The organism is Achromobacter sp. 1L-A-4-B-C2 (assembly GCF_057291955.1).
In genome coordinates, this window is record NZ_JBXAWP010000003.1 from 113,635 (window position 1) to 570,129 (window position 456,495).

Consider the following 456,495-nt stretch of genomic DNA (forward strand, 5'->3'; position numbering starts at 1 on the left):
CCGGTGCCGCTGTTGTTGGTGGGGTTGTCCAGCATCTGAAGCGACGCCTCTTGCGAAGCGTCTACCGTGACCTGACCATCGTCAGCCAGCCAGATATCGGAGGCGTTTGCCAGGACGACAATGCCGCCGGCAGAGCTCGTCGGCAGGTAGTCGGAAACCACGACCGGGACGCCCATGAACGTACCGCCGTTCATCGTCAACCCGGGGAATTCCGACTGACCAAGCGGGTTCTGCATCAGGCTCAAGGCCAGGGCCGTAGTGCTGTCCATGATGTACACGGCATTGCGCGGGGCGTTGCGGGCCGTGATAAACGGAGCCCACAGCGCTTGAATGTCTGCGCGCACTGCGGCTGCGTCCGAACCGCTGGACGCGATGGCGGTTGCGCCGTTCGTGATCGACGCCGGGGAAACGTTCGCCACAGCGGTCTTCGCCGGATCGATGAAGTCGATATCAATGCGTTCGATGACCGCCGCCGCCAGACCATCACGAACGAGACGTTCCGCGCTCGGATTGCTGAATCGGATCAGCTCGTTCGTCAGAACACTGATCGCTGCGACCTTGTTCCAGCGCAGTTCGGTGGCAGTGAAGTCGAACGAGGTCAGGGGCTTCGGCGCGCCTTCACCCACCCAGTAGGCATTGCCGCCAGTCGTCTGGCCACCGATGCGGACATTGAACGGGATGCGGTTCAACGACGGTACCGAGCCTTGGCCGAATTGGCCGATGATGGTACGCGGACGCAAGAAGTCCACGAAGTCCCCGGCAAAGTTCTGGTAGTCGACGAGCGGACCAGCCCAGGTCGCGTCCAGCGTCGTGCCGGCTTCTACCGTGGCCTTCATCAACATACCGAGGTTCAGGCCGTTGGCCTGCAATTCCAGCGCTTTGACGACTCGCTCGTTTTGCGGGTAGTGATTCTTGGCCAGCTTCAGGGCCATTTCCGGGTTGCCCTTGGCGGCCAATTGGCACATCGCAAAGCGCGCGAACTCGATGCCTTTTTCCAGCTTGGTTGTGTCCTTGACCGAGACCGGCAGCATGCCCCGCGAATCGCTGGCTTCCTTCTCGGTATGACCCTTCACCGGCTTCGCAGCGGCGATGAGGTCCTTTTCCATGACGCGCAGATCGATCAGTTCTTTGTCGATCGCGTCCACTTCAGCGGTGATTTCAGCAAACCGCTCCTGCTCTTGGGAATCCTTGGTTCGGCCTTCGTCCACCGCCTTGGATTGAATGGTGGTGCGCTCGTTGGTGAGCGCGGCGCGCTTGTCATCCAGCGCCTTGATTTGTTCTTGCACGTTCATGGTCTGTTTCCCTTTCGTTCGGGTATAAAAAAACCCGCCAGTGGCGGGCTGTTTCTTGGTTCCCGAGACGCCGGGAGATACGGGCTTTCGCCCTGCTTCTTCATCGCCCTGCGCTTCATTGCCAGACGCGGCGCGCAGAGCGGTGTCGATACTTTTGATGCTGTGAATGGAGGCGGACGCATTGGCCGGGATCGTCACGAGGCTCAGCTCGAAGATCTCCGTTTCCGAGAAGCGCACGCCGCCGTTCTCGATAAAGCTGTACTCAATCGCGCGAAAGCCGATAGACACCCCGCGCACGAGCTTGGCCTTCACCGACTGCCAGGCCATGTCGACCAGATCCTTCAGGGCGCCCGGCTCGTCAATGACTGGCAGCGAGGCGGTGAAAGGAATGCCGTTCTTGGTGGGCTTCCCGAACTTTGCGGTGCCGACAGGCTTGTCATGCTGGTGCTGCCACAGAAGCGGCAACTCGGCGGCAAACTTGGCGCCCAGCGGTTCCACGACGTCGCCCACGCGATCAGGCTCGGGCGTGGTGGCAATACCGGTTATCTCGCGCTTCGATTCGTCCAGCGCCTTGATTTCCAAGAGGCTGTATGCGCGGGTATTGAGCTTGTCAGGCATGCAGGCCTCCCAATGCAAAAAGCCCGCTCTGGGCGGGCATGGTTATGATTTTCATGGTCATACGAAGAAAACTTTGTACTCGGCGACGGTGGGCGCCTGCTCCGGTGGCATTGCCGCCACCGCCATCGCCAGCGAGACCATGCCGTCAATCCGGCCTGAAGACTTCGCCTTCGTGAACTTCCGATTTCCCGCAGGATCCTGGACGACCGCAGCGTTCATCGCGCACATGGTCAGTACCGGATGCTCGCCATGCTTTAACTTCGCTCCCAATAAGCGGGCCTCAAGTTCGCGCAAGGCCGGGCTCATTGACATGAACCCCTGGCCGAACTCAACGAACTTCGCCAGTTCCTCTTCGGTGAAGCCGACCCGAATCAGCCAGGGCTTCAGGAATCGCATCATGGCCCGGTCAAACGCCAGAGCTACGACGTTGCACGTGTCGAACACCTTGCGCAGTTCATGAGCGATGAACTCGTATTCAATTGCCCGGCCTGGCGTGGTCAGAAGCAGCCCCTGGTCGGCCCACACGTCGTATGGCACGCGGTCATTACGGGACTTCTCGGCTAACCCTTCCTCGGGAAGCCAGAACCTCGGGTGGACATCGCCCTCGTCTGACACCAGCACCAAAGCGGTCAAGTCCGACACGCTGGACAGATCGAGGCCGCCGTATACCGTCTTGCCCGCCAGCATCTCCGGCTGCGCACCGTTTTCTTCCCAGATAGCCCGGGACACAAATGGGTTATGCGCCTCCACGCGCTGATTCAGGATCAGGTTGCGGTACGAGTTTTCCCGGCTAGGCATGCGCTTGGCGTCTGCCGCTTGGCGGCGCACCTCGTCCTTGTTCATGAAGTCGTCAAAGTGCGGGTTTGCCGCTCTTATCGCTTCATCCGAGAACGCTTCCAACTCCATCGGTGCCGTATGCAGCACCACCTTCTGCCGTGGATCGGCACCCGTCAGCGCGTCGTCGATCAGCAGACTAAGCAAGTCCGCGTCCGTAGGCGCTTGGGTGCTGATCACGATCGACAGCGGCGAATCCTGCGCAGCGCTGGCCGTCTCAAGGGCTTCGTAAAGCTCAAATCTAGGGCCTCGCACTTGGCCCAACTCGTCATGGATGGTGAAGGCGGGGCTCAGACCGTAAGCGGTGCTGGCCTCTGCGGACAGCGCCCGGTAAAGCGTTCCCATCTCCGTGCAAAACAACTGCTTAGCCGTATCTCGGATCAACACGTACTCGGACAGATCCGGCGACATCCGCACCACCTTGGCCGCCAGGGCAAACAGGATTGCCGCCTGCTCCCGGGACTGCGCCGCGCTGTACAACTGGCTGTTCGGCTTCGCCTCTGGCCCACACAGGTGGAGCAGCAAAAGGAAAGCAGACAGCGCCGTTTTGGCGTTCTTCCGAGCCATGCTCAGGATGAACAGCCGCGTCGGGCTGTCGTAAATCTGCTTGATCCAGCCGCGTTGGTGCTTCGTCAGCTTTACCGGCTTACCTACCAACTTGCCTTCGGGGATTCGGCAGTACTGCTCAATCCAGGCAATGTTGCGGTCGCCACGCGTCAGCCGTCGACGAGTTCCCAAGGCTTCTTAGACTTTGCCTGCCGACCGTTCGCACGGCCCACGGTCTTCGGGTCGGCCGTGGCCTGGCGCGTGATGCGCAGCCGCGTAGCCAACGAAGACGCAGCCCGGCCTTCCCGCTCTTGCATTGAAAGCAGCCGGTCGTACCGCTTGAGCCCATCATCATCAGCCAGCCAAGTGCGATCGAAGTTCATGATCTCGTCTGCCAGCAATCGAGCCTGGACAACGTGACGACAGTACTGCTCCAGCAGGGGACTATGCGTGGGTGAGAAGGCGGTCGCGGGCTGGTCATTGACCACTTCCGCCCAGACCATCCGCTCGGCGTCCGTAATGTGCACCGGAGCCCGAAGTCGCGAATCGCTGGAAACGGACGCAACTTGGGCCGAAGTCATCAGTTCTGCCTGAGACTTCCTGCCGCGTTGTGCCATTTCTTCCTTTAACTGCGTCCCGCTTTTTTCTGGACGTTTATGAGAAAAGAGTTGAGCGGCCGGTCTTGGTGGCGTTGCTCATTTTTTGAGCACCCATCCCCCCCGGCCATTTGTAACATTTCAAGGTCGGAAATGAGAGTTTTTCTCATCTTCCGGAGGCCGCACCGGACTGGTGCATACCCTCTATGGGGTAGCCATCCACCCCGATCTGTACCTTTCGGCGCCCGGACTTCTCGAGCGATTGCTTGTCTGAGTCGTGATGCGCTTTGCATAGTGACTGGAAGGGGCCGTTCCAGAACTTCTCTGGATCGCCCTTGTGTGGCTCGATGTGATCGCACACCCTAGCCTCTGTCACCCTACCCTCTGCCTCGCACATCACGCATAAGGGATGCGCCCTTAGGTGACGTTCGCGCAACTTCTGCCAGCGCCAGGTCTTGTACCAAGCGCTCCAGGGTTGGCTGCTCATAGCGGCTTGTGCCAACTACGGAACTGGCCCACCGATGCGACCTCGGACGGCTGAGGGATTACGGACGTAGATACCAAGCGGTATCGCACCCATCCGTGCTTCACCTCTACTACTTCCTTCTCGAACCCTGTCATCTTGCTAACCCCTAAGGAGCCAGCAACTACCGGCTGCTTTCGGAAGGGCCAGGTCATAGAGGCTGGGTATCGTCCCGCTCACCGCCTACTGCCTCGCCATCAAGCGTGAGCTCGGGCTGTTCCATCTCTTCGCCTTCATCTGCCAGTGCATCCAGCAGCGCGTCGAGCTTGGCTTCTATGCGGTCAAGCTGTGTAGGCTCGGAAGGCTCAAGCCACTCCCGCTTTGCCCGTCGCTCTTGATCTCGCTTCAGGCTTCCTGGGTAGCCGCGACGGTCTTGCACCATGTGGACCATCTCGATTACGCAGACAGGCGCTTATCGTCGAAGTGGAGTCTGTCCCAGCCCTCATGCGCGATTGCCCAGGGCCGAACGTCTTTCGGTTGTTTGTCCATAACAGGGCTCCAATGCAAAAAGCCCCGGCATCTGCCGAGGCTTCGTTTCCTATGGACGAGCGCCGTCCACTTGGAAAGGATGGTACCTACGTTGATACGCAATGCAACCCCTCACGCGACCACCTTAATCATGTCTCGCCGCCGCAACATAGGCAGCAGTATTTCCTTGGCTTCTTGGTAGCGGCGCTGCTGCTCTTCCAGGCTACAACGCGGATTGCGGAATACATGATTCGGCACATCCTTGTTCCGCAGGCTGACCCCAACAGCGGCGCGCAGGCCAACCGGCAGCGTACTGAGGCAGACATCTACCTGTTCGGCGGTGTACCGGTTCAGCTTCGCGTCGGTGTCGTCGTCATCCCCATAGGCATCCATGTCGGATACGCCCTGGAATCCCGGCGCCACACGACTGTGGCCCAGATGCTCGCGGTGCGCCTTGGCCCAGTGGAACCAGGTCATGAGCAGTTCTTCCAGTTGTTCGCTTTCGTCTTTCGTCATGTGATCCTCGCTGAATAGCTGCTCTAGTTCCTTTCTTGCCTGCTCCTGCCGGCTCAATCTGGGCGGCTGCCTTGGTCTACGCTCTATCCCCTGAAGCCGCTCGCAGACCAGGGCCGGGTCGCCCATCGCCCACTTAGGCAGGAGCGCGCCCATTACGCGTACTCCGGGCTGTACAGCACCTTGCTGCTCATGTTCACCGGGCTCGGCATACGCATGTCTTGCAATCGCGCAGCAGCGAATTGCAGCCCCTTGTCTTTGCTCATCTGATACACGCGGCCGGTATCTTTAAGCAGACGAGGCGGAACGACCTCTGACGGCCTTAGCGCCACCCAGGCACGGATCACGGTCATTGCCTCACCAGTCGGAAGACTCGGGTCGACCTTGTGGATTTCCTCGGCAATCCTGGTGGCGCAGCTGGTGTGCTTGGTGATCTTCACGCCGTACTGGCTGCGCAGCCGATCTATGGCGGCATTGCGCATTTGCTTGTTCGAATCTTCAACGCTTCTCGGCATAGCCATGATGTTTTCCTTATCGAATAGACGCTTGGACGGTCAGGGCCACACCGATAGCGGGCCATGCGTGACTGGAAACCCCATACAAAGGGCCAGGCTTCGCTTTGATTCCGATCTGGGGAGTTGATCCGCCACCCGAGGCTGGGTACTGATCGATGATTGCTTGGCGGACATTCGAGTCTTTTGCTTTCGTGGTCCCGCAAAGGTGGATCTTCACGTCCTTGCGGTAGACGAGATGGACCGAATCCGGGCTATGCCAAGCCTGAACAAACCGTCCCACCCACAAGCACGTCTCGAATACCTCTTTCCCGACAGCCATTCCGTAGCTGGCGATCATCTCGATTGCCAGGCGGGTAGGGTTGAATTGGTGAATCCGGTGCTTGATGAAGTCCAGCATGTCCTGATTCTGATAAACGCCCGAGTCCACAAGGCGCGTATCCAGCATGAGGCACCAGCCCGATTCAGCTGGGCCAGGATCAATTGCCAGCGTGTACTTGGAAGCCGATGCGGTGCCGGCCATCGGATCCATCGCAACGTCCATTTGCTTCATGCCGCACCCACTTGCGCCCGCAGGACACGAAACGGGTCGAACATGCCAGGCACGTACCCGCTACGAACCACGCAAATGGTCAACGCCACGTGCTCCAGCGCCTTCTTGCGATCCCGCTCGTTGATGATGGGCATTTCCGGCAATTCCTTGGCTTCACCCCGGCCAACTGCGTACACGTGTGATTCGTAGGTGGCGAATTGCCTCACTTCCGGTCGGCGATGGACCGCTTCATCTTCCATAAGGAGAACCAACGCGTTTCGAACACTGGGCTTGGTAAGCCCCGTCGCCGCCGAAATCTCGGCAATCGTCTGCATGTTCTGTTTCTCTAAGGCCGCGAGCACTATCCGCTTATTGCCTCTGCGATTCTTCGTATTCATGGTTGATCCTGGATATGGCCTTAGACGGTTTCGGGCACGCCGGAGTACTGCACGTACGTGTACGGGCGGCGCTGAGGGTTGGTGGTGAACTGCATGGCTTGGCGGTTAAAGAACAGGTAAAGGCTGCGAGCCTGGGTCTCGCCGTTGCGCTGCTTGTGCAACTCCAGCTTCGCGTCGGGCGTATCCGGCGCTTCCCCATCTTCCTTCTGGGCAGACCAGACCGAGAAAACGTTGTCTGCTGCGTCCGTCAGCTTCGAGCTACCAGCGACGTCCATCTTTCCCGGGTTCTTTTTCTCGTTCTCGCCCTTGCGCGGATGCGCCACCAGATGAAGGTGGACGCCGAACTCACGGCAGAAACTGGCCAGCTTGCGCATGGCTTCCTTCTGGGCCGACATGGCGCCAGCGCCGTCCTCTGGCACGTCGGTCATCATCAGGCTGTCGATAACGAAATGGCGAATCCCATATCGCTTGAAGCCGTAGCGGAAGACTTCCAACAGGCGGTCGATGGTGGCCGTGCCGGTCAGGTTGAACAGCCACGCCTTGTCTTGCAGCCATAGGCCGCAATGGTCAAAGTAGGCCTGCGCCGGGCGATCTTGACCGGTCAACTGCTTGGTCATGCGACGGCCCTGGTTCACGGGCGTCATTTCTCCCGAGAACACGCATACCCGTTCGCCTTGGCACTGCAAACCGATCAGCACCTGGTTCAGCAGCAAAGACTTACCGTGGCCGTTGTAGCCGGTCCAAACCGTGAGCTCACCCTGGCGGAACTGGAACCACGTGTGATCGGTGCCGTTGAAAGTCAGGCAGGGATCGACCACCTTGTCGCCGCTGGGCCAGAAGGAGGCCTTCACCTGCCCCCAGAAGTCCGACATGGGGCGCAGTTCTTCTGGGTCGAATGGACGGGCAGCCCGGAAGCAGTGGTCAAAGTCCGCCGCTTCAGCACCGCCGAGCATGTAGTCGTTGGCGTCCTTGGCCTTGTCGAACAGCACAACCTTGCAGCGTTCCAGGCCCAAACGATTGGCCACTTCCCGGGCGCCCTTCTGTCCTGCTTCGTCGTTGTCGTAGCAGAGGTAAATTTCGGAAAACCGTTGCAGCCGCTCCCAGTCGTTGTCCAGCCACTGGTGATTGCCTGCCCCTGCGTTAACTGACAGGGACGGAATCCCCATCTGGTGGCCGGTCATTGCGTCGATCTCGCCTTCGAAGATCGCAACGGTGCGGGCCTTCGGGTCGATCAACTGCCAGCCGAACAGGCAAGGTTCAGCGCCTCCTTCCTGACGCATGTCCTTCTTGTCGGACACGCAGCGGTACTTGGCGTTGATGAACTCGCCTTCACGCAGATATGGGAAGACGGCATAAGCCTTCCCGCTACGCTCCTGTTCGGCGATCTGGAACGCTGCGATTGTTTCTTCAGTCAGGCCACGGCTCATCAGCCAGTCCCGCACGGGTTGCTTGGGTTTGTGCGCGGTAGGCTTGGCCGGACGCTTGTACGTCGGCATTTCCTTCTTCGGCATGCTGTCTCGGATGCCCAGGAAAGCCTTCGCTTCTGCCATGGCCTGCCCGATGGACAGGATGCGGACGGATGCCCAAAGATCCAGAAGATCGCCCGAATCGCCCGTATTGAAATCCTTCCAGACGCCCTTCTTCGTGCCGGTCAGCCGGACGGACAGGGAACCGCCCGCATCGCCAGACACACTGCCGGCCTTCCACTCGCCGGATGCCTTCTTGCCACCGGGCAGCAGGTATTCCGCGATGCGCAGGGCGTCGTCCGCCAAGCGTTGGCTCAATTCGTGGGCATTCATGCTGTTGCCTCCAGGCGATGACCGTCTTGCCACAGGTATGCAGTTTTCTCGCTGCAACCGGCGTTCTCCGCTTCGAACGGCGATGAGAAACCTGCGTTGAGCCACCAGCCAGCACCCGGTGCCTTCCGTTCCACTTGGCCGACATAGCCCGAGAACTTGCGGGCGCCGAAAAGCGTTTCTGGCCGCAGGTACACCGCCATTTCCGGTTTGCTCTGCCACTCCGAGACTTTGGCGTCGATTACAGCCTTCACGTCTTGGACGGAATAGCCTTCACCGAGTCGCGCTCGGATCAGGCCCAGGTTCGATTCAACCGCCCGGTAGTGGCAGCCGGTACGGTCGTTCAGATGGTCCAGGATTTCCCTGGCTTCGGAATTCGAGGCCTTCACGCTTTCGAGTTCAGGCTTTTCGGCTGATGCTTCGTCGGGCTTGCCCGACAAAGTGTTTTTCTTTTCTTCTTCTCTACTCTTCTCTTCTCTAGGCGTTTCCTGGCGTTCCATGGCGTTTCGTGGCGTTCCGTTTTCCTTATTGGCGTTTCCTGCGCTACCTTGGCGTTGCCGATAAGCCCGCACACGATCAGTGCTCTTGTCGTCGTCCATGCGTTCGCGCTTAGGCTGGCGCTTCTCCCACGCAGCCAGGCGCCCGGTGTCCTGGTTGACCAGGGCTCGATCATTCATCGCCGTGTAGATCGCTTGGGTACGTCCATCAGCGAGACCCAATGCGCAATCCAAAGCTTCAAAGTCGATATCGCCAGGGTTTCCGCGTTCGTCCGCAGCACTAGCGGCTTCGAGAAGGCATGCCCAAACCGCGATTACCTCGGCAACCGACGCGCCGGACTTCTTAGCGACCAGCTGGAACTTCGGGTCGTTGACCGTGCCGTGGTGCCAACGGAACCAATCAATTCCATTCGCCATTTCAGTACCCCCTCAGTCGCAAGACCGAGAAAACAACCCGCACAAACCATGCGGGGATAAGGCCAGTGCAGTAGCCTTCCATCACGTGAGATTTGATGAACGTCTTCATGACGAGGCCAGCAGAGCTTTCATCGCCTCTGCCCATTTGTGAACATGCGGAGCCATAGCAGTACGACGCTTCAGCTTGGCAAGCTTGCGTGCTTCTTCCATGGCTTTGTCGTAAGCGACCTGTTGAGATTCGGTCATGCTGGCTCCGCGTTTTGGATAACGGGATCTTCGCTGCGCAGTTCAGACCCTTTTTTCGAAAAGACCTTGGAGAAGGCGCTTTTCGTCGAAGAAACAACAGCGTCCGGACACTTTTCTTTCTGGAAGAACCCAGCAGCGTTCAACGCAGCAGTCGCAACCTCGGCTCCCTGCAACTGAAGCTGCTCGATGCACCAAACCAGCAGATCCATCTGCTTGCCATAGCGCGTTTCGAACATGGCCTTGTGCGGGTGAACAGCGATAGCCAGTCCGTCGTCTTGATGGTGACTCGCGCACAAAGGAAGCACCTTCCAGTGAGCCTCAGGCTTCGTCCGGCCGTCTATGTGATGGATCGACACGTAGTCGTTGAAGATCCCATCCATGCGGCAGGCAACGCAGCCAATGCGGCTGGCCAACTGGTCATGGAAAGCCTTTTGAGCGACCGACACCGAAGTGCCCTTCATGCCCTTCGACTTGATAGGCTGGCTGCGACGACTGATGGCGCCACGCGCACGGAGCGGGGTGCTGCGCTTGAGGGTGGTATTCCAGGTCATGCAGCCTCCCTGCCGAGGGAAGTCGGGGACCACTGAACGCCCTTCTCGTCACCCACGGAATGGGCGAAGTTGATAAGCTCGCTCATCTTGCGAACGCCCATCTTGCTAGTGCGACGGCCAAGCATGACGAAGCCGCCACGGATGCCTTCAGCAATGCGGTGTTCTTGATCCAGGCTGGCGGTCAGAATGTCCTTCCAGTCTTCCGGCGACAGCTTTTCCAGCTTTCCGTTGATGGACCAGTCAACCTGTTTGGAAAGATCCGTCAGGATCGACCACAGCAGGTCGTTTTGATCGATGGTCCGGGTGCGCTCCTTGATCTCCACCCGGTAGCCGTCAGGAGCGTTCGCGCAGGCGTGAGCCGCATTACGGCGCGCCAGTGGGTGGGAGAGGATGAACACTTGGCGTTCCATTACGCCCTCGACACATTGCGGGCGCCACGGAAACCCATAACTGCCAGGTCCATGAACAGCGTGTAAAGCTCGTCCTTCTCTTGCTGAGAGAGCGAACCATCAGAAAGAGCATCGATGGTCGACGAAGCAATCTTTCCGGTCAGAGCGGAAACGCGCATGACCTTCTCTTGAATCGCCCTAAGTTCGTCAGGCCATCCACCGTCAGGCGCGGGGGGTACGTCCAGAACGGCAAGGCCGTGTTGCCCAACCGAGTGGGCCTCAACCCAGTCACGGGCGTACTCGGAGCCGCCAGCCTTTTCTTCCATCCACTCGCTCAGCAGGTCAGCCATTTCCACGCTGATCGCATCGCCTTCCGACCGCTTCAACTTGGCGCGCAGCGATTCGGGGTGAATAGATTTGCCGCGACGCTCGGTCAAGAAGCGAGCCGCATCAGCCACACCGCCCGGCGTCTTGCGTACGCAGTTGTAGAGAACGTCCAGCCAGTCGGTGTTGGTATAGCGGCAGGTCATGCGTCACCTTGAAATCTGTTTTCTTTCAGCCTTTCGGCGTTTGTGCGGCGCAACTAAGATTCACCGCATGGAACAACTCAACTTTCTCTACGACGCAGTTGCAGCAATCGCAGGCTTGGCCTTCTTGACCCGGCGCGGCTTGCGCAAAACGTCCCAACGGAAGTTGGGGAACAACTCTTCACAGACCACTCGCTTGCCGGTAGCCTCTTCGATGACCGGGCAGTGCTCCGAAGGAAGCGGACGCGAGCCATTGACCCACTGGCTGACGGACTGCGGGGTCACTCCGAGGATTGCAGCCAGAGCTTTCTGACTTCCTACTATCGAGATGGCCCTTTCGAGGCCGACATTTCGGTCCATATCCGGTCCTAAAGCATCACTTGCCTCCATACTAAACCAATGCTTTATGAAAAGCAATCATTGCTTGCATGCCCGCTGCGCAAGCACAATCAAGCAATGCTTTCCCCCGCTCTGATTCAAGAACTCCTCTCATCGCCGCCCGAAGACCTCGCAGGCAAAGTTGCCGCGACCATCGGGCGCGGACTCGTGCCCGCTAAAGACGTTGCCGACGCATGTGGAGTTACGGTCCAAGCCATCAACGGATGGAAGACCAACGGGCGTGTTGGAAAGCAACACATAAAGACCTTGGCGCGGATGACGGGGCTGCCCATTTCCTGGTGGCTCCCGGGAGACGACCTGGACGAAGACACGACCGGCATCGGCGCGTCTGCACCGTGGCCCTTTGCCTCGGTGGACCGCGAACGAATCGACGCGCTCCCGGCTGATCGCCTCAAGCACCTAGAGGGCGTTATCCTCTTTGCGCTCCAGGGGTATGACGGGGGCACGACGACTATCAGCGTGCCTTCTCAACAAGCCTCATTGCGTGGCTCAGGGGCGCGCGGATCAGTCGTCGATATGGATCTGGCAGAAGACGCATTCCCTATGCGTATTGGCGGGATGCCGCCCGCACCCTGGGAGGGTGGCAGAACCGTTGCTCAATCGGAACTGGAAAGCCGTATCAGGCTTTCGACTGAGGTAGGTGTTGTGGCCAACGTTGGCCCAGGCGATCCCCACGCAGCGAACGACAAATTTGAGAAGGTTCCTGAAATGGCGGACGTCCGCCTCGCAGCTGGCGACGGGATCGAGATCGTCGATGAGACGCAGACCGGTGTAATGCAATTCCGCCGCTCGTTCCTTCGGTCGGTCGGAGCTGATTCCGGAAAGGCGCGCGTCGTCTACGCAAAGGGCGACAGCATGGAACCCGTAATTAAAGACGGTGCCGCACTGTTAGTTGTCCCAAATGAAAGCCTTTCGTTGAGCGACCTGGCTAACGGCGGGGTCTACGCCATCAACTATGACGGCAAGATGATCGTCAAGACCGTGGCGCGCGACAAATTGACCAAGCGCTGGGTGGCCAGGTCTTTCAACCCGGCTTATCCGGACATATCCCTAGAAAATGGGCCTCCCGTCCGCGTCTTAGGTCAGGTTGTGTGGACCGGGGCCAGACTGCGGGACGATGAGGCTGGACAATGGTTACGGCGCTAGCCGAACACTTCTTTCAGTCGAGGTAGCCGAATGCGTCTTGGTGCACTTGTTTTGACGGCCTTGCTCATAGGAGGCTGCGCAACGCCGCCCGGGAAATTGCAGCATGACGACTTTGACTGGTCAGAAACTTCACTAGCTATTCCTCCGGAAAAAGTGTTCGCTGGGCTGCAAAACTATGCCAGGGCGTGCGGTGGCATTCTCGACCAGGCGCCAGCGTGGTACCCGACGACTACCGGTGATGGGTCCAAGGTCGATCTGTTCATGAAAGGGATCGCTGGCCAGACGGATTTTGTCTACGGGGTTATCGAACTGAACGCGGCAGCGGATGGAACGACCAAGGCCAGGACGGGTATCCAAACGGTTTACTCGAAGCCCGCCTTTCGTAAGCGCGGATGGTGGACAGAGAAGACAGAGAAGATGTACGCAGAGATCCAGTCAGGCTCTTCGCCCACCTGCCCATAAATTCCATTACCATCCCGGCATCAACCCACGGAGCGTATCGAATGATTCCAGCAATCGGACTGATGGTCGGTGCATACATCTTCACCCGCATGGTCGACATGCTGGGGCGAGCTGACGTTTCCGTGATCGCCAAGATTTTCTCCGTGCTTACTATCCTGGTCGTTCTGTTTGGCTGCTTTGTGCTTACCTTTGGCAGCGCCATCCCTGCCTTGCCCCCAAGGCTCAGATAGAACGCCCTGCCCCGCAACCCGCCATGTGCGGGTTTTTTTACGCCCATACATAAACCATTGCTTGCTTTTAATATAAAGCAATGGTTTAATTGAGTCACTGCCTCACGGAACACCGCTTAGGCCTCAGGCCAGCACCGATCCGCGACGGGAGTACTCAGGCAGGTTTATGGCGCCACCTGACGCCCGTTAGCCCGAATGACCGCAGTACGGGTCGCGTGAGAAGGGAATTGCCTAGCCAGGGCTGCAACCTGGTGGACCGGATCGCCACGACGAGTACCCCTTGGGAGACGTGGACGCTGCGAGCAAGGGACGCAAATGAGCCTCTTTGGAGGCCACATTTGAATCGCCGCTGGATGGCAGCGCAGCGATTCATGTGTGATGACTCATTACCCCGGAGAAATGATGAAGAAGCTCTTAGTGCTGCTGCCGCTGGTCGCCCTACTCGCAGCTTGTGACGATGACGCCCGAGTCGCCAGTCGCAATCTGTCCAAGGCTGCAGACAACTTCGAAGTGAACCGCCGCATCGTCTTCTACAACGGCATCACCGATCAGTACATGCTGACCGTTGAAGGCCGCTGCTCGATTGACACAAGCTCGACCGGCAAGACCTTGCATGTCATCTGCATGACCGGCCCCGGTGAATACAAGAAGCACTTCCTCGGGCTTTCCGACAACGTGACGTTTTTTGCCGAGCAGCTGGAAGCGGTTAAGGCCAGCGCCTACCACTACCGCGTCACGTTCAAGCCGCAGCAGATCATTCCTGATATCGACTTCCGAGGCAGCGGGAAAGCCCTGCAAGACCTTGTGAAGTGATAGCCGCCAGCCCGTTCCTAGAGCGGGCTTACGAATGAACAAGGAGAGAGAAATGGAATTCGAAGACTTTCCGAAAATGGCGCGGTTCTCGCGTGAATGCATCATCACCGAGAAGATAGACGGAACGAACGCGCAAATTGCGATCACCGAATACGGTGACATATTCGTTGGCAGCCGGACGCGATGGATCACCCCAGAATTCGACAACTATGGGTTCGCCGCTTGGGTACAGGAGAACCGCAGCGAACTCTTGAAGCTTGGCCCCGGTCGCCATTTCGGCGAATGGTGGGGTGCTGGAATTCAACGGCGATATGGCGTGCGAGACAAAAGGTTTTCGCTGTTTAACGTATCGCGGTGGTCGGATGACGGCGTACGACCGGACTGCTGCTTGGTAGTGCCTGAGCTGTATCGAGGGGTGCTAGGTGTTAGCACGGTGGAGTGCGTGATAGACGAACTTTCATTGCTCGGTAGTCGCGCCGCTCCCGGGTTCATGAACCCTGAAGGGATCGTGATCTATCACGTCGCAGCGGGTATTGGCTTTAAGAAAACGATTCATAAAGACGAGTCGCCGAAGTCTCTTGCCGCTTGATCGCAGAGCCCGGCCCGCTTCTTTCAGGATTCATACCGATTAACAAGGAGAACGAGCATGGCGACAGGCCAACGAATTGCCCCGCCGTCTCTCAGCCGCGGCGTATTCGGCTGGGACTCGTGCCGTCTGGCCGACGCGTATAGCACTCAGGAGCTGGTCGATGCCATTACCTGGGTCAGCCAAGCCCCGTGCTGCGCTAATCCTGAAACCGGTTCTATCTGGCTGCTGAACAAAAAGGCCCGTCGCATCAGCGATCAGTTGGCGTGGGCGGTTCGCCACAAGATGGAAGAGAAGCGCCGCGCCGAGAAATATCCGCTCGGCTACATGCAAGGTCGCGGAGCGGCTTAACCCCCATCCCGTTGATAAGCCCGAGGGCAAAGGAGAAGAGATGGCAACGAGACAACCTCCGGCACGCGCCAAATGCACGTTCCGATCCAAGCATGGCAGCAAGATGGACATCAGCGGCGACATTCCCACCGCCATCGAAATGGGCTTCTTCTACTTGGACACGCCGCAGCAACGCGACGAGCTTCTGACCAAGCTTATTCACATCCACGAGAAGCTGCGCAACAAGGGCGAATAACCCTACGAATTCTCCCCCTGGTGCTGCACAGCAGCCGTAGCCGCACGAAACGCGGCGCTATCAAGAGTGCTGAGCGGCATGGTTCGACTCCATGAACTGCTCCGATGCGCCAAGCGCGCTAGGCGCAGGTGGCCCGCCAGCACCCTTGATGGCAGCAGCCCATGAGGCACCTGAAACATGGAACCATCCCCCGGCGCGCTGGTGTCCGCAAGGGGTGGCAGAGAAGCCGAAACTGTAAGCCATCAACGCCTAAGCCAGACAAACACGATCCTCGTGTGCGGATGAAGGCTGCGGGCTGACCACCCCGGGAAAGTAGCGGGGACTATCAAGAGAGGCGGTTTGTGATGCTGCTATTGCCGCAGCGAGCAACCGAAGGGCACGACGAGAGCAAGCCGCCTCCCTTGATGGCAGCAGTACCGTGCTAGCCGGGCCGGGCCAAACCCGGCTGCCATCAGCAATCGTCCGGAGTAGTTGCCGGAGCTGGAACCGTAACCAGCACTTCCCCCAGACGTCACTGCGGTAGCGCCTTAGCCGCGCTGCACAACTCAACTTTCAACACGCGAAAACGGGTACGACAAACCGGTGCTTTATCCGGGGCGCAGTGACGTCTGGAAGAAGTGAATCTACGACTTACGCAGTCTTCCCCCACCTATCCAAGCAATTCGCCTACAGCAATCCCGGGCCCGGGTGCGTGATCGGTGATGCGCCGTGACTGGATGGCCGGAGGACTGCACCTTTAAACGGTGATCCCATGCCATCTATCAACGAACGTTTTGAATCGTACGTAGAACGTGTGCCCATGTCCGGGTGTTGGATTTGGATGGGGGCCGTCCGAGAGCGCGGTTATGGACAATTCCATGCGAGTGGGAAGAACGTCGTAGCCCATAGGTACGCGTATGAGACGTGGAATGGTCCGATCAAGCGAGGTGAGGTTGTATGCCACCGCTGCGATGTGACTTCTTGCGTCAACCCGGACCACCTATTTGCGGGCACTCAGCTCGAGAACGTCCAAGACATGGATGCCAAAGGCCGCCGTGCCCTCCAGTTAGGTCGCAAGAATACGCGAGCGAAGCTTACCGAAGCTCAAGTCAAATCAATTTTCTATGACCAACGTGGCTACAAAGAGATCGCCGCCGATCATGGCATAGGTAAATCAAACGTCTTTCAGATTAAACGCGGAAAGGCGTGGCCACATTTAGCACTTATCCCGGAGGCCCGAGATGGATGACCTAAAGCAGATGCTTCGCAACGCCTGGGACATGCGCTGGTACTACGCGATCCTCCTTGGCCCTCTGATCTATTACGTGGGGTGGTGACATGGACCGTTACCACGGAGACGAGCAGTACGAGGTCTTAACGGCCACCGTCCAAGACGTATGCCAGACGCTGGGCAATCCTGCTAGCTGGGATGCAGACAACCACGACGCGCTGTACTGGGCCAAGCGGCTGGGGGATGCGGACTTCTTCGCCAACCTGGGCCCGGCTGACCACATGGCGATTCTGTACGCGGTGATGTACAGCAACAGCCCGTGGGTGCTCGGCTTGCAGCGCGATATCAAGCACGCCATAGCCATCGAGTTGGACGGTTGAATGACCCTCCCCACCCTATCCCACCTAATCGGCCTGTTCGCCGCCCTGTACCTGGTTGCGCTCATCGGTGATGAGGTGGCGGCCATTCTGAGGAAATCAGCATGAATAACGGATTCTGGGATCGCCCGGCAGATGAGCGGGCCGCAATCATGGAACACGCTGCTGAACGTGGCGGCGTAGAGAACTTCTTCGACCTGGAGCCAGAGGACCGGGCGCGGGCGTATAGCCAGGACGACGACCAATGATCCGCCTCCTGCGCAAGCTACTCCAAACGGATGCCTACGAGAAAGTAGGCATTTTTTCTGCCTGCCTGCTCTTCGTCGGTGTTGCTGTACTGGCCTACGGGAAGATTCAGCAATCTGAGAAGGCCTCTAACGAGCAATGGGCGCACGACGGCGGGACGAAGTACGCAGCTAAGGAATAGATATGACCGAAATCACCATCAACATCGACGATTACTTGAATCGACACGATGTCAGCCGTCGACCTGCGTGAACGCATCGAGGACCTGGTTTGCGACGCGATCATCGGCAAGCTGACGGCGCCGGGGAAGGACTAAGCCATGACTGAGAAAACTCATTACCGGAAGGCGTTCGATAGCCCGTACCTGAGCAGCGCCGATATCGTCGAGCCGACCGTTTTGACGGTCGCCCGCGTCTCGCTCGAGGTTGATCGCACCAAGAAGACGAAGGACATGTTCAACACTGCCCACTTCGTCGAGAAGGAGCTACGCCCCGGCGAGAAGCTAAAGCCGATGATCTTGAACGCTTCGAACAGCAAGACCATGAAGGGGCTGACCGGGTCCGCCTTTATCGACGACTGGCAGAACATCCGCATCACAGTCTACGTGGACCACAACGTCCGCTTCGGCAAGGAGACGGTTGAAGGCCTGCGTATCAGCCCACACGCTCCTGAGCGCAAGTACCTGACGCCGAACCAGACGAAAGCCTGGGAGAACGCCAAGTCTGCGTACAAGCGCGATGGCAGTCTGGATGCAGTGCTAGCCCGGGTAAGTATGTCCGAAGAGCATCAGGCCCAACTCATGGAAGAGTGCGAGGCCGGGGAGCCTGCAAATGCAGTTTCATGACGTCCAGCAGAACACCGAGGAATGGCAGGCGTTGCGGCTAGGTAAGGCGACCGCCTCAAACTTCGGTTGCATCATGGCGAACGACGGCAAAGCCTTCGGCGACCCAGCCAAGCGCTATGCCCTGCAACTTGCTCTGGAACTGGCTACCGGCAAGAAAGCCGAGTACAGCTTCAGCAACGAGCACATGGAGCGCGGACACGAGCAGGAACCGGTGGCCCGCATGCTCTACGAGGAAGAGTATTTCGTCGACGTCAGCAACGGCGGCTTCTTCTGCCACGGCACCTACGGCGATTCCCCGGACGGGCTGGTGAACGATGACGGCGGCGTCGAAATCAAGTCCGTCATCGCCAGCACCCATTACGCCACCTTGACTAGGGGCGAGTTCGACCCGGCATATCGATGGCAGCTAATCGGCCATCTGGACTGCACGGGGCGCGACTGGTTCGACTTTGTTAGCTACTGCTCGGACTTCCCAGCGGACAAGCAATTGCTGGTCTACAGGCTGATGGCGACCGACTACCAAGACGAAATCGAACGGCTGCGGGCACGCCGCGCGCAGTTCTTAGAACTGGTTCAGGAAACACTTTTGAAGATCAAGGGATAGAAATGACCTACGACAACACGGACCGAGGCGTCCTGTTCAAGAACGACCGCAAGAACTCCGATAGCCAACCTGATTACAAAGGAAATATCAATGTAGGCGGCGTCGAATACTGGCTATCGGCTTGGGTCAAGGAAGGAGCCAAGGGAAAGTTCATGAGTCTGTCCGTCACCCAGAAGGAAGACCAACAGCGGCCACCCGCGCAGCAAGCCGCCCCGAAGCGTAACGATTACGCGGAGCAGAGCGGCGGTGGCCGCGCCCAGACCTCCGGTGGCAGTCTGGCCGACATTGACGACGATATCCCATTCAGTCCGATGTTCGGCCGCAAAGCGCACTACCTCTAAGCCCCCCCCGCAGCCCCGTACCCCGCCGTCTGTCCGGGGCTGCCCTTCTATTGCCTGGAGATCCACGTGGAATCCAAAGACTCCCCTCAGTACGACGAAGACCCGGTAGTCAATTTGGTGATGTCCGTGGGTCTGCCGGGCTTCGTTATCGGGTTCATCGCCGTTATCGGAACCATCCTATTCATCTGCCGCCGCGCGGTGGAATTCTTCTTCCCTGGAGCCTGAGAGCATGAACACAGAATGGAAGCCTATCCCCGCATCGCTTTATGACTTGATCTGCACGGGCGACTTGGAGGCGCTGTTGTGGCGGTTGAATGGCGTGCGCGCGGCTGAAGAAGTACGGATGGCGCTGTACAACGCCCGAAAAGCGATCCTTGATGCCGAGGAACACTCGGACTGCACCCCCGCCCCTACCTCGCACCCTATACCCACCGGAGCGACGGGGGAGGTTGAGCGGCGCCTATCCCTCGGCGTCGTGCTGGGTTTGGGGGAATACATCATTCAGACCACGGCATCCGGTGAGGCGGCCCAGATCGTATTTTCCCAGGCCTCGGACCATGACCGCGCCACGCGAACCATTGGTGACCTCAAGGTTTGCGGCCACGGTCCGTTTGACCATTCCAGAATCCGTGGGCAGATCATGTTTACGAGCGCAGCCGGCTTGGACGCGCTTGAGGTGCAGTTGAGAGAACTGCGCAAAGAACACTGGCCCGAAACGGTCGCTGCCGCTCCCGCTGCTGGCGATGCGCTGGATGCGGCACGGTGGCGGGCCTTCATCGGCTGCGCACGCATCCGGCCGCTGGGTAGCGCGGGCCTGGAACAGCCAGACCCGAACCACTACGCACACATGGGGCTGGAAATCTGGACGGTGTACGGGCGCGACTACAGCCCGAAGCTACTGGAGCGGATGGACGCCGAGAATGAGCGGGGCCGCCGCTGGCTGGTGATGTTCGCTGATGTTGCCCGCGCCGCCATTGCCCAGCAGAAGGGAGAGGCGTGATGGACGTGGCCGTCTTATTCGCTCGCCAAGACAGCACCTACAAGGGGCTGCCGGGCGTGGACGTGTTCGACATCGCCCGCGACGCCAGGACGTTTCAGGGCGGCATGCCAGTGGTAGCGCATCCGCCGTGCCGTGCGTGGGGTCGCCTCCGGACCTTCGCAAATCCGCGCCCGGACGAAATGAACCTTGCGCGCCTGGCAGTGGCCCTGGTGCGTGAATTCGGCGGCGTATTGGAACACCCGGCCGGCAGCACGCTCTGGGCCGCCCAGATGCTGCCACGACCTGGTGGTGCCCGAGACCAGTACGGCGGCTGGACCTTCGCAGCGCCGCAGATGTGGTGGGGCCACAAGGCCGAGAAGGCGACGTGGTTCTACATCGTTGGAGTGGCGCCCGCGGATATGCCGCCCGTCCCCCTGGTGCTGGGTGAAGCAACCCATGTCGTCCAGTCCCGCAAGCGCCAAGACTACCGCCCGCACATCACCAAGGCAGAGCGCGAGCACACCCCCCCCGAGCTGGCCGCGTGGCTAGTTGAGGTTGCGCGGCGCTGCCGCACTGAGAAAAGGAAAGCAGCATGACTGAGAACAACGCCGCCCAGCCTGGGCTGACGGATGCCGCTTTGATGGACCTGGAAAAGCAGGTGCAACGCGATATTCCGCGTTTCGGACCAAATGTGCATATCGGCGTTCGCGCCGGGGTGCTGCGAGCGATGCTGTCCAAGCTGCGCGCGGAGGGCGTGCAGGCGGGCGATGAGCGGGAGGCCATGAGCGCTCTCGACTATCTGGTAAGGCAGGCCAAGTCATCCGGGAGTTCATGGCACGCGGACCAGAAAGCCGGGGTGATTCGCGCCGCCCTGGCAAGCGCCCCTGTTGCCCTGCCCGCCGGTTACGCTCTGGTGCCGGTAGAGCCAACGCCCGGCATGATCGAGGTGGGCGCAACCGAGCGCATTACCCCGCACGCCAGCGCGGGGCACGGGGCTGTCGCCGCCTATAAGGCCATGCTGGCCGCCGCTCCCGTGGCAAGCGCTCCTGTAGCCGACGACAAATGCCTTACGTGCAACGGTCATGGAATGGTGGGCGGCCTAACTCCGCATTCTGGATACGACGCCGAACCTTGCCCGGAGTGCGCCCCTGTAGCCGGGGAGGCGCAGCCGGTGGCGTATCAGGTGCGCCATCCGTACAGCCCCGAATGGAAGGAATGCGACCAATCCGCGTTCGATGTGGTTCGCGCGACCCGGCCGAAAGATGCTCGCGCGCTCTTTCTTGCCGCGCCCCAGGCCAGCGAGGCGGTGCGCAATGCGCGAACCGACGGATTCATCGCTGGATTCATCTGTGCAGGCGGTGACGCCGAGGAAGCGAAGAAGCAAGCGCCGCAGCTTCAAGCTTGCATCGACGCATGCACGCCCCAGGCTGACAAGGACGGCGGGGATTGCGCGAAGGGTGCGGGGGATGTCCATTTCATCGCCGGAACGATCGTGACGCATCTAAATGGCCCGCTCGACCCCGCCGGCGTTATGGCCGCAGCGCACGCTATCACGGCCTGGGCCCACCGCCAGCACCCCCGCACGGACGGAGGCGGACGTGGCTGACCTGAAACCGTGCCCGTTCTGCGGCCACAGCGACCCCAAAACCGAACATATCGAAGGCACGACTCTTCACCCGGCCTACTTCGTCAAGTGCGGCCATTGCGGCGCGCAAGCCCCGTGGTCAGATAAGGGCGATCACGTCGATAAGTGGAATAAGCGCGCTACCACCGACAACAAGGAGCAGTAATGCCCACCCCCACCTTCATCTTGACCATGCCCAAGGGCCATGTGAGCCCGGGGCGAAGCAAGGCAGATTGCCAGGCGCTGGCCGCATCCTTCGACCCAGCCACAGCCAGCCGCGACAAGCAACTGGAATATGCAGCCTGCGTCCCTGTTCTTTATCCGAAGCCGGCCGCGCCTCCATCCACCGCCGATTCCCCCGGCCTACAGGCAGTCGCCGTAATGATCATCCTTGGATTCGTCGTTTTGCTGGCCGTGCTGGCACTGGAGAAATAAATGGCACACGCAGCCCAACACCAGGCACCGGCCGCGTGCTGGTGCGCCACCTGCCGCCCCGTGTCGTTCGGGGATATGCGGATGGTGCTGTGCCCGGTGTGCGGGAATAAGCGCTGCCCTCGGGCGGCAGACCATCGCTACGCCTGCACAGGTAGCAACGAGGCCGGGCAGGCAGGCAGCGCAAATATGGCGCATCTGGCGCCGCAATGTCTCATAAATGGAGCCAACATGACGCAAGAGGAAATCGAAGCAATCGCCCAGCGGCCTACGTACTGCAAGGCGGATGGCGAAGCGGTCACCCTGTCGCGAGCCGAGCGGGATGCGCTGGTGGGAATCTGCCGCGTTGTCGTGGAGAAGTTCTCTAGCGGCAATTCTGTCCCCGTCGAACGCATATCGATTCGAGCCGATGAACTCGACAAGGAATCCCCATGACCATGCTCCCCGAAATCGACCCTGAAACCGACGACTGGTCCAAGCGTGACCCCGCCATCGCATTCCACCTGATCGACCGATACGCTGATAACTGGTCGCATGCGGGCGTACTGATGGAGCGATGGGCCAGGGCTTGGGTGAAGGCTAATCCGGAGAAGGAAGATGACAGATCGTGAATTGCTGGAACTGGCGGCGAAGGCTGCTGGGCACACCACGCGGTCAGACAACTTCGACGTATGGATCGTGGAAGACGACGGCAGCCCGGTAGAGCGCTGGAACCCGCTTCAGGATGACGGGCAGGCGCTGCGGCTGGCAGTGAAGGTGCGCCTTGATGTGAGCTTTCGGGACGACGATATAGAAGTCATCGCCTGGGGAGAAGAACGCGGCGCCATCACCTACGAAGGTGACAACGGCGACCGAGAATGGTGCGCCCGCCGGGCCATCGTCCGAGCAGCAGCAGAAATAGGAAAGACCCGCAGTGACTGACGTTATTGAGCAGATGCTCAGAACCACCCGCAAGAATTGGATGAAACAGCCCGCCTAGCGCGGGCTTCGTTTTGGAGAAACCAGATGGAAGAACATTTTAAGGGCGTTGTGGATTGGGTTGGCGAGAACTATCCGGCCTACAAGGGTTGGCGCATGCGCTCGTTCGCGTGGGAATACGACATCGCATCCAGCGTACAAGAAATCGTCAACGCCGCTGATGACGCGGTTGAGCGTGGCGACGATGTACACCGGTCCGACTTCGAAGGCATCGTTGAGAAGGTCATCCCCCCGGAGGGTTACGCCTACATCACCTTCCAGAAAGACAACACCAGGGTAGGGATAAACGTCCCCTGCCACGTGTTCCAGAAGCAAACCCAGCCCGCCTAGCGCGGGCTTCGTTTTGGAGAAACCAGATGGGATTCCGAACCGTTGTGATGCTCTACAACGATCAAGCCGGGAATTGGGAGAACGACCCGAACCTGGGCAAGAACATAGCGCGATCGATGAACTTCGCCATGGGCTTTGGCGAAAAGGACCGGCAGACGGATCTTGGCTATGGGCACGTTGTGCTGTGTGAGCATGCCGACGCCCAGACCATCGGCGTGTTCGACAGTTACCGCTTCGTGCCGATTGCGGCGGGCGCATTTCGTCGAGACGAGCCAACCGACGCGATGTCGGTTCGGATGGTCAAGGAAGCGGCTGACCGCCTTGGTTTCCGCCTAGTAAAGAAGCGCTCGGCTTAATGCCGGGCTTCGTTTTGGAGGCGATATGAAACGTCTTTTGCTCTGCGCGATGCTTGCCGCTCTTGGGGCTTGCTCGCAGGCAGACGCCCAGAAGCCCACCATCGGTCTGCGTCTGGGCAGCCTGCCAACGTTCGACAACGGCGTATACGAGTTCAGGACACCCTCAGGCGCGCATTGCGTGGCGCTCATAGCTTATGGGCGCCCTTCACTCTCGTGTGATTTCAGTAAGTAGGAGGCGATATGAAGATCCGTAAGCGTCGGCTTCGGCCAAAGCGCATGGGAACATTTTCGAACGCTTTGCACCCGGCAACCAAGATGCGAATGATCTTCGCACCGCTCAAAGGGCGGCCGGGACTCTACGGACTCAATCTCTGGCGAGTGAAATAGGAGCCGATATGAATACGTTTTTGAGCGCCGAAGAGATGGCCGAACTGACCGGCATCAAGACCGGTAAGCGCATCAAGGGCAAGACCGTTCACCGCGAGCAGTTGCAGGCCGAGTGCCTGCGCACGATGGGTATTCCGTTCTATCTGAACGCCCGAGGGCGCCCGGTGGTCGTTCGAGCCAATATCATGGGCCGACCAAGCGCAGAGCAACCGAAGCCTGCCTGGCAGCCCCGAGTTTTGAGAGCAGCCTGATATGGGCCGAAAACCTTACAAGAACACCAACCTTCCGCCACGGATGCGCGCCCGCAAGCAGAAGAGCGGGACGGTCTACTACTACTACGACATGGGCGGTCGACCACGCGTAGAAGTGCCGCTGGGGCCGGATCTGGTGGATGCCGTCAGGCAGTGGGCAGACCTGGAGCGGGATAACGCCCCGTCATCTGCCCCGGTTGCCACCTTCCGATATGCGGCCGAACGCTACATCCGGGATGTGCTCGTGACAAAAGCACCCCGGACCCAGGCCGACAACCTTAAGGAATTCGCGGTCCTGTACAAGTTCTTCGACGACCCGCCCGCTCCTCTGGACGCCATCAAGCCCCAGCTCATCAAGCAGTACATGGCATGGCGCAGTGACTTGGCCCGGCAGTGGTACATGGAAAACAAGCGCGAAGTACCGCCAAACCCGGGCCACGTCCGGGTCAACCGGGAAATCGCCCTGTTCAGCCACGTGTTCAACTTCGCCCGGGAAGTGGGGATTACGGACGCACCCAACCCTTGCGCTGGCGTCCGCAAGAACCGGGAGACCGGACGGGACGTGTACGTAGAGGACGACGTATTCGAGCGCGTATGGGCGAAGGCAGACGGGCCTACCCGGGATGCCATGGATCTTGCCTATCTGACTGGCCAGCGTCCAGCCGACACGCTGAAGTTCGACGAGCGGGATATCCGTGACGGGATGCTTCACCTCGGGCAGAACAAGACCGGGAAGAAGCTGCGCATCAGCGTGGAAGGAGAGTTGGCGAAGGTGATAGCCCGAATCCGAGCCCGCAAGGCCGGATACAAGGTGACGTCTACCGCGCTGGTAGTGAACGAGTCCGGGCAGCGCCTAGGGTATGACGCGCTGCGCCAGAGGTTCTATGCTGCGCGGGAAGAAGCCGGGGTGCCAAAGGAAGGCTTCCAGTTCCGAGACCTTCGGGCAAAGGCCGGAACCGACACGGCTGAGTCGTCCGGCGATATCCGGCAGGCACAGCGCCAACTCGGGCACAAATCCATCCAAATGACCGAGCATTACGTTAGGGAACGCAAGGGAGATAAGGTCGGTCCGACCCGCTAAAATCCGCTCCGCAACCGAAAGGCGACACAAGCAAACATGCGGCTTCTAGCTGCGCATTTGCTGACCAGTTGCGGAGCGGGAATTGGACCTACAGCATTGATTTAATTGGCCTTTTGCATGGAATCATAATCCGCAGGTCCCCTGTTCGAATCAGGGATGCGCCACCAAGAATTTAAAAAGGCCCTCACTTCGGTGAGGGCCTTTTGCATTGCAGGGGCTGGGGCGGAGGGCTGAAGCGCTGCCCCTTGCGCAAAATTAGCGCAAAGCGCCAGGGGCGCTGCTGCCTCCGTCTGCCCCGTCCGCCTGCTTCTGCTTTACAGCTTGCGAAGCGTATCGCGACGCTTGCCGCCCCAGGTTGCGGCCAGGCTGGCGACGAAGGCGCCGATCAGCATCGATGCGAAACCCCACAGCGCGAACGCGGCGGCTGCCTTGCGCGCCTTGTCGGCCGCTTCCTTGGCCTTTTGCTTGGCGTCTTCGGCGGCCTTTTTGGCGTTGGCGATGGTCTGCTCGACACGGCGCTGCGCCACGGCAGGTTCCTGACCGGTTTGCGCGGCCACGACCTTTGCCACGTAGTCGCGGTCTTCGGGCGTCATGTCACCACGCGCCAGGCTCATGGCCACGATGCGGCCGACTTCCGTGCGGGCGGCGTTACGGTCGCCGGCCGCTTCGGGCCGGTCCGAACGCAGCAACGTATCGGTGAAGTACTCCGTTGCGCGATCCATGCCACCGCCGCTGGCGCCGGCCGCGGCCGTGGCCGTCACCGCCGTGCCTGCACCGGCAGCCACCGACGCGCCCGCCTTGGCCGCGCCGGACGCCAGCGTGGCAATGGCCGAACCCAGCAAGGCCGCGCTGACAACCGCGCTCAGTGCCCACACCAGAAAGCCGTGCGCCGTGTCGCGAAAATAGATCTCGTCGGAATGCACGTCCACCCACTTGGTGCGCAGGCGCCCCGCGACGTAGCCGCCGATACCGTACGACACGATCTGCGTGAACAGCATCCACGCAATGATGCTGATGCCCACGGCGGGCGCCGACATGCCCTCATCGCCCCAGGGCGACACCGACAGGAAGCCCAGGCCGGTACCGCCGGCAAACAAGGCCAATGACAGCGCCGCGGCGATTACGGCACCCGCGAATACCGCGGCCCAGGACACCGCCGATATCGCCGACTCGCGTGGCGGCACGGCGCCGTAGGGTTGGCTCAAAGATGATGCGTTTTCCATGGTGATTCCTTGTTCATTGTTATTTCACGCCGGCTGCGTGCAACGCCGCACCGACGCGGATGCACGAGACGGCCAACCGGCATCAATGCCAGAAAAGCGCCAGCAGAATGATGATGGGAATAGGCACGCCAAGCAGCCAAAGCAAAATGGAACGCATGACAGACTCCTTCTCAGGGTTATCGAAAAAAGTGGACGTGGCGCTCAGGCCAGGTCGATCGCGCCCGGCATGCGGGGGTCCGGCGCAGGCGGTGTGGGGTCCTGCAGCGGCGGATCATCCGGGGGCTGATTCGGGTCCGACAGGGGATCGTCGGGCGGCAGGTTGCCGGGCAACGACGGGTCATCCGGCGGCAGATCGTCCGGCAAGCCGGGCTCTCGATGCGGGGACTGGGGCATGATCGGTTCTCCTCTGTGGCGCAAAGTGCACCGCCCTGCCCTTCAGCAAGCGGCGTTCCCGGCACCGGCAACGTCCCACCACCCCGTCCCCGCCGTACCCGCCTACGCGTCCTCCGCTCCCATTAGCCATTACCAGCGCGCGCAAAAAAGCCCTCTTGCGAGGGCTTTCGGTCATTCAACAGCGAGGCGGCTTCACGGCTTGGGTTTGCCGTCCCGGCTTATCGCCACGGCATTATTTCCGTCTTTACCCAGGATTTTCATGATTGCGGCCTTACCGGCAACCGAAGCTTCATCCTGGCTGCCATATCGCTTTTCAGAATAATTGGTGCTGTGCACATTGCCGGTTTCGGGATCCAGCAACGTGATGATCCAGGCGAATTCGCCCGGCAGCAGTTGCCTGACTTGAAGCGTGGCACGCGTGCCAGGGCGCAATCTGTTCGGCATGTTGCCGCCTTTTCCAGGATGGGACGCCGCCATCGTAGCGCAAACCGTGGATGCATGAAGCCCTTGGCGTACACCGTTTGAATTGCTGCAACCGCACACGAATTCATGCTGCGGACCGCGCGGCAAAAACGCCACACCGAGATCCCCGCGCCAGGAAAACCCTAGGGCCAAGTCCGCAAATACAGGCGCACAATCAGTTCACACATACAGACCGTACAACGCGGCGCCGAATCCCTTTAATCAGGCGAGGACGGAGACAACATGACTTACGTAGCAGTGGTAATGAGCTGTTTGATGGTTATGGGTATCGTCGGATTAGTGGTTCAAACGATTCGAAGCGCGGGCCCCGAGCCCTGGCTGAAGATATCGGCGGCGATTGTCAGTTCAACTTTTGCGTCGTTGTTGCTTATCCCGTTGGGATACGCGGTGGCGCAGTCCATGCTGATCGACTGATTGCTTTCAACCTTCGGTAATCGCCGCCCCGGGCTACACGCCCCGAGCGGCTTTGCTTTTCGTTGCTGCCCAACACAACAAAGAGCCCGCTGTGACCATCGCCACTCCTTGCCAGAATGACGCGGTCAAGCGGGTAGACAGCCATACGGCTGCGAAAAAGGTGGACAGCACCGGAGTGAAATAGGACGCCGTCGCCAACAAGGTCAAGTTGCCGTTCAGTATGCCCACGTTCCACAGCGCGTAACCGGCAGCCATTGCACCGCCGGTAATAACGAGTTCAAGCGTGGCGGGCACGGTAAACGCCAACGGCGGTTCGGCGCTGAATCCGTACTTGGCCCACAAGGCTGCCGCCGTCAGCATGAAAAACAAGGTCACGCCGTTTTTACCGTCGGCATATCGTTTGGTCACGTTGCAATACACGGCCCAGATAATGGCGCCGCCCAATGCCAATCCATAACTCAGGGGGTTGCTGGAAATGTTTGCCAGTGTGCGTTCCCAAGACAGGCTTGATCCGCCCACGACCCACACGATGCCGCATACCGACAGCAATATGCCGGGCACCACCCAGGCATTGGCGCGCTGCCCGTTCATGGCAATGGCGAACAGCACAGTCAGGCAAGGCCAAAGATAATTGACGATGCCCAGCTCGATAGCTTGGGCGCGGTCCAGCGCAAACCCCAGGGATAGCGACAGGCAGATCTCATACGCAACGAACAGCATGCTGCCCACCCAGAGATAACGCCTCGGAAAACTCCGTAACGTCGGAAACCCAAGCAGACACACAAGGAAGGCTGAACCTACCGTATAAATAAGCGCGGCGCCCCCGACGGCGCCGAAATTCTCACTGACGCCGCGAATCAGGCCGACGACCGTGCCCCAAAGCAAGATCGCCAGCAGACCGAAAAATGTGGCCGTATTCCGGCCGGGAGAGAATCGCATTACCGTTTCCGCTAATTTGCTTGATGCCCCTCGTTTGGCACCCGAGCGGCGGCAGGCGGGCAGTGTAGCGAAAACCAATCGTTATCGTAGTGACCGACCGGGGCGGCCAGTACCGCGCCGGGATACGCGACAGACCCACTGAAACATCAAACAAGAGGGAGTATCAGCGGCATGGCCATTTCCATACGCAGATTGAGCGATGTGCTAGCCAGCACGGAGTCGGGCCGGCTTTACCGGATCGAAGTCTTCTTGCAAGCGGATACGCCCGGTGCGTCCGGCCCGCCCCTGCTTGCGACGTCCCGGTACATCCTCAGAACGTCTGAGGGAGAAGGCGTGATCGCCCTGGGTGAGCGACGATATCAGTTGAATTCCGGCGAGGTCCTGACGGCGCTGGCGCCCCAGCAACCGCCGCGGCCTGATGCGTAAACCGCCTGGCGCCCCGCGCTAGCGATCCCACGCCACCCGCCGCTTGCCTTCGCCTTTGGCCTTGTAGAGCGCCACATCGGCGCGCTCAAGCAGCTGCAACATCGTAATACCGGAGTCGGGATAGACGGCAATACCCACGCTGGCCGACACGCCCACGCTGATGCCCGGATAGGGCAAAGACAAGCTATCGACCAGCGCCTCGGCCACGGACTGTGCCTGTTCCTGGCCCACGCCCAGCAGCAGCACCGCGAATTCGTCGCCGCCCAGCCGGGCTGCCACATCGGACACGCGGATCGCGCGCGCCATGCGGTCCGCGGCCTCTTTCAGCACGGTGTCGCCAGCGGCATGGCCATGCAGGTCGTTGACCGCCTTGAAGCCGTCAAGGTCGATGGCCAGGATGGCGAAGGATTCGCCGCTGCGCTGCGCCACGGCTAATTCGCGCAGCACGAGCTCACCGAACAGCACCCGGTTGCACAGGCCGGTCAAGGGGTCGTAGTGTGCCAAGTGCTGCGCGTGCGCCAGCATGCGGGACGCCTGCAACAACGCCGTGCCGACTTCCTCTGCCTCTTTGACGCTTGTGCCCGCCAGCTCGACGGTGCGCCCCTCCCCCAACGCCAACGCCGGCCCGACCAACCCCTGCACCGCGGACGTCAAGCGGCTGGCAAGACGCAACGCCAGCCACAGCCCCAGGCCGAACGCGAACAAGGTGCCCAGGGCAATCCAGGCAATCGACCGGTACAGATCCGTGGTGACCAGACTCATGGGCGCACCCGCCACAACCGTCCAGTCCGACAACATCGAACGGCTGAACGCCGTGTAGACCGGCGTGCCTTCCTTGGTGATGGATTCGAACGCCCCTTCGCCTTCCTGCTGCACGGCCTGCGCCAGCGCCGGCACGGCCTTCTGGCCGACGAACTTCGCGCCGTCGCGAGTGCGGGCGATGATTGTTCCCGAGCCATCCAGCACCGCGGCCACCCAGCCTTCGGGCAAGGCGCGCCGGGCCAGCGCGTGGCCGATACGGTCGGGGGACAAGCCCACGTTCAGGCTGTAAATCACATTGTCGGCCCGCACCACCGGTACACCCATCGCAATCGTCGGCTTCTTGCTGACGCCGCCGATGAACAGGCTGGTCAGCACCGGCGCCCGCGTAGCGAATACCCGTCGCAGGTCATCGGGCGCACCGCTCAGAGGCAATGGCGCGCCAAAGGGCGCCAGGGTATTGATCAGCTGGCGCCCGTCGTGGTCGGTCAGGACATAACTGTCCACGATCTGAAAACGCAACGAATCCCGCGCGCGCTGATGAAAACTGGCAAGGTCGCCGCTAAGCAGGTCTGGCGAGGTGGCCAGCATCTGCAAGCCGGCTTGAACGCCGGTCAGCTCGCGATCAAGGATGGCGGCAAGGTTGCGAGCCAGGAAAATCGTGTCTCGCAGGATCCGGTCTTTTTGGACGACGTAGCTTTCGTACACCGCCACCGACGCCACGACCAGGGCCGGCAAAATACAGGCAAAGACGAGTGTCAGCAGACCGGTGCGCATTGAATACCGGTGTTGAGGGCGCGTCCGCACGCCAGGCAGGCTTTCGCCATCAGCCATCGTCTTCCCTCTTGGAACCATGCGCCTCCCGATACGTCCTGTACGGATCGCCGTCCGGCCAGGATGAAATTCAGAAATTATTGCAGAAGCCCGCAACCGCACACTCCGCGCACAGACGCCTTTTCGGGGCGTTATCACGCCTTTGGCGCGCCACATCGCGTCCCCAATTTACTCCGAAAAATCCGCGCCCGCGACGATTTGATGGGGGCGAAACGCGTCTTGTCCGGGCGCGACAGCCAAGCTGTTGCTACTATCGCCGCCATGAATAATCCGTCCCTGAAAAAGACCGTCGGCGCCCGCCTGGACGCGGCGGATATTACCGTGCTGATCCATGGCGCCATCGCCGCGCTGCTGGGCGCGGGCATGCAGCAGTTAATGGCCCATCGGGCCTGGCCCTGGGGCCACCCCTTCGCCTTGTATTTCCTGCTGCAATGGCTGGCGCTGATGCCGCTTGCCGCAGCGTTGCTGTCGGGAATGAAAAGCCGCCGACGGTGGCTGACGGCGCTGGGCATCTTCGGCGTGTTGCTGCCGCTGGTCACTGCTTACGGCATGACCGCCGCCTTTGGATCCATGCCTGATGAACGAGGCGGCTGGGCGGGCCGTGGCGAGACGGCAATGGCGCTGTTGTTGGCGGGCATGGTCGGCTTTGTGCTGCTGGCCTTGGTGCAGGCGCTGGACGTTCACAGGCCTCGCTGGAACTACCCCGCCATTTTCCGCGCCGCATGGCGCAACGCGGTGCACCTGGGCTTGAGCCTTGGCCTGGCGCTTTGCGTTTTCATGCTGATGGCGGCGGCCGGGGCGATGTTCGACATGATCGGAATCCGCATCGTGCGCAGCCTGGTCGAGGACGCGACGTTCCGCTTTGCCGTGTGGCCGATGGTCCTGGCCGCCTGCCTGGTCGGCGTGCGCCGCCGGCCGGCGCTGACGAACATCCTGCAACGCGCCTGGCTGACGCTCAATGCGTGGCTGCTGCCGCTGGTGACGGTGGTGGGCCTGGCCTTTACCGTCGCGCTGGCGGCAAGGCTGGCGCTGGGGCTTCAGGCCGTGCAATTATCCGCCGGCGTGCTGATCGCCTTTTTACTGGTCTGGATCAAGCTGATCAACGCGGCCTGGCAAGACGGACCGCAAGCAGACCCGTTTGGGCCTGGGCTGCGCCGGCTGTTGCGCTGGGCGATGGTGTGTCTGTTGCCGTTGGCGGCCGTCGCCCTGACCGGCGCGGTAATTCGCGTCGAGCAATACGGCTGGACGGTGCTGCGCGCCTGGGGCGTGGGTGCCGCTGCGATCCTGGTGCTGTACGGGGTCGGGTATGCGTGGGCGGCAATACGTGGCAAACACCATCATGCGGCGCTTGCAGCCACCAATCTGGTCGCGGCATTGGCCACGGTGGCGCTGCTGCTGGCGCTTGCCACGCCGCTGGCCAACCCGCTGCGCCTGACCGCCGAAAGCCAGTTTCAGCGGCTGGTGGACGGGCGCAAGGATCCGGAGGATTTCAGCTTTCATGCAATGGGCAGAGACTACGGCGTGTGGGGACACGATGCCTTGCGCCGGCTGGCGGACGGCGCTGCCAATGCGCGCGAGCCTCGTATTGCCGAAGCCGCCAAAGAAACGCTGCAAGGCGGATATTTCCGCTGGGACGCGCCCTTGGATCCCGCGCGGGATCAAGCCCCCGACCTTGCTGTAACGCTGGCCGTGACACCGGCCGGGCGCGACGTCCCGGTGGCGTGGTGGCGCACTCTGCGACGCGAACATCCCGCGTTGGCACGCGCGTGCGTGCCTGGTGCCCAGGCCCTGGCCCGCGCTGCTGCGTCGGCCGCCGCTGCGTCGGGCGCCGAAGCGTCGGGCGCCGAGGCACCGCCTGTGTCGCGCTGCCGTGTCATCTTCGCCGACCTGACGGGTGACGGCGCGGACGAACTGGTTTTGTACGTGGCGCCGCAATCCGACACAGACTGCCCGGGGCCGGACCGCTTCAGCGCGTTTACGCTGGATGCGGCCGATCAATGGCGTTATCTAGGCGACCTGCACGCCGCCAGCTTTGAACAGCCCATGGAAGACGTCACCGGCGTGGACGATGTGGCGCAGGCGTTAAAGCAGGGGCTGGTGCGCACCCGCCCCCGAGCCGATCGCGACCTGCTCATTGGCGACCAGTTGCTACGTCTGCGTTGATGCAATGGCCAGCCGCCAGGCGCTAGTCGGCCAGCGCCGAATCGTTATTTCGGCGGCGCCACCGGCAGCTTGTCTTGCTGCTCAAGCGTGTTGTCGGTGGGCGAAAAAAGATCCCAGCACGCCATGAACAGCGCGGCGATCAGCGGCCCGATCACAAAACCATTCAGCCCGAACAGGGCCATGCCGCCCAACGTGGAAATCAGCACCACGTAGTCGGGCATCTTCGTGTCCTTGCCCACCAGGATGGGTCGCAGCACGTTGTCGACCATGCCGATGACCAGCACCCCGAATGCGATCAGCACCGCACCCTTGACCACGGCGCCGGTCAGCAGGAAGTAGATCGCGACGGGCGCCCAGATCAGGCCTGCGCCGATGGCCGGCAGCAGCGACAAAAACCCCATGATCACGCCCCACAGCAGCGCGCCCTGGATCGACAGAATCGAAAAGATAATGCCGCCCAGCGCGCCCTGCGCGGCCGCCACCGCGATGTTGCCCTTGACGGTGGCGCGCACCACGGTCGTGAACTTGCGGAACAGATGTTGCTTGTGCGCGTCGCTAAGCGGCATGGCGCGCTTGATGCGCGCCGACAGCTCTGGCCCGTCACGCAGCAGGAAGAACAGCAGGTACAGCATGATGCCGAAGCTGATGACGAACTGGAACGTGTCCTGCCCGATGCTCAGCGCCTGGGTCGCAAGGAACTGGCTGGCCTGCATCGCGCCGGCGCTGAGTTTTTCTTGCAAGCTGGGAATATCGGCCAGATCGAAACGCGCCAGCACGTCATGCACGGAAGGCGGCAACGCCGCCATGGCTTGCTGGAAATAGGCGCCGAAATTCAGTTCGCCGGACTTGATGCTCTGGTACAGGTTGGCGCCTTCGCGAACCAGGGACCCGGTAATCGCCACCAACGGCAGAATGACCAACAGCAACACGCCCAGCAATGTGATCAGCGCGGACAGATTGCGCCGCCCGCCCATGCGCTTGACCAGACGGCGCTGCAAGGGTCCAAAGATGATGGCAAGAATGGCACCCCAGAAAACGGCGCCGTAGAAAGGCCACAACAGCCAGCCGAACGCGATGGAGACCACCACGAGCAGGAGCAGAAAGGTTCTGTAGTGCAAGCTGGGTGATTGGCTCATGTTCCATTCCAGGCACGGCGATCGCCGCGAGACCCGCATTGTACAAAGCCCATGCACCGGCGCCCTGTCACTCGCCGCGCCGCGCGGCCAACAGGATCGTCCGGCGAGCCTGGGTCAAGGCGTCCGACTGTGCGTTCAGGCCTTGCAGGCGCAGGTTCAGTTCCTGTTGCAGAGTGGGCGTCGCCACGCGCGCCTGGTCGTCCACCAGCTGGATGTCGGCGGCATTGGCGGCCACAAAGGCCCCAACGCCCAGCGCATCGCGCGCCACCGAATCCATTTTGGAAGCCGACCGCATGAGCTCGGTGGCGGGCCCGGTCACGGCCTCGTCGTACACGCCGTCATACACCGGCGCCAGATCCGCCGGCAATTCCAATTTGGCGCGCGCGCTGTCCGCCTTCGCGCGGGCGTCCTCCAGCCGGCCGGCGCTGTCGGCAAGCGTCTTGCGCGCGGCCTCGAAACCGCTTTGACGCTGGACGATTTCACCGACGGATCGAATCGTTTCCAACTCAAGCACTGCGTGCATGTCCTGGGCCGACTTGGCCATTTTCTGCTGGAAGTCGGTGATGACTTCGTAGGCGTCGGCGTAATCGCCCACCGCTTCCTTTTCCGCCTTGCTCAGGGCGGGCAGGGGCAGCAGCGCATCGTTATTGACCCGCGCTTGCAGCAGCTGGATGAACGCCGCGCGCTCCTGGGGCTCTTTGTTGACGCACGCCGTTGCGAACAACAGCGACGCCGTTGCCAGAACCATCAGGCCGGCTCGCCACAGTGACATGCGTGTCCTCCTCGCCATAGCGGGTTGATGTATAGACCGATCAAAACCGCGCCGCCTTCGAAACGGAAGCCGACGCATGAGGCCAGATTATCCTGAAGCCCTTGCCGCGCGCCGCCCACGGGTGGAATTTGTTGCGATCGAAGCGAGTTGACACAGGGGCCGGCAAACGGACGCCGTGGGTCACGGCTGGACGCGCCGTTGCGCCAAGGGATAAGCCATCGCACAGCGGCGCGCGGAGTCAAAGCCCGCGGCGGCTTCTGCTTGCAAGCGCGCCTGCAAGCCGGACGAATACGACGGCGCCACTACGTCAAAGCCCAGCCGCCGATAAAACGGCGCGTTCCAGGGCAGATGCAGGTCGGTGGTCAGCACCACGGCGCGGTAGCGGTCCGCCTGCCGAGCATGATCCAGCACCGCCCGCATCAACGCGCGCCCAAGACCGCGCCCCTGCTCGGGCATGGCCACGGACATTTCAGCCAGGTAGAGGTCGCCATCCAGCGGCATGGCCAGCGCAAAACCACACAGCCGCTCGCCGTCCACGGCAACCCACAGCAGGCCAGCGGCGAGGGCCTGACGCAACGTGTCCAACGGCAAGGTGTCGCCGTCGGCGGCCCACGCCATGTCCGTGCCAAGAAAGCGTTGGGCGGCGGAGCGTTCGATGTCGGCCAGGCGGGCCAGGTCGCAAGAATGGGCAAGTCGAATCATGATGGCCCGGAAGTATGCATCAAAGGGATGCACGAGAAGAGAGGCACGAGAAGAGATGCACCGAAGGGAACCCGCCCCGGCGGCGCACCCTGGTCGATGCTTCCGAGGGAAGCCGCCTTGAAGGGGCCGTAAAATGCGAAATCCCGGCCAGCCGGCCTTCGTTACGTGGTACCGCACTTCATGACTCAACCCGCCTCTTCCGCCCCTTGGGGATTCACCCTGCCCGACTGCCGCGGCGCGGCCGCGCTGCTGTATTTCATGAACGACCTGGCTCGCGTGGTGAATCAGTACCTTGGGCAGGGCCAGTTGTCGGAAGACGCCCTGGCGGCCGCCCAAAAGGCCGTGGACGCGCTGGTCCTGCGCTATGCAGACCTTGACGCGGCGCCCGAGGCGTTCAACGACGAAAGCATCGTTCTGGCCCTTGAAACCGAACGCCAGCCCGACGGATCGATGGGCGCGCAAGTGGCCTTGCGGATGTCTCCCCGCCTTGAAGAGCTGATCATCGAGGCCCAGCGCCAGGCCCGACAGGCCGAGCACTGAGCCCGCCCCGGGGGCCTGGCCCGGCCCCCTTAAAAAACACTTGCACGGCAATAAAAGTCGCGATAATATCGACGACTAATGCATTTTCGCGCCCCATATTTCCCAGAATAAATTGGCCGAAAACATTAGACCAGGGGCTTGAACCCGGGTACCCGCCGCGAAAACCGCGCGCCACCCAGCCTCCCGGCATTGCAGTCTGATTTGCAAAAACTCCAGGTTTCCCAAAACCAATCACGAGAAAAAACGCGCAAATCGCCGGCATCCGTCCGGATACATGGCACTACCCCGCCACATCTTCACCAATCCGCCAGTCCGGCTTGGAAAGAAGCAACAAGACACGTTGCAACCAGGATCGTGATTACCCATCACATTCCAGGTCGCACAGCACCCGCCAGAGTCAACCCGCTCTGTGCGATCCCTTGAGCCCGCAGGCGCATGCACCGACATGGCAGCCCTCTGGCTCGAACCAATGTCGTCCAGGACTGACCGATGGCATTGGGCCGCAGCACCCCCGCAGTACCCCGTTACGCGCGCACGCAAAAAACATGAGAATGCGCAAACTGACGGCAACACTTATGCGTTAGTGTCATGCCTGCCCTGTCAAAACAAAACCCGGTGACAAGGCAACCGCGAGGACGCGAGGCGCTTTTGGTACGTCCGCCCTTCGCAGCATGCGCCAGACGCAGCTTTTCTAATAACTAGAACCTAAGAGAACACACACCATGAATACTCGTTTCACTACCTCGGACCTGATCCGCCGCCCGGCTCACACGACGCTGGACAACACCCCGATCCATATCGGCGACATCGTTCATCTGCAACCGGCCAATGGCCCGGCCATTCGCGCAACCGTCATCTTCAACGCGCCGATCAACGGCACGACGACTTACACGACGGAAGTCGTGGCTTGCGGCAATACCACGCAGAAGGCCCCTGGCCAGCGGATCCGTTTCCGCCACGAACACGTGCATCGCATCGAATCGGTGCGCAACGCTTCGTACTGAACCCATCGGCGCCACGCGCCGATATCGCTGACAGCTTCGCCGCGCCTGGTGCGCGGCGATTTCATTGTTGCGTGATAAAGTCGCTCGCAACGCAGCCCTGGCACGCTTACCATGCAGAACAATCGACTCGCGGTACGGATCTGGGACCTTCCCACCCGCCTCTTTCACTGGGCGCTAGTCGTCTGTATTGTCGGCGCGTTCGTCAGCGTCAAGCTGGGCGGCCTGTATATGGACTGGCACGTGCGCTTTGGCTGTACGGCGCTGGGCCTGATCATCTTCCGCCTGTTATGGGGCATCGTCGGCCCGCGCTACGCGCGCTTTGCCACGTTTGTGCGCGGCCCCGGCGCGGTGGCCAAATACCTCAAGGGCGCCGCCGCGCCCGCCGGACATAATCCGCTGGGCGCCCTGTCGGTACTGGCGCTGCTGCTGGTCATCGGCTTTCAAGCCGTCAGCGGCTTGTTCACCACCGACGACATCATGATGCAAGGGCCTTTGTTCGGTTACGTCAGCGCCGACACCGCCAGCACCCTGACGTCGTGGCACAAGCTGAACGAGTGGGTCATCATCGGCCTGATCGCGCTGCACCTGGTGGCGGTTGCCTGGTACGCGCTGGTGCGCCGCAAGCGCATGGTGCGATCCATCATCACGGGCGATGTCGACGCCAAGGACCTGCCCGCCGGCACGCCGCCCGCGCAGGACGGTTTCGCCGTGTGGTTGCGCGCACTGCTGCTGGGCGCCTGCGTGACGGGCCTGGTGCTGTGGATACGGTCACTGGAAATCGTGGCCGACATGTCGTTTTCGTAATCCGCCACGCACAAACGCAGCGCCCGGAAAAACAAAAAGCCCCTCGATGCATCGAAGGGCTTTTTGCTTGGAAAGTATCGATGCCGTCGCCAGACGGCAGCGCCTTACTTCTTCTTGCGGTACGAGTCGTGGCAAGCCTTGCAGCTGGCGCCCACATCGCCGAAGGCCGCACGCAGCTTGTCCAGGTCGCCGGAATCAGCAGCTGCCGATAACTTGACGATATTGTCCTGGAAGGCTTGTTGCTTTTGCTTGAAGCCGGCAGCGTCGCTCCAGATTTCGGGACGAGCATCACCGCCTTCCGTTCCCGGCCCGAAAGCCGTCCACGGCAACGCCGACAAGGTCTTGAGCACTTCGACGTTGGCCTTGATCTGCGCGGCGTCGTAAGGCGCCTGACCCTTGACTACCGGCGTCATGCGACCAAAGTGCGAGGCCATCAGCGTCAACGCCGATTGGCGGTACTTGACCGCGTCTTCGGGCTTGGCGAACTGTGCCGAGGCGGTCGTCGCGAGCAACGGCGCCACGGTCATACAGGCCAACGCGACTAGCGTGGACAACTTTTGCATTGCAATCTCCCGTAAGAACAACAAGAATGCCGCGCGCATGACGCGCGCGGCATGGCGACTATACCGCCCGGGCCAGCTCGGCGGCCAGTCCGATGTACGAACGGGGGGTCATTGCCAACAGGCGGGCCTTGGGTTCTTCCGGCAACGCCAGGCCCTGGATGAATTCGCGCAGCGCTTCTTCGGTAATGCCCTTGCCGCGCGTCAATGCCTTGAGTTGTTCGTAAGGCTGCGGCAGACCGTAGCGGCGCATCACCGTTTGCACCGGCTCGGCCAGCACTTCCCAGCAAGCATCGATGTCGGCGTCGATGGCGGCCGTGTTCACTTCCAGCTTGCCCAGGCCGCGCATGCAGGCGTCCCACGCCACCAGGCAATAGCCCAGGCCCACGCCCAGGTTGCGCAGCACGGTGGAGTCGGTCAGATCGCGCTGCCAGCGCGAGATTGGCAGCTTGTCGGCCAGGTGGCGCAGCACGGCATTGGCCAGGCCCAGGTTGCCTTCGGAGTTTTCGAAGTCGATCGGGTTGACCTTGTGCGGCATGGTCGACGAACCGACCTCGCCTTCCTTCAGGCGCTGCTTGAAGTAGCCCAACGCCACATAGCCCCATACGTCACGGTCCAGATCCAGCACGATGATGTTGGCGCGGGTGATGGCGTCGAACAGGGCCGACATCCAGTCGTGCGGTTCGATCTGGATGGTATGGCGGTTCTGGGTCAGGCCCAGGCCGGCCAGCACGCGCTGGCTGAAGGCGGGCCAATCGATTTCCGGGTAGGCCGACAGGTGGGCGTTGTAGTTGCCGGTGGCGCCGTTCAGCTTGGCCAGCGGTTCAACGGCTTCGACAGCGGCAATGGCGCGATTCAGGCGCGCGGCCACGTTGGCAAACTCCTTGCCCAGCGTGGTAGGGCTGGCCGGCTGGCCGTGCGTACGCGACAGCATCGGCTGGTCGGCTTGCGCCACCGCCATGTCGTTCAGCTTGGCGGCCAGTTCGCGCAGGCGCGGCACCACCACCTGATCGCGGGCGCGCGACAGCATCAACGCGTGCGAGGTGTTGTTGATGTCTTCCGAAGTGCAGGCGAAGTGGATGAATTCGGCGGCGCGGGCCAACTCGGCGTCGTCGGCCACTTTTTCCTTCAGCCAGTACTCAACGGCCTTCACGTCATGGTTGGTGACGCGTTCGATGTCCTTGATGCGGCCGGCATCGGCTTCCGAAAAATCCTGCACCAGCTGTTGCAGGCGCTGGCGGGCGGCCTGCGAAAAGGCGGGCAGCTCGGGCAGGCCGGCGTCGGACAGGGCGACCAGCCAGGCCACCTCGACTTCGACGCGATGCGCCATGAAGCCGGCTTCGGACAGCAGGCCGCGCAGCGCGTCGCTCCGGGAAGCGTAACGGCCATCCAATGGCGAAAGGGCATTAAGTTGGCTCAACTGGTCGGCGATTTGCATGGTCTGAAGAAGAAATGGCTACGGATGGGAAAACCCGGCGATTTTATCATCCAGGGGCGTGCAACATTGTGGCAAACTGGCGAAGATTCCGGCCAACGGACGGCTTGACCGTCATACGGCCTGCTATACTTCGGCCGCTTTTCGACTCCGCTTGTGACTCCATGAAACTGATCGGCTCGCTTACCAGTCCATACGTACGCAAAGTGCGTATCGTCATGGCCGAGAAAAAGCTGGACTACCGGCTTGAACTCGAAAACGTCTGGTCCGCCGACACGCAGATCCAAACGTACAACCCGCTGGGCAAAGTGCCCTGCCTGGTCATGGAAGATGGCGGCGCGCTGTTTGATTCGCGCGTCATCGTCGAGTACGTGGACACCTTGTCGCCCGTTGCCCGCCTGATTCCGCAACAGGGGCGTGACCGTGCCGCCGTCAAGTGCTGGGAGGCCATCGCTGATGGCGTCCTGGACGCCTGTGTCGCCATCGTCAAGGAAAACCAGCGCCCCGAGGCCCAGCGCAGCCCGGAATGGATCGAACGCCAATACGGCAAGATCCACGCCAGCCTGGACGCCATGAACAAAAGCCTGGGTGACAACGCCCACTGCATGGGCATCAACTACAGCCTGGCCGACATCGCCGTCGGCTGCGCGCTGGGCTACCTGGACTTGCGCTTCGCCGCGCTGGACTGGCGCGCCAACCACCTGAACCTGGCGCGCCTGCACGACAAGCTGGCGCAGCGGCAATCGTTTATCGACACCGCGCCCAAGACCGCCTGAGCGGTTCCCCGCCTGCCCGTTTTACACGGGTGCTTGATGACCGGCCACCTTGTGTGGCCGGTTTGCATTGCGCGGGCGCCAGACTTGCCGGCGCGGCGGCCAGGGCCGCCGCCGAACTGCCTTATTGCGCCGCGAACGTCTGCCAGGCCTTGAACAGCATGTACGCCGCCAAGGCGAAAAGCAGGCATGCGAACACGCGCTTCAAGGTCTGCACCGGCAGGCGGTGCGCCATCCGCGCGCCCAGCGGCGCGGTCAATACGCTGGTGCACACCAGCGCCAGCAACGCGGGCCAATAGATGTAGCCCAGCATGCCGGGGCGCGTCGCCCCTTCATTCAGGCCCGACACCACGTAACCCACGCTGTTGGCCAGCGCAATGGGAAAACCCAGCGCGGCCGAGGTGGACACGGCGTTGTGCAAGGCCACGTTGCACCAGACCATGAACGGGACCGACAGAAATCCGCCGCCCGCGCCGACCAGCCCGGACAGGAACCCGATGCCCGCCCCCGCCGCGCTGGTGCCCACCACGCCTGGCATCTGCCGAGCCGGTTTGGGCTTCTTGTTGCGCAGCATGCTCCAGCCGGAATAACCGACGAACAGCGCAAAGAACAGCGACAGCCACAGCGTGTTCAGGGCCGCGAACACCGCTCCGCCCGATATCAGCCCGCCGATGATGATGCCCGGCGCCATCGCCCACACGATGTTCCATTTGATCGTGCCGCGCTGCTGGTGCGCCCGCACGCTGGAGATCGACGTGAACAGGATGGACGTCATTGACGTTGCGATGGCGGCGTGCACCACCAGTTCGGGCGGCATGCCCTGCCAAGAGAACAACATGGTCAGCAGCGGCACCAGCAGCATCCCGCCACCGATTCCCAGCAGCCCCGCCGCAAAGCCGGCCACCGCGCCCAGCACCAGCAGGCAAATCACCATCGAAACATCCACAACCCTCTCCTCTCGTTTTGAATTCTCAGGTTCATGAACAAGGCCCCGCGGGCGACGCGCCCACGGGGCCTTGCTTGATCGCGCATGTGCCGGTGCGGCGTGTGCGCTACAGGATAATGCCACCGCCCAGGCAAACGTCGCCATCGTAAAGCACGGCCGACTGGCCCGGCGTGACGGCCCATTGCGGGTCGGTGAAGTCCAGCGCAAACGTATCGCCTTCAGCCCGATCCAGACGGCAGGCTGCATCCGCCTGGCGGTAACGCGTTTTGGCGCCGTAGCCGGCAAGCGCGGGCGGATGGCCCGCCACCCAACTGGCGTCCTGGGCCTGCAACTGGCCGGACAGCAGCCAGGGATGGTCATGCCCCTGCACCACGTACAGGATGTTGCGTTCCAGGTCCTTGCGCGCCACGTACCAGGCCTCGGCCGTGCCGTCCTCGCGCTGGCGGCCCTTCACGCCGCCCACGCCCAGGCCCTTGCGCTGGCCCAGCGTGTAGAAGGACAGCCCCTCGTGGCGGCCCACCTGCTGGCCTTCCGGCGTCAGGATCGGGCCGGGCTCGGTCGGCAGGTAGCGGTTCAGGAATTCGCGAAACGGGCGCTCGCCAATGAAGCAGATGCCGGTGGAATCCTTCTTGGCGGCATTGTGCAGCCCGATCTCGTGGGCGATGCGGCGCACTTCGGTCTTGTGGATTTCGCCCAGGGGGAACAGCGTGCGCGACAGTTGCGCCTGGTTCAGCCGGTGCAGGAAGTAGCTTTGATCCTTGGACGCGTCCAGGGCCTTGAGCAACTGGAACTGCGTGCCGCCCCCCTCGGCCGGCACTTCGCGCACCCGGGCGTAGTGACCCGTGGCGATGTGCTCGGCGCCCAGCGCCATGGCGTGGTCGAGAAATGCCTTGAACTTGATTTCGGCATTGCACAGCACGTCGGGGTTGGGGGTGCGGCCGGCGGAATATTCGCGCAGGAATTCGGCGAACACGCGGTCTTTGTATTCGGCGGCGAAGTTGACGAACTCGAAGTCCACGCCAACCAGGTCCGCGACGCTGGCGGCGTCCAGCAAGTCCTGGCGGGTGGAGCAGTATTCGGAATCGTCGTCGTCTTCCCAGTTCTTCATGAACAGGCCGACGACTTCATAGCCTTGTTGCTTGAGCAACCATGCGGTGACCGAAGAATCGACCCCGCCCGACATGCCCACGACAACGCGGCCTTTCTTGGTGGATATTTGACTCATGATGCGGCTATTTTAGTTCGGACGCGGCTTCGGGCGCCGGCTCGGCGTTGGGCTGCGGCTCTGCTGCCCGGGACACTTCCATCAGCCAGGCGCGAAACGCCTGCAAGGTGGGCAGGTTGGCTTTCTGCTCGGGGTAACACAGGTAATAGCCCATGCGCGCGCGGATCGGCAGTTTGATGGCCACGGCCAGCTTGCCGTCGCGCAACTCGTCTTCGATCAGGCAACGCGGAATCAGCGCCACGCCGAAACCGGCGGCGGCGGCCTGCGACAACAGCGCGTACTGGTCAAAGCGCGCGCCTTCCAGGCTGCGACGGCTGTCGCAGCCGGCTTGCTCGAACCAATCGCGCCAACCCTCCAGCGCCGACGTATGGTGCAGCAGCGGATACGCCAGCAGAGCCTCGGGCGATGGACAGCCGCCCGGAATCAGGCGCGGGCTGCACACGGGCACGATGTCGCGGCCCACGATGTAGTCGGCGCCACTGCCCGGCCAGATGCCTTCGCCGAATCGCACGGCGGCATCCAGTTCAGGCGTGGAAAAATCGTAGCCCTGGCGGTGCGGCAGGAATTCAACGTGGATGTCGGGGCGCAAGCGCATGAAGGCCGTCAGGCGCGGGATCAACCAGCGCGCGCCAAACGTGGGCATACAGGTCAGGTTCAACGTGCCGCCCTGCCCTTGATGCGCAATCAGCTCGACGGTGGCCGCTTCGATCTGGCCCAAGCCCGCCTGAACCTTGGTCAGATAACTGCGGCCGGCCTCGGTCAGCACCAGGCCTTGCCTGATGCGCAGGAATAGTTCAACCCCTACGAACTCTTCCAGATGTTTCACCTGTTTACTGACGGCGCCTTGCGTGACGCACAATTCCTGCGCCGCCCGCGTAAAGCTGCTGTGCCGCGCGGCAACTTCAAATGCTTGAAGATCCGTTAAAGAGGGACAGAAACGTCGCATGATTCGCCCCCACGTCGCGTGGGGCTCCCGCCCCGGCGGGGCTTGATCGGGGGATGTATCCCCGGCCTCGATCGCGTGTGCCGCGCGCGGAAAAGTTACACAAAAGTAACGCCCGAATCGTGTCGGCAAACGGGAGGCATGAAAAAAAGTCATAGCTTACGGAGAAACTTTCGTTTGCGCAAACCGCCCCGCCAGGAAAGAATCGTTGCGTTTGCGACTGCCTTTGCGCATTCGCTTTCCATTTATTAGGGGAATCCATGCAACGCCGTAACGTAGTACTGGGCCTGTGTGTCGCCGCCGCGACCCTGGCCATGCCGCTGACCTCGGGTATCGCGCACGCTGAAGACGCGTATCCCAGCAAGCCCATCCGCCTGATCGTTCCCTTCCCGCCCGGAGGCACCACCGACATCGTCGGCCGCCTGTTCGCGGACAAGCTGGGCAAGGAACTGGGCCAGACCGTCGTGGTGGAAAACCGCGGTGGCGCGGGCGGCTCGATCGGCAGCGCATTCGTTGCCAGCAGCGCCCCGGACGGCTACGTCCTGGGCATCGCCACGGTCAGCACGCACGGCATCAACCCGGCCATCTACCCGAACCTGCCGTTCGATGGCGAGAAGGACTTCACGCCCATCTCGAACCTGGCCGCCGTGCCGAACATCATGACGATCAACCCCAAGGTTGACGCCAAGAACATCGCCGACTTCATCAAGCTGGCCAAGAGCCAGCCGGGCAAGCTGACGTACGCGTCGGCCGGCAACGGTTCGGTTTCGCACATGATGGGCGAACTGTTCAAGATGGCTTCGGGCACCGACCTGATGCACGTTCCGTACCGTGGCGTGGGCCCGGCGCTGAACGACGCGCTGGCCGGCCAGGTCGACGTCATGTATGACAACCTGCCGTCCACCCTGCCGCACGTGCAGTCCGGCCGCCTGATCGCCATGGCCGTGGCCTCGCCCAAGCGCGTGGCCAGCCTGCCCAACGTGCCCACGTTCGCCGAAGCCGGCCTGCCGGCTGTGAACGACGCGTCGTGGTTTGGCCTGGTTGCCCCGGCCAAGCTGCCGGAACCCATCCTGGCCAAGCTGAACGCCGCCGTGCAGAAGGTTAGCGCCGACGCCGACGTGAAGTCGCGCCTGGAAGCCCTGGGCGCCGAACCCGCCGCCAACAGCTCGGCCGACTTCGGCAAGCAGATCGCCGCTGAAATCGCCAAGAACAAGCGCATCGCCAAAGAAGCCAACGTGAAGATCGACTAAGCGATCTTCGGCCCGCGCCGCGCCATCACGGGCAGCGCGGGCCTTTCGAATCACGAACGCAACACCTCTATATGCGAATTACCCAACCCCTGTCTTACCGGCTCGACCTTCCGCAGCAATATCCCGATTCGGAGCCCTCGGCCCCGCTCGTGCTGGACTCTCCGCACAGCGGCACCGCCTACCCTCCCGACTTCGCCGCCGCGGTGGACTTTGGCGCGCTGCGCACTGCCGAGGACACCTGGGTTGACGACCTGTGGGGCGACGCGCTCGACATGGGCGTGCCGATGGTAGCCGCCGCGTTTCCGCGCGCCTACATCGACGCCAACCGCGCGGCCGACGAGATCGATGAATTGCTGCTGGACCAAGCCTGGCCGGATGCCGTGAACGCATCGCCCAAGGTCAAGCTGGGCAAGGGCCTGATCTGGCGCATGCTGGACGACGGCACGCCGCTGTACAAACGCAAGCTGACGGTCGAGGAAGTGCGCCACCGCATCGACGCCTGCTGGAAGCCGTACCACGCCGCCCTTGGCCAAGTGCTGGATTCGGCACACAAGAAGTTCGGCAAGGTCTGGCACATCAACTGCCACTCCATGCCCAGCGTGGCCGGCGCCTTCGCCACCGACCGCCCCGGCCTGGTTCACCCGGACTTCGTGTTGGGCGACCGCGACGGCAGCACCAGCGACCCGGCGTTCCGCGAGTTCATCGCGGCGTGGCTGCGCGAGCGTGGCTATAACGTCACGGTCAACGACCCGTACAAGGGTGTCGAACTGGTGCGCGCTTTTGGCCGCCCCCAGGAAGGCCGCCACAGCTTGCAGATCGAAATCAACCGCAAGCTGTACATGGACGAAGTCACGCTGCGTCCGACCGAAAACTATGGCCGCCTGAAGGCCGATCTGCGCGACCTGACCGCCGCGCTGATCAACTGGACTCGCGCGCAAACGGCCTGACGCCGGACGTTTACGCGCAAGTGCCGGCCAGCGGCGTGGTAAGACTGGCCGGAGCAAGTGGGTTGCAAAACCCGGAGCCCCATGGTTCGCCATGGGGCTTTTTTTCGTCCGGCAAATGCCGTAGCCCAAAGAACCTGCCCACCCCCAAGGCGGGCCAGCCCCCTTGGGGGCAGCAAGCGAATGCAATGAGCGCACCGTAGGGGCAACGGCCCGCCGCCGGGCCGCCCCAAGGCGGGCCAGCCCCCTCGGGGGGCAGCCAGCGAATGCAATGAGCGCAGCGTGGGGGCAACGGCCCGCCGCCGGGCCGCCCCAAGGCGGGCCAGCCCCCTTGGGGGGCAGCGCGCGAATGCAATGAGCGCGCGTGGGGGCAACATTAACGTGTATAACTACGGCGAACCTTCTGAGGAGAGGCGTCGATGCACATCGGGATACCCAAAGAGACCCGAGACGGGGAAACCCGTGTCGCAGCAACACCGGAGACCGTCAAGAAGTACGTAGGCGGCAAACACACCGTTGTCGTGGAGCGCGGGGCCGGCGTCGCCGCCCGTTATCTTGACGACGCCTACGAGGCCGCGGGAGCCACGCTAGGCTCTGCCCAGGATGCCCTGGGCGCGGACCTGGTCATGAAGGTTCGCGCCCCCTCCGCCGATGAAGTGCCCCACATGAAGCGCGGGGCCGTCGTCATCGGCATGCTGGACCCGTTCGACGCCGAAGGCATCGAACAGATGGCCGCCGCCGGCCTGACCGGCTTTGCCCTGGAAGCCGCGCCCCGCATCACCCGCGCGCAAAGCCTGGATGTGCTGTCTTCCCAAGCCAACCTGGCCGGCTACAAAGCCGTGCTGCTGGCCGCCCACCACTACGGCCGGCTGATCCCCATGATGATGACCGCCGCCGGCACCCTCAAGGCCGCGCGCGCCGTGGTGCTGGGCACCGGCGTGGCCGGCCTTCAGGCCATTGCCACCGCCAAGCGCCTGGGCGCGGTCGTCGAGGCGTCCGACGTGCGCCCCGCCGCAAGGGAACAGGTCGAATCCCTGGGCGCCAAGTTCATCGACGTGCCTTTCGAAACCGACGAAGAACGCGAAATCGCCGAAGGCAAAGGCGGCTACGCGCGCGCCATGCCGCCCGGATGGATGGCGCGGCAGGCGGCGCTGGTGTCCGAACGCTGCAAGCAGGCCGACATCGTCATCACCACCGCGCTGATCCCCGGCCGCCCCGCCCCCACGCTGGTGTCGGCCGACACCGTCGCGGCCATGCGACCCGGCTCCGTGTTGGTGGACCTGGCGGTCGAACGCGGTGGCAACTGCCCCCTGTCCGAACGCGGCAAGATCGTGGAAAAACACGGCGTGACGATCGTCGGCCTGACCAACCTGCCCGGCCTGGTCGCCACCGACGCGTCCGCGCTCTATGCGCGCAACGTCATGGACTTCCTGAAGCTCATCATCAATGCGGACGGCGCGCTGGCGATCCAGCGCGACGATGAAATCGTGGCGGCCTGCCTGGTGTGCGAAGGCGGCAATGTGATGCAAAGGACCTGAACATGGAAGCGATCAACCCCACCCTGATGAATCTCATCATCTTCGTGCTGGCCATCTATGTCGGCTACCACGTTGTCTGGAACGTCACGCCCGCCTTGCACACGCCGTTGATGGCGGTGACCAACGCCATCTCCGCCATCATCATCGTGGGCGCCATGCTGGCGGCCGCGCTGACCGAAGGTGGCCTGGCGCGCGGCATGGGCGTGTTCGCCGTGGCGCTGGCGGCCGTGAACGTGTTTGGTGGCTTTCTTGTCACGCGGCGCATGCTGGAAATGTTCAAGAAAAAGGATCGCAAGCCTGGCCCGGGCAAGGAGGAAGCGAAATGATCTCGCTTAACCTCGTCACCCTGCTCTACCTGATTGCCTCGGTCTGCTTCATCCAGGCCCTCAAGGGGCTGTCGCATCCGACCACGTCCCGGCTGGGCAACGCCTTCGGCATGGCCGGCATGGCCATTGCCGTGCTGACCACGGCAGCGCTCATCATCGGGCTGGCGCGCGAAGGCACCGCCACCATCGGCCTGGGCTGGGTCCTGCTGGGCCTGCTGGTGGGCGGTTCCATCGGCACCTTGATGGCCCGCCGCGTCGAGATGACGAAGATGCCCGAACTGGTCGCCTTCATGCACAGCATGATCGGCCTGGCGGCGGTCGCCATTGCGGTTGCCGTCGTCGCCGAGCCGCACGCCTTCGGCATCGTGCCGGCCGGCATGCTGATTCCCACCGGCAACCGCTTCGAGCTGTTCATCGGCACCTTCGTGGGCGCCATCACGTTCTCGGGCTCGGTCATCGCGTTCGGCAAGCTGTCGGGCAAGTACAAGTTCCGGCTGTTCCAAGGCGCGCCCGTCGTGTTCCCGGGCCAGCACATGCTGAATCTGGCGCTGGCGTTGGTGATGCTGGGCTGCGGCCTGTGGTTCATGCTGACGCAGGAATGGACGCCCTTCATCATCATGACGCTGGTGGCCTTCGTCCTGGGCGTGCTGATCATCATCCCCATCGGCGGCGCGGACATGCCGGTGGTGGTGTCGATGCTGAACAGCTATTCCGGTTGGGCGGCGGCGGGCATCGGCTTTTCGCTGAACAACCCGATGCTGATCATCGCCGGCTCGCTGGTCGGCTCGTCCGGCGCCATCCTGTCCTACATCATGTGCAAGGCGATGAACCGGTCGTTCTTCAACGTGATTCTGGGCGGGTTCGGCGGGCAGGCGGGCAGCGCGGCGGATGCGGGCGCGGCGCAGCAGCGCAGCGTCAAATCCGGCAGCGCCGACGATGCGGCATTCCTGATGACCAACGCCGAAAGCGTGACGATCGTGCCGGGCTACGGCCTGGCGGTGGCGCGCGCGCAGCACGCGCTGAAAGAACTGGCCACCAAGCTCACGGAACGCGGCGTGACAGTGAAGTACGCCATCCACCCGGTGGCGGGTCGCATGCCGGGCCACATGAACGTGCTGTTGGCCGAAGCCGAAGTGCCCTACGACCAGGTCTTCGAAATGGACGACATCAACAGCGAGTTCGCGCAGACCGACGTCGTGCTGGTGCTGGGCGCGAACGACGTGGTCAACCCCGCCGCCAAGAACGATCCGAAGTCGCCCATTGCCGGCATGCCGATCCTGGAAGCCTACAAGGCGCGCACCGTGATCGTGAACAAGCGTTCGATGGCATCCGGCTACGCCGGGCTGGACAACGAGTTGTTCTACATGGACCGCACGATGATGGTCTTCGGCGATGCCAAGAAGGTGCTTGAGGATATGGTGAAGGCGGTCGAATAAACCGCGCCATGCAACGAACGCCTGGCGACAGGCGTTCGTTGCGCGCCTTCATCCGAGCTTCGGACCGGCGCCTTTCTGTACCTACGCCGCCGCTGTCTGGCGCAGCTGTTCGTCCACCACTTCCACCCAATGCCGCACCGGCGTGTCGGTGCCGCTTTGCAGATGGCCGATGCAGCCGATGTTGGCCGACAGGATCACGTCGGGCCCGCCTGCGGCAATGGCCGTCAGTTTGCGGTCGCGCAGCTGCAACGCGATATCCGGATGCAGCACCGAGTACGCACCCGCCGAGCCGCAGCACAGGTGTTTGTCGGCAAACGGCTGCAAATCGAAACCCAGATCCACCAGCAACTGCTCGGACAGCGGCCGCAGGCCCTGCCAATGCTGCAAGGTGCAGGGGGGGTGATACGCGGCCCGCGCGCCGCCGGGCAAACGCGCACGCAGCTGGGCGGCATGCGGGGCGACAATTTCAGCCACGTCCTTGACGCGCGCAACGATATCCGCGGCCTTCTGCGCGTAGGCAGGATCATGCTTCAAATGATGCGCATATTCCTTGACCATCGCGCCGCAGCCGGATGCGTTCATGACGATGGCCTCCACCGCCCCACCCTGTATCAGCGGCCACCACGCGTCCACATTGGCGCGCATCTGCGCCAACGCGGCGTCTTGCGCATCCAGATGAAAACTGACCGCGCCACAACACCCCGCGCCTGGGGCCAGCCGCGCGCCGATACCCACCGCATCCAGCACGCGGATGGTGGCGGCGTCGATGGTGGGCATCATGGCCGGCTGCACGCAGCCGGTCAGCATCAGCACCTGGCGTGCATGCCCTGACACAACGGGCAAGGCGCCCGCATCGCGGCGCTCGGGCACCTTGCGCTTGAGCGCCTCGGGCAGCATGGCGCGCATCGCCTGCCCCGCTTTCATCGCGGGCGCGAACATGGGCGACAACATCGCACGACGCAACAGGTTGCGCTTGGTCTTGTCGGCCCATGAACGCGGCACGCGTTCGTCCACGATCTTGCGCCCGATGTCGATCAGGTGCCCGTACTGAACGCCCGACGGGCACGTGGTTTCGCAATTGCGGCAGGTCAGGCAACGGTCCAGGTGTTGTTGCGTGGACTGCGTGGGCTCGGCGCCTTCCAGCACCTGCTTGATCAGATAGATACGCCCGCGCGGGCTGTCCAGCTCGTCGCCCAGCACTTGATACGTGGGACAGGTGGCAGTGCAGAAACCGCAATGCACGCAGCGCCGCAAGATGGCGTCGGCTTCGTTGCCCAAGTCGGTATCGCGGGCCCAGGATGCCAGGTTGGTTTGCATGCGCTATAGCTCCAGAACCAGGCGGCCGGGGTTGAACAGGCTGGCCGGGTCAAGCTCCTGCTTGAGCCGGCGCGTGATCGCCGCGACGCCGGGCGCCAGCGGATGAAATACCCCGTCGGCCGGTGGCTTGCTGTTGCCGGGGCGGAACAAGGTGGCGTGCCCGCCCAGCCGCGCGGCGATTTCGCGAAGCTCGGTGGCGTCACGTTGGCCGGACAGCCAACGCTGGCCGCCCCCCCACTCGATCAATGTGGGCCCCAGGCCCAACGCAGCGGCGGTGGGCGGCAGCGCAAGGCGCCACAAAGGCCGGCCGGGGTGAAAAAACGGGTGCGTCTGCTCGCGCAACGAGCGCCACCACACCAGCGCGGCATCCGGTAACAGCGCGTCCCCGCCGATGACGTGGCGCGCGCTGGCCAGCGCAGGCGGCGCGCCTGACAGCCGCACGTGCATAAGCCCATCGCCCCCGTCATCGTCACCCGTCCAGCTGGTGGCGGAAATGGGCAACGGCTTGCCGCGCCACAAGGCAAAGCTTGCCAACGCCTGCGCCTGCGTGGCGGGCAGTACCAGCGTCAGTTCTTCCATGGGGCGCGGCACCACCTTCATCGACACATCAAGAATCGCGCCGAAGATGCCATGCGACCCCGCCAACAAGCGCGACACGTCGTACCCCGCCACGTTTTTCATGACTTCGCCGCCGAACGACAGCATGCGCCCTTCCGAGTCCAGCAGCCGGGTGCCCAGGACGAAGTCGCGCAATGCGCCCGCGCTCATGCGGCGCGGCCCGGACAGCCCCGCCGCCACGCAGCCGCCCACGGTTGCCGATGCCGCGAAGTGCGGCGGTTCAAACGCCAGCATCTGCCCGTTCTCGGCCAACACCGCTTCAAGCTCGGCCAACGGCGTACCGGCGCGTACGGTCACCACCAGCTCGGAGGGGTGATAGCTGACGATGCCGCGATACGGCGTCATGTCGAGCAGGCAGTGGCCGTCTTGCGGCGTGACCGGGCGATAGTTGCCGTAGAACGCCTTGCTGCCGCCGCCCATGACAAACAACGGCTTGTGGCCGGCACGAGCCGTCATGACCTGGTCGCACAATTCCGACAGGACAAAATCCATAGGGGATGCGTCCTAGAAACGGGCGAGATCGGGGAACCGCAACTCGCCCGCATGGACGTGCATCTTGCCGTATTCGGCGCAGCGGGCCAGCGTGGGAATGACTTTTTCAGGATTCAGCAGGCACGGCGGGTCGAACGCCCGCTTGACCGCCAGGAACGCGTCGAGTTCTTCGCGAGAGAATTGCACGCACATTTGATTGATTTTCTCCATACCCACACCGTGCTCTCCGGTCACGGTGCCTCCTACCTGCACGCACAGCTCAAGAATCGCGGCGCCAAATTTCTCGGCGCGCTCGACCTCGTCCGGCTTGTTCGAATCGAACAGAATCAGCGGATGCAGGTTGCCGTCTCCTGCATGGAAAACGTTGGCGCATCGCAAGCCGAATTCGTCTTCCATTTGCTCGATGGCGCCCAGCACCCGCGCCAGGTGGCGACGCGGAATCGTGCCGTCCATGCAGTAATAATCAGGGGACACGCGGCCGGCCGCCGGAAACGCGTTCTTGCGTCCCGCCCAGAACTTCAGGCGCTCGGCTTCCGACGTGGACACTTGGCAACGCGTTGCACCGGCATCGCGAAACACCGCTTCCATCCGCGCGATTTCGTGGGCGACCTCGTCAGGGGTGCCGTCCGATTCGCACAGCAGGATGGCTTGCGCATCCAGATCGTAGCCGGCGCACACAAAGGGTTCGACCATATGCGTGGCGCGGCGATCCATCATCTCGAGTCCAGCAGGAATCATGCCCGCGGCGATGACCTGCGTGACCGCATTGCCGGCCGCCTCGACGCTGGAAAAGCTGGCCATCACCACCTGCGCGCAAGCGGGCTTGGGGATGAGCTTTACCGTCACTTCGGTGACCACGCCCAACATGCCTTCTGATCCGATGAAGACGGACAGCAGATCCAGCCCGGGTGCATCGGGCGCCTCGGAGCCCAGCTCGACGATGTCGCCGTCAATGGTGACGACCCGCACGCGCAACACGTTGTGCACGGTCAGGCCGTACTTCAGGCAATGCACGCCACCGGAATTCTCGGCCACGTTGCCGCCAATGGAACAGGCGATCTGGCTGGACGGATCGGGCGCGTAATAAAGGCCATAGGGCGAGGCCGCTTCGGAAATGGCCAGGTTCCGCACGCCGGGCTGCACGATGGCGGTGGCGCTGGCCAGGTCGATATGCTTGATGCGATTGAATTTGGACAAGCCAAGCAGCACGCCCTGGCTATGCGGCATGGCGCCGCCAGACAAGCCCGTGCCCGCGCCGCGCGCCACCAGCGGCGCATTCAACCGCTTGCAGATCCGCATGACGGCTTGCACTTGTTCTTCGGTTTCAGGCAGGGCCACCACGGCCGGCAGCGCGCGATACAACGACAGGCCGTCGCACTCGTAGGGACGGGTATCTTCTTCGCGGAACAATACGCAGTGCGCGGGCAACGCGGCCGACAACGCCTCGATGAGCTGCTGCAAAGAATAAGGCGCCTGCACTTGTGCCAGGCCGGTTTCGACCAGTGAATTCATGAGCGCAACAATAGCGCGAGCGCACTATGAAAACAGGCCGGGATTTACCCGCATCCATGGGATAAACGCCGTGCCCGACTCGTAACCAGCAGTAATTGCGCGCGGTGCACGCGTAAAAAAGCCGACGGCAATACCGTCGGCTTCAGCAAGGCGCGCGGCCCGCTTGATGTCTTACCAGGACACGATCTTGCCGGGATTCAGAATGTTGTTCGGATCAAACGCGTGCTTCAGGCTACGCATCAGATCCAGCGCATCGTCGCCATGCTCTTCCGCCATGAATTGCATTTTGTGCAAGCCCACGCCATGTTCGCCGGTGCAGGTGCCGTCCGCCGCAATCGCACGGCGAACCAGGTTGTGGTTGATCGTTTCCGACTCTTCCCATTCCTTCGGATTGTCGGCGTCCAGCAGCATCAATACGTGGAAATTGCCGTCGCCCACGTGGCCGACGATGGTATACGGGAAACTGGCGCGTTCCAATTCTTCGACGGTGTCGCGCACGCAATCGGCCAGGCGCGAAATCGGCACGCACACGTCGGTGGTGCTGGCGCGGCAGCCGGGACGCAATTGCAGGCCCGCAAAGTAGGCATTGTGGCGCGCCGTCCACAGGCGGCTGCGGTCTTCGGGGCGCTCGGCCCATTCGAAGTCCATGCCGCCATGTTCGGCGGTAATCGCCTGCACGGTTTCGGCCTGTTCCTGCACGCCGGCCGGGCTGCCATGGAATTCAAACACCAGCAGCGGCGTTTCGCGCAGGCTCAGCTTGCTGTATTGGTTGACCGACCGCACGCTGGCGGCGTCCATGAATTCCACGCGCGCGATCGGCACGCCCATCTGGATGATTTCAATCACGCTTTGCACGGCGGCGTCCAGCGTGGGGAAGTTGCAGACGGCCGCCGACACGGCTTCGGGCTGCGGGTACAACCGCACGGTGACTTCGGTGATGATGCCCAGCGTGCCTTCGCTACCGACGAAGATGCGCGTCAGGTCGTAGCCTGCCGACGATTTGCGCGCGCGGCCGGCCGTGCGGATGATGCGGCCATCGGCCGTCACGACGGTCAACGACATGACGTTTTCGCGCATGGTGCCGTAGCGCACGGCGTTGGTGCCGGAGGCGCGCGTGGCGGCCATGCCGCCCAGGCTGGCGTCGGCGCCCGGGTCGATCGGGAAGAACAAGCCGGTGCTGCGGATCTCTTCGTTCAACTGCTTGCGCAGGACGCCGGCCTGCACGGTGGCGGTCAGGTCTTCGGCGTTGATCGCCAACACCTTGTTCATCTGCGACAGGTCCAGGCTGATGCCGCCCTGGATCGCCAGGATGTGGCCTTCCAGCGACGAGCCGGCGCCATAGGGAATCAACGGAACACGGTGTTCGTTGCACAGCTTGGCCACCGCGGCCACGTCTTCCGTGCTGTGCGCGAAGACCACGGCGTCGGGCAGCATGGCGGGATACGGGGACTCGTCGCGGCCGTGATGCTCGCACACGGCCGAGGATTCAGACAGGCGGTCGCCAAAGCGCGCGCGCAAGGCGTCCAGACAGGCGGCCGGCACCGGACGGCGCAACGTTTCAGCGTGCAAGGGAGCATTCATGATCAGCGTGTTCTCGGGGAATTCGCGGCGAGCGCGGGTTCGTTAATCCGAATATTCTACGCCGCCACGCATGCTGCGCCGCAAACCGCCCCAGGAAGACGGCGTGCGGCGCGCCGGCGTGACCGGCCGCTTACTTGCCCGAGGTCAGCGCAACGCGGCGGCGTTCGCGCACCGCGTGCGCCAGGCGCTCCAGCACGGCAACCGACGCGTCCCAGTCGATGCAGCCGTCGGTAATGCTCTGGCCGTACACGAGCGGCTTTCCCGGCACCATGTCCTGGCGCCCGCCCAACAGGTGGCTTTCCACCATGACGCCGATCAGCCGCGCGTCGCCCGCTTCCATCTGGCGCGCCACGTCGTCGATGACGCGGGGTTGGTTTTCGGGGTCTTTGCTGCTGTTGGCGTGGCTGGCGTCCACCATGATGCGCTGGGCCAAGCCGGCCTTGGACACGTCCTGGCAGGCGGCGTCAACGCTGGCCGCGTCGTAGTTCGGCGTCTTGCCGCCGCGCAGGATGACGTGGCAGTCCTCGTTGCCGGCGGTGGACACAATCGCGGAATGCCCGCCCTTGGTCACCGACAGGAAGTGGTGCGGCTGCGACGCAGCCTTGATCGCGTCGACCGCGATCTTCACATTGCCGTCCGTGCCGTTCTTGAACCCCACCGGACACGACAAGCCGGACGCCAGTTCGCGGTGCACTTGGCTTTCCGTCGTGCGTGCCCCGATCGCCCCCCAGGAGACCAGATCCGCGATGTACTGCGGCGTAATCATGTCCAGAAACTCGCAACCGGCCGGCAACCCCAGGCTGTTGATATCCAGCAGCAGTTCACGGGCCACGCGCACGCCCTTGTTGATGTCGAAGCTGCCGTCCAGATCCGGATCGTTGATCAGGCCCTTCCAGCCCACCGTGGTGCGCGGCTTTTCGAAATACACGCGCATCACGATTTCCAGATCGGCGCTCAGGCGGTCACGCACCGGCTTCAGACGCTTCGCGTATTCAATGGCGGCGCGCGTGTCGTGAATCGAGCAGGGGCCGATCACGACGATCATGCGGTCGTCCATGCCGTGCAGGATGCGATGCATGCCCTGGCGGGCAGCGAACACGGTGTCGCCCGCCTCCTTGGTGCATGCAAACTCGCGCATCACGTGCGCGGGCGGATTCAGTTCCTTGATTTCTCGGATGCGAAGGTCGTCGGTATTGTGTGACACGGTACTGCTCCTGGGTTGCCCGCCAACGGGTCCATCTCCGATCGGGGGTTTCCGATCCCCGGCGGCACAAAAAAAGCCGCCAGTTCGCTGGCGGCTTTTTGGGGGGATTCTTTCCAAACTTCAGATTGAGTGCGTCCCTTCCTCCGCCAGCGGCTTCAGAAAACCATAAAAATAAAAGGTAAAGGCGGGGGACGCGAATTTCATGGGAAACGACTCTAGCACAAAACATTCGGGCCGTCACATCGTTTTTTGGCGACGGTGGCGGCCCGATTTGACGTTCAGGCGGTACCGCCCACGGTCAGCCCTTCCATGCGCACGGTCGGCATGCCCACGCCCACCGGCACGCTCTGGCCGTCCTTGCCGCAAGTACCCACGCCGGAATCCAGCTGAAGATCGTTGCCGATCATGGTGACGCGGGTCATGGCGTCAGGGCCGTTGCCGATCAGCGTGGCGCCCTTGACCGGGTAGGTCACCTTGCCGTCTTCGATCATGTAGGCCTCGGATGCCGAGAACACGAACTTGCCGCTGGTGATGTCGACCTGGCCCCCGCCGAAATTGACGGCGTACAGGCCGCGCTTGACCGACGACACGATTTCTTCGGCAGGCTTGTCGCCGGCCAGCATGTACGTGTTGGTCATGCGCGGCATCGGCAGGTGCGCAAACGATTCGCGGCGGCCGTTGCCGGTGGCGGCGGTTTTCATCAGACGCGCGTTCAGCGTGTCTTGCATGTAGCCGCGCAGGATGCCGTCTTCAATCAGCACGTTGCGCTGGGTGGCATTGCCTTCATCGTCGATGTTGAGCGAACCGCGGCGGTCGGGCAGCGTGCCGTCGTCGACCACGGTGACGCCCTTGGATGCCACGCGTTCGCCGATGCGGCCGGAAAACACGCTGGAGCCTTTGCGGTTGAAGTCGCCTTCCAGCCCGTGGCCCACCGCCTCGTGCAGCAGGATGCCGGGCCAGCCGGACCCCAGCACCACCGTCATCTCGCCGGCGGGCGCCGGGCGCGCTTCCAGGTTGACCATGGCTTCATGCACGGCACGTTCGACATAGCCTTGCAGCATTTCGTCCGTGAAGTAGGCAAGCCCCAAGCGTCCACCGCCCCCGGCATGGCCCATTTCGCGGCGGCCGTTGCGTTCGGCGATCACGGTCAGCGACAGGCGCACCAGCGGGCGCACGTCGGCGGCCAGACGGCCATCGCTGCCGGCCACCAGCACGACGTCATATTCGGCACCCAGACCGGCCATCACCTGGATGACATGCGGGTCGCGTGCACGCGCCATGCGCTCGATGCGTTCCAGCAGCGCCACCTTTTCCGGCGCGCTCAGCGTGGCGACGGGGTCGATGTCGGCGTACAGGCTGCGGCCCATTTCGGCTTCGACCTGAGCGGCCACCTTGACCTTGCCGGCGCCGCGCCGGGCAATGCCGCGCACGGCGTGGGCAGAGGACAGCAGCGCGTCGGCCGACAGGGAATCGGAATAGGCAAAGGCGGTTTTCTCGCCGCTGACGGCACGCACGCCGACGCCCTGGCTGATGGAAAAGCTGCCGGTCTTGACGATGCCCTCTTCCAGACTCCATCCCTCGCTGCGCGTGTACTGAAAGTACAGGTCGGCGTAATCGACCTTGTGGGTGAAGATCTCACCCAGGGCACGCGCCATATCCGCTTCGGTCAGGCCCCAGGGGTCAAGCAAAAGCGATTTGGCGGTGGCAAGGGAAGCAATAGCGGGATCAGTGATTTTCATAGGCTCTATTCAGGGGGCATCGGCGCGGCACGGGCGCACGCGTTGCGTGGATGCACAAGACCGTATCGTACCGCTGACCGGCCCCCCTCGTCCCGACTTTGGCAAGGCGGCCACTGCCGAGGGGTGAAAGATTATTCACGCGTGAATAAATATGGGGACATCGAATGAAGTATCAAGTTAAGCAAAACAACTAAATATTGTTTCACCACATAACAGTTGGGGAGCCGCTCCGGAACGCGGTTGAACGACTCCTAGGCTCTTGGCATACAAGAGTGAGAAATACCCAGGATTGGTCTGACAAGCGCTGATCAAAATGCGGAAACTCGGCCCGGAAGACACCCTAATTCACCATATCAATCCGCTGAGCGGGCAATGCCAAAATGCATGGCGGCCGCATCGAGGCAACGAAAGTGTCAATTCGGTCACCCTGCTTGGCTCATAAATCGGGGGCTGGCATGGCCCGGCTTTAAATCGTCCACGACCAACAACATAAACTCGGCGGAGGCTGTCACAAAACGCGATTCTTTCGCTAATTGAAACAAATGACGCTGGGAACAGCCCCTGTTTGCGGGATTCGTCCGCCTTGTGAACCAAATTCGAGTCTGTTTCAAATCGTCCTAAATTTGGGAATATCCTTCCCAAAACTTGTTCCTGCCCGAGGCCCGCATACCGTCAGGCCTTGCGGCTCTTTTGATACAAAGTAATTAGCTCGAAAATAGAGAAGTCAAGCCGCAACTTATGTATTATGCGAAGCACAACAATTAAACATTACTTCGCCGGCGATTAAAGCAGTTCCATAATCAGGAATAAACCATGGCCCGAGAAACATACGCAGCTCTGCAAGCAAAGATCGAGAAGGAAATCAACAAGCTTCAAAAGAAGGCGGAAGTCCTCCAAACGAAGCGTCGCAAGCCCGTGATCACCTCCATCATCACGTCCATGCGCGAATACGACATCACCCCGGAAGAAATCATTGCGGCATACGGTTCGGGCAAGCCCGCGCGCGTGGCCCCCGGTGGCCGACGCAAGGCTGGCGCGGCTGCACGCCCCGCCACCGCCGCCAAGCGTGCCGTTGCCCCGAAGTATCGTCACCCGCAAACGGGCGAAACCTGGAGCGGCCGTGGCAAAGCCCCGCGCTGGCTCGCGGCTGAAGAAGCCGGTGGCGCGACACGCGACAGCTTTCTTATCAAAGAATAAAACCTATTCTGTAGTAAGAAATAAATCGGCGCACCAATCTGGTGCGCCGATTTATTTTGGAATTCAGCGTCGAAGCGCCGTCAGGGCTTACTGAACGGGGAACTGAATTTCGCGTTCCGCCCCATTATTCCCGGGAAAATTGTCGAATATCGCGCGTACCAGATAGGGCATCGTGCGCATGAAATCATCGCCCTGACTAAGTATGAAGGCCGTGGAACGGTAAACCTCGGCACCCCCACGTTGGGTGTCCCGAATCTTCAAGCTCAGTGTGTTGCGCTGCACCGCCATGGGCACATCGACCCATTCCGGCCCCCAGTACCCATAGGCGCCGCCCCAGGGGCGAGGCCCGTAGAAACCGCCATATCCGCCATAGCCGTAGCCGCCGTAGAAATAGGGATCGTAGGCGCGGCGCACCATTACCTGGGTCTGGCTGGTTCCATAGGTAAACGACACGTCAAAACGCCCCTTGGCGCCGGGCTGGGCTTCGACCAAACCCGTTGCACCGATGCCGGCGCGCACCATGTCCTGATAGGACTGGTATTCCAGATTATTCAGTTGATTCGGATCCGCGGCCACAAATTGGTAAGTCTGCCCTTCAACGCCGGTAGGCCATTGCTGGAACGAAGTCACCCGCGCGGAAACGGACGGCGCGGCGCAACCGGTCAGTGCCAGCGTTGCCGCCACAGCCGTTAATCCTGCCCAACGGCCCACACTGAACAACGACTTTCGGAACATTTTGCGACTCCTGTTGCGCGCGACGGCGCCATCATACTGAGCTTTGACTAGGCCCACGGCAAAAAGTTTGCCGTAGCCCGCACGCCCCAGACTGCGCGCCGCGCCCACCTACTACAATAGACCCCTCGTTCAAACCAGGACTGCAACTCCATGCGCACCGACACGCCCATTACCGTTTATCGCAAGGATTACCAGCCCTACCCCTACGACATTCCCGAAGTCGCTTTGGCCTTCGATCTGGCGCCGGACGCCACCGAAGTGCGCTGCACGATGCACGTGCAACGCAAGCCCGGCGCCAGCGCCGACGCGGCCTTGATCCTGGATGGAGAAGACCTGGAACTCGTGTCGGTAGCGGTCAACGGCGCCACCCTGGACGCCGACGCCTATCACTTGTCCGAGCACAGCCTGGCCATATACGGCCTGCCCGCCGACGCCAGGGTCGACGTGGTCAGCCGCTGCAATCCATCGGCCAACTCCACGCTGATGGGCTTGTATGTGTCCGGCGGCAACTTCTTCACGCAATGCGAGGCCGAGGGCTTTCGCCGCATCACCTGGTTTGCCGACCGCCCCGACGTGATGTCGCGCTACCGCGTGACGCTGCGGGCGCAGCCGCAATACCCCGTGCTGCTGTCCAACGGCAACCTGATGGCATCGCGCCAGTTGCCCGACGGCCGCAACGAAGTCGAATGGGAAGACCCGTTCCCCAAGCCTTGCTATCTGTTTGCGTTGGTGGCCGGCAACCTGACGCACCGTGAAACCACCGTCAAGACGGCCAGCGGCCGCGACGTGCTGCTTCAGGTCTACAGCGACCCCGGCTCTGAAACCAAGACCGAATGGGCGCTTGATTCGTTGGTGCGGGCCCTGCGTTGGGATGAAACCCGCTTCGGCCTGGAATTGGATCTGGACCGCTTCATGATCGTCGCCGTCCATGACTTCAACATGGGCGCGATGGAAAACAAGGGCTTGAATATCTTCAACGCCGCCTACGTGCTGGCCGACGCCGACAGCGCCACCGACGCCAACTACGAAGGCATCGAATCCGTCATCGGCCATGAATACTTTCACAACTGGACCGGCAACCGCGTCACCTGCCGCGATTGGTTCCAGCTGAGCCTGAAAGAAGGGCTGACCGTTTTCCGCGACCAGGAATTCAGCGCCGACATGATGGCGCACGACATGGATGCCGCCGCCGCCACCAGCGCGCGCGCCGTCAAGCGTATCGATGACGTGGTAGCCCTGCGCGCCGCGCAGTTTCCGGAAGATGCCGGCCCCATGGCCCACCCCATCCGCCCCGAGAGCTACCAGGAAATCGGCAACTTCTATACGGCAACCGTGTACGAGAAAGGCGCCGAAGTCATCCGCATGCAGCACACGCTGCTGGGCGAGGAAGGCTTCCGCGCCGGCATGGACGAGTACTTTCGCCGCCACGACGGCCAGGCCGTCACCTGCGACGACTTTGTCGACGCCATGGAATCGGTCTATGTGCGCCAGCACCCGGGCCGCGACCTGTCGGTGTTCCGCCGCTGGTACCGCCAGGCCGGCACGCCGCGCGTGGCCGTCACGCTTGAACACGACGCCGCCACCCGCCGCTGCACGGTCACGCTGACCCAGCAATGCCAGCCGGTGGGCGTCGAGAAAAAAGCCGGCGCTGACTACGTCAAGGCGCCGTACCACATCCCGTTTGCGATCGGCCTTCTGGACCAGGACGGCCGCGCGCTGCCGCTGCGTCACGACGGCGCCACCCGCGACACCGCCCTGCTGGAACTGACCACGCCCAGCCAGCAATGGGTGTTCGAAGATATCGCCGAGCGGCCAGTGCCCTCGTTGCTGCGCGATTTCTCGGCCCCGGTCATCGTCGACTATGACTGGACCGACGAAGAATTGGCGCTGCTGTCCGCGCATGACACCAACCCCTTCGCCCGCTGGGAAGCCGGCCAGGAACTGGCCACGCGCCAGATCCTGGCCTTGGCCGAAGCCCGCCAGGCCGGGCGCACGCTACACGCGGACGCGGCGTTCATCAATGCCTGGCGCGCACTGCTGACCGACCCGGCCCTGGACGCCGCCTATCGCGCCCGCGCGCTGGCCCTGCCGTCCGAGAAGACGCTGGCCGAGCGCATGCAGGCGGTGGACCCACCCGCGCTGGCTGTGGCCCGCGACTTTCTGCGCGCCGAACTCGGCCGGCAGCTGGCCACGGAATTGCGCCAGGCGTTCGAACAGAACCAGACGCCGGGCGAATACAGCCCCGCGCCGGTGCCCGCCGGCAAGCGCGCCCTGAAGAACCTGGCCTTGAGCCATCTGCTGGCGGCCGGCGAACACGACGCCCAGCGTCTGGCCGAGCATCAGTACGAGCATGCCGGCAACATGACCGACAGCATGGCCGCGCTGTCTGCCCTGATCAATTACGGCCAGGGCGACTTCCCCCAGGAAGCGCTGGCGGCGTTCTATGACAAGTGGCGCGATAACCCGCTGGTGGTGGACAAGTGGTTTGCCTTGCAGGCGGCCGCGCGTTCGACCACGGTGCATACCGCCCGCGAACTCATGACGCACCCCGCCTTCACGTTGCGCAACCCCAACCGCGCCCGCGCGCTGATCTTCCAGTTCTGCCTGAACAATGCGCGCGGCATGCACCACCCGGACGGTTCGGGTTATGCCTTCTGGGCCGAGCAGGTGTTGGCGCTGGACGCCCTGAACCCCGAAGTTGCGGCTCGGCTGGCGCGTGCGCTGGATAACTGGTCGCGCTTCGTGCCGGCCCTGCGCACGCCCATGCAGGCCGCGCTGCAACAGGTGCGCGCCCATGCGGGCTTGTCGCGCAACGTGCAGGAAATCGTATCCAAGGCTTTAGAATTCGCAGCATAGGGAGACCCTCTTGAAACGTAAAACACTTACTCAATACCTGGTGGAGCAACAACGCTCCGCCCAAGCCTTGGCGCCGGAAGTCCGGCTGCTGATTGAAGTGGTCGCGCGCGCCTGCAAGGCGATTAGCCACGCCGTCAGCAAGGGCGCGCTGGGCGGCGTCCTGGGCAGCCTGGAAAGCGAAAACGTCCAAGGCGAAGTGCAGAAAAAGCTGGACGTCCTGTCCAACGAAATCCTGCTTGAAGCCAACGAATGGGGCGGCCACCTGGCGGCCATGGCCTCGGAAGAAATGGAAACCATCCATTTGATTCCGAACCGCTACCCCAAGGGCGAATACCTGCTGTTGTTCGATCCCCTGGATGGCTCGTCCAACATCGACGTCAACGTCTCCATCGGCACCATCTTCTCGGTGCTGCAGGCCCCGCACAACGTGTCGGGCGCTCCGGTCTGCGAAGACGATTTCCTGCAACCCGGCAACAAGCAGGTCGTGGCCGGCTATGCCGTCTATGGCCCGCAGACCATGCTGGTGCTGACCATCGGCAATGGCGTGGTCGGCTTCACGCTGGACCGCGAAATGGGCTCGTGGGTGCTCACGCACGAGAACATCCGCGTGCCGGAAGACACCAAGGAATTCGCCATCAACATGTCGAATAGCCGCCACTGGGCACCGCCCGTGAAGCGCTACGTCGACGACTGCCTGGCCGGCGCCACGGGCCCCTTGGGCAAGGACTACAACATGCGCTGGATCGCCTCGATGGTGGCGGACGTGCATCGCATCCTGACCCGTGGCGGCATCTTCATGTACCCCTGGGATGCGCGCGAACCCGGCAAGGCCGGCAAGCTGCGCCTGATGTATGAAGCCAACCCGATGAGCTTCCTGGTCGAACAGGCCGGCGGTGCCGCGATCAACGGCGTCCAGCGCATCATGGACATCCAGCCGGACAAACTGCACCAGCGCGTCAGCGTGATCCTGGGCTCGAAGAACGAAGTCGAGCGCGTGGGCCGCTATCACGCCGAGGAAGCGGCGAAGTAATGCCGCGCTGAAAAGCAAAACGCTCAAAAGCAAAAAGCCCCTTGATTGCTCAAGGGGCTTTTTTTATTGCGCGCGCGGCGCAACGGCGGTCACTTGACCTCTTCGATGGACTTTACGTCGTCCTTGTTGATCTGGACTTTCTTGCCGTCCTTGTCGTATTCATACATGCCGGACTTTTTGTCATAAGACGGCGAATCGGGCGTCACGGTCGAGCTACCGTCCCGTTGCTGAATGACCGAGGGCGACGAGCATCCGGCCAGCACCCCAACTCCGGTCACCACCAGGGCCAACGTCATGGTCTTCAGGTTCATGGGCGTGTTCTCCAAGTGTGAATAGGTGATTCCACTGTATCGGGAACCTGGCCCCGATATCGTGTCGGGTTGTCGGCAAATTGAGAAAAAACGTAAACCCCGCAACCCACATCGTAAAAAAACCCCTCACGGGCAAGCCTGTGAGGGGTTTTACGCTTACATAAACCGCAAGCCGTTACAGGTCAGCGCAAGGGCTCAGACCTTGGCGTTGGCCTCGATGAAGCGGCGCACCTCGGCCATCGTGCAGTCCATGACCTGTACGCGCTGCGGCAGCGACTCCAGGTTGGCCAGGTTGCCCGGCGGCGTGGCCGGACGGCCCAGCGCTTCTTCGATGGTCTCGGAAAACTTTGCCGGCAAGGCCGTCTCCAGCACCAGCATCGGCACCCCGGGCTCAACGAAGTCGCGCGCCACTTTCACGCCATCGGCGGTGTGCGGATCGACCAGCACGCCGGTCTCGTCGTACAGCGACCGGATGGTGGCCAGGCGCGCCTCGTGCGAGCTTTGGCCGGATACGAATCCGTAGCGCGATTCGAACTGCGGCTTCAGGTCGGACAGGTCGAACGAGCCCTCTTGCGCCAAGGTGGTCCACAGCGCCTTCACGCGGGAGGCGTCGCGGCCCACCAGATCGAAGACGAAGCGTTCGAAGTTGGACGCGCGCGAAATATCCATCGACGGGCTGGACGTGGCGTACGTCTGCTCGGCCGGACGCGGACGGTAGATGCCCGTACGGAAAAACTCTTCCAGCACGTTGTTCTCGTTCGTGGCCAGTACCAGGCGGCGCACCGGCAAGCCCATGCTGCGCGCGATGTGACCCGACAGGATGTTGCCGAAGTTGCCCGACGGCACCGCGAACGAGACCTGCTGGCCCGGCTTGTCGGTGGCGCGCAACCAGCCGTGGAAGTAATACACGACCTGGGCGGCGATGCGCGCCCAGTTGATCGAGTTAACGGCGCCCAGACGGTACTTGGTCTTGAAAGCCAGGTCGCTGGCCAGCGCCTTGACGATGTCCTGCGCTTCGTCGAACACGCCGCGCACGGCGATGTTGTGGATGTTCTCGTCTTGCAGCGAATACATCTGTGCGCGCTGGAAAGCGCTCATGCGGCCATGCGGCGACAGCATGAACACGGCCACGCCCTGCTTGCCGCGCAACGCGTATTCGGCCGCCGAGCCCGTGTCGCCCGAGGTCGCGCCCAGGATGTTCAAGGTGGTGCCGCGCTTGGCCAGCGTGTATTCAAAGACCTGGCCCAGGAACTGCATGGCCATGTCCTTGAACGCCAACGTCGGGCCTTCGGACAAGCCCAGCAGCGACAAGCCGCCGTCCAGCGGGCGTAGCGGCACGATGTCTTCGCTGTTGAAGATCTCTTGCGTGTACGCCGCGCGCGTCAGGCGGCGCAGGTCGTCGGCCGGAATGTCGGTGGCAAACAGCGACAGCACTTCAAACGCCAGGTCGGCGTAGGACAAGCCGCGCCACGATTCCAGCGTTTGCTCGGAGACCTGGGGCAGTTGTTCCGGCACGGCCAGGCCGCCGTCGGGCGCCAGGCCTTCCAGCAGGATGTCGGAAAAGGGCTGGGCGGCCATGCCGCCTCGGGTCGAGACGTATTTCATGTCAGGTTCTCCACGCGCAAACGGGTGACCTTGGACCGCACGAACGGCATCGCCTCGATGCGCTCGATGGCCTGATTGATGTTGCCTTCCACGGCCTCATGCGTCAGGAAGATGATGTCGGCGCCACCGATATGCGAGGGCTGCTGAATCATCGAACCGATCGAGATCGAGCGGTCGGCCAGGATGCGGGCGATGTCCGCCAACACGCCCGGCTGGTCGTCCACGCGCAGGCGCAGGTAGTAAGACGTGCTGACCAGCTCGATCGGCAGGATCGGCGTGTCGGACATGGCATCGGGCTGGAACGCCAGGTGCGGCACGCGGTTGCCCGGATCGGCGGTGTGCAAGCGCGTCACGTCGACCAGGTCAGCCACCACGGCGGATGCGGTGGGCTCTTCGCCCGCGCCCTGACCGTAATACAGCGTGGGGCCAACGGCATCGCCCTTGACCAGCACGGCGTTCATCGCGCCTTCGACATTGGCCAGCAGGCGCTCGGACGGCACCAGCGCGGGATGCACGCGCAGTTCAATGCCGTCGGGGCGACGCTTGGTCACCCCCAGCAGCTTGATGCGGTAGCCCAGGCGCTCGGCATGTTCGATGTCTTCGGCGGCCAGCTGCGAGATGCCTTCGATGTAGGCGCGGTCAAACTGCACCGGCACGCCAAAGGCCAGCGAGGCCAGCAGCGTCAGCTTGTGCGCGGCGTCCACGCCTTCCACGTCGAACGTCGGGTCGGCTTCGGCATAGCCCAGGCGCTGGGCTTCGGCCAGCACGTCGGCGAACGGCAGGCCGCGCGAGCGCATTTCCGACAGGATGAAGTTCGTGGTGCCGTTGATGATGCCCGCCACCCACTGGATGCGGTTGGCCGTGAGGCCCTCGCGGATCGCCTTGATGATGGGGATGCCGCCGGCCACCGCGGCTTCGAACGTGACCATGACGCCGCGCTCGTAGGCGGCGGCGAAGATCTCGTTGCCGTGCTTGGCCAGCAGCGCCTTGTTGGCGGTGACGACGTGCTTGCCGTTGGCGATGGCTTCCATCACCAGTTCCAGCGCCAGCGTGTCGCCGCCGATCAGTTCAACAACGATGTCGATTTCCGGGTCGCGCACCAGCGCGTGCACATCGGTATCAACCAGGATCGAGTCGCCCACGCGGGCGCGCGCCTTGGCCACGTCGCGCACGGCGGCGCGGGTGACTTCGATGCGGCGGCCGGCGCGGCGCGCGATTTCTTCCGCGTTGCGCGACAGCACGGTCCATGTGCCTCCGCCAACAACGCCAAGACCAAGCAGGCCCACCTTCATGGGACGCATCGCGCCGCCCTCGGGGGCTTGCGCGGCGGGTGAGCGTTCAGGGGTATTCATTTCAGCAATCCGTCCTTGCGGAACATATCTTTGATGCCGCGCACCGCTTGGCGGGTGCGCTGCTCGTTTTCGATAAGAGCGAAGCGTACGTAGTCGTCGCCATACTCGCCGAAGCCGATCCCGGGGGACACGGCCACTTTCGCATCCGACAGGACACGCTTGGCAAATTCCAAAGAGCCCATCGCCCGGTAGGGCTCGGGGATCTGCGCCCAGATATACATGGACGCCTTGGGAATTTCCACATTCCAACCTGCTTCGTGCAGGCCGCGCACGAGCACGTCGCGGCGGCTTTGGTATTGGGCCACGATCTCGCTCACGCAATCCTGCGGGCCGTCCAGGGCGGCAATCGACGCCACCTGGATCGGCGTGAACGTACCGTAGTCGTGATAGCTCTTGATGCGCGCCAGCGCGTTGACCAGCTCGCGGTTGCCCACCATGTAGCCGATGCGCCAGCCCGCCATGTTGTAGCTTTTGCTCATCGTGAAGAACTCGACGGCGACATCGCGCGCGCCGGGCACCTGCATGATGGACGGCGCGACATAGCCGTCAAAGGTGATGTCGGCGTAGGCCAGATCATGCACCACCAGGATGTCGTGTTCCTTGGCCAGCGCCACCACGCGTTCGAAGAACGACAGGTCCACGCACTGCGCGGTCGGGTTGCTGGGAAAACCCAGCACCATCATCTTGGGCTTCGGGATGGACTCGCGCACCGCGCGTTCCAGCTCTTCGAAGAAATCGACGCCGGGCGTCATGCGCACCGAACGGATGTTGGCGCCGGCAATCACCGCGCCGTAGATGTGGATCGGGTAGCTGGGGTTGGGCACCAGCACCGTGTCACCGCGATCCAGCGTGGCCAGCATCAAGTGGGCCAGGCCTTCTTTGGAGCCGATGGTGACGATGGCTTCGGAATCCGGATCGAACTCGACCGCGTAGCGGCGCTGATACCAATCACAAATCGCCTTGCGCAGACGCGGAATGCCCTTGGACACGGAATAGCCGTGAGTGGTGGGACGCGAGGTGGCCTCCACCATCTTGTCGACGATGTGCTTGGGTGTGGCACCGTCCGGGTTGCCCATGGACATGTCGATGATGTCCTCGCCCCGCCGCCGCGCCGCCATCTTGAGCTCGCCAGTAATGTTGAAAACGTACGGGGGCAAACGCTCGATGCGAGAGAACTTCCTCATGATGGGAATCCTTAGGGGCGGAAAGGGCGAAAAAACCAGGGCGCGGTCGCGCGAAGGGGAAAGGGGCTTAAAGCCGCGCCAGCACACGATTGCAGCGCAGCAAAACCCTGTAATCTAGCGCAACGACGGCCATGCGGCAAATGGGGCAAAAACGGGTCCGTTTCCCCATTGAAAAGACAGGCTTTTTTTACCCTGTCCACACGCGCCAAAAACCACGTTGTTGCAAGGCAGGGAATCCGCTTATACCGTCAAGCAACGAAGCCCCCAACACTGCAACCCATGGCGAGTTTGATGCGCTATCATCAAGCCCATAAAGCCGGAGTTTTTATTGAAGCTGCATACTGATCCTGCGACGGCCGCCCTGAACACCGTGACTGCTTACGGTGAGGGGTATATCGAGGTCAACCAAGTTCGTTTTTCCTCGTCGGTCGCATTTGGCCCCGAAGGCGAAGTTACCGAATGGCCTGTTGACTCGCCGGCCGACATCACCTCTACCCTGTTGCACCAGGCGGCCGGTTTGACCGAGCCCGTCCGCGACCCGATGGCTTTTCTGGATGAACCGGAAGCCAGCCCCAGCCGCCCGGCCAATGCGCCCGAGGTATTGCTGGTAGGCACGGGCGCCCGGCAACAGTTCCTGCGTCCCGAAGTGTTGCGTCCCCTGTTGGCCATGGGAATCGGCGTCGAGATCATGGACACGCACGCCGCCTCTCGCACCTACAACATCCTGATGGCGGAGGGCCGGCGCGTGGTCGTCGCCCTCATCCCCCCCAATGGAGATCCACAGAAATGACGCCCAGCATCGGCAAGCCCGCCCCGCAATTCACCGCGGAAAGCACGATTGGTCCGATCAGCCTGGAACAGTGCCAGGGCCGTGCCGTGATCCTGTATTTCTACCCCAAGGACAACACGCCCGGCTGCACCACCGAAAGCCAGGACTTCCGCGACCTGCACGCCGACTTCCTGGCGGCCAGCGCGGTGGTCATCGGAATCTCGCGCGACTCGCTCAAGTCGCATGAGAACTTCAAGGCCAAGTACGAACTTCCTTTCCCGCTCATCTCCGACGCCGACGAAACCGTGTGCAATCTGTTCGGCGTCATCAAGCAGAAGAATATGTATGGCAAGCAGGTGCGAGGCATCGAGCGCAGCACCTTTTTGATCGACGCCTATGGCGTGCTGGTGCAGGAGTGGCGCGGGGTGAAGGTCCCGGGCCACGCCAAGGAAGTCCTGCAGGCCGCGAAAAGTATCGGTTAGCCGTACAGGAATACCCGTCAGGCGCTATTGCCGGCCCACCCTGGAGAGTGACGCATATGCCGCTTCCGAAGTTGCCCACCCGCCCCGCAGCCATCCTGACCTTCCCCTCGGGCGAATCCGCCCGGGCGCAGGCCCGCACTACCAAGACTGCCGCTGCGCAGTCCAGCACCCACGCCGCGCTTGCCGACGACGATGACGAGTTGCTTGTGCAGCCCGAACTTGACGGCATGGCCGAGCCGGCACGCAAGGCGCAGATTCCCGCGCCCGCCCGCCAGGTTCCTCCGCCCGCCCCCGCCGCCCCTGCGGCAACCCGCGCCGAAACGCGCGCGGCCAAGACGGCGCCCGCCCCGGCCAAGCGCGGCAAGCCGCGCGCCCAGAACGAACCGCGCAAGTTGTTCGTGCTGGACACCAACGTACTGCTGCACGACCCCAGTTCGCTGTTCCGCTTTGAAGAGCACGACATCTTCCTGCCGATGATGACGCTGGAAGAGCTGGACCATCAAAAGAAAGGCATGTCGGAAGTGGCGCGCAACGCGCGTCAGGTCAGCCGATCGCTGGACGCGCTGGTGCAAGACGCCACGCAGCTGGACGAAGGGCTGGAGCTGGCCAAGCTGGGCAACAAGGATGCCACCGGCCGCCTGATGTTCCAGACGACCGCCATCCACAGCACGCTGCCGTCCGACCTGCCCATGGGCAAGGCCGACAATCAGATCCTGGGCGTGGTGCGCGCCCTGCAAGAAAAATTCCCGCAGCGCGAGGTCGTGCTGGTGTCCAAGGACATCAACATGCGCCTGAAGGCGCGCGCGCTGGGCATGGCCGCCGAAGACTACTTCAACGACCACGTCCTGGAAGATTCGGACCTGATGTACACGGGCGTGATGCAACTGCCCGAAGACTTCTGGAACAAGCACGGCAAGGACGTGGAATCCTGGCAGCAAGGCGGCACCACGTTCTACCGTATCCATGGTCCGTTGTGCTCGCAGTTCGTCGTCAACCAGTTCGTCTACTTCGAAGGCCAGATGCCGCTGTACGCGCAGGTGCGCGAAGTCAGCGGCAAGATGGCGGTGCTGGCCACCTTGCGCGACTACACCCACGGCAAGAACAACGTCTGGGGCATCACGGCGCGCAACCGCGAACAGAACTTCGCCATGAACCTGCTGATGAACCCGGAGTGCGATTTCGTATCGCTGCTGGGTCAGGCGGGCACGGGCAAGACGCTGCTGGCGCTGGCGGCCGGTATCACGCAGGTGCTTGAGACCAAGCGCTACACCGAAATCATCATGACGCGCGTCACGGTGCCGGTTGGTGAAGACATCGGTTTCCTGCCCGGCACGGAAGAAGAAAAGATGTTGCCCTGGATGGGCGCGCTGGAAGACAACCTTGACGTCCTGAACATGGGCGACGGCGAAGGCAACGGCGATTGGGGCCGCGCCGCCACCATGGACCTGATCCGCTCACGCATCAAGGTCAAGTCCCTGAACTTCATGCGCGGCCGCACGTTCCTGAACAAGTACCTGATCATCGACGAGGCCCAGAACCTGACGCCCAAGCAGATGAAAACGCTGGTGACCCGCGCGGGCCCCGGCACCAAGGTGATCTGCCTGGGCAACGTTGCCCAGATCGATACGCCGTACCTGACCGAAGGCAGCTCAGGCCTGACGTTCGTCGTAGACCGCTTCAAGGGCTGGCCGCATTCCGGCCACGTTACCTTGCAGCGCGGCGAACGTTCGCGCCTGGCCGACTACGCGGGGGATGTGCTGTAAGGTCTGAACGATCCCTGCACGCTCCGCATAAAAAAGCCCCTTGAAGAAACTTCAAGGGGCTTTTTCTTGCCTGGACCAATCAACCGACGGTGCTTATTTGTCGGCCGCGTGGGTGATGGCGTTGCCGGCCCGGGACATATCGCGGCCCATGCCCGCCACGGTATTGCAACCGGCGAGCACGAATCCGAATACGACAAAGGCGGTCAGCACGATCTTGCCGCGCATGCTGTCAACTCCTGAACAAAAAAATCGATGCAAGTGTGTGGGGGGTGAAGGTCAAACGATCTGCACGCGCAGTTCGCCCAGGCCTTCCACGCCGCCGGTGATGACATCGCCCTGCACCACGGCGCCCACACCCTCGGGCGTGCCGGTGAAAATGATGTCGCCCGGCTGCAATTCGAACAGGCCCGACAGGTACGAAATGCTTTCCGGGATGTTCCACAGCATCTGCGAGATGTCGCTGGATTGCTTGCGCTGGCCGTTCACGTCCAGCCAGATCGCGCCCTTGTCCAGCGTGCCCACGACGCTGCGCGGGTGGATCGGGCCGATCGGGGCGGACTCGTCGAACGCCTTGCCGATTTCCCAGGGGCGGCCCTGCTTCTTCATTTCGCCTTGCAGGTCGCGGCGGGTCATGTCCAGGCCCAGCGCATAGCCCCACACGCATTCGTTGGCCTGCTCAACCGGAATGTCTCGGCCGCCCTTGCCCAGCACCACGACAAGTTCCATCTCGTAGTGCAGGTTCGAGGTCTTGGGCGGATACGACATTTTGCCCGTTTCACCGTCGGCAACGGGGCGGACGGCGTCCGCGGGCTTGCAGAAGAAGAACGGGTCTTCACGGCCGGTGAAGCCCATTTCCTTGGCGTGTTCGGCGTAGTTGCGACCCACGCAATAGACGCGGCGCACCGGAAACAACGCGGCGCTGCCGTCCACGGGGACCGCGACGGGCGGCTGGGGAGGTAATACGTAGTCCATGAGCGATCAACCTATGACAAATACGTGACTGAAAACCGGCCAAATATCTTACCTCCGCGCGCGAGGCGCGGCGCGTAAGGTAAAAATCATCCGCGAGTTTATCCCTTTCCCGGCGCCACGGGCGGCCGGGTTTCGTTCAGAAAAACGTAGGGATTTCACCATCGAAAACCACCAGGCGCTCGATGAAGCCGGCCATATAGGTTTTCATTTCCTGGTGCGCGGGCGACACCTGGTAGCGGTCATGGGCCGCCTCGTCAGCGAAGGCGGCCACCACCGCGTGCGTCAGGCCGTCGGCCCGGCTGGCCTGGTTGGGTCGAAAGGCATAGCCCGCCACCCCATCGCATTCCGCCAGCACCCGATCGCAATACACCTGGACGCGTTCATGAAAGCCGGCATCGGCGGCGGACGACAGTTGCAACATCACCACATGCAGAAACATCAGGACTCCTTCTTCGAACGCGTCGCTGCCAGCCAGGCGCGCGCAACCAATCCCATGATGCCGTCTCGCAACAGCAACACGCACAAGACAAAGATGGCCCCTTGCACGATCAGCACCCACGAGCCCAGCGGCGCCAGGTAGTTTTGCAGGGACACAAACGTGAAGGCCCCGGCCAGCGGACCGAACACGGTGCCGATACCGCCCAGCAGCGCCATCAGCACAACTTCGCCGTTGGCGTGCCAATGCACGTCGGTCAACGAGGCCACGCCGAACACCAGCACCTTCAAGCCGCCCGACAGCCCCGCCACCGAGGCCGACAGCGTAAAGGCCAGCAGCTTGTAGCGGGACGTGGAATAGCCTAATGAGCGGGCGCGCTGCTCGTTGTCGCGCACCGATCGGATCACTTCGCCAAAGGGGGAATTGAGCACGCGCAGCACGAAGGCGTAGCCCAGCGCGAACACGGCCAGCGTGAAGTAATACATGGGCATCACGTTTTGCAGGTCGAAAATTCCGAAGAGCTTGCCGCGCGGCACGCTTTGCAAGCCATCCTCGCCTCCCGTGAAGCCTGCCTGCACCGCAATGAAGTAGACCAGCTGCGACAGCGCCAACGTGATCATCGCGAAGTAGATGCCCTGGCGCCGGATGGCGATGGCGCCGAACAGCAGCCCCAGCAACCCGCCCGTGACCACGCCCGCCAACAACCCGAGTTCGGGCGTGGCGCCCAGCACCTTCATGACGATGCCGGTTGCATAGGCCGCCGCGCCGAAGAAGGCCGCGTGACCGAAGGACAGCAGGCCCACATAGCCCACCAGCAGGTTGAACGCCGCCGCGAACAGCGCAAAGCACAGCACCTTCATCAGGAATGTGGGATAGACGAACCACGGCGCCGCCAGCGCCACCACGGCCAGCACCGCCATGGATATCCGCATCGCGCGCCGACTCAGTTGCACGGGCTGGCGCGTCGCTTCGGCGGCCAGCACGTTCTGCACCTGCAAGGGCTTGCCGAACAGCCCGGCCGGCTTGCACAGCAGCACCAGCACCATGATGATGAAGATCGCCAGGTTGGCGGCCTCGGGGTAGAACACCTTGGTCAGGCCTTCGATGATGCCCAGCCCGAAGCCGCTGACGATGGCGCCCATGATGGACCCCATGCCACCAATCACCACCACCGCGAACACCACGACGACCAGGTTCGATCCCATCATCGGGCTGACCTGATAGATGGGCGCGGCGATCACGCCCGCCACCGAAGCCAGCGCCACGCCCAGCGCGTACGTCAGCGTGATCAACAACGGCACGTTGATGCCGAAGGAACGCACGATGGTCGGGTTCTCCGTTGCGGCGCGTAGCATGGCGCCCACGCGCGTTTTCTCGATCAGCACCCAGACCGCCAGGCACAGCACCAGCGACACGGCCACCGCCCAACCGCGATACCACGGCAGGAACATGAAGCCCAGGTTCACACCGCCCGACAAGGCCTTTGGGATGGTGTACGGCAGCCCCGACACGCCATAGGCCTGGCGCAGCCCACCTTCGATCAGCAGCGCGATGCCGAACGTGAGCAGCAGCCCGTACAGGTGGTCCATGCGATAGGTGCGGGATATCAGCAGGCGCTCGACCACCACGGCAAACACCGCCATGATGAGCGGCACCAGCACCAGCGCGGCCCAGTAGTTCACGCCCAGATAGTTGAGCAGCATCCAGGCCAGAAACGCACCGGCCGTGTACTGCGCGCCATGGGCAAAGTTGATGATGTTCAACAGACCGAAAATCACCGCCAGCCCGATCGAGAGCAAGGCGTAGAAAGACCCGTTGATCAGGCCCAGCAACAGCTGGCCGAACAGCGCCGTGGACGGCACACCGAAAATTTCGAACACAGGGATTCTCCTTTCAGACGCCCAGGCGGCGTGCGATCCGGGCAGGATCGCGGCGCGCCTCGTCCGCCGACAACTGATCGACCACGCAACCGTGCTCCATGACGTAGTGGCGGTCGGCCACCTTGGTCGCAAAGCGGAAGTTCTGCTCGACCAGCACGATGGTGAAGCCGCGTTCTTTCAGCGTGCGGATGGCGTGTCCGATCTGCTGCACGATGACGGGCGCCAGGCCTTCGGTGGGCTCGTCCAGCAGGATCAGCTGCGCACCGGTGCGCAAGATGCGCGCGATGGCCAGCATCTGCTGCTCGCCGCCCGACAGGTTGCCGCCGGAACTGGCGCTGCGTTCGCGCAGGTTGGGAAACAGCGTGTAGATTTCGTCCAGCGACATGCCGCCGTCGGCCAGGCGCGGCGGCAGCAGCAGGTTTTCGGTGACGCTCAAGCTGCGGAACACCGCCCGTTCTTCGGGGCAATACACCACGCCCAGCCGCGGGATGCGGTGCGGCGCCATGCTCACCGTTTCCTGCCCGTTCAAGCGGATGGAACCGCGCCGCTTGTCCAGAATGCCCATGATGGCGCGCAGCGTCGTGGTCTTGCCCGCGCCGTTGCGGCCCAGGATGGTGACAAGTTCGCCACGCTGAACGTCGATGTTCACGCCGTGCAGCACGTGGGATTCCCCGTACCAGGCGTTAAGGTCGTTGATGGCCAGCATGTCAGTGCGCCTCCTCGTCCGAGCCCATGTACGCGGTGATGACGCGTTCATCGCGCGACACGGCGGCGTAATCGCCTTGCGCCAGCACCGCGCCGCGTGCCAGCACGGTGATGGTGTCGGACAGGTCCGCCACCACGGACAGGTTGTGTTCGACCATCAGGATGCTGCGGTTCACCGCCACGCGCCGGATCAATGCGGCGATGCGGGCCACGTCTTCCTGGCCCAGCCCCGCCATGGGTTCGTCCAGCAACATGATGTCGGGGTCCAGCGCCAGCGTCATCGCGATTTCCAGCGCGCGCTTGCGGCCATAGGGCAGCATGGCCGCAGTCGTGTCCGCCAGATTGGCCAGGCCCACCGCGTCCAGCAGCTCCATGGCGCGTTCGTTCAGGCGGTCAACGCTACGGCGGCTGCGCCAGAAGCGCATGCCGTCGCCATGCTGGCGCATCAAGGCCACACGCATGTTCTGCAACACGGTCAGGCCCAGGAACACGGCCGAAATCTGGAACGACCGCACGATGCCCAGCCGGGCAATCTGCTCGGGTGCCAGCGCCGTGATGTCGCGCCCACGGTAATGGATGACGCCCGCGTCGGGCGTCAGAAACTTGGTCAGCAGATTGAAGCAGGTGGTCTTGCCGGCGCCATTGGGGCCGATCAAGGCGTGGATGGAGCCTTCGTGCAGGGCAAGGGTCACGCCATCGACGGCATTGAAGCCGCCGAAGCGCTTGACCAGCCCCTGTGCGGACAGAACCGCTGGGGTGCTTGGCGTCGTCATGGTGGGCCTCTTACATGCGGGCCAACAGGCCGCCGTCGATCGCCAGGACATGCCCGTTGACGAACGAGGCGGCCTTCGAGGCCAGGTACACCACGGCAGGCGCAACGTCTTGCGGCGTGGCCCATCGGCCCACCGGCACCGAGGCCGACAGGAAGGTTTGGAAGTCGGGGTTGTCTTGCAGCCCCTGCGTGAAATCGGTGCGCACAAAGCCCGGGGCCAGCGCATTGCACGTGACGCCGCTGGCGCCGTATTCCACCGCCAGCGCGCGCGTGAAGGCGGCGATGGCGCCCTTGGCGGTGGCGTAGGCGGCAATGTTGGGCATGGTCGCCTGCCCCGCCACCGATGACATCAGCACGATGCGGCCGAAGCCGCGCTTGCCCATGCCCGGCAGCACGGCGCGCGCGCAATGAAACGCGCCGTTCACGTGCACGTTCTGCAAGGCCTGCCACTCGGCCGGCGTCATCTCGACAACGGGCTTGCGATTCTGGTTGCCGGCATTGCTGACCAATACGTCGATGGGCAGGCCCGCGTCATCCAGACGCGCCACGGCGTCGGTCACGGCGCCCGCGTCGGCCACGTCAAAGGCCACGCCATGAGCGTCGATTCCCAGCGCGGCCAGCTTGGCGGCCGCGGCGTCGCAGGCGGCTTGGGACAGGTCGTTGACCACCACCCGCGCCCCCGCGCGACCCAGCGCTTCAGCGATGGCGTAGCCCAGGCCCCTTGCCGCGCCTGTCACCAGCGCGACGCGCCCCGCCAGACCGAACGTCTGGTCCAGATAGTCGTGTTTCAAGCTTGTCTCCTTGTTTTATAGGCATCGGATCTCTAGGTCCGGCCTGTGTCGCCCCTGCTTCTTCGTACAAAACACGGTTGACATTAATCTCAATATACGCGACTATTTTTGAACACTCAACAACAAGATTTTTGCTTTATCTTCGATAACGAGTTCTGGCTAGGAGACAATCATGGCCCTCGAAACCCCCGGCTGCCCCGCCGCGAATGCGCTGCCGCCCCTGGCGTCGCGCTTTCTGAAAGTGGCCGACCTGCCCTGGAAACCCACGCAAGTGGAAGGCATCGAGATGAAGGTGCTGATGCAGGACAAGGAAACCGGCTTGCTGACCGCCCTGTTCCGCTGGCAGCCCGGCACCGAACTGCCGCTGCACGAACACGTGGAAGTCGAACAGACCTATGTGCTTGAAGGTTCCATCGTGGACGCCGAAGGCGAGGTCTGCGCGGGCGACTACGTGTGGCGGCCACGCGGCAACCAGCACATCGCGCGCGCGCCAAACGGCGCGCTCGTCCTCAGCTTTTTCTTGAAGCCCAATCTGTTCATCGACGCCTACGCCGGCCAGACGCTGGAGTAAGCCCCGGCTTTCTCAACCCGCACGACCCCGCATGACCGCCCGGCACAGGGCGGCGCGCAAAAGAACAAGCCCCCAAGGAGACACCCCATGAAGACCCGTATCAAGAACAGCCTTGCCGCCTGCGTGCTGGGCGCCCTTTCCATGCCCGCCATGGCGCAGGTATCGGACGACGTCGTGAAGATCGGCGTGCTGGGCGACCAGTCCGGCATGATGGCGGACCTGTCCGGCAAGTTCGGCGTGGAAGCCGTAAAGATGGCCGTCGAGGATTTCGGCGGCAACGTGCTGGGCAAGCCCATCGAAGTGATTTCGGCCGACCACCAGAACAAGGTGGACATCGGGGTGTCGGTGGCGCGCCGCTGGTACGAGAACGACAAGGTGGACCTGATCCTGGACGTGCCCAACTCGGCCATCGCGCTGGCCGTGCAGGACCTGACCCGCCAGATGAAGCGCGTGGTCATCTTCACCAGCGCGGGGTCGGCGGACCTGACGGGCAAGGCGTGTTCGCCCAACGGCATGCACTGGACCTACGACACCTACGCCTACGCCACCGGCGTGGCCAACGGCGTGATCGAGGACGGCGGCAAAAGCTGGTTTTTCATTACTTCCGACTACGCGTTCGGCCACTCGCTGGAACGCGACGCCATGGCGGTCGTGAAGGCCAAGGGCGGCCAGGTGGTGGGCAGCGTGCGCCATCCCATCGCCAGCTCGGACTTTTCGTCTTTCCTGTTGCAAGCGCAAGCGTCAAAGGCGCAGGTCATCGGCCTGGCCAACGGCAGCGGCGACACCATCAACAGCATTAAGCAGGCCTTTGAATTCGGCATCATGGGCAGCAAGCAGCGAGTGGCCGCACTGTTCATGAGCATCGTCGATGTGCGCAGCGTGGGGCTGGAATACGCGCAAGGGCTGAACCTGGTCGAACCGTTCTATTGGGACCAGGACGACAAGGCACGCCAATGGTCCGAACGCTATTTCAAGCGCACGGGCCGCATGCCGTCGATGGTGCAAGCCAGCAACTACAGCGCCACGATGCACTACCTGAATGCCGTCAAGGCCGCCGGCACAGACGCATCCGAACCCGTGCTGAAAAAGATGCACGAGACGCCCATCAACGACTTCATGACGGAAAACGGCCGCATCCGCGAGGACGGCCGCGTCATGCGCGACCTGTATCTGTTCCAGGTCAAGAAACCGTCGGAGTCCAAGCGCGATTGGGACTACTACAACCTGGTGCGCAAGATTCCGGCCGAACAGGCGTTCCGCCCGCTCAAGGACGGCGGCTGCTCGCTGGTGAAGTCGTGATGGACGGCGCGCTGTCGCTGTTGGCCGGCAAGCGCGCCGTGATCACGGGGGGCGCCAATCCCCGTGGCATCGGCGCGGCCGTTGTCGAGCTCTTCCTGGCGCAGGGCGCCAGCGTCGCGGTGCTGGACCACGCCTATCCCGAAGACGGCCCGGGCGCCCTGGTGGACGGCCGCGTCAACCTGCATTGCGACGTGTCGCGCGGCGCCTCGTGCGAGGCCGCGCTGGCCCGCGCCGTACAGGCGCTGGGCGGCCTCGACGTGCTGGTCAACAACGCCGGCATCGTGGCCGCCACGCGAATCTGGGATCTGCCCGAAGACGAATTCCGGCGCATGGTCGACGTCAACCTGACGGGCACCTACAACGTCACGCACGCCGCCCTGCCCGCGTTGCTGGAAAGCAGGCGGCAACCGGCCATCGTCAACTTGGGGTCCACCGCCGCCCTGCGCGGCGGCGGCCTGCTGGGCGGCTCGCATTACGCGGCGTCCAAAGGCGGCGTCATCAGTTTCACCAAGGCGCTGGCGCGCGAACTGGGCCCACGCGGCGTACGCGCCAATTGCGTGGCGCCCGGCGTTATCGAAACGGACATGACGCTGGGAAAATTCGGCGAAAATTGGGAACAAGAACTCAAACAGGGCATTCCGCTGCAACGTTTCGGCTCGCCCGCCGAGGTTGCCCAAGCCATTCTGTTCCTGGCCTCGGACCTGTCCTCTTATTCAACCGGCATCGTGGTCGACGTCAACGGCGGCTTCCACATTCACTAGGCACGTCCCCACGCAATGAGCACTCCCGACCGCATGCTGTCCATCCTTGACCTTTTTCGCGACGACACCACCGCCGCGTTCCAGGAGGACGTCATGGCCCATCTGGATTGCTCGCGCGCCACCGCGTATCGCTACCTGAAATCGCTGACGGAAAGCGGGCTGCTGGCGCCCACCGCGGGCGGGGCGTACGTGCTGGGCTCACGCATCATCGAACTGGACCGCCATCTGCGCCAGCACGACCCGCTGATGCGCGCGGCGCGCGACGTCATGCGCGCCACGGGCGACGAACTGCACGCCAACCTGATGTTGTGCAGCTACTACGGCGACAAGGTCATGTGCGTGGACCGCTACTGGACCGACAACTCGATCGAGTCGAGCTATGCGCGCGGCAGGCCGTTCCCGATGTTCCGGGGCGCGACGGCCAAGCCCATCCTGGCGAACCTGCCGCCCTACCAGTTGCGCAACCTGATGCTGTGGCACGCGGCCGAAATCCGCGAGGCGGGCCTGGGTGAAGACTGGGACGAATTTCGCGCCAACCTGAAACGGCTGCGCACGGCGGGCGTATGCGTGTCGCATGGCGAGGTCGACCCCGGCTTGATGGGGATCGGCGCGGCGATCTTCAGCCCCGAGCAAAAGGTGGTGGGCAGCCTGGTCTTCATTGCGGCCCAGGCGAACACGTCGGCATCGCGCCTTGAGGTCTTGCAAGCGCGCATCCAGGTGGCGGCAGCCGAAGTGTCCCAGAACCTGCAAGCCCCACAAAGCAACGGCGCGGCGGCGATCGGCATCATGCCGTCGCGGCCGCGCCGCATCAAGGCCCCCGCCGGTGCAACACCGGCGCGGACCAAAGCCTGATCAGGCCTTGTTGTAGCGTTCGACGCTGTTCACGATTTCTTCGTGAGCGGCGTCCACACCCTTCCAACCCTTGACCTTGACCCACTTGCCCTTTTCGAGATCTTTGTAGTGCTCGAAAAAGTGCTGGATGCGCGCGACGTCTTCGGTCGGCAGGTCTTCGTACGACTTGATATTGCGGTACGGGGGGTACAGCTTTTCAATCGGCACGGCCAACAGCTTGGCGTCGCCGCCCGACTCGTCGTCCATTTCCAGCACGCCGATGGCGCGGCAGCGCACGACGGCGCCGATCTGGATCGGGAACGGGGTCAGGACCAGCACGTCGGCGGGGTCGCCGTCGTCCGACAGGGTTTGCGGGATGTAGCCGTAGTTGCACGGGTAGTGCATGGCGGTCAGCATGAAGCGGTCAACGAAAATCGCGCCCGTGTCCTTGTCGACCTCGTACTTGACCGGGTCGGCGTTCATGGGGATTTCGATGATGACGTTGAAGTCTTCCGGCAGCTTCTTGCCAGGGGAGACGCGATCAAGACTCATGATTCAACCTTGTTGTTTGTCTGAAGAAATGTTCAAAGCGAGCCGTCGTCCTTGAACGGCGGCTTGGTCGTCGGCACCGGCGCCGACGCCGGCGCGGGCGTGGACTTGGCGGGGGCGGCGGGCGCCGGCGAATACGTAGGCACGGGTTCATCGAAAGCCGCCGCCGGAATCGGGGCGCTGTCGAAGTACTCGTCGATATCCGACGTGCCGCCGGCCAGCGGCGCGTCTTCGGGCGCCAGCGCGCGGTCGCGCTGGTCACGGCTGACGCGGGCGTCCGGGTCCAGCACGTAGTCAGAGGCCGAGGCCGCTACCGCGGGTGGCAACGACGGGTAGTCGCCGCCCACATCGGCATCGCCGTCCGTGTCCGACAAGCCCACCGCATAGCCGCCTTCGGCATCCACGCGGTACGGGTCCGATCCGGTGTCCGCCGCGGGCAAGGCCGCGTCGGCCGCCAGCACCGGCAGCGCCATGCTGGCCGCCGTGGCCAGGCGCCAGTGGCGCACGGCATCGGCGGGCCGATCCAGTCGGTCGTAAAGGCTGCCCAGCAACGCATGTGTTTGCGCATCGCTGCGGCGGCTGAGGCTGCGCAACAGGTATCGCTCGGCCTGGCCCCACAACTGGCCGTTCAGGCACAGCATGCCCAGCGCGGTCAGCAGATCGGGATCGGTCGGGCGTTGCTGCAACCAGGTCTCGGCCTTGGCCAGACGGCGCGACACCTGTTCGGCGTCGCAGCGGGCGTAGGCGGCCACCAGTGCCGGGTTGAACTTCACGGCGATGGCCGCTTCCAGCACGCGCGCCGCTTCGTTGGGCTCGCCGGCCGCGTCGAAGGCGGCGGCGCCAGCCAGCGCGATATCGGGCAGCAGGCGCTCTTCGGCCTTCAGATCTTTCCAGATGGCGCGCCACGCGTCGCTGTGGGCGGCCGCGCGCAGGCGTGCGGCGCCGGACGTATCGATCAACACGTCGGCCTCGGCGCGAGCCAGGGCATTACGACGCACCAGCCCACGCGCAAGCGTGAAAACCTGCTCCTGGTGATGCAACGCGGTGTGCGCGCGCAGCAGCAGGCGCATCGTGTGCAGATGGCGCGCGCCGCCGTCGGCCAACGGCGCCAGCACCGCCAGCGCGCGCTCGGGGCGGCCCTGGTCCAGCAGCATGTCGGCCGACACGGTTGCCGTGGCTTCCGTCAGGCCGGGGTCGGTGCCGGCCTGTTCTTGCGCGGTGGCAAGCAGGCGGTCGCGCCGGTCGAATTCGCCCAGGCCATGCGCGGCGCGCGCCGCGGACAAGGCCGCCAGCACCCGGCGCGTTTGCACCTTGGTTTGGTCCAGCAGCTTGGTCAGGTCTTTCTCGGCGACCGCGTAGCGGCCCTCAAGCAGGCCGATCCAGCCGCGTTCCAGCAATTCGTGGTCACGCGCCTGTGCGCGCTTGCCGCGCCACACGCGAACGCGATCCGGAATGGCAAGCAGCCACGCCAGCAAACGCAAACCCACATAAAGCACGATGAAGGCGGCCACGATCAGCAGCACGGCCAACGTCAGCGACATCCCAATGCGCCAGGGCCAGACCAGCAACAGCACGTTGCCGGAATGCGAGCGCAGCACCACCGCCAGGGCGACGGCGATGACGGCGAGCAGCAGTGTCCAGAACCAGGTACGCATAAGGCTCAATCCTGCCCGCTGTTCTTGAAGCCCGCGGCGCGCAAGGCGGCCACGGCATTCAGGCTGTCGGCCACGTCCGGCATGCGCACGGCGATGTCCGTCTGGGCCAGTTCACGCGCCAACGTTTGCGCGGCGACCGTATCGGGCGAACGGGAATCGAAGTACTTGGACAGGGTGACGCCGACGTTGTCGAGCTCGCTCTTCCAGACGGCGGGCTGACGCATCAGCATGGCCAACTGCACGGTCAACAGGCGCTGGCGCAGCGTGCCGCGCACCTGGTCGGCTTGCTCGGGCGACAGCAGCAACGCAGCGGGTTCGTCAACGCGCTGAATGGTGATCAGGCCGCCAAGCTCGTGCGCCAGGGCCGAACCTGCACGGCCGGGCCACGACGCGACTTCGGCTCGCCAACGCTGCCACCAGGGCGCGTCGGCGGGCAAGCCGGCCTGCGGATCGATCGTCGGCGCGGGCGCGGCGGCGGGTTGGGCATCGCCCGTGGCAACCATGCCCGGCGCGGCGGAATCGGGCACCAGCAGCGGCGCCTTGTTGACCAGCGCCACCAGGCGTTCGATGCGCGCCGATTGCGCGGGAATGTCCACGGTGGAGACGGCGCGCAGGCGATCCAGGTCGCCGTTGATGGCTTGCTGAAGGCTTGAGAAGCGCGGACGGTCGGCGCGTGCCAGACGGGCTTGCGCGGTTTCCAGCGCAACGATGGCGTTGGACACGTTGCCGGCCAGGCGCAATTGCTGGTTGCCGATGGTCAACAGGCGTTCGACGTCGTTGGCCAGCAGTTCGTCGCTGGCGCTGTCGTTGAAGTTTTGCCAGGCCTGTTGCAGCGCGTTGTACTGGCTTTGGGTTTCACGGACGGTGTCCTCAAGCTCGCCCACGCGGCCGGCTTGCGCTTGCGCCAGCGCCAGGGCCTCGCGCGTGTCCTTGCGCGCCTGTGCCACATCGGCGGTCAGCGTGTCGATGCGCGTGGCAACCTCGCGGCCGGCGGACACGAATTGGGTGCGTTGCTTCCACAACGCGTAACCCAAGCCCACGGCAAGCAGGATGACGATTATCAGGGCGGTGACCAAGGGGCCATTGCCGCGCTTGGCCGGACGGGCCTTGACGGGATCGGCCGGGGCCGATGCGGGCGCGCTTGCGCCCGGGGCGGCCGTGTGAACGACCGGATCGGTAGCGGGAGTCTTGTCTGTCATGACGCGATTGTATTCGGTGTCAGTCCGATGCAACGAATCAAGCAGCAACAAAAGCCTGGAATATCGACTCGTCGTTGGGCAAGCAGATTTTTACCATTGCTGGCCCGTCGGCGCCATGACAGGCCGGCGGCACGCGCCGCGTCAGCGTTGGATGCGTCAACACAAACTGGCACTGCCGCCACCACGCCGCCAGGCCCGCGGCGTCCAGATTTGCGCACACGGCGTCGGCCCCTTCGCCGCTGGTGATAAGCCAGGTAGCCGATACGCCCGCCTCGGCCAAGCCGCGCAATCGCGCCAGCGCCGAGGCGTCCCAGACGGCGGGCCGCCGCAGATAGGCGGCGTAGCGCGTCACGGCTGCACCATGGGCCTGCAACTTGTCGCCCAGCCAGTCCCTGCCCTGCGTGCCACGCACGAGCAGCACGCGCGCCGGCAAGGCAGGCAAGCCGCATAACACGGCCCACAAGGCTTCGGAATCGTGGCTGGCAGCCTCGTCGCCAGGGTGCAGAACTGTTGTATTCGCGCCAAACGCGGGGGACTCGCGCAGCGCTTGGGCGCTGGCCGGACCCACCGTGGCGGCAATCACCCCGGCGGGCCAGGGGCGCGGACCGTGCGCGGCAGCAAGTTGGCGCAAGTACTGCTTGGCCGCGTTGCCGCTGACGAACACGACCATGTCGAAGTCGTCCGGACGCGGCAATTGCGCGGCGGGGACATCAAGCGGGTGGATTTCCAGTGCTGGCAGAATGCAGGCGGACCAGCCGGCGTCGGTCAGACGGCCGGCCAGCGCCTCGTTGCGCCCTTCGGGCCGCGTCAGGACGGCGACTCGGGCGGGGGTGGACATCAGTCCGGCCGGGGCTCGGCTTGCAGCAGTTCCTGGAGGATGGCGGCAGCGCCGGCATCCAGCAGCTCTTGTGCGGCGGCTTCACCCAGGGCTTCGGCATCGGCCACCGGGCCGCTGCGGGTGGTGTGGACCATGCGTACGCCATCCGGCGAGGCCACCAAGGCGCGCAATGACAAGGTGTCGCCAGAGATTTGGGCAAACGCTGCCAGCGGCACCTGGCAGGAACCGCCCAGCCTGCGGGACACCGCACGCTCGGCCTGCACGCATGACGTGGTGGCCGCGCTGATCAGCGGCGCGAGCCACGCGCGCATGTCGTCGCGGTCGTTGCGAATTTCGATGCCCAAGGCGCCCTGCCCGGCGGCCGGCAGGCTGTCGGCCGGGTCCAGCAGGCTGCGGATGCGCGCCTGAAGACCCAGGCGTTCCAGCCCCGCGGCGGCCAGCACGATGGCGTCGTACTCGCCCTTGTCCAGCTTGCCCAGACGCGTGTCGAGGTTGCCACGCAGCGGTTTGACCACCAGTTCAGGAAAGCGCGCACGAATCTGCGATTCGCGCCGCAAGCTTGACGTACCCACGACCGCGCCCGCCGGCAGATCTGCCAGACAGGCGTAGCGATTCGATACGAAGGCATCGCGCGGGTCCGCGCGATCAAGAATGGCGCAAAGCTCGAACGGGGCTTGCAGATCCACCGGCACGTCTTTCAACGAGTGCACGGCAAGATCGGCGCGCCCGTCGAGCAACGCGTTTTCAAGTTCCTTGACGAAAAGACCCTTGCCACCGACCTTGGACAGGGTACGGTCCAGGATCTGGTCGCCTCGGGTTGTCAGGGTAAGAAGCTCAACCGCGCACGCCGGGTACAGCGTGCGCAGCCGGTCGCGCACATGCTCGGCTTGCCACAGGGCAAGCCGGCTGGCGCGGGTCGCGATGACCAGGCGTTGCGGAAGAGACACGTGCGGTCATCAAACGAAATTGGAGACGATGACCGTCGCGACTACCCCGAGGATGGCCAGCACGAAAAGGCCCTGAAGGAGGCTCAGGCCCGATTCGGATTGCTGGGGATCGACGGATCTACGCAGACTCATGTGCTGATTCCTTGGAAGCGGTTTTGCGGCTTGCCAGCCACCGTCCAAGGACAACAACGAGCAAGGCGCCGATAATTTCTGCAGCGATTTTAACCGTAGTCGGCTGAACACCGAATTGACGTTCGACAACCACATCGGTAATCAGCATGCCACCGGCGATCCAGCCCAGGAGCGCGGCGCCAAACGTAACCACCAAGGGATACTTGTCGATCAGCTTCAGGACCAGGGTGCTGCCCCAGATGATGATCGGCACGCTGACGATCAGGCCGAAGGCAACCAGGCCGATCTGATGGTCGGCGTGGGCGTTCTGGGCCGCGCCGGCGATGGCGATCACGTTGTCCAGGCTCATCACGAAGTCGGCAATGATGATGGTCTTGATGGCGGCGGCGATGGACGTTCCGCCCTTCACGTTGCCATGGGCATCGTCTTCAGGGATCAAGAGCTTGACGCCGATCCAGACCAGCAGCAGACCGCCAACGACCTTCAGGAAAGGAATCGACAGAAGCGTCAATGCGAAAGCAATCAGCACGACACGCAGGATGATGGCGCCCGCGGTGCCCCAAAGAATGCCCTGCATGCGCTGCTTGGGCGCAAGGTTGCGGCACGCCAGCGCGATAACCACCGCGTTGTCGCCGCCGAGCAGGATGTCGATGAGGATGATCTGGAATACCGCTGCCCAACTCAGCGTCTGGAAAAACTCAAGCACTATGAACCCCCGAAGGCATTTATGAAAAGAAAGGCCGGTCCCGAGCCGGCCACCTCGCCGCGCGCTGCGCGGCGAGATCATTCAAACAACTAATTATTGTAATTCAGCTTTCATTCAGCTTTCTGGCGCATCAGCAAAACTTTACCAATTGCCAGCACCAGAATCGCGCCCAATGCACCCGTCATCAGTTCGAAACTGTGATGCGATACGCCCAGGGCCGCGTCGATACGCGCCACCGGCTCTTGCAAGGCGGGATCACCCACCAACAATTCGCCGGCAATAAAGCCCAGCAACGCCGCACCCACCCAGACGATGATCGGGAAGCGCTCGATAACCTTCAGAAGCAACGTGCTGCCGAAGATGACCAAGGGGATGCTGATGGCCAGGCCCAACACCAGCAAGGTCGTGTCGCCCATCGCCGCGGCAGCGACGGCCACCACGTTGTCCAGGCTCATGACCAGGTCGGCAATCATGATAGTGCGGATGGCGGTCAGCAGATTACCTTGCGTCTTGCCCGCGCCGTCGTCTTCGCCTTCCGGCAACAACAGCGTCACGCCGATGTAGACCAGCAGCAACGCGCCGATCAGCTTCAGGTACGGCAACAACAGCAACTTGGCCGCCACCAGGGTCAGCACGATACGCATGATGATCGCGGCGGCCGAGCCGATCGTGATCGCTTTCTTTTGCTGCGCGGGAGGCAGCGAGCGCGCCGCCAGCGCAATAACCACGGCGTTGTCGCCCGATAGCAGAATATTGACCCAAATGATCTGGAGCAGCGCTATCCAGAATGCCGCTGAACTGAGTTCCATGCCTCTCTTTCCTAGGTGTTGATCCCCCTAGGACGAACCAAATTAATGGATGAAAAAAACCAAAAGCCGTACTGACCGTCTTGGTGCGAGCCCGACGGCATTCTTGCTGGGTACGTGCGAAATTTCTTTCATTATAGTTTCGTTCAGCTTTCCGTATGTTTGGACGAACGCAGTTTGGACACGGGATTACCCTAGTAAAACCACAGAAATTTCGATCCGGACACGTGCCGAACGGACAAAAAAAAGCCCGCCGAAGCGGGCTTTCTTAAACGCAATGCTGTAAGACTTACAGCACCGACTTGAGCAGCTTGCCCATTTCGGAGGGGTTGCGCGTGGTGCGGATGCCGCAGGCTTCCATGACTTCCAGCTTGGCGTCGGCCGTGTCGGCGCCACCGGAGATCAGGGCGCCAGCGTGGCCCATGCGCTTTCCAGGAGGCGCGGTGACACCAGCGATGAAGCCGACGACCGGCTTCTTCATGTTGTCCTTCGCCCATTCAGCGGCGTTGACTTCGTCCGGACCGCCGATTTCGCCGATCATGATGACGGCGTCGGTGTCGGGATCGTCATTGAACATCTTCAGGACGTCGACGTGCTTCAGGCCGTTGATGGGGTCGCCACCGATACCGACGGCGCTGGATTGGCCCAGGCCCAGTTCGGTGACTTGCGCCACGGCTTCGTACGTCAAGGTGCCCGAACGGCTGACGATGCCGATGCGACCCTTGCGGTGGATGTGACCGGGCATGATGCCGATCTTGATTTCGTCCGGCGTGATCAGGCCGGGGCAGTTCGGGCCCAGCAGCAGCGTCTTGCTGCCCTTGGCCTTCATGCGGTTCTTGACTTCCAGCATGTCACGGACCGGGATGCCTTCGGTGATGCAGATCACCAGATCCAGTTCAGCTTCGACGGCTTCCCAGATGGCGGCAGCGGCGCCGGCGGGCGGCACGTAGATGACGGACACGGTTGCGCCGGTGTCGGCCTTGGCTTCCTTGACGGAAGCGAAGATCGGCACGCCTTCAAAGTCTTCACCCGCTTTCTTGGGGTTCACGCCGGCCACGAAGGCGGCTTTGCCATTGGCATACTCACGGCACATACGGGTGTGGAACTGGCCCGTCTTGCCCGTGATGCCCTGGGTGATGACTTTGGTGTCCTTGTTAATCAGAATCGACATTTGTGAATCCTTGGCAATTTCTTTTACCGCCGGGCCGTCCCAAGGTGGAAAGCTCCCCCATGGGGGGCAGCAAGCCACGAAGGGGCGCGGCGAGGGGGCATATTTACTTGACGGCGGCTACGACGCGGGTGGCCGCTTCGGCCATCGTGTCGGCGCTGATGATCGGCAGGCCGGAGTCGGCCAGCATCTTCTTGCCGAGTTCTTCGTTGGTGCCCTTCATGCGCACGACCAGCGGCACGTTCAGGTTGACGGCCTTGCAAGCCGCGATCACGCCTTCGGCGATGACGTCGCAGCGCATGATGCCGCCAAAGATGTTGACCAGAATGGCCTTCACGCTCTTGTTCGCGAGCATGATCTTGAACGCTTCGGTGACCTTCTCGGCCGTTGCGCCGCCGCCGACGTCCAGGAAGTTGGCCGGCTCGCCGCCGAACAGCTTGATGGTGTCCATCGTGGCCATGGCCAGACCGGCGCCGTTCACCAGGCAGCCGATGTTGCCGTCGAGCTGGATGTAGGCCAGGTCGAACTTGCTGGCTTCGATTTCAGCGGGGTCTTCTTCGTCCAGGTCGCGGTAGGCGACGATTTCCGGATGGCGGAACAGGGCGTTGGAGTCGAAGTTGAACTTGGCGTCCAGGGCGATGATGTTGCCCTTGCCGTCGCGGTTCAGCGGGTTGATTTCAACCAGCGACGCGTCGGTTTCCATGTAGCACTGATACAGCTTCTGGAACACGTCCACGGCTTGGGCGGTGGAGTCGGCGGGCAGGCCGATCGCGTTGGCGATCTTGGTGGCTTGCTCGGCCGACAGGCCGGTCAGCGGGTCGATGTATTCGGTGATGATCTTCTCGGGAGTGGAATGAGCCACTTCCTCGATGTCCATGCCGCCTTCGCTGGAAGCGATGAAGGCAACCTTTTGCGTGGCGCGGTCAGTGACCAGCGACACGTAGTATTCCTTTTGAATGTCGGCGCCGTCTTCGATGTACAGGCGACGGACCTTCTGGCCTTCCGGGCCGGTCTGGTGCGTGATCAGCTGCATGCCCAGGATTTCCGAGGCCAGCTTGCGCACGTCTTCCAGCGAGCGCGCCAGCTTGACGCCACCGCCCTTGCCGCGGCCGCCCGCGTGGATTTGCGCCTTGACGACCCAGACCGGTCCACCCAGCTTTTCAGCGGCAGCCACGGCCTCGTCGACGGAAAGAGCGGGGATCCCGCGCGGCACCGGGATGCCAAATTGCTTCAGCAGTTCCTTGCCTTGATACTCGTGGATTTTCATGTGTTACCTGTCAGGACGTATGAGAAAGAGAAGGTGAATCGGAGGACGAATCGGCCGATGCCTCAGCGCTACCCCCCGTGTACCACTTGGGATAGTGCTCAGCCACCACCGGGCCGCCAGTGCTTAGCGCATGACAGCCGTCCAGTTGGAATGGACGCCGGTTCGGGTTGGTTTCCTGCCGCCGGCGGTTGGCCATGGTCTGGACCGCCGCGGTGGGAAGCACCTGCGACAGCTCGGTCATGTGCGTACAGCCCGCCACGTGCCCGAACCGCTCCTTGACCTGGCGGCGGAATCCCTTAAGCAGATTCATGCCGATCAAATCAGTGTAAGCCGCCTCGATGGCCATGCAATGACCGCCATAAGGGGCCGCATCATAGACAGCCTGCGCGTCCACGATCGAGTATTCCTCGTCGATGGTGATGCGCAGGTGCATATGGTGGATGGGCTGCCCGGCCTTGAACATCTTGCCGTCGCTTTTGGGGAAATCGTACGCCTTGACGTCGATCAGCTCGGCTTCCAGGTCCCAATTGCCGTCCTCGCGCGCATACGACTGCACGCGTATGGAACGCGTGTGCAGCGGTTGGCGAGGGTAATCGGGCGGTGGCAAGGGCATGCTGGGGGCCTGCGGGGCGAAGATGGCCTGCGCATGGTGCGCGGCAACAAAACCTTGAAAGTATAGCGCAGGCGGCCTGGTAGCAAATGGCCGGTTTGCGGGGGCGGGCCATGCCGGCGCTCCCGCGCGCCATCCGGCTCACCCCGCCGCCCGCCCTGCCCGGCGCCCTCAGACTGTCCACGGTGTGGCCGGACTGCCCATCCACGCCTGCCCCGCCGGAATCGTCTCGCCCTTGAGCACCAACGTCAGTGGCCCCAGGCGGGCGCCGGCTTCCACGTGGGTGCCGTACAGGATGGTGCTGCGGGGGCCGACGTTCACGTCCGGGCCGATATCGACCGGCCCGATCTTCATGACCCGGTCTTCAAACAGATGGGTCTGCGGCCCCGACCCGGCGTGCAGCACCGCATCGTCGCCGATCGACACGCAGTCGTACTCGGTGACGTCGGTCGTATCCATGAACACCCGCTTGCCGATGCGCGCCCCCAGGCAGCGCAGCGCCAGCGGCAACCACGGGGTGGCGCGCAGGAAATTGAAGAAGTTCGGCACCGCGATGGATTCGTACAGGCTGGTCACCGCCTCGCTTTTCCACACAAACGGCGTCCACATCGGCTCGGCGCGCGGCCGGTAGCGGCCCATCAGTGCCCATTTGAGCAACACCACAAAGAGGAAGGTGCCCACGCCGTACAGCACGCCGGCCAGCATCAACTCGTCGAACGCGCCGATAAACCCGTCGACCGCCGCGATGGGAATGACGCGCATGACGGTCAGATAGCCCACGGCGATCACCACCGCCAGCGGCAGGATCATGCGCATGCCTTCGACCGCGCCGCGCGCCACCTTGCGGCCGGTGCTGGGCCGGAAGGTCAAGTGGGCGGGAAAGCCGGCCGTCTGCTCGCGCGCGGGCAGCGCCAGCGGCGGGTTGCCCAGCCATGTCTGACCGCTGGCCATCGCGGCATTGGCCGGCGCGCGGCTTTGCACGCCGATCAGGACGTCATCGGGCAACACCGATCCGTCGGGCACGTACGCCCCGTTGCCCACAAAGCTGCGGTTGCCGATGACGGTTGGGCGCAAGCGCATCCAGCCCTGGTCGATTTCCTCGTCGCCCAGCATCACGCCGTCGGCAATGAAGCTGTCGCGCCCCAAGGTCAGCATGTCTGGCACGATGCCCATCGCGGTGGAAATCTCGGTGCCGCGCCCTACTTTCGCGCCCAGCAGCCGGTACCACGACCCGGCATAGATGGACGCATACAGGCCGTGCAGCACGCTGAGGCTGGCCTCCTGGATCTGATTGGTCAACCAACGGCGCAGATAGATCTGGCCATATACCGGCCAGCGGCCGGCCGATAGCCTGGGCAGCAGCGACCAGCGCAGCACCGCGCACGCCAGCACGGTCAACAGCAAGAGCAAGGCGCTGGCCGGCAGCGCCAGCAGCAGATAGCACAGGAATGCGATGGGCCACGACGCGCGCGAGCCCATCAGGTCGAGCCAGCGCGCGTCGATCCAATCGATCAACACGAAGCTGGGAAAGACCGGCATGAAGAACAGCGCGGCGATCAGCGTGCCGCCCGCCGCGTAGGCCAGCACGTCCAGCCGGCGCCAGCGCCCTTCGCGCACGGGCCGGGGCGGCAGATCAGACGGCTGCGCGCGCGGGTCATGTCGCGCCGGCGCGCCCGTCCAGGTTTGCCCCGCGGGCACGCGCGTACCGCCGGCCAGCGATGACAGCCCTTCGAGCCGCGCGCCTTCGCCCATCTCGACATCGCCTTGCAGCACCGAATACGAACCGACATAGGCGTTGTTGGCAAGCGTGATCGGGCCGACTTCCCAGATGCCGCCGCGCACGGCGAAGTTTTCAAGATTGACGGCGGCGCCGATGCTGACGCCATCGCCCACCGTCAGCAGGTCTGGCGCACGCACCGACACCCGACTGATGGCAGCGTCGCGGCCGATGCGCGCGCCCAGCGCCCGCAGATACCAGACTTGAAGCGGCGAGCCCGCCAGCAGGTGCGCCGGCGGAATATCCAGAATGCGGTCGACCAGCCACCAACGATAAAAGCGCCAGCCATACAACGGATAGCGGCCCGGCTTCTGGCGGCCGACAATCGCCCATTTACAGGCGACGGCCACGGCAAAGCTCAGCAGGTTGCAGGCCAGGTAGCTGGCGATGGACCAGGCAACGGCACGCCAGACCGAATCGCCATCGTCACCGGTCAGGTAGTGATAGGTGAAAAACGGCGTCAGCCAGATCAGCATGCGCACGCCGATCAACAATGGCAGCGCGGCCAATTGCGCCAGGCCGCACGTCCAGCGGCGCCATTCCGGCGCGCGGGCGGGCGAGGCGTCTTGCGCGGCGTGCACGGCGGTGGTTGCCGTAACAGTGGACGCAGAGGCCGCGGTTGCGGTTGCCGATGCCGTTGCCGTTGCCATCAACGCATCCAGGCGCGCCGCCAACGCGCCTACGCCAGCATGCTGATATAGCTCCTGCATGCTCAGCGCTGACAAATTCGGATGCTTGCGCAGCGACGAAACCAGCCGCGCGGCCAGCAGGGAATGGCCGCCCAGATCTCGGAAGAAGTCGCTGGCCAGATGCAGCGGCTGCCCCGGAAACAACGGGCGCAGCGCATCGAACAACGCGCGCTCGCCCGCCGTGACGGGCTCGTCGTCTTCCGTGGACGGTTGCTGCGCGGTGTCCAGCTCGCGCGCCCGCAGCGTCTTGCGGTCGATCTTGCCCGACGTCAGCCGCGGCACCTCGGCCACGAATTCAAAGCGGGCCGGAATCATGTACGCCGGCAGCTCTTGTGACAAGGCGGCGCGTAAGGCGTGCGGATCCAGGCGCGCGTCGCTTTCCGGCATTACGAACGCCGCCAATTGGTCGATACCGGCAAGATCGCGCAACACCACGGCGGCGGCGCCCACGCCGGGTTGGCGATACAGCGCCGCCTCGATCTCGCCAAGCTCGACGCGAAAGCCGCGCACCTTGACCTGATCGTCGCTGCGCCCAAGGCAATGGATCTGCCCGTGCTCATCGATGCGCGCCAGATCGCCGCTGCGATACATGCGCGTGTCATGACTGCCGCTGGGCCGAGGATTGGCCAGGAATTTTTCCGCCGTGAGCGCCGGCCGACCCAGGTAGCCGTCGGCCACGCCGGGGCCCGTGATGCACAGCTCGCCGACCTGCCCCGCGGGCAGCACCGCGCCGTCATCACCGCGCACCAGCATGCCGTAATTGGGCAGCGGCACACCGATCGTCACCGCTTGCCCCGGCATGAGCTCGGCCACGCTGGCGGACACGGTGGTTTCAGTCGGCCCGTACGTGTTGAACAAGCGACGGCCGGGCGTGGCCCAGCGCGGCACAAGAAAGTCGGGGCACACTTCGCCGCCCAGGTTCACGATGCGCAAGCCGGGCACGTCGCGCGCGAACAAAGCCAATAGCGTAGGCACCGCATGCAGCACCGTGACGCCTTCGCGCACCAGCGCGTCGGGCAGCCCTTCGGGGTCGGTCGTCAACATCTTGGGCGCCACCCACAGGCTGGCCCCCACCAGGTAGCTGATCCAGATTTCCTCGAACGACATGTCGAACGCCACCGAGAAGCCCTGGTAGACCTTGTCGTCCTGGCGCACGCCCAACACTTCGTTTTCGCTGCGCAGGAAATGGCAGATGCTGGCATGCGTGATCGGCACGCCCTTGGGCTTGCCGGTTGAGCCAGAGGTGTAGATCACATAAGCGGGGTGTTCAGGCCGCAGCCCTGCGCGCCGGTTCAGTGCGCCCTGGACGGGAACGGCCAGCGCCCACGGCGTCCAGGTGACCATGCCATCCAGACGCACGTCCGCGCTGGCGATCAGGCCATTCGCGCCAGCGTCCTGCAAACACACCAGCATGCGGTCCGGCGGCGTGTCGGCTTCAAAGGGCAGCCAGGCCGCGCCGGCCAACGCGATGGCCGCCTGCATCACCAGCAGGTCGGCGCCGCGCGGCAAGCACAAACCGACGATATGCCCGGGCCGCACGCCCGCCTGGATCAGATGGTGCGCGGCAAGCGATGCGCGTTGGCCCAGCGTGTCGTAGCTTAGTGTTTGATCCTGCCAGTGGATGGCGATGGCGGCGGGGTGCCGCAGGATCGTGGCTTCCAAAATATCGGGCAGCGTTTCCGCAAGAAGCAGATCCGGCCGATAAGGGCCTTGGAGAATCATAGGGACGGCGACAATCCGGCAGCAAAGAATAGGAGGCAACTAACGCAGCAGCCATGGCATGGGCGGCTGCCGATGCCAGGGTGGCTTAATGGACCAGCGCCGCGAAAATTCGTTCACGCCCGCGCATTAAAACAACCCCTTGCGCAATGCCGCCGGCATAACGCAAGGGGTTGTTGGCGCCGCCCCGTTTGAAGCCAGGCGGGCCGGTGACGGTTTGGCGTCAGGCCGATTGGCGCAGCGCGCGCGCCGCCTGCACCATGCCGATCAGCGCGGCTTCGGTTTCAGGCCAGGCACGCGTCTTCAGGCCGCAGTCAGGATTCACCCACAGGCGTTCCTTGGGCAGGCGGGTCGCCGCCTTTTCCATCAAGCCAACCATCCAATCGACGTCCGGCACGTTGGGCGAATGAATGTCGTAGACGCCGGGGCCGATGTCGTTTGGATAATCAAAATCTTCAAACGCCTTCAGCAATTCCATGTTCGAACGCGACGTTTCGATTGTGATCACATCGGCGTCCATGGCGGCAATGGATTCGATGATGTCGTTGAATTCGGAATAGCACATGTGGGTGTGGATCTGCGTTTCATCGCGCACGCCCGCCGTCGCCAAGCGGAAGCAATCCACCGCCCAATCCAGGTACGCCTTCCAGTCGGCGCGACGCAGCGGCAGGCCTTCGCGGATGGCAGGCTCGTCGATTTGGATAACGCTGATGCCCGCGGTTTCCAGGTCCACCACTTCGTCGCGCAGCGCCAGTGCCAACTGGCGGCAGGTCTGCTCACGCGGCTGGTCGTCGCGCACGAACGACCATTGCAAGATGGTGACCGGGCCGGTCAGCATGCCCTTGACCGGCTTGTCCGTCAGCGATTGCGCGTACGACGACCAACCCACCGTCATCGGCGCGGGCCGGGCCACGTCGCCAAAAATGATCGGCGGCTTGACGCAACGCGACCCATAGCTTTGCACCCAACCGTTCTTGGTGAACGCAAAGCCGGCCAGCAGTTCGCCAAAATACTCCACCATGTCGTTGCGCTCGGGTTCACCGTGCACCAAGACATCCAGGCCCACCTTTTCCTGGAAGCGGATGACTTCTTCGATTTCCTTGCGGATGGCGTTCTCGTAGCCCGAATCCGTCAGCGCGCCGGCTTTCCAGTCGCGACGCAACGCGCGAATTTCGGCGGTCTGCGGGAACGATCCGATCGTGGTGGTCGGGTACGCGGGCAGGCCCAGCTGTTCTTGCTGGCGCGCAATGCGGCCGGCAAACGGTGCGCGGTCTCGCGACACGGCGGTCGCGCCAGCCATGCGCTGGCTCACGAGCGGGTTGTGAATGCGCGGCGACGAACGGCGAGCAGTCAGCGCGGCGCGTTGCTTGATCAGCCCATCCTGCACAGAGGTGTCGGTGGCGTTGTTCAACGCGCGACCCAGCAGGTTCAGCTCTTGCAATTTTTGCGCCGCAAACGACAGCCAGCTCTTGAGTTCGGCATCCAGCTCCGTTTCATTAGCCAGGTCTACCGGCACATGCAGCAGCGAGCACGACGGGGCCAACCACAGACGGTCGCCCAGTTGTTGCCTGATGGGTGCCAGCGTGGCGATAGCCGCGTCCAGGTCCGTGCGCCAGATATTGCGGCCGTTGATGACGCCGGCCGACAGCACCTGGCCGGCGCGCAAACCGGCCACGACGTCATGCAATTGTTCGGGCGCGCGGACCAAGTCCACGTGCAGGCCCGCCACGGGCAGCGCTTGCGCGGTGGCCAGGTTGTCTTTCAAGCCGTCAAAGTAGGTGGCGATCAGCAGCTTGACCGGGCTGGCCGCCAACGTGGCGTATACCGATTCGTAGGCATCGCGCCAGGCTTGGGGCAGGTCCAGCACCAGGATGGGCTCGTCGATCTGCACCCATTGCACACCCTGCTTGGCAAAACGCGCCAGCACTTGCTGATACACCGGCAGCAACGCAGCCAGCAGTTGCAGCTTGCCTTCGTCAGCGGCGCCACCGGCGAACGCGTCGCCCTTGCCCTGGTACAGCCACGTCAGCGGGCCGGGGATCACGGGCTTGACCTCGTGGCCCAGCGCCTGCGCTTCCTGGACTTGTTCGAACAGCGATTCGCGGGCGATGCGGAACGTCTGGCCGGGCACCAGTTCCGGCACGATGTAGTGATAGTTGGTGTCGAACCACTTGGTCATCTCGCAGGCGGCGGCGGGTTTGCCCGACGGCGCGCGGCCACGGCCCATGCGAAACAGCGTGTCCAGCGACACTGCCTCGTTGTCCTTCTGGCCAAAGCGGGCGGGCACGGCGCCCAGCAGCGTGGTCCATTCCAGGATCTGGTCGTACCAGGCAAAGTCTCCCACGGGCACAAACTTCAAGCCGGCGGCGGCTTGCAGCTTCCAGTGCCGGGCCCGCAACTCGCGGCCCGTCTCTTCCAGCGCTTGCGCGGTTTGCTTGCCGGCCCAATAGGCCTCGACCGCGCGCTTCAATTCGCGCTGGGCGCCGATTCGGGGGAACCCCAGATTATGAATAGTAGTCATGAGAACACCGCCGTTAGACAAAGTTTGTTCAAGTGATGACCATTGTGCAGGCAAACATACATGAAGCAAAATCAATCTCTACATATATAAAATGAGTATTTCTCATATACTAGGGCGATCATTCTTCGTCGGCCCGTCCTTCCCATGCTAGAAATCCGCCATCTTGAAACGCTTACCGCCATCCGCGAGGGCGGCAGTCTGCAAGAAGCCGCCGAAAGGCTGCACCTGACGCAGTCGGCCCTGTCGCATCAATTGCGCGACCTGGAAACCCGGCTGGGCACGCCGCTGCTGAACCGCCGCACCCGCCCCGCCCGCCTGACCACGGCCGGCTTGCGCGTGCTGGCGCTGGCGGATGAAGTCCTGCCCCGCATCCGCGCAACCGAACGCGACCTGCAACGGCTGGCGGCCGGCCGCAGCGGCAGACTGCATCTGGCAATTGACTGCCACTCCTGCTTTCAGTGGTTGATGCCGGCGCTGGACGCATTCCGGGTGCAGTGGCCCGACGTCGCGCTGGACCTGTCGGCGGCGTTTTCGTTCGCCCCCCTGCCTGCCCTGGTGCGCGGCGACCTGGACTTGGTGATCACGTCGGACCCGCAACCGCTGGACGCCGTGGAATACCTGCCCTTGTTCAAGTACGAACTGGTGTTGGCGGTGTCGGAAGCGAACCCGTTGGCCGGCAACAAATTCATCATGCCCGACCAGCTGGCGGACCAGACGCTGATTACGTATCCGGTGGACAAACAACGCCTGGACGTCTTCACCGCGTTTCTGGACCCAGCCGACGTCGAACCCGCCGCCATTCGCAAGGCCGAACTGACCCCGATCATTGCGCAGCTGGTCGCCAGCAACCGTGGCGTGGCGGCCTTGCCGAACTGGGCGCTGACGGAATACATGAACCAGGGCTGGTTGCGGCTGCGCCGGCTGGGGCCGCAAGGCGTTTGGCGCACGCTGTATGCGACCGTGCGCAGCGAAGATACGGACGCGTCCTACATCGACGAATTCCTGACCATTACGCGCGACGTATGCTTCAAGACGCTGTCGGGTATCAAGTCGGCCAAGACGTAAAAAAAGCCGCCCGGGGGGCGGCGTCCATGGGGCGGCAGCGACGGGCCATCTTCGCGGGGCCGCGCAAGATCCGGTCAATCGCCGTCGCCGTCGCCTTCGCCCAGGATTCGACGGATGACATCGTGCGCGAAACCCCGGCTGGCCAGAAAGCGCGCCTGCTTGGCGTAGGCCGTGCGGTCTGGCGGCTTGGCGTCAAAGCGTTTTTTCCAGACCTCAAGCGCGCGGTCGTATTCGGTGGCGCGCAGTTGTTCGCGCAATTCGGCCACCTGGGTATCGTCCACGCCGTGCTGGCGTAGTTCCTGCACGATGCGCGCCGCGCCTTGGCGCGACGCACGCCGATGCACCAGGCTTTGTGCGAACCGTTCGGTGGACAGCCAGCCTTCTTTTTCCAGCGCATCCAGCACGCTTTCGATTTCATCGGCGTCTTCGGCGTAGGCGACCAGTTTGCGCGCCAGTTCCTCGCGGGCGTGCTCGCGGCGCGACAGATATCCCACCGCGCGCATTTTCAGCGATGGGCCCTTGCGGGCAGGCTTGGCCGCATCCCCGGCGTTGTCACCTGCTGGCGACGTGTCAGAGGTGTCCGACGTATCCGAGGAGTCGGAAGTGTCCTGGGGACGCGATGTCCGCGATGTACGCGAAATGCCCGACATACCCGACATACCCGACGTACGTGACGGGCGGGAAGTGCGGGGCTTCAGCGCGCGCTGCTCGGAACTGCGCTGCCAGACATCTTTGTCAGCGGCGGGCTCGGCCGCCTCTTGTTCGCGCCGCGCGTCCGAACTGCGTCGCAAGCCTTGCGGCTTGGCGACGGTTTCAAACTCGTCATCCAACTTGGCGCGTAGGCGGTCGGCTGACGCGGGTGTCGATTTCCAGCTCATGCGCTTTCTGCCTTGGTCAAGGACGGACGCCGGATCGATAAAGACGCGGCGAACCCTGTCCGACGAATAATGCAAAACGGCAGGCCCGTCATGGCGCCTGCCGTATCTGACTGTGCGGCATCACCGCCCAGCCCCGCTGCGATAAGCCTGTCCGCCGTCCCTGGCGACATTGCGCCCGGGGCAGGCGGAAGGCTTATTCGGCGGTGTCTTCCGCCGTGGGCACGAATTCAGCGGCGCGGCTGACGATGCCCTGGTTCTCGCGAACTCGGTTTTCGATTTCGATCGCCATGTCGCGGTGCTCTTTCAGGTATTCGCGGACGTTGTCCTTGCCCTGGCCGATGCGGTTGCCGTTGTAGCTGTACCACGCACCCGACTTGTCCACCACATTGGCGGCCACGCCCAGGTCGATGATTTCGCCTTCGCGCGAAATACCGGCGCCGTACATGATGTCGAATTCAGCTTGCTTGAACGGCGGCGCCACCTTGTTCTTGACGACCTTGACGCGGGTTTCGTTGCCGACGACCTCGTCACCCTTCTTGATGGAGCCGATGCGGCGGATGTCCAGACGCACCGACGCGTAGAACTTCAGCGCGTTGCCGCCCGTGGTGGTTTCGGGGTTGCCGAACATGACGCCGATCTTCATGCGGATCTGGTTGATGAAGATGACCATGCAGTTGGTGCGCTTGATCGTGGCGGTCAGCTTGCGCAGCGCCTGGCTCATCAGACGGGCTTGCAGGCCCGGCAGGGAATCGCCCATTTCGCCTTCGATTTCAGCCTTGGGCACCAGCGCGGCCACCGAGTCGATGACGATCAGGTCAACCGAACCCGAACGCACCAGCGCATCGGTGATTTCCAGCGCTTGCTCGCCCGTGTCGGGCTGCGAGATCAGCAGGTCCGTCAGGTTCACGCCCAGCTTGTTGGCGTATTGGACGTCCAGCGCGTGCTCGGCGTCGACAAAGGCGCAGGTGCCACCGATCTTTTGCATTTCGGCGATGACTTGCAGCGTCAGCGTGGTCTTGCCCGACGATTCCGGGCCGTAGATTTCGACCACACGGCCGCGCGGCAGGCCGCCGACGCCCAAGGCGATGTCCAGACCCAACGACCCCGTGGAAACCACCTGGATATCGTGCGAGACCTCGTTATCGCCGTAACGCATGATCGAGCCCTTGCCGAACTGCTTTTCGATCTGCGAAAGCGCGGCGGCAAGCGCCTTGGCCTTTTCCGATGCGGCGGCCTTGGTGGTTTTGTCGTCCATGTAAAGTCCTGTCTGTGACGTATCTGGTGGTTGCGGCATGAAGGAGCACCCTTGGACCGCAGCGTTGCTGTTTTGAATCAGGTTCAGATTATTGCATCGGATTGTACTGTACAAAAAACCAGTGTGCCAGAGTTTTGCACGTATTCCCTGAGTGGGCAAGCCTGGCGCCGTATGACAGAATCGAAGCCGACCCCGGCGTTTCGTCCCTATTCCACCGCCGGGCCGCCCACAAGGCGATAGCCCCCTACCCCGGGGCAGCCGGCACGCAAAGCGCCGGCGCCACAGGGACCTTTTTGCAGCTTCCGTGCCGCCCCCATGCGCATCCTGATCGCCGAAGACGACAGCATTCTGGCCGATGGCCTATCCCGGTCATTGCGGCATAACGGTTACGCGGTAGACGCCGTGCGTGACGGGCTTGCCGCCGACTCTGCGCTGGCGGCCCAGGCGTTTGACCTGCTCATTCTGGATCTGGGCCTGCCGCAATTGGCCGGGCTGGAAGTGCTGCGCAGGCTACGCGCCCGCAACTCCGCCCTGCCCGTCCTGATCCTGACCGCCGCCGACAGCATCGAACAGCGCGTGAAAGGCCTGGACCTGGGCGCTGACGACTACATGGCCAAGCCTTTTGCGCTGTCCGAACTGGAAGCGCGCGTGCGGGCGCTGACGCGACGCGGCGCGGGCGGCGGCGCCACCATGCTCAAACATGGCCGGTTGCTGTTCGACCAGACGGGCCGCGTCGCCATCGTCGACGACCAGACGCTGGACCTCTCGGCGCGCGAAGTCAGCTTGTTGGAAATCCTGCTGACGCGCAGCGGCCGCATGGTCAGCAAGACGCAGTTGGTGGACCACCTGTGCGAATGGGGCGAAGAAGTCAGCACCAACGCCATCGAGGTCTACGTGCATCGGCTGCGCAAGAAGCTCGAACCCAGCGGCGTGAAGATCGTCACCGTGCGTGGCCTGGGCTACTGTCTGGAGCGGGACCAGGGTGCCGCGTACCTCGCCAGCTGACCCCCGGCCCGAGCCGCTGAATCAGGAAGCGCTGGATATCATGCAAGCCGGGTCCAAGGGCCCGAGCTTTGCGCCGCCGCAGCGTTCGCTGCTGGGCGAAATCCTGGACTGGATGCTGGCGCCGCTGTTCCTGCTGTGGCCCATGAGCGTCGCGATCACGTACGTGGTCGCCCAGAACATCGCCAACGTGCCGTACGACCGGGCGCTGGCCAACAACCTGCATGTGTTGACGCGGCAGGTCCATGCGCAGGACGGCCGGGCCGTGCTGAAGATGACCGACGCCGCGCGCGACGTGTTGCGCGCCGACGAAACCGACAGCGTGTTCTGGCTGGTGCTGGGCAGTCGGGGCGAATACCTGGGCGGCGATCGCGCGCTGCCGCTACCGGCCACCGTGGGCCAGCCGCGCCCGGGCGAAGTCCAATACGAAGACGACACCATGCGCGGTTTCGGCATCCGCCTGGCGTTCACGTGGGTGGACCTGAACCTGCCCAACACGCAGCCCGCGCTGCTGATCGTGGCCGAGACCGTGGAAAAGCGCACGCAACTGGCCAACGACATCATCAAGGGCGTGATCATTCCGCAGTTCGTGGTGCTGCCGATCGCGGTGCTGCTGGTGTGGTTCGGCCTGTCGCGCGGCGTGGCGCCGCTGAACGCGCTACAGCAGCGTCTGCGCGCGCGTCGGCCCGACGACCTGTCGCCCATCGACGAACGCGCGGCCCCTTCAGAAATCGCGCCGCTGGTCGCCGCCATGAACGACCTGCTGGATCGGCTGTCGGCCAACGTACAGGCGCAGCGCCGTTTCGTGGCGGACGCCGCCCACCAACTGAAGACGCCGCTTGCCGGGCTGCGCACACAGGCTGAACTGGCGCTGCGCGATGCCAGCCCCGAAGAAATGCAATCCAGCCTGCGTCAGCTGGTGACGGGGTCCGAACGCGCCACACGGCTGGTGAATCAGTTGCTGCTGCTGGCGCGCGCCGAAAACCCCAGTGCGATCGGCCTGACGCGCACCGATCTGAACGCCATCGCCTACGAGCAGGCCATGCACTGGGTGCCGCAAGCGTTGTCGCTGAGCACCGACCTGGGCTTCGAGGGCTCTGACGATCCGGTCGAGATCAACGGCAACCCGCTCCTGCTGGCCGAACTGCTCAACAACCTGGTCGACAACGCCCTGCGCTATACACCGCGCGGCGGCCACATTACCGTGCGCGTGCAGCGTCGCGGCAACCAGGCCGTGCTGGAAGTGGAAGATTCCGGCCCGGGCATTGCGCCCGACGAGCGCGAGCGCGTCTTCGACCGCTTCTATCGGGTGCTGGGCACCGCGTCCGACGGCAGCGGCCTGGGTCTGGCCATCGTGCGCGAAATCGCGCAAAAGCATCAGGCGACGGTGCTGATCGACGACCATCCCAACCCCCACTCGGACCTGCCAGGCACCCGCATCAGCGTCGTGTTCCCGCAGTACGCCGACCCGTCGGATCGGCACGAAAGCTAGCGCGGCGCGTGTCGGGCAGCCCGGCCGACAGCTAAGGACTATCCCTAGCTCCCTGCGGAATAGTTACTTTTAGTTTCAATTTTAAGATTCGGGTAAGGGTTCCGTCAGAACCTCGTCAGGGTCGCGGCTCAATGTTGCGCATAGCTCGATGTCGGCTTGACCGGCAAAGGGCCAAGCACGGCGGAAAACCGCCGGCCAAAAAACGAGGAGACATCATGAGCACAACAACCATGGCAGGCCGCGGTCCTTCCGCGGAACCGCGCCCGATGACCAAGGATGAACGCCGCGTCATCTTCGCATCGTCGCTGGGCACGGTTTTTGAGTGGTACGACTTTTATCTATACGGCTCGCTTGCAGCCATCATCGCGCAACACTTTTTCTCTGGCGTGAACCCCACCGCGGGCTTCATTTTCGCGTTGCTGGCGTTCGCCGCCGGGTTTGCCGTGCGCCCGTTCGGCGCGCTGGTGTTTGGCCGCCTGGGTGACCTGGTAGGACGTAAATACACCTTCCTGGTCACGATCGTGATCATGGGCTTGTCCACCTTCCTGGTGGGCGTGCTGCCCAGCTACGCCAGCATCGGCCTGGCCGCTCCGGCCATCCTGATCCTGCTGCGCCTGCTGCAAGGCCTGGCGCTGGGCGGTGAATACGGTGGCGCGGCGACCTACGTTGCCGAACACGCGCCGCATGGCCGCCGCGGCTTCTACACGTCGTGGATCCAGACCACCGCAACGCTGGGCCTGTTCCTGTCGCTGCTGGTCATCCTGGGCATCCGCACGGTCATGGGCGAAGACGACTTCAAAGCCTGGGGCTGGCGCATTCCGTTCCTGATTTCGGTCGTGCTGCTGGGCATCTCGGTGTGGATCCGCCTGCAACTGAGCGAATCGCCCACCTTCAAGCGCATGAAGGAAGAAGGCAAGGGTTCGAAGGCGCCGATCGCTGAATCGTTCGGCCAGTGGAAGAACCTGAAGGTCGTGATCCTGGCGCTGCTGGGCCTGACCGCCGGCCAGGCGGTGGTCTGGTACACGGGTCAGTTCTACGCGCTGTTCTTCCTGACGCAAACGCTGAAGGTCGACGCCAACACGGCCAACATCATGATTGCGGTCGCGCTCTTGATCGGCACGCCCTTCTTCGTGGTGTTCGGCGCGCTGTCGGACAAGATCGGTCGCAAGCCCATCATCATGGCGGGCTGCCTGATCGCCGCGGCAACGTACTTCCCGATCTTCCAGGGCATTACGCACTTTGCCAACCCGGCGCTGGAAAAGGCCCAGGCCACCGCCCCGGTCACCGTCATTGCCGACCCCGGCACGTGCTCGTTCCAGTTCAACCCGGTGGGCACGTCCGCGTTCACCAGCTCTTGCGACGTCGTGAAGTCCTTCATGGCCCGCAACTCGGTGAACTACAAGAACGAAGCCGCACCGGCCGGCTCGGTCGCGAAGGTCAAGATCGGCAACGACGAATTCACCTCGTTCGACGGCAAGTCCATGGCCCCGGCCGACTTCAAGGCCAAGGCCGCTGAACTGGACAAGGCGCTGACCACCGCGATCCGCAGCCACGGCTACCCGGCCAAGGCGGACCCGGCGCAAAGCAACAATGTCATGGTGGTGGTGTTGCTGGCGATCCTGGTGCTGTACGTGACCATGGTCTACGGCCCCATCGCGGCCATGCTGGTGGAAATGTTCCCGACCCGCATCCGCTACACCTCGATGAGCTTGCCGTACCACATCGGCAACGGCTGGTTCGGCGGCTTCCTGCCCCCGGTGGCCTTCGCGGTGGTGGCAGCCACGGGCAACATCTACGACGGCCTGTGGTACCCGATCATCATCGCCGTCATGACCCTGGTCATCGGCACGCTGTTCGTGCGCGAATCCAAGGACAACGACATCAACGCGTAAAGACCATCCCCCGCCGGGCGGGACTGCTGCGCCTGCCCGGCCTTGAAAGCTCCTTATGGAGCTTTTTTTTTGCCCGAAACTTCTGCGCATTTTCAGGACGATGTCAGACCCTGGCGCTTAGACTGGCGCCTCAGATTGCGGCCTTGCTTCAGATCGAATGACGATTGATCCCCCTGTCAGACGATTGCAGGGCCAGTGCTCTGACACCGATACCGCGTTCCCCGCGAGCCTTTTATGACGCGGTATTGTGTGCTCCCGTACCGGCCCGGCCTTTATTGAGCCGGGCCGCTTTTTTTTCCGCGCGAGAAAGTCAGCGCGAAAAAGTCAGCGCCCAAAAAAAATGATGGCCGCCAGGCGGCCATCATTGTGCGGATGCGGGGCCTGCTTAACGGCGCATGCCCACACCGATAACCAGCACGCCCGCCACGATGGCGGCAATGCCGGCCCACATCGGGATCGGCACCGACTTCTCGGTTTCGGCCGTGGCCTTGACCGAGCCGATCTGCAAAACGGTCTCTTCGGACTTGTAGTTGAAGCCCTTGTAGGCCAAAGCCACAATGCCCAGGACGATCAGGATGGCGCCAATGATTTTCATGTTTTTCCTCTCCGATTCCATGTCGGTGCGCGCAAGTTAACGCAACGCCCGCCCTATGTCAGTGACAGAACGTGTCGCCTGTCGCAACCGTATTGCAGCACTTCGGCAAACCGGCCGCGTCGTATAGAATCAACCCTTTTGGCCGACGCTCATGTGGTTCAAAAACCTCAAGATTTACCGCCTCTCCTCGCCGTGGACTCTCGTTGGCGATCAGCTTGAAGAAACGCTTGCGCGGCACGCCTACCAAGCGGGCAACAACCTTGAAATGCAAAGCCTGGGCTGGGTCCCGCCGCGCGAAAACGGCGGGCTTGCCCACGTCGTGAACGGGCAGATCCTGCTTAGCCTGCGCGCGGAAAAGAAGCTTTTGCCGGGCACCGTCGTGAACCAGGTCGCCAAGGCGCGCGCCCAGGAAATCGAAGAGCAGCAAGGCTACAAGCCGGGCCGCAAGCAGATGAAGGAAATCAAGGAACGCGTCACTGACGAACTGCTGCCGCGCGCCTTCAGCGTCTATCGCGACACGCGCGTCTGGATCGATCCGCAGAACCACTGGCTGGTCATTGACGCCGCCGCTTCCGCGAAAGCCGACGAAGTCATCGGCCTGCTGGCCAAGTGCGTGGACCCCTTCCCGCTTGAAAACCTGTACGTGGCGCAATCGCCCGCGTCCGCCATGACGGGCTGGCTGGCCGAAGACGAGGCTCCCTCGAACTTCAGCATCGACCAGGACACCGAACTGCGTTCGTCGGGTGAAAGCGGCGCGGCCATCCGCTACGTGAAGCACTCGATCGACGCCGACGACGTGCGCCGCCACATCCAGTCGGGCAAGCAGTGCACGCGCCTGGCCATGACGTGGGCCGACCGCATTTCGTTCGTGCTGACCGAAGGCCTGGACGTCAAGCGCGTGTCGCCGCTGGACGTACTGAAGGAAGGCAACGAAGGCGTTGCCGCCAACGACGATGAAAAGTTCGATTCCGACATGATGCTCATGACCGGCGAACTGGCCAAGATGATGGCCGAATTGGTCGAAGCGCTGGGCGGCGAAAAGAAGATCTGATCGCTTACGCGGATCACGCCCCAAGCAAAGACCGCCCATGAATGGGCGGTCTTTTTTTGCGGCTATTTTGCGAGCGCACGAAACCGCCGCACCCTCTTACGCCGCCACGCTGCGGTCGCGTCCGGCCAGCTTGGCCTGGTACAGCGCCTTGTCGGCCCGGTCGATCAGGTAGGCGTAGTCCGGGTGGCCGTCGAAGGTGGCCACCCCGATGCTGGCCGTGATGCGTTGCGCCCCCGCCTCGGGGATGGTGAACGCGTGGCGGCGGATCTCGGCGCCCAGCTTCTGCGCCGCCGCCAGCGCGGCTTCCCGGCCGGTGTCCACCAACACCACCAGAAATTCCTCACCGCCATAACGGAACACAAAATCGCTGGACCGGCACGACTGGTGAACCACTTCGGCAAACTGGCGCAGGATGTGGTCGCCGCCCGAATGCCCGTGCGCGTCGTTGATGGCCTTGAAGTGGTCGATGTCCAGCAGCAGCACCGAAAAAAGGCTGCTCTGCCGGCTGGAAATGGCAATCTCGCGCCCAATGACCGACGGTAAAAAGCGCCGGTTCAGCACGTTGGTCAGCGGGTCGCTGCCGCTTTCAATCTCGGCCACCATATCGAACAGCCCATTGAGCAGATGCTTGATGCGCGCCACCAGCTCCTGCAATTGCCGCACCTGGTCGGGCATCGACAACTGGCGCTCGCCGTCGTCCATCAGCAGCCGGGGCAGCACCACGTCGTCCAGCTCGGCAACCGCGTCGGTGATCTGGCGCAATGCAGGGGCGCTTTCAAACAGCACACCGCCCTTGTGCTGCAACCACAGGCCGAATTCCGAAGCCGCCAGGCGCGGCAGCGCCTGTTCCGGCGCGCGGTAATGCAGGCCGATCAGCACGGCCTGGCTCCACTCCAGCAGTGCGGCGCGCTGGCGCTCGCGCTCGGTGGAAATGTTCTGCCCCAACGCGAACAGCCGGTAGGCCTCGTCGTTGCGCGCGCCACGGTTGATGTCGCGCATGAAGGCACGGCTCATCTGCTCGATGGCCAGGTCAAACAGATTGCAAACGTATTGCGTGGCGATGGACGCAGCCATGCCGTCCAGATCGCTGGCACGCAGCCGTTCGGCAATCTCGTTTTTCAGCACGCGCGCGCCCGCCATCACCAGATGGATCGGGATATGGACGCGGGCATGCACTTCGCCCACCTTTTTCTGCGTGGCCATCAACGCCACGATATCGCCCTGGTCGCGCACGCAAAGCAGCCCCAGCAGCCAGTGTTTCATGCCTTTGTGCAGCCGCGTCGAGACGATCTCGTGGGACAGGCGCGGGCCGGCTTCAACGTCGGCCAGCAAGGTCGAATAGAACGCGTCCACCAGTTCCTTGGCGCTGTCCGCGACCACGGCGGCCACCTGGCCGCGCGTGTAGGCGTCCACTGACTGGTAGACCGCTTCCCACGCTTGCGCGTTGGATGCGCTGAGGTAGCACGCTTGATCAGCGCCGCTTGTCCAAACCGGCAACGCCGTCTTGCTCGAAGACATAAATCATCCGCCCCAAAAACTTCGCGCGTGCCAAAAGCGACACGCGACGAAAAACCAGCGCGGATTATGCGCTAAAAGAAAGTGGGCCCCTAGAGGGGCCCACGCGCGGCAGCGGTATCGCGGCTTATGACGCCGCTTATTCCAAGCCGTGGAAGACCGAATCGTCCGGGCCCACGTGCGACGGATGCTGCCACGTGACGTCGCGCAGCGAATGCTGCACCAGCCCTTCAACGCCCAGCAGCACCGCGAAGATCGCCATGCGGATCGGAATGCCGTTGTCCGTCTGGCGGAAGATGGCCAGGCGCGGATCATGATTCAGGTCCACGCTCAGGTCGTTGGCGCCCGGTCGGCTGTCGCGCGGCAGCGGGTGCATGACGATGGTTTCCGGGCTGCAATACGCATCGATGATGGCGCGGTTGATCTGGAAATCGGGCGTGTAGCCTTCGTTTTCCTCGTTGGCGAAGCGCTCTTTCTGCACGCGCGTCGCGTAGATCACATCCGCGCCCGCCAGGCCTTCAGCCAGCGACGTCTTCTGCTCGATGATGTTGCCGTTGCGGCTGGCCTGCTCAATGATGTAGCTGGGCATCTCCAGCCCCTTGGGCGACACCAGCGAAAACTTCACGTTCTTGTACAGCGCCATCAGCTTGATCAGCGAATGCACGGTACGGCCATACTTCAAGTCGCCGACCATGGCGATGTGCGCGCCATCCAGCAACTTACCCAGGCGCGAAAATTCCGTCAGGATCGTGTAGAGATCCAGCAGGGCCTGGCTGGGGTGTTCGCCCGGGCCGTCGCCCCCGTTCACCACCGGAATGTTGGTGGCGCGCGCGAATTCCGCAACCGAACCTTGCTCGGGGTGGCGGATCACCATGGCGTCTACATAGCCGCTCATGACGCGGCTGGTGTCATAGATCGACTCACCCTTGGCCATCGACGAAAACGTGAAGCCCGTGGTGTCGCACACCGAACCGCCCAAGCGGCAGAATGCCGAGCCGAAGCTGACGCGGGTGCGGGTGCTGGCTTCAAAAAACAGGTTACCCAGCACGGCGCCTTCCAGCACGCGCGACACTTTCTGGCGGCGCGCGATGGGCTGCATCATGTCGGCCACTCGGAACAGGTCTTCAACCGATTCGCGGGTGAACTGGTCCACCGACAGCAACTGGTTCTTGCCTTCTACGGCGATCCTTTCACGCAGGGGGCCGTCTTGTACGCTTTGCGTATATTTTTCCAGCAGCACGCCGTTTTGGACGATCTCGCTGACAAAGCGCTGCACCACTTCCGGCATGGCGCGAAATTCTTGTGACCCCTCGGGCAGCAACCACGTGTCCAGCGCCCGGCGTTTGACACCGATGCGCGTCGCGAACACGTCGCGCGTAAGGTTCAGGCGTCGCATGGCGTCGCGCAGGAAGGCTTGCTGGGAGATGGTCATGACGGGCCCCGAGAAAGAGGATTTATATACGCAGCGCGCATATTATTCCCAACACAAGTGCAAGTCCAATATTTTTGCGTACAAGGGTTTACCCTTGTTATTTCCGCGCCACGGCCGCCCGGGCAGCACGCCTTGGCAGCGGCCGATGGGGACGCGGCCCCATGGTCTACCGGCTGGCGTAGGACGTGTTCTGCTGCGCCCCCGGCGCCACCTGACCCAGCGAAAACCAGCAGCCCGCGCAGAACGCCAATGCGCCCAACAGATAGCAGATCATCGCCAGCAGCTGCGCCGGCCAGTGACCCCGTGTGACGTGGCCGATGTCGCCCTGCCGCAACAAGCTGACCTGCGCCAGGTAGCCGAACAACAGGCCCATGCAAGAGGTCAACAAGCCGGCCAGGAACAGTGCCAACGGCAATTGCAGATCGGGCGCCGCGATGTCGCCGCCCACGATGCCCAGCGAGAACGCGACCAGCGCCAGCGCGGATGCACCGTTGAGCCAGCCCAAAAATCGGAAGCCGCCCGCGAGCAACGCAAAAGACATCCCCGAGGATCGACGCTGCGGGTTGCGGGCGTCCATGAATCAGCCGCCGTTGCCGGCGCGGCAGGCCGGCGTGGCGCTTTGAATCGAGGCGCGCGCGGCGGCGATTTCGGCCGCGTCCCAGCGGCCCTGTCCCAGCACGGTGACCGTGACCTTGGACTTGGCGGGGCTGTCAGCCTCGGCGGAGATCAGTTCCAGCACCTTGGCGGGTTCGCCCACCTTGTAGACCTGGATTTCATCGGGCGCGCCCTTCTCGCCCAGGGTGTGGCGCCACGCGTACGCCAACCCATACGGATGCTGCACATTCACGTGGCAGGTGCGCACATATTCGCCGCCCCGGCGGAAGGCGGCCTGGTAGTTGGTGTCGACGCTAAAGGTCTCTTTTTGCACGGCGTCGGATTCGTAAACCCCCTTGCTCGCGCAGCCGGCCAACAGGACTGCCAGCGTTACACCCACCCATACAGACTTGCGCATGATTCTTCCCGCATTGAAATTCTGACTTTTGCGATTATGCCAGCGGCCGCAAAAAGGCCACGCGGGAAATGCCTGGGCATTTCGCGCGTGGCCTTGGGCTGACTCATCAGCGACTCGGCGTTGCGGTCTTACTTCGCAGCGCCTTCGATCTTCTCACCGCCTCGTTGAATATCCTTGCCGGCGCCCGCAACAGTATTGCAGCCCGCCGAAAGCGCGGCGATCGAAAGCAGCATGACGAGAACAACTTTGTTTTTCATAAACATCTCCTGTCTGGGCGTGAAAACCGAAGCCAGCATACCGCAAAGGGACAGAGTTGCGCACCACCAGGACGCCCTGACAGCCAGCTTGCAGCAGGTGTCGCATCGGGCCTACAAATTCGCGCCTACAATTCGGCCGCCAGCCAGGCTGCGGGCCGTTGGCCGCACTTTGTAACCCGGCCGGACCAAACCCCGTAACCGCCCTTACGCTGCCGTGACAACCCCGTCCCGGCGCGGTGTCGCGTATTTGCCTGCAATGGATTAGGATTCGCAAATGAACAAAAAACCCGTATCGCAGAACGCTGGCGCCGGCCCACAGGGCTGGGGCTGGGAACAGCCGCAGTGCCGCGGACAAGCGGCTTTGGCGCTGTTTATCGACGATCTGCACCGAATTCTGCAAGCCCACGCGGCGGGCAAGCTTGCCGACAGCAGCACCCTTGCCGACGCACAAAGCCATGTCAATGAACTGCTTGCCCGCTACAACGACATCAACGCCGCGCCCGAGATTTTCCTGGGGCAGTCCGTTGAGCTGAAAGAAGGCGTCGACCGCAATGGCGTGTCGCACACGGTGCCGATCTTTTCGGCGCGCCTGAAGAAATCGCTAGTGTCGATGCTGGGACAAAGCCCCGGCTGACAGGAGACCCACAATGAATTCAGACAACGTCGTAGAGTTTCTCCGCTTGCTGTCCCTTGACGTCACGCTGGGCTCGGCCGCCCAGCATGCCGCTAGCCAGGCGGATGCACCTCTGGCCTTGGCGCGATTGGCCACGGCACACGGCTTGCCTTGCAGCGCATCGGACTGGTCCTTCTTTGCGCGCAGCTGCCTGGATTCTTCCATCGAAACCATGACGGACGCCGGCCCCGCCGACGCCACCGTCTGGCAGTTGGTGCAAGATCCGGCGCACGGCACCGGCATTCCCGCCAGCGCCATCACACGCGTGATCGGCATCATTACGCAGCCCGAAGAAGGCGCGCCCCCGGTGGTCGGCCATGTGGTCGGCGACCTGGCTCCGCGCGCGCCGGTGGGCATGTCTCCCTACCCGTCGGGGTCTTGAAGGCAGCGCCAAGAGCGGGCGGCCAGCCTTAGCGCTGGCCAGCCAGGTATGCGCGCACGCCCTTTGCGGCGACCACGCCACTGGCCATGCAGGCGGTCAGCAGATAGCCTCCCGTCGGCGCTTCCCAGTCCAGCATTTCGCCCGCGCAGAACACGCCGGGCGCCGATTCCAGCATCAGACCCGCCGACACCGCATCAAACGCCACGCCGCCCGCCGTGCTGATGGCTTCGTCCATGGGACGCGGCCGCAACAGCATCACCGGCAGTGCCTTGATGCGCATGGCTAACCGAGCCGGGTCCTTGAAGTCTTCCGCCGTCGCGCATTCGCGCAGCAGGCCCGCCTTCACGCCGGTCAACCCCATGCGGCTTTGCAGGTGGCTGGACATGGAGCGCGCACCGCGTGGATGCATGACGGCTGCGTTGACTTTGTCCTGCGTCCAGTCGGGCGCCAGGTCCAGCATCGCGACCGCGCGGCCGGATCGGTCGATTTCATCGCGCAACGCCGCGGACAGCGCATACACCAGGCTGCCTTCGATACCGCTTGCGGACACCACGAATTCGCCTTGCCGCGTCGGCATCGCGGCGCACGACATGGACACCGACTTGACGGGCTGGCCCGCGTAACGCTCAACAAAGTGCGCGGACCACGCCACGTCGAAGCCACAGTTGGCCGGGCGCAGTGGCGCAACGGGGACGCCGTGCGCCTGCAATCCCGGCACCCAGGCGCCATCCGATCCCAGCTTGGCCCAGCTTCCGCCGCCCACCGCCAACACAAGCGCATCCGCCGCCCACGTCTGGATCCCGTCGGGCGTCTCAAAGCGCAGCGTTTGCGGGGACATCGCCTGATCTTCCGGCCAGCCCAGCCAACGGTGCCGCATGTGGAAACGCACGCCGCCGGCACGCAACCGCGCCAACCACGCGCGCAACAACGGCGCGGCCTTCATCTCTTGCGGGAATACGCGGCCCGACGAGCCCACAAACGTTTCGATGCCAAGTGCGTGGGCCCACTCGCGCAGCGCCGTCGCGTCCATGGCTTGCAGCCAGGGCGCGACGCGATCCGCGCGCGCGCCATAGCGCGCCAGGAATGCACTCGGGCCTTCGCTATGCGTCAGATTCAGCCCGCCGCGTCCAGCCATCAGGAACTTGCGTCCGACAGAGGGCATGGCGTCAAACACATCGACCTGCAAGCCCTGTGCGGCCAAGCCTTCCGCCGCCATCAGCCCCGCCGGTCCACCGCCAATGACCGCGACGCGCGGCGCGGTGGAGGACGCCTCCTGGTGCAGGTTCGTCATGGCAGCCGGCCCATCATGGCGGGCGGAAGGAAAGAGAGAAGACAGTGCATGGGGAAGTAGGAACGAGTCGCAGACGACAAAACGCGGGAAGGATTGTCGCATGGCGCTTGGCGCCAGACCGGCTTGCGGGTGCGCGCGGAGTCAGCGCAACGCCGCTATCGGGCAAAGAAAAAGGCCTGGCACCGGCCACTTATTGACCGCAGGCGCCAAGCCTTTGTTATCACTGGACAATTCGGACATGCGCAAAGGCTATCCCAAGGCTTGTCCACAGTCGCTGTGGGTAACTTCCGCCCTCAGGCGTTACCCGCGGCTTGCATGGGCCCCGACCAGGGCTCGGCGTCCATCTCGAAACGCAGTTCCTGATATTCGCCGTCCACGGCCACGGTTCGCAGCAAGCCCGCGCCCATGGCTTGGCCCAGCGCCCGGCGGCACAGGGTTTCGGGATCATCGGGCAAGGACTGGAAGACGCCATCCGGGATGCGCAGGCGCAGCAGCGCTTGGGGATCACCGCGTTCCGCAGGCCGGCCAATGTGGATGTGGGCGGGATAACCGTGCGGGCACCAGATGCCGACGTGGTATTTGCCTTCAGCGCCTGTGTCGGCGACAAATCCGGGATGATCGTATTTTGCTGTACCCATGGACCCTCCTCTTGTGCGGCAACCTAGCGCGCGTGACCCATGGTAGCTCAGGGTTGCGGCGCTGTGCGGGCGGGCACATCCGGGAAACTCCGGACTGGAACAAAGGATTGACCCAGGGCAAGTGAACGTGAAAAGAACAGACCAGCGGCGCGGACGAAAAGCGCAGACGAAAAAAAGCCGCGATATGCATCGCGGCTTTTTCTTGAAACTGGTTGCGGGGGCAGGATTTGAACCTACGACCTTCGGGTTATGAGCCCGACGAGCTGCCAGACTGCTCCACCCCGCGTCTGATGTGATGAATCATACACCATTATGAAATCTTGTGCAGCGCACCCAGCCGATTATTCGCGGATTTGGCCGTTTTACGGCGAAATATTTTTGTCATAGCGTTCAAAAAGCGAGCAATTGGACCGGGCAGGTCGACGCAGATCACATCCGCGGCCTGAATCGCCGTCACGCGTACCACCCCGCCTTCGGCCATGCCATGCGCTTCACCGGCATTGACGCGCACCGAACGCGGCAGATGCAGGCAGCCCGCGGCTTCCGCGCCCGCAGCCACTTGTTCGACCCGTACGCTGCCAGACACGCAGACCAGCGTTGCCCCCGCCTTCAGGACGAATGCGCGGCTGGCGCCCGAGGCGATTTCGACACGGCGAGAGGGGGCTTGGGAGGGGGTGGGGGAAGCAAGGTCGGGGTGCATGATGTTCTCCAATCGGACAATGACAGGCTACGCCCGCCCTGCTTCGCGCAACAGCCACACAGCGCCGCTTTCTGTACCGATGCAGATGCTCGATTTCGCCGCTGTTATGGTGTACTTTTCTCGAATCTGTGCCTTCCTTCAGTCCAACCACCCGGAGCATGATCGGCACATGGATCCACAACCGCTGTACCTACGCTTGGCGAACCACTACCGGCGCGCCATCCAGACGGGCGTCCTGGCGCCCGAGCAGCGCATGCCCTCCGTGCGCACGCTGGTGCGCACGCACCATGTCAGCTTGTCCACCGCCTTGCAGGCCTGCCGCCGGTTGGAAGACGACGGCTTGATCGAAGCCCGGCCCCGCTCGGGCTATTTCGTCTTGCAGGCGCGCCGCAACAGCATCCCCCCCGTTAGCGAGCCCGACATCCGCCAAGCGCTGGGCGCCGCGCAATATGTCGGCATCCACGATCGCGTCTCGGACTTCATCGCCAAATGCGAGGCCCATCCCGTCAGCGCCAACTTTGCGCTGGCGGCGGCGGTGCCCGAGGCGTATCCGATGGACGCCTTGAAGCAGGCAATGACGCGCGCGCTGCGGGTGTCGCCCCATGTGCTGGTCAGCCCGGTGCCCCCGCAAGGCCATCCCGAATTGCGCACCGTGCTGGCGCGCCGCGCCCTGGCCAACGGCATCAATGCCACGCTGGATGACGTCATCGTCACGCACGGCTGCATTGAAGCGTTGAACCTGGCGCTGCGCGCGGTGGCCCGCCCCGGCGACACCATCGCCGTCGAATCGCCCACCTATTTCGGCCTGCTGCAAATCCTGGAAAGCCTGGGCATGCGGGCGCTGGAAATCCCGACCAGCCCGCAACATGGCCTGTCCATCGAGGCCCTGGACCTGGCGTTTCAGACGCACGGCAATATTCGCGCGGTGGTGGTGGTGCCCAATTTCCAGAACCCCTTGGGCTGCGTCATGCCCGACGCGGAAAAGGCGCGTCTGGTCGCGCTGTGCGAGCGCCAGCAGGTGCCGCTGATCGAAGACGACACCTACGGCGCCTTGACCGATGACGATGCGCCGCTGGCGGCCGCCAAGTCTTGGGACGCCACCGGCAACGTCATCTATTGTTCGTCGATGCACAAAACCTTGGCGCCGGGCATGCGGCTGGGCTGGTTGCTGGGCGGACGTTGGAAGGCGCGCATCGCCATGCTCAAGTACGCACAAAGCCGGCCCAATGAACCGCTGGCGCAGATCGCCGTTGCCGAATACCTGGGGTCGCGCGCCTATGACCGCCACCTGGCACGGTTGCGGCGACATTTAAAAACGCAGCGCGACCAGACAGCCGAAGCCATTGCCGCGCACTTTCCGCGCGGTACACGGCTAAGCGTGCCGCAAGGCGGGATGCTGCTGTGGGTGGAAATGCCAGACGGCCGGTCCGGCATGGATGTGTTCGAAGCCGCGTTGCGCCAAGGCATCCGGGTCGCGCCCGGCGCCATGTTTTCCAACAGCACGCGCTACAACCACTTCCTGCGGATCAGCTGCGGCCAGCGCACCACGCCCGACATCTCGCGCGCCTTGCTGACCCTGGCGCGCATTGTCGGTGAAGGCGCCACATGAATGCGTCTCTGCACCAGTTCATTGTCGATTACGGGCTGTGGGCCGTGCTGGCCGGCACGTTCCTGGAAGGCGAGAGCGTCGTGGTATTCGCCGGCTTTCTGGCGCACCAGCATCTGATGCACCTGCCGTACGTGATGCTGTGCGCGTTTGCCGGGTCGTTCATCGCGGACCAGTTATTGTTTTTCCTGGGCCGCCGCTATCGCGATCACCGCTACGTGCGGCGCATCCGCGAAAAACCCGCCTTTGAAAGAGCGCTTGCCGCCATCGACCGCTACCCGCACGGATTCATCCTCAGCCTGCGATTTCTGTATGGCTTGCGTACCGTCGGCCCGGTGGCGCTGGGCATGTCCCGCGTGCCGCCGCTGCGCTTTCTGGTGCTCAATGCCATTGCCGCCGTCATCTGGGCGGTCTGCTTCAGCCTGGTGGGGTATGCGTTCGGCCAGACGATTGAATCGCTGCTGGGGCGCCTGCATGGCGTAGAGACCAAGCTGGCCGTGGCCCTGGCGATCGGGGTGGTGATCGGCCTGGCCTATCACCTGCTGGCGCGGCGCCGTCGTTGACCGCCGTCGTCAGCTGAATAACCTGCCGCTGGCGCGCAGCACGTGACGGCGGCGGGCCTTGCGGTACCAGCCGCCGATGAAGGGCAGCAGCGCCAGGCGGCGCAGGATGGGATGGCGTTGGTCGAAGTCGTGCCACGCCTTGAAGCCATGGCCCATGCGCTCCCAGCTCTCGCGCGCTTCGGGCGAGAGTTTGCCGGGGTCGAACGCCGCCAGCTTTGCCGCTTCCGAGACACGCGCCAACATGGCGCTGCCCGGATGTTCCAATCGATACTGATTCCGCATGGGGCCGCATATTACCCGGCTTGGCGGCCGTGTGGACACCACACAATCGCGCGCTTGAAACGCGCAAATGGAGCCACCTTTGACCGCCCTGTCCAAGCCTTTGTATTTAAAGGAAAATGCGAATCTATGCCCGGACTATCCCAAGGCTTGTCCACAGAAGCTGTGGGTAACTTTCCGGTCGATGCGACGCAGAACAGCCCTTGCCAAGACAGATCCTGGCGCGCCCCCAGGCGCTTATTTCAACGCGGCAATGATCATGTCGCGCACGCTTTCGAAGCCCGCCACATACTGGGGGTTTTCGGAACGGGCCAGCAGACTGGAGTAGTTCTGTTCCAGTTGCGCCTCGATGGCCTCGCGCAGGCCCGGCGATGCCTTGGCCAGATGCAGCATCGACAGCAGCGTCGAATTCAACGCGTCGATGCGGCCGCCCTGGTGCGAAATGGTGTGGACGATAACGGCGATTTGTTCTTGAGTATCCATGGCTGAAGCCTCCTGGCAGTAATGATCGGCGCAAATCCTAGCATGCCCCCCCCCACCGCCCCCGTACGCCTGGGCCGCGCTAGGCAAGCGCCAAGGGCCGCGCTAGCATAAAGCGTAGCCGCTCAAGCACCGCGGCGCACGCCGCCGGGCGCCATCCACGGCGCACGGGGCCACCGGAGCGCGCGTATGAAGACGATCCAGAACTATGCACCGCCAGATGCCCAATCCTTGCAGCGCTTGCAGGACAGGCTGGGATTCAGTGACGCGCGCATGGCCGAGTTGGCCGGGCTGGATGCCGCAACGCCGTGGTCAAGTTTCGTGGGCGGCCCCGAGCCGCGCACGCTAGGCCGGCAACGCCTGTTCTTCATGATGGCGCGCCTGTCGCTGGATGAAGCGCAATGGCAACGCGCGCTGGACGCCATGCACGACGCCGGCGCCCGCTTCGACTATGACGAGGCCTTGTCAGCCAGCACGCCCCCCGCGCCGGAGCCAGTGCCCGACGAGGAACGCAAATTCGGCATGTTGCTGGTCAGCCGTAACGGCGCCTTCCACGAAATGGAGCAGCTGCGGGAATTCGCGCACTTCGCGCATGAAGCCGACGTCAGCCGCTACGTCAATTCGGTGTTCTATGACAGCGACATCGACCTTTGCCGCTTCCGCTTCGCCGACCACGACGGCCTGACCGACTCCAGCCGCGATCGCATTTTCGACGCGGCCCACAAGACCATCACCCGATTCGAATTCGATGGCCGCATCTACCACGGCGGCATTCCCCCGGAATCGGACGGCTAGCAACGCGTCATCGCATTGACGCGGGCGGGCCCGCGCCTGTACCGTCGGCTCTTCGCTATTTGCCGCACGCCTTTTGCATGAACGAACGACTCGACGACATCGACCGGCAATTGCTCAGCCTGCTTTCGGCCAATGCGCGCGAACCCGCCGCAATCCTGGCGCGCAAGCTGGGTTTGGCGCGCACCACCGTGGTCGCCCGCATCGCGCGGCTGGAACGCGAGCACATCGTGTCGGGCTACGGCGTGCGCCTGGGTCGCCGGCTGGAAGAAGCCGCCGTGCGCGCCTATTGCTTCATCAGCGTGCTGCCCAAGACACCGGCCGCCGTGATCCGCGAACTGGAACGGATGCCGGAAGTGGAAGAGGTTTCGTCCGTCAGCGGGCCCTATGACTACCTGATTTTCCTGCGCTGTGAAACGCACGAGCAGCTGGACGAGCTGCTGGACCGCATAGGCCTGATCGACGGGGTCAAACAAACGCAGACGTCCATCGTCCTTAGCCGCAAGGTCGATCGCCGCAGCGCCGTGGCCGCCCCCTGAAGGTGCGCGCGGGCGTCTGCTGCCCCCGCCCGGACCGGTCGGCCGTCTTTTCTCGCGGACCGACATGGTGTTGTAATGGCGGATATCGCGTTTTCTGGATGCCCCATGCTTGCACGCCTTGCCCCCGCCGCCGCCCTGCTGACCTTGCTAGCCGCCTGCTCCAGCATGAGCGAGGTCACCTCCGTCGGCAAAGACACTTACAGCGTTACCTATAGTTCGGGCACGCAGTTGCTGACGTGGGTAGAACTGAAGAACCAGACGCTGCAACGCGCCGATCAGTATTGCCAGGACATCGGCCGCAAGCTGCAAAAGCCGAAGGTGACGTCAAACCACGCCACGGGCCTGGGCTCCAAGCGCGCCACGGTCACGTTCGAATGCGGCGTGGTCGAGCCGCCCAAGGACAAGGCATCGTGAACCCCTCATTGCCCGTGGGCATCACCATGGGCGATGCCGCCGGCATCGGCCCTGAAATCGTCGTCAAGGCGATCGCGCAAGGCCTGAGCGCTCCCTGTGTGGTGTACGGCGATGCGGGCGCGCTGCGCCGCGCGGTTGCCCAGCTGGGCGCACGCCTGGACGTTGTCGAAGTTCGCGATGTCAGCCAGGCCGGACCCGATGCGGCGCGCATCCATGTCATTGCCTGTAGTCCGGCCCTGCCTGACGATCTGCCGCTGGGGCAGATCAGCGCAGCGGCGGGACGCGGCGCCTACGACTACGTCTGCGCCGCGATCGACGACGCGCAGGCCGGGCGCATCCGCGCCATCGTCACTGCGCCGCTGAACAAAAAGTCCATGCACGAGGCCGGCATCGATTACCCCGGCCACACCGAAATCCTGGCCGACCGCTCGGCCACGCAGGACTTCGCCATGATGCTGGCCAACGACGAGCTGCGCGTCCTGCTGGTGACCATACACGTGGCGCTGGCCGAGGTCATCGCGCGCATCACGCCCGACGCCGAGCTGACCGCCATGCGGCTGGCCGACCGCGCGTGCCGCCAGATGGGCATCGCCGCGCCGCGCGTGGCGGTGGCGGGCCTGAACCCGCACGCCGGCGAAGGCGGCAAGTTTGGCCGCGAGGACGTCGACATCATTGAACCGGCAATCGCCCGCGCGCGCGCCGAGGGCATCGACGCCAGCGGCCCCTGGCCAGGCGACACCATCTTCATGCGCGCCCGCCGGGGCGAATTCGACATCGTGGTCGCGCAGTACCACGATCAGGGGCTGATCCCGGTCAAGTACCTGGGGCTGGACCACGGCGTGAATGTCACGGTGGGCTTGCCCTTCGTGCGCACCAGTGTCGACCACGGCACCGCTTTCGACATTGCCGGCCGGGGTGTGGCCGACCACGCCTCGCTGGTCGCCGCGTTCGACCTGGCGCTGGCAATGACACCCTGAGGCGCACGACGGCGACGGGGACTACAATACGCCCCGTTTCCGACGCATCCCATGCGCCGCCGACTGCCCAGGCTTGATTCGCCGCGGGGTTTTCGCTTGGCTTGCCGTTTGGCTTGCCGCTTGCCTTGCCGCCTGGTTCGCAGCGCGTTGTTCCCGCTTTCGTCTGCTCCTCTCTATCCATCCATGTCACGCCTAGTCCGCCTTCTGCCCGACCGCTTCACCCTCTACCTGATCTGCACCGTCATCATCGCCAGCATCGTGCCCGCGCACGGTCAAGGCGTGGTGATATTTGGCTGGATAACAAACATCGCGGTCGGCCTGCTGTTCTTCCTGCACGGCGCGCGCCTGTCGCGCGAGGCCATCATCGCCGGCCTGACGCATTGGAAGCTGCACCTGACGATTTTCTCTGCCACGTTCCTGATGTTTCCCTTGCTGGGCCTGGCGCTCAAGCCGGTGCTGGAACCCTTGGTCACGCCCGAGCTGTATCTGGGCATCCTGTTCTTGTGCTGCCTGCCCGCCACGGTGCAATCGGCCATCGCCTTCACGTCGATGGCGCGCGGCAACGTGCCCGCGGCGGTGTGCAGCGCGTCGGCCTCCAGCCTGCTGGGCATCTTCCTGACGCCGCTGCTCGTGGGCACGGTCGTGGCCAATGCCGGCAGCGCGCCGATTTCGTTCGACGCGGTCGGCAAGATCATGCTGCAACTGTTGCTGCCCTTCGTGCTGGGCCAGTTCGCGCGGCGCTGGATCGGCGCCTGGGTGCACAAGCGCAAGGCCATGCTGAAGTTCGTCGACCAGGGTTCGATCCTGCTGGTGGTGTATACCGCCTTTTCCGAGGCCATCAACGAAGGCCTGTGGAGCACCACGCCCATCCCGGCACTTGCCGGCCTGGTGGTGTGCTGCGCGGTCATCCTGGCGCTTGCCCTGGGCCTGTCTGCGCTGGCCGGCAAGATGTTCGGCTTCAACGTAGAAGACCGCATCACCCTGCTCTTCTGCGGTTCGAAAAAGAGCCTGGCCAGCGGCATTCCGATGGCGCAGGTGCTGTTCGCCGGCCACGCCGTGGGCGCCATCGTGCTGCCCTTGATGCTGTTCCACCAGATTCAGCTGATGGTGTGCGGCGTGTTGGCCGCGCGCTATGGCAAGCGTCCTGAAATCGAAGGCTGATCGCCGCGATTGCTATTGCGCTCAGGGTTAAAAAAACCGCGCCCCATGAAACGGGGCGCGGTTTTTTTTGGGCCGCGACCAAGACAGTCTTGATGGCGGTCAGTACAGGATCAGTACCCGGTCAGTACATGTCTCGCGGCTGCGCGCCCGAGAAGTTCAAAAAGCGCGTGCTCGAACCCTGGAATGTCAGTCGCACCGTGCCGATGGGGCCGTTACGCTGCTTGCCGATGATGATTTCGGCCGTGCCCTTGTCGGGCGAATCCGGGTTGTAGACTTCGTCGCGATAGATGAACAGGATCACGTCGGCATCCTGTTCGATAGCGCCCGATTCGCGCAGATCGCTCATCACGGGGCGTTTGTTGGGGCGTTGTTCCAGGCTTCGGTTCAGCTGCGACAGCGCAATCAGCGGGCAGTTCAGTTCCTTGGCCAGGCCCTTGAGCGAGCGGCTGATTTCCGACACTTCGGTAGCACGGTTTTCGCCCGAGCCGTTACCCGACATCAGTTGCAGGTAGTCGATGATGATGAGCCCAAGCTGGCCACATTGGCGCGCCAGGCGGCGCGTACGCGCGCGCACTTCCATGGGGCTGAGCGCGGGCGTTTCGTCGATGTACACCTGCGCATCCTGCATCAGCTGCACCGCGTGCGTCACCCGGGGCCAGTCGTCGGCGATCAGCTTGCCGGTACGCATCCGATGCTGGTCCAGCAGGCCGACCGAACCCAACATACGCATCGCCAGCTGCACGGCGCCCATTTCCATGGAAAACACCGCCACGGGCAGGCCCTGCTCAATCGCGACGTGTTCGCCAATGTTCATCGAGAACGAGGTCTTGCCCATGGACGGGCGGCCGGCCACGATGATGAGGTCGCCGCCCTGCATGCCGGACGTCATCTTGTCCAGGTCGGTAAAGCCGGTGGGCACGCCGGTCACGTCCGAGCTGCCTTCGCGGTGGTAGAGCTCGTCGATACGTTCCACTACCTGGGTCAGCAGCGGCTGGATTTCCTGGAAGCCGGCGGCGCCGCGCGAGCCTTCCTGGGCGATCTTGAACACTTTGGATTCGGCTTCGTCCAGCAGCTGGCGCGCTTCCTTGCCCTGCGGGTTCAGGGCGGCCGACGAGATCTCGTCGGCGATGGACACCAGCTTGCGCAGCATGGCGCGCTCGCGCACGATTTCGGCGTAGCGGCGGATGTTGGCGGCCGACGGCGTGTTGTGCGCCAGCGCGTTCAGGTAGGCCAGGCCGCCCGAGTCCTCGGCCTTGCCGGCACTGATCAGCGATTCATTGACGGTGATGACGTCGGCGGGACGCGCCAGACCGATCAGCCGGGCGATGTGGTGCCAGATCAGCCGGTGGTCGTGGCGGTAGAAATCTTCTTCGACCAGCACGTCGGCGATGCGGTCCCACGCGGTGTTGTCCAGCAGCAGGCCGCCCAGAACCGACTGCTCCGCCTCGATGGAATGGGGGGGAACGCGCAGGTATTCAAGCTGGGGATCGGCAGGTGTATTCATGACTTCAATAGTAACGGCTGCAGGATGTCCGCAACGCGAAAAAACCCTTGCACATCGCGCGACGGAAGACGCCGCAACAAGGGACGCAAAGGCGCCGCGACACTGCAAAGAATGCGGGCCAGACGGGTCAGGCGCGCTTTGACGGCGGCATCGGGATTGCTGTCCAGATACACGTCGAGCGCCAGTGTACCCAGCGTGACGGCAACGTCATCGGGCAATTTACGCAAAGACACCAGCGAGGACAACATCTGGAAAAGGTCGTACGCCTGCGCCAGCGGACGCGACAGCGTCGAGCCGATATTCTCTTCGAAGTCGATGCGCCACAGCTCGCCGTCCTGCAAGGTGACGTTACGGATCTGCGCGCCGCCGTGCCACATGCCACGCGCGTGGAAGGCGGCCAGATCGGCGGCCGCCGCGCGGGTCAGCCACAGCTGCGAGGTCGCGTCTTCGTTGCGAATCAGATCAGCCAGGTCGTCGCCCACGTATTCCAGCACCAACAGGCCCTGTTCCTGCCACCACACTTCGGGCACACGGCAACCGGCCTCCAGCAGCATCGACAGGCGCTGGGCTTCATGCGTCAGGCCATTGCGCAGCAACACGCCGGGGCGCGGAAATTCACCCAGGAACAGCTTGCAGCCCACGCCCAGCAGAAAGGCGCGCACATAGCGCAGCGCATAGCTGACGCCACGCCCAAAACTGGGCCGCCGGCGCTTGACGATGCAGCGCACGCCATCGATCGTCACGTCGCGCACCGAAGGTTCGCGCAAGGCGTCGACGCTGTCGAGCCAGGCGCGCAGGCCGGGCGGCGCGTTGTGATGGACGGGCGGGTGGGTCAAGAGGTCCTCTGAGCTGGGCAAGATGGCGCGCGATGCGTAATGCCGACAAGGCGGAACGCAACGACGGCCGGTCAAAAAGAAAAAAAGCCGGCGCGCGGGCCGGCTTCTTTTTACCGCGGGTACGGCTTAGGACAGTTCGCCTTCCACCAGAACCGTGACGTCGACGACAACGTCGGCGTGCAGGGCGACCTGGATCGGGAACTCGCCAACCGACTTCAGCTGGCCGTTGGGCAGACGCACTTGCGCCTTTTCAACGCCTTCGAAACCGGCCTTCTTCAGGGCTTCGGCGATGTCGGCATTGGTGACCGAGCCGAACAGACGGCCGTCAACACCAGCCTTCTGGGCAATCTTCAGCTGGTAGCCGGAGATGCGCTCGCCCAGAGCTTGGGCGGCGGCCAGCTTTTCAGCCTGGGCCTTTTCGAGTTCGGCGCGGCGAGCTTCGAATTCCTTCAGGGCGGCGTCGGTAGCACGACGGGCCTTGCGCTGGGGGATCAGGAAGTTGCGGGCGTAACCGTCACGCACACGAACGACTTCACCCAGGTTGCCCAGGTTGACGACTTTTTCGAGCAGAATAACTTGCATTTTCAGTGCCCCGGATTAGTTGTGGTTGTCGGTGTAAGGCAACAGAGCCAGGAAGCGCGCGCGCTTGATGGCCGTGTCCAGCTGGCGCTGGTAGATTGCCTTGGTGCCGGTCAGGCGAGCCGGGATGATCTTGCCGTTTTCTTGCACGAAGTCGCGCAGGGTGTCCAGATCCTTGTAGTCGATCTCTTCGACGCCGGCTGCGGTAAAGCGGCAGAACTTACGACGCTTGAAAAGCGGGTTCTGCTGCGTGAATTTGCGTTTTTCTTTGCGTTTTCCGAAGAAAGCCATGATATGTGCCTCTATGTTTGAGGGGGCGGGTTTTACCCGGGGTTTTTAGAAACCGGGCCCAGCTCCCCATAACCTATCCGTATTCAGAAGGCGCTCTCGCACCCTTTGCTCAACCTGTTCAAGCCACCTGCGGATCGCGTCCTGCGCTACCGCTGATCTTGCGTGCCTGCTGCAAATGCAGCTTGATCTTCACCGAGTCCTTGCGGGCGGGAGCCAAAAACCCCTGCACCAGCAATTCAGACCCTAACGCGGTGTTCTTCAACAGCAACGCCAGATCGCCCAGTGCCACGGCCGTAATCGTCAATTCAACACGGCGCGGGTGGCCGGCTTCGATAACTTCGGACTCGTGTGCCAGCACCATTTCCAGTGCGGGCAGGCCGGCGGGAGTGTGGCGCAAAGGCTCGCATTCAAGAACGCGCGCGCTAAGTTCCAGCTGATTCATCCTGCCAGGCACCAAGGGGACTTCATAAGTTGAGCTCTGCGTGAGCCCTGCTTATTCGGGCTGAACCGCGACAGCCTCAGCCGAAGCCTTACGGGCTTCTTCACGCTCAACCGACTTCATCATGATCGAGGGCGTGGTCTGGGCCTTCTTGGTCTTGATGACCAGGTGGCGCAGAACGGCGTCGTTGTAGCGGAACGAGTGTTCCAGCTCATCCAGCGTGGCTTGGCCGCACTCGATGTTCAGGCAGACGTAGTGAGCCTTGACGAGCTTCTGGATCGGGTAGGCCAGTTGGCGGCGACCCCAGTCTTCCAGGCGATGAACCGAGCCGCCTTGGCCCGTAACCAGCGCTTGGTAGCGTTCGACCATGGCGGGCACTTGCTCGCTTTGGTCGGGGTGAACGATAAACACTACTTCGTAGTGACGCATGAGTAAAACTCCTTGAGGATGTCCTGCCGGCCTGGCGTCTTGCACCCGCGCTTTCCATCATGGGTGGTTGTGTAGTGGTTCACAGAAGACTGTGGTGGTACACAGAAGACATCAGCCCGGCAAGGGGCAGCCCGCTACCCAAAAACCATGGGCGGTCGAGCAAGAAAGCCCTCGATTATTACCGATTGAGCATCGGTTCGCAAGCGACTGGGGCGTCAGGAAATCAGGGACGGGGCGTTTTCGCCGCCCTGCCCCGCCGCTTGCGGCAGATCGGCAACAGCGACTTCCCTGGGCCGATTAACCACGCTGACCATCACGTAGCTGATGATCATCAACAGGAACCACGACCCCAGCTTGGCGATGGACACCCATTGCCACGCGTGGGACTGGTTTGGATAGCGCCAGGCGTTGGCGAAAGTGCCGATGTTTTCGGCAAACCAGATAAACAAGGCCACCAGCACGAACCCCATCAACAACGGCATGCGGCGATAGACGCGCCAGATGCGGAAATACACCCAGGTGCGGGCAAACAGCACGGCGGTCAGCGCAAACAGCAACCACCGGAAATCCATGACGAAATGGTGCGAGAAGAAGTTCACATAGATCAGCGCTGACAAAGCCACGGTGGCCACCAGCGGGGGATGCGCGCGAAAACGGAAATCGAACAGACGCCAGACGCGCGCCAGATAACTGCCCACTGCCGCATACATGAATCCGGTGAACAGCGGCACGCCGCCGATGCGCAGCACGCTGGCCTCGGGGTAGATCCAGGACCCGGCCGCCGTCTTGAAGATTTCCATGCCGGTGCCCACTACGTGGAACATCAGGATCACGCGGGCTTCGCTCCAGGTTTCCATGCGCAGCGCCAACAAGACGGCCTGGATACCCAGCGCCGCAAGCGTCAGGAAATCGTAGCGCGCCAGCAGCGCATCCTTGGGATACCACCAGTGCGTGCCCAGCAACAGCGCGCACATCAACCCGCCGAACAGGCAGGCCCAAGCTTGCTTGACCCCAAAGCGGAAAAACTCGTAGAACGCCACGCCCAAACGGCCGCGGCCGGCCAGGTTATTGGCCAGCCGCGATTCCCAGGCTTGCAGCCTTGCGATAAGCGGCCAGTCGGTGGCCGCCGGATGATGCACGGTGGGCTCAGCCTTCCACGACGGCGTAGGCCGAGTGGTTGTGTATCGATTCGAAGTTCTCGGCTTCAACGCGATACCGCGCGATGCCCGGGTGCGCCGTCAAGCGCGCGGCCACGTCACGCACCAAGTCTTCGACGAACTTGGGATTGTCGTAAGCGCGTTCGGTCACGTACTTTTCGTCGGGCCGCTTGAGCAGGCCCCACAGTTCGCACGAGCCTTCTTCTTCGATCAGGCGGATCACGCCGTCCATGCTGATGTCGTCGCTAAGAATGGCCGACACAGTCACATGCGAACGCTGGTTATGCGCGCCGTACTCCGAGATGGCCTTCGAGCACGGGCACAGGCTGGTCACCGGCACCTGGACGACCAGCTCGAATTCGACCGCATTACCCTTGGCGCGCGCGATCCACTGAACTTCGTAGTCCAGCAGGCTTTGCACGCCCGAAATGGGGGCGGATTTGTTGATGAAATACGGAAACGCGGCGGTGATGTCACCGCTTTCGGCGTGCAGCAACGGCAGCATGTCGGCCGCCATGGCGCGGAACCGGGCCGGCGTCATGGGCGTGCTGCGGTACTTTTCCAGCAGCGCCACGAAACGGGACATGTGCGTCCCTTTTTCTTCGGGCGGCAGCGCAACGGTCAGCGTCCAGTTGGCGACGGTGCCCTGGGGCGCCCCATCACCGCCTTCCACCAGCATGGGATGGCGCACGCCACGAATGCCCACGCGCTGAATCGGGATGTGTCGGGTGTCCGTCGAACTTTGGACATCGGGCATTACCAGGGCGGGGTCGATCGGAGAATTCATGTCAGCGTACCTGTCTAGGCGATCGATCGCTTGCGGACGCGCCTAGGAAACTTGAAGAGGGGGCCATTATCGCCCAAAGCCTTGCCTACGCCTGGGAAAACCCTTCTATGGGTAGGTCGGTGACGGCGGAACAGACTGTTCCAGATTCCGGGCAATGGCGAGGCCATGGCCGGAAAGTACGGCTAGGTCGACCACCGGATGCGCCGGCCGCCGGATGCGCCGGCCGCCGGATGGGTCGGCCACCGGATGGGTCGGCCGCCGAGTGGGACGATCACGGCAGGTTTCACCCAGCCGGCCAAGTGAAACCGGCTAAGTGCCACCGCCTTAGTCTTTCGCCAGCAGCTCGGCGTAGCGGTTACGGATCGACTGCTCGATACCGGCGGCATCCAAACCGATGCCGGCCAGCAAGGCCGATTGTTCGCCATGGTCAATAAAGACATCCGGCAAGCCCAGTTGCAGGACCGGAATCTGCACGCCAGCAGCGCTCAACACTTCCAGCACCGCGCTGCCCGCGCCGCCCATGATGGACGCGTCCTCGATCGTGACGAACGCATCGTGGCGGCCGGCAAGGTCGAGAATCAGGGCTTTGTCGATCGGCTTGACGAAGCGCATGTCCGCCACCGTGGCGTCCAGCTTGCCGGCTGCGGCCAACGCCGCTTGCACCAGCGTGCCGAAACCCAGGATGGCGATTTTCTTGCCCTCGCGCCGCACCACGCCCCGGCCCAGCTCCACCGTATCCAGGCCAGGGGCCTCGACCGCGCCGCAACCCGCGCCGCGCGGATAGCGCACGGACGCCGGGCCGGGATGCTGATAACAGGTCGACAGCAGCAAGCGGGTTTCGCTTTCGTCGGACGGCGTGGCCACCACCATGTTGGGCACGCAACGCAGGAAAGCGGTGTCGTAATTGCCGGCATGGGTGGCGCCATCCGCGCCGACGATGCCGGCGCGGTCCAGGGCGAACGTCACGTCCAGGTTTTGCAGCGCCACGTCGTGGATGAACTGGTCGTAGCCACGCTGCATGAAGGTCGAGTAGATGGCCACGACGGGCTTTTGCCCTTCACAGGCCACGCCCGCCGCGAACGTCACGGCGTGCTGCTCGGCGATGCCGACGTCGAAATAGCGCAGCGGAAACCGCTTTTCAAATTCGACCAGCCCGCTGCCTTCGCGCATGGCGGGGGTGATGGCGACCAGGCGCGTATCCTGCTCGGCCGTGTCGCACAACCACTGCCCGAAGACCTGCGTGAACGTGCGCTTGCCCGGCGCCTTCGATTGCAGGATACCGACGGCGGGATCGAATTTGCCCGGGCCGTGATACAGCACCGGGTCCGCCTCGGCCAGCTTGTAGCCCTGCCCTTTTTTGGTGACCACGTGCAGGAATTGCAGGCCTTGCAGCGCCTTCAGGTTCTGCAAGGTGGGCACCAGCGCGTCCAGGTCATGGCCGTCGATGGGGCCGACGTAATTAAAGCCGAATTCCTCGAACAGCGTGGCCGGCGTGACCATGCCCTTGGCGTGCTCTTCAAAGCGGCGCGCCAGTTCAAGCACGGGCGGCACGTGCTGCAAGACCGCGCGGCCCACGTTCTTGGCGGTGGCGTAGAAGCGGCCCGACATCAGGCGCGCCAGGTAGCGGTTCAGCGCCCCCACCGGCGGCGAGATCGACATGTCGTTGTCGTTCAGGATCACCAGCAGGTTGATGTTGGGCGTGACGCCCGCGTTGTTCATGGCTTCGAAAGCCATGCCCGCCGACATCGCGCCGTCGCCGATGATGGCGATGTGCTGGCGCTGCACGCCCGCATTGCGCGAGGCCACCGCCATGCCCAGCGCCGCCGAGATCGACGTGGACGAGTGCGCCGTGCCGAAGGCGTCGTATTCGGATTCGCTGCGCTTGGGAAAGCCCGAAATTCCGCCCTGTTGCCGCAACTGCGCCATGCCGGCGCGGCGGCCGGTCAGGATCTTGTGCGGGTAGGACTGGTGGCCCACGTCCCAGACGATGCGGTCATGCGGCGTGTCGAACACCTGGTGCAAGGCCAGCGTGAGCTCGACCGTGCCCAGGTTGGACGACAGGTGCCCGCCCGTTTTGGATACCGACTCCAGCACGAAGCCGCGCAGTTCGTCGGCAAGCTTTTTCAGCTCGCGACGATCCAGGCGCTTGAGGTCTGCCGGGGATTGAATGCGGTCCAATAAATCAGTCGTCATGCTTTTTTGGGGTTCGTTGACCCGACCTGGACTCAGGCCGGGCTTGTCACGGATCAGCGGTCTCGAAGGACGATGAAATCGGCCAGTTGCGCCAGGCGCAACCCGGCATCGCCCAGGGGCTCCAGCGCCGCCAGCGCGGCCACATGCAATTGCTCGGCGAACTCGCGCGCCTCGGACAGGCCCAGGAGCGAGACGTACGTCGGCTTGTTTTCCGCCGCGTCCTTGCCGGGCGTCTTGCCCAGGCTAGCCGTGTCGGCGGTAACGTCCAGAATATCGTCCACCACCTGGAACGCCAAGCCCATGGCCTGCGCGTACGCGTCCAGCGCCTGGCGCGAGGCCGAGCTGGCGCCCGCCACGATGCCGCCCAGCGCCACGCTGCACGCAAGCATGGCGCCGGTCTTCATGCTGTGCATGGTCTGAAGTTCATCGCGCGACAACGAATGGCCGACGCTGAGCAGGTCGATGGCCTGGCCGCCCGCCATGCCCTGGCTGCCGGCGGCGCGCGCCAGCGACTGCGTCGCCTGCACGATCAGCGCGGGCGCGATGGGCATGGATGCCAGCAGGTCGAACGCCAGCGGCTGCAAGGCGTCGCCCGCCAGCATGGCGGTGGCTTCGTCGAACTGCACATGGGTGGTGGGCCGGCCACGGCGCAAGGTGTCGTCGTCCATGCACGGCAGGTCGTCATGCACCAGCGAATAAGCGTGGATCAATTCGACAGCGGCGGCCGCGCGGTCCAGCGAGGCCTCGATGGCCAGCACACTGCCGCTAACCGGGCAGGCCTGCCCGGCGGCGTAGACCATGGCGGCGCGTACGCGCTTGCCACCGCCCAGCACGGCGTAGCGCATCGCTTCGTGCAAACGGACGGGTAGCACATCCGCGGGCGGCATCAGGTCGTCCAGCACGTCTTCAACGTGCCGCACGCGCCCCTGCAACCACTCCGCGAAGGGGAGTTGAGTGGTCTTCATCGGTTTCTTATTCGTCATCCAGCGCCGCCGGGTCCAGCGGGCGCAGCAAGTCGCCTTCCAATACCTTGACCTGCTGTTCCGCCTGCGCCAAGCGTTCCTGGCAGACTCGCGTCAGCGCCACGCCGCGCCGGTAAGCGGCCAGCGACTGCTCAAGCGGCAACGAGCCGTCTTCCATGGCCGCAACCAACGATTCCAATTCGGCCAGGGCCGTTTCAAAATCCTGGGGCAAGGGACGGTCATCGATCTGCGGATCGGCTTGTGTGGGGTTGGCCAAACGGGTCTCCGAGGGCGCTAGGGGTGGATCAATTTGTGAATTGTACGAGATAGCCAACGCGGACCCGGATGCGCCGCAAGGATCAGGCCGACGCCCCCGCCAGTCCTGCAATCGCGGCCCGTAACGCGGGGCCGACGCGGGACCGCAGCTCGGGTTCGGGCAAGAGGCTCAATGGCCCGCCGCAGCTCATGACGAAGACGCCTTCGCCGGTGATCGAGGTAAACGGCACGGCGACGGCGTTGATGCCGGATTGCCATTCGCCCAGCGCGAAACAGCAGCCGAATTCCTGTAATTCAGCGCGGGCGCGATCGATGGCGGCCACGGGCGGGGCCACCGGACCCAGGCGCGCCATCACTTCCTGACAAGCGGTGTCGGGCAAGCTGGCCAGGTAGGCCCGGCCCATGGCGCTGTCCAGGCTGGCGCGATAGCCAACCGGCAACCGCAGGTACAGCGCTGAGGATCCATGGATGGCTTCGACGTAGGTCATCGCGTCGCCGTCGAACGCGCCCAAGGCCACGGCGCCGCCGGTGTCGCGCGCCAGTTCCGTCATGGACGCCTTGGCCAGTTCGCGCACTTCCAGCCCGGCCAGCAAGCCGAAGCCCAGCGCCAGTACGCCATAGCCGGGCGAATACTTGCCGGTGTCGGGGTGATAGCGCAGGTAGCCCAGTTCGGTCAGCGTGTAGGTGATGCGGCTGATGGTGGGCTTGGGCAGGCCGGTCAAGCGCGCCAGGTCCAGGTTCCCCAGCGCCGTCACGCCATGGCGAAAGCAGCGCAAGACGTCCAGGCCGCGCGCCAGGGCGGTAATGAAGTCCGGCGAATTGGCGCCCTCGCCCACGCCGGCCGTGCGTTTGCGGCGTGCCGGCTGGCTCAGTTCCAGCGTTTCGTCCGGTTTGACGGCGGCGTGCACCACGCGCTTGGAGTCAGAAAAAGATTGCATTTCTATTCGCTTCGTTTTTATAGTTTATTTCGAACGACAAAACTAAATTCCAATATACGGAATTTAAAACATCCAAGGAGACCTGGCAAGCCACCGCGCGGCGTCACGCGACGCGGCGGCCAAGCCAGGCCCGGCGATCCACTCATGCACGCGATTTCAAGGGGAAAACATGATTCGCACGAGCCTCAAACTGCTGGCCACCGTCTTGCTCAGCGCCGCCGCGCTGGGCGCCCAGGCCGAGACCTATCCGACCCGCCCGATCAAGGTCATCTCGCCCTTCCCGGCCGGTGGCGCCACCGACGTGCTGACCCGCATCCTGGCCGAGCGCATGGCCAAGACGCTGGGCCAGCCGATGATCGTGGAAAACAAGGCGGGCGCCGGCACGTCCATCGGCGCGGCCTACGTGTCGCGCGAGCAGCCGGACGGCTACACCATCCTGATGGCCACCAATTCGACGCTGGTCACCAACCGCTATCTGTATAAGGAACTGCCCTACGACCCGGACGGTTTTGCCCGTATCGGCATGGTGGGCGTGGGCCCCCTGGTGCTGCTGTCCAGCCCCAAGCGCCCGTTCAACAGCACGCAAGACGTCGTGGCCTATGCCAAGCAGAACCCCGGCAAGCTGACGTTCGCCACGTTCGGCCCCGGCACCTCGTCCCATCTGGCGGGTGAACTGTTCAAGGAACGCGCCGGCATCGACATCCTGCACGTGCCGTTCAAGGGCGCGACCCAGGCGCTGCCCGCCCTGATCAGCGGCGACGTGGACTTGTTCTTCGACATGGTCGCCACCGGAATGCCGCAGGCGGACGCGGGCAAGGTCAAGGTGTTTGCCATCACCAGCCCGTCGCGCCTGGCCACGCTGCCCAAGCTGCAAACGCTGGCCGAAGAAGGCTACCCCGCCTTCGACATGACGGCCTGGTTCAGCTTCGTGGCGCCCAAGGGCACCCCCGCACCGGTGCTTGAAAAGCTGCAAGCCGCGCTGACTGAAACCCTGAAGGACGAAGCCGTCAAGAAGCGCATGCTGGACATGGGCATCGACCCGCGTTCCGGCACGGCCGCCGAGCTGGACAAGCAGATCAAGACCGAACAGCCCATCGTGTCGCAGTTGATCAAGCAAGCCAACATCGTCTTGCAGTAAGGCGGCAATGCCCTGATGCGGCCGCCCCGCCGCCCACGGTTTCGTGACAAATCGTTGGCGCGTGGGCCAAGCCGCCGGACCTTGCCGGGCCCCCGGGCCTACCCCCTTTGCACCGACAGCGCCCGCCTGGGTCCTGTCGGTTTTTCATGCCTTGCCTAACCGCTGGATACAGAAGCGCACCCGGGCTCACTGCTAAGGTGAGGATGCGAAAACACCAGCGGGAGCCCGATGCAAACCCCCGAAGACCGTTATGCCCGACTGGACGCCGCGCGCTGGCTGGCGGCCGTAGCCGTCGTGTTGCTGCACAGCGCGGCCTTGATTGTCAGTGACCCTGCCGCGTATGGCGGGGGCGCGTGGCTGGCCGCCAATCTGTACGACTCGGCGGCGCGCTGGTGCGTGCCCGTTTTCGTCATGGTCAGCGGCGCCTTGCTGCTGGACCCGAACAAACCCCACGACGCCCGCAAGTTCTACAGCCGCCGCATGGCGCGCATCTGTGCGCCCCTGCTGTTCTGGACCTTGTTCTATCTGGCCTGGCGCACCGGGCTGGATTGGTGGGACGACGGCCGGGTGGACTTTTCGTTCTGGCCCCGCAAGGTGGCGCAGGGCGAACCCTATTACCACCTGTGGTACCTGTACATGATCGTGGGGCTGTACCTGTTTGCCCCACTGGCCCGCCTGCTGTACGCACGCAGCACGCCGCGCGGCCGGTCGCTATGGGTGGTGGGTATTCTGGGCGTGGCCATTCTTGACGCGCTGTACCGCCGCGCGCTGGGCGCCCCGCACGGGTTCTTCCTGACCTGGTTCCTGCCGTATCTGGGTTATTTCGTGGCGGGCCGGTTGATTTTTGATGGCGACCTGCGCATCCCCCGGCCGGGCCTGGTCCTTGCGGGCAGCGTTGCGGCCACGGCGCTTGGCGTCACCGTAATGTCCGACGGCCACGCGCTGGATACGTACTTTTATGATTACTTCAGCCTGACAGTGCCGTTCATGTCGCTGGCCGCCTTCCAGTGGATCGTGTCTTCGCCCTGGCTGCCGCGCCTGTCCGCGCTGGCGCCCTTGACCTTCGGCGTGTACCTGATCCACCCCGTGTTCCTGGACGTGGCGCGGCGCGCGGGCGCCATCTCGGGCAACCCGCGCGACGCCTGGGCCGTGCCCTTGCTGACCGTTGCCGTGTTTGCGCTGTCGGCGGCCAGCAGCTGGCTGTTAAGGCGTCATCCGGCCACGCGCAAGCTCGTCTGAAAGACCTACGCCGCGAAGGGTTAATCGGACGATGGAACGGGGCCGGCAGGCCCCGCCAACGCTGGATTTAGCCCCGTCCATCTTCCCGGGCGGCAGGGAGGCCCTTGGGGTACAATTCACGGCTTATTTGATCGGCCAGACACCGATTTTTCTTCGCGCCAGCACGTACGTAGCCAAGCTCACGGTTGAGCTCCAAGCAGTTTTCAGACCGTTTTTCGACGCAATTTTCGGATCCGGTCATTAAAACTGCTGGGCTTGAACAAAAGCGCTTGGCAGAGCTCAAACCGTCCTGGCTTTTTTATCCGAGCGGAGGGAATCATGACCGACATCGGTCGGATGGCACATGTCGTGCCAGCTCGCACCCAGCTACCCGTCAGTGCATATTTTGACGAAGCCCTCTTTGCCCGCGAGCAAGAACTCATTTTCAAGCAATCCTCGCAATATGTCGGCCATCAGAAATTGGTGCCTGAAATCGGGGATTGGCGGTCGTTGGTACAGGAAAGCGGGGGACGCGTGCTGGTTCGCAACCAGCAAGGCGTTGAACTCATCTCAAATGTCTGCCGCCACCGTCAGGCTTTGATGCTGGGCGGCGAAGCCGGCAATGTGGCCGGCAACTGCAATACGCACGGAAACCTGAAGGCAACCGGTGGCAACATCGTTTGCCCCCTGCACCGTTGGACGTACAACAACCAAGGCGAGTTGTTGGGCGCGCCTCAGTTCGAGACCACGCCCTGCATGAACTTGCAGAAGTTCCGCCTGCGCGATTGCCACGGCTTGCTGTTCGAAGGCCCGCGCGATCCGGCTTCCGACATGGCGCCGCTGTTCTCGCGCCCGGAATTCAACTTCGGCGACTACGTGCTGGACCATGTCGAGGTGCATCAGTGCAACTACAACTGGAAGACCTTCATCGAGGTCTACCTTGAGGACTACCACGTTGGCCCGTTTCACCCGGGCCTGGGCCGCTTCGTCACCTGCGACGATCTGACCTGGGAATTCAACGACTGGTACAGCCTTCAAAAAGTGGGCGTGCACAACGCGTTGGCGCAACCGGGTTCGGATGTGTACAAGCAATGGCACGACCGCCTGTTGTCGTTCCGCGAAGGCGACGCTCCGGATTTCGGCGCGGTCTGGGTCACGTACTTCCCGACCCACATGATCGAGCTCTATCCGCACGTGCTGGTGCTGTCCACGCTGTACCCGAAAAGCCCGCAGGAAACGGTGAACGTCGTCGAGTTCTACTACCCCGAGGAAATCTCGGCGTTCGAACGCGAATTCGTCGAGGCCCAGCGCGCCGCCTACATGGAAACGGCCATTGAAGACGACGAGATCGCCGAGCGCATGGACGCGGGCCGCAAGGCCTTGATGTTGCGCGGCGTGAACGAAGCCGGCCCCTACCAATCGCCCATGGAAGACGGCATGCAGCACTTCCACGAGTGGTATCGCCGGATCATGCAGGACTTGTAGGCATCCTGGCCTTCTTCCATACAGGCCATACCCGCCATACCCGCCATACAAAAAGGGCTTTGCGTCACACAACGCAAAGCCCTTTTTCTTTTGCCACAAGGGCAATCGGATCAGGGTCGACGACTGCCGGACCGTGATCCGATCAGCGCCGTTAACGTCCCATCACCTGGGCCACCGTGCGTTCGCCGATGGCCAGCCCCACCGTCATGCCCACACCCGAATGCATGACCGCGACGGTGGTGGCTGCGTCCACCGGCATCACCGAAAACGGCGCCGGTCCGTGCGCGCCGTAAACCCCCTGCCAGCGCTCCAGCACACGCAAGCGCGCACCCAGCGCCTGCGAGGCCAGGTCCAGCATCGTGTTGTCGACCGCTTCGTCGTTGAACGGGAACGCGTCCGTCCCATAATGATGCGAATCGCCAATGATGAGTTCGCCGTTGGGCGTAGGGCTGATCAGCAGGTGTATGCCATTTTCCAGCAGCATCGGCGTGCGTTCCTGGATGACCTGGCGCAGCGCATGCGCCGTGGGCAAGTCCGAGAACGCGCCGTAGTGCACGCAGGACAAACCCGTCAACACCGGGCGGTCCAGGGCGATGGGGTTCGTCTCGAACGCCGCGCGCAGCATTTGCAAGCGCGTGACTTCCAGGTTCATCGGCGCAAAGCGTTCGGGCAGCAGCGTCAGGTAATCATGACCGGGGCACACGAACACATGCTTGCCCAGAAAATCGCCGGCGGTGGTACCCACCAACCCGTTCTCGACCGCGCGCGCCAGGGTGCCGGTGATAAACGTCACGCCCAGCGACTCGGCCAGGTATCGCGTGATGGCCGGTAGCGCATCGCGCGAATAGATTTGCAGGTCGTCATGCCCGCGCAGCGCCAGGCAGTGATGGGCCAGCTGACCGCCATACAGGCCGGCCACCTGACGCGCCGACAGCAGCTCGGCACGGTAGCCTTCCTGCATCAAACGCGTGTCCGCGAATTCCTGCAACACGCTGGCCTCGTCGATATTTCGCGCCAGCACCAGCGCGCCGTTGGCCCGCACATGAAAGCCCGCCTTGGCGGCCAGATCCAGCCACAGCTCGCGTGCCTGCTGGGCATGCGACAGCATCATGCCGGGCGCCTGGCCGGTCACAATGACCTGGCCGAAGTTGCGGATGGTGGCGCCATGCGCCTGGCGGCTGCGTTCGATCACCGCCACCGACAGGCCGCGCTTGGCGGCCGCCCAGGCGTGGGCGATGCCAAGCATGCCCGCGCCCACCACGATTACGTCGTATGTTTTCATCGCGGGCCGTGCCTTACTTCTTCTTGGGTTCCGACTTGCCGTCGTAGCGACGCGTCCACTCGGCGATGATGCGTTCGCGGTTGGTCGCGGCCCACACAAAGTCGTTCTTGATCATGCGCTTGGTCAGGTCGGCCGGCAGGTTCGGGTTGACCGTGGCGATGGACGGAATCGCCAGCACCGCGAAGTTGGCCTTGTACAGTTCGTTGGCTTCGCGGCTGGCCGAGAAGTCAGCCAGCTTGCGGGCCGCGTCCAGGTTCTTGGTGCCCTTCATGATGGCGGTGGCTTCGACTTCCCAGCCCAGGCCTTCCGACGGGAACACGGCTTCAACTGGCGCGCCGTCGGCCTTGAGCTTGGCCGCGCGATAGTCGAACGACACACCGATGGGGAATTCGCCGGCGGCCGCCATGTTGCAAGGCTTCGAGCCCGAGTGCGTGTACGACCCGATGTTCTTGTGCAGGGCATCCATGTAGGCCCAGCCCTTGTCTTCGCCAAAGATCTGCAACCAGGCGCTGACATCCAGGAAGCCCGTGCCCGAGGACGCCGGGTTCGGCATGACGATCTTGCCCGCGTACACCGGCTTGGTCAGGTCTTGCCACGACGTCGGCTTGGGCAGCTTCTGTTTTTCGGCTTCGATGGTGTTAAAGCAGATCGCGGCCGCGTAGCCGTCCATGCCTACCCACGACGGCTCGGCCTTGGCGTCGCGCATGTTGGCGGCGATCTGGTCCAGGCCCTTCGGGGCGTACGGCTGCAACATGCCTTCCTTGTCCATCAGGCCCAGCGCCGTGCCGGCCAGGCCCCAGATCACGTCGGCTTTGGGGTTGCTTTTTTCGGCCAGCAGCTTGGCCGCGATGATGCCGGTGGAATCGCGCACCCACTGGATCTTGATGTCGGGGTTGGCCTTCTCAAACGCGGCCTGGTAGACCTTGATCTGATCGGCTTCCAGCGCGGTATAGACCGTCAGCGTGGTCTCGGCGGACGCGGCGCCCATCACGCCCGTCAGGGCGGCGGCCAGTGCAAGCAGCTTGTAGCGATTCATGAAGAACTCCGTGAATATGCGGAAAAACGCGCAAAAAAGGTGAACGTCGCCCCCACTGCCGGCGGATGCCGGCTGCGGTACAAAGGCGCACACAAAGGGAATGCAGGGCCGGCAGTACCGGCAAGGGGAAGCTAATTCAGGGGCGTTGGCCTCGTGCCAGACGGGCTTCGATGTCGATGATGACGGCTGGCAGATCCGCCACCGTATCGATCAGGTAATGCGGCGCGGCGGTGGCAAGCTCGCGGCTGGCGTCGGCGCGGACCAGGTCGCGACCCGCCTCGTCCAGGCTCAGGTATTCGTCCAGGGTCAGGCCGGCGGCGTTGCCGGACAGCAGCAGGCCCACCGACCACATGCCGGCGCGGCGCCCTTCCTCGATGCCGGGCGCGGTGTCGTCGACCTTGACGCACGCGGCCACGTCCGACAGGCCCAGTTCCACCACGTTCTTCAACGCCATGGCCGGCGCCGGACGCGCGCGCGGCACGTCGTCGCTGGCCACGATGCAATCGGGCTCCAGCCCTTCGGACGCGGCGCGCTCGACCACGCGGCGCATCACACTGTCCGGGTAGCCCGAGCAAGAGCCGATCTTCAGGCCTTTACGGCGCAGCGCGCGCAACAGCTCGGCCGCGCCGGGGATGGCCGCCGAATACTGGGCCACCTTTTCCATCTGCATCGGCAGGAAGCGTTCATAGATGGCCGTCACATCGTCGTCGCTGGGCACGCGGCCGAACTGGGCCTGATACTGGGCGGCGATGGCCGGCTGGTTGCACAGCGCGCGGATGTGGTCCCACTTGCCCATGCCCATGGGGCCGCGCGCCTCTTTCAGCGACACGTCCATGCCGAACTGCGAGAACGCATCGACGAACACCTTGGTGGGGGCAAATGATCCGAAGTCGACCAGCGTGCCGGCCCAGTCGAAGATCACGGCTTCCAGCTGCACGGGTAAGGAAGAAACAGTCATAAGGGTCATCCTGGAATCAATCGTTCAAAGGGCCACGGGGCGGCGCCAGGCCTGGCTGCGCGACACCAGCGCGCGGCTGGCCAGATGCAGCAGCAGGGCCGCGACGGCGGAGCTGGCCATGATCACCGTGCACATGGCGGCGGCCGGGCCGATGAAGCCGGCGTCGTCCATGTTAAGGACGGCAACGGCGGCCAGCACCGTGGACGGGCTGTACAGAAACACCACGGCCGACACCGTCGTCATGGCGGATACAAACGAATAGCGGGCGACGTCCAGCGCGGCAGGCAAGCACATCGGCAGGGTCACGCGCAGGAACGTCGTCATGCGCGGCACCTTCAGCGACGCGGACGCGGCTTCGAATTCCGGGTCCAGCGCGTTCAGTGCGGTGGCGGCCGTGAGGTGCGCGCTGGTGTAGAAGTGGACGACCGTGCACAGAATCAGCAGCGGCATGGTGCCGTACAGCACGTTCAGCGGATTCATCAGGCTGTTGAAAAAGAAGATGTAGCCCAGGCCCAGCACCAGGCCGGGCACGGCCATCGGCATCAGCGCCAGCATGCTGACCGCCCCCCGCAGGCCGCGCCCCAGTTGGCCGCGCGCCGGTACTTTTTCCATCATCCAGGCGCCCACGAAGACCACGGCCGTGCCGATCACGGCGGTGAAGAACGCCAGCTGCAAGCTGTTGCGCCACGCCAGCCAGCCACCGCCGTCCATGTTGTCGAAGTCGTAGGACCGCAGCGACATGGACAGGTTGTAGGGCCACATCTTCACGAACGACGCCCACACCGCCACGCCGATGATCAGCAGCAGGAACGCGGCCATCACGCCGGCCAGCGCCAGGAAAGCAGCATCACGGCGGCGGTTCGGATTTGCCGCATAGGCCTGCGCGCGGCCGCTCATCTGCGCGCCCTGGCGGGCCCGCAGGCGCCGGTCCAGCACGAAGGTCAGCAAGGCGGGCAGCAACAGCAGGATGCCGATGGCCGCGCCCTTCGGAAAGTTCTGCTGGCCGACCACCGCCTTGTAGGCTTCCATCGCCAGCACGTTGTAGTCGCCGCCCACCACCTTGGGTACGCCAAAATCGGTGACAGTCAGCGTGAACACCACGCAGCAGGCCGAGAACACGGCGTAGCGCGTGCCGGGCAGGGTCACGGTCAGGAAGGTGCGCCACGGGCCGGCGCCCATGGCGCGCGCCGCGTCATACAGGCGCCCGTCGGCCAGCGTCAGGCCGGTCAACAAAATCATCAGCGCATGCGGGAAGGTGTAGAACGCCTCGCCGACGACGATGCCCCAGAAGCCGTAGATGGTGGCGCCGCCGGTCAGGCCCTTGAGCAGGCCCTGATTGCCCAGCAGGTAGACCAGGGCGATACCGGGCAGCAGCGAGGGCGCCAGCAGCGGCAGCAAGGCGATGGTGCGCAACAGGCCCTTGCCGGGCAGGCGCGTACGCGTCAGTCCATAGGCAAATCCGTAGGCGCACGGCACCACCAGCAACATCGTCACCAGGCCCACCGTCAGGCTGCGGCCGACCATCGCCAGAAAGCCGTCTGCGCCGATGATGCCGGTAAGCACCGACAGGCCAGCCCAGGCGCCGTCGTTGTCCGTCACGGACTTGGCCAGGATGGCCGCCAGCGGCAACGCCAGGAACAGCACCAGGAACAGCAGCAACGCGCCCTGCCCGACGGTCAGGCCCAACGAGCCGATCCAGGCGGGCATGGGGCGGCGGCCCAAGGCCACGGGCGAAGCCGAAGCCGACGGCGTTTCCGCCACGGAAGGAGAACCGGTCATGGGGGAATCAAGCGTAGGCGCGAATCGCATGGCGCGGCAGCTCCACCCAGCAGCGGCTGGCAGCATGAGGACCCAACAGGGCGTCTCCGATTTCGGGGGACACGATGGAATGCACGGTGGACCCGGGCACGCCTTCCAGCCGCAACGCCAGGCGGTAACCACGGCCCAGGAACACGCCGTCCAGCACGTCGGCCAGCATCGAATTGGGCTCTTCCGGGCGTGCCATGCTGACGCGCACCGCCTCGGGCCGGACGAACAGCTTGCCGAATCGGCCATCCAGCGTGTCGTCCACCGCCAGTTCCTGGCGGCCGACGCGGGCGCGGTGCGCATCCACGCGTTCGAACGGCAGCCAGTTCGCCTCGCCCACGAAATCGGCGATGAAGGCGGATCCCGGCTGGCGGTACAGCTCGCGCGGCGTGCCGTACTGTTCGATCACGCCGCCGTTCATGACGGCGATGCGGTCGGCCATCACCATGGCCTCTTCCTGGTCGTGCGTGACCATCAGCGTCGTAATGGACAGGCGCTTTTGCAAGGCGCGCAACTCAATACGCAGATGCTCGCGCACGCGGGCGTCCAGCGCGGACATCGGTTCGTCCAACAGCAACAGGGACGGCGACGGGGCCAACGCGCGCGCCAACGCCACGCGCTGCTGCTGCCCGCCCGAGATCTGTCCCGGATACTTGTCGGCGGCGCCGGCCAGCCCCACCAGCGTCAGCATTTCCTCGACACGATGGGCCACGTGCTTGCGATGCGCGCGCTTGCCGCTCAGGCCGTACGCCACGTTCTGGGCGACGGTGAGGTTGGGAAACAGCGCATAGGACTGGAACAGGATGCCGTAGTCGCGCTCTTGCGGTTCGGCATGGGAAATATCGCGGCCCGACAGCACGATGGTGCCGCTGTCCTGGCGCTCCAGTCCGGCAATCGCGCGCAGCAGCGTCGTTTTGCCGCAACCGGAGGGGCCTAGCAGGCACACCAGTTCTCCGGCACGGATATCCAGCGAAACGTCGGCCAGCGCCTTGTGGGTGCCAAACGTCTTGACCAGGTTTCGCACAGTCAGAAAGCCGCCACGCTTTGCCCCTTGCTGGGGCTCTTTGCCCGCAATGGGGTCCAGCCCGCCCTGGGGCGGCCCGGCGGGGAAAAGGTCGTTATCGGCTTGGGGCATGCTGCCTCCGGTCTGGGAACGAAGGCAGTATGGAAGCCGCGTATTGAGCGTTTATGACACTTCGCGCAAATGCAGTAATAAAAACATCAAATTATTTTGGTGTACTGGCGGTCTTGCGCATTGCGTCCCTTTCCTGCCCCCCCGTCATCGTGCTTGTCGCCGAACTCAAATCTTTCTACGCCGTGGCCCGCTGCGGCACCGTCACCAAGGCCGCCGCCCAGTTGGGCGTCAGCCAACCCACCGTGACGGGGCAGCTGCGTCAGCTGGAATCTCGCTACGGCATCGAACTGTTCCATCGCCAAGGGCGCGGCATGCGCCTGTCGGATGCCGGACAGAATCTGATGCCCATGGTGGAAAAGCTGGTGCAGCAGGAAACCGAGATCGACTTCCGGCTGCGCGACGCCAGCGACCTGCGCGAAGGCAACCTGCGTGTCGGCGCCACCGGCCCGTTCTACATCATGGACACGGTGCGCCGATACAACCAGCGCTACCCCGGCATTGATCTGACGGTCACGATCGGCAATTCACAGTCGATGCTGCAAGCGCTGCACGATTACCGCATCGAGATTGCCACGTCGTCTTTTCTGATGGATGACAAGCACCTGTATCGGCGGATGATCGCGGCCGACCCGATCCGCGTGGTCACCCACCGCGACCATCCGCTGGCCCGCCGTGGCCGCGTGCGGCTGGCCGACCTTGCCGAGCACGCGTTGCTGGTGCGCGAGCCCGGTTCGATGACGCGCCAACTGACCGAAGACGCCCTGCAAGCCGCCGGCGTCACGGTGCGGCGCACGCTGGAGATCGGCAGCCGGGAATCGATCCGGCAGGCCATCCTGTGCGGCCTGGGGATCAGCCTGATCCCGTCGCGCGAGATTCCGTCCCATCCCGATCTGGCCGCCCTGGACATCGACGGCGCCGACATCGTGATGAATGAATACCTGTACTGCCTGCGCGAGCGCCAACCGGTGCAGCTGATCGCGCGCTTCCTGGAGATGGCGCCGGCAGCCGGCTGACCCGACCGGGTCACTGCCCGCCCCCTCCCCCTTGCGGCCAATCAGGAGACAACCATGGCCTTGACCTTGCAAGACATCGAGCAGATTTTTCTGGAACGCGGACACCGGTCATATCACGGTGAATCCGTCAGCCATTTGCGCCACGCGTTGCAAACGGCATCGCTGGCCGAGCGCCACGGCGCCAGCGCACACCTGATCACCGCCAGCCTGCTGCACGACCTGGGGCACCTGATCGCAGACCGGCCGGGCACCCCGACCCTGCGCGGTATCGACGACAAACACCAGTATTTCGTGCTGCCGTTCCTGCGCGGGCTGTTCAGTTCGGCGGTGCTGGATCCGATCCGGCTGCACGTCGAAGCCAAGCGTTACCTGTGCTACGTGGAGCCGCAATATGAAGCGTCGCTCTCCGAGGATTCCAAGCGCAGCCTGGCATTACAGGGCGGCAGTTTTGATGCGAGCCAGGCGGTGGATTTCGCCAGCATGCCGGGCGCGCCGGACGCGATTCGGCTAAGACGCTGGGACGACATGGCCAAGGTTCCCGGCCTGGCCACGCCGCCGCTGGATCACTTTCTGGAAATCGCGGAAAGCGTATCGGGCCGCGTGAAGCTGGCCGCGATCTGGTAGCGAACCGGGGCGCAGCGCCGGCCCGCACGCAACAAGGGCGCCGCAACCCGCGCTTCCGAGTGCGCGGGCCAGGCGCCTGAGGCTTCAGGCGCCCTTCGCCACCGGGCGTGACGGGTCGCTGCACCATTCGCTCCATGAACCCGGGTACAGCCGCGAGCCGGACAGGCCGGCGATTTCCATCGACAACAGGTTATGGCACGCGGTGATGCCCGAGCCGCACTGATGCACCACGGCCTTGGGGTCGCGGTCACCCAGCAGGTCGGCGAATTCGGCGCGCAGCTGCTCGGGTGACTTGAAGCGGCCATCGGCTTGCAGGTTCTCGCCGTTGGGACGGTTCAGCGCGCCCGGGATGTGGCCGGCCACCGGGTCCATGGGTTCGACTTCGCCGCGATAGCGGTTGGCCGCGCGCGCGTCGATCACGGTAAAGGCCGGCTGGGCGATGTTGTCCAGCACGGCTTGGGCGTTGACCGACCCGGCCAGCGATTGCCCGGGCTCTACCGGCTGGCCGGCTTTGACCGCGGGCGCGGCGTCGGTCGTGGTCGGCAAACCGGCCGCCACCCACGCCTGCCAACCGCCGTCCAGCACGGCCACGCGTTCATGGCCCAACCAGCGCAACATCCACCACAGGTGCGCGGCGTACATGCCGCCGCTGGCGTCGTACGCCACGACCAGCGTTTGCGGCGTCACGCCATGAGCCGCCATCAGGCCGCCGAATTCGGCGCGCGACGGCAACGGATGCCGGCCGTTCTTGCCGGTGCGCGGTGCCGCCAGCTCGGTTTCGTGGTCCAGGTGACGGGCGCCCGGGATGTGTCCGGCGTCGTAGGCCTGGCGGCCGGCGGCGTGGTTGGTCAGGTCATGTCGCACATCGAATACGCGCACGTCGGGCGAATCGAGGCGCGCGGCCAGGTCGGCGGCAGAAATCAGTGTGGTCGTCATTCGGGGTGCTCCTGATCGAAGGGGGCGGGTCAGGTCGGCTTCGGGTCGCGCATGGTGCGCCACACCGACAGCAGGCCCGCGGAAATGATCAAGCCCATGCCGGCCCAGGCCAGGGCGTCCAGATGGTCGCCCCAGAAGCCCATGCCCAGCAAGGCCGCGAAAATAATGGTGCTGTATTGCAGCGCCGCCGTCAGCAGCGCCGACCCCATGCCAAAGGCCCGGGTCATGGCAAGCTGGCCGAACATGCCGGCCACGCCCACGCCGAACAGCGACGCGTAGCCCTGCCAGTCGGCGTGGCCCCAGCCTTCGAACCACAAGCCGGCGATGCTGGACACGCAGACCGCCACGGAGAAAAACAGCACGGTGCGCCATTCGGGTTCGCCGATGCGGCCCAGCTGGCGGATCTGCATCATCGCGATGGCCGACATGGCGCCCGCGCCCATGCCCATGACGGCGGCCAGCCACTGGTCTTCGTTGATACTGGGCCGCAGCACGGCGATCACGCCCAGAAAGCCCAACGCCACCGCCAGGATGCGGACCGGGTCGCGCTGCGCGCCGCCCCACCCCAGCATCCAACAGGCGATGAACAGCGGCGCGGTGTAGTTCAGGCTGGTCGCGGTGGCCAGCGGCAGATGCGAGATGGCGAAGAAACCCAGCCACATCGACGTGACGCCGGACAGGTTGCGCCACAGGTGCAACTTCCAGCTGGTCGGAACGATGGATTGCCGCCCAGCGCGCGCCCACAGCAGCAAAAGTAGGACGGAAGGCAGCCCGCGAAAAAGCACGATCTGCGGCAGCGACGCGCCGTGTTCCGTGCCGAACTTCACGAACGACCCCATGATGGCGAACATGGCGGACGCCAACAACATCCAGAGAGCCTGCATTGGGGGTCTACGCTAAGGGAAAAGTGAGGGGAAATAGGGGAAAGCGATACTATACTCTTGCCCACCGGGAGCGGTGCCGGCGAGTCGGGGAACTGGCGGGCCGCCGCCATGTCGAACCCGGGTATTTCCCGCTCGCAGAGGAACACAAAAAACATGAAACGCATTGTCTTGTTCGTCATCACCAACCTGGCCGTCATGCTCGTGCTGTCGGCCACGCTGCGCATCCTGGGCGTAGACCGCTACATCACCGCCAACGGCCTGAACCTGAACGCCCTGCTGATCTTCTCGGTGGTCGTGGGCTTTACCGGCGCGATCATCTCGCTGCTGATCAGCAAGCCGATGGCCAAATGGAGCACCGGGGCCCAAGTGCTGGACCCGAACGCCCCCCGCAATCAACGCGAAGCCTGGCTGGTCGACACCGTCCACCAACTGGCCGACCGCGCGGGTATCGGCCGCCCCGAAGTGGCCATCTATGAAGGCGCGCCGAACGCCTTCGCCACCGGCGCGTTCAAGAACGACTCGCTGGTCGCCGTGTCGACGGGCTTGCTGGAGAGCATGAGCGAAGAAGAAGTGGCGGCCGTGCTGGCGCACGAAGTGGCCCACATCGCCAACGGCGACATGGTCACGCTGACGCTGATCCAGGGCGTCGTGAACACGTTCGTGGTGTTCCTGGCCCGCGTCGTGGGTTACTTCATCGACCGCGTCGTGTTCAAGAACGAACGCGGCATCGGCCCGGGCTACTACATCACCGTGCTGGTCTGTGAAATCATCTTCGGCGTGCTGGCCTCGATCATCGTGGCCTGGTTCTCGCGCCAGCGCGAATACCGCGCCGACGCCGGCTCGGCCCACCTGATGGGCGCGCGCGAACCCATGATCCGCGCGCTGGCTCGGCTGGGCGGCCTGGAACCGGGCGATCTGCCCAAGTCGTTCGAGGCCTCGGGCATCACCGGCCGCGGCGGCCTGGCGGCCATGTTCGCCTCGCACCCGCCCATCCCGTCGCGCATCGCCGCCTTGCAGAACGCCCGCGTGGTCTGATCGCCCGCCCGGTCCAAGCAGGCAGCAAAAAGCCCCTGGGGTCAGAAACCCGAGGGGCTTTTTCTATTGAGACTTCAGCGCTCGGGCATCAGCACTCGACGATGTTCACCGCCAAGCCGCCGCGCGCCGTTTCCTTGTACTTCGTCTTCATGTCGGCGCCGGTTTCGCGCATGGTCTTGATGACGGAATCCAGCGACACGTAGTGCTGGCCGTCGCCGCGCAGGGCCATGCGCGCGGCGTTGACGGCCTTGATGGACGCCATGGCGTTGCGTTCGATGCAGGGAATCTGCACCAGCCCGCCAACGGGGTCGCACGTCAGGCCCAGGTTGTGTTCCATGCCGATCTCGGCGGCGTTCTCAACCTGTTCCACCGTGCCGCCCTGCGCCGCGGCCAAGCCGCCGGCGGCCATCGAACAGGCCACACCGACTTCGCCCTGGCAGCCCACTTCGGCCCCCGACAGCGATGCGTTGTACTTGTACAGCAGGCCGATCGCCGCGGCGGTCAAGAGGAACTCGCGTACGCCCTCGCGGCTGGCGCCGGGCACGAAGCGATCGTAATAGTGCAGCACGGCGGGGATGATGCCGGCCGCGCCATTGGTGGGCGCCGTGACGACACGGCCGCCCGCCGCGTTCTCTTCGTTGACCGCCATGGCATACAGGTTGACCCAATCCATGACCGACAGCGGGTCGGACAAGGTGCGCTCTGCGCGCTGGGTCAGATTGCGGTAAAGCTCCGGCGCGCGGCGACGCACGCGCAAGGGTCCGGGCAATTCGCCGTCGGCTTCCGGGTAGTCGATGCCGCAACCGCGCGCCACGCAGTCCTGCATGACCTGCCAGATGCGGTCCAGGCCGCTGTCCGTCTCGGCGGCCTCGCGCCAGGTCAGCTCGTTCTTCATCATCAGCTGCGCCACGGTCAGGCCGCTTTCGCGGCACATCGTCAGCAGTTCGCGGCCCGAGCGGAACGGGTACGGCAGCTGATTGTGCGCGGCGATCACCTGGCTGTTCGAGGCGCCGGCGGTCACGACGAAGCCACCGCCCACCGACAGGTACCGCGATTCGCGCAGCGACTCGCCATTGGCGTCGACGGCGTGGAATTTCATGCCGTTGGGGTGCTCGGCCATGGCTTCGCGACGATAGAACACCATGTGTTCTTTCTCGATGAAGGCGACCGGGTAACGGCCCAGCAGCGGCAACTGGCGGCTGGCGCGCACCGAGGCGATCATGCCGGCAATGGCGGCGGGGTCGACCGTGTCGGGCGCTTCGCCCATCAGACCCAGCAGCACGCCCTTGTCGGTACCGTGCCCCTTGCCGGTCGCGCCCAGCGACCCGTAGAGCTCGGCGCGGACATACGCCACGCGCGACATCAGGCCATCGCGTTCCAGGCCTTGCGCGAACAGCAAGGCGGCCCGCATCGGACCCACCGTATGGGAACTAGACGGGCCTATGCCTATCTTGAACAGATCGAATACGGAAACGGCCACGCGATACTCCAATACATCAAAGAATAGTCAGGCAATGATACGCGTTGCCACCCCCGCGCGCAGGAATGGACGGCGGGGCGTATGCTGTATCGCCGCCACCGGTTCCGTCACCCGGTCAGGCATGCGATCATTACAAAATTATTACTTGTCATAAAAAGAACGGGAACACCCCTGGATGTCTGGACTTATCACCCTGCTTGACTTCGCCGGCTACGTCGCCCTGCTGCTTTGGGGCGTGCACATGGTCCAAACGGGCGTCCAGCGCGCGTTCGGCGCGGCCTTGGGCGCCGCGCTGGGCCGGGCCCTGGGCACGCGCCTGCGCGCCTTTGCCGCCGGCCTGGGCATTACCGCCGCCCTGCAAAGCAGCACCGCGACGGGGCTGATGATCACGGGGTTCGCCGCGGGCGGCGTGGTGGGCCTGGTGCCCGCGCTGGCCGCCATGCTGGGGGCCAACGTCGGCACGACGCTGATCGTGCAGTTGCTGTCATTCGACCTGACCTCGCTGGCGCCTATCCTTATCCTGGCGGGCGTCTGGATGTTCCGCCGGTATCCCCCCGGCCGCACGCGCGACCTGGGCCGCGTGTTCATCGGCCTGGGCCTGCTGCTGCTTTCGCTGCATCAGCTGGTTGAATTGTTCGAGCCGTTCCAGACGGCGCCCATGCTGGGCATGATTCTGGACGCCTTGTCGACCCAGCCCGTTGCCGCCGTCTTGCTGTCGGCCGCGTTCACCTGGGCCGCGCACTCCAGCGTGGCCGTCGTGGTGCTGGTGATGTCGCTGGCAAGCCATCACATGGTGGCGCCGCACGTGGCCTTTGCGCTGGTGCTGGGCGCCAACCTGGGCACGGCCATCAACCCGATGATCGAAGGCGTCACGGGCGACGATCCCGCCGCGCGCCGCCTGCCGCTGGGCAATCTGCTGACCCGCGCGCTGGGCGTGCTGGCCGGCCTGATCCTGCTGCCCGTGCTGCAACCCCTGATGAGCGACATGGCCAGCGACCCGGCCCGCGCCGTGGCCAATTTCCACACGCTGTTCAACGCGGTCATCGCCATCCTGTTCCTGCCGTTGCTGTCGCCCTACGCGGCCCTGCTGACACGCTGGCTGCCCAAGCGCGCCGACCCCAACGACCCTTCCCGGCCGCAATATCTGGATGAATGGGCGCATGACGTGCCCGCCGTGGCGCTGGGCAACGCCGCCCGCGAAGCGCTGCGCATGGCCGACATGGTGCAGACGCTGCTGCTGTATGCGCGCGCCGGCTTCAAGCGCGACAACCGCCACCGCATGGTGCAGGCACGGCAGCTGGATGCCGCGCTGGATAAGCTGGAAAACGCCATCACGACCTACCTGGCCACGCTGGACCAGGAAAACATGACGCGTGACGACATCCAACGCATGGACGATATCCTGGCCTTTGCCAGCAACATCGGCCACGCGGGCGATATCGCCCACCACGGCCTGTTGAGCCACGTGGCCAAGCTGCGCAAACAGGGGTGGACGTTCTCGCCCGAGCAGCGCGCCAGCCTGGATGACACGCTGGGCCAGTTGATCGCAAACCAGCGGCAGGCCGCTGCCCTGTTCGTCAACGACGATCTGCGCCAGGCGCGGGCGCTGGCCGGCGAAAAGGCGCGTTTCCGCACCATCGAAACGCAGGCCGCCGACACGCACCTGCAAAAGATCAAGTCAGGCCAGGTGGACGCGGCCGAAGTCGGCGCGCTGTACCTGGACATCCTGCGGGATATGAAGGGAATCAACTCTCACTTGGTGGGCGCCGCGGCGTATCCGCTGCTGGCCCGCCACGGCGAGCTTCTGCCCAGCCGTTTGCGCGAAGCGGGCAACTAAGCGAAAGCGGGGTCCGGGAAAGCGGCAACCGCGCGCGCAAGCAGGCATTAGACGGAAGCCCACCGACCCAGGTGTGTTGCAGCGGACGGCGGGCGCTTCCCCCGCCCGGCCCCGCGCTTTAGTCAGGACAGCGCAAACTGACCCTGCCCCCGGCGCACATTACAGATAGCGCTGGAACCACGCCAGCATCCGGCTCCAGCCGTCCTTGGCCGCTTCAGGCTGGTAGCTGGCTCGGTAGTCCGCCAGGAACGCGTGGTCCGCGTCCGGGTACACCACGAATTCCGACTGCCTGGCCGCCGCGTTACCGGCCGCCAGCTTGGTCTTCATGGTCTCGATATCGGCCAGCGGGATGCTGGCGTCCTTGCCGCCGTACAGGCCCAGCACCGGCGCATGCAGCTCGTTGACCACATCGAACGCCACCCGCTTGATCAGCGGGCCGTGGCCCACGCTGAGCTTGCCGTACCAGGCCACGGCGGCCTTCACGTCCGGGTTGTGAGCCGCGTACATCCACGTCAGGCGACCGCCCCAGCAAAAGCCCGTGATGGCCACGCGCTTGGGGTCGCCGCCGTTCTCCGCCGCCCAGGCCACGCTGGCGTCCAGGTCGGAAAACACCTGTTCATCCGGCACCTTGCTGACCAGTTCAGCAATCAGTTTCGGAATGTCGGTGTAGACGGAGGCGTCGCCCTGGCGTTCATACAGGTTCGCGGCCACGGCCAGATAACCGGCCTTGGCGATGCGTCGGCAAAGATCTTTGATGTGTTCGTGCACGCCGAAGATTTCCTGCACCACCAGGACGATGGGCAGGTCCTGGCGGCCTTCGGGCGCGGCGTAATAGGCGGCGATGGACCCGTCTGCCACGGGCAGCTTGAAGTCAGCGTGAACCAGGCCTTCGGTGTCAGTGTGGATGACGGTGGGGGCAACGTTGCCGGCGGCGGCGGAAAAGCTCATGGGGGACGCTCCTGTGGGGGATTGATCGACGGATCGACAAGCAGGCATCCCGTCCGCGCGCGCCCTAATGCGTGTGGGCGTGCTCCGCATGGGGCGCGCCAGTGCCGGCGTCGGCCTCGTGCTCGTGCCCATGGTGCATCAGCGTGGTCACGCTGTAGATCAGCGCGACACCCAGGCCCACCAGCAACAACTGCGGGACGGCATCCGAAAGGGACACCCGTTCATGCATCTGCGGCATCAGGTCGGCCACCGAGATATACAGGAAGCTGCTTGCGGCAACCACCAAGATATACGGCACCCAGTCCTGCGCCTGCTGCAGCACAAAGTACCCTATTATGCCGCCCACCGCTGAACACAAGCTGGTGAACAGGATCAACGAAAACGCACGGCGACGCGGCAACCCGGCATTGAGCAGCACGACAAAATCGCTAAGCTTGTGCGGCACTTCGTGCACGATGATCGACGCCGCCGTCAGCACGCCCAGCAGCGGGTCCGTCAGGAACGCCGCCGCCACCAGCACCCCGTCGCACAGATTGTGCAGCGAACTTCCAATCAGGATCAGCACGCCGCCGCGCCCCGCTTCGTGGTGGTCGTGGCCTTTGTGGTGGTGATGCCCGTCGCCCTCGTGGTGATGGCTATGACGCAGCAGCGCAATCTTTTCCAGCACAAAAAAACCGATCAGCGACGCCAGCATCAGGCCGAACAAGGCATGGGCGTTGCCGACCGCGCCCTCGAAGGCCTCGGGCAGCAGATGCAATAGCGCCACCGACAGCAGCACGCCCACCGACAGGCTCACCATGTGATGCAGGTATTGGGCGAACACCTTGTAGGCCAGCCAGCTGGCGACAAAGACGGCAATAAGCCCGCCGGTTATGGTGGCAAGCAGGACCCAGAGCAGCAACATGTGGGGGACGCAGTATAGGCGGGGAGGAAGCGCAACATTATATTGTTGCAATCCCAAAATCGGAAATGGGCCGTCCAAGGACGGCCCATCGGAATTTCCGTGCAGAACCCGCAGCGCTTAGTGCGCCTGTTCCCAGTTCTTGCCCATGCCCACTTCCGCGACCAGCGGCACGCGCAGTTCGGCCACCGAGCACATCAGGCGAGGCAGCGCTTCCTTGACCACATCGATCTCGGCATCCGGCGCTTCCAGAACCAGTTCATCGTGTACCTGCATGATCATGCGGGTTTGCAGTTTTTCGGCTTCCAGCCAATCTTGCACGGCCACCATGGCCAGCTTGATGAGGTCGGCCGCCGTGCCCTGCATGGGCGCGTTGATGGCGGCCCGCTCGGCGCCTTGCCGACGCGGCCCCGAGGCGCCACGGATCTCGGGCAGTTGCAGGCGTCGACCGAAAACCGTTTCGACGTAGCCCTGTTCGCGCGCCAGCCTGCGGGTATTTTCCATGTACATCGCCACGCCGGGATAGCGGGCGAAATAGCGGTCGATGTAGGCTTGCGCGGCGTCCCGGGTGATGCCCAGGTTGGACGCCAGGCCGAACACGCCCATGCCGTAGATCAGGCCAAAGTTGATGGCTTTGGCCGCGCGACGCTGGTCCGTCGACACGTCCGCCAAGGCCACGCCGAACACTTCGGCCGCCGTGGCGCGGTGAATGTCCTCGCCGGCGGCGAACGCGCTTTGCAGATTGGCGTCATCGGACACGTGCGCCATGATGCGCAGTTCAATCTGCGAATAGTCGGCCGACAGCAGCACGCCCTGCTCGGCAATGAAGGCTTCGCGCACGCGGCGGCCCGCCTCGGTGCGCACGGGAATATTCTGCAAGTTGGGATCGGACGACGCCAAGCGGCCCGTGATGACCGCCGCCTGCGAATAACGCGTGTGCACGCGGCCCGTGGCCGGGTTGATCATGCGCGGCAGCTTGTCCGTGTAGGTGGACTTCAGCTTGGACAGGCCCCGGTATTCCAGGAGCACCTGGGGCAGCGGGTAGTCCAGCGCCAGCTTGGTCAGCACGTCTTCATCGGTTGACGGTGCACCGCTGGCGGTCTTGCGCACCACCGGCAACTGCATGCGTTCAAAGAGGATTTCGCCCAGCTGCTTGGGCGAATTCAAATTGAAGGGCTGGCCGGCCAGTTCATAGGCTTTTTGCTCCAGGCGCAGCATTTCCTGGCCCAACTTGTGGCTTTGGCGGCCCAGTTCTTCGGCGTCCACCTTCACGCCATTGCGTTCGATCGTGGTCAGCACCGCCGACACCTTGATCTCAAGCTGGTAGATGCGGTCCAGGCCCTGGTCCGCCGCCACCATCGGGCGCAGCACACGGTGCAATTGCAAGGTGAAGTCGGCGTCTTCGGCGGCGTAATGCCCCGCCTTGTCGACAGCCACCTCGTCAAAGCCGATCTGCTTGGCGCCCTTGCCGCACAGGTCTTCGTACGACACGCCGCTGCGGCCCAGATAGCGCTGTGCCAGGTCGTTCAGCCCCACGCCGCGATGCGATTCCAGCACATACGCTTGCAGCATCGTGTCGTCGGTGATGCCGGCCAGCGCAATGCCTTCGTTGGCGAACACATGCGCGTCGTACTTGGCGTGATGCAGCAGCTTGGCGCGCGACGCATCTTCCAGCCACGGCTTCAGGCGCGCCAGCACCTCGGCCTTGGGCAACTGCGTGGCGCCGTCCGGCCCGCGATGCGCCACGGGGATGTAGCAGGCAACGCCCGGCTCCACCGCCAAGGACAAGCCCACCAGCCGTGCCTGCATCTGGTCCAGCGACGTGGTTTCAGTGTCCAGCGCCACCAGGGACGCGTGTTGCAGCCGCTCGAACCAGGCGTCGAATTCGGCCCAGTCGGAAATGATGCGGTAGTCCAGCTCGGCGGGCGCCTCCGGCACATCCACCGCGATGCGCGCATCGCCCGCGGGCACGCGCTCGGCATCCCCGGTCAGGTCGCGCAGCCAGGTACGGAAGCCGTAGCGCTCGTACAGCTCGGTCAACGTGGCGTCGTCGCGCTCGCGCGGCTTCAGGTCGTCCACGCTTTCGACATGGCCGGTCAGGTCACAGTCGTACTTCACCGTCAGCAATTGGCGGGTCAGCGGAAAGTTGGGGATGGCCTCGCGCAGGTTGTTGCCGGCTACACCCTTGATGCTGTCGGCGCCTTCGATCAGCTTGTCGATCGAGCCGAATTCGGACAACCACTTCACGGCCGTCTTTGGGCCGACCTTGGTCACGCCCGGCACGTTGTCGACGGTATCGCCCACCAGCATCAGGTAGTCGACGATGCGGTCGGGCGGCACGCCAAACTTGTTGACCACACCGGGTTCGTCCAGCACTTCGCCGGTCATGGTGTTGACCAGGGTGACGTGGCTGTTGACCAGCTGCGCCAGGTCCTTGTCGCCCGTCGAGACGATGGTGTGCACATCGTGTTCGGCGGCGCGCTTGGCCAGCGTGCCGATCACGTCGTCGGCTTCTACCCCTTCGATGGCCAGCACCGGCCAGCCCAGCGCGCGCACCGCGCGGTGGATGGGTTCGATCTGCGCGGCCAGATCTTCCGGCATGGGCGGGCGATGCGACTTGTATTCGGGATACAGATCGTCTCGGAAAGTCTTGCCGCGAGCATCGAAAATACATGCGGCATACTCTGCCTTATGATCAGATACAAGCTTGCGCAGCATATTGACCACGCCGTACAGCGCACCCGTGGGTTCGCCTTGCGCGTTGCGCAAATCAGGCATAGCGTGGAAAGCGCGGTACAAGTAGCTTGAACCGTCGACCAGTAATAAGGTTTTTTTCATGGTTACAAAGGCAGATATGGAAACACCCGCCGGCAAACAAATTCCGCTGATTATGTCAGAGATACGGACGGCGGCAGATAAGCTCGCGAACATCGGGCCCGCAGTCAGTGTCTTCGGCAGCGCACGCGTCAGCCGCAACTCCCCCCACTATGAAACCACCGTTGCCATTTCGGCCGCCTTGGCCGGCGCCGGGTTCGCGGTCATTGCAGGGGGCGGCCCCGGCATCATGGAGGCCGCCAACAAGGGAGCCTTCGAAGCAGGCGGCACCAGCATCGGGCTGAATATCAGCCTGCCGCACGAAGCGCACAACAACGAATACCAAACCATCAGCCTGTCATTCGAGTATTTCTTCTCGCGCAAGGCCACGTTCTTCATGCACAGCTTCGCCTACGTGGCGATGCCGGGCGGCTTTGGCACGCTGGACGAGCTCTTCGAAGCGCTGACGCTGATCCAGACTGGCAAAGTCCCGCCCGCGCCCATCGTGCTGGTGGGCAGCGAATACTGGTCGGGCATGGTCGAGTGGCTGGGCGATCAGGTGCTGGGTAACGGCATGATCGGCGCGCACGACCTTGACCTTTTCATCATCGAGGACGACCCCGTCAAAGTGGTGCGCCGCGTCGTGGAATTCCATGACAAAGTCACTTCCGAAGCCCAATACGCGCCGTCCCTGCCCGCCTGAGCCTGAGGCTTGGCCTGAGCTCCGGCCTGAGCCCTGGGCTCGACTTCAAGCATGATGCGGCGGCCGCCCCAGGCCGCCGTTTCAAGCGCATGGCTGCACGCCAGCATCTCGGGACATCGCCTGAGGCCATCGCCTCACGCCATGGCTTTGACGATGGCTTCGCGCGCCAGGCCGATGAACTCGCTCTCTCCGGGGCGGGCGGGCAATAGCCGAAATTCCACCGACGGCAGCGTCGGCAGGCCGGGCGCGTGCAACCGCGCGATGCCGGGCGCCAGCGCCGACTCGTTCAGGCAGGCCACCCCCAGACCCGCCGAAATAGCCAGCTGCAAGCCCGCCACGCCGGATGCCACATGCGCCACCGCGTAGGGCACGGCGCGCCGCGTCAACTGACGCTCCACGTACTGGCGCAACGCGCATGTCTCGGGCAAGACCAGCAGCGGCAAGGGCTCGCCAGCGGGCGCCGCGGCGCCTTCCGCCGCCATCCATAGCAGCGGCTCGCGGCGCAGCAATGCACCCTGGGCCCTGGCCCGTGGCGCACCGCGTTCCTGGATTGACATCGATATGCCCACGTCGATTTCACCTCGTTCGTAGGCAGCCTCGATCGCGCCGCTTTTCATGATCGTCACGTGCAAGCGCACCTGCGGATACTGTTCGTTCAAGCGCCGCAGCATGCGCGCCACGTCGCCGGGGCGAAAGTAATCCGTGATGAACAGCCGCAATTCGCCGCGCAGCGCCACGCCGCGTAAATCGCGATAGGCCTCGTCACTAAGCGCAAGAATGGCGCGGGCGTGACGCAGCAGCCGCTCGCCCGCCGGCGTGGCCGTCACGCCGGTTTTGGCGCGTATCAGCAGCGCCTGGCCGGCGCGCTCTTCCAGCTTGCGCATCTGTTCGCTGACCGATGACTGCGACAGAAAAACCTTGGGCGCCGCCGCCGTCAGGCTGCCGGCATCAAGCACGGCGACCAGCGTGCGCAACTGGTCAAGGTCAAATCCAGACATAGCGTATCCAACGGATAAGTCGATGGATGGAATCGTAATTTCCCGCTTTTCCGATGTCAAACGCTTCCCTACACTGGCCTTGTACCCTCACACACAGGAGCCAGTCATGCCCCATATCGTCGTACACATTTCCGGTCAATCGGACCCCGCCATCAATCGTCGCGTGGTCGACTCGGTGGCCGGACTGACACAGTCCGTGCTGGGCAAGAAGCTGCCTGTCATCGCCATTACGTTGCAGCACATTCCGCACGATCTCTGGTTCATCGGCGGCAAGCCGCTATCGGAACTGGGCAAGAACGCCTTCCACCTGGACATCAGCGTCACGGACGAAACCAACACCAAGGCCGAAAAGGCACGCTACATCAAAGAGATCTATGCGTCCTTCCAGCAGATATTGGGCGAGCTGCACGAATGCTCGTACGTGCACGTGATCGACGCGCGGGCAGCAGCCTATGGATACGGCGGCGCCACGCAGGAATACCGGCATCAGCAAAGCGGGGTGTAGTCCTCCGGCGGCGGCCCCGCAGCGGGCCGACGCACGCATGAAAAAAAGCCGCGCACCAACAGGTGCGCGGCTTTTTGCTGCCGAACCGCCAGGGAGGAATATCCCCGGGGGCTCGCCTTAGACCGAGGCTTCGCGCGCGGCGCGCTTGCGTTCGTTTTCCAGCAGATGGCGCTTGCGCAGACGGATCGACTTCGGCGTGATTTCCACGAGCTCGTCGTCGTCGATGAATTCCACGGCGTATTCCAGCGACATCTGAATCGGCGGCACCAGGCGCACGGCTTCGTCGGTACCCGAGGCGCGCACGTTGGTCAGCTGCTTGCCCTTGATCGGGTTCACGACCAGGTCGTTGTCACGGCTGTGAATGCCGATGATCATGCCTTCATACAGCGCATCACCCGGGCTCACGAACATGCGGCCGCGATCCTGCAGCTTCCACAGCGCGTAGGCCACGGCATCGCCTTGGTCCTGGCTGATCAGCACGCCGTTGCGGCGCTCGCCGATCGAACCTTCCTTGACCGGGGCGTATTCGTGGAAGATGTGGCTCATCAAACCCGTGCCGCGCGTCAGCGTCAGGAATTCGTTCTGGAAGCCGATCAGGCCACGGGCCGGGATCAGGTATTCCAGACGCGTACGGCCACGGCCGTCCGGCTGCATGTCTTGCAGGTCGCCCTTGCGGCGGCCCAGCTCTTCCATGACGCCACCCTGGTGGGCATCTTCAACGTCGATGGTCAACGATTCGAACGGCTCGCACTTCACGCCGTCGATGTCCTTGAACACCACGCGCGGACGCGACACGGCCAGCTCGTAGCCTTCGCGACGCATCGTTTCCAGCAGAATCGTCAGGTGCAGTTCGCCACGGCCCGACACTTCAAACACCGTGTCGTCGCCCGTGTCGCGCACACGCAGCGCCACGTTGGACTTCAGTTCGCGGTCCAGGCGGTCGCGCACTTGGCGGCTGGTCACGAACTTGCCTTCGCGGCCGGCCAGCGGCGACGTATTAACCATGAAGTTCATGGTCAGCGTCGGCTCGTCGATGCGCAGCATCGGCAGGGCTTCCTGCGTGATCACGTCGGTCACGGTGCAACCAATGCCCAGTTCTTCGATGCCGTTGATCAGCACGATGTCGCCGGCTTCGGCTTCTTCAACCACAACGCGCTCCAGGCCATGGAACTTCTGGACCTGGTTGATGCGGCCCTTGCCGCCTTGGCCGTCGGGACCAAACTTGTAAGCCACTTCCATGCCGGGGCGCATGCGACCACGGTTGATGCGGCCCACGCCGATCTTGCCGACGTAGCTGTTGTAGTCCAGCGAGATGATTTGCATCTGCAGCGGGCCGTTGGGATCGTCGTCACGCTGCGGCACGTGTTGCAGAATGGCTTCGAACAACGGGCGCATGTTGCCTTCGCGCACGTCCGGGGTCAGGCCGGCGTAGCCGGACAAGCCCGAGGCGTACACCACCGGGAAGTCCAGCTGTTCTTCCGTCGCGCCCAGCTTGTCGAACAGGTCGAACGTGGCGTTGATGACGAAGTCGGTACGGGCGCCCGGGCGGTCAACTTTGTTGACGACCACGATCGGCTTCAGGCCCAGGGCCAGCGCCTTGCGGGTCACGAAAATGGTCTGCGGCATCGGGCCTTCAACGGCGTCAACCAGCAGCAGCACGCCGTCAACCATGGACAGCACGCGTTCGACTTCGCCACCGAAGTCAGCGTGGCCCGGGGTGTCGACGATGTTGATGTGCGTGCCTTCGTATTCAACGGCACAGTTCTTGGCCAGAATCGTGATGCCGCGTTCTTTTTCCAGGTCGTTCGAGTCCATGACCCGTTCGGTCAGCGCCTGGTTTTCGCGGAAGGTGCCGGATTGGCGCAGCAGCTGGTCGACCAGGGTTGTTTTACCGTGGTCCACGTGGGCGATGATGGCGACGTTGCGCAAGGCGCGAGTCATAGCGAGTCCTTTAAGGTCAGGGTGGAGGGCAGCAAGCCCTCCGGCAATTCGTTCAGTGCAAGCAATGCCTGCTTGGGGTCTGGCATGGCCTGCAAGGCTTCCAGCTCAACGGCGCGTTCCAGAGAAAATGGCCCGACATGCGTGCGCCGCAGCGCCGTCAGGTGGGCGAAACAGCCCAGCACGCGCCCGATGTCCTGGGCCAGTGTTCGGATGTATGTGCCTTTACTGCAAGCCACATCGATCTCTGCCTGCGTTCCCGAAAGGGACAACAGCTCGATGCGGTGAATCGTGATCTGGCGCGGGGCCCGTTCCAGCTCGATGCCGGCGCGCGCGTACTCGTACAGCGGTTTGCCATCGCGCTTAAGCGCGGAGTACATCGGCGGAATCTGCTCGATCGTGCCCGAGAAACGTGACAGCGCGTCGCGCAGCGCCTGTTCGTCAACGGTAAAGCCCGGTTCGGCGGTGGACACGACATTGCCGGTCAGGTCGCCAGAATCGGTTTCGCTGCCAAATTGCAGCGTAGCGCGATACGCCTTGTCAGCGTTAAGCATCGCGCCGGAAATCTTGGTTGCGCGTCCCATGCAGCACACCAGCAAGCCGGTGGCGAAGGGATCCAGCGTGCCCGTATGACCGGCTTTCGCCGCGTCCATGGAACGCTTGGCGCGTTGCAAGGCGTGGTTGCTCGACAAACCTACGGGTTTGTCGAGCAACAGCACACCGTCGAGCAAAAGCCCGCGTCGTTTAGCCATCGTCGGAATCCGGTTGAAAAGCAGTGACGACAGCCCGATCAGGACTGGTCTTCAGGTTCGTCAGGCACGCCCGAGTGCGGGCCGGGCCGGTTTGCGCGGTCGATGAGGATCGACATTTCGATGCCACGGGCAATCTGCTCGTCGTGGAAGAAGCGCAAAGTGGGGACAGTGTGAATGTGCAGCAGCTTGTAAAGCTGGGAATGCAGCCAACCGGCTTTTTCGTTCAGCAAGGCGGTGGCGGCTTCGGGCTCGGCGCCCAAAACCGTGAACCACACCTTGGCATGCGCGTAGTCGGTCGACAATTCCACACCAGAGAGCGTGATCAGCCCGGCGCGAGACATATCGATCTCGCGCTGGATGATCTCGGCCAGATCCTTCTGGATCTGGTCGGCCAGCCGCAAATTGCGGCCGGGGATGGCTTTGGACTTGTGACGGCTCATTAGCAATAATGCCTCGCGACGCTTTACAGCGTACGCGCGATTTCCTTGATTTCAAAGACTTCCAGCTGGTCACCCACCTGGATGTCGTTGTTGCCGCGCAGCGTAAGACCGCAATCGAAGCCCGACTTGACTTCCTTGACGTCGTCCTTGAAGCGGCGCAGCGATTCAAGATGCCCCGTCCAGTGAACCACGTTGTTGCGCAGCAGGCGTACCTGGGAATCGCGGCGGACGATGCCGTCAAGCACCATACAACCAGCGATGTTGCCAAGGCGCGAGATGCTGTAGACCTCACGGATCTCGACCAGGCCGATGATTTCTTCCTTCTTCTCGGGCGCCAACATGCCCGACATGGCCGCCTTAACTTCATCCACGGCGTCATAGATGATGTTGTAGTAGCGCACATCGATGCCGTTGTTCTCGGCCAGCTTCTTGGCGCTTGCTTCCGCACGCACGTTAAAGCCGATCACGACCGCGTTCGAGGCAATAGCCAGGTTGATGTCGGTTTCCGAGATGCCGCCCACGGCCGCGTGCACCACTTGCACTCGGACTTCGTCGGTCGACAGCTTGACCAGCGACTGAACCAGCGCTTCCTGCGAACCCTGCACGTCGGTCTTGACGATAAGGGTAAGCGTTTGCGTGCCCTCGCCCAGGTTGTCGAACATCGATTCCAGCTTGGCGGCCTGTTGGCGTGCCAGCTTGACGTCGCGGAACTTGCCTTGGCGGAACAGCGCGATTTCGCGCGCCTTGCGTTCGTCGGACAGCGCCATCAGTTCGTCGCCGGCGGCGGGAACTTCGGTCAGACCCTGAATTTCCACCGGGATGGACGGGCCCGCCGATTGGATCGGCTTGCCGTTTTCGTCCAGCATGGCGCGCACGCGGCCAAAGCTTGCACCGGCCAGCACGACGTCGCCGCGCTTGAGCGTGCCGCTTTGCACCAGGATCGTCGCGACCGGGCCACGGCCCTTGTCCAGACGGGCTTCGATGACCAGACCCTTGGCGGGTGCGTCTTCCGGAGCCTTCAATTCCAGCACTTCGGCTTGCAGCAGCAGGTTTTCCAGCAGATCGTCAATGCCTTCGCCGGTCTTGGCCGACACGCCCACGAAGGGCACGTCGCCACCGTATTCTTCCGGCACGACCTGTTCGGCAACCAGTTCCTGCTTGACGCGTTCCGGGTTGGCCGACGGCTTGTCGATCTTGGTCACGGCCACAACCATGGGCACGCCCGCGGCCTTGGCGTGGTGGATGGCTTCACGCGTTTGCGGCATCACGCCGTCGTCGGCGGCAACCACCAGAATCACGATGTCGGTCGCCTTGGCGCCGCGGGCACGCATGGCGGTAAACGCCTCGTGGCCCGGGGTGTCAAGGAAGGTCACCATGCCGCGTTCGGTTTGAACGTGGTAGGCGCCAATGTGTTGCGTAATGCCGCCGGCTTCGCCCGCGGCAACCTTGGCGCGGCGGATGTAATCCAGCAGCGAGGTCTTGCCGTGGTCGACGTGGCCCATGACGGTCACGACCGGAGCGCGCGGCAGTTGTTCGGCTTCGGACACCGTGGCGGATTCGTCCAGGAATGCTTCCGGATCGTCCAGCTTGGCGGCGATGGCCACGTGGCCCAGTTCCTCGACCACGATCATGGCCGTTTCCTGGTCCAGCACCTGGTTGATGGTGACCATCTGGCCCAGCTTCATCAGATGCTTGATGACTTCGGCGGCCTTCACGGACATCTTGTGAGCCAGGTCGGCAACGCTGATGGTTTCCGGCACGTGGACTTCACGTGCAATGAATTCCTGCGGTGCGGGCTCGTTGCGGCGGTCGTTCTGCTGGTTGCGGCCACCACGGCCGCCACCCTTGCCACCACCCTTGCCACCTGCACGCCAGCCATCACGGCTGGCCGGGGCGGCCGGCTTGTCGGCGGGCTTCTTGCGCGAGGCGTCATCCGACCAGGTCGAAGCAACTTCGGCGGTCTTGATGGTCTTTTTCGCGCCAGGAGCGGCGGGCTTGGCGTCCTTCTTGGCGCCAGGCGTGGCACCCGGCTTGCCGGCCGGCTTGTGCAGCGTGCCGGAAATCGGCGCGGCAGCGGCGGCAGCGGGGGCCTCCGGTTCAGGAGCACGCAGCACCTTGCGCGGACGATTCAGCATCTCGCGCAGCGCGGCGGCTTCGGCCTCGGCGGCACGGCGCGCCTCATCGCGGCCACCCGACGTAGCGGACGCAGCAAGGGGCGGGCCGGCGCGGCGGTTGTCGGCACGGTTGCCCACCTTGACGGGGGGCGCGGCCGGCGCGGGCGCGGCGGTTTTCACGGGTTCGGACTTCGCGGCAGGCTGCGCCTGGGCGATCGGCGCAGTGGCCTCGGGGGAAGGTGTATCGGACTTATTGGCTAGCACAACGGGTTCCGGCTTGGCTTCTTCAGCCTTGGGCTCGGTGGATTCAGTCTTAACTTCGGGCTTGGCCTCTTCGGCCACGGGCTCGGCAGGAGCAGGCGCCGGCGTCGGTTCGGGTTCAGGCTGGGCCTGGACTTCGGCGGCTTGCGCCTCGACGGGGGCGGGCACTTCGGCCGCGACGGGTTCAACAGGCGCGGGCGCTTCAACCGGCGCGGGCGCTTCTACAGCAACGGGCTCTTGTGCCGCGGCAGGGGCCGAAGCCTCGGCCTTGTCGGCAGTGGTCTCGCGGGGCTCGACCACGGCAGGAGCCTCGGGTGCAGCCGGCGCGGACACCTGCTGCTCTTCTTCGATCGCAACTTCATCTTCGGCACGCGCGGACGCGGCTTGCTCAAGGGCGATTTCGGAGGGATCACGCTTGACGAACACGCGCTTCTTGCGCACTTCGACCTGAATCGTGCGCGAGCGGCCGGTGGCATCAGCCTGCCGGATCTCGGACGTCTGGCGGCGCGTCAAGGTGATCTTCTTGCCTTCGGTCGCGCCATGGGCGCGACGCAGCGATTCGAGCAATTTCGCCTTGTCGCTGTCGGTGACGGAATCGTCAACCGATTTGAGGTCAACACCAGCCGAGCGCAGCTGATCCAGCAGCACATTGGCAGGCATTTTCAGCTCGGTAGCGAACTGGGCGACGGTGTTACTCGACATTAGGCTCTCTCTTCCCTATATGCAGCTATTACAAACAACGTGAACTTGCGGTGGATGAATCCAGCACTACCCACCGCAGACCCGTGTCCTTTTGGTTATTCTTCGTCGAACCAATGGGCACGGGCACGCATGATGAGGTCGCTGGCTTCCTGCTCGGTCAAGCCAGCGATTTCCGCCAGTTCGTCCGTTGCCAATTCGGCCAGATCATCACGCGTATGCACTTGACGCTCGGCCAGCTTTGCAGCCAGTTCTTGCGTCATGCCTTCGAGTTCAAGCAAATCCTGTGCGGTCTCAAGACGCTCTTCCTGGGCAATTGCCTCAGTCAGCAGCGCATTGCGGGCACGGGCGCGCAATTCATTGATGGTGTCTTCGTCAAACGCTTCGATTTCCAGCAGTTCCTGCATGGGTACGTAAGCGATTTCCTCGATACCGGTAAAACCTTCGTCGATCAGGATGTCGGCGACTTCCTCATCAACGTCCAACTTGCTCATGAACGTGGTGCGCAGACCCGAACGCTCGACTTCCTGGCGATTCAGGCTTTCTTCCGGCGTCATGATGTTGATCTGCCAGCCCGTCAGCTCGGACGCCAGGCGCACGTTCTGACCCTTGGCGCCGATGGCCTTGGGCAGGTTTTCTTCGTCAACCACGACGTCCATCGCATGCTTGTCTTCATCAACGACGATCGATTCGACGTTGGCCGGCGCCAAGGCGCCAATGACAAACTGCGCGGGGTCTTCAGACCACAACACGATGTCGACCTGTTCACCACCCAGCTCGTTACGAACCGCGGTGACGCGCGAACCGCGCATGCCGACGCAGGTGCCGATCGGGTCGATACGCTTATCGTATGCCACCACGGCGATCTTGGCACGCACACCCGCGTCGCGAGCGGCAGCCTTGATCTCGAGCAGACCCTGTTCGATTTCGGGCACTTCGTTCTCGAACAGCTGGCGAATGAACTCGGGCGAGGTGCGCGACAGGATCACCTGCTGACCACGCGCGGCGTGGTCAACACGCAACACGTAGGCGCGGACGCGGTCGGCAACCCGGAGATTTTCCTTCGGGATCATTTCGGAACGCGGCAGGCGCGCTTCGATCTTGCCGGTTTCGACAATGGCGTCGCCCTTGTCCATGCGCTTGATCGTGCCGGACACGATGGTTTCGCCACGGTCCAGGAAGTCGTTCAGCACCTGTTCGCGTTCAGCGTCCCGGATCTTTTGCAAGATGGCCTGCTTGGCCGCCTGCGCGCCGATACGGCCGAATTCGATGGGCTCAAGCGGCTCTTCGATGTATTCGCCTTCCTGAATATCAGGAACGATTTCTTGCGCGTCCGACAGCATTTCCTGCTTGTCGGGCTCTTGCAGGCCCGCTTCGTCGGGCACCACCAGCCAGCGGCGGAAGCCCTCGTGATCGCCGGTTTCCCTATCGATGGCGACACGAATGTCCGCATCATCCTTGAAGCGCTTTTTCATGGCCGAGGCCAGCGCGCTTTCCAGCGCACCGAACACGACGTCACGCGTGACGTTCTTTTCACGCGCCAAGGCATCGACCAACAGAAGAATTTCGCGACTCATCGCTTTTTGCCCTTGAAATCCAGAACGGGATCCAGTTTTGCACGTTCGATATCTTCGACCGTGAAATTCAACACCTGGATTTCGTTCTTTTTTGCCTCAAATTCGAGACCGAAGACGGTCTTGTGCATCCCAGCGTCGGCTTCCGAGGCGGCGGCGTCGTCTTCGGGCACGGTCAACGTGCCGGAGAAAACCTTACGTCCGTCTAATGCCTCACGCAGCTTGATTTCGATGCGCTCGCCTGCAAACCGGCGGAATTCGGCTTCGTTGCGCAACGGGCGGTCAATGCCCGGCGAACCGACTTCCAGTCGTTTGTAGTCGACGTTTTCGACTTCGAACACCCGCGACAACTGGCGGGAAACCTGTTCACAGTCTTCGATGCGCACACCGCCGACCCGATCGATCGTTACGCGCAAAAGGCCCAGGGCGGCACGCTCGACGTCCACGAGTTCGACGTCCATGCCGGCCAGAGCCTCTTCGGTCAATGCGAATAAATCAGCCATATACTCAAAAAAAATGGGCTGCACGCCCAGCCCACCGATATTGCGCAGAGCCCAGCCGCTTCCCTACTGCACGTAAGGAGCAATGCTGGGCAGCGCCCTATATTGCGACCTAAATTGATGCACCACGGGTCATTCCGACCCTGCCTGCCCCACAACCCGATATTGAAACCTCGGGTCCGGCGGCACTTGGCGCATATCCGATGCCAAACTGCTATTGAACAACTTCGTATTCAACAACCGCTGAGAACCGCAGCTATTGCAAACCCGCTGCGCTTCAATTGCTAATGCAAACTGCTGCCGGCTGCCGGCTATAACACCTGGCAGTCATACCAGCATTCGAACCGGTACTCATACCAGCATTCATACCAGCCGCGACCCCGGCTTTGACCCCGGCTTTGACCCCGGCTTTGGCAACAACCAAGCCTGCCAAAGCGGCATCTCGACCCCATCGCCCGGCAAAGGGCAATGACGCGAAGCCATGAAAACCATTGATTTTACCAGATAAACTGGAAAAACGCCTGATTCGTCACGGGCTTACGCTTATACGGGACATATCGGGGTCGGCGGCGCGCCAAACGCGCCGCCAGCAAGCGGATCAGCGGCCCTGACGGCCTCGTCCACCCATCACACCCAACCGCGATTCATGCGCCGAGGCGCCTCGCGGCTGCCAATCGTCGCCGCGCGGGCCCGACGAGGCAGAGGAAGCACTGCGCGGAGCGCGCGGCTTTCCGCCCGCCCCCGGACCCTTGTTCGCAGCCGAGCCGCCGGCATTGCGCGAACCTTCCGCCTTATTGCCGCCACGGCCGCCGGCGCCGGCAGGCTTGCCATTACCGCTACGACCACCATTGGCGCCACGCGCGCCCGCCGGCTTGCCACCGGGCTTGCCGCCCGAAGGTTTGCGGCCACCGCCCACGGGCGCTTCGGCCACGTTGCCGGCCCCGACATCAGCCGAAGCCACGTTGCCGCGTTGACCATCTGCCGCCGCCGCGCGCGGACCGCGCGGGCCTCGCGGCTTGCCGCCCGGTTTTCCGCCCGGCTTGCCGCCTTGCTTGCCACCAGGACGGCCGCCACCAGCTGCGGCCGAACGCTCACCGCCGGGTTTGCCGCCCTTGCGGTTGCCGCCCGGCCCTTCCGAGGCCAGCGGATGACCGTTGGCATAGCCACCGGCAATCATCAATCCGGTGCCAAAGGGATCGGACGGGCATGCGGCGGTTTGACCCGCGCTACCCAGCCGGCCGCCTTGCAGTTTGCCGCGACGACCGATTCGGGCGCCGTTCATACCATTGCGATCCATCGTGCCGAAGCCGGGAGGCAGCGCGCTGTCATGCGACACGGGCTGCTTCGAACGGCGACGGTTGCCGCCGGACTCGTCGTCATCGCGCAACAGGCCCAGCTGGACCATCAGCGCGGTAACCAGCGAACCATCCAATTCTTCCCAGCGACCACGACGCAACGTGCGCGGCAGGACCACGTCACCGAAGCGAGTGCGGATCAGGCGGCTGACCGTCACACCTACCGCTTCGAACATGCGGCGGACTTCGCGGTTGCGCCCTTCCTGCAAGGTCACGCGATACCAGCGGTTGCTGCCGTCGCCACCCAGGTAATCCAGCGCGCCGAACGCGGCCACGCCGTCTTCAAGTTCGATGCCGTCCACCAGCGACTGGCGCTGCGCTTCGTCCATCTCGCCCAGCACCCGGACCGCGTACTCGCGTTCCGTGCCATAGCGCGGATGCATGATGCGGTTGGCCATGTCGCCCGACGTCGTGAAGATCAGCAGACCTTCCGTGTTCAGGTCAAGACGCCCCACCGACAGCCACTTACCCGTGCGCAGCTTGGGCAAGCGTGCAAACACGCTGGCGCGACCGGCCGGATCGTCATGGCTGACGATTTCGCCAGCCGGCTTGTGATACAGAATTACGCGCGGCGGCTTTTTCGTATTCGTGCGCATGATCGGCTTGCCGTTCACACGGACCTGATCGTTGGGAGCAACGCGTTGGCCGATATGGGCCGGCTCGCCATTGACGGACACGCGACCGGCAACGATCAACTCTTCCATCTCGCGGCGCGAGCCGATGCCGGCGTCCGCCAGCACCTTGTGCAGCTTGGGCATGACCGAATCGCTGTTCAGGTACTTGCCCAGGCGCTGTTCCATGCGATCGGTGTTGTCGAGATACGACAACGCTTGCTCCGCTTCCTGCTCACCACCCCGGGAGTCAGCCGACTCAACCGGTGACGTGGCGGCGGCGGATTGGCCCTCAGCGGGTGCCTGCTCTGCGGCGGCGTCGCCACGGCGACGGCGGAACGGCGTCCTCAGCTTGCGACCGCGCCCACGCGCGCCGGCATCGCCTTCAACAGAGGGTTCGCGCGCGGCGGAGGCGTCCGGCTGACCGTTGGAAACGGCGTCATCCGAACGGGGATTGTCGTCCTGCATTGCTGTATTCGTTGTCACTGGGACAGCTCCGAATTTCAAACTTGGGTAGGCCTGCCAGGGGCGGGCTCGTCATCATCAGGGGACGCCGAATCGCGACCGGCGCCAGGTTGCGCCGGATCCGCTTCGTCCGAGGCCGTGGAAACGGCATCGGGTTCGGGCCGAACAGGATCATCAAGGCCGAAAGCGGGCTCATGCCCGGCGGCGCCAGGCGCTGCGTGATCGGTCTCGTCAATCGGGTCGGTCGGTTCCGCGTGTTTTGCGTTCGCGACACTTTCCTTTGCAGCACCGGCCGTAGAGGGGTCGGCGGCCATATCGGAAATGTCGTTACCGAACCTGTCGTCGGGAAAACCGGACGGGGTCGGCATATTGGACAAGCCTGCGGCTTGCTCCCGGACGGTGGGTTCGTCGTCGGGATTCGCGCCTTCTTCTGTGCGCGAAACGACGGATTCTACGCTATCGACCGGGTCTATGGGTGCATCCTGTTCCGAAACTGACAATTCCGCAACTGGAACAGGGTCATTTTCTTCGGGGTCGGCCATATTTTCTACGGCAAGCTCGCCTTGGGCATGTTCACCGCCCTCGCCCGCCTCGGCAATGCTGACTTGCCCGTCGGCAGCGGCGTCCGCATCCCCGACTTCCGCTGCCCCTTCTGCCGGCGCCTCAGCGCCCTCGCCCGTCAGTTGCTGGACTTCACCCAGGTCCAGCCCCGCGAGCGCGGCGGCGGCGTGGGCAGACTCCAGAGGTGGCAACTCGTCCAGCGCGCGCAGCCCCAGATCATCCAGGAACTGTCGCGTGGTGCCGAACAGCGCAGGACGACCCGGCGCATCGCGATGCCCGATCACCTCGATCCAGCCACGATCTTCCAAGGCCTTCACAATTTGCGAAGACACCGTCACGCCACGTATATCTTCGATATCGCCGCGCGTAACGGGCTGGCGCCAGGCAACAATCGCCAACGTTTCCATGACCGCGCGCGAATACTTGGGCGGCTTTTCAGGACTCAGGCGCTCAAGGTACCGCTGCATATGCGGGCGGCTCTGGAATCGCCAGCCGCTTGCCAACTGCACCAGCTCGAGGCCGCCATCGGCCCAATTGGCTTGCAGCGTCTCCAACAGCCCGCGTAGCTTGCTGTTATCGAATTGTTCATCGTCCCCGAATAGCTTGCGCATATCGGACAGTTGCATCGGCTGCACCGCGCATAACAACGCGGTTTCCAGCACGAGTATTGCCTCGCTATCGTTCATCGACATTCAAATTCACAAAGGGCTAACTTGCGCTAGGTTGAAAATAAGGTTAATATTCTTTTCTCAGACGCGGGGTGGAGCAGTCTGGCAGCTCGTCGGGCTCATAACCCGAAGGTCGTAGGTTCAAATCCTGCCCCCGCAACCAAATTTGATAAAGGCCTGGCGAATGCGCCGGGCCTTTTTCATTTGTGCTTCACGGATATAGCTAAAACCAGCTTGTGCGGACACGGCTTGCACGGAAGCGAACGGCACCGCGCCGGCTTTCTCGGCACGCCGAGCCGCCATCAAGACGGGGCTGCAATCGACGGCGTTGATCGGCGTATTGTTCACAAGATTCCTGGGTTGACTGCCAATGACAGGCTGGCGCCACGAAAGGCGAGCGGGTCAAGATAAAGGCGTAGTGTCTGCGCATCGGATATCGCGGCAGACGCTTTAAGCAAATTCTGGAAAAGCCGGCATCAACGGCCAGCAAGCCCGAGGGAAGCGCCGGAACCCGACGCCTGCATTTCACGGCGGTCAGTATCAACGGCCCGAATCCGCGGCCAATGATCTTGGCAATATGGCGACCGGCCACACGCCCGACAATCAATCACCCCTGCGCAAGCGAAGACCTGCTTCGTCGCGCCCTGGCCGGACGCTGGCCAGCCTTACGATTCTTGGATATTTTGAAGGTACATGCCAGCGGACACCGATTTGCCAGGACTGACATCAACGCCCATAGCCAGCCGTCCGCGCAATTGGCGAATTATACCGCCATAACGTTGTGCCTCAAGCCTGAAACGCGTGCGCGGGTGGCCTGGATCAGGCACCTGGCTTGTCCCAAGGAGCCGAACCCAAGCGCTCAACCAGAAAGTCCAACATGGAACGCAGTATCAAGGGCATTTGCCTGCGCGACGCATAAACGCCATAAATACCCAATTCCTGGGGTTTGCATTGGGGCAAGATCGCTTTCAAACGCCCCGCCGCAATATATTCATTGGCGTAGTAAGTGGGCAACATCGCAATGCCCGCCCCCTCCAACGCGGCATGCAGCAGCACGGACACTTCGTTGGCGCTGATATTGCCGCTGACCGGCACATCCACGGGCAAGCCTTCCCGCTCGAAACGCCACAGGCTTTTGCCGAAATAAGAATGCGTCAGGCAATTTCGCAGTGACAGGTCTTCGATTCGAGCCGGCACGCCCTCTCGCGCCAAATATTCGGGGGATGCACACACCACCGACCGGCAAACCGCCAACTTGCGAGCGATCAGGTTCGGATCCAGGTCATTGGTGATGCGCACCGCGAGGTCGACCCGCTCTTCCACGAGGTTGACGGCGCGCTCGACCAACATCAAGTCGACCGACGTGCCCGGGTGCAGCTTCACGTAATCCGTCACAGCGCTGGCCAGATGCCTTGAACCGAACGACATGCTGGTGGTGATTCGCAACAACCCCCTAGGGGTATCTTCAGGCGTGGATACCGCGCTTCGCAGGTCACCCACCATATCAAGCATCTGGCGGCAACGGGGTAGCGTCTCGGCGCCTGCGGGGGTCAGGCTCAGGCGGCGCGTCGTACGGTGCAGCAAGCGCACCCCAACCCACTGCTCCATTTCAGCCAGATAGCGCGAAACCATGGCGCGCGACATGTCGAGATGAACCGCCGCCGCCGACAGGCTTCCCCGGTCAGCAACCTCTACAAACACCTGCATCGCCTTCAAACGATCCATGATTGTCTCGATTCTTGCATCAGACCGTACCGGTTATACCGTATTTCAGTGCAACATCTGCGCCTAAATGGCGACATTTTGAGCACTCACGCCAGCACGGCAGGCTCAAGCCGGCGACTGCAACAACGCCTCGGCAACGGCCGCGCGAACCTCGGCAACATCCAGGCCACGCACGATATAGACCAGGTGCGATGCGCGGTCGTCGGTTGGCCATTGCGCCAGTGCGCGCAAGGGGTACAGCTCGCCATGAACTCCATGCACCTCGCAAGGCAGCGCCTCCCCTTCGAAGCACACCAGCCCCTTCATCCGCAAAATTCCCGGCCCATAGCGTTCTTGAATGCGGGACACGCCAGCAAGGAACGCGGCACGCCCGAGGGGCGACGACAAGAACAAAGAAAAGCTCGCGACCTGGCCATGCCGGTCGGCGGGCGGCCGGATAAACGCCTGAAGCCAATTCGACAAGGCAGCACCATCGCGGCGCGCTGCCACATCAGGCCCTTCGCGCAAGATGCCGGCCAGCGGCGCATCCTGGCGCTGCACACAGCGCCGCGCCCCCGGATTAATGGCAATGACTGCCTGCTCTACGCGGCGCAACTGCGCCGCGTCGGCCAAGTCGGACTTGCTGAGCACGACGGTGTCTGCCAAGGCCAACTGCCGCGCGGCTTCGGGCTGGTTGGCCAATTGCGATTCACCATGACGCACATCCACCAACACGATTGCGCCGCGATACGCGTAGCGCTCCGCCAGGAACCGGTCGTGCTTGAGCATGAACAGCGTCGAAGCGGGATCGGCCAACCCGCTGGTTTCGATAATCACCCGGCGAAACGGCTTGATCCGCCGACTGACCGCCAACATGAAAAGCTCACGTAGCGTATCGACCACCGCCCCGCTGACGACGCAACACAGGCAGCCGCCCTCGATCAGAACGACATTGGCAGGCGCCAAGCGGACCAGATGGTGATCGACCCCGATATCGCCGTATTCATTGACCACGACCACGGTGTCGGCATAGGCGGGCTCGTGAAGCAGGCGGTTCAGCAGCGTGGTCTTGCCGCTGCCCAGGAAGCCTGAAATCACGGTTACGCCAATGCGCTTGTCGTCTTCAATCTGCCCTGCCATCGCAGTTGGTCCCGCTCGGTTGTATTGGATCTGGCGAAGCGTACAACAACCCGCACAACAACCGTATCCGCGCGGGAGCCGGGCGCACGGCAAAAACTAAAAGGGCCACTCGCTTTCGCGAGTGGCCCTTCAGTTCGGCTTGGGTCCCGTGCCATTGCCATGCTTGCGCGCAGCGGCTTGTGACCTTGAATTCTTTTGGCTCCCCGAGCTGGGCTCGAACCAGCGACCTGCGGATTAACAGTCCGTCGCTCTACCGACTGAGCTATCGGGGATCTGCCAAGAACGCAATTATGAACTAAATTTTTGGCGCGCGCAAATTGCGATTTTTTTAGTTCTTTTTGGGCCGACCGTTTCCCATCCCCAAAAAACTCTGATATGATTTCGGTCTTTCCAGATCAGGCCCCATAAACAGGGCGGCGAACTGGAAAGAACAAAGATGTTTTGCTGATCTTTTGTTCGTTGCTCCGCAACCCGGAAAGGCGATCAAATCCCAAGCAAATGGTCTTGCCGGCATAGCTCAGTTGGTAGAGCAGCGCATTCGTAATGCGAAGGTCGTAGGTTCGACTCCTATTGCCGGCACCAAATTCTAAAAGCAGCCCTCTCGGGCTGCTTTTTTCATTTCCGCGCCCCGCCACGTCGGCAAGCCGCTTCCCCCAACGGGAACTCCACCTGCCCGCCGCGCGTCCAACTTGCTGGATTTTCATTCAGCCAAGCGAAGACCACCATGCGCATCCTCCTTGTCGAAGACGACATCATGATTGGTGAAAGCGTGCTGGATTGCCTGCGCGCCGAACACTACGCCGTGGACTGGGTCCGGGACGGCAGCGCTGCCGAATCGGCACTGCATACCGACCCCTACGACCTCATCCTGCTGGACCTGGGGCTGCCCAAGCGCGACGGCTTGGCCTTGCTGCGCGAGCTACGCGCCCGCAAGGACCGCACGCCTGTCCTTATCGCCACCGCCCGCGACGCCGTCAGCGACCGCATTGCCGGCCTGGACGCAGGCGCGGACGACTACATCGTCAAGCCATACGACGTGGACGAACTGCTGGCGCGCATGCGGGCATTAATACGCCGCAGTGCCGGCCGCGCCGAACCGGTGTTTGAACATGAGGGCATCACGATCGACCCGCAATCGCACGCCGCCATGGTGGACGGCACGCCGGTTGCGCTGACCGCCCGCGAATGGGCCGTTCTGGAACCGCTGATCGCCCGCCCTGGCATGATCTTTTCGCGCGCTCAACTAGAAGAAAAACTCTACAGCTGGAAAGACAGCGTCAGCAGCAACGCGGTTGAGGTTTATATTCATGGCCTGCGCAAGAAACTGGGTCCGAACCTGATCCAGAACGTCAGAGGCGTCGGCTATGTCATCCCCAAAACATGAGCATCAGGCTTAGCTACTCACTGAGAGCCCGCCTGCTGTTTTTTCTGCTGGCCGCCATCGTGGTCGGCGCGTTGGCGCAAGGGGTTATCGCGTATCGCAGCACGCTGGCCCAGGCCGACGACATCTTTGATTCGCTGCTGCAACGCACTGCGCTGTCGTTGGGCACGGGCGATGGGCTGCTCAGCACCGGCCCCACGCAAAGCCTGGGCGCCGCAACGCCCATGGCAGACGATCTGATCATTCAAATCTGGACACCCGACGGCCTGCGCGTTTTCAATTCCCGTTCGCGCCGCCCCCTGCCGGATCAGATCGTCCTGGGTTTTTCCGACGCCAAGATGGAAGGCACCACGTACCGCGTGTACGCGTTGGCCACCCCGTTTCAGGTGATACAGGTGGCGCAGGACATGAACGTGCGCAAGCACATGGCGCGCGAGCTGGCGCTGCGAACCATCGCACCCATCGCGGCGGCGGCGCCCCTGTTGATGCTGGTGGTGTGGTGCGTCGTCAGTTGGTCGCTGCGGCCCGTCAAGCGTGCTCGCGCCCAAGTGGCGGCGCGGCAACCCGAAGATCTGTCGCCCGTCAACGTGCAGGGCTTGCCCGACGAGATCCGCCCGTTGATTCTTGAATTGAACCTGCTGCTGGAACGCATGCGAACCGCCTTCGCCCAGCAAAAACAATTCGTTGGCGACGCGGCGCACGAGCTGCGCTCGCCACTGGCCGCACTGCGCTTGCAGCTACAGGCTCTGCAACGGGCCGGCGACGCCGACGGCCGCAAAATCGCGGAACAGCGCCTGGCCTCGGGCATTGACCGCGCCACCCGGCTGGTGGAGCAGATGTTGTCCATGGCTCGCCACGAAAGCGCGTCGGAGCCCACGCCCGCAGCCCCCGTGGACTTGGCCGACGTGCTGCGCCAGGCGCTGTCCGAGACGCTGGCACAGGCCAATACCAAGGCGATCGCCATCGACATGGACGGGGCCAGCGAAGCGCGCGTACAAGGCCATCGGGACGCCCTCACCTTGCTGGCTCGCAACCTGCTGGACAACGCCATCAAGCACAGCCCGGAAGGCGGCCGCATCCGGCTGCATCTGCAATCCGAAGCGGACCAGGCGTCTTTCACCATCGACGACGAGGGCCCCGGCATTCCCCCCGCCGAACGCGAGCGCGTCTTCGACCGCTTCTATCGCGCCGAAGGCAACACGCAGCACGGCAGCGGACTGGGCCTGTCAATCGCGCGAGCCATCGCGGATCGCCATGGCGCCGACATCATTCTTGAGGACGCGCCCGGTGGCCAAGGGCTGCGCGCGCGAGTGCGATTTCCCATTTTGCGTTGATTACGCCGATTTAAGATTCGCCTAAGTGTCAGGCCCGAAGATAGCGCCATGTCCTCAAACATGAACGCAGGAGCCGACATGAAGACCTCGCAAATGAAACCCTCGCGCCTTGTGCTGGCGCTGCTGGCCGCTGGCGCCATTGGCGGCGCCGGCGCAACCGCCGTGACGGGCGGCGTGTCGATGGCGGCAAACGCCCCGACCGCCATCACCGCAACGCCATCCATCAATGCTTCCAGCCCGCCCAACTTCGCGCAGATCACGCGTGACTTTGGCCCGGCCGTCGTCAACATCAGCGTCAGCGGCACGCGCAAGGTATCCGCCGACGACGATGACCCCTTTGCCCAGTTTTTCGGCCAGATACCGGGCTCGCGCGGTCGCATGCCGTCGCGTGAAGTTCCGATGCGCGGCGAAGGTTCGGGCTTCATCATCAGCGCCGACGGCATCATCCTGACCAATGCACACGTCGTGCAGGATGCCAAGGAAGTCACCGTCAAACTGACCGACCGCCGCGAGTACAAGGCGAAAGTGCTGGGCGCGGACCCGCAGACCGATGTGGCCGTACTCAAGATCGACGCCAAGAACCTGCCGGTGGTCAAGGTGGGTGACGTGAACCAGCTGCAAGTGGGCGAATGGGTGCTGGCCATCGGCTCGCCCTACGGCCTGGAAAATACGGCCACGGCCGGCATCGTCAGCGCCAAGGGCCGCTCGCTGCCCGACGACACGTCGGTGCCCTTCATCCAGACGGACGTGGCGGTCAACCCGGGAAATTCGGGGGGCCCGCTGTTCAATGATCGTGGTGAAGTCGTGGGCATCAACTCGCAGATCTACAGCCGCACCGGCGGTTTCCAGGGCCTGTCGTTCTCGATTCCCATCGACGTGGCCTATAAGATCAAGGACCAGATCCTGGAACACGGCAAGGTGCAGCATGCGCGCCTGGGCGTGACGGTGCAGGAAGTGAATCAGGACCTGGCCAATTCGTTCAAGTTGGATTCGCCGTCCGGCGCGCTGGTGTCCAGCGTCGAAAAGGGCAGTGCCGCCGACAAGGCGGGCTTGCAACCGGGTGACGTGGTGCGCCAGATCAATGGCAAGACCATCGTGTCGTCGGGCGACCTGGCGTCGATGATTACCCTGGCTTCGCCCGGCGAAAAGATCAAGCTGGACGTCTGGCGCGCCGGTGCTCCGAAGGAACTGGTCGCTACCTTGGGCGGCGTTCCGAAGGACAAGACGCAGTCGGCGTCCGGCGATCAAGACGTGCAGCGCGGTCAACTGGGCCTTGCCCTGCGCCCCCTGAGCCCGCAGGAGCAGCAGGCCTCGGGCACCGAAGGGTTGCTGATCGAGCGCTCTGCCGGCCCGGCCGCCAAGGCTGGCATCGAACCGGGCGACGTGCTGCTGTCGCTGAACGGCGTGCCGGTGCACAACATCGGCCAGGTCAAGGAAGCGCTGTCCAAGGCCGGCAAGACCGTGGCCCTGCTGGTTCAGCGCGGCGAAGACAAAATCTTCGTGCCGGTGCAGATCGGCTGACGGCCAGCCGGCCAGCCGGCCGGCCGGCCGGCTACCCTTATTCCGCGTCGGGCTGCTTGCCCGGCGCGGCGTTTGCGAAAGCCGGCAACTCGCGGCAGGCGGCATCGATACGCGTCACGTTGGGCATCGCGGAAAGGTCACACTCGAAGCGCTGCGCATTGGCCACCTGCGGCACCAGGCACAGGTCCGCGATGGTGGGCGTGTCGCCATGACAAAAACGGCCCGTGGCGCTTGAGCGTGCCAGCTGGGCTTCCAGCGCTTCCAGGCCTTGATGCACCCAATGCTTGTACCAAGCGGTTTTTGCCGCTTCGTCCACGCCCAGCGTGTGCTTCAGGTACTTCAGCACGCGCAGGTTGTTCAGCGGATGCGTGTCGCAGGCAATACCCAGTGCCAGATCGCGCACGCGCGCGCGTCCAATGGGGTCGGCCGGCAACAGCGGCGACTGCGGATGCGTTTCTTCCAGGTATTCGATGATGGCCAGGGACTGGCCGATCACCGCATCGCCATCAATCAAGGTCGGCACCAGCGCCGTCGGGTTCAGCTTGCGATAGCCGTCCGACAGTTGCTGGCCGCCGTCCTTCAGCAGGTGTACGGGCAAATATTCGTAAGTCAGGCCCTTCAGATTCAGGGCGATACGCACGCGATACGCGGCCGAGCTGCGGAAGTAGCTGTACAACTGCATGAAGTCTTCTCCTTGTCTTTTTTGGGCGCTGTGCCGCCGTGCGGGCGGCGCTTGCTTATTCCAGCGATTCCGTCTGCGCGGACTTGCGCGACAAGCCCTTGGGCAACGGAAAGGCCACATTTTCTTCCAAGCCCGGCATGGTGCGCACAGACACGGCGCCCAATTCCTTGACGCGGTCAATGACCTGCTGCACCAGGATTTCAGGCGCCGAAGCTCCCGCCGTCACGCCGATGCGCTTGCGGTCAACCAACCAGGCCGGGTCAATGGATTGCGCGCCGTCGATCAGGTAGGACGCCACGCCCTTGCGTTCGGCCACTTCGCGCAGCCGGTTGGAATTGGAACTGTTCGGGCTGCCCACGACCAGCACCAGGTCGCACTCGGGCGCCAGCACCTTGACCGCATCCTGGCGGTTCTGGGTGGCATAGCAGATGTCGCTTTTCTTGGGCTCGACAATGCTGGGAAAGCGCGCCTTCAGCGCTTGCGACACCGCCGCCGCGTCATCCACGGACAGCGTCGTCTGCGTCACGAAAGCCAGGTTTTCCGGGTCGCTGACTTGCAGGCCCGCCACGTCTTCCACGGTTTCCACCAAGTACATACCGCCTTGCGCCTGGCCCAGGGTGCCTTCGACTTCAGGATGCCCCTTGTGGCCGATCATGATGATCTCGCGGCCGGCCGCGCGCATGCGGGCCACTTCAATGTGGACCTTGGTGACCAGCGGGCAGGTGGCGTCAAACACCTGCAAGCCGCGAGCCTCGGCCTCGGCCCGCACCGCCTTGGACACGCCATGGGCCGAGAACACGACGATGGCGCCCGGGGGCGCATCGTCCAGTTCGTCGATGAAGACGGCGCCCTTGGCGCGCAGGTCTTCCACGACATAGCGGTTGTGGACGATTTCATGGCGCACGTAGATCGGTGCGCCATGCAGTTCAATCGCGCGTTCGACGATGTCGATGGCGCGGTCCACACCGGCACAGAAGCCTCGCGGCTGCGCCAGCAGGACTTCGGCGTCGGAGGCGGTAACGGCCTTGCTCATCAGAGAACTCCCAGCAGCGCCACGTCCAGTTGCAAGCGGACGCCCGCAAGCGGATGGTTGAAGTCGAACAGCGCCGACTCGTCGTTGATTTCTTTCAGCACGCCCGAGTAGCGGCCGCCGTTGGGGGCGGTGAACTCGACCAGGTCGCCCGGCTCGAACGTGGCGTCGGCGCCCGCGTGCTCGGCAAGCATCGCCCGCGTGACCCGTTGGATCAGTTCGGGGTTGCGGTCGCCGTAGGCGTCGGCGGGTTCCAGGGTGACGCTGAATTTCTCGCCTTCGGCATGGCCGATCAGCGCGGCTTCCAGGCCAGGCGCCCACTGGCCGCTGCCCATTTGCAGCGTGCCGGGACGGCCGTCGAAAGTATTCGTGAACACAGAGTCCTTGCCAGGACCGGACGCAAGCGTGATTCGGTAATGCAGCGTCAGGTAGGAATCCGGACGGACAAAAACGTTCACTTCGTTAGAGGCGATGCTCAAGATCTGCCACCGTATGGATATTGGATAAACCCTGATTTTAGAGCCTTATATGAAATTGTCTGTCCGGCTGGCAAAACACGAGCGTCCCCGAGAGCGGCTGCTACGCCATGGCGCAGCAGCGCTCCAGGACGCTGAGCTGCTGGCGCTGGGGCTGCGCACGGGGATTCCGGGCACCAATGTGGTGGATCTGTCCAACCGGCTGCTTGAGCGTTTTTCCGGCCTGCGCGGCCTTTTGGGGGCCACACCCGAGGAACTCATGGCCGTTCCGGGGCTGGGCGCCGCCAAATCCTGCACCCTGGCCGCCCTGCTGGAGCTGGCGCGCCGCGCCGTCGAAGAAGACCTGACCCGGCCCCATTCCGTGCGCCATCCCGCCCAGGTAAAGCAGTATTGCCTGACAGCGCTGGGCCATCGGCGGGTGGAACACTGCATCGCCCTCTACCTGGACAACCAGCTACGGGTGATCGCCACGGGCGAACTGGCGCGCGGAACGCTGTCGCAGGCATCGGTTTACCCCCGCGAGGTCGTGCGCGAGGCCCTGCGCCACCACGCGGCGGCCCTGATCGTGGCGCATAACCACCCTTCGGGCATGGCCGAGCCCAGCGCGGCGGATCGGGGCTTCACGCAACAGCTGAAACAGGCGCTGGCGCTCGTGGACGTTAAACTGGTCGACCACCTGATCGTGGCCGGCGCGTCGGTCATATCCATGGCGGAACTGGGCGGGCTGTAGCGGGCGGCAGGGTGCTTGTCGGCACGCCCCAAGCCGCCGGATTTCGTTAGACTGCCGAGCGGAATTGCTTTAGGCTTTAACCTATTCGCGCTGGAACATTTGCTGGACCATTCGCTAGAACATCCGCTGGACCATTCGCCGGAACATTCCGGCCGACACGAAAACGCTTCTGATGAAACGCTTGTGGGACATTTCCCCGCCCGTCTCCACGGCGTCACCGGTTTTCCCCGGCGACACGCCGTACCGCCAGCAATGGAAGTGGTCGCTGACGCCCGGCTGTCCGGTCAACGTCAGTGAAATCACGCTGTCGCCGCACATCGGCGCCCATGCCGACGCCCCCCTGCACTATCAGAACGGCGCTGCCGCCATCGGCGCGGTCTCGCTGGAGCCATTTCTGGGTCCTTGCCGCGTCATCCACGCCATTGATTGCGGCCCGTTGATCACCACGGACCACCTGGCGCACGCAGCGCTGAACCTGCCGCCGCGCGTGCTCGTGCGCACTGCCAAGCATGCGGCGCAAGATTGGTGGACGGACGATTTTTCGGCCTACGCCCCCCAAACCATCGAATGGCTGGCCGAACGCGGCGTCATGCTGATCGGGTTGGATACCGCCAGCATCGACCCCGCGTCCAGCAAGACCCTGGACAGCCACCATACGATCTTGCGGCACGACATGCGGGTACTGGAAAACCTGGTTCTCGATGATGTGCCCGAAGGCGATTACGAATTGATCGCCCTGCCGTTGGCGCTGGTCCAGGCCGATGCCAGCCCGGTACGCGCCGTATTGCGCGAACTGTAGGCTGGTCCGCTGGCTTTCGGGCGGCCACCTTATACGGGCCGCCCGCCTTGAAAGACGCACGACCATGAACCTCTCCCCAGATCACGCCGTCGCGCTTGCGCGCGCCCGTTCCTGCGCGCCGGGCTGGCGCGCATTGCCCGCCTCGGCCCGCCGCGCTGCCCCGCCCTGCCACGGAGGCCAAGCATGAGCTGCCCGCACCGCCCCGAAGACATCGTCCACCAGGAAAAAGCGCAGCTGGATTTCACGCGCGACATGACCTACGGCGACTACCTGCATCTGGATCAGGTGCTGGGCGCGCAGCATCCGCTGTCGCCCGAGCACAACGAGATGCTCTTTATCATCCAGCACCAAACCAGCGAACTCTGGATGAAGCTGATGCTGCATGAGTTGCGCGCAGCCATCGCCAGCGTGGCGGCCGACCGGCTGCAACCGGCCTTCAAGATGCTGGCGCGAGTCAGCAAGATCATGGAGCAGCTGGTTCATGCCTGGGATGTGCTGGCCACGATGACGCCGCCCGAATATTCGGCGCTGCGGCCGTACCTTGCGCGTTCCAGCGGATTCCAGAGCTACCAGTACCGCCAGATCGAATTCCTGCTGGGCAACAAGAATGCGGCCATGCTGAAACCGCATGCGCACCGCGAAGACCTGCTGGCCCAGGTGCGCAGCGCGTACGACGCGCCCTCGCTGTATGACGAGTCCCTGCGGCTCTTGGCGCGCCATGGCATCGCCGTGCCGGCGGACCGCCTGGAACGTGACTGGACCCAGCCCTATGAATCGTCGGAAGGCGTGGAAGCCGCATGGTTGACGGTGTACCGCGACACCGATCGCTATTGGGACCTGTATCAGCTGGGCGAAAAACTGACCGATCTGGAAGACGCGTTCCGACTGTGGCGATTCCGCCACGTCACAACGGTTGAGCGCGTCATCGGCTTCAAGCGCGGCACCGGCGGCACGTCGGGCGTGGATTACCTGCGGCGGATGCTGGATGTCGTCCTGTTCCCCGAGATCTGGAAACTGCGCACGGAACTGTAAGGGCCCGTCCCCTTTTGCGCCCGGTGGCGGGCTGCCGATTCTGGCCTGCCCGCCCTGGTCTACCGGGAAAAACCCGTGCTAGAATTTGGGGTTACTTTTTGGATACGTGGCTGGAATCCTTGCGTGGGCGTTCTACTGTGAACGGCATAACGCGTCCTGGCTGGCGACCCTACAACTTGAAAGACCCCTTGGCGGGTCCTAGGATAAGCACCATGAAAGAAGGCATTCACCCCGAATACCGCGAAGTCGTCTTCGCCGACCTGCAAACGGGTAACAAGTTCATCACCCGTTCGACCGTGCACACGCGCGAAACCGTCGAAATCGACGGCAAGACGTACCCGCTCTTCAAGTGCGACGTGACCTCCGAATCGCACCCGTTCTATACGGGCGCCCAAACGCGTATCGTCGAAACCGGCCGTGTGGAAAAGTTCCGCGCCCGCTTCGCCCGTACCGCCGGCACGGTCAAGTCCGCTTCCTGATCCTGTTGCTCCTACGGGAGTCACAGCAAAAAGGCAGCCTCCGGGCTGCTTTTTTTTCCTCCCTTGCCTGCTTTTTGCAAGCCAGGGGCTGGCGCAACCTGATCCCTCGGTTACATTAACGCCCGTGTCCCCACTTTCTTTTTCCACTCCTGCCCGGCTCACGTCCGTGGCAACCGCGAAGCTTCCCAGGTTGATCCTGCTGGGCCTGGCGCTGGCCTATATTGTGGCCGGCCTGTTCATGCGCGACCCGTGGAAAACGGACGATGCGGTTGGCCTGGCGACGATGATCACCGCCATCCGGGAAGGCGGCATCACGTGGCTGCTGCCCCAGGTCGGGCTGCTGGCTCATGCCGAAGAAGGCCCGCTGATCACCTGGGTGGGCGCCGTCTGCATCTGGCTGTTCGGCCCGTTCATCGGCGACATCACCGCCGGCCGCCTGCCGAATCTGCTGTGGTTCGGCATCACTGCCTCCAGTGTCTGGTACGGCACCTACCTGCTGGGCCGCCGTAGCGAAGCCCAACCCCTGGCGCTGCCCTTCGGCGGCGAACCCGAACCGCGCGACTACGGACGCATGCTGGCCGACGCCGCGCTGCTGCTGCTGCTGGCCACCGTGGGCATCCTTCAGCGCACGCACGAAACCACTGTCGTACCCGCCATCATGGCCTGCCAGGCGCTGGCTTTTTATTCGTTGGCGCGCAGCGTCGACCGGCCGGTTACCGGCACCACCACGCTGGGCATCGCGCTGGCCGCAAGCTTTCTTACGCGCGGTTGGGTGGGCGCGATTCCCATCATGATCGGCGCACTGCTGGCGTTCTATCCGCGCAGCCAATTGTGGAAGTGCAAGCGCTGGCTGCCGTGGGCGGTGCTGGTGACGGTAGCGCTGATCCTGGCGTGGTGGATCCCGGCCAGCGAAAGCAGCCAGTATTGGATCCGCAACTGGAAGACCTGGAACCTGACGTCATTCGCCTTGCCGACCTGGCATGACATGGGCCGCACGCTGCGCGACTTGCCCTGGTACTTGTGGCCGACATGGCCTTTGGCGCTGTTGGCGGTTTGGCGCTGGCGCGAATGGATCTACGCCCCGCACATCTGGCTGCCGTTGATGCTGCTGGTCTGCGCGGCACTGGTGCTGTTCGTACTGGAAGAGGCGTCCGACTCCGAATACGTGATGCTGGCCGTACCCTGCGCCGTGCTGGGCGCGTTCTCGTTACCCACGCTGCGCCGTGGCGTGGTCAATACGCTGGACTGGTTTGCCGTCATGTGTTTTTCGCTGACGGCCGCCACCGCGTGGCTCGGCTGGGTGGCCCTGCACTTCAATTGGCCGGCGCAGATTTCCCGCAACATTGCCCGCCAGACCACCGGCTACGAGCCCGTCATTTCGTGGGGCGCCTTCACGCTGGCGGTGATCTTTACCGTGGCCTGGATTGCGCTGGTGGTGTGGCGCCTGCGCGTACGCCCGCAAGCGCTGTGGCGCGGCACGGTGCTGTCCGCCGGCGGCCTGACCGTAACGTGGATTCTGCTTGTGCTGCTGTGGCAACCCGCCGTGGACTACGCGCGCAGCTATCGCACGGTATCGGGCCAACTGGCGCAGGCGCTGGCGCAACATGCGCGGCCCGGCGAATGCGTACGTGGCCTGAGCCTGGGCAGCGGCCAGCGCGCATCGTTCCTGATCTTCGACAATCTGACCTTCACGTTCGACGCGAAGTGCACGCTGATCCTGCAACAGACCAACAACCAGAGCCTGCGCGACAACACTGCCGCTTATAGCGACGGGGCCGACGTGTTGTGGCAGGGCGGCCGCCGCGCCGATCGCCAGGAAGTGTTCCGACTGCTGCGAGTCGGCCCGAACCGATGAATTCCGTCAACGCGGCGCCGATATCCTTCGGCGCCACTGTGCGCGGCATCGCCAAACAAGCGTGGCCGGTGCTGATCAGCCAGTGGGCCGGTATTTCGTTCGGCGTGCTGGACACCGCCATGACAGGCCACTCCAGCGCCAGCGACCTGGCCGCGATGGCCTTGTCCGCCTCTATCTACATCACCGTTTTCGTTGGCCTGATGGGCGTGGTACATGCGCTCATCCCCATCCTTGCGCAGCATTTCGGCGCCGGCAACAACGACGAAGTCGGCCGCAGCTGGGGCCAGGGCGTCTGGCTGGCGCTGGGCTTGTCCGTGGTGGGCGCGGTGCTGATGCTGTTCCCGGACGTGTGGTTGTCGATGTCGGGCGACGTGGCGCCGGGCGTGCGCGAACGGATCGGGTCCTACTTGCAGGCTTTGGTGCTGGCCCTGCCGGCGGCGCTGGTGTTTCGCACCATCTACGCGCTGGGCACCTCGGTGTCACGGCCAAAGCTGGTCATGGCAATCAACCTGTCCGCTATTGCATTCAAGGCGTTTTTCAACTGGCTGTTCATCTACGGCAACCTGGGCCTGCCCGCGATGGGCGCCACCGGCGCGGGGCTGGCAACCGCCGTGGTGTCGTGGATGAGCCTGGGCCTGGGCCTCTGGGTCATCACGCACGATCGCTTCTATCGCCGCTTCAATCTGCGCGTGGGCAAGCCCGACTGGAAGACGTTGAAGGAACTGCTGCGCCTGGGCATCCCCATGGGCGGCTCGTACCTGGTCGAGGTGTCGGCCTTTACCTTCATGGCCCTGCTGGTGGCGCGCGAAGGCACGTATGTCACGGGCGGACACCAGATCATGTCGAACCTGGCGGCCCTGTGCTACATGATGCCCATGGCGCTGGGCGTGGCCACCGCGGCGCTGACCGCGCAGGCCATCGGCGCGGGCAATCTTGCGCACGCGCATCGCACCGGCATGGCCGGGCTGGCGCTGGGCCTGATCGGCGCATTGTTGACCGCCGCCGTGCTGTTGGTGGGCCGGCCCCTGATCCTTGCCGCATACACGGACGACATCGGCGTGGCTGCCGTGGCAACGACGCTGCTGGCGGTGTTGCCGCTGTTTCACCTGTTCGATTCCATGCAATGCATCAACTCTTACCTGCTGCGCGCCTACAAGGTTGCGGTGGTGCCGCTGCTGTTGCAGGTGGTGGCGCTGGCGGGCGTGGGGCTGGTCGGCGGCTGGTGGTTCGGCTTTGGCCCCGGCCGGGGTGGCCTGGACGGCGTCCGCAACGCGTTGCTGCCCGGCTCACCCGAAGGCGCGGGCAGCATGTGGTTGATGGCAATGGTGGGCTTGGCGCTGTCCGCCATCCTGCTGCACATCTGGTACCGCCGCATCGTTCGCACGTTGGCCGTGGGGCGGTAGCCAACGCGGCCCTTGCCTGGCGCCCTCCCCTGGCGCCTTTCCGCGGGGTTACGGAAATAAAAAAGCAGCCAGATGGCTGCTTTTTTTGTGATTGACGGCTGAAACCGGAAACAACCGGGTCAGACAGCCTCGATCAAACCACCTTCGGTCGCTTGTCGATCACGCGGCGCGCCTTGCCGGTCAGCGTGCGTTCCACATGGCCGGCGTCCGACACCTGGATGCGCGCGCTGACGCCGATGTGCGTCTTCACGGCATGCTGCAATTGCTTGCCCAGGTTATTGCGTTCGGCCTCCGACAGCCCCGAGAACTCGGCGCGCACTTCGGTCAGGATTTCAAGCTCGTCCATATTGCCGGTACGCGACAGGACCAGCTGATAATGCGGCGCCAGCTGGGCGATCTTGAGCACCAGTTCTTCCACTTGCGTCGGGAACATGTTCACGCCCCGCACGATCAACATGTCGTCGCTGCGGCCGGTGATCTTGCCGATGCGGCGCATGCTGCGCGCCGTGGGCGGCAACAGGCGGGTCAGGTCTCGGGTGCGGTAGCGGATGATCGGCATCGCCTCTTTGGTCAGCGACGTGAACACCAGTTCGCCGGCCTCGCCATCGGCCACCGGTTCGCCGGTGTCCGGATTGATGATCTCGGCGTAGAAGTGGTCTTCCCAGACGACCGGGCCGTCTTTGGTTTCCACGCACTCGCTGGCCACGCCCGGGCCCATCACTTCCGACAAGCCGTAGATATCCACCGCATCGATACCGGCTTCGGCCTCGATATCGGCACGCATCTGGCCCGTCCACGGCTCGGCGCCGAAGATGCCGATACGCAGCGAGCTTTGACGCGGATCAATGCCCTGGCGGCGCTGTTCTTCGAGAATATTGCAGAAATAGGAGGGCGTGACCATGATGATGTCCGGACGGAAATCGTTGATCAACTGCACCTGCTTTTCGGTTTGCCCGCCCGACATCGGGATGACCGTGCAACCCAGGCGCTCGGCGCCGTAATGCGCGCCCAGCCCGCCAGTGAACAGGCCATAGCCATAGGCGATGTGCACCGTGTCGCCCGGCTTGCCGCCGGCCGCGCGGATCGAGCGCGCCACCAGGTTCGCCCAGTTGTCCAGGTCGCCCTTGGTGTAGCCCACCACCGTCGGTTTGCCCGTGGTGCCGCTGGACGCGTGAACGCGCGAAATACGCTCGCGCGGCACGGCAAACATGCCGAACGGATAGTTGTCGCGCAGTTCCTTCTTGGTCGTGAAAGGAAACTTCGAAATATCGGACAGCTGCTTCAGGTCGTCGGGATGCACGCCCGCTTCGTCGAACGCTTTCTTGTAATGCGCAACATTGTCGTACGCATGCTTGAGCGACCACTTGAGGCGCTCGAGCTGCAGCGCGCGCAGCTCGTCCTGGCTGGCATGCTCGATGGGGTCCAGCCCCGGCTTGCTCATGGTGTTGGACATGGTTATCTCTCTCCTGAATTTCTCTTTACGCCGGTCCGCTCGGCGCGCGGGTTCTATCTTTGTTGGATGACGAATGTTCTAGTGGCGTTGGACCGTCATCCTCAGCCTTCGGCGGGAACCCCCACGATCTGGCCCTTGATGCGATAGGACCGCCCGCGAAACAGGGCGACATTGCGGCCGTCCTGGTTGGTAACGGTAACGTCGTACACGCCCGTGCGGCCGGCCAGCGAGCGCTCTTGCGCCACGGCGGTCAGCAAGTCGCCTTCGAAACCCGGCGCCAGGTAATCAATGGTGCAGCCCGACGCCACGGTGCTGACATTGCGGGAATTGCACGAGAACGCGAACGCGCTGTCGGCCAGCGCAAAGATAAAGCCGCCGTGGCAGGTCTTGTGGCCGTTCAGCATGTCGCCGCGCACGCGCATCGTCAGCCGCGCATAGCCGGGCGCCATTTCCTCGACCTTCATGTCCAGGCCTTGCGAGGCTGCGTCGCCCGCGTACATCACGGTGCCAACGGCCTGCGCCAATTCCTGCGGATCGCTGGGCGCTTCAATGGGGGGAACGTGCACGGTCATCATTGCCCCTTGAATTGCGGTTCGCGCTTGCCCAGGAACGCGGCCACGCCTTCGGCGTAGTCGGCGCTACGGCCCAGTTCGCGCATCATGTCGCGTTCCAGATCCAGCTGCGTCGACAGATCATTGCCCAGGCTGGCCTGCATGGCCCGCTTGGTGTATGCCAGACCCTTGGTGGGTGCCGTGGAAAAGTGCTGCGCCAACCGTTCCAGGGTGGCGTCGAATTCCTCGTCCGCCACGCACTGCCAGATCAGGCCCCATTCCTCGGCCTGCTTGGCGCTGAGCTTGTCGCCTAGCATCGCCAGGCCCATGGCGCGCGCGCGGCCCACCAGTCGCGGCAGCGCGAACGTGCCGCCGGTGTCGGGGATCAAGCCCAGGCGGCAGAACGACTGAATAAAATTGGCCGACGCCTTGGCGATAACGATGTCGCCCGCGAACGCCAAGTTGGCGCCCGCCCCCGCCGCCACGCCGTTCACGCCGACCACAACCGGCAACGGCAAGGCGTTCAAGCGGCGCACCAGCGGCGCGTAGAACTTGTCGACGGTTTCGCCCAGGTCGGGCGGCGTACCGTCTTCGGCGGGCTTGCGCTCGCTTAAGTCTTGCCCTGCGCAAAAGCCCCGCCCTGCGCCGGTCAGCACCAACACGCGCGCGCCTTCGGTTTCCACGCGCGTCAACGCGTCGGCCACTTCGGCGTGCATGTTCGCGGTGAAGCTGTTCAGCTTGTCCGGGCGGTTCAGCGTCAGTCGGGCGATGCCGCCCGACAAATCAAATTGAATATCCTGATAGCTCATAAGCGTCGCCCTGCTTAGACGTGACGGCGGGTTTGCACCACGCGGAAGCGGTTGGACACGAAGGCGGTGTCGGACAGCGCGGCGTTGGCGGCCGGGTTGGCGCCGGTGCCGTGGAAGTCGCTGAAGGCCGCGGTCTGGTTGACGAACACCGCGCCCGTCAGGTTCAGCGACAGCGACACGCCGGACACTTCGGCCGCGTCCTGCACCTGGTCGGCCACTTGGGGGTCGGTGGTGTAGGCCGACAGCGACAGCGCACCGTGCTGAATGACGCTGTCACGCGCCAGCTCGACGCTGTGGGCGGTGGAATCCGTAGCCACCACGAAGGCGATCGGGCCAAACCATTCCTGGCTGATGGCGGCGTTGCCGGCTTCCGTACGCAGCAGCAGCGGCGTGCGCACGCGGGCATTTTCAAACTGCGGGTGCGTCAGCGCCTTGCTGTCCGCCACCACCGGCAGGCCCAGCGCGCGGGCCTTTTCGATGCGCTCGACGATGCCGTCGTTCTGGATGGCGCCCGTCAATTCCACGGCGCGGGCGGCGTCGGCGCCCAGCTTCTCCAGCGCCACGCCCAGGGCAGCCGCGACGTCGTCAAAACTGACGCGGCCTTCCGGCGTGTTGATGCCGTCGCGCGGCACGTAGATGTTTTGCGGCGCCGTGCACATCTGGCCCGAGTACAACGCCAACGAGAACGCCAGGTTGCGCGCCACGCCCTTCAGGTCGTCGGTGGAATCGATGATGACCTGGTTGACACCGGCCTTCTCGGTGTAGACCAGCGCCTGGCGGGCGTTGTCTTCCAGCCAGTTGCCGTTGGCGGTGCTGCCGGTGAAGTCCACGATCTTGACGGCCGGGTCCAGCGCCAGCTTCTGCGCCGTGTCGTCGCCGGCTTCGTGCGCGGCCAGCAACACCACATCGGGATCAAAGCCGGCTTCTTGCAGCACTTCGCGCGCGACCTTCACGGTGATGGCCAGCGGCAGGATCGCGCCCGGGTGCGGCTTGACGATAACGGTGTTGCCCGTGGCCAGGCTGGCGAACATGCCGGGGTAGCCGTTCCACGTTGGGAACGTCGAGCAACCGATCACCAGCGCCACGCCACGCGGCACCACGGTGAACTGCTTTTCCATGCGGATGGGGTCATTTTTGCCTTGCGGCTTTTCCCACATCGCCACGCCCGGAATGCGCGACATTTCCTGCCAGGCGTAGGTCACGGCTTCAAAGCCGCGGTCTTGCGCGTGCGGGCCGCCGGCCTGAAAGGCCATCATGAAGCCCTGGCCGGTGGTGTGCTGCACGGCGTAGGCAATTTCAAAACTCAGCTTGTTCAAGCGCGCCAGGATTTCCAGCGACACGCCCACCCAGGCTTGCGGACCGGCACGGCGCCAATCTTCCAGCGCGCGCTTGGACGCGCCGATCAGCTTGTCGACCGGCACATGCGGGTACGTAATGCCAAGGTCGAAACCGTAGGGCGATTTCTCGCCGCCCACCGTGCCGTCGGCGTCGTGCAGGTTCAGGGGAAACGGTTTGCCCTTGAGGGCTTCGAAGGCGGCGCGGCCGTCGTCGTTGGCGGTTTCGCCATAGTTGCGCGGGCTGGGCGATTCGGCAAACGGGCTCCAGTAGCCGCGCAGCGCGGCAGCCGCCAGGGATAGTTCCAGCACGGGCTGGTGACGCTCGAAGAATTTTTGGGACACGCTTGTCTCTCCAATGAATTAGGGGTGTCTGACCGGCACGGGCCGCGTCAGGTTTCCTGGTCGAAGTCGATGACCAGGCGGTCGCTGACCGGAAAGCTCTGGCAGCTCAGTACGAAACCGCGCGCCACTTCGTAGTCTTCCAGGGCGAAGTTGGCATCCATGTCCACTTCGCCTTCGATGACCTTGCAGCGGCAGGTGGAACACACGCCGCCCTTGCACGAATAGGGCAGCTCGATTCCCTGCGCCAGCGCCGAGTCCAGCACGCTGTCTTTATTCTTATCAATCACGAACATGCGGCTGTGGCCGTCTTGCACCACGGTCACTTCGCACTGGCCCTTGCCTGGCGCCTGCGGGGCGTCGTGGCCGGTACGCAGTGCGCGCGGCCCCTTGGGCGCGCCGAACAGTTCAAACTTGATGTTCGCCTTGGGAATGCCGCGCGCTTGCAGCCGCTCAACCACGCTTTCGGTCATGGTTTGCGGACCACAGACAAAAGCGTAATCGATGTCTTCGGGGCTCATCCAGGCCGACATCAGCTGGTCGACCTTATCGCCGTCCAGGCGGCCGTTGAACAGTTCAATGTCTTGCGTCTCGCGGCTCATGACGTAGACCAGCGAGAAGCGCTCCATGTACAGGTTTTTCAGGTCTTCGATTTCTTCGCGGAACAGCACGGCCGACGACGCACGGTTGCCAAAGAACAGCGTGAACTTGCTGCGCGGCTCGATCGACAGCGCGGTTTTCACCAGCGAGAACACCGGCGTGATGCCGCTGCCCACCGCGAAGGCCACGTAATGGCGCTGGTTCTCGGGCGAGAAGTCCACCGTGAAGTTGCCGGCGGGCGCCATCACTTCCAGCGTCTGGCCGGGTTGCAGTTCATGGTTGGCCCAGCTGGAGAACGCGCCTTCGTCGACCTTCTTGATGGCCACGCGCAGCAGCTTGTCGTGCGGCGCGGAACAGATCGAGTACGAGCGGCGCAGCTCTTCGCCGTTCAGCTGCGTGCGCAGGGTCAGGTACTGCCCCGGCAGGAAGGCGAACTCGTCGGTCAGCGTGTCGGGCAGGTCAAAGGTCACGACCACGGCATCACGCGTGTTGCGCGCCACCGAGGCCACCTTCAAGGAATGAAATTGGTTGCTCATCTTGAAACCGCTCTCAGTGAGTCTTGAAATAATCGAAGGGTTCGCGGCAAGACACGCAGCGATACAGCGCCTTGCACGACGTGGACCCGAAGTTGCTGACCATCCGCGTATCGCGAGAGCCGCAGCGCGGGCACGCGATGGCGGGCGCGACAGCGCGGCGGCTGATGCCCGAAATGTCGATGGCGCGCTCGGCGGGCGCGGCGATGCCGTAACCCTTGAGCGCTTCGCGGCCCTTTTCGCTCATCCAGTCGGTCGTCCAGGCGGGCGCCAGGCGGGTGTCGACACGGACGTCGGCCACGCCATGGCGGGCCAGCGTCTGTTGGATGTCCTGCGTGATTTCGCGCATGGCCGGGCAGCCGGAATACGTGGGGGTGATGACGACGACACAGGTGTCGCCTTCCCAATTCACCTCACGCACCACGCCCAGGTCCACCACGGACAGCACGGGGATCTCCGGGTCGGGGACCTCGTGCAGCCAGGCGTAGACCTGGTCGGCGGAAACGGGCGCCAGCGCGTTCACCAGGTGGCTCCCGGGTAGGCGCGCGGCAGGTACTGCATTTCGGCCAGCACGTAGCCCAGCTCTTCGGTGTGCTTGCCCTGGCGACCGCCCCGGTAGGCCAGATGGTCGGCTGCGGTTTCATCGGGAACAGTCAGCGTGGCTTCTTCCAGCACTTCGCGCACGTGCGCCAGCCACGGTTCGCGCAGCGCGGCCAGTTCACAGCCGATGCCGCGCGCGGCCACGTCCTGGTCCACGGCGTCGTCGGCGAACAGTTCGCCGGTAAAGCGCCAGGCGTCGTCGATGGCGGCCTGCATCTTGGCGTGGCTTTCATCGGTGCCGTCGCCCAGGCGCACGACCAGGTCCGACGAGCGGCGCACATGGTAAGTGACTTCCTTGATGGACTTGGCGGCGATGGCGGCCACGCGTTCGTCGGAGGATTGTTCCAGGCGTTGCAGCAGGAAGTAGTGCCAGACGTCGAACAGGAACTGGCGCGCCATGGTGTCGGCATAGTTGCCATTGGCGCGTTCGACCAGCAACACGTTATGGAACTGGTGAGCGTCGCGGTGATAGGCCAGCGCATCTTCATCGCGGCCCGCGCCTTCGACGTCACCCGCCAGCGTCAGCCACATGCGCGCCTGCCCCAGCAGGTCCAGCGCGGTATTGGTCAGCGCCAGGTCCTCTTCCAGGATGGGGCCGTGCCCGGTCCACGCGCCCAGCCGCTGCGACAGGATGAGCGACGAATCGCCCAGGCGCAGCAGGTATTCAAACAAAGTCTTGTCCATGTCCGCCTGCCGCCTTACATGTGCTTGATTTCTTCGGGCATCGGGAAAAACGTGGGATGCCGGTAGACCTTGCTGTTGGCCGGCTCGAACAAGGGTTCCTTGTCGCCGGGGCTGCTGGCCGAGATGTCCGAGGCGCGCACGACCCAGATGCTCAGGCCTTCGTTGCGGCGCGTGTAGACGTCACGCGCGTGATTGATCGCCATTTCGGCGTCCGGGGCATGCAGGCTGCCGACGTGCTTGTGGGCCAGGCCGTGCTGGCTGCGGATGAACACTTCCCACAAAGGCCAGTCTTTGCTCATGATGGATATCCTTGAAATGCCGGGCGCGCGCGGCGCGCACCGGTATGCAGTGAAGGTTGCGGTATGGGTTGCAGCAAGGGTTGCGGCGCGGGATGCGGACGCGGGTTGCAGGCGCGGGTTGCGGACGGGCAGGCGTTGCAGACCGCCTCAAGCGGCCTTGCGTTGCGCCTTCTTGTCCGCGTAAGCGACCAATGCGTCGCGCACCCAGGCGCCGTCTTCGTGCGCCTTGACGCGCGCGGCCAGGCGTTCGCGGTTGCACGGCCCATTGCCCTTGAGCACGGCGTAGAACTCGCTCCAGTCGATCTCGCCGAAGTCGTAGTGGCCGCGTTCCGCGTTCCACTTCAGGTCGGGGTCCGGCACGGTCAGGCCCAGGTATTCGGCCTGCGGCACGGTCTGGTCCACCATCTTCTGGCGCAGCTCGTCGTTGGAGAAAAGCTTGATCTTCCAGGCCATCGATTGCGCGCTGTTGGGCGAATCGGCGTCCGACGGGCCGAACATCATCAGCGCCGGCCACCACCAGCGGTTCAGCGAATCCTGCACCATCGCCTTTTGCTCGGGCGTGCCATGCAGGCACATCTGCATCAACAGGTCATAGCCCTGGCGCTGGTGGAAGGACTCTTCCTTACAGACGCGCACCATGGCGCGCGCGTAGGGGCCGTAGGAACAGCGGCACAGCGGAATCTGGTTGATGATGGCCGAGCCATCGACCAGCCAACCGATCATGCCGATGTCCGCCCAGCTAAGGGTCGGGTAATTGAAGATGCTGGAGTACTTGGCGCGGCCCGCGTGCAGGTCGTCAATCAGGTCATCGCGCGAGACGCCCAGCGTCTCGGCAGCGCTGTACAGATACAGCCCGTGGCCGGCCTCGTCCTGCACCTTGGCCAGCAGGATCGCCTTGCGCTTGAGCGACGGGGCCCGCGTGATCCAGTTGCCTTCGGGCAGCATGCCGACGATTTCCGAGTGCGCGTGCTGCGAGATCTGGCGCACCAGCGTCTTGCGGTAGGCATCGGGCATCCAGTCCTTGGCCTCGATGCGCACGCCATCGTCTATGCGGCGCTGGAACGTCTGTTCGGGGCCTTCAAGCTGGTCGGCGGTTTTGACCTGCTTGACGCCGGTTTCGACGAGTTGAGCGTACATGTTTGTCTCCTTGAGACGGTTTGCGAAATCGCAAGGCAAACGTTCCGCAGCGCCGTCATGTCATAGGCGGATTATTTAATACAAAAAAACCATTGTCAAACGCAAAGCTGTATCACATTGGATTTATGTATCATATTGCGGATCCTGATATCGGCCGCATGCGGCCCCCCTTATGGCAAACCCTACGTCGCCTTTGGACCGTTTCCTGTCCCGCTTGCTGAAAAGCGACCCGCCTCGCGCCAAATCGCTGTGCGTCAGCTTGCTGGGGGACGCGTTGGCCCCTCACGGCGGCGCCATCTGGCTGGGCGACCTGATCGAATTGCTGGCCCCGCTTGGTATCAATGAACGCCTGCTGCGCACCAGCGTTTTCCGGCTGGTGGCGCAAAACTGGCTGCAATCGGAACGACATGGCCGGCGCAGTCTGTACCTGATTTCGGAACAGGGGCTGCGACATACCGCACATGCCTCGCAGCGCATCTACGAAGGTGCAACGCAGGACTGGAACGGGGAATGGACCCTGGTGGCGCTACCGCGCACGGGCAACGGGCTGGCCGAGCGCGCCGAGTTGCGTCGGGAATTGGTCTGGGAAGGGTTCGGCATGATCGCGCCGGGCCTGTTCGCCCACCCGCACACCGAGGCGCGGGCCGCGCACGACATTCTTGAAAAGCTGGGCATCCCGGATCGGGCGCTGGTGCTGTCCGCCCGGGATCTGGCCGGCGCGGGCGGCCTGCCGATCGCCAGCCTGGCGTCGCAATGCTGGAACCTGGACGACGTGGCCGAGCAGTATCGCCAGTTCTCCCGCAACTTTGGCCCGCTGGAAAAATTACTGGATGACGCGCCGCCGCCCGCCGACGCGTTCGTCGTGCGGGTCATGCTGCTGCACAATTGGCGCCGGATCGTCCTACACGACCCGCAGCTGCCCGGCCCGATGCTGCCCGACAACTGGCCGGGCCACGCCGCCCGCGCGTTGTGCGGAAGAATCTACTGGAAGGTTTTCGACGCGTCGGAGACGCATCTGAACGCGCGCGCCGGGCAAGATAATGCGCGCTATACGCCGCTGACGGCCGAGGTGGAATCCCGTTTCGGTGGTCGGCCGGCCTGACAGGCGTGGCGGCGGGCGGGTCAAGGACCCTCTGCCCGGTGCAGGCGGCCGAGTGGATGCAGGCCGGCTGAATGCAGGCCGGCTGAATGCAGGCCGGGTGGATGCAGGCCGATGAATGCGCCCCGCTGCATCCCGCCCGATACATGCGCCCCCTGAAAACCGCCCTGCCTACACCTTCAGCAGGTGCTCGCGGTAGTACTTGAGTTCGTCGATGGACTCGTAGATGTCGGCCAGCGCTTCGTGGCGGCTCTTTTTCTCAAAGCCCTTGTACACGGCCGGCGCCCAGCGGCGCGCCAATTCCTTCAGCGTGCTGACATCCAGGTTGCGGTAGTGGAAAAACTGCTCCAGGCGCGGCATGTACGCAAACATGAAGCGGCGATCCTGGCTGATGGTGTTGCCGCACAACGGCGACTTACCCGCCGGCACATGCTGCGCCAAAAACGCCAAGAGCGTATCCTCTGCCTGCGCTTCGGACACCGTGGACGCGCGCACCTTGTCGATTAGGCCGCTTTTGCCATGGGTGGATTTATTCCAGTTGTCCATGGCGTCAAGCAGGCTGTCAGGCTGGTGCACGACCAGCACCGGGCCTTCGGCCACGACCGTCAGGTCGGGTTCCGTCACCACGACGGCCACCTCGATGATGCGTTCTTTCTCGGGATCCAGCCCGGTCATTTCCATGTCGAGCCAGACCAGGCGATTTTCGTTCACAGCCATATAATTTGCCTATAAAACACGCGATTTTCGCACATCCCTACTGAGCAAAACGCTTCGCCCATGTTCACACTGCTGTTCGTTGCTTTCCTGCTGGCCGATATTGCCGTGCGCCTGTGGCTGGCCGGTCGCCAGATCCGCCACGTGGCGCGTAACCGCGATCGCGTGCCGGATGAATTTTCGCCTCGCATCGGCCTGACCAGCCATCAGCGCGCGGCCGATTACACCATCGCCCGCGTCAAACTGGGCATGCTTGAACGCACCTACGACGCCATTTTGCTGGTCTGCCTGACGTTGATGGGCGGCTTGCAATTCATCGACCTGATGGTTGGGCAGCTTACCAGCAATGATTTTTTGCGCCAGATGCTTTTGCTGGTCGTGGTGGCGCTGGTGCTTGGCGTGCTGGGCCTGCCTTTCACGCTGTGGCGGCAGTTCAAGCTTGAGGCGCGTTTTGGCTTCAACCGAATGACGCCCGAGCTATTCATTGCCGACACGGCCAAGGGCCTGCTGGTTGCCGCCGTGCTGGGCCTGCCGCTGGCCGCCGCTGTGCTGTGGTTGATGGGCAGCGCGGGCGCCTACTGGTGGGTCTGGGCGTGGGCGCTGTGGACGGTGTTCAACCTGGCGCTGCTGATCGTCTACCCCATGTTCATTGCCCCGCTTTTCAATAAATTCACGCCGCTGTCCGACCCGGACCTGGCCGGCCGCATTCAACGGCTGGCGCAGCGCTGCGGCTTCGCGCTGAACGGACTGTTCGTCATGGACGGCTCGCGCCGGTCCGCGCACGGCAATGCCTATTTCACCGGCTTTGGAAGGTCGCGCCGCATCGTGTTTTTCGACACGCTGCTGGCGCGCCTGAACGGCGATGAAATTGAAGCGGTGTTGGCCCACGAACTGGGTCATTTCGCCAAGCGTCATATCATCAAGCGCGTCGCCTTCAGCTTTGGCGCCGCGCTGGCCTTTTTTGCCATCCTGGGCTGGGTCTCGCAACAACCCTGGTTCTACATGGACCTGGGTGTGGTGCCCCAACTGGGCGGACGCAACGACGCGATGGCGTTGCTGCTGTTCTTCCTGGTCATTCCCGTTTTTACTTTCATGTTCACGCCGTTGGCCAGCTGGTACTCGCGTCGCGACGAATTCGAAGCGGACCGCTATGCGGCCGAGCAGAGTTCGCCGCAACATCTGGTGTCCGCGCTGGTCAAACTCTACGACGACAACGCCGCTACGCTGACTCCCGACCCTGTGCATTCCGCCTTCTACGATAGCCATCCCCCCGCCGCCGAGCGCATCCGCCACCTGATGGCGCCCACCGCATGAGCGCCCCGCGCAATGCCAGAAACGGCGTCGCAGCGCCCATGACCGACGCCGTGGGCGGCCAGCTGGACGGCCGCATCATCGCCGCGCACGGACGCCACTACACCGTTGAGCTTGCCGACGGATCGCTGCGCAAGTGCTTCCCCCGCGGCAAAAAGGCCGGCGCCGCCGTCGGCGACCGCGTGCGCATTGCCCCGCAAGGCAAGGACGAAGGCGCGATCGACGCGATCCTGCCGCGCACCAACCTGCTGTACCGGTCCGACGAGATGCGGTCCAAGCAGTTCGCCTCCAACGTCGACCAGTTATTGATCGTGATCGCGGTGCAGCCGACCTTCTCCGACGACCTGACCGGGCGAGCCCTGGCCGGCGCCTGGAGCGCGGGCATCTCGCCGCTGATCGTTTTGAACAAGACCGACCTGACAGAAGAATTGCCCGCCGCTCGCGCCCGCCTGGCGCCGATTGCGGCGTTGGGCGTGCCCGTGGTCGAGCTCAGCGCGCTGGAACCTGAGAAGGTGCACACGCTGCTGGCGCCTCGTCTGGCCGGGCGCACCAATCTGCTGCTGGGTCAAAGCGGCATGGGCAAGTCCACGCTGCTTAACGCATTGATCCCGGACGCGCGCGCGGCCACGCGCGAACACTCCACGGCGTTGGACATGGGCAAGCACACCACGACCAGCACGCGGCTTTATCACCTGCCCGATCCCGGCGGTGACCTGATCGATTCGCCCGGGTTCCAGGCGTTCGGCTTGCAACACCTGACGCGCGACGACATCATCCGCGGCTTCCCTGAATTTGCGCAGCCTATCGAGGAATGCCGCTTCTACAATTGCACGCACCGCCGTGAACCGGGCTGCGGCGTAGTGGCCGCCTTGCAGGCAGGCAAGATCAACCCGCTGCGCTACGCGCTATACGAGCGCATCCTTGAAGAGAATCTGGCGGGTCAGCAGCGCTATTGATTTTGGGGTGCTCGCGAACGCCGCGATGGCCATAAAGGCGACGGCAACAAAAACGGCCCGCAAGGGCCGTTTTCTATTGCACGGATAAATAGCGCGATGGTCTGGCCCGCTTTCGGCCATACCGTCAGCGCGGCTGCAATCCGTGGCGCAGCAGGTGATAGAGGTTGCGCAACATGCCCGCCGTTGCCCCCCAGATGAAATGCTTGCCGTAGGGCATCCCGTAGTAATTGCGCACGCGCCCGTCGTCCAGCCTGGCCTCGTACAGCCGATGATTGGCCGGGTCCATCAGGAACGACAGCGGCACTTCAAACACTTCAGCTACCTCGAACGCGTCGGGCGCCAGTTCAAAACCGGGCCGCACCAACGACACCACCGGAATGATCGAAAAACCCGTCGCCGTCAGGTAGGGCGGCATGCTGCCCAACACTTCCACATGGTCTTCCGGCAATCCGGTTTCTTCCTGCGCTTCGCGCAAGGCAGCGGCCACGGGTGTAGGGTCGCTGGTTTCGATGCGGCCACCCGGAAAGCTGATCTGCCCCGCGTGGTCATGCAGATGCGCGGCGCGCTGGGTCAGCATGATGTGTACGCCGTCGTCGCGCGTGACCAGCGGAATCAACACGGCCGCGGGCACCGGTGTGCCCTCGCGGCCGGGGTATCGCAGATCGTTGTCGCGCGAAAGCTCCAGCGTCCAGGTGGATGGCTGGTTCAGCGTGCCCCGCAGGCGATCCGGGGTCAACAGGCTGGCAGGTACGGCCGGCAGAGAATCATTGGCCACTACCCACGGTTGCGTTGCCGGATCGAAGCCCGGGCGCACAAGCGGCCGTCGAGGCCGCGCAGAATACGAGGAATCAGACATACGGCTTTGCTAAAAGAAAAAGGCACCCTCGCAGGTGCCTTTTTAACCCGGAAACCTGTGCCGGACGGAAACGCTGAATGGCGCGGACGTCCGACACTGGTAGGGCCGTGTGCCGATAAGCGATCAAGCCGCCGAGGCTTGCTTGCTGACCAGCTTTTCCTTGATACGTGCCGACTTGCCCGAGCGGTTGCGCAGGTAGTACAGCTTGGCGCGGCGCACGTCGCCGCGGCGCTTGACTTCGATGCCGGCGATTTGCGGCGAGTACAGCTGGAACGTACGTTCCACGGCTTCACCCGACGAAATCTTGCGCACGGTGAACGCGGAGTTCAGGCCGCGATTGCGCTTGGCGATAACAACGCCTTCGAAAGCCTGCACGCGCTTGCGGGTGCCTTCAACGACGTTCACGCTCACGATGACGGTGTCACCAGGAGCAAATTCAGGCTTGGCTTGGCCGCCGGTCAGACGGGCAATTTCTTCCTGTTCCAGGATAGCGATAAGGTTCATGAGAACTCCTAGATCATCATGTCTTTGCGGGCTAAAACTTTTGCCGTTCGTTTTTTACCGATGTTGTTACTGGTGCCGCAAGCAGAGGATGAGATTTGGCAAACCAATGATTCTACACCAAAAGTTGGCTAGGCCGTCGGGTAGAATGGCGCCCTTCCGGCAGCTTGCTGTACCCTAGCGGCTTCTGTAACAAACACGTCATTCGGCGCTGTTCCCTCATGTCGTATACGTCCCTGATATTGGTCGTCCTGGCGGCGATGGCCCACGCTACGTGGAACCTGCTTGCCAAGCGCGCGGCCATGGTGGGCGCGCCTTTTGTGTTTGCCTACGGGCTGTGCGCCTCGTTGCTGTACGCCCCCTGGGTCATCTGGGTGCTGATCCACGACGGCATGACATGGACGTGGCCCGTCGTCGGCGCCATCCTGACATCCAGCCTGTTGCATCTGGGCTACAGCCTTTGCCTGCAACGCGGCTATCAGGTTGCCGACCTGTCCGTGGTGTATCCCATTGCGCGAGGCACCGGCCCGCTGCTTTCCACGACGGGGGCATTCCTGCTGCTGGGCGAACCCGCCACCGGCACCGGCATTGTCGGCATGCTGTGCGTGGTGATCGGCGTGCTGATGATCGCCACCCAAGGGCGTCTGACCATCTTCAAGCAGGCCCAAGCGTGGATCGGCGTGCGCTGGGGCGTGGTGATCGGCCTGTTCATCGCCGCCTACACCGTGGTGGACGCCTATGGCGTGAAGGTTCTGTTGATCAGCCCCGTGCTGTTCGATTGGTTCACATGCGTAACGCGCACCGCCATGATGACGCCCCACATGATGAGCCGGCGCGCGCAAGCCTGGCAGTCCATGCGCGGGCACTGGCACCTGGCGCTGGCCGTGGGCCTGCTGTCTCCGTTGGGGTACATCCTGGTGCTATATGCGCTGCGCAACGGCGCGCCGTTAAGCCTGGTGGCGCCTGCCCGCGAAATGTCGATGATGCTGGGCACCCTGGCCGGCATGTTCCTGCTGCGCGAAAAGGTCGGGCCGGGGCGGTTGGCCGGTTGCGTATCCATTCTGGTGGGCGTGGTGCTGCTGGGCTCCAGCTAAGCCTGCCACGCTGAGCTCGCCGACGCGAAGCTTGGCGCACGCCTAGCCTGCCGTGGCCGTTCAATGTATCGGTCGCGATTGTTTGAAAATCGAGCTCGTGCGATTCAGAAGCCAGCGGCGGCTCCAAGCCACATCAGGCCGGGGATGATTGCGCCCCACGCCAACACCATCACCACATCCAGCACCATGGCCTTCATGGTGACTTGCGACGTTACGGGTTCAACGGTGGCGTTGCCCAGACTGCGCTCGCGTACCGCCGACACCGGCAAAGCGGGGGCCATGGCAGGTGACAAGGCGGGCGCCATCGCGGGGGTAACGGCAGGCACCGGTACCGGTGTCACAACCGATGGCATCCCGCGCGTCGCCCCGCGCTCGACCAAGCCGCCCTCTTGGGCCGGCGTGGGCGGGAACGGCCAGCGCGCGGGAGACGTGCCCGAGCGGCTGCGCTGGCGCGGTTCGTCACCGGCGGACGCGGTATTCCACGGCATGGCCAGGCCCGCCAGCTTGGCGCAAGCGGCGCGGGCTCGATACGCGCCACGGCGCAGCGGGTTCAACGAGACGATGAGCTCATCTGACAAAACGGAAAAATCAGCGGTGTTCATGAGAACTCCTTGAAGAAACGATTCCACGCCGCCGCAGCGGCCGACACGGCGAGCGGCCGTGATCAATCGAACAGCGACAACTGGCCGGCCGCCAGCGCCTGCAACTGGCGCGCCCCGCGGCCATAGCCGCCGGAAACTGCCGGCAGGCCGTCAGAAAGGGGGACCCCTGAAGACGCTTGCACGCCAACCGGGGATAGGAAAGCGGTAGAGGAAGGGGTAGCGGGCACAGTCACCGCAGAGCCGGCCGACGACGCCACTGCTGCGGACACAGCCGAAGAGGCCGTGCCCTGCCCTGCAAGCGGGCCCGCCGAAAACAGAGACGGCGTGGCGCCCGCCGCCAGCGGCGGCTGGAAGCGATCGCAGTCCAGCGCGAGCCTGTGGCGGTTCAGCCCCAGCTTGCGGGTCGCGACGGCGAAGCGCTGGCGCAGCAAGTCTGCCCAGATGCCGGTGCCACGCATGCGCGAGCCAAAATTAGGGTCATTGCGGCGACCGTTGCGCAGGTCTTCTATGCGATGCAGCACGCGCTGGGCGCGGTCGGGGTAATGGGCGTTAAGCCAATCCTCGAACAGGGTTTTGACCTCCCAGGGCAGGCGCAAGACGGTGTAGCTGGCGTAATGCGCGCCGGCCGCCTTGGATTCCTGGAGGATGTGTTCCATGGATTCATCATTGATGAACGGGATGACAGGCGCCACCAGCACGCCGACCGGCACGCCGGCATCCGTAAGGCTGCGCACGGCTTCCAGCCGCCGCCACGGCGCTGCGGCACGCGGCTCCAGCGTGCGCGCCATGCCGGCGTCCAGCGTGGTGATGCTGATATAGACGACCACCAGATTCTGCTCAGCCAGCGCTGCAAGCAGATCGAGATCCCGGGCGACCAGCGCGTTTTTCGTGACGATGGTGACGGGATGCCGGGTTTCCAGCATCAGTTCCAGCATGCCGCGCGTCAGCCGCCAATCGCGTTCGATGGGCTGGTAAGCGTCAGTGGCGGAACCGATATTGATGGGCGACGGCTTGTAGCCGGGGCGCCCCAGTTCGGCGCGCAGCGCATCCACGGCGTTTGCCTTGGCCACCAGGCGGGTTTCGAAGTCCAGCCCGGGCGACATGCCCAAATACGAATGCGTGGGCCGCGCATAGCAGTACACGCAGCCGTGCTCGCATCCGCGATACGGGTTTACCGCAACGTCGAAGGGGATATCGGGCGAGTCATTGCGCGACAGCATCTTGCGCGCTTCTTCGGCCGTGACGGTTGTCTTGGGTGCGGGCGGAGCCAGCCGCGTATCAGGAACGATGGGGATGACCGTGGCGCCAGGGCGCGCGCCAGCCACCGGCGCGTGCGCGGAGCCGGACCCGGCTTCAGGAGAATCGCCCGAAGCGGAATCCGTGAATGTATCGGAAAAGGAGTCGGAGAAAGAGTCGGGGACGGATTCCACGAAATCCGCCGGCAAGCCTGAACCGGACCAACCGTCGTCGACCTGCACACGGTCATCGCGCTGAAAGCGATGCCGAACATTAGTAACCGCACCCCGACCGCGCAAGGCGGCGGGGGCGGCAGCCGGGGACCCAGAACCGGCGGGAAAAGAATGATCGGTGCGTGCCATAAAAACTACTGTACAAAAACACAGTGGTTTTGACAAGCACCAAAAGCCTTTCCGTAAGACAGCCCCACTTTACCGCAAGACGCGAGGCGCGTCTGAACAAATCGATTTCATCAGGCGATATCGCCCGGAAACCCGCACCGGCATTAGGTTTGGAAGAAATACAACATCAAAAATCGGGCCGAAAGTCCGTTGTTTTCCGGCCCGATTCCACCCTAGCGCAACATGCCCGCCGCAGCCGTCTGATGCGTGGCTTCATCGATCAGAATGAAGGCGCCGGTCGTCGGCACATCAGCGTACCGATCCACCGCCAACGCCTCGCGCGTGGTGAACGTCACGCGACCGATGTCGTTCATCTGCAAGGTGCCTTCGGTGTTCTCGACTTCCTGCAATTCGTGGATGTCGCGATGCGAGAGCACCGCGCGAATCTTTGCCGACGTCAGCCGCGTGCCCGACTTCAACAGATACTTGCGCGCCGGGTTCAATGCTTGCGCATCCAGCCAGCACAGCTCGGCTTCGAACTCGCGGGTGACTTGCGCCGGCGCCGCCGTGTGCACGATGACATCACCGCGCGACACGTCGACATCGCGATCCAGCACCACCGTGACCGAGTCGCCTGCCACCGCCTCGTCCAGCACGCGGTCAAAGACGCGGACTTCGCGCACCACCGCACTGACGCCCGACGGTTGCACGGTGATCGCGTCGCCCGCGCGCAGCACGCCGCTGGCCAACCGGCCGGCGTAACCGCGAAAGTCTTCTTTCTGATCACCCCCGTGCCGCGCCACCCACTGCACGGGAAAGCGCAGCGGCAAGGCACGGCCGTCGCTGGCAAGGTCCAACGATTCCAGCAGCGCCAGCAAAGGCTGGCCCTCGTACCAGGGCGTCTTGGGCGACAGCGTCACGACGTTGTCGCCATTCAGCGCCGACAGCGGCAGCGCATCGAAATGGGTGATGCCAAGCTTGGCGGCGAGTTCGGCATACGCATCGCGAATGCGCTTGAACACGGCGCGATCCCAATCGACCAGGTCCATCTTGTTCACGGCCACCACGATGTGGCGGATACCCAGCAGCCGCGCAATGGTGCTGTGCCGCTTGGTCTGCGGCAGCAACTTGCCGTCGGCCGCGCGCGTGGCGTCGATGAGGATCACGGCCACGTCCGCCGTGGACGCGCCCGTGACCATATTGCGCGTGTATTGCTCGTGGCCGGGCGCATCGGCAATGATGAATTTGCGCGCGGGTGTAGAGAAGTACCGGTAGGCCACGTCAATCGTGATGCCCTGCTCGCGCTCGGCTTCGAGCCCGTCGGTCAAGAGGGAAAAGTCGATGCCGTCGCCCGCCACGCGCTTGTGCTTGGCGCGCGAGATCGCATCCAGCTGGTCGGCGAATACGCCCTTGCTGTCGTACAGCAGGCGGCCGATCAGTGTGGATTTGCCGTCGTCGACGGAGCCCGCCGTGATCAAGCGCAGCACGCCCGTGCCGGCGCCGGAAAGGAAAGAATCGTTCAGTGCGTTCATGGTGCGTCCCCTGCCGCCGGCCGCAGCCGGCGTTGTGCATTCAGAAATAGCCTTCCTTCTTGCGGCGCTCCATCGAGGCCTCGGAAGTCTGGTCGTCCATGCGCGTTGCGCCGCGCTCGGTGATGTCGGTCACCGCCGTCTCGGCGATGATGGCGTAGGTGTCGGCCGCGTCGGAAGCCACCGGGCAGGTGCACGAAATATCGCCCACCGTGCGAAAGCGGACCGGCATCCGCTCGACCTGCTCGCCGTCTTGCGGCGGCGTCAGGCGGGTCACCGGCACCAGCAGGCCCTTGCGCCGGACGACCTCTCGCTGGTGGCTGAAGTAGATCGACGGCAACGCCAGCTTCTCGCGCTGGATGTATTGCCAGACGTCCAGTTCCGTCCAGTTCGAAATCGGGAAGACACGCATGTTCTCGCCGCGATGCACGCGCGTGTTGAACAGGTTCCACAGTTCAGGGCGCTGTGCCTTGGGGTCCCATTGGCCGAATTCATCGCGGAACGAAAAGATGCGCTCCTTGGCGCGGGCCTTTTCCTCGTCGCGGCGCGCCCCGCCGATGCAGGCGTCAAAGCCGAATTCCTCGATGGCTTCCAGCAGCGTCACCGCCTGCGCCGCATTGCGCGAGTCGGTTTCGCGCCGCAGCACCACGCTGCCACGCTTGATGGAGTCCTCGACGCTGCGCACGATCAGGGTCTCGCCCAATTCGGCTGCGCGCTGATCACGAAAGGCGATGACTTCATCGAAGTTGTGGCCCGTGTCGATGTGCATTAGCGGGAAGGGAAAGCGGCCCGGGCGAAACGCCTTTTCCGCCAGGCGCAGCAGCACCACGGAGTCCTTGCCGCCCGAGAACAGCAGCACGGGCTTTGCGCTCTCGGCGGCCACCTCGCGCATGATGAATATCGCTTCCGATTCCAGCCAATCCAGGTGGCTGCGTTGGATCACAGCAGACATAGGTTATTCCCCTAAGACAGAATTTGAATTCATGGACGGCGTCATTCGCCGCGCGTCACGACACTGATGACGCGGTTGCCCGCGTGCAGACCGCATTCCTTGGAATCCGACGATTCCCACCACCATCTTCCGGCGCGCACGTCCTCGCCCGGCCGGATGGCGCGCGTACAGGGCTCGCAGCCGATGGACGGGTAGCCCTGGTCGTGCAGGGGGTTGTAGGGCACATCCAGCGCACGGATCACTGCCCACACGTCGTCCTCGCTCCATTCGGCCAGCGGGTTGAACTTGGTCAGGCCGAACACGGGGTCTTGCTCTTGCAAGGGCAGTTCGCCGCGCGTGGTGGATTGCTGGCGCCGCTGCCCGGTGATCCAGGCGCTGCGCCCGGCCAGCGCGCGTCGCAGCGGCTCGACCTTGCGAATCTGGCAACAGGCTTTGCGCAGATCCACGCTTTCATAGAACGCATAGGCGCCATGCTGGGCAACGTGCTGCTCCACCGCCGCCGCCACGGGCCGGTACACCGTGACATCGCGCCCATAGCGCGCGCGAACGGCATCCAGCACGCCCAGCGTTTCCGCATGCAAGCGGCCCGTATCCAGGGTGAACACTTCCAGGTCCAGGCCCGAGTCGTAGAGGGCATGCGTCAACAACATGTCTTCAGCGGCCAGCGACGACGCCAGCGCGGCGTCCGGATAGCGCTGCTGAATATCGGCCAGACGCCGCACCAGCGCCTGCCAACGCTGCGCCAGCGCGGCGTCCTGGATGGAAGGAAAATCAACAGAGGTTGTCATGGTTGCACCGCAAAGATCCGGGCGCGCCGGGGACGCGCCAACAACGTATCGCCATCGCGCAGGTCCAGTTCCCGATACAGGTGCTCGGGCACTTCCGCTTCGATGATGGCGTCGGAATCCTGGCGCGCCAGTTCCAGATAGGCGCTGGGGCCGGCCAGATAGGCGTGCGACAGGCGCACCGCAATGCCCTGCCCGCCCGCGCGATAACGCTCGATCTCGAACTCGTGCGGACGAACGTAAGCGGTGGCGCGCTGCGCATGGGCTTGCGCCAGGTCAGGCGCCGGCAGCGACAAGCCGGCGCCTTCCCAGACTCCGCCCGTGGCCACGCCTTGCAGCTGGTTCACATCGCCCAGGAAGCCGTACACAAACGGCGTCGCGGGCTGTTCCCAGACTTCACGCGGCGTGCCCACCTGCTCAATACGGCCGGCGTTCATCAGCACCACGCGGTCGGCGACCTCAAGCGCCTCTTCCTGGTCGTGCGTCACAAACACACTGGCCACGTTCAGCTCGTCATGCAGCCGGCGCAACCAACGACGCAGTTCCTTGCGTACCTTGGCGTCCAGCGCGCCGAACGGTTCGTCAAGCAGCAACACGCGCGGCTCCACGGCCAGCGCGCGTGCCAGGGCGATACGCTGACGCTGGCCGCCGGACAGCTGCGCCGGATAACGATCCGCCAGCCAATCCAGCTGCACCAGCGTCAGCAGGTCATGCACCTTGCGCTGGATCTGGTCTTCGGACGGGCGCTGCGACCGGTGCTTCACGCGCAGGCCGAACGCCACGTTCTCGAACACCGTCATGTGCTTGAACAGCGCGTAATGCTGGAATACGAATCCCACCTGGCGCTGGCGCACGTCCACGTCCGTGGCGTCTTCGCCCCCGAACAGGACGCTGCCCGAATCCGGCAATTCCAGCCCGGCGATGATGCGCAACAGCGACGTCTTGCCGCAGCCGGACGGCCCCAGCAACGCCACCAGTTCGCCGGTTTCGATATGCAGCGACACGTCGTTCAGCGCCTGGAACTGGCCGAACCGCTTGGATAGATTACGTACTTCGATACTCATGCCTGTCTCCGTCTGGGCCGTCGCGCGTTACGCGATGGCCGGCTTGATCGTTGCGGCCGCTGCACCGGGATACTCGACCGGCAGGTCGGCGGCGCGCAGCATGCGCGCGTTACGCCACTCGACCAGGTTTTTCGCCACCAGGGTCACCAGCGCCAGCAGAGCCAGCAACGAGGCCACGGCGAACGCGGCCGAGTACTGGTATTCGTTGTAGAGAATTTCCACGTGCAGGGTCATGGTGTTGGTCAGCCCGCGCACCTGGCCGGACACCACCGACACCGCGCCAAATTCACCCATTGCCCGCGCGTTGCACAAGATGGCTCCGTACAGCAGGCCCCACTTGATATTGGGCAGCGTCACGCGCCAGAAGATCTGCCAGCCGCTGGCGCCCAGCGTCAGCGCCGCCTGTTCTTCTTCGCTGCCTTGCGCCTGCATCAACGGGATCAGCTCACGCGCCACAAACGGAAAGGTCACGAACAGCGTGGCCAGGATGATGCCGGGCACGGCGTAGACGATCTTCCAGTCGTGGTCCTGCAACCAGCCGCCAAGCCATCCTTGCGTGCCGAACAACAGAATGAAAACCAGGCCGGCCACCACGGGCGATACCGAGAACGGCAGGTCGATCAACGTGATCAGGAACTGCTTGCCGCGAAACTGGAACTTGGTGATGGCCCATGCCGCCGCCACGCCAAACACCAGGTTCACCGGCAACGCGATGGCAGCCACCAGCAAGGTCAGCCGGATGGCGGACAGCGCATCGGGTTCCACGATGGCATCCAGGTACAGCTGCCAGCCTTTCTTGAAGGCCTCGGCGAACACTGCCGCCAGCGGCACCAGCAGGAACAGGGTCAGGAATGCCAGCGCAACAAACAGCAAGATGCCGCGCACCCAGCGCGGTTCGGTCAAATGGGCGGGACGATCCGCTGCGCTCATGCCAGCCTCCCAAGGTTGCGGCGGGCTTGCCAGCCTTGCAGCAGGTTGATGACCAACAGCATGACGAAGGACAGCACCAGCATCACGGTCGCGATGGCGGCGGCGCCGGCGTAGTCGAATTGTTCCAACTTTGAAATGATCAGCAGCGGCGTGATCTCGGACACCATCGGCATGTTGCCGGCAATGAAAACCACCGACCCGTACTCGCCGACTGCCCGCGCGAACGCCAGCGCAAAGCCCGTCATCAACGCCGGCACCACGGTGGGCAGCAGCACGCGGCGGATGGTCTGCCAGCGGCTGGCACCCAGGCTGGCCGCCGCCTCTTCGATTTCGCGTTCTACGTCTTCCAGCACCGGCTGCACCGTGCGCACCACGAAGGGCACGCCGATGAAGATCAGCGCAATCACGATGCCCAGCGGCGTGAACGCCACCTTCCATCCAAACCACTCGGACAGCGGCGCGCCCAGCCAGCCTTTTTGCGAATACAGCGCGGTCAGCGCAATGCCCGCCACCGCGGTGGGCAATGCGAAGGGCAGGTCCACCAGAGCGTCCAGGATCTTCTTGCCGGGAAAGCGATAGCGCACCAGCACCCAGGCCACCACGGACCCGAACACCAGGTTGACCAGGGCAGCGATCAGCGAGGCGCCAAAGGTCAGTTGATACGACGCCATCACGCGCGGCGCCGTCACCGTGTCCCAAAACCCTTGCCACCCGAGTTCGGCGCTTTTGATGGGCAGCGCAGCCAGGGGAATCAGCACAAGCACGCTCAGGTACAGCACGGCGTAGCCCATGGAAATACCGAATCCGGGCAGCACGCCCGGGCTGTTGCGCCGAACGGCAAAAGGCGCTTGCGCGCCGATTGCCGTCGGGGGGGAGGCAGTTGTCATAGCCGTCGTCCGAAAGTCGTGTCGTTATTTCTTTTGCGGCAGGTAGATCTGGTCGAAGGTGCCGCCATCACTGAAGTGATCTTTCTGCGCCTTGCGCCAGCCGCCAAAGATCTTGTCGTCGATGGTGACGAGCTTGACCTTGGGGAACTTGCTTTCGTACTTGGCGGCCACCGTCTTGTCGATGGGGCGGTAATAGTTCTTGGCGATGATTTCCTGCGCGGCGGGCGTGTACAGGAATTCCAGATACGCCTGGGCGGCGGCGCGCGTTCCCTTCTTGTCCACGATCTTGTCCACGACGGCCACCGGCGGTTCGGCCAGGATGGACAGGGACGGCACCACGATGTCGAACTTGTCGGGACCCAGTTCTTCAAGCGCCAGGAAGGCTTCGTTTTCCCACGCCAGCAGCACGTCGCCCACGCCGCGTTCCACGAACGTGGTCGTGGCGCCGCGTGCACCGGTGTCCAGCACCGGCACGTGCTTGAGCAGGTCGCCGACATAGGCGCGAGCCTTCTCTTCGCTGCCGCCGTTCTTTTCCAACGCGTAGGCCCAGGCAGCCAGATAGTTCCAGCGCGCGCCGCCGGAAGTCTTCGGGTTGGGCGTGATGACTTGCACGCCGTCCTTGATCAGGTCGTCCCAGTCCTTGATGCCCTTGGGGTTGCCCTTGCGCACCAGGAACACGATGGTGGACGTATAGGGCGAACTGTTCTGCGGCAGGCGAGACTGCCAGTTTTCGGGAATGAGCCCCCGGTCCGCAATGGCGTCGATGTCATAGGCCAGCGCCAGCGTCACCACGTCGGCTTCCAGCCCATCGATGACCGAGCGCGCCTGGCGACCCGATCCGCCGTGCGACTGGCGTATGGTCAGATCGACGCCAGCCTTGTCCTTGTACTGCTTGATGAAGGCATCGTCGATGGCGCGATACAGCTCGCGCGTGGGGTCATAGGACACGTTCAACAGTGTTTGCTTTTGCTGCGCTTGCGCCGGCGCCACGGCCGTCAGAGATACCGCCACCGCTGCCAGCGCGGCCAACCAACCCGCTTTTCCGAAAGACATCCCTTGCTCCCTGTATTTTCAATATGGAAGCAAGTGTGCTGGCTGCGCATTCTGAACGGAACGAATCATTATTTGATTGCTCATCGCTCGCAGGCATATAGGACCGCCGTCCCAGCCATGAAAAAACCGCCGCGTTCTCCTATGGAGAAGGCGGCGGTTCGGGCGGCTCAACGCCGCGTTTTTTAGCGGGAGGCTACCCCCCGGAATTCGAATTTACTTATTCGGTTGGGGCGTGATGCGCAGGTAAGGACGCACGGCCTTATAGCCTTTGGGGAACTTCTCTTTGATGACGGCCTCGTCCTGCAGGGACGGAACAATGATCACATCGTCGCCATCTTCCCAGTTGACCGGCGTGGCCACGCTGTGGCTGTCGGTCAATTGCAACGAGTCGATGACGCGCAGGATTTCATTGAAGTTGCGGCCCGTGCTGGCCGGATACGTGATGATCAGGCGCACCTTCTTGTTCGGGTCGATGATGAACACCGAACGCACCGTCAAGGTGGCGTTGGCGTTCGGGTGGATCATGTCGTAAAGCTCGGAGACCTTGCGATCCTTGTCGGCCAGGATCGGAAAGTTGACCTTGGTGGACTGCGTGTCGTTGATGTCTTCGATCCACTTCGAATGCGAATCGGCGCCGTCCACCGACAGGGCCAGCACCTTCACATTGCGCTTGGAGAATTCGTCAGCGAGCTTGGCCGTGTAACCCAGCTCGGTCGTGCACACCGGCGTGAAGTCGGCCGGATGCGAAAACAGCACCCCCCAGCTATTGCCCAGATATTCGTGGAAGCGAATGGGACCGGCCGAGGAATCCTGTTCGAAATCGGGGGCGGTATCGCCCAGACGTAGATGACTCATGGTGTCTCCTATTTGAGGATTCAGTGGGGAGGATCTGGCCGCCCGCCTTGCGGGGGGCAGCGCAGGATGGCGTTTCAAAGCCGAGCTTACTGCTTGCGAAACGATTCTTCCATCAAACCTTCGGTCGAGGAAATACGCAAGCCATATAACCTTATGCAATATCCGCGGCCGCCCCGCAGGCGTCCGCGACCACGCCCGCGCGCACCGCCGCCGACAGCGCCAGGGCGCGCGGAAGGATGTGGGCGGCATAGAACAGCCCGGTCGCGATCTTGGTTTTGTAAAACGGGTCTGACGAACCGGCAGCGATATGCCGACGGCACGCCAATACGGCGCGTGCCATCTGCCAGCCGCCATGCACCACGCCGGCCAGCATCAGGTATGGCACGCTGCTGGAAAACACCGCGCGCACGTTGGCGGCGGATTGCTCAAGAATGAAACCCACGCCGGCCTCATAGGCCTGGATGGCGCCATCCAGGTTGTCGCGCAACAGGCGCAGCGCATCGCGTTCCGGCGCTGCCGCGCGCGTGGACTCGGCCTCGACGGCGCGCAAGGTCTCGCGCATGGCGGCGATGGCGGCGTAGGCGGTGGCGCCGCCGTCGCGCTGCGTCTTTCGACCCACCAGGTCGTTGGCCTGGATGGCGGTGGTGCCTTCGTAGATCGGCAGAATGCGGGCATCCCGGTAAAACTGCGCCGCCCCCGTTTCCTCGATGAAGCCCATGCCGCCATGCACCTGGATGCCCAGCGACGCGACCTCAACGGCAATTTCGGTCGAGTAGCCCTTCACCACGGGCACCATGTATTCATAGAACGCGCGGTTGCGCGAGCGCTGTTCGGGGTCGGGGTGATGCGTGCCCTTGTCGTGGGCGGCGGCCGTCACATAGGACACGGCACGCGCCGCCTCGGTCAGGGCCTTCATGGTCAGCAGCATGCGCTGCACGTCCGGATGGCGCACGATGGCCACCGGGCCGGCCGAGCCTTCCACCGCGCGGCCCTGCACGCGTTCACGCGCATAGGCCAGCGCATGCTGGTAGGCACGTTCGGATACGCCGATACCCTGCTGCCCCACCGAATAGCGCGCCGCGTTCATCATGATGAACATGTATTCCAGGCCGCGATTCAATTCGCCGACCTGATAACCGACGGCGCCCTCGCCGACATCGCCCTGGCCCGAGCCATACAACAACACGGCGGTGGGGCTGCCATGGATGCCCAGCTTGTGCTCCAGCGAGGCACACCAGACATCGTTGCGCTTGCCCACGGCGCCGTTGGCGTCGACCAGGAACTTGGGCACGATGAACAGCGAAATTCCCTTTACGCCGGCGGGCGCGTCCGGCGTGCGGGCCAGCACCAGGTGGATGATGTTTTCAGCCAGATCATGTTCGCCGAAGGTAATGAAGATCTTCTGGCCGAACAGGCGGAACGTGCCGTCGTCCTGGCGCACGGCGCGTGTGGCGACCTGCGCCAGATCCGAACCCGCCTGCGGCTCGGTCAGGTTCATGGTGCCCGTCCATTTGCCCGCGATCAGGTTCGGCACGTACTCGCGGCGTTGCGCGTCCGAGCCCACGGTCAGCAGGGCTTCGATCACCCCGTCCGTCAGCATGGGGCACAAGGAAAATGCCAGGCTGGCGGCCTGGATGTTTTCACCCGGCGCGGCGGCGACCAGCTTGGGCAGGCCTTGCCCGCCCCACTCTTGCGGATGCTGCAAGCCCTGCCAGCCGCCGGCGGCGTAGTCCTTGAAGCCCTGCGCATAACCGGGCGTGGTCGTGACATGGCCGTCTTTCCACACAGGCGGCTGCGTGTCACCGGGCACATTCAAGGGCGCGACGGCCTGCTCCACAAACCGGCCGTTCTCTTGCAGAATGGCGTCAACCAGATCGGGCGTGACGTCACCGAAGCCGGGCAATGCAAGGATGTCGTCCAGGCCGGCCAGTTCGTTCAGCGTAAAGCGGAACTCCTGTAGCGGGGTTACGTAGGGCATGATGTCTCCGTGTGCAAAACGACAGCGAGGCGCCAAGCGCCTCGCCTCTGCTGCGTCTTTCAGATACGCGTCTTAACTCAGATGGTACGCCAACGACACAATGATGGGTCCCAGCACCGGCAGCAGCACGTTGGCGATGGCATAGGTCACGGTGTAACCCAGCAGCGGCACGGAACTTCCGCTGGAGTTCAAGATGGCGCTGATGGCGGGCGTGCTGACGTGCTGCCCGGCAATGGCGCCCACCAGCAGCGGGCCTTCAATCTTCAGTATCTTGTGGCCCACCCACAATGACAGGCAGGCAGGCCCCAGCGAAACCAGCAAGCCGATCAATGGCAGCACGGCGCCGTGTTCGCGGATCAGCGATACGGCTTCTGGTCCGGCCGACAAGCCCACGCAGGCCACAAACACCGCCAGCCCGAGATCCTTCAACAGCTGCACGGCGTGGTCCGGAATGTGGCCCAGCGACGGCCGCTTGGCATTGATCCAGCCACACACCAACCCGCTGACGAGCGCCCCGCCGCCGCTACCCAGCGACACCGGGATGCCCCACATGCGCGCACTGAGGCTGCCGATCATCAAGCCCGCCAGAATGCCGAAGGCCAGGAACACCAGATCGGTGACACCGCTGCGGCGCAGCTCGCTGCCCAGGGCTGCGCCCGCCTGCGCCAGTTCGGGTTCGGCGCCCACCAGCGTGACCAGGTCACCATATTGCACGATGGTTGCCGGCGTCAGCGGCAAGGCGTGCCCAGACCGCATGATCGACTGCACGAAGACGCCACGCGCCCGCTTGGCGCCCGGGCGCTTGCCCAGCTCGCCCATGGTGATTCCATTGACGTTCTTTTTGTTGACGATGACCGCAAGCTCGCGCATTTGCAGATCATCGGCGTGCGCTTCCGGCAACTGAATTTCTGGCCCGACCACCGCGCCCGCCCGCAGCGCAAAACGGCGCAAGCCCAGCACTACCACGATGTCGCCCGTGGCAAGCGTGTCCTCGGGAGTAACGTCCAGCGCCGCGCCGTTGCGCAGGATGCGGCTGATCACGGTACGGCCACCCAACTGAGCCTCGACGTCACCCACCTTCATGCCGTCGGCGTCCTTGACCACGTGGGCGCGCCCCACCAGGCGCGGCAAGGTGGGCAGGTTGATGTCTTCGTCTTCACCGGACGCGACGCCCAGCTTGGCCTCCAGCGCCTTGGACGCCTGGCGCAAGTTGATGCGCAACAACGCCGGGGCCACCTGGCTGGTAAAAAACACAATGCTGATCAAGCCCACCAGGTAGGTCAGCGTGTAGGCCGTGGCGATGTTGGCCTCCATGCGCTGCACCTCTGCATCCGGCAAGCCCAGGTGCTTGAGCGCTTCGGCAGCGGTGCCGACCACCGCCGATTCGGTTGCCGCGCCTGCCGCCAGCCCCGCCGCCGTACCGGCATCCAGGCCAAACAGCGGCACGGCCGACAACACGATGGTCAGCACCAGCAACGCTTCAATGATGGGCAGCGCGATATAGCGCAGGCTGGAACGATTCAGGTTGGCAAAGAACTGGGGGCCGCCCGAATAGCCCATGGCGAAGATGAACAGCGCGAAGGCCACCTCTTTCAGGTCCCCGCGCATCTGGCAGCCCGTCTGGCCAATCAGCAGGGCGACGATCAGCGTGCCGCACACGCCGCCCAGCTGAATCGGCCCGACCTTGAGCTTGCCGATCAGGTATCCCAAACCCACCGTGACGAACAACACCGCGATGGGGACGCTATTGAAAAACCCGATCGAGCACGTCATAGCTCATGTCGCCTGTGGTTGCCTACTTACGGGCGGTCGCCTTCTTGGCGGATTTGGCCGCCGTGTCCGCTTGCTTGACGGCTTTCTTCACCGCCTTCTTGGCGACCTTCTTCGTGGCCGTCTTTGCCGCGCGCTTGGCCGCGCCGGCTTTCACCGTCTGGCCCTTGCCGGCAGTCGGACCCGAACGCACCAGTTCGGACGCCTTCCATGCCTCGACGTACTCGGTCGCGCACTCGACCATGTACTTGCCGATCTTGGCGTAATCGGCATCATCCAGGTTGGCCAGCGAGATACGGATCGACCAGGGCGGCCCGCCGAAGCCGCCGCCATCCATCAGCACCACGCCCGTCTTCTCGGCCAGCCGGAACAGGAAGTCCACGGGCTCGTAGTTCGACGTCATGTACTTGCAGAAGGCATCGCCATACATGACCTTGGCCCAGACCATGAAGTCCAGTTCCACGTAATACCAGGCGCGCATGGGATCTTCCGGGGGCACCGGGATACCCAGCCCGCTCCACAGCGAGTCGCGGCGCGCACGCACGATCTCCATCGTCAGGTGCTTGTAGGCGTCCTTCAGGTCCAGCAAGTGGGACAGCGCAAAAAAGCACATCTGCACCTGCTGCGGCAGGGACAGGCCCGCCGTGTGGTTCAGCGCCACGTTGCGGCTGTCGGCCACCATGCGGTCGATGAACTTGAGCTTTTCCGGCTCCATCGTCATGGCGCCGTAGCGCTTGTTCAGACGCTGCTTCCACGCCGCTGGCAGCTCGGCGATGCGCCGGTCCATGGTGTTTTTCTCGTGCGTGGCAATCACGCCCAGGCGCCAACCCGTGCAACCGAAGTTCTTGGAAAAGGAGTAGACGCAGATGGTGTTGTGCGGCACTTCGGCCATCAGCGAACGGAAGTTCGGCACGAACGTGCCGTACACATCGTCCGTGACCAGCACCAGATCAGGATTCTTGCGGATCAGGCGCACGATCTGCTTCATTTCGACCGGGCTGAACGCCACCGACGGCGGATTGCTGGGGTTCACCGTCACGGCCAGCTTGATCTTGGGATTTTCCAGCTTGGCAATTTCAGAGGCGGGATAGTGCCAATCGTGCGTGCCGTCGGCCCGCAGGCTGCTGGCGTTGATGGCAACGATCTTGAACTGGAAACGCTCAAGGTGCGCGATTTCGATATAGGGCGTGAAAGTCGGCAGAAACAGCGCGATAGTGTCGCCCTGCTTCAACAGGCCGTTCTGCATCATCGAGTCGAAGATGTAGCACATGGCGGCCGTGCCACCTTCAACCGGGAACAGGTCGAACTTGCCCTTGGGCGGCCGGCCGTCGCACATTTCCTTGATCAGGTAGTCGTGCACGATCTGTTCGGTGTGCACCAGCGCGCGCGGCGGCACGGGGTAGTTGTCCCCGATGATGCTGTCGGTCAGTTCATGGATCCATTCGTCGGGGTCAAAACTCTTGACCTTGACGCCGTATTCGAGCACGCCAACCAGGAAGTCGTAGCCGTCCTCGCCCTTGTGCTTGGACAAGAACTTTCGCAGGCGGTCGGCGCAGCCCTTCTTGGCGGGCATGCCCGCCAGGATGGCGTCGTCACGCACCCGACGCGCCTCTTTCATGGCGAACTGGCCCATCAGGAAGAAGGCGTCGCGCGGCTCGGTGGCGATCCAATTCGGGTTGCCGCGACCGGCGTTCAACATGGTCAAGGCGGCCGTGTGCTGATTCTCCTTGGCCAAGGTAATCAGATAATCCTTCAGTTCGAAGGGCGACAGCTGTTCAAGGTCGCGTTGACGCGAGCGGGTTGTCTTCAAGGCGGAAGCCAGACTGACAGTGAGAGGCGCGGTGGAAGCCATTTTTAGGTACTCCTGGTTTGCGTTTTGACAAGCGCTGGCGGAGCGGCGCGGGCGGGTACGCCCGCCGCCACGATGTGCTGCCCGCAAGCCCTGAACAGGCTTGCGGGGCGTCCCACTAAGTCATCAGCATGACAATGACAATGCCCCAGATAATGAGCAGGGTATTGCCGATTGCATAGGGCACCGTGTAGCCCAGGGCGGGCACCTGGCTTTTCGCCGTCTCGGTGATTTGGCCGATCGCCGCCGTCGTGGTGCGGGCGCCAGCGCAGACGCCCAGCACGATGGCGGGATGGAATTTGAAGATATATCGGGCGATGAACACGCCCAGGATCATCGGCACGCTGGTGGCGATGATGCCGGCCACGAAAAGCTTGGCGCCCAATTGTTGGAAGCCCTGCACGAAGCCCGGCCCGGAGGTGATGCCCACCACCGCCACAAACGCCGTCAGCCCGACAGACGTCAGGAACCAATGCACCGGTTCCGGCACGCGGCCGAAGGTGGGATGCACGGATCGCAGGTACCCGAAGACCAGGCCCGATATCAGCGCACCGCCGGACGTCGACAAGGTAATGGGAATGCCGCTGACCGTCAGCACCAGCGAGCCGAACAACCCGCCCAGCAAGATGCCGAAGCCGACGAACACCATGTCGGTCTGCTCGGTGGCCCGGTCCACATAGCCCAGCTTGGCCACGACGCGCTCGACGTCACGCTTGGCGCCCAGCACGAACAGGCGATCGCCGCGGTCCAGTTTCAGCCCCCAATTAACCGGCATGTCGTGACCGCCGCGCACAACCTTGCGCAGGAACACGCCCCGGCCCAGCTGACGCACGGTTTCGTTTTCGGCCAATTCCTTAAGCGTCTTGCCGGCCACATTCTTGTTGGTCAGCACCACCTCGACAATCTCGGCGGGCAGGTTGATAACGTCCCTGTCCTCGACTTCATTGCCGATGATGCCGCCGGCCTGCAACACCAGCGCGTCGTGGCGCCCCGTCACGCCCAGCACATCGCCCGCCTGCAGCACGGTGCTGGAATCGTTATCGATGATCTGGTCGCCGCGGCGGATGCGTTCCACGAACACGCGCGCGTCGACAAAGCGCGCTTCCAGATCGCCCACCGTCTTGCCCACCAGATCGGTGTGATCCAGCTTGTAGGCGCGGGCCGTGAACTTGCGGTAGCCGGACAGTTCCATGGAATCGGCGCCACCGGACATCTTGGCTTCGTATTCCTTGCACTCTTTGACGATGTCCACGCGCATCAGCTTGGGGCCCAGCGAGGCCAGCAACCAGGCGCTGCCGACCGTGCCGAAGATGTAGCAGACGGCGTAGGCCACCGGGATGCTGTCGATCCACTTCTTCTTCGTCGCGGCGTCCACGCCCAGCCCGTTGATCGTGTCCGTGGCCACGCCCATTACCGCCGAAATGGTTTGTGCGCCGGCCAGCAGCCCGGCGCCGGTACCGGCGTCAAAGCCAAATCCGACGGCGGTGGCCCAGGTGACCAGCAAGCAGATGACGCAGATGATGACCGCGAAGATGACCTGGGGAAGGCCATCGCTTTTCATGCCGCGGAAGAATTGTGGCCCGACGCCGTAGCCAAGACCAAAAAGAAAAAGCAGGAAGAACACCTGCTTGAGAATCGGGGCAATGGTGATATCAAGTTGGCCGACCAACACACCTACCAACAACGTGCCTGTTACTGCGCCCAGATTAAAGCCAAAAAGTTTTTTAGCTCCGATCCAGTAGCCCAATCCAAGGGTTAGAAAGACCGCCAACTCTGGGTACTTCCGCAATGTGTCAAAGAACCATTCCATCCCGAATCTCCTTCGTTCTGTACAGGTCGAGCACGTACGCGAAAAATCCTGCTGCGCGCGGAACACATTATCAGAATCTTTCAGAAATTCAAAAGAAATACTACATAGATATCAAACTATCGCGGATCATCGCAGACCAAAAAAAACCCCGCGGACGATGCGTCCGCGGGGTTTTCATACTGACGACGGCGCTGAGTTTTACAGGGCGCCGGTCAGTTCAGGTACGACCTGGAACAGGTCGCCCACCAAGCCATAATCGGCCACGCCGAAAATCGGGGCTTCGGGATCCTTGTTGATGGCCACGATGACCTTCGAATCCTTCATGCCGGCCAAATGCTGGATGGCGCCGGAAATACCAACGGCCACGTACAGCTGCGGCGCAACGATCTTGCCGGTCTGGCCCACTTGCCAGTCGTTCGGCGCATAGCCGGCGTCGACGGCGGCGCGCGAGGCACCCAGGGCGGCGCCCAGCTTGTCGGCCAACGGGTCCAGGATCTTGAAGTTCTCGGCGCTGCCCAAACCACGGCCGCCCGAAACCACGACGCGAGCGCCGGCCAGTTCGGGGCGATCGCTCTTGGCGACTTCACGGCCCACGAAGGTGGACTTGCCCGAATCCGCCACGGCAGCCACGTCTTCCACAGCGGCAGAACCGCCTTGCGCGGCAACGGCGTCAAAGCCCGTCGTGCGCACGGTGATCACCTTGACGGCGTCGGCCGATTGCACGGTGGCAATGGCGTTACCCGCGTAGATGGGGCGCTGGAACGTGTCGGCCGATTCCACGCCGATGATGTCGGAAATCTGCGCGACGTCGAGCTTGGCAGCCACGCGCGGCGCCACGTTCTTGCCCGACGCGGTGGCCGGGAACAAGATGTGGCTGTAGTTGGAGGCCACGGCCAGCACTTGCGCCGCGACGTTTTCCGCCAGGCCGTCAGCCAGTTGCGGCGCGTCGGCCAACAGGACCTTGGCGACGCCTGCGGCGGCAGCGGCTTGGTCGGCCACGGCACGCGCATTGGCGCCGGCGACCAGCACGTGCACGTCGCCTCCGATCTTGGCGGCGGCGGCGACGGCGTTCAGGGTTGCGCCCTTGAGCTGGGCGTTATCGTGTTCGGCAATAACCAGCGTCGTCATGTTCAGACCACCTTCGCTTCGTTCTTGAGTTTGTCCACCAGGGCCGCAACGTCGGCCACCTTGATGCCGGCCTTGCGGGCGGGCGGCTCGCTGACCTTCAGCGTCTTCAGGCGCGGCGCGGGATCAACACCCAGTTCTTCGGGCGTGACGGTGTCCAACTGCTTCTTCTTGGCCTTCATGATGTTGGGCAGCGTGACGTAACGCGGCTCGTTCAGGCGCAGGTCGGTGGTGACGATGGCCGGCAGCGTCAGCGTCAGCGTTTCCAGCCCGCCGTCCACTTCACGCGTGACCGTGACCTTGCCGTCGGCCAGTTCAACCTTGCTGGCGAACGTGGCTTGCGGCCAGTCCAGCAGCGCGGCCAGCATCTGGCCGGTTTGGTTGGCGTCATCATCGATGGCTTGCTTGCCAAGGATCACCAGTTGCGGCTGCTCTTTATCGACCAAGGCCTTCAACAGCTTGGCCACGGCCAGCGGCTGGAGTTCGGCATCGGTCTGAACCAGCACGCCACGATCGGCGCCAATGGCCATGGCGGTGCGCAGCGTCTCCTGGCATTGCGCAACGCCGCAAGAAACCGCCACGACTTCAGCGACGGCACCCTTCTCTTTGAGCCGGGTCGCTTCTTCGACGGCGATTTCGTCAAAGGGGTTCATGGACATCTTCACATTGGCGATATCCACGCCAGTCTGATCCGACTTGACGCGCACCTTGACGTTGTAGTCAACGACGCGCTTGACAGGTACCAACACCTTCATCCCGCTGCCTCCAAATGGAAATAAATACCCGGCATGCGCCGGGATCGCATTGCACAATTTTTTCCTGATTCTACAGCTTCGCCAGCGCTCGTATATGCGCAACGACACTGCGTCCCAGTGCAGATAAGTTGTAACCACCTTCAAGCGTGCTGACGATCCGGCCCTGACTGTGCCGTTCGGCCACCTCGACCAGCTGCTCGGTGATCCAGGCGTAGTCGGCCTCGACCAGACCCATCTGGCCCATGTCGTCTTCCCGATGCGCATCGAATCCGGCCGACACCAGGATCAGTTCCGGGCGGAAGGCTTCAAGCCGAGGCAGCCACTGATCGGTGACGATCGTCCTGACCGCCGGCCCCACGGTATACGCCGGCACGGGCACGTTCAGCATGTTGTCCGCGGGCTGGTCGGCGCCGCTGTTGGGAAAGAGCGGATGCTGAAAAAAGCTGCACATCAGCACGCGCTCGTCGCCCGCGAAGACGTCCTCGGTGCCGTTGCCGTGGTGCACGTCGAAATCAACGATGGCCACGCGCGACAGGCCATGAAAATCCAACGCATGGCGCGCTGCGATCGCGACGTTGTTCAAAAAGCAGAAACCCATGGCCTGCGAACGGCAGGCGTGATGCCCGGGCGGACGCACCGCGCAGAACGCCGTGCGGGCCTCGCCGCCCATGACGGCATCCACGGCCGCGACCCCCGCGCCCGCCGCGTACAGGGCCGCTTCGTAGGTGTGGGGATTCATCAGCGTATCGGGATCGATTGGGTAATACCCTTGGTCCGGCGTATGTTCGCGCAAACTGTCCAGATACTGGACGGTGTGCACGCGCAAAATGTCGTGGCGCGACGCCTGCGGCGCTTGCCGGTCGTCCAGATAGGGCATCAGGCCGCTGGCCAATAGCTGGTCGGAAATGGCATCCAGCCTCTGCGGGCTTTCGGGGTGCCAACCGCCCATTTCATGCAAGCGGCAAGCCGGGTGGGTAAGATACATGGTCTCCATAAGGAAGATTATGTTCATCTGTCGGCGATTACTGCAACTCGGAACGCTTTCCGCCCTGCTGGCGGGCTGCTCCACCACCGCCCCCTCTGCTCCAAATACCCTTTCGGCCCAGCCCGCGGCCGCTTCCGCAAACGCCGCTATCCGCATCGGACCCGCCACGCCGACACCCGGCTCCGAGTTGCCGGATGACGCCCCTGCCACGCTGACCGCCACCGGCGCGCTGCGTCCGGAAGTGCGCAGCTTCGTGCAGGATCTGGCGGCCGAACGCCAATTGCCGCTGGACCCGATGGTCAAGGCGTTGGAAAGCTCGCGCTACAACGCCACGGTATCCAGGCTGATCGCGCCGGCGCCGCCGGGCAAGAAAATCTGGCGCAGCTGGCTGACGTATCGCTCGCGCTTCGTGGAACCCAAGCGCATCGGCTGGGGTGTCGAGTTCTATAACGAAAACCGCGACCTGCTCAATCAGGCCGCCCAGCGCTTTGGCGTGCCGGCCCCCATCATCGCGTCCATCATCGGCGTCGAAACCCTGTACGGCCGCAACATGGGCAACTTCCGGGTGCTGGACGCGCTGGCGACGCTGGCCTTTGACTATCCCGATCCCAACAAGCCCGAGCGCGCCGCGATGTTCCGGGGCCAACTGGCCGACTTCCTGACGCTGGTCATGAAAGACAAGCTGGATCTTGAAACGCAGGGCTCGTACGCCGGTGCCATCGGCATGCCGCAGTTCATGCCCACCAGCATCATGCATTACGCGGTGGACGGCGACGACAACGGCCATATCGACCTGACCAACAACACGCAGGACGCCATCATGTCCGTGGGCAGCTTCCTGGCGCAGCACGGCTGGCAGCGCGGCTTGCCCGTGTTTGCACCGGTGGTGTTGCCGGCGGACCCCACCGCTTTGGTCGACGGCGGTCTTGAACCCAAACAAACCTGGGGCACCCTGTCGGCAGCCGGCGCGCGCTTGCAGCCGGGCGCCAGCAGCAATGGCTGGGGCACCCAACCGCTGGGGGTGGTGGACCTGGTCGAGGAAGCGCGCGGCACGGCGCAATACCGGGTCGGCACGCCCAACTTCTTCGCGCTGACCAAGTACAACCGCAGCTACTTCTACGCGACGTCGGTGGCGGACCTGGCGTACGAGATCGAAGCCCGCGTCGCGCGCTGATCTGCCCGTCCGGAAACGAAAATGCCCCGTCGGGATGAACGGGGCATTTTTTTATTGTGGGGCTGCATGCGCCCCACCACTGCCGTGCGTGATCAGTTGAAAACGCCCGTGGACAGGTAGCGGTCGCCGCGGTCGCAAACGATGAACACGATGGTGGCGTCGTTGACTCTTTCCGCGACACGCAAGGCGGCCACCAGCGCACCAGCGGACGAAATTCCGCCAAAGATGCCTTCTTCGGCAGCCAGCCGGCGCGCCATGGTTTCAGCTTCCGATTGCTCGATGGATTCGTAGGCGTCCACGCGGCTGCGGTCGAAAATCTTGGGCAGATAGGCCTCGGGCCACTTGCGGATACCCGGGATCTGCGAGCCCTCGGCCGGCTGTGCGCCGACGATCTGCACGGCGGGGTTGCGGGATTTCAGGTAAGTCGACACCCCCATGATCGTGCCCGTGGTGCCCATGGCGCTGACGAAATGCGTGATGCGCCCTTCGGTTTGCGTCCACAGTTCGGGGCCGGTGGTTTCCACGTGCGCGCGGGGGTTGTCGGGGTTGGCGAACTGGTCCAGTACCACGCCCCGGCCGTCGGCCTGCATTTCGGTGGCCAGATCGCGGGCGTATTCCATGCCGCCCTTGTCGGCGGGCGTCAGGATAAGCTCGGCGCCGTAGGCGGCCATGGCCGCCCTGCGCTCCACGGACAGGTTGTCGGGCATGATCAAGATCATGCGATACCCCTTCATCGCCGCCGCCATGGCCAGCGCGATGCCGGTATTGCCGCTGGTAGCCTCGATCAGGGTATCGCCCGGCTTGATGTCGCCACGCGCTTCGGCGTGCTGGATCATCGACAAGGCCGGGCGGTCCTTCACGGAGCCGGCGGGATTATTGCCTTCCAGCTTGGCCAGGATGACGTTGCCACGCGCGTCGCCCGCAGCACCGGGAATGCGCTGCAAACGCACCAGTGGCGTATTGCCGACGGTCTGCTCGATAGTGGGGTAGGTAGTAGTCATGCAAAAGATAATAACTCTGCCTGGCGCCGGGCGCGGGCAAAAGCCGCGCTCGCGCCAGGGGTTAGCCGCCGACCCGCCTCGTCAGGGTCGGGCGGGCGCCGGTGCCGTGCTGGGTTTGCCCTTGGCCGGTTTGGCATTGGGCGCCGCCCCGCCCTGGCTCTGGCTTTGGCTTTGGCTTTGGCTTTGGCTTTGGCTTTGGCCCGATCCTGCCGCGCCGTCGCCCTCGCCCACCTGCAAGCCGGCCGCCTTCAAGGCCTGCGCCTTTTTCTCGCCAATGCCGCGCACGCGCTCGGCCAGATCTTCGAACGAATCGAAGCGGCCGCCGCGATCGCGTTCATTGATGATGATCTCGGCCGTGCGCGGGCCGATGCCGCGGATGGTCTCCAACTGCTGCGCGGTGGCTTGGTTGACGTCCACCGCCCGGGCGTCTGGCGCCGTGAAGCCCAGCGCGGCGCTCACCAGCATGACGCCCAGCACGTGTTGCCACAGGCGGCGCCCCTTGTGTGCGCCAGCCGGCGCCTGCGGCAAGCGCGCTTTGCGCCACGGCATGGACACGCCGCGACGGACGATGGCGGGTACAAGAAAAGGGTTCATTAGGGTCTCCGGAAAATAAGGGTGCGGCGAATGCCGAACCACCCCCGGATCATGGACGTTTGCCCTGCCTGCGGGCCGCGCAGTGAACGGATTGATCCACCTCGGAAACTACGGGTGCAAAAAAAGGCCACCCTGAAGGGTGGCCTGGATTTCGCTCGGTGGCGCGGCGTAGGGCCGCGCTTTGGTAGCCCGTTTCAGCGGCGTGCGCGCCAGTAGCGTACGTACTCGGCAACACCGGTCTGCACGTCTCGCATCGGCGCATGGAAGCCGGCGGTGCGCAGCTGGGTGACGTCCGCCTGCGTATAGCTTTGGTAGCGGCCCTTCAGATCTTCCGGGAACGGGATGTAGCGGATCAGATCCAGCTCGACCAACTGCGCCAACGTCAGCTCGGCCTCGCCGCGTTCGGCACGCAACGTGTTCACCACGGCAGCGGCCACGTCATTGAAGGGCTGCGCCCGACCCGTGCCGCAATTGAAGATGCCGGATTGATCGGGATGGTCCAGAAAATGCAGGTTGACCGCCACGACGTCTTCAACCGAGATGAAATCGCGGCTTTGGCCACCGTCCACATAACCGTCCCAGCCCGCGAACAGACGCACATGGCCGTGTTCCAGAAACTGGTTCATGTTGTGGAACGCCACCGAGGCCATGCGGCCCTTGTGCTGTTCGTGCGGGCCATAAACGTTGAAATAACGCAGGCCGACCACCTGCGCGGTCAGGCTGTCCATGCGCTTGCGCAATACCTGATCGAACAACAGCTTGGAGTACCCGTAGACGTTCAGCGGCCCTTCGTTGGCCGGGTCCTCGACGTAGACGGACGAGCCGCCATAGACGGCGGCGGACGAGGCATACAGGAAGGGAATGCGTCGCGTCTGGCAGAACTCGAACAGTTCAAGCGTGACGCGGTAGTTGTTGTCCATCATGTAGCGGCCGTTGCGCTCGGTGGTGTCCGAGCAGGCGCCCTGATGCAACACCGCGCGCACGGCGGGCAGGCTGCCGTCGGCCACGCGGCGGCGGAAGTCGTCCTTGTCCATGTACTCGGCGATCTGGCAGTCGACCAGGTTGACGAACTTGTCGCCTTCGGTCAGGTCGTCGACCGCGATGATGTCATGGATGCCACGGCGGTTAAGCCCGCGCACCAGGTTGCTGCCGATGAAGCCCGCGGCTCCGGTTACGACGATCATGAAATTTCTCCTGCGAGTTCCGCGGCGGTGACGACGGAGGTGCCCAACTTGCCCACGGCGATGCCGCCGGCCTTGTTGGCCCAGCCCATCGATTCGGCCCACGGCAAGCCAATGGCGCGCGACACCGCCAGCGTGGCCAATACCGTATCGCCGGCACCGGACACGTCGAACACTTCGTGCGCCTGCGCATCGATGTGGTCACGTCCCGCATCGGTAAACAATGTCATGCCCTGCTCGGACCGTGTCACCAGCAGGGCTTCAAGATCCAGATCGGCGCGCAGGCGTTGCGCGCGATCGGTAAGTTCAGCTTCGGAATTCCAGCGGCCCACGGCCTGCTGCATTTCGGCCCGGTTGGGCGTGACCAGGGTCGCGCCACGATAGCGCGAATAGTCGTCGCCCTTGGGGTCCACCAGCACCGGTATGCCTGCATGGCGCGCCATGGAGACCAACGTTTCGACGCGCGTCAGCACGCCCTTGGCGTAGTCGGACAACACCAGCACATCGTGGTTGGCCAGATGACGCGCCAGTGCGGCGTCCACGCTGTCCAGGGCGGCTTGCTCGGGATGCTGCTCGAAGTCCACGCGCAGCAATTGCTGCTGACGGCCCAGCACGCGCATCTTCAACGTGGTGTGCAGCGAGGGGTCGGCAATCAGATCGGCACGGATGCCGGCCTCGGCGGACAAGCGGCGGATGCTGTCGCCCGCCTCGTCCTCGCCCAGCACGCCCACCAGCGTCACCTGCCCGCCCAGCGCCGCGACGTTGCGCGCGACGTTGGCGGCGCCGCCCAGGCGGTCTTCACGGCGCGCGACCCGCACCACGGGCACCGGTGCTTCCGGCGAGATGCGTTCGACTTCGCCAAACCAGTAGCGGTCCAGCATCACGTCGCCCACGACAAGGACGCGGCTTTGGGAAATGGCTTCGGCGGGAAAAGGCTTCATTCAAGTTCTTCCAGGCGGCGCGGCGCGTAGGTCTCCCAGGCGTTGCAGCCGGGACATTGCCAGTAAAAACGACGCGCTTGAAATCCGCAACTACGGCACGCATAGCGGTCCAGGCGTTGCGTATGCTTGTGAATCAGGCTGCGCAGCAGCGTCAGGTCGGCGCCAGGCACCGGCCCGCCTTCGGCGCCGCTTTCCGGGTTGGCCAGTTCGGCTTCCAGCAGGCGGTCCAGGCCGAGCAAGGACGGATGGCTGCGCAACGCACCGCGCGCGAACGCCCACGCCACGTCCGCCCCCTGCTGCACGCGCAGTTCGCGGAACACCACGTTGAACAGGTCCAGCGACGCGTGCCGTTGATATTGCTTGAGCAGGAAATCAAGCCCCGCCACGACCTGATTGGCGGCGCGATAGTTCGCCAGAAGCGGCTCGGCCACCAGCCCGGCGAATTCCGGCGCGTCGGTCATGACCGATTCCAGATAAAGCCGCTCGCGCTTGGGGTCCTGTTCCAGCGACGCCAGGCGCGCACGCAGCATCGCCGTGCGCACCTTGGCGCCCTTGCCCACCGCCGCATCGGTGGTGGACAAGGCATGGTCGGCGGCGTCCAGCGCTTTGTGCGCCGCGTCAACGTCGGCCGGCTTTGCCGACAGCGCGGTCTGCGCCTGCTCGCAGTAGTAATGCACGATTTGCGGGACAGGTTCATCGACCAGGCCCTGCAAGGTCTTGACCGCTTCGATCGCGCGCGGCCAGTCGTGTTCGGATTCAAAGATACGGATCAAGGAGCGCAGCGCCGGTAAGGCGTAGCGCGTGTCCTTGAGCTGTTCGAAACCGCTTTCGGCGCGGTCCAGCATGCCGGCCTTCAGGAAGTCCTGCGCCAGTTCATGCTGCGCATGTTCACGCTCGGCCTCAGGCAGATCGGAACGGCTGAGCAAGCTTTGATGCACGCGGATGGCGCGTTCCATTTCGCCACGGCGACGGAACAGGCTGCCCAGCGCGAAGTGCAGTTCGGTTGTTTCCGGGTCCAGCTTGGCCACTTCGACGAAGGCATCGATGGCACGGTCCGGCTCTTCGTTGAGCAGGAAGTTCAGCCCGCGGAAATAGGAATCGGGCAGGCTGCGCGTTTCGCGAAGCATTTGCCGGATGTCAAAGCGCGCGGCCAGCCAGCCCAGCGCGAACAACACCGGCACGAAAATCAGCCACCAAGGTTCAAAATCCACGTTTCGGGCTCTTGCTGTTATTCAGTGCGGGATGCGAGTGCGGCACGTACGGTGATCGGCGCGCCATCAAAGCGGCGACATCGGGGCAACGGCTTCGGGGGGCACGACGGGCGTGGTGCCGTTGACAGCGGCCTGGACGCGATCCAGTTCGCGGCGCAAGCGCATGGCCTCGCGGCGGCGGCGCATGGCGGCGGGCACAGTCAGCAACAGGCCGAACAACGCGCCGGCAACGAACACGACCAGCATCACAACAATCAGCGGCACATCTTGCACGACGTAGTCAGCGTAGAACTTCACGGCGACCGGGTCGGTGTTCTTCAAGGCGAACATCAACACCGCAATAAACACGAGCAATCGCAGGGCCCAGACTAGATAGCGCATGACGCATGCTCCAGAGAATTCAAGACTGCCAATTGTAAGCGACGTCTTAAGCGTCCAAGAAAAAAAATCCCCGCAAAAGCGGGACGAATCCCAAGCGGAAAAAACAAAGCCCCTTGATTTCTCAAGGGGCCTGTTCTCGGTCCGATCTGCCCGTAGGCAGCCTTACTAGCCGATTCGTCAGTGCATGGCGTGCAAACTTGCCATTGACGTCATCGGTTCACCCGATCCAGAAGACTGGGCGTCCTCGTCATTGCCGCCGACCAGGTCAACCCGTTCGCGCAATTCCTTGCCTGCCTTGAAGTGCGGTACCTGTTTACCAGGCACCAGCACCTGTTCGCCGGACTTCGGATTGCGGCCGATGCGGGGAGACCGCTGCGACAACGAGAAGCTGCCAAAGCCGCGGATCTCGATGCGCTGACCCGAGGCCAGGGCCTGGGTCATCGCATCCAGCACGGTCTTGACGGCGTAATCGGTGTCGCGGGCGGCCAGCTGAGGATAGCGGGCCGCCAAGGCGGCGATCAGCTCCGACTTGGTCACGAATTAACCGTCGTTGCGCTGTTGGTCCAGCTTGGCCTTCAGCAGCGCGCCGAGGTTGGTGGTGCCGGACGAAGCGCTGGCGTCGGACATGCGCTGGATCGTATCGGCGGTCTCGGCGTTGTCACGAGCCTTGATCGACAGCTGGATCGAACGCGTCTTGCGGTCGATGTTGACGATCATGGCTTCGATGTTGTCGCCGGCGTTCAGCACGGTGGTGGCATCTTCAACGCGACCCGAAGAGATCTCGGAAGCGCGCAGGTAGCCTTCAACGTCCACGGACAGCGTGACAACAGCGCCCTTGGCTTCGACGGACTTGATGGTGCCCGGAACAACCGCGCCCTTGTCAAACGTGGCGACGAAGTTGTTGAAGGGGTCGCCTTCCAGCTGCTTGATGCCCAGCGAGATGCGTTCCTTGTCGGTATCGATGCCCAGAACCACGGCTTCGATCTCGTCGCCCTTCTTGAAGTTGCGCACGGCTTCTTCGCCCGTTTCCGTCCAGGACAGGTCGGACAGGTGAACCAGGCCGTCGATGCCGCCAGGCAGACCAACGAACACGCCGAAGTCGGTGATCGACTTGATGGCGCCGCGGACCTTGTCGCCGCGCTTGAAGTTCGTGGCGAACTCTTCCCACGGGTTTTGACGGCACTGCTTCATGCCCAGCGAGATACGACGACGGTCTTCGTCGATTTCCAGGACCATGACTTCGACTTCTTCGCCCAGGGTAACAACCTTGCGCGGGTCGACGTTCTTGTTGGTCCAGTCCATTTCGGACACGTGGACCAGGCCTTCGATGCCGGCTTCGACTTCGACGAACGCGCCGTAGTCGGTCAGGTTCGTGACCTTACCGAACAGGCGGGTGCCTTGCGGGTAGCGACGAGCCAGGCCCACCCACGGGTCTTCGCCCAGCTGCTTGACGCCCAGCGAGACGCGGCTCTTTTCCTGGTCGAACTTGAGGACCTTGGCTTCGACTTCTTGACCCACTTGCAGGACTTCGGACGGGTGACGCACACGACGCCATGCCATGTCGGTGATGTGCAGCAGGCCGTCGATGCCGCCCAGGTCAACGAACGCGCCGTAGTCGGTGATGTTCTTGACCACGCCCTTGACCACAGCACCTTCGTGCAGGGTTTCGAGCAGCTTTTGACGCTCTTCGCCCATGCTGGCTTCCAGCACTTGGCGACGCGACAGCACAACGTTGTTGCGCTTGCGGTCGAGCTTGATGACCTTGAATTCGAGGGTCTTGCCTTCGTACGGGGTGGTGTCCTTGACCGGACGCAGATCCACCAGCGAACCGGGCAGGAACGCGCGGATGCCGTTGGTCATGACGGTCAGGCCGCCCTTCACCTTGCCGGTGATGGTGCCGGTAACCAGCTCGCCGTTTTCCAGGGCCTTTTCCAGTTGCAGCCAGGCCGACAGGCGCTTGGCGCGGTCACGCGACAGGATGGTGTCGCCGTAGCCGTTTTCCAGGGAATCGATGGCCACCGAGACGAAATCGCCGGGTTGCACTTCGAGCTCGCCCTGGTCATTCAGGAACTCTTCCAGGGGGATCAGCGCTTCGGACTTCAGGCCGGCGTTGACGACGACGAAATTATGGTCGACGCGCACGACTTCGGCGCTGATGACCTCGCCGGACTTCATGTCCTGGCTCTTGAGGCTTTGTGCGAAAAGGTCGGCGAAACTTTCGCCGCCGGTGGCGGTAGTGGAAACGGAAGACATGGGGTTGAAATCCATTGGGCCGAAATGGCCGTTAAGAACACACCGCAGCGGATTGCCCGCCACAGTGGAGTCAAAATACCTGCCTGCCGGTTTGCCCTGCGGGGTGGCCCGTGGGGGTTGCGCCTGGCGAGGACAGGGCCTAATCAAATAAAACTAGGCCCGGACGTTGTACGTTCGTAATACGTTGTACCGTCCGGGCGATTTTGCAGCGCAGAATCCGACAAATCGGCTATTTGCCTGGGCTATAGCCTCAGCTATCTGCCTTATTGCCGGCCTGCTGCCAAAAATCCAGTATTGCCTGCACCGTTTCTGCAATCGTCAAATCAGAGGAATCCAGTACGTGTGCGTCTGCTGCGGGAGCCAGCGGCGCCGTGGCGCGTTCGGTATCGCGGGCGTCTCGCTCGCGCATGTCTCGCAGAAGGTCGTCTAGATTAGCAGAAATTCCCTTTTCGATCAACTGCTTACGCCGCCTCTCGGCCCGGGCCACCACATCGGCAACCAGGAACACCTTCAGCGACGCGTCCGGGAAGACCACGGTGCCCATGTCGCGGCCGTCGGCGACCAGCCCGGGAGGCCGCCGAAACGCGCGCTGGCGCTCCAGCAGAGCCCGGCGCACGCCCGGAAACGCGGCGATACGAGAAGCGAAATTACCGACTTCCTCGCGCCGGATGTCGTGCCCGACATCGACGCCGGCCAGGTATACGTGCGGGCCGTCAAAGCGGACGTCCAGCGTTTCGGCCACGCGCGCCACACCGGGCTCATCGTCAACGGACACGCCTTGGTTCAAGGCTGCCAGGGCGGTCAGGCGGTACAGCGCGCCACTGTCCAGCACAGCCCATCCCAGCGCCTTGGCAACGCGATGAGCCACCGTGCCCTTGCCGGACGCGGTGGGGCCATCGATCGTGATGACGGCGGCAAAAGAGTCAGTCAATGAAGAGGAAGTCATGGTGAAAGTGCGCTAGGCCGACACGAGGCTTGCGTAAACATCAAAATAACCCGGGAACGTCTTGCTGACGCAACCCGGGTCCAAAATTCGAACGGCGGCGGGCCCGAAAGCCGCCAATGAAAAGCACATGGCCATGCGGTGATCGTCCCAGGTGCCGATGTGCGCGTCGCGCCAGGCGTCCTGGGCCGGCGGGATGACCCGTAGCCAGTCAGGTCCGGATTCCACCGTTGCCCCGAGCTTTTCAAGCTCGGTCTGCATGGCATGGATGCGGTCCGTTTCCTTGACGCGCCAGCTGCCGATGTTACGCAGCCGGCAAGGGCCGTCGGCATACAAGGCCAGCGCCGCAGCCGTCATGGCCGCGTCCGGAATCAGATTGAAGTCGGTGTCGAAGGCCTTCAGACGCGCCCCGTCCGCCACTCTTACGCCGGCAACCTCGATCCAATCGGGCCCGTAGGTGACCGTGGCGCCCATTTGCGCCAGTGTGTCGGCGAAGGCGACATCGCCCTGAATGCTGTCCGCGCCCACGCCGGTCACGCGCAACGGGCCGCCGCCGATCGCGCCCAGCGCAAGAAAGTAGGACGCTGTCGAGGCATCGCCTTCGACCGCGATCTGGCCCGGGCTACGGTAGCCCGCCCCGCCTTCGATCACGAAGCGGCTCCAGCCGTCGCGCTGCACCTGCACGCCAAACCGCGCCATCAGGTTCAGCGTGATTTCGATGTAAGGCTTGGAGATCAGCTCGCCCACCACTTCGATGGTCACGGGCTTGCCACTGTTGCCGGCCTGCAACGGAGCGGCGAGCAACAAGGCCGTCAGGAACTGACTGGAAACCGAGCCCTGCACGCGCGTAACCGCCTCATCGGCGATCTGGCCGCGGCCGATATGCAGCGGCGGATAGCCGGGCCGGCCCAGATAATCGATGCGGGCGCCCAGCGCATTCAGGGCATCCGCCAGGTCACCAATGGGCCGTTCATGCATGCGCGGCACGCCCGACAGTCGGTAGTCGCCGCCCATCAGCGCCAACGCGGCGGTCAGAGGACGGATCGCAGTGCCCGCATTGCCCATGAAAAGATCCGCGCTTTCCACCGGGAAACGACGCACGCCCTCTACCGTGACGCGACCGGCATCCAGGTCGGACACCTGCACGCCCAATTGGCGCAAGGCCCCAAGCATGACGCGCGTGTCATCGGAATCCAGCAGCCCGGTGATCAGCGTGCTGCCTTCGGCAATGGCCGACAACAGCAACACGCGGTTGGAAATACTTTTTGAACCGGGCAAGGCCATTACGCCGTGCGCCTGCCGCACGCGCGGCAGGTCCAGATAAGGCAAAGCGCCCATGTCAGTTACTCCTGTTGCCACTTGCGGCGCGCCTGGGCCGCAGTGTCCAGCAAAGCCAGCAAGGCCGCGTCGTCGCCATCGGCAATGGCGCGTTCGGCTCGGTCCAGCACGGCGCGCACCTCGGCAAGCTCGGCCAGCATCGCGTCGCGATTGGATAAAAAGATATCGCGCCACATCTCGGGCGAACCCGCCGCGATGCGCGTGAAATCGCGAAACCCACTACCCGCCAGCTCAAGGCGCGTGCGGGCATCGGCGGCCGTGGCCACCTGCTCCATATAGACGGCGGACAGCAGATGCGGCAGGTGGCTGACCGACGCAAGCACGCGGTCGTGCGCGTCGGCGTCCATGTCGATGACGCTGGCGCCGCAGGCTTGCCACGCACGACGCACTAGCGCGATGGACGCGGCGCTGTTCTGCGGCAACGGCGTCAAGATGACGGTGCGGCCGCGATACAGCGAGGCATCGGCGGCGTCCGGGCCCGTGCGCTCGGCGCCGGCAATCGGGTGCCCCGGCACGAAGCGCCCGATTTGCTCGCCTAACGCTTGGCGCGCCGCATCGACCACTTCGGCCTTGGTGCTGCCCGCATCGGTGACGACGGTGTTGGCGCCCAGATGAGGAAGCATCCGCGACAACACATTTTTCAGGCCACCGACCGGTGTGGATAGAAGAACCAGATCCGCGCGTGCGGCGGCATCTTCGGCGCTGACCGCTTCGTCGATCAGTCCCAGTTCAACGGCGCGCGCCAGCGATGCGGCGTTACGCCCCACGCCCAGCACGCGCCCCACCTGCCCTGCCTGGCGCAGCGCGGCGGCAAACGAACCACCGATCAAGCCCACACCCACCACGGCCAATACAGGAATCAGGGGGCCAGCGGCCCCCTGATCGGAAGAAGGTAACGCGTCGTTCATGTGGCCAGGATGTCGGTCAGGGCATCAATAAAGCGGGCGTTCTCTTCAGGCAGCCCGATCGACACACGCAACCATTCCGGCAGGCCATCGCCCGCGACGGGACGAACGATTACGCCACGCTTGAGCAATTCCAGATTGATGCGGGGCGCGTCGCCCACGTGCACCAGCACGAAATTGCCGAAGCTGGGCACATAGCGCAGCCCAAGCCGATCGAAGGCGGTGCAAAGCTGCGCCTTGCCCGACTTGTTCGATGCGTAGGCTTCTTCCAGGTAGGCGGCATCGCCCAAGGCGGCGATCGCCGCTGCCTGTGCCAAGGTGTTCACGTTGAACGGCTGACGCACGCGATTAAGCAAGTCGGTCAACGGCGGTTGCGACACCGAAAAGCCCACCCGCAACCCCGCCAGCCCATAGGCCTTGGAGAACGTACGAGAAATGATCAGGTTCGGGAAACGGCGTGCCAGCGCGGTGCTGTCGAAGCGATATTCCGGATCCAGGTATTCGTTGTAGGCCTCGTCCAGCACCACGGTGACGCGATCGCCGTGAGCGGCGTGCACGCGCTCCAGGAAAGACGCAATCTTGTCGCCAGGCACGAACGTACCGGTGGGATTGTTCGGGTTGGCAATGAACAGCAAGCGCGTGTCGTCGGCAATGGCGTCGAACATGGCGTCAAGGTCATGACCGTAGTCTTTTGCCGGCACCACGATGTGGCGTGCACCGCGCGCTTGCGTGGCAAGCCGATAGACCGCAAACGAATGTTGCGCGTAGACGGCCGACGAACCCGGCTCCAGCAGCGCCAATGCCGCGATTTCCAGGATGTCGTTCGAGCCGTTGCCCAACGTGATCCAGTTCATCGGCACGCCATAGCGTTCGGCCAGCGCGGCCTTCAGATCGAAGCCGTTGGGGTCCGGATAACGCGCCAGGGACTCGGCTGCGGCCAACATCGCGGCGCGCGCCGACTTGGGCATGCCCAAGGGGTTTTCGTTAGAGGCCAGCTTGACGATGCCCGCCGGATCCAACCCGAATTCACGGGCCAGTTCTTCAATGGGCTTGCCCGCCTGATAGGGCGCAATGGCGCTGACGTGCGCCGGGGCAACGAGGGGCTTGGATGCGGTGGTCATGGTGTGGGCTCACGGCGCCGGGTACGAACCCAGCACCTTCAGGTAGGCAACCTGCGCCTGCAACGTGGCAAGCGCGCGCTGAACGTTCGGATCATTACGATGACCCAGGACGTCTACGTAAAAATAATATTCCCACTGGCCGGTGCGCGCGGGGCGCGACTCGAAGCGGGTCATCGACACGCCGTTGTCCGCCAGGGGCGCCAGCATTTCGTAGACGGCGCCGGCGCGGTTGGGCACGGCCAGGATCAGGCTGGTCTTGTCCTTGCCGCTGACCAGCGGCTGGATATTGCCGATGGCCAAGAACCGGGTGCGGTTGTGCGGATCGTCCTGAATGCCGGCCGCGATGACTTGAAGATTCCAGGCGGGCGCGGCCACTTCACCGGCAATCGCCGCGATGGTCGGGTCGCCCGCCGAGGCGCGCGCCGCTTCGGAGTTGCTGGACGCGGCAACCCGTTCCACATCGGGATAGTTGCGTGTCAGCCAACCCTGGCACTGCGCCAGCGCTTGCGGGTGCGCGGAAATGGTCTTGATGCCGTCCATGGTGCCCGACTGCGACATCAGGCAATGGCGGATCACCAGCGAGCGCTCGCCCAGGATCGTCAGCGGCGTATTGAGCAGCAGATCCAGGCTGCGGTTGACGGCGCCCTCGGTGGAGTTTTCCACCGGCACCATGCCCACATCGGCCTGCCCGCCCTCGACGGCGCGAAACACCTCGTCAAACGACGCGCAAGGCAGCTTCTGAACGGCGTGCCCAAAATGCTCCAGCGCCGCCTGCTCGGAAAACGAACCTTGCGGGCCCAGGTAGGCAACTGTCATGCCGCGTTCCAGGCCTCGGCAGGCCGAGATGATTTCGGTCCAGACCGACGCCACGCCCGCATTCGGAAACGGGCCGGGGTTGATCTGCTGCAAGCGGCGGATGACTTCGGCCTCCCGCTCGGGGCGCAGCACCGGGCCATCGGCTTGTGCGGCGTGCTTGGCTTCGCCGACTTCCAGTGCGGCGCGGGCGCGCTGCGACAGCAGGTCGAGGATCTGCGCGTCCAGCGCATCGATGCGTTCGCGCAAGGGGCGCAACTTGCGTTGCAGGTCTTCATCCATAGCGGCGCTCGAATTCCTTCAGGTACTCGACCAACGCTTCAACCCCCGCAAGAGGTACGGCGTTGTAGATGGACGCGCGCATGCCGCCCACGCTCTTGTGACCCTTCAGTTGGGTCAGCCCCGCCGCATCGGCGCCTTGCAGGAAGGTGTCGTTGAGCGATTCGTCGCGCAGCACAAACGGCACGTTCATGCGCGAACGCACGGGCGCGTGAATGGGATTGCGGTAGAACCCACTGCTGTCCAGGTAGCCGTACAGCAGATCGGCCTTGGCCTTGTTGGCGGCTTCCATGCCCGCCACGCCGCCGTTGGCCTTGACCCACTTGAACACCAGGCCCGCGACATAGATCGCGAAGGTAGGCGGTGTGTTGTAGCGCGAATGTTCGGCGGCCACGTTGGCGTAGTCGAACGCCGACGGGCAGATGGGCAAGGCGTGGCCGACCAGGTCGCGGCGGGCGATGACCATGGTCACGCCTGCCGGGCCTGCGTTTTTCTGCGCGCCGGCATACACCATGCCGCAGCGCGTGATGTCCATGGGCCGGGACAGGAAATGCGACGACGCATCCACCACCAGCGGCACATCGGGCGCGCCCAGCGCGGCGGTGTCGGGCCAGTCCATGAACTCGACGCCGCCAATCGTTTCGTTGCTGCAAAGATGCAGGTAGGCCGATTCCTGGCGCACGTTCCAGGTGTCGACCGGCGGCACCCAGGTCAACGGCGCCTGCTCGCGGCCATCCAGCTGGATGGCTTGCTCGCTGCTGGCCGCCACGTGGGTGCTGCCGTAGCGAGCCGCTTCCTTGTACGAACGCTTGGACCAATGGCCCGTCACGACGAAGTCGGCGGCCGGCGTGCCGCGGCGCCCCATGAGATTCATGGGAACGATGGCGTTCTCCCCGGAACCCCCGCCTTGCATGAACATGACCGCGTAATCAGCGGGCAAGCCCAGCAGATCGCGCAAATCGGATTCGGCTTCGTCGCAGATCTGCACGAAGTGCTTGCCGCGATGGGACATTTCCATCACCGACATGCCACTGCCATGCCAATCCAGCATCTCAGCTGCTGCTTGCTGCAATACCACCTCGGGCAAGGCCGAGGGGCCTGCCGAGAAGTTCCAGGGGCGGGCCATTATTGCTCCGTAGGTTCCGTCGAATCCGTCGAGTCCGCTGCGCCGTTGCTATCGTCGCCGCCTTCCGCCTGACCGTCTTCGGCCTGGACGTCGTCGTCCAGTTCGCCGTCGTCGTCCGCGTCGCTTTCCACAACACGACGCACGCCGGACAGCGTGCTGCCGTCGTCAACGTTGATCAGCGTGACGCCCTGCGTAGCGCGGCCCATTTCGCGGATTTCCGCGACACGGGTACGCACCAGCACGCCGCCGGTGGTGATCAACATGATTTCGTCGGTCGGGTTGACCAGCACCGCGCCCACCACCTTGCCGTTACGCGAGGTGGTCTGAATGGCGATCATGCCCTTGGTGCCACGGCCGTGGCGGGTGTATTCGCCGATCGGGGTGCGCTTGCCGTAACCGTTTTCGGTTGCGGTCAGCACGGTCTGCGTTTCGTCGCCGGCCACCAGCAGCGCGATGACGGTCTGCGTTTCTTCCAGCATCATGCCGCGCACGCCGCGGGCGTTGCGGCCCATCGGACGGACGTCGTTTTCGTCAAAGCGCACGGCCTTGCCCGAATCCGAGAACAGCATGACGTCGTGCTTGCCGTCCGTGAGGTCGGCGCCGATGAGGTAGTCGCCGTCGTCAAGGTCCACGGCAATGATGCCGGCCTTGCGCGGGTTGGAGAAGTCGGACAGCGGGGTCTTCTTGACCGTACCGCGCGAGGTCGCCATGAAGACGTAGTGATCTTCGCTGAATTCCTTGACCGGCAGCACCACCGTGACCTTCTCGCCATCAGCCAGCGGGAACATGTTGACGATCGGCTTGCCGCGCGAGTTGCGCGTGCCTTGCGGCACTTCCCAGACCTTCAGCCAGTACACACGGCCACGGTTCGAGAAGCACAGGAGGTAATCGTGCGTGTTCGCGATGAACAGCTGGTCGATCCAGTCGTTTTCCTTCATCGCCGTGGCTTGCTTGCCGCGTCCACCGCGCTTTTGCGAACGGTATTCGGACAGCGGCTGGCTCTTGATGTAGCCACCGTGCGACAGGGTCACGACCATGTCGGTCGGCGTGATCAGGTCTTCGGTGTCGAGCTCGGTCGCATTCAGTTCGATTTCCGAACGGCGCGAATCCTTCGTGTTCGTCGAGAATTCGGCCTTGATGGCCTGAAGCTCGTCGCTGATGATGGTCGTGATGCGCTCGGGGCGTGCGAGGATGTCGAGCAGGTCGGCGATGGTGGACATGATGTCCTTGTATTCGCCAACGATCTTGTCCTGCTCAAGCCCGGTCAGGCGTTGCAGGCGCATGTTCAGGATTTCCTGAGCCTGCGTGTCGCTCAGACGGTACAGGCCGTCGCCTTGAAGACCGAACTCGTCGCCCAGGTCATCCGGACGGAAGGCCGCGCGGCCTCCCGGCGTGTCGCCATCGGCGCGCGAGAGCATGTCGCGAACCAGCGACGAATCCCACGATTTGGCCATCAATTCCTGGCGCGCGACGGGAGGCGTCGGCGCGGCCTTGATGATCGTGATGAAGTCGTCGATGTTTGCCAGCGCAACGGCCAGGCCTTCCAGCACGTGGCCGCGTTCGCGAGCCTTGCGCAACTGGAACACCGTGCGGCGCGTGACCACTTCGCGGCGATGCTGCAGGAAGTAGTCGATCATCTGCTTCAGGTTGAGCAGGCGCGGCTGGCCATCGACCAGTGCCACCAGGTTCATCCCGAAGGTGTCTTGCAACTGCGTATTCTTGTACAGGTTGTTCAGCACAACCTCGGGCACTTCACCGCGCTTGAGCTCGATGACCAGGCGCATGCCGTCCTTGTCGGACTCGTCGCGAATATCGGAGATGCCTTCGATCTTCTTGTCGTTGACGAGTTCGGCGATACGTTCCTGCAGCGTCTTTTTGTTGACCTGGTAGGGGATGGCGTCGATGACGATGGCTTGGCGATTGCCCTTTTCCATGTCTTCGAAGTGCGTCTTGGCGCGCATGATGACGCGACCGCGACCCGTGCGATAACCCTCGCGAACGCCGGACATGCCGTAAATGATGCCGCCCGTGGGGAAGTCCGGCGCCGGGATGATCTCGATGAGTTCATCGACCGTGCAGGCCGGATTGCGCAGGCAGTACAGGCAGCCGTCGACCACTTCCTGCAAGTTGTGCGGCGGGATATTGGTGGCCATGCCCACGGCAATGCCAGAGCTGCCGTTCACCAGCAGGTTGGGCAGGCGCGAAGGCAACAGCAGCGGTTCTTGTTCGCTGCCGTCATAGTTGGGGCCGAAGTCCACCGTCTCCTGGTCGATGTCGGCCAGCAGCTCGTGGGCGATCTTCGCCAGGCGGATTTCGGTGTACCGCATCGCCGCGGCGTTATCGCCGTCGATGGAGCCGAAGTTACCTTGGCCGTCCACAAGCATGTAGCGCATGGAGAAATCCTGCGCCATGCGGACGATGGTGTCGTACACGGATTGGTCACCGTGGGGGTGGTATTTACCGATTACATCCCCGACGATACGCGCCGACTTCTTGTAAGCGCGGTTCCAATCGTTGTTCAGCTCATGCATCGCGTAGAGCACGCGCCGGTGGACGGGCTTGAGCCCATCCCGCACATCCGGTAGCGCCCGCCCAACGATCACGCTCATTGCGTAATCGAGGTAACTGCGGCGCATCTCTTCTTCCAGCGAAACCGGAAGCGTCTCCTTGGCAAAGGAATCCATATATATAACGACAGAATCGTGTAAGGAGGAACCCGGGCCGGGTAAACAGGAAATTCTATCATTCGATTCCGTTCCCGTTTGCCCGGCTTGCTTGCGGTGTGCCGCAAGGCGTCGGCCCGGGTGGCCGGTCGGACAGGTCCTTGGACCGCCGGGCCACGCCCTCCGCCCCTGTTGTCAAAAACCAACATGGAAAACCGAACGAGCGCCGAAAACGCCGTATCCAGCATTAATGCGCCTCTCCAGGGAAGCCAAAGGTGCCCAAATGCCTTAAGATTGTTTCCAGCACGCAGGAAACCCAGTAGCTAATCCTTTGAACCAGCTCTTGGCGTTGCTATACTGGCCCCGTTTTCCTGATATGCGGCGGGGGTTCGCTGCGAGTCACTTATCCAGCTTCAAGCTCAACGAGGAGAAACATGAACAAACCCTCCAAATTCGCTCTGGCGCTCGCCTTCGCCGCCGTCACGGCCTCTGGTGTAGCTTCCGCGCAAACCGTGGACAACTGGCGCAACCCGTTCGGTAACGTTTGGAAAAACGGTACGAACGAACTGTGCTGGCGCGATGCTTTCTGGACCCCTGCCACCGGTATCCCCGGTTGCGACGGTGTCCCGGTTGCACAACAGAAGGCGAAGCCGGCCCCGATGGCGGCAAAGGTCGTGTTCAATGCTGACACGTTCTTCGACTTCGACAAGTCGACCCTGAAGCCCGAAGGTCGTCAGCTGCTGGATCAAGTCGCCCAGCAAGCTCGCGGTATCGAGCTGGAAACCATCATTGCTGTTGGCCACACCGATTCGATCGGTACTGACGCCTACAACCAGAAGCTGTCCGAGCGCCGCGCCGCTTCGGTCAAGACCTACCTGGTCAGCAAGGGTATCGACCCCAACCGTATCTACACGGAAGGTAAGGGCGAGTCGAACCCGATCGCTTCCAACAAGACGAAAGAGGGCCGCGCCCAAAACCGTCGCGTTGAAATCGAAATCGTGGGTAGCCGCAAGTAATTGCCGGACTAGCTACAATAAGGGGCCTCGCATAGCGAGGCCCTTTTTTTCGCCCGTCATGCACCGGCTTGGTGCCATGGCCTGCGGCTTGCCTCGCCCTTGGGCGTCAGCCGCCCCTCTATATATATAGCGTCGCCTTTCGCTGGACCTTCCCATGACCACGCAAATTCACGACTCCGACCGCCCTGCCGTCAACGCCGACCAAGCCGAACTGGACAAGTTCAGCGCCCTGGCCAGCCGCTGGTGGGATCCCGAAAGCGAGTTCAAGCCGCTGCATGCCATCAACCCGCTACGGCTGGAATGGATTCAGGAATGTGCGGGCAACCTGGCTGGCAAGAAAGTGCTGGACGTCGGTTGCGGCGGAGGCATCCTGGCTGAAGCCATGGCGCGCGGCGGCGCGGAAGTCACGGGTATCGACCTGGCGGACAAGTCCCTTAAAGTGGCTCGCTTGCATGGACTGGAATCGGGCGTAAAGGTGGAATACCGCAACGTGCCGGTTGAAGAGTTGGCTGTCGAACAGCCCGGCCAGTACGACGTGGTCACCTGCATGGAAATGCTGGAACACGTGCCGGACCCGGCGTCCATCGTGCGCGCCTGCTCAACGCTGGTCAAACCGGGCGGCTGGGTGTTCTTTTCGACACTGAATCGCAACGCCAAGGCCTTCCTCTTCGCTATCATTGGCGCCGAATATGTTCTGCGACTGCTGCCGCGTGGCACGCACAGCTACGACCAGTTCATCAAGCCCAGCGAACTGTCCGCCGCCGCCCGCGCTGCCCAGCTTGAGCCGGTCAGCATGCGTGGCATGGAATACAACCCGATTACGCAGATCTACTCGCTGTCGTCCGACACCTCGGTCAACTACCTGATGGCTACCCGCAAATGAGCGCCCTGATCCTGTTTGATTTCGACGGCACCCTGGCCGACACCGCCCCCGACCTAGCCGCCGCCGCCAACCAGCAGCGCACGCGTCGCGGTTTGGAGCCCATGCCGTATGAAGCCTTGCGTCCGGTTGCGTCGCAAGGCGCGCGTGGCCTGCTTCGGGTGGCGCTGGACCTGGCGCCCGGCGATCCAAATTACGAGCCGACCCGCCTCCAGTTCCTGGAAGACTACGCGGCCAGCTCCACGGTGCACAGCAAGCTGTTTCCCGGCATCGAGCAATTGCTGGCGAATATTCGCGAACGCGGCCTGTCGTGGGGCATCGTCACCAATAAAGTGACGTATCTGACGCTGCCCATCGTCGAGTTCCTGGATCTGACCCGCGACAGCGCCGTGCTGGTCTGCGGCGACACCACCGCCCACGCCAAGCCGCACCCGCTGCCCCTGCAACATGCGGCTCGTGAAGCCGGGTTTGCCACGGACCGCTGCGTCTACGTGGGCGACGACCTTCGCGACATTCAGGCGGCGCACGCCGCAGGCATGCCCGCCGTGGCAGCCGCGTACGGGTACGTGGGCGAAGACGACGACATCATCAGCTGGCAGGCCGAAACCTGCGCCAATACCCCGGAAGAGCTCTGGGCCGCCATCCAACCGTTGCTGCCCGGCGACGTGCGCTGAAGCGGGCTGGTGGCGGACCCAGGGTCCGCCGCCTTTCACGACCGGCCTCACTCGACCGGCCTCACTCGATCGGCCTGTCCCAATCGGCCTGTCCCAATCGGCGTCCCCCAATCGGCCTGTCCCGGCCGGCCTGTCCCCATCGGCCTCTCCCTTCAGCCTCTCCCTTCAGCCTCTCCCTTCAGCCTCTCCCCTCAGCCTGCCTGATTCATCCCCCTTACGCGCCGCCTCCCGGTCGCCCTGCTCGCGCTGATCATCCCAAGCGTCCCGTCCGGCCCGGGGCTGCGCTGGTATTAGCGCTGGTATTAGTTGATCGGTGCGAACAATCTTTCCGCGCGTGCCTGCTTTATCCCGATTTCGAACTCCCTTAAAGTGTGAACCATCCCCGGCAATCAGGAACTTCCCGATAACCGACTCGGCCTTTGCCGGCGCAGGACTGCGGTTTTATCCGCCCCGCTTCCTTCACCGCACACGCATCACCGCACACGCTTTACCGCACACGCCCTTCCGCAGGCGGACATAGCGCCGCCAGCAGCGCGCCACGCTAATTCCGCGGCGCATACCTGACCTTTTCGACCACAACGCCCTGCCCCCGCGCGCCGCCAGTCGGCATCGCGCTAGAGGAATGCCTATGCTTTTGCCCATCCTGCTACTTTCCGCCGCCGGTTTCACCATCCTGACCACCGAATTCCTGATCGTCGGCCTCTTGCCCGGCCTGGCCCGCGATCTGGATGTGACCGTTTCACAGGCAGGCCTGCTGGTCACGCTGTTTGCTTTCACGGTTGCCGCCACGGGTCCCTTATTGACGGCCTTGATGGCCAACGTAGAGCGCAAACGCCTGTTTATCGGCGTCTTGGCGTTGTTCGGCGTGTCAAACGCCGTAGCCGCCATGGCGCCAAACATCTGGGTCATGGCCGTGGCCCGCTTCGTGCCGGCCTTGGCTTTGCCCGTATTCTGGTCGCTGGCCAGCGCCACCGCCGTTGAACTGGTGGGCCCCGCGCGTGCCGGCCGAGCCATCTCGCTGGTCGCCTTCGGTATCGTGGCGGCCACCGTGTTCGGCATCCCGATCGGCGTGCTGATATCGGACGCTTTCGGTTGGCGTGCCGCGTTCTGGGTGCTGTCTGGCGTGGCGTTCGCCAAAGCCCTGCTGCTGCTGCTGACCTTTCCCAGCACCCGTATCCGCGCCGACAGCGTCAAGCTGGTGACACAGCTACGCATCCTGCGCGACCCGATCGTGCTGGGCCATGTTGTGCTGTCGCTGCTGGTGTTTACCGGCATGTTCACGGCCTACACCTATTTGGCCGATATGCTTGAGCGGCTGGCGGGGTTCAACGGCCAGATCGTGGGCTGGACAATGATGGCGTTTGGCGCCGTGGGCTTGATCGGCAACACGCTGGGCGGCCGCATGGTGGACCGCAGCCCCCTGGGCGCAACGGCGCTGTTTTCTTCCATGATGGCGGCCGGACTGGTGTTCGTCGCGCCGGTGATGCAATCGCACGGTTTCCTTGCGGTGGCCCTGGGGCTCTGGGGTATCGCCCAGGCGGCGCTGTTCATTGTGTGCCACGTCCGGCTGATGAAGGCGGCTCCGCAGGCGCCGGCCTTTGCCGCGTCGCTGAATATTTCGGGCGCCAATATCGGCATCGGGCTGGGCGCCGTGGTGGGCGGCCATGTCATCGATAACTATGGGCTAGCGTCGTTGGGCTGGGCGGCCGCGCTGATCGTGGCGGTTTCCGTGGGTTTGGCGCTGGCGCTGATGGCGGCTTCACGCGGCCGCGCGCCCGCGGAACCTGCGTGCGCAAGCGCCGTCTAAGCCCAGTAAGACGCGGGCCAGAACCGGTGTCGCCCCCACGCCACGCCTTGTTTGGCGGGCATGTGGACAGTACAGCAGGCTATGGCATTTACCAGTACAATAGAAAGTTCTTGGGGCCGATCCGGATTCGACGTGGGTCGCGAAACAACTCAGGGCATGCCGAGCACCAGTTCGCTCGTTAAACCACTGGAAACACTACAAACGCCAACGACGAGCGTTTCGCTCTCGCCGCTTAAGCGGTGAGCCGCTGCACTGATCTGTCCTTGGGTCAGGCGGAGGAAGGCAACTTCCTAGGGGGGTAACCCTCGAACCGCAGCAGCGACATTCACAAGGAATCGGTCTGCGCTGGGGTCACACGGCTCAGATTTAAATTACGTGAATCGCTTTGGTCCGGCCTGTCGGTTGGCTAAGTCCAAAGTTAAAACTAAATAAATCGACTACGCATGTAGAACTGATTGCAGAGGGCTTGCGGACGGGGGTTCAATTCCCCCCGGCTCCACCAAATACCCTTGATGCCGGTTATTCTGATTTTCGACATTTTGATTTTCAGGAATAACGTTTTTGCCGAAGGGCACATTACTGACCGGCACTGACCGCTAGACGCAAAAAGCCGCTCGACATATCGTCGAGCGGCTTTTTCTTTTGGGATTTCCGAAACGGTTTGGCCGATCAGCCCGCCGCCTTCGTCGCTAAATGGCGGTCCAGCGCTGCACGGGCCCGCTGCGCATACGCGGGATCCGCGCGTTCATCCAGAATCTGCCCAAGGTGACGAAGCTGGCCCTCGGTAATGCCCACATTCATGCTGATGCGCATGTGCGCCTGTAACTGCGGTTCAGTGCCCGGCAGTGCCGACAGCATTGCCACCGTGGCGAGCTCCCGGCTTTGCCAATCCAGATTGTCGCGTTCAAAAATATCGCCGAACAGATGCGCACGCAGGTATTCGTTGGCGACGGGTGCGAAGTCGAACAGCGGCCCCGCCACCTCCCCGCCCGACAGCTTGGTTTGATTGGCGGTGCCCGCCGCAAGCAAGGCGTCGCCTTTCGGGATGGGACGGCTGGGTTCGGTCCCGGGTGCGTCGTTGATGCCGCGCTGCTTGCGCGCCTGCTGCACTTTCATCAACTCGCCCAGGGCGTTCAGGCTGCGCGGGAATCCGGCGTACGCGTAAAGCTGCACCAGCACTTCCTTGGCGTCGCTAAGCGTCATGCCGGCATCCAAGCCTTGATTTAAAGCGGCGTTCAGCTTGCCCAGGTCGCCGGCGGCTGCAAAAGCCGCAATCGGCACAATCGCTTGTTGACGGATAGAAAGCGTCTGGTCGGTAAGCGAAGACGCGGTTTGTGCGGGGGACATGGGTGGGGACTCCTGTGGATTCGCGGCGGACCGGGCGGTCGGGGTGGGCGGCGCGGTCGGGGTGGGCGGAGCAGCCTGGACGCCCGTGCAAGCCAGGCTCAGGCTCATCGCCAATGCGCGGCCATAACCCCGCGTAGCGGCGGATTTAGCGCGCGTTATATTGTTCATCGCTGACTTTTTCCATCCAGGTCACGTTCTTGCCTTGAGCCGTGCCGGTGACCGCAAGGTGGGTCATCGCGGTGTGGGGCGCCGCGCCGTGCCAGTGCTTGACATTGGGCGGGCACCAGACCACGTCGCCTGGGCGTATCTCCTGCACGGGGCCGCCCCATTCCTGAGTGAGGCCCACGCCCGACACCACGACCAGGCGTTGGCCCGCGGGGTGCGTATGCCAGGCGGAACGCGAACCGGGCTCGAAGGTGACCAAGCCCCCCGACGCGTTGATGTGCGCGTCGGCCGGCCAGACCGGATCCACCCGCACAGGTCCGGTGAAGTAATCCTCGGGTCCGGCCATCGAAGGCTGACTGCCCGCGCGCGTTAGCTGTTGGCTGCCTTTGGCCGGCTTGGATTCGAGCGCTTCGGCGGGGCCCGCGCCGCTCGCAGGGCCCGCGGAACCCGCGGAACCCGTGTGCAGCGCCGCCAGGCAGATGGCTGTTTTACAAAGCGTGTTCATGGATGGGTCCTGTTCTGTGTTGGAAAGGCGGCGCAATGCCGTTGCGCCGATCGCTTTTTCACACTGTATGATCCGAACCATTAGCTGAGAAGACTGCAAAATACGCACACACCGGTGTACAAAATTCACCAATGGCGAAAGAAAACCTGAACGACCTGCAAGCTTTCGTGGCCGTGGCTCGCGAACGCAGCTTTACCCGGGCGGCTGCGCAACTGGGCGTGTCGCGCTCTGCGCTCAGCCATGCCATGCTTGCCCTGGAAGCGCGCCTGGGCGTGCGCTTATTGACGCGCACCACCCGCAGCGTTTCCACCACCGAGGCCGGCAAGCGGCTGCTGGACGTGCTGGCGCCCAGGCTTGGCGAGATCGAGCAGGAACTGGCTTCGCTGAGCGCGATGCGTGACAAACCAGCCGGCACGGTGCGCATCACGGCGCACGACCACGCCATCGCCACAGTGCTTTGGCCACGGTTGGCGCCCTTGCTGAAGCAATATCCCGACATCCAGATCGAGTTCAGCGTGGATTACGCGTTCACGGATATTGCCGCGCATCGTTTTGATGCGGGCGTGCGCGTGGGCAACCGGGTGGATAAGGACATGATCGCGGTAGGCATCGCGCCCGAACTGCGCATGGCTGTAGCGGGATCTCCGGAGTATCTGGCGGGCAAGCCGCTGCCGACCACACCGCATGAGCTGACCGAGCATCGCTGCGTGAACTTGCGCCTTCCCACCCATGGCGGCTTGTATGCCTGGGATTTTGAAAAGAATGGGCAGGCTTTGAATGTCCGCGTTGATGGCCAGACCGTGTTCAACAACACCTTCCTGATGCTGCAAGCGGCGCTGGACGGTCTGGGCCTGGCGTACGTTCCGTTTGACTTGATGAAGCCGCATATCGACAGCGGCCGCCTGATCCCGGTGCTTGAGGATTGGTGGCCCCAATTTCCCGGCTACCACCTCTACTACGCCAGCCGACGCCAGATCTCGCCTGCGCTGGCGCTCGTGATCGAAGCGCTGCGTTACCGGGCCGACGACGCGCAGCCGTAGCACCGCCCCGCTGCAAATCCTTCCTAGCCAGCTCACAAAGTTGGCTTTTTTGCGTCTTAACAACGGGCCACGACACCTCGCGGTCGCCGTCCCCCCGGCGTCTCGGAATATTGCAGTTACAGACATAATCCGTCACATATTACGAATACTTTCACGACATAATGGACGCCACCACGCTCTGGGGAGGGTCATCTTGTGATGAAAGTCCTATCCATCTTTGGGACCCGTCCCGAAGCAATCAAGATGGCACCGCTGGTCACCGCGCTTGGCAAAGAGCCACAGATACAGAGCGTGGTTTGCGTGACCGGCCAGCACCGTGAGATGTTGGACCAGGTACTGGCGCTGTTTGACCTGCGCGCCCAGCACGACCTGGACGTCATGGTCCCCAATCAAACACTCAACGGCCTGTATGCGCGGCTGATCGCGAGCGTGGACAGGGTACTGGACGCGGAGCAGCCCGACTGCGTACTGGTGCACGGCGACACCAGCACCGCGTCGGCGTGTGCGCTGGCATCTTTCCACCGGCGCGTGCGCATCGGCCACGTCGAAGCCGGTTTGCGCACCGGCAATCTGGCGATGCCGTTCCCGGAAGAAATGAACCGGCGCGTCGTCGATGCGGTGGGCGATTGGTTGTTTGCCCCCACGGCGCAATCGCGCGCCAACCTGATGCGCGAAAACCTTGCCGGAAAAATCACCGTAACGGGCAACACCGTGATCGATGCCCTGGCGATGACCTGCGCCAAGCTGGACCCGGCCGGGCCGCTCGCACAAGGTCTGGACGCGCGCTACGACTGGTTGGACCCCAAGCGGCGCCTGCTGCTGGTCACCGGCCATCGACGCGAGAGTTTCGGCGGTGGCTTCAAGAACATTTGCGCGGCGCTGGCGGAACTGGCGCGCCGCAATGATTTGCAGATTGTGTACCCGGTGCATCTGAACCCGCAGGTGCGCAATGTGGTCATGACGGACCTGGCCGGGCTGTCGCATGTCCATCTGATCGATCCCCTGGATTACCTGGATTTCGTGCGGTTCATGCAGCGCGCCCATCTCATCCTGACGGATTCGGGTGGCGTGCAGGAAGAGGCGCCCTATCTGGGCAAGCCGGTCCTGGTGATGCGTGACGTGACCGAGCGCCCCGAGGCCGTGGAAGCCGGCACGGTGGCCCTGGTGGGCACCGACACGCGGCGGATCGTGACCCAGGTCAACCGGCTGCTGGACGACGCCGACCAGCACGCCTCGTTCTCACGGCGCATCAACCCCTACGGCGACGGCCGCGCCAGCCAGCGCATCGTGGACGCGCTATGCGGGCGGGAGGTTTCCGAGTTCGATCCGTACCGGGACGCCAACGCGCCCTCATCCTGACGTCACGCCCCCCGCCCCGATCAATAGCCCCGATCAATAGCCCCGATCAATAGCCCTGAACAGAAGCCCGATCAGCCATCCCGAGCCGTTGCCTTGATCGGCCCGACCTTATTCGCGACGCATTCCGCCCCGGAGCCCCCAATGCACCCCAGCGCCCTGCCCGTCCCCGTTGCCCGAGTCCTTTGCCATGCCTTGATGATGGCGGGGTTGGCCATGCCGCTAAGCAGCCTGGCCAGCCCGGCCGGCGATACGTTGCGGCGCTTGCAGGGCGACGGCTGGATCACGCGCGACACCACCTTGCTGGACCTGGGCGTCAAGGACCCCGTCGTCCTCAGCAACAGCGATGCACGCCAGGAGTTCTATCTGCCCGTGCCGCGCGGCGTGCCGATCTCGGACGCCACACTGACGTTTGATGCCAGATATGCCAAGGGCGAGGCCGGCCGGACCACCTTGGTACTGTGGCTGGACGGCGTGCCGCAAACGGCGGAGCGCATCGCCGATGGCGACGGGTCGGTCACACGCAGCCTGAACGTTGATAACCGCAACCGCGAGTCCGGCTTCTTGCGCCTGGGCGTGGACTGGCAATCGGAGATCGCGCTGCGCCGCTGCGAAAGCAACCGCGCCACCGCCAATGCGCTGGTCATTTCACCGCAAACGCACCTGAGCTATCGCTACGACGCCTCGGCCATCGGCAATCTGGACGACGCGTGGGGCACGCTGCCCGGCAAGCCAGTGCTGATGGTGGCGGGCGCCAAGCTGGACCAGCAGGCCTTCGACAGCGCCTGGCGCCTGGGGGTGGCGTTGGAAAGGTCGGGCAAGCGCGTCGGGGTTCGTGCGTTCCCATCGGTAGGCGACGAGGTCGATACGCGTGGCCTGCAAGCACCGGCGGGGCTGGAACAGGTTGCGGCATTTGCCGCCGTTGCCAACAAGCCTGCGCACAAACTGGCCGGCCCGGCGGAAATCGGCGCGCTGCTGGTGTTGGGCGCCCCCGCCGTCAGCGGCGACGTCGTGATTGCCGACGCCGCGCTGCGGGGCCGCTATAACGAAGCGCTGGATGGGCTGGCCGCGCAGCTTGCCGGCGACACCGATGCGGCCGCCGCCTTCAAGAGCTGGCGCCAGGCGCGCATGCCGCTGGCAGGCACCGACCTGCCCTCGGGCGATATCCGTTTGCTGCCGCTGGGCCGGCAGGCCGTCATCGCCGTGGCGGCGGATGCCGGCGCGCAAGCGGCGGGCGCGTTCGACAGCGCATGGCGCCGCATCCTGGTCACACGGCAGGTCAACGTCAAAACGGCCACCTCGCCGCAGGCTTCCGACGACGGCGCCGTGCGCCTGACCACGCTGGGCGGATCCGCGACCAGCTTCGACGTCGTGGCGCGTGGCGACTGGACCACCACTTTCCCGCTGGGGACCGTGTCCTCGGACGGCCTGATGCCCGACGAGCTTGTGCTGGACCTGGCGGCGGCCCCCGGCGCATCGTCGACGCGGCCCGTGGCATCGGTGTTCTGGAACGGCATCTTGCTGGCCGCCCGGCAGATGGATGCCGACGGCAAACCCGAGCGCCTGACGGCGCGCGTGCCCGGCTATGCCCTGGGGGTGACCAATGCGCTGCGTGTCCAGTTCCAACGCCAGCCCGTATCGGTCGACTGCAACGAAATTCCCCAGGGCTACCCGGTAAACGTGCTGCCCACCAGCTACGTAAAGCCCGGCAAGCCGCAGCCGGACGGCACCTTTGTGGGGCTGTTGCCCCTAATGGCCGGCAACCCGCAAGTGATCATTCCGGACAGCTACCTGGCCGACGCGCCCGACAACATCAAGCGGGTGATCGGCATCGCTTCGGCAAGCGGCGTGTCGCCCACGCGCGCGGAATTATCGGTAGCGCCGGCAGGCCAGCCGTTCAAGCCGGCCCGGGCCTTCCTGGCCATGGAAGTGCCGGTGGACGGCGCCAAGCCCATGGTCCAGGTCACCGACCGCAAGCAATTGAAGGTGGATGGCCGCAACGCAAGCTGGCTGGACATCTCCGGGCTGGACCACCTGAGCACCGCCGAAGTGGTGCGCGGCAATGGCCAGGACGGTGTGCTTTGGCACACCGTGGGCCAACACCCGGGCATGCTGGACGCGCCTTTCGTGCTGAACCGCGGCAACGTGGCCGTCGTCGGCGTCAACGGACCGATTGCTTGGATAGACAGCGCCAACCCGGAAGCCAGCAACCCCGCGGGCCCCGGCGGCAGCGCGTTCTTCGAATGGCGCCGCTACATCGCCTGGAGCGTGCCGGCGATCAGCGTAGCGCTGCTGGTCCTGATATTGATCCTGATCGTGGCGCGGCGCGTGGGCCGCAAGAAGAACCGCGGCAACCCGTAAGCCGGACACCGCCATGTCTACGCTTTATTGGCCGTATTTCATCGCGGACTATTACCGCGGGCTGGAAGTGGTGACCGCCGTCGTGGGGGTCATCATCCTGCTGTCCAGCCTGGATGATCTGTTCATCGACGCCTGGTTCTGGCTGCGCGAGCTGCGCCGTTCGCTGACCGTCAAGCGACGCTACACCGCGCTGTCCGCCGAGGAGTTGCGCGCCAAGCCCGAACAGCCGCTGGCAATCATGGTGCCTGCCTGGCTGGAGTACGACGTGATCTCGTCGATGCTTGAAACCATGGTGTCCACGCTGGAATACAAGGACTACATGATCTTCGCGGGCACCTACCAGAACGACCAGCGCACCATCGACGAAGTCGAGCGGATGCGGCGGCGTTACCGCAAGCTGATCCGCGTTGAAGTGCCGCACGACGGGCCTACCTGCAAGGCCGATTGCCTGAACTGGATCGTGCAGGCCATCTTCGCGCAGAACGCGAAGCAGCCCGTGCCGTTTGCCGGCGTCATCCTGCACGACAGCGAAGACGTGCTGCATCCGCTGGAGCTCAAGTACTACAACTATCTGCTGCCGCGCATCGACTTCATCCAGCTGCCGGTCACGTCGCTGGAACGTCACTGGCACGAGCTGGTGGCCGGCACCTACATGGACGAATTCGCCGAATGGCACACCAAGGACCTCGTGGTGCGCGAGAGCTTGTCGAAGATGGTGCCGTCCGCCGGCGTGGGCACCTGCTTCTCGCGACGCGCGCTGGAGGAGCTGGCGGCCGAAACCAACAACCAGCCGTTCAATACCGACACGCTGACAGAAGACTACGACATCGGTGCGCGGTTGGCGCAGCGCGGCATGAAGCAGATCTTCGGCAAGTTCGAAGTGGAATACGTCACGCGCCGCCGCTCGTGGTTCGGCCTGGGGCCAGAAAGAGTTTCCACGATCCGCATGCCGCTGGGCGTGCGTGAGTATTTTCCGAACACGTTTCGCACCGCGTACCGGCAAAAGGCGCGCTGGACATTGGGCATCGGTTTGCAAGGGTGGCAACAAGTGGGCTGGACCGGGTCCCTGGCCAATCGGTACCTGCTGTTTCGTGACCGCAAGGGTCTGGTGACGTCCTTTATCGCCATCCTGGCCTACGTGTTGCTGGCGAACTTCTTCGTGTTCTTCCTGGCCGATAAATTTGGATGGTGGAAGGTGTACTACCCGTCGTATTTCCGGCCCGGAGGATGGTTGGTGATTTTGATGTGGCTCAACGCCGTGGCGCTGCTGCTTCGCGTTGTGCAGCGCGCGTACTTCGTCGGGCGCATGTATGGCTGGGAACACGCGGTGCTGTCGATTCCCCGCATGATCGTGGGCAACTTCATCAACGCCATGGCCGCGGCGCGCGCATGGCGTCTGTTCATCGCACACCTGATCACGGGCAAGCGACTGGCATGGGACAAGACCATGCACGACTTCCCCAGCACGGACCAGTTATCGCAGCAACGCCAGCGGCTTGGCGAATTGTTGTTGTCCTGGCAGGCCATTGACCAGGACACGCTGGCGCGCGCGCTTGAGATCCAGGCGCGCGAAAAAAAGCCGTTGGGACAGATCCTGACCGAGCAAGGCTGGTTGGACGAAGGCACGCTAAGCGAAGCCATCGACTTTCAACAATCAGGACAGGCGACCACACCGCCGCACTCCAAAGACAAACCCGCGCCGACATGACACCGTTGACCCGTTCGCTGATTCTGTCCGCCGCCCTGGCCACCATGGGGGTTGCGCCGCCAGCCAGCGCGCAAAGCGCCACGCCCGCCACCGCGAAAACGGAATCGCCGCTGGAAGGCGCCGCGTTTCGGTTTGCCGAAGAGGCTTACAAGAATTTCGATGCCGGCAACTATGAGCTGGCTGCGCGGCAGGCCGCATCGGCCATTGTGCTGCGCCCGGACGTGGAACGCTTGCACCTGCTGCGAATCTACGCGCTGCAAAAACAAGGCAAGCTGAAAGAAGCCGACCAGGCCGCCGCCGACGCCATCAAGGAAGGCATCGATACGCCAGCGTTACGGCAGGCCCGCGCCAATCTGCGCGCGGCACCGCCAGCCGCCTCGGCTTCCACGCCCGCCCCGGCGACCGTGCCTGGGCCAGGGCCGGGGCCCGGTACTGCTGCCGCCACCGCGCCCGGCTCCGCATCGGCCGCTGCATCGGCCTCTGCATCGCCTGCCGCATCCCCCGCCGCCTCGGCCTACCGTCGCGGCTATCCCATCGCCACACGCGCCTACGCCGACTACAAGCGCGGCGACTATGCCGCTGCCGCAAGCGGCGCCGAGCGCGCATTTCGCATCGACCCCAAGCAAGGCGCCTGGGCCATGCTGTGGCTGGACGCGTTGGAAGCGCAGAACCAATACGCCCAGGCCGACGCCGCCATCGACCGCGCAATTGCGCTGGGCGCTCCGAACAAAAAGGATCTGGCTGCTCGGCGCCAGACGATGGCAGCGCGCATGGCCGCCAAACAGGCCGATGCCGCCTACCAGGCATTAAGCAACAACCGTGTGGATGATGCCGTGCCGTTGGCGCGCCAGGCCGTGGCGGCGTCACCCAACACCGCCAGCTATCGCATGCTGCTGATAACGGCGCTGATGCAAAGCGACCGCCTGGCCGAAGCCGAAGCGGCCGCCACCGACGCCATCAACGCCACCCGCGCGCCCAACGGCAACGTTACGGCACTGGTCATGCGCGGCTACCTGCGCCAGCGCCAAGGCAAGACCGATCTGGCGAACGGGGACTTTGACGCGGCGCTCAAGCAAGGACAATTAACCGAAGCCCAGCGCCGCAACGTCCGGCTGCTGGCCGCCGACGCCGCATTGGCCGGCGGCGAAAATGTCCGCGCGCTGGCTTTGATGACGCCATTGGGCAACCAGGACAACGCCGCCGATGCGCGGATAAAACGTGCGCGTTCCCGGCCCGCCGTGCCCGCCACGCTGACGCTGGCCAATTACCCCGCGCCTGTCCAGGACTGCCGCAACACATCGCCCGGCGCCTACTGCGAACTGCTGCCGTCCGACGCGGTCGGCAGCGGCGGCCCCGCCGCGCGGGCCTATGCCGCCTATGCGCGCGAAGATTATGCCGAAGCCATCGCTCAGGCCCGCCTGGCCGTCGAGCAAGACCCGGCCAACCCGGAATACCAGCGGCTGTTGACCACCACGCTTGCGGCCGGCAAAGGCGCACAGCTGGCCGAGGCCCATCAACGCATGACCGACGCGCTGGTGCCACAACCCAACGACCCCACGCTGCTGATGCAGCGCGGCTACCTGCGCCAACGTATGAAGCAGCCGGCCCTGGCATTGCAAGACTTCCAGGCCGCGCGCGCCACCGGCAAGGCGCCGCCCACGGTGATCCTGGACGAAGGTTATGCGCGCGCCGGCGCGGGCGACAAGCGCGGCGCGGTGGCCGATTTAAAGCACGCTATCGATGAAGCCGATGCCGGCAAACTGGAACTGACACCGCAGCAGCGCTTCGACACGCGCAGCGGCGTTGCCGAGTTGTCGCGCGAATGGGGCGGCTACGTGTCCGCCGGCTATCGCGGCGCGCGACCGGCGTCCTCCGGGCTGGGCGGCGCGGCAATCACGGTGCCTGGCGACGCCGTCTTCAGCACGGCCGAGATCTTCTGGCGCCCGGCTGACTTCCTGAATTCGGCCACGCAGACCTTCGAGTTGTATGGCCGCTTTTCCAACACCTTGTATGACAAAGGCGGCAAGACGACCGGCCAGACCGTCGCCGACCCATGCGGGGGCAGCATCGATGTCGCAGAGACCCGCAACGAAGGCATCGCGGGCTTGCCCACGACGATCGGGTCGCTGGGCATGCGCTTCACGCCATCCACCGAGGTGGGCCTGACGTTCGGCATTGAACGGCAGTTCAACCTGGGCACCGCCACGCGCCAGGGCACGTTCAGCCCCGCGCCGGCCGCCCTGCGTTGCGCGCTGAATCAGACGAATCAATCGCCCCACTACCAGACCACGGCGGACAACGGCGCGTGGCTGGCCTACATCACCTATGGCTTGTACGAAGGCACGAACCTGCGCATCGACCGCCCCGACTGGTTCACGATGGAAGGCTATTTGCAGGGCGGCTATTCCTGGCAGGACATGCCCGCAAAATTCTGGCTGCGCAACAACGCCACCGGCGAAGACAGCGACAAGGTCTCGGGCCGCATGAAACGCGACCAGGCGTTTGGCGCCGGTGAACTGCGGGTGGGCCGCAGCTATCGGATGGATGCCATCAGCGACCGGCTGGTGTTCTTTCCGTATGCGGTCGTGGGCGCCGACTGGCTGTGGAACAAGAACCGCGCCTCCTTCAACATCCAAGGCGATTCATATTCCATCGACCAACAAGGCAATGGCTCGTCATGGTCACTGGGCGCGGGCCCCGGCTTCAACGTGCGTTACTGGTTCCGCGAAGACCGCTACAACGCGCCACGATCCTATCTGGACCTGACCACGCAGTACCGTTTCAACATCGGCGGGGGCGCGGCCGACCGGGCGCGCGGGCTGTTCGTCAACCTGACGCTGTCGTACTAGACGCGCGCGTCCAGCCAGGCGCGCATCAGCGCCCGCGCCTCGGGCGTGTTGTCGATGACCCAGGGGTCAATCGCAAACGCCACCACCCGCTTGGCGCCATAGCCGCGCGCGACTTCCCACTGTTGCTTGACGCGATCGAAGTCCGCCGAGCGTGCCTTGAAGGTCGAGCCGTCGGTGCTGCCCGAGGGCAGTTCTTCGAACAGTTCCAGGACCAGATCGAACGATGCGCGGCGCGCCAGCAGCATGTCATGCAGCGGCGCAAGCGCCTGGTAGTTGGCCAGGCCGGACACGCCCACGCCATCCTGGATCATGGGATGAATCGCCACCTGGTCCAGGATGGCGCTCCACAGGTTCATCAGCGAACCGTCGGTGGGCAGGCGGGAATGGTAGGTGGAAATACAGGGCGGGCGCCCCCGGCTGGTGTCCTGCGCCGCGCGCGACAAGGCGTCCAGCCACGGCATCAGCAACGCTTGCCGCGCGGCAGAGGCCCAGTTGTATTGTTCCAGCTCGTAGGGCAGGTACCACCCACGAAACGACCTGCGCTTGGGCCAGGGCGCGGCCTGCATGTACGCCACGCCGCGCGTGCGGGTGTGGTCCAGGTAGGCTGCCAATGCCCGCGGGTTGGCATTGCCCAGCATCTCCCACCAGCGTTGGTCGTAAGGCAGGCCCACATGCACGCCCAGGCCCTGGTGTTCGGCCTCATCGAAAATCATGCGCAGCGTGGCATCGGACGCCATCCAGTCGTCAGGGCGTCCGCCTTCCAGGCCAACCCATTGCAGGAAGATCTCGCGGCATCCCAGGCGCCGATAGGCGGACAGCCGCACGCGCCAGTCTTCAGGCGTCAAATCCAGATGGCTGCGCCACAGTTGCAGAAACGTGGCGTTCAAGGACAGGGGTGGCGCACAGGCGGCCAAGGGCGCCAGCGCGCCCACGGCCAGCGCCTGCAACAGGCGCCGGCGGGCGGGAGAGGAAAGCGGTTGACGTATCAGGGGTAAGCCCGTCCCGCTGGGTCAGCCCCGATTGCCGAACATGCCGGACAACGAGGCCAGCAGATCGGTGGGGTTGAAATCCTGGCCAGGCTGGACCTCGCCTTGCGGCGTAGCCTTGTCCACCAGTTGCGGCAACAGCGACGACAGCGAGCCCAGCACCGAATCGGTGTCCTGCCCGGTCTTGGCGGCCAGTTCGTTGACGACGCCCGGGTCCAGCACGGCGCCCAGCTGGTCGGGACTGACGGGCAGGTTCTGCCCCGTGCCCACCCAAGACGCCACGATTTCGCTCAAGCCGCCCTTCTGAAAGCTGGCGATCAGGCCAGTAAGACCACCCGGATATTTGTTCAATTGTTCGATCAGCGCCGGCAGCAGCGATGCCGAGCCTCCTTGCTGACCGCCGCCGGCCATCGAGGCCAAGGTATCCAACAAGCTCATCGCGGTGCTCCTGAAAAGTGGGAAAACCAGTATAGGGCCGGGACCGGCGCGCGGCATGTCAAGGCGGTTACCCGAGGCCGGATCTTTGCAAAACTTGTAAATCCGGCCGCTGGGCGGGATCAACGCGGCAGAGTGGGCGCCTGGGATGCCTGCGACGCCCGCAGCGCCCGCAGCGCTTTCTGGCCCGCGCGCCCGTCGGCGGGCAGCCCCAATTCACGTTGGGCGGCTTGCAAGGCCTGACGCGTGCGGGTGCCCACCATCCCATCGGGTTCGCCCACGTCATAGCCCTTGGCGATCAACAAGCGTTGCAGTTCGCGGCGTTCCGCCCGCGACAGCCCCGGGTCGTCGGTGGGCCAGGCTTGCAGCAGCGGGCCGCCGCCGCGCAAACGGTCCGACAGATGGGCGATGGCCAGGGCATAGCTTTCGGCCGCGTTGTACGAATACAGCGCATCGAAATTGCGAGTTACGAGAAACGCGGGGCCTTTCCTGCCGGCCGGCAGCAGCAGGCCGACGGGCGTATCGCCCGCGGGCAGCGCTTGCCCGTCCGCGCGGGTCACGCCTTGTTTTGCCCACGCGGACATTGCCCGTTTGTTCTTGCGCCCCGCCCCGGCCGTATCCAGCGCGGCGGGCAGGCGGACTTCATAGCCCCAGACCAATTGCGGATTCCAGCCGGCGCGTTTCAGGAAATTGGCGGTTGAGGCCAGTGCGTCGGGCACGCTGTCGACCAGGTCGCGGCGGCCGTCGCCATCAAAATCCACCGCCAGCCGAAGATAGGTCGACGGCATGAACTGCGTTTGACCAAATGCGCCGGCCCACGAACCCACCAGCCGCTCCGGCGCGATGTGTTCGTCCTGGATGATTTTCAGCGTCGAAAAAAATTCGCCTCGGAAATACGCTTGCCGCCGGCCAAAGCACGACAGCGTGGACAGGGACGTCAACAAGGGGCGCCCGCCCAGCGTACGGCCGAAGTTGCTCTCCACACCCCAGACCGCCGCGATGGTGGCTGGGTCAACCTGATAGCGCGACGCCGCACGCGCCAGGTCAGCCTGCCAGCGCGCCATGCCCGCCTGCCCGTCCGCCACGCGCTCGTCATCCACCAGGCCCGCCATGTAGTCCCAGATGGGCGTCTTGAATTCGGGCTGTGCATCCAGCAGATCGATGACCGCCATGTCGGGCGACAAGCCCGCCGTATGGGTGTCGAAGGTGGCGGCGGACACGCCCGCTTTCTGCGCGGGGCCGCGCAGCTGCGACAGGCAGGCGGCGTAAGGATCGGCCGCCTGGGCGCCGAAAGCGGGCACGGCAAGCGCCGCGCAGCAAAGTGCCCGGGCCAGGGCGGATGTGCTCGGTAAGGACACTTTCATGTTTAACGTTCCTGCGATGTCGGGGCGTCCACATCGCCTTGCAGGCGGCGGGTCCAATCTTCAACCTGCCCGGCCTGGGCGCGCTTTTCGAACAGCGCCCGCCAGTTCGGCGACAGTTCGGGCAGCGCGGCCAAGGCGTGCAGCACATCGGCCTCCAGCACGCGCCGGTTCAGCACGTCTTGCACGCGGGCAAGCGGCCATTGTGCATGCGGGCGTTCGGACAGCGTCAGCGTGTCGCCCGCGCACAGCCAGCCCTCTTGCAGCACGCGGTAATACCAGCCCGTCATGCCGCTGGCCTGCACGCGGGCCGCCATGCCGCGCCGGGCGAATCGGTGATCCAGTTTCCAGCACGGCTGGCGCGCTTGCGACACCTGGATCAAGGCGGTGCCGGCGCGGAACACATCGCCCACGCAAACATCGGCTTCGGTCATGCCTTGGGTGGAAATGTTTTCGCCGAATGCGCCCGGCGCCTGCAATACCGCGCGTTCGCCCAGCTCGGCTTGCCAGGCGGGATAGTGTTCGCGGGCGTAATGATGCAGCGCCTTTTCCGGGCCGCCATGAAAACGGCGGTCGGCTTGTTCGTCGCCGCGCAGCCCTTCGGCCCCCAGCCACAGGCGCTGGGCAACCGGGTGTTTGTCGATACCGCTATCTCGGCCGGAATCGCCCAGCGGACGCACGGTGCCGGACAGCAAGGCATCAATGGTGATCGGTTTCATCGGGTGTTCGGTTCCGGCTGGTCGGCTTGCAACGCGGCCAGCTCGGCGTCGTCGAACCCCGCCGCGCGGCGCGCTTCCAGGTTGAACGGGCCGCGCAACCGGGGGGCGTCATAACGCCGCGCCAGGTCGGCGTAGCAGGCCACGGGCTCCAGGCCCGATTGGGCGCATAGGTGCTTGAACCAATGGTTGCCGATGGCCACATGGCCGATCTCGTCGCGCAGGATGATGTCGACGATGGCCGCGCTGGGCGCGTCCCCTGCCCCGGCCAGCTTGTTGCGGATCATGGGCGAGGCGTCCAGCCCGCGCGCCTCCAGCGTACGCGGCACCAGCGCCAGGCGCGCAAGCAGGTCGCCCCGCGTGCGCTCGGCCATGTCCCACAAGCCGTTGTGCGCGGGAAAGTCGCCATAGGCGTAGCCCAGCGCCGCCAACCGCTGGCGCAACAGGTCGAAGTGATAGGCCTCTTCGCGCGCCACGCGCAGCCAGTCGCGATAGAACGCGTCGGGCATGCCGGCAAAACGCCACAGAATATCCAGCGCCAGATTGACCGCGTTGAATTCAATATGGGCCAGCGCGTGCAGCAGCGCGGCGCGGCCTTCGACCGTGGCCATGGACCGATGCCTGACCTGCGCGGGCGGCACCAATTCGGGATGTTCCGGCCGGCCGGGCAAGCCGTGCGGCGCGACGAATTCGCGGGTGCGGTCCAGCGGCGCGCTATCGGCGATATGGTGCACGGCCGCCAGTTTTTCCGGCCACGTCTTGGCGGCAAGCGCGGACAAGGCCTGCCCGCGCAAGCATTCCGCAATCGGCGCGGCATCTGCCGCGGCGATGGTGTTGCTGTCCATGGTGTTTCCAATCCCAGGCGGCCCGTGCCGCCGCAATCCCTGAAAAAGCCCACGGTTTCAAACCCGCGTGCTGGCGAAGACTTTATCATTCACGGATGGATTCCCTGCGCTTGACCATTGAAACCGACCCGTCCCGCATCGACGCCCATGCCTGGGACGCGCTGGCCGGTGATCAACCCTTTCTGCGGCACGCGTTCTTGTGCGCGCTGCATGAGACGGGATGCGCCGCGCCGGCCTCGGGCTGGGCGCCGCATTATCTGGCACTGTGGCGTGACGGCGCGCTGGCTGCCGCCACGCCGCTTTACCTGAAGTCGCACTCGCGTGGCGAATACGTGTTCGACTACGCCTGGGCCGACGCCTTCCAGCGCCACGGCATGCGCTATTACCCCAAGCTGCTGTCGGCCATTCCGTTCACGCCCGTCACGGGGCCGCGGCTGTTGGCCACCAACGACGAAGACCGCGCCACGCTGGTGCGCGGACTGGTCGCCTTTGCCGAGGAAATCAAGGTGTCGTCGCTACACCTGCTGTTTCCGGCGGACGAGGACATGCACGTGCTGCGCGAGGCCGGCTTCATGATCCGGGAAAGCGTGCAGTTTCATTGGACCAACCCGGGCTACGCGGATTTTGACGCGTTCCTGGCGCTGATGAGCCACGACAAGCGCAAGAAGATCCGCCAGGACCGCAAGAAGGTCGCCGCCGCCGGCTTGTCTTTCCGCTGGTTGCGCGGTGGCGACATTACCCCCGCCGACCTTGGCTTTTTCTACGATTGTTATTGCCGCACGTATTTCAACCACGGCAATCCGCCCTATCTGAACCGCGATTTCTTTGAACGCGCGCATCGGGAACAGCCGGACGCGTTTGTATTGATCCTGGCCGAACGCGACGGCGTGCGGGTGGCGGCAGCGCTGAATCTGGCGGGCGGCGACGTGCTGTATGGGCGCTATTGGGGCGCCACCGAATACGTGCCGGGCCTGCATTTCGAGACCTGTTATATGCAGTCGATTGCGTACTGCATCGCGCATGGCATCCGCCGTTTTGAAGGCGGCGCGCAAGGCGAACACAAGATGGCGCGCGGCTTGTTGCCGACGCCGACATGGTCGGCGCACTGGGTGGCGCACCCCGGTTTTGCCGAGGCGATCCAGAACTTCCTGGACGAAGAAACCTCGGCGGTCACGGACTATCTGGGCGAACTGGAATCGCACACGCCGTTCAAGGGCAGCGCCTAGCGCGCCAGCGTGGTAATTCCTACAGAAAGCGGTCCAGCAGCTTGCGGCTGTGCTTGTCCAGCGCCAGGATGTCGCGCACCAGATAGAAGATGCCGTGGCTGTCGGCAATCAGCAGCGTCTGCGGGCTCAGCCTGCGGATGTCTTCCTCGCCGCGCAGCGTGAAAGACGTGGGGCCGCGATCCGTTTCAACCTTCCAGGTGCTGGGCGTGGCAAAGGTCGATACGCTGGCCAGCTTGCGGATTTCGGGCATGAATTCACGCCCGGCAAGCTCTTCTTCGATCAGCGCCCGTTGCTGCGCTGGCACGTCGGACAGGTGCTCGATCCACAGCAGTTCGTGGCCGTCGCTGGTCACCAGCGACAGGCCGCGTCCCGCTTCGCTGATGGGGAAGGCGCGCACGGGGATGACGCCTTCGTGCGTCTGGCCGTCGGCGGATTGATATTCCAGACGCCCAAAGGCATTGCGGCGTAGCTGAAAGGTCGGCAACGTCATGAAGATAATCCCGGTTCGGCGTCAGGCCACGGCGGCCATGTCTTCGCTGCCCGACGCCTGCGCGTCGGCTTCCGCCTGGCGCGCTTGCGCCTGGTAGAGGCGATAGTAGGCGCCCTCGCGGGCCATCAGTTCTTCGTGCGGCCCTTGCTCGACGATCTGGCCACGGTCCAGGACGACCAGCCGATCCGCCTTGCGCAGCGTGCTCAACCGGTGCGCGATGGCGATGGTGGTGCGGCCACGGACCAGGTTGTCCAACGCCTTCTGAATTTCCTTTTCGGTGGTGGTGTCCACCGACGACGTGGCTTCGTCCAGGATCAGGATGCGCGGGTCGATAAGCAACGCGCGCGCAATCGAGATGCGCTGGCGTTCACCGCCGGACAGGGCTTGGCCGCGTTCGCCCACCAGCGAATCGTAGCCGTGCGGCAGTCGCAGGATGAATTCATGCGCATGGGCGGCACGGGCCGCTGCGACGATTTCATCGCGGGTGGCATCAGGCTTGCCGTAGGCAATGTTCTCGGCAATGGTGCCGAAAAACAGGAAAGGCTCTTGCAGCACCAAGCCGATGTTGCGCCGATAGTCGGTCACGCGCACCGAGCGGATGTCGATGCCGTCCACCAGCACCGCGCCTTCGGATACGTCGTAGAAACGGCAGATCAAGTTGATCAACGTGCTCTTGCCCGAGCCGCTGTGACCAACCAGCCCAATCATTTCGCCCGGGGCGATGGTCAGGTTCAGCCCGCGTATCACCTGGCGGTTGCCGTAGCGAAAGCCCACGTCGCGCAATTCGATGCGGCCGTTGATGTGCGGCAGCGTGGCCGGCTTTTGCGGTTCCGGCACGCTGGACACATGGTCCAGCACGTCAAAGATGCGCTTGGCGCCGGCAGCGGCCTTTTGCGTGACCGACACAATGCGGCTCATGGAATCCAGGCGCAGATAAAAGCGCCCGATATACGCCAAAAACGCAGCCAATACGCCGACCGTGATCTGCTTTTGCGACACCTGCCAGATACCGAATATCCACACCACCAGCAGCCCCACTTCCGTCAACAACGTGACGGTGGGCGAAAACAGCGACCACGTGGTGTTGACGCGGTCGTTCACTTCCAGATTGCGATTATTGGCTTCGCGAAAACGCGCGACTTCACGCTTTTCCTGAGCGAATGCCTTGACCACGCGAATGCCGGGAATGGTGTCGGCCAGCACGTTGGTGATTTCGGACCAGATGCGGTCAACCTTTTCAAAGCCGTGGCGCAGGCGGTCACGCACGGCGTGAATCATCCAGATAATGAACGGCAGTGGCACAAGCGTCACCAAGGCCAGCCACGGGTTGATCGACACCAGGATCACCGCCGTCATCACAATCATCAGGATGTCGGTGGCGAAGTCCAGCAGGTGCAAAGACAGGAACACGCAAATGCGGTCGGTCTCGCTACCGATGCGGGAAATCAGGTCGCCCGTGCGCTTGCCGCCAAAGTACTCCAGCGACAGTTGCTGCAAGTGCTCATAGGTAGTGGTGCGCAAATCGGCGCCGATACGCTCGCTGACCCAGGCCAGGATGTAGGTTCGGGCCCACCCCAGCCCCCAGGCCAGGAAGGCGGACGCCAGCAAGCCGCTGAGATACATGCGCACCTTGCTGTAGTCGATAGGCGCGCCGTTCTGGAACGGAATCAACACGTCGTCCATCAGCGGCATGGTCAGGTAAGGCGGCACCAAGGTCGCGGCCGTACCCAGCAACGTCAGCACGAAACCGACCAGCAAGTGGCCGCGATACGGCCGCGCAAACCGCCAAAGCCGCAACAACGCCCACGTGGACGACGGTGCGGCTTGTTCCTGGTTGCAGGTCGGGCATTCTTCCTCGCCTGCGGGGATAACGTTATTACAGACGGTGCAATTGCGTTCCTGCGGCGCTTCTTCGGCTTTGCCCGAAAGCCGGATCGCCTGCTGCGATTCAAACTGCGCCAACAGGCGCAGCGCGGCCGGGTTGCGGGCCAGCGTGAAACGCCAGACGGCCAGACGCGCCGTGTCGTCGTGCAATTCCAGCACGGCGGCCCCAGCGTGGTCCGTCAGATTAAGCGTTAATTGCGGCCCGTAGGCCCACGAATCCCAACCGTTATCGGCGGAATTTCGGGCTAGAAGGCGCCGGTCAGTCGCGGCGACCAGCCCCGGCTGGAACTTCAGCCGCTGGTCCAGGTCTATTTCAACCCAGGCCAGCAAGGTTTCGCCATCCGCTAATTCAGCGCGGATTTCATCCCGCCAGCGGGCAGGAAAGGCATCGGCAAGGCCGGAAAGCAGGTGTGGTTTTTTCATTGGAACGCATACCGGGCCAGGACTCTGCCCTACTAGGCGGCAACCGGTTTACCACCTATGGCGGCAAACGTGTCCCTTCCTTACAACACAACGAGTTCACGCCTTGAAGGCGTCGTATAGTAGCAGCCGATTTTTCTAATTAGGAATATCTGGGATCCCCCACTCGTTGGCATTATTCTTACAGCGCAACCCCAAAAATTCGCAATAAATTCGCGGTCTTACATAGGGGCGTCCGCGCGTGCCAACCTGCTTCTCAAGTAAATTAAAACATGAAAAAGAAAGACATTGAATTTCTCGATGTCGTGGCTTTGCGCGGCCCGAACATTTGGACGTATCGCCCGGTCCTTGAAGCATGGGTGGATATTGGTGAATTGGAAGACTATCCGTCCAACACCATTCCCGGGTTTTACGAGCGCCTGTCCGAATGGCTGCCGACGCTGATCGAACACCGATGCAGCCCCGGCGTGCGCGGCGGTTTCCTGGCCCGCCTGAAAGAGGGCACCTGGCCCGGCCACATTCTTGAACATGTCACGCTTGAATTGCAGAACCTGGCCGGATTGCGCGGCGGCTTCGGCAAAGCCCGCGAAACGTCGACCCGCGGCGTCTACAAGGTGGTGGTGCGCGCCTGGCAGGAACAGGTCACCCGCACCGCCCTGAACGAAGCGCGCGACCTGGTCATGGCCGCCATTGAAGACCGCCCGTTCGACGTGCCCGCCACCATCGCCAAGCTGCGCAGCCTGGTGGACAAGCACTGCCTGGGCCCCAGCACCGCCTGCATCGTGGATGCCGCCGATGACCGCGACATTCCCTATATCCGCCTGTTTGAAGGCAACCTGGTGCAATTCGGCTACGGCTCGGCCCAGCGCCGCATCTGGACGGCCGAGACCGACCGCACCAGCGCCATCGCCGAAGGCATCTCGCGCGACAAGGACCTGACCAAGGAACTGCTGTCGACCTGCGGCGTGCCGGTTCCCGAAGGCCGCCTGGTGCGCAGCGAGGACGACGCCTGGGAAGCCGCCGAGGACATCGGCCTGCCCGTGGTGGTCAAGCCGTATGACGGCAACCATGGCCGTGGCGTCTTCACCAACCTGACGACCCGCGAAGACGTGGTGTCCGCCTACCGCGTGGCGGTGGACGAAGGCAGCGGCGTCATCGTCGAACGCTTTGTACTGGGCAACGAACACCGTTTGCTGGTGGTCGGCAACCGCATGGTGGCCGCCGCCGCCGGCGAACCGGCCTGGGTGACGGGCGACGGCAAGTCCACCATCACCGAATTGATCGACAGCCAGATCAACATCGATCCGCGCCGTGGCCGCACCGAAAACCATCCGCTGAACCTGGTCCGCCTGGATTCAGCCGCCCGGCTGGAAATTGCCCGCCAGGGCATGTCGGAAGACAGCGTGCCGGCCGACGGCCAGCGCGTCTTGGTGCAGCGCAGCGGAAACGTGGCGTTCGACGTAACCGACCGCGTGCATCCCAGCATTGCCGCCACCGTCACGCTGGCCGCCCGCGTGGTGGGCCTGGACATTGCCGGCGTGGATCTGGTGGCTGAAGACATCACGCGCCCGCTGGCGGAACAGCGCGGGGCCATTGTTGAAGTCAACGCCGGCCCAGGCTTGCTGATGCACCTAAAGCCGGCCGACGGCGCCCCGCGTCCGGTGGGCCGCGCCATTGTCGACCACCTGTTCCCCGACGGCGACGCCGGCCGCATTCCCATCGTGGGCGTCACGGGCACCAACGGCAAGACCGTGGTGGCACGCCTGGTTGCGCGCCTGTTGCATCTGTCCGGCAAACGCACCGGCCTGGCGTGCAGCGAAGGGCTGTACCTGGACCGCCGCCTGGTGCAAAAGGGCGACCGCGCCGATTTCGCGTCCGGCACCCGGTTGCTGATGAACCGCAACGTGGACGCAGCCGTCATCGAAAACGACAGCGGCGTCATCCTGGGCCAGGGCCTGGCCTATGACCGCTGCCAGGTCGGCGTGGTGACCAATATCGACGACGCCGACCATCTTGGCGACTTCGACATCAACGAAACGGAGCGCATGTTCAATGTGTTCCGCACGCAGGTCGACGTGGTGCTGCCGACGGGCGCCGCTGTGCTCAACGCGCGCGACCCCCGCGTGGTGGAAATGGCCGAGCTGTCCGATGGCGCGGTGATCTTCTTCGGCATCGAGCCCGCCCTGCCCGCCATTGCCGCGCATGTGCAGCAAGACGGCCGCGCGGTGTTTGTGCGCGACGGCGGCATCATCCTGGCGCAAGGCACCCGCGAAGAACGGCTGGCCGACGTGGCCGCCATCCCGTTGACGCATGGTGGCCGCGTGGCCTTCCAGGTGGAAAACGTACTGGCCGCCGTGGGCGCCGCCTGGGCGCTGGACATTCCCGTGGAGCTGATCCGCGCCGGTATCGAAACCTTCGATATCGATCAGGCCGACGCGCCCTGGCAGTTCACGCTGTTTGAACGCAACGGCAGCACGGTAGTGGTGGACGACGTGCACAACGCGTCCGCCCTGCGCCCGCTGATTGCCGCCATCGACCAGTTCCCGTCAACGCGCCGCGCCGCGGTGTATTCCGCCGGCGCCGACCGCCGCGACGCCGACCTGATCGAACAGGGCCGCCTGCTGGGCGATGCCTTTGACCGCGTCGTGCTCTATGACGACATGACCGTGCAAAGCAAGCGCCCCGAAGGCCAGGCGCGCGCGCTGCTGCGCCAGGGGCTGTCGCAAGGCAGCCGCGTGAAAGACATCCAGGACGAGCCGGATCATGGCAAGGCCATCGAAAGCGTGCTGAACGGCATTGCAGCGGGCGACTTCGTCCTGCTGCAATCCGACGAAGCCTTTTCGGGCCCCACCATCGATCTGGTCCGCCGCTGGATTCAACAATACTGACAGGAATACCTGCCATGGAAGTTTCCCGTATCCGTGCCCTGCGCGGCCCCAATCTGTGGAGCAAGAACACCGCGATCGAGGCCATCGTTTCGTGCGCCGACGCCGAGTGCTCCATCGATAACCTGCCCGAGTTCGAAGCCCGCCTGCGCGCGCGCTTGCCGCAAACCGGGCTGATGCGGCCGGAAGGCCATCAAGGCGCGGTGTCGATCGCGCACGTGTTGCAGATCGTCGCGTTGACGATGCAGGCGCACGCCGGTTGCCCCGTCACCTTCGGGCGCACCTCGTCCACCGTCGAGCCCGGCGTGTTTCAGGTGGTGGTCGAATACAGCGAAGAAGAAGTCGGCTTGCTGGCCATGGAGCTGGCGCAGCAACTGGTGCGCGCCGCGCTGGACGACACGCCGTTCGACTTGCCCGATGCGCTGAAGCGTTTGCGCGATCTGGACGAAGACGTGCGCCTGGGACCCAGCACCGGCTCTATCGTGAACGCCGCCGTCGCCCGCAACATTCCCTATCGCCGCCTGACGCAAGGCAGCATGGTGCAGTTCGGCTGGGGCAGCAAGCAGCGCCGCATCCAGGCCGCCGAGACCGACCTGACCAGCGCCATCTCGGAATCGATCGCGCAAGACAAAGACCTGACCAAGATGCTGCTGGACGCGGCCGGCGTGCCGGTGCCCATGGGCCGCTCGGTAACGAGCGCCGAAGAGGCATGGGAAGCCGCGCAAGAGTTGGGCGGCCCCGTGGTCGTCAAGCCGCGCGACGGCAGCCAGGGCCGGGGCGTGGCGGTCAACATCGAAACGCGGGAACGCGTGATCCAGGCATTCGAAGTGGCCGAGGAAGTCAGCTCGGAAGTTATCGTCGAACGCTATATTCCCGGCCACGACTTCCGCCTGCTGGTGGTGGGCGGCGCGCTCGTTGCGGCATCGCGCCGCGACCCGCCGCAAGTGACCGGAGACGGGCAGCACACCATCCGCGAACTGGTCGACCAGGTCAACGCGGACCCGTTGCGCGGCGACGGGCACGCTACCTCGCTGACCAAGATCCGCTTTGACGACATCGCGCTGGCCACGTTGCAAAAACAGGGCTTTGACGCGGATTCCGTGCCGCCCCCCGGCACCCTCATCTTCCTGCGCAACAACGCCAACCTGAGCACGGGCGGATCGGCCACCGATGTGACCGACGAAGTGCACCCCGAGATGGCCGCGCGCGCGGTCTCCGCCGCGCGCATGATCGGTCTGGACATCTGCGGCGTGGACGTGGTGGCCGAAAGCGTGCTGTACCCGCTGGAAGAGCAGCATGGCGGCGTGGTCGAAGTCAACGCAGCGCCGGGCCTGCGCATGCACCTGAACCCGTCGTTCGGCAAGGGCCGCGCGGTGGGCGAGGCCATCATCGCCAACATGTACGCGGACGGCGACGACGGGCGTATTCCGGTCGTGGCCGTGGCCGGCACCAACGGCAAGACCACCACGGTGCGCCTGACGGCCCACCTGCTGGGCGCCGCCGGCAACCGCGTCGGCATGACCAATTCCGACGGCGTGTATATCGACAACCTGCGCATCGACACCGGCGATTGCAGCGGCCCGCGCAGCGCGCGCAGCGTGCTGATGCACCCGGACGTGGACGCCGCCGTGTTCGAAACCGCGCGTGGCGGCATCCTGCGCGAGGGCCTGGCGTTTGACCGCTGCAACGTGGCCATCGTGACCAACATCGGCATGGGCGACCATCTGGGCCTGGGCTACATCAGCACCGTAGAAGACCTGGCCGTGGTCAAGCGCGTAATCGTGCAGCACGTGCACCCGTCGGGCACCGCCGTGCTGAACGCCGCTGACCCGATCGTGGCCGAGATGGCCGCCAGTTGCCCGGGTTCAATCACGTACTTTGCCGAAGACCGCAACCACCCCGTCCTGGCCACGCACCGCGCGCAGGGGCTGCGGTCGGTGTACCGCGACGGCGATGCGATCGTGGCGGCGCAAGGCGCCGAAGAGACGCGTTTCCCGCTGGCCGACATTCCGCTGACGCGCAATGGCACGATCACCTTCCAGGTTGAAAACGCCATGGCCTCGATTGCCGCGGCATGGGCGTTGAACCTGGACTGGGACGTTGTGCGCCGGGGCCTGGCCACGTTCGTGAACGACGCGCAGACGGCCCCGGGCCGCTTCAATGTGTTCGACTATCGCGGCGCCACGGTCATTGCCGACTACGGCCACAACCCCGACGCCATCCTGGCGCTGGTACGCGCGGTGGACGCCATGCCGGCCAAGCGCCGCTCGGTGGTCATCAGCGGGGCGGGCGACCGCCGTGATGAAGACATCCGCATGCAGACGGAAATCCTGGGCGCCGCCTTTGATGACGTGCTGCTGTACCAGGACCAGTGCCAGCGCGGACGCGCCGACGGCGAGGTGCTGGCGCTGCTGCAAGAAGGCCTGGTGGGGGCGCCGCGCACGACGCACATCGAGGAAATCCATGGCGAATTCCTGGCCATCGATACGGCGCTGGGCCGCCTGAAAGCGGGCGATCTGTGCCTGATCCTGGTTGACCAGGTGGAAGAAGCGCTGGCGCACATCGCGCACCGCATCGCCCAGCCCTGAGGGGCGGCGCGGCGGACACGCCGCAATACGCAAACGGGGCGCAGCGCGCCCCGTTTGCATTTCAAGCGCGGCATTTCAAGCGCGGCATTTCAGCCGCAGCTTTTCGGCCGCCGCATTTCAGTCCCCGCATTTCTGCCGACGCATGCCACTCACCGCATGCCGCCCGCCATGTTCTCGCCCGCCGTGCGCAAGACGAGATGGGGCGTGTGATCCCCTGCGTTCAGGTGCGGGGCGTGGCCGCTTCCAGCGCGGGGCCGGTGGCCTGGTACTTGTCCGTCACGTGCGTGCATCCCACCGCCGCCAGCGCGGCCAGCGTCAGCAAGAGAGCGCTGCAAAGTCGTTGCGTCATGCGTACCTTCCTTTTTCGTTGATGAAAAGCTCGAGGATTGGGCACGACTATACCGGCCGGGCCTTGCCGCCACCAGCGTGGAGAAGGCGGTTGCACCACGCGCCGCCGGGGAAATCGACGCATCTTCCGTTACCAGCCCCGCTCAAAAGGGGACAAGACATTGCCGGAATGTAACTCCTGCGAGACGCTTTCCCCCGGGATTTTTCCCTCGAAAAATCGCGTCCGCCAAGCCATCCGGCGCTGTTACATATACCCACAGCCGCGTTTGACAGCCCCTTTGGCCACTCGTAAGTTAGGGGCTAGCTGATCAGCGTTCAAGTCAACCGCGACAGCAGGAACTTATAGGCCATAAGCCCTGTGTCGCACGAAGATAAGAAGAGAGGTCACCATGAATAACGACATCATCGCCGGCAAGTGGAAGCAAATGACTGGCAAGGCCAAAGCCGCCTGGGGTGAGCTCACCGATGACGAACTGACCCGCACGGAAGGCAACGCCGAACGCCTGGCTGGCCTGATTCAAGAGCGTTATGGCAAGACCAAGGATGAAGCGCAAAAGGAAGTCCGGGATTTCTTCGACCGCAATCCCTGAATCCTCCCACCGCCTTGATCGGTCGAACTCACTGGAGAAGCTGACATGTTGCATTACGCCGTAGTTTTCTTCGTCATCGCGATCATCGCGGCGGTTCTCGGCTTTGGCGGTATTGCCGCCGGGGCCGCGGGTATCGCCAAGATCTTGTTCTTCGTATTCCTGGTGCTGGCGCTCTTGTCCATCTTGAGCGGCGCGCTGCGAAAAAAATAGAACACGCCGATAGCACGCATACCCTACTGAAAATTTGATCCTCTGCCGCGCAGACGCATCACGCGGCAGACCATACTAATAAGGAGCACGACTATGGAATTTCGCAAGCTGATCGCCGCCGCCGCACTGGGAACTGGCGCTGTCTTCACTTCCATGGCTTTCGCGGCGGATGATGGCAAGCCCAAGCAATCCGTGGGCGAATATGCCTCCGACGCAACCGTAACGACCAAGGTCAAGGCCGCTTTCGTTGCCGACAAGCAACTGAGCGCGTTGGACATCGCCGTGGAAACCAACAACGGCGTCGCGACGCTGACCGGTACCGTGGGCACGGCGGCTGAAGCCGACCACGCCGCTACCGTCACCCGTGGCGTTGAAGGGGTGAAGCAGGTGAAGAACAACATCAAGGTCGACCCGGCCAAGGCCAAGAAGTAAGGCAGGTTTGTCAGGACGGCCGCGTTCCATACCGGGGCCTAGAGAGAGAGGCGGCGCCTGTGGAGACACAGGCGCCGTTTTTTATGGACGGCCACAATGCAGCGGCGGCAATACAGCAGCCACAATGCAGCAGCCGCATCGCAGCCACGCGGCGCCGCAGCCGCAAAGAACCGGCCACCACGCAGCGCCCGCCTTGCCCTGGGGAGAGATCCCCCGGGGGGTACGCCCGGGGGCATCCCCCCAATCAGATCGTCAGATCGTGACGGTGCCCCGCCCGATTTCCAACGCACGGCCGCCCACCTGGATACGGCCGTCGGCATGCACGTCCAGCAGCAAGCGGCACGGCCGGCTCATCTGGTCGCCCTGCTCGACCAGGATGCTGGCGGGCAAGGGCTGCTGCTTGTGGATCAACCAACCGCCCAGATTGGCGCAGGCCGATCCCGTGCCGGCGTCCTCGTCCGCGCCGCCGCCCGCCTTGGCAAAGAAGTAGCGCGCCACGACCACCTGGCGTGCATCGCGCACGTTGCCTTCGTCAAACGCGAACAGGTACATCGTCTTGCGGCCCAGGCTGCTGGCTTGCCAGCGGCTTAGCTTGGCGGAGTCGGGCATGGCGCGGCGCACCGCCTCCACGCTGGCCAACGGGACCAGCAATTGGTCCGCCCCGGTATCCACCCAGATGGGATCGCTTGCCAGGTCATCGGCCGACAATCCGACCAGCGACGCGATTGCCGCGCGGTCTTGCTCGGGCGGCGCCGTCTGCACGCCGTTGGGGCACGGCGCGGTGAAGGTCCAGGCGTCACCTTGCGCCTGCACCGGCACCACGCCCGCGGCAAATTCCAGCGTCAACGCATCGCCGGTGCCACGAATGTCGCGCACCACTTGCGACGTGCCGATGGTGGGGTGGCCGGCAAACTTCATTTCGTAGCCCGGCGTGAAGATGCGCACGCGCGCATCGGCCTTGTCGGACGGCAGGATGAACGTGGTTTCGGACAGATTGAATTGCGCGGCCAGGTTCAGCATGGTGGCGTCGTCCATACCGCGCGCGTCTTCAAACACGCAAAGCTGGTTGCCGCCGAAGGTGGACGACGCAAAGACGTTAAGCAGGCGAAAGGCGTAGGAGGTCATGAGGGGAATCAAGCAGGGAAAGCGCCGGCGCACCCGGCAAGGCTTCCCACTTTATCGCAGCGCCCCGCCGCGATCCATCGCGCATCGCTTACCAGATTGCAAAGAAAAACACCCATGCCATGCAGAACGGTGCCAAGCCCGCGGCCAGCACCACCCACGCCGCTACCTTGCGCGTGGCGGTGACGGGGCGCAGCGCCAGCAGGCGGGCAAACAGGCGCAAGGTCCACAGCACGGCAAGCGTCAACAGCGTGAAGCGCACCGGGCCGGCCCAGCCCGCTTGCACGCCTTCGTGCTTGAGCAGGTTAACGGTGGTAGCGGACAGGCCCAGGAATACGCCGATGCCGGCTGACGGGATCAGCGCCTGCGCCAGCTTGTGCACGCCGGGGCGAATCCAGCGCGTTGCGGCGGCATCGACCGACGGCGCAGCGGGCGCCAGGCGGTCGGCCAGCCACAGCGACAGGAAGCTCGCGCCGCCCACAATCACGGTGGCGCCGATGACGAACATCAGGATGCCCGCGCCGTCCAGCCACGAAAAGCTGTCGTTGACGTCGGGGTAGTGCGTCAGGATGAACCAGGGCGCGTTGTCCATCAGCGGCCACATGATGTCGTGCTCGACCAGCCACGTCGCGGCCCATTGCTTGGCCGTCACGTACCAGGGGCTGGCGCTCCAGAGGAACGCGCCGATGGCGATGCCCATCAGGCCGAAGCACAGCAAGGCGGTCTGCCAGGCGTCGCCATCCGAAACGTGCACGATTTCTTCTTCGGGCGAACGCGGCGTCAGGGCGATGGCGCCGCGATAATCGCTGCACCGACCGCACATGTGGCAATCGCCCGCGCCCTTCATGTGGCGCAGCGGCACCAGCGGCGCGCAGTTGATGGGCTCGATGCGGATGACGGGGTGGCGCCACTTTTCTTCATCGACCTTGAAGTGCCACGGCGCCAGCTTGGCCAACAGATTGAACACGCCGTTGACCGGGCACAGGTATTTGCACCACACGCGCTTGCTGCGGCCATACCGCCAGCCGACGATCATGGCGGCCACGGTGGAACCGCCCAGCACGGCCAGCACCGCCAGCGGGTATTGATACACGCTGACCAGTTGGCCGTACACCGTCGTCAACGCAAACGCCACAAACGGCCAGCCGCCCCAGCGCATCCACTTCGGGATGGCGCGGCCCTGCCCGCGCTCGCTGGCCCATTCGGTCAGCATGCCTTCCGGGCAAAGCCAGCCGCACCACGCGCGGCCCAGGATCGGCATCGAGATCAGCACGAACGGCCACCAGACGCCCCAGAAGGCAAACTGCGCAACGATGGTCAAGTTGTTGAGCACCGATGCCGCGTTGTCGGGCAAGGGCATGATTGCGGGCACGATCAGCAGGAACGCGTACAACGCAACAATGCCCCACTGAAGCTTGCGCAACAGCGGGGCATGGTCACGGAGAAAATCGGCGATCCGGGAAGTCACCCTCCCGAGTACAGCAGCCATGGTCAAACCTTCAATGTTCAGTCCGGCATCACGTCGGAATCAAGATGGGTTGCGTGCGGGGACCGGCGCGCGGGCCGGCTTGCCGCCCACCCAGCGCAGCAGCGCCCACACCACGATCCAGTAAGCCACCCACAACAACACCGAAATCAGGGCGGGCAGCGCGCGGTAGCCTGCGAAGTCGGCCAGGACCTTGCCCACGCCGGTGCTGTCGCTCAAGAGCCACGAGCTATCCCAGACGGGGTCGATGATGGTGGGCAACACGTCCAGCGAAATCAGGTGATCCAGCCCGCCGACCAGCAGCGAACCGGCCAACAGCAGCAGCAGGATTTCGGTCACGCGGAAGAAGCGGCGCCACGTAATCATCTTGCCGCCCAACTGCAACAGCCAGAACGTCAGCAGGGCCACGGCAAAACCGGCCACACCGGCCAGGGCCAGCTTGGCCATGTCGCCGCCGCCCTCGCCCGCCGATACGGTGCCGTACAGAAACACCACCGTCTCGCTGCCCTCGCGCGCCACGGCAATGGCCACCAGCACGAACAGCCCCCACCAGTTGTCATTGGCAACGGAACTGCGCGCACCGCTTTCCAGTTCGCCTTTGAGCGTGCGGCCGTGCTTTTTCATCCACACGACCATCTGCACGACCAGCGCGCAAGCGGCTAGCGACATGATGGCCTGGAACCATTCCTGGCCTTCGTCGCTAAGCCAGGACGACACGCCAAGCAACACCAGGGCCAGCGCCACGGCCAGCGCCAGGCCCGCCGCCACGCCGCCCCACAGGTAGTTCAGCCCGCGCTTGCCTTCCGGCGTCGCGCGCAGCCAGGTGTACAAGATGCCTACCACCAGCAGGGCTTCAACGCTTTCGCGCCAGACGATAAAAAGGACCTGTTCCATGTATGGCTACCGCTTATTCCTTGGGCTTGACGACCAGGGTGCCTTTCACGCTTTGGTGAAAGTCATCAAAGAAGGGGTACTCGCCGGGGCGGGAAATGGTGATGACGACGAAGGATTTAACCCCCGGCCCCAACACTTTTTCCTTGCGCAGCGGAATGCTCTCAAATTCCACCGGCTCGTTGCTTTCGTTGATGAGTTCAATTTTGAAACGGCCGGCGGGCACTTCCAGGGTTGCCGGCTCGAACGTGCCGTCCGGCTTGAACCTGAGTGTGAACGTCGGCAATTCGTCCGCCTGCGCGGGCGCCATGCCGGCAAGGCCGGCCAGGCCGATCAGTGCGGCGGCAACAACGCGAAGCAGGCGGCGCACGATCAATATCCGCCCTTCTTGCCGGTGCCGGCGTAGACGAATTCGTATTCCAGTTCAAAGGGCTCGAACCACGGGCCCACGCCGGTTTCCTTGTCGACGTGGCGGCCGAAGTGAGCCATCTTGTTTTCGGACGGCGGCAGGATCGAGTACTTCAGCTTGTACTTGCCCGGGCCTTCCAGCTTGACGTTGTCGCCATAGTGCGGACCGTCGTTGGCGACCATCGGCATGAAGGTGCCTTTCTGCACGTTCTGGCTGCCGACCTTCTGGATCTCAAAATTCACGACCAGGTAAGGCACCCATTCGCCTTCCGGGAAGCCGGTTTTGTTGCCGGCCGTGGCGTGGATATCGGCCTCAAGGTGCACATCGGAATCCTTGGCGGGGCGCATCATCCCGGGCGGGTCCATTTCAATCGGCTGCAAATACACCGCGCCGATTTCCATGCCGCCCTTCTCAACCGGCTTGCCAATGGGGTATTCGGCCGCGTTGGCGGCCGACACGCTCATTGCAACAATGGCCAGCGCCAAGGCTTTCTTGATCATGTGCATCATCCTGAGAGACTCAAATTGGGTATCGGCTCTAAAAACATAAACAAGAACCGTTTGCATTAATGTAACGAAAAAAACTGACATATCCCTGAACCAAAAGGCCCGGAATGCATCAGTTCGTTGCGTTATCTCAAAGGGAAAAGCGGCCACAAAAAAGCCGGCGGGGACGATGCCACACCGGCTGCTGGCAGGGCAAAAAGCGCGGATGCGCCCTTGCCGCTTGGCGCTATTTGCGGCCCTGGCCCGGCGTGCTGCCTGGCGTGAACGGGAACGTCGAGAACATCGCGCGCGTCTGGTCCTGCATTTGATCCTGCATCTGCACGAACAGGTTTTTGCTCTGGTCGATGTAGTTGTTCATCATGTTTTGCAGCATGGGCGTTTGCACGTTCATGAACTGCGTCCAGGCTTCCGGCCCGAACTGGCTGCCGTACAGCCCCTTGGACTGTTCCGCCATGCGCGTCTGGATTTCCATGAAGGCCTGGATGTTCTTTTCAAGGTAAGAACCCATGATGCCCTGCATGGCGTGCCCGTAGAAACGGATGATCTGCGACAGCATGTTCGACGAGAACATGGGCATGCCGCCGCTTTCCTCTTCCAGAATGATCTGCAAGAGGATGCTGCGGGTCAGGTCTTCGCCGCTCTTGGCGTCGACCACCTGGAATTCTTCATTGGCCAGGACCAGTTGCTTGACATCTGCCAGAGTGATGTAGGTGCTGGTCCGGGTGTCGTATAGGCGACGGTTGGGGTATTTTTTAATCAGGCGCAGGCTGGCGCCGGTTTGTGCTTGCGTCATGTGTGTCCCCGGATCGGGCGATCTCTAAGACTTCGAATAGGGTGGAGTGTAATGCCGGAAGGCCCTCTCCCCGAGGCCTTCCAGCGCCTTGAGCCGCCGGGGGGCGGCCCGCTAGCCTTCATCAGCCCATGTGCAGGCCGCCGTTCAGCGAGAAGTCCGCGCCGGTCGAGAAACCGGATTCGTCCGACGCCAACCACGACGTCATGGAGGCGATTTCCTCGGGCGTGCCCAGGCGTCGCACCGGAATGGTCGCCACGATTTTTTCAAGCACTTCGGGGCGGATGGCGCGAACCATGTCCGTGCCGATGTAGCCCGGCGAAATCGTATTGACAGTGACGCCCTTGCTGGCCACTTCCTGCGCCAGCGCCATGGTGAAACCATGGATGCCGGCCTTGGCCGTGGAGTAGTTGGTCTGGCCGAACTGGCCCTTCTGACCGTTCACCGAGCTGATGTTGATGATGCGGCCCCACTGCCGTTCAACCATGCCCTCGATGACCTGCTTGGTCACGTTGAACAGGCTGTTCAGGTTGGTGTCGATCACCGCGCGCCAATCGTCGGCGCTCATTTTGCGGAACAAACCATCGCGGGTGATGCCCGCGTTATTGACCAGCACGTCGACCCCGCCCAGCTCCGCGGTGACCTTTTCAAAGGCCTTCACCGTGGAGTCCCAGTCGGACACGTTGCCCACCGACGCGTAGAACGTGTAGCCCTGCGCAGCCTGCTCATCCAGCCATTGCTGGTAGTTGCGGCTGGGGCCGCAACCTGCCACGACGCGAAAGCCATCCTTGGCCAAGCGCTGGCAAATAGAGGTGCCGATACCGCCCATCCCGCCTGTTACGTAAGCCAGTTTTCCGCTCATTGGACTTCCTCCTGTGTGCGACGGACGCCTCGTTGATTAACTTCTTATTAGCCCGGGGTAAACCGCGTCGTGCGGTTTCAGGCTGTCCGGACCTTCACATACCTGCCAGGCGCCGGCTCGATCGGCTGGTACTTGGCATTGCCTAATTTTGTGCGCGCCTTGATCTGCTTGCCCGAATGGTCGGCCAGCCAGGCCGTCCAGTCGGGCCACCAGCTGCCCGCGTGTTCGGTGCTTTGCGCGAACCAGGCGTTCGGGTCGCCCGGCATGTCATGGCCTTTCTTGCCCAGCTTGTCCGCGACCCAATAGCTGCGGCGCTTCTTGGCGGGCGGGTTCACCACGCCCGCGATGTGGCCCGAGGCCCCCAGCACGAAGCGCTGCGGCCCGCGCAGCAATTGCGTGGAGGCATAGGCAGACACCCAGGGCACGATATGGTCTTCGCGCGAGCCAAAGATGTACGCCGGCATCGTCAGGCGCGTCAGGTCCAGCGATGTGCCGGCCGCTTGCGCGCGGCCCGGCACCTTCAGGTTGTTTTCCAGATAGGTGTTGCGGAAGTACCAGGAAAAGAACGGCCCGGGCAGATTGGTGCTGTCGCCATTCCAGAACAGCAGGTCAAACGGTGGCGGCTTCTGACCCTTCAGGTAGTTGCCAACCACGTAGTTCCAGACCAGCTCGTTGGGCCGCAGGAACGAGAACGTGGTGGCCAGGTCACGGCCGGGCATCAAGCCGCCGTTGCCCAGTTGTTGATCGCGCAGCAGCGCATGGGCTTCGTCGACAAAGACCTTCAGCACGCCCGTGTCGTGAAAATCCAGCAGCGAAGTCAGCAGCGTCAGCGACGCTACCGGCTGTTCACCGCGCGCCTCGGCCAGCGCCAGCGCCGCCGCCAGCATCGTGCCGCCCACGCAGAAACCCAGCGCGTTGACCTTGGGTTGCTTGGTGATGTCGCTGGCCACGCGCAGCGCTTGCAGCACGGCGTCGTCCAGGTAGTCGGTCCAGGTGGCGCGGTCCACGCCGTCGGTGTCGCTGGCCAGCGGGTTGCGCCAGGAAATCAGGAATACCGTGTAGCCCTGCCCCACTGCGTGGCGCACAAAGGAATTTTCGGGCTGCAAGTCCAGGATGTAGAACTTGTTGATGTTCGGCGGCACGATGACCAGCGGCCGCTCGTAAACCGTGGCGGTCGAGGGCGCGTACTGGATCAGCTGGAACAGCTTGTTCTCGAACACCACTTCGCCGGGCGATACGGCCACGTTGCGGCCGATCTCGAACTGCGATTCATCGGTTTGGGTGATGCGGCCTTTCTTGACGTCGCCAAGCAGGTTGGCCAGGCCTTCATTCAACGCGCGGCCGGCGCTTTCGACGATGGACTGCTGGGCGTCCGGATTCAATGCCAGGAAGTTGGACGGCGACAGCGCGTCCACCCACTGCATGATGGAAAAACGCAGGCGCTCGCGCATGGGTTCGCTGACCTGGGCGGCGTCAACCATGCGCTGCATGGCGCGCGCGGACAGCAGGTACGTGTGGGCCAGCAGCAGGTGCGAGCCATTGGCGGCCCAGGCGTCGCCGGCAAAGCGGCGGTCAGCGGGAGGCACAAGCGCGCCGCGCCGGGCGTCGTCACAAAGGCGCTGCCACTCGCGAGAGAATTCGGCCTGAATTTCGGCCAGGATTTCCGGTGCCACGCTCACCGGAATGGGTCCTGCGGAGAGATTGGCGTTCACTTCCACACCTTGTTATCGACACTGCTCGATTGATGTTGCATTCCGGGTCCATCACTGTCAATGCGGGTATACAAGGAGTTTCGCCGCACGGGTTTGCGCCCTGTGCAGCGGCCTTGCGCCAGATCAAACCGGGTCGAGCCAAGCCAGCAACGCCATGCGTCCGGTTTCGGTATCGCGGCGGTATGAAAAGAAGCGCTGCGGGTCCGACACCGTGCACATGCCGCTCAGGGCCACTTCTTGTACCCCGGCGCGGCGCAGGCGGAAATCGGCCAGTCCGGCGAGGTCGGCCAGCCACTTTCCCGATAGACCGGGACGCGGCGTGAAGAACCGCAGCGTGGCCGGGTCGTCCGCCGTGAAGGCGTCCAGCACGTCTTGCCCCACTTCGAATTCGGTCGGGCCGATGCCGGGGCCGACCCAGGCGCGCCAGCCGCCGGCGTCGGGCGCCTTGGCTTGCATGGCCGCCAGCGTGTGTTCCAGCACCCCGCCCGCCAGGCCACGCCAGCCGGCATGCGCCGCGCCCAGCACCTGGCCCCGGCCGTCAGCGATGACGACGGGCAGGCAGTCGGCCACCATGATGGCCAGCACGCGCCCCGGTTGCGCCGTGACGCTGGCGTCCACCGCGGGTTCGTCGGGCAGGTCAGGCGTATCGGCATCGACTACCTCGCTGCCGTGCACCTGACGCAGCCACAGGGGCTCGCCCGGGACGGCGGCGCGCACGCGGCGCCGGTTTTCGGTGACCGTGTCGGGGTTGTCCCCGGCGCGGCGCCCCAGGTTCAGGGAATCATGCGGCGCCACGCCCACGCCCCCGGCACGGGTCGTGCAGAAGTACGAGACGCCGGGCCACGACGGGCCGGTCACAACGGGCAGGCTGGCGATCACGCGGTCCATGCAACGGTTTCCTGAACTAACGCCATGTCGGCCGGAACGTCAGCGGCGAATTGCACGTCGCCGTTGCCGCCGGGGTCATCGAAATGCAGGGCGCGCGCGTGCAGCATCTGCCGCGTGGCCCCGGCAATGTTCTTGCCGCCATAGATGGTATCGGCCAGCAGCGGGTGCCCCAGGCTGGCCATGTGGACGCGGATCTGGTGGGTGCGGCCGGTTTCCAGGCGACACACCACTTCCGTGACGCGACCACCCGGGTCCACCTGCCCGCGCCGGACCGGCGCGTAATTGGTAATGGCGGGTTTCGGGGCAACGGGGCGCTCGACGCTCATGCGCACGGGCACGCGGGCATCGCGCCCGATCGCGCGGTCGACCCGGCCGGCCGCCGCCATCCAGCCATGGGCCAGGGCGACATATTCGCGGCCCATGCTGCGTGCCTGCAATTGGCGCACCAGATGCGTCTGGGCCTTTTCATTGCGGGCCACGACCATGAGCCCCGAGGTGTCTTTGTCCAGCCTGTGTACGATGCCGGCACGCGCCACGGCCGCCAATTCCGGGTAGCGGTACAGCAGGCCGTTGAGCAGCGTGCCGCTCCAGTTGCCGGCGCCCGGATGCGTCACCAGGCCCGCAGGCTTGTTCACGACGATCCAGTCGGGGCTTTCGTCCACAACGGTGAATTCAACGGGTTCGGGGGTGAAGGCGCGCGCGTCAGGGGCGGGCTGGGCCCACACCAGCAGTTCGTCGCCCGGGCCAACGGTCTGGCGAATCTTGCCGGGCGCGCCGTTGACATGCACGTTGCCGGATTCGATCCAGCCTTGCAGCCTGCTGCGGGAATGGTCGGGCAGCAAGCCGGCCAGCACCTTGTCCAGCCGGTCGGCGCGGGTGCTGGAAGGCACGGTTACACGTTGCGGTTCACCCCGGTTTTCGGCGGGGTTTGCCTCGGTGATTTCGTCGGAGTTTTCGTCAGGAAGGCCCAGGAGTTCGTCGTCGGAAACGAGATCTGTGCCGGCGGCTGTATCGGACATGGAGACAAATCATATAATCAGCCTGCCATGCTAACACCAAGGATACGATTCTCGTGATTCACCACCCCGCAGCTCCCTCGAACCCCGCATCCCGAAGCGGGCCGGTTTTGCGCGTGGTTATCGCGCTATTTGCCGTCATCGTCATCGCCGGTTGCGGCTCGACGAACAGCAAATATGACAAGACCACCAACTGGAGCGCCGAACAGCTCTACGCCGACGCCAAGTCGGAAATGTCCTCCGGAGGCTGGAAAGAAGCGCGCGAGCGCCTGACCGCCATCGAAAGCCGCTACCCCTTCGGCGTGTACGCCCAGCAAGCCCTGCTTGAGCTGGCCTACGTCAACTGGAAAGACGGCGAAAACGAGCAGGCCCTGGCCGCCATCGATCGCTTTCAGCAGCTTTACCCGAACCACCCCGGCACCGACTACGCGCTGTACCTGAAAGGCCTGATCAACTTCACGCCTGCCAGCGCGTTCATGACCAACATCACGGGCCAGGACCCCGCCGAGCGCGACCCCAAGGGCCTGCGCGCGTCCTACGACGCGTTCAACGAACTGATCAAGCGCTACCCGGAAAGCAAGTATTCGGTTGATGCCGAAAAGCGCATCGCCTGGCTGGTCAATACCATCGCCATGAACGAAGTCTATGTGGCGCGCTACTACTACGAACGCGGCGCCTACGTGGCCGCCGCCAACCGTGCACAAACCGTCATCACCGACTTCGAAGGCGCCCCCGCCACCGAAGAAGCGCTTTACCTGATGGTCGAGTCCTACGACAAGCTGGGCATGACCGACTTGAAGAACGACGCGCAGCGCGTCTACGACAAGAACTTCCCCAACAGCGAATTCAAGACCAAGGGCCTGAAGGCCGACCGCAGCTGGTGGAATCCGTTTGACTGATTGATCAGCGGATTTGCCCGCATGGGAAAAAGCCCCTCGGATCCTTGGATTCGAGGGGCTTTTAATTGGGCCCGAGGGTTGTGCGTTGGCGGCGTTGACGAAATAAACCTTCGCGCCGCAACATCGGGCAACGCCCGTGCCCTACGCCGCCACGTCGTCGTCGCCCTGTTTGCGCCGGTAGAACGCCAGCACCTCTTCCAGTTCGCGCGTGCGAGCAAACGGCGGCAGGCCTCGCCACAGACGCTTGCCGTAGGGCTTTTCGACCAGGCGCGCATCACCCACCATCAACACGCCCCAGTCCGATTCCGTGCGGATCAAACGGCCCGCGCCCTGCTTGAGCGAAATGGCGGCTTCCGGCAACTGGTATTCCGAAAACGGATTGCCCCCGTGTGCCCGACACGCGCGCAGGCGCGCTTCGATGACGGGGTCGTCAGGCGGCGCGAACGGCAGCTTGTCGATGGCTACCAGCGTCAGCACGTCGCCCGGCAGGTCTATGCCTTCCCAGAAGCTGGCGCTACCCACCAGCACCGGGTGCTTGAGCTTGCAGAAGCGGTCCAGAAGATCCCGGCGCGTGCCCTCGCCCTGCTTTAACAGCGGCCAGTCATGGCCGGCGTCGTCAAACGCGTCGGCCAGCAACGTAGCCACTTTTTCAACGGCGCGCAGCGTCGTGCACAGCACCAGCGTGCCGCCCGGGCTGGCTTCCAGCAGCGGCATCAGCGTGTCGACAAAGCGATCCAAGAATTGTGGCGACTGCGGCTCGGGCATGCCGCGCGGCACGAATAGCAGCGCCTGTTCGGGATAGTTGAACGGGGATTCCCATTTGCCCGTGCGCGCTTGTTCCAGGCCAAGCTGGCTGGTGAAGTGGGTGAACTCGCCGTTCACCGACAGCGTGGCCGACGTCATGATCCAGGCCTGCCCCGGCTTGCGGTATTTGGAAAACGCCTGCGCCACGGACAGCGGCGCGGAATGCAGCCGCACATGATGCAAACCGTGTTCGACCCAGCGCACGGCCGGGCCGGTCCATTGCTGGGCGGCCGCCACGCCTTCCAGGATGGCGGCGGGTGTGGACGGCCCGTCGGCCAGCGCGATGTCGGCGGCGGGCTCGGGCGCCTGGTCATCACGGCCCCAGCCTTCGTCTTCCATGTGGCCACCCGCGCGGCCCGGCGTGGCCCAGCGTTTCAGCCGAATCGATATTTCGGCGCCGCTGCGCGCGGCCGCCATCAGGTCGGGGTGCTTTTCAGCCACCACGCCCAGCGCCTTGGTCGCCGTGTCCACGGCCTCGCGCAAGGCGGCAAGCGCCTCGTCGAATTCCTCGGGGTTGGGGATGGCTTCAAACGTGGCCTTGCGGCCGGGCATCTTGTCCAGCGGCGCACAGGCCAGGCGCAATTCGCGCGCGGCGGTTTCCAGGTGGCGGCTGACGTCGCTCCACTTGGCGGCTTCGCGCGCATACGCCAGCCCGGCCACTTCCAGCGCGCGGCCAAAGTCCATCAATTGGTGCGTGGACACGCTGCTGCCCAGGAAGCGCGTGGCGGTGTCGGGCAGTTGATGGGCTTCGTCGAAGATCACGGTGTCGGCTTCGGGCAGCAGGTCGGTAACGCCTTCTTCGCGCAGCACCAGGTCAGCCATGAAAAGCGCGTGGTTGACCACGACGACATCGGCCTCCTGGGCCTGCCGGCGCGCCTTGACGACAAAGCAGTCGCGGATGCGCGGGCATTCCTGGCCCAGGCAGTTTTCGCGGGTCGAGGTCACGCGCTGCCAGATGTCGGCGTCTTCGGGCACTTGCGCCAGATCGCTGCGGTCACCGGTCTTGGTAATGCCCGCGAACACCTGGATCTGGCGCAGCTGCTGGATTTCGGTGCGCGACTTCAAGGCCCGCTCATCGCCCTGCAGGCGTTCAAGGTGGTAGTGGCAGACATAGTTGCCCCGCCCCTTGAGCAGCGCGGCGGTGACGGGCGCGGCCAGCGCGGCGCGTACGCGCGGCAGGTCGCGCGCGAACAACTGGTCTTGCAGCGTGCGCGTGCCTGTGGAAATCAGCACCTTGCCGCCCTGGATGAAGGCGGGTACAAGATAGGCCCAGGTTTTGCCGATGCCGGTGCCCGCTTCGGCCACCAGCGTGGCGCGGTCCTGGATGGCGTCGCCGATGGCCTGCGACAGCTCCACTTGCGAAGGGCGAGGCTTGTAGCCGGGCATGGCCGTGGCCAACGGCCCGTCCTCGTCAAAGAATTCGGAAATATCCAGGTCCAGCATTACGGCAGCCTAGTGTCGGTCGGAGTCTATGGTGAACCGGTACCGGTAACGGTTCGGGCGCCAGACACTGATGTGGGAAAGGACCAAATGATACCCCTTGCCACGCCGCCTTTCCGGCTGAGCAAGGGACAGATCGGTCCCCCCTGGCACGTTTTGTAATAGCCGCTTATGGCACAATCCGCCCCTTGTTTTTCCTTTTTGCCGTCGTATAGAGATGTCTGAAACTTCCGCTATCACGTACGTCGCCGCCGGCGTCGACAACGCCCGCATCATCGCGCAGCTTGCCACCGAGCTGGGCGCGCGCACCTCCCAAATCGCTTCGGCGGTGGAACTGCTGGATGACGGCGCCACCGTGCCGTTTATCTCGCGCTATCGCAAGGAAGCCACTGGCGGCCTGGACGATACCGTGCTGCGTAACCTGGAAGTGCGGTTGGGCTACCTGCGCGAGCTCGAAGAGCGCCGTGGCGCCATCCTTGAGTCCATCTCGCAGCAGGGCAAGCTGACGTCCGCGTTGCAGCAGGAAATCGCCACGGCCGACACCAAGCAGCGCCTGGAAGACTTGTACGCACCGTACAAGCCCAAGCGCCGCACGCGCGCCCAGATCGCCCGCGAGGCCGGTCTGGAGCCCCTGGCGGACGCCATCCTGGCGGACACCGCCTGCGACCCCGCCGCGCTGGCCGCGCAATACCTGAACCCCGAGGCGTCCATCAACGATGCCAAGGCGGCGCTGGACGGCGCGCGCGACATCCTGGCCGAACGCTACGCCGAAAATGCGGACCTGCTGGCCGACATGCGCGAGCACCTGTGGTCCACCGGCCTGATCTATTCCAAGATGATCGACGGCAAGGAAACCGAAGGCGCCAACTTCCGCGACTGGTTCGACTTCAACGAGCCGCTGCGTACCCTGCCCTCGCACCGCATCCTGGCGCTGCTGCGCGGCCGCCAGCAAGGCGTGCTGGAATTGCGTCTGGGGCTGGAAGCCGAGCTTGAAGCGCAGGTGCCGCACCCGTGCGTCGCGCGCATCGCCAACTTCCTGAAGCTGGGCAACGGCCTGTTCGCGCTGGACGCGACGCCGCGCGCCCGCTGGTTGGGCGAAGTGTGCCGCTGGACCTGGCGTGTGAAGCTGCTGACGGCGTTCGAAAGCGAACTGATCGGCCGCCTGCGCGAAAGCGGTGAAGCCGAAGCCATTCGCGTGTTCGCCGCCAACCTGAAAGACCTGCTGCTGGCCGCGCCGGCCGGCCCCAAGGCCGTGCTGGGCCTGGACCCGGGCATCCGCACGGGCTGCAAGATCGCCGTCATCGACCAGACCGGCAAGGTCGTGGACACGACCACCGTCTACCCGTTTGAACCGCGCCGCGACCGCGACGGCACGATCAACACGCTTGCCGCGCTGGTGGCGCGCCACAACGTGGACCTGATCGCCATCGGCAACGGCACCGCTTCGCGTGAAAGCGAAAAGCTGGTGGGCGACATGATGGAACGCTTCCCCGACCTGAAGGTCACCCGCGTGGTGGTTTCCGAAGCGGGCGCATCCGTGTATTCGGCCTCGGAAATGGCTGCGCTGGAATTCCCGGATCTGGACGTGACGCTGCGCGGCGCCGTGTCCATCGCCCGCCGCTTGCAGGACCCGCTGGCCGAGCTGGTCAAGATTGATCCCAAGGCCATCGGCGTGGGCCAGTACCAGCACGACGTCAACCAGCGCGAGCTGGCCCGTTCGCTGGACGCCGTGGTCGAGGATTGCGTGAACGCCGTGGGCGTGGATGTGAACACGGCGTCGGCCGCCTTGCTGGCACGCGTGTCGGGCTTGAACTCGCTGCTGGCCAAGAACATCGTTTCCTGGCGCGATGAAAACGGCGCGTTTCCCACCCGCGAGGTGCTACGCAAGGTGCCGCGCTTTGGCGAAAAGGCGTTCGAACAGGCTGCGGGCTTTTTGCGCATTCCCAATGGCGAGAACCCGTTGGATGCCTCGTCGGTGCACCCGGAAGCCTATCCCGTTGTCGAGCGCATCGTTGCCAAGATCAAGGCCGAGGTCAAACAGATCATCGGCCAGCGCGAGGCCTTGAAGGGCGTATCGCCGTCCGACTTCACGGACGAACGATTCGGCCTGCCGACGGTGCGCGACATCTTCGCCGAACTTGAAAAGCCCGGCCGCGATCCGCGCCCGGAGTTCAAGACGGCGCAGTTCAAGGAAGGCGTCGAAACACTGAACGACCTGTACCCCGGCATGGTGCTGGAAGGCGTCGTCACCAACGTGGCCAACTTTGGCGCGTTTGTCGACATCGGCGTGCACCAGGACGGCTTGGTCCACATTTCGGCCTTGGCCGAAAAGTTCGTGAAAGACCCGCGCGATGTCGTGCGTGTTGGCCAGACGGTCAGCGTGAAGGTGCTGGAAGTGGACGCGGCCCGCAAGCGCGTGGCGCTGACCATGCGCCTGAACGACACCGCCGCCCCCGCACGCCGCAGCGGTGACGCCCCCAAGGGGGGCGACCGCCCGCGCCGCCCGCAAGGTGACGGCGGCCGTGGCAACGCGGCAGGCGGTGCCGGCGGCATGAACAGCGCCATGGCGGATGCCTTCGCCAAGCTCAAGCGCTGATCTTTTCGCGCGGCGCTAAAACAAAGCCAGGGCTGATGCCCTGGCTTTTTCTTTTCCCGTTTTCTTTGCCCGCTTCTTCGTCCGCTTCTTTGCCCGCTTCTTTGTCCGCTTCTTTGTCCGCTTTCTTTGCCGATCTCTACCCTAGGACTTTCCCCTAGATTGGGCGTTTTCCTTGCGCGCGCTCAATCAGGAAATCTAAAAATAAGGGAAAATATCGAATTGTGTCCAAATAATAAAAGCCGGTGGCGTTGGGGAACACGGCAGACACAAACATCCATGATCAGGCGAACTGCGGCGCGAACCGTCTATCAGGCAAGAAGTAAAAGAAAAAGCGCCCCACCCTGATAGCCCCCCCGGAGAGCCATTGAACATGAGCACGACCATTACGCTTGCCGCCAATGAAGCGGCAACGATCACCGAAAAAGAAGTTGGCCACAGCGGCACCTACGCCGAAGTCACGCTGGGCCAATACTCGCACTTGGTCGTTGACGGCGCCGAAGTCGCCTTCAAGCACATCACCCTGGAACGCCTGGGCAGCCGCGTAATTGAATTGCGCAACGGCGCGCAGCTTCAAGTGGGCGCCCTGGGTTTTGCCAGCATGGGCGCCAGCATCGTGTACCGCATCGGCGTGGGCTGCGCGCTGACCTTTGACGCCAGCCAATGGGACCCGGAAGTGGTGGCCAACACAACGTTCGACTTTGCCAGCCAGGGCAGCGGCGCGCTGAAGTACTTTCCGTTCATCAACCCGGAATGGCTCGACTGCCCGAACGTGACCGGCTATTCAGAAGGCGATCTGCTGGAAATCGCCGGGCAAGGCAGCGCACAGCGTTTCCAGGTGCGCGATGGGCGCATCGTGGCGGGCGCCCGTACGGCGTAACGGCGCACGGGCGGTAGACGGTGGCGGGCAGCAGGTAGCAGGCAGTAACGCGCTGCCCCGCCGCTTATTCTTTTGCCAGTGACGCCAGCGCGTCGCGCGTGCGCGTCAGGCGCGACTCTGCATCGCCTTGCGCGCCGGCCGGCGCTTCGGCAACCGTCTCGCCGTCAATGACGGCGGTGTAGGTTTCGCCGGACGCTTGCAGCACGGTGTCAGGCGATTCTTCTTGAAGGCGGCGCATCAAGGCGCCCGCCTGCTTCGGGTCCGCGAAGCGTTGCGACAACAGCAGCTCTTCACCATCAGCCGCCAGCAAGCGGAAGCGGAAGCCGCCCGTTTCATCGCGGAAGCTGACGAAGCGCGCGCCCTTGTCCTTGTCTTTCTTGCCCTGCGACTTCGCCGTCGCCGCGCCCGCATTCAGGTTGCGCAAGCCGACGGCCACGCGCAGTTCCTGCATCAACGGCAAGGCTTGCTTGCGCGCCTTATCGGCGCCCGCCTGAAGAATGTCTTCGATGCGGCCCGGGTTGGCGATCAGGTCCACATATTTTTCGCGCATCGGCGCCAGCAGGTTTTCCAGGTGCTCGTACAGCGCCTGCTTGGCGTCGCCCCAGCCCATGCCGTCTTCCAGCTGCTTGCGGAACGCCGCCGATTCCGCCTGCGTGGCGAAGGCACGGTACAGCGTGTACAGGTGCGAATTTTCGGCGTCCTTGGCTTCGCCCGGCGCGCGCGAATCGGTCACGATACGCATCACGGACGCGCGCAGCGCCTTGGCGCCGCCTTCGAACAGCGGGATGGTGTTGTTGTAGCTCTTGGACATCTTGCGGCCATCCAGGCCGGGCAAGGTCGCCACGTCTTCTTCAATGGCTACCTCGGGCAGCGTGAAGTAGTCGCGGCCATAAAGATGATTGAAGCGCTGCGCGATATCGCGCGCCATTTCCAGATGCTGGATCTGGTCGCGGCCCACCGGCACGCGGTTGGCGTTGAACATCAGGATGTCGGCGGCCATCAGCACCGGATACGAGAACAAACCCATCGTAATGCCGTCGTCCGGGTCCACGCCCTTGGCCACGTTCTGATCCACGGACGCCTTGTAGGCGTGCGCGCGGTTCATCATGCCCTTGGCGGTGACGCAGGTCAGCAGCCAGCTGAGCTCGGGAATTTCGGGAATGTCGGATTGCCGGTAGAACGTCACGCGTTCGTGGTCCAGGCCCACCGCCAGCCAGGTGGCAGCGATTTCAAGGCGGGAACGCGCCACACGCGCCGGGTCATCGCACTTGATCAGCGCGTGATAGTCCGCCAGGAAGAAGAACGCGTCCACGCCAGGCTGGGTGCTGGCCTGCACGGCGGGCCGGATAGCTCCCGCGTAATTGCCAAGGTGGGGGGTGCCAGTGGTGGTAATGCCGGTAAGGACGCGGGTATTCATAAGGCGAAGAGGCGTGTGCTAGGGGAAACAAGCAGTGTAACGTGCCGGCGCATCGGCGCCTTGCCCCGTGGCGACGGCGGGTGGCCACCTGGCGTTGGGCAAATCGCCATCGCGCACGGTGCGCCGGCTTGGCGAGCGACCCGCCTACAGAACCGCAAGCACCGGCGCGGCCAGCGCGCAGATTCCGCCCGTGGTCAACGCCGCGCGCGGACGGAACGTCAGGAACCAGATCAGCAGCAAGCCGGCGATGCTGAGGATGCCGATCCATTCCACCGTGCCGTAGCTCCAGCCCCAGACCGTGGCCGATGCGTACAGCGACAGGGCCAGCGCGATCCAGCCGAAGATGCGCAACGGCACGCGGTGGCGGCGAGGGATGGCGCGGTCGAACAGATCTTCGTAGTGGCGGTCCATCCCCAGGCACAGCGCGGAAAAACCGGCGTAGGCCAGGCAGAAAGCGGCAAGCGTCATGGCGTATCACCTCGCGGTTCATAAACGACGGCGCCGGGCGCAGCGGGCGCTGGGGACGTTGGGGACGTTGCGGACTTTGCGGACTTTGCGGTCGTTGTGGCCGTTGTGGCCGTTGTGGCCGCAGGGGCCGACGCATTGGTCCGCCCACGGGCTGGCCCCCTGGCCGGCGCACGACGCGCGCGCGCCGCCTTGCGCGACATCCAGGCGAACAACACGGCGCTGGCCAGGCAGGTCAGATCAAACCCGGCCATGACCCAATCGCCCTGCGGCAACGACACGCCCAGGTGGCGCGACGTGGTCAACGCGTTGACCACCGGCACCAGGGCCAGCGCGGCGGCGGCAATTCCCAGCAGGTCCTGCCACTTGCGGCGCTGGAACAAAAAGGCATAGACCAACGACACGGCCCACGCCGCGAAGAAGCTACGGGACTCCCACAACTGGCGCCCCGGCAGGTCGGCCGGCAGCAGGCGGTTGGCAAGGAAGAACACGGCAACGCCCAGCACCACCCCGGCGATGGTGCCGGCATTCAGGCCGTCCACCAGCCGCAACGAAAACGCTTCGCGCGCATCTTGAGGCCGCGCCTTCTGGCGGCGCTTGGCGATCCACAGCACCAAGCCCGTGGCCACCATGCCGGTGCCGGCCAGGCTGACCAGGAAATAGAACCAGCGCAGCAAAGGCTCGGCGAACAGACCCAGGTGCAGCCCGGTGATCGTGCCGGCGGTTCTGGCGGTAGCGCCCAATTCGTCCTGCCCTTCCGTAAGCTTGCCGGTCACCCCGTCAAACCGCATCCACGGCGCCATCAAGCCGTACGACACGCCGTCGGCCGCCGCCTGCGTCAACGTCACGGTGGCCCCGGCATCGCCCGGGTTGTTGACCGTGACGCGGCCCAGTCGACCTTGCCACTGCTGCTGCGCCTGCTCCACCAGCGGCGCAATCCGCACCAACGGCGCGGGCTGGTTCAGCGGCGGCGTGACCTTGAACGACTTGAAGACATCATCCGTGTACTGGCGCGGATTGTCGTAGACGGCCTTGATGCCGGCCGGCATCAACATCACCATGAACAGCACCAGGCCGCTGAAAGTGATCATCAGATGAAAAGGCAGCCCCAGCACCGACAGGGCATTGTGGCCATCCATCCAGGCGCGTTGCCCGCCCTTTCCAGGACGGAAGGTAAAGAAGTCGGCAAAGATTTTCTTGTGGGTGATGATGCCGCTGATGATCGCCACCAGCATGAACATGCCGGCGATGCTGGCCAGCCAGCGCCCCCACGGGAACGCGGTCTCAAGTTCGAAATGGAAGCGGTAGAAAAAATCGCCGCCGCGTGTTTCGCGCCCCTGGACCGCCTGCCCGGTGGCGGGGTCCAGCTTCACGCGCACAAACCCGCGCTCGCCCGGCTTGGGCTTGGGCAGTTGGTACAGCAACAGGATCAGCGGCTCGCGATCGGACGGCGGCGTGATGAACCAGCGCTTGGCGTCCGGCGCATGTTCGTCCAGATAGCGCTGCGCCATCTCCACCGACTGCACCGCAGGCGCCGGCTGTACCTGGATTTCGGGCTGCATCCAGCGCGTGATCTCGGGCCGGAAGAACGCCAGCGAGCCGGTCAGGAACATCGCGAACAACACCCATCCGAATATCAACCCGGCCCAGGTGTGCAACCACGACATCGATTGGCGCAGGCCTTCTTCGCCCTGCGCTTTGGGCTTGCGTGCCGTCATGCCATCCCCATCCCGCGCCCTGCCAGGAATAGACCGCCCAACAATGCGGCCGGCAGCAAAATTCCGATCCAGGCGCGCCACGCGCTACGCGTGGCAAACACCCAGATCACGCCGCACGTGTAGACGACGAACGACAACATCAAGGCGGTGGTGACGGCGTCTGCCCGCCCCATCGGCAGCCAGACGGCCAGGCACGCCGCAGCCGCCGAGGCAAGGGCATAGCCGCCCAGAATGGCGGCTGCCGCCCTGGAAAACACGGCCATGCGATAGCGCATCATGCCTGCGCCGGCTGCGGGAGCTTTCACGGATTCACGTTGAAGGTCAGGGTGGAAACGTAGCGGATCTTGGCGTAGGTCTTACCGTCGGCCTCGCCCGCCTTCTCTTGCATGTGCGCCGCTTCCAGCACGTACTGGCCCGGCCACGGCGTCGTGATTTCGATACGACCGTTTTCGTCGGTCCAGAAGCGCTTTTCCCATTTCGGCGGACCAAAGACGGTCACTTCGGTCTTGGCCAGCGGCTTGCCTTCAAAGTTCAGGACAAAAGAGTTGGCGCCGGCGGCGGTGGGCACCAGTTCCAGGTCCAGCTTGGCCTGCGTATCGGTGCGGCCGGCCTTGGCGCCGTACTTGACCAGCGTTTCCTTGAACTGCATCGGCTGGGCCAGGCGTACGTCGCCCTTTCCAGACACCGCGTACTCCACAAAGTCCGTGCCCTTGGCCGAGGCCTTCAGCACGGTGCCGTCAGCGGCGGTCACGACAGGCGCCACCAGGACCTTGCCCAGCAAGCCATCCTGCTTTTCGCGCACGTCGTCGGCCCATTCGCCGAAGTACGCCTTGGCCGGGCCTTCGCCCCCCCGTTCCAGCCAAACAAAGTGTGCCTGCGCAGCGCCCGCGCACCCCATGAGGGCGATGGCCGCCAAAGTCCTTGCAAGGTTCATTCTGGTTCCTTTGGTTTTTTAGTCTGATAAAGACAACAGGCAAGCCCCGCAGCCGATGCCTGTTTTTTATCGGCCTGAATTATAACCATTCTCACTACCACTTCCATCGAAATTTGGGCCGAAACGCCGGCGCTGGTTAACCCCATTCCTGGTTAACCCCCATTCCTTTAACCCGTGGATTAAATATATTAGCCATATATCTGAAGCCACCCACCGCACGTGAACCCTGGAGTTCCTCATGACGCACCCACGCTGGACAGGCATCTTTCCCGCCATCACCACCAAATTCCACGCCGATGAACGGATCGACGCCGAAGGCACCGCCAAACACATCGATTTCCAGATCCGCAACGGCATCCATGGGATGGTCACCTGCGGTTCCCTGGGCGAGGCCAGCACCTTGACGCTGGAAGAAAAGCTTGAGGTCACCAAGATCGCGCTGGAGGCGTCCGGCGGCCGCGTGCCGGTGCTGGCGAACGTGTCCGAGACCAGCACGCGCGAGGCGCTGCGATACATCGAAGGCGCCAACAAGCTGGGCGTGGCGGGCTTCATGGTCATGCCGTCGCTGATCTACGTGGCGGACGCCCGCGAGGCCATGCTCAATGTACGCACCATGGCCGAGGCCGCGCAGCAGCCCATCATGGTCTACAACAACCCGCTGGCCTATCGCGTGGACCTGACACCGGCCCACATGGCCGAGCTGGCCGACTGCAAGTGGATCGCCGCCGTGAAGGACAGCTCGGGCGATACCCGCCGCGTGACCGACCTGCGCAACACCGTCGGCGATCGCTACCAGATCTTCCTGGGCGTGGACGATCTGGCCTACGAAGGTCTGGCGCTGGGTTGCGATGGCCTGCTTGCCGGCGTGGGCTGCGCGTTTCCCCGCGAAACCGTCGCACTTTACGACCTGATGAAGGCCGGCAAATACGCCGAAGCGTTGTCGCTTTATCAATGGATGACGCCGTTGCTGCATCTGGACGTATCCGCCAAGCTGGTTCAGAACCTGAAGCTGATCGACGCGCTGGTTGGCGTGGGCACCGAGCACGTGCGCCGGCCCCGCTTGCCGGTGATCGGCGAAGAGCGCGCGTTGATCGAACGCGTGGTGGCGCAGGCCTTGGCAACGCGCCCCGCGCAATACCAGTCGGTGCCCTGACCGCCCTTGCCGCCCGGCGATGACTCCGCCCGATGACATCCAGGAATTACCTGCAATGTCATGGAGTTATCGCTGAATCGCCAAGTGAAAAATTGCGTGGCGTTGCGGTCTCTACGACACGACGCCACGCGTTTAATTGCCTAGACTAGCCCGTTCGCTTGTTCGTTCGCTTCTTGTTCGTCCGCCGGCAAGCCACGGCTTGCCGGACCGCTTTCTCGCTGCACGTCCACAACCTCTGCACAAGGCGCGTCAATGAATCAGATCCGTGTCATCGACTCCCACACCGGCGGTGAACCCACCCGGCTGGTCGTCTCCGGTTTTCCCGATCTGGGCGCCGGAGACATGGCGCAAAGGCAACGCCGCCTTGCTGACAAGCACGACGCATGGCGCGCGGCAACCGTCCTTGAACCCCGAGGCAGCGACGTCATGGTGGGCGCCTTGCTGTGCCCCCCACAAAACCCGGCCAATGCCGCCGGCGTGATCTTCTTCAACAACGCCGGCTACCTGGGCATGTGCGGCCACGGCACCATCGGGCTGATCGCCACCTTGGCCTACCTGCGCCGCATCAAGCCCGGCGCGCACGGTATCGAAACGCCGGTGGGCACGATCCGCGCCACCCTGCACGAAGACGGCTCGGTCAGCGTGCGCAACGTACCCGCCTACCGGTTGCGCCAAGGCGTATGCGTCGATGTACCCGAATACGGCAAGGTCATCGGCGACGTTGCCTGGGGCGGTAACTGGTTCTTCCTGGTCAGCCAGCACACGCAGCGCGTTGCGCCAGACAGTCTTGACGCACTCACCGAGTACGCCTGGGCCATCCGCCAGGCGTTGCAGGCGTCGGGCATCACCGGCCGCGATGGCGCGGAAATCGACCACGTTGAACTGTTCGCCCCCGACCCCAACGCCGACAGCCGCAACTTCGTGCTGTGCCCGGGCAAAGCCTATGACCGCTCGCCGTGCGGCACCGGTACCAGCGCCAAGCTGGCCTGCCTGGCCGCGGACGGCAAGCTGGCCCCGGGGCAGATCTGGCGGCAGGCCAGCGTCATTGGCAGCACCTTTCAGGGCAGCTATGAACTGATGGAGGGGCAGATCATTCCCACCATCCGCGGGCGCGCGCACATCTGCGCCGAATCCACGTTGCTGATCCAGCCCGACGACCCCTTCGGCTGGGGCATCCGGCTTTGATCGCCGGCCGTTATTTGCCGGCCGTTACTTGCTGACCGTTATTCGCTGAACGCTGATCGCCGTTTGCTGATCGCGATCGCTAATCGCTAATCGCTAATCGCTAATCGCTAATCGCTAATCGCTAATCGCCACGGAAGCCTACGCATGCCACACCCCTCGAAGGACGTGCTGATCGTCGGCGCGGGCATTATCGGCGCTGCCTGTGCGCACCACTTGGCGGCTGCCGGCCTGTCGGTGCATGTGCTGGATGCCGGCCTGAAAGGGGCCACGCAGGCCGGCATGGGGCATCTGGTCGTCATGGACAGCGACCCCGCCGAACTCGCGCTGAGCAGCCTGTCGATGGACGCTTGGCGGCAATGGGGCCCGCGCATGAACGCAGCGGACCCCGCCTGCGCCTACACCGAATGCGGCACGCTGTGGGTCGCTGCCACTAGCGACGACATGACGGAAGCCGAACGCAAGCATGCGCGGCTTGTCCACCAGGGGGTAGCGGCCACGCTGCTTACCGCGCGTCAACTGGCCGATGCCGAACCATTCTTGCGCAGCGGCCTGGCCGGCGCGCTGCACGTACCCGGCGACGGCCTGGTGTACGCCCCCAACGCGGCGCGCTGGCTGTTGACGCATGCGCCACCCGGCGTGTCATTCGAGGCCGTCCGCGTCGACAAGATCGACGAGCAAGGCGCCATGCTGGCCGATGGCTCGCGGCGCAATGCCAAGGCCGTCGTGCTGGCGGCGGGCATGTTGGCCACCCACCTTTGCGACGACTTGCCCCTCGCACCCAAAAAAGGCCATCTGGCCATCACGGACCGCTACCCAACCGGCATCCGCCACCAACTGGTCGAGCTTGGCTACATGGCCAGCACCCAGCAGCGCGACGGGGCCGCCGTGGCATTCAATGTGCAGCCCCGTCCCACCGGGCAACTGCTGATCGGCTCTTCACGGCAGATCGGGCAAGCCGATTCCGACATCGATCCCATGGTGCTGGCCCGCATGCTCAAGCGGGCCATCGACTTCCTGCCGGGCCTGTCGGGCATGAACCTTATCCGCACCTGGACAGGCGTGCGTGCCGCCACACCCGACGGCCTGCCGCTGATTGGTCCGCATCCCACCCGCGCCGGGCTCTGGCTGGCCTTGGGCCATGAAGGCCTGGGCGTCACCACCGCGCCCGCCACCGCCGCCTTGCTGACCGCCCTGATGACCAACGCAACGCCGCCGCTGGCTGCCGCGCCCTTTGCACCATCCCGCTCATTTGACGAGGTAACGCCATGACGCATCCGCGAGACTCCGCCCGCCTTCGTATCCTGCTGGACGGCCGGCCGATGCGGGTGGAGCCGGGCAGCAGCGTCGCCGCCGCGTTGGCCGCCAGGTCGCCCGGCAACTCGCGCGTATCGGTGTCAGGCGAAAAACGCGCGGCATTCTGCGGCATGGGCGTCTGTCACGAATGCCGGGTCCTGGTCGATGGCCACCTGCGCCTGGCCTGCCAAGCCCTCTGCCACGAAGGCATGCGCGTGGACACGGTACTGGAGCACGGCACCCCGCCTGACGCCCCCCTTGCACAAGACGATGCCGCTAACGCCTGCGACCTGCTCATCATCGGCGCCGGGCCTGCCGGGATGTCCGCCGCGCTGGCGGCCGCGCCCAGCGGACGCGCCATTGTGCTGGTCGACGACAACGCCGCACCCGGCGGCCAGATCTGGCGTGATGGGCCAGGCGCCTCCGTGCCCGCCCTGGCCCGACGCCTGCGTGAACAACTGGCGCGATATTCGAATATCACGCTGCTTGGCGACACCCGTGTCATCGGCATGGCCGGCTTGCCTGGCCAACGGGCGCTGATGCTGGAGAATGCGCGCCAAGGTTGGGCGCAGCACTATGGCGCGCTGATCCTGTGCACCGGCGCTCGTGAGCTGCTGTTGCCGTTTCCCGGCTGGACCTTGCCTGGCGTGACCGGCGCGGGCGGCCTGCAAGCCTTGATAAAGGCGGGCGTAAGGCTGCGCGGCAAGCGCATCGTCATCGCCGGCACGGGCCCCTTGCTGCTTGCCGCGGCGCATGCCGCCCATCGGGCGGGCGCGCGCGTCGTGCGCATTGCCGAGCAAGCAGACTGGCGCGCCTTGCTGCGCTTTGGCTATCGCTTGCACCGCTGGCCCGCCAAGGCCGCGCAGGCCGCCGCGCTGTTCAACCCGCACTACCGAGCTTCCAGCCACGTGCTGGAAGCCACCGGCGATGGGCGCGTGCAACAGGTGCGGCTGCGCCGAGCCGACGGCGAAGAAACCATCGCCTGCCATCGCTTGGCCTGCGGTTTTGGCCTGGTGCCCAACATCAAGCTGGGCCAGATGCTGGGCTGCGAATTGGACCCGCACGCAGGCCTGCAAGTGGATGACATGCAGCAAACCACCGTCCCAGGCATCTTCGCGGCAGGCGAATGCACGGGCATCGGCGGCAACGAACGCGCGCGGGTACAGGGCGCGCGCGCCGGCCATGCGGCAGTGGGCGAACTTACCCAGGCCGCGCGCCTGTCGAACGATCTTGCACGTTGGCAGGAGTTCGCCGACGCGCTACGCACCCCCTTCGCGCTCCGCGCGCCGCTGTTGTCCCTGGCACGCCCCGACACCCTGATTTGCCGTTGCGAAGACGTGCCGCAATCCGCGCTTGCGGCGCATCAAAGCTGGACCGACGCCAAGCTGCACACGCGTTGCGGCATGGGCGCCTGCCAGGGCCGCATCTGCGGCGCCGCCACCCAAGCGCTTTATGGCTGGCAGCCCTTACCCCCGCGGCATCTGCTTGCGCCCGCCCGCATCGACACGCTGGCGGCCATCGCGTCCTCATCCGGCAATTCGCTCGACTAAGGAAACCTTCATGACGAACACCCTGGACGCCCACATCGCGTTCGCGCAAGGCTTGGCTGATGAGGCGCGGAAAATGTACGCGCCATACCTGCGCGACTCAGTCTACGCCGATAGCGGCAATGCCAGCGCCAGCGCCAGTGCCAGCGCCGACGCCAGCGCCGACGCCGCCACACCCCACCTGCCGCGCACGGAAATCAAACCGGACCGCAGCCTGGTCACCGCCCTGGACCAGGCCATCGAAGCGCACCTGCGCGAGCGCATTGAAGCCGCCTACCCGCAACACGGCATCTACGGAGAAGAAGGTGGCACCGTCCGGCTGGACGCCGAGTATGTCTGGGTGCTTGACCCCATCGACGGCACCGCGCCCTTTCTTGCCGGCGTGCCGGTCTTCGGCACCTTGATCGCGCTTATGCAGCGCGGCACGCCGGTGCTGGGCGTCATGGATTTCCCCGCCACGGGCGACCGCTGGGTCGGCGCTGCCGGACGCCCCACCCTGCATCACGGCGTGCCCTGCCACACGCGCGCCTGCGGCCAACTGGGCGATGCGATGCTCAGCACCAGCAACCCGGACTTTTACGCGCCCGACGAGCTTCCCGCCTTCCAGGCGCTGCGGGAACGTACCCGCTGGCGCATCTACGGCGGATGCTGCCTGGCGTATGGGCTGCTGGCCGCCGGCCGCACCGACATCGCCATCGACGCCCGCCTGGCGCTTTACGACTACGCGCCTTTCATCCCCGTCATCCAGGGCGCCGGGGGCGTCATTACCGACTGGAACGGCCGGCCGCTCGGGCTGGACAACCCGGCGTCGCGCATCCTGGCCGCGGGCGACCCGGAACGCCATCGGCAAGCCCTGCAGCTGGTGCGCCACGCAATGGCAATGGATTGATTCTTCCACCCCAACACTTGCACGCATCAGGAGCCCCCGGGCATGGACATCCGCATTGAAAAACTCTGCATTTCGTACGGCGATCAGCGCGTCATCGACGGCCTGAGCCTGGATATTCCTCCCGGCGCCTTTTTTACCTTGCTGGGGCCCAGCGGCTGCGGCAAGACCACCCTGCTGCGCGCCATCGCGGGATTCACGCCCATTGCATCCGGCCACCTGCGTTTCGGCGGCAAGGACGTGACCCGCCTGCCCGCGCACCAACGCAACATCGGCATGGTGTTCCAGGACTACGCACTGTTTCCCAACCGCAGCGTGTTCGACAACGCGGCCTACGGGTTGCGCGCAAGAAAGGTGGCGTCCGCCCAGATCCAGCAGCGGGTGACCGCGGCATTGGAACGGGTGGGCCTGGGGCAATACGCGGCAAGACTACCCGCCGAATTGTCCGGCGGACAGCGGCAGCGCGTCGCGCTTGCACGCGCGCTGGTCATCCAGCCGCAGGTGCTGCTGATGGATGAACCGCTTTCCAACCTGGACGCCAAGCTGCGCATCCAGGTACGCCAGACCATCGCCGAGCTCCAGCGCGAGGCCGGCATCACCACCGTCTTTGTCACCCACGATCAGGAAGAAGCGCTGGCGCTATCCGATCAGATCGCCGTCATGCAGCAGGGCCGCGTGGCGCAGTTGGGCACGCCGCGCGACATCTACAGCCAGCCGGCCAGCGGCTACGTGGCGGACTTCATCGGTGCGGCCAACCTGCTGCCCGTGCAATGCCACGCGCATGAGATCGGGCCGGTCCGCTTGCAGGTCGATGGGCACCCCGTGGCCGCGCATGCCCCGGTGCCCGTGACGGGCCAGGCCGTGCTGGTGGCGCGCCCCGAAGACATCCTGCTGTCCACCACGGCGGGCGCCGGCGTGCCCGCGCGGATCCTGACGCAGCAGTACCTGGGCATCAAGACAAACTACCGCGTCGAACTGCCCAGCGGCCGCCATATGAACGTGGACGTGCACGGCGACCCGATCGCGGCGCTGGCACGAGGAACCGAGGTGGACCTGGTGTTCAACCCGCAAAAAACCCTGGTCTTGGCATCATGAAGCGCCTGGTCCCCATTCTGCGGTCTCCCTGGACGTGGTTGTCGCTGGCGGCGCTGGCCGTGTTGCTGGTATTCCTGGTGTGGCCCGTGCTGAACATCCTGTCGGCCAGCGTGCTGGCCCGCAACGACGAAGGCCTGTCCGGCTGGCAGATCATGCTGGCGGATCCGCGTTATGTGCGCGCCATCGGCAACACCTTGCTGCTGGGCGCCGGCGTCACGCTGCTGGCCGCCGCCATCGGCGTGCCGCTGGCCTACCTGACCGCGCGACACCGCTATCCCGGCAAGGCCTTGGTGTCGATCCTGCCCTTGATCACGCTCATCATTCCCGAAGTCATCGGCGCGCAAACCTGGCTGATGATCCTGGGCAACAACGGCGTGCTGACGCGCGCGCTGCGCGACGGCCTGGGGCTGGACCCGCCGTCGTTCTACGGCTGGCCGGGCTTGCTGACCGTCATGACGTTCACGTATTACGCGTACATCTACATAGGCACGCTGGCCGCTATCCGTGGCTTTGATGCGCAGCTTGAAGAGGCCGCCCAAAGCCTGGGTACGTCGCCGCCGATATCGCGCCTGAAGGTAATGGCCCCCGTCGTGCTGCCCGCCGTGCTGGCCAGCGCGCTGCTTGTCTTCACCATGGTGGTGGGCAATTTCGCCACGTCGATGATTCTCGGGCATCGGGTCGAACTGCTATCGGTATTGACCTATCAGGCGTCCGTGTCCGAAACCGGCAGCGACCCGGTCATGCAAAGCACGCTGGCCACCACATCGATTGCCCTGGTGATGCTGGCCCTGTTCCTGCAACGCTGGATCGTGTCGCGTGGCCGCTATGAAATCACGCAAGGGCGCGCCGCGCCCGAGACGCCGATACGCGGGCCGGGCGGGCTGGCGATGGCGGGGGCGGCGCTGGCTGTGATGACGCTGTCGATGTTGCCGCTGGCCACCCTGGCCGTGGGCGCCTTCACGCGCGCGCACGGCCCGGTCATGCGTTGGGGTGAATGGACGCTTGCGCATCTGGAACGCGTGCTGATCAATGCCCCCGGCCCGGTGCTGAACTCCGTCTTGTTCGCCGGCGCCGCCACGCTGATCGCCATTGCCTTCAGCACGCTGGCCAGCTACCTCATCGTCAAGAAGCGCAATGTGTTGACGCCTTGGCTGGATTACCTCAGCTCGATTCCGTTGGCGCTGTCCGGCACGGTAATCGGCATCGGCCTATTGATGACCTTCGGCCATGGCGCGTTCGATTTGTCCGGCACCGCGTCATTGATCGTGCTGGCCTACATCGTGCGGCGGCTGCCGTTTGGCGTGCGCAACGCGTCGTCCACGCTGTTCAACCTGCCCGATTCCATCGAAGAGGCATCCATCAGCTTGGGGGTGCCGCCGCTGGCGTCCTTCTTGAAGGTGGTGCTGCCCTTGATGGCGCCCGCGATCGCCGCGGCCGCCGTCCTGACCTGGACCACCACCGTCTCCGAACTGAGCGCGTCAGTCATTGTGTATTCGCCGGGCCATGAAACGCTGCCCATCCAGATTTTCCGCTTGATCGACAGCGGCCTCATGGCGCAGGCATCGGCTTATGGTCTGGTGCTGATCGCCGTGATTCTGGCGCCGGTGCTGCTGGCGACCCGTGTCTTCAATATCCGGCTCTTTGCCTGAGCCGGGCTCTTACACCCCACCCAACAAGGAACCGCCATGATCCAGCTTCCCTCTTTCAACCGCCGCCAGGTGCTCAAGCTGCTGGCCGTCACCGGAGGCATCGGCGCGCTGCCCGCCCAGGCGCTGGCGCAGCGGGCCGAAAAAGTCGTCCTGTACACCACCTTGAACGCGCAGTCCGTCGAGACCGCCAGCGATCTCGCGCGCGACCTGCTGCCCCATATCAAGCCCAGCACGGTGGCGGGCGGCAGCAGCCAGTTGCTGAAACGAATCGAAGCCGAAGCGGGCCAGCCCAAGGGCGATCTTTTCTGGACATCCAGCGCCAACGTCATGCACGGCTACCGCGCCTTGTTCGAGCCTTACCGCTCAAAGCACATCGCCGCGATTCCCGAACCCCTGCATGGCCCGGACGACCTCTGGATGGCCGCCAACCTGCACGTCGTGGTCGGCATGGTCAATGCGCGGCAGCTGTCCGGCCCCGCGCCCACCTCGTGGGCCGACCTGACCGACCGCCGCTTCAAAGGCAAGGTCATCATCGGCGACCCCGGCAACAGTTCCACAGCCTTTACCGCGTTGTGGGGCATCGAGCGTGTCCTGGGTACCGACGGCTTGCGGGCGCTGGCGCGCAACGTCAGCGTTTCCAGCGCAGCCTCGCATGTGGTGCGCAGCGTGGGCCAGGGGGAATACGCCGTGGGCATCACCTTCGAATCGACGGCGTATCCCTATGTGGCGGGCGGCCAGAAGGAAATCGGCATCATGTACCCGTCGGACGGCACCTTCACCGTGGCCGACAACATGGCCATGGTGAAGAACTCGCCCAACCCGCAGGCCGCCGGCCTGATGTACGACCTGCTGCTGTCGCGCGAGATGCAATTGGCATTGCTGCAAAACGCCTATCGCCGCCCCAGCCGCGACGACATCGACGTCAGCAAGCACCTGGACATGCCGCCGCTTGCCGACATCAAGATCGTGCCGGTCGATGAAGCCGAAGCTTCTGCCGGTCGCGAGGCCTTTCTTGCACGCTGGCGCGCGTTTGTCGCAGAGGCGCGCAGCGCCTGAGGCACGGTGCTTGAAACGCAGCCTCCGGGGTCCAGCCCCGGAAGTGCAGCCCCTGAAGTGCAGCGGGCGGGCCATCGGTCCGCCCGCTGCGGCGCAACCTGCCGCGCGTCGTACTCCCGCTTTACCAGCGATAACGCACGCTGGCCTTCACCGAACGCTGGTAACCGTACCAGCACCAGGACTCACCCAGGCACGACGCGACATACTCCTTGTCGAACAGGTTCTGCATGTTCAACGCCACTTGCATGCCCTTTAACGAAGGCGACACGCGGCCCAGGTCATAGTCCAGCATCAAGTCGAACAGCGTGACGGAAGGCACCTTGTAGGTATTGGCTTCGTCAACGAACGACGAGCCGATATAACGGACGCCGCCGCCCACGCCCATGCCCGCCAGCGGCCCCCCTTGCAGCTGGTAGCGTGCCCATGCGGACGCCTGTTGCGACGGTACGCCGGCCGGCGATTTACCTTTGAGGTTCAAGCCCGCCAGGTTCGGATTGGCCTTGGAATATTCGTTGTCCATCAGCGAATACGCCGCCACCAGCGTCAGGCCGCGCAGCGGCTCGCTCTTGGCTTCCAGCTCGATCCCCTGCGTGCGCAGCTCGCCCGCCTGGATCGAGCAGCGCCCGCCGGCCGTGCCGCACACGTGGGTGGGGTCCGGATCGGTTGTCGTCATGTTCTCGCGTCGGATATCGAAGGCGGCGAAGGTCAGCAACGTTGCGCTGCCCGGCGGCTGGTACTTGATGCCGACTTCGTATTGCTTGCCCTCGATGGGCTTGAACGGCACGTTTTGCCAACCCGTGCCCGACTGCGGCTCGAACGATTCCGAATAGCTGAAGTACGGCGCCACGCCATTATCGAAGTTGTAGATGACGCCCGCGCGGCCCGTGAACTTCTCGGCGGTCAGCGACGACGGGGTGACGCGGCCGCTGGAAATTGCCGTGGTTTCGCCCACGGTGCGGGCCCAGTCATAGCGCCCGCCCAGCAACACCGACAGGCGGTCGATCTTGATCTGGTCCTGGAAGTACAAGCCGGCCTGGTACTGCCTGGACGTGGCATCCGACGAAAATGCCGGAGTGGCGATGTGCTGTCGGTTATCCGGGTTCAACACGTACAGCGGCGGCGCGCTGCCCGATCCCGACAACGTGTCTGTCTTCACGTGCTGGTAGTCAAAGCCCAGCAACGCGGTGTGACCAAAGCTGCCGGTGTTGAAGCGGGCCTGCACATTGTTGTCGATGGTCAGTGCGCCCACGTCCACGTCCGTGGCGATCGCCGCGCGCTGCTGGTACAGATAGGTGCGGTCCGTATAGCCGTAGTTGTTCGTCATGGCGCCGTAGACGCTGCGGTACTTGGCTTCGGAACGGGTCCAGCGCAGGCTTTGCGTGGCTTTGAACGTGTCGTTGAACCGGTGGTCCAGCACGTAGCCCAATGAATAGCTCTTGCGGTCGCTCTTTTCGAAATTGGCGTCGCCATCGTAGTAATCCGCCGGCAGGCGGATGCCGTCCGGCGCCGACAACAGCGTACGCATGGACGACACGCTGCCGTACGAACCCATGTCCGGATCGCGCTGGAAATTGGTCAGCACGGTCAGCGAGGTATCGCCACTGGGCTTCCACGTGAAGGCCGGCGACACAAAATAGCGGCGCTCTTTGGTGTCCTTCACCTGGCCGTCCGACATATAGCCGGCGCCGACCAGGCGATACAAGAACTTGCCGTCTTCATCGACCGGCCCGCCAAAGTCGAAGTTGGCTCGGCCATAGTCGTAGTTGCCGACCTGCACCTCCACTTCGCGCAGCGTCTCTTCCAGCGGTCGCTTGCTGACCTGGTTCACCACGCCGCCCGGGCCTCCCTGGCCGTACATGACCGACGCCGGGCCCTTCAGCACGTCCACCCGTTCGAGGCGATAGGCATCGACTTGCGGCAGCGCATCGCGGCCACCGAATACGCGCAAGCCGTCCAGATAAGACGATGCGGAAAAGCCCCGCACATTGAACTGGTCCAGCCGCGTGGCAGTGGCGCCGCGCGATTCGGTCGCCACGCCGGCGGTGTATCGCAGCACCTGGTTGAGCGTCTGCGCGCCCTGCTCCGTGATCTGTTCGCGCGTGATGACCGACACCGATTGCGGCGTTTCAATCAGCGGTGTGTCGGTCTTGGTCGCGCTGACGCTGGCGCTGGCCACATAGCCCACCGTGGGCGCCAGCGCGCTTTCCGACATGCCGGACACCGTCACCGGCGCCAGCACATGCGCGTCACCTGACAGCGAGGCAGGGGCGGGCAACAGCGTCCAGGTATTGCCGGATTGCGCACGCGCCTGCAGGCCGCTGCCCGCCAAGATGCGCGCAAAGCCGGCGCCCACGGAATAGCCACCATTCAAACCGTCGGATCGCTGGCCGCGCACCAAAGCCGGATCGAATGACAGCACCACGCCAGCCGTGCGGGCGAATTGCGTCAGCACATCGGCCAGCGCACCGGCGGGAATCTGGTAGCTGCGCTGCGCGTTGGCGGCGGCGGGCGCGGACTGTGCCCACGCAGCGGGCATGCCGGCGGCAAGCGCGCCCGCGCAAGTGGCGGTCAGCACGGCCTTGCGGCCGGCCGTCAGTGTGGCGCGCAGGCGCGATTGAGATGAAGCAGACACGAAACTCTCCCTGTACGGTGATCTATCCCTGCCTTTCCGTACGGGAAGCAAAAACCTGCAAGACATCCGGCAAAAAAGTTGTAACGCTCAGATTTGCCGAGGATCGACCTGCAACCAATACTGCGTGTGCCGCGTGACCGTGATGGGCAGCGCGGGCTCAAGCGCCTTCAACGCCCGTTCCGCATCGTCCAGCGGGAACACGCCCGACAGCGTCAGGGCGGCCACGGCGGGGTCCACGCGGATCACGCCCACGCGCTGGCGCGCCAGATAGCGCGCAAACGCGTCCAGCCGCCACTCCTTGGCCACCACCATGCCGTCCACCCAGGCCAACCGATCGGGGTCAACGGCGCTGCGCACGAGCTCGTCGGCACCGGCGTCGGGGTCGGTGTAGGCCAGCCGCTCGCCGGCGTCGGCGTGCGTCCAGGCGCCCTGGCGCAGCAGTCCCACGCTGCCTTCGTACACGCCCAGCCGCAAGCCTGCGTCGGTGCGATGCAGATCGAACCGCGCGCGCTCGGCACGCAGTTCGCCATGGCCCGCGATCACGCGCAGCGCATCCACGCCCGCGCGCGGTTGCGTATTCACCAACATCTCGCCGCGCAGCAGGTGGATGCCGCGCGCGGCGCCCGACAGATGCAGGCGTACGGCGCTATCGCTGTTCAGCGTGATGGTCAGGCCGTCGGCCAGCGCCACGGTACGGCGTTCACCCACGCGGGTGCTAAGGTCAGCCGCCAGGCGTTGCCAGGGCGTGTGCCGATAGCCCGCCCATCCGATGGCGGCCATGCCCGTCAGGCTCAGCAAGCCGCGCAATGCGTTGCGGCGGCCCCGGGAGCTTGGCGAGCTCAACGCGGCATGGGCCAACGCCGCCGGCACGCGGCGCGTATCGCGGCCGATGGCCTCCAGGCGATCCCAGGCTTGTCGATGGGCGGCATCCGCATCCAGCCACGCGCGGCAGGACTCGTGGTCCCGGGCATTCGCCACGCCACTTTGCAAGCGGGTCCACCAGGCAATGGCCTGGCGCACCACGGCGTCCGGCGGGGCGCCTCGTGCGGCGTTATTCATAGAATGCGGCATAGCAGGCGGCCATCGCCCGCACCATGTACTGCTGAACGGAACTGAGCGATACGCCCAGACGCTGCGCGATGTCGGGATAGGTCAGCCCATCCAGCTGCGACATCAGAAATGCGGAACGCGCCTTGGGCGGCAAGCCGTCAAGCAGGCGGTCCAGACGCACCAGGGCTTGCAGTTGTTCGGCCTGTGTCTCGGGCGACGGGGCGTAAGCCTGCTCAAGCGTGGCCAGGTAGTTCAGATAAGCGTATTCCAGCGCGGCATGGCGCTGATGGTCCACAACCAGCCCCTTCGCGATCGTGGTCAGCAAGGCGCGTGCATCGGTCGCGCGCACCGCCTTGCGGCCCTGAATCACCCGGACAAAAACGTCCTGCGCCAGATCTTCGGCGCGATGCTCGCAGCCCAGCTTGCGGCGCAACCATCCAAACAGCCATGGCCGATGCTCGCGATACAGCCCGTCAACAGGCGCGATCGCGGCGTCCGCGCACGTAGCCGGTGGGGAAAACAAAGAGGAAGACACAATTGAGACCGCGGTGCGGAACCTGAAGTGTCAAAATCTTAAGTGATAATGACTTGCATTACCAATGCTATGTACAAGCGGCTCGCCCCAGACGGGCCGCTTGCGGCATTACTACAACGTCGCCGTCAGGCGGCGCTCGGATTCCAGATATTCGCGCGATTGCATTTCAAGAATGCGCGAGACGGTGCGATGGAATTCGTTGGCCAGCGCCCCTTCCGTGTAGATCTCTTCGGGCTCGCACTCAGCCGACATGATGAGCTTGACGCGGTGGTCGTAGAACACGTCGATCAACCAGGTGAAGCGGCGCGCCTCGGATGCCTGGCGCGGGCCCATCCTGGGCACGCCCGACAGGATCACGGCGTGGAATCGGTTGGCCAATTCCAGGTAGTCGTTCTGCGAACGGGGGCCGCCGCAAAGCGTGGCGAAATCAAACCACACCACCGAACCGGCCAGCGCCACGGCGCGGATCTCGCGGTGCTCGATGTGCAGCAAGGGTTCCTGCGGCGGCGTATCGGCAAGGCTGTCGAACGCCTTCTTCAGCGCAGCCTGCGCGTGTTCGTCCAGCGGCGTGTGATAACACTGCACCTGCTCCAGCGAGCGGCGGCGGTAGTCCACGCCAGCGTCCACGTTCATCACATCCATGCGCGACTGGATCAGCGCAATGGCGGGCAGCACGCGGTCGCGGTGCAGGCCGTCCGTGTACAAGGTGGACGGTTCGTAGTTGGACGTCATGATGAACGACGTGCCGTATTCAAACAGCTTGAGCAGCAGCCGATGCAAGATCATCGCGTCGGCCACGTCCGACACGTGGAACTCGTCAAAGCAGATCAGCCGGTAACGCTTGGCGACGCGCTTGGCCACTTCGTCCAGCGGGTCTTGCATGCCCTTAACTTCTTCCAGCTCGCGATGCACGCCGCGCATGAACTCGTGAAAGTGCAGGCGCGTCTTGCGCACCACGGGCACGGTCGCGTAGAAGGCGTCCATCAGGAAGCTCTTGCCGCGCCCCACCCCACCCCACAGATACACGCCACGCGGCACGTCGGGCCGGTTCAGCAGCTTTTTCAGGGCATTCGAGCGCATCGACTTGAACTTGACCCACTCGTCGTAATAGCGCTGCAAGCGGTCGATGGCCAGCTTTTGCGCGGCATCGGGCTTGTAGCCACGTTCGGCCAGGGCGTGTTCGTAGTATTCGAGGACGTTCATGGGGTTCAGCTCAAGCAACCAAAATGAAAAAAGGGCGGGTCCTTGAACCCGCCCCCTGTCTAGCTCAGGTCAAGGACGCTTAGAAATTCAGCGCGCGCTTGTCCACGGCCAGAGCGGCTTCCTTCACGGCTTCCGACAGCGTCGGGTGCGCGTGGCAGATGCGGGCGATGTCTTCGGCGGCGCCACGGAATTCCATGATGGTCACGGCTTCCGAGATCAGTTCCGAGGCCATCGGGCCCACGATGTGCACGCCCAGGACTTCGTCGGTCTTGGCATCGGCGATCACCTTGGCAAAACCGGTGGTGTCGCCCAGCGCGCGGGCGCGGCCGTTGGCCAGGAACGGGAAGCTGCCGGCCTTGTACTCGCGGCCTTCGGCCTTGAGCTGCTGCTCGGTCTTGCCGACCCAGGCAATTTCCGGCGACGTGTAGATGACCCACGGCACGGTGTCGAAGTTGACGTGGCCATGCTGGCCGGCGATGCGCTCGGCAACCGCCACGCCTTCTTCTTCGGCCTTGTGCGCCAGCATCGGGCCACGCACGACGTCACCCACTGCCCAGACGTTTTGCAGGTTGGTCTTGCAGTCGCCGTCCACGGCCACGAAGCCGCGTTCGTCCAGCTTCAAGCCCACGGCGTCGGCGTTCAGGCCGCCGGTGTAAGGCACGCGGCCGATCGAGACGATCAGCTTGTCGACCACCAGCTTTTGCTCGGCGCCCTTGGCGTCGACGTAAGGCACGGTCACCGACTTGGCGGTGGCCTTGATCTCGCCGATCTTCACACCCATCTGGATGTTCAGGCCTTGCTTGGTGAACGCCTTCAGCGCTTCCTTGGCCACCTGGCTGTCAGCGGCGGCCAGGAATTCCGGCATCGCTTCCAGGATGGTGACGTCGGAACCCAGGCGGCGCCACACGCTGCCCATTTCCAGGCCGATCACACCGGCGCCGATCACGCCCAGCGTCTTGGGGACGCCGCCGATGTTCAGCGCGCCGTCGTTGGACAGCACAACCTTTTCGTCGAACGGCAGGCCGGGCAGTTCGCGAGCCGACGAACCGGTCGCCACCACCACGTGCTTGGCCACCAGGTCTTCTTCGGCGGTGCCGGTGACCTTGATGGCCCAGCCGCCTTCCACTTGGCCGCTGAACGCGCCCTTGCCGTGGAAGAAGGTGACCTTGTTCTTCTTGAACAGGTACAGGATGCCGTCGTTGTTCTGCTTGACCACCGTGTTCTTGCGGCCGATCAGCGTATCGAGCTTCAGGCTGACGCCCTTGACTTCGATGCCGTGTTCGGCGAAGTGGTGGTTGGCTTGTTCAAAGTGTTCGGACGATTGCAGCAACGCCTTGGACGGGATGCAGCCAACGTTGGTGCAGGTGCCGCCGGGAGCCGGGCCGCCTTGGCCGTTTTGCCAGGCGTCGATGCAAGCGACCGACATGCCCAGTTGGGCTGCGCGAATGGCGGCGATGTAGCCGCCAGGGCCTGCGCCGATCACGACGACGTCAAATTGTTTGGACATAGTGTTCTCGCGGATGAGTGTGGGGTGGAACACGCCCCGCCCGACGCTGGTGAGCCGGAGGCCGGCGCCGGGCCGGCCGGGGCGCCGCGATCCGGAAGGCCCGGAGCGGCGCCACGCGGGGCGTCGAGATTACAGGTCCAGCAACAGACGCTGCGGATCTTCCAGGGCGTCCTTCATGGCGACCAGGCCCAGCACGGCTTCGCGGCCGTCGATGATGCGGTGGTCATAGGACAGCGCCAGGTAATTCATCGGGCGGATGACGATCTGGCCGTTTTCGACAACAGCGCGATCCTTGGTGGCGTGCACGCCCAGGATGGCCGATTGCGGCGGGTTGATGATCGGGGTCGACAGCATCGAACCGAACACGCCACCGTTGGAGATCGAGAACGTACCGCCGGTCATTTCTTCAATGCCCAGCTTGCCGTCAGCGGCGCGGCGGCCGAAGTCGGCGATGGTCTTTTCGATTTCAGCGATGGACAGCTGGTCGGCGTTGCGCAGGATCGGCACCACCAGGCCACGCGGGCTGCCGACAGCGATACCGATGTCGAAGTAGCCGTGATAGATGATGTCCTTGCCGTCGATCGAGGCGTTGATCAGCGGGTACTTCTTCAGGGCAGCCACGGCGGCCTTGACGAAGAACGACATGAAGCCCAGCTTGATGCCGTGTTCCTTTTCGAACTTGTCCTTGTACTTGCTGCGCAGATCGATGACCGCTTGCATGTTCACTTCATTGAACGTGGTCAGGATTGCGTTTTCTTGCTGCGATTGCAGCAGGCGCTCGGCGATGCGGGCGCGCAGGCGGCTCATCGGCACGCGCTGTTCCGGACGGCCGTCCAGCGACAGCGTGGTCGGGGCGGGAGCAGCCGGCGCCTTGGCCGGAGCGGCCTTGGCGGCAGGAGCGCCGGCGGCCAGGGCGTCGCCCTTGGTCACGCGGCCGTCGCGGCCGGTGCCGGACACGGAAGCGGCGTCAACGCCCTTCTCGGCCAGGATCTTGGCGGCGGCGGGCGATGCCACGCCGGCGGCAGCCGACGAAGCGGGCGCGGCGGCGGGTGCCGGGGCGGCAGCGGCTTGTTCAGCGGCCTTGGGGGCTTCGGCCGGGGCGGTCGCGGCGGCGGCGGCCTTGGCGGCGGTGTCGATGCGGGCCAGCACTTCGCCCGAGGTCACGGTGCTGCCATCGCCCTTGACGATTTCAGCCAGCACGCCCGAGGCGGGAGCCGGCACTTCCAGCACGACCTTGTCGGTTTCGACTTCGATCAGGATTTCGTCCGCTTCAACGGCAGCGCCCGGCTGCTTCTTCCAGGTCAGCAGGGTCGCTTCGGAGACGGATTCGGAAAGTTGGGGGACGACGACGTCGGTAATAGCCATTTTGTTTGTTCCGTAAAGTGTGTGTTCTGGTCACGCGGCGCGGCAAGGTTCGAAAGCAGGTTCCAAAACGCTTGCCGCGCGCAGCGCGTGCATCAAGTCAGGGTTACTTCGTCAACATGACCTTGAACTTGGGCGCGAAAGCCGTCTCGATCAGGGCCTTCTGCTGTTCCTGGTGCTTGGCCAGGTAGCCCACGGCCGGCGATGCCGACGCGGCGCGGCCGGCGTAGCCCAGCTTCTGGCCTTCCACCATGTTCTCGTACACGTGATGCTGAACGTAGAACCAGGCGCCTTGGTTCTGCGGTTCGTCCTGAACCCAGATCACTTCGGTGGCCTTCGGGTACTTGCGCAGTTCCGTTTCGAACGACTTGTGCGCAAACGGGTACAGCTGCTCGACGCGGACGATGGCGACGTTGTCGGCGCCACGCTCGCGGCGGGCGTTGACCAGGTCGTAGTACACCTTGCCCGAGCAAGCCAGAACGCGCTTGACCTTGCTGGCGTCGATGGTGTCGTCGACTTCGCCGATCACCGGCTGGAAGCTGCCGCCCGCCAGATCGGTCAGGGGCGAACCCGCGTCCTTGTTACGCAGCAGCGACTTCGGCGTGAACAGCACCAGCGGCTTGCGGAACGGGCGGATCATCTGGCGACGCAGAACGTGGAAGATCTGCGAGGCAGAGGTCGGCTGGACCACTTGCATGTTGTTGTCGGCGCACAGTTGCAGGAAGCGCTCGATTCGGCCCGACGAGTGCTCGGGGCCTTGGCCTTCGTAGCCGTGCGGCAGCATCAGGGTCAGGCCCGACTGGCGGCCCCACTTGGCTTCGCCGGAGCTGATGAACTGGTCGATCACGACCTGGGCGCCGTTGACGAAGTCGCCAAACTGGCCTTCCCAGATGGTCAGCGTGTTCGGTTCAGCGCTGGAGTAACCGTATTCGAAGCCCAGCACCGCCTCTTCGGACAGCACGGAGTCGATGACGGTGAACGGAGCCTGGCCTTCCGAGACATTCTGCAGCGGAATGTAGGTGCCGTCGTTCCAGCGTTCGCGGTTCTGGTCGTGCAATACGGCGTGGCGGTGCGTGAACGTGCCACGGCCCGAGTCCTGGCCCGTGATGCGGATGGCGTAGCCCGAGGAAACCAGGGTTGCAAAGGCGAGGTGTTCGCCCATGCCCCAGTCCAGGTTCATTTCGCCCTTGGCCATCGTGCGGCGGTCGTTCAGCAGCTTGGCAACCAGCGGGTGCACCGTGAAGCCTTCCGGAACCGTCGTGATGCGTTCGCCGATGCGCTTGAGTTCAGCCAGCGGCACGGCCGTGTCGGCCTGGTCCGTCCACTTGGCGCCCAGGAACGGGGACCAGTCGATGGCGTACTTGCTCTTGTAGTCGGTCAGCACCGGTTCAATCGTGCGCTGGCCGTCTTCCATCAGCTGACGGTAGTCCTTGACCAGTTGATCGGCTTCGCCTTCGGCCAGCACGCCTTGCGTGGTCAGCTTGTCGGCGTACAGCTTGCGCGTGCCGGGGTGATGGCCGATGCGCTTGTACATCAGCGGCTGCGTCAGCGACGGGGTGTCTTGTTCGTTGTGACCCAGCTTGCGGAAGCAAACGATGTCCACAACGATGTCATGACGGAATTGCAGGCGGTAGTCCAGGGCCAGCTTGGTGACGAACACCACGGCTTCGGGGTCGTCGCCGTTGACGTGGAACACCGGGGCTTCGATCATCTTGACCACGTCGGTGCAATACAGCGTCGAACGCGAGTCACGCGGGTCGGACGTGGTGAAACCGATCTGGTTGTTGATGACGATGTGCAGCGTGCCGCCCGTACCGTAGCCGCGCGTCTGGGCCAGGTTCAGCGTTTCCATGACCACGCCTTGGCCGGCAAAAGCCGCGTCGCCGTGCACCAGCACCGGCAGAACGGTCTTGCCTTCGGTGTCACCGCGGCGTTCCTGGCGAGCGCGTGCGCTGCCTTCGACGACGGGGTTCACGATTTCAAGGTGAGACGGGTTGAAGGCCAACGACAGGTGGACCGGACCGCCACGGGTGGACAGGTCGGACGAGAAACCGTTGTGGTACTTCACGTCGCCGTCGGTCAGGCCTTCGGCGTGCTTGCCTTCGAACTCGGCGAACAGGTCGCCGGGCATCTTGCCCATGATGTTCACGAGCAGGTTCAGGCGGCCGCGGTGGGCCATGCCGACCACGATTTCCTGGACGCCGTTTTCGCCGGCGTGGTTCACCACTTCGTCCATCGAGGCGATGAAGCTTTCGCCGCCTTCCAGCGAGAAGCGCTTCTGGCCAACGTACTTGGTGTGCAGGAAGCGCTCAAGCCCTTCGGACTCGGTCAGCTGCTGCAGGATGTGGCGCTTTTCTTCGACCGAGTAGGCAGGCGCACCCAGCGTGGTTTCCAGGCGTTCCTGGATCCAGCGCTTGGCGGCGGGGTCGGAGATGTGCGTGAATTCAGCACCGATGCTGCGGCAATACGTGTCGCGCAGCGCCTTCAGGATGTCGCGCAGCGTCATGGTGCTGGCGGTCGTGAAGTAGGTGTTGGTGGCCGAGTAGGTCTGGTCCAGGTCGGATTCGGTCAGGCCGTAAAAGGCGGGATCGAGTTCCGGGATCTGCGGACGTTCCTGGCGCTTGAGGGGGTCCAGATCGGCCCAGCGCGAACCCAGCGAGCGGTAGGCGGCAATCAGCGATTGCACCGACACTTGCTTGCTGGCGACGCTCAGGTCGGGTTCGGCGGAGCGTTGCACGAAGGCATTGGCCTTGGCGCGCTGGGCGAACGATTCGACGATGGGAGCGTGGGCCTGGTCGCGAGTGGATTCCTGGCCGTCGGTTGCGGGAGCGTGCTGCAACTGGTCGAAATATTCGCGCCAGTTATCAGGAACCGAACCGGGATTGTCGAGGTAGGCTTCGTAAAGCTCCTCAACATATGGCGCGTTACCGCCAAAGAGATAAGACGTGGATAGAGATTCTATTTCCGAAGACATATCGCTTCACCTTTACGAGTGCTTCACTCGACACGATGCAGGAAAAACCTTCCGCGACACGGGCTTCCCGTTTAGCGGATCGCAGGGGGCAGAAGGCGCGTACAAGCCTTGAAAGCCGTATGCCGAGCAGTATAACCCTTTGAGTTTACGGGCGTCTTGAGACATTTTTGTGGCGCAAAAGCCCTTTCGGAATGCCTGCATGCGGCCGTGGAATGTCCGGCCAACCCCTGACATTGCGACGTCTACGCGCCATCAATTTCCGCGATTCCAAAATGCCGCAGTGCGTCATTGCCGAGCACGTCGATGCGTGAGTGTTGTGCATTAGCCGCGTCACACCGGCAAGGCAGTCGTCGACAAGATCTCTTTCAACACAAAAAAGGTGCGAATCTGGCGTACGCCAGGCAGCTTGATGATCTCGCCCGCATGCAGCTTGTTGAAGCGCTCCAGGTCGCGTATGCGCAGCATCAGGAAGTAGTCGAATTCGCCCGCCACCAGGTGACATTCCAGGCAGCCGCTGATGCCGCGCGCCGCTTCCTCGAAGTCGGTGAAGGAATCCGGCGTGGAACGGTCCAGCACCACGCCCACGATGACCAGCGTGGCCATGTCGACGTCGGCCGGCTCCAGTAGCGCCACCGTCTTTTTGATGATCCCTTCGGCCTTCAGCTTTTCCACCCGGCGCAAGCAGGCGGCCGGGCTCAGGTGCACGCGCGCACTCAAATCCAGGTTGGTGATCTGTGCATCGTCTTGCAAGAGACGAAGGATGTGGCGATCAATACGGTCCAATCCGGCAAGCGCGCTCATTGAATGCGTCCCTAAAAAATATTATCTCGTTATTCTTTTTCTTCAGAAAATATTAAATCTAAATTATCTTTCTTTGCTATTTTTAATATCGCGTTCATTCATAAATACGCAATTGACCGCTACCGCCCGCGATTCCTATGATTTTTCCACCCGAGCCTCACTTGCCGGCCGGAATCCCATCACAGGAGCCCGCATGGATCTGCAACGCTTTCCCCGACATCGCCTGACCTTCGGCGACACCCCCATCGAAAAGCTGGACCGCCTGTCCGCGCATCTGGGCGGCAAGGTCGACATCTATGCCAAGCGCGAGGACTGCAACAGCGGCCTGGCGTTCGGCGGCAACAAGCTGCGCAAGCTGGAATACCTGATTCCACAAGCGCTGGAACAAGGTTGCGACACTCTGGTCACCATCGGCGGCATTCAATCCAACCACACCCGCATGGTGGCCGCGGTGGCCGCCAAGCTGGGGCTGGCTTGCGTGCTGGTGCAGGAAAACTGGGTGGACTATTCCGACGCCGTCTACGACCGCGTCGGCAACATCATGATGAGCCGTTTGATGGGCGCCGACGTGCGCCTGGTGGATCAAGGCTTTGACATCGGCTTTCGGCGCAGTTGGGAAGAGGCGCTGGAAGACGTGCGCAAACGCGGCGGCAAGCCCTACGCCATTCCGGCCGGCGCGTCCGACCACGAACTGGGCGGGCTGGGCTATGTGGGCTTTGCCGAAGAGGTGCGGCGCCAGGAAGCCGACCTGGGATTCAAGTTTGACTACATCGTGGTCTGCGCCGTCACCGGCAGCACGCAGGCCGGCATGGTGGTCGGGTTTGCGGCGGACGGCCGGGCCAACCGCGTCATCGGCATCGACGCATCGGCCACACCGGAACAAACCCGCGCGCAGATCCTGCGCATCGCGCGCCGCACGGCGGATATGGTCGGGCTGGAAGCAGGCATCGCCGACAGCGACGTGGTGCTGGATACGCGCTACGCCTATCCTGCGTATGGCTTGCCGTCAGCCGAAACCAACGACGCCATCCGCACCTGCGCGCGGCTGGAGGGCATGATGACCGACCCCGTGTATGAGGGGAAGTCGATGCAGGGCATGATGGATCTGGTTCGCCGAGGCGAGATTCCGGCTGGGTCGAAGGTTTTGTATGCGCACCTGGGGGGGGTGCCGGCGATCAACGCCTACAGCTTTCTGTACCGCAACGGCTGAAGCCGACGGCCCGCCCGCCGGCTTCGGGGCCATGGGCTGGCCGGCCGGCGACTTGCGCTGACCGGCCCCGCTCCGGCTACCGGGTTTTTGCGCCGGCCTGAAACCACGCGCCAATCAACGCGCGTTCGTCGTCGGTCATGCCGGTGGAATTAGCCATCGGCATGATTTTCGACACCACCACTTGCTGGTATACGGCCTGGGCGTGAACCGCGATCTGCTCAACGGAATCCAGGCGCACGTTCTTCATCTGCACCTGTGCGCCGTGGCATAGCAGGCACCGCTGGTCGAATACATGGCGTACTTCCGCAAACGCCACCTCGGCGGGCGCGGCCACCGCCGCCGAGGCCGCCGCGGGCGCGGGCCGCATCCACACGATGGTCAAGCCCAGCACCGCCACGCCCAGCAGCACATACGGCAGCGGGTTGCGCGCGTTGCCCAGCTTGAAGCGATGGCGCACCACGAAGAACTGCCGGATCGCCGCGCCGCCCAGCATGATCAGCAGCAGAACGATCCAGTTGTACTGATGGGTATAGGTAAAGCTGTAGTGGTTGCTCATCATGGTGAACACCACCGGCAGCGTGAAGTAGGTGTTGTGCACGCTGCGCTGTTTGCCGCGCTGACCATGGACGGGGTCGACGGGCTTGCCCGCCCGCATCGCGGCCACGTTCTTGCGCTGCCCAGGGATGATCCAGAAGAACACGTTGCCGCTCATGGTGGTGGCCATCATCGCGCCCACCAGCAAGAACGCCGCGCGGCCCGCGAACCAGTGGCAGGCCAGCCAGGACGCCAGGGCGATGAACACCGCCACCAGCACCCCCACGATCGTGTCACCGTGCTTGCCGCGCCCGAACAGGCGGCAGATGCCGTCGTAGACCATCCAGAACACCACAAAGAACGCCAGCGCGACGGCCACGGCGGTGCCGGGCTGCCAGTCCATTTTTGACCGGTCTATCAGGTAGGTGCTGGCGTTCCACAGGTACGACATGGTGAACAGCGCAAAGCCGGTCAGCCAGGTGCTGTAGCTTTCCCAGAACGACCAATGCAGATGTTCGGGCAGCTTTTTGGGCTGCACCGCGTACTTCTGCATGTTGTAGAAACCGCCGCCGTGCACGGCCCATTGCTCGCCGCCCACGCCCTTGGCGAGCGATTCGGCGTCTTGCGGTTTTTCAAGGCTGTTGTCCAGCATCACGAAATAGAACGACGTGCCGATCCATGCGATGCCGGTAATGATGTGGGCCCAACGCAGCAACAGGTTGACCCAATCCAGGTAGTAACTTTCCATCCACGCCCCCGCAGTGGGCGGGCCTTGATAGGCTCCGCCGCACTGCCTACCACCGCGGGCGCTGTAAGCAGAAGATAGATCGCGCACAAGGCTAAAGTGCCCCGCACCGCTGCGATCAGGATGGACGAAATTGTATGCAGGTTTTGTTCACAAGGCTATGCGCGCGCAACCGCTGTGGCATCAGGAATACCCTGAGATGAGGGGGCCTTGCCGCTTACGAGCCCCGATACGTGGAATAGCTCCAGGGGCTGACCAACAGCGGCACGTGATAGTGCTGGTCCGCATGCGCCACGCCGAAGTCAAGGCTGACCCGATTCAAGAAGTTGGGCTCGGGCAAGGCAACGCCGCGCGCCTGGAAGTAGGCGGCAACGTCGAACACCAGTCTGTAGGTACCCACTTTCAAGTCCGCCTCGGCAAACAAGGGCTTGGCGCTGCGGCCGTCCTGGTTCAGCGTGAATTGCTGGATCAAGGTGGCGGATTCGCCGCGTGTGGCGTATAGCGCCACGGACATGCCCTGGGCCGGGCAACCGTGCATGGTGTCGAGTACGTGCGTGGTCAGTCCCATGTTGTCTCCTGTGTGCCCCGAAGGCTGCGGGGCGGTCTCATGGTTATCCTTAATGATGTACATAAATTGTATACAGCTAATTGCTTTCCAGCTATTGTTTAGCCCATCATGAAACCGTCCGTTCATCCGCGCTTGGCCACCTGAATTCTCTTCCTTACTGCTGCGCGCGCCTCCAGGCTCCATGCCCGCTCTATTCATGAACACCTACGACTCCACGCTTCCCTACCCCCGCGACCTGATCGGCTACGGCCGCAATCCGCCCCACGCGCAATGGCCCGACCGGGCTCGCATTGCCGTGCAATTCGTTTTGAACTACGAAGAAGGCGGCGAAAACAGCGTGCTGCATGGCGATGCGGGTTCTGAACAATTCCTGTCGGAAATGTTCAACCCGGCCAGCTACCCCGACCGCCATCTCAGCATGGAAGGCATCTACGAATACGGGTCGCGCACCGGCGTCTGGCGCATCCTGCGCGAATTTGAAAAGCGGCAGTTGCCCTTGACCGTGTTTGGTGTCGGCATGGCGCTACAGCGCCACCCCGAACTGACGGCGGCGTTCACGGAACTGGGCCACGAAATTGCCTGCCATGGCTGGCGCTGGGTGCATTACCAGAACGTGGACGAAGCCACCGAACGCGAACATATGCGCCTGGGCATGGAAGCCATCACCCAGCTGACAGGCAGCCGCCCGCTGGGCTGGTACACCGGGCGCGACAGCCCGCGCACGCGCCGACTGGTGGCCGACTACGGCGGCTTCGAATACGACAGCGATTACTACGGCGACGACCTGCCCTTCTGGATGCAGGTGAAAAAGAGCGACGGCGCCGTCGTCCCGCAACTGATCGTGCCCTATACGCTGGACTGCAACGACATGCGCTTCGCGCTGCCGCAAGGCTATTCGCACGCCGACCCCTTCTTTCAGTACCTGAAGGACAGCTTCGACGTGCTTTACGCCGAAGGAGACGAAGCGCCCAAGATGCTCAGTATCGGCATGCATTGCCGGCTGCTGGGCCGCCCGGGGCGCATCACGGCGCTACAGCGCTTTCTGGACCACATTGCCCGCCACGACCGCGTCTGGGTATGCCGCCGCCTGGACATCGCCCGGCACTGGAAGGCCACCCACCCCTATCTTCCCAACCGTTGAGCGCACCGACCATGCCCCACACGCTGGAACAACTCAATGCCGCCGAGCCCGACGCGGCGCTGGCCATGCTGGACGGCCTGTACGAACATTCGCCGTGGATTGCCCGCCAGGCGCTCGCCGCCCGGCCTTTTCGGTCGCTGGCGCATTTGCAGGATCAGTTGCGCCACGTGCTGGATCAAGCCGATATCGACGCACAACTGGCGCTGATCCGCGCGCACCCGGAACTGGCGGGGCGCGCCATGCAGCAAAACAGCCTGACCGCCGAATCCACCCAGGAACAGGATCAGGCGGGACTTACGCATTGCTCGCCCGACGAACTGGCGCGGCTGCAAAAGCTGAACAACGACTACAACGCGCGCTTCGGTTTTCCGTTCATTCTGGCCGTGCGCGGCGCGCGCGGCACGGGCCTGTCGCGCCAGCAGATCATCGACGAATTTGCGCGCCGGCTGGATAACCCGCCCGACGTCGAAATCCGAGAAGCGCTGCGCAATATCCATCGCATCGTCGAAATTCGCCTGACCGACAAGTTCGGACGCGACCTGACCTTGGGCAACGACATCTGGGACTGGCAGGAACGGCTCAGTATCCACAGCGATCCCGGTTACGCCGAAAAAGGCCAGCTGACCGTCACGTACCTGACCGAAGCGCACCGCGCCTGCGCGCAGCGCATCTCGCACTGGATGCGAGATTGCGGCTTTGACGAAGTTGAAATCGACGCCGTCGGCAACGTGGTGGGCCGCTATCGTGCCCAGCAGCCCGACGCCCCCACATTGATGACGGGCAGCCACTACGACACCGTGCGCAATGGCGGCAAATACGACGGCCGCCTGGGAATTTTCGTGCCCATGGCCTGCGTGCGTGAACTGCATCGACAAGGTCGCCGCCTGCCCTATCACCTGGAAGTCATCGGCTTTGCCGAAGAAGAAGGCCAGCGCTACCGCGCCACCTTCCTGGGCTCCGGCGCCTTGATTGGCGACTTCAAGCCCGAATGGCTGGACCAGAAGGACGCGCAAGGCGTCACCATGCGCGACGCCATGCTGCATGCCGGCCTGTGCATTGACGACATTCCGAAGCTGCGCCGCGACCCGGCGCGCTATCTAGGGTTTGTCGAAGTCCATATCGAGCAAGGCCCGGTGCTGTATGAAATGGGACTGCCGCTGGGCATCGTCACATCGATCAATGGCAGCGTGCGTTATCAGGCACAGATCTTCGGCATGGCCTGCCATGCCGGCACCACGCCGATGAACCGCCGCCGCGATGCCGCCACCGCCACCGCCGAACTGGCCTTGTATGTCGAACAACGCGCCGCGCGCGATGGCGATTCGGTAGGCACCATCGGCATGCTGGAAGTGCCCAGCGGATCCATCAACGTCGTGCCGGGCGAATGCCGCTTCAGCCTGGACCTGCGCGCGCCCAGCGATGCGCAACGCGACGCGCTGGTCAATGACGTGCTGGCCGAACTTGACGCCATCTGCACGCGCCGGGGCCTGCGCTATGCGCTTGAAGAAACCATGCGCGCCGCCGCCGCGCCCAGTGACCCTGCCTGGCAACAGCGTTGGGAACGCGCCGTCGACGCGCTGGGCGTGCCGCTGCACCGCATGCCCAGCGGTGCCGGGCACGACGCCATGAAGCTGCACGAAGTCATGCCGCAGGCCATGCTGTTCGTGCGCGGCCAGAACCACGGCATCAGCCACAACCCCCGCGAATCCACCACCCGCGACGACATCCAGCTGGCCGCGCATGCCATGCAGCACCTGCTGGACGACCTTGCCAACGACATCAAACGCTAACGCCATGACCGATTACGCCCGACTAGACGCCTGGATCGACGCCCACTTCGACGAGCAGGTGAGCTTCCTGCAATCGCTGGTGCGAGTGCCCACCGACACGCCGCCCGGCAATAACGCGCCGCACGCCGTGCGCACCGCCGAACTGCTCAAGGAAATGGGCCTTGAGGCCGAAGCGCACCCCGTGCCCGCGCAAGCGGTGCAGGACTACGGCATGCAATCCATCACCAACCTGATCGTGCGGCGCGAATACGGCCCTGGCCGGCGCATCGCGCTGAACGCGCACGGCGACGTCGTGCCCCCGGGCGACGGCTGGCAACACGACCCTTACGGTGCCGAAATCGAAAACGGCAGCCTGTACGGGCGCGCCGCCGCGGTCAGCAAAAGCGACTTCGCCAGCTTTACCTACGCGGTGCGCGCCCTGGAAGCGGTGGCCAAGCCCAACCACGGCGCGGTCGAACTGCACTTCACCTATGACGAAGAATTCGGCGGCTTGCTGGGCCCCGGCTGGCTGCTGTCGCAAGGCCTGACCAAGCCCGACCTGATGATTGCCGCGGGCTTCAGCTACGAGGTCGTCACCGCGCACAACGGCTGCCTGCAAATGGAAGTGACGGTACACGGCAAAATGGCGCACGCCGCCATTCCGTCCACGGGCGTGGACGCGCTGCAAGGCGCGGTCAAGATCCTGAACGCGCTGTATGCGCAGAACGCGCTGTACCAGAACGTCACGTCCGACGTGCCCGGCATCAGCCACCCGTACCTGAATGTCGGACGCATTGAAGGTGGCACCAATACGAACGTGGTGCCCGGCAAGGTCAGCTTCAAGCTGGACCGCCGCATGATTCCCGAAGAAAACGCCGTTGAAGTGGAAGCAGACATCCGCCGGATCATCCAGGAAGCCGCTGCCGCCACCCCCGGCATCACCATCGACATCAAGCGCCTGCTGCTGGCCAATTCGATGCGTCCGCTGCCGGGCAACCAGCCGCTGATCGACGCCATCCAGAAACACGGCGAAGTGCTGTTCGGCGAACCGATCCCGGCCATGGGAACGCCGCTGTACACCGACGTGCGCCTGTACGGCGAAGCCGGCATTCCCGGGGTGATCTACGGCGCCGGGCCGCGCACCGTGCTGGAATCCCATGCCAAACGCAACGACGAACGGGTCGTGTTGGAAGACCTGCGCCGCGCCACCAAGGTGATTGCGCGCACGTTGGCCGACCTGCTGGCACCGGCCTGATCGCGCCGGATCGGGGCGGGGGCCGCGGGGCTCCTGCCCCATCGCGCGGCCCAGCTGCGACAATTCCTACATAACGTAACTAAACATGTTTATATGATGCGGGTTTTCCTCCATTTCGAGGACCGCGCATACCTGTATACATTCCTCGTACACAAGAACGCTTTTCAGGATTTTCCGACCGACATCCCACTCCGCCAGGAGACACTCCCATGCAGGCTGCATCGCCCGCGCCGTCCGGCGCGTCTCAAGACCTCCATCCCGTCGACCAACGCCTGCCTACCGGCAAACTCGCGGCGTTGGGCCTGCAACATGTGTTGGTGATGTATGCCGGCGCGGTGGCCGTGCCTTTGATCGTCGGCCGCGCCTTGAACCTGACGCCAGACGAAGTCGCCATGCTGATCTCGGCCGACCTGTTCTGTTGCGGGCTGGTCACGCTGATCCAGACCCTGGGCGCCACGCAGTGGTTCGGCATCAAGCTGCCCGTCATGATGGGTGTCACGTTCGCGGCCGTGGCGCCGATGGTCGCGATGGCCAACGCCAACCCGGGTCCGGGCGGCGCGCAGCTACTGTTCGGCACCATCATCGGGGCCGGCATCATTTCGATTTTGATCGCCCCGGTCATCAGCCGCATGCTGCGGTTCTTCCCGCCCGTGGTCACGGGCACCATCATCACGGTCATCGGCATTACGTTGATGCGCGTCGGCATCAACTGGGTGTTCGGCAACCCGTCCGGCCCCACCGCCCCCGTCATCGTCGACCCCATCTATGCCAAATGGCTGGCCGACGTCACCTCACCGGGCAGCGCCATCCCGCCCGTGCCGCAGGGCTTCGCCATCATGCCGTCGATGCCGAACCCGCGTTATGCCGACCTGACCGGCTTTGGCATTGCCGTGCTGGTGCTGGCGTCGATCCTGCTGATCGTGAAATTCACCAAGGGCTTCATCGCCAACATTTCGGTGTTGCTGGGCATCGTCATCGGCGCCATCGTGGCATCGGCCACCGGCATCATGACGTTCGAAAAAATCGGCCAGGCGGATTGGTTCGACATCGTGCTGCCCTTCCATTTCGGCATGCCCCGTTTCGACCCCATGTTGATCCTGAGCATGGCGTTGATCATGGTCGTCGTGATGATCGAATCGGCGGGCATGTTTCTGGCGCTGGGGGAAATGACCGAACGCGAAATCAGTCAGCAGAACATGGCGCGCGGCCTGCGCACGGACGGGCTGGGCACCTTGATCGGCGGCATCTTCAACACGTTTCCGTACACCAGCTTTTCGCAGAACGTGGGCTTGGTTGCGGTAACCGGCGTGAAGAGCCGCTTCGTGTGCGTCGCGGGGGGCATCATCCTGCTGGTGCTGGGCTTGCTGCCCAAGATGGCCGCGCTGGTGGAATCGTTGCCCACCGTGGTGCTCGGCGGCGCGGGCATCGTCATGTTCGGCATGGTAACGGCGACCGGCATCCGCATTCTGTCTGGCGTGGATTTCAAGGGCAACCGCCACAACTCCATGATCGTGGCCGTGTCGATCGGCATCGGGATGGTGCCGCTGATCGCGCCCAATTTCAAACAGTGGATGCCGCATTCGCTGCACACCCTGATCGAATCGGGCATCTTGCTGGCCTCGCTGTCGGCCGTACTGCTGAACCTGTTCCTGAACGGCGCGACGCACGACCGCCGCGCCATCATCGCGGCGGCCTTGCAGGCCGAGGAACATTGATTTGATGGCGGGCAGCGGCGGGCGCGTCGCGACGCGCCCGTCTCAATGCCCATGGCGCGGCTCAGGCCAGCCGCATCACGCGCCGCCAGAACAGCACCGCCACCCATACAAACACGGCCAAGCCCAGGTACGACGCCGTCACCGCGAAGCCCTCGCCCGCGATGGCCAGCGGCGCATCCGTACCCGCCGCGCCAATGATGCCGGCCATCAACACCCCCACCAGGCTTTCGCCCACGATCAAGCCCGACGCAATCAACACGCCACGCCGGTTCGCGGCGTCGGCGAATTGCTCGTAAGGCCTGCCCGCCGCGGCGGCGCGACGACGCAGCGCGCGTTCCAGCAACCACGCCAGCACCGCGCCGGCCACGATTGGCGCGGCCACCGTGGGCGGCAGATAGATCCCGATGCCCACGGCCAACACCGGAATGCGTGCCACGCGGCAGGTGCGCTTCAGGATTTCGTCCACCACGATCAGCGCCACGCCCACCGCCATGCCGATCAGGATCATCGTCCAGTTCAGTTGGTGCGTGAAGATGCCACGCGTAATCGCCAGCATCAGCGTGGCCTGCGGCGCGGACAAGGCTTGCGCCGGGTCCATGCCCGCGCGTGGCATCGCATCGGCAAAGCCGTAGGCGTTGTAAAGCAGTTCCAGCACGGGTGAAATCACCGCCGCGCCCACCACGCAGCCAATCAGCAAGGCTACCTGTTGGCGCCATGGCGTGGCGCCAACCAGCCAGCCGGTCTTCAGATCTTGCAGGTTGTCATTGGAAATGGAAGCCACGGCCACCACCGCCGACGTACTGAAAATGGACAACGCAATCGCCATCTGCACGCCGTTTTGCGCCTGTAGCAGTTCGCCGCCCAACGTCAGCATCAACAAAGACACCAACACGATGGCCACGATGCCCACGCCGGAAATCGGGCTGGTCGACGAACCGACCAAACCCGCCATGTAGCCGCAAGCGGCCGCCACCAGAAACCCAAACACAAAGGCGAACAGCACCGCGTACGCCACCAGCTTCCAGACGGCGGCGGCCGACACGGGCGCGCCCGACAGGAACACCTGGAAGGTCACCACCAACACCGCCACCAGCACCAGCGTCACTATTGAAATCCAGCCGGCCGACAAGTCGCGTTCGGTACGAGGCGCTTTGCCGGCACGGGCCGCGCCCGCGCTGGTCAGCGCCGAGAACGAGGCCTTGACGCCACGCGCCATCGGCATGAACAGGGTTGCCAGCGTCCAGATGGCGCCCACGCCGATCACGCCCGCGCCAATGAAGCGCACTTGCGACGCCCACAGGCCGGTGGCGTATTGCGCCAGCGATTGGCCGGCCGGCATGTCGCCCATCGCGGTCAACACCGGCACGGCGATGCCCCACGAGATGATCAGCCCCGTCAACATGGCCAGGCCCGCCACGATGCCGATCAGGTAACCCGCGCCCAGCAAGGCCAACGAAAAGCCCATGGGCAACCGGAACACCGCGCCGCCCAGGGCGAACCACCCGCTGACGCTATCGCCCAGCACCCGCAAGCCGCTGGCCGCAAAGCTGACCGCCGCCGCCACCAGGCCCCCGGCGACGATGTCGCCCATGCCGGTCGCCACGGGCTTGGTAGCGGTATTGGTCACCGGCTGACCCGACGTTGCCTGGGCATCGTCCGCCGCATCTTGTGCGCGTTCGGCACTGCCCACGCGCAGGATTTCGGCCGCCGCCACGCCTTCCGGATACGGCAGATTGCTTTGCACCACCATGACGTGGCGCAGCGGAATCGTGAACATCACGCCCAACATGCCGCCTGCCGCGCAGATGCCCAGCGTCTGCCAGAAAGGAAAGCCTTGCCAGTGGCCCATCATGACCAGCGCGGGCAGGATGAAAATGATGGAAGACAAGGTGCCGGCCGCGGAAGCCTGCGTCTGCACCATGTTGTTTTCCAGGATGTTCGCGTCCTTGAACAGGCGCAACACCGACATCGAAATCACGGCTGCCGGAATCGCGGACGAAAACGTCAGGCCCACCTTCAGCCCCAGGAAGACGTTCGACGCCGTGAAGATCACGGTGATCAGGGCGCCCAGCAAAATGCCCCGGAACGTAAGCTCGGGAAGCGTGACATTTGCCGGGACGCTGACGGGTTGGGTCATTGAAGTCTCCCGTTATGAATGCGAATAAAGCGCGCATTCTAGCGCTTTGGCGTCCACCCAGTGGTCACCACGAGTAAGCGCATGCACGCCGCAGAAGCTGCCGGCATTGGAAATATCCGCAAAATATTATGCTGAAATTCACGGCGTCTTCCCCGCAATTTGATGACTCATGCCATCCACACAGGTCTAGGATGGAGCGATAACAGGAGACAACACCCCATGCGTGACGCAAGCCACCCCGCCCCGGGACATGACCACCCCACCGATGCCGACCCGGCTGAAACCGCCGAATGGCGCGACGCCCTGCAATCACTGGTCGACGCGGACGGAGCAAGCCGCGCGGGCTACGTGCTGGACAGCCTGCTGGGGCATGCCGCGTCCCTGGGCCTGCGCGCCAACAGCCAGACGCGCACCGCCTACCTGAACACGATACCGGCCGACCAGGAACCGCCTTTTCCCGGCAACCTGGCCGTTGAAGAACGCATCGCCCGCATCAACCGCTGGAACGCGCTGGCCATGGTCGTGCGTGCCAACCAGGCGCACGGGGAACTTGGCGGCCACATTGCCAGCTATGCATCGGCCGCCGACTTGTTCGAAGTCGGCTTCAACCACTTCTTCCGCGCGCAAACCGCCGACGGCCCGGGTGACCTGGTCTACATGCAGCCGCACTCCGCGCCCGGCGTGTACGCCCGCGCCTTCCTTGAAGGCTTTCTGGGCGAAGACGATCTGGCGCATTTTCGACAGGAAATCACCGCCACCGCGCGCGGCCTGCGCGGGTTGTCGTCCTACCCGCACCCCTGGCTGATGCCGGACTTCTGGCAGTTCCCGACAGGGTCCATGGGCATCGGACCCATCAACGCCATTTACCAGGCGCGCTTCATGCGCTACCTGGAACACCGCTCGCTGGCGCCCCCCGGCGACCGCAAGGTCTGGGGCATTTTCGGCGACGGCGAAATGGACGAACCCGAATCCATCGCCGCGCTGACGCTCGCCGCGCGCGAAAAGCTGGACAACCTGGTGTTCGTCGTCAACTGCAACCTGCAACGACTGGACGGCCCGGTACGCGGCAACGGCCGCATCATCGACGAACTTGAAACCCTGTACGCCGGCGCCGGCTGGAACGTCATCAAGCTGGTGTGGGGCAGCGACTGGGACGCCCTGCTTCGCCGCGACACCAACGGCGCGCTGGCCCGAGCCTTCGCCAACACGGTCGACGGGCAATTCCAGACCTTTGCCGCCAATGACGGGGCCTTCAACCGCGCCCACTTCTTCAACCAGAACCCGGAACTGGCGGCGCTGGTGGCCGACTGGACCGACGAAGCCATCGACCGCCTGCATCGCGGTGGCCATGACATGGTGAAGATCCATGCGGCTTATCACCGCGCCGCGCAGCATCGCGGACAACCCACCGTGATTCTGGCGCAGACGAAAAAAGGTTTCGGCATGGGCGCCGCGGGCCAGGGCAAGATGACGACGCACCAGCAAAAAAAGCTGGACGACGAAGCGCTGCTGGCGTTTCGCGACCGCTTTGCCTTGCCCATTTCAGATGCCGACTGCCTGGCCCTGAAGTTCTACCGCCCGGCCGAAGACAGCGCCGAACTGCGCCACCTGCAAGCCCGCCGCGCGGCGCTGGGCGGCCACATCCCCCGCCGTCGCACCGAATCTCCACGCCTGGCGCCGCCCGCCGTTGAACAGTGGGCGCGCTTTGCGCTGGCCGCCGACGGCAAGGAAATGTCGTCCACCATGGCCATCGTGCGCATGCTGACCGGGCTGCTGAAAGACGCCACGGTGGGCTCGCGCATCGTACCCATCGTGGCTGACGAGGCCCGCACCTTCGGCATGGCCAACCTGTTCCGGCAGATCGGCATCTATTCAGCGCAAGGCCAGTTGTACGAACCCGAGGACATCGGCTCGGTGCTGTATTACCGCGAAGCGCGCGACGGGCAAATCCTTGAGGAAGGCATTACCGAAGCCGGCGCGATTTCGTCGTGGACGGCGGCGGGCACCAGCTATTCGGTCAACGGCTTGCCGATGTTGCCCTTTTATATCTATTACTCGATGTTCGGCTTCCAGCGCATCGGCGACCTGATCTGGGCCGCCGCCGACCAGCGCACGCGCGGCTTTTTGATCGGCGCCACGTCGGGCCGCACCACGTTGGGCGGCGAAGGCTTGCAACATCAGGACGGCTCCAGCCACATCATGGCCGCCGCCGTGCCGAACTGCCGCGCCTACGATCCCGCGTATGCGTTTGAAGTGGCCGTTATCGTCGAACACGGCATGCGCCGCATGCTGGACGAGCAGCACGACGAATTCTTCTACCTGACCGTCACCAACGAAAACCTGGCGCAGCCCGACATGCCCCCCGACCCCGCCGTGCGCGTCGGCATCCTGCGCGGCATGTACCGGCTGCGGGCCGCGCGCGTACAGGCACAGGTCCGGCTGCTGGGCGCCGGGCCCATGCTGCGCGAAGCCGACATGGCGGCCGACCGGCTGCACGCTGACTACGGCGTGGATGCCGAGGTCTGGAGCGTGACCAGCTTTTCTGAGTTGGCCCGCGATGGCCGCCAAGCCGAACGCGCCCGCGTCCTGGGCCTGGAAGCCGCCGACGACGCGGATTGGGTTCGCACCTGCCTTGGCGGCAGCGACGCGCCGGTGATTGCCGCCACCGACTATGTGCGCGCCGTGCCTGAACAGATCCGCGCCTGGGTGCCCGCGCCATACCGCACGCTGGGCACCGACGGCTTCGGCCGCAGCGACACCCGCGCGCAACTGCGCGACTTCTTCGAAGTCAGCGCCGACTGGATCGTGCTGTACGCGCTGGACAGCCTGGGCCGGCAGGAAGACGCCGACGCCCTGCGTCAGCGCCTGAACGCGGGCACGCGCCAGACGCCGCCCTGGGAGTTGTAGACGAGGCACAAACCGGTACGGGTACGGGCTACGGGCTACGGCGGCCGCGTCGAAGCGCGTGCCCGCGCCTTCAGCAAAGGCATCGCCGGCTTCCGTGCAGCTTCAAATAAATCCGACGGGTTTTTGACCAAACCCGCCTGATCGCTGCACTGCAACAACCAAGCGCCCGCGCTTTCTGGTGAAATACGGGTGTTCCCTAAGCATTTCGCAAAGAAACCGGCGGGCCGCGAGCCCGCCGTTTGTCATCTTCGCTTTTCATCCCGTTTTCTTTCTCAGTTAGTGCCTCAGAGGCCCCGATCCCATGGACGAAACTCTTACCAAACTGGCGTTGGATTACCACGCCTATCCCACCCCCGGCAAAATCTCGGTCGTGCCGACCAAGACGCTGGCCAACCAGGACGACTTGTCCCTGGCCTACTCGCCCGGCGTGGCGGCAGCTTGCATGGCCATCTTCGACCAGGGTGAAGACGCGGCGTCCAAGTACACCTCGCGCGGCAACCTGGTGGGCGTGATCACCAACGGCACCGCCGTCCTGGGTCTGGGCAACATCGGCCCGCTGGCCGCCAAGCCGGTCATGGAAGGCAAGGGCTGCCTGTTCAAGAAGTTTGCCGGCATCGACGTGTTCGACATCGAACTGGCCGAGAACGATCCGGACAAGCTGGTCGACATCATCGCGGCGCTGGAACCCACGCTGGGCGGCGTCAACCTGGAAGACATCAAGGCGCCCGAGTGCTTCTACATCGAGAAGAAGCTGCGCGAGCGCATGAAGATTCCCGTCTTCCATGACGATCAGCACGGCACCGCCATCATTTCGTCGGCCGCCATCCTGAACGGCCTGAAGGTCGTGGGCAAGGACATCGGCGCGGTCAAGCTGGCTTGCTCGGGCGCGGGCGCTGCCGCCATCGCCTGCCTGGACCTGCTGGTGCACCTGGGCGTCAAGCGCGAGAACATCTATGTGGTGGACTCGCGCGGCGTCATCTGGGACGGCCGCGATGAAAACATGGAAGCCAACAAGAAGCGCTACGCGCAAAAGACCGACGCGCGCACGCTGGCCGATGTGGTCAACGGCGCCGACGTGTTCCTGGGCTGCTCGACCTCCGGCGTGTTGACGGGCGACATGGTCAAGACCATGGCCGACCGTCCGCTGATCCTGGCGTTGGCCAACCCCGAACCGGAAATCCGCCCGGAAGTGGCCAAGGCCGCCCGCCCGGATTGCATCATCGCCACCGGCCGTTCGGACTACCCGAACCAGGTCAACAACGTGCTGTGCTTCCCGTTCATCTTCCGCGGCGCCATGGACGCCGGCGCCTCGCGCATCACGGAAGAAATGAAGCTGGCTTGCGTGAAGGCCATTGCCGAGCTGGCACAAGCCGAACAAAACGATGAAGTGGCCCGCGCCTACGCCGGCCAGGAACTGTCGTTCGGCCCCGACTACATCATCCCCAAGCCCTTCGACCCCCGCCTGATCTTCCAGATTGCGCCGGCCGTGGCCCAAGCCGCCGCTGACTCCGGCGTGGCCGCCCGCCCCATCGAAGACATCGAGGCCTATCGCCAGAAGCTGATGGGCTTTGTGTACCACTCGGGCCAGCTGATGCGTCCGCTGTTCGCCCAGGCCAAGAAGGCGCCCAAGCGCGTCATCTACGCCGACGGCGAAGACGAGCGCGTCCTGCGCGCCGTGCAAACCGTGGTCGACGAAAAACTGGCGCGCCCGATCCTGATCGGCCGCCCGTCGGTCATCGAAATGCGCATCAACAAGGCCGGCCTGCGCCTGGTGGCCGGCGAGCACTTCGAAATTGTCGACCCTGAAGACGACAGCCGCTTTAACGAAACCTGGAATGCGTACTACCAGCTCAAGGGCCGTGAAGGCGTGACGCCGGCCATCGCCAAGGCGATGATCCGCAAGCACAACACGCTGATCGGCGCGATGCTGCTGCGTCGCGGTGACGCGGACGCGCTGCTGTGCGGCGTGGCCAGCAAGTACGACAACCAGCTCAAGTACGTCGACGAAATCATCGGCAAGAAAGAAGGCCAGACGTACGCCGCGCTGAACGTGCTGATGCTGCCCGACCAGACGCTGTTCGTCACCGACACCCACGTCAACGAAAACCCGACGGCGGAAGAAGTGGCCAACATCACCATCCAGGCCGCGGACGAAATGCTGCGTTTTGGCGTGGTGCCGAAGATCGCCCTGCTGTCGCATTCGAACTTTGGCAGCCGCGTCACGGAATCGTCCAAGAAGATGGCCGCCGCCAGCAAGCTGGTGCAAGACCGCGCGCCGGATCTGGAAGTAGACGGCGAAATGCACGCCGACGCCGCCTTGTCGGAAAAGATCCGTGTGCTGGCCTACCCGGACAGCACGCTCAAGGGTCGCGCCAACCTGCTGGTCATGCCGAACCTGGACACCGGCAACATCACGTACAACATGCTGAAGATGACGGGCAGCAATGGCGTCGCGATGGGTCCGATCCTGCTGGGCGCCGCGCGCCCGGTGCACATCCTGACGACCAGCGCCACCGTGCGCCGTATCGTCAACATGACGGCGCTGGCCGTTGTGGACGCGCAGCAGGAAGCCGCCGACGCCGCCAAGAAGCGCCGTTGATACCGCGCTTGTCCTGACGCAAAAGGCGCCCTTCGGGGCGCCTTTTTTCATGCTGTCTTTTCGACGGCGCCGGCTGATCGCCCCGGTGCGTTTTTTTTATATCCACCGCACCACGCGCCGCCACCGGCCAATGGTAAAACCATGCTTCACCCCTACCCTGGAGACGACATGCTGGCCGACGCGCTATACGCCTGGTTCCATTACCTTGCGATATTTGTACTGGTGGTTGTGCTGACCGCCGAAGCCGTATTGCTACGCCCGGACCTGACCGCCGCGGGCGTCAAGCGCCTGGTGATCTACGACCGTCTTTACGGCGTCAGCGCCGTGCTGGTGCTGATTACCGGTCTGCTGCGCCTGACGCAGGGCGCGAAGGGCGCGGCGTTCTACATGAGCAGCCCGTGGTTTCACGCCAAGATCACGCTGTTCGTCATCATCGCGCTCTGTTCGATCCCGCCCACCTTGGCGATTTTCCGTTGGGCAAAACAGTCGCGCCAACAGGCTGGCTTCGTGCCCACGCTGCCCGAGATCAAGCGCGTGCGTCGCTGGGTGATGATCGAATCACACCTGTTTATCTTCCTGCCGCTGTTCGCGGTGCTGATGGCGCGCCATATCAGCGTGTAGGCGCGGCGGGTGCAACTGCCCTGCTGCGGCGGTGCGCCCGTGCAAGCGCCGCGCCGCTACTGAGGACAGCGCGCCCGAGCCGGTGCGCTCGGTGCTTCGTCGCCAACGCTGAACGTTGCAAACTTGAAGACGCCGACCTCATCGTTCGTGACGATGCCCAGCAAGGTTCCATCGAACGCCTGCATGACGGACATGCCCGGCGGCACGTCCGCATGGCCTTCCCGCTTGGCCACCTGCCCCGATGACGGGCTGAACACGAGCACGCCGGGAAAGGGTTCCCGCTGCCCATCAATCACACGCCTGATGGTCTTGACCTGCGTGCCCTCGGCGTAGTCAAAGCCGCCGAACCGTACCCGGCAGGCAAGCTCCGAATCGCTGACGCGCAGCAGATGGCGGTCGGCATCCAGATAAATCCTGGGCTCGCTCAACATCAGCCCGAATACCTTGACCGCCACGGGGTCCTTCACTTCAATGCGCCAGCGGTCAGGGTCGGTCGAGCCATCCACGTACACCGTACCGGTCGAGCCATATAGCACCGAGCCCGCGTGAATGGCCATGCCGTCGACGTTGTTGCCGGTACCCAGGCGGCATTGGTCCAAGGCCTTCATGGTGCCGTCGGGCTGGGTATCGAATTCGATGTCGTGCGTACTGTCACAGCGCCATCCCAGCACGGCCTGATCGCCTTGGCCTTTCAGGATGATGCTGCGGGGATACCGGCGGATCAGCGCGTACGTTTCTTTTTCGTATTCGGCATCCAGATAGCGGCGCGCCAGTGTGGCTTGCACCCCGAAGATCGGGGTGGGCGCCGGGAATTCGGCCGCCACATATGTTTCCCACTGCCCTTCGTCTTGCAATTTCAAGCGGGTGCCGGCGGGCATGGCCACGCCACCCACTGTGCTTGCCTGTTCCAGCGTGACATTGCGCGCAGCCTCGGCCCGTTCGCTCTCGCGTTCGATCTGGCCGATGATGATCTGCACCCAGGCGAAGAACGCAAAGGGCACCGCCAGCACCACGAACAACGCGGCCGACGTCTTCCAATATTTGCGGACGGTGCGGCGATGGCTGGCGCTGATGGCCAGCACCAGGGCCCACACGCCCAGCGCGACGCCGGCAAGCATGCCGAACAAAAGCAGCAGGTAAAAATTGGCCGATGGCAATGAGATGGGAATCATGGCCAGCATGATATCCGGATATCAATCGCGCCATCGCCGCCGCCGAGCGCGCAACAAAAAACCGCCCGAAGGCGGTTTCTTGTCACTGACTTGCCGAAACGGAAAGCGGATTAACGCTTGTCCATCGGGGGCACGTCGCGGGTCACCGAACCGGTGAACAGCTGGCGCGGACGGCCGATCTTGTAGTCGGGATCCGACAGCATTTCGTTCCACTGGGCAATCCAGCCCACCGTGCGGGCCAGCGCAAAGATGGCCGTGAACAGCGAGGTCGGGATGCCGATGGCGCGCTGGACAATACCCGAGTAGAAGTCCACGTTCGGGTACAGCTTGCGCTGGACGAAGTACGGATCCGACAGGGCGATACGTTCCAGTTCCATGGCCAGCTTGAACAGCGGGTCGTTTTCCAGGCCCAGGGCCGAGAGCACTTCCTTGCAGGTTTCCTGCATCAGCTTGGCGCGCGGGTCGTAGTTCTTGTAGACGCGGTGGCCAAAGCCCATCAGGCGCACGCCCGAGTTCTTGTCCTTGACCTTCTCCATGAACTCACCGACCTTGTCGATGCCGCCGTTGGCTTGCAGCTCTTCCAGCATTTGCAGGCAAGCTTCGTTGGCGCCGCCGTGAGCCGGGCCCCACAGGCAAGCCACGCCAGCCGAGATGGCCGCGAACGGGTTGGTGCCCGACGAACCGCACAGGCGCACGGTCGAGGTCGAGGCATTTTGCTCGTGGTCGGCGTGCAGGATGAAGATGCGGTCCAGCGCGCGTTCAACAACTTCGTTGACCTTGTAGTCTTCGCACGGCGTGGCGAACATCATGCGCAGGAAGTTGCCCGTGTAGGACAGGTCGTTCTGCGGATAGATGAACGGTTGGCCTTGCGAGTACTTGTACGCCATCGCAACCAGCGTCGGCATCTTGGCGATCAGGCGGATGGCCGAGATGTGACGATGCTGCGGGTTCGTGATGTCGGTGGAGTCGTGGTAGAACGCGGACAGCGCGCCAACCAGACCCGTCAAAACGGCCATCGGGTGGGCGTCGCGGCGGAAGCCACGCAGGAAGAAGTGCAGCTGTTCGTTGACCATCGTGTGATGGGTCACTTGCGAATCAAAGTCGGCCTTCTGTTCCTGGTTCGGCAGTTCGCCGTTCAGGATCAGGTAGCAGATGTCCATGAAGTCGCAATTGACGGCCAATTGCTCGATGGGGTAGCCGCGATACAGCAGTTCGCCCTTGTCGCCGTCGATATACGTGATACCCGATTCGCAAGCCGCGGTGGACATGAAGCCGGGGTCAAACGTGAACATGCCCGTCTGGCCATACAGCTTGCGGATGTCGATCACATCCGGACCGACCGTGCCCTTGTAGACAGGGAACTCAATGGGTGCGCTGCCATCCGAGAAGGATAGAGTGGCTTTTTTGTCAGACAGGTTCATGTTTATTCCTCTCACATTAATCAGAGTGCGCGCATCTGGCCAATAATGCCCCGAAGCCTGGGAGTATCCAGTTCGCCTTCGAGTTCCTTGCGGGCCAGCAGCAGGTCGAGAAGATCGTTGTCTCCCATCTCGAACAGCTGGGTCAATGCGGCCACATCATCATCGGTAAGTTCAGCCTCGTAAGCGTCAAGATACCGAGTGATGATCAAGTCGTTTTCGAGCAGGCCGCGGCGCGCCCGCCAACGCAGACGCGCCCGCTCCAGTTCAGTTAGCCTGCTCATCTTTACACCATAAAAACAAAAGTCTTCACGCTAGATAGACACTAGACCGTACGGCGGACCATCAGTTCCTTGATCTTGCCGATTGCCTTGGTCGGGTTCAGCCCCTTGGGACAGACGTCGACGCAGTTCATGATGGTGTGGCAACGGAACAAGCGGTACGGATCTTCCAGGTTGTCCAGGCGCTCGCCGGTGGCTTCGTCGCGGCTGTCCGCAATGAAACGGTAGGCTTGCAGCAGGCCGGCCGGGCCGACGAACTTGTCCGGATTCCACCAGAACGACGGGCAGGACGTGGAACAGCACGCGCACAGGATGCACTCGTACAGGCCGTCCAATTCCTCGCGTGCCTCGGGCGATTGCAGGCGCTCTTTTTCGGGCGGCGGCGCATCGTTGATGAGGTACGGACGAATCGAGTGGTACTGGTTGAAGAAGTGCGTCATGTCCACGATCAGGTCGCGGATGACGGGCAAGCCCGGCAGCGGACGCAGAACGATGGGTTCCTTCAATTCACGCAGGTTCGTCGTGCAGGCCAGGCCGTTCTTGCCGTTGATGTTCATGGCGTCCGAACCGCACACGCCTTCACGGCACGAGCGGCGCAGGGCCAGGCTGTCATCGACGTCGTTTTTGATGCGCACCAGCGCATCAAGCAGCATCTTGTCGGTGGGCTGGAGTTCAACGTCCAGCTTTTGCATGTAGGGGCGCTCGTCCTTGTCCGGATCGTAGCGGTAGATTTCGAACTTGACGATTCTCTTGGTGCTCATAATGGGCTCTATCCGGACTTAGAAGGTACGCGCCTTGGGCGGGAAGGACTCAACGGTGAGCGGCTTCATCTGCACGGGCTTGTAATCCAGGCGGCTGCCTTCGGAATACCACAGCGTGTGCTTGAGCCAGTTCTCGTCGTCGCGCGTCGGGTGGTCGTCCAGCGCGTGAGCGCCACGGCTTTCCGTACGGGCAGCGGCCGACTTGATCGTGGCGCGGGCCACTTCGGTCATGTTGGCCAGTTCCAGCGCTTCGACGCGCGCGGTGTTGAACACCTTGGACTTGTCCTTGAAGTAGATGCCGTCGGCTTGCTTGGCCAGATCTTCGATCTGCGTCACGCCTTCGTTCAGCAGTTCCAGCGTGCGGAACACGCCGCAGTGGCGCTGCATCGAGAAGCGGATGGCGTTGCCGATGTCTTGCGTCTTTTCGCCCGACGTACGCGATTCCAGCTTGTTCACGCGGTCCAGCGAGAATTCCACGGCTTCCTTCGGCAGGTCCTGATGCGCGCGCTGGCGCTCGGGATGCGAATTGACGATGTGGTTGCCGGTGGCGCGACCGAACACGATCAGGTCCAGCAGCGAGTTCGTGCCCAGGCGGTTGGCGCCGTGCACGGACACCGCGGCGCATTCGCCGATGGCGTACAGGCCGTTGACGACCTTGTTCTCGCCGTTTTCGCGCGACAGCACCTGGCCGTGGTAGTTGGCCGGAATGCCGCCCATCTGGTAGTGGATGGTCGGAACGACGGGGATCGGTTCCTTGATCGGGTCGACGTTGCCGAACTTGATGGCAATTTCGCGGATCGAGGGCAGACGCTTGTTGATGACGTCGGCGCCCAGGTGGTCAAGCTTCAGGACGACGTAGCTGCCGTCCGGACCGCAACCGCGGCCTTCCTTGATTTCCTGGTCCATCGAGCGCGACACGAAGTCGCGCGGGGCCAGGTCTTTCAGCGTGGGCGCATAGCGCTCCATGAAGCGTTCGCCATCCTTGTTCAACAGGATGCCGCCTTCGCCACGCACGCCTTCCGTGATCAGCACGCCCGCGCCGGCCACGCCGGTGGGGTGGAACTGCCAGAATTCCATGTCTTGCAGCGGGATGCCCGCGCGCGCTGCCATGCCCAGGCCGTCACCGGTGTTGATGAATGCGTTGGTGGAAGCGGCCCAGATACGGCCGGCGCCGCCGGTGGCCAGCACCGTGGTCTTGGCTTCCAGGATGTAGATTTCGCCCGTTTCCATTTCCAGGGCGGTCACGCCCACGACGTCACCGGCTTCGTTGCGCAGCAGGTCCAGCGCCATCCATTCGACGAAGAACTGGGTGCGCGCGGCAACGTTGCGCTGGTAGAGGGTGTGCAACAGCGCGTGGCCGGTGCGGTCGGCGGCGGCACAGGCGCGCTGCACCGGCTTTTCACCGAAGTTGGCGGTGTGGCCGCCGAACGGACGCTGGTAGATCGTGCCGTCGGGGTTGCGGTCGAACGGCATGCCGAAGTGCTCGAGCTCGTACACGGCGTTCGGCGCTTCACGGCACATGAATTCGATGGCGTCCTGGTCGCCCAGCCAATCCGACCCCTTGACGGTGTCGTACATGTGCCAGTACCAGTTGTCTTCGCTCATGTTGCCCAGCGAGGCGCTCACGCCGCCTTGCGCGGCAACGGTGTGCGAACGCGTGGGGAACACTTTGGACAGCACTGCAACGGACAGCCCCGCTTGGGACAGTTGCAGCGAACAACGCATGCCGGCTCCACCGGCGCCAACGACCACCACATCAAACTGGCGGCGCGGCAAGGATTTCATGACAGAGACCACGGCTTAAATGCTCCAGAGGATTTGCGCGAAGTAAACGACCGTACCGACCAGCCAGAGGATCGTCAGCACTTGCAGCAGCAGGCGCAAGCCCACCGGCTTGACGTAGTCCATCCAGATGTCGCGCACGCCAATCCAGGCATGCCAGGCCAACGCAATGAATGCAAGGGAGGCCAGGATCTGGCCAACCGGAATGAAGCCCACGTAGAAATTGAACAGCTTGACCCAGTGTTCATACGTGAAGGCAGGCATCATCAAGATGCCGACGAGCAGCACCAGCGTATACACAGCCATGATGACGGCGGTGATGCGCTGGATGATGAAATCCATGACGCCATAGTGCGCGCCGACGACCAGGCGCTTGGGTCCGTAGTTTTTAGCGGCGGCCATTTACAGCACTCCGAACAGTTTGAGACCGAACACCAGCGTCAGCGCCAGGCTGACACCGAAGACCACGCCGGCGCTTTTCTTGGCCGACAGCTTGTCGATACCGATGTGCAGGTCCAGCAGCAGGTAGCGGATGCCGGCACAGAAGTGGTGCAGGTAGCCCCAGACAAGAACCAGGAAGACAAGCTTGACGATCGGGTTGGTCGCAATGGAGGCGATCCAGGCAAACGATTGCGGTGCGGCCACGCTAGCTGCGAACAGCGGCACGATGACCAAGGGCAAACAGAGGAACAGCAAAATGCCGCTGATGCGGTGCAGGATGGACAGCTTGCCGGCCAGGGGCAGGCGATAGGAGAACGCAACTTGGGCAAGCCCAATATTGCGAAACTGCGGACGTGGCTTGGCAGCGGTGTCGGACATGACGGCCTCGGTGTTTCGGAACTAGGGAATCGTGACGGCGAAATTGCCGTGGCCCTTTCGGGCAAACACGCTATTTTCGCCCAGAGATAGGGTCGGTATCAAATCGTAGTGTAAAAGCTCATCAATTCAGACTATTGCGGTAGTGGTATCGATCGGTCAAGTACAAACCCCGGCGAATTTCCATGGGGCGGTCACCATAGGTGTAAGACACCCGGTCTACCTGCAACAACGGCGTGCCGGCCGGAACATTAAGCAGGGGACAGACTTCAGCCGGCGCAATGACCGCGCGCAGCTTTTCGTCCGCGCGCACCATGCTGACGCCAAATTCGGATTCAAACAGGCCATAGAGCGGCGCCTTGTTGGCGGTCAGAAGCTCCAGGGTAAGGCCACGGAAAATGGACCCAGGCAGCCAGATGTCGTCCACGACGGTGGGCGTCTGCCCCATGGACAGCAGGCGGCGGATCATCACGACGGTTTCGCCGGCGCGCAAGTCCAGCGCACGGGCGACTTCGGCGGGCGCGCGCACGCGGCGGCATTCCAGGATGCGGCTTTCGGCGCGGCCGGCTTCGCTTTCGTCATCGGCGGCCAGGCGCAGGAAGCGATAGCGCACGCGGGCTTCGTGGTGGGTGGCAACAAAGGTGCCCTTGCCCTGGCGGCGCAGCAGCATGTGCTCGGCGGCCAACTCGTCAACCGCCTTGCGCACCGTGCCCTGGCTGACCTGAAAACGGGCAGCCAGATCGATTTCGCTGGGGATGAGTTCGCCGGGCTTCCATTCGCCGCGTTCAAGGCTTTGGACAAGCAGATCCTTGATCTGGCGATAGAGCGGACTGAAAGCGGCCCCCTCGCCCGTTGAACGGGCGGCGCGATTGCGTAAGGAGGTTTCGGGCCGGGGCTCTGCCATGGATCTTCTTGAAAGTGTCATGTTCATCCGGATGATGGGAGGGCAGCGCAAGATGGGTGCGGACCCACATCCAAAAATGCGCTGCCAGGGGTATGAAGAAACGGCCTGTAGCGCATTCGAATAAACGCTCTATTGTGGCATATCGGCCCGGACGCTGTCCAACGTCTTATGTCTTATATAAGATAGAAGAGCGTTTGACGGACCCCTGAAATCGTTCTAGGATTCACGGCTGTCAGGGCCCCGCGCCGGCAGGTTCGTGCGCGCCGTTTTTGATGCCCCAACGATTACACTGATTGGTGAGATTTTTCTCGCCAAACCATTACGGAGAACGTCCATGTCCAAGCCTGCCTTGCGTGTCGCCGTCACCGGCGCCGCCGGCCAAATCGGTTACGCACTGCTATTCCGCATCGCCTCCGGCGAAATGCTGGGTAAAGATCAACCCGTCATCCTGCAACTGCTGGAAATCCCCGACGAGAAAGCGCAAAAGGCCCTGAAGGGCGTCATCATGGAATTGGATGACTGCGCCTTCCCGCTGCTGCAGGAAGTGACCGCCCACAGCGATCCGCGCACCGCCTTCAAGGATGCCGACGTGGCCCTGCTGGTTGGCGCCCGTCCGCGCGGCCCCGGCATGGAACGCAAGGACCTGCTGTCGGTCAACGCCCAGATCTTCACGGCGCAAGGCAAGGCCCTGAACGATGTGGCCAGCCGCAACGTCAAGGTCCTGGTGGTCGGCAACCCGGCCAACACCAACGCCTACATCGCCATGAAGTCGGCGCCGGACCTGCCGGCAAAGAACTTCACCGCCATGCTGCGCCTGGACCACAACCGCGCCCTGTCGCAGCTGTCGGCCAAGTCGGGCAAGCCGGTTGCCGACATCGAAAACCTGATCGTCTGGGGCAACCACTCGCCCACGATGTACCCCGACTTCCGTTTCGCCACCGTCGGCGGCGAATCGCTGACCAAGCTCATCAATGATGACGCCTGGAACCGCGACACGTTCATCCCCACCGTGGGCAAGCGTGGCGCCGCCATCATCGAAGCCCGCGGCCTGTCCTCGGCCGCTTCGGCCGCCAACGCCGCCATCGACCACGTCCGTGACTGGGTCCTGGGCAGCAACGGCAAGTGGGTCACGATGGGCGTTCCGTCGGATGGCTCGTATGGCATTCCGGAAGGCATCATCTACGGCGTGCCGGTCACGACCGAAAACGGCGAATACAAGCGTGTCGAAGGCCTGGAAATCGACGCCTTCTCGCGCGAGCGCCTGGACTTCACGCTGAAAGAGCTCCTGGAAGAGCGCGACGGCGTCAAGGACCTGCTGAAGTAAGCAGCGCTTGAATCAGAATTGGGCCCGTTCATGCGGGCCCAATTCTTCTGTACCCCCCTCATGCCGAAACATACACCTGTCTCTTGGCCCGGCCGCGCCGGGATTGTCGCGTAGGGGACAGATTTATATTCCGGACCCGCGATAAGGTCGTGGGCTAGCCATAAGAACGGAGACCACCATGTCCAGACCCGAATCGCCCGGCGCCCTCTTTCGCCGCGCCCTTGCCGAAGAAAGCCCGCTGCAGATCATCGGCGCCATCAACGCCAACCACGCGTTGCTGGCCAAACGCGCCGGCTACCGCGCCATCTACCTGTCGGGTGGCGGCGTGGCGGCCGGGTCGCTGGGCCTGCCCGACCTGGGCATCAACACCATGGACGACGTGCTGACAGACGTGCGCCGCATCACCGACGTGTGCGACGTGCCGCTGGTGGTGGACATCGACACCGGCTTTGGCCCGTCGGCGTTCAACATCGCCCGCACCGTCAAGAGCCTGATCAAGTTCGGCGCGGCAGCCTGCCACATCGAAGACCAGGTTGGCGCCAAGCGCTGCGGCCATCGCCCGGGCAAGGAAATCGTCACCACCGAAGAAATGGCCGATCGCGTCAAGGCGGCTGCCGACGCGCGCACCGACAGCGACTTCTACCTGATCGCCCGCACCGACGCCATCGCCTCGCATGGCGTGGACGCCGCGATTGAGCGCGCGCTGGCCTGCGTGGAAGCCGGCGCCGACGCGATCTTCGCCGAAGCCGCCTATGACCTGCCCACCTACGACCGCTTCGTCAAGGCCGTCAAGGTGCCGGTGCTGGCCAACATCACCGAATTCGGCAAGACGCCGTTGTTCACCGTTGAAGAATTGAAGAGCGTGGGCGTGGGCATGGTGCTGTATCCGCTGTCCGCCTTCCGCGCCATGAACAAGGCCGCCGAAGCCGTCTACACCGCCATCCGCCGCGACGGCCACCAGAAAAACGTGGTGGACCTGATGCAGACGCGCGAAGAACTGTACGACCGCATCGGCTATCACGAGTTTGAATCCCGGCTGGACGCTCTGTTTCAAAAGGGCAAAGCGTAATCCCGCCACGCCAGTCCCCCATTGCATCGACCACAGCGAAAGTGAAGGAGTAGAGACATGAGCACGGCTCCCAAAAAGCAAGAAGCCAAGCCGGACGCCAAGCCGGAAGAGAAAGCCGGTTTTAAACCCAAGAAGTCCGTTGCCCTGTCGGGCGTGGTTGCGGGCAACACCGCGCTGTGCACCGTCGGCCGCAGCGGCAACGACCTGCACTACCGCGGCTACGACATCCTGGACATCGCCCACACCAGCGAGTTCGAGGAAATTGCCCACCTGCTGGTCCACGGCAAGCTGCCGAACAAGGCGGAACTGGCCGCCTACAAGCAAAAGCTGAAGAGCCTGCGCGGCCTGCCCGCCCAGTTGCAAGTGGCGCTGGAAGCGCTGCCGGCATCGAGCCACCCCATGGACGTGATGCGCACGGCCGTGTCCGTGCTGGGTTGCGTGTTGCCCGAAAAAGACGACCACAACACCCCGGGCGCGCGCGACATCGCCGACCGCCTGATGGCCAACCTGGGTTCGGCCCTGCTGTACTGGTATCACTACAGCCACAACGGCCACATGATCGACGTACAGACGGACGACGACAGCATCGGCGGCCACTTCCTGCACTTGCTGCACGGCGAAAAGCCCAGCGACGAATGGGTCAAGGCGATGCACATCTCCTTGAACCTGTACGCCGAACACGAGTTCAACGCATCGACCTTTACCGCGCGCGTCATCGCCGGCACGGGCTCGGACATGTTCTCGTCGATTGCCGGCGCCATCGGCGCGCTGCGCGGCCCCAAGCACGGCGGCGCCAATGAAGTGGCGTTCGACGTGCAAAAGCGCTATGACTCGCCCGACGAAGCCGAAGCCGACATCCGCCGCCGCGTCGAGGCCAAGGAAGTCATCATCGGTTTTGGCCACCCGGTCTACACCGTGTCCGACCCGCGCAACAAGGTCATCAAGGACGTGGCCAAGAAGCTGTCCAAGAAGGCCGGCAGCACCAAGATGTTCGACATCGCCGAACGCCTGGAAACGGTCATGTGGGACATCAAGAAGATGTTCCCCAACCTGGACTGGTTCTCGGCCGTCAGCTACCACATGATGGGCGTGCCCACGTCGATGTTCACCCCGCTGTTCGTCATTGCGCGCACGGCAGGCTGGTCGGCCCACATCATCGAACAGCGCATCGACAACAAGATCATCCGCCCCACCGCCAACTACGTGGGCCCGGAAGACCAGAAGTTCGTGCCGCTGGACAAGCGCAAATAAGGCGGCCGCAACCATAACGAGAACAAGGCGCGGCATGGCCACCTGTATTCACTTCTTCGCTAAGGAGGGTTCGCAATGTCCGCCCCAATCTCAAACGTACGTCCCGATCCCGATCAGGTTTTGGTCGATATCGCGGACTACGTTCTTAACTACGAGATCAAGAGCAGCCTGGCGTATGAGACCGCCCGCAACTGCCTGATCGACACGCTGGGCTGCGGCCTGGAAGCGCTGGAATACCCGGCATGCAAGAAGCTGCTGGGGCCGATTGTGCCGGGCACGGTGGTGCCCCATGGCGCCAAGGTGCCCGGCACGTCGTTTCAACTTGACCCGGTGCAGGCCGCGTTCAACATCGGCACGATCATCCGCTGGCTGGATTTCAACGACACATGGCTGGCTGCGGAATGGGGCCATCCATCCGACAATCTGGGCGGCATCCTGGCCACGGCGGATTGGTTGTCCCGCACCGCGGTCGCCGCCGGCAAAGCCCCCTTGACGATGCGCGACGTGCTGACCGGCATGATCAAGGCGCATGAGATCCAGGGCTGCATCGCGCTGGAAAATTCGTTCAACAAGGTCGGGCTGGACCACGTGGTGCTGGTCAAGGTGGCGTCCACCGCCGTGGTGGCGCAGATGCTGGGGCTGGACCGCGACGAGGTCATCAACGCCGTGTCGCTGGCCTGGGTCGACGGCCAAAGCCTGCGCACGTATCGCCACGCCCCCAACACCGGCAGCCGGAAAAGCTGGGCGGCGGGTGACGCCACCAGCCGCGCCGTGCGCCTGGCGCTGATCGCGAAAACCGGCGAGATGGGCTACCCCTCGGTGCTTACCACCAAGACCTGGGGCTTTTACGACGTGCTATTCAAGGGTCAGCCGTTCAAGTTCCAGCGGCCGTATGGCAGCTACGTGATGGAAAACGTGCTGTTCAAGATTTCGTACCCGGCCGAATTCCATTCGCAGACCGCCGTGGAATGCGCCATGGAGCTACACGTAAAGCTCGGTGCGCTGGGCAAACGGCCGGAAGACATCAAGGCCATCACCATTCGCACGCATGAGGCGTGCATCCGCATCATCGACAAGAAGGGTCCGCTGAACAACCCGGCCGACCGCGACCATTGCATCCAGTACATGGTGGCGGTGCCCGTGCTGTTCGGCCGCTTGACGGCCGCCGACTACGAGGACGACGTGGCGCGCGACCCGCGCATCGACGTCTTGCGCGACAAGATCGTATGCGTGGAAGATCCCGCCTTCACCCGCGATTACCACGATCCGGACAAGCGCTCGATCGCGAACGCACTGACGGTGGAATTCGTGGACGGATCCAAGCTGGACGAAATCGTCTGCGAATACCCGATCGGCCACAAGCGCCGCCGCGCCGACGGCATTCCGTTGCTGGAGGCCAAGTTCCGCACCAATCTGGCGCGCATGTTCCCGGCCAGGCAGCAGCGGCGCATTCTTGACGTGTCGCTGGACCAGCAGGCGCTGGAGGCCATGCCGGTGCACGAATACGTGGATCTGTATGTGATCTAGCGGCGGCGCGGGGGACCATCCGGCGGCCTTACAATGCGGCTTTCCTAGATTGGATGCCGCCATGGCCATGCTTTGGGTCAAGACCTTTCACATCGTCTTCATCGCTTCCTGGTTTGCCGGGTTGTTCTACCTGCCCCGCATTTTCGTGAATCTGGCGCAGCAGTCGGACGCGTCCGTCCAGGTGACGCTGCTGGGCATGGCGCGCCGGCTGTATCGTTTCACCACCATTTTGGCCGTGGTGGCCATTGTGTTCGGCATGTGGCTGTATCTGGGTTACCGCATCGGCGTGGGCCCGGGCAATGGCTGGATGCACGCCAAACTCTTTTTCGTCCTGCTCGTCATCGGCTACCATCACGCCTGTGGCTTGATGCTGCGTAAATTCGAACAGGGCAAAAACACCCGTTCGCATAAGTTCTATCGCTGGTTCAACGAAGTTCCCGTCTTGCTGCTCTTGGTGGTGGTGGCGCTGGTCGTCGTCAAACCCTTCTGATTCCCCCTACCTTTGCACATTCGCCAGGATTCGTATGTCCTCTGATGAACAGGACCGCCCGCGCAAGACGCTGACGATCAAAAAAACGGCGCGTGACGCCCACGCCGTCGAGGCGCCCAAGCGCACCCGCACGGGCGCCCGCGCCAAGCTGGTCGCGCAGATCTCGCGCACCAAGGAAAACGTCGAACGCCAGAAAGACCCGGAAGGCTATCAACGCCGCCAGGAAGAAGAGGCGCGCCGCAAGCCGGGCGCCGGCGCGCGTGGCCAGGCGCCCCGTGGCGGCGCGGAACGCGGTCAATACGATCGCGGCCAGCCCAGCCGGGGTGAAGGGCGCGGCCCGGCAGGCCGTGGTTCCTATGAGCGTGGCACGTCCGATCGCGGCGCGTCCGGGCGCGGCTCCTCCGAGCGCGGCACGTCCGAGCGCGGCAGATACGATCGCAACCAGCCTTCCCGTGACCGCTCCGACGATACGCGTCGCGACGCCGCACCCAGTGCCCGTTCCGGCCGCCCGCCGCAACGCGCACCGCGCCTGCGTGATGACCAGTACATTGCACCGGCCACCCCGGCAGGCCGTTTCTACGATCCCTTCGAAGATGACGGCCCCGCGCCCGACTTCCAGGCCGAACCGTCCGTAGAGGCATCGCAACCGGATTACCGCGACGTGCACGACGATTACCAGGACGACGCGCACGACGACCACCAGGATCGCGCGCCCCGCGTCGAGACCCGCAGCCGCCGCCCGCGCGAGCCCCGCCAGGCGGAAGTGTTCACCGTATTCGCGCCCTGCCCTCAAGGCCTGGAAGAGGCCCTGACGGCCGAGATGCAGGCGCTGGGCTATGAAGACGCCCAGGCAGGCCGTGCGGGCTGCTCGTTCACCGCCGATTGGTCGGGCGTGCAGCGCGCCAACCTGTATTCGCGCCTGGCGACCCGCATCCTGGTGCAGGTCGCGCACGCCGAGATCTCACACGAAGACGACATCCTGGACCTGGCCCGCGACACCCCCTGGGAACGCTGGTTCGGCGCCGAACAAACGCTGCGCGTGGACACCTCGGCCATCAAGAGCCCGGTGCAAAGCTTGCAGTACTGCAATCTGCGCGCCAAGGATGGCATCTGCGACCGCCTGCGCGAGCTGGAAGGCGAGCGCCCCAGCATCGACACCGTACGCCCGGACGCCCGCGTCCACCTTTTCCTGACGGGCCACACCGCCACGCTATACCTGGATACGTCCGGCGAATCGCTCTTCAAGCGTGGCTGGCGCCTGGACAAGGGCGAAGCCCCCCTGCGCGAAAACCTGGCCGCCGGCATGCTGGCCCTGGCCGGGTGGGATCCCGCCGCCCCGCTGCTGGACCCCTTCTGCGGCTCGGGCACCATCCTGATCGAAGCGGCCTGGATCGCCCTGGGCGTGCCCCCGGGCATTTCGCGTCCCTTTGGCTTCGAACGGTTGCGCGACCATGACGCCTATCGCTGGCGCGATCTGAAGGACGATGCCCGTTCGCGCATCCTGCCTCAGCTGGACGCACCCCTGGTCGGTTACGACCTGGATCCGCAAGCCATTGAATTCGCTCAGAACAATGCCGAACGTGCCTGGCTCACCGCCGACTCGATCCGCTTTGAAATCGGCGACGCCCGCGAAATAACGGCGCCCGCCGACCACGGCTGGATTGTCACCAATCCACCCTACGGCGAGCGCATGCAGACCGAACAGGACGCCGATTTGTGGCGTGACTGGGCCACCTGCCTGAAGCGCAATTTTGCAGGTTGGCAGCTGCACGTCATCACCAGCGACATGACGCTGCCCAACCAGATGCGCCTGAAGCCCAAGCGCCGCGTGCCCTTGCACAACGGCGCGCTGGACTGCCGCCTGTTCGGTTTCGAACTGGTTGCCGCCGGCTACCGCGACGCCTGATCGCCGCCTTGCCCGGGCGGTTCTCGCCCGGGCAGCCCCCTTCCCCGACGCTCACCGCCACGTTGTAAAAGCGCCGCAACATGCCGGCCGTATCTTTGCTTATGGTGCCCCGCCGCCCGGTTTTGGGGCATCATCAGCACCAAGGTGTTGCCGTGTTGCACCAGCTTGCATCTGCCTCTTGCACAGTTTGAGGGTAAACCCCTATAATTCGGGTTATCCCTAGTAGCTAAACAACTGAGCAAGCCCGTGGAGGCTATTGTGATCAACCCGAACAACACCATCCGCCTGACCGACGAACTCGAGCGCCAACTGATGCTCCAGGCAATTGAAGAACAATTCCGTCCGCACCCGATGCGGGCGTTGGCCGCAGGCCTGCGTAAGCTGGCCCACGGCGTGAAGGCCCTGGTTGGCAAGACGAGCGCCAAGAACGCGCACTCCGCCGCCTGAAGCCTGACCGGGCCTGACGTCGCGGCCCGAACGATTTTCCCCTTGGGGGCTGCATAGCCCCTTTTATAGACCCGCCCTTACCGGCGGGTTTTTTTTTGTCGGATAATGCCGACCCATGACGACCGACGCCTTCCTAGATCAGACCCCCAACCGGCTGCGCCGCTTTGCCTGCATGATGTACGAGGCCGTGTTGCTGTTCGGCGTCGTCTTCCTGGCCGGCTATCTGCTGGACACGCTGACGCAAAGCAAGAACGCGCTGGAATTGCGCGCGGCGCGGCAAGCGTGGTTGTTTGTGGCGATTGGCGCGTATTTCGTGCTGTGCTGGCGTCGGCGCGGGCAGACCCTGCCCATGAAAACCTGGAATATCCGGCTGGTGGACCGTGACGGCAACACGCCGGCAACCGGCCGCCTGATCTTGCGCTACGTGCTTGTCTGGCCGCTGGTGCTGGCCGGCGCGGCCGTGGTGTGGGGCGCCGCCAGCCTCACGGGCTGGGCGTCGATGGACATGTTCATCGTGGCCGCGCCGTTCACGATTTTTATTTGGTCCTGGTTCGACCCGGACGGCCAGTTCCTGCACGACCGTCTGCTTGGCACGCGGCTGCGCAACGCGCCGCAACGCCAGAAATCCCGCTAGCCGTCCCGCGCCGGGGGCCGCGCCCGTCACAACAGCGTCACGATAGCTTCACACGCCCGTCATCGCCGGATGGTTTGATTCCAAGGCATGACGACAGCCCACATGGAAGCGACCGTGAACGAAATCCGCCCCGCGCACTGGCGTGCCCTTTGGATTTCCGATATTCACCTGGGCACTGCCGGGTGCAAGGCGGAATTCCTGCTTGATTTCCTGGACCACAACGACTCGGACACCCTGTATCTGGTGGGCGACATCGTCGACGGCTGGCAACTGCGCAAGCACTGGCACTGGCCGCGCGCGCACAACGACGTCATTCAACGCATCCTGCGCAAGGCGCGCAACGGCACGCGGGTCGTGTTCATCCCCGGCAACCACGACGAATTCGCGCGGGAATTTGCGGGCTACGCGTTCGGCGACATTGAAATCCTGGATGAAGACGTGCACGTCACCGCCAAAGGCTTGCGGCTGCTGGTGCTGCACGGCGACCAATTCGACGGCGTCATCCAGCACAGCCGCTGGTTGGCCCACCTGGGCGACGGGCTTTATCAGCTGGCCCTGTGGATCAACCACCACTTCAACCGGCTGCGGCATCGCCTGGGGCTGCACTACTGGTCGCTGTCGCAATATTTGAAGCACAAGGTCAAGAACGCGGTGTCGTTCATTACCGACTTCGAAGAAGCGCTGGCCGGTGAGGCGCGTCGGCGGGGCCTGGACGGCGTGGTCTGCGGCCACATCCACAAGGCGGAATTGCGAGACGTCGGCGGCATCCTCTACTGCAATGACGGCGATTGGGTCGAAAGCCTGTCGGCCCTGGCGGAGACCCACGATGGCCAGTTGCAGCTGCTGGACTGGGCCGCCATCCAGGCCGAACGCCAGGCCGAGCCCGCTGCCCGCCCCCCGCGATCGCTGTCACTACCCGCCCTGCCCTCAGCGCTTCGCCGCCAAAGCAAACACCCGTGATAACCCGTATGCGTCCCCATTACGCAACGGGGATATTGCAGTTCACGGCCCTCTAGGTCATGCTTGCATCTGAGGCAACGGGCGAGCCGGCCCGTTCACGCAGCTGCAACATGCTTACAACATAGGGCCATGAACGACCAATATCAGGCGCTCTACCAAACATTCCGCTGGCTGGTTCCCACCCAGTTCAACATCGCGGAAGCGTGCTGCCACCGCTGGGCATCCAGTAGTCCGGATGCGCGGCGCATCGCCATCTACTACGAAGACGAATCGGGCAACCGCGAAGTCTGGACCTATGCCCGCCTGGCCGAAGCCGTCAATCAGCTGGCCAACGGCCTGGTGAAGATGGGCGTGGGCCGGGGCGATCGCGTCGGTGTGGTGCTGGGGCAACGGCCGGAAACGGTGGTGGCCCACATGGCCATCTACACCGTAGGCGGCGTCGTCTTGCCCCTGTCGGCACTGTTCGGCCCCGAGGCACTGGAAGCCCGTTTGCGCGACTCCGAAACCCGGGTCGCCATCGTGGACCACGCTTCCAGCGCCAATCTGCTGGCCGTCAGCGACAACTGCCCCAACCTGCAACAGATCATCGGCATCGGCTTCGCTGACGAGCGGGTGCTGCCGTGGCGCAGCCTGCTTGCCCGCCAACCCAACGAATTCAAGGCCGTGCCGACGCGTTCGTCGGACCCGGCCATTCTGCTCTATACGTCGGGCACCACCGGCGCGCCCAAGGGCGCGCTACTGCCCCACAGCGTGTTGATCGGCAACCTGCCGGGCTTCGTCGCCTCGCAAGACTGGTTCCCCAAGCCTGGCGACGTGTTCTGGTCGCCAGCCGATTGGGCCTGGACGGGCGGCATGATGGATGCGCTGTTGCCGACCCTGTATTTCGGCCATCCCATTGTGGGCACGCGCGGCCGCTTTTCGCCCGAGCGCGCGTTTGAGCTCATGGAGCGCTACCAGGTCACCAATACTTTCCTGTTTCCCACGGCGCTGAAAATGATGATGAAGGCGGTGCCCCAGCCCCGCGATCATTACCAGCTGGCGCTGCGTTCGATCATGAGTGCGGGCGAAAGCGTGGGGGAAACGGTATTTGAATGGTGCCAGTCGGCGCTGGGCGTGACGCCCAACGAGATGTTTGGACAAACCGAAATGAACTACGTGGTGGGCAATAGCCAGAAGCGCTGGCCCGCCCGCGCGGGCAGCATGGGCCGCCCGTATCCCGGCCATCAGGTGGCGGTGCTGAACGACGATGGGCAGCCGGTGGCGCCTGGTGAAACCGGGGAAATTGCCGTCAACCGGCTGGACATCCATGGCTTTCCCGACCCCGTGATGTTCCTGGGCTATTGGCGCAACGAAGCCGCCACCCAAGCCAAATTCAAGGGCGACTGGTGCCTGACGGGCGACCTGGCCACCGTCGACGCGGACGGCTACCTTTGGTACGCCGGGCGTGCCGATGACGTGTTCAAGTCGGCCGGTTACCGCATCGGTCCCGGCGAAATCGAAAGCTGCCTGGTCGGCCACCCCGCCGTGGCCAACGCCGCCGTGGTGCCCAAGCCGGACGCCGAACGGGGCGCGCTGGTCAAGGCCTATGTCGTGCTGACGCCCGAATTCGCCCAGCGTGACCGCGGCGAGATCATCGAAAACCTGCAAGAGCATGTTCGTGAGCGCCTGGCGCCGTACGAATACCCGAAAGAGATCGAGTTCGTCGACGAATTGCCGATGACCACGACCGGGAAGATCCAACGCCGCATCCTGCGCCAACGCGAGCAAGAGCGCGCGCACATCGCGGCGACGGCACCGGCAGCGGCGCCTGTGGCAACCGGGGCACCTGCGACGGTCGCGACGCACGCGGCAACCGTGGCACCGAAGGCGTCCACGCCCCCAGCGCCCACCGCCGCGCCGCCAGCGCCCAAGCCGTCCGCGCCCGCTGATACGTCCAAGGTGTCCGCGCCCGCCACGCCCGCCGCCGTGCCGAAATCGCCCACGCCACCACCCTCGCCCGCCGCCACGCCCGGCCATGCCGACGCCGCCGCACCCGCCGAGAACGTCGCGCCTGCCCCTGCAGGCCCTGAAAAATTATCGGAAACCTAGGCAATGCCCATCTACCAGCTTGACGACCTGATCCCCCGCATCGACCCCGCCGCCTATGTCGCCGACAGCGCCGACATCATCGGCAATGTCACGCTGGAAGCCGGCGTCAGCATCTGGTCGCACGTGTCGATCCGGGGCGACAACGACGCCATCCTGATCCGCCATGGCACCAATATCCAGGAATCCAGCGTCCTGCACGTCGATAGCGGCTGTCCCATGACCATCGGCCCGAATGTCACTGTGGGCCATCAGGCCATGTTGCACGGCTGCACCATCCACGAAGGCGCGCTGGTGGGCATGCAGGCCATCGTGCTGAACAACGCGGTGATCGGGCGCAACTGCCTGATCGGCGCCGGCGCCATCATCCCGGAAGACCGCGTCATTCCTGACAACTCATTGGTGATCGGCATCGGCAAGATCGTGCGCGAACTGTCCGAAGAAGAAATCGCCAATCTGCACAAGAACACCGCCCATTACGTGGCGCGCGGCCAACACTACAAGACGGCCCTCAAGCGCCTGGCCTGAGCGCCCTGGGCAGTTGCCGTAGCCCTGCTGGCAGCAGGGGGAATTGGGTGGCCTGATCGGCTAACATTCCCCCATGACCGATCAGCTCAAAAAATACCTTACCGAAGACCGCAGCGTCCGCATCCAGGCCGTCCGCCTGGACGCGACCTGGAAGGCCGTCCAGGCCAACCACGACTACCCGCCCGCCATCACCCATCTGCTGGGCGAATTGGTAGCGGCCTCTACCCTGCTTGCCGCTAACATCAAATTCGATGGCTCGCTGGTGCTTCAGATCCAGGGCGATGGCCCCATCGCCCTGCTGGTGGTGGAATGCCGTTCTGACCTGAGCCTGCGCGCCACCGTCAAAGTGCGCGAAGGCCACGAAGTGCCGTCCGATGGCACCATGCAAAGCCTGCTGAACCCGGGCGGCAACGGCCGCTTCATCGTCGTGCTGGACCCGCAGCGCAAGCTGCCGGGCCAGCAAACCTACCAGGGCATCGTGCCGCTGGAAGGCGACACGGTGGCAGAAGCGCTGCAACACTACATGAAGGCCTCCGAACAGCTGGACACGCGCTTGTGGCTGGCCGCCGATGCCGACAACGCCGCCGGCATGCTGGTGCAACGCCTGCCGTTCCATGGTGGCACCGACGCCCCACTGTTGACCGAGCAAGCCGCCGCCGAAACCTGGGACCGTGTGGTCGCCCTGGCCAGCACGCTCAAGCGCGACGAAGTGCTGGAAGCCGACATCGACACCTTGATCCATCGCCTGTTCTGGGAAGACACCTTGCTGGCGTTCGACCCGGCGCCCGTGCGCTGGCATTGCCCTTGCACGCGCGAGCGCGTCGCCAGCATGCTGCGTTCGCTGGGCGAAGAAGAGGTCAACAGCGTCCTGGCCGAGCGCGGCCAAGTGGATGTGTCATGCGACTTCTGTGGCAAGCCCTATAAGTTCGACGCCGTGGATTGCGCCACGTTGTTCTCGCCGAACCAGCCTGCCGCCGACGACGCGCCGCCCACGGTGCACTGATTGCACCGCGTCCCGCCCTGCGGGACATTTTCATCACCTCGGATTGTCCGTATCGACAGGCGGTCATGCCCGCGCCACACTGCGCAGCCATGACCGCCTTTTTCTTTGCCGCCTCGCGCCAGCGGGGCGCCGCCGCCATTGAATTCGCCGTGGCGGGCGCCATGGTGTTGCTGATGGGCCTGCTGGGCATTGAAGCAGCACGCTGGCAAGCCGTGCGCCAAATGGCGCACGTGGCGCTGATGGAAGCCGCGCGCGCCGGCGCCACCGCCCATGCGCAACCGGCCCCTATGCGCGATGCCTTCATTCAAGGCTTGCTGGCCCTGCATGCCGGCGCCGACGGCGAAGCGGGTGCGAGGCGCAGGCTGGCGCGCGCACATGCCGACGCCTCGGCGGGCACGGGCCTTGGCGCGTGGCGAATCGAAGTCTTGCAGCCCAATGTCAGGATGTTCCGCGACCATGGCCGCAAGGACCTGGCCGTCCCGGCCGCGCCCGGTCGACGCGCCATCGATAACGACTACCAGGACTTGCAGCACGCCAGGCGACCGCCGCGCCCCGGCGCGGCCACCATCTTCGACGCCAACACCCTGAAGCTGCGGCTGACTTATCTGCACAAGCCCTGGCTGTTCCCCGTACGAGCGGTGCTCACCGCGCTGGGGCGCAACGACGCCAGCTATGCGGGCGTGGCTCGCAGGCATGGGTTGTTGCCGATTCAGGTTGAACTGGAAATGGAGATGCACACGCACCCGGTCGATTGGACGGGCGCGCGGCCAAGGCCAGCGGAAATCGTGATGGGAGCATGCCGCGATGCCCGCTGCGATTGACGCGGGGCATCGGCTATGAGCTATCGGCTATGAGTTAGCGGCTATGAGTTAGCGGCTATGAGTTACCGGCGATCAGCTGTCAACGACCAGCAAGCCGTTGCCGGCCGCCGCAAGCTTACTGACGCGTGCTGTTGGCAGGCTTCGGTGCGGCGGCGGGTGTGGCGCGAGCAGCCGGCGGCTTGGCTGCCGGGGCGCTGGTGCGTGCCGGCGTGGCGGGCTTGGTGGCAGCGTCGGTCGCCAGCGTGGCGCCACCGGCGGGCGGCTGCGCATTCTGCGGCAGGATGTGAACGAACACTTCACCGTCGCGCATCATGCCCAACTCGCCGCGGGCGCGCTCTTCAATGGCGCCAGAGCCGCCTTCAAGGTCTCGCACTTCGGCTTCCAGCGCGGCATTACGCGCGCGCAGGCCTTCGTTGGTCTCGCGCTGCTCGGCCACTTGGCGTTGCAAATCCCAGACCTTGAACCAGCCGCCCTTACCCAGCCAAAGCGGGTATTGGATCAAGCCTACCAGCACGAACAGCACCAGGAACAACAGGCGCATACGCGAGAACCCTCAGAGCAGTCGTGGCGCGGATGCGATGGCGGCGCCGGGCGTCGCCATCGCGCTTCCCATCAACGCAGGTTGTAGAAAGCTTCCAGGCCAGGATACGACGCCACTTCAGCCAGCTCTTCTTCGATACGCAGCAGCTGGTTGTACTTGGACATGCGATCCGAACGGGACAGCGAACCCGTCTTGATCTGCATGGCGTTGGTCGCCACGGCGATGTCGGCGATGGTGGAATCTTCGGTTTCGCCCGAACGGTGCGACACGACGGCGGTGTAGCCGGCGCGCTTGGCCATTTCGATGGCGGCGAAGGTTTCGGTCAGCGTGCCGATCTGGTTGATCTTGATGAGGATCGAGTTGGCCACGCCCTTCTGGATGCCTTCACGCAGAATCTTGGTGTTGGTGACGAACAGGTCGTCGCCCACCAATTGCACCTTCTTGCCCAACTGGTCGGTCAACAACTTCCAGCCGTCCCAATCGTTTTCGGCCATGCCGTCTTCGATCGAGATGATGGGGTACTTGTCGCACCAGGTGGCCAGCAGGTTGGTGAATTCCTGCGAGGACAGCGAGATGCCGCCTTCGCCGGCCAGCGTGTACTTGCCGTCGCGGTAGAACTCCGAGCTGGCGCAATCCAGGCCCAGGGCGATCTGCGTGCCCGGCTCGTAGCCGGCTTCGGTGATGGCCTTCAGAATCAGCTGGATGGCGGCTTCATGGCTGGGGACGTTGGGGGCAAAGCCGCCTTCGTCGCCAACGGCCGTGGACATGCCCTGGCCGTGGATCAGCTTTTTCAGCATGTGGAAGACTTCAGCGCCCCAACGCAGGGCTTCGCGGAAGCTGCCCGCGCCCACCGGCAGAATCATCAGTTCTTGCAGGTCCAGCGTGTTGTTCGCGTGCGCGCCGCCGTTGATGACGTTCATCATCGGCACGGGCATGCTCATGGGGCCGCTGCCGCCGAAATAGCGGTACAGCGACAGGCCCGATTCGTCGGCGGCGGCGCGGGCCACGGCCATGCTGGCCGCCAGGATCGCGTTGGCGCCCAGGCGTTCCTTGGACTCGGTACCGTCCAGCTCGATCAAGGTGCGATCGACGAAGGTCTGTTCCTGGGCGTCCAGGCCCATCAAGGCTTCGGAGATTTCCGTATTCAGGTTCTCAACGGCGCGCAGCACGCCCTTGCCCAGATAACGGCTCTTGTCCCCGTCGCGCAGCTCGATGGCTTCGCGGGCGCCGGTGGATGCGCCGGACGGCACGGCCGCACGGCCCATGGCGCCGGATTCCAGCAGCACATCGCATTCCACGGTGGGGTTGCCGCGCGAATCCAGAATCTCGCGGCCGATGATGTCGACGATTGCACTCATGACTTTACATTCCCTGAACGATAAACATATTCATGACGGCCGCGCCCTCGCGGGCGTTGCGGGCACGGCGGTACTGCCAGGAGTCGTAGAAGGCCTGGGCGGCGGTCATCGACGGAAATTCCATGACGACGGTGCGGCCAGGCTTACGGCCCTCAAGGTGCTTGGTCTCACCGCCCCGCACCAGGACCTTGGCATCGTACGCGCGCATGGCGAGCGTGGACAGACGCTTGTAGTCCTCGTATTGCGCGGGCTTGGTCACCGTGACTTCGGCGATGATGTAAGCACTCATGGGGTTCCTTCAGAGCAGTGGCGTTGAAAGGGGGTGGGCGCCGGATACGGCAAAGCCGCCAGTGTCGCGCAAAGCGGCCTGGCGACACCTGTCCGATGCTAATTGGTTGTATCCGAAAGAAGCGCCGCCGCCTAGTGCGGCGCTGGAGAAATGGGCCGCGGCCCCGAGGATCCGCTTACGGAACTCGAGACCGCGAACCGGCATTACGCCTCCTGACCGCGACGAGACTTCTGCTCGATGGCGGCGCGGATATAGCTGGAGAACAACGGGTGGCCATCACGCGGGGTCGACGTGAACTCCGGGTGGAACTGCACGCCCACGAACCACGGGTGGTCGGGCAATTCCATCATTTCCGGCAGGTTTTCGGTCGGCGTGCGGGCGCTGATCACCATGCCGGACTCTTCCAGTCGCGGCACGTAGACGTTGTTGACCTCGTAGCGGTGACGGTGACGCTCGTTCACTTCGTCGCCGTAGATGGTCTGCGCGCGGGTGCCCGGCTTGATCGGCACGCGCTGCGCGCCCTTGCGCATGGTGCCGCCCAGGTCGGACGAGTTGTCGCGCTTTTCGACCTTGCCTTCGCGGTCCATCCATTCGGTGATCAGTGCCACCACCGGATGGGGCGCCGACGGGTCGAATTCCGTGCTGTTGGCGCCGCCCAGGCCGGCGACGTGGCGCGCGAACTCGATGACGGCCAGTTGCATGCCCAGGCAGATGCCCAGATACGGCACGCCGTTTTCACGGGCGTAGCGGATCGCGGCGATCTTGCCTTCGGTGCCGCGCTTGCCGAAGCCGCCCGGGACCAGAATGGCGTCCAGATGCTTCAGTTGGTCGGTGCCGCGGGTTTCGATGTCTTCGGAATCGATGTATTCGATGTTGATCTTCGAGCGCGTGTGGATGCCGGCGTGAACCAGCGCTTCCGTCAGCGACTTGTACGATTCGGTCAGGTCGACGTACTTGCCGACCATGCCGATCGTCAACTGGTGCTGCGGGTGCTCCAGCGCTTCGACCAGGTTGTCCCACATGGACAGATCAGCCGGCGGCGGGGTCAGGCCCAGCGCTTCGCAGACGATGTTGTCCACGCCTTGCTTGTGCAGCATGGCGGGAATCTTGTAGATGGAATCGGCATCCCAGACGGAGATGACGGCGTCCAGCGGCACGTTCGAGAACATCGAGATCTTGGCGCGCTCGTCGTCCGGGATGGGACGGTCGGCGCGGCACAGCAGCGCGTTCGGGTAGATACCGATTTCGCGCAGCTTCTGGACCGAATGCTGCGTAGGCTTGGTCTTGAGTTCGCCGGCGGAAGCGATGAACGGCACCAGGGTCAGGTGCACGAAGGCCGCGTTGTTGCGGCCCATGCGCAGGCTCATCTGGCGCGCGGCTTCCAGGAAAGGCAGGGACTCGATGTCGCCCACGGTGCCGCCGATTTCGACGATGGCGACGTCCGTGTTGCCGTTCCAGCCCGCTTCGGCGCCACGGGCGATGAAGTCCTGGATTTCGTTGGTGATGTGCGGAATCACCTGGACAGTTTTGCCCAGGTAGTCGCCACGCCGTTCCTTGCGCAGCACCGATTCGTAGATCTGCCCGGTGGTGAAGTTGTTCACCTTGTGCATGCGAGCGGAAATGAAACGCTCGTAGTGGCCCAAGTCCAGATCGGTTTCGGCGCCGTCTTCCGTGACGAACACTTCACCGTGCTGGAAGGGGCTCATCGTGCCCGGATCGACGTTGATGTACGGATCGAGCTTCAGCATGGTGACCTGCAAACCACGCGACTCGAGAATGGCGGCGAGCGACGCAGCGGCGATGCCCTTGCCCAGGGAAGACACCACTCCGCCGGTGACAAATACGTATTTGGTCATCGTAATGAGCACCCGGGACGAGCGGGCGCGTGCGGGAAATTTGGATTATAGCCGGGAGGCGGAAGTTATTTGGGTTTTCCCCTAGCGATGACGCGTAACATTTGGCAGCACTCAAATGCCCGCCCTGGCGCGCCGCATTCACGTGGGGCCGAAGGCGCCGTGATATGTTCGATCCCTAATTTTCGACCCCGCTTTTCTCAACCTTCCGCCACCGTCGATGACCCCTTCCACGTTTCCCGCATCCGCGCCGCCTTCCCCGGCATCCCCTCCCGCGGCCCCTGCTTCCACCCATCGCCCCGCTTCGCTTGCCTGGCGCCTGGCGTTGACCGCCGTCATCGTGCGCCTGGCTTATGGTGCGCTGGTGCAGGGCTACACCATGCTGGCCTTGCCGCAATTCGACCAAATGCGCGAGATGTACAGCCAGCCGCAGTACCTGATGCCGCTGCTGACCAACATCCTGGCGTCCGCCGTCATGGTCGGGTTGACCGTGTGGGGCACGATGCACGGCTGGCTGCGCCGCCACAACACCACGGCGGTGGACGAGCCGCGCAAGCTGTTCGGCACCTTCATCGCCTTGCAGCTGATCTACACCTTGATGGTGTCGGCCGCCACCGCCTACCTGCACAACGTGGGCATGCACTTCGTCATGGAGAACCGCGGCGCGCTGACCCAGCAGTTCGGCCTCGAGCTGACCGGCCAGTTCCTGACCATGGCCCTGCTGTTTCGCGTCGTGAATATCGTGCTGGAAATCGTCGGCATGTGCCTGGTCGTGCGCATCGCTGCCTGGACCGTGCAACGCAAGGGCGCGCCGGGCGCACCCGCCTACGGTCGACGGCATGCGGCCTGGATCGCCGGGTCGTCCATGCTGGCCTGGCAGTTGACCGTATCGATCGCCGCGGGCGGTTACCTGCAAATGATGTTTCTGGATGCCGGTTGGACGGCCTTCGTGTCGGGCTATATGGTGCTGCCCGCGCTGCTGCTTGCGCTGTGCGTCGTCACGTGCCTGAAGGCTTTGCCGCGCCACATCGGCCGCGCCCGGATGGGGCGCGCGGTGGCCCATGGCAGCCTGGCCTTCTGGCTGGCACAGGCGGCCGGCATCGGCCTGGCCTATCTGGCCGTCAACGCCATGACATGGAGCCAGATGATGCGCGCCGCACAGTCTTATTCGGCAAGCGCCGCCGTGCTGGCAATCTACGCCGCGCTGCTGGTGATGGGGTGCATGGCCGGCGCCCTGGCGCTGTACTGGGGCGCCAGGCAGGCGGCGAAGTCGGCCTGAGCGTTGTCGCAGCCCCGCCTGGCGACCGTCCTATGCGCTGATCGGCGCGGTGCTGCGTTCAAGCCAGGCCAGGGCCTCGCCTTGCACCAGCGGCGACAGTCGCTCGAACACCGTCTTGTGATAGTCGTTCAGCCACGCGATTTCGTCGGCGCGCATCAGCGACACCTCGATGCAGCGCGTGTCGATCGGGCATAGCGTCAGCGTTTCAAAGCACAGGAATTCGCCCAATTCCGACGTCAGCCAGCTGCGGTTCGCAACCAGGTTTTCAATGCGCACGCCCCAACGGCCCGGGCGATAGATACCGGGTTCGTTCGACGTGATCATGCCCGGCTCCATCGCGGTGTGCGGGCCCGGCATGGCGCGGTACGAGATCACTTGCGGGCCTTCGTGCACGTTCAGGAAATAGCCCACGCCGTGGCCGGTGCCATGGCCGTATTCCGCCCCGCCTTCCCAGATGGGCGCGCGCGCAATGGCGTCCAGCATGGGCGACGGCGTGCCGCGCGGGAACGACGCGCGCGACAACGCGATCATGCCCTTGAGCACCAGCGTGAAGTCCACTTTCTGATCGGCGCTGGGCGTGCCCACCGCGACCACGCGCGTGATGTCGGTGGTGCCGCCCAGGTACTGGCCGCCCGAATCGATCAGCAACAGGCCATCGCCTTCGATGGTGGCATGCGATTGCGGCGTGGCGCGGTAATGCGGCATGGCGCCGTTGGCGTTGAAGCCGGCGATGGTGGCAAAGCTGGGGCAGACGTAGGCCGGGCGGCGGGCGCGGGCGGCGGTGATCTGCTCGTCGATCGTCAGTTCGGTAATGGTTTCCTTGCCCAGCGCGCCTTCAAACCAGGAAAAGAATTCACACAATGCGGCGCCGTCTTGCGCCATCGCCTGGCGCACATGGGCCAGTTCGGCATCCGTCTTGCGCGACTTGAACAAGGTGGACGGGTTGATTGCTTCAATGCGCGGCACGGCGGGGTCCATGGCGTGGAACACGCCGCAGGTCACACGCGCCGGATCGATCAGCAAGGTCTGGTCCAGTTCCAGCGAGGCCAAGGCGTCGGCGGCCTGCGCATAGCCCGCCACTTCGACGCCATCGGCGGCCAGCGTGGCGCGCAGGGCGTCGTCGATCTTGCCGTCCGCCACGAACAGCGTGGCGTGGTCCAGGCCGATCAGCGCATGGCCAACGAACACCGGGTTGTAGTCCACGTCCGCGCCACGCAGGTTCAGCAGCCAGGCAATGTCGTCCACCGTGCAGATGAAATGCACATCGGCGCCGTGCTCGCGCATGGCGTCGCGCACTTGCGCCAGCTTGTCGGCGCGAGTCACGCAGGCTTCGGGCGCGACGTGCTCATAGATCCTTGCGTCGGGCAGGCCGGCGCGGTCGGTCCAGATGTCGTCCAGCAGGTCTACGCGGATTTCCAGCGTGGCGCCGGACTTGGCGGCAGCGGCCGACAAGGAACGGAAGGCGCCCAGGCCCAGCACCTGGCCGTCCACGCCGATGACATCGCCCGCGCGGGTGTTGGCGGCCAGCCAGTCGACATGGCCGGGCGTGGACGCCAGCGCAATCTTCATCAACTGCACGCCGGTGCCGGCCAGTTGCGTCTCGGCCTGCACCCAGTAGCGGCTGTCCACCCACAGTCCGGCAAAGTCCGCCGTGACGACCAGCGTGCCAACCGACCCGGTGAAGCCCGACAGCCAGCGCCGCCCTTGCCAGCGTGCCGGCAGATACTCGGACAGGTGCGGGTCCGAGGACGGGACGATATAGGCGGACAGGCCGCGGCGGCTCATGGCCTGCCGCAGTTGGGCGATACGGGCGTCGGTGCTAGACATGGGGGATGGGATCCTTAGCGCAACATGAAAGACATGGCGGCCAGGCTGTTCAACGTGCGGACGGCCGACTGCATGCTATCCACGTTGAATCGCACGGTGACGCCGTCCACGCGTTCCAGCGTGGGCCACATGCAGAACAGGTCGGCCAGCGCCGCGCTCTGTGTCTGCAACCGGCATTCTATAGGGGCGGGAATGCAGAAAGGAACGGGTTTCGGATCGGCGGCGGAAGTGGCCTTGCCCTTGAGCTTGCGCACCGCGGTTTCGGCCGCGGCGGCGATGGCGCGGCGCGAGGCGGCGGGCGACAAGGTCACGCCGCTGCCCTGGCCGTGCGCCACTTTGGTCTGCACCCATTCAGCGCCGGGGAACGTGTCGCGCGTTTCCGAGATGAACACGTCGTCACCCGTTCCCAGGATCACGGGCACGCCCATTTCGCCGGCCAGCGCGCCATACAGGCCCGCTTCGCCCAGCTCCATGCCGTTGATCAGCACGCGCGCGAAGGCAAAGCTGTTGATCGTGTGCGCCAGGATGCCGCGCCCTTGCGAACGCGAGTGGTAGCCGATCATGAAGACGGCATCGCAGCCCTCTTCCAAGCCGCCCATCATGCCCAGGTAACGCGGCTTGCCCAGCACCAGGCGCGCGCGTTCGTCCAGGCCATCGGGCAGCAGGTTGCGAAACCCGCCGTGCGAATCGTTGACCAGGATTTCTTCGGCGCCACCGGCAATGGCGCCTTGCACGGCCGCGTTGGCCTCGGCGGTCATCCAGGCGCGGGCGCGCTCGTATTCGCCATTGCCGGCGCGGACTTGCTCGGCGTGAAAGACGCCGGCGACGCCTTCGATATCGGTGGAAATCAGGATCTTCATGGGGTCAGCCTTCAAAGAATTCAGAATGCGGAGTCGGACAGCCATTGGCGCCACTGCGGCGCTACGTCGCGGATGGCCGCGCGGTGATGGCCGCTGCGCCCGGTCACGGCGTCGGCGTGCCACAGCGCGGCGATGATGGCTTGTTCGCAGGCCTCGGCGGCGGCTTCGAACAAGGGATCGATACGGGTTTCGTGCAGCATCGCCACGGCGGGCATCGGCTGTTCGGCCAATTGCGGCACGGTGTACGCGGTGGAAAAAGCCAGCGCGATGTCACCGCTGCCGTGGCCGAACACGGACCCGGTGCGCGCCAGGCCCGCGCCCGCGCGCAGCGACAAGCGGCGCAATTGGCGCGAGTCCAGCGGCGCGTCGGTAGCCAGCAGCAAGATGATGGAGCCCTTCTCCGGCACAATCGCGGCGTTCTCGCCTTGCTGTGCCAAGCCCTGGTCCAGCTGGTCGGCCAGACGACGCCCAAACGGGCGGCCCGCCACGGTCAGGTTGGGCAAGCGGCCGAAGTTGGCCAGCACCAGCGCGCCAACGGTGTGACGCAGGCCGGGCTGGATGGACGCCACGCGGGACGCCGAGCCGATACCCCCCTTGAACGAGAAGCACGACATGCCGCGCCCGGCGCCTACCGCCCCCTGCGCAAACGATTTCGCGGCGCTGGCATAAGCGTCGGCGTAATGCGATTCCTGCACGGCCAGCGCCTGGATGTCGTTCAAATAGCCGTCATTGCATTCGAACACCAGCGGGTTCACGGTGGCCATGCCGCGGCCGATCTCGGGGTTGGCCGCGATGGCCTGGCGGATCTGCGCGTTGGCGACGGTGCCCACGCCAAAAGTGTTGGTCAGCGCGATGGGGGTTTCCAACACCCCCAGCTCTTGTACCTGGACCAGGCCCGTGCTTTTGCCAAAGCCGTTCAGCACGGTTGCCGAGGCAGGAACCTTGTCCAGAAATGGGTCGCGGGCATGTGGGCGCACGACGGTGACGCCCGTCTGCCGCGCGCCGTCGGCCAGCGTGTGATGGCCGACGGTGACGTCGCCGACGTCGCAAATCGAATCCAGCGGCCCTGACGGCAGTACGCCGATGCGGGGCATATCCAGCGCTTGTTTGTTCATGATTGCCGCGTGTTGCCACGCTCCTTAATGCAAAACGCCGCCGCCCTTCGGAACGGGGCGACGGCGCGGATAGTGCCCCACGCCGCGCCGCTTTGGGCGGTCCGGCGCTCCGGCGGTCCGGCGGTCCGGCGGTCCGGCGGTCCGGCGGTCCGGCGGTCCGGCGGTCCGGCGGTCCGGCGGCCCGGCGGCGGGGCTTTCCTATTTACCCGCGGGTATCACTTGCGGTCGATCTTCGGGTCGAGCGCGTCGCGCAGGCCGTCGCCCAGCAGGTTGAACGCCAACACCGTCAGGAAGATCGCCAGGGCCGGGAAGATGGCCACGTGCGGAGCGATGACCATGTCGGCGCGCGCCTCGTTCAGCATGGCGCCCCACTCGGGCGTCGGAGGCGATGCGCCCATGCCCAGGAACGACAGGCTGGCGGCGGTGATGATCGACGTGCCGATACGCATCGTGCCGTACACCACGATCGGCGAGATCGTGCCGGGCAGGATGTGGCGCATGATGATCGTCCAGTCGGACGCGCCCACGCTCTTGACGGCTTCGACATACGTCATCTGCTTGATCGACAGCGTGTTGCCGCGCACCAGGCGGGCAAACGCCGGCACGCTGAACACGGCCACGGCCACGATCACGTTGACCATGCTGGAACCCAGGATGGCCACCACGCCAATCGCCAGCAGCATGCCCGGAAACGCCAGCAGCACGTCCGAGATACGCATCGTGATGCGTTCCCACCAGCCTTCGTAGTAACCGGCCATCAAGCCCATGAAGGTGCCGACGATGGCGCCCATGGCCACCGACAGGAAGCCCGCGGCCAGCGAGATCCGCGCGCCCATGACAATGCGGCTGAAGATGTCGCGGCCCAGCGAATCCACGCCCAGCCAGTGGGTCAGCGACGGGCCGGCGTTAAGCGCGTCGTAGTCGAAGAAATTCTCGGGGTCGAAGGGCACGATCCACGGCGCAAACGCCGCGACCACAACCAGCAACAGCACGAACATGCCGGCGCCCACGGCCAGCTTCTGCTTCTTGAATTTGCGCCAGAACTCGGTGGCGGGCGTACGCACGTCGTTCTTCGGAACGGCGGCGACCATCGTGGCGGGTGTCGGATTGCTCATGGCCGCCTCACTTGTAACGGATGCTGGGATTGATGACGCCATAGAGCACGTCGACAATCAGGTTGATCAAAATGAATTCCAGCGAGAACAGCAGCACCAGGCCCTGGATCACCGGATAGTCCCGCTGGGTCACGGCATCAACCAGCAGGCGGCCAAGGCCGGGCCAGTTGAAGACGGTTTCCACCACGATCGAGCCACCCAGCAAGAAGCCGAACTGCAAGCCCATCATGGTGACTACGGGAATCAGCGCGTTGCGCAGCGCGTGCTTGATGACGACGCGGCGCTCGGTCAGGCCCTTGGCCCGCGCCGTGCGCACGAAGTCTTCCTGGATGACTTCCACGAACGAAGCGCGGGTAAAGCGCGCCATCACGGCAGCCACCGCGGCGCCCAGTGTGATGGACGGCAGGATGTAGTGTTGCCAGGTCGAGGCGCCCACGGTCGGCAGCCAGCCCAGGTTCACGGAGAACACCTGCATCAGCATCATGCCCAGCGCGAACGCGGGGAACGAAATGCCCGACACCGCCAGCGTCATGCCAAGTCGGTCAGGCCAGCGATTGCGCCAGACCGCCGACACGATCCCGATGATCATGCCGAAGGTCACGGACCACACCATGCTGGCAAGCGTCAGCCACAGCGTGGGCATGAAACGGTCGGAAATCTCGGTCGAGACGGGGCGCTTGGTACGCAGCGAGGTACCCAGGTCGCCTTGCAGCATGTGGCTGAAGTAGCGCACGAACTGCTGCGGCAGGGGCAGATCCAGCCCAAGTTCCTTGCGCACGAGCTCAACGGTTTGCTGGTCGGCCTCCTGGCCCGCGGCCAGTCGCGCCGGGTCGCCCGGAAGCATGTGCACAAACAGGAACACGACCACGGCTACCAGCAGCAGCGTGGGGATCATGCCCAGAAGACGTTTGACGATGTAGGTCAGCATTGAAATTCCTGCAACATCGGCGGGGACACCGCGCCCCCGCCGTATGTGGCCTTACAAGGGCCCGAAGGCCCCAAGAGTGACTGCTAGGTTTACTGCTTCAGGTCGATGTCGCCGAACCAGAACGAGGTGTCCGGTTCCACGTACACGCCCGACAGGTTCTTGGACTTCACGTACAGGTTGTTCTGGGTCACCAGGAAGGCCCACGGGGCGTCCTTCCAGATGGTTTCCTGAACGCCCTTGTAGATTTCAGTCTTCTTGGCGCGGTCGGTCGTGGCCAAGGCTTCCTGAACGCCGTCGTCCACCGCCTTGTTCGAGTAGTACGACACGTTGTTCAGCACCGGCGGGAAAGCGGCGGTGGTCAACAGCGGACGCAGGCCCCAGTCGGCTTCACCGGTCGAGGACGACCAGCCGGCGTAGTACATGCGAACCTTGGCATCTTCCGGCTTCTGCACTTGCTGCACACGCTGCACGCGCTGACCCGATTCCAGCACTTCAACCTGCACCTTGATGCCGACTTGCGCCAGCTGCTGTTGCAGGAACTGAACCACCTTCACCGAGGTGCCGTCGTTATAGGCGGACCACAGGGTGCTTTCGAAGCCATTGGGGTAGCCGGCTTCAGCCAGCAGCGCCTTGGCCTTCTTGATGTCGTACGGCCACGGGCCGGTCTTGTGGGCAAAGTCCACGCCCTTGGGCACCACGCCGTCCACGATGGTGGCGTAACCCGAGAAGGCGACCTTGGCCAGCGCTTCCTTGTTGATGGCGTAGTTGATGGCTTCGCGCACCTTGACGTTGTCGAACGGCTTTTGCTGCGTGTTCATCGACAGGTAGCGGGCCATGATCGAGTTCTGGTGATCGACCACGTCCAGCTTGTCGTTCTTCTTCAGCACGGCGGCTTGTTCGAACGGCACCGGGAAAGCGAACTGCGCTTCGCCCGTCTGCACCACGGCGGCGCGGGTGTTGTTGTCGGTCACGGTACGGAAGGTCAGCGTGTCGACCTTGGGGTATCCCTTCTTCCAGTAGCCGTCGAACTTCTTGACCTTCAGGTATTCGGCCGGCTTCCATTCGACGAATTCGAACGGGCCGGTGCCCACCGGGTGGAAACCGATTTCCTTGCCGTACTTGGCCAGGGCGGCCGGCGAGATCATCATGGCGGCCGGGTGGGCCAGCGCGTTGATGAAGGCCGAGAACGGCTTCTTCAACGTGATCTTGATGGTCATCGGGTCAACCACTTCGGTCTTGTCGATGACGCTGAACTGGATGTAGCGCGACAGGCGGTTTTCCGGGTTGGCCGGACGATCGAAGTTGATCTTGACCGCTTCGGCATTGAAGTCGGTGCCGTCGTGGAACTTCACGCCGGGACGCAGCTTGAACGTGTAGACCAGGCCGTCTTCGCTGACGGTGTAGTCGGTGGCCAGCACCTTCTGGACCTTCAGGTCTTTGTCGAATTCGAACAGGCCTTCGTAGTAGGCCTTGCCGGCAGCCTGGTTCAGCGTGCTGTTGGTGTTGTACGGATCAAGCGTTTCCAGTGCGATGGAGACGGCAAACGTCACGTCCTTGGCAGCGTGCGCCAACGGCGAAGTGAGCACACCGAAGGCCACCGCGGCGGCGGCCATCAGCTTGGTGGGGCGCAGAACTTTCATCATTGCAACTCCTGGTTCCAAAAAGGAATTAGGGGGTTTGGTGGAAGAAAAATAGGTACGACAACGGAATCAATACGCGCCGCCGACCGGATGGCGGGCAACGAAGTGATCGGTTCCAACCTGCACCAGCGGCTGCACCACCGGCTCGTCGCCGAGCTTGCGGATCGGGCTGGGGATTTCATCGGACAACAAGGTGCGCTTCAGGTGGCGACGCGCCGGATCGGCGATCGGCACGGCCGACATCAGCTTCTTGGTGTACGGGTGCTGCGGATTTTCAAAGATGGCGCGGCGCGGGCCGATCTCAACGATCTGGCCCAGGTACATCACCGCCACGCGGTGGCTGACGCGTTCCACCACGGCCATATCGTGCGAGATGAACAGGAACGAAATGCCCATGTCGCGTTGCAGGTCGATCAGCAGGTTCACGATCTGGGCTTGAATCGACACGTCCAGCGCCGACACCGACTCGTCCGCGATCACGACCTTGGGGTTCAGCGCCAGCGCGCGCGCGATGCAGATGCGCTGGCGTTGGCCGCCCGAGAATTCATGCGGATAGCGCTGCGCCATTTCAGGCGGCAGGCCCACGCGTTCCAGCAATTCCGACACGCGGCGTTCGGCTTCCTTGCCCTTGGCCACGCCGTGCACCAGCAGCGGCTCCATGATCGAGAAGCCGACGGTGACGCGCGGATCCAGCGAGGCGAACGGGTCCTGGAACACGAACTGGATGTCGCGGCGCAGGGACTGCAATTCGTTGTTCTTCAGGCTGACGATGTCGCGCCCGCCGAACTTGATCTCGCCCGCCTGGCTATCGACCAGGCGCAGCAGCGACCGGCCGGTGGTGGACTTGCCGCAGCCGGACTCGCCCACCAACGACAGCGTTTCGCCGGGGTACAGGTCGAAGCTGACCTGTTCGACCGCATGCACGCGGCGCTGCACGCGGCTGAGAATGCCGCCGCGCAGGTCAAAGCGGGTCACCAGGTTGCGCACCGACAGAATCGGTTCGCGCTTGGCGGCCGGCACTTCCTGCGTGCTGGTGATGCCAGGCTCGGCCACGGGCTGGGCCTGGCCTTCCACTTGCAGCAGCGGGAAGCGCGCGGGCAGATCGGTGCCTTCCATGGCGCCCAGCTTGGGCACGGCCGACAGCAGCGCCTTGGTGTAGGTGTGCTGCGGCGCCGAGAACACTTGCTCAGACGGGCCTTCTTCAACCTTGTCGCCGCGGTACATGACCAACACGCGGTCGGCCACTTCAGCCACCACGCCCATGTCGTGGGTGATGAACACCACGCCCATGTGCATTTCTTCCTGAAGCTGACGGATCAGTTGCAGGATCTGCGCCTGGATGGTGACATCCAGCGCCGTGGTCGGTTCGTCGGCGATCAGCAGCGCGGGCTTGCAGGCCAGCGCCATGGCGATCATCACGCGTTGGCGCATGCCGCCCGACAGTTGATGCGGGTAGCGGTCCAGCACGGACCTGGCTTCCGGGATGCGCACCTGTTCCAGCATGCGCAGCGCTTCGGCGCGCGCGGCGGCGGCGTCCTTGCCCTGGTGCTGGCGGATCGATTCGGCGATCTGGTCACCGGCGGTGAACACCGGGTTCAGCGACGTCATCGGCTCCTGGAAAATCATGGCCATGTCGGCGCCGCGCACATTACGCATGACGCGCTGGCTGGAATTGGCCAGGTCGATCACGGCACCGTTGCGGCGGCGCAGCGCCATGTGGCCCTGGGCGATGCGCCCACCGCCATGTTCCACCAGACGCATGAGCGCCAGGGACGTCACCGATTTGCCCGAACCCGATTCGCCCACGATGGCCAGGGTTTCACCCCGGTCCACATGGAACGACAGGTTGCGCACGGCTTCGACCGTGCGCTCGGAACCCACGAAGCGCACCGTCAGGTCGTCGACCTGGACCACGCGGTTTTCCGGCAGCGCCAGGCTGTTTGCGCGATCAACCATCTTTATTAATCCCCAAAATCAAAACAGAACCCGTCACGCTTATCGGTAGATAGCGGTGACCGGCTTTTCGCCAACGCGGGCGTAACCGCGATACATGCCTTCCGTGTTGAACGGCAAGGCCACATTGCCCTGGGCGTCAACGGCCACCAGGCCGCCCTTGCCGCCGATGGTGGGCAGTTTTTCCATCACGACGCGGTCGGCCGCCTCTTGCAGCGACGCGCCGCTGTATTCCATCTGTGCCGCCACGTCGTAAGCGGCGACCATGCGGATGAACATCTCGCCGGTGCCCGTGGTGGATACCGCGCAGGTCTTGTTGCTGGCGTAGGTGCCGGCGCCGATCAGGGGCGCATCGCCCACGCGGCCGACCTGCTTGTTGGTGATGCCGCCGGTCGAGGTGGCCGCGGCCACGTTGCCTTGCGCGTCGACTGCCACCGCGCCCACCGTGCCGAACTTCTTGTCGGCGTCCAGCGGGTCGGCGGGTGCGGGCTGGCCGCGCGCGACCATGGCCTGGCCGTCGTGGTCGAGCACGGCGGCGTCAGGCGTTTCGCGCTGCACGCGCAGCAGTTGTTCGCGGCGGGCGTCGGTAGAGAAATAGGACGGGTCCACGATCTCCAGGCCTTCGGCCTTGGCGAAGGCTTCAGCGCCCTCGCCCACGAACAGCACGTGCTTGCTGTTTTCCATGACTTTGCGCGCGGCAAAAATGGGGTTGCGCACGCAATTGACGTTGGCAATCGCGCCCGAACGCAGCGTGGCGCCGTCCATGATGGCGGCATCCAGTTCGTGCGTGGCGGCGCTGGTGAACACGGCGCCGTGGCCCGCGTTGAACAGCGGGCAATCTTCCAGCAGGCGAACGGCTTCGGTAACGGCGTCCAGGGCGCTGCCGCCACGGGCCAGCACGGCCTGGCCGGCCGTCAGGATGGACTCCAGGGCGGCCAGGTATTCCTGTTCTTTCTCGGGCGACATGGCCGCGCGGGACATCGCGCCGGCGCCACCGTGAATGGCAATCACGGGTTGAATCATCGTTTACCTACTCCATGGATAAGCCACGGCATCACGGACTGGGTCACCCCAGCGGCTGCCGCAACGGAATTCTTGGCCCGATAGGCCACGGCCGCGGACAGGGCTTCGATGAGGCCCAGCGCGGCGGTTTCGGAATTGGGAATCAGCTGGCGCGCGGAAAACGCGTACAGCACAACGGAGGCCGTCGGCGCCAACGGCGATGTGGGCTTGTCGGTCAGCACCAGCACCGGCACGCCGGCCTGCTTGGCGGCGGCGGCCAGCGTGACCGTGTCGGCCAGATAGCGAGGGAAACCGATCGCGATCACCAGGTCGTTGGACGTCATGCGCGACATCTGCCGAGCCGCGTGCGACACGCCGCCGGGGCCTGCCAGCGATTCAACGGAATGCAGGTGCATGCACAGGCCGCGCTGCAACAGGCCGGCCAGGAAACCGCTGGCGCCGAAACCGATGATGAACACGCGTTCGGCCGCCAGGATCGCCTGCACCGCCTGCTCACAGGCCGCGGAATCCAGCGACTGCAAGTTGCGTTGGGCGTTGCGGATGTCTTCTTCCAGCGTGGCGGCAAAGATTTGCACGGCACTGGCGGAATGGGCCAATTCGGTGCGCAGCTTTTCCACGGGTTCCAGCGCGGCTTCGAAGCCACGCGCCAGTTCGGCACGAAACTGGGGGTAGCCGGGCAGATCCAGCGCGCGCGCAAAGCGATTCGCCGTGGCCACGGATACGCCCACTGCCGCCGCGAATTCGTCGATGGTCATGGTGGCGACGCGAAACTGGTGCGCCAACACGTATTCGGCCATCTTGTGCTGCGTCCGGCTCAGCGCGGGCTGGGCCCGGGCGATCCGATCAGCGATCGTAAGTACGGCCTTGTTCATCGTTTGCGGGGGTTCGGCTTATCTGGCGATTGTGTAAATCTGTTTACACGCAAATTTTAAATAAGAAAATTCCTTTTCATACTCAGGGTATACCCGTGAATTTATGTAACAACGGTGGATAGGTCGGGATGGGCGGCGAAGCGGAAGCCGGATAGACACCGAAAAAAAACGGGGCCGCTTTGAGGTACGCTATCGGCGCTCTGTTTTTCCCTTATCGACCCGCTGACTTGGACTGCCGCAATGCCCGACTGGATCTGCAAACCCCACCAGGAACTCACCGTGCCGGAGATCTACGCGATTCTTCGGCTGCGCACGGAAGTGTTCGTCGTTGAGCAAAACTGCGTTTTCCAGGACATCGACGGCAAGGACCTGATGGGCCAGACGTCGCACCTGATGGCATGGCAGGACGGGCAGCTGGCCGCGTATTGCCGCATCCTGGACCCGTCGCTGAAAGACGGGCAGATTGAAGTCGGCCGGGTGATCACCGCACCCTGGACGCGCGGCCAGGGCCTGGGCCACGAGCTGATCCGCCACGCCATGGCCGAAGTGCGCCAACGCTGGCCGGGCCGCGCCATGTATCTGGGCGCGCAGGCGCGGCTGCGCAACTACTACGGCGGGCACGGCTTTGTGCAGGTCACCGAGGAATACATTGAAGACGGCATCCCGCATGTGGGGATGCGCCTGGACGCGGCGGCGTAGCGCCTCGCGCCACGCCCCCCTACCGCGGAAATGAAAACGCCCCTTTGCGGGGCGTTTTCATTGGTGCATCCAGGGTCGCCTACGAGGGTCGCCTACGAGGGTCGCCTACAAGGGTCGCCTACAAGGGTCGCCTACAAGGGCCGTTTACTTGACCGAAGACACGTCCAGCTTGGCCAGCGTCTTGGACTGGATTTCGTCCACCGTGACGCCCGGCGCCGTTTCCAGCAGCTTCAGGCCGTTTTCGGTGACTTCCATCACGCCCAGGTCGGTAATGATCAGGTCGACCACGCCCACGCCCGTCAACGGCAGATTGCATTCGGGCAGCAGCTTGATGTCTTCCGTGCCGTCTTTCTTCTTGGCCACGTGCTCCATCAGGACCACGACGCGGCCTACGCCGGCCACCAGGTCCATCGCGCCGCCCATGCCCTTGACCATCTTGCCGGGAATCATCCAGTTGGCCAGGTCGCCCTTTTCGGACACCTGCATCGCGCCCAGGATGGCCAGGTTGATCTTGCCGCCGCGGATCATCGCGAACGAATCGGCCGACGAAAAGATCGACGAGCCCGGCAACGTCGTTACCGTCTGCTTGCCGGCGTTGATCAGGTCGGCATCGACTTCATCATCGGTGGGGAACGGGCCAATGCCCAACAGGCCGTTTTCGGATTGCAGCCACACCTCCACGCCCTTGGGCACGTGGTTGGCAACCAGGGTCGGCAAGCCGATACCCAGGTTCACATAAAAACCGTCTTGCAGCTCGCGCGCGGCGCGCGCCGCCATTTCATCGCGGGACCATGCCATGTCGTCTTCTCCTTAGGCCGGGCGAGTGGTGCGTTGTTCGATGCGCTTTTCCGGCGTCGTGTTCAGCACGATCCGTTGCACATAGATGCCGGGCAGGTGGATCTGATCGGGATCCAGGCTGCCGGTGTCAACGATCTGTTCAACCTCGACCACCGTGAACTTGCCGGCCATCGCGACGTTCGGGTTGAAGTTGCGGGCCGTCTTGCGGAACACCAGGTTGCCGCTGCGGTCGGCGATGTGCGCCTTGACCAGCGACACGTCCGGCACCAGCGAACGCTCCATCACGTATTGCTGGCCGTCGAATTCGCGGATTTCCTTGCCGTCGGCCACGATGGTGCCCACGCCCGTGCGGGTGAAGAAGGCGGGAATGCCCGCGCCGCCTGCGCGCAGCTTTTCAGCCAACGTGCCCTGCGGGGTGAATTCAAGTTCGAGCTCGCCGGACAGGTACTGGCGTTCGAATTCCTTGTTCTCGCCCACGTAGGACGCAATCATCTTGCGCACCTGACGCGTGTTCAGCAACTGGCCCAGGCCAAAGCCGTCGACGCCCGCATTGTTGCTGATGCAAGTCAGGTCCTTCACGCCCGAATCGCGCAGCGCGGCGATCAGGGCTTCGGGAATACCGCAAAGGCCGAAACCGCCCACGGCGATCATCTGACCGTCCTTGACGATGCCTGCCAGCGCCTCCTGGGCGCTTGCAAAAACCTTGTCCATCGCTCCAACTCCTAGTTAAGGTCTAACCGAAGAGAGCCCGCCCCGCCGCTTGCGCGGTGTGTCCCATGGGATCAAAGAAAGCCGGGTGAGCCCTGTTTTTCCTGGAGCGCGGCTGCCGGCGTCGGCCCCAGATGGCATCAAGACACTGTCCGATGTCTCTGGGTTGCGGCGCCGAGGGTGGCGCGCCCCTTTATTTTTCGTGATTTTGCGCTTGATTTTAACGGCATGACGGGCGTTTTAGCGCCGTTATTCTGACGCCGCCGCCTGGAATTGCGTCGCCATTTGGGCCAGCACTTCGGGCGGCCACGGTGCGGACGTATTGGCCACGTAATCCATCCAGACTAGCACGTTGCGACCGCGCGCATAGGGGCCGGCGTCGTCGCCGACCTTCTCAAGCAGCAGCTCGAATTCGGCGCTTGAGCGGCCAATGCGCGTGACTTTGTGCGTGACCCGGACCGTAGCCGGGTAGGTCAGCGGACGCAGGAAATCGCACGAGGCGTGGGCCAGGATCGCGCCATTATCGGCGGGCAACGCAAAGCCCGCGTCGTACAGGATCTGCATGCGAGCCTCTTCCATGAGGCGGAAATACAGCGTGTTGTTCAGATGATTCAAGGCGTCAGAGTCGCCCCAACGCAAAGGCAATTCGGTCTGATGGGTATCGCCCACCGCCAGAATCCGCGCAGACAGATTGTCCGGGTTCACCAATTACTCCTGAAGACTAAAAGAAATACGAAGGCATACACGGCCTCCGCCTGCAATACAATCGCCGATATTACTTCCAGCCAAATATGGAATACATACGGGGAGCTTTGCAAATGTCTGAACGCGAGTCGATGGAATATGACGTGGTCGTGGTTGGCGGTGGACCCGCCGGCCTGGCCACCGCAATCCGTCTAAAGCAGCTGGCCGCTGAAAAGAATCAGGAAATCGGCGTATGCGTGCTTGAGAAGGGCGCGGAGCTGGGTGCGCACATCCTGTCCGGCGCCGTCATGGACCCGTTGGCGCTGACCGAGCTGATTCCCGACTGGAAAGAAAAAGGCGCGCCGCTGAACGTGCCGGTCACGCAGGACAAGTTCATGTTCCTGTCCCAGACCGGCGCGCGCACCACGCCGAACTGGCTGCTGCCGCCCTGTTTCCACAACGAAGGCAACTACATCGTCCGTCTGGGCGACGTCGTCAAGTGGATGGGCGAGCAAGCCGAAGCGCTGGGCGTGGACATCTTCCCGGGCTTTGCCGCGGTTGAAGTGCTGTACGACGAAAACGGCGCCGTCCGTGGCGTGGCCACCGGCGACATGGGCGTGGCCCGCGACGGCTCGCACACCGACCACTACCAGCCCGGCATGGAACTGCATGCCCGCTACACCGTGTTCGGCGAAGGCTCGCGCGGCCAGCTGGGCCGCCAGCTGATCGAACGCTTCAAGCTGGACGACGGGCGCAACCCGCAGTCCTACGGCATCGGCATCAAGGAAATGTGGGAAGTGGACCCGGCGCAATCCAAGCCCGGCCTGGTTATCCACACCGCCGGCTGGCCGCTGGATTCCGACACCTACGGCGGTTCGTTCCTGTACCACCTGGACAACAACCTGGTGGCCGTCGGCATGATTGTCGGCCTGGACTACGCCAACCCCTGGCTGTCGCCGTTCGAAGAATTCCAACGCTACAAGACGCACCCCGCCATACGCGGCACGTTCGAAGGCGGCAAGCGCATCGCATACGGCGCGCGCGCCATCACGGCGGGCGGCTTGATGTCGCTGCCCAAGCTGACCTTCCCGGGTGGCGTGCTGGTGGGTTGCGAAGCCGGTTTCCTGAACGCCTCGCGCATCAAGGGCAGCCACGCCGCCATCAAGTCGGGCAAGATGGCCGCCGAAGCCGCGTTCGACGCCTTGCTGGCCGACCGCCGCCAAGACGAACTGGCCGCGTATCCGCAGGCCTTCGAAGCGTCCTGGCTGCACACCGAATTGAACAAGGCACGCAACTTCAAGCAGTGGTTCAAGAAGGGCCGCACGGTGGCCACCGTGATGACCGGGGTCGAGCAGTTGCTGCTCAAGGGCAAGATGCCCTGGACCTTGCGCCACAACAAGCCCGACCATGCCTGTCTGCAACCGGCGTCGGAATGCGCGCGCATCGACTACCCCAAGCCCGACGGCAAGCTGACGTTCGACAAGCTCAGCTCGGTGTTCATTTCGAACACCAACCATGAAGAAAACGAGCCCGTCCACCTGACCTTGAAAGACCCGTCAGTGCCGGTGCAGGTGAACCTGGCCAAGTACGGCGGCCCGGAATCGCGCTACTGCCCGGCCGGCGTGTACGAGTTCATCAAGGACGATCACGGCGAGGACCGGTTGCAGATCAACGCGCAGAACTGCGTGCACTGCAAAACCTGCGACATCAAGGACCCCACGCAGAACATCGTCTGGGTGGCCCCGCAAGGCGGCGAAGGGCCGGTGTATAGCGGTATGTAATCCTGGCCGGGCACATCCCCAGCAACAAGGCACCTCTTGGGTGCCTTTTTTTTCAGGTGGCACATCATGACTGAACGCGTATTGCTCATTGGCTGCGGTGACCTTGGCCAGCGCGTGGCCCGGCGTTTCCTGGCGCGCGGCGACCACGTGCACGCGCTGCGCCGCCAACCGCCCGACGACGACAGCGGCATCCAATGGCTGCAAGGCGACATTACCCGCGCGGATTCCCTGCCCGCGTTGCCATCAGGCGTGACACGGCTGATTCACCTGCCCGCCCCCGGTGGGCGCGACCCGGCCTTGTATCGCGGCGTCTTCATCGACGGCTTGCAGAACGTGCTGAACCTGTTGGACACGTCGCGGCTCAAGCGCGTGGTGTTCGTGTCATCCAGCGCCGTGTATGGCGAACACCATGGCGACTGGGTCACCGAAGACACGCCGCCCGCGCCGCAAGGCTTCAACGGCAAGATTCTGCTTGAAGCAGAAGCCGCGCTAGCCGCGCGCGGCCTGTCGTCTACCGCGCTGCGGCTGGCCGGGCTGTACGGGCCTGGCCGGCTGCAATTGATCGAGCGCCTGCGCAGCGGCGCGGCGGGCGCGCCGACGCGGCCCGAACATTGGGCCAACCGGATCCATATCGACGACGCGGCCGCCGCCGTGCTGCATCTGGCGCTGTTGCCCAAGGTTGAACCGGTTTATATCGGGTGCGACGACACCCCGCTGCCACTGCACACGCTTTACGCCGATCTCGCTGCCATGATAGGCGCGCCCGCGCCACGTATCGCCCCTGCCCCCGCCAATGTGGGCAGCAAGAAGCTCAGCAACGCGCGGCTGCGCGCCAGCGGCTTCACGATGCAATGGCCGGACTCACGCCAGGGCTACGCGGCGGTGCTGCGCGTAGCGGGCGCCCGCGTACCGGACACGCCGCAGGCATAGTTCGGCCGGCATCGAATCGTTGCATGCCCGGGCGGCGGATACTGGCAGCCGGATTTCCTATCGGGCGCGCTGCTCCATTTGCTGCACGCAGGCGTCGACGCGGCCGCCCTGGCATCCCGTTTCCGGTATCGGCCGCTGCCCAACGCACGCGTGCCGCAGTTTGCATTTTCAAAGGAACCCGCACCATGATCGCCGTGATATTCGAAGTCGAACCCGCCAATGGCAACCCCGATCCCTATCTGCACATTGCCGCCGGTTTGATCGACGAGCTCAAGGCCATCGACGGCTTCATCTCGGTGGAACGCTTTCAAAGCCTGAGCACGCCGGGCAAGCTGCTGTCCCTGTCGTTCTGGCGCGATGAAGACGCCGTCAAGCGCTGGCGCTCGCTGGAGTCGCATCGCCGCGCCCAGGAAGCGGGACGCGGCGGCGTGTTCCAGAACTATCGGCTGCGCGTCGCGCAGGTGCTGCGCGACTACGGCATGAACGCGCGCGACGAAGCGCCCGCCGACAGCCGCAGCCGGCACGGCTGACGCGTCAGGCGGCTACCGTTTCGGCCAACGCCACGCCGGCTGCCAGCGCAACGCGATGCGTGGCGCCGGATGCGGCCACCGGCGTCATGGCAGGCGCGGCCTCGTCCGCGCTGCGGGACGGATCAAAGTAGTCCGCATCGGCGCGGCGCGTGCCGGCGGGCAACTCGCGCACTTGCACACGGAATCCGTCTGCCGCATTGCCGCGCAATTCGGGCACGGCCTGCAACAGCCGGCGCGTGTACGGATGCGTCGGATGGTCGAACACCTCGTCGCGCGATCCCTCTTCGACGATATGCCCGCGCAGCATGACGACCACGCGGTCGGCGATCTGCTCGACCACGCCCAGGTCATGGGAAATCAACAGACACGCAAAGCCATAGGAACGCTGCAAGGACATCAGCGTTTCCAGAACCTGCTTCTGCACGGTCACGTCCAGCGCCGACACGGGTTCGTCCGCGATGATCACTTCCGGCCGCATCACCAGCGCCCGCGCAATGGCGACGCGCTGGCGTTGCCCGCCCGACAGTTCATGCGCATAGCGCTCGGCATAGCCGTCGCCCAAGCCCACATCGCGCAACGCCTGGTCCACGCGCTGTTGCCGGGCATCCGGCGTGATGCCCGCTTCCAGCCGCAGCCCCTCGCCCACCAGTGCGCCGATGGTCATGCGCGGATCGAGCGACGAGTACGGGTCCTGGAAGACCATCTGAATGCGGCGGCGCGCCGTGCGCCAGATGCCGCCCTCGCCGCCCGGCGGCAATGCTTGCCCATCCAGCGCAATGCGCCCCTGCGCCTGCGGCACCAGGCCCAGAATCGACATCATGACGGTCGTCTTGCCGCTGCCGGATTCGCCCACGATGGCCAGCGTTTCACCGGGCGCCACGTGAAAGCTCGCCTGATGCACCGCGCGCACGAATCGCTTGCGGCGCCAGCCACCGCGTACGGCGTAGTCGATGGCCAGTTGATCCACCTGCAAGATCGGCGCACCCGTCACAGGCGCGCGCGCCGGGCCGCGCTTGGGCAGCGCGTCCAGCAAGCTCAGGGTGTACGGGTCCGCCGGACGCGACAGCACTTGCGATACTTCCCCCGTTTCCACCGCGCGCCCCCGGCACATCACCAGCACGCGCTGCGTGTACGCGGCCACCAGCGCCAGATTGTGGCTGATGAAGATCAGCGCCGTGCCTTGCTCGCGCGTCAGCTCGACCATCAGGTCCAGGACTTCTTTTTGCACGACGCAGTCCAGCGCGGTGGTGGGTTCATCGGCGATCAGCAGGCGCGGCTTGAGCAGCATGACGCCGGCCAGCAGGATGCGCTGCCGCATGCCGCCCGAGAACTCGTGGGGATACCGCTTCATGCAATCGCGCGCATCGCGCACCCGCACGCGTTCCAGCATCTGAACGGCCGCATCCCAGGCCGCGCTGCGCGTCATGCCCCGGCGCAGGACCAGGGCTTCTGTCAGCTGTTCGCCCACGCGGAACGCGGGGTTCAGGGACACCATGGGTTCCTGGAACACCATGCCGATACCGGTGCCGCGCGTGGCTTGCCAGTCGCGCGCACTTTGCGGCAGCACGTCGCGGCCGTCGAACAATGCCTGCCCGTTAGTCATGCGCGCGGCATCCGGCAACAGGCCCAACAGCGCCTTGCCGATCAGCGTCTTGCCGCTGCCGGATTCGCCCACGATGGACAGCGATTCACCCGCCTTCAGGTCAAAGGACACGCGGTTTACCACCGGTGCGGCATCGCGCTTGCCGGGAAAGCGGATTTCCAGATCGCGCACCGACAACAAGGGCGCAGTGTCGGCCAGGGAATGGTCAGGTGCGTTCATGCGGTCACCCCGCGCATGCGCGGATCCAGGCGGTCGCGCACGGCGTCGCCCAGCAGGTTGATGCCCAGCAGGCTTAGCGAAATCATCGCACCCGGAAACAGCGCCAGCCAGATCGCCTGGTCCATGGCGTTGCGGCTTTCGGACAGCATGCCGCCCCACGTCGCCAACGGTGGCGGCACGCCGAGCCCCAGAAAGGACAAGGCGCTTTCCGCCAGCAGCGCCGACCCGAAGATGGACGTTGCGAAGATCAGCAGCGGCGCCACGCAGTTGGGCAGCACGTGGCGGAACACCGTCCACAGGCCGCTATGCCCGGTGGCGCGCGAGGCGATGACGAAGTCACGCTGCCGCAGCGACAGCGCCGCGCCGCGCGCAATGCGCGAGACGGATGGCGAATACGCCAGGCCCAGCGCCAGCACCACGCCCCACTTGGACGGGCCCAACACCGTCATGATGCCCAGCGCCAGCAGCAAGCCGGGAAACGCCATCATGGAATCGACCAGCACGCTGATGCCACGATCCACCCAACCGCCCGCATAGCCCGCCGCCACGCCGATGGTCGTGCCCAGCACCAAGGCCAGCAGCACCGAGAACACGCTGACCGCCACGCTGACGCCCGCGCCCGCCATCAGGCGCGACAAGACGTCGCGACCAAACTCGTCGGTGCCCAACCAATATTCGGACGACGGCGGCGAAAAGCGCGCCAGCAGATCGCCTTCCAGCGGGTCGTGCGGCGTGTACACCAGCCCCACCAGCGCCAGCAGCACCACGCCCGCCACCAGCGCGCCGCCCACCACGGCATTGGTATGTTTGAAACCCGGTTTGAAACCCGTCATGACGTTCCTATTGAAGCTTCACGCGCGGATCGAACAGCGGATACAGCAGATCCACCACCAGATTGACCGCCACGTACAACAACGCAATAAACAGCAGGCAGCCCTGCACCACCGGGTAGTCCCGCGCATAGATGCTTTCCACCAGCAGCCGGCCGATGCCGGGCAAGGTGAAGACGGTTTCGATCACCGCCGCGCCCGACAACAGATGGCCCAGCATCAGGCCGATGACGGTGAGCGTGGGGCCGAAGGAATTGGGCAACACGTGCCGCAGCATCACGCGCTTTTCGGGCAGCCCCTTGGCGCGCGCGTGCGCCACGTATTCCAGCCGCAACGTTTCGATGGTGCTGGCGCGCATCATCCGCGTGATCGCGGCAATCTCGGTCAACACGATGGCGCATACCGGCAGCACCAAGTACTTCAACGCGCCCAGGCCGCTTTGCGCCATCGACTCAAAGCCATACACGGGCAGCCAGTTCAGCTTCACGCCAAACAGCCAGATCAGCAGAATGCCGACCCAGAAGCTGGGCATGGACACGAACAATATCGAGGTGGAAACGATGGCCGTATCCGCGCGCCGGTTTTGCCGCCACGCCGCAATCATGCCGGCGGGAATGGCCACCAGGCAGGCCAGCAACGTTGCCGTCAACACCACCTGCGCCGTCACCGCGAAATGCGTCAGGACCAGGTGCATGACGGGCTCGCGGCGCGCGATGGACATGCCCAGATCGCCATGCAGCGCATTGCCGACCCAGATCAGGAACTGCTCGCCCACGGGGCGGTCCAGGCCCAGGGCGTGGCGCATTTCGGCCAGCAGCGCGGGGTTGTCGATGTCGCCCAGCATCAGCGACGCGGGGTCGCCGGGTATGGCGCGGATCATGCCGAAGACCAGCACTGTCACCACGATGATCGTGGGCACCGCCGCCGCGATGCGCTTGGTTAGATAGCCCAGCACGGCGCCTCAGTTCTTGGTGACGTTGAAGAAACGCGGCTTGCGCAGCGGCCAGCCGGTAAAGCCGTGAAGCTGGCTGGATACGACGACGTAGCCGGGCTTGTTGTAGTACATCAGCAGCGGCGTATCGCGCAGCATCAGCGCGTGCAGCTTGTCGAACGCCTGCTTGCGCGTGGCCGTGTCGGACTCGGCGTCGATGCCTTCAAGCAGGGCCGCGGCCTCGGGGCTTTCCCATTGCGCCATGGGCGTCCTGGACTTGTCGCCGATCACGTCGCGATACATCAGCGCGGGCTCGGTGCGCGCCGAATACGCAAAGGCCATCAGCTGGAACTTGCCTTCGCGAAAGTTCGTGACCTGCGTGCCCCATTCCAGCATGTCCAGCTCGGTCTTGATGCCGGCCTTGTTCAGCAACTGCTGGGTGACCACTGCCACGCGGTACAGGTAGGGATAGCGCTTGTTGGCCTGCAACTTCAGCGTTTCGCCTCGGTAATTGGCGGCCTGCAACAGGCGCTTGACCTCGTTCAGGTTCTTTTCGTAGCCCGCCTTGTCGGCCTCGGAGTAGTACACGCTTGCCGTGGGCACCAGCGACGGGTTGTACGCCGCCTGACCGTTGTTCAGCGCGCGGGCGATGGCGGGAAAATCCAGCGCCAGCGCGATGGCGCGGCGCATGTTGACGTCGGACAGTAGCGGCGCGCGCGTCTGCATCAAGAGGTTGACGGTATCCAGCCCTTGCTCGGTGACGATGGACCACCGCGGGTCTTTCGCCGGCAGGTTGTCTTCGTCGGCGTTGTAGGCGTCAACCTGGCCGGCCATCAGCGCGGCCTTTTGCGCGGCGGCGTCCGGAATCACCACAAAGCGCACATTGGCCGATGCCACTTTCTTGCCTGCCATGCCGCTGGCCGTCTCGCTACGCGGCACATAGCCGGCATACGGCGTCAGCAGCACGTATTGTTCTTTCTTCCATTCGGCCAGTACGTACGGGCCGGTGCCGACGGGCTTGATCCACTTGCCGTCGGCGTCGACGCTTTTCGGGCTGAGCACCGGCATCGGGCATTGCACGCTGGCCATCTGGTCCAGGAACAGGGCATAGGGCGCATCCAGCGTGAAGACCACGGTGGCGGGGTCGGGCGTTTGCACGTCCACCACCTTGGCGCCCTTGCTACCGTCGTAAAGGTTCTTGCAGGCGTATTCGGATTGCGCGCCGGTCAGGTAGCCGTACGTCCATTTGACGTCGCTTGACGTCATCGGCGAGCCATCGTGGAAGGTCACGCCCTGGCGCAGCTTGAAGGTATAGCTGCGCTTGTCGTCGGACAGCGTCCAGCTGTCGGCCAGCATGGGGCCCACGCTCATGTCCGCGCGCAGCGCGACCAGCGATTCGACCACGTGAGCCAGCACGTTGTCGGTGGACGTGTTGCGCGAGCGGCCGCCGGGCACGGACGTGGGCGTGCCCGAGCCTTCGGCGTAGCGGATCTCGGGCAGCGGGGACGACGCGGGGGTTTGGGTTTGGGTTTGGCTCAGCCCCGGCAGGCCCGTCAAGGCGCCGGCCAGGGCAGCGGATAACATTAGCGCGCGCTTGCCGCGCAAGACTTTCGACGTCATGAAATGGTCTCCTGGCGCGGCTTAGAACAGCCGGTATTCAGCAAAATTGCGGCCTTCATAGGGCTTGCGCGCAATCCACATCACGCCGCTTTCCGGCTCCATCAGCGTGGTGGCCACGGTGGCCGAAATGCTGTCGAAGCTGGCCGGCTTGGGCGAACGCAGCACGCCGTCGGGCGCGGCGAATTCATCGGCCAGGATGCGCTTGACGGCATCCCAACCGACCTTGCCGCCCTGGCGCGCAAGCAGGTCCTCAACGCGTCGCTGGCGATAGATGGAATCGGGGTTGGCGGCCAGGCCCTTGTCGAACAGCTTGGCGCGCGCGGGCGGGCTGATCCAGTGGTTGGCATGCACCAGCAGGCCGTCCTGCGGCGTGATCCAGAAGATTTCATCCGGCGCGCATTCCAGGTCCACGGCCTCGCCCTGTGCCTGGGCCAGCATCAGGTTGTTGGAGCAGAAGCGGCGCGACGCCCACAGCACTTTCATGGCGTTGCAGATGTTGGTGGCTTCCAGCATCTTGCGGCGCACCAGCACCAGCGGCACCTGCGCGGGCCGTTGATAGTCTTGTTCGCATGACAGGAAGTTGCCGGACAGCGATACGCCCGCGCTGTTGAAACCGTGGCGCGCCAGGCTGCCCGCCTCGGTGAACATCAACAGGTCGGGCCCGTCTTCACGGCGCATGCGCACGACGATGCCGGTGTCGACGCATTCTTCGCGCCAGTCCCAGTTGTGGGCGTGCATCAACTTGCCTTCGGCGCTGGCTTCGGGCAATACGACCAGGCCGGTGCAGCCGTCGTCCAGCCCCTTGCGGGCCCGGCCCAGTTCGGCATGGCCGAACATCATTTCGGTGCGGCAGTTGATGACCACCACGTCTTCCAGCGACTGTCCGGCGCCATCGGCGATGCCGCGCAATTCTTCCAGGTAGGCAGCGTCGTAGTCGCCCACCACCGGCACCATGGCAGCGGCCAGTTCCTTCAGGCGGGCGGCGTCCACGCCACGGCGTTCCAGCTGGCCCCGATACAAGGCCACGCTGCGCGCCACGTGTTCCGGCACCGCCGAGCCATGCTGGCGGCCGCGTTCATAAGGACTGCCCTGGACGTCGACCAGGGGAAACGGGGTAGGCATCGTCACGCTAGCAAAACTCCGGATAGGGCCGAACGGCGGCCTGGGTGATACGGTCAGAATCGACGGCCAAATTTTGTACTAATATAGTAAAAAGTTCAATATTAGGGTTTGCCCGGGCCTGATTCAAAAGCGATGGCGCTCCGGTACCATTGCCCTACGATCCTTGCCTGCCCTTTTCCCCTCTGACGCGCCATGCCCCCCGCCGCTCCTGCCCGCCCCACTCCGCTGCAAGTCGACCTGGCGCGACACATCGCCGAAGACATCGTGGCGCGGCGGCACGAGCCCGGCGCACACCTGTCGGAAGAAACACTGGCGGCCGCCTACGAGGTGTCGCGCACGCCAGTACGCGGCGCGCTGCGCCTGCTGGCCGCTCAAGGCTTGATCACGCATCGGCCCAACAGCGGCTATACCGTGTCCGACCATGCTGCGGCGTCAGCGCCCCCGGCCATTGAAGGGGCCGGCCCCACGCAGGAAGAGCTGACGCGCCAGTTGATCGATGACCGCGCGTCGCGCCAACTGCCCGAGACCTTTACCGAACGTGATCTGTTGCAGCGCTATGACGCGCCGCGCAGTGTGCTGGCCAAGACCTTGCTGCAACTGTCGGCGGATGGCCTGATCGAGAAGCGCAAGGGGCATGGCTGGCAATTTGCCCCGTCGCTGGAAAGCGCCGAAGCGCTGAACGAAAGCTATCGTTTCCGCATGACGGTGGAATGCGCCGGGCTCCTGGAGCCCACATTCCGCGTGGACAAACCGGCGCTGGCACGCATGCGGGCCGCGCATGAAGCCTTGATCCAGCGCGACGACGCCGACATTTCGGCTACTGAATTTTTTGGCCTGAATGCGTCATTCCACGAGCTGCTGGCGCGGTTCTCGGGCAACCGCTACATCCTGCAAGCGGTGCAGCAGCAAAACCATCTGCGCCGGCTGGAAGAGCACGCTGCGTTCTATCGCGACGCGCGTTTCGTCAATTCCAGCAACGAACACCTGCAAATCATCGACGCGCTGGAATCCGGCGACCAGGAATGGGCGTCGCAATTGATGCGCCGCCACCTGAAAGCGTCGCTCCAAGCCTCCTGACCCGCTTATCCCTCCGCCTGCGCCCGCTTCGGCCAGGGTGGGCTCGCGCGCGACTGCATGATGTGCCACGGATGGGCCTGCGCGACGACCCGTATTGTATTTGTAGCTGTATTAATACAAAATAGACGAACCTGAACTCTCCTTGAAGCAGGATCGTCCCCATGTCCTCGTCCCCCTCCGCCCTTTCTCAAACCGACGCCTATTGGATGCCGTTTACCGCCAACCGGCGGGTCAAGCGCAACCCGGTACTGTTTGCCGCCGCCGAAGGCATGCACTACATCCGGCCGGACGGCCGCCGCGTCCTGGACGGCATCGCCGGCTTGTGGTGCGTGAACGCGGGCCATCGCCGCCCGGAAATCGTGGAGGCCATCGCGCGAACCGCGCATGAACTGGATTACGCACCGTCGTTCCAGATGAGCCATCCCCTGGCCTTTGAACTGGCGGACGCGCTGTGCGCCGAGGCGCCCGATGGCTTTTCCAATGTGTTTTTTTCCAATTCGGGATCGGAAGCGGTGGACACCGCGCTGAAGATTGCGCTGGGCTATCACCGGGCGCGCGGCCAAGGCCAGCGCGTGCGGCTGATCGGGCGCGAACGCTCGTATCACGGCGTGGGGTTCGGCGGCCTGTCCGTGTCGGGCATCGGCGGGCATCGCAAACCCTTTGGCAATCTGCTGCCCTATGTGGACCACCTGCCCCACACCTATGACCGCCAGCAGATGGCGTACACGCGCGGTCAGCCGGATTGGGGCGCGCACCTGGCCGACACGCTGGAGCGCATTGTGGCGCTGCACGACGCCTCGACCATCGCGGCCGTCATCGTTGAACCGGTGGCCGGTTCCACCGGCGTGATCGTGCCGCCGCGCGGCTATCTGCAACGGCTGCGCGAGATCTGCGATGCGCACGGCATCCTGCTGATCTTCGATGAGGTGATCTGCGCATTCGGACGCATCGACGGCGCGTTCGCGTCGCCCTATTTCGGCGTCAAGCCCGACATCATCACCAGCGCCAAGGGCCTGACCAACGGGGCGATTCCCATGGGCGCAACGCTGGTGCAGCAACACGTGTACGACGCCTTCATGCAAGGGCCGGAAAGCGCCATCGAGCTCGCGCACGGATACACGTATTCGGGCCACCCCGTGGCCTGCGCGGCGGGCTTGGCAACGCTGGACATCTGCCGTCGCGAGGGCTTGTTCCAACGCAGCCAGGAACTGGCGCGTTACTGGGAAGACGCCGCGCACAGCCTGAAGGGGCTGCCGCATGTGGTGGACATCCGCAACATCGGCCTGCTGGCCGCCATTGAACTGGCGCCGCTGGAGGGTCAGCCGGGGCAGCGCGCCTATGCCGTGCACAACGCCTGCCTGGAACGCGGCTGCCTGACCCGGTCGGCGGGCGACACGATGCTGCTGTCGCCCCCGCTCATCATCGAACGCAACCAGATCGACGAGCTGTTCTCGGTGCTGGCGGACGTACTGCGCGCCGGCGCCTGACGCTGCCCGCCGCCCTCTGGGCCGCTATCAGCCGCTTCAGGCCAGGTGGCGCGCCACCGCCTGCACCACGCGCTGGACGTCGTCGGCCGACACGTCCAGGTGCGTGACCAGGCGCGTCGGCCCACCGTACACCGCGCGCATCAGGATGCCTTCCTTGCCCAGCGCTTCGGTCAGCGCATCGCAACGGGACGGCTGGAATTCCACGAACAGCATGTTGGTGTCCTGGCTCAACACCTTGACGCCGGCAATGCCGCGCAGGCCTTCGGCCAAGGCGCGGGCATTCTCGTGGTCTTCTGCCAGGCGCGTCACATGATGATCCAGCGCATACAGGCAGGCCGCGGCCAGCACGCCGGACTGGCGCAAGCCGCCGCCCAGCATCTTGCGCCAGCGGTGTGCGCGACCGATCAGTTCCGCGCTGCCGACCAGCACCGAGCCCACGGGCGCGCCCAGGCCTTTTGAAAAACAAATGGAAACCGAGTCGAAGGGCTGGCACATGTCGGCCAGCGGCTTGCCACTGGCCACCGCTGCGTTGAACACACGCGCCCCGTCCAGGTGCGTGGCCAAGCCTTCTTTGCGCGCCCAGTCGGTGGCGGCCTGGATGTAGCCGGCGGGAATCAGCTTGCCGTGAAACGTGTTTTCCAGCGCCAGCAAACGCGTGCGCGCAAAGTGCGGATCGCCCTGGGGCTTGACGGCGGCCGCCAGCTTTTCCAGCGGCAAGGAACCATCTTCGGCATGCTCGATGGGCTGAGGCTGGATGCTGCCCAACACGGCCGCGCCGCCGCCTTCGTACTTGTAGGTGTGCGCCAACTGGCCCACCAGGTATTCGTCGCCACGATCGCAATGCGCCATCAGCGCGGCCAGGTTGCTTTGCGTACCCGACGGAAAGAACAGGCCGGCCGCCTTGCCGGCGCGCTCGGCCACGGCAGCCTGCAACTGGATCACGGTGGGGTCGTCGCCCATCACGTCATCGCCCAACGGGGCGGAAACCATGGCCTGCAACATGGCGGGCGTCGGTCGTGTGACAGTGTCGCTACGCAGATCGATCATGGGGAATCCTTGAGAGGGAAAAAGGAGGTCGGGAAGGGAAATCGAAAAGCCCGCGGATCACGCGGCGCGGGCGGCGGGCGCCGCGCGGCTGACCACGAAGATGCCGGCCAGGATCAGGACCATGCCGCCCAGCTCGCCCAGCGACGGCCGTTCGGACAGGATGGCCCACGCCAGCAACATGGCCACAACAGGCACGCCCAGGCTGGACAGGCCGGCGATGGATGCGGGCACGCGGCGCACCACTTGCAACCACAGCAGCCAGCCGGCGGCCGTGGCAATCAAGACGATGTAGGTCATGCCCGCCCACAACTGCCAGCCCCACTGCGCGCTGATCTGCGGCACGAGATACGCCACGGGCACCATGACCAGCCCGCCAAACAACATCTGCCAGGCCGTGAACGTCATGACGTCAGGCGCGTGCCGTTCGAACATGCGCTTGGACAGCACCGTGCCCACGCCCCAGCACAGGCCGCTGCCCAGGCCCAACAGCACGGGCCGGATATCGCCCAGGCCATTCCAGGGCTCCACGAAACAGATCAGGCCGATCGCCGCCAGGCCGATGCCCACGCCATGCTTGGCCGATGGGCGTTCGCCCAGCAGCCACCACGCAAACAGCACCACCCAGAACGGCATGGTGTAGGCCATCAGCGATACCTTGCCCACGCCGCCCGACACCAGCGCCGTCTGCACGAAGCCCTGGAATCCGGCCGTCTGCGTCAAGCCGATCAGCAAGGTCAGCTTCCAGGGCGGCATGCCCAGTGGCCGGCGCGTGGCGATGGCCAGCGCGAACAGCACCAAGGCGCCCACGACGTATCGCAACGCCACGAAGTCGAACGGGCCGATGTAGGGCACGATCAGTTTCATCGCTATCCAACTGCCTGCCCAGACCACGATGGTGCTGAACATCAGGGCCAGCCCTGCGCGATCGAAACTGCTGCGGCTCACGTCCATGGCTCCGTCTTGTGAGGGGAATAAAAGAAAAGACGCCCGGACCGGCGCTTACCGGTGCGGGCGTCTGACATTATGCTCCTGTCGCTAGGACGTCGATCGGCCGCTGATGGCCGATCGTGCTTACAGCGGTTTGGCCAACTGTTCCAGAATGGCGGGGTTTTCAAGCGTGGAGACGTCCTGCGTGACTTCCTCGCCCTTGGCCACTACGCGCAGCAGGCGGCGCATGATCTTGCCCGAGCGGGTCTTGGGCAGGTTGTCGCCAAAGCGAATGTCCTTGGGCTTGGCGATCGGGCCGATTTCCTTGGCGACCCAGTCGCGCAGCTGCTTGGCGATGGCTTGCGCCTGTTCGCCTTCGGGGCGCGCCTGCTTGAGCACCACGAAGGCCACCACGGCTTCGCCCGTGGTGTCATCCGGGCGGCCCACCACGGCGGCTTCGGCCACCAGTTCGTGCGCCACCAGCGCCGATTCGACTTCCATCGTGCCCAGGCGGTGGCCCGACACGTTCAGCACGTCGTCGATGCGGCCCATGATCCAGAAATAGCCGTCCGCATCGCGCTGGGCGCCGTCGCCGGCCAGGTAGTACCCGCGCAGTTCGGACGGGAAGTAGCTTTTCTTGAAGCGCTCGGGGTCGCCCCAGATGTTGCGGATCATGGCGGGCCACGGGCGCTTGATGACCAGGAAACCGCCATTGCCCTTTTCGACATCGCCACCGGTTTCATCCACGATGGCGGCAGCGATACCGGGCAGCGGCAGCGTGCACGAACCGGGCTTGGTGGGCGTGGCGCCCGGCAGCGGCGTGATCATGTGGCCGCCGGTTTCCGTCTGCCACCACGTGTCCACGATGGGGCAGCGTTCGCGGCCGATGTGCTTGTGATACCACATCCACGCTTCGGGGTTGATGGGTTCACCGACCGTGCCGATGATGCGCAGGCTGTCCAGGTCGTAGTTTTTGGGATGCGCCTCCGGCGTGGCTTCGGCGGCCTTGATCAGCGAACGGATCGCGGTGGGCGCCGTGTAGAACGTGGTGACCTTGTGGCGCGCGATCATGTCCCAGAAGCGGCCGGCGTTGGGATAGGTGGGCACGCCTTCGAACACCACCTGCGTCAGCCCGGCGGCCAGCGGGCCGTAGGTAATGTAGGTGTGGCCGGTAACCCAGCCCACGTCGGCGGTGCACCAGTAGACGTCGTCTTTACGGGCGTCAAAGGTCCACTTCACCGTCAGCAGCGCCCACAGCAGGTAACCGGCCGACGAGTGCTGCACGCCCTTGGGCTTGCCAGTGGAACCGGACGTGTACAGGATGAACAGCGGGTGTTCGGCGTTGACCGGCACGGGCTCGCAGGTGTCGGGCTGGTTGGCCTCGACATCGTGCATCCAGAGGTCGCGCGCCTCGTTCCATTGGACTTTGCCGCCGGTGCGGCGATACACGATCACCTTGGACACGGCTTCGCAGCCGCCCATGGCAATGGCGTCTTCCACGGCCGGTTTCAGTGGAATGGTCTTGCCGCCGCGCACCTGTTCGTCGGCGGTGATGACCAGCGATGCGCCCACGTCCACGATGCGTTCCTGCAGGCTCTTGGCGGAAAAGCCGCCGAACACCACCGAGTGCGTCACGCCCAGGCGCGCGCAGGCTTGCATCGCCACCACGGCTTCAATCGACATGGGCATGTAGATGATGGCGCGGTCGCCTTTCTTGTAGCCCAGGCCGGTCAGCCCATTGGCAAAGCGGCACACGCGCGCCAGCAGTTCGCGGTAGGTGACCTTGTTGACCGTGCCGTCATCGCCTTCGAAGATGATGGCGGTCTTGTCGGCGTTGCCGTTGGTCAGGTGCACGTCCAGGCAGTTGGCCGATACGTTCAGTTCACCGTCGCCGAACCAGCGGTAGAACGGCGCGTCGGATTCGTCCAGCACTTGCGTGAACGGCTTGGTCCATTGCAGATTGTCCCGGGCCTGACCGGCCCAGAAACCGTCGAAGTCGTTTTCAACCTGGGCGCACAGCGCGTTGTAGGCGTCCATGCTGGGAATCGCCGCTCCGTTGGCCGCGCGCTCGGGCGGCGGGAACACGCGGGTTTCTACCAGGACGGACTCAATTGCTTTCGACATGATCTTGTCTCCAAACGGTGATTTTGTTGTTGATGCCGCTGTTTTCGCCTTGGCCGCCGCACCGCGGGCTTCACAAAGGAAGTGCGGCGCAGGGACAGTTTCTTTATCTACCCACCACCGTATCGCCACGCTCTTACGGGCACCTTACGCAAAATGCGGGCCAGAGCCCGCAATGCCGTATCCCGCAGTACCGCTGCAACCCGGCGGCATCGGCCATCAGGCCAACATGCCGGCAATCAACGCAAGGCATCGCGCATCACGCGCGATGCCTTGAAGGCAGTGCATAAGGATAGCAGCCCGGCGGCGCCCTGGCAGGCCGGCGGCCCGGCAAATTCAGGCGGCGGGGCTGCGCGCCAAGCCGCGTTTCATGTCCACGCGCGACAACAGGGCGAGGCCACCCACGAAGAACAGCCCAGTCACCAGGATGGCCAGACGATGATTGCCATCGGTGGCCCAGGTGACCACGCCGTAGGTCAGCGGCCCGATCACGGCGGCCATCTGCACGGCAAAGGTCCAAAGCGAATAGAACTCGGCCAGGCGACCAGCGGGGGCAAGCGCGCCCGTCATGGCGCGGCCCGCGCTTTGGGTGGTGCCCATGCACAACCCGGCCAGCGTGGCGGCCACCCAGAACACGGGCGCGGTCACGGCCGAATAAGCCACCAGCACCATCACGATCCAGCCGCCCAGGGTAATGGCCAGCGCCGGCTTGTGGCCGATGCGGTCTTGCACATAGCCGAACGAAAACGCGCCTACCGCCGCGCCGATGTTCACGGTGAACACCAGCAGCATGATTTGCGGCGTCGTGAAGCCCATGACTTCGGATGCATACACGGCGGCCAGCGTGATGACTACCGAAATGCCCGCCTGATAGCAGGCGATGCACATCAGCAGGCGACGGAATTCGGGAAAGTGCTGGCCCGTGTCGCGCCACGCGTAGGCCAGGCGGCGCAGCATGTGCAGCGCTTGCGGCTTGACGGCCTTGGGCCGTGCGCGCTCTTTCAGCAACAGGAAGGACGGCAGCGCCGCCAGCGCGAATACCGCACAGGTCACAACGATGACCCAGGGCACGAAATGTTCGGCGGTCATGCCGTCGGCTTCGGCCGAGGTCACAACCAGCAGCGACAGGCCCAGGGTAAGCATCCCGCCGCAATAGCCGAAGCTCCAGCCCCATCCCGACACGCGGCCCAGCGCGGCTGGCCGGGCCAGTTCGGGCAGGAATGCCGCCACCACGGATTCACCCACGCAGTAGCAATAGTTGGACACCACGATGGCCGCCAGCGCCAGCCATACATCGCCGGGGCCGGCTTGCGTCAAGACCAGCGTGGCGGCCACGCAGCCGATGGTGCTGGTATACAGCAGCCGACGCTTGCTGCCGCCGGCGTCGGCGCGCGCGCCCAGCGTGGGCATCGTCAACATGATGAGCAAATAGGACAGCGACAGCGCCGCGGTCCAGGCCAGCGTGGCCCACGGCGCCTTGCCGCCGACCACGCCAACAAAATAGGTGCTGAACACCGCCGTGAGAATGACGGTGGTGTAGCCGGAATTGGCGAAGTCGTACATGGCCCAGGCCCAGACCTCGCGCTTGGCCACGCCGGGATTCAAGGCGCTATCGCGCCCTGCTCCGGCGTCCGGCGTGGAACCGCCCGTGGGCGGTTCCGGCAATTGCGTCTGGCTCACAGGCCCAGCGCGGCAATGCCTGCTTGGGCGATCAGCACGTCTTCGGTCGACTTCACGCCCGACACGCCGACCGCGCCGACCACATGGCCATTGACGGTGACCGGCACGCCGCCTTCCAGCATGCCTTCGATCAACGGGGCCGACAGGAACGACACGCGGCCGTTGTTGATCATTTCTTCGTAGATGCGCGACTCGCGGCGGCCCAGCGCAGCGGTCTTGGCCTTGGCCGGCGCGATGTGCGCCGAGATCGGGGCCGCGTCGTCCAGGCGCAGCATGCCAAGCAGGTGGCCACCGTCATCGACCACCGAGATGGTCACGGCCCACTTGTTCTGCACGGCGTGTGCTTCGGCCGCGGCGAGGATCTTCTTGACGTCTTCGGCGCTCAGCACGGGTTTGGTATTCATTGCAGCGACTCCTTGATCTGTTCCAGGGCGGATGGGTCTTCAATGGTCGTCAGGTCTCCGGGCTCGCGTCCTTCGCACACGGCGACGATCGCGCGGCGCAACACCTTGCCGGACCGGGTCTTGGGCAATGCGCCCACGAATCGGATCCGGGCGGGCCTTGCGACGGCGCCCAGCTGATCTTCCACCAGGCGCATGATATCGCCTTCCAGCTGCTTTGCCCCGGCGGGCGTGCCGGCCATGTCGGGATTCTTCAAGACCGCGAACGCCATGGCCACCTGCCCCTTCAACGGATCGGCCACGCCCACCACCGCGCATTCGGCGATGGCGCTGTGGCTGTTGACGGATTCTTCGATCTCGCGCGTGCCCAAACGGTGCCCCGCCACGTTGATCACGTCGTCCGTGCGGCCCAGGATGAACCAATAGCCATCGGCGTCCACGCGCCCCCAATCAAAGGTGGAATACACCTGCCGCCCCGGAATCGACGTGAAATACGTCTGCACGAAACGCGCATCGTCGCCCCAGATGGTGGACATGGCGCCGGGCGGCAGTGGCGGCACGATGGCCACCACGCCCTTTTCGTCCGGTCCCAGGTCTTCGCCCGTGGCCTCGCTGACGATGCGCGCGTCAAAACCGTAGACGGGAAAAGATGGGCTGCCGAATCGGGTCGGCACGTTCTCCACGCCCGGCTGCGCGGAAAGAATCGGCCAGCCGGACTCGGTCTGCCAGTAGTTGTCGATGATGGGCTTGCCCAGGCCTTGCGATATCCAGGTGGCAGTGGGCTCGTCCAGCGGCTCACCGGCCAGGTACACCGCACGCAGGGTGGACAGGTCATGGCGCTGGAGCAGCGCGGGGTCCTGGCGCTTGAGCACCCGCACGGCGGTAGGCGCCGAGAACAGCGTGTTGACCCCAAAGCGTTCCACCAACTGCCACAGAATGGCGCCGTCGGGGCGCACCGGCGTGCCTTCGTACAGCAGCGTGGTCTGCCCGCCGATAAGGGGGCCGTACACAATATAGGAATGCCCGACCACCCAGCCGATGTCGCTGGTGCAGAAAAAGGTGTCGCCCGCGCGGCCGTTGAACAGATATTCCATGGACGAGGCCAGCGCCACGGCATAGCCGCCGGTGTCGCGCTGCACGCCCTTGGGCTTGCCGGTGGTGCCCGACGTATAGAGGATGTAGCTGGGTTCGGACGACTCCAGCCATTGCACCGGCACCCGGGCGCCGCGGTGGCGTTCGCGCAGCGTGGCGTAGTCATGGTCGCGCCCGGCCACGGGTTCGAAGGGCGACAAGCCCCGGTCAAACACCACGACCGAGGCAGGCGGGGATTTCGCCAGGCTCAGCGCCTTGTCCAGCAAGGGCTTGTAGGGCACCACCTTGCCGCCGCGCGAGCCGCCATCCGTGCAGACCACCACCTTGGGCGCCGCATCGTCGATGCGCTGCGCCAGGTTGACCGACGCAAAGCCCCCGAACACCACCGAATGCACCGCGCCGATCCGCGCGCAGGCCAGCATGGTGAACACCGCCTCGGGCACCATGGGCATGTACAGCAACACGCGGTCGCCGCGCGCAACACCCAGCTCCACGAGCATGGCGGCGGCCGCGTTGACCTCTTCGTAGACCTCCTGCCGGGTATAGACACGTTCTTGGTCGACCTCGGTGGACACCCAGATCAGCGCGGGCTTGTCGCCCTGCGTGGGCAGCCACCGGTCGACGGCGTTGTAGCAAAGATTGGTCGTGCCGCCCACGAACCACTTGGCGAATGGCGGGCGCGAAAAATCCAGTACAGACTCAAAGGGCGTATCCCAATGCACACGCCCGGCCTCCTCGCGCCAGAACGCATCGCGGTCATGCAATGATCTGTAATGGAAATCCCGGGTTTTTTGCATTTGTGTCTCCTGGTATTGTTCGTACGCCTTAAGGCTGATTGATTTCTTAGCGAATCATTCGGTCATTCTGGTAGGCAAACCTTGCACGAGGCTTGCCACAAGTCAAAAAGTTCTGCCAAATGTCCACGCGGCATGGAACCATTACCGATTCGGCAATGATTGGTAATGAAAGTTTGGTAGAATCCCCGCGAAGTTGTAGATAATTGTTGATTCTGCTGACATTTCGGCCCGATCCACGGCTAATCCCGTGGCTTTTGCTGTCAAAAAGCAGGTCATCCCCAGGCGAATGCATCGACACTCCATAATCGCGCGATTAAATTCATCCACTGGCCAGGCAAAGCGCGGTCTGCGTACGCTCGCGTTGATGGCTTGTGTAGCGACCCTGGCAGGTTGTGCAGGTACCGGGCAAAAGTCAACCGCCCATACGTCCGAGATTGATCCGTACGAAATGGAATGGGTTGCCACCGCCGATGACCCCATCGGCCTCTTGGTAACGCAAAAGTTCAAGCGCGACCGCCAGCAAGCCGGCAAAGGCATCCATTCAGGTGTCAACGGCGACAACGCCATGGTCAGCGAAGCCCTTAACTACCTGGGCATCCGCTACCGCTTCGGCGGCAGTTCCCCCGACACCGGTTTTGATTGCAGCGGCCTGGTTGCCTATTCGGCAGAACGTTCGCTGGGCCTGAAGCTGCCCCGCAACGCCGCAGAAATCGCCCAGCAAGGCGTCTCGGTCGACAAAAACGAACTGAAAGCCGGCGATCTGGTCTTCTTCAACACGATGGGCCGCCGTTACTCGCACGTGGGCATCTACCTGGGCGATGACCGCTTCGTGCACTCGCCCAGCGCCGGTGGCGTGGTGCGTGTGGAAAGCATGACCATGGCCTACTGGACCAAGCGCTACAACGGCGCCCGCCGCCTGGACAACAGCCTGATGGCCTCTGCCCGCGCCGCGAACTGAGCGCAAGATTAATCCCTGATTTTCCGCCTCGGGCATCGTCACACAAAACGCCACCCAGGCGCCATCCCCCAAAAAGAAAACGCCGCCAGACTTCTGTCTGGCGGCGTTTTTCATTATGCGTGCTTCAGTGCTTGGTGTTCATTGCTCTTTCGCGGCATGAAGGCCGCAGGCCGTGTCGGCCTCCCCAGTATTTTTTGGTCCAGCGATGAATGGCATTGCGGTGGTTCAGTGCACCGTACCCGCTCGCGGGCACAGGCCGCATTGTTGCAGGGCCTGCTGCATGCTGCATACCGAACGGCGACAAGCCACGACCCGGATGCCACCGCGCTGCGCGGCGTTGCGGAACGTCTTCATGACGTTGTGACCCAGGAAGTCGGTCAGCAAAATAACCAGTTGCGTGCCCGACGGCAGTTGTAGCGTTTTCTTCTGGTGCGAGGGGTCTCGGCCGCTGATGTGATGCGTGATCGAGATGTTGTGTCCTTTAAGCAGATCCGGGATATTTCCCAGACGATCCGCGCCAACCACTACTGCACTGAGTCCTGCCGTCATGATGAACCTCACTGGTCGTTGAGCCTGGATGTAATGATAATGATTCCTATTTTTTAGTCAATTCAAATGAGATCGGTTCTTATTTAATTATTTATATGAACTAGCTGGAAGGGATAGCCAGATTTGTTCAAGCTCAGGGAACTCGCGGCTCTCCGGCCGCTCGGGGCCCGCGCTTGGCGGATGTTGCGCGCAAAAAAAAGCGCGCCGTCCAGAAGACGCCGCGCTTTTTTGTTGGTGCGAACTAAGGTCTATTTAGGCGCGCCCTGCACTGCTTCGGTCACGACCGCGCGCGTCAGCGACGGCGCCAGCATTTCCAGGAACGTGTAGACGTAGTCGCGCAGGAACACGCCGGACTTCACCCCCACCCGCGTCGTGTGCGTGCCGAACAAATGGCCCACCGGCAGCCCGACCAAGTTGGAATCGCGCCGGGGGTCGTACGCCACGCCGGCAATGATGCCGATGCCCAAGCCCACGTCCACATAGGTCTTGATCACGTCGGCATCGATGGCTTCCAGCACGATGTCGGGGTGGATGCCCTGGTTGGCAAACACTTCGTCTATCGTGCTGCGGCCGGTAAACGCGCGGTCATACGTGACGATGGGGTGTTCGGCCAGCTGCGCCAGCGACAGGCGTTTGGCGGCGCTGGATGTCAGCTCGGCCAAGGGGTGATCCGGCCGCACGACAACGGTGTGCTCCCAGGCATAAACAGGCAGCGTGGCCAAGCCCGGCGTCAACGCCAGGGACTCGGTGGCCAGCGCCAGGTCGGCTTGTTCGTGCAAGACCATTTCGGCCAACTGCGCCGGGCTGCCCTCTGCCAGGGACAAGTGCACTTTGGGAAACTGCTTGCGGAACGCGGGAATTACGCGCGGCAGCAGATAACGCGCCTGCGTGTGGGTGCAGGCAATGACCAGCCCGCCTTCGTCACGGCGCGCGAACTCGTCGCTGACTTTTTTCAGATTGTCGACTTCGCGCATGATGCGGTCGATAACCTGCGACACCGCCAGGCCCGGCTTGGTCAGGCCCTTGATGCGCTTGCCATGCCGTTCGAAGATCTTGATGCCCAGCTCGTCTTCGAATTCGATGATGGCCTTGGAGACTCCAGGCTGCGAGGTATAGAGCATCCGGGCGGCCTCGGTCAGGTTGAAGTCGCGCCGGATGGTTTCACGCACAAAACGAAATTGCTGGAGGTTCATACATTGGCCCTTAATAGATCGGCCAATTATAAGTAATAAGGACGCCTCATCATATAACTTATTCGTATAAGCTTAGGAGCAAGGCGTCCCCCCTTTCAACGCATCGAAATGGTGGTGTTCACCGTCTTGGCATGGGCGGACCAGCGCGCCGTGACCGTCTTGGTCTGCGTCCAGAACTGCACCGCCTGCTTGCCGTTGGGGCCCAGGTCGCCCAGCTTGGAACCGCGCGATCCGGTGAAGCTGAACCACGCCACCGGCACGGGGATCGGCACGTTGATGCCCACCTGGCCCACGTCGATATTGTTCTGGAAGTAGCGCGCCGCGCCCCCATCCTGAGTGAACAGCGCCACACCGTTGCCGTTGGGGTTGCGGTTGATGAAGGCCACCGCGTCTTCCAGCGTTTCCACGCCGACGCAGCACAGGACCGGCCCGAAAATTTCTTCGGTGTAGATGGTCATGTTCTCCGAAACGCCGTCAAAAATCGTGGGGCCCACGAAATTGCCTTCTTCGAAGCCCTTCACCTTCAGGTTGCGGCCGTCCAGCAGCAGCTTGGCGCCTTCGTCCACGCCCTTTTGAATCAGGCTTTCCACGCGCTTCTTGGCATTGGGCGACACCAGCGGGCCCAGATCGGCTTCGCGGTCGGTGCCCGAATTGACCTTGAGCTTTTTCGAGCGCTCGACAAAGTCCGGCAGCCAATTGCGCGCGTCGCCCACCAGCACGGCCACCGACGAGGCCATGCAACGCTGGCCCGCCGCGCCAAAGGCCGCGCCCACCAGCTGGTTCAGCGCCACTTCGGGGTCGGCATCCGGCAGGATCACGCAATGGTTCTTGGCGCCCATCATCGACTGGCAGCGCTTGCCGGCGGCCGATGCGCGGTTGTAGATCTCGGTGCCCACGCGGGTCGACCCGATGAACGACACCGCCTTGATGTCCGGGTGTTCGCACAGGCCGTTGGCCGTATCCGGGCCGCCGTGCACCACGTTCAGCACGCCCGGGGGCAGGCCGGCTTCCAGGGCCAGCTGCGCCAGGAACAACGAGGACGTCGGGTCCTGTTCAGACGGTTTCAGCACGAAGCTGTTGCCGCACGCCACCGCGATGGGGAACATAAAGCACGGCAGCATCACGGGGAAGTTGAACGCGGTGATACCCGCGCACACGCCCAGCGGCTGGATCAGCGTGTAGACGTCGATACCCGACGCGGCATTTTCGGCGTACTCGCCCAATTGCAGGTTGGCGATCGAACACGCGTGCTCGACCACTTCCAGGCCGCGCCCGATCTCGCCTTCTGCGTCGGGCAGCGTCTTGCCGTGTTCACGCGTGATCATCTCGGCCAGCTTGCCGGTGTTGGCGCGCAGCAGTTCCTGGAATTTCAGCATGACGCGCATGCGCGCGCCCTGGCCGCTGTTGCGCCAGGTCTTGAAGGCTTCCTTGGCATTGGAGACGGCCAGGTCCAGCTCTTCGCGCGTGGCGAAGGGCACCTTGGCAACGACTTCCTGGGTGGCGGGGTTGATCACGTCACGCCATTCGGTGGATTTGGACTGCACGAGCTTGCCGCCGATCAATAGCGGAACGCGGGGGACTTCACTCATTTGATGCTCCTCACACTGCGTAGTCGATGCGGATGAATCCGCGTTCATGGATCTTGCAACGCGCCTGCCAGGCAAGGGCCGGGCAGGCGCGCCGGGTTATTTCGTCACCAGCGGGCACGTCGAGTCGGCCAGTGGCTGGAAGGCTTCGGCCGCTGGAATGGTGGCCACCAGCTTGGAATAGTCCCAGCCGCCCTTGGAATCCGCGGGCTTCTTCACTTCGTACAGGTACATGTCGTGGATCACGCGTCCGTCGGGCCGGATCGATGCGTTGCGCATGATCGGATCCTTGATCGGCAGTTCGCGCATCTTGTCGGCCACGACCTTGCCATCGGTGCTGCCGGCCGCCGCCGTGGCGCGCAGGTAATGCAGCACGCTGGAATACACGCCCGCTTGCGTCATCGTCGGCTTCAAGCCCCGGAAGGCCTTTTCAAAACGCGTGGACCACTGCCGCGACGCGTCGTCATAGTCCCAATAAAAACCGTCCACATAGGACAAACCTTGCGCGCTTTCCAGGCCCAACGCCCGCAGATCCGACAAGAAAATCAGCAGCGACACCAGGCGCTGCCCGCCCGACACGATGCCGAATTCGCGCGCCTGCTTGACGGCGTTGACGGTGTCCTGCCCGCCGTTGGCCAATGCCACCACCTGCGCCTTCGAGCTTTGCGCCTGCAACAGGTACGAGGCAAAATCCGGCGCGTTCAAGGGATGCCGCACACTGCCGGCCACCGTGCCGCCCAGCGCCTTCACAGCCTTGACCGTGTCGGCTTCCAGCGAATGGCCAAACGCGTAGTCCACCGTGATGAAGTACCAGGACTTGCCGCCCGCCCGCACCGTGGCCTTGGCGCCACCGGCCGATTGCGAATACGTGTCGAACATCCAGTGAAAGCCGACGGGCGAGCATTCCTTGTTGGTCAGCGCCGTCGTGGCCGGACCCGAGAACATCACCACCTTGTTCTTTTCGCGCGCGATGCCTTGCACGGCCAGCGCCACCGCAGAATTAGTCAGGTCGGCAATGGCCGTGACGCCATCGCGGTCGAACCATTCGCGCGCTTTCGCGGCGCCCACGTCCGCCTTGTTCTGGTTGTCGGCCGACACCAGTTCGATCTTCATGCCCTTGCATTCCGCGGCCAGGCAGTCATCGATGGCCAACTGCGCCGCCGCCACCGAACCGGGCCCGCCCATCCCGGCATACGTGCCGGACATGTCCGTCAGGATGCCGATTTTCACTGGCGGCTTGTCGGCCGCTTGCGCCTGGCTTACCAATATTGCGCCCAGACACAAGCCTGCGGCCAGCCCGCGTGCGTGCAATTTCATGGATTTGTCTCCTGAGTGTTATGCGCTGATTGATAGCGTGATGCCGTCTTTGCGGCCTGCGACTCCCAGGGCAATGCCCCGAGGCCTGCCGGCCCAGTGTAGATGTGTGAAAATCAACAAGCAACACCAGAAATGCACATTCCTTGTGCATTAATGCACAGCGCAAAAAGGCCGCCCCAAGCCCGTGGGCGCGCGGATCCGGAGATCGAAATCGTGTTGGATTGGGACAGCCTGCGGTACTTCCTGGAGGTGGCCCGCACGCAGCGGGTCAGCGCGGCCGCGCGCAAACTCGGGGTCGAGCACACCACCGTGTCGCGCCGCATCCGCGCGCTGGAAACCGAGCTGGATACCCTGCTGTTCGAAAAGTCGCGCAGTGCGGGGTTTGTGCTGACGGACGATGGCCAGCGCCTTTTCGTTCACGCCGAGCAGATGGAAAGCACGGTGCACACCGCGCGCGAGAACTTGTCGGGCATCGGCCAGGCCCTGTCCGGCCATTTGCGTATCGGCGCCACCGAGGGCTTTGGCAGTTATGTGCTGACGCCGCTGGCGGCGGACTTCCAGCGGCGCTATCCCCACATCACCTTGGACATTTTGCCCGTGCCGCGCTTTGTCAGCCTGTCCAAGCGCGAAGCGGATCTGGCCATCACCATTGAACGGCCGCAGCGCGGCCCCTACGTGTGCAGCAAGCTGTGCGACTACACGCTGCGCCTATACGGCACGCCGGGTTATCTGGCCCGCCACGCCCCCATCGAGACGCGCGCCGACCTGGCGCATCACACCTTCATCGGCTATGTGGACGAACTGCTGTTCAGTGAACGCCTGCGTTACCTGGAAGATGTGCTGCCCGCCAGCAATGTGGTGCTGCGCAGCACCAGCGTGGTCGCGCAGTACCACGCCGCGCTACAGGGCCAGTCGCTGGCGGTGCTGCCCTGCTTTATCGCCGCCCAGGACCCGCGCCTGAAGCCGGTGCTTCAGACCGAAATCGAAATCACGCGATCGTTCTGGATGTATTGCCACGAAGACCTGCGCAAGCTCAAGCGCGTGACGGTGCTGTGGGAATTCATCCGCAAATCGGTGCTGAAAAACGCCGACCTGCTGGCGGGCAAGCGCGGCACGATGAAGTACCTGCCCTGACGCGAAGCGGGGGCCAGATAGGCCCCCGCTTCGTTGCAGCGTTATCGGCACTCAGGCCGGCTTGGCGTCCTTGGGTGCTTTGACCCGCAGGCGGCGCATCAGCAGGAACACGGTCAGCATCGCCACCGCGCCGTGAATCGCCCACACCCCCACGCCGAAACTGAGCTTGCCGTTGGAAATCCAGGCGCGCGACAGGTTGATCAGGTTCATATAGAGCAAGCCGACCAGGCCTGCGATCAACAGATCGCCCGAACGGCCCAGGCGCGGGTTCACCGCCCCGAGCGGAATCGCCAGCAGCGCCAGGTTCAGCGCGGCCAAGGGCAACGAAATGCGCCACATCACCTGCGACCAGCTGCTGTCCGTGTTGTCCGCCACCAGTTGCATGGTGGCACGGGCTTTCGACGAGCGCTCGGCCGCGGCACGCGCTTCGCCGATCGGGTCGTCACCCGCCTTGCTTTCCAGGCGCAGACCATATTTGTTGAAATGCACCAGGCGGATTTCGGGCGTGCCCGGCTTCAGGTCGTAGCGATGGCCTTCGCCCAGCACCAGGAAGCGGTCGCCATTGGGCAGCGTTTCGCTGTGCGCGCTGCTGGCCGTCAAGACGCTCAGCCACTCAGGGCCGGTTTCACGCGCGAACACGTTGCCCAATTCATCCGTCGGCGTAACCGGGTCTTCAGAGAAAAACACGCGATTGCCGCCCGACGATTCAGCGAACTGCCCCGCCGTGACCTTGGACAGATCCGAGCGCTGCTCGAAGCGTTCATGGTATTCGCCGATTTGCCGATACGCCCACGGCGCCGCCACCAGCGTCAAGCCCGCCACGGCCAGCGCAACAGGCACCGCAACGCGCAGAACGGGCTTTAACCAGTCGGCCAATGACAAGCCGCTGGCAAACCACACCACCATTTCGGATTCGCGGTAATTGCGCGTGACGGTCGTCAGCACGGCAATGAAGATCGACACGGCCAGGATGGTCGGCAAGGCGGTGATCGTGGACAGCGCGGCCAGCACCAGGACGACGTCGGCTCCGATGTTGCCGCCCGCTGCTTCACCCAGCAGGCGCACAAGAAGCACGCTGAGCCACACGATGAGCAACGTGGAAAAGACAACGCCAGCGTGACTGGTGATCTCGCTGACGACAGAGCGTTTAAATAGAGACATGGGAGAATATGCGGGATAATCGACCGCATCATACACAGACGTACACGGGAAACCCTCATGGAATTTAGCACACAGACCACTGCTTCCCTGCACCAGGTTAAAACCGCCGCCCTGGCTGTCGGGGTGTACGCGGACGGCGTGTTGAGCCCCGCCGCCGACATCATCGACCGCGCTTCCAACGGCGCCGTGCGCGCCGTGGTCAAGACCGAGTTCCGCGGCCGCGCCGGCTCCACGCTGACGCTGCGCACCCTGCCCGGCGTGACCGCGCAGCGCGTGGTGCTGGTGGGCCTGGGCAAGCAGGAAGAGTATTCGGCCCGCGCCCACGCGTCGGCTGAACAGGCATTCGCCTCGGTCTGCGTGGCTGCGCAACTGACGGAAGGCGTGTCCACGCTGGCCGCCAACCCCATTGCCGACGTCGCCATCATTGCCCGCGCCCGCAGCGCCGCCATCGCGGCCGGCGGCGCCACCTATCATTACGACGCCAGCTTCGGCAAGCCCGATCGCGACGCCCGCCCCAAACTCAAGAAGATCGTGCAGATCGTCGAGCGCGCCGACGCCGCCCAGGCCCAGAAGGGCCTGCGCGAAGGCGCGGCCATCGCCAACGGCATGGAGCTGACCCGCACCCTGGGCAACCTGCCCGGCAACATCTGCACGCCCACCTACCTGGGCGACACGGCCAAGCGCCTGGCGCGCGAATTCAAGTCGCTGAAAGTCGAAGTGCTGGACCGCAAGCAGGTCGAAGCGCTGGGCATGGGTTCGTTCCTGTCGGTGGCTCGCGGCTCGGCCGAAGCGTTGCGCTTCATCGTGCTGCGCCACGCCGGCGCCAAGGCCGTCAAGAAAGGCGCCAAGAATGCGCAAGGCCCGATCGTGCTGGTCGGCAAGGGCATCACGTTCGACGCCGGCGGCATCTCGCTCAAGCCCGCCGCCACCATGGACGAAATGAAGTACGACATGTGCGGCGCAGCCAGCGTGTTGGGCTCGTTCCGCGCCCTGGCAGAGCTGGAACTGCCGCTTGACGTCGTCGGCCTGATCCCCGCCTGCGAAAACCTGCCGAGCGGCACCGCCAACAAGCCGGGCGACGTCGTCACCAGCATGGCCGGCCTGACCATCGAAATCCTGAACACCGACGCCGAAGGCCGCCTGGTCCTGTGCGACGCCCTGACCTACGCCGAACGCTTCAAGCCGGCAGCCGTCATCGACATCGCCACGCTGACCGGTGCCTGCGTCGTTGCCCTGGGCAACGTCAACAGCGGCCTGTTCTCCAAGGACGACGCCCTGGCCGACGCCCTGGCGGCTGCCGGCCGCAAGTCGCTGGACACGGCATGGCGCATGCCGATGGACGACGCCTACCAAGATCAGCTGAAGTCCAACTTTGCCGACCTGGCCAACATCGGCGGCCCCCCGGCCGGCGCGGTCACCGCCGCCTGCTTCCTGTCGCGCTTTGCCAAGGCTTACCCGTGGGCGCACTTGGACATCGCCGGCACCGCCTGGCGCGGCGGCAAGGACAAGGGCGCTACGGGCCGCCCCGTGCCGCTGCTGATGCAATACCTGCTGGATCAGGTTTGAAACCTTCGCAACGGAAACGGGCATGACGCGGATCGATTTCGCCTTCGGCGCGCCCGACCGCTTGCGCATGGCCTGCCAGGTCGTGCGCAAGCAATTTTTGGCGGGCCAGCGGCTGGTGGTGTACTGTAAAGACGGCTCGCGGCTGGCCGCTTTCGACCGCATGCTGTGGGCGTTCGACGACACCGCCTTCATCCCGCACGTGCTGGCCAACGACCCCCTGGCGCCTGAAACGCCGGTTGTGCTGACCGCGGGCGATCCGCAGCAGGCCGCCCAGGCGGCCCAACCCAGCGCGGGTGCCGACGCGCCCGCGCTGTGGCTGCTGAATCTGGACAACGACAGCCCGCCGGGTTTCGACACCTTCGAACGCGTGCTTGAAATCGTGTCGGACGACCCTGACGACAAGCAGGCCGCCCGCCAGCGCTGGCGCACGTACCAGAATGCAGGCCATACGCCGCAAAGCCACGATCTCAGCCGCCAACAGGCCGGCGGTTGACCCGCCCAATCCGTCCGGTGGGCCCTGCGCCCACTGCGGCAATCTGATATTCGGGAGCCCCCATGCCCTCTCGCCCCAACGACCCTGGCATTCCCACCCTGACTCAACGGGCCGAACCGACGCTGTACGCGCCGCCGGCCCCTGCCGATGAGCCCGACGCCCCGGTGCTGACCGAGCTGGCCGACGACGCCGGCGCTGCCGACCCCGACGACGCCTTCCCCTTGCTGACGGACATCGCCGACGACAACGGGCAGGACTGGAACGTGGATGAAGCGCCCGCCGTTCATTCGGCCGCCACGCAAGCTTCCGCCGCCGCGCTGCCTGACCCGTCGGTCGTGACGGCCCGCCTGCAAGCCGAAGTCGAACAGCTCATGCGCCGCGCGCTGGCCGACGCCATCGAGCAGATCCAGACGCGCATGGACGCTGAATTACCGGGTATCGTTTCCCGGGTACTGAATGAAGTCCGACCCGGCTGAAACCGGCACTTTGCCGCAGGTGTAAATCTTCCAAAAACTGGATTCTTCAGGGAACTGTAAGGTATCCTTCCCATCTAAGCTTTCAAGCTATCTTTTTTGGCGCATACAGGAGTTCTCCATGAACGAATATCGTCCGTCCCCTTTTAATCGTTCCGGCGCAGTCGCTGGCGCGCCGGGCGAGGTCGCTCGCAACCAGGTCCTGCGCAATACTTATTGGCTCTTGGCCCTATCGCTGATCCCCACGGTGCTGGGCGCGGCGGTCGGCATGTACACCGGCATCAACCGCGTCATGGGCGCCAGCCCGGGCCTGTCCGCCATCGTCTTCCTGGTGGGCGCGTTCGGCATGATGTTCGCCATCGAGAAAAACAAGAACAACTCGATGGGCGTGGTGCTGCTGCTGGCCTTCACGTTCTTCATGGGCATCATGCTGTCGCGCCTGTTGGGCTTCGTCATGGGGTTCAGCAACGGCTCGCAGCTGGTCATGACGGCGTTCGGCGGCACGGCAATCGTGTTCGGCACGATGGCCACGCTGGCCACCACCATCAAGCGCGATTTGTCCGGCATGCAGAAGTTCCTGTTCATCGGCGCGGTCGTGATCCTGATCGCGGCGCTGGCCAACATCTTCCTGCAACTGCCCGCGCTGATGCTGACCATCTCGGTCATGGCCATCCTGGTGTTCTCGGCCTTCATGCTGGTTGACCTGCAACGCGTGGTCAATGGTGGTGAAACCAACTACGTGTCGGCCACCCTGGCCATCTACCTGGACGTCTACAACGTCTTCTCGAACCTGCTGATGCTGCTGGGCATCTTCGGCGGCAACCGCGAGTAATCGCGCACCGCCAGTTCGGTCCAAAGGCCTACATTCACGTGTAGGCCTTTTTCTTTTGGAGCGCTACCGATGCAAGACCGCCGCCGCTTCCTCCAGACCGCCGCTTGCGCCGCCCTGCTGGGGCCAGCGGGCGCCGTGCACGCACTCAGCATGAAGCAAGCCATGTGGACCCGCGCCATTCCGTCCTCCAAAGAGCAGATTCCGGTGATCGGCCTGGGCACGGCGGACACCTTCAACGCGTCGCCCGATGACGCCGCCGCCATGGCACCGCTGGCGCAGGTGCTGGAGGTGTTCACCAAAGAAGGCGGCACGCTGATCGACACCGCCCCCAGCTACGGCCAGGCCGAGGCCGTGGTGGGCGCACTGCTGGCCCGCCAGGCCGCCACGGCGCCCCCGTACTTTCTGGCCACGAAGATCGGCGCGCAAGGGCGGGAGGCCGCGATGGGCCAGATCCGCGAGTCCCAACGGCGCTTGGGGCGTGACAAGCTGGACCTGATCCAGGTGCACAACCTGATCGACACCCGCAACCAACTGGCCCTGCTGCGCGAACTGAAGCAGCAAGGCGTCACGCGCTACATCGGCATCACGCACTACACGGACTATGCCCATGACGAGCTGACCGAACTGGTCGAACGCGAAAAGCCCGACTTTCTTCAGGTGAACCTGTCCGTGGGCGCTCGCAGCGCCGAAAAGCGCCTGTTGCCGGCCTGCCAGGCCAACGGCGTGGCGGTGCTGATCAACCGCCCGTTCCAGGACGGCGCGCTCTTTCGGCAGGTCAAGGGGCGCCCCCTGCCCGCTTTGGCCGCGGAAATCGGCTGCACCTCCTGGGCACAGATCTTTCTGAAATTCATCATCGGGCATCCGGCCGTCACCGCCGTCATCCCCGCCACGTCCAAGCCCGCCAACATGGCGGATAACGCGCTGGCCGGGTTCGGGCGGCAGCCCGACGCCGCGCTGCGCGACCGCATCGCGGCCCTGCTGGCATAAGGCCATGGCCTGGGCCTGGCTTGAGCCCGCGCGCGCGCGCATTGCACGAACGCTGGGCATCCATGACGCCGACATCGCCCCGGCCGCCTGCGGCTTCGCGTTCTTTTTCTTTTTGTTCTGCGGCTATTTCATGCTGCGCCCCATCCGCGAAACCATGGGGATCCAGGCGGGCGTCAACCAGCTGCAATGGCTGTTCACCGCCACCTTTGTCGCCACGCTGGCGGTCGTGCCGATGTTTGGCGCCCTGTCCGCCCGCGTCCCGCGCGCCACCTTGCTGACCTGGGTGTACAGCATTTTTGCGCTGACCATGGCGGGCTTCGCGGCCCTGTTGTACCTGCAACCGGGCAGCGTCTGGGCGGCGCGTGCATTCTATGTGTGGCTGTCGGTCTTCAACCTGTTCGTGGTGTCGATCGCCTGGAGCTTGATGGCGGACGTGTTCCGGATGGACTCCGCCAAACGCCTCTTTGCGCTGATTGCCGCCGGGGCCAGCGCGGGCGGGTTGTGCGGCCCGTTGCTGGGCGCCCTGCTGGCCGGCGCGCTGGGCCCGGCCGGCTTGCTGCTGTTGTCCGCGCTGCTGCTGACCGCCACGCTGCCGCTCAAACAATGGTTGTTGCGCTGGCGGGCCGCCACACGCCCCGAGACCGGGCGGCAAGACATGCAGCGTCCCATCGAAGGCGCGCTGCTGGCCGGCATCCTGCGCATTTTCCAGTCGCGCTATCTGCTTGGCATTTCGCTGCTGGTTGTGTTGCTGGCCACGCTGAACACCTTTCTGTACATGGAGCAGGCGCGCCTGGTGGCCGATACCTTTCCCGACACGGCCCAGCGCATCCGCGTGTTCAGCGCGCTGGATGTCACCGTGCAGACGCTGGCGCTGCTGTCGCAGCTGTTCATCACGGGTCGCGTGGCCGCCCGGCTGGGGGTGCGCTTTCTGTTGACGGCGGTGCCGCTGGCGGTGGGGCTGTCGTTCCTGTTCCTTGCCGCGTTTCCGGTCTTTGGCGTCCTGGCCGCCGCGATGATCCTGCGCCGTGCCGGCGAATATGCGTTGATCCGGCCGGGCCGCGAAATGCTGTTCACGGCGGTGCCTGCCGAAGACAAATACAAAACCAAGAACGTCATCGATACGGTCGTCTACCGGGGCGGCGATGCGGCCAGCGGATGGGTCAAGGCCGGCGTCGACATGCTGGGCCATGGCGCGGCGCTGATCGCCCTGCTGGGCGCCGCGGTGGCGCTGGGCGCGGCCGCCGTCGGCTATGGGCTGGGCAAGCGGGCGGATGCCAGGCCTTGGCAGGACCAAGACAAGGACAAGGACAAGTGTCAAATCCCTTAGGTTTTCTTGAACACCCATGTTATTGAAGCAAACGGATTCTTAGGGCCTGCCGCGCACAATGGCGCAGCTCTCAACGCCTGGGGAATCGTCATGAAACGCACCGCCTGCCTTGCCGCCCTGCTGCTTTGCCTTGCCGCGACCACCGCGCAAGCCGACTATCCGGAACGCGCGATCACCCTGATCGTGCCAGCCGCCGCCGGTGGCAACGCCGACATCACCGCACGCTTGATCGGACAAGAAATGAGCCGACAGCTGGGCCAGCCCGTCGTGGTGGAAAACCGCGTCGGCGCGGGTGGCCGCATCGGCACGCAGGCCGTGGTTCGCGCCCCAGCCGACGGCTACACCATCGGCTACGCGCACGTCGGCACGCTGGTGTTGCATCGCTTCCTGTTCAAGCAACAGCTCTACAACCTGGACCGCGACGTAACGCCGATCGGCTTGGTGGCCGAAACGCCCAACGTGATCGTGGTGAACGCCGCATCGCCCTATCGCGACTTAAAGAGCTTTATCGAGGCCAGCCGCGCCCAGCCGGATCGCTTGACCATGACGTCGGCCGACCCCGGCACCACCAGTGAAGTCGGCGTCAAGCTGTTCATCGCCCAGACAGGCGCCGCCGTGCGCCAGATCCCTTACAAGGCCACGGCCGCGCAGTTGTCGGATCTGTTGGGCGGCCACGTGGACGCCATGATGGAAAACCTGCCGCCCTTGATCGGCAACCTGAAGGACGGCCGACTGCGCGCATTGGCCGTCACCACCAAGTCCCGCGCGGCATCCAACCCGGATGTGCCGACGGTGGCCGAACAAGGGTATCCGGCCTACGAGCAGTCCGCCTGGAGCGCGCTGATCGCACCCGCCGGCACGCCCCCCGCCGTCATCAGTCGATTGAATGACGCGATGAACAAGGCACTGCAATCGGACAACGTCGCCAAGGAACTGCGTAGCCGGTCGCAAGAGCCGCTGGGCGGCACGCCGCAGGACGTCCAAACCCAAATTCGCAAGGAGCTGCCCAAATGGGAAAGCATCATCAAGGCCGCCACGCTGGATTGACCGGCGCGCGCCCCGCCACCAGAGCCACCAGAGCCGCCGGAGCCGAAGCATGGTTCGCGTAAGCCGGGAAGACTTCTCTGTTGCCGCCGCGACCAATGACTCGGCTTATCGCCGAGTCACCGTGCCGGTACTGCGCATCGAGGCCGGACCAGGCCCGGCCGTGGCCTTGATTGCCGGCGTGCATGGCGATGAATGGGAAGGCCAGGCCGCCATCCTCGACCTGTGGCAGCAACTTCCCGGCATGCTGCAACATGGCACGGTATACCTGCTGCCGGCCGTCAATGCCGAAGCCTCTCTGGCCGGCACGCGTCTGTCGCCCAGCGACGGCGGCAACCTGAATCGCGCGTTCCTGGGCGCGCCGGCGCGCGGCTATACGGAAAGCGTGGCGGCGGCCCTGGAAGCACGGCTGCTGCCCCGCATCCAGGCCATGGTCGACGTGCACAGCGGCGGCGCCTCGCTCTGCTACCTGCCTTCATCGGTGATCACGCGTTACGGCAACGACGCCTATGACGAACGCCTGCCAGCCCTGGCCCGCGCGTTCGGCTTTCCCGACTGTGTGTTCTTTCGCGGCAACGAGGCAGGTTCGATGCCCGCCGCCGCCAGCCGCCACGGCGTGCTGCGTCTAAGCGCCGAAATCGGCGGGGGCAGGCAGACTCGCGGCGCGCTGGTCGACGGCTGCCGCAACGGCTTGCTGGGCTGCCTTGCCGAACTGGGGCTATTGCCCGCCCCCCCTGTTCCGGCGAATCGGGACGTCCGCCTCTATGACCCGGACGCGCCGGCCGCCACGCTGCGCGCCGGCGAACCCGGCGTGTTCGTGCCCGGCGTCGAGCTTGGGCAGGCGGTGACGGCGGATCAGCCGATCGGCCGCCTGATCGAACCCGCGCGCCCGGATATCCCCGCGCGGCCGCTCTACGCGCCGCAAGCCGGCACGGTCGTTTGCCTGCGCGCCATCGCGCGCAGCGACGACGGCGACTGCCTGCTGCAAGTGGCCCCCGCCCTACCCCTGGACTCCCTAGCGTCAAAATACTGACTATGCAGATGAACCCCAGATTGACCGACCTGCGCTGCATCCGCTGCGCCACCCTGTGGGCGCCCGGCGACTACGCCGAAGGCTGCCCCAGCTGCCTTGCCGCCGGCCACCCCGCCACGCTGGAATGCCGCTACGACGCCACGGAGAGCGGCAACGTCATGCCACTGCCCGTTCTTCAAGCGGTGACCTTGGGCGAAGGTGATACGCCTTGCCTGGAGGCGCCCGACCTTGCCGACGCCGAAGGCATCGGCAAGCTATGGCTCAAGTGCGAAAGCGCCAACCCCACAGGCAGCCACAAGGACCGCATGGCGGCCCAGTTGATATCACGGGCCCTCTTGGCTGGGGCGACGCGCGTGGCTGCGGCTTCCAGCGGCAACGCCGGGGTATCGATTGCGGCCTACTGCGCCGCCGCCGGCTTGCAGGCGGATATCGCCATTACCCAAAACTGCCCGCCCTTGCAGCGTGAAGCCATGGAACGCTTCGGCGCCCGTCTTCGTGCGTTCGAAGACAGCCTGGCGCGCTGGCCCTACGTTGAGGACCTGTGCCGCAATCACGGCGCGTTCGCGGGCACCAATTATCTGAATCCCCCCGTCGGCACGCATCCCTATGGCGTCGAAGGCTACAAGCCCATCGCCACCGAAATCCTGAACGTTTGCGCCACGCCCACCGACATCATCGTGCCCACCGCGCGAGGCGATCTGCTGTGGGGCATCTTGCTGGGCTGGCAGCATTTGCTGCAAAGCGGACGCATCGCGCTCCTGCCTCGCCTGCACGCTGTCGAGCCCTATGCACGCCTGTCGCGCGCGCGCGCAACGGGCGATGCGCGCGGCCTGTGGGAACGCGCCACCCAGCAATATTCCATCGCGGGCGGAACCTGCACGTTGCAATCACTGGAAGCCTTGGCCCGCTCGGGCGGCACCCCGGTGGACGTTTCCGATGCCGCTGCCGCTGCCGCGCAACAACGGCTTGAGCGCCGGGGCATCAGCACCGAACTGTCATCGGCCGCGGCGTTGGCGGCGGTGTCGCAGCTACGCCGCTCGGGCGTGCTGGACGCTGAATCGTCAGTGGTGTTGATGTTGACATCCGACGGGCGCCGGGGCTGACGGCCCCCACTGGCCGGACTGACGTCGGGCCGCTACGGGGCAGAAGGCTTCGGCCACGCGCCGAAGCTGAATTTCCCGGCCAGCAACGACGTCAAATCAAACGCCAAACCGATCCACCAGCGGGGCCAGCGCGCCGCGCAGGCAAGTGGCCCAGAATTTCCCGGCTTCGGACAAGGGCCGGCTGCCATGCAGAATCATGTGGCATTCAAAATGCACGGGTGCCGTCAGCGGGCGATAACACAGGCCCGCGGCTTCCATGCCTACCGCCGTCGCGGGGTTGGCGATGCCGACCCCGTGCCCGGCCAAGGCCAACTGGCAGACGGTGCTGGAATACGGAGTTTCAATCGCCACCTTCAGGCTGTGACCCGCTTGCCGCAACAGCGCATCCAGGCGCTTGCGCGACCCGTCCTCGGCGTTCAAGGCAATCACATCGACGTCGGTCAGCTGAGCAAAGTCCACCTGTTCCAGGCGCGCCAGCGCATGTCCGGCGGGAAACACCGCCACCGCGCGCAAGCTTGCCAGCCGATGGCCGCGCAGGCCTTCCAGTTCGGATTCATCCGCCACCACCGCCAGGTCCAGCTCGCCCGACACCACCATGTCGCGCAAGGTATTGGAGTCGCGGATTTGCAGATACAGCGGCGTGTCGGGATAACGCGTGCGAAAGCGCGAGATCGACTCGCTGACGATAGCCCCGCCGTAGGCATGGATGCAGCCGATGCGAAGCCGCGGTTGGGCGGCCCCGCGTATGGCCCGGATCTTGCGGCCCAGGCTTTCCAGGCCGACGTTCAGGCGGCGGATTTCTTCGTAGAGCAAAGTGGCTTCGGGCGTGCGCTGCATGCGTTGGCGCACGCGTTCGAACAGGCGCAGTTCAATGCTGGCTTCCAGCGCGGCCAAGGTGGCGCTGACCGTCGCGGGCGACACATCCAGCCGCCGTGCCGCAGCCGTCACGCTTTCCGTTTCGTAGACGGTGCGAAAGGTCTCGACCTGTTTTAGCGTGAAGGTCATGTGCCGCGCCGCGCGCTAGATGCGTTGCAGGTCCATCAGGACGCGGCGGGTCGACAAGGGGCGACCGGCCAGGATCTCGGCCAGGCGCTCGCGCAGATCGCGCCGCAGCGCGGGCTCGATCGTGGTGTCGTCGAAATCCGGCGCTTGTTCATCCACGCCATAACCCGTTTCGCGCAACAGCGTCCATTCAAAGCGGCGCAGCGCGCCGGCGGCACGCGTACCGTTGGACAGCTGCTGCAACGCCATGTCGTAGGCGTCGAACAGCAAGGGGTGCGCGTCTTCGCGAGGCAGCAAGCGCAGCAGTAGCTCGTTCATGTACCAGGCGGACATCAGCGCTGTGCCCGTCAGCGGACGGATGCCAGCGATCTCGGCGCGCGTCAGTGTCTTGACTTCGCCATTGCCGGTCCAGGACAGCAGCAAGGGCTGAAAGGCCGACAACACAGGACGCAGCACCGAATAAGGGCGTTTGGCGCCCTTGGCGACCATGGCCACACAGCCATGATCGCGGGAAAAAGTCTGAACAATAAGGGAGGTTTCACGCCACGCGGTGGCGTGCAACATAAAGCCCGGGCGATCCTGGACGCGAGGCGCCCGTCTACTCATAACCCAGATCGCGAAGCGCACCCTCGCGGTCGGACCAGCCCTTGCGCACCTTGATGTAGACCTCCAGGTGCACGGGCTTGTCCAGCAGCTTGGCGATGTCTTGCCGCGCCTCCGTGGCGATACGCTTCATGTGCATGCCGCCCGCGCCCAGCAGAATCGGCTTGTGGCTGTCGCGCTCGACCACCACGCAGGCGTTGATGCTGGCGCCCTTGGCGGTTTCTTCCCATTGCTCGATGACAACGGTACAGCCGTAGGGCAGTTCGTCGCCGACCAGGCGGAAGATCTTCTCGCGTACCAGTTCGGCGGCGATGAAGCGCATGGGGCGGTCGGTCAGGGTGTCTTCTTCGAACATCGCCTCGCCTTCCGGCAGGCGCGTGGCGATTTCTTCCAGCAACTGGTCCAGCTGCTGGTTCTTGGTGGCGCTGACGGGCACCACGGCGCCAAAGGGGTGCAGCGCCATGATCTTGGAGACGAACGCGAACAGGTCGTCGCGGTTCTTCATTTGGTCGATCTTGGAGACGACCAGAATGGTGCGCTCGGGGTTTGGCAACAGCGGCAACAGCTTCGCATCGCCTTCGGACCATTTACCGGCTTCCACCACGTGCACCACCACGTCGACGTCGGCCAAAGCCTGCGTCACCACGCGGTTCATCATGCGGTTCATGGCGCCGCCATGACGCGTCTGGAATCCCGGGGTATCAACGAAAACGAATTGCTCGTGCTCGCGAGTCAGCACGCCGTGGATACGGTGGCGCGTGGTCTGCGCCTTGCGCGACACGATGGAGATCTTGGAACCGATCAGGGCATTGGTCAGCGTGGACTTGCCCACATTGGGACGGCCAACGATGGCAACAAAGCCGGTACGAAAAGGGGTATCGCTCATTTAGTCTCTTGAGCCACTGCCACGGGCAGCGACAATTGCGCGGTTTTGCGCGCCTTGCCCGACTTGCGGGCAGCCTTGGTGGCGGGGCTGATAGCCAGCGCAGCCTCCAAAGCCAGCTTGGCCGCCGACTGCTCGGCGGCGCGGCGGCTGGCGCCGGGCGCCGTAACCTTGATCTCGAGCGCCGGGATGGCGCACTCGACTTCGAACTGCTGGCTGTGGGCCGCGCCATGCGTGGCCACCACCGTGTACAACGGCAGCGCCAGCTTGCGGCCTTGCAGGAATTCCTGCAGCAAGGTCTTGGCGTCCTTGCCCAGCGTTTTTGGGTCAACCGAGGCCAGCACCGGTTGGTACTGACGCACGATCACGCGGCGCGCGGCCTCAAAGCCCGCATCCAGGAAGACGGCGCCAAACAGCGCCTCGACCGTGTCCGCAAGAATCGATGGCCGACGGAAGCCACCGCTTTTCAATTCACCTTCGCCCAGGCGCAGATACTGCGACAGTTCGAGGCGTTGGGCGATGTCCGCCAGCGAGGCCTGCTTGACCAGGTTGGCCCGCAGCCGCGACAGATCGCCTTCGTCGATTTTGGAATAGCGTTCAAACAGCATCGCCGCCACGACGAAGTTCAGCACGGAATCCCCAAGGAATTCCAAGCGCTCGTTGTGACGCGCACCGTGACTGCGATGCGTCAGTGCCTGTTCAAGCAAGGCTGGATCACCGAAGTGGTGATCCAGGCGGTTTTCTAGCGTGGCTAGCGACATAATCAGTTGAACCGGCCGATGCGGCTGAGATCGCTGAAATTCATCCAGATGAAGAACGCGCGTCCGACGATATTGGCCTCAGGTACGAAGCCCCAATAACGGCTGTCCGCGCTGTTGTCCCGATTATCGCCCATGGCGAAATAACTGCCTTCGGGTACTTTGCAGCGTACCCCATTGCGGCTGTATTGGCAGTTTTCGCGGTGAGGAAATTGCCACATGGGCGAATAATCCTGCGGCTTGTTCTCATCTAGCAGGATTTTGTGCTCAACGTCGCCCAACTTCTCTTTATATTGTGCGATATACGACACACGATCCGGCTCGAAGTAGTCGCCGTCGCGAACGTGAGGCACCAGGGTGCCGTTCACATACAGTTTTTTGTCCAGATAAGCGATCTCGTCGCCCGGCAGGCCGACCACGCGCTTGATGTAGTCCACGTCCGGATCCACGGGATAACGGAACACGAAGACGTCGCCGCGCTGGGGCTTGCCGATATCCACGACCTTCTTGTCGATCACCGGCAGGCGCAAGCCATAGCTGAACTTGTTCACCAGGATCAGGTCGCCCGATTGCAGCGTCGGCAGCATCGAGCCCGAAGGTATCCGAAACGGCTCGACCACGAACGAACGCAGCATGAACACGAACAGGATGACGGGGAAAAAGCTGACGGCGTATTCCACCCACCAGGGCACGCGGCGCGCCACGTCACCGGCTTCGCGGCGCAGGCGTTCGGCTTCTTGCGCGTCCCCGATCAGGGCCGCATCGTACTGCGCCATTGCCGCTTGGGCCCGCGCTTCACGGCCACGCCGCAGCACCGCCAGATCAAGCACCCAGATAATGCCGGTCAAGACCAGCAGAACAAACAGGATCAGGGCAAAGTTCCAACTCATCAGCTAACCGCCTTCTTTTGGTTCTACTTGTCTTCCACTTGCAGGATGGCCAGGAACGCCTCCTGCGGAATCTCAACGCTACCCACCTGCTTCATGCGCTTCTTGCCGGCCTTCTGCTTTTCAAGCAGCTTCTTCTTGCGCGAGATGTCGCCGCCGTAGCACTTGGCCAGCACGTTCTTGCGCAACGCCTTGACGTTTTCGCGGGCGATGATTTCGGCGCCGATTGCGGCCTGGATCACCACGTCGAACATCTGGCGCGGAATCAGGCCGCGCATGCGGGTCACAACGTCGCGAGCGCGATGGCGCGCGTTGCTGCGGTGGACGATCACGGCCAGCGCGTCGACGCGGTCGTTATTGATTAGCAGGTCCACACGCACTACGTCGGCCGAGCGGTATTCCAGGAATTCGTAGTCCATCGAGGCATAGCCACGCGACACCGACTTGAGCTTGTCGAAGAAATCCAGCACGATTTCGGCCAGCGGAATCTCGTATACCAGGTGCACCTGGCGGCCGTGGTAGCTCATGTTGACCTGCGAGCCGCGCTTGTTATTGCACAGCGTCATCACCGGGCCGACATAATCCTGCGGCATGAACAGCGTGACCTTCACGATCGGTTCGCGAATGTCCTGGATCTTGCCCACTTCAGGCATGCGCGACGGGCTCTCCACGGTAATCACGGAGCCATCGCGCTGCTCGACTTCATACACGACCGACGGCGCGGTAGTGATGATGTCCATGTCGAATTCGCGTTCCAGGCGCTCTTGCACGATTTCCATGTGCAGCAGGCCCAGGAAGCCGCAGCGGAAACCAAAGCCAAGCGCTTGCGAGACTTCGGGTTCGAACATCAGCGCGGCATCGTTCAGCTTGAGCTTGTCGAGCGAATCACGCAGCTGGTCGTATTCGGAGCTTTCGACGGGATACAGGCCGGCGAACACCTGGGGCTTCACTTCCTTGAAACCGGGCAGCGCGGACGGCGCGGGCTTGTTGGCCAGCGTGACCGTATCGCCTACCTTGGCGTCTTCCAGCTGCTTGATGCCGGCGATGATGAAGCCAACCTCGCCCGCCGACAAGTGCGGGCGCTGCTGCGACTTGGGCGTGAACACCCCGGTCTGCTCGCACAGGTGGGTGGCGCCGGACGCCATCAGCAGGATCTTGTCCTTGGGCTTGAGCACGCCGTTGATGATGCGCACCAGCATGACCACGCCCACGTAGTTGTCGAACCACGAGTCGATGATCAGCGCTTGCAGCGGCGCTTCCGGGTCACCCTTGGGCGCCGGTACGCGGGCCACGATGGTTTCCAGGATTTCGTCAATGCCCATGCCGGTCTTGGCGCTGGCCAGCACGGCTTCCGACGCATCGATGCCGATGACGTCTTCCACTTCCTGGCGCGCGCCTTCGGGGTCGGCCTGGGGCAGGTCCATCTTGTTCAGGACGGGCACCACTTCCACGCCCAGCTCGATGGCGGTGTAGCAGTTGGCGACCGTCTGCGCTTCCACGCCCTGGGACGCATCCACCACCAGCAGCGCGCCTTCGCATGCCGACAACGAGCGGCTGACTTCATACGAGAAGTCCACGTGCCCCGGGGTGTCGATCAGGTTCAGGTTGTAGACCTTGCCGTCGTTCGCCTTGTATTGCAGGGCGGCGGTCTGGGCCTTGATGGTGATGCCGCGCTCGCGCTCGATTTCCATGGAATCGAGCACCTGCGCCGACATTTCGCGATCCGCCAATCCGCCGCAGCGCTGGATCAAGCGATCGGCCAAGGTCGATTTGCCATGATCGATGTGGGCAATGATGGAGAAGTTGCGAATATGCTGCATGCTTGAAATTATAAGGGACGGAACACTCGGCAATAAGCCGGAAGACGCCGCCGCCTGCGAGGACACGGCTGACGAGAGGGGCGCTGACGGGACGAAACCCGGGCAAAACGAGGGGGCGCCCAAGCGCCCCCCTCTTGCGGCAACCAGCCATTTTAGCCGGTCTTGGGCAAATTTTTCTGCCGGTGGGCCGCCCCCGGGTAAAAAGGCGGTCCAACCGGCCGAAGCCGCCCTACTTCGATGCGGGCACCGCGACCCACTGAGTCTGCTCGCCACGGCGGACCAGCAAACCGGCGGAACGGCTCTTGTCCAGCTTGGCCACCAGTTCACCGAACTGCTTGGCGCCGGTGACATCGGTGTCGTTCAGAGCCAACACAATGTCGCCTTCCTGCAAGCCCGCCTTGGCCGCCGCGCCCTCGGCAACCTTCACCTGGACGCCGCCCTTGATGCGCAGCTTCTTTTGGACATCGGCCGGCACATCGACCACGCCCAGGCCCAGCGCGTTGGTTACTTCAGGCGCCGGCGCAGCCTTCTTCGCGGCAGCGGCCGCCTTCTCGGTCGGGATCTCGCCCACCTTGACCGACAGCGTCAGGTTCTTACCCTTGCGCCACACTTGCATGTCAGCGCGCGTGCCGGGCTTGGTTTCGCCGACGATACGGGGCAGATCGGACCAGCGCTTGATCGGCTCGTTGTTGAACTTGAGGATCACGTCGCCCGGCTGCACGCCCGCTTGTTCAGCGGGGCCGTCGGCTTCCACGCTGCTGACCAGTGCGCCTTCGGCCTTGGGCAGGCCGATGGCTTCGGCCACATCCTTGCCCACTTCGCCGATCTGCACGCCGACGCGTCCGCGCGTGACCTTGCCGGTGGCGCGCAGTTGGTCAACCACGCGCATCGCTTCGTCGATCGGGATGGCCAGCGAGATGCCCATGAAACCACCGCTACGCGAGATGATCTGGGAATTGATGCCCACCACTTCGCCGTCCAGATTGATCAGCGGCCCACCCGAGTTGCCGGGGTTGACGGCAACGTCGGTCTGGATGAAGGGCAGGTATTCGCCGGTATCGCGGCCGATTGCGCTGACGATGCCGGAGGTCACGGTGGAATCCAGGCCGAACGGCGAGCCGATCGCCAGCACCCATTGGCCCTTCTTCAATTTCTTGGGGTCGCCAATGACCAGCGGAATCATGTCCTTGGCTTCGATCTTGATGAGCGCCACGTCGGTGCGTTCGTCGGTACCGATCACCTTGGCCTTGAATTCGCGGCCGTCGGTCAGCGTGACGTAGATGTCGGTTGCGTCAACCACCACGTGGTTGTTGGTCAGGATATAGCCGTCGGTCGAAATGAAAAAGCCGGAGCCCACGCCACGCGGCACGGTGCGCTCTTCAGGCTGGGGCGGCTGCGGACGCTGGCGCGGCATGGGCGATTGCCCCCCGCCCGGCGGCTGCAGGTCTGGCCCGAAGAACCAGCGGAACAATTCGTACGGATCACTGCCGCCGCCCGGGCCGGGGCCGCGCACGGGCACCGTGGCGGTCGTGCGGATGTTCACGACCGCGGGGTCCGCTTTTTCAACAATGCCCGTGAAGTCGGGCAGCGCGACCGTCGGGGTCTGCGCCGTCGCAACGGGCACGTAGGCCGTGGACATGAATACGCCCGCCGCCACGGCCACCACAAAGCGCCGGAAAAAAGCGTTCGACACCGTCATTGCTTTCATAAATTACTCCGAAGTTGCTGCTTGCTGCTTGTGGCTGTGGCGTGCGTCACTTGGGGGTGGCGGCCGGCGGTGCGGCCGTTGCCGCGGTCGGCACGTATTCGGTCGCTTGCGCCAGCTGTTCAAGCGTGGCCACGGGCACCTCGCCCACGGCCGTCAGCCAGAAATCAGCAATGCGCGTGCCATACACCGTGATAGAGCCACGCTGCGCGGGGCCCGGCGGAGGATGATGCCCGCGCTCACTGTCATAAGGTTCGATAAACACCGAGATGGCGGCCAGGCCATCGGACAGCACCATCTGGCTGACCGTTGCGCCGCGGCCCATTGATCGCGCCACCTGCATGATGACCTTGAAGCCCTTGGGCGCCGGAATGCGCCACCCCTGGGCCATCAGGTCCACTGGGGTCATCGAGGGTTCCAGCACCTTCCAGTCGCGCGTGCTCCAGCGGGAACTGAGCTGTTGCGGATCCACTTCGGAACCCAGGCGCAGCGACGTGAACGAGACCTGCTCAACCACACCCCGGGCGGCGTTGAGCGTTTGCGCCTTCAGCAGCAAATTCGTTTCAACGTCAGCGCACAGGCGGTAGCCATAACGCAGCTTGTCCAGCGGTTCGATCGTGATCAGGCGGCATTCACGGCCTGCCACCCGATGCAGCTTGGACTCGGTACGGATTTTGTAGTGTTCGGAAAGATTGGCCGGATCGCCCAGCAGCAGGCCGGGAAACCGGTCGCCACGACGGCGCTCGATCAGCACGGTCTTGCGTTCCGGGATCAGGCATTGCACGTCGTCGTTGTGACGCAGGTATTCGCGCGGCTGGCCATCCAGGATCTCAAGGCGCTCGCGCTCGCCGGTGCCGTCCAGCACATGCACCAGGCGCGATGACTGAATCATCTCGCCTTGCTGATACATGAAGACGCCCGCGTAGTCCTGCTTGCGCGCGGCCTGCTGAATGCGGGTCAGCAGTTGGACCACATCGTCCGTGGCCGGGGCCGCATCGGCGGCGCGCGCCGGCTCATGGGCGGACAGGAAAGCGGTCAGAAGCGTAGCGGCGAACCATCCCGCGCGATGGGCATGCCAGGAACCTGCGCGCGGCCGACGTGTCGGTAACGCTATCGCCATCAACGTCCTGCTCCGACGTCGAACGACACTTGACGCACCGCGCTGGGGCCCGCCATCTGGCGATGGGCTTCAAGGTAGTCGCGCAGGCCGGCGTCATCGGCGGCGGTGGCGGAGGCAGGCGTGCCGCTGGCATCGGCCAGCACACGCACTTCCGTTGCCGGCGTGCCGGTCAGGTAAGGCTGTGCCACCCAGGCAACGGTGGCAACCGCGGCCGCCACGGCCAGGCCCGACAGGCCGACCCGCAACGGCGAGCGGCGCCGGGGCGCCGCCACAATCGGCAGTTCCGCGTCCAGCGCGCGCGCCAATCGCGATTGGAACGCGGCGCTAGGGGTCAATGCCAGATCGGCATTGCGCAGGGAATCACCGATCAAATGATAGGTGTCCCAGGTCTGACGTCCTTCCTTGGACAACAGACTGGGAAGAATATCGTCGGAATCTTCTCCGTCCATCCAGGCGGAAACCGATTCCTCCCAGGAGGCCTCGGCGATTTCAACGGACTTGGCTGCTGTTTGCATGACTGCCACTCCTTACCAGCGACGCTCGGCATCGGTGCCAAGCAATGGACGCAATTTGGTTGCAATGGCCTCGCGCGCACGAAAAATGCGGGAGCGCACCGTACCAATAGGGCAGTCCATGCTCTGGGCGATGTCTTCGTAACTCATACCTTCGATTTCACGCAGGACAATTGCGGTGCGCAATTCTTCGGGCAATTCCTCGATTGCCGCGTTCACCGTCTCGGCGATTTCGCGGCTGGCGACCATGGATTCCGGCGTGCTTATATCGGTTAGGTTGTCGGTTTCGTTAAAAGTTTCACCGTCTTCCGTTTCTATCGCATTGGGTGCGCTGGGGCGCCGGCCTTGCGAGGCCAGCCAGTTGCGCGCCGTGTTGATGGCGATACGATACAACCAGGTGTAGAAGGCGCTGTCGCCCCGGAACTGGGGCAAGGCTCGGTACGCTTTGATGAAAGCTTCCTGGGCCACGTCTTCGATTTCCGATGGGTCGCGGATCATCCGGGCCAGCAGGCGCAGGATCTTGCGCTGGTACTTCAGCACCAGTAGATCAAACGCCTTTTTATCGCCTCGTTGAACGCGCGCGACCAACTCCGCGTCGACTTCGCGTTCGCTCATGACGCCTCCTGCAGGCGTGCCGCCTGCCGCGCTCGTTGCGCCGTGCCCGTCAGCAGGCATAACCGCCGCCAGGACTCGGGTTGCAACGTCCGCTGCCAGACGGTGAGGGTGATTGTGCTATTTGTAAAGACCGTACTCCCGGTGGGCAAAAGCTGCAAAGTGAGCGTAAGCCAGCGGGGGCCGCGCTGCTGATCCAGCAACCGCGCGTCTTGCCAGCCTTGCGGCTGACGCACCTGCCAACGCCCTGCCCCGGTTGCCGTACGTAATGCCGATACCGGGGACAGGCCGCTCCGTGCCGAGTGTAACAGCCCGGCCGGCACAAGCAGCAGCGCAACGAATGCCCAGCCGCCCATGCCTTGCCAAAGCGCTGCTACCGACGCGCAAGCCGCAGCGGCGGCGCCGGCCACCGCGCACAGGACGTGGCCATTGGCCGGCCGCCCGACGGGCACCCGAAATGACCAGCGCCCTGCCTCGGAGCCTTCCAAATCAGACCCGGCGAACGGCCATCGAGCCGTTGGTGCCGCCGAAGCCGAACGAGTTGGACAGGCCGATGTCGATCTTCATCTGCCGCGCTTCGTTCGCGCAGTAATCCAGATCGCATTCCGGATCTTGATTGAAGATGTTGATCGTGGGAGGGGAAACCTGGTTGTACACGGCCAAGGTCGTGAACACGGCTTCGATGCCGCCGGCCGCGCCCAACAGGTGGCCCGTCATGGACTTGGTCGAATTCACCACCAGCTTCTTGGCGTGATCGCCGAACGCCAGCTTCAGCGCGTCGGTTTCGTTCTTGTCGCCCAGGGGAGTCGACGTGCCGTGCGCGTTGACATACTGGATGTCGTCCGCGTTCAAGCCGCCGTTGCGCAGCGCGTTGATAACGCCGCGACGCGGGCCGTCTTTGTCCGGAGCCGTGATGTGGTGCGCGTCCGAGCTCATGCCGTATCCGGCGAATTCGCCATAGATGCGCGCGCCGCGCTTCTTGGCATGCTCGTACTCTTCAAGGACCAGAACGCCGGCACCCTCGCCCAGCACGAATCCGTCGCGGTCGCGGTCCCAGGGACGCGATGCCGTTTCCGGGTCATCGTTACGGGTCGACAAGGCGCGCATGGCGGCAAAACCGCCGATACCCAGCGGCGACACGGTCGATTCCGCACCGCCTGCAACCATGACGTCCGCGTCGCCGTATTCGATCAGGCGCGCTGCGTCGCCGATGCAATGCAGACCGGTCGTGCAGGCCGAAACGACGGCGTAGCTGGGACCCTTCATGCCATAGGCAATGGACAAATGACCGGAGATCAGGTTGATCAGCGAACCCGGCACGAAGAACGGCGAGATGCGCCGCGGACCCTTGGCCATGTATTCGACCTGGGTTTCTTCAATGCGCGGCAAACCGCCGATGCCGGAACCCACGATGACACCAATGCGCTCGGCATTGGCTTCGGTGACTTCCAAACCGCAATCACGCCATGCCTGCATCCCCGCGGCCAGGCCGTAATGGATGAACGTATCCATCTGGCGGGCTTCTTTGCTTGAGATATAGGTGCTGATGTCGAAGTCTTTGACTTCGCCAGCAATGTGCGTGGTGATGGCCGAGGGATCGAAACGGGTGATGCGGCTGATGCCAGAACGTCCGTTGACGATATTGTCCCAAGCGGTGGTCAGGTCGTTTCCAACGGGAGAAACAATACCCAGGCCGGTGATGACGACACGTCGCTTCACGGATGACTCCTCAAACAGACAAAAGAAAGGCGGCTTTCGGGATGCGCTGCACGTGTGGCCCGCGCGAAAGCGGGTCGGGCATTACAACGCCCTTCCCGCACGCGGACCACACGGCAAATTCCTGAAACCGCCCCGTTTCCCGGCTGGCCCCGAATGTCGGGCAACCGGAACGATATAGGTTGAGCTTACTGCTTACCGTGCGAATTGATGTAGTCAATCGCTTGTTGCACGGTCGTGATCTTTTCGGCCTCTTCGTCGGGGATCTCGGTCTCGAATTCGTCTTCGAGCGCCATGACCAGTTCGACCATGTCGAGCGAATCGGCACCGAGGTCGTCAAGGAAGGAGGATTCGTTCTTGATCTCGGCTTCGTTAACGCCAAGTTGTTCAGCGACGATCTTCTTGACGCGCTGTTCGATGCTTTCCATGCAGATCTCCAATTGGGAAAAATCCCGCGAATTATAGCCAAGCGTAGAGGAAAGCAACGCCTGGCCGTGACAAAAATAACACCGCGCACTGGTTCTGTCGCCCGCAGGCACAGGAATATCGGTATGCGGCGTTTCCGGTTGAACTGCGCGACGGCCTGAGCCGCCTGGTGCGCAATTCGTGATTTATTGCATGTACATCCCGCCGTTGACGTGCAGGGTGGTGCCGGTAATGTAACCCGCTTGCGGCCCGGACAAAAAGGCCACCGCATGGGCGATGTCTTCGGGCGAGCCCAAACGGCCCAGCGGAATCTGTTGCAGCAGCGCCGTGGTCTGGCTCTCGGCCAGCGCGCGCGTCATGTCGGTGTCGATGAAACCCGGCGCGACGCAGTTCACGGTGATGTTGCGGCTACCCAACTCACGAGCCAGGGCACGTGACATGCCCGACACGCCGGCCTTCGCGGCGGCGTAGTTGGCCTGGCCCGCATTTCCGCTGGAACCGACGACCGACGTGACGTTGATGATGCGTCCCCAGCGGGCCTTCATCATGCTGCGCATCACGGCGCGCGACAGGCGGAAAACGGAGGTCAGGTTGGTGTCCAGCACGGCCGACCAGTCGTCGTCTTTCATGCGCATCGCCAACGTATCGCGGGTAATGCCGGCGTTGTTGACGAGGATGTGCGGACCACCGCCGTCCTTGCCCAGCGCGTCAATCAGCGCGTCGCAGGCTTCGGCGTCGGTCACGTTCAGCACCACGCCACGGCCGCCCAGGGGCGCCAAGGCTTCGGTGATGGCGGCCGCGCCGGATTCCGTGGTGGCGGTTCCAACGACGGTTGCGCCGCGCGAGGCCAATTCCTGGGCAATGGCGCGGCCGATCCCGCGCGTGGCGCCGGTCACCAGCGCGATCTTGCCTTGCAGTTCGATCGAGTTGTCCATGTCTTTAATTTCCGTTAACGACGGCCAACGCGGCTTCAAGTGAAGCAGGATCGGTAATGGCCAGGCCGGTAAGTTCGGGGTCGATACGCTTGGTCAGTCCGGCCAGCACCTTGCCGGGACCGCATTCGATAACGTGCGTGACGCCTTGCGCCTTCATGGCGCGCAGGGTTTCCACCCAGCGCACAGGGTGCCATGCCTGACGCACCAGCGCATCGCGGATTGCGCCGGGTTCCGTGGGCGAGGCCACGTCAACGTTGTTGATGACCTGAATCTGCGGCACGGACACGGTGGCGTTCGCCAATGCGCCGGCCAACACGTCGGCGGCGGGCTTGAGCAGGCTGGAATGGAAAGGCGCGGACACCGGCAGCAGCAGCGCGCGTTTGGCGCCGGCGGCCTTGGCCAGTTCGCAGGCGCGTTCGACAGCGGCCTTGTGGCCGGCGATCACGACTTGCGCGGGCGCGTTGAAATTGACGGCTTCAACCACTTCGCCCTGGGCCGCGGCAGCGCAGGCATTGCGCACCGCGTCATCGTCCAGGCCCAGGATGGCGGCCATGGCGCCGGTACCGACCGGCACGGCGGCCTGCATGGCGTCGGCGCGCACGCGCACCAGGCGCACGGCGTCTTCAAGCGCCAGCGAACCGGCGGCGGTCAGCGCGGCATATTCGCCCAGGCTGTGGCCGGCGACAACGTCCGGCTTGCGACCGCCAGCAGCGGTCCAGGCAGCGTAGAACGCCACGCCGGCCGTCAACATGGCGGGCTGCGTGTTCGTCGTCAGGTTCAGCTGTTCCACCGGGCCCTGCGCGATCAACGCGCCCAAGTCCTGGCCCAGCGCTTCAGAAGCACGCGCCACGGTATCCGTGACGGCAGCGACGCCCGACCAGGCATCCAGCATGCCGACAGCTTGCGACCCTTGGCCGGGAAAGACAAAAGCAATTTTCATGATTGACCGGTTGGATTGATTCAGTATCTGTGTGGGATGTCAGGCGTGCCCTCGCGGCGGCGGCGCGCGATGCGCCATCCGCCGGGACGCGCACTTACATGCGAGCGAGTACCGAGCCCCAGGTGAATCCGCCGCCCACGCCTTGCATCAGGATGAGCTGGCCGGGCTTGACGCGGCCATCGCGGCGCGCGGCATCCAGTGCCAGCGGCACGCTGGCCGCGGAGGTGTTGGCGTGGCTATCAACGGTAATGACGACTTTCTCGACCGGCACGGCAAGCTTGCGCGCCAGGAAGTTCAAGATGCGCACGTTGGCCTGGTGAGGAATCAGCCAGTCGACGTCGGCGACCTCGATGCCGGCTTCGGCGCAGGTGTCGCGCGCCGAGCGGTCCAGCACGGTGACGGCCTGCTTGAACACCGCTTGCCCGTCCATGCGCAAGAACGGGTCGCCGGTGACGTCGCCATAGGCTACGTTGCCCGCAGCGCTGAGGATCTTCATCTGGCTGCCGTCGGCATGCAACTGCGCGGCCATGATGCCGGGTTCGTCGGACGCCTTGAGCACCACGGCGCCCGCGCCGTCGCCGAACAACACGCACGTGCTGCGGTCGTTCCAGTCAAGAATGCGCGAAAACACTTCGGCGCCGATCACCAGCGCGCAACGGGCGCGGCCGGCGCGCACGAAGCTGTCAGCAGTGGTCAGCGCGTAGACGAAGCCGCTGCACACGGCCTGGACGTCGAATGCCGCCGACCCCTTGGCGCCCAGGTTGGCTTGCACGAGGCAGGCCGTGCTGGGAAACACGAAATCGGGGGTGGAGGTGGCGACGATGATGAGGTCGACCTCGGAGGCGTCCACGCCCGCATCGGCCAGCGCGCGGCGCGATGCTTCCGTGGCGAGCTGGCTGGTCGTGACGCCACGCTCGGCAAGATGGCGCTGGCGGATGCCGGTGCGCTCGACGATCCATTCGTCGGACGTGGCGATGTCGCGCGTCGCCAGTTCCGCTGCCAGTTCGTCATTCGAAACCACGCGTTCCGGCAAGAAGCTGCCGGTGCCCGCGATCGCGGAATATTTCATTGCGGTATCCATCAAGCGGTGTCCCCAGCCACGTTCGCGGGAGGCGTTGCGGCGCCCTCTTCCGACTGAACGCGCTTGGTAATCTGAGCGACCGTCTGAGCGGTGCGCTCCAGCAGTTTACTCACTACGGCTTCGCGGGCTCGTTGCAACGCAAATCCGTAGGCGTAGACATCCGCCGAACCGTGGCTCTTGATGACCACGCCGCGCAAACCCAACAACGCGGCGCCGTTATAGCGGCGGTTGTCGACGCGGTTGCGCAAACGGTTCAGCACCGGCTTGGCGATGGCGCCGGCCAGCAACGTGAAGATATTGCGTTTGAATTCTTCGTGGATGATGCTGGACAGCATCTTCGCAAGCCCTTCGACGGACTTGAGCACGACGTTGCCGACAAAGCCGTCGCAGACGACGACGTCGACCGTGCCCTTGAAGATATCGTTGCCTTCCACGTTGCCGTAGAAATTCAGCGGGCTGCCGCGCAGAAGCTCGGCGGCTTCCTTGACGACTTCGTTGCCCTTGATGACTTCTTCGCCGATGTTGAGCAAGCCCACGGTCGGGCTTTCACGGTGGTCGACGGCTTGTGACAGCGCGGCGCCCATGATGGCGAATTGCAGTAGGTGCTCGGCCGTGCAGTCCACATTCGCCCCCAGGTCCAGCACCGTGGTGGCGCGGCCCGTCTGGTTGGGAATGGACGTGGCGATAGCGGGCCGGTCAATGCCGTCCAGCGTCTTGAGCACGTAGCGTGAAATGGCCATCCATGCGCCGGTGTTGCCCGCGGAAACGCAGGCGTCGGCACGCCCGTCCTTGACGGACTGGGCGGCCAGGCGCATGGAGGAGTCTTTTTTGCGGCGCAGGGCGACCTCGACCGGGTCGTCCATGGTGACGACTTCAGAAGCCGCCACGATTTCCATACGATCGCGCGCAACGTCGCGGTGCTCGGAGAGCGCCGCTTCGATCGCGTCGGGAAGCCCGACCAGCAATAGCCGGGTATCCGGAAATTGCCGGGCGAACTCGATCGCAGCCGGAATCGTGACGGGCAGACCGAAGTCTCCGCCCATACAGTCTATGGCGATGCGTATCACGGGTGCCAGGTATCAGCGTTCAGCCGAATTGGTCCGAGTACGAGTTCGGCCCGGGGGCCTTATTCGTCGGCCTTGGTCTTCAGGACCTTGCGGCCACGATAGAAGCCATTGGGGCTGATGTGGTGGCGCAGGTGCGTTTCACCGGTGTTCGGCTCGATGGCGGTCGACGGAGCAACCAGAAAATCGTGCGAACGGTGCATACCGCGCTTGGAGGGGGACTTCTTGTTTTGTTGAACGGCCATGATGACTCCTAGAAACGGGGCGCATTGTACGCGATGCGGCCCGATGTTGATCTCAATCTTTGTGCTTCAGTTGTTCCAGCACCGCAAACGGCGACGGACGCTTGACAGCGGGTTCTTCAGGAACTTCGCTGACTTTGGCCTGCGCGCCCGGGCATACATCATGCTTGGGCACATACGGAACGCTCAGAATGAGCTCATCTTCGACCTGGGCCAGCAGATCAAAATGATGTGAACCCACCACCTTTTCGGGTTGGTTGGACACAAAACCATTTCCTTCTTCGTCTTCGTCGTCGCTGCCGGCGGAATGACCGTCGGTAACATCACCGTTGGTAAAACCATCGTCAAGGTCGGCTTCAGACTTAACCAGCTGCAAGAGGACTTCGCTATCGACCGGATACACGAACGGCGCATTGCACCGTTGGCATACCAGCACCGGATTCGCCTGCACGTGAACATGCAGAAGCGGCCGGCCAAGCAACAGCCCTGACTTGCCAATCTCACCGCGCACGGACCACGTCACAAGCCCGGCATCGCCCGGCGGTTGTTCGGGTAACCCTTCAACCGCGCGCGTAAACCGCACAAGAGGTATGGTGCCTTGCGCTTGCTTGCCGCTATGGGCAAATGCGAATGCATCGATGCGCTTGATGATCAAATCCTTTGCATTTGCGAGATTCCACCCACTCAGGCCGCGGCACTGGGCCACTGCACCAAAGCCACTGCACCAAAGCCACTGCCCTCAGAGGCTTAAAGCTTTCGCCTTCGCGCTGCAAAAATCCCGCAAAACGTTAGATAATACTGCGACTTACGCTTTAACGTCAAATACCGCATGCCTTCAAAGCCTAGCCTGATCCTCGCTTCCAGCTCGCCGTACCGCAAAGAATTGCTATCGCGCCTGCGCCTGCCCTTTACCGCCGTTTCTCCCGATGTGGACGAAACGCCACAACCGGGCGAAACGCCCGACGCGCTGGCCTTGCGGCTGTCGGTGGCCAAGGCCATGGCCGTGGCGGCGAACCATCCGGGCAGCATCGTTATCGGGTCGGATCAGGTGGCGACCATCGACGGCCAGCCTATCGGAAAACCGGGCGACTTCCCGCGCGCCCAGGCGCAATTGCGGGCCCTGTCGGGCCAGATCGTGGAATTTCATAGCGCGCTGGCGGTTACGGACGGCCAGCGCATCGAGCAAGCCGACATCGTCACGCGTTGCCACTTTCGCCAGCTGTCAGAACGCGCCATCGACGCCTATCTGCGCGCCGAAGAACCCTACGATACCGCAGGCAGCGCCAAGGCGGAAAGCCTGGGTATTGCACTAATGGAAAGCATCCAGAGCGATGACCCGACCGCCATTATCGGGCTGCCGCTGATCGCGCTGACGCGCATGCTGGCGCAGTTTGGCCTGGATCCGCTGGACGCACCGGGCGGGCCGGCATGAGCGGCGCCCTGCACCTGATTCCCGTGGGCCTGGGCGATGCCCCGCCCGAACGCTGGTTGCCCGCCGACGTGCGTGCGCTGGCCGGACGCCTGGACACCTACATCGCCGAAAATGCCAAGACGGCACGCGCCTTTCTCAAACTGATCGGCACAACCCGCCCGCTTCAGGAAATCACGATTCACACTCTGACGGACAAAATTGACGTCGGGCAGATCAACGCCTGGTTGGCGCCGGTCAAGCACGGCGCCGAAATCGGCTTGGTGTCCGAGGCCGGCTGTCCTGCCGTGGCGGACCCTGGCGCAAAAGTCGTGGACGCTGCGCACCGCCTGGGCATCACGGTCAAACCGTGGGTGGGCCCGTCGTCCATCCTGCTGGGTCTGATGGCCAGTGGGCTGGACGGGCAGCGCTTTGCCTTCCACGGGTACGCCCCGGTGGACCCGGCCGAGCGCGCCAAGCAGTTGAAAGCCTGGGAGCAGCATTCCGCCAAGCACAACCAGACGCAGTTGCTGATCGAAACCCCCTATCGCAACGCGGCCATGTTCTCCACCCTGCTGGCCGCGCTGAAAGGCGATACCAAGCTGTGCGTGGCCCGTTCGGTCACCACCGCGGACGAATGGGTGGTCACGCACACCGTGGCCGACTGGAAAAAACTGCCGGCACCCCAACTCGACAAGCTGCCCACGCTTTTCCTCTATCTGGCCCGCTGACTCATGTTTCGCCTTATCACCACCCTGCTGGCCACGGCAGTGCTAGTCGGCTGCGCCGCGCGTGGCCCGGCCGGCCTGGACCTGGACACATCCATCACCGCCGTCGGCCAGGCCAGCCGCGTACGCAGCATCGTTCTGCACTACACCACGGTTGACGACGCCACCTCGCTCAAGCTGCTATCGCAGGGCAAGGTCAGTTCGCACTACCTGATCAACGACGCCGGGCGCGCCTATCGGCTGGTGGATGAAAATCGTGCCGCATGGCACGCCGGGGCCAGCTCCTGGTACGGCAATATCGCCATGAACAGCACGTCGATCGGTATCGAAATCGTCAACCCGGGTTGGACCGAAGGCGCCGACGGCAAACCCGTCTGGCACGCCTACAACGACCGTCAGGTGCGGGCGCTGACGATCCTGCTGCGCGATCTGATCCAACGCCACGGTGTAGCGCCCGAAAACGTCGTGGGGCATAGCGACATCGCGCCGCAGCGCAAGGTCGATCCCGGCCCACTGTTCCCTTGGAAGGCCCTGGCGGCGGCCGGTATCGGCCGCTGGTACGACGAGGCCGGCGCGGCCCAGCACCTGGCTCGGTTGCAGGCCCAAGGCTTGCCCGACGTGGCATGGTTTCAGCAGCAGTTGCAACGGCTGGGCTACGCCTGCGGGCAGGACGGCAAGCTGGACGCCGCCACGATCAATACGCTGGCCGCATTCCAGATGCACTACCGGCCCAGCTTGCACGACGGCCAGCCAGACCTCGAAACCGCCGCGATCATGCTTGCGATGCTGTAGGCGCGTCAGCGCGCGCGGCGGCGCCACCACGCCACGATGCGCCAGCCTAGCAGCAGCGCCAGCACGGCGGCGTACAAGGCCGGCTGGGTCAGGTCATTCTTGCCCGCCTTGTGCCACCAGTAATGCAACACCGCCAGCAGGCCGATCGCATAAATGGCGCGGTGCAATTGCTGCCAGCGTTTGCCCAGGCGGCGCATCGCCCACTGGGTGGACGTAGCCGCCAGCGCCGTCATCAGCACGAACGCTGCGAAACCCACGGTGATGAAGGGACGTTCGCCGATATCCTGCAACATTGCCGCGGGGTCCAGCCCTCGGTCCCACCAGACCCAGGCCATGAAATGCATGGCGCCGTAAAAAAACGCGAACAGGCCGCACATGCGGCGCACGCGCACCAAGGCGGGCTGCCCCGTCAGGCGACGCAGCGGCGTGATCGACAGGGTCACCAGCAGGCAGACAAGCGTCCAGGTACCGGACGAACGAGTCAGGAATTCGACCGGGTTGGCGGTCAGCCCGTTATCCATGCCCAGCCACACCCAGCGCGCGAACGGCGCCAGGCCCAGCAGGAACAGGACCGGCTTGAAGCGCCCGACAGTCTTGGCGGAAAGCTGCGTCTTGGCGGGCGGTGCGGCGGCTCGCCGGGAGGAAACCTCGGACATGGCGTTATTCAGTAATTCGCCTTCAGGTCCATGCCCTGATAAAGCGATGCCACCTGTTCGCCATAGCCGTTGAACATCAGCGTCTTGCGCTTGGGGCTGAACAGGCCGTCTTCGCCGATGCGGCGCTCGGTTGCCTGACTCCAGCGCGGATGCGGTACGTTCGGGTTCACGTTGGCGTAGAACCCGTATTCCTGGGGCGCAGCCTTGATCCAGGAAGATTCCGGCATCTTTTCCACCAGACGGATCTTGACCAGCGATTTGGCCGACTTGAAACCATACTTCCAGGGCACGGCCAGGCGCAGCGGCGCGCCGTTCTGGTTCGGCAGCACCTTGCCGTAGACGCCGAACACCAGCATGGCCAGGGGGTTCATGGCCTCGTCGATGCGCAACGCCTCGACGTAGGGCCATTCCAGAATCGCGGCGCGCACGCCGGGCATGTTCTCGCGCTGCACTGCCGTGACGAACTCCACGTATTTGGCATTGCCGGTGGGTTCCACCTGCTTGAGCAACTCGGACACCGAATAGCCCACCCACGGAATCACCATCGACCAGCCTTCGACACAGCGCAGCCGATAGACCCGTTCTTCCATGGGCGCCAGCTTGAGCAGATCGTCGATGGAGAATGTGCGCGGCTTGCCCACCTCGCCTTCGACGCTGACCGTCCACGGACGCGTCTTCAGCTTGCCGGCATTGGCGGCAGGGTCGCCCTTGTCGACGCCGAATTCGTAGTAGTTGTTGTAGGACGTGATGTCGGCAAGCGATGTCTGCTTGTCCATGACGCTGAGCGACCCGTTGGGCTTGCCGGTCAGTGTGCCGGCGTCTTGGGCGAACGCGCTGCGCGCAGCCCAGCCGGGCAGCCCCACGGCGGCGGCCGTGAGCCCCGCGCGCAACATGAGGTCGCGGCGCGAACGCCAGACCGCTTCGTCGGTAATTTCGGACGGGGCAATATCGTGGGGCTTGCGTATCAACATCGTGGTCTCCGGTTCACCGACCGTCGGCCGTAGCCGCCGGGTACAAGTCATAGACGTTGCGCCGCCCCATGATATTCCGCGGCGGCGCGCCCCGTGTGCGATCTTTCCCGGATCAGGCGCCGGCCGATACCCGGGGCAACAGCCATTCACGCACCAGCGGCACGCTATCGAGCACCGCCTGCGGCGCACAACCCTGAAGCTCCTTCACGGTATGCGCGCCATAGGTCACGCCCAGGCCGTGCACGCCCGCATTGACCGCCATCTGGAGATCATGCGAGGTGTCGCCCACCATCACCACGCGAGCGGGGTCCACGTCCAGCTCCTGCATGAGCTCGTGCAACATCGCGGGATGCGGCTTGCTGAAGGTTTCGTCCGCCGTGCGCGTGGCGTCAAACAGCGGACCCAGGCCCGTCGCCGCCAGCGCGCGGGTCAGGCCGACCCGGCTTTTGCCGGTGGCCACCGCCAAGCGCACGTTCTGGTCGGCCAGGGTCTGCAACAGTTCGGGAATGCCGTCGAACAGGCGCAGTTCGGGGTCGCGCAGCAGGTAGTGGGTGCGGTAGCGCTCAAGAAAGCGCGGCATCATCGCCTGCGTCAGCTCCGGCACGGCACGACGCAACGCGCTTTCCAGGGACAGACCGATCACCCAGCTAGCCTCGGACGCCGACGGCACCGCCAATTCCAGGTCCCGGCAAGCGCCCTGGATGGCGGCCACGATGCTGTGCGTGGAATCCATCAGGGTGCCATCCCAGTCAAAAACGACCAGCGAATACGACGACATAATCAGACCGACTCCAGTTGTTTCAGTATTTTTTGGCAGGCGGGCGGCAGCTCGGCGGTCAGGGTCATGGGCTCGCCGGTGACCGGGTGGGCCAGAGTCAATTGATGAGCATGCAGGAACATCCGACCGAAACCCATGCGCGAAAATTCCGCGCGCACGTCGTCATGCCCGTATTTGTCATCACCCACAATGGGAAAGCCGCTGGCCGCCAGGTGCACCCGGATTTGATGCGTACGACCGGTGCGCAGTTCCGCGTCGACCAGACTGTAACCGCCGAAACGCTGCTTGAGCGTGATGATGGTGTGCGCGGTCTGGCCGTCGGGGTCGACCTTAACGCGCCGCTCGCCGGATTGCGTCGTCCATTTGGACAGGCCCAGCTTGATGTGCTGGCGGTCATTCACCCAATCGCCCTGGACCAGCGCCAGATAGTGCTTGTCGCCCTTGCCTTCGCGCAGCATCGCGTGCAGCGCCAGCAAGGCGCTGCGTTTCTTGGCCACCATCAACAGCCCGGACGTTTCGCGGTCCAGGCGATGCACCAGTTCCAGGAACTTGGCATCGGGCCGCGCGGCGCGCAGTTGCTCGATCACGCCGAACGACACCCCGCTGCCCCCATGCACCGCCACGCCGGCGGGTTTGTCCACCACCAGCAGCGCGTCGTCTTCGAACACCACGGGGAACTCGGCGCCCGGCACCGGACGCGGCTTGCCCGGATCAGGTAGGCGCAAGGGCGGGATGCGGACGATGTCGCCCGCCACGATGCGATAGTCGACCGAGATGCGTCCCTTGTTGACGCGCACCTCGCCGCCACGGATGGCCTTATAGATGTGGGTCTTGGGCACGCCCTTGCACAAGCGCATCAGGAAGTTGTCCAGACGCTGGCCGGCGTGTTCGCCATCGACCTCCACCATACGGACGGCGGGGGCGGCTTTAGAGGGGGATATGGGGGAGGAAGTTTCTTTGCGCATTGCGGAAAGCGACATATAATCGGGACAGCCTTAAGGGGCTGAACTAGCCGCCTGGCGTAGAGATGCAAACAAGTACGCAACTCCGTCGAGCGCGCGGGCCGCTATTGTACTGCCTGCTGATTCAACCCCTGGGTCTCTTGGTCGCCGGCGCAACCGCGCCCTGCCGGATAGTGGTGTGGCATTCACTTTGCCCGCTGTCCCAGCAGGTCCGTTGCATGCCGCAAGCGGCTCTGAAGCACTGCAAGAATCGTCGCATATTTAAAGCACCAGCTGCGTGTAGGCAACCAATCCGACCGCAACTGCCGTTCACAGCAATTTTTCCGTCAAACCACATTCAGTGAAGCTGACCCTCCTGCTGACAGAACCCCGTGCCCCACGGCACGACGTGCCCGCCTGACCCGCGGCGGATACGCCTGGGCGCCGCCCAGGTACGGTCCGCATTTCTTGCCCGCTTCAGCCGCAGCCCGAGTGACCCGAGGTCACGCGCCGATATCGGCGCGTCATGACAACGGAGAAACCCTCTCATGAAGCGCATGCTGTTCAATGCGACGCATCAGGAAGAATTACGCGTCGCTATCGTTGATGGGCAAAAACTCATCGACCTCGACATCGAGACTGCCGGCCGCGAACAACGCAAAGGCAACATCTACAAAGGTGTCATTACCCGGATCGAACCCGGCCTGGAAGCTTGCTTCGTCAACTACGGTGAAGACCGTCACGGCTTTCTGCCCTTCAAGGAAGTTGCTCGCAGCTTCTTCAAGGAAGGCGTCGATGTCCGTAGCGCCCGCATCCAGGATGCGCTGCGCGAAGGCCAGGAACTGATCGTTCAGGTCGAAAAAGAAGAACGCGGCAACAAGGGCGCAGCCCTGACCACGTTCATCTCGCTGGCTGGCCGCTACCTGGTCCTGATGCCCAACAACCCCCGTGGCGGTGGCGTTTCGCGCCGCGTCGAGGGCGAAGATCGCCAGGAACTGCGCGACACGATGGAGCAGCTTGAGCTGCCCCAGGGCATGAGCATCATTGCCCGCACCGCCGGCATCGGCCGCAATGTCGAAGAGCTCCAGTGGGACTTGTCCTACCTGTTGCAGCTGTGGACCGCCATCGACGGCGCTGCCCGCGACAACTCCGCGCCCATCCTGATCTACCTGGAATCCAGCCTGGTCATCCGGGCCATCCGCGATTATTTCTCGCCCGAAATCGGCGAAATCCTGATCGATACCGACGAGATCGCCGATCAGGCCACCGCCTTCATGAGCGTGGTGATGCCGGACAACGTCCAGCGCGTCAAACGCTACCGCGACGACATCCCGCTGTTCTCGCGCTTCCAGATCGAACACCAGATTGAAACGGCGTATTCGCGCACGGTGCAACTGCCGTCCGGCGGCGCCATCGTGATCGACCACACCGAAGCACTGGTTTCCGTTGACGTGAACTCGGCCCGCTCCACGCGCGGCGCCGACATCGAGGAAACCGCGCTGCGCACGAACTCCGAAGCGGCCGACGAAGTGGCCCGCCAGTTGCGCTTGCGCGACCTGGGCGGCCTGATCGTCATCGACTTCATCGACATGGAAGACAGCAAGAACCAGCGCGCCGTCGAACAGCGCCTGCGCGATGCTCTCCATTTCGACCGTGCCCGCGTGCAGATGGGCAAGATTTCGCGCTTTGGCCTGATGGAACTGTCGCGTCAGCGCCTGCGCCCGGCCCTGAACGAAGGCTCGCACATCACCTGCCCGCGCTGCAACGGCACCGGCGTGATCCGCGATGCGGAATCCAGCGCCCTGCACGTGCTGCGCCTGCTGCAAGAAGAAGCCATGAAGGAAAACACCGCGGCGGTCCACGCCCAGGTGCCGGTGGATGTTGCCACCTACCTTCTGAATGAAAAGCGCGCCGACATCACCAAGATGGAAGCCCGCCTGAAGGTCAACCTGATGCTGATCCCGAACAAGCATCTGGAAACGCCGCATCACCACATCGAACGCCTGCGCCATGACGACCCGCGCCTGGAAGAGCTGAAGACCAGTTTCGAACTGGTGGAAGCTCCCGCCACGAACGCGCCGTGGCAACCGCGCGAAAGCGAAATCAAGGCGCGTCCGGAAGCTCTGGTCAAGGGCATCACGCCCTCGCAGCCGGCCCCGGTCTCGTCCACGCCGGCCGCGCCCGCCGTTGCGCCCGCCGCACCGGCTGCCGCAACGGGCGGCCTGGGCGGCTTGTTCAAGCGCCTGGTCGGCTGGCTGACCGGTGGCTCCGAAGCCGCCAAGCCTGCCCCCACCGCCCAGGAAGACAGCGCCAAGCGCGCCGCCTCCGGTCGCGGCAAGGGTCGTGCCGGCCATGATGGCCAGGAACGCCGTGGTGAACGCCATGGCTCGGATCGCAACCGCAACAATCGCCGTGGCGAATCGCGCGGTGAAGGCGCCGAGGGCGGCGAAGGCAGCCGCCACCACGCCCGTGGCAACCGCCGTGGCGAAGGCGAACGCGGTGACCGCCAGGATCGTGGCGATCGCAGCAACCGCAGCGAAGGCCGTGGTGATCGCGAAGGCCAGGCGGCGCAAGCCGTCTTGGCGTCCAACCGCCCCGACCAAGCTGAACTGGCCAATGGCGACGATACCGGCGCCGGTCGTAACCGCCGCCGTGGCCGTGGCCGCAACCGCCGCGAAGAAGGCCAATCCGACGCGCCGATGAGCGAACAGGAAAGCATGGTGGCCGCGCTGGCGCAGTCCGTTGCGACCGCCCTGCCCGACACCACCAAGCCCGCCGCCGAAACGTCGACGGACGCCGCTGACGCCGCCGAGCAAACCGCCGATGGCATGCCCCTGGCCGAAGGTGCTGAAGGCGCCGCCGATCCGGAGCGCAAGCGCCGCCGCCGCCGCAGCCGCCGTGGCCGCCGCAGCCAGGACGAAGCAGGTCTGGCCGGTAGCGACGAGCAACTGGACGACGGTTCCGACGACGACATCGCCGATCAAGCTGAAGGCATCGCCGCCCAGGCAGCGCCGGTAGAAACCGCTTCCGCCGCGCCGGTGCAGACGCAGGCCGTCGACACCAAGGTGACGGAAGCACAAGCCGTCGAAGCGCAGCCCGCCAAGGTCGAAGCACCGGCTCAGGCGCCGGTTCAAGCGCCGGTTCAGGCTCCGGTGGAAACGCAGACCCAAGCACCCGCCCAAGCCGCGGCTCAAGCCCCGGTCCAAGCTGCGGCACAGGCCCCGGTTGAAGCTCCGGCCCAAGCCGCCGCTGTGGACGCTCCTGTCGAGGCCACCAAGCCCGCCGCCGTACAAGCCGCCGAGCCCGTGGTCCAGCCCGTACAAACGGCTGCTTCGGTGACCGAGCCGGTTGCCGTGCAGGCCGCTGAGCCGGCCCAAGCTCCGGCTGAAACGCCGGTGAAGGCCGCCGAGGTGGAACCCGTCGTGACGGCGCCCGCTCCGGTTGGCGAACGCGAAGCCCCGGCCGCAGCACCGGCTGCCGCAGCACCAGGTGCCGCAGCGACGGCTGCCGCAACCCCGGCTGCCTCCCCAGCCCCCACCGTGTCGCAGCCTATCGTGGTACCGGCAGCCACGCCGTCGGCCAAGGCCCAGGCCTTGCATGACGTCGTCAACGCCGCTGGCTTGAAGTGGGTGGAAACCGATCCGGACCGCCACGCTCAGACCCAGCTGCGCATTGCCGCCGCGCATACGCCGACCCGCCTTGGCCGCGAGCGCAAGCCGGTTGCCACCGTGTCGAACGAACCCCTGGTTCAAGTCGAAACGCGCCACTAAGCCGCTGGCACGCCAAAAAGCCTCCGTCGCATGACGGGGGCTTTTTTTCGTCCGTCGCCAACACCCCCACGATCCACAGACGAAAAAAAACCCTCGGTGACGAGGGTTTTATGGTCTTGCCGGAAAGCGGCTTAGAACTGGTACGTGTAGGTCAACTGCACCAGATCCAGCCCGGGATTCGGGCGCTTGATGCTGGCGTTCGAAAAGTGCGAATAGCGCACGCCGATGCGGTTGTTCGGCGTCAGCAGAAAGCCCATGCCGACGTGGTCGCCAAACTGGAAGGCGGTACTGATGTTTTCGTCCGCGAAGCGCGTGCTGGAAAACACCGTCGCGCCGATACCGGCTTCGAGGTAGAAACGTTCGCCGGTCCACCAGCGGAACATCGGGATAGCATTGAGCTGCCACACATGGCCCGGGGAACGCGAGCCGTCCGCCCACCAGTACGAGGCGCCCAATTCGGGCGTGAGGTCAAGGCGACCCCAGTTGCCGCCGAACTGATGCGTCCAGACCGACGGCGTTTCGTAGTTCAGGGTAATGCGCTGGTAATGGTCGCCGATGCCGTAATGCATGCTCACGCCACCCTGCGTACCTTCCGACGATTGGGCGCTGGCCACCGTGGCGGCGCCTGCCATTGCCAAACCGACGAGGCTTGCGAGCAGTTTCTTGTTAGTCAACAGCATGGGGTAACTCCGAAGATTTGGGTCTAACCGGCAACATAGCAAAATACGGGTCGGATGGCTTGAGCCTTGTCGCAATAAGGCAACAAATTTGCCGTGGAAAACACTGTTCCGAAAAGCGCCGTCACAATCGATACGAGATCCGGTAAGCAGCGTCACAAAACGGTGGCGGCTCAAACGGAAAATGCCGTCGAAAGCGAGAGCTTTCGACGGCATTATTTGTTGCGACTACCCGTCAGGCAGTAACGACGTCCGCCGGCTGGTTGGTCAGCAGCGCCAGCAGACGCGCAATTTCCTCACGCAGCTGGCGGCGGTCCACCACCATATCGATAGCGCCCTTTTGCAGCAGGAACTCCGAGCGCTGGAAGCCTTCCGGCAGCTTTTCGCGCACGGTCTGCTCGATCACGCGCGGGCCGGCAAAGCCGATCAGCGCCTTGGGCTCGGCAATGACCACATCGCCCATGAACGCAAAACTGGCCGACACGCCGCCCATGGTGGGGTCGGTCAGTACGCTGATAAACGGCAGGCCGGCCGCCGACAGGCGGGTCAACATGGCGTTGGTCTTGGCCATCTGCATCAGCGACAGCAGGCTTTCCTGCATGCGCGCGCCGCCAGATGCGGCAACACAGATAAACGGCGTCTTGTTGTCCAGGGCGGCTTGGGCGCCGCGCGCGAAGCGCTCGCCCACCACTGAACCCATCGAACCGCCCATGAATTCAAATTCAAAGCAGGCCAAGGTGGCCGGCACACCGCGAATCGAACCGCTCATGACCACCAGCGCATCGGATTCACCGGTTTGCTTGACGGCCTCTTGCAGGCGCTCGGGATACTTGCGCGTGTCCTTGAACTTCAGCGAATCCACGGACCGCGTGTTCTGGCCAATTTCAACCCGGCCTTCCATATCCAGCAGCGAATCGACCCGCGCGCGAGCGCCGATACGCATGTGGTGGTCGCACTTGGGGCACACGTGCAGATTGGCCGCCAAGTCTTCGCTGTACAGCACCGATTCGCACGACGGGCATTTCACCCACAGGCCTTCGGGAACGCGGCGGGCGCCGCTGTCGCTGTTTTTATTGATGCGAGGAGGCAGGAGTTTTTCGATCCAGCTCATTGATTTTTCATCCCGTTAGAGGGCGCGTCCGGCCGTTCAGGCCGACGCGTCGTCTCGTTTTACTTGATCCAGCGCGAGCCGGATGGTGCGCAGCCAGCCGCTGGCGGCGGTGACTGCAGCGTTGGTTTGCTGGGCAGCCGGGGCGTTTGCCACCGCCTGCTCCATCGTTTCAATCAGTTTGCTGCCGATGACGACGGCGTCCGCCACGCGAGCCACGCGCTGCGCGCTTTCAGCGTCGCGGATACCGAAACCCACGCCAACCGGAATGTCGCCCATGTGGCGGCGAATGACGGCCACGCGTTCGGCCACATCCTCGGTATTGAGCGACCCGGCGCCGGTGACGCCCTTGAGCGACACGTAATACACATAGCCGCGCGCCACTTTTGCGACGGCCTGGATGCGCGCTTCGGTGGAGGTGGGCGCCAGCAGGAAAATGGGGGCAATGCCGTGCGCGCCCAGGGTGGCGGCGAAGTCGATGACCTCTTCAGGCGGATAGTCCACGACCAGCACGCCGTCTACACCCGCGCGTTCGGCGTTGGCGGCAAATTCAGCCTGGCCCATGCGTTCGATGGGGTTGGCGTAGCCCATCAGCACCACCGGCGTGGTGGTATCGCACTGACGGAATTCGGCCACCAGTTCCAGCACACGGGCCAAACCCACGCCTTGCGCAATGGCGCGGTCGGCGGCGCGCTGGATCACGGGGCCGTCCGCCATCGGGTCGGAGAACGGTACGCCCAGCTCGACGATGTCGGCGCCGGCTTCCACCAGCGCATGCATCAGGGCAACCGTAGCCGCGGGCGACGGGTCGCCGGCCGCGATGTAGGGAATCAGCGCGGCCGAACGGCCGGATTCGGCGGTACGCGCGAACGCGGCCGCGATACGATCAATGCGAGTTGTCATGGTGTTAGAGCTCGATACCGGCACGTTCGGCGACGGTATGCATGTCTTTGTCGCCACGGCCCGACAAATTGACCAGAATGACGGCGTCGCGCGGCAGCGTGGCGGCCATCTTCACGGCCTGGGCGATGGCGTGGGACGATTCCAGCGCCGGCATGATGCCTTCGATACGGCAGCAGTCATGGAACGCCTTCAGGGCCTCATCGTCGGTGATCCCCACGTATTCCGCACGGGCCGAGTCCTTCAGCCACGCGTGCTCGGGACCCACGCCGGGGTAGTCCAGGCCGGCCGAGACCGAATGCGTTTCCTGTACCTGGCCGTCGGCGTTCTGCATGACGTAGGTGCGGTTGCCGTGCAACACGCCCACCTGCCCCGCTGCCAGCGAAGCGGCGTGCTTGCCGCTGTCCATGCCCTCGCCCGCCGCTTCGACACCGATAAGGCGCACGTTTTCGTAGGGGATGTAGGGGTGGAAGATGCCCATGGCGTTGGATCCGCCGCCCACCGCTGCCACGACGTAGTCGGGCTGGCGGCCGATGGCTTCGGGCATCTGCGTCAGGCATTCGTTGCCGATCACGGTCTGGAAATCACGCACCATGCGGGGATAGGGGTCGGGACCCGCCACCGTGCCGATGATGTAGAACGTGTTTTCGATGTTGGTGACCCAGTCGCGCATGGCTTCGTTCAGCGCGTCTTTCAGCGTGCGCGAACCGGAGGTAACCGGCACCACCGTGGCGCCCAGCAGCTTCATGCGGTAGACGTTAGACGCCTGGCGATGAATGTCTTCGCTGCCCATGTAGACCACGCATTCCATGCCGTAGCGCGCGGCCACCGTGGCGGTTGCCACGCCGTGCTGGCCGGCGCCGGTTTCGGCGATGACGCGCGGCTTGCCCATGCGCTTGGCCAGCAATGCCTGGCCGATGCAGTTGTTGATCTTGTGTGCGCCGGTGTGGTTCAGGTCTTCACGCTTGAACCAGATTTGCGCGCCGCCCACCATTTCCGACCAGCGTCGGGCGTGGTAGATCGGGCTGGGCCGGCCGACAAAGTGCTTGAGTTCGTAGTTGAACTCTTCCAGGAAGGCGGGATCGACACGGTAATGGTCATAGGACGCGCGCAGCTCGTCGAGCGCGTGCATCAGCGTTTCCGCCACGAAAACACCGCCATAGGGACCAAAATGGCCCTGGGCATCCGGAAAGTCGTAAGGTTTCACCAAGCATCTCCCCCGGTATCGCGACAGGCCACTGCCAGCCGCAAATCCGGTTTGCAACCCGTCATTTTACCTGAGGCGGACCGGGGCGGGGGCCGCGCAGCGGTCCCCGGGCCTGCCCGCCATCCGCTTACAGCGACTGGCCCAGGCGACGCAGGAACGTCTCGCAAGACGCCATTTGGTCGATGGCCACGAATTCGTTGGGCTTGTGGGCCTGTTCGATATGACCCGGGCCGCAGACCACGGTGGGGATGCCGATGCCCTGGAACAGACCCGCTTCGGTGCCATACGCCACCTTGCGCGTGCTGCGATCTTCGGTCAGCGCCCGCACCAGCTGGGTAATGGCGGCTTCTTCGGAGGCCTCCAGCGCGGGGGCCGCAGCGCCCGTCTCGATTTCGATGGTAGCGCCGTCAAATTCGGCCTGCATGCGCGGCAAGAGCTCATCACGCACGTATTTCTCGACTTCGGCCTGGATCTGGTCGGGTTGCATGCCCGGCAAGTTGCGGAATTCGTAGGTGAATTCGCACAATTCCGGGATGGTGTTGACGGCGATGCCGCCCCGGATCTGGTTGGTGGTCATCGTGGAGAACGGCACGTCGTAGAACTGGTCGTACGGGCCGTTGGCCTTGAAGCTGTCTGCCAGGTCGCGGATGCGGCAGATCAGGCGGGCGGCGTATTCGATGGCGTTGCAGCCGCGCGGGGTCAGCGACGAATGCGCGGCCTTGCCGTGGACCTTGCAGCGGAACAGGTTGATGCCCTTGTGCGCCACCACCACCTGCATGCCGGTGGGTTCACCCACCACGCAGCCTTCGGGGCGGATGCCGCGTTCGTGCAGGTCGGCCAGCATGTACGGCGCGCCGGCGCAACCGACTTCCTCGTCGTACGAGAACGCCAGGTGGATCGGCTTTTTGCGCGGCATGGCCATGAATTCCGGCACCAGCGCCAGCGAACCGGCGATGAAACCCTTCATGTCGCAGGCGCCACGCCCATAGAGAAGGCCGTCTTTTTCAACGAGCTTGAACGGGTCCGTGCTCCAGTCCTGGCCATCCACGGGCACCACGTCGGTGTGGCCCGACAGGACGATGCCGCCCTGCTGGTTGCCGTCTTGCGCCGGCAAGGTGGCGAACAGGTTGGCCTTGGTGCGCTCGGGGTTGTGCGCCAGCCACGCGTCCACGCCCTGGCCCTTGAGCCAATCACGGACGGTTTCGATCAGGGCAAGATTGGAATTGCGGCTGGTGGTATCGAAACCCACCAGCGTTTCCAGCCAGGTGCGCGCGTTCATGTCACTTCTCTTTGGGGGGAAAAGCGACAAGTGTAAAGCCAGGAAGCGCCCGCGTCTTGGACGGTGGGGCCGACCGTTCACCGGTTAAGCGCCTAGAATGTCGCCGGATTGAATTACGCCCCCAAGGAGAAACCGTGCAGCACAAAGCAGTTCCCACACGCAACATCGTGGCCGCAGTCATAGGCAACGCCCTCGAATGGTATGACTTCCTGGTCTTCGCGTTCATGACGCCGATTATCGCGAAGCTGTTTTTCCCCACCGACCCCAACCTGCCCGGCAGTGAACTGAACGCCATCCTGATGACCACGGCCATCTTCGGCGTGGGCTTCTTCATGCGCCCGGTGGGCGGCATCATCCTGGGGATGTACGGCGACAAGAAAGGCCGCAAGGCCGCCATGGTGATGGTGACCTCGCTGATGGCCGTGTCGATTGCGCTGATCACGGTGGCCCCGACCTACCACGCCGCCGGCATCCTGGCCCCGATCTTCATCCTGATCGCGCGCCTGTTGCAGGGCTTCTCGGCGGGCGGCGAATTCGGCACGTCGACGGCCTTGCTGATCGAAATGGCCCCCAACGGCAAGCGCGGCTTTTACGGCTCGTGGCAAATGGCCGGCCAGATGCTGGCGCTGCTGATCGGCGCGGCCTGCGGCACGCTGATCACCGAGTTCTTCACGCAAGAGCAGATCGCGGCCTGGGCCTGGCGCATTCCGTTTGCCTTCGGCCTGGTCATTGTTCCCATCGCGATCTATATCCGCAAGAACATCGACGAAACCGAAGTCTTCAAGCAGATGCAGGAAGAAGACCGCCAGGCCGCCGCGCGCGGTGAAGTGCAACGCCTGAGCCTGGTGCAGATGGTCAAGACCCACACGCGTGAAACGCTGATCGGCGTGGGCCTGGTGGTGACCGCCACCGTGTCCATCTACATCACCTTCACGTATCTGGTCACGTATTCGACCCAGATCCTGAAGCTGCCGCTGAAGGACACCTTCATGGTGCAGATGGCTGGCGCCGCGCTGATGGTGCTGATGACGCCGTTCATGGGCGCCTGGTCCGACCGTATCGGCCGCCGCCCGCTGGTGATCGGTTCGCTGATCGGGTACCTGATCGTGCTGTATCCGCTGTACTACTGGCTGTCGGATGCGCCGTCGATCGGTCGCCTGCTGACCGTGCAAATCGTGGTCTGCATCTTCGTGTCGGCCTTCTTTGGCGTGTTCAGCACGGTGATGGCGGAATTGTTCCCGGCGCGCGTGCGTTCCGTGGGCCTGTCCCTGGCCTACAACGTGGCCGTGATGATCTTCGGCGGCTTCGCCCAGTTCATCGTGACCTGGCTGATCAAGACCACCGGTTCGCCGATGGCCCCGGCCTACTACGTGATGTTCGGCGTGGCGCTGGGCCTGATCGCCTCGTTCTTCATGCGCGAGCGCGCGCACGAACAGCTGGATCACTAAAGCACGGCCCCCCAAGGCCGCCCGGCCTTGGGGGGCGTCCTAGCGGCGCGACGCCGAGGACACGCCGGCCACCTCGGCCAGGGCGTCCAGCGCGCGGGACAGCGATTCGCCCCCGCGCACTTCTACCGTGAACACCATATGGGCCAGCGACTGCTTGCTTTGCGTGTTCACGCCCACCACATTCAAGCGCAAGCGCGCGAACACTTCAGACAGGTCGCGCAACAGGCCGGGACGGTCGTGCGCGCGCACGCTGATGTCCACGGGATAGAAGGTGTCCGACGTCTCGCCCCAGGCGACCTCGATGACGCGTTCGGGTTCACGCGCGGCCAGCGCCAGGTAGCTGTGGCAGTCGCAGCGGTGGATGGACACGCCGCGACCGCGCGTCACGAAGCCGGCGATGGCGTCGGGCGGCGCGGGGCGGCAGCAACGCGCCAATTGCGTCAATAGCGAGCCCACGCCCACCACCAACACGCCGCTCTTGCCGCTTTTCTCGGCGCTGCCCGCGCTGGCGTGGCGCAGCGCGGCCGGTTGCGGTTCGGTGGCCGGCGCTGGCTGCTGGAACACGCTGTCGATCTGGCGCAGGCTGAATTCTTCCTTGGCCGCCGCCACGTACAGGTCATCGGCGCGGGCAAAGCCCAGGTTCTGCGCCAGTTGTTCCAGGTTGACGGCCGTCTTGCCCAGCCGTTGCAGTTCTTTTTCAACCAGCGCCTGGCCCTGCGTAATGCGCTGCTGCAATTCAATGGCGTTGAACCACATCCGAACCTTGGCGCGCGCCCGCGGGCTGGCTAGGAAACCCAGCTGCGGGTTGAGCCAATCGCGCGACGGCCCGCCCGACTTGGCGGAGATGATCTCGACGGTCTGGCCCGTGGACAAATGCGTCTGCAACGGCACCATCTGGCCATCAACGCGTGCACCCCGGCAGCGGTGGCCCAGATCGGTATGCAGGTGATAGGCAAAATCCACCGGCGTGGCGCCGGCGGGCAACTCGATCACGCGCGCCTGCGGGGTCAACACGTAGATGCGCTCGTCGGTGTGGGCCGGCGGTTTGACCAGGTTGCGGTTCTTGCTGGACCCGGGTTTGCCGGACGTGGGCTTGCCGGTTTCCGCCTTGGCGGGGTCGGGCTTGCCGGGCTCCTGCCCAGGCTGGCCGCCGCCTTCCACATCGGTGTTCCAGGCTAGCAGCTGACGCATCCAGGCCAATTGGCGATCGTATTCGCTGGACGCGGCCACTTGCCCGCCCTTGGCGCCGGCTTCTTTGTAGCGCCAGTGCGCGGCCATGCCGTATTCGGCGAACTGGTGCATTTCGCGCGTGCGGATCTGCACTTCAAAGGGCCGGCCGTCGTCATCGGCCACCACGGTGTGCAGCGACCGGTAGCCGTTGGGCTTGGGCCGCGAGATGTAGTCATCGAACTCGTTGGACAGCGGCGTCCACATCTCGTGCACCAAGCCCAGCGCCGTATAGCAGGCGCGCACGTCCTCGACGATGATGCGCAGCGCGCGCAGGTCGTACATCTGGGCAAAGTCCAGGCGCTTGACGCGCATCTTGTTCCAGATGCTGTAGATATGCTTGGGCCGGCCGCTGACTTCGGCATCGATGCCCGCCTTGGTCAGCGCCGTTTGCAGGCGGTCGATGGCGCCGGCAATGAAGGCCTCGCGCTCGACCCGCTTTTCTTCCAGCAGGCGCGCAATCTGCTTGTAGCGGTCCGGCTCCAGGAAGCGGAAAGACAGGTCTTCCATTTCCCATTTGATTTGCCAGATGCCCAGGCGGTTGGCCAGCGGGGCGTACAGGTCCAGCGTCTCGCGCGCAAAATCGGTAGAGCATGGAGCCTTGCTTTCGGCATGCCAGCGCAAGGTGCGCAGCCGCGAGGCCAGACGCATCAGCACAATGCGCAGATCGGCTGCCATGGCCAGCAGCATCTTGCGCTGCATTTCTTTTTGCGAGCCGCTTTCGGCTTCGGCATCGCTGGCTTGCCGTGCCACCACGCCCAGGCGCAGCAGCGCGCGCGTGCCCTGGACCAGCCGCGCCACTTCGGCGCCGAACGCCGCCGCGACCGGGTCGTTGCGTAAGGCGGGCGCGGGCGCCATCAAGTCAGTGGGCAAGGCAGCCAACAGCGCGGCGGCGCGGGTGGCGGCGTCGGTGTGCAGCGCGGCCAGGATGCGCACGACGCCGGCGCCGTGGCTGGCCAGCGGCTCGCCGGTCAGGGCGTGCTGGCCTTCAAATCGGGGGATGGCCCAGGTCACGGCCTGGTCGATCAGCGCAACGCCATCGGCGTCCAGGCCCGCGCCTACCTCCTGCCGCCAGGAAGCGTCGAAAGGCGAAGGCGCGTCGATAACAGGCGGGGCGGACATGACTGGCGCAATGCACGGGTTGGTTGATATCCCGACACTCTACACTAGCGTTTGATCGTGCTGAATCCCCTGCCATATCCGGCATATACAAGGAACCAAAGCTTATGTTGCGCTGGCTCAAGGGCCGGGGCGCCCGCCCCTCGGAAGTGGCCGAAATGCAAGCCCGCATCGCGCCGCAGCTGTGGCGGCAGGTGCTGGATGCCTACCCGTTCCTGGCGGCATTGAACGCCGACGAGACCGCGCAATTGCTGGCGCGGTCCGCCTGGCTGCTGGCCAGTAAAACCATCAACGGCGCGCAGGGCCTGGAGGTCTCGGACTTCATGCGCCTGTCGATCGCGGCGCAAGCCAGCCTGCCCATCCTGAACCTGTCGCCCGAGCTGTACGAAGGCTGGGACGAAATCATCGTGTATCCGGCCAGCTTCCGTATCCCGCGCACGCGCCAGGATGAAGACGGCGTGGTGCACGAATTCATCGAAGACGCCGCGGGCGAAGCCTGGGAAGGCGGCCCGCTGGTGCTGTCCTGGGAAGACACGCAGTTTTCTGACGGCGGCTTCAACGTCATCATCCACGAATTCGCCCACAAGCTGGACTTGCGTTCGGGCATGGCTGACGGCATGCCGGCGCTGTCCGCGCACCCCGACCTGAAACCGCAGGTGTGGCGCCGCGTGCTGGACGACAGCCTGGACCGCTTCATTGCCGCGCTGGAAGCCGTCGAAGCCGCCATCCCGCCCGACGTGGACCCGGAAAGCGAAGAGGCGGACGCCTGGTACGGCCAGCTGCCGCTGGACCCCTACGCGGCCACCGACGAGGCCGAATTCTTCGCCGTCAGCTCCGAACATTTCTTTGTCGACCCCGCCCCCTTGCATCAGGCGCTACCCGAATGGCACGCGCTGCTGCGGGCGTATTACCGGCAGGACACGCTGGGGCGCTACGCATGAAACAGCTGCTGATCGCCTGGCACTCGCGCACCGGCGCCGCACGGCAGATGGCCGAAGCGGCAGCGCGTGGCGCAGCGGCGGCGGCCACGCAGCTGGACCAGGCGGGCGAACTGCACATTGAAATGCGGCGCGCGGCCGACGTTGACGCCGACGTCATCCTGGCCAGCCATGGCTTTTTGTTCTGTGCGCCCGAAAACCTGGCCAGTCTCAGCGGCGAAATGAAAGAGTGCTTTGACCGCAACTACTACGCGGTGCTGGACCGCATCCAGGGCCGGCCCTACGCGTGCGCGATCAGTGCGGGCAGCGACGGCACGGGCGCGGCGCGGCAGGTCGACCGCATCTGCACGGGCTGGCGGCTCAAGCCGGTGGCGCCCGCGCTGATCGTCAACCTGGGCGCGCAGTCGGCGCAGCAAATCCTGGCGGACAAGGTCGTACCCCAGGCGGATCTTGACCGCTGCGAGGAACTGGGCGGGCTGCTTGCGGCGCTGGTTTTGACGGGCGGCTGAGGGCAGCGGCGCACATAAAAAAGCCCTTCGGCATGCCAAAGGGCTCTTGCTGGCGGACGGATGTCGCTTAGATCGCTTAGATAGCGGCCGTCACGATGATCTCGACCTTGAAGTCGGGATTGGCCAGGCGGGCTTCGACCGTGGCGCGCGGGGGCGAATTGCCGTCGGCAACCCAAGCGTCCCAGGCCTTGTTCATGCCATCGAATTCCTTGATGTTGGCCACGTAGATCTGGGCCATCAGGATCTTGGTCTTGTCGGTGCCGGCTTCAGCCAGCAGGCGATCGATCGTGGCCAGCACTTGTTCGGTCTGGCCGGTGATGTCCAGCTTGGCGTCGTCCGGCACCTGGCCAGCCAGATACGCGACACCGTTGTACACGGCCATGTCCGACAGGCGCTTGGCTACGTGGAAGCGCTTGATGCTGCTCATGAATATTCCCCTTGGATTCGAGTGGTGGGTTGGATCAAAACAAGAAACCAGCAATTTACCCCGAGCCGCTTTCAGGCGGGAGGCAGCTGGAACACCTGGCGCAAATAGGCCAGGTAGGCGGGATCGTCACACATGGTTTTTTCGGGCGCGTCCGACACCTTGGCGACCGGCTGGCCGTTGCAGCGGACCATCTTCATGACGATCTGCAAAGGCTCGTGGCCCAGGTCGTTGGTCAGGTTGGTGCCGATGCCGAACGACACCTTGCAGCGGCCGGCAAACTGGCGCGCCAGTTCGATGGCGCGTGGGAAGGTCAGCGAATCCGAGAACACCAGGGTCTTGGCGCGCGGGTCCACACGGTTCTTGCGGTAGTGCTCCAGCAGGCGTTCGCCCCAGACGAAAGGATCGCCGGAATCGTGGCGGGCGCCGTCGAACAGCTTGCAGAAGTACATGTCGAAGTCGCGCAGGAACGCGTCCATGCCGTAGACGTCCGACAGCGCAATACCCAGGTCGCCGCGATATTCCTTGGCCCAGACTTCCAGCGCAAACACTTGCGAATCGCGCAGGCGCGGGCCGAGCGCCTGGCAGGCTTGCAGGTATTCGTGGCCCATCGTGCCCAGCGGCAGTACTTCATGCTGCTTGGCCAACAGCACGTTGCTGGTGCCGGCGAAGTGCTCGCCCATCTGGGCCTTCATGGTGGACACCACTTCCTGGTGCCAGACCTTCGAGAAGCGGCGGCGCGTGCCGTACTCGGCCACGCGGAAATCCGCCAGCGCGGGGTCGTCCAGCACGAGGTGCATCTTGGACTGCAAGCGCTGACGCCCTTCTTCCCAATCGGGATTCTTGCGCGTGTTGCGGAAATAGACCTCGTTGACGATGGCCAGCACGGGGATCTCGAACAGGATCGTGTGCAGCCACGGGCCTTTCACTTCGATGGAGATCTCGCCGGGCGCGTCGCCTTCGCTGATGTGGATGCAGCGCTCGGGCAGGTGGAACAAGCCGAGGAAGTCGACAAAGTCACTTTTGATGAAACGCAAGCCGCCCAGATAATCCAGTTCGTCCTGGGTGAAGCGCAGCTGGCACAGCTGGTGCACTTCTTCGCGGATTTCATCCAGATAGGGGCGCAGGTCGGCCCCGGCGGTGCGGCACTTGTAACGGTACTCGACCTGTGCAGCGGGAAACTGATGCAGTACCACCTGCATCATGCTGAATTTATACAGATCGGTGTCGAGCAGCGAAGTGATTATCATGGTTGCGCGTATCGTTTCGCGACACCATAGCATAGAGAACCCGGCGTTCAGGGCCATGGGCCACGATGTCAATACGGGTATTACCGGCACATCCGGCGCGCATTGGGTAAAATCCGCCCAACAAGACACAAAAGCCGCCGATCCCGGAGTTCCTGAATGACCCACGTTGTCACCGAAAACTGTATTAAGTGCAAGTACACCGATTGCGTTGATGTGTGCCCGGTGGACTGTTTTCGTGAGGGTCCGAACTTCCTCGTGATCGACCCGGACGAATGCATCGACTGCGCCGTCTGCATCCCCGAATGCCCGGCCAATGCGATCTACGCCGAAGAAGACGTACCGCAGGACCAACTGAATTTCATCGCGCTGAACGCCGAACTTTCCCCCGAGTTCGCCAGCATCAGCCGCGCCAAGAAGCCCCTGCCGGACGCCGACGACTGGAACGGCAAGCAGGACAAGCTGCAATACCTGGAAAAATAATCCGCGACGGCCGGCGCCCCCTGGGCAGCCGGCCTCGTGCGATGCCTCGATGACCGACGACTCCAAATACACGCGCCAGACCGTAACCCACGTCCACACCTGGGTGCCCGACAAGCTGTTCTCTTTGCGCGTAACGCGCGATGACGCGTATACGTTCGTGCCGGGCCAATTTGCCCGTGTCGGTTTGCCCGGCGCCGACGATCCCGATGGTCCGCCCACCCTGTGGCGCGCGTATTCCATGGTTTCCGCCCCCCAGGAGTCCGGGCTGGAGTTCTATTCCATCGTTGTGCCCGACGGCCTGTTCAGCCCGCGCATGGCGCAATTGCGCCCCGGCGACGCGCTCTACGTTGAAAAAACGCCCTACGGCTTCCTGACCCTTGAGCGCTTTGCGCCCGGCGGCGACCTTTGGCTGCTGGCCTCCGGCACGGGGCTGTCCGCCTACCTGTCTTTGTTGCGCGATCCGGCCACCTGGCGCGCCTACCGCCGCATCGTCCTGGTGCACGGCGTGCGCACCGTTGCGGAACTTGCTTACCGCGAAGAGATCGAATCATCACGCAATCGCCCCGAACTGGCTGACCTGTTCGCGGCTGACCCGCAAAAGCTTGTCTACCTGCCCATTGCCACACGGGAAGCCCTGCCCGGCATGCCGCAAGAACGCCTGACCACGCTTATCGCCGATGGCCGGCTGGAGCAATTGGCCGGGCTGCCCCTGGATCCGGAGCAGGCCAAGATCATGCTTTGCGGTAACCCCGACATGCTGGCGGACGCCCGCAAGCTGCTGGGCGAACGCGGTTTCAAACCAGGCCGCCGGGGTATTCCCGGCAACCTGGCGGTGGAAAATTACTGGTGATCCCGCACCGCCTGGCGTAGTGCATAAATCCTCCGTTTGGTCTCTGTGCAAGGCGGTAAAACGCCCTAAACTGGTGCTTAATGGGATGACGGGTCTCTTTTTAGCAACATATTCCCGGTTCTTGCGGCAGTTTCTTTAGGCTGATTGGATATATCTTTAGTCCTCGGCGCAATAATCGGGGCACACGCACGACCCAGAAGGACATCACCCAAATGCTGTACCAATTGCACGAAATGCAGCGCGCCTTCCTGACTCCGTTCGCTGCATTCACGGATGCCGGTTCTCAGCTGTTCTCCAGCCCCTACAGCCCCCTCGCTTACACCCCGATTTCCCGCCAAATGGCCGCCGGGTATGAGCTGATGACGCGTATCGGCAAGGAATACCAGAAGCCTGCCTGGAATCTGCCCGCCACCGACATCAACGGCAAATCGGTCCGCGTGACCGAAACCGTTGCGCTGGACAAGCCCTTTTGCCGCCTGGTGCACTTTCACCGCGACGTGCGCGGCGCCGGCAAGGACGACCCGAAAGTGCTGCTGGTGGCGCCGCTGTCCGGCCACCACGCCACCTTGCTGCGCGACACCGTGCGCGCCCTGCTGCCCGGCCATGACGTCTACGTGACGGATTGGGTCGACGCCCGCATGGTGCCGCTGTCCGCCGGGCCGTTCCATTTGAACGACTACGTCCGCTATGTGCAGGATTTCATCCGCCATCTGGGTCCCGACGTGCACGTGATTTCGGTTTGCCAACCCACCGTGCCGGTGCTGGCCGCCGTGTCGTTGATGGCCACCGCCAACGACCCCTGCCAGCCGCGCAGCATGGTGATGATGGGCGGCCCCATCGACCCGCGCCAGTCGCCCACGCAGGTCAATCGCCTGGCCACCACCAAGCCGTATTCGTGGTTTGAAAACCAGGTGATCCACCCGGTGCCGCCGCGCTATCCGGGGGCCGGCCGCAAGGTCTACCCCGGCTTCCTGCAGCACGCCGGGTTCATGGCCATGAACCCCGATCGCCACATGAAGTCGCACTACGAGTTCTACCTGGACCTGCTGCGTGGCGATGACAGCGACGCCGAAGCGCATCGCCGCTTCTACGACGAATACAACGCCGTGCTGGACATGCCGGCCGAGTTCTACCTGGACACGATCAAGATGGTGTTCCAGGACTTCGCCTTGCCCAGCGGCACCTGGGAAGTGGACGGCCAGACCGTGCGCCCCGCCGATATCAAAAAGGTTGCCCTGTTCACCATCGAAGGCGAGCTTGACGATATTTCGGGCCAGGGCCAGACGCGCGCCGCCATCAAGCTGTGCAAGAACATTCCGGCCGAGCGCAAGTCGCATTACACGGCGCCCAATTGCGGCCATTACGGCATTTTCTCGGGCCGCCGCTGGCGCGAAATGATCTGTCCTAAAATTGCCGAGTTCATCCGGCAATCGGCTTGACGACGGCAAGGCGCCGTCCTGCAACTGACGCGCGGGCCTGGCCCGCGCCTTCTCAAGCCTGATCCGTATTCCACGGGGCCCGAGTGGCCCCTTTTTCTTTTATTGGCCTTACATGTCCTGTCGCTCACTTGCCGACCGCATCGACGCCTTATTGCCGCAGACGCAATGCACCAAGTGCGGCTACGACGGCTGCCGGCCCTACGCCGACGCCATCGCGCAAGGCTCGGCGCCCATCAACCGCTGCCCACCGGGCGGCGACGACGGCATTGCCGCGCTGTCCGAACTGCTGCAAACCCCTGCCCTGCCGCTGGACCTTGAGCGCGGCGAACCGGGCCCGTTGCTGGTCGCGCGCATCGACGAGTCGCACTGCATCGGCTGTACGCTGTGCATCCAGGCCTGTCCCGTGGATGCCATCGTGGGCGCCAACAAGCACATGCACACCGTGCTGGCCGATTGGTGCACGGGCTGCGACCTGTGCGTGGCGCCTTGCCCGGTGGACTGCATTCAGATGGTGCCCGCCGGCCGCGCATGGACGAATGCGGACGCCGACATCAGCCGCCAACGGCATCGCAGCCATCTGGCGCGCGCCGAGCGCCTGGCCGCTGATAACGCGCGGCTGATGGCGCCGGAAGCGCCCGCCGCCGCCAGCGCGCCGCCAGCCCCCGAGGACGACGCGCAAAGCCAGGACCGCAAGCGCTCCGCCATTGAATCCGCGCTGGCCCGCGCCCGGGCCCGCCGCAATCCGACGCAGTCATGAACGCAGCCAAACGCCGTGAGATCTTCGCCCGCCTGCAAGCGGCCAACCCCAACCCGACCACCGAACTGGAATACGACACGCCGTTCCAATTGCTGATTGCGGTGCTGTTGTCGGCGCAAGCGACCGACAAGTCGGTGAACATCGCCACGCGCAAGTTCTTTCCGCAATACGGCACGCCGCAAGCCTTGTTGGCGCTGGGCGAAGAAGGCCTGTCCGACTACATCAAGACCATCGGCCTGTATCGCACCAAAGCCAAGAACACGATTGCCACCTGTCGAATCTTGCTGGAGCATCACGGGGGCCAGGTGCCCACCACGCGCGAGGCGCTGGAATCACTGCCCGGCGTGGGCCGCAAGACGGCCAACGTGGTGCTCAACACCGCGTTCGGCCAGCCCACGATGGCGGTGGATACGCACATCTTCCGCGTGTCCAATCGCACCGGCATCGCGCCCGGAAAGAACGTGCTGGAAGTTGAAGAAAAGCTCGTCAAATTCATCCCGCGCGAATATATCCAGGACGCGCACCATTGGTTGATTCTGCACGGCCGCTACATCTGCGTGGCGCGCAAGCCGAAATGCCCGCAATGCGGTATTTCGGACCTGTGCGAATTCAAGCAAAAAACGCCGGCCTGATGCGGCGCCGGGCGGTGCCGCCATGGGCGCCGCCTTCCCACGATTGCATGACGCGTGGATAACAATCAAAGCAAATTTGCTGCAACGCATTGCGTCGTAAAAAGGGTTTTCCCGCCTTGCGCGGCGTGTATTGTCGGCCTGCCGACAATTGCCCTTTCCGCACTGCAAAACCTATGTAAAACCCTCATGGAATTTTAATAAAGAGGTCCGCATACTCGCCGGCAACTCATCGGAAAACTACGAAAGATCCTTAGGATGTTCGATAGGATTTCCGCCCTTCGGGGGCTTGGCGCAATGACGGCAGGCAGAGACCATATAAATACAACGCTGGTGCAGCGGACATGGATGACACAATCCTGGAGACAAAAGGCCTCACCAAGGAGTTCCGCGGATTCGTCGCGGTCAATGGGGTCGATTTGCGTATCAAGCGAGGCCAGATTCATGCCTTGATCGGGCCTAACGGCGCGGGCAAGACGACATGCTTCAACCTGCTTACCAAGTTCTTATCCCCCACGTCGGGAACCATCAAGTTCAACGGCATCGACATCACCGGCGAGCGCCCCGCGCAGATCGCCCGGCGCGGTGTGATCCGTTCGTTCCAGATATCGGCGGTGTTTCCCCACCTGACCGTGCTGGAGAACGTGCGCATCGGCTTGCAGCGCAAGACCGGGCTGTCGTTTCACTTCTGGCAAAGCGATAAGCGGCTGGCGTCCTTGAACGAGCCGGCGCGCGCGCTGCTCGAACAGGTGGACCTGGGCGCCTTCGCGGACGAGACCACGGTGAACCTGCCGTATGGCCGCAAGCGCGCGCTGGAAATCGCCACCACGCTGGCCATGGAACCCGAGCTGATGCTGTTGGACGAACCCACGCAGGGCATGGGCCACGAAGACGTCGACCGCGTCACTCAACTGATCAAACGCGTCAGCGCCGGCCGCACGATTCTGATGGTGGAACACAACATGAATGTCGTGTCCTCCATCGCCAACACCATCACCGTGCTGGCGCGCGGGTCGGTGCTGGCCGAAGGCACGTACGCCGAAGTCTCGCGCCATCCCGCCGTGATGCAAGCCTATATGGGCACCACCGACGGCGAACTCCAAGGAGCGCACGCATGAGCACCCCGGCACTTGAAATCTCGGGCTTGCAAGCCTGGTACGGGGAATCGCATATCCTGCACGGCGTGGATATGCGCGTGGGACAAGGCGAAGTCGTCACGCTGCTGGGCCGCAACGGCGCCGGCCGCACGACTACGCTGCGGGCCATCCTGGGCCTGACCGGATCACGCAAGGGTTCGGTGCGCATACACGGCACCGAAGCCATCGACCTGCCGACCTACAAGATCGCGCACCTGGGCGTGGGTTACTGCCCCGAAGAGCGCGGAATTTTCGCCAGCCTGTCCTGCGAAGAAAACCTGCTGCTGCCGCCCGTCGTAGGCTCGCTGGGCGGGGGGATGTCGCTGGCCGAAATCTACGACATGTTCCCCAACCTGCAAGAGCGTCGGAATTCGCCGGGCACGCGCTTGTCGGGCGGTGAACAACAGATGCTGGCGGTGGCGCGCATCCTGCGCACCGGCGCCAACCTGCTGCTGCTGGACGAGATCTCGGAAGGCCTGGCCCCTGTCATCGTGCAGGCGCTGGCCCGCATGATCACGACGCTCAAGCAACGTGGCTACACCATCGTCATGGTGGAACAAAATTTCCGTTTCGCCGCGCCCTTGGCCGATCGCTTCTATGTGATGGAGCACGGCCAGATCGTCGAGCATTTCGAAGCCGCGGAACTTTCAGAAAAACAGGACACGCTCAACGAACTGTTGGGCGTCTAAAACAACCTGTCATCCGCCGGAACCCCGGCAACACAACACCGTAGGGAAGAGGAGTCATCCCATGAAGCTGCACACCATCACTGCTGCACTGGCCATGGCGGGCCTGGGATTTGCAGGGGCAACCGCCCACGCGCAAGGTATCTCCGACGATGTCATCCGCATCGGCTTCATCACCGACATGTCGGGCGTGTATTCCGACATCGACGGCAAGGCCGGTCTGGACGCGATCCGCATGGCGATCGAAGACGCCGGCGGCAGCATCAACGGCAAGAAGATCGAAGTGGTCTCGGCCGACCACCAGAACAAGGCCGACGTTGCCTCGGCGCGCGCACGCGAATGGTTCGACCAGCAGAAGGTCGACGTCATCGTTGCGGGCACCAATTCGGCCACCAGCCTGGCCATGGCGGCCGTGGCTGCTGAAAAGAAGAAGCCGTTCATCGCGGTGGGCGCGGGCGCGTCCGACCTGACGAACGCGCAATGTTCGCCCTACACCGTGCACTACGCCTACGACACCGTGGCGCTGGCGCGCGGTACCGGCTCGGCGGTGGTGAAGGACGGCGGCAAGAGCTGGTTCTTCCTGACGGCCGACTATGCCTTCGGCCACGCGCTGGAACGCGACACGATGGCGGTCGTGAAAGCCGCCGGCGGCGAGATCAAGGGCCAGGTGCGCGCACCGCTGGGCGCGTCTGACTTCTCTTCGTTCCTGTTGCAAGCGCAGGCGTCCAAGGCCCAGATCCTGGGCATGGCCAACGCCGGCGGCGACACCATCAACACCATCAAGGCCGCCAATGAATTCGGCGTGACCAAGACGATGAAGATGGCCGGGCTGCTGGTGTTCATCAACGACGTGCACTCGCTGGGCCTGCAAGCCACGCAAGGCATGTACCTGACCGACGGCTGGTACTGGGACCAATCCGACGCCTCGCGCGCCTGGTCCAAGAAGTTTGAAGCCAAGGTGGGCCGCAAGCCGTCGATGCTGCAAGCGGGCGACTACTCGTCGTTGTCGTTCTACCTGAACGCCGTCAAGGCCACCGGCACCGACGACGCCGACACCGTCATCAAGTGGATGAAGTCGAACAAGATCAACGACTTCTTCACCCAGGGCGGCTATGTGCGCGAAGACGGCCGCATGGTCCACGACATGTACCTGATGCAAGTGAAGACCCCGGCCGAATCCAAGGGCCCGTGGGACTACTACAAGGTCGTGGCCACGCTGCCCGGCGACGAGGTCTACACCAAGTTGTCCGAATCCACCTGCAAGCTGGTCAAGAAGTAATTTCGGCTCATGTGACCCCAGGGTGCGGCCCGGCGCGGGCTGCGGCCGCACCTTGAATTCGCTCACTTTTATCCGTACGCGCAGGATTTTCACAAGATGACTGACCTTTTCGGCATCCCTATACAGGCCTTGTTTGGCCAGCTATTACTGGGCCTGGTCAACGGTTCCTTCTATGCCATGTTGTCGCTCGGGCTTGCCGTTATCTTCGGGCTGCTGAACGTCATCAACTTCGCGCACGGCGCGCTCTACATGCTGGGCGCGTTCATCGCCTGGATGGGGCTGTCGTACCTGGGGTTGAACTACTGGGTCATGCTGATCCTGGCGCCGCTGGTCGTTGGGCTGTTCGGCATATTGATCGAAAAATTACTGCTCAAGCATCTGTACAAGCTTGATCACCTTTATGGGCTGCTGCTGACCTTCGGCCTGACGCTGTTGATCGAAGGCCTGTTCCGCAGCTTCTACGGCGTGTCGGGGCAACCGTATCCGACGCCCGAGGCATTGCGCGGGGCGACCAACCTGGGCTTCATGGTCCTGCCGAACTACCGTGGCTGGGTGGTGGCGGCGTCCGTGGTGGTGTGCCTGGCAACCTGGTTCGTGATCGAACGCACCCGCCTGGGCGCTTTGCTGCGCGCCGGCACCGAAAACCCGCGCCTGGTCGAAGCCTTCGGCGTGAATGTGCCGCGCATGATTACGCTGACCTACGGCTTCGGCGTGGCGCTGGCCGGGTTTGCAGGCGTGCTGGCCGCGCCGGTTTTGCAGATATCGCCTTTGATGGGGTCCAACCTCATCATTGTCGTGTTCGCCGTGGTCGTTATCGGCGGCATGGGGTCCATCATGGGCGCCATCGTCACCGGTCTGGGCCTGGGTGTGATTGAAGGACTGACCAAGGTGTTCTGGCCCGAAGCGTCCAGCACCGTGGTGTTCATCATCATGGCCATTGTTCTGTTGATCCGCCCGGCCGGGCTGTTCGGAAAAGAAAAATGAATCGTCAATTCCTGGGCTATGCGGTATTGGCCGTCGTGGTGGCCGCTCTTCCCTTTCTGGGGGTGTACCCGATCTTCGTCATGAAGATCATGTGCTACGCGCTGTTTGCCTGCGCATTCAACCTGCTGCTGGGCTTTACCGGGCTCTTGTCGTTCGGGCACGCCGCCTTTCTGGGCAGCGCGGCCTACGCCGCCGGGCACGCGATGAAGGTGTGGGGCTTTCCCACCGAAATCGGCTTGCTGTTTGGGGTGGGCGTGGCGGCGCTGCTGGGCCTGGCGATGGGCGCCATCGCCATTCGCCGCAGCGGCATTTACTTCGCCATGATCACGCTGGCGCTGGCGCAGATGGTGTTCTTCTTCTTCCTGCAGGCCAAGTTCACGGGCGGTGAAGACGGCCTGCAAAGCGTGCCGCGCGGCACCTTGCTTGGAATGCTGGACTTGTCCAAGGACATCAACCTGTACTACGTGGTGATGGCCATTTTCGTCCTGGGTTACTTCATCATCTGGCGCACGGTGAACTCTCCATTCGGACAAGTGCTGCAAGCGCTGCGCGAGAACGAGCCACGCGCCATTTCGCTGGGCTATGACGTCGACCGCTTCAAGCTGCTGGCCTTCGTGCTGTCGGCCGCGCTGGCCGGGCTGGCCGGGGCCACCAAGACGCTGGTGTTCGTATCGGCCACCCTGTCGGATGCCACCTGGCAGATGTCGGGGCTGGTCATCCTGATGACGCTCATCGGCGGCTTGGGCACCTTGACCGGACCGATCCTGGGCGCCTTCATCGTGGTGCTGCTGGAAAACAAGGTGGGCGACTTCGGCCAGATGATGGCCAACCTGACCGGCGTGGAATGGTTCCTGCGCCTGGGCGAATCGGTGACCATCGTGATCGGCCTGATCTTCGTTATCTGCGTGCTGGCGTTCCGACGCGGCATCGTTGGCGAGGTCGGCGCGTTCATCGACAAGCGCCGCGCTGCCCGGGCCTGAACCCCGGCGGTGGGTTCTTCCTTCGGGGCCGCATCACGCGGCCCCGATTGCATTGGGCGTCGGCGCCGTGGCCCGTACAATAAAACGCACCCAACCCCACAGGTGCCTGACCATGCGCAATCTGCATCCGCTCGCCCCCGTTCTTGGCGCAATCTCGCTGGCCGCCGCGCTGGCCTCATCCATCATTGCCCCCGCTGCCAACGCCGCCCCCGCCTCTGCCCCATCGGCCACTTGCGAAGTCGACCGCCCCATCCGCTTCAGCGGCTTGAACTGGGAGTCCAACCTGGTGCTGGCCGGCATTGAACGCTACGTGCTGGAACACGGTTATGGCTGCAAGACCACCGTCGAAATCGGCGAAACGCTACCCATGCTGGCCGCCCTGCAACGCGGCGATGTGGACGTCACGCCGGAAGTCTGGCCCGGCCAGATCGAAGGGGCCTGGAAGAAGGCCTTGGCCAGCGGCAAGGTGCTGGGCGTGGGCCACGTGTACGACGCGGGCGAAGGCTGGTACGTGCCGCGCTATACGGCCGAACGCCACCCGGACCTGAAGGCGGCATCCGACTTGGCCCGCTTCAAGGACGTCTTTGCCGACCCCGAAGACCCCGGCCGCGGCCGCATCTACGGGTGCCCGGCGGGCTGGGCCTGCGGCACGCTGAACGACAACCTGCTGCGCGCGCTGAAGCTGGACAAGGACTACGCGCTGTTCGCGCCCGGCTCGGGCGCCGCGCAAAAGGCGGCCATCGTGTCGGCCTACAAGCGCAAGCGCGACATCGTCTTCTATTACTGGACGCCCACCTCGCTGGTCGGTGCGCTGGACCTGGTCAAGCTGCAACTGCCCGCGTTCGACCAAGCCGCCTACACCTGCATGACGGACCCCAAGTGCACCAACCCCGTGGCCACCGAATTCAAGCCCAACCCGGTGGTGACTGGCGTTAACGCCGCCTTTGCCAAACAGGCGCCGAAGGTCACTGAATTCCTGACCAAGCTGACCGTGCCGGACGACGCCATCAACGCCACGCTGGGCTGGCTGGAAACCGAGGGCAAGGAACCCGAAGACGCCGCGCGCTATTTCCTGAAGCAGTACGGACCCGTGTGGCAGCAATGGGTGCCGGCCGACGTGGCCGAGCGCGTGCAGGCGTCTCTCGCGCGCGAATAAGCGCGCGGTCGCGGCCGGCTCCTCATGTATCCTGACGTTTCGGCGCCGCTGCCGCGCCACCCCAATTCGAGTAAAGGAAGATAGACATGGACGCCCTGTATTGGCACAACGGTCACTGGACCACCGACAACCCCAAACTGCTGGGCCCGGCCGACCACGCCTTCTGGATGGCCAGCATGGTGTTTGATGGCGCCCGCGCGTTTCGCGGCCTGACGCCCGACCTGGACCTGCACTGCCAGCGCGTCGTGCGGTCGGCCGAAAAAATGCTGATGAAGCCCCAGATCAGCTGGGAAGAGATCCAGAAGCTGTGCCTGGAAGCCGTATCCCGATTCCCGGCCGGCACCGAGCTCTACATCAAGCCGATGTTCTACTGCGCCGACGGTTTCCTCTTGCCTGACGCCGACAAGACGCAGTTCGTGCTGCACGTGTTCAAAGTGCCCATGCCCGGCGAGCAAGGCTTTTCGGCCTGCTTTTCCAGCTACGCCCGCTCTTGGCCGAACATGGCGCCCACCGACGCCAAGGCGTCCTGCCTGTATCCGAACGGCCAGCGCGCCATTCGCGAAGCCGCCGACAAGGGCTTTGACAACGCCATCATGCTGGACGGCGCGGGCAACATCGCTGAATTCGCCACCAGCAACCTGTGGATCGCCAAGGACGGCGTCGTGTCCACGCCGGTGGACAACGGCACCTTCCTGAACGGCATCACGCGCCGCCGCGTGCTGGCGCTGCTGAAGGCCGATGGCGTTGACGTGCAGGAACGCAGCCTGACCCGCGCCGACATCGAAGCCGCCGACGAAGTGTTCTCGTCCGGCAACTACGGCAAGGTCGTCCACGTGAACCGCGTCGAAGACCGCGCGCTGGAATACGGCCCCATGGCCCGCCGCGCGCACAAGCTGTACATGGACTACGCGGAAAGCACCGGCAGCAAATAAGCTCGCGCACATCTGGCGCCATCGCCGTTGCCGTTGCCGTCAGCCAGATAAAAGGAAAGGCGCGTAGGCTATCGGGCTTCGGACCGTAAGGTGAGCCAATGCCCATACACAGCAGACGCGATTTCCTGCGCAACAGCGCGGCCCTTGCCGGGGCCGGCAGCGCCCTGGCCATGTTTCCCGCCGCGATCCGGCGCGCCCTGGCCATTCCGGCCAACCAGCGCACGGGCACGATTCACGATGTTGAACACATCGTGATCTTCATGCAGGAAAACCGGTCGTTCGACCACTACTTTGGCGCGCTTGCCGGCGTGCGCGGGTTTGGCGACCGCTTTCCGATTCCAGTGCCGGACAGCCCCGACTATCGGCATCGCACGGTCTGGGCGCAATACAACGACAAGCCCGACGAGGGCGCTCCGCGCACGGTGCTGCCCTATCGGCTGAATACGCAGGAAGCCTTCGAAACCGTGCGCGTAGCCAGCACGCCGCACACCTGGTCCAACGCGCAAGACGCCTGGGATGCCGGCCGCATGGGCCGCTGGCCCGCCGCCAAGAAAAACCATTCCATGGCGTACTACGAAGCGGCCGACATGCCGTTCCAGTACGCCATGGCGCGCGCCTTCACCGTTTGCGACGCCTATCACTGCTCGTTCACGGGCGGCACCAACACCAACCGGCTGTTTGTGTGGACAGGCACCAATGACGGCGCGGGGCGCGGCAACGGCCCGGCGTTGGGCAACGTCTATAACAAGCTGACGGGCGGGGACCCCGCCGGCGCCTACACCTGGACCACCTACCCGGAACGGCTCGAAGCGGCCGGCATCAGCTGGCGCATCTACCAGGACATGGCCGACAACTATTCCCTGAACCCCACCGCCGGCTTCAAAGCCTATCGCGACGCCTATCACGGCGTGCCGGGATCGCTGGCCGCGCTGAAGGACAAGGCGCTGACCACACGCGGCCTGGACCTGTTGCGCCAGGATGTGCTGGACGGAACGTTGCCGCAGGTGTCCTGGATCTGCGCCACCAAGGCCGGGTCCGAGCATCCCAGCCCGTCCAGCCCGGCGCAGGGCGCGGACTACACGGCGCGCGTGCTGGACGCGCTGACCGCCAACCCGGACGTCTGGAGCAAGACCGTCCTGTTGCTGATGTTCGACGAGAACGACGGCTTCTTCGACCACATGCCGCCCCCTGCCCCGCCATCGCGCGATGCCGGCGGCGCGCTGGCCGGTGCGTCCACGGTGGACACGCAGGGCGAATACCACGAGCACATCACGGGCGTGGAAAAG

429 protein-coding genes, 4 tRNA genes, 1 other RNA gene and 2 pseudogenes (2 of these 436 cut by a window edge) are annotated in these 456,495 nt (G+C 63.9%); 174 read left to right on the forward strand and 262 right to left on the reverse strand.

Annotation, left to right across the window (positions count from 1 at the left end; all coding sequences use genetic code 11):
* The 15 genes from AC0Z35_RS13915 to AC0Z35_RS13985 all read right to left on the reverse strand — a co-directional run.
* Positions 1-1,910, reverse strand: partial view of a phage major capsid protein gene (locus AC0Z35_RS13915; RefSeq protein WP_485132453.1) — the 5' portion only. It extends 130 nt beyond the left edge of the window; only the first 1,910 of its 2,040 coding nucleotides appear in the window; it begins with the start codon at positions 1,908-1,910; its stop codon lies beyond the left edge, outside the window.
* A gap of 57 nt (positions 1,911-1,967) precedes the next feature.
* Positions 1,968-3,482 (reverse strand): terminase TerL endonuclease subunit, encoded by a 1,515-nt coding sequence (locus tag AC0Z35_RS13920; protein ID WP_485132452.1) that lies wholly within the window; start codon positions 3,480-3,482, stop codon positions 1,968-1,970.
* Positions 3,461-3,871: a hypothetical protein gene (locus tag AC0Z35_RS13925; protein WP_485132451.1), complete on the reverse strand. Its 411-nt coding sequence runs from the start codon at positions 3,869-3,871 to the stop codon at positions 3,461-3,463. Before AC0Z35_RS13925 ends, AC0Z35_RS13920 begins: the two co-directional genes overlap by 22 nt.
* A 689-nt stretch (positions 3,872-4,560) precedes the next feature.
* Positions 4,561-4,791 carry a hypothetical protein gene (locus AC0Z35_RS13930; RefSeq protein ID WP_485132450.1) on the reverse strand — a complete coding sequence of 77 codons (231 nt, stop codon included), beginning with the start codon at positions 4,789-4,791 and terminating at the stop codon, positions 4,561-4,563.
* Between the two features lie 218 nt (positions 4,792-5,009).
* Positions 5,010-5,393 (reverse strand): hypothetical protein, encoded by a 384-nt coding sequence (locus tag AC0Z35_RS13935; protein ID WP_485132449.1) that lies wholly within the window; start codon positions 5,391-5,393, stop codon positions 5,010-5,012.
* A gap of 152 nt (positions 5,394-5,545) precedes the next feature.
* On the reverse strand, positions 5,546-5,911 hold the full coding sequence (locus tag AC0Z35_RS13940; RefSeq protein WP_485132448.1) for a hypothetical protein: 366 nt from the start codon (positions 5,909-5,911) through the stop codon (positions 5,546-5,548).
* A gap of 10 nt (positions 5,912-5,921) precedes the next feature.
* A complete protein-coding gene (locus tag AC0Z35_RS13945; protein WP_485132447.1) occupies positions 5,922-6,455 on the reverse strand; it encodes a hypothetical protein in 534 nt (177 codons plus the stop codon).
* Positions 6,452-6,832 carry a helix-turn-helix domain-containing protein gene (locus tag AC0Z35_RS13950; protein WP_485132446.1) on the reverse strand — a complete coding sequence of 127 codons (381 nt, stop codon included), beginning with the start codon at positions 6,830-6,832 and terminating at the stop codon, positions 6,452-6,454. Before AC0Z35_RS13950 ends, AC0Z35_RS13945 begins: the two co-directional genes overlap by 4 nt.
* Before the next feature lie 20 nt (positions 6,833-6,852).
* A complete protein-coding gene (locus AC0Z35_RS13955) occupies positions 6,853-8,631 on the reverse strand; it encodes a bifunctional DNA primase/helicase (RefSeq protein ID WP_485132445.1) in 1,779 nt (592 codons plus the stop codon).
* A complete protein-coding gene (locus tag AC0Z35_RS13960) occupies positions 8,628-9,542 on the reverse strand; it encodes a conserved phage C-terminal domain-containing protein (RefSeq protein WP_485132444.1) in 915 nt (304 codons plus the stop codon). The genes AC0Z35_RS13955 and AC0Z35_RS13960 overlap by 4 nt, the downstream gene beginning before the upstream one ends.
* Before the next feature lie 105 nt (positions 9,543-9,647).
* Positions 9,648-9,788 carry a hypothetical protein gene (locus tag AC0Z35_RS13965; RefSeq protein WP_485132443.1) on the reverse strand — a complete coding sequence of 47 codons (141 nt, stop codon included), beginning with the start codon at positions 9,786-9,788 and terminating at the stop codon, positions 9,648-9,650.
* On the reverse strand, positions 9,785-10,339 hold the full coding sequence (locus tag AC0Z35_RS13970) for a Ref family recombination enhancement nuclease (RefSeq protein WP_485132442.1): 555 nt from the start codon (positions 10,337-10,339) through the stop codon (positions 9,785-9,787). Before AC0Z35_RS13970 ends, AC0Z35_RS13965 begins: the two co-directional genes overlap by 4 nt.
* Entirely contained in the window at positions 10,336-10,749 is a 414-nt protein-coding gene (locus tag AC0Z35_RS13975) for a recombination protein NinB (RefSeq protein ID WP_485132441.1), read from the reverse strand. Before AC0Z35_RS13975 ends, AC0Z35_RS13970 begins: the two co-directional genes overlap by 4 nt.
* Positions 10,749-11,258 carry a hypothetical protein gene (locus AC0Z35_RS13980; protein ID WP_485132440.1) on the reverse strand — a complete coding sequence of 170 codons (510 nt, stop codon included), beginning with the start codon at positions 11,256-11,258 and terminating at the stop codon, positions 10,749-10,751. Before AC0Z35_RS13980 ends, AC0Z35_RS13975 begins: the two co-directional genes overlap by 1 nt.
* Before the next feature lie 87 nt (positions 11,259-11,345).
* Positions 11,346-11,615: a YdaS family helix-turn-helix protein gene (locus tag AC0Z35_RS13985; RefSeq protein WP_485132439.1), complete on the reverse strand. Its 270-nt coding sequence runs from the start codon at positions 11,613-11,615 to the stop codon at positions 11,346-11,348.
* A 39-nt stretch (positions 11,616-11,654) separates the two neighbouring features.
* Between AC0Z35_RS13985 and AC0Z35_RS13990 the strand changes: the two genes are divergently transcribed.
* The 28 genes and pseudogenes from AC0Z35_RS13990 to AC0Z35_RS14125 all read left to right on the forward strand — a co-directional run bounded on the left by AC0Z35_RS13990 (position 11,655) and on the right by AC0Z35_RS14125 (position 25,517).
* Complete coding sequence (locus tag AC0Z35_RS13990) at positions 11,655-12,800, forward strand: S24 family peptidase (RefSeq protein ID WP_485132438.1); 1,146 nt, start codon at positions 11,655-11,657, stop codon at positions 12,798-12,800.
* Between the two features lie 30 nt (positions 12,801-12,830).
* Positions 12,831-13,262: a hypothetical protein gene (locus AC0Z35_RS13995; protein ID WP_485132437.1), complete on the forward strand. Its 432-nt coding sequence runs from the start codon at positions 12,831-12,833 to the stop codon at positions 13,260-13,262.
* Positions 13,263-13,303: 41 nt separating this feature from the next.
* Positions 13,304-13,492 carry a hypothetical protein gene (locus tag AC0Z35_RS14000; RefSeq protein WP_485132436.1) on the forward strand — a complete coding sequence of 63 codons (189 nt, stop codon included), beginning with the start codon at positions 13,304-13,306 and terminating at the stop codon, positions 13,490-13,492.
* Positions 13,493-13,891: 399 nt separating this feature from the next.
* Positions 13,892-14,305, forward strand: a complete 414-nt coding sequence (locus tag AC0Z35_RS14005) for a beta-sandwich lipoprotein (protein ID WP_485133314.1) — start codon at positions 13,892-13,894, stop codon at positions 14,303-14,305.
* Between the two features lie 52 nt (positions 14,306-14,357).
* Positions 14,358-14,894, forward strand: a complete 537-nt coding sequence (locus AC0Z35_RS14010) for an RNA ligase family protein (protein ID WP_485132434.1) — start codon at positions 14,358-14,360, stop codon at positions 14,892-14,894.
* A gap of 57 nt (positions 14,895-14,951) precedes the next feature.
* On the forward strand, positions 14,952-15,242 hold the full coding sequence (locus AC0Z35_RS14015) for a hypothetical protein (RefSeq protein ID WP_485132433.1): 291 nt from the start codon (positions 14,952-14,954) through the stop codon (positions 15,240-15,242).
* 40 nt (positions 15,243-15,282) lie between these two features.
* Positions 15,283-15,477, forward strand: coding sequence for a hypothetical protein (locus AC0Z35_RS14020; RefSeq protein WP_485132432.1), 195 nt, complete (start codon positions 15,283-15,285; stop codon positions 15,475-15,477).
* An 820-nt stretch (positions 15,478-16,297) separates the two neighbouring features.
* Positions 16,298-16,474: pseudogene (locus AC0Z35_RS14025) on the forward strand (HNH endonuclease signature motif containing protein); the annotation flags it as partial.
* An 18-nt stretch (positions 16,475-16,492) separates the two neighbouring features.
* Positions 16,493-16,705, forward strand: a complete 213-nt coding sequence (locus AC0Z35_RS14030) for a hypothetical protein (protein WP_485132500.1) — start codon at positions 16,493-16,495, stop codon at positions 16,703-16,705.
* 89 nt (positions 16,706-16,794) lie between these two features.
* Positions 16,795-17,067, forward strand: a complete 273-nt coding sequence (locus tag AC0Z35_RS14035) for a hypothetical protein (protein ID WP_485132431.1) — start codon at positions 16,795-16,797, stop codon at positions 17,065-17,067.
* Between the two features lie 101 nt (positions 17,068-17,168).
* A complete protein-coding gene (locus AC0Z35_RS14040; RefSeq protein WP_485132430.1) occupies positions 17,169-17,312 on the forward strand; it encodes a hypothetical protein in 144 nt (47 codons plus the stop codon).
* Positions 17,309-17,491 (forward strand): hypothetical protein, encoded by a 183-nt coding sequence (locus tag AC0Z35_RS14045; RefSeq protein ID WP_485132429.1) that lies wholly within the window; start codon positions 17,309-17,311, stop codon positions 17,489-17,491. The genes AC0Z35_RS14040 and AC0Z35_RS14045 overlap by 4 nt, the downstream gene beginning before the upstream one ends.
* A 138-nt stretch (positions 17,492-17,629) precedes the next feature.
* Entirely contained in the window at positions 17,630-18,154 is a 525-nt protein-coding gene (locus AC0Z35_RS14050) for a hypothetical protein (RefSeq protein ID WP_485132428.1), read from the forward strand.
* The gene (locus AC0Z35_RS14055) at positions 18,141-18,758 is read left to right on the forward strand and encodes a lambda exonuclease family protein (protein ID WP_485132427.1); all 618 of its coding nucleotides are present in this window, start codon (positions 18,141-18,143) and stop codon (positions 18,756-18,758) included. The genes AC0Z35_RS14050 and AC0Z35_RS14055 overlap by 14 nt, the downstream gene beginning before the upstream one ends.
* Positions 18,759-18,760: 2 nt before the next feature.
* On the forward strand, positions 18,761-19,099 hold the full coding sequence (locus tag AC0Z35_RS14060; RefSeq protein WP_485132426.1) for a hypothetical protein: 339 nt from the start codon (positions 18,761-18,763) through the stop codon (positions 19,097-19,099).
* A gap of 66 nt (positions 19,100-19,165) precedes the next feature.
* The gene (locus AC0Z35_RS14065) at positions 19,166-19,324 is read left to right on the forward strand and encodes a hypothetical protein (protein WP_185975355.1); all 159 of its coding nucleotides are present in this window, start codon (positions 19,166-19,168) and stop codon (positions 19,322-19,324) included.
* A gap of 4 nt (positions 19,325-19,328) precedes the next feature.
* Positions 19,329-20,099, forward strand: coding sequence for a hypothetical protein (locus AC0Z35_RS14070; protein WP_485132425.1), 771 nt, complete (start codon positions 19,329-19,331; stop codon positions 20,097-20,099).
* Positions 20,099-20,674, forward strand: a complete 576-nt coding sequence (locus AC0Z35_RS14075) for a hypothetical protein (protein ID WP_485132424.1) — start codon at positions 20,099-20,101, stop codon at positions 20,672-20,674. Before AC0Z35_RS14070 ends, AC0Z35_RS14075 begins: the two co-directional genes overlap by 1 nt.
* Complete coding sequence (locus AC0Z35_RS14080) at positions 20,671-21,684, forward strand: hypothetical protein (RefSeq protein ID WP_485132423.1); 1,014 nt, start codon at positions 20,671-20,673, stop codon at positions 21,682-21,684. The genes AC0Z35_RS14075 and AC0Z35_RS14080 overlap by 4 nt, the downstream gene beginning before the upstream one ends.
* Positions 21,677-21,868 (forward strand): Lar family restriction alleviation protein, encoded by a 192-nt coding sequence (locus AC0Z35_RS14085; protein WP_485132422.1) that lies wholly within the window; start codon positions 21,677-21,679, stop codon positions 21,866-21,868. The genes AC0Z35_RS14080 and AC0Z35_RS14085 overlap by 8 nt, the downstream gene beginning before the upstream one ends.
* Complete coding sequence (locus tag AC0Z35_RS14090) at positions 21,868-22,137, forward strand: hypothetical protein (RefSeq protein ID WP_485132421.1); 270 nt, start codon at positions 21,868-21,870, stop codon at positions 22,135-22,137. Before AC0Z35_RS14085 ends, AC0Z35_RS14090 begins: the two co-directional genes overlap by 1 nt.
* Positions 22,138-22,365: 228 nt before the next feature.
* Positions 22,366-22,569 carry a hypothetical protein gene (locus AC0Z35_RS14095; RefSeq protein WP_485132420.1) on the forward strand — a complete coding sequence of 68 codons (204 nt, stop codon included), beginning with the start codon at positions 22,366-22,368 and terminating at the stop codon, positions 22,567-22,569.
* Complete coding sequence (locus AC0Z35_RS14100) at positions 22,566-22,745, forward strand: hypothetical protein (protein WP_485132419.1); 180 nt, start codon at positions 22,566-22,568, stop codon at positions 22,743-22,745. Before AC0Z35_RS14095 ends, AC0Z35_RS14100 begins: the two co-directional genes overlap by 4 nt.
* Positions 22,732-23,055, forward strand: coding sequence for a hypothetical protein (locus AC0Z35_RS14105; RefSeq protein ID WP_485132418.1), 324 nt, complete (start codon positions 22,732-22,734; stop codon positions 23,053-23,055). The genes AC0Z35_RS14100 and AC0Z35_RS14105 overlap by 14 nt, the downstream gene beginning before the upstream one ends.
* Before the next feature lie 84 nt (positions 23,056-23,139).
* Positions 23,140-23,442: a hypothetical protein gene (locus AC0Z35_RS14110; protein WP_088591516.1), complete on the forward strand. Its 303-nt coding sequence runs from the start codon at positions 23,140-23,142 to the stop codon at positions 23,440-23,442.
* Positions 23,443-23,468: 26 nt separating this feature from the next.
* The gene (locus AC0Z35_RS14115; RefSeq protein WP_485132417.1) at positions 23,469-23,798 is read left to right on the forward strand and encodes a hypothetical protein; all 330 of its coding nucleotides are present in this window, start codon (positions 23,469-23,471) and stop codon (positions 23,796-23,798) included.
* A 395-nt stretch (positions 23,799-24,193) separates the two neighbouring features.
* Positions 24,194-24,436, forward strand: a complete 243-nt coding sequence (locus AC0Z35_RS14120; RefSeq protein WP_485132416.1) for a DUF4224 domain-containing protein — start codon at positions 24,194-24,196, stop codon at positions 24,434-24,436.
* Between the two features lies 1 nt (position 24,437).
* A complete protein-coding gene (locus AC0Z35_RS14125; RefSeq protein ID WP_485132415.1) occupies positions 24,438-25,517 on the forward strand; it encodes a tyrosine-type recombinase/integrase in 1,080 nt (359 codons plus the stop codon).
* Between the two features lie 314 nt (positions 25,518-25,831).
* On the opposite strand, the gene AC0Z35_RS14130 is transcribed toward AC0Z35_RS14125, so the two are convergent.
* The 3 genes from AC0Z35_RS14130 to AC0Z35_RS14140 form a co-directional block, all read right to left on the reverse strand.
* Positions 25,832-26,740: a hypothetical protein gene (locus tag AC0Z35_RS14130; RefSeq protein ID WP_046805509.1), complete on the reverse strand. Its 909-nt coding sequence runs from the start codon at positions 26,738-26,740 to the stop codon at positions 25,832-25,834.
* Positions 26,741-26,941: 201 nt separating this feature from the next.
* Positions 26,942-27,133, reverse strand: coding sequence for a hypothetical protein (locus AC0Z35_RS14135; RefSeq protein ID WP_046805510.1), 192 nt, complete (start codon positions 27,131-27,133; stop codon positions 26,942-26,944).
* 192 nt (positions 27,134-27,325) lie between these two features.
* Entirely contained in the window at positions 27,326-27,577 is a 252-nt protein-coding gene (locus AC0Z35_RS14140) for a hypothetical protein (RefSeq protein ID WP_046805511.1), read from the reverse strand.
* A 261-nt stretch (positions 27,578-27,838) separates the two neighbouring features.
* Here AC0Z35_RS14140 and AC0Z35_RS14145 point away from each other — a divergent pair, with 261 nt between their 5' ends.
* Positions 27,839-28,030: a hypothetical protein gene (locus AC0Z35_RS14145; RefSeq protein ID WP_046805512.1), complete on the forward strand. Its 192-nt coding sequence runs from the start codon at positions 27,839-27,841 to the stop codon at positions 28,028-28,030.
* Positions 28,031-28,063: 33 nt separating this feature from the next.
* Here AC0Z35_RS14145 and yddG read toward each other — a convergent pair whose 3' ends face one another.
* Entirely contained in the window at positions 28,064-28,969 is a 906-nt protein-coding gene (gene yddG / locus AC0Z35_RS14150) for an aromatic amino acid DMT transporter YddG (protein ID WP_120154521.1), read from the reverse strand.
* Between the two features lie 444 nt (positions 28,970-29,413).
* A complete protein-coding gene (locus AC0Z35_RS14155; RefSeq protein WP_104143248.1) occupies positions 29,414-30,988 on the reverse strand; it encodes a sensor domain-containing diguanylate cyclase in 1,575 nt (524 codons plus the stop codon).
* Between the two features lie 261 nt (positions 30,989-31,249).
* On the opposite strand from AC0Z35_RS14155, the gene AC0Z35_RS14160 reads away from it, so the two are divergent.
* Complete coding sequence (locus tag AC0Z35_RS14160) at positions 31,250-33,151, forward strand: DUF4153 domain-containing protein (protein ID WP_485132414.1); 1,902 nt, start codon at positions 31,250-31,252, stop codon at positions 33,149-33,151.
* Between the two features lie 44 nt (positions 33,152-33,195).
* Here the strand turns inward: AC0Z35_RS14160 and AC0Z35_RS14165 are convergent, their stop codons facing one another.
* The 3 genes from AC0Z35_RS14165 to AC0Z35_RS14175 all read right to left on the reverse strand — a co-directional run bounded on the left by AC0Z35_RS14165 (position 33,196) and on the right by AC0Z35_RS14175 (position 35,761).
* On the reverse strand, positions 33,196-34,287 hold the full coding sequence (locus AC0Z35_RS14165) for an AI-2E family transporter (protein ID WP_046805517.1): 1,092 nt from the start codon (positions 34,285-34,287) through the stop codon (positions 33,196-33,198).
* Between the two features lie 67 nt (positions 34,288-34,354).
* Positions 34,355-35,059 carry a DUF3053 family protein gene (locus AC0Z35_RS14170; RefSeq protein WP_120154517.1) on the reverse strand — a complete coding sequence of 235 codons (705 nt, stop codon included), beginning with the start codon at positions 35,057-35,059 and terminating at the stop codon, positions 34,355-34,357.
* A gap of 180 nt (positions 35,060-35,239) precedes the next feature.
* Positions 35,240-35,761, reverse strand: a complete 522-nt coding sequence (locus tag AC0Z35_RS14175; RefSeq protein ID WP_485132413.1) for a GNAT family N-acetyltransferase — start codon at positions 35,759-35,761, stop codon at positions 35,240-35,242.
* A 180-nt stretch (positions 35,762-35,941) separates the two neighbouring features.
* Between AC0Z35_RS14175 and AC0Z35_RS14180 the strand changes: the two genes are divergently transcribed.
* The 3 genes from AC0Z35_RS14180 (at position 35,942) to AC0Z35_RS14190 (ending at position 38,109) form a co-directional block, all read left to right on the forward strand.
* Positions 35,942-36,301: a hypothetical protein gene (locus AC0Z35_RS14180; protein ID WP_046805559.1), complete on the forward strand. Its 360-nt coding sequence runs from the start codon at positions 35,942-35,944 to the stop codon at positions 36,299-36,301.
* A 722-nt stretch (positions 36,302-37,023) separates the two neighbouring features.
* Positions 37,024-37,305: a hypothetical protein gene (locus AC0Z35_RS14185; RefSeq protein WP_046805520.1), complete on the forward strand. Its 282-nt coding sequence runs from the start codon at positions 37,024-37,026 to the stop codon at positions 37,303-37,305.
* Between the two features lie 111 nt (positions 37,306-37,416).
* Positions 37,417-38,109, forward strand: coding sequence for a cytochrome b/b6 domain-containing protein (locus AC0Z35_RS14190; RefSeq protein WP_485132412.1), 693 nt, complete (start codon positions 37,417-37,419; stop codon positions 38,107-38,109).
* 104 nt (positions 38,110-38,213) lie between these two features.
* On the opposite strand, the gene AC0Z35_RS14195 is transcribed toward AC0Z35_RS14190, so the two are convergent.
* Together AC0Z35_RS14195 and purB are read right to left on the reverse strand one after the other, a co-directional pair.
* Entirely contained in the window at positions 38,214-38,672 is a 459-nt protein-coding gene (locus AC0Z35_RS14195; protein WP_046805522.1) for a c-type cytochrome, read from the reverse strand.
* Positions 38,673-38,730: 58 nt separating this feature from the next.
* On the reverse strand, positions 38,731-40,107 hold the full coding sequence (gene purB / locus AC0Z35_RS14200; RefSeq protein WP_046805523.1) for an adenylosuccinate lyase: 1,377 nt from the start codon (positions 40,105-40,107) through the stop codon (positions 38,731-38,733).
* A 161-nt stretch (positions 40,108-40,268) separates the two neighbouring features.
* Between purB and AC0Z35_RS14205 the strand changes: the two genes are divergently transcribed.
* Positions 40,269-40,880, forward strand: coding sequence for a glutathione S-transferase (locus tag AC0Z35_RS14205; protein WP_104143238.1), 612 nt, complete (start codon positions 40,269-40,271; stop codon positions 40,878-40,880).
* 121 nt (positions 40,881-41,001) lie between these two features.
* On the opposite strand, the gene AC0Z35_RS14210 is transcribed toward AC0Z35_RS14205, so the two are convergent.
* From AC0Z35_RS14210 to AC0Z35_RS14220, 3 genes are all read right to left on the reverse strand, one after another.
* Complete coding sequence (locus AC0Z35_RS14210; RefSeq protein WP_046805525.1) at positions 41,002-41,823, reverse strand: sulfite exporter TauE/SafE family protein; 822 nt, start codon at positions 41,821-41,823, stop codon at positions 41,002-41,004.
* A 106-nt stretch (positions 41,824-41,929) separates the two neighbouring features.
* Positions 41,930-43,048, reverse strand: a complete 1,119-nt coding sequence (gene mnmA, locus AC0Z35_RS14215; protein ID WP_104143237.1) for a tRNA 2-thiouridine(34) synthase MnmA — start codon at positions 43,046-43,048, stop codon at positions 41,930-41,932.
* 7 nt (positions 43,049-43,055) lie between these two features.
* Positions 43,056-43,994 carry a LysR substrate-binding domain-containing protein gene (locus AC0Z35_RS14220; protein ID WP_046805527.1) on the reverse strand — a complete coding sequence of 313 codons (939 nt, stop codon included), beginning with the start codon at positions 43,992-43,994 and terminating at the stop codon, positions 43,056-43,058.
* A 257-nt stretch (positions 43,995-44,251) separates the two neighbouring features.
* Between AC0Z35_RS14220 and AC0Z35_RS14225 the strand changes: the two genes are divergently transcribed.
* The 5 genes from AC0Z35_RS14225 (at position 44,252) to AC0Z35_RS14245 (ending at position 49,485) form a co-directional block, all read left to right on the forward strand.
* Complete coding sequence (locus AC0Z35_RS14225; protein WP_046805528.1) at positions 44,252-45,241, forward strand: Bug family tripartite tricarboxylate transporter substrate binding protein; 990 nt, start codon at positions 44,252-44,254, stop codon at positions 45,239-45,241.
* A 71-nt stretch (positions 45,242-45,312) separates the two neighbouring features.
* Positions 45,313-46,188, forward strand: coding sequence for an N-formylglutamate amidohydrolase (locus tag AC0Z35_RS14230; RefSeq protein WP_485132411.1), 876 nt, complete (start codon positions 45,313-45,315; stop codon positions 46,186-46,188).
* A 416-nt stretch (positions 46,189-46,604) separates the two neighbouring features.
* Entirely contained in the window at positions 46,605-47,723 is a 1,119-nt protein-coding gene (locus AC0Z35_RS14235; RefSeq protein ID WP_046805530.1) for a Re/Si-specific NAD(P)(+) transhydrogenase subunit alpha, read from the forward strand.
* 2 nt (positions 47,724-47,725) lie between these two features.
* Positions 47,726-48,049, forward strand: coding sequence for an NAD(P) transhydrogenase subunit alpha part 2 (locus AC0Z35_RS14240; RefSeq protein ID WP_046805531.1), 324 nt, complete (start codon positions 47,726-47,728; stop codon positions 48,047-48,049).
* On the forward strand, positions 48,046-49,485 hold the full coding sequence (locus AC0Z35_RS14245) for an NAD(P)(+) transhydrogenase (Re/Si-specific) subunit beta (protein WP_046805532.1): 1,440 nt from the start codon (positions 48,046-48,048) through the stop codon (positions 49,483-49,485). The genes AC0Z35_RS14240 and AC0Z35_RS14245 overlap by 4 nt, the downstream gene beginning before the upstream one ends.
* Positions 49,486-49,566: 81 nt before the next feature.
* On the opposite strand, the gene glcF is transcribed toward AC0Z35_RS14245, so the two are convergent.
* The 6 genes from glcF to tldD form a co-directional block, all read right to left on the reverse strand.
* The gene (glcF, locus tag AC0Z35_RS14250) at positions 49,567-50,802 is read right to left on the reverse strand and encodes a glycolate oxidase subunit GlcF (RefSeq protein ID WP_046805533.1); all 1,236 of its coding nucleotides are present in this window, start codon (positions 50,800-50,802) and stop codon (positions 49,567-49,569) included.
* 3 nt (positions 50,803-50,805) lie between these two features.
* Complete coding sequence (gene glcE / locus AC0Z35_RS14255; protein ID WP_485132410.1) at positions 50,806-51,912, reverse strand: glycolate oxidase subunit GlcE; 1,107 nt, start codon at positions 51,910-51,912, stop codon at positions 50,806-50,808.
* A 12-nt stretch (positions 51,913-51,924) separates the two neighbouring features.
* Positions 51,925-53,424 (reverse strand): FAD-linked oxidase C-terminal domain-containing protein, encoded by a 1,500-nt coding sequence (locus tag AC0Z35_RS14260; RefSeq protein ID WP_046805535.1) that lies wholly within the window; start codon positions 53,422-53,424, stop codon positions 51,925-51,927.
* A 171-nt stretch (positions 53,425-53,595) separates the two neighbouring features.
* Positions 53,596-55,005 carry an FAD-binding oxidoreductase gene (locus AC0Z35_RS14265; protein WP_104143232.1) on the reverse strand — a complete coding sequence of 470 codons (1,410 nt, stop codon included), beginning with the start codon at positions 55,003-55,005 and terminating at the stop codon, positions 53,596-53,598.
* Positions 55,006-55,135: 130 nt separating this feature from the next.
* Complete coding sequence (gene aroG / locus AC0Z35_RS14270; protein ID WP_046805537.1) at positions 55,136-56,209, reverse strand: 3-deoxy-7-phosphoheptulonate synthase AroG; 1,074 nt, start codon at positions 56,207-56,209, stop codon at positions 55,136-55,138.
* Positions 56,210-56,487: 278 nt separating this feature from the next.
* Complete coding sequence (gene tldD, locus AC0Z35_RS14275) at positions 56,488-57,948, reverse strand: metalloprotease TldD (RefSeq protein ID WP_006218381.1); 1,461 nt, start codon at positions 57,946-57,948, stop codon at positions 56,488-56,490.
* A gap of 813 nt (positions 57,949-58,761) precedes the next feature.
* On the opposite strand from tldD, the gene AC0Z35_RS14280 reads away from it, so the two are divergent.
* Complete coding sequence (locus AC0Z35_RS14280; RefSeq protein WP_104143230.1) at positions 58,762-59,145, forward strand: H-NS histone family protein; 384 nt, start codon at positions 58,762-58,764, stop codon at positions 59,143-59,145.
* Between the two features lie 87 nt (positions 59,146-59,232).
* Here AC0Z35_RS14280 and AC0Z35_RS14285 read toward each other — a convergent pair whose 3' ends face one another.
* The gene (locus tag AC0Z35_RS14285; protein WP_104143229.1) at positions 59,233-59,880 is read right to left on the reverse strand and encodes a DUF4136 domain-containing protein; all 648 of its coding nucleotides are present in this window, start codon (positions 59,878-59,880) and stop codon (positions 59,233-59,235) included.
* Positions 59,881-60,030: 150 nt separating this feature from the next.
* Here AC0Z35_RS14285 and pepN point away from each other — a divergent pair, with 150 nt between their 5' ends.
* Positions 60,031-62,736 (forward strand): aminopeptidase N, encoded by a 2,706-nt coding sequence (pepN, locus tag AC0Z35_RS14290; protein ID WP_485132409.1) that lies wholly within the window; start codon positions 60,031-60,033, stop codon positions 62,734-62,736.
* A 10-nt stretch (positions 62,737-62,746) separates the two neighbouring features.
* Complete coding sequence (locus tag AC0Z35_RS14295) at positions 62,747-63,766, forward strand: class 1 fructose-bisphosphatase (RefSeq protein WP_046805541.1); 1,020 nt, start codon at positions 62,747-62,749, stop codon at positions 63,764-63,766.
* 89 nt (positions 63,767-63,855) lie between these two features.
* On the opposite strand, the gene AC0Z35_RS14300 is transcribed toward AC0Z35_RS14295, so the two are convergent.
* From AC0Z35_RS14300 to alaC, 4 genes are all read right to left on the reverse strand, one after another.
* Positions 63,856-64,077: a YgdI/YgdR family lipoprotein gene (locus AC0Z35_RS14300; RefSeq protein ID WP_046805542.1), complete on the reverse strand. Its 222-nt coding sequence runs from the start codon at positions 64,075-64,077 to the stop codon at positions 63,856-63,858.
* Between the two features lie 195 nt (positions 64,078-64,272).
* A complete protein-coding gene (gene thrC / locus AC0Z35_RS14305; protein ID WP_104143224.1) occupies positions 64,273-65,682 on the reverse strand; it encodes a threonine synthase in 1,410 nt (469 codons plus the stop codon).
* A complete protein-coding gene (locus AC0Z35_RS14310) occupies positions 65,679-66,983 on the reverse strand; it encodes a homoserine dehydrogenase (protein ID WP_046805560.1) in 1,305 nt (434 codons plus the stop codon). Before AC0Z35_RS14310 ends, thrC begins: the two co-directional genes overlap by 4 nt.
* 47 nt (positions 66,984-67,030) lie before the next feature.
* Positions 67,031-68,218: an alanine transaminase gene (alaC, locus tag AC0Z35_RS14315; RefSeq protein ID WP_006218372.1), complete on the reverse strand. Its 1,188-nt coding sequence runs from the start codon at positions 68,216-68,218 to the stop codon at positions 67,031-67,033.
* Positions 68,219-68,546: 328 nt separating this feature from the next.
* On the opposite strand from alaC, the gene AC0Z35_RS14320 reads away from it, so the two are divergent.
* From AC0Z35_RS14320 to AC0Z35_RS14330, 3 genes are read left to right on the forward strand one after another with little or no spacing between them, the layout of a single operon-like run.
* Positions 68,547-69,008, forward strand: coding sequence for an Mth938-like domain-containing protein (locus tag AC0Z35_RS14320; protein WP_046805544.1), 462 nt, complete (start codon positions 68,547-68,549; stop codon positions 69,006-69,008).
* Positions 69,005-69,469 carry a peroxiredoxin gene (locus AC0Z35_RS14325; RefSeq protein WP_046805545.1) on the forward strand — a complete coding sequence of 155 codons (465 nt, stop codon included), beginning with the start codon at positions 69,005-69,007 and terminating at the stop codon, positions 69,467-69,469. Before AC0Z35_RS14320 ends, AC0Z35_RS14325 begins: the two co-directional genes overlap by 4 nt.
* Positions 69,470-69,525: 56 nt before the next feature.
* Entirely contained in the window at positions 69,526-71,232 is a 1,707-nt protein-coding gene (locus tag AC0Z35_RS14330) for a PhoH family protein (RefSeq protein WP_120154500.1), read from the forward strand.
* A 93-nt stretch (positions 71,233-71,325) separates the two neighbouring features.
* Here the strand turns inward: AC0Z35_RS14330 and AC0Z35_RS14335 are convergent, their stop codons facing one another.
* The 7 genes from AC0Z35_RS14335 to AC0Z35_RS14365 form a co-directional block, all read right to left on the reverse strand.
* Positions 71,326-71,457 carry an entericidin A/B family lipoprotein gene (locus AC0Z35_RS14335; protein ID WP_485132408.1) on the reverse strand — a complete coding sequence of 44 codons (132 nt, stop codon included), beginning with the start codon at positions 71,455-71,457 and terminating at the stop codon, positions 71,326-71,328.
* A 51-nt stretch (positions 71,458-71,508) separates the two neighbouring features.
* Positions 71,509-72,204, reverse strand: coding sequence for a fumarylacetoacetate hydrolase family protein (locus AC0Z35_RS14340; protein WP_046802843.1), 696 nt, complete (start codon positions 72,202-72,204; stop codon positions 71,509-71,511).
* Positions 72,205-72,340: 136 nt separating this feature from the next.
* A complete protein-coding gene (locus tag AC0Z35_RS14345) occupies positions 72,341-72,643 on the reverse strand; it encodes a Dabb family protein (RefSeq protein ID WP_485132407.1) in 303 nt (100 codons plus the stop codon).
* Complete coding sequence (locus tag AC0Z35_RS14350) at positions 72,643-74,520, reverse strand: ABC transporter permease (protein WP_485132406.1); 1,878 nt, start codon at positions 74,518-74,520, stop codon at positions 72,643-72,645. Before AC0Z35_RS14350 ends, AC0Z35_RS14345 begins: the two co-directional genes overlap by 1 nt.
* A 13-nt stretch (positions 74,521-74,533) precedes the next feature.
* On the reverse strand, positions 74,534-75,226 hold the full coding sequence (locus tag AC0Z35_RS14355; protein WP_219991972.1) for an ABC transporter ATP-binding protein: 693 nt from the start codon (positions 75,224-75,226) through the stop codon (positions 74,534-74,536).
* A gap of 1 nt (position 75,227) precedes the next feature.
* Positions 75,228-75,998, reverse strand: a complete 771-nt coding sequence (locus tag AC0Z35_RS14360; RefSeq protein WP_104143218.1) for an ABC transporter ATP-binding protein — start codon at positions 75,996-75,998, stop codon at positions 75,228-75,230.
* A 10-nt stretch (positions 75,999-76,008) separates the two neighbouring features.
* Positions 76,009-76,788, reverse strand: coding sequence for an SDR family NAD(P)-dependent oxidoreductase (locus tag AC0Z35_RS14365; RefSeq protein WP_319308112.1), 780 nt, complete (start codon positions 76,786-76,788; stop codon positions 76,009-76,011).
* 172 nt (positions 76,789-76,960) lie between these two features.
* Here AC0Z35_RS14365 and AC0Z35_RS14370 point away from each other — a divergent pair, with 172 nt between their 5' ends.
* From AC0Z35_RS14370 to AC0Z35_RS14385, 4 genes are all read left to right on the forward strand, one after another.
* Positions 76,961-77,359: a cupin domain-containing protein gene (locus AC0Z35_RS14370; protein WP_104143215.1), complete on the forward strand. Its 399-nt coding sequence runs from the start codon at positions 76,961-76,963 to the stop codon at positions 77,357-77,359.
* An 87-nt stretch (positions 77,360-77,446) separates the two neighbouring features.
* The gene (locus AC0Z35_RS14375; RefSeq protein WP_104143214.1) at positions 77,447-78,658 is read left to right on the forward strand and encodes an ABC transporter substrate-binding protein; all 1,212 of its coding nucleotides are present in this window, start codon (positions 77,447-77,449) and stop codon (positions 78,656-78,658) included.
* On the forward strand, positions 78,658-79,419 hold the full coding sequence (locus AC0Z35_RS14380; RefSeq protein ID WP_485132405.1) for an SDR family NAD(P)-dependent oxidoreductase: 762 nt from the start codon (positions 78,658-78,660) through the stop codon (positions 79,417-79,419). Before AC0Z35_RS14375 ends, AC0Z35_RS14380 begins: the two co-directional genes overlap by 1 nt.
* Positions 79,420-79,434: 15 nt before the next feature.
* Entirely contained in the window at positions 79,435-80,271 is an 837-nt protein-coding gene (locus AC0Z35_RS14385) for an IclR family transcriptional regulator (RefSeq protein ID WP_046802834.1), read from the forward strand.
* On the opposite strand, the gene ppa is transcribed toward AC0Z35_RS14385, so the two are convergent.
* From ppa to metE, 12 genes are all read right to left on the reverse strand, one after another.
* A complete protein-coding gene (gene ppa / locus AC0Z35_RS14390; RefSeq protein WP_046802833.1) occupies positions 80,272-80,802 on the reverse strand; it encodes an inorganic diphosphatase in 531 nt (176 codons plus the stop codon).
* A gap of 32 nt (positions 80,803-80,834) precedes the next feature.
* On the reverse strand, positions 80,835-82,454 hold the full coding sequence (locus AC0Z35_RS14395) for a heme biosynthesis HemY N-terminal domain-containing protein (RefSeq protein ID WP_485132404.1): 1,620 nt from the start codon (positions 82,452-82,454) through the stop codon (positions 80,835-80,837).
* 5 nt (positions 82,455-82,459) lie between these two features.
* A complete protein-coding gene (locus AC0Z35_RS14400; RefSeq protein ID WP_046802889.1) occupies positions 82,460-83,653 on the reverse strand; it encodes a uroporphyrinogen-III C-methyltransferase in 1,194 nt (397 codons plus the stop codon).
* Positions 83,654-83,690: 37 nt separating this feature from the next.
* Complete coding sequence (locus tag AC0Z35_RS14405; protein WP_485132403.1) at positions 83,691-84,491, reverse strand: uroporphyrinogen-III synthase; 801 nt, start codon at positions 84,489-84,491, stop codon at positions 83,691-83,693.
* Positions 84,491-85,438, reverse strand: coding sequence for a hydroxymethylbilane synthase (gene hemC, locus AC0Z35_RS14410; RefSeq protein ID WP_046802830.1), 948 nt, complete (start codon positions 85,436-85,438; stop codon positions 84,491-84,493). Before hemC ends, AC0Z35_RS14405 begins: the two co-directional genes overlap by 1 nt.
* A gap of 118 nt (positions 85,439-85,556) precedes the next feature.
* Positions 85,557-86,276, reverse strand: coding sequence for a TerC family protein (locus AC0Z35_RS14415; RefSeq protein ID WP_039883011.1), 720 nt, complete (start codon positions 86,274-86,276; stop codon positions 85,557-85,559).
* Between the two features lie 110 nt (positions 86,277-86,386).
* Entirely contained in the window at positions 86,387-87,085 is a 699-nt protein-coding gene (locus AC0Z35_RS14420) for a TerC family protein (protein ID WP_046802829.1), read from the reverse strand.
* 286 nt (positions 87,086-87,371) lie between these two features.
* A complete protein-coding gene (sucD, locus tag AC0Z35_RS14425; protein ID WP_006218345.1) occupies positions 87,372-88,253 on the reverse strand; it encodes a succinate--CoA ligase subunit alpha in 882 nt (293 codons plus the stop codon).
* A gap of 103 nt (positions 88,254-88,356) precedes the next feature.
* Entirely contained in the window at positions 88,357-89,517 is a 1,161-nt protein-coding gene (gene sucC, locus AC0Z35_RS14430; RefSeq protein WP_046802828.1) for an ADP-forming succinate--CoA ligase subunit beta, read from the reverse strand.
* Between the two features lie 10 nt (positions 89,518-89,527).
* Positions 89,528-90,130, reverse strand: coding sequence for a DUF2889 domain-containing protein (locus AC0Z35_RS14435; RefSeq protein WP_046802827.1), 603 nt, complete (start codon positions 90,128-90,130; stop codon positions 89,528-89,530).
* Between the two features lie 168 nt (positions 90,131-90,298).
* Complete coding sequence (locus AC0Z35_RS14440; protein ID WP_485132402.1) at positions 90,299-94,315, reverse strand: Pls/PosA family non-ribosomal peptide synthetase; 4,017 nt, start codon at positions 94,313-94,315, stop codon at positions 90,299-90,301.
* A gap of 220 nt (positions 94,316-94,535) precedes the next feature.
* On the reverse strand, positions 94,536-96,833 hold the full coding sequence (gene metE / locus AC0Z35_RS14445; protein ID WP_104143207.1) for a 5-methyltetrahydropteroyltriglutamate--homocysteine S-methyltransferase: 2,298 nt from the start codon (positions 96,831-96,833) through the stop codon (positions 94,536-94,538).
* A gap of 144 nt (positions 96,834-96,977) precedes the next feature.
* Between metE and AC0Z35_RS14450 the strand changes: the two genes are divergently transcribed.
* Positions 96,978-97,898 (forward strand): LysR substrate-binding domain-containing protein, encoded by a 921-nt coding sequence (locus AC0Z35_RS14450; protein ID WP_485132401.1) that lies wholly within the window; start codon positions 96,978-96,980, stop codon positions 97,896-97,898.
* A 74-nt stretch (positions 97,899-97,972) separates the two neighbouring features.
* Here the strand turns inward: AC0Z35_RS14450 and recX are convergent, their stop codons facing one another.
* Complete coding sequence (gene recX, locus AC0Z35_RS14455) at positions 97,973-98,776, reverse strand: recombination regulator RecX (protein ID WP_485132400.1); 804 nt, start codon at positions 98,774-98,776, stop codon at positions 97,973-97,975.
* Between the two features lie 193 nt (positions 98,777-98,969).
* Positions 98,970-100,031 (reverse strand): recombinase RecA, encoded by a 1,062-nt coding sequence (gene recA, locus AC0Z35_RS14460; protein WP_006218338.1) that lies wholly within the window; start codon positions 100,029-100,031, stop codon positions 98,970-98,972.
* Positions 100,032-100,346: 315 nt separating this feature from the next.
* Between recA and AC0Z35_RS14465 the strand changes: the two genes are divergently transcribed.
* The 3 genes from AC0Z35_RS14465 (at position 100,347) to AC0Z35_RS14475 (ending at position 104,417) form a co-directional block, all read left to right on the forward strand.
* Complete coding sequence (locus AC0Z35_RS14465; RefSeq protein ID WP_006218337.1) at positions 100,347-101,036, forward strand: response regulator transcription factor; 690 nt, start codon at positions 100,347-100,349, stop codon at positions 101,034-101,036.
* 112 nt (positions 101,037-101,148) lie between these two features.
* Positions 101,149-102,525 (forward strand): sensor histidine kinase, encoded by a 1,377-nt coding sequence (locus tag AC0Z35_RS14470; RefSeq protein ID WP_104143362.1) that lies wholly within the window; start codon positions 101,149-101,151, stop codon positions 102,523-102,525.
* A gap of 230 nt (positions 102,526-102,755) precedes the next feature.
* Positions 102,756-104,417, forward strand: a complete 1,662-nt coding sequence (locus AC0Z35_RS14475; protein WP_046802821.1) for an MFS transporter — start codon at positions 102,756-102,758, stop codon at positions 104,415-104,417.
* Between the two features lie 385 nt (positions 104,418-104,802).
* Here AC0Z35_RS14475 and AC0Z35_RS14480 read toward each other — a convergent pair whose 3' ends face one another.
* Positions 104,803-105,012, reverse strand: coding sequence for a hypothetical protein (locus AC0Z35_RS14480; RefSeq protein ID WP_046802820.1), 210 nt, complete (start codon positions 105,010-105,012; stop codon positions 104,803-104,805).
* A gap of 151 nt (positions 105,013-105,163) precedes the next feature.
* On the opposite strand from AC0Z35_RS14480, the gene AC0Z35_RS14485 reads away from it, so the two are divergent.
* Positions 105,164-106,063, forward strand: coding sequence for a recombination-associated protein RdgC (locus AC0Z35_RS14485; RefSeq protein WP_006218333.1), 900 nt, complete (start codon positions 105,164-105,166; stop codon positions 106,061-106,063).
* A gap of 96 nt (positions 106,064-106,159) precedes the next feature.
* On the opposite strand, the gene AC0Z35_RS14490 is transcribed toward AC0Z35_RS14485, so the two are convergent.
* The 5 genes from AC0Z35_RS14490 to AC0Z35_RS14510 all read right to left on the reverse strand — a co-directional run bounded on the left by AC0Z35_RS14490 (position 106,160) and on the right by AC0Z35_RS14510 (position 110,279).
* Positions 106,160-107,581: a diguanylate cyclase gene (locus tag AC0Z35_RS14490; RefSeq protein WP_104143201.1), complete on the reverse strand. Its 1,422-nt coding sequence runs from the start codon at positions 107,579-107,581 to the stop codon at positions 106,160-106,162.
* 136 nt (positions 107,582-107,717) lie between these two features.
* The gene (locus AC0Z35_RS14495; RefSeq protein ID WP_046802818.1) at positions 107,718-109,010 is read right to left on the reverse strand and encodes an aspartate carbamoyltransferase; all 1,293 of its coding nucleotides are present in this window, start codon (positions 109,008-109,010) and stop codon (positions 107,718-107,720) included.
* A 166-nt stretch (positions 109,011-109,176) separates the two neighbouring features.
* Positions 109,177-109,587: a hypothetical protein gene (locus tag AC0Z35_RS14500; RefSeq protein ID WP_046802817.1), complete on the reverse strand. Its 411-nt coding sequence runs from the start codon at positions 109,585-109,587 to the stop codon at positions 109,177-109,179.
* Positions 109,588-109,590: 3 nt separating this feature from the next.
* On the reverse strand, positions 109,591-110,022 hold the full coding sequence (locus AC0Z35_RS14505) for a BPTD_2524 family lipoprotein (protein ID WP_485132399.1): 432 nt from the start codon (positions 110,020-110,022) through the stop codon (positions 109,591-109,593).
* Positions 110,023-110,150: 128 nt separating this feature from the next.
* The gene (locus AC0Z35_RS14510; protein ID WP_039883990.1) at positions 110,151-110,279 is read right to left on the reverse strand and encodes an entericidin A/B family lipoprotein; all 129 of its coding nucleotides are present in this window, start codon (positions 110,277-110,279) and stop codon (positions 110,151-110,153) included.
* A gap of 274 nt (positions 110,280-110,553) precedes the next feature.
* On the opposite strand from AC0Z35_RS14510, the gene AC0Z35_RS14515 reads away from it, so the two are divergent.
* Positions 110,554-110,913, forward strand: coding sequence for a hypothetical protein (locus AC0Z35_RS14515; RefSeq protein ID WP_046802815.1), 360 nt, complete (start codon positions 110,554-110,556; stop codon positions 110,911-110,913).
* Positions 110,914-110,926: 13 nt separating this feature from the next.
* Positions 110,927-111,334, forward strand: a complete 408-nt coding sequence (locus AC0Z35_RS14520; protein ID WP_104143198.1) for a hypothetical protein — start codon at positions 110,927-110,929, stop codon at positions 111,332-111,334.
* A 28-nt stretch (positions 111,335-111,362) separates the two neighbouring features.
* On the opposite strand, the gene AC0Z35_RS14525 is transcribed toward AC0Z35_RS14520, so the two are convergent.
* The 4 genes from AC0Z35_RS14525 to AC0Z35_RS14540 form a co-directional block, all read right to left on the reverse strand.
* The gene (locus AC0Z35_RS14525) at positions 111,363-112,625 is read right to left on the reverse strand and encodes a TIGR03862 family flavoprotein (protein ID WP_485132398.1); all 1,263 of its coding nucleotides are present in this window, start codon (positions 112,623-112,625) and stop codon (positions 111,363-111,365) included.
* Between the two features lie 293 nt (positions 112,626-112,918).
* Positions 112,919-113,263 (reverse strand): hypothetical protein, encoded by a 345-nt coding sequence (locus tag AC0Z35_RS14530; RefSeq protein WP_046802813.1) that lies wholly within the window; start codon positions 113,261-113,263, stop codon positions 112,919-112,921.
* 209 nt (positions 113,264-113,472) lie between these two features.
* Positions 113,473-113,549 (reverse strand) — tRNA-Met (locus tag AC0Z35_RS14535).
* Positions 113,550-113,573: 24 nt separating this feature from the next.
* On the reverse strand, positions 113,574-113,963 hold the full coding sequence (locus AC0Z35_RS14540; protein WP_189371460.1) for a hypothetical protein: 390 nt from the start codon (positions 113,961-113,963) through the stop codon (positions 113,574-113,576).
* A gap of 169 nt (positions 113,964-114,132) precedes the next feature.
* Here AC0Z35_RS14540 and AC0Z35_RS14545 point away from each other — a divergent pair, with 169 nt between their 5' ends.
* The gene (locus AC0Z35_RS14545; RefSeq protein WP_485132397.1) at positions 114,133-115,572 is read left to right on the forward strand and encodes an aminotransferase-like domain-containing protein; all 1,440 of its coding nucleotides are present in this window, start codon (positions 114,133-114,135) and stop codon (positions 115,570-115,572) included.
* A complete protein-coding gene (locus tag AC0Z35_RS14550) occupies positions 115,569-116,132 on the forward strand; it encodes a DedA family protein (protein ID WP_046802810.1) in 564 nt (187 codons plus the stop codon). The genes AC0Z35_RS14545 and AC0Z35_RS14550 overlap by 4 nt, the downstream gene beginning before the upstream one ends.
* 9 nt (positions 116,133-116,141) lie before the next feature.
* Here the strand turns inward: AC0Z35_RS14550 and AC0Z35_RS14555 are convergent, their stop codons facing one another.
* Both AC0Z35_RS14555 and AC0Z35_RS14560 read right to left on the reverse strand, forming a co-directional pair.
* A complete protein-coding gene (locus AC0Z35_RS14555) occupies positions 116,142-116,414 on the reverse strand; it encodes a hypothetical protein (RefSeq protein WP_255594000.1) in 273 nt (90 codons plus the stop codon).
* Between the two features lie 234 nt (positions 116,415-116,648).
* Positions 116,649-116,894, reverse strand: coding sequence for a hypothetical protein (locus AC0Z35_RS14560; RefSeq protein WP_046802809.1), 246 nt, complete (start codon positions 116,892-116,894; stop codon positions 116,649-116,651).
* Between the two features lie 186 nt (positions 116,895-117,080).
* Here AC0Z35_RS14560 and AC0Z35_RS14565 point away from each other — a divergent pair, with 186 nt between their 5' ends.
* From AC0Z35_RS14565 to AC0Z35_RS14585, 5 genes are all read left to right on the forward strand, one after another.
* Positions 117,081-117,686, forward strand: coding sequence for a hypothetical protein (locus AC0Z35_RS14565; protein ID WP_485132396.1), 606 nt, complete (start codon positions 117,081-117,083; stop codon positions 117,684-117,686).
* Between the two features lie 77 nt (positions 117,687-117,763).
* A complete protein-coding gene (locus AC0Z35_RS14570) occupies positions 117,764-118,222 on the forward strand; it encodes an Lrp/AsnC family transcriptional regulator (protein WP_046802807.1) in 459 nt (152 codons plus the stop codon).
* Positions 118,223-118,327: 105 nt separating this feature from the next.
* Positions 118,328-118,636 (forward strand): hypothetical protein, encoded by a 309-nt coding sequence (locus tag AC0Z35_RS14575; protein WP_052945921.1) that lies wholly within the window; start codon positions 118,328-118,330, stop codon positions 118,634-118,636.
* Complete coding sequence (pdxA, locus tag AC0Z35_RS14580) at positions 118,633-119,613, forward strand: 4-hydroxythreonine-4-phosphate dehydrogenase PdxA (protein WP_314364630.1); 981 nt, start codon at positions 118,633-118,635, stop codon at positions 119,611-119,613. The genes AC0Z35_RS14575 and pdxA overlap by 4 nt, the downstream gene beginning before the upstream one ends.
* Before the next feature lie 183 nt (positions 119,614-119,796).
* Entirely contained in the window at positions 119,797-120,774 is a 978-nt protein-coding gene (locus AC0Z35_RS14585) for a bile acid:sodium symporter family protein (RefSeq protein WP_046802804.1), read from the forward strand.
* A gap of 121 nt (positions 120,775-120,895) precedes the next feature.
* Here AC0Z35_RS14585 and AC0Z35_RS14590 read toward each other — a convergent pair whose 3' ends face one another.
* From AC0Z35_RS14590 to AC0Z35_RS14645, 12 genes are all read right to left on the reverse strand, one after another.
* Positions 120,896-122,278 (reverse strand): replicative DNA helicase, encoded by a 1,383-nt coding sequence (locus AC0Z35_RS14590; protein ID WP_006218311.1) that lies wholly within the window; start codon positions 122,276-122,278, stop codon positions 120,896-120,898.
* Positions 122,275-123,114 (reverse strand): BUD32 family EKC/KEOPS complex subunit, encoded by an 840-nt coding sequence (locus AC0Z35_RS14595; RefSeq protein WP_120154478.1) that lies wholly within the window; start codon positions 123,112-123,114, stop codon positions 122,275-122,277. Before AC0Z35_RS14595 ends, AC0Z35_RS14590 begins: the two co-directional genes overlap by 4 nt.
* 126 nt (positions 123,115-123,240) lie before the next feature.
* Positions 123,241-123,696, reverse strand: coding sequence for a 50S ribosomal protein L9 (gene rplI, locus AC0Z35_RS14600; protein WP_046802802.1), 456 nt, complete (start codon positions 123,694-123,696; stop codon positions 123,241-123,243).
* Between the two features lie 15 nt (positions 123,697-123,711).
* Positions 123,712-123,984: a 30S ribosomal protein S18 gene (rpsR, locus tag AC0Z35_RS14605; protein WP_006218308.1), complete on the reverse strand. Its 273-nt coding sequence runs from the start codon at positions 123,982-123,984 to the stop codon at positions 123,712-123,714.
* A 118-nt stretch (positions 123,985-124,102) separates the two neighbouring features.
* Positions 124,103-124,426, reverse strand: coding sequence for a primosomal replication protein N (priB, locus tag AC0Z35_RS14610; protein WP_046802801.1), 324 nt, complete (start codon positions 124,424-124,426; stop codon positions 124,103-124,105).
* Positions 124,427-124,477: 51 nt separating this feature from the next.
* Positions 124,478-124,852 (reverse strand): 30S ribosomal protein S6, encoded by a 375-nt coding sequence (gene rpsF / locus AC0Z35_RS14615; RefSeq protein ID WP_006218306.1) that lies wholly within the window; start codon positions 124,850-124,852, stop codon positions 124,478-124,480.
* 215 nt (positions 124,853-125,067) lie between these two features.
* Complete coding sequence (locus tag AC0Z35_RS14620) at positions 125,068-125,991, reverse strand: DUF817 domain-containing protein (RefSeq protein ID WP_485132395.1); 924 nt, start codon at positions 125,989-125,991, stop codon at positions 125,068-125,070.
* Between the two features lie 7 nt (positions 125,992-125,998).
* Entirely contained in the window at positions 125,999-126,796 is a 798-nt protein-coding gene (folE2, locus tag AC0Z35_RS14625) for a GTP cyclohydrolase FolE2 (protein ID WP_485132394.1), read from the reverse strand.
* 324 nt (positions 126,797-127,120) lie between these two features.
* Entirely contained in the window at positions 127,121-128,989 is a 1,869-nt protein-coding gene (dxs, locus tag AC0Z35_RS14630; RefSeq protein ID WP_104143192.1) for a 1-deoxy-D-xylulose-5-phosphate synthase, read from the reverse strand.
* Positions 128,990-129,042: 53 nt separating this feature from the next.
* The gene (locus AC0Z35_RS14635) at positions 129,043-129,954 is read right to left on the reverse strand and encodes a polyprenyl synthetase family protein (RefSeq protein WP_485132393.1); all 912 of its coding nucleotides are present in this window, start codon (positions 129,952-129,954) and stop codon (positions 129,043-129,045) included.
* 7 nt (positions 129,955-129,961) lie between these two features.
* A complete protein-coding gene (locus tag AC0Z35_RS14640; protein ID WP_046802796.1) occupies positions 129,962-130,228 on the reverse strand; it encodes an exodeoxyribonuclease VII small subunit in 267 nt (88 codons plus the stop codon).
* Between the two features lie 82 nt (positions 130,229-130,310).
* Entirely contained in the window at positions 130,311-131,165 is an 855-nt protein-coding gene (locus AC0Z35_RS14645; RefSeq protein WP_046802795.1) for an IclR family transcriptional regulator, read from the reverse strand.
* 169 nt (positions 131,166-131,334) lie between these two features.
* Between AC0Z35_RS14645 and AC0Z35_RS14650 the strand changes: the two genes are divergently transcribed.
* The 3 genes from AC0Z35_RS14650 to AC0Z35_RS14660 all read left to right on the forward strand — a co-directional run bounded on the left by AC0Z35_RS14650 (position 131,335) and on the right by AC0Z35_RS14660 (position 135,006).
* A complete protein-coding gene (locus AC0Z35_RS14650) occupies positions 131,335-132,303 on the forward strand; it encodes a Bug family tripartite tricarboxylate transporter substrate binding protein (protein WP_046802794.1) in 969 nt (322 codons plus the stop codon).
* A 228-nt stretch (positions 132,304-132,531) separates the two neighbouring features.
* On the forward strand, positions 132,532-133,542 hold the full coding sequence (locus AC0Z35_RS14655) for an acyltransferase (RefSeq protein ID WP_046802793.1): 1,011 nt from the start codon (positions 132,532-132,534) through the stop codon (positions 133,540-133,542).
* A 318-nt stretch (positions 133,543-133,860) separates the two neighbouring features.
* A complete protein-coding gene (locus tag AC0Z35_RS14660) occupies positions 133,861-135,006 on the forward strand; it encodes an aromatic ring-hydroxylating oxygenase subunit alpha (RefSeq protein WP_046802791.1) in 1,146 nt (381 codons plus the stop codon).
* A 151-nt stretch (positions 135,007-135,157) separates the two neighbouring features.
* On the opposite strand, the gene AC0Z35_RS14665 is transcribed toward AC0Z35_RS14660, so the two are convergent.
* The 5 genes from AC0Z35_RS14665 to AC0Z35_RS14685 all read right to left on the reverse strand — a co-directional run bounded on the left by AC0Z35_RS14665 (position 135,158) and on the right by AC0Z35_RS14685 (position 141,223).
* Complete coding sequence (locus tag AC0Z35_RS14665; RefSeq protein ID WP_485132392.1) at positions 135,158-136,288, reverse strand: TIGR03364 family FAD-dependent oxidoreductase; 1,131 nt, start codon at positions 136,286-136,288, stop codon at positions 135,158-135,160.
* 13 nt (positions 136,289-136,301) lie between these two features.
* Positions 136,302-137,324, reverse strand: a complete 1,023-nt coding sequence (locus AC0Z35_RS14670; RefSeq protein ID WP_219991960.1) for a putative 2-aminoethylphosphonate ABC transporter substrate-binding protein — start codon at positions 137,322-137,324, stop codon at positions 136,302-136,304.
* Between the two features lie 136 nt (positions 137,325-137,460).
* Entirely contained in the window at positions 137,461-138,291 is an 831-nt protein-coding gene (phnX, locus tag AC0Z35_RS14675; protein WP_104143187.1) for a phosphonoacetaldehyde hydrolase, read from the reverse strand.
* Positions 138,292-138,306: 15 nt separating this feature from the next.
* Positions 138,307-140,061, reverse strand: a complete 1,755-nt coding sequence (locus tag AC0Z35_RS14680; RefSeq protein ID WP_485132391.1) for a putative 2-aminoethylphosphonate ABC transporter permease subunit — start codon at positions 140,059-140,061, stop codon at positions 138,307-138,309.
* A gap of 7 nt (positions 140,062-140,068) precedes the next feature.
* Entirely contained in the window at positions 140,069-141,223 is a 1,155-nt protein-coding gene (locus AC0Z35_RS14685; RefSeq protein WP_485132390.1) for a putative 2-aminoethylphosphonate ABC transporter ATP-binding protein, read from the reverse strand.
* Between the two features lie 149 nt (positions 141,224-141,372).
* Here AC0Z35_RS14685 and AC0Z35_RS14690 point away from each other — a divergent pair, with 149 nt between their 5' ends.
* Together AC0Z35_RS14690 and AC0Z35_RS14695 are read left to right on the forward strand one after the other, a co-directional pair.
* The gene (locus tag AC0Z35_RS14690; RefSeq protein WP_046802885.1) at positions 141,373-142,236 is read left to right on the forward strand and encodes a LysR family transcriptional regulator; all 864 of its coding nucleotides are present in this window, start codon (positions 141,373-141,375) and stop codon (positions 142,234-142,236) included.
* 54 nt (positions 142,237-142,290) lie between these two features.
* Complete coding sequence (locus AC0Z35_RS14695) at positions 142,291-142,860, forward strand: phosphonate degradation HD-domain oxygenase (protein ID WP_006218288.1); 570 nt, start codon at positions 142,291-142,293, stop codon at positions 142,858-142,860.
* A gap of 84 nt (positions 142,861-142,944) precedes the next feature.
* Here AC0Z35_RS14695 and AC0Z35_RS14700 read toward each other — a convergent pair whose 3' ends face one another.
* A complete protein-coding gene (locus AC0Z35_RS14700; protein WP_104143186.1) occupies positions 142,945-143,796 on the reverse strand; it encodes a sulfurtransferase in 852 nt (283 codons plus the stop codon).
* A 29-nt stretch (positions 143,797-143,825) separates the two neighbouring features.
* Positions 143,826-144,680, reverse strand: coding sequence for a DMT family transporter (locus tag AC0Z35_RS14705; RefSeq protein WP_046802785.1), 855 nt, complete (start codon positions 144,678-144,680; stop codon positions 143,826-143,828).
* Between the two features lie 153 nt (positions 144,681-144,833).
* Between AC0Z35_RS14705 and htpX the strand changes: the two genes are divergently transcribed.
* Entirely contained in the window at positions 144,834-145,715 is an 882-nt protein-coding gene (htpX, locus tag AC0Z35_RS14710) for a protease HtpX (protein WP_046802784.1), read from the forward strand.
* An 88-nt stretch (positions 145,716-145,803) separates the two neighbouring features.
* On the opposite strand, the gene AC0Z35_RS14715 is transcribed toward htpX, so the two are convergent.
* A complete protein-coding gene (locus AC0Z35_RS14715) occupies positions 145,804-147,195 on the reverse strand; it encodes an L-serine ammonia-lyase (protein WP_046802884.1) in 1,392 nt (463 codons plus the stop codon).
* Positions 147,196-147,370: 175 nt separating this feature from the next.
* Between AC0Z35_RS14715 and AC0Z35_RS14720 the strand changes: the two genes are divergently transcribed.
* The gene (locus tag AC0Z35_RS14720; RefSeq protein WP_485132389.1) at positions 147,371-149,032 is read left to right on the forward strand and encodes a Na/Pi cotransporter family protein; all 1,662 of its coding nucleotides are present in this window, start codon (positions 147,371-147,373) and stop codon (positions 149,030-149,032) included.
* Positions 149,033-149,191: 159 nt separating this feature from the next.
* Here AC0Z35_RS14720 and AC0Z35_RS14725 read toward each other — a convergent pair whose 3' ends face one another.
* From AC0Z35_RS14725 to polA, 3 genes are all read right to left on the reverse strand, one after another.
* Complete coding sequence (locus AC0Z35_RS14725) at positions 149,192-149,980, reverse strand: dienelactone hydrolase family protein (RefSeq protein WP_104143184.1); 789 nt, start codon at positions 149,978-149,980, stop codon at positions 149,192-149,194.
* A 64-nt stretch (positions 149,981-150,044) separates the two neighbouring features.
* Positions 150,045-150,884: a ZIP family metal transporter gene (locus tag AC0Z35_RS14730; protein WP_046802781.1), complete on the reverse strand. Its 840-nt coding sequence runs from the start codon at positions 150,882-150,884 to the stop codon at positions 150,045-150,047.
* 117 nt (positions 150,885-151,001) lie between these two features.
* Entirely contained in the window at positions 151,002-153,719 is a 2,718-nt protein-coding gene (gene polA, locus AC0Z35_RS14735; RefSeq protein WP_319305902.1) for a DNA polymerase I, read from the reverse strand.
* Here polA and AC0Z35_RS14740 point away from each other — a divergent pair.
* A complete protein-coding gene (locus tag AC0Z35_RS14740; RefSeq protein WP_448707060.1) occupies positions 153,718-154,398 on the forward strand; it encodes an LOG family protein in 681 nt (226 codons plus the stop codon). The genes polA and AC0Z35_RS14740 overlap by 2 nt on opposite strands.
* Positions 154,399-154,532: 134 nt before the next feature.
* On the opposite strand, the gene AC0Z35_RS14745 is transcribed toward AC0Z35_RS14740, so the two are convergent.
* Positions 154,533-155,396, reverse strand: coding sequence for a LysR family transcriptional regulator (locus AC0Z35_RS14745; RefSeq protein WP_046802779.1), 864 nt, complete (start codon positions 155,394-155,396; stop codon positions 154,533-154,535).
* Positions 155,397-155,502: 106 nt separating this feature from the next.
* Between AC0Z35_RS14745 and AC0Z35_RS14750 the strand changes: the two genes are divergently transcribed.
* Positions 155,503-155,901, forward strand: a complete 399-nt coding sequence (locus tag AC0Z35_RS14750) for a tautomerase family protein (protein ID WP_104143182.1) — start codon at positions 155,503-155,505, stop codon at positions 155,899-155,901.
* Between the two features lie 117 nt (positions 155,902-156,018).
* On the opposite strand, the gene typA is transcribed toward AC0Z35_RS14750, so the two are convergent.
* From typA to scpB, 8 genes are all read right to left on the reverse strand, one after another.
* Positions 156,019-157,842, reverse strand: a complete 1,824-nt coding sequence (typA, locus tag AC0Z35_RS14755; RefSeq protein WP_046802777.1) for a translational GTPase TypA — start codon at positions 157,840-157,842, stop codon at positions 156,019-156,021.
* On the reverse strand, positions 157,839-158,591 hold the full coding sequence (gene truB, locus AC0Z35_RS14760; protein WP_046802776.1) for a tRNA pseudouridine(55) synthase TruB: 753 nt from the start codon (positions 158,589-158,591) through the stop codon (positions 157,839-157,841). The genes typA and truB overlap by 4 nt, the downstream gene beginning before the upstream one ends.
* 38 nt (positions 158,592-158,629) lie before the next feature.
* Entirely contained in the window at positions 158,630-159,031 is a 402-nt protein-coding gene (gene rbfA / locus AC0Z35_RS14765) for a 30S ribosome-binding factor RbfA (RefSeq protein WP_006218273.1), read from the reverse strand.
* 23 nt (positions 159,032-159,054) lie between these two features.
* Complete coding sequence (gene infB, locus AC0Z35_RS14770; protein ID WP_104143180.1) at positions 159,055-162,108, reverse strand: translation initiation factor IF-2; 3,054 nt, start codon at positions 162,106-162,108, stop codon at positions 159,055-159,057.
* 95 nt (positions 162,109-162,203) lie between these two features.
* Positions 162,204-163,682, reverse strand: a complete 1,479-nt coding sequence (nusA, locus tag AC0Z35_RS14775; protein WP_006218270.1) for a transcription termination factor NusA — start codon at positions 163,680-163,682, stop codon at positions 162,204-162,206.
* Entirely contained in the window at positions 163,679-164,182 is a 504-nt protein-coding gene (rimP, locus tag AC0Z35_RS14780) for a ribosome maturation factor RimP (RefSeq protein ID WP_104143179.1), read from the reverse strand. Before rimP ends, nusA begins: the two co-directional genes overlap by 4 nt.
* Before the next feature lie 595 nt (positions 164,183-164,777).
* Positions 164,778-166,613: a 23S rRNA pseudouridine(2605) synthase RluB gene (gene rluB, locus AC0Z35_RS14785; protein WP_485132388.1), complete on the reverse strand. Its 1,836-nt coding sequence runs from the start codon at positions 166,611-166,613 to the stop codon at positions 164,778-164,780.
* Between the two features lie 35 nt (positions 166,614-166,648).
* Positions 166,649-167,863: an SMC-Scp complex subunit ScpB gene (gene scpB, locus AC0Z35_RS14790; protein WP_485132387.1), complete on the reverse strand. Its 1,215-nt coding sequence runs from the start codon at positions 167,861-167,863 to the stop codon at positions 166,649-166,651.
* Positions 167,864-167,925: 62 nt separating this feature from the next.
* On the opposite strand from scpB, the gene AC0Z35_RS14795 reads away from it, so the two are divergent.
* Positions 167,926-168,002, forward strand: a tRNA-Met gene (locus tag AC0Z35_RS14795).
* Here the strand turns inward: AC0Z35_RS14795 and AC0Z35_RS14800 are convergent.
* The 4 genes from AC0Z35_RS14800 to AC0Z35_RS14815 form a co-directional block, all read right to left on the reverse strand.
* Positions 167,981-168,187: a hypothetical protein gene (locus AC0Z35_RS14800; RefSeq protein WP_104143176.1), complete on the reverse strand. Its 207-nt coding sequence runs from the start codon at positions 168,185-168,187 to the stop codon at positions 167,981-167,983. The two genes, AC0Z35_RS14795 and AC0Z35_RS14800, sit on opposite strands and share 22 nt — an antisense overlap.
* A 471-nt stretch (positions 168,188-168,658) precedes the next feature.
* On the reverse strand, positions 168,659-169,564 hold the full coding sequence (locus AC0Z35_RS14805; protein ID WP_104143175.1) for a LysR family transcriptional regulator: 906 nt from the start codon (positions 169,562-169,564) through the stop codon (positions 168,659-168,661).
* A gap of 105 nt (positions 169,565-169,669) precedes the next feature.
* Complete coding sequence (locus AC0Z35_RS14810; RefSeq protein ID WP_104143174.1) at positions 169,670-170,683, reverse strand: CobW family GTP-binding protein; 1,014 nt, start codon at positions 170,681-170,683, stop codon at positions 169,670-169,672.
* A 196-nt stretch (positions 170,684-170,879) separates the two neighbouring features.
* A tRNA-Asn gene (locus AC0Z35_RS14815) sits at positions 170,880-170,955 on the reverse strand.
* 234 nt (positions 170,956-171,189) lie between these two features.
* Here AC0Z35_RS14815 and AC0Z35_RS14820 point away from each other — a divergent pair.
* The 4 genes from AC0Z35_RS14820 to AC0Z35_RS14835 all read left to right on the forward strand — a co-directional run bounded on the left by AC0Z35_RS14820 (position 171,190) and on the right by AC0Z35_RS14835 (position 174,919).
* A tRNA-Thr gene (locus AC0Z35_RS14820) sits at positions 171,190-171,265 on the forward strand.
* A gap of 142 nt (positions 171,266-171,407) precedes the next feature.
* Positions 171,408-172,067 carry a response regulator gene (locus AC0Z35_RS14825; protein ID WP_485132386.1) on the forward strand — a complete coding sequence of 220 codons (660 nt, stop codon included), beginning with the start codon at positions 171,408-171,410 and terminating at the stop codon, positions 172,065-172,067.
* Positions 172,064-173,398: an ATP-binding protein gene (locus AC0Z35_RS14830; RefSeq protein ID WP_104143173.1), complete on the forward strand. Its 1,335-nt coding sequence runs from the start codon at positions 172,064-172,066 to the stop codon at positions 173,396-173,398. The genes AC0Z35_RS14825 and AC0Z35_RS14830 overlap by 4 nt, the downstream gene beginning before the upstream one ends.
* A 78-nt stretch (positions 173,399-173,476) precedes the next feature.
* On the forward strand, positions 173,477-174,919 hold the full coding sequence (locus AC0Z35_RS14835) for a DegQ family serine endoprotease (RefSeq protein ID WP_319305888.1): 1,443 nt from the start codon (positions 173,477-173,479) through the stop codon (positions 174,917-174,919).
* A gap of 37 nt (positions 174,920-174,956) precedes the next feature.
* Here AC0Z35_RS14835 and maiA read toward each other — a convergent pair whose 3' ends face one another.
* From maiA to AC0Z35_RS14850, 3 genes are read right to left on the reverse strand one after another with little or no spacing between them, the layout of a single operon-like run.
* Entirely contained in the window at positions 174,957-175,601 is a 645-nt protein-coding gene (gene maiA / locus AC0Z35_RS14840; protein WP_120154450.1) for a maleylacetoacetate isomerase, read from the reverse strand.
* Between the two features lie 55 nt (positions 175,602-175,656).
* A complete protein-coding gene (gene ispH / locus AC0Z35_RS14845) occupies positions 175,657-176,634 on the reverse strand; it encodes a 4-hydroxy-3-methylbut-2-enyl diphosphate reductase (protein WP_046802766.1) in 978 nt (325 codons plus the stop codon).
* Positions 176,634-177,110, reverse strand: a complete 477-nt coding sequence (locus AC0Z35_RS14850; RefSeq protein WP_006218259.1) for an FKBP-type peptidyl-prolyl cis-trans isomerase — start codon at positions 177,108-177,110, stop codon at positions 176,634-176,636. Before AC0Z35_RS14850 ends, ispH begins: the two co-directional genes overlap by 1 nt.
* Positions 177,111-177,159: 49 nt before the next feature.
* Here AC0Z35_RS14850 and radC point away from each other — a divergent pair, with 49 nt between their 5' ends.
* The 6 genes from radC (at position 177,160) to AC0Z35_RS14880 (ending at position 183,405) form a co-directional block, all read left to right on the forward strand.
* Positions 177,160-177,837 carry a RadC family protein gene (gene radC / locus AC0Z35_RS14855; protein WP_104143170.1) on the forward strand — a complete coding sequence of 226 codons (678 nt, stop codon included), beginning with the start codon at positions 177,160-177,162 and terminating at the stop codon, positions 177,835-177,837.
* Between the two features lie 172 nt (positions 177,838-178,009).
* Entirely contained in the window at positions 178,010-178,636 is a 627-nt protein-coding gene (gene kynB / locus AC0Z35_RS14860) for an arylformamidase (RefSeq protein WP_006218257.1), read from the forward strand.
* Between the two features lie 183 nt (positions 178,637-178,819).
* Positions 178,820-179,668 carry a tryptophan 2,3-dioxygenase gene (kynA, locus tag AC0Z35_RS14865; RefSeq protein ID WP_046802764.1) on the forward strand — a complete coding sequence of 283 codons (849 nt, stop codon included), beginning with the start codon at positions 178,820-178,822 and terminating at the stop codon, positions 179,666-179,668.
* Between the two features lie 212 nt (positions 179,669-179,880).
* The gene (locus tag AC0Z35_RS14870; RefSeq protein ID WP_006218255.1) at positions 179,881-180,147 is read left to right on the forward strand and encodes a type B 50S ribosomal protein L31; all 267 of its coding nucleotides are present in this window, start codon (positions 179,881-179,883) and stop codon (positions 180,145-180,147) included.
* Between the two features lie 124 nt (positions 180,148-180,271).
* Positions 180,272-182,002, forward strand: a complete 1,731-nt coding sequence (locus tag AC0Z35_RS14875) for an ArnT family glycosyltransferase (RefSeq protein ID WP_485132385.1) — start codon at positions 180,272-180,274, stop codon at positions 182,000-182,002.
* A complete protein-coding gene (locus AC0Z35_RS14880) occupies positions 181,999-183,405 on the forward strand; it encodes an MATE family efflux transporter (protein ID WP_104143167.1) in 1,407 nt (468 codons plus the stop codon). The genes AC0Z35_RS14875 and AC0Z35_RS14880 overlap by 4 nt, the downstream gene beginning before the upstream one ends.
* A 133-nt stretch (positions 183,406-183,538) precedes the next feature.
* On the opposite strand, the gene paaK is transcribed toward AC0Z35_RS14880, so the two are convergent.
* The 9 genes from paaK to paaA all read right to left on the reverse strand — a co-directional run bounded on the left by paaK (position 183,539) and on the right by paaA (position 191,747).
* Complete coding sequence (paaK, locus tag AC0Z35_RS14885; protein WP_104143165.1) at positions 183,539-184,858, reverse strand: phenylacetate--CoA ligase PaaK; 1,320 nt, start codon at positions 184,856-184,858, stop codon at positions 183,539-183,541.
* Between the two features lie 101 nt (positions 184,859-184,959).
* The gene (paaI, locus tag AC0Z35_RS14890; RefSeq protein ID WP_046802881.1) at positions 184,960-185,430 is read right to left on the reverse strand and encodes a hydroxyphenylacetyl-CoA thioesterase PaaI; all 471 of its coding nucleotides are present in this window, start codon (positions 185,428-185,430) and stop codon (positions 184,960-184,962) included.
* A complete protein-coding gene (gene paaG, locus AC0Z35_RS14895; protein ID WP_219991948.1) occupies positions 185,430-186,218 on the reverse strand; it encodes a 2-(1,2-epoxy-1,2-dihydrophenyl)acetyl-CoA isomerase PaaG in 789 nt (262 codons plus the stop codon). Before paaG ends, paaI begins: the two co-directional genes overlap by 1 nt.
* 14 nt (positions 186,219-186,232) lie before the next feature.
* Positions 186,233-187,897 (reverse strand): phenylacetic acid degradation protein PaaN, encoded by a 1,665-nt coding sequence (gene paaN / locus AC0Z35_RS14900; protein ID WP_485132384.1) that lies wholly within the window; start codon positions 187,895-187,897, stop codon positions 186,233-186,235.
* A gap of 47 nt (positions 187,898-187,944) precedes the next feature.
* The gene (gene paaE / locus AC0Z35_RS14905; protein ID WP_046802758.1) at positions 187,945-189,030 is read right to left on the reverse strand and encodes a 1,2-phenylacetyl-CoA epoxidase subunit PaaE; all 1,086 of its coding nucleotides are present in this window, start codon (positions 189,028-189,030) and stop codon (positions 187,945-187,947) included.
* Between the two features lie 13 nt (positions 189,031-189,043).
* The gene (paaD, locus tag AC0Z35_RS14910; RefSeq protein ID WP_046802757.1) at positions 189,044-189,550 is read right to left on the reverse strand and encodes a 1,2-phenylacetyl-CoA epoxidase subunit PaaD; all 507 of its coding nucleotides are present in this window, start codon (positions 189,548-189,550) and stop codon (positions 189,044-189,046) included.
* Positions 189,547-190,311 (reverse strand): 1,2-phenylacetyl-CoA epoxidase subunit PaaC, encoded by a 765-nt coding sequence (paaC, locus tag AC0Z35_RS14915; protein WP_485132383.1) that lies wholly within the window; start codon positions 190,309-190,311, stop codon positions 189,547-189,549. Before paaC ends, paaD begins: the two co-directional genes overlap by 4 nt.
* A 14-nt stretch (positions 190,312-190,325) precedes the next feature.
* On the reverse strand, positions 190,326-190,610 hold the full coding sequence (gene paaB, locus AC0Z35_RS14920) for a 1,2-phenylacetyl-CoA epoxidase subunit PaaB (RefSeq protein ID WP_006218245.1): 285 nt from the start codon (positions 190,608-190,610) through the stop codon (positions 190,326-190,328).
* A gap of 147 nt (positions 190,611-190,757) precedes the next feature.
* A complete protein-coding gene (gene paaA / locus AC0Z35_RS14925) occupies positions 190,758-191,747 on the reverse strand; it encodes a 1,2-phenylacetyl-CoA epoxidase subunit PaaA (RefSeq protein WP_050447890.1) in 990 nt (329 codons plus the stop codon).
* 172 nt (positions 191,748-191,919) lie between these two features.
* Between paaA and paaX the strand changes: the two genes are divergently transcribed.
* Complete coding sequence (paaX, locus tag AC0Z35_RS14930) at positions 191,920-192,849, forward strand: phenylacetic acid degradation operon negative regulatory protein PaaX (protein WP_104143160.1); 930 nt, start codon at positions 191,920-191,922, stop codon at positions 192,847-192,849.
* Between the two features lie 168 nt (positions 192,850-193,017).
* Here paaX and orn read toward each other — a convergent pair whose 3' ends face one another.
* Positions 193,018-193,563: an oligoribonuclease gene (gene orn / locus AC0Z35_RS14935; RefSeq protein WP_046802753.1), complete on the reverse strand. Its 546-nt coding sequence runs from the start codon at positions 193,561-193,563 to the stop codon at positions 193,018-193,020.
* A 60-nt stretch (positions 193,564-193,623) separates the two neighbouring features.
* Here orn and AC0Z35_RS14940 point away from each other — a divergent pair, with 60 nt between their 5' ends.
* Positions 193,624-194,874, forward strand: a complete 1,251-nt coding sequence (locus AC0Z35_RS14940) for a M48 family metallopeptidase (protein ID WP_046802752.1) — start codon at positions 193,624-193,626, stop codon at positions 194,872-194,874.
* 38 nt (positions 194,875-194,912) lie between these two features.
* Positions 194,913-195,827, forward strand: coding sequence for a ribosome small subunit-dependent GTPase A (gene rsgA, locus AC0Z35_RS14945; RefSeq protein ID WP_046802880.1), 915 nt, complete (start codon positions 194,913-194,915; stop codon positions 195,825-195,827).
* 124 nt (positions 195,828-195,951) lie between these two features.
* Here rsgA and AC0Z35_RS14950 read toward each other — a convergent pair whose 3' ends face one another.
* Both AC0Z35_RS14950 and rplS read right to left on the reverse strand, forming a co-directional pair.
* Positions 195,952-196,683 (reverse strand): CoA pyrophosphatase, encoded by a 732-nt coding sequence (locus AC0Z35_RS14950; RefSeq protein WP_046802751.1) that lies wholly within the window; start codon positions 196,681-196,683, stop codon positions 195,952-195,954.
* A 123-nt stretch (positions 196,684-196,806) separates the two neighbouring features.
* Positions 196,807-197,187, reverse strand: coding sequence for a 50S ribosomal protein L19 (gene rplS / locus AC0Z35_RS14955; protein WP_006218237.1), 381 nt, complete (start codon positions 197,185-197,187; stop codon positions 196,807-196,809).
* A gap of 218 nt (positions 197,188-197,405) precedes the next feature.
* Between rplS and AC0Z35_RS14960 the strand changes: the two genes are divergently transcribed.
* On the forward strand, positions 197,406-198,278 hold the full coding sequence (locus AC0Z35_RS14960) for a DMT family transporter (RefSeq protein WP_219991944.1): 873 nt from the start codon (positions 197,406-197,408) through the stop codon (positions 198,276-198,278).
* Between the two features lie 104 nt (positions 198,279-198,382).
* On the opposite strand, the gene AC0Z35_RS14965 is transcribed toward AC0Z35_RS14960, so the two are convergent.
* The 17 genes from AC0Z35_RS14965 to AC0Z35_RS15045 all read right to left on the reverse strand — a co-directional run bounded on the left by AC0Z35_RS14965 (position 198,383) and on the right by AC0Z35_RS15045 (position 218,793).
* Positions 198,383-198,880: a hypothetical protein gene (locus tag AC0Z35_RS14965; protein ID WP_104143157.1), complete on the reverse strand. Its 498-nt coding sequence runs from the start codon at positions 198,878-198,880 to the stop codon at positions 198,383-198,385.
* Positions 198,881-198,942: 62 nt separating this feature from the next.
* Positions 198,943-200,478, reverse strand: a complete 1,536-nt coding sequence (locus tag AC0Z35_RS14970) for a PA0069 family radical SAM protein (RefSeq protein ID WP_485132382.1) — start codon at positions 200,476-200,478, stop codon at positions 198,943-198,945.
* A 212-nt stretch (positions 200,479-200,690) separates the two neighbouring features.
* Positions 200,691-201,989 carry a sulfate adenylyltransferase subunit 1 gene (locus AC0Z35_RS14975; protein WP_485132381.1) on the reverse strand — a complete coding sequence of 433 codons (1,299 nt, stop codon included), beginning with the start codon at positions 201,987-201,989 and terminating at the stop codon, positions 200,691-200,693.
* Positions 201,990-202,029: 40 nt separating this feature from the next.
* The gene (gene cysD, locus AC0Z35_RS14980) at positions 202,030-202,938 is read right to left on the reverse strand and encodes a sulfate adenylyltransferase subunit CysD (RefSeq protein ID WP_046802746.1); all 909 of its coding nucleotides are present in this window, start codon (positions 202,936-202,938) and stop codon (positions 202,030-202,032) included.
* 41 nt (positions 202,939-202,979) lie between these two features.
* Positions 202,980-203,726: a phosphoadenylyl-sulfate reductase gene (locus AC0Z35_RS14985; RefSeq protein ID WP_104143152.1), complete on the reverse strand. Its 747-nt coding sequence runs from the start codon at positions 203,724-203,726 to the stop codon at positions 202,980-202,982.
* Positions 203,723-204,787 carry a sulfate/molybdate ABC transporter ATP-binding protein gene (locus AC0Z35_RS14990; RefSeq protein ID WP_046802744.1) on the reverse strand — a complete coding sequence of 355 codons (1,065 nt, stop codon included), beginning with the start codon at positions 204,785-204,787 and terminating at the stop codon, positions 203,723-203,725. Before AC0Z35_RS14990 ends, AC0Z35_RS14985 begins: the two co-directional genes overlap by 4 nt.
* 27 nt (positions 204,788-204,814) lie before the next feature.
* Complete coding sequence (gene cysW, locus AC0Z35_RS14995; protein WP_046802743.1) at positions 204,815-205,717, reverse strand: sulfate ABC transporter permease subunit CysW; 903 nt, start codon at positions 205,715-205,717, stop codon at positions 204,815-204,817.
* On the reverse strand, positions 205,714-206,604 hold the full coding sequence (cysT, locus tag AC0Z35_RS15000) for a sulfate ABC transporter permease subunit CysT (protein WP_046802742.1): 891 nt from the start codon (positions 206,602-206,604) through the stop codon (positions 205,714-205,716). The genes cysW and cysT overlap by 4 nt, the downstream gene beginning before the upstream one ends.
* A gap of 24 nt (positions 206,605-206,628) precedes the next feature.
* Positions 206,629-207,657: a sulfate ABC transporter substrate-binding protein gene (locus AC0Z35_RS15005; RefSeq protein WP_104143150.1), complete on the reverse strand. Its 1,029-nt coding sequence runs from the start codon at positions 207,655-207,657 to the stop codon at positions 206,629-206,631.
* 213 nt (positions 207,658-207,870) lie between these two features.
* Entirely contained in the window at positions 207,871-208,512 is a 642-nt protein-coding gene (locus tag AC0Z35_RS15010) for a peroxiredoxin (RefSeq protein ID WP_485132380.1), read from the reverse strand.
* A 151-nt stretch (positions 208,513-208,663) separates the two neighbouring features.
* The gene (locus AC0Z35_RS15015) at positions 208,664-210,490 is read right to left on the reverse strand and encodes an acyl-CoA dehydrogenase (protein WP_046802739.1); all 1,827 of its coding nucleotides are present in this window, start codon (positions 210,488-210,490) and stop codon (positions 208,664-208,666) included.
* Between the two features lie 72 nt (positions 210,491-210,562).
* Positions 210,563-212,263 carry an aspartate-alanine antiporter gene (gene aspT, locus AC0Z35_RS15020; RefSeq protein ID WP_046802738.1) on the reverse strand — a complete coding sequence of 567 codons (1,701 nt, stop codon included), beginning with the start codon at positions 212,261-212,263 and terminating at the stop codon, positions 210,563-210,565.
* Positions 212,264-212,285: 22 nt separating this feature from the next.
* Positions 212,286-214,112 (reverse strand): bifunctional aspartate transaminase/aspartate 4-decarboxylase, encoded by a 1,827-nt coding sequence (locus tag AC0Z35_RS15025; protein WP_046802737.1) that lies wholly within the window; start codon positions 214,110-214,112, stop codon positions 212,286-212,288.
* Between the two features lie 115 nt (positions 214,113-214,227).
* Positions 214,228-215,919 (reverse strand): aspartate-alanine antiporter, encoded by a 1,692-nt coding sequence (gene aspT, locus AC0Z35_RS15030; RefSeq protein ID WP_046802736.1) that lies wholly within the window; start codon positions 215,917-215,919, stop codon positions 214,228-214,230.
* Positions 215,920-216,117: 198 nt separating this feature from the next.
* On the reverse strand, positions 216,118-217,047 hold the full coding sequence (locus AC0Z35_RS15035; protein WP_046802735.1) for an electron transfer flavoprotein subunit alpha/FixB family protein: 930 nt from the start codon (positions 217,045-217,047) through the stop codon (positions 216,118-216,120).
* A gap of 2 nt (positions 217,048-217,049) precedes the next feature.
* Positions 217,050-217,799: an electron transfer flavoprotein subunit beta/FixA family protein gene (locus tag AC0Z35_RS15040; RefSeq protein WP_046802734.1), complete on the reverse strand. Its 750-nt coding sequence runs from the start codon at positions 217,797-217,799 to the stop codon at positions 217,050-217,052.
* 70 nt (positions 217,800-217,869) lie between these two features.
* Positions 217,870-218,793: a histone deacetylase family protein gene (locus AC0Z35_RS15045; RefSeq protein WP_485132379.1), complete on the reverse strand. Its 924-nt coding sequence runs from the start codon at positions 218,791-218,793 to the stop codon at positions 217,870-217,872.
* Between the two features lie 10 nt (positions 218,794-218,803).
* Between AC0Z35_RS15045 and mltB the strand changes: the two genes are divergently transcribed.
* Entirely contained in the window at positions 218,804-219,958 is a 1,155-nt protein-coding gene (mltB, locus tag AC0Z35_RS15050) for a lytic murein transglycosylase B (protein ID WP_046802733.1), read from the forward strand.
* Positions 219,959-220,050: 92 nt separating this feature from the next.
* Here the strand turns inward: mltB and cysM are convergent, their stop codons facing one another.
* The 15 genes from cysM to gyrA all read right to left on the reverse strand — a co-directional run bounded on the left by cysM (position 220,051) and on the right by gyrA (position 236,729).
* A complete protein-coding gene (cysM, locus tag AC0Z35_RS15055) occupies positions 220,051-220,959 on the reverse strand; it encodes a cysteine synthase CysM (protein WP_046802732.1) in 909 nt (302 codons plus the stop codon).
* Between the two features lie 81 nt (positions 220,960-221,040).
* Positions 221,041-221,553 carry a ComEA family DNA-binding protein gene (locus tag AC0Z35_RS15060; RefSeq protein WP_485132378.1) on the reverse strand — a complete coding sequence of 171 codons (513 nt, stop codon included), beginning with the start codon at positions 221,551-221,553 and terminating at the stop codon, positions 221,041-221,043.
* Between the two features lie 194 nt (positions 221,554-221,747).
* Positions 221,748-222,737 carry an ADP-glyceromanno-heptose 6-epimerase gene (gene rfaD / locus AC0Z35_RS15065; protein ID WP_046802731.1) on the reverse strand — a complete coding sequence of 330 codons (990 nt, stop codon included), beginning with the start codon at positions 222,735-222,737 and terminating at the stop codon, positions 221,748-221,750.
* A complete protein-coding gene (gene rfaE1 / locus AC0Z35_RS15070) occupies positions 222,734-223,675 on the reverse strand; it encodes a D-glycero-beta-D-manno-heptose-7-phosphate kinase (RefSeq protein ID WP_046802877.1) in 942 nt (313 codons plus the stop codon). The genes rfaD and rfaE1 overlap by 4 nt, the downstream gene beginning before the upstream one ends.
* A complete protein-coding gene (gene lapB / locus AC0Z35_RS15075; RefSeq protein WP_046802730.1) occupies positions 223,672-224,886 on the reverse strand; it encodes a lipopolysaccharide assembly protein LapB in 1,215 nt (404 codons plus the stop codon). The genes rfaE1 and lapB overlap by 4 nt, the downstream gene beginning before the upstream one ends.
* A 66-nt stretch (positions 224,887-224,952) precedes the next feature.
* Positions 224,953-225,267 carry a LapA family protein gene (locus AC0Z35_RS15080; protein ID WP_006225143.1) on the reverse strand — a complete coding sequence of 105 codons (315 nt, stop codon included), beginning with the start codon at positions 225,265-225,267 and terminating at the stop codon, positions 224,953-224,955.
* A gap of 177 nt (positions 225,268-225,444) precedes the next feature.
* Positions 225,445-225,804 (reverse strand): integration host factor subunit beta, encoded by a 360-nt coding sequence (locus tag AC0Z35_RS15085; protein ID WP_046802728.1) that lies wholly within the window; start codon positions 225,802-225,804, stop codon positions 225,445-225,447.
* Between the two features lie 3 nt (positions 225,805-225,807).
* Positions 225,808-227,520 (reverse strand): 30S ribosomal protein S1, encoded by a 1,713-nt coding sequence (rpsA, locus tag AC0Z35_RS15090; protein WP_046802876.1) that lies wholly within the window; start codon positions 227,518-227,520, stop codon positions 225,808-225,810.
* A gap of 250 nt (positions 227,521-227,770) precedes the next feature.
* Positions 227,771-228,466 carry a (d)CMP kinase gene (gene cmk, locus AC0Z35_RS15095; RefSeq protein WP_104143140.1) on the reverse strand — a complete coding sequence of 232 codons (696 nt, stop codon included), beginning with the start codon at positions 228,464-228,466 and terminating at the stop codon, positions 227,771-227,773.
* Between the two features lie 12 nt (positions 228,467-228,478).
* On the reverse strand, positions 228,479-229,801 hold the full coding sequence (aroA, locus tag AC0Z35_RS15100; protein ID WP_485132377.1) for a 3-phosphoshikimate 1-carboxyvinyltransferase: 1,323 nt from the start codon (positions 229,799-229,801) through the stop codon (positions 228,479-228,481).
* A gap of 5 nt (positions 229,802-229,806) precedes the next feature.
* A complete protein-coding gene (locus AC0Z35_RS15105) occupies positions 229,807-230,709 on the reverse strand; it encodes a prephenate dehydrogenase (protein ID WP_485132376.1) in 903 nt (300 codons plus the stop codon).
* Entirely contained in the window at positions 230,706-231,827 is a 1,122-nt protein-coding gene (gene hisC / locus AC0Z35_RS15110; RefSeq protein WP_046802724.1) for a histidinol-phosphate transaminase, read from the reverse strand. Before hisC ends, AC0Z35_RS15105 begins: the two co-directional genes overlap by 4 nt.
* Positions 231,828-231,836: 9 nt before the next feature.
* The gene (pheA, locus tag AC0Z35_RS15115; RefSeq protein ID WP_046802723.1) at positions 231,837-232,922 is read right to left on the reverse strand and encodes a prephenate dehydratase; all 1,086 of its coding nucleotides are present in this window, start codon (positions 232,920-232,922) and stop codon (positions 231,837-231,839) included.
* Positions 232,915-234,045 (reverse strand): 3-phosphoserine/phosphohydroxythreonine transaminase, encoded by a 1,131-nt coding sequence (gene serC, locus AC0Z35_RS15120; RefSeq protein ID WP_485132375.1) that lies wholly within the window; start codon positions 234,043-234,045, stop codon positions 232,915-232,917. Before serC ends, pheA begins: the two co-directional genes overlap by 8 nt.
* Complete coding sequence (gyrA, locus tag AC0Z35_RS15125; RefSeq protein WP_104143133.1) at positions 234,045-236,729, reverse strand: DNA gyrase subunit A; 2,685 nt, start codon at positions 236,727-236,729, stop codon at positions 234,045-234,047. Before gyrA ends, serC begins: the two co-directional genes overlap by 1 nt.
* A 413-nt stretch (positions 236,730-237,142) precedes the next feature.
* Here gyrA and ompA point away from each other — a divergent pair, with 413 nt between their 5' ends.
* The 5 genes from ompA to ssrA all read left to right on the forward strand — a co-directional run bounded on the left by ompA (position 237,143) and on the right by ssrA (position 241,587).
* Positions 237,143-237,724 (forward strand): outer membrane protein OmpA, encoded by a 582-nt coding sequence (gene ompA / locus AC0Z35_RS15130; protein WP_006225153.1) that lies wholly within the window; start codon positions 237,143-237,145, stop codon positions 237,722-237,724.
* A 154-nt stretch (positions 237,725-237,878) separates the two neighbouring features.
* Positions 237,879-238,607, forward strand: a complete 729-nt coding sequence (gene ubiG, locus AC0Z35_RS15135) for a bifunctional 2-polyprenyl-6-hydroxyphenol methylase/3-demethylubiquinol 3-O-methyltransferase UbiG (protein ID WP_046802720.1) — start codon at positions 237,879-237,881, stop codon at positions 238,605-238,607.
* Positions 238,604-239,278, forward strand: coding sequence for an HAD-IA family hydrolase (locus AC0Z35_RS15140; protein ID WP_485132374.1), 675 nt, complete (start codon positions 238,604-238,606; stop codon positions 239,276-239,278). The genes ubiG and AC0Z35_RS15140 overlap by 4 nt, the downstream gene beginning before the upstream one ends.
* 628 nt (positions 239,279-239,906) lie before the next feature.
* A complete protein-coding gene (locus AC0Z35_RS15145) occupies positions 239,907-241,085 on the forward strand; it encodes an MFS transporter (protein ID WP_485132373.1) in 1,179 nt (392 codons plus the stop codon).
* A 112-nt stretch (positions 241,086-241,197) separates the two neighbouring features.
* Positions 241,198-241,587, forward strand: a transfer-messenger RNA (tmRNA) gene (ssrA, locus tag AC0Z35_RS15150).
* Positions 241,588-241,754: 167 nt separating this feature from the next.
* On the opposite strand, the gene AC0Z35_RS15155 is transcribed toward ssrA, so the two are convergent.
* Positions 241,755-242,432, reverse strand: coding sequence for a carboxymuconolactone decarboxylase family protein (locus tag AC0Z35_RS15155; RefSeq protein ID WP_046802717.1), 678 nt, complete (start codon positions 242,430-242,432; stop codon positions 241,755-241,757).
* 145 nt (positions 242,433-242,577) lie between these two features.
* Complete coding sequence (locus tag AC0Z35_RS15160; protein WP_046802716.1) at positions 242,578-243,102, reverse strand: (R)-mandelonitrile lyase; 525 nt, start codon at positions 243,100-243,102, stop codon at positions 242,578-242,580.
* Between the two features lie 131 nt (positions 243,103-243,233).
* Here AC0Z35_RS15160 and AC0Z35_RS15165 point away from each other — a divergent pair, with 131 nt between their 5' ends.
* The 5 genes from AC0Z35_RS15165 to AC0Z35_RS15185 all read left to right on the forward strand — a co-directional run bounded on the left by AC0Z35_RS15165 (position 243,234) and on the right by AC0Z35_RS15185 (position 252,416).
* On the forward strand, positions 243,234-244,142 hold the full coding sequence (locus tag AC0Z35_RS15165; RefSeq protein WP_120154414.1) for a LysR family transcriptional regulator: 909 nt from the start codon (positions 243,234-243,236) through the stop codon (positions 244,140-244,142).
* Between the two features lie 198 nt (positions 244,143-244,340).
* Positions 244,341-245,501 carry a non-hydrolyzing UDP-N-acetylglucosamine 2-epimerase gene (gene wecB / locus AC0Z35_RS15170; RefSeq protein ID WP_485132372.1) on the forward strand — a complete coding sequence of 387 codons (1,161 nt, stop codon included), beginning with the start codon at positions 244,341-244,343 and terminating at the stop codon, positions 245,499-245,501.
* Positions 245,502-245,642: 141 nt separating this feature from the next.
* Positions 245,643-247,859, forward strand: coding sequence for a cellulose biosynthesis cyclic di-GMP-binding regulatory protein BcsB (locus AC0Z35_RS15175; RefSeq protein ID WP_485132371.1), 2,217 nt, complete (start codon positions 245,643-245,645; stop codon positions 247,857-247,859).
* 13 nt (positions 247,860-247,872) lie between these two features.
* Positions 247,873-249,567, forward strand: coding sequence for a glycosyl transferase family protein (locus AC0Z35_RS15180; protein WP_485132370.1), 1,695 nt, complete (start codon positions 247,873-247,875; stop codon positions 249,565-249,567).
* A complete protein-coding gene (locus AC0Z35_RS15185; protein WP_485132369.1) occupies positions 249,564-252,416 on the forward strand; it encodes an NfrA family protein in 2,853 nt (950 codons plus the stop codon). The genes AC0Z35_RS15180 and AC0Z35_RS15185 overlap by 4 nt, the downstream gene beginning before the upstream one ends.
* Here the strand turns inward: AC0Z35_RS15185 and AC0Z35_RS15190 are convergent.
* The 5 genes from AC0Z35_RS15190 to AC0Z35_RS15210 form a co-directional block, all read right to left on the reverse strand.
* Positions 252,413-253,363, reverse strand: coding sequence for a DUF4434 domain-containing protein (locus AC0Z35_RS15190; protein WP_104143122.1), 951 nt, complete (start codon positions 253,361-253,363; stop codon positions 252,413-252,415). The two genes, AC0Z35_RS15185 and AC0Z35_RS15190, sit on opposite strands and share 4 nt — an antisense overlap.
* Before the next feature lie 63 nt (positions 253,364-253,426).
* On the reverse strand, positions 253,427-253,840 hold the full coding sequence (locus AC0Z35_RS15195) for a YidB family protein (RefSeq protein WP_104143120.1): 414 nt from the start codon (positions 253,838-253,840) through the stop codon (positions 253,427-253,429).
* A gap of 119 nt (positions 253,841-253,959) precedes the next feature.
* Positions 253,960-255,201, reverse strand: coding sequence for a lytic murein transglycosylase (locus AC0Z35_RS15200; protein WP_485132368.1), 1,242 nt, complete (start codon positions 255,199-255,201; stop codon positions 253,960-253,962).
* 2 nt (positions 255,202-255,203) lie between these two features.
* Positions 255,204-255,917 carry an MOSC domain-containing protein gene (locus tag AC0Z35_RS15205; RefSeq protein WP_485132367.1) on the reverse strand — a complete coding sequence of 238 codons (714 nt, stop codon included), beginning with the start codon at positions 255,915-255,917 and terminating at the stop codon, positions 255,204-255,206.
* Complete coding sequence (locus AC0Z35_RS15210) at positions 255,914-256,759, reverse strand: ferritin-like domain-containing protein (RefSeq protein WP_485132366.1); 846 nt, start codon at positions 256,757-256,759, stop codon at positions 255,914-255,916. Before AC0Z35_RS15210 ends, AC0Z35_RS15205 begins: the two co-directional genes overlap by 4 nt.
* Before the next feature lie 95 nt (positions 256,760-256,854).
* Between AC0Z35_RS15210 and AC0Z35_RS15215 the strand changes: the two genes are divergently transcribed.
* Complete coding sequence (locus AC0Z35_RS15215) at positions 256,855-257,985, forward strand: GNAT family N-acetyltransferase (protein WP_485132365.1); 1,131 nt, start codon at positions 256,855-256,857, stop codon at positions 257,983-257,985.
* Positions 257,986-258,004: 19 nt separating this feature from the next.
* Here the strand turns inward: AC0Z35_RS15215 and AC0Z35_RS15220 are convergent, their stop codons facing one another.
* Both AC0Z35_RS15220 and AC0Z35_RS15225 read right to left on the reverse strand, forming a co-directional pair.
* Positions 258,005-258,475 (reverse strand): cyanophycin metabolism-associated DUF1854 family protein, encoded by a 471-nt coding sequence (locus AC0Z35_RS15220; RefSeq protein WP_485132364.1) that lies wholly within the window; start codon positions 258,473-258,475, stop codon positions 258,005-258,007.
* Between the two features lie 21 nt (positions 258,476-258,496).
* A complete protein-coding gene (locus tag AC0Z35_RS15225; RefSeq protein ID WP_046802704.1) occupies positions 258,497-260,782 on the reverse strand; it encodes a cyanophycin metabolism-associated ABC transporter in 2,286 nt (761 codons plus the stop codon).
* A gap of 269 nt (positions 260,783-261,051) precedes the next feature.
* Between AC0Z35_RS15225 and cphA (AC0Z35_RS15230) the strand changes: the two genes are divergently transcribed.
* Together cphA (AC0Z35_RS15230) and cphA (AC0Z35_RS15235) are read left to right on the forward strand one after the other, a co-directional pair.
* On the forward strand, positions 261,052-263,667 hold the full coding sequence (gene cphA / locus AC0Z35_RS15230; RefSeq protein ID WP_485132363.1) for a cyanophycin synthetase: 2,616 nt from the start codon (positions 261,052-261,054) through the stop codon (positions 263,665-263,667).
* Between the two features lie 14 nt (positions 263,668-263,681).
* Positions 263,682-266,252 (forward strand): cyanophycin synthetase, encoded by a 2,571-nt coding sequence (cphA, locus tag AC0Z35_RS15235; protein ID WP_046802702.1) that lies wholly within the window; start codon positions 263,682-263,684, stop codon positions 266,250-266,252.
* A 220-nt stretch (positions 266,253-266,472) separates the two neighbouring features.
* Here cphA (AC0Z35_RS15235) and AC0Z35_RS15240 read toward each other — a convergent pair whose 3' ends face one another.
* Complete coding sequence (locus AC0Z35_RS15240; RefSeq protein ID WP_255444064.1) at positions 266,473-266,601, reverse strand: hypothetical protein; 129 nt, start codon at positions 266,599-266,601, stop codon at positions 266,473-266,475.
* Positions 266,602-266,989: 388 nt separating this feature from the next.
* Here AC0Z35_RS15240 and AC0Z35_RS15245 point away from each other — a divergent pair, with 388 nt between their 5' ends.
* The 3 genes from AC0Z35_RS15245 (at position 266,990) to AC0Z35_RS15255 (ending at position 267,832) form a co-directional block, all read left to right on the forward strand.
* Positions 266,990-267,190 carry a CsbD family protein gene (locus AC0Z35_RS15245; protein ID WP_046802701.1) on the forward strand — a complete coding sequence of 67 codons (201 nt, stop codon included), beginning with the start codon at positions 266,990-266,992 and terminating at the stop codon, positions 267,188-267,190.
* Positions 267,191-267,235: 45 nt separating this feature from the next.
* Positions 267,236-267,400, forward strand: coding sequence for a DUF1328 domain-containing protein (locus AC0Z35_RS15250; RefSeq protein ID WP_006218179.1), 165 nt, complete (start codon positions 267,236-267,238; stop codon positions 267,398-267,400).
* 93 nt (positions 267,401-267,493) lie between these two features.
* Positions 267,494-267,832 (forward strand): BON domain-containing protein, encoded by a 339-nt coding sequence (locus AC0Z35_RS15255; protein WP_485132362.1) that lies wholly within the window; start codon positions 267,494-267,496, stop codon positions 267,830-267,832.
* Between the two features lie 252 nt (positions 267,833-268,084).
* Here AC0Z35_RS15255 and AC0Z35_RS15260 read toward each other — a convergent pair whose 3' ends face one another.
* The 10 genes from AC0Z35_RS15260 to AC0Z35_RS15305 form a co-directional block, all read right to left on the reverse strand.
* Entirely contained in the window at positions 268,085-268,957 is an 873-nt protein-coding gene (locus AC0Z35_RS15260; RefSeq protein WP_485132361.1) for a PhzF family phenazine biosynthesis protein, read from the reverse strand.
* A gap of 88 nt (positions 268,958-269,045) precedes the next feature.
* Complete coding sequence (locus AC0Z35_RS15265; RefSeq protein WP_485132360.1) at positions 269,046-270,443, reverse strand: 4Fe-4S binding protein; 1,398 nt, start codon at positions 270,441-270,443, stop codon at positions 269,046-269,048.
* Positions 270,444-270,482: 39 nt separating this feature from the next.
* Complete coding sequence (locus AC0Z35_RS15270) at positions 270,483-271,334, reverse strand: FTR1 family iron permease (RefSeq protein ID WP_104143108.1); 852 nt, start codon at positions 271,332-271,334, stop codon at positions 270,483-270,485.
* A gap of 13 nt (positions 271,335-271,347) precedes the next feature.
* A complete protein-coding gene (locus tag AC0Z35_RS15275) occupies positions 271,348-271,707 on the reverse strand; it encodes a cupredoxin domain-containing protein (RefSeq protein ID WP_411266415.1) in 360 nt (119 codons plus the stop codon).
* The gene (locus tag AC0Z35_RS15280) at positions 271,704-272,240 is read right to left on the reverse strand and encodes an iron transporter (RefSeq protein WP_046802873.1); all 537 of its coding nucleotides are present in this window, start codon (positions 272,238-272,240) and stop codon (positions 271,704-271,706) included. The genes AC0Z35_RS15275 and AC0Z35_RS15280 overlap by 4 nt, the downstream gene beginning before the upstream one ends.
* 232 nt (positions 272,241-272,472) lie before the next feature.
* Positions 272,473-273,039: a polyhydroxyalkanoate synthesis repressor PhaR gene (gene phaR, locus AC0Z35_RS15285; protein ID WP_006218172.1), complete on the reverse strand. Its 567-nt coding sequence runs from the start codon at positions 273,037-273,039 to the stop codon at positions 272,473-272,475.
* Between the two features lie 121 nt (positions 273,040-273,160).
* Positions 273,161-273,898, reverse strand: coding sequence for an acetoacetyl-CoA reductase (gene phbB, locus AC0Z35_RS15290; protein ID WP_120154382.1), 738 nt, complete (start codon positions 273,896-273,898; stop codon positions 273,161-273,163).
* Between the two features lie 77 nt (positions 273,899-273,975).
* The gene (locus AC0Z35_RS15295; protein WP_485132359.1) at positions 273,976-275,610 is read right to left on the reverse strand and encodes a PHA/PHB synthase family protein; all 1,635 of its coding nucleotides are present in this window, start codon (positions 275,608-275,610) and stop codon (positions 273,976-273,978) included.
* Between the two features lie 123 nt (positions 275,611-275,733).
* Positions 275,734-276,498: a peptidoglycan editing factor PgeF gene (gene pgeF, locus AC0Z35_RS15300; RefSeq protein WP_485132358.1), complete on the reverse strand. Its 765-nt coding sequence runs from the start codon at positions 276,496-276,498 to the stop codon at positions 275,734-275,736.
* Complete coding sequence (locus AC0Z35_RS15305) at positions 276,486-277,517, reverse strand: RluA family pseudouridine synthase (protein WP_485132357.1); 1,032 nt, start codon at positions 277,515-277,517, stop codon at positions 276,486-276,488. Before AC0Z35_RS15305 ends, pgeF begins: the two co-directional genes overlap by 13 nt.
* 107 nt (positions 277,518-277,624) lie before the next feature.
* Between AC0Z35_RS15305 and AC0Z35_RS15310 the strand changes: the two genes are divergently transcribed.
* On the forward strand, positions 277,625-278,413 hold the full coding sequence (locus AC0Z35_RS15310) for an outer membrane protein assembly factor BamD (protein ID WP_046802694.1): 789 nt from the start codon (positions 277,625-277,627) through the stop codon (positions 278,411-278,413).
* A gap of 141 nt (positions 278,414-278,554) precedes the next feature.
* Here the strand turns inward: AC0Z35_RS15310 and yoaA are convergent, their stop codons facing one another.
* On the reverse strand, positions 278,555-280,660 hold the full coding sequence (gene yoaA / locus AC0Z35_RS15315; protein ID WP_046802693.1) for a DNA repair helicase YoaA: 2,106 nt from the start codon (positions 280,658-280,660) through the stop codon (positions 278,555-278,557).
* A gap of 214 nt (positions 280,661-280,874) precedes the next feature.
* Between yoaA and tex the strand changes: the two genes are divergently transcribed.
* Positions 280,875-283,253 (forward strand): RNA-binding transcriptional accessory protein Tex, encoded by a 2,379-nt coding sequence (tex, locus tag AC0Z35_RS15320; RefSeq protein WP_104143105.1) that lies wholly within the window; start codon positions 280,875-280,877, stop codon positions 283,251-283,253.
* A gap of 370 nt (positions 283,254-283,623) precedes the next feature.
* Entirely contained in the window at positions 283,624-284,130 is a 507-nt protein-coding gene (locus AC0Z35_RS15325) for a hypothetical protein (RefSeq protein ID WP_314360893.1), read from the forward strand.
* A 64-nt stretch (positions 284,131-284,194) separates the two neighbouring features.
* On the opposite strand, the gene AC0Z35_RS15330 is transcribed toward AC0Z35_RS15325, so the two are convergent.
* The 5 genes from AC0Z35_RS15330 to AC0Z35_RS15350 all read right to left on the reverse strand — a co-directional run bounded on the left by AC0Z35_RS15330 (position 284,195) and on the right by AC0Z35_RS15350 (position 288,664).
* On the reverse strand, positions 284,195-285,547 hold the full coding sequence (locus AC0Z35_RS15330) for a tryptophan--tRNA ligase (RefSeq protein ID WP_046802690.1): 1,353 nt from the start codon (positions 285,545-285,547) through the stop codon (positions 284,195-284,197).
* A gap of 144 nt (positions 285,548-285,691) precedes the next feature.
* Positions 285,692-286,015, reverse strand: a complete 324-nt coding sequence (locus tag AC0Z35_RS15335; protein WP_046802689.1) for a DUF3325 domain-containing protein — start codon at positions 286,013-286,015, stop codon at positions 285,692-285,694.
* Positions 286,012-287,730 (reverse strand): PepSY-associated TM helix domain-containing protein, encoded by a 1,719-nt coding sequence (locus tag AC0Z35_RS15340; RefSeq protein WP_485132356.1) that lies wholly within the window; start codon positions 287,728-287,730, stop codon positions 286,012-286,014. The genes AC0Z35_RS15335 and AC0Z35_RS15340 overlap by 4 nt, the downstream gene beginning before the upstream one ends.
* The gene (locus AC0Z35_RS15345; protein WP_046802687.1) at positions 287,727-288,008 is read right to left on the reverse strand and encodes a DUF3649 domain-containing protein; all 282 of its coding nucleotides are present in this window, start codon (positions 288,006-288,008) and stop codon (positions 287,727-287,729) included. The genes AC0Z35_RS15340 and AC0Z35_RS15345 overlap by 4 nt, the downstream gene beginning before the upstream one ends.
* Before the next feature lie 23 nt (positions 288,009-288,031).
* Positions 288,032-288,664, reverse strand: a complete 633-nt coding sequence (locus tag AC0Z35_RS15350; RefSeq protein ID WP_046802686.1) for a DUF4198 domain-containing protein — start codon at positions 288,662-288,664, stop codon at positions 288,032-288,034.
* Positions 288,665-288,902: 238 nt separating this feature from the next.
* On the opposite strand from AC0Z35_RS15350, the gene AC0Z35_RS15355 reads away from it, so the two are divergent.
* The 8 genes from AC0Z35_RS15355 to AC0Z35_RS15390 all read left to right on the forward strand — a co-directional run bounded on the left by AC0Z35_RS15355 (position 288,903) and on the right by AC0Z35_RS15390 (position 298,528).
* Positions 288,903-289,817, forward strand: a complete 915-nt coding sequence (locus AC0Z35_RS15355) for a dihydrodipicolinate synthase family protein (RefSeq protein WP_046802685.1) — start codon at positions 288,903-288,905, stop codon at positions 289,815-289,817.
* A gap of 252 nt (positions 289,818-290,069) precedes the next feature.
* Positions 290,070-291,002, forward strand: coding sequence for a 4-hydroxyproline epimerase (locus AC0Z35_RS15360; protein WP_485132355.1), 933 nt, complete (start codon positions 290,070-290,072; stop codon positions 291,000-291,002).
* Positions 291,003-291,146: 144 nt separating this feature from the next.
* On the forward strand, positions 291,147-292,271 hold the full coding sequence (locus AC0Z35_RS15365) for an NAD(P)/FAD-dependent oxidoreductase (protein WP_120154369.1): 1,125 nt from the start codon (positions 291,147-291,149) through the stop codon (positions 292,269-292,271).
* Positions 292,268-293,845 (forward strand): FAD-dependent oxidoreductase, encoded by a 1,578-nt coding sequence (locus AC0Z35_RS15370; RefSeq protein WP_485132354.1) that lies wholly within the window; start codon positions 292,268-292,270, stop codon positions 293,843-293,845. The genes AC0Z35_RS15365 and AC0Z35_RS15370 overlap by 4 nt, the downstream gene beginning before the upstream one ends.
* A gap of 10 nt (positions 293,846-293,855) precedes the next feature.
* Positions 293,856-294,731, forward strand: a complete 876-nt coding sequence (locus AC0Z35_RS15375; RefSeq protein WP_485132353.1) for an inositol monophosphatase family protein — start codon at positions 293,856-293,858, stop codon at positions 294,729-294,731.
* Positions 294,732-294,773: 42 nt separating this feature from the next.
* Complete coding sequence (locus AC0Z35_RS15380) at positions 294,774-295,823, forward strand: ABC transporter ATP-binding protein (RefSeq protein ID WP_046802681.1); 1,050 nt, start codon at positions 294,774-294,776, stop codon at positions 295,821-295,823.
* Positions 295,820-297,472: an ABC transporter permease gene (locus AC0Z35_RS15385; protein ID WP_485132352.1), complete on the forward strand. Its 1,653-nt coding sequence runs from the start codon at positions 295,820-295,822 to the stop codon at positions 297,470-297,472. The genes AC0Z35_RS15380 and AC0Z35_RS15385 overlap by 4 nt, the downstream gene beginning before the upstream one ends.
* A gap of 36 nt (positions 297,473-297,508) precedes the next feature.
* Positions 297,509-298,528, forward strand: a complete 1,020-nt coding sequence (locus AC0Z35_RS15390; RefSeq protein ID WP_052945919.1) for an extracellular solute-binding protein — start codon at positions 297,509-297,511, stop codon at positions 298,526-298,528.
* A 121-nt stretch (positions 298,529-298,649) separates the two neighbouring features.
* On the opposite strand, the gene AC0Z35_RS15395 is transcribed toward AC0Z35_RS15390, so the two are convergent.
* The 8 genes from AC0Z35_RS15395 to AC0Z35_RS15430 all read right to left on the reverse strand — a co-directional run bounded on the left by AC0Z35_RS15395 (position 298,650) and on the right by AC0Z35_RS15430 (position 310,592).
* Complete coding sequence (locus AC0Z35_RS15395) at positions 298,650-301,064, reverse strand: TonB-dependent siderophore receptor (protein WP_485132499.1); 2,415 nt, start codon at positions 301,062-301,064, stop codon at positions 298,650-298,652.
* Between the two features lie 183 nt (positions 301,065-301,247).
* Positions 301,248-302,219 carry a FecR domain-containing protein gene (locus tag AC0Z35_RS15400; RefSeq protein ID WP_485132351.1) on the reverse strand — a complete coding sequence of 324 codons (972 nt, stop codon included), beginning with the start codon at positions 302,217-302,219 and terminating at the stop codon, positions 301,248-301,250.
* A complete protein-coding gene (locus tag AC0Z35_RS15405; protein ID WP_120154356.1) occupies positions 302,212-302,745 on the reverse strand; it encodes a sigma-70 family RNA polymerase sigma factor in 534 nt (177 codons plus the stop codon). Before AC0Z35_RS15405 ends, AC0Z35_RS15400 begins: the two co-directional genes overlap by 8 nt.
* A gap of 111 nt (positions 302,746-302,856) precedes the next feature.
* Positions 302,857-303,948, reverse strand: a complete 1,092-nt coding sequence (gene zapE, locus AC0Z35_RS15410; protein ID WP_046802676.1) for a cell division protein ZapE — start codon at positions 303,946-303,948, stop codon at positions 302,857-302,859.
* 79 nt (positions 303,949-304,027) lie between these two features.
* Positions 304,028-305,455 (reverse strand): dihydrolipoyl dehydrogenase, encoded by a 1,428-nt coding sequence (gene lpdA / locus AC0Z35_RS15415; RefSeq protein ID WP_046802675.1) that lies wholly within the window; start codon positions 305,453-305,455, stop codon positions 304,028-304,030.
* A gap of 129 nt (positions 305,456-305,584) precedes the next feature.
* Positions 305,585-306,820 carry a 2-oxoglutarate dehydrogenase complex dihydrolipoyllysine-residue succinyltransferase gene (gene odhB / locus AC0Z35_RS15420; protein WP_046802674.1) on the reverse strand — a complete coding sequence of 412 codons (1,236 nt, stop codon included), beginning with the start codon at positions 306,818-306,820 and terminating at the stop codon, positions 305,585-305,587.
* Positions 306,821-306,923: 103 nt separating this feature from the next.
* Positions 306,924-309,791, reverse strand: a complete 2,868-nt coding sequence (locus AC0Z35_RS15425) for a 2-oxoglutarate dehydrogenase E1 component (protein ID WP_046802673.1) — start codon at positions 309,789-309,791, stop codon at positions 306,924-306,926.
* A 330-nt stretch (positions 309,792-310,121) separates the two neighbouring features.
* Positions 310,122-310,592: an Lrp/AsnC family transcriptional regulator gene (locus AC0Z35_RS15430; protein ID WP_219991906.1), complete on the reverse strand. Its 471-nt coding sequence runs from the start codon at positions 310,590-310,592 to the stop codon at positions 310,122-310,124.
* Between the two features lie 193 nt (positions 310,593-310,785).
* Here AC0Z35_RS15430 and AC0Z35_RS15435 point away from each other — a divergent pair, with 193 nt between their 5' ends.
* Positions 310,786-311,802 carry a 1-aminocyclopropane-1-carboxylate deaminase gene (locus AC0Z35_RS15435; RefSeq protein WP_046802671.1) on the forward strand — a complete coding sequence of 339 codons (1,017 nt, stop codon included), beginning with the start codon at positions 310,786-310,788 and terminating at the stop codon, positions 311,800-311,802.
* Between the two features lie 76 nt (positions 311,803-311,878).
* On the opposite strand, the gene AC0Z35_RS15440 is transcribed toward AC0Z35_RS15435, so the two are convergent.
* A complete protein-coding gene (locus AC0Z35_RS15440; RefSeq protein WP_485132350.1) occupies positions 311,879-313,084 on the reverse strand; it encodes a urate hydroxylase PuuD in 1,206 nt (401 codons plus the stop codon).
* Between the two features lie 214 nt (positions 313,085-313,298).
* Complete coding sequence (gene uraH / locus AC0Z35_RS15445; RefSeq protein WP_314361084.1) at positions 313,299-313,649, reverse strand: hydroxyisourate hydrolase; 351 nt, start codon at positions 313,647-313,649, stop codon at positions 313,299-313,301.
* A gap of 196 nt (positions 313,650-313,845) precedes the next feature.
* On the opposite strand from uraH, the gene puuE reads away from it, so the two are divergent.
* From puuE to AC0Z35_RS15465, 4 genes are all read left to right on the forward strand, one after another.
* On the forward strand, positions 313,846-314,790 hold the full coding sequence (gene puuE, locus AC0Z35_RS15450) for an allantoinase PuuE (RefSeq protein WP_046802668.1): 945 nt from the start codon (positions 313,846-313,848) through the stop codon (positions 314,788-314,790).
* An 11-nt stretch (positions 314,791-314,801) separates the two neighbouring features.
* A complete protein-coding gene (uraD, locus tag AC0Z35_RS15455) occupies positions 314,802-316,580 on the forward strand; it encodes a 2-oxo-4-hydroxy-4-carboxy-5-ureidoimidazoline decarboxylase (protein WP_485132349.1) in 1,779 nt (592 codons plus the stop codon).
* A gap of 4 nt (positions 316,581-316,584) precedes the next feature.
* A complete protein-coding gene (locus AC0Z35_RS15460; RefSeq protein ID WP_485132348.1) occupies positions 316,585-317,814 on the forward strand; it encodes a M20 family metallopeptidase in 1,230 nt (409 codons plus the stop codon).
* Between the two features lie 209 nt (positions 317,815-318,023).
* Positions 318,024-319,529, forward strand: coding sequence for a nucleobase:cation symporter-2 family protein (locus AC0Z35_RS15465; RefSeq protein WP_046802666.1), 1,506 nt, complete (start codon positions 318,024-318,026; stop codon positions 319,527-319,529).
* Between the two features lie 61 nt (positions 319,530-319,590).
* Here the strand turns inward: AC0Z35_RS15465 and AC0Z35_RS15470 are convergent, their stop codons facing one another.
* On the reverse strand, positions 319,591-321,666 hold the full coding sequence (locus AC0Z35_RS15470) for an OPT family oligopeptide transporter (RefSeq protein ID WP_485132347.1): 2,076 nt from the start codon (positions 321,664-321,666) through the stop codon (positions 319,591-319,593).
* A gap of 219 nt (positions 321,667-321,885) precedes the next feature.
* Here AC0Z35_RS15470 and mdeB point away from each other — a divergent pair, with 219 nt between their 5' ends.
* The 3 genes from mdeB to AC0Z35_RS15485 all read left to right on the forward strand — a co-directional run bounded on the left by mdeB (position 321,886) and on the right by AC0Z35_RS15485 (position 327,793).
* Positions 321,886-324,573: an alpha-ketoglutarate dehydrogenase gene (mdeB, locus tag AC0Z35_RS15475; protein WP_485132346.1), complete on the forward strand. Its 2,688-nt coding sequence runs from the start codon at positions 321,886-321,888 to the stop codon at positions 324,571-324,573.
* A gap of 301 nt (positions 324,574-324,874) precedes the next feature.
* Positions 324,875-327,172 (forward strand): NADP-dependent malic enzyme, encoded by a 2,298-nt coding sequence (locus AC0Z35_RS15480; RefSeq protein WP_046802663.1) that lies wholly within the window; start codon positions 324,875-324,877, stop codon positions 327,170-327,172.
* A 168-nt stretch (positions 327,173-327,340) separates the two neighbouring features.
* Positions 327,341-327,793, forward strand: a complete 453-nt coding sequence (locus AC0Z35_RS15485; protein ID WP_120154341.1) for a DUF2214 family protein — start codon at positions 327,341-327,343, stop codon at positions 327,791-327,793.
* 56 nt (positions 327,794-327,849) lie between these two features.
* Here AC0Z35_RS15485 and AC0Z35_RS15490 read toward each other — a convergent pair whose 3' ends face one another.
* The 8 genes from AC0Z35_RS15490 to AC0Z35_RS15525 form a co-directional block, all read right to left on the reverse strand.
* A complete protein-coding gene (locus AC0Z35_RS15490) occupies positions 327,850-328,965 on the reverse strand; it encodes a hypothetical protein (RefSeq protein ID WP_485132345.1) in 1,116 nt (371 codons plus the stop codon).
* A gap of 110 nt (positions 328,966-329,075) precedes the next feature.
* Positions 329,076-330,386: a citrate synthase gene (locus tag AC0Z35_RS15495; protein ID WP_006218129.1), complete on the reverse strand. Its 1,311-nt coding sequence runs from the start codon at positions 330,384-330,386 to the stop codon at positions 329,076-329,078.
* A 20-nt stretch (positions 330,387-330,406) separates the two neighbouring features.
* Positions 330,407-330,667, reverse strand: coding sequence for a succinate dehydrogenase assembly factor 2 (locus tag AC0Z35_RS15500; RefSeq protein ID WP_046802661.1), 261 nt, complete (start codon positions 330,665-330,667; stop codon positions 330,407-330,409).
* 41 nt (positions 330,668-330,708) lie between these two features.
* On the reverse strand, positions 330,709-331,425 hold the full coding sequence (locus AC0Z35_RS15505; protein WP_006218127.1) for a succinate dehydrogenase iron-sulfur subunit: 717 nt from the start codon (positions 331,423-331,425) through the stop codon (positions 330,709-330,711).
* An 18-nt stretch (positions 331,426-331,443) separates the two neighbouring features.
* Entirely contained in the window at positions 331,444-333,222 is a 1,779-nt protein-coding gene (sdhA, locus tag AC0Z35_RS15510; protein ID WP_485132344.1) for a succinate dehydrogenase flavoprotein subunit, read from the reverse strand.
* 3 nt (positions 333,223-333,225) lie between these two features.
* Entirely contained in the window at positions 333,226-333,609 is a 384-nt protein-coding gene (sdhD, locus tag AC0Z35_RS15515; RefSeq protein ID WP_046802659.1) for a succinate dehydrogenase, hydrophobic membrane anchor protein, read from the reverse strand.
* On the reverse strand, positions 333,610-334,026 hold the full coding sequence (sdhC, locus tag AC0Z35_RS15520; RefSeq protein WP_046802658.1) for a succinate dehydrogenase, cytochrome b556 subunit: 417 nt from the start codon (positions 334,024-334,026) through the stop codon (positions 333,610-333,612).
* A 121-nt stretch (positions 334,027-334,147) separates the two neighbouring features.
* Positions 334,148-334,927: a GntR family transcriptional regulator gene (locus tag AC0Z35_RS15525; protein ID WP_104143076.1), complete on the reverse strand. Its 780-nt coding sequence runs from the start codon at positions 334,925-334,927 to the stop codon at positions 334,148-334,150.
* A gap of 334 nt (positions 334,928-335,261) precedes the next feature.
* Between AC0Z35_RS15525 and AC0Z35_RS15530 the strand changes: the two genes are divergently transcribed.
* From AC0Z35_RS15530 to AC0Z35_RS15590, 13 genes and pseudogenes are all read left to right on the forward strand, one after another.
* Positions 335,262-336,251 (forward strand): malate dehydrogenase, encoded by a 990-nt coding sequence (locus AC0Z35_RS15530; RefSeq protein WP_006218122.1) that lies wholly within the window; start codon positions 335,262-335,264, stop codon positions 336,249-336,251.
* Between the two features lie 178 nt (positions 336,252-336,429).
* Positions 336,430-337,320: a methylisocitrate lyase gene (gene prpB / locus AC0Z35_RS15535; protein ID WP_006218121.1), complete on the forward strand. Its 891-nt coding sequence runs from the start codon at positions 336,430-336,432 to the stop codon at positions 337,318-337,320.
* 57 nt (positions 337,321-337,377) lie between these two features.
* Entirely contained in the window at positions 337,378-338,571 is a 1,194-nt protein-coding gene (prpC, locus tag AC0Z35_RS15540; protein ID WP_104143074.1) for a bifunctional 2-methylcitrate synthase/citrate synthase, read from the forward strand.
* Positions 338,572-338,646: 75 nt separating this feature from the next.
* Positions 338,647-340,098 (forward strand): bifunctional 2-methylcitrate dehydratase/aconitate hydratase, encoded by a 1,452-nt coding sequence (locus tag AC0Z35_RS15545; protein WP_485132343.1) that lies wholly within the window; start codon positions 338,647-338,649, stop codon positions 340,096-340,098.
* 61 nt (positions 340,099-340,159) lie between these two features.
* The gene (locus tag AC0Z35_RS15550; RefSeq protein WP_185975319.1) at positions 340,160-340,588 is read left to right on the forward strand and encodes a CopD family protein; all 429 of its coding nucleotides are present in this window, start codon (positions 340,160-340,162) and stop codon (positions 340,586-340,588) included.
* A 529-nt stretch (positions 340,589-341,117) separates the two neighbouring features.
* A complete protein-coding gene (locus AC0Z35_RS15555; protein WP_485132498.1) occupies positions 341,118-342,494 on the forward strand; it encodes a THUMP domain-containing class I SAM-dependent RNA methyltransferase in 1,377 nt (458 codons plus the stop codon).
* A 258-nt stretch (positions 342,495-342,752) separates the two neighbouring features.
* Positions 342,753-342,941 (forward strand): hypothetical protein, encoded by a 189-nt coding sequence (locus AC0Z35_RS15560; RefSeq protein ID WP_046802652.1) that lies wholly within the window; start codon positions 342,753-342,755, stop codon positions 342,939-342,941.
* Positions 342,942-343,056: 115 nt separating this feature from the next.
* Positions 343,057-343,575 (forward strand): RDD family protein, encoded by a 519-nt coding sequence (locus AC0Z35_RS15565; RefSeq protein ID WP_120154335.1) that lies wholly within the window; start codon positions 343,057-343,059, stop codon positions 343,573-343,575.
* Positions 343,576-343,662: 87 nt separating this feature from the next.
* Positions 343,663-344,535 (forward strand): UDP-2,3-diacylglucosamine diphosphatase, encoded by an 873-nt coding sequence (locus AC0Z35_RS15570; protein WP_088588017.1) that lies wholly within the window; start codon positions 343,663-343,665, stop codon positions 344,533-344,535.
* Between the two features lie 129 nt (positions 344,536-344,664).
* Positions 344,665-346,311: pseudogene (locus tag AC0Z35_RS15575) on the forward strand (acetate--CoA ligase); the annotation flags it as partial.
* A 315-nt stretch (positions 346,312-346,626) separates the two neighbouring features.
* Positions 346,627-347,148 (forward strand): gamma carbonic anhydrase family protein, encoded by a 522-nt coding sequence (locus AC0Z35_RS15580; protein WP_006218111.1) that lies wholly within the window; start codon positions 346,627-346,629, stop codon positions 347,146-347,148.
* A 73-nt stretch (positions 347,149-347,221) separates the two neighbouring features.
* On the forward strand, positions 347,222-348,151 hold the full coding sequence (gene hslO, locus AC0Z35_RS15585) for an Hsp33 family molecular chaperone HslO (protein WP_046802650.1): 930 nt from the start codon (positions 347,222-347,224) through the stop codon (positions 348,149-348,151).
* 89 nt (positions 348,152-348,240) lie between these two features.
* A complete protein-coding gene (locus tag AC0Z35_RS15590; RefSeq protein ID WP_485132342.1) occupies positions 348,241-348,972 on the forward strand; it encodes a TadE/TadG family type IV pilus assembly protein in 732 nt (243 codons plus the stop codon).
* A 115-nt stretch (positions 348,973-349,087) separates the two neighbouring features.
* Here the strand turns inward: AC0Z35_RS15590 and ftsB are convergent, their stop codons facing one another.
* The 4 genes from ftsB to pyrG form a co-directional block, all read right to left on the reverse strand.
* Complete coding sequence (gene ftsB / locus AC0Z35_RS15595) at positions 349,088-349,513, reverse strand: cell division protein FtsB (RefSeq protein WP_046802648.1); 426 nt, start codon at positions 349,511-349,513, stop codon at positions 349,088-349,090.
* 71 nt (positions 349,514-349,584) lie between these two features.
* The gene (eno, locus tag AC0Z35_RS15600; RefSeq protein WP_046802647.1) at positions 349,585-350,871 is read right to left on the reverse strand and encodes a phosphopyruvate hydratase; all 1,287 of its coding nucleotides are present in this window, start codon (positions 350,869-350,871) and stop codon (positions 349,585-349,587) included.
* Positions 350,872-350,875: 4 nt separating this feature from the next.
* Positions 350,876-351,160: a DUF1330 domain-containing protein gene (locus AC0Z35_RS15605; RefSeq protein ID WP_046802646.1), complete on the reverse strand. Its 285-nt coding sequence runs from the start codon at positions 351,158-351,160 to the stop codon at positions 350,876-350,878.
* Between the two features lie 203 nt (positions 351,161-351,363).
* Positions 351,364-353,016, reverse strand: a complete 1,653-nt coding sequence (pyrG, locus tag AC0Z35_RS15610; RefSeq protein ID WP_046802645.1) for a CTP synthase — start codon at positions 353,014-353,016, stop codon at positions 351,364-351,366.
* Between the two features lie 322 nt (positions 353,017-353,338).
* Between pyrG and AC0Z35_RS15615 the strand changes: the two genes are divergently transcribed.
* Complete coding sequence (locus tag AC0Z35_RS15615; protein WP_485132341.1) at positions 353,339-354,292, forward strand: hypothetical protein; 954 nt, start codon at positions 353,339-353,341, stop codon at positions 354,290-354,292.
* A 30-nt stretch (positions 354,293-354,322) separates the two neighbouring features.
* Here AC0Z35_RS15615 and AC0Z35_RS15620 read toward each other — a convergent pair whose 3' ends face one another.
* The 9 genes from AC0Z35_RS15620 to AC0Z35_RS15660 form a co-directional block, all read right to left on the reverse strand.
* On the reverse strand, positions 354,323-356,119 hold the full coding sequence (locus AC0Z35_RS15620) for an aminopeptidase P family protein (RefSeq protein ID WP_485132340.1): 1,797 nt from the start codon (positions 356,117-356,119) through the stop codon (positions 354,323-354,325).
* A 14-nt stretch (positions 356,120-356,133) separates the two neighbouring features.
* Positions 356,134-356,979 (reverse strand): M55 family metallopeptidase, encoded by an 846-nt coding sequence (locus AC0Z35_RS15625; RefSeq protein WP_485132339.1) that lies wholly within the window; start codon positions 356,977-356,979, stop codon positions 356,134-356,136.
* A 20-nt stretch (positions 356,980-356,999) separates the two neighbouring features.
* Positions 357,000-358,094, reverse strand: coding sequence for a DmpA family aminopeptidase (locus AC0Z35_RS15630; RefSeq protein ID WP_485132338.1), 1,095 nt, complete (start codon positions 358,092-358,094; stop codon positions 357,000-357,002).
* Positions 358,095-358,309: 215 nt separating this feature from the next.
* Positions 358,310-359,209, reverse strand: a complete 900-nt coding sequence (gene gsiD / locus AC0Z35_RS15635; RefSeq protein WP_046802641.1) for a glutathione ABC transporter permease GsiD — start codon at positions 359,207-359,209, stop codon at positions 358,310-358,312.
* A gap of 7 nt (positions 359,210-359,216) precedes the next feature.
* A complete protein-coding gene (gsiC, locus tag AC0Z35_RS15640) occupies positions 359,217-360,137 on the reverse strand; it encodes a glutathione ABC transporter permease GsiC (protein ID WP_046802640.1) in 921 nt (306 codons plus the stop codon).
* An 89-nt stretch (positions 360,138-360,226) separates the two neighbouring features.
* The gene (gsiB, locus tag AC0Z35_RS15645; RefSeq protein WP_046802639.1) at positions 360,227-361,780 is read right to left on the reverse strand and encodes a glutathione ABC transporter substrate-binding protein GsiB; all 1,554 of its coding nucleotides are present in this window, start codon (positions 361,778-361,780) and stop codon (positions 360,227-360,229) included.
* 66 nt (positions 361,781-361,846) lie between these two features.
* The gene (locus tag AC0Z35_RS15650; RefSeq protein WP_219991891.1) at positions 361,847-363,733 is read right to left on the reverse strand and encodes a dipeptide ABC transporter ATP-binding protein; all 1,887 of its coding nucleotides are present in this window, start codon (positions 363,731-363,733) and stop codon (positions 361,847-361,849) included.
* A 39-nt stretch (positions 363,734-363,772) separates the two neighbouring features.
* Positions 363,773-364,753 carry an isoaspartyl peptidase/L-asparaginase family protein gene (locus AC0Z35_RS15655; protein WP_046802637.1) on the reverse strand — a complete coding sequence of 327 codons (981 nt, stop codon included), beginning with the start codon at positions 364,751-364,753 and terminating at the stop codon, positions 363,773-363,775.
* Positions 364,750-365,625, reverse strand: coding sequence for a MurR/RpiR family transcriptional regulator (locus tag AC0Z35_RS15660; protein WP_046802636.1), 876 nt, complete (start codon positions 365,623-365,625; stop codon positions 364,750-364,752). The genes AC0Z35_RS15655 and AC0Z35_RS15660 overlap by 4 nt, the downstream gene beginning before the upstream one ends.
* A 240-nt stretch (positions 365,626-365,865) precedes the next feature.
* Here AC0Z35_RS15660 and AC0Z35_RS15665 point away from each other — a divergent pair, with 240 nt between their 5' ends.
* Positions 365,866-366,324: a GNAT family N-acetyltransferase gene (locus tag AC0Z35_RS15665; protein WP_046802635.1), complete on the forward strand. Its 459-nt coding sequence runs from the start codon at positions 365,866-365,868 to the stop codon at positions 366,322-366,324.
* Positions 366,325-366,468: 144 nt separating this feature from the next.
* Here AC0Z35_RS15665 and AC0Z35_RS15670 read toward each other — a convergent pair whose 3' ends face one another.
* The 3 genes from AC0Z35_RS15670 to AC0Z35_RS15680 all read right to left on the reverse strand — a co-directional run bounded on the left by AC0Z35_RS15670 (position 366,469) and on the right by AC0Z35_RS15680 (position 368,535).
* Positions 366,469-367,122, reverse strand: a complete 654-nt coding sequence (locus AC0Z35_RS15670; protein ID WP_046802634.1) for a CoA transferase subunit B — start codon at positions 367,120-367,122, stop codon at positions 366,469-366,471.
* Positions 367,123-367,134: 12 nt separating this feature from the next.
* Entirely contained in the window at positions 367,135-367,833 is a 699-nt protein-coding gene (locus AC0Z35_RS15675) for a CoA transferase subunit A (protein ID WP_046802633.1), read from the reverse strand.
* Between the two features lie 246 nt (positions 367,834-368,079).
* On the reverse strand, positions 368,080-368,535 hold the full coding sequence (locus tag AC0Z35_RS15680) for an acyl-CoA thioesterase (protein ID WP_046802862.1): 456 nt from the start codon (positions 368,533-368,535) through the stop codon (positions 368,080-368,082).
* A gap of 113 nt (positions 368,536-368,648) precedes the next feature.
* On the opposite strand from AC0Z35_RS15680, the gene AC0Z35_RS15685 reads away from it, so the two are divergent.
* The 3 genes from AC0Z35_RS15685 to AC0Z35_RS15695 all read left to right on the forward strand — a co-directional run bounded on the left by AC0Z35_RS15685 (position 368,649) and on the right by AC0Z35_RS15695 (position 371,755).
* Positions 368,649-370,295 carry an electron transfer flavoprotein-ubiquinone oxidoreductase gene (locus AC0Z35_RS15685; RefSeq protein ID WP_046802632.1) on the forward strand — a complete coding sequence of 549 codons (1,647 nt, stop codon included), beginning with the start codon at positions 368,649-368,651 and terminating at the stop codon, positions 370,293-370,295.
* Positions 370,296-370,361: 66 nt separating this feature from the next.
* Positions 370,362-371,225, forward strand: a complete 864-nt coding sequence (locus AC0Z35_RS15690; protein WP_485132337.1) for an NAD-dependent epimerase/dehydratase family protein — start codon at positions 370,362-370,364, stop codon at positions 371,223-371,225.
* A gap of 185 nt (positions 371,226-371,410) precedes the next feature.
* Positions 371,411-371,755 carry an antibiotic biosynthesis monooxygenase family protein gene (locus tag AC0Z35_RS15695; protein WP_120154316.1) on the forward strand — a complete coding sequence of 115 codons (345 nt, stop codon included), beginning with the start codon at positions 371,411-371,413 and terminating at the stop codon, positions 371,753-371,755.
* Between the two features lie 4 nt (positions 371,756-371,759).
* Here AC0Z35_RS15695 and AC0Z35_RS15700 read toward each other — a convergent pair whose 3' ends face one another.
* The 5 genes from AC0Z35_RS15700 to AC0Z35_RS15720 are packed head-to-tail and all read right to left on the reverse strand — an operon-like array spanning position 371,760 to position 378,080.
* Positions 371,760-373,577 (reverse strand): dipeptide ABC transporter ATP-binding protein, encoded by a 1,818-nt coding sequence (locus AC0Z35_RS15700; protein WP_485132336.1) that lies wholly within the window; start codon positions 373,575-373,577, stop codon positions 371,760-371,762.
* On the reverse strand, positions 373,574-374,410 hold the full coding sequence (locus AC0Z35_RS15705; protein WP_104143054.1) for an ABC transporter permease: 837 nt from the start codon (positions 374,408-374,410) through the stop codon (positions 373,574-373,576). The genes AC0Z35_RS15700 and AC0Z35_RS15705 overlap by 4 nt, the downstream gene beginning before the upstream one ends.
* Positions 374,411-374,417: 7 nt before the next feature.
* Complete coding sequence (locus tag AC0Z35_RS15710) at positions 374,418-375,362, reverse strand: ABC transporter permease (RefSeq protein WP_046802627.1); 945 nt, start codon at positions 375,360-375,362, stop codon at positions 374,418-374,420.
* A gap of 6 nt (positions 375,363-375,368) precedes the next feature.
* On the reverse strand, positions 375,369-376,958 hold the full coding sequence (locus AC0Z35_RS15715; protein ID WP_485132335.1) for an ABC transporter substrate-binding protein: 1,590 nt from the start codon (positions 376,956-376,958) through the stop codon (positions 375,369-375,371).
* A gap of 21 nt (positions 376,959-376,979) precedes the next feature.
* Positions 376,980-378,080 carry a C45 family peptidase gene (locus AC0Z35_RS15720; RefSeq protein ID WP_319304169.1) on the reverse strand — a complete coding sequence of 367 codons (1,101 nt, stop codon included), beginning with the start codon at positions 378,078-378,080 and terminating at the stop codon, positions 376,980-376,982.
* A gap of 192 nt (positions 378,081-378,272) precedes the next feature.
* Here AC0Z35_RS15720 and AC0Z35_RS15725 point away from each other — a divergent pair, with 192 nt between their 5' ends.
* Complete coding sequence (locus AC0Z35_RS15725; RefSeq protein ID WP_046802625.1) at positions 378,273-379,157, forward strand: GntR family transcriptional regulator; 885 nt, start codon at positions 378,273-378,275, stop codon at positions 379,155-379,157.
* Between the two features lie 161 nt (positions 379,158-379,318).
* Positions 379,319-380,644, forward strand: coding sequence for an omega-aminotransferase AptA (aptA, locus tag AC0Z35_RS15730; protein WP_485132334.1), 1,326 nt, complete (start codon positions 379,319-379,321; stop codon positions 380,642-380,644).
* A 36-nt stretch (positions 380,645-380,680) separates the two neighbouring features.
* On the opposite strand, the gene ltaE is transcribed toward aptA, so the two are convergent.
* The 6 genes from ltaE to AC0Z35_RS15760 all read right to left on the reverse strand — a co-directional run bounded on the left by ltaE (position 380,681) and on the right by AC0Z35_RS15760 (position 388,748).
* Entirely contained in the window at positions 380,681-381,691 is a 1,011-nt protein-coding gene (gene ltaE, locus AC0Z35_RS15735; RefSeq protein ID WP_314361171.1) for a low-specificity L-threonine aldolase, read from the reverse strand.
* 57 nt (positions 381,692-381,748) lie between these two features.
* On the reverse strand, positions 381,749-382,636 hold the full coding sequence (locus AC0Z35_RS15740; protein ID WP_143215205.1) for a DMT family transporter: 888 nt from the start codon (positions 382,634-382,636) through the stop codon (positions 381,749-381,751).
* Positions 382,637-382,762: 126 nt separating this feature from the next.
* Positions 382,763-384,742, reverse strand: a complete 1,980-nt coding sequence (gene acs, locus AC0Z35_RS15745; protein ID WP_104143045.1) for an acetate--CoA ligase — start codon at positions 384,740-384,742, stop codon at positions 382,763-382,765.
* A gap of 333 nt (positions 384,743-385,075) precedes the next feature.
* Positions 385,076-386,419, reverse strand: a complete 1,344-nt coding sequence (locus AC0Z35_RS15750; RefSeq protein ID WP_485132333.1) for an MFS transporter — start codon at positions 386,417-386,419, stop codon at positions 385,076-385,078.
* Complete coding sequence (locus AC0Z35_RS15755; protein ID WP_006218075.1) at positions 386,416-386,823, reverse strand: heme-binding protein; 408 nt, start codon at positions 386,821-386,823, stop codon at positions 386,416-386,418. Before AC0Z35_RS15755 ends, AC0Z35_RS15750 begins: the two co-directional genes overlap by 4 nt.
* Positions 386,820-388,748: a propionate--CoA ligase gene (locus tag AC0Z35_RS15760; protein ID WP_485132497.1), complete on the reverse strand. Its 1,929-nt coding sequence runs from the start codon at positions 388,746-388,748 to the stop codon at positions 386,820-386,822. The genes AC0Z35_RS15755 and AC0Z35_RS15760 overlap by 4 nt, the downstream gene beginning before the upstream one ends.
* A gap of 247 nt (positions 388,749-388,995) precedes the next feature.
* Between AC0Z35_RS15760 and AC0Z35_RS15765 the strand changes: the two genes are divergently transcribed.
* Positions 388,996-389,667 carry a C40 family peptidase gene (locus AC0Z35_RS15765; protein ID WP_046802620.1) on the forward strand — a complete coding sequence of 224 codons (672 nt, stop codon included), beginning with the start codon at positions 388,996-388,998 and terminating at the stop codon, positions 389,665-389,667.
* A gap of 225 nt (positions 389,668-389,892) precedes the next feature.
* Here the strand turns inward: AC0Z35_RS15765 and AC0Z35_RS15770 are convergent, their stop codons facing one another.
* The 4 genes from AC0Z35_RS15770 to AC0Z35_RS15785 form a co-directional block, all read right to left on the reverse strand.
* On the reverse strand, positions 389,893-390,216 hold the full coding sequence (locus AC0Z35_RS15770; protein ID WP_035212827.1) for a DUF2325 domain-containing protein: 324 nt from the start codon (positions 390,214-390,216) through the stop codon (positions 389,893-389,895).
* A gap of 248 nt (positions 390,217-390,464) precedes the next feature.
* Entirely contained in the window at positions 390,465-391,409 is a 945-nt protein-coding gene (locus tag AC0Z35_RS15775; protein WP_006218069.1) for a CysB family HTH-type transcriptional regulator, read from the reverse strand.
* A 95-nt stretch (positions 391,410-391,504) separates the two neighbouring features.
* Positions 391,505-392,998, reverse strand: a complete 1,494-nt coding sequence (locus AC0Z35_RS15780) for a CoA-acylating methylmalonate-semialdehyde dehydrogenase (RefSeq protein WP_046802619.1) — start codon at positions 392,996-392,998, stop codon at positions 391,505-391,507.
* 96 nt (positions 392,999-393,094) lie between these two features.
* Complete coding sequence (locus tag AC0Z35_RS15785; RefSeq protein ID WP_120154289.1) at positions 393,095-394,312, reverse strand: ABC transporter substrate-binding protein; 1,218 nt, start codon at positions 394,310-394,312, stop codon at positions 393,095-393,097.
* A gap of 213 nt (positions 394,313-394,525) precedes the next feature.
* Between AC0Z35_RS15785 and AC0Z35_RS15790 the strand changes: the two genes are divergently transcribed.
* A complete protein-coding gene (locus AC0Z35_RS15790; protein ID WP_046802858.1) occupies positions 394,526-395,446 on the forward strand; it encodes a LysR family transcriptional regulator in 921 nt (306 codons plus the stop codon).
* A 51-nt stretch (positions 395,447-395,497) separates the two neighbouring features.
* Here the strand turns inward: AC0Z35_RS15790 and lptF are convergent, their stop codons facing one another.
* Positions 395,498-396,607 carry an LPS export ABC transporter permease LptF gene (gene lptF, locus AC0Z35_RS15795; RefSeq protein WP_104143037.1) on the reverse strand — a complete coding sequence of 370 codons (1,110 nt, stop codon included), beginning with the start codon at positions 396,605-396,607 and terminating at the stop codon, positions 395,498-395,500.
* A gap of 57 nt (positions 396,608-396,664) precedes the next feature.
* On the opposite strand from lptF, the gene AC0Z35_RS15800 reads away from it, so the two are divergent.
* From AC0Z35_RS15800 to AC0Z35_RS15840, 9 genes are all read left to right on the forward strand, one after another.
* Positions 396,665-398,173 (forward strand): leucyl aminopeptidase, encoded by a 1,509-nt coding sequence (locus tag AC0Z35_RS15800; protein ID WP_219991882.1) that lies wholly within the window; start codon positions 396,665-396,667, stop codon positions 398,171-398,173.
* A gap of 22 nt (positions 398,174-398,195) precedes the next feature.
* Positions 398,196-398,666, forward strand: a complete 471-nt coding sequence (locus AC0Z35_RS15805; protein ID WP_485132332.1) for a DNA polymerase III subunit chi — start codon at positions 398,196-398,198, stop codon at positions 398,664-398,666.
* Between the two features lie 62 nt (positions 398,667-398,728).
* Positions 398,729-399,142 (forward strand): hypothetical protein, encoded by a 414-nt coding sequence (locus AC0Z35_RS15810; protein WP_046802615.1) that lies wholly within the window; start codon positions 398,729-398,731, stop codon positions 399,140-399,142.
* Between the two features lie 118 nt (positions 399,143-399,260).
* On the forward strand, positions 399,261-399,971 hold the full coding sequence (locus AC0Z35_RS15815) for a Bax inhibitor-1/YccA family protein (RefSeq protein WP_006218060.1): 711 nt from the start codon (positions 399,261-399,263) through the stop codon (positions 399,969-399,971).
* A 69-nt stretch (positions 399,972-400,040) separates the two neighbouring features.
* Positions 400,041-400,958, forward strand: a complete 918-nt coding sequence (locus tag AC0Z35_RS15820; RefSeq protein ID WP_485132331.1) for an aldo/keto reductase — start codon at positions 400,041-400,043, stop codon at positions 400,956-400,958.
* Positions 400,959-400,962: 4 nt separating this feature from the next.
* Positions 400,963-402,285, forward strand: a complete 1,323-nt coding sequence (locus AC0Z35_RS15825; protein WP_485132330.1) for an NTP/NDP exchange transporter — start codon at positions 400,963-400,965, stop codon at positions 402,283-402,285.
* 90 nt (positions 402,286-402,375) lie between these two features.
* Positions 402,376-403,332: a tripartite tricarboxylate transporter substrate-binding protein gene (locus AC0Z35_RS15830; protein ID WP_314361198.1), complete on the forward strand. Its 957-nt coding sequence runs from the start codon at positions 402,376-402,378 to the stop codon at positions 403,330-403,332.
* Between the two features lie 49 nt (positions 403,333-403,381).
* Positions 403,382-404,362, forward strand: a complete 981-nt coding sequence (locus AC0Z35_RS15835; protein WP_485132329.1) for a M14 family metallopeptidase — start codon at positions 403,382-403,384, stop codon at positions 404,360-404,362.
* A gap of 2 nt (positions 404,363-404,364) precedes the next feature.
* Positions 404,365-405,465: a pyridoxal-phosphate dependent enzyme gene (locus AC0Z35_RS15840; RefSeq protein ID WP_485132328.1), complete on the forward strand. Its 1,101-nt coding sequence runs from the start codon at positions 404,365-404,367 to the stop codon at positions 405,463-405,465.
* A 96-nt stretch (positions 405,466-405,561) separates the two neighbouring features.
* Here AC0Z35_RS15840 and AC0Z35_RS15845 read toward each other — a convergent pair whose 3' ends face one another.
* The 18 genes from AC0Z35_RS15845 to AC0Z35_RS15930 all read right to left on the reverse strand — a co-directional run bounded on the left by AC0Z35_RS15845 (position 405,562) and on the right by AC0Z35_RS15930 (position 422,426).
* Positions 405,562-406,470, reverse strand: a complete 909-nt coding sequence (locus AC0Z35_RS15845; protein WP_120154269.1) for a LysR family transcriptional regulator — start codon at positions 406,468-406,470, stop codon at positions 405,562-405,564.
* 15 nt (positions 406,471-406,485) lie between these two features.
* Complete coding sequence (recO, locus tag AC0Z35_RS15850) at positions 406,486-407,073, reverse strand: DNA repair protein RecO (RefSeq protein ID WP_046802609.1); 588 nt, start codon at positions 407,071-407,073, stop codon at positions 406,486-406,488.
* On the reverse strand, positions 407,066-407,956 hold the full coding sequence (gene era / locus AC0Z35_RS15855) for a GTPase Era (RefSeq protein WP_120154267.1): 891 nt from the start codon (positions 407,954-407,956) through the stop codon (positions 407,066-407,068). The genes recO and era overlap by 8 nt, the downstream gene beginning before the upstream one ends.
* Positions 407,953-408,714 carry a ribonuclease III gene (gene rnc, locus AC0Z35_RS15860; protein WP_046802607.1) on the reverse strand — a complete coding sequence of 254 codons (762 nt, stop codon included), beginning with the start codon at positions 408,712-408,714 and terminating at the stop codon, positions 407,953-407,955. The genes era and rnc overlap by 4 nt, the downstream gene beginning before the upstream one ends.
* 2 nt (positions 408,715-408,716) lie before the next feature.
* A complete protein-coding gene (lepB, locus tag AC0Z35_RS15865) occupies positions 408,717-409,601 on the reverse strand; it encodes a signal peptidase I (RefSeq protein WP_104143027.1) in 885 nt (294 codons plus the stop codon).
* A 23-nt stretch (positions 409,602-409,624) separates the two neighbouring features.
* Positions 409,625-411,418, reverse strand: coding sequence for a translation elongation factor 4 (gene lepA, locus AC0Z35_RS15870; protein ID WP_006218049.1), 1,794 nt, complete (start codon positions 411,416-411,418; stop codon positions 409,625-409,627).
* Between the two features lie 229 nt (positions 411,419-411,647).
* Entirely contained in the window at positions 411,648-413,057 is a 1,410-nt protein-coding gene (locus AC0Z35_RS15875; RefSeq protein ID WP_370638769.1) for a DegQ family serine endoprotease, read from the reverse strand.
* A 115-nt stretch (positions 413,058-413,172) separates the two neighbouring features.
* Entirely contained in the window at positions 413,173-414,243 is a 1,071-nt protein-coding gene (locus AC0Z35_RS15880) for a MucB/RseB C-terminal domain-containing protein (protein ID WP_485132327.1), read from the reverse strand.
* The gene (locus tag AC0Z35_RS15885; RefSeq protein ID WP_046802603.1) at positions 414,243-414,758 is read right to left on the reverse strand and encodes a sigma-E factor negative regulatory protein; all 516 of its coding nucleotides are present in this window, start codon (positions 414,756-414,758) and stop codon (positions 414,243-414,245) included. Before AC0Z35_RS15885 ends, AC0Z35_RS15880 begins: the two co-directional genes overlap by 1 nt.
* Positions 414,759-414,770: 12 nt before the next feature.
* Positions 414,771-415,370 (reverse strand): RNA polymerase sigma factor RpoE, encoded by a 600-nt coding sequence (rpoE, locus tag AC0Z35_RS15890; RefSeq protein ID WP_006218045.1) that lies wholly within the window; start codon positions 415,368-415,370, stop codon positions 414,771-414,773.
* Positions 415,371-415,856: 486 nt separating this feature from the next.
* Positions 415,857-417,086 carry a beta-ketoacyl-ACP synthase II gene (gene fabF, locus AC0Z35_RS15895; protein WP_046802601.1) on the reverse strand — a complete coding sequence of 410 codons (1,230 nt, stop codon included), beginning with the start codon at positions 417,084-417,086 and terminating at the stop codon, positions 415,857-415,859.
* Between the two features lie 185 nt (positions 417,087-417,271).
* The gene (gene acpP / locus AC0Z35_RS15900) at positions 417,272-417,511 is read right to left on the reverse strand and encodes an acyl carrier protein (protein ID WP_003813816.1); all 240 of its coding nucleotides are present in this window, start codon (positions 417,509-417,511) and stop codon (positions 417,272-417,274) included.
* Between the two features lie 183 nt (positions 417,512-417,694).
* Positions 417,695-418,444, reverse strand: a complete 750-nt coding sequence (fabG, locus tag AC0Z35_RS15905; RefSeq protein WP_046802600.1) for a 3-oxoacyl-ACP reductase FabG — start codon at positions 418,442-418,444, stop codon at positions 417,695-417,697.
* 4 nt (positions 418,445-418,448) lie between these two features.
* Complete coding sequence (gene fabD / locus AC0Z35_RS15910) at positions 418,449-419,384, reverse strand: ACP S-malonyltransferase (protein ID WP_485132326.1); 936 nt, start codon at positions 419,382-419,384, stop codon at positions 418,449-418,451.
* A gap of 94 nt (positions 419,385-419,478) precedes the next feature.
* Positions 419,479-420,465: a beta-ketoacyl-ACP synthase III gene (locus AC0Z35_RS15915; protein WP_046802598.1), complete on the reverse strand. Its 987-nt coding sequence runs from the start codon at positions 420,463-420,465 to the stop codon at positions 419,479-419,481.
* The gene (gene plsX / locus AC0Z35_RS15920) at positions 420,465-421,532 is read right to left on the reverse strand and encodes a phosphate acyltransferase PlsX (RefSeq protein ID WP_046802597.1); all 1,068 of its coding nucleotides are present in this window, start codon (positions 421,530-421,532) and stop codon (positions 420,465-420,467) included. Before plsX ends, AC0Z35_RS15915 begins: the two co-directional genes overlap by 1 nt.
* Positions 421,533-421,591: 59 nt before the next feature.
* The gene (gene rpmF / locus AC0Z35_RS15925; protein ID WP_006218037.1) at positions 421,592-421,774 is read right to left on the reverse strand and encodes a 50S ribosomal protein L32; all 183 of its coding nucleotides are present in this window, start codon (positions 421,772-421,774) and stop codon (positions 421,592-421,594) included.
* A 52-nt stretch (positions 421,775-421,826) separates the two neighbouring features.
* Entirely contained in the window at positions 421,827-422,426 is a 600-nt protein-coding gene (locus AC0Z35_RS15930; RefSeq protein WP_046802596.1) for a YceD family protein, read from the reverse strand.
* A 174-nt stretch (positions 422,427-422,600) separates the two neighbouring features.
* Here AC0Z35_RS15930 and AC0Z35_RS15935 point away from each other — a divergent pair, with 174 nt between their 5' ends.
* Genes AC0Z35_RS15935 through AC0Z35_RS15945 form a run of 3 tightly spaced genes read left to right on the forward strand, consistent with a single transcriptional unit; the run spans position 422,601 to position 424,699 of the window.
* The gene (locus tag AC0Z35_RS15935; protein ID WP_046802595.1) at positions 422,601-423,203 is read left to right on the forward strand and encodes a Maf-like protein; all 603 of its coding nucleotides are present in this window, start codon (positions 422,601-422,603) and stop codon (positions 423,201-423,203) included.
* Positions 423,200-423,910 carry an SAM-dependent methyltransferase gene (locus AC0Z35_RS15940; RefSeq protein WP_046802594.1) on the forward strand — a complete coding sequence of 237 codons (711 nt, stop codon included), beginning with the start codon at positions 423,200-423,202 and terminating at the stop codon, positions 423,908-423,910. Before AC0Z35_RS15935 ends, AC0Z35_RS15940 begins: the two co-directional genes overlap by 4 nt.
* A gap of 3 nt (positions 423,911-423,913) precedes the next feature.
* Complete coding sequence (locus AC0Z35_RS15945) at positions 423,914-424,699, forward strand: N-acetylmuramoyl-L-alanine amidase (RefSeq protein WP_485132325.1); 786 nt, start codon at positions 423,914-423,916, stop codon at positions 424,697-424,699.
* A 5-nt stretch (positions 424,700-424,704) separates the two neighbouring features.
* On the opposite strand, the gene msrQ is transcribed toward AC0Z35_RS15945, so the two are convergent.
* From msrQ to AC0Z35_RS15965, 4 genes are all read right to left on the reverse strand, one after another.
* Positions 424,705-425,355, reverse strand: a complete 651-nt coding sequence (msrQ, locus tag AC0Z35_RS15950) for a protein-methionine-sulfoxide reductase heme-binding subunit MsrQ (RefSeq protein WP_046802592.1) — start codon at positions 425,353-425,355, stop codon at positions 424,705-424,707.
* Positions 425,356-425,363: 8 nt separating this feature from the next.
* Positions 425,364-426,326 carry a protein-methionine-sulfoxide reductase catalytic subunit MsrP gene (gene msrP / locus AC0Z35_RS15955; protein WP_046802591.1) on the reverse strand — a complete coding sequence of 321 codons (963 nt, stop codon included), beginning with the start codon at positions 426,324-426,326 and terminating at the stop codon, positions 425,364-425,366.
* 112 nt (positions 426,327-426,438) lie between these two features.
* Positions 426,439-427,104 carry an HAD family hydrolase gene (locus AC0Z35_RS15960; RefSeq protein WP_104143016.1) on the reverse strand — a complete coding sequence of 222 codons (666 nt, stop codon included), beginning with the start codon at positions 427,102-427,104 and terminating at the stop codon, positions 426,439-426,441.
* A 2-nt stretch (positions 427,105-427,106) separates the two neighbouring features.
* Entirely contained in the window at positions 427,107-428,069 is a 963-nt protein-coding gene (locus AC0Z35_RS15965) for an RluA family pseudouridine synthase (protein WP_185975318.1), read from the reverse strand.
* Positions 428,070-428,593: 524 nt separating this feature from the next.
* On the opposite strand from AC0Z35_RS15965, the gene AC0Z35_RS15970 reads away from it, so the two are divergent.
* Positions 428,594-431,815 (forward strand): Rne/Rng family ribonuclease, encoded by a 3,222-nt coding sequence (locus AC0Z35_RS15970; protein ID WP_485132324.1) that lies wholly within the window; start codon positions 428,594-428,596, stop codon positions 431,813-431,815.
* Between the two features lie 131 nt (positions 431,816-431,946).
* Here AC0Z35_RS15970 and AC0Z35_RS15975 read toward each other — a convergent pair whose 3' ends face one another.
* The 5 genes from AC0Z35_RS15975 to argE form a co-directional block, all read right to left on the reverse strand.
* Complete coding sequence (locus AC0Z35_RS15975; protein ID WP_104143011.1) at positions 431,947-432,495, reverse strand: acyloxyacyl hydrolase; 549 nt, start codon at positions 432,493-432,495, stop codon at positions 431,947-431,949.
* A gap of 232 nt (positions 432,496-432,727) precedes the next feature.
* Positions 432,728-433,603: an acetyl-CoA carboxylase, carboxyltransferase subunit beta gene (gene accD / locus AC0Z35_RS15980; protein WP_485132323.1), complete on the reverse strand. Its 876-nt coding sequence runs from the start codon at positions 433,601-433,603 to the stop codon at positions 432,728-432,730.
* A gap of 36 nt (positions 433,604-433,639) precedes the next feature.
* Positions 433,640-434,503 carry a tryptophan synthase subunit alpha gene (gene trpA / locus AC0Z35_RS15985; protein ID WP_485132322.1) on the reverse strand — a complete coding sequence of 288 codons (864 nt, stop codon included), beginning with the start codon at positions 434,501-434,503 and terminating at the stop codon, positions 433,640-433,642.
* 4 nt (positions 434,504-434,507) lie between these two features.
* Positions 434,508-435,707 (reverse strand): tryptophan synthase subunit beta, encoded by a 1,200-nt coding sequence (gene trpB, locus AC0Z35_RS15990; RefSeq protein WP_104143339.1) that lies wholly within the window; start codon positions 435,705-435,707, stop codon positions 434,508-434,510.
* Between the two features lie 127 nt (positions 435,708-435,834).
* Positions 435,835-436,986, reverse strand: coding sequence for an acetylornithine deacetylase (gene argE, locus AC0Z35_RS15995; RefSeq protein ID WP_104143008.1), 1,152 nt, complete (start codon positions 436,984-436,986; stop codon positions 435,835-435,837).
* 134 nt (positions 436,987-437,120) lie between these two features.
* Here argE and AC0Z35_RS16000 point away from each other — a divergent pair, with 134 nt between their 5' ends.
* Positions 437,121-438,434: an MFS transporter gene (locus tag AC0Z35_RS16000; protein WP_104143007.1), complete on the forward strand. Its 1,314-nt coding sequence runs from the start codon at positions 437,121-437,123 to the stop codon at positions 438,432-438,434.
* A 39-nt stretch (positions 438,435-438,473) separates the two neighbouring features.
* On the opposite strand, the gene AC0Z35_RS16005 is transcribed toward AC0Z35_RS16000, so the two are convergent.
* Positions 438,474-440,783, reverse strand: coding sequence for a RelA/SpoT family protein (locus AC0Z35_RS16005; protein ID WP_485132321.1), 2,310 nt, complete (start codon positions 440,781-440,783; stop codon positions 438,474-438,476).
* Positions 440,784-440,887: 104 nt separating this feature from the next.
* On the opposite strand from AC0Z35_RS16005, the gene AC0Z35_RS16010 reads away from it, so the two are divergent.
* Entirely contained in the window at positions 440,888-441,721 is an 834-nt protein-coding gene (locus AC0Z35_RS16010; protein WP_046802581.1) for a M90 family metallopeptidase, read from the forward strand.
* Positions 441,718-442,227, forward strand: coding sequence for a flavodoxin family protein (locus AC0Z35_RS16015; RefSeq protein ID WP_120154250.1), 510 nt, complete (start codon positions 441,718-441,720; stop codon positions 442,225-442,227). Before AC0Z35_RS16010 ends, AC0Z35_RS16015 begins: the two co-directional genes overlap by 4 nt.
* A 76-nt stretch (positions 442,228-442,303) precedes the next feature.
* Here AC0Z35_RS16015 and AC0Z35_RS16020 read toward each other — a convergent pair whose 3' ends face one another.
* Together AC0Z35_RS16020 and pncB are read right to left on the reverse strand one after the other, a co-directional pair.
* Entirely contained in the window at positions 442,304-442,654 is a 351-nt protein-coding gene (locus AC0Z35_RS16020; protein ID WP_006218017.1) for a RidA family protein, read from the reverse strand.
* A 71-nt stretch (positions 442,655-442,725) separates the two neighbouring features.
* A complete protein-coding gene (gene pncB / locus AC0Z35_RS16025) occupies positions 442,726-443,934 on the reverse strand; it encodes a nicotinate phosphoribosyltransferase (RefSeq protein ID WP_100857897.1) in 1,209 nt (402 codons plus the stop codon).
* Between the two features lie 123 nt (positions 443,935-444,057).
* Between pncB and fdxA the strand changes: the two genes are divergently transcribed.
* From fdxA to AC0Z35_RS16090, 13 genes are all read left to right on the forward strand, one after another.
* Positions 444,058-444,381, forward strand: a complete 324-nt coding sequence (gene fdxA, locus AC0Z35_RS16030; RefSeq protein ID WP_006218015.1) for a ferredoxin FdxA — start codon at positions 444,058-444,060, stop codon at positions 444,379-444,381.
* A gap of 49 nt (positions 444,382-444,430) precedes the next feature.
* A complete protein-coding gene (locus tag AC0Z35_RS16035; RefSeq protein ID WP_104143002.1) occupies positions 444,431-445,231 on the forward strand; it encodes a ferredoxin--NADP reductase in 801 nt (266 codons plus the stop codon).
* Between the two features lie 212 nt (positions 445,232-445,443).
* Complete coding sequence (locus AC0Z35_RS16040) at positions 445,444-446,670, forward strand: polyhydroxyalkanoate depolymerase (RefSeq protein ID WP_046802577.1); 1,227 nt, start codon at positions 445,444-445,446, stop codon at positions 446,668-446,670.
* 112 nt (positions 446,671-446,782) lie between these two features.
* The gene (rsxB, locus tag AC0Z35_RS16045) at positions 446,783-447,427 is read left to right on the forward strand and encodes an electron transport complex subunit RsxB (RefSeq protein ID WP_219991864.1); all 645 of its coding nucleotides are present in this window, start codon (positions 446,783-446,785) and stop codon (positions 447,425-447,427) included.
* Positions 447,424-448,059, forward strand: a complete 636-nt coding sequence (gene nth / locus AC0Z35_RS16050; RefSeq protein ID WP_104142999.1) for an endonuclease III — start codon at positions 447,424-447,426, stop codon at positions 448,057-448,059. Before rsxB ends, nth begins: the two co-directional genes overlap by 4 nt.
* A 341-nt stretch (positions 448,060-448,400) precedes the next feature.
* Positions 448,401-449,174: an ABC transporter ATP-binding protein gene (locus AC0Z35_RS16055; RefSeq protein WP_046802574.1), complete on the forward strand. Its 774-nt coding sequence runs from the start codon at positions 448,401-448,403 to the stop codon at positions 449,172-449,174.
* Entirely contained in the window at positions 449,171-449,881 is a 711-nt protein-coding gene (locus tag AC0Z35_RS16060; protein ID WP_006223796.1) for an ABC transporter ATP-binding protein, read from the forward strand. The genes AC0Z35_RS16055 and AC0Z35_RS16060 overlap by 4 nt, the downstream gene beginning before the upstream one ends.
* A 61-nt stretch (positions 449,882-449,942) precedes the next feature.
* Entirely contained in the window at positions 449,943-451,157 is a 1,215-nt protein-coding gene (locus AC0Z35_RS16065) for an ABC transporter substrate-binding protein (RefSeq protein ID WP_104142997.1), read from the forward strand.
* A gap of 96 nt (positions 451,158-451,253) precedes the next feature.
* Positions 451,254-452,141, forward strand: coding sequence for a branched-chain amino acid ABC transporter permease (locus AC0Z35_RS16070; RefSeq protein WP_104142996.1), 888 nt, complete (start codon positions 451,254-451,256; stop codon positions 452,139-452,141).
* Positions 452,138-453,121 (forward strand): branched-chain amino acid ABC transporter permease, encoded by a 984-nt coding sequence (locus AC0Z35_RS16075; RefSeq protein WP_046802571.1) that lies wholly within the window; start codon positions 452,138-452,140, stop codon positions 453,119-453,121. The genes AC0Z35_RS16070 and AC0Z35_RS16075 overlap by 4 nt, the downstream gene beginning before the upstream one ends.
* A 112-nt stretch (positions 453,122-453,233) precedes the next feature.
* Entirely contained in the window at positions 453,234-454,277 is a 1,044-nt protein-coding gene (locus AC0Z35_RS16080; protein WP_485132320.1) for an ABC transporter substrate-binding protein, read from the forward strand.
* A gap of 86 nt (positions 454,278-454,363) precedes the next feature.
* Positions 454,364-455,209 carry a branched-chain amino acid aminotransferase gene (locus AC0Z35_RS16085; protein ID WP_046802569.1) on the forward strand — a complete coding sequence of 282 codons (846 nt, stop codon included), beginning with the start codon at positions 454,364-454,366 and terminating at the stop codon, positions 455,207-455,209.
* 104 nt (positions 455,210-455,313) lie between these two features.
* Positions 455,314-456,495: the 5' portion of a phosphocholine-specific phospholipase C gene (locus tag AC0Z35_RS16090; protein WP_485132496.1), read on the forward strand. Its footprint extends 975 nt past the window's final position; the window shows 1,182 of its 2,157 coding nt (coding positions 1-1,182); it begins with the start codon at positions 455,314-455,316; its stop codon lies beyond the right edge, outside the window.

Bases quoted from the DNA above. Each gene is read 5' to 3' on its own strand.
- AC0Z35_RS13925 (WP_485132451.1), bottom strand. From the start codon at position 3,871: ATGACTTCGGCCCAAGTTGCGTCCGTTTCCAGCGATTCGCGACTTCGG.
- AC0Z35_RS13930 (WP_485132450.1), bottom strand. From the start codon at position 4,791: ATGGTGCAAGACCGTCGCGGCTACCCAGGAAGCCTGAAGCGAGATCAA.
- AC0Z35_RS13935 (WP_485132449.1), bottom strand. From the start codon at position 5,393: ATGACGAAAGACGAAAGCGAACAACTGGAAGAACTGCTCATGACCTGG.
- AC0Z35_RS13940 (WP_485132448.1), bottom strand. From the start codon at position 5,911: ATGGCTATGCCGAGAAGCGTTGAAGATTCGAACAAGCAAATGCGCAAT.
- AC0Z35_RS13945 (WP_485132447.1), bottom strand. From the start codon at position 6,455: ATGAAGCAAATGGACGTTGCGATGGATCCGATGGCCGGCACCGCATCG.
- AC0Z35_RS13950 (WP_485132446.1), bottom strand. From the start codon at position 6,832: ATGAATACGAAGAATCGCAGAGGCAATAAGCGGATAGTGCTCGCGGCC.
- AC0Z35_RS13955 (WP_485132445.1), bottom strand. From the start codon at position 8,631: ATGAATGCCCACGAATTGAGCCAACGCTTGGCGGACGACGCCCTGCGC.
- AC0Z35_RS13960 (WP_485132444.1), bottom strand. From the start codon at position 9,542: ATGGCGAATGGAATTGATTGGTTCCGTTGGCACCACGGCACGGTCAAC.
- AC0Z35_RS13965 (WP_485132443.1), bottom strand. From the start codon at position 9,788: ATGACCGAATCTCAACAGGTCGCTTACGACAAAGCCATGGAAGAAGCA.
- AC0Z35_RS13970 (WP_485132442.1), bottom strand. From the start codon at position 10,339: ATGACCTGGAATACCACCCTCAAGCGCAGCACCCCGCTCCGTGCGCGT.
- AC0Z35_RS13975 (WP_485132441.1), bottom strand. From the start codon at position 10,749: ATGGAACGCCAAGTGTTCATCCTCTCCCACCCACTGGCGCGCCGTAAT.
- AC0Z35_RS13980 (WP_485132440.1), bottom strand. From the start codon at position 11,258: ATGACCTGCCGCTATACCAACACCGACTGGCTGGACGTTCTCTACAAC.
- AC0Z35_RS13985 (WP_485132439.1), bottom strand. From the start codon at position 11,615: ATGGACCGAAATGTCGGCCTCGAAAGGGCCATCTCGATAGTAGGAAGT.
- AC0Z35_RS13990 (WP_485132438.1), top strand. From the start codon at position 11,655: ATGCTTTATGAAAAGCAATCATTGCTTGCATGCCCGCTGCGCAAGCAC.
- AC0Z35_RS13995 (WP_485132437.1), top strand. From the start codon at position 12,831: ATGCGTCTTGGTGCACTTGTTTTGACGGCCTTGCTCATAGGAGGCTGC.
- AC0Z35_RS14000 (WP_485132436.1), top strand. From the start codon at position 13,304: ATGATTCCAGCAATCGGACTGATGGTCGGTGCATACATCTTCACCCGC.
- AC0Z35_RS14005 (WP_485133314.1), top strand. From the start codon at position 13,892: ATGATGAAGAAGCTCTTAGTGCTGCTGCCGCTGGTCGCCCTACTCGCA.
- AC0Z35_RS14010 (WP_485132434.1), top strand. From the start codon at position 14,358: ATGGAATTCGAAGACTTTCCGAAAATGGCGCGGTTCTCGCGTGAATGC.
- AC0Z35_RS14015 (WP_485132433.1), top strand. From the start codon at position 14,952: ATGGCGACAGGCCAACGAATTGCCCCGCCGTCTCTCAGCCGCGGCGTA.
- AC0Z35_RS14020 (WP_485132432.1), top strand. From the start codon at position 15,283: ATGGCAACGAGACAACCTCCGGCACGCGCCAAATGCACGTTCCGATCC.
- AC0Z35_RS14030 (WP_485132500.1), top strand. From the start codon at position 16,493: ATGGATGCCAAAGGCCGCCGTGCCCTCCAGTTAGGTCGCAAGAATACG.
- AC0Z35_RS14035 (WP_485132431.1), top strand. From the start codon at position 16,795: ATGGACCGTTACCACGGAGACGAGCAGTACGAGGTCTTAACGGCCACC.
- AC0Z35_RS14040 (WP_485132430.1), top strand. From the start codon at position 17,169: ATGAATAACGGATTCTGGGATCGCCCGGCAGATGAGCGGGCCGCAATC.
- AC0Z35_RS14045 (WP_485132429.1), top strand. From the start codon at position 17,309: ATGATCCGCCTCCTGCGCAAGCTACTCCAAACGGATGCCTACGAGAAA.
- AC0Z35_RS14050 (WP_485132428.1), top strand. From the start codon at position 17,630: ATGACTGAGAAAACTCATTACCGGAAGGCGTTCGATAGCCCGTACCTG.
- AC0Z35_RS14055 (WP_485132427.1), top strand. From the start codon at position 18,141: ATGCAGTTTCATGACGTCCAGCAGAACACCGAGGAATGGCAGGCGTTG.
- AC0Z35_RS14060 (WP_485132426.1), top strand. From the start codon at position 18,761: ATGACCTACGACAACACGGACCGAGGCGTCCTGTTCAAGAACGACCGC.
- AC0Z35_RS14070 (WP_485132425.1), top strand. From the start codon at position 19,329: ATGAACACAGAATGGAAGCCTATCCCCGCATCGCTTTATGACTTGATC.
- AC0Z35_RS14075 (WP_485132424.1), top strand. From the start codon at position 20,099: ATGGACGTGGCCGTCTTATTCGCTCGCCAAGACAGCACCTACAAGGGG.
- AC0Z35_RS14080 (WP_485132423.1), top strand. From the start codon at position 20,671: ATGACTGAGAACAACGCCGCCCAGCCTGGGCTGACGGATGCCGCTTTG.
- AC0Z35_RS14090 (WP_485132421.1), top strand. From the start codon at position 21,868: ATGCCCACCCCCACCTTCATCTTGACCATGCCCAAGGGCCATGTGAGC.
- AC0Z35_RS14095 (WP_485132420.1), top strand. From the start codon at position 22,366: ATGACGCAAGAGGAAATCGAAGCAATCGCCCAGCGGCCTACGTACTGC.
- AC0Z35_RS14100 (WP_485132419.1), top strand. From the start codon at position 22,566: ATGACCATGCTCCCCGAAATCGACCCTGAAACCGACGACTGGTCCAAG.
- AC0Z35_RS14105 (WP_485132418.1), top strand. From the start codon at position 22,732: ATGACAGATCGTGAATTGCTGGAACTGGCGGCGAAGGCTGCTGGGCAC.
- AC0Z35_RS14110 (WP_088591516.1), top strand. From the start codon at position 23,140: ATGGAAGAACATTTTAAGGGCGTTGTGGATTGGGTTGGCGAGAACTAT.
- AC0Z35_RS14115 (WP_485132417.1), top strand. From the start codon at position 23,469: ATGGGATTCCGAACCGTTGTGATGCTCTACAACGATCAAGCCGGGAAT.
- AC0Z35_RS14120 (WP_485132416.1), top strand. From the start codon at position 24,194: ATGAATACGTTTTTGAGCGCCGAAGAGATGGCCGAACTGACCGGCATC.
- AC0Z35_RS14125 (WP_485132415.1), top strand. From the start codon at position 24,438: ATGGGCCGAAAACCTTACAAGAACACCAACCTTCCGCCACGGATGCGC.
- AC0Z35_RS14130 (WP_046805509.1), bottom strand. From the start codon at position 26,740: ATGGAAAACGCATCATCTTTGAGCCAACCCTACGGCGCCGTGCCGCCA.
- AC0Z35_RS14135 (WP_046805510.1), bottom strand. From the start codon at position 27,133: ATGCCCCAGTCCCCGCATCGAGAGCCCGGCTTGCCGGACGATCTGCCG.
- AC0Z35_RS14140 (WP_046805511.1), bottom strand. From the start codon at position 27,577: ATGCCGAACAGATTGCGCCCTGGCACGCGTGCCACGCTTCAAGTCAGG.
- AC0Z35_RS14145 (WP_046805512.1), top strand. From the start codon at position 27,839: ATGACTTACGTAGCAGTGGTAATGAGCTGTTTGATGGTTATGGGTATC.
- yddG (WP_120154521.1), bottom strand. From the start codon at position 28,969: ATGCGATTCTCTCCCGGCCGGAATACGGCCACATTTTTCGGTCTGCTG.
- AC0Z35_RS14155 (WP_104143248.1), bottom strand. From the start codon at position 30,988: ATGGCTGATGGCGAAAGCCTGCCTGGCGTGCGGACGCGCCCTCAACAC.
- AC0Z35_RS14160 (WP_485132414.1), top strand. From the start codon at position 31,250: ATGAATAATCCGTCCCTGAAAAAGACCGTCGGCGCCCGCCTGGACGCG.
- AC0Z35_RS14165 (WP_046805517.1), bottom strand. From the start codon at position 34,287: ATGAGCCAATCACCCAGCTTGCACTACAGAACCTTTCTGCTCCTGCTC.
- AC0Z35_RS14170 (WP_120154517.1), bottom strand. From the start codon at position 35,059: ATGTCACTGTGGCGAGCCGGCCTGATGGTTCTGGCAACGGCGTCGCTG.
- AC0Z35_RS14175 (WP_485132413.1), bottom strand. From the start codon at position 35,761: ATGATTCGACTTGCCCATTCTTGCGACCTGGCCCGCCTGGCCGACATC.
- AC0Z35_RS14180 (WP_046805559.1), top strand. From the start codon at position 35,942: ATGACTCAACCCGCCTCTTCCGCCCCTTGGGGATTCACCCTGCCCGAC.
- AC0Z35_RS14185 (WP_046805520.1), top strand. From the start codon at position 37,024: ATGAATACTCGTTTCACTACCTCGGACCTGATCCGCCGCCCGGCTCAC.
- AC0Z35_RS14190 (WP_485132412.1), top strand. From the start codon at position 37,417: ATGCAGAACAATCGACTCGCGGTACGGATCTGGGACCTTCCCACCCGC.
- AC0Z35_RS14195 (WP_046805522.1), bottom strand. From the start codon at position 38,672: ATGCAAAAGTTGTCCACGCTAGTCGCGTTGGCCTGTATGACCGTGGCG.
- purB (WP_046805523.1), bottom strand. From the start codon at position 40,107: ATGCAAATCGCCGACCAGTTGAGCCAACTTAATGCCCTTTCGCCATTG.
- AC0Z35_RS14205 (WP_104143238.1), top strand. From the start codon at position 40,269: ATGAAACTGATCGGCTCGCTTACCAGTCCATACGTACGCAAAGTGCGT.
- mnmA (WP_104143237.1), bottom strand. From the start codon at position 43,048: ATGAGTCAAATATCCACCAAGAAAGGCCGCGTTGTCGTGGGCATGTCG.
- AC0Z35_RS14220 (WP_046805527.1), bottom strand. From the start codon at position 43,994: ATGCGACGTTTCTGTCCCTCTTTAACGGATCTTCAAGCATTTGAAGTT.
- AC0Z35_RS14225 (WP_046805528.1), top strand. From the start codon at position 44,252: ATGCAACGCCGTAACGTAGTACTGGGCCTGTGTGTCGCCGCCGCGACC.
- AC0Z35_RS14230 (WP_485132411.1), top strand. From the start codon at position 45,313: ATGCGAATTACCCAACCCCTGTCTTACCGGCTCGACCTTCCGCAGCAA.
- AC0Z35_RS14235 (WP_046805530.1), top strand. From the start codon at position 46,605: ATGCACATCGGGATACCCAAAGAGACCCGAGACGGGGAAACCCGTGTC.
- AC0Z35_RS14240 (WP_046805531.1), top strand. From the start codon at position 47,726: ATGGAAGCGATCAACCCCACCCTGATGAATCTCATCATCTTCGTGCTG.
- AC0Z35_RS14245 (WP_046805532.1), top strand. From the start codon at position 48,046: ATGATCTCGCTTAACCTCGTCACCCTGCTCTACCTGATTGCCTCGGTC.
- glcF (WP_046805533.1), bottom strand. From the start codon at position 50,802: ATGCAAACCAACCTGGCATCCTGGGCCCGCGATACCGACTTGGGCAAC.
- glcE (WP_485132410.1), bottom strand. From the start codon at position 51,912: ATGGATTTTGTCCTGTCGGAATTGTGCGACCAGGTCATGACGGCTCGT.
- AC0Z35_RS14260 (WP_046805535.1), bottom strand. From the start codon at position 53,424: ATGAATTCACTGGTCGAAACCGGCCTGGCACAAGTGCAGGCGCCTTAT.
- AC0Z35_RS14265 (WP_104143232.1), bottom strand. From the start codon at position 55,005: ATGAATGCTCCCTTGCACGCTGAAACGTTGCGCCGTCCGGTGCCGGCC.
- tldD (WP_006218381.1), bottom strand. From the start codon at position 57,948: ATGAAAATCACTGATCCCGCTATTGCTTCCCTTGCCACCGCCAAATCG.
- AC0Z35_RS14280 (WP_104143230.1), top strand. From the start codon at position 58,762: ATGGCCCGAGAAACATACGCAGCTCTGCAAGCAAAGATCGAGAAGGAA.
- AC0Z35_RS14285 (WP_104143229.1), bottom strand. From the start codon at position 59,880: ATGTTCCGAAAGTCGTTGTTCAGTGTGGGCCGTTGGGCAGGATTAACG.
- pepN (WP_485132409.1), top strand. From the start codon at position 60,031: ATGCGCACCGACACGCCCATTACCGTTTATCGCAAGGATTACCAGCCC.
- AC0Z35_RS14300 (WP_046805542.1), bottom strand. From the start codon at position 64,077: ATGAACCTGAAGACCATGACGTTGGCCCTGGTGGTGACCGGAGTTGGG.
- thrC (WP_104143224.1), bottom strand. From the start codon at position 65,682: ATGAAATACGTCTCGACCCGAGGCGGCATGGCCGCCCAGCCCTTTTCC.
- AC0Z35_RS14310 (WP_046805560.1), bottom strand. From the start codon at position 66,983: ATGCGTCCCATGAAGGTGGGCCTGCTTGGTCTTGGCGTTGTTGGCGGA.
- alaC (WP_006218372.1), bottom strand. From the start codon at position 68,218: ATGAGGAAGTTCTCTCGCATCGAGCGTTTGCCCCCGTACGTTTTCAAC.
- AC0Z35_RS14325 (WP_046805545.1), top strand. From the start codon at position 69,005: ATGACGCCCAGCATCGGCAAGCCCGCCCCGCAATTCACCGCGGAAAGC.
- AC0Z35_RS14330 (WP_120154500.1), top strand. From the start codon at position 69,526: ATGCCGCTTCCGAAGTTGCCCACCCGCCCCGCAGCCATCCTGACCTTC.
- AC0Z35_RS14335 (WP_485132408.1), bottom strand. From the start codon at position 71,457: ATGCGCGGCAAGATCGTGCTGACCGCCTTTGTCGTATTCGGATTCGTG.
- AC0Z35_RS14340 (WP_046802843.1), bottom strand. From the start codon at position 72,204: ATGGACTACGTATTACCTCCCCAGCCGCCCGTCGCGGTCCCCGTGGAC.
- AC0Z35_RS14345 (WP_485132407.1), bottom strand. From the start codon at position 72,643: ATGTTTCTGCATGTGGTGATGTTGCAACTGTCGTCCGCCGCCGATGCC.
- AC0Z35_RS14355 (WP_219991972.1), bottom strand. From the start codon at position 75,226: ATGCTGGCCATCAACGACCTTAACGCCTGGTACGGGGAATCCCACGTG.
- AC0Z35_RS14360 (WP_104143218.1), bottom strand. From the start codon at position 75,998: ATGACGACGCCAAGCACCCCAGCGGTTCTGTCCGCACAGGGGCTGGTC.
- AC0Z35_RS14370 (WP_104143215.1), top strand. From the start codon at position 76,961: ATGGCCCTCGAAACCCCCGGCTGCCCCGCCGCGAATGCGCTGCCGCCC.
- AC0Z35_RS14375 (WP_104143214.1), top strand. From the start codon at position 77,447: ATGAAGACCCGTATCAAGAACAGCCTTGCCGCCTGCGTGCTGGGCGCC.
- AC0Z35_RS14380 (WP_485132405.1), top strand. From the start codon at position 78,658: ATGGACGGCGCGCTGTCGCTGTTGGCCGGCAAGCGCGCCGTGATCACG.
- AC0Z35_RS14385 (WP_046802834.1), top strand. From the start codon at position 79,435: ATGAGCACTCCCGACCGCATGCTGTCCATCCTTGACCTTTTTCGCGAC.
- ppa (WP_046802833.1), bottom strand. From the start codon at position 80,802: ATGAGTCTTGATCGCGTCTCCCCTGGCAAGAAGCTGCCGGAAGACTTC.
- AC0Z35_RS14395 (WP_485132404.1), bottom strand. From the start codon at position 82,454: ATGCGTACCTGGTTCTGGACACTGCTGCTCGCCGTCATCGCCGTCGCC.
- AC0Z35_RS14400 (WP_046802889.1), bottom strand. From the start codon at position 83,653: ATGACAGACAAGACTCCCGCTACCGATCCGGTCGTTCACACGGCCGCC.
- AC0Z35_RS14405 (WP_485132403.1), bottom strand. From the start codon at position 84,491: ATGTCCACCCCCGCCCGAGTCGCCGTCCTGACGCGGCCCGAAGGGCGC.
- AC0Z35_RS14420 (WP_046802829.1), bottom strand. From the start codon at position 87,085: ATGGAACTCAGTTCAGCGGCATTCTGGATAGCGCTGCTCCAGATCATT.
- sucD (WP_006218345.1), bottom strand. From the start codon at position 88,253: ATGTCGATTCTGATTAACAAGGACACCAAAGTCATCACCCAGGGCATC.
- sucC (WP_046802828.1), bottom strand. From the start codon at position 89,517: ATGAAAATCCACGAGTATCAAGGCAAGGAACTGCTGAAGCAATTTGGC.
- AC0Z35_RS14435 (WP_046802827.1), bottom strand. From the start codon at position 90,130: ATGCCCTTGCCACCGCCCGATTACCCTCGCCAACCGCTGCACACGCGT.
- AC0Z35_RS14440 (WP_485132402.1), bottom strand. From the start codon at position 94,315: ATGATTCTCCAAGGCCCTTATCGGCCGGATCTGCTTCTTGCGGAAACG.
- metE (WP_104143207.1), bottom strand. From the start codon at position 96,833: ATGACTACTATTCATAATCTGGGGTTCCCCCGAATCGGCGCCCAGCGC.
- AC0Z35_RS14450 (WP_485132401.1), top strand. From the start codon at position 96,978: ATGCTAGAAATCCGCCATCTTGAAACGCTTACCGCCATCCGCGAGGGC.
- recX (WP_485132400.1), bottom strand. From the start codon at position 98,776: ATGAGCTGGAAATCGACACCCGCGTCAGCCGACCGCCTACGCGCCAAG.
- recA (WP_006218338.1), bottom strand. From the start codon at position 100,031: ATGGACGACAAAACCACCAAGGCCGCCGCATCGGAAAAGGCCAAGGCG.
- AC0Z35_RS14465 (WP_006218337.1), top strand. From the start codon at position 100,347: ATGCGCATCCTGATCGCCGAAGACGACAGCATTCTGGCCGATGGCCTA.
- AC0Z35_RS14470 (WP_104143362.1), top strand. From the start codon at position 101,149: ATGCTGGCGCCGCTGTTCCTGCTGTGGCCCATGAGCGTCGCGATCACG.
- AC0Z35_RS14475 (WP_046802821.1), top strand. From the start codon at position 102,756: ATGGCAGGCCGCGGTCCTTCCGCGGAACCGCGCCCGATGACCAAGGAT.
- AC0Z35_RS14480 (WP_046802820.1), bottom strand. From the start codon at position 105,012: ATGAAAATCATTGGCGCCATCCTGATCGTCCTGGGCATTGTGGCTTTG.
- AC0Z35_RS14485 (WP_006218333.1), top strand. From the start codon at position 105,164: ATGTGGTTCAAAAACCTCAAGATTTACCGCCTCTCCTCGCCGTGGACT.
- AC0Z35_RS14490 (WP_104143201.1), bottom strand. From the start codon at position 107,581: ATGTCTTCGAGCAAGACGGCGTTGCCGGTTTGGACAAGCGGCGCTGAT.
- AC0Z35_RS14495 (WP_046802818.1), bottom strand. From the start codon at position 109,010: ATGACCATCTCCCAGCAAGCCTTCCTGCGCGACGCCATGCGACGCCTG.
- AC0Z35_RS14500 (WP_046802817.1), bottom strand. From the start codon at position 109,587: ATGGACGCCCGCAACCCGCAGCGTCGATCCTCGGGGATGTCTTTTGCG.
- AC0Z35_RS14505 (WP_485132399.1), bottom strand. From the start codon at position 110,022: ATGCGCAAGTCTGTATGGGTGGGTGTAACGCTGGCAGTCCTGTTGGCC.
- AC0Z35_RS14510 (WP_039883990.1), bottom strand. From the start codon at position 110,279: ATGAAAAACAAAGTTGTTCTCGTCATGCTGCTTTCGATCGCCGCGCTT.
- AC0Z35_RS14515 (WP_046802815.1), top strand. From the start codon at position 110,554: ATGAACAAAAAACCCGTATCGCAGAACGCTGGCGCCGGCCCACAGGGC.
- AC0Z35_RS14520 (WP_104143198.1), top strand. From the start codon at position 110,927: ATGAATTCAGACAACGTCGTAGAGTTTCTCCGCTTGCTGTCCCTTGAC.
- AC0Z35_RS14525 (WP_485132398.1), bottom strand. From the start codon at position 112,625: ATGACGAACCTGCACCAGGAGGCGTCCTCCACCGCGCCGCGCGTCGCG.
- AC0Z35_RS14530 (WP_046802813.1), bottom strand. From the start codon at position 113,263: ATGGGTACAGCAAAATACGATCATCCCGGATTTGTCGCCGACACAGGC.
- AC0Z35_RS14540 (WP_189371460.1), bottom strand. From the start codon at position 113,963: ATGCACCCCGACCTTGCTTCCCCCACCCCCTCCCAAGCCCCCTCTCGC.
- AC0Z35_RS14545 (WP_485132397.1), top strand. From the start codon at position 114,133: ATGGATCCACAACCGCTGTACCTACGCTTGGCGAACCACTACCGGCGC.
- AC0Z35_RS14550 (WP_046802810.1), top strand. From the start codon at position 115,569: ATGAATGCGTCTCTGCACCAGTTCATTGTCGATTACGGGCTGTGGGCC.
- AC0Z35_RS14555 (WP_255594000.1), bottom strand. From the start codon at position 116,414: ATGCGGAATCAGTATCGATTGGAACATCCGGGCAGCGCCATGTTGGCG.
- AC0Z35_RS14560 (WP_046802809.1), bottom strand. From the start codon at position 116,894: ATGGATACTCAAGAACAAATCGCCGTTATCGTCCACACCATTTCGCAC.
- AC0Z35_RS14565 (WP_485132396.1), top strand. From the start codon at position 117,081: ATGAAGACGATCCAGAACTATGCACCGCCAGATGCCCAATCCTTGCAG.
- AC0Z35_RS14570 (WP_046802807.1), top strand. From the start codon at position 117,764: ATGAACGAACGACTCGACGACATCGACCGGCAATTGCTCAGCCTGCTT.
- AC0Z35_RS14575 (WP_052945921.1), top strand. From the start codon at position 118,328: ATGCTTGCACGCCTTGCCCCCGCCGCCGCCCTGCTGACCTTGCTAGCC.
- AC0Z35_RS14585 (WP_046802804.1), top strand. From the start codon at position 119,797: ATGTCACGCCTAGTCCGCCTTCTGCCCGACCGCTTCACCCTCTACCTG.
- AC0Z35_RS14590 (WP_006218311.1), bottom strand. From the start codon at position 122,278: ATGAATACACCTGCCGATCCCCAGCTTGAATACCTGCGCGTTCCCCCC.
- rplI (WP_046802802.1), bottom strand. From the start codon at position 123,696: ATGCAAGTTATTCTGCTCGAAAAAGTCGTCAACCTGGGCAACCTGGGT.
- rpsR (WP_006218308.1), bottom strand. From the start codon at position 123,984: ATGGCTTTCTTCGGAAAACGCAAAGAAAAACGCAAATTCACGCAGCAG.
- priB (WP_046802801.1), bottom strand. From the start codon at position 124,426: ATGAATCAGCTGGAACTTAGCGCGCGCGTTCTTGAATGCGAGCCTTTG.
- rpsF (WP_006218306.1), bottom strand. From the start codon at position 124,852: ATGCGTCACTACGAAGTAGTGTTTATCGTTCACCCCGACCAAAGCGAG.
- folE2 (WP_485132394.1), bottom strand. From the start codon at position 126,796: ATGAATTCTCCGATCGACCCCGCCCTGGTAATGCCCGATGTCCAAAGT.
- dxs (WP_104143192.1), bottom strand. From the start codon at position 128,989: ATGACGACTGATTTATTGGACCGCATTCAATCCCCGGCAGACCTCAAG.
- AC0Z35_RS14635 (WP_485132393.1), bottom strand. From the start codon at position 129,954: ATGAAGACCACTCAACTCCCCTTCGCGGAGTGGTTGCAGGGGCGCGTG.
- AC0Z35_RS14645 (WP_046802795.1), bottom strand. From the start codon at position 131,165: ATGCAATCTTTTTCTGACTCCAAGCGCGTGGTGCACGCCGCCGTCAAA.
- AC0Z35_RS14650 (WP_046802794.1), top strand. From the start codon at position 131,335: ATGATTCGCACGAGCCTCAAACTGCTGGCCACCGTCTTGCTCAGCGCC.
- AC0Z35_RS14655 (WP_046802793.1), top strand. From the start codon at position 132,532: ATGCAAACCCCCGAAGACCGTTATGCCCGACTGGACGCCGCGCGCTGG.
- AC0Z35_RS14660 (WP_046802791.1), top strand. From the start codon at position 133,861: ATGACCGACATCGGTCGGATGGCACATGTCGTGCCAGCTCGCACCCAG.
- AC0Z35_RS14665 (WP_485132392.1), bottom strand. From the start codon at position 136,288: ATGAAAACATACGACGTAATCGTGGTGGGCGCGGGCATGCTTGGCATC.
- AC0Z35_RS14670 (WP_219991960.1), bottom strand. From the start codon at position 137,324: ATGAATCGCTACAAGCTGCTTGCACTGGCCGCCGCCCTGACGGGCGTG.
- phnX (WP_104143187.1), bottom strand. From the start codon at position 138,291: ATGACCCTTATGACTGTTTCTTCCTTACCCGTGCAGCTGGAAGCCGTG.
- AC0Z35_RS14680 (WP_485132391.1), bottom strand. From the start codon at position 140,061: ATGACCGGTTCTCCTTCCGTGGCGGAAACGCCGTCGGCTTCGGCTTCG.
- AC0Z35_RS14685 (WP_485132390.1), bottom strand. From the start codon at position 141,223: ATGCCCCAAGCCGATAACGACCTTTTCCCCGCCGGGCCGCCCCAGGGC.
- AC0Z35_RS14695 (WP_006218288.1), top strand. From the start codon at position 142,291: ATGGCCTTGACCTTGCAAGACATCGAGCAGATTTTTCTGGAACGCGGA.
- AC0Z35_RS14700 (WP_104143186.1), bottom strand. From the start codon at position 143,796: ATGACGACCACACTGATTTCTGCCGCCGACCTGGCCGCGCGCCTCGAT.
- AC0Z35_RS14705 (WP_046802785.1), bottom strand. From the start codon at position 144,680: ATGCAGGCTCTCTGGATGTTGTTGGCGTCCGCCATGTTCGCCATCATG.
- htpX (WP_046802784.1), top strand. From the start codon at position 144,834: ATGAAACGCATTGTCTTGTTCGTCATCACCAACCTGGCCGTCATGCTC.
- AC0Z35_RS14720 (WP_485132389.1), top strand. From the start codon at position 147,371: ATGTCTGGACTTATCACCCTGCTTGACTTCGCCGGCTACGTCGCCCTG.
- AC0Z35_RS14725 (WP_104143184.1), bottom strand. From the start codon at position 149,980: ATGAGCTTTTCCGCCGCCGCCGGCAACGTTGCCCCCACCGTCATCCAC.
- AC0Z35_RS14730 (WP_046802781.1), bottom strand. From the start codon at position 150,884: ATGTTGCTGCTCTGGGTCCTGCTTGCCACCATAACCGGCGGGCTTATT.
- AC0Z35_RS14740 (WP_448707060.1), top strand. From the start codon at position 153,718: ATGGTTACAAAGGCAGATATGGAAACACCCGCCGGCAAACAAATTCCG.
- polA (WP_319305902.1), bottom strand. From the start codon at position 153,719: ATGAAAAAAACCTTATTACTGGTCGACGGTTCAAGCTACTTGTACCGC.
- AC0Z35_RS14745 (WP_046802779.1), bottom strand. From the start codon at position 155,396: ATGTCTGGATTTGACCTTGACCAGTTGCGCACGCTGGTCGCCGTGCTT.
- AC0Z35_RS14750 (WP_104143182.1), top strand. From the start codon at position 155,503: ATGCCCCATATCGTCGTACACATTTCCGGTCAATCGGACCCCGCCATC.
- typA (WP_046802777.1), bottom strand. From the start codon at position 157,842: ATGACTCGCGCCTTGCGCAACGTCGCCATCATCGCCCACGTGGACCAC.
- truB (WP_046802776.1), bottom strand. From the start codon at position 158,591: ATGGCTAAACGACGCGGGCTTTTGCTCGACGGTGTGCTGTTGCTCGAC.
- rbfA (WP_006218273.1), bottom strand. From the start codon at position 159,031: ATGAGCCGTCACAAGTCCAAAGCCATCCCCGGCCGCAATTTGCGGCTG.
- infB (WP_104143180.1), bottom strand. From the start codon at position 162,108: ATGTCGAGTAACACCGTCGCCCAGTTCGCTACCGAGCTGAAAATGCCT.
- nusA (WP_006218270.1), bottom strand. From the start codon at position 163,682: ATGAGTCGCGAAATTCTTCTGTTGGTCGATGCCTTGGCGCGTGAAAAG.
- rimP (WP_104143179.1), bottom strand. From the start codon at position 164,182: ATGGCTGATTTATTCGCATTGACCGAAGAGGCTCTGGCCGGCATGGAC.
- rluB (WP_485132388.1), bottom strand. From the start codon at position 166,613: ATGCAGGACGACAATCCCCGTTCGGATGACGCCGTTTCCAACGGTCAG.
- scpB (WP_485132387.1), bottom strand. From the start codon at position 167,863: ATGTCGATGAACGATAGCGAGGCAATACTCGTGCTGGAAACCGCGTTG.
- AC0Z35_RS14805 (WP_104143175.1), bottom strand. From the start codon at position 169,564: ATGGATCGTTTGAAGGCGATGCAGGTGTTTGTAGAGGTTGCTGACCGG.
- AC0Z35_RS14810 (WP_104143174.1), bottom strand. From the start codon at position 170,683: ATGGCAGGGCAGATTGAAGACGACAAGCGCATTGGCGTAACCGTGATT.
- AC0Z35_RS14825 (WP_485132386.1), top strand. From the start codon at position 171,408: ATGCGCATCCTCCTTGTCGAAGACGACATCATGATTGGTGAAAGCGTG.
- AC0Z35_RS14830 (WP_104143173.1), top strand. From the start codon at position 172,064: ATGAGCATCAGGCTTAGCTACTCACTGAGAGCCCGCCTGCTGTTTTTT.
- AC0Z35_RS14835 (WP_319305888.1), top strand. From the start codon at position 173,477: ATGAAGACCTCGCAAATGAAACCCTCGCGCCTTGTGCTGGCGCTGCTG.
- maiA (WP_120154450.1), bottom strand. From the start codon at position 175,601: ATGCAGTTGTACAGCTACTTCCGCAGCTCGGCCGCGTATCGCGTGCGT.
- ispH (WP_046802766.1), bottom strand. From the start codon at position 176,634: ATGAGCAAGGCCGTTACCGCCTCCGACGCCGAAGTCCTGCTGGCGCAG.
- radC (WP_104143170.1), top strand. From the start codon at position 177,160: ATGAAATTGTCTGTCCGGCTGGCAAAACACGAGCGTCCCCGAGAGCGG.
- kynB (WP_006218257.1), top strand. From the start codon at position 178,010: ATGAAACGCTTGTGGGACATTTCCCCGCCCGTCTCCACGGCGTCACCG.
- kynA (WP_046802764.1), top strand. From the start codon at position 178,820: ATGAGCTGCCCGCACCGCCCCGAAGACATCGTCCACCAGGAAAAAGCG.
- AC0Z35_RS14870 (WP_006218255.1), top strand. From the start codon at position 179,881: ATGAAAGAAGGCATTCACCCCGAATACCGCGAAGTCGTCTTCGCCGAC.
- AC0Z35_RS14880 (WP_104143167.1), top strand. From the start codon at position 181,999: ATGAATTCCGTCAACGCGGCGCCGATATCCTTCGGCGCCACTGTGCGC.
- paaK (WP_104143165.1), bottom strand. From the start codon at position 184,858: ATGTCCAACACCATGAGCAAGCCGGGGCTGGACCCCATCGAGCATGCC.
- paaI (WP_046802881.1), bottom strand. From the start codon at position 185,430: ATGACCGTGCACGTTCCCCCCATTGAAGCGCCCAGCGATCCGCAGGAA.
- paaG (WP_219991948.1), bottom strand. From the start codon at position 186,218: ATGAGCTATCAGGATATTCAATTTGATTTGTCGGGCGGCATCGCCCGA.
- paaE (WP_046802758.1), bottom strand. From the start codon at position 189,030: ATGAGCAACCAATTTCATTCCTTGAAGGTGGCCTCGGTGGCGCGCAAC.
- paaC (WP_485132383.1), bottom strand. From the start codon at position 190,311: ATGGACAAGACTTTGTTTGAATACCTGCTGCGCCTGGGCGATTCGTCG.
- paaB (WP_006218245.1), bottom strand. From the start codon at position 190,610: ATGAGCAAAGACTGGCCTTTGTGGGAAGTGTTCATCCGCAGCCAGCAC.
- paaA (WP_050447890.1), bottom strand. From the start codon at position 191,747: ATGTACGCTCAACTCGTCGAAACCGGCGTCAAGCAGGTCAAAACCGCC.
- paaX (WP_104143160.1), top strand. From the start codon at position 191,920: ATGGCAAACCCTACGTCGCCTTTGGACCGTTTCCTGTCCCGCTTGCTG.
- orn (WP_046802753.1), bottom strand. From the start codon at position 193,563: ATGGCTGTGAACGAAAATCGCCTGGTCTGGCTCGACATGGAAATGACC.
- AC0Z35_RS14940 (WP_046802752.1), top strand. From the start codon at position 193,624: ATGTTCACACTGCTGTTCGTTGCTTTCCTGCTGGCCGATATTGCCGTG.
- rsgA (WP_046802880.1), top strand. From the start codon at position 194,913: ATGACCGACGCCGTGGGCGGCCAGCTGGACGGCCGCATCATCGCCGCG.
- AC0Z35_RS14950 (WP_046802751.1), bottom strand. From the start codon at position 196,683: ATGTCTGATTCCTCGTATTCTGCGCGGCCTCGACGGCCGCTTGTGCGC.
- rplS (WP_006218237.1), bottom strand. From the start codon at position 197,187: ATGAACCTTATCGCTATCCTGGAACAGGAAGAAATTGCCCGTCTGACC.
- AC0Z35_RS14960 (WP_219991944.1), top strand. From the start codon at position 197,406: ATGTCGTATACGTCCCTGATATTGGTCGTCCTGGCGGCGATGGCCCAC.
- AC0Z35_RS14965 (WP_104143157.1), bottom strand. From the start codon at position 198,880: ATGAACACCGCTGATTTTTCCGTTTTGTCAGATGAGCTCATCGTCTCG.
- AC0Z35_RS14970 (WP_485132382.1), bottom strand. From the start codon at position 200,478: ATGGCACGCACCGATCATTCTTTTCCCGCCGGTTCTGGGTCCCCGGCT.
- AC0Z35_RS14975 (WP_485132381.1), bottom strand. From the start codon at position 201,989: ATGAACGCACTGAACGATTCTTTCCTTTCCGGCGCCGGCACGGGCGTG.
- cysD (WP_046802746.1), bottom strand. From the start codon at position 202,938: ATGTCTGCTGTGATCCAACGCAGCCACCTGGATTGGCTGGAATCGGAA.
- AC0Z35_RS14985 (WP_104143152.1), bottom strand. From the start codon at position 203,726: ATGACAACCTCTGTTGATTTTCCTTCCATCCAGGACGCCGCGCTGGCG.
- AC0Z35_RS14990 (WP_046802744.1), bottom strand. From the start codon at position 204,787: ATGAGTATCGAAGTACGTAATCTATCCAAGCGGTTCGGCCAGTTCCAG.
- cysW (WP_046802743.1), bottom strand. From the start codon at position 205,717: ATGAGCGCAGCGGATCGTCCCGCCCATTTGACCGAACCGCGCTGGGTG.
- cysT (WP_046802742.1), bottom strand. From the start codon at position 206,604: ATGACAACTGCCTCCCCCCCGACGGCAATCGGCGCGCAAGCGCCTTTT.
- AC0Z35_RS15005 (WP_104143150.1), bottom strand. From the start codon at position 207,657: ATGTCTTTCGGAAAAGCGGGTTGGTTGGCCGCGCTGGCAGCGGTGGCG.
- AC0Z35_RS15010 (WP_485132380.1), bottom strand. From the start codon at position 208,512: ATGAGTCATCTACGTCTGGGCGATACCGCCCCCGATTTCGAACAGGAT.
- AC0Z35_RS15015 (WP_046802739.1), bottom strand. From the start codon at position 210,490: ATGCCCTACGTAACCCCGCTACAGGAGTTCCGCTTTACGCTGAACGAA.
- aspT (WP_046802738.1), bottom strand. From the start codon at position 212,263: ATGACGTGCTCGATCGGGTTTTTCAATAGCGTCCCCATCGCGGTGTTG.
- AC0Z35_RS15025 (WP_046802737.1), bottom strand. From the start codon at position 214,112: ATGGCTTCCACCGCGCCTCTCACTGTCAGTCTGGCTTCCGCCTTGAAG.
- aspT (WP_046802736.1), bottom strand. From the start codon at position 215,919: ATGGAATGGTTCTTTGACACATTGCGGAAGTACCCAGAGTTGGCGGTC.
- AC0Z35_RS15035 (WP_046802735.1), bottom strand. From the start codon at position 217,047: ATGACGACGCTGGTTATTGCCGAACACGATAACGCCCAGCTCAAGGGC.
- AC0Z35_RS15040 (WP_046802734.1), bottom strand. From the start codon at position 217,799: ATGAAGGTGTTGGTACCTGTCAAGCGCGTCGTTGACTACAACGTCAAG.
- AC0Z35_RS15045 (WP_485132379.1), bottom strand. From the start codon at position 218,793: ATGGAGACCATGTATCTTACCCACCCGGCTTGCCGCTTGCATGAAATG.
- mltB (WP_046802733.1), top strand. From the start codon at position 218,804: ATGTTCATCTGTCGGCGATTACTGCAACTCGGAACGCTTTCCGCCCTG.
- cysM (WP_046802732.1), bottom strand. From the start codon at position 220,959: ATGACTACTACCTACCCCACTATCGAGCAGACCGTCGGCAATACGCCA.
- AC0Z35_RS15060 (WP_485132378.1), bottom strand. From the start codon at position 221,553: ATGAACCCTTTTCTTGTACCCGCCATCGTCCGTCGCGGCGTGTCCATG.
- rfaD (WP_046802731.1), bottom strand. From the start codon at position 222,737: ATGATCGTCGTAACCGGAGCCGCGGGCTTCATCGGCAGCAACCTGGTG.
- rfaE1 (WP_046802877.1), bottom strand. From the start codon at position 223,675: ATGAAGCCTTTTCCCGCCGAAGCCATTTCCCAAAGCCGCGTCCTTGTC.
- AC0Z35_RS15080 (WP_006225143.1), bottom strand. From the start codon at position 225,267: ATGCGCTATCTAGTCTGGGCCCTGCGATTGCTCGTGTTTATTGCGGTG.
- rpsA (WP_046802876.1), bottom strand. From the start codon at position 227,520: ATGTCTTCCGTTTCCACTACCGCCACCGGCGGCGAAAGTTTCGCCGAC.
- cmk (WP_104143140.1), bottom strand. From the start codon at position 228,466: ATGACTTCCTCTTCATTGACTGACTCTTTTGCCGCCGTCATCACGATC.
- aroA (WP_485132377.1), bottom strand. From the start codon at position 229,801: ATGGGCGCTTTGCCTTATCTGGACCTGCCGCGCGTGCGGCAGGCGCAC.
- AC0Z35_RS15105 (WP_485132376.1), bottom strand. From the start codon at position 230,709: ATGAACGACGCGTTACCTTCTTCCGATCAGGGGGCCGCTGGCCCCCTG.
- hisC (WP_046802724.1), bottom strand. From the start codon at position 231,827: ATGACCACCGCATCCAAGCCCCTCGTTGCCCCGGCGCACGTCAGCGCC.
- pheA (WP_046802723.1), bottom strand. From the start codon at position 232,922: ATGGATGAAGACCTGCAACGCAAGTTGCGCCCCTTGCGCGAACGCATC.
- serC (WP_485132375.1), bottom strand. From the start codon at position 234,045: ATGGCCCGCCCCTGGAACTTCTCGGCAGGCCCCTCGGCCTTGCCCGAG.
- gyrA (WP_104143133.1), bottom strand. From the start codon at position 236,729: ATGGATTCCTTTGCCAAGGAGACGCTTCCGGTTTCGCTGGAAGAAGAG.
- ompA (WP_006225153.1), top strand. From the start codon at position 237,143: ATGAACAAACCCTCCAAATTCGCTCTGGCGCTCGCCTTCGCCGCCGTC.
- ubiG (WP_046802720.1), top strand. From the start codon at position 237,879: ATGACCACGCAAATTCACGACTCCGACCGCCCTGCCGTCAACGCCGAC.
- AC0Z35_RS15140 (WP_485132374.1), top strand. From the start codon at position 238,604: ATGAGCGCCCTGATCCTGTTTGATTTCGACGGCACCCTGGCCGACACC.
- AC0Z35_RS15145 (WP_485132373.1), top strand. From the start codon at position 239,907: ATGCTTTTGCCCATCCTGCTACTTTCCGCCGCCGGTTTCACCATCCTG.
- AC0Z35_RS15155 (WP_046802717.1), bottom strand. From the start codon at position 242,432: ATGTCCCCCGCACAAACCGCGTCTTCGCTTACCGACCAGACGCTTTCT.
- AC0Z35_RS15160 (WP_046802716.1), bottom strand. From the start codon at position 243,102: ATGAACACGCTTTGTAAAACAGCCATCTGCCTGGCGGCGCTGCACACG.
- AC0Z35_RS15165 (WP_120154414.1), top strand. From the start codon at position 243,234: ATGGCGAAAGAAAACCTGAACGACCTGCAAGCTTTCGTGGCCGTGGCT.
- wecB (WP_485132372.1), top strand. From the start codon at position 244,341: ATGAAAGTCCTATCCATCTTTGGGACCCGTCCCGAAGCAATCAAGATG.
- AC0Z35_RS15175 (WP_485132371.1), top strand. From the start codon at position 245,643: ATGCACCCCAGCGCCCTGCCCGTCCCCGTTGCCCGAGTCCTTTGCCAT.
- AC0Z35_RS15180 (WP_485132370.1), top strand. From the start codon at position 247,873: ATGTCTACGCTTTATTGGCCGTATTTCATCGCGGACTATTACCGCGGG.
- AC0Z35_RS15185 (WP_485132369.1), top strand. From the start codon at position 249,564: ATGACACCGTTGACCCGTTCGCTGATTCTGTCCGCCGCCCTGGCCACC.
- AC0Z35_RS15195 (WP_104143120.1), bottom strand. From the start codon at position 253,840: ATGAGCTTGTTGGATACCTTGGCCTCGATGGCCGGCGGCGGTCAGCAA.
- AC0Z35_RS15200 (WP_485132368.1), bottom strand. From the start codon at position 255,201: ATGAAAGTGTCCTTACCGAGCACATCCGCCCTGGCCCGGGCACTTTGC.
- AC0Z35_RS15205 (WP_485132367.1), bottom strand. From the start codon at position 255,917: ATGAAACCGATCACCATTGATGCCTTGCTGTCCGGCACCGTGCGTCCG.
- AC0Z35_RS15210 (WP_485132366.1), bottom strand. From the start codon at position 256,759: ATGGACAGCAACACCATCGCCGCGGCAGATGCCGCGCCGATTGCGGAA.
- AC0Z35_RS15215 (WP_485132365.1), top strand. From the start codon at position 256,855: ATGGATTCCCTGCGCTTGACCATTGAAACCGACCCGTCCCGCATCGAC.
- AC0Z35_RS15220 (WP_485132364.1), bottom strand. From the start codon at position 258,475: ATGACGTTGCCGACCTTTCAGCTACGCCGCAATGCCTTTGGGCGTCTG.
- AC0Z35_RS15225 (WP_046802704.1), bottom strand. From the start codon at position 260,782: ATGAAAAAACCACACCTGCTTTCCGGCCTTGCCGATGCCTTTCCTGCC.
- cphA (WP_485132363.1), top strand. From the start codon at position 261,052: ATGAAAAAGAAAGACATTGAATTTCTCGATGTCGTGGCTTTGCGCGGC.
- cphA (WP_046802702.1), top strand. From the start codon at position 263,682: ATGGAAGTTTCCCGTATCCGTGCCCTGCGCGGCCCCAATCTGTGGAGC.
- AC0Z35_RS15240 (WP_255444064.1), bottom strand. From the start codon at position 266,601: ATGACGCAACGACTTTGCAGCGCTCTCTTGCTGACGCTGGCCGCGCTG.
- AC0Z35_RS15245 (WP_046802701.1), top strand. From the start codon at position 266,990: ATGAATAACGACATCATCGCCGGCAAGTGGAAGCAAATGACTGGCAAG.
- AC0Z35_RS15250 (WP_006218179.1), top strand. From the start codon at position 267,236: ATGTTGCATTACGCCGTAGTTTTCTTCGTCATCGCGATCATCGCGGCG.
- AC0Z35_RS15255 (WP_485132362.1), top strand. From the start codon at position 267,494: ATGGAATTTCGCAAGCTGATCGCCGCCGCCGCACTGGGAACTGGCGCT.
- AC0Z35_RS15260 (WP_485132361.1), bottom strand. From the start codon at position 268,957: ATGACCTCCTACGCCTTTCGCCTGCTTAACGTCTTTGCGTCGTCCACC.
- AC0Z35_RS15265 (WP_485132360.1), bottom strand. From the start codon at position 270,443: ATGGCTGCTGTACTCGGGAGGGTGACTTCCCGGATCGCCGATTTTCTC.
- AC0Z35_RS15270 (WP_104143108.1), bottom strand. From the start codon at position 271,334: ATGGAACAGGTCCTTTTTATCGTCTGGCGCGAAAGCGTTGAAGCCCTG.
- AC0Z35_RS15280 (WP_046802873.1), bottom strand. From the start codon at position 272,240: ATGATCAAGAAAGCCTTGGCGCTGGCCATTGTTGCAATGAGCGTGTCG.
- phaR (WP_006218172.1), bottom strand. From the start codon at position 273,039: ATGACGCAAGCACAAACCGGCGCCAGCCTGCGCCTGATTAAAAAATAC.
- phbB (WP_120154382.1), bottom strand. From the start codon at position 273,898: ATGAGCGGAAAACTGGCTTACGTAACAGGCGGGATGGGCGGTATCGGC.
- pgeF (WP_485132358.1), bottom strand. From the start codon at position 276,498: ATGGACCGCGTGATCGCCAGCCTGCCCGTTGTGACCGGCCCGTCGTGG.
- AC0Z35_RS15305 (WP_485132357.1), bottom strand. From the start codon at position 277,517: ATGTCCGATACAGCCGCCGGCACAGATCTCGTTTCCGACGACGAACTC.
- yoaA (WP_046802693.1), bottom strand. From the start codon at position 280,660: ATGCTGGACCTGGATATTTCCGAATTCTTTGACGAGGACGGGCCGTTG.
- tex (WP_104143105.1), top strand. From the start codon at position 280,875: ATGTCTGAAACTTCCGCTATCACGTACGTCGCCGCCGGCGTCGACAAC.
- AC0Z35_RS15325 (WP_314360893.1), top strand. From the start codon at position 283,624: ATGAGCACGACCATTACGCTTGCCGCCAATGAAGCGGCAACGATCACC.
- AC0Z35_RS15330 (WP_046802690.1), bottom strand. From the start codon at position 285,547: ATGAATACCCGCGTCCTTACCGGCATTACCACCACTGGCACCCCCCAC.
- AC0Z35_RS15335 (WP_046802689.1), bottom strand. From the start codon at position 286,015: ATGACGCTTGCCGCTTTCTGCCTGGCCTACGCCGGTTTTTCCGCGCTG.
- AC0Z35_RS15340 (WP_485132356.1), bottom strand. From the start codon at position 287,730: ATGACGGCACGCAAGCCCAAAGCGCAGGGCGAAGAAGGCCTGCGCCAA.
- AC0Z35_RS15345 (WP_046802687.1), bottom strand. From the start codon at position 288,008: ATGATGCGCTATCGCATGGCCGTGTTTTCCAGGGCGGCAGCCGCCATT.
- AC0Z35_RS15350 (WP_046802686.1), bottom strand. From the start codon at position 288,664: ATGAACCTTGCAAGGACTTTGGCGGCCATCGCCCTCATGGGGTGCGCG.
- AC0Z35_RS15355 (WP_046802685.1), top strand. From the start codon at position 288,903: ATGACGCACCCACGCTGGACAGGCATCTTTCCCGCCATCACCACCAAA.
- AC0Z35_RS15360 (WP_485132355.1), top strand. From the start codon at position 290,070: ATGAATCAGATCCGTGTCATCGACTCCCACACCGGCGGTGAACCCACC.
- AC0Z35_RS15365 (WP_120154369.1), top strand. From the start codon at position 291,147: ATGCCACACCCCTCGAAGGACGTGCTGATCGTCGGCGCGGGCATTATC.
- AC0Z35_RS15370 (WP_485132354.1), top strand. From the start codon at position 292,268: ATGACGCATCCGCGAGACTCCGCCCGCCTTCGTATCCTGCTGGACGGC.
- AC0Z35_RS15375 (WP_485132353.1), top strand. From the start codon at position 293,856: ATGACGAACACCCTGGACGCCCACATCGCGTTCGCGCAAGGCTTGGCT.
- AC0Z35_RS15380 (WP_046802681.1), top strand. From the start codon at position 294,774: ATGGACATCCGCATTGAAAAACTCTGCATTTCGTACGGCGATCAGCGC.
- AC0Z35_RS15385 (WP_485132352.1), top strand. From the start codon at position 295,820: ATGAAGCGCCTGGTCCCCATTCTGCGGTCTCCCTGGACGTGGTTGTCG.
- AC0Z35_RS15390 (WP_052945919.1), top strand. From the start codon at position 297,509: ATGATCCAGCTTCCCTCTTTCAACCGCCGCCAGGTGCTCAAGCTGCTG.
- AC0Z35_RS15395 (WP_485132499.1), bottom strand. From the start codon at position 301,064: ATGCCCGCTGCGTGGGCACAGTCCGCGCCCGCCGCCGCCAACGCGCAG.
- AC0Z35_RS15400 (WP_485132351.1), bottom strand. From the start codon at position 302,219: ATGAATAACGCCGCACGAGGCGCCCCGCCGGACGCCGTGGTGCGCCAG.
- zapE (WP_046802676.1), bottom strand. From the start codon at position 303,948: ATGAACGTCCTCGAATACTACGAACACGCCCTGGCCGAACGTGGCTAC.
- lpdA (WP_046802675.1), bottom strand. From the start codon at position 305,455: ATGTCCAAACAATTTGACGTCGTCGTGATCGGCGCAGGCCCTGGCGGC.
- odhB (WP_046802674.1), bottom strand. From the start codon at position 306,820: ATGGCTATTACCGACGTCGTCGTCCCCCAACTTTCCGAATCCGTCTCC.
- AC0Z35_RS15425 (WP_046802673.1), bottom strand. From the start codon at position 309,791: ATGTCTTCGGAAATAGAATCTCTATCCACGTCTTATCTCTTTGGCGGT.
- AC0Z35_RS15430 (WP_219991906.1), bottom strand. From the start codon at position 310,592: ATGAGCGCGCTTGCCGGATTGGACCGTATTGATCGCCACATCCTTCGT.
- AC0Z35_RS15435 (WP_046802671.1), top strand. From the start codon at position 310,786: ATGGATCTGCAACGCTTTCCCCGACATCGCCTGACCTTCGGCGACACC.
- AC0Z35_RS15440 (WP_485132350.1), bottom strand. From the start codon at position 313,084: ATGGAAAGTTACTACCTGGATTGGGTCAACCTGTTGCTGCGTTGGGCC.
- uraH (WP_314361084.1), bottom strand. From the start codon at position 313,649: ATGGGACTGACCACGCACGTACTCGACACCATGCACGGTTGCCCGGCC.
- puuE (WP_046802668.1), top strand. From the start codon at position 313,846: ATGAACACCTACGACTCCACGCTTCCCTACCCCCGCGACCTGATCGGC.
- uraD (WP_485132349.1), top strand. From the start codon at position 314,802: ATGCCCCACACGCTGGAACAACTCAATGCCGCCGAGCCCGACGCGGCG.
- AC0Z35_RS15460 (WP_485132348.1), top strand. From the start codon at position 316,585: ATGACCGATTACGCCCGACTAGACGCCTGGATCGACGCCCACTTCGAC.
- AC0Z35_RS15465 (WP_046802666.1), top strand. From the start codon at position 318,024: ATGCAGGCTGCATCGCCCGCGCCGTCCGGCGCGTCTCAAGACCTCCAT.
- AC0Z35_RS15470 (WP_485132347.1), bottom strand. From the start codon at position 321,666: ATGACCCAACCCGTCAGCGTCCCGGCAAATGTCACGCTTCCCGAGCTT.
- mdeB (WP_485132346.1), top strand. From the start codon at position 321,886: ATGCGTGACGCAAGCCACCCCGCCCCGGGACATGACCACCCCACCGAT.
- AC0Z35_RS15480 (WP_046802663.1), top strand. From the start codon at position 324,875: ATGGACGAAACTCTTACCAAACTGGCGTTGGATTACCACGCCTATCCC.
- AC0Z35_RS15485 (WP_120154341.1), top strand. From the start codon at position 327,341: ATGCTGGCCGACGCGCTATACGCCTGGTTCCATTACCTTGCGATATTT.
- AC0Z35_RS15490 (WP_485132345.1), bottom strand. From the start codon at position 328,965: ATGATTCCCATCTCATTGCCATCGGCCAATTTTTACCTGCTGCTTTTG.
- AC0Z35_RS15495 (WP_006218129.1), bottom strand. From the start codon at position 330,386: ATGAACCTGTCTGACAAAAAAGCCACTCTATCCTTCTCGGATGGCAGC.
- AC0Z35_RS15500 (WP_046802661.1), bottom strand. From the start codon at position 330,667: ATGAGCAGGCTAACTGAACTGGAGCGGGCGCGTCTGCGTTGGCGGGCG.
- AC0Z35_RS15505 (WP_006218127.1), bottom strand. From the start codon at position 331,425: ATGAGCACCAAGAGAATCGTCAAGTTCGAAATCTACCGCTACGATCCG.
- sdhD (WP_046802659.1), bottom strand. From the start codon at position 333,609: ATGGCCGCCGCTAAAAACTACGGACCCAAGCGCCTGGTCGTCGGCGCG.
- sdhC (WP_046802658.1), bottom strand. From the start codon at position 334,026: ATGTCCGACACCGCTGCCAAGCCACGTCCGCAGTTTCGCAATATTGGG.
- AC0Z35_RS15525 (WP_104143076.1), bottom strand. From the start codon at position 334,927: ATGGCAGAGCCCCGGCCCGAAACCTCCTTACGCAATCGCGCCGCCCGT.
- AC0Z35_RS15530 (WP_006218122.1), top strand. From the start codon at position 335,262: ATGTCCAAGCCTGCCTTGCGTGTCGCCGTCACCGGCGCCGCCGGCCAA.
- prpB (WP_006218121.1), top strand. From the start codon at position 336,430: ATGTCCAGACCCGAATCGCCCGGCGCCCTCTTTCGCCGCGCCCTTGCC.
- prpC (WP_104143074.1), top strand. From the start codon at position 337,378: ATGAGCACGGCTCCCAAAAAGCAAGAAGCCAAGCCGGACGCCAAGCCG.
- AC0Z35_RS15545 (WP_485132343.1), top strand. From the start codon at position 338,647: ATGTCCGCCCCAATCTCAAACGTACGTCCCGATCCCGATCAGGTTTTG.
- AC0Z35_RS15550 (WP_185975319.1), top strand. From the start codon at position 340,160: ATGGCCATGCTTTGGGTCAAGACCTTTCACATCGTCTTCATCGCTTCC.
- AC0Z35_RS15565 (WP_120154335.1), top strand. From the start codon at position 343,057: ATGACGACCGACGCCTTCCTAGATCAGACCCCCAACCGGCTGCGCCGC.
- AC0Z35_RS15570 (WP_088588017.1), top strand. From the start codon at position 343,663: ATGACGACAGCCCACATGGAAGCGACCGTGAACGAAATCCGCCCCGCG.
- AC0Z35_RS15580 (WP_006218111.1), top strand. From the start codon at position 346,627: ATGCCCATCTACCAGCTTGACGACCTGATCCCCCGCATCGACCCCGCC.
- hslO (WP_046802650.1), top strand. From the start codon at position 347,222: ATGACCGATCAGCTCAAAAAATACCTTACCGAAGACCGCAGCGTCCGC.
- AC0Z35_RS15590 (WP_485132342.1), top strand. From the start codon at position 348,241: ATGACCGCCTTTTTCTTTGCCGCCTCGCGCCAGCGGGGCGCCGCCGCC.
- ftsB (WP_046802648.1), bottom strand. From the start codon at position 349,513: ATGCGCCTGTTGTTCCTGGTGCTGTTCGTGCTGGTAGGCTTGATCCAA.
- eno (WP_046802647.1), bottom strand. From the start codon at position 350,871: ATGAGTGCAATCGTCGACATCATCGGCCGCGAGATTCTGGATTCGCGC.
- AC0Z35_RS15605 (WP_046802646.1), bottom strand. From the start codon at position 351,160: ATGAGTGCTTACATCATCGCCGAAGTCACGGTGACCAAGCCCGCGCAA.
- pyrG (WP_046802645.1), bottom strand. From the start codon at position 353,016: ATGACCAAATACGTATTTGTCACCGGCGGAGTGGTGTCTTCCCTGGGC.
- AC0Z35_RS15620 (WP_485132340.1), bottom strand. From the start codon at position 356,119: ATGTCTAGCACCGACGCCCGTATCGCCCAACTGCGGCAGGCCATGAGC.
- AC0Z35_RS15625 (WP_485132339.1), bottom strand. From the start codon at position 356,979: ATGAAGATCCTGATTTCCACCGATATCGAAGGCGTCGCCGGCGTCTTT.
- AC0Z35_RS15630 (WP_485132338.1), bottom strand. From the start codon at position 358,094: ATGAACAAACAAGCGCTGGATATGCCCCGCATCGGCGTACTGCCGTCA.
- gsiD (WP_046802641.1), bottom strand. From the start codon at position 359,209: ATGAGCAATCCGACACCCGCCACGATGGTCGCCGCCGTTCCGAAGAAC.
- gsiC (WP_046802640.1), bottom strand. From the start codon at position 360,137: ATGCTGACCTACATCGTCAAACGTCTTCTGGGCATGATCCCCACGCTG.
- gsiB (WP_046802639.1), bottom strand. From the start codon at position 361,780: ATGATGAAAGTTCTGCGCCCCACCAAGCTGATGGCCGCCGCCGCGGTG.
- AC0Z35_RS15650 (WP_219991891.1), bottom strand. From the start codon at position 363,733: ATGGTTGATCGCGCAAACAGCCTGGCGCTGCCGGAAAACCGCGTGGTC.
- AC0Z35_RS15655 (WP_046802637.1), bottom strand. From the start codon at position 364,753: ATGATTCAACCCGTGATTGCCATTCACGGTGGCGCCGGCGCGATGTCC.
- AC0Z35_RS15660 (WP_046802636.1), bottom strand. From the start codon at position 365,625: ATGAACAAGGCCGTACTTACGATCGCTGATCGGATCGCCCGGGCCCAG.
- AC0Z35_RS15665 (WP_046802635.1), top strand. From the start codon at position 365,866: ATGCCCGACTGGATCTGCAAACCCCACCAGGAACTCACCGTGCCGGAG.
- AC0Z35_RS15670 (WP_046802634.1), bottom strand. From the start codon at position 367,122: ATGGCATGGTCCCGCGATGAAATGGCGGCGCGCGCCGCGCGCGAGCTG.
- AC0Z35_RS15675 (WP_046802633.1), bottom strand. From the start codon at position 367,833: ATGGACAAGGTTTTTGCAAGCGCCCAGGAGGCGCTGGCAGGCATCGTC.
- AC0Z35_RS15685 (WP_046802632.1), top strand. From the start codon at position 368,649: ATGTCTGAACGCGAGTCGATGGAATATGACGTGGTCGTGGTTGGCGGT.
- AC0Z35_RS15690 (WP_485132337.1), top strand. From the start codon at position 370,362: ATGACTGAACGCGTATTGCTCATTGGCTGCGGTGACCTTGGCCAGCGC.
- AC0Z35_RS15695 (WP_120154316.1), top strand. From the start codon at position 371,411: ATGATCGCCGTGATATTCGAAGTCGAACCCGCCAATGGCAACCCCGAT.
- AC0Z35_RS15700 (WP_485132336.1), bottom strand. From the start codon at position 373,577: ATGAACGCACCTGACCATTCCCTGGCCGACACTGCGCCCTTGTTGTCG.
- AC0Z35_RS15705 (WP_104143054.1), bottom strand. From the start codon at position 374,410: ATGACGGGTTTCAAACCGGGTTTCAAACATACCAATGCCGTGGTGGGC.
- AC0Z35_RS15715 (WP_485132335.1), bottom strand. From the start codon at position 376,958: ATGACGTCGAAAGTCTTGCGCGGCAAGCGCGCGCTAATGTTATCCGCT.
- AC0Z35_RS15720 (WP_319304169.1), bottom strand. From the start codon at position 378,080: ATGCCTACCCCGTTTCCCCTGGTCGACGTCCAGGGCAGTCCTTATGAA.
- AC0Z35_RS15725 (WP_046802625.1), top strand. From the start codon at position 378,273: ATGCCCCCCGCCGCTCCTGCCCGCCCCACTCCGCTGCAAGTCGACCTG.
- aptA (WP_485132334.1), top strand. From the start codon at position 379,319: ATGTCCTCGTCCCCCTCCGCCCTTTCTCAAACCGACGCCTATTGGATG.
- ltaE (WP_314361171.1), bottom strand. From the start codon at position 381,691: ATGATCGATCTGCGTAGCGACACTGTCACACGACCGACGCCCGCCATG.
- acs (WP_104143045.1), bottom strand. From the start codon at position 384,742: ATGTCGAAAGCAATTGAGTCCGTCCTGGTAGAAACCCGCGTGTTCCCG.
- AC0Z35_RS15755 (WP_006218075.1), bottom strand. From the start codon at position 386,823: ATGAATACCAAACCCGTGCTGAGCGCCGAAGACGTCAAGAAGATCCTC.
- AC0Z35_RS15765 (WP_046802620.1), top strand. From the start codon at position 388,996: ATGCATCGACACTCCATAATCGCGCGATTAAATTCATCCACTGGCCAG.
- AC0Z35_RS15770 (WP_035212827.1), bottom strand. From the start codon at position 390,216: ATGACGGCAGGACTCAGTGCAGTAGTGGTTGGCGCGGATCGTCTGGGA.
- AC0Z35_RS15775 (WP_006218069.1), bottom strand. From the start codon at position 391,409: ATGAACCTCCAGCAATTTCGTTTTGTGCGTGAAACCATCCGGCGCGAC.
- AC0Z35_RS15780 (WP_046802619.1), bottom strand. From the start codon at position 392,998: ATGAGTGAAGTCCCCCGCGTTCCGCTATTGATCGGCGGCAAGCTCGTG.
- AC0Z35_RS15785 (WP_120154289.1), bottom strand. From the start codon at position 394,312: ATGAAATTGCACGCACGCGGGCTGGCCGCAGGCTTGTGTCTGGGCGCA.
- lptF (WP_104143037.1), bottom strand. From the start codon at position 396,607: ATGTCTCTATTTAAACGCTCTGTCGTCAGCGAGATCACCAGTCACGCT.
- AC0Z35_RS15800 (WP_219991882.1), top strand. From the start codon at position 396,665: ATGGAATTTAGCACACAGACCACTGCTTCCCTGCACCAGGTTAAAACC.
- AC0Z35_RS15805 (WP_485132332.1), top strand. From the start codon at position 398,196: ATGACGCGGATCGATTTCGCCTTCGGCGCGCCCGACCGCTTGCGCATG.
- AC0Z35_RS15810 (WP_046802615.1), top strand. From the start codon at position 398,729: ATGCCCTCTCGCCCCAACGACCCTGGCATTCCCACCCTGACTCAACGG.
- AC0Z35_RS15815 (WP_006218060.1), top strand. From the start codon at position 399,261: ATGAACGAATATCGTCCGTCCCCTTTTAATCGTTCCGGCGCAGTCGCT.
- AC0Z35_RS15820 (WP_485132331.1), top strand. From the start codon at position 400,041: ATGCAAGACCGCCGCCGCTTCCTCCAGACCGCCGCTTGCGCCGCCCTG.
- AC0Z35_RS15825 (WP_485132330.1), top strand. From the start codon at position 400,963: ATGGCCTGGGCCTGGCTTGAGCCCGCGCGCGCGCGCATTGCACGAACG.
- AC0Z35_RS15830 (WP_314361198.1), top strand. From the start codon at position 402,376: ATGAAACGCACCGCCTGCCTTGCCGCCCTGCTGCTTTGCCTTGCCGCG.
- AC0Z35_RS15835 (WP_485132329.1), top strand. From the start codon at position 403,382: ATGGTTCGCGTAAGCCGGGAAGACTTCTCTGTTGCCGCCGCGACCAAT.
- AC0Z35_RS15840 (WP_485132328.1), top strand. From the start codon at position 404,365: ATGCAGATGAACCCCAGATTGACCGACCTGCGCTGCATCCGCTGCGCC.
- AC0Z35_RS15845 (WP_120154269.1), bottom strand. From the start codon at position 406,470: ATGACCTTCACGCTAAAACAGGTCGAGACCTTTCGCACCGTCTACGAA.
- recO (WP_046802609.1), bottom strand. From the start codon at position 407,073: ATGAGTAGACGGGCGCCTCGCGTCCAGGATCGCCCGGGCTTTATGTTG.
- era (WP_120154267.1), bottom strand. From the start codon at position 407,956: ATGAGCGATACCCCTTTTCGTACCGGCTTTGTTGCCATCGTTGGCCGT.
- rnc (WP_046802607.1), bottom strand. From the start codon at position 408,714: ATGTCGCTAGCCACGCTAGAAAACCGCCTGGATCACCACTTCGGTGAT.
- lepB (WP_104143027.1), bottom strand. From the start codon at position 409,601: ATGAGTTGGAACTTTGCCCTGATCCTGTTTGTTCTGCTGGTCTTGACC.
- lepA (WP_006218049.1), bottom strand. From the start codon at position 411,418: ATGCAGCATATTCGCAACTTCTCCATCATTGCCCACATCGATCATGGC.
- AC0Z35_RS15875 (WP_370638769.1), bottom strand. From the start codon at position 413,057: ATGTCCACGGCCTACGTGCCCGTTGCGACGGCGCAGACCCCGACGGTC.
- AC0Z35_RS15880 (WP_485132327.1), bottom strand. From the start codon at position 414,243: ATGGCGATAGCGTTACCGACACGTCGGCCGCGCGCAGGTTCCTGGCAT.
- AC0Z35_RS15885 (WP_046802603.1), bottom strand. From the start codon at position 414,758: ATGCAAACAGCAGCCAAGTCCGTTGAAATCGCCGAGGCCTCCTGGGAG.
- rpoE (WP_006218045.1), bottom strand. From the start codon at position 415,370: ATGAGCGAACGCGAAGTCGACGCGGAGTTGGTCGCGCGCGTTCAACGA.
- acpP (WP_003813816.1), bottom strand. From the start codon at position 417,511: ATGGAAAGCATCGAACAGCGCGTCAAGAAGATCGTCGCTGAACAACTT.
- fabG (WP_046802600.1), bottom strand. From the start codon at position 418,444: ATGGACAACTCGATCGAACTGCAAGGCAAGATCGCGCTGGTGACCGGC.
- fabD (WP_485132326.1), bottom strand. From the start codon at position 419,384: ATGAAAATTGCTTTTGTCTTTCCCGGCCAAGGGTCGCAAGCTGTCGGC.
- AC0Z35_RS15915 (WP_046802598.1), bottom strand. From the start codon at position 420,465: ATGGATACCGCAATGAAATATTCCGCGATCGCGGGCACCGGCAGCTTC.
- rpmF (WP_006218037.1), bottom strand. From the start codon at position 421,774: ATGGCCGTTCAACAAAACAAGAAGTCCCCCTCCAAGCGCGGTATGCAC.
- AC0Z35_RS15935 (WP_046802595.1), top strand. From the start codon at position 422,601: ATGCCTTCAAAGCCTAGCCTGATCCTCGCTTCCAGCTCGCCGTACCGC.
- AC0Z35_RS15940 (WP_046802594.1), top strand. From the start codon at position 423,200: ATGAGCGGCGCCCTGCACCTGATTCCCGTGGGCCTGGGCGATGCCCCG.
- AC0Z35_RS15945 (WP_485132325.1), top strand. From the start codon at position 423,914: ATGTTTCGCCTTATCACCACCCTGCTGGCCACGGCAGTGCTAGTCGGC.
- msrQ (WP_046802592.1), bottom strand. From the start codon at position 425,355: ATGTCCGAGGTTTCCTCCCGGCGAGCCGCCGCACCGCCCGCCAAGACG.
- msrP (WP_046802591.1), bottom strand. From the start codon at position 426,326: ATGTTGATACGCAAGCCCCACGATATTGCCCCGTCCGAAATTACCGAC.
- AC0Z35_RS15960 (WP_104143016.1), bottom strand. From the start codon at position 427,104: ATGTCGTCGTATTCGCTGGTCGTTTTTGACTGGGATGGCACCCTGATG.
- AC0Z35_RS15965 (WP_185975318.1), bottom strand. From the start codon at position 428,069: ATGCGCAAAGAAACTTCCTCCCCCATATCCCCCTCTAAAGCCGCCCCC.
- AC0Z35_RS15970 (WP_485132324.1), top strand. From the start codon at position 428,594: ATGAAGCGCATGCTGTTCAATGCGACGCATCAGGAAGAATTACGCGTC.
- AC0Z35_RS15975 (WP_104143011.1), bottom strand. From the start codon at position 432,495: ATGCTGTTGACTAACAAGAAACTGCTCGCAAGCCTCGTCGGTTTGGCA.
- accD (WP_485132323.1), bottom strand. From the start codon at position 433,603: ATGAGCTGGATCGAAAAACTCCTGCCTCCTCGCATCAATAAAAACAGC.
- trpA (WP_485132322.1), bottom strand. From the start codon at position 434,503: ATGACAACTCGCATTGATCGTATCGCGGCCGCGTTCGCGCGTACCGCC.
- argE (WP_104143008.1), bottom strand. From the start codon at position 436,986: ATGAACGCGCGCACCTGGCTGGAAACGCTGGTGGGTTTCGATACCACC.
- AC0Z35_RS16005 (WP_485132321.1), bottom strand. From the start codon at position 440,783: ATGTCCGCCCCGCCTGTTATCGACGCGCCTTCGCCTTTCGACGCTTCC.
- AC0Z35_RS16010 (WP_046802581.1), top strand. From the start codon at position 440,888: ATGTTGCGCTGGCTCAAGGGCCGGGGCGCCCGCCCCTCGGAAGTGGCC.
- AC0Z35_RS16015 (WP_120154250.1), top strand. From the start codon at position 441,718: ATGAAACAGCTGCTGATCGCCTGGCACTCGCGCACCGGCGCCGCACGG.
- AC0Z35_RS16020 (WP_006218017.1), bottom strand. From the start codon at position 442,654: ATGAGCAGCATCAAGCGCTTCCACGTAGCCAAGCGCCTGTCGGACATG.
- pncB (WP_100857897.1), bottom strand. From the start codon at position 443,934: ATGCTATGGTGTCGCGAAACGATACGCGCAACCATGATAATCACTTCG.
- fdxA (WP_006218015.1), top strand. From the start codon at position 444,058: ATGACCCACGTTGTCACCGAAAACTGTATTAAGTGCAAGTACACCGAT.
- AC0Z35_RS16035 (WP_104143002.1), top strand. From the start codon at position 444,431: ATGACCGACGACTCCAAATACACGCGCCAGACCGTAACCCACGTCCAC.
- AC0Z35_RS16040 (WP_046802577.1), top strand. From the start codon at position 445,444: ATGCTGTACCAATTGCACGAAATGCAGCGCGCCTTCCTGACTCCGTTC.
- rsxB (WP_219991864.1), top strand. From the start codon at position 446,783: ATGTCCTGTCGCTCACTTGCCGACCGCATCGACGCCTTATTGCCGCAG.
- nth (WP_104142999.1), top strand. From the start codon at position 447,424: ATGAACGCAGCCAAACGCCGTGAGATCTTCGCCCGCCTGCAAGCGGCC.
- AC0Z35_RS16055 (WP_046802574.1), top strand. From the start codon at position 448,401: ATGGATGACACAATCCTGGAGACAAAAGGCCTCACCAAGGAGTTCCGC.
- AC0Z35_RS16060 (WP_006223796.1), top strand. From the start codon at position 449,171: ATGAGCACCCCGGCACTTGAAATCTCGGGCTTGCAAGCCTGGTACGGG.
- AC0Z35_RS16065 (WP_104142997.1), top strand. From the start codon at position 449,943: ATGAAGCTGCACACCATCACTGCTGCACTGGCCATGGCGGGCCTGGGA.
- AC0Z35_RS16070 (WP_104142996.1), top strand. From the start codon at position 451,254: ATGACTGACCTTTTCGGCATCCCTATACAGGCCTTGTTTGGCCAGCTA.
- AC0Z35_RS16075 (WP_046802571.1), top strand. From the start codon at position 452,138: ATGAATCGTCAATTCCTGGGCTATGCGGTATTGGCCGTCGTGGTGGCC.
- AC0Z35_RS16080 (WP_485132320.1), top strand. From the start codon at position 453,234: ATGCGCAATCTGCATCCGCTCGCCCCCGTTCTTGGCGCAATCTCGCTG.
- AC0Z35_RS16085 (WP_046802569.1), top strand. From the start codon at position 454,364: ATGGACGCCCTGTATTGGCACAACGGTCACTGGACCACCGACAACCCC.